Below are 461,373 nucleotides of genomic sequence, written 5' to 3'. Positions count from 1 at the left end.
CTACAGCGACAGCGGCGAGTTCCTCAATTATTCCGTGATGTTCCGGAACACCAGCGATTACCAGGTGGACTACCATCTGCGGCGCATCCACCCGGAAGACTTGTTAGCCCATCCCCCAGAACAGCACCGCCAGTAGCTGCGGGGTGATGATGCGCAGAAACATCACCAGCGGATAAACCGTGGCGTAGGACAACGCCGCCGCGCCGCTGGTGGCGTGCAGGTTATTGGCGAACGCCAGCGCGGGCGGATCGGTCATGGAACCAGCCAGCATGCCGCACAGCGTGAGATAGTTCATTTTAGCGAACATACGTGCCAGTAATCCGACCGTTATCAGTGGGATAGCGGTAATAAATATGCCGTATCCTACCCAGCTCATCCCTTCGCCGTTGACCAGAGTATCGACAAAATCGCCGCCGGATTTCAGCCCCACCACCGCCAGAAACAGCACGATGCCTAACTCCCGCAGCGCCAGGTTAGCACTCGGCGGCATAAACCAGTAGAGCTTACCGATGGAGCCGATACGCCCGAGGATCAGCGCCATAATGAGCGGCCCGCCTGCCAGACCCAGCTTCAGTGCTACCGGGAAGCCGGGCACGTACAGGGGGATGGAGCCAAGCATGACGCCAAGCCCGACGCCGATAAAGACCGGCAGCATCTGCACCTGCTGGAGTTTTTGCTGGGCGTTGCCTACCATGTCCGCTACGGCATCAATGGATGAGGGACGCCCGACGAGGTTGAGAATGTCACCGAATTGCAGGCTGGCATCCTGGCTGGCCACCAGCTCGACACCGGCGCGGTTAAGCCGGGAGATCACCACGTCATAACGCTCTTTAACCTGCAAATCGCGTATTTTCTTGCCCAGGACTTTCTCATTGGTCACTACCACCCGCTCCACGCGCATGTCCGTTCCACGGGTTGAGAGTGAGGTATCCACCTCCTGACCAATCACCAGCCGGGCATTGTTTAAATCCGCCGGTTGCCCTACCAGATGCAGGAGATCGCCGTGCTGAATAAGGGTATCCGGTGAAGGCACCATCAGCGTTTCATCACGTTTCAGGCGGGAACAGATAATGGTCGCGCTGTTCAGAATGGGAACATCCTGTATCGCCATATTGTTCAGGTTGGGGTTTTCGACGCGAATGTTGATGGTTTTAATGAGCGCATGGCCGTTGGTCAGCGTGCTTTCATGCTCTTTTGCCTCCTGCTCGACGTTAACGCGGAACAGCACGCGCACCAGCCACATCGAGAGCAAAATACCGCAAATGCCAAACGGATAGGCCATGGCGTAGCTCATCCCCATCTGATCGACGACATCAGCAGGGATACCCAGATCGCGCAGAATTTGCTGGCCCGCCCCGAGCGCGGGCGTATTCGTGACGGCGCCGGAGAAGATGCCCAGCACGACGGGCAGCGGAATCGCGAAGAGTTTATGCAGAATGGCGGTAACCAGCCCACCCATCACGACGATGCCGAAGGCAAAGAGATTAAGGCGTAAACCGGAGACGCGCAGGGAAGCGAAGAAGCCCGGCCCCACCTGAATACCGATGGTATACACAAAGAGGATCAGGCCGAACTCCTGGATGAAATGCAGCATATCGGCGCTGAGCACCCACCCAAGCTGGTCGGCAAAATGGCCGACAAAAATCCCGCCGAACAGCACCCCGCCGATGCCAAATCCGACGCCGCGGATTTTGATATTCCCCAGCCATAGCCCCACTACCGCGACAAGGGCCAACACGCTAACGGTTAACGCGATATCACTCATGATCCACATCCTGTGTATAACCATAGTTATGCTAAGGATTCTCTCAGAGCTGACGGCGGTTGTATGGGCGATGGCGCACAAAAAAGCCCTGCCGGGGCAGGGCTTCATGGCATCTGTGAGCGAGTCGGGTGGCGGCTGCGCCTTACCCGACCTACAGGATCGGCAGGTTTTCCACCCGGCAAAAACGTGGTTTAGCTGTTCAACGCCGGGCGTTCGCTAATGGCGATGCGCTGAGGCGCAATGGCTTCCGGCACGTTACGGGTGAGGTCAATGTTCAGTAGCCCGTTAGTGAACGTCGCGCCAGAAACTTCCATATGGTCTGCCAGGGTAAAGCTCAGGCTAAACGGCTGAGTGACAAGCCCCTGATGCAGCCATTTGGTCTCGGTGTCTGGTTTTTCCGGTGACCCTTTCACGGTCAGGCGCGTACCCTCAAGCTGGATGTCGAGATCTTCCTGGCGGAACCCGGCCAGCGCAAGCGTGATGCGGTAGTGGTTATCATCGCTTTTTTCGATGTTGTACGGCGGAAAGGTCTGCTGTTCGGTTGCGCTTTGCAGCGCGTTAGCCAGTTTGTCAAAACCTATCCACTGACGCAGCAGGGGGGATAAATCGTAGTTACGCATACTAAATCTCCTTCTGAGAAGCGAGTGCGGCACAGTTTAATTTTGTGCACAGTTGTACCTGCAAACCCTTGCGGATTCGCATATGCTCCCGTTACGGCAAGCAAGTTCGGGTGGGCCGCTCACGCGACCCGCGTAATTAGTTGATTTCGATACGACGCGGTTTTTTCTCTTCCGGAATCACACGTTCCAGTTCGATAAACAGCAGGCCGTTCACCAGGTTCGCGCCCTTGACGTGGATGTTCTCAGCCAGCTGGAACTTGCGCTCAAAGTTGCGCTCTGCGATGCCCTGGTAGAGGTAGGTTCGTTCTTTCTGCTCGGCCGTATGGGAGCCTTTCACCACCAGCAGATTGTCCTGCGCGGTGATCTCCAGTTCGCTCTCTGCGAAACCGGCAACAGCAATCGCAATGCGATAGTGGTTTTCGTCAACCAGTTCAACGTTGTAAGGAGGATAGCCGTTGCTCTGGCTCTGGTTGTTTTCTAAGTGGTTGAACAGACGATCGAAACCAATGGCAGAACGGTATAGCGGAGAGAGATCGAAATTACGCATGGATAAATGCTCCTGAAATCAGCGAGAAAATGTAGCCTTCCACCATGGACAGGCTTCTGCTTCCCCGAACACCCATCAGGCGTGTCCGTTATCGGGTTACATTCTTAAAATGGGTCTGGATACGGCCTTTTCAAGACTGTTGATGTGAGATTTTTTTGCACTTTGCTGGTTGTCGCATAGACTCAGGGGCACAGCACAAAGGGTTAAATTGCGATGACGACCACAGTGCGGGAGTTTTGAGCTATCCATTTTGGACGCGCCTCGCTATAACCCTGAGTTGCAGGTCAATGCCGTGCTACTAAAGATGACTGAGTGATGATGAGAAATGTTCTGATTAAGCTGGCGTCGTTCAGCGGGGTTGTTTTACTTTGCGGGTGTTCGAGCGTGATGTCGCACACCGGCGGTAAAGAAGGAACATATCCGGGGACGCGCGCCAGTGCCGCAATGATCTCTGATGATGAGACAAACTGGGGTACCAAATCTCTGGCGATTCTTGATATGCCGTTTACGGCGGTTGCCGATACGCTTCTGCTGCCGTGGGATATGTTCCGCACCGACAGCTCAGTGCGTTCGCGCGTTGAGAAAAGCGAGCAGGAAAAGCTGGCGACCAATTCCGTCATCCCGCCCGCAGAGATGCCTCCACGCTAATTCTGTGCGGTTTCCGTTAGCCACAGCTGGCGGAAACCGTCCTTCTCTTCCATCCATGCAATAAATCGTCCGTCCGGGGAAAACACCACAGCGTCAGCAGACGGCGGATTGCCGTGATCGGACGTCAAAAACGTCACCTCTCCGGTCTGCGCATCGCAGCAGGCAATACGGCCTGCAAGCACAAATCCCAGCCCGTTGCCGGAAGGATGCCAGTTAAAGGCCGACTGAATATCACGCTCAGTGTGGGTCAGCTGACGCGGCTCGCCGCCCTCAGGGGAGATAAGCCACAGCTGCACAACGCCGTTATCGTCCCGCATTAAAAACGCAATCTGCGTCCCCTGCGGATTGCTGCGCACCCAGTGGCGCGGTACGTTCACCAGCCCCGGATACGCCTTCTGATGGGTGAAGGTTAAGCGACGTTGCGTTACGCCCGCAGGCGGCGCGGGCATTGTATCAGGCGTTCCCTGCAACGGCGCATCGCCCGCCCGTTTCCAGCCCTGCTCGTCTTTGGGGAGATCGACAATAAACAGTTCGGGCACTTTCTCGCCTTTCGCAGACACCGTATCGCCGATAAACGCCAGCCTGTCGTTGCCCACCCAGCCCTCTTCATAGGCGCGGTTTACCTCATCGCTGCCCGGTTTCGGGTTCGGCGTTGTACGGCTTACCAGTACGCTCCAGAAGGTGCCGGCATATTCCCGCGGATGGTTCCCCTGTGGGTTTACTGGGCCAAAAGGCGCCGCCACCCCGACGTTACGCAAATCCAGCTGCGGATCGCGCGCGTGCAGCACATGGTCGTTGTAGGTAAAGCTGACGAACTGCCCGTTCGGGCTAAAAACGTGGACGTGGCTGCCGCCACGCAGCGCGCCTGCGGTGTAAGGCGCGGTGATATCCATCGCATCAAGATTGCTCACCTGACCATTGTGCGCAATCACCCCCTGACGATGGTGAAAATCATACTGCCAGTCTGCATCCGGGTTTTTCGGGCCGTGGATAAAAACATATTTGTCCTGCGCCGGATGAACGGTTACCACGCCGACATGCGCGCCGTCAGTCGCACGGTAGATCGCCTCAACCTCGCCCGTACTAACATTGACCCGCTCAATGGTTTCACCGGTAAACGACGCGCCGGACGGGCGGACATCATAGACAAGCCACTGGCTGTCTGGCGTCCAGGTGTTGATGTTGGTGAGCTGGTGGTTGCGGGAAGCGAAGGTGATTTGTTTCATGAAAATACCCTGATGCGCGGTTATCGCATCAGGGTAAAACATCCGAAGGGATTAGCCTACTCGTTTAACGTCGCCGACCAGCAGGATGTAGGAGAGCGCCCCGATCAGCGCCACGGCAGAGATATACACCAGAGCCGGACCAAAGCCGTAGTCCTGCGCCAGGTAACCGATGACCAGCGGTACGGTGATCCCGCCCAGGCCGCCAACGAAGTTAAACACACCACCAGTCAGGCCGATCAGACGCATCGGCGCCAGGGACGACACCAGCGACCAGGTGATGGAGGCAAAACCGTTTCCGAAGAACGCTACCGCCATCAGGGTCATGATCCACACCGGATCGTTGGTGTAGTTCGCTCCCATGATGCAGGTAGAGATCAGCAGTCCGCAGATAATTGGCGTTTTACGCGCAACGCCCAGTGAGAAGCCTTTTTTCACCAGTTTGTCCGCCAGCCAGCCCGAGAGCAGCACGCCGAAAAACGCCGCAAGGAACGGTACGGTGGTCATAAAGCCCGCCTTCAGCGCGGTAATGCCCTTCTCCTGCGTCAGATAGTTCGGGAACCAGGTGAGGAAGAACCACAGCGTGGAGGTCACTGCGAACTGGCCCAGATATACGCCCACCAGCTTACGGTGGAAGACCAGCTTCCAGTCCGCTCTGGTCAGCGGCTGGCGCGCCTCTTTTTTCACCGGCGCATCGCCGTCCACCAGGCCACCGCCGTCGCGGATGTAGTCCAGTTCGGCTTTGGTGATGCTTTTGGTCAGGCGCGGCGGCTGATAAACCTTAAACCAGATGAGCGACCAGATAATGCCGATCCCGCCGGTGACGATAAACACCCAGTGCCAGCTCAGCAGCTCCTGGATCCAGATTAACAGCGGCGTCAGAAACGCCAGACCAACAAACTGCCCGGAGGTGTAAAAACCAACAGCGGAAGCGCGTTCGTGTTCAGGGAACCAGCTGGTCACCATGCGGTTGTTGGTCGGAAACGCCGGCGCTTCAAACACCCCGGTGATGGCGCGCAGGCCAATCAGCGACATCAGCCCAGTCGCGAAGCCCTGGAACAGGGTCGCCACGGACCAGCCAAAAATAGCGATAAAGTAGGTCAGACGTGAACCCACGCGGTCAAGGAACCAGCCACCGGGGATCTGACAGAGCGTATACAGCCAGGCAAACGCCGAGAAGACGTAGCCCATTTCCGCTTTGGTGATGCCAAACTCTTCCTGAATATGAGCCGATGCCACGGCAAGGTTGGCGCGGTCGACATAACAGATGACCACGGTAATAAAGATCATGATCAGCGTCAGGTAACGACGACGCCCGGTTTTTGCAGCAGTAACTGGAATATCCATCGCAATCTGTCTCCAGATTTTGGGCATAGCGAAGCCGCTCACCATGCCCTGTAATTTACAGAGGGTTATATTTTTTCTATGTACGTTTTTTTTGCCCGGTGGCGCTTCGCTTACCGGGCCTACGAGAGAGTAGGCCGGATAAGCGTAGCGCCATCCGGCGATTTACCACTCGGCTACGGAACCGTCTTCATGACGCCACAGTGGGTTACGCCAGTCCGGCGCACTTTTACTCAGCTCAATGACTTTGGCTTCGTCGATCTCCACGCCAAGGCCCGGCTTCGTTAACGGTTTAAAGAAACCACCTTCCATGCTGAAGTCTTCTTTGTTTTTCACAAAGTCGAGCAGCTCCGCGCCCTTGTTATAGTGAATGCCCATGCTTTGTTCCTGGAACACCGCATTGCGGGAGACGAAGTCGACGTGCAGGCAGGCCGCCAGCGCAATCGGCCCAAGCGGACAGTGCGGCGCCAGCGCCACATCGTAGGCTTCTGCCATTCCGGCAATTTTGTAGCATTCGGTGATGCCGCCCGCGTGGGAGAGGTCCGGTTGCAGGATCGCAATGCCGCCCGCTTCCAGCACGCGTTTAAACTCGAAGCGCGAGAACATGCGTTCCCCCGCCGCGATGGGAATGTGCGTCTGTTCAGCCAGTTTCGGATAGTATTCCGCCTGCTCGGCCAGCACCGGCTCTTCGATAAACAGCGGGCGATACGGCTCCAGCTCTTTAATCAGCACTTTGGCCATTGGCGCGCTGACGCGGCCGTGGAAATCCAGACCAAACTCAATCTCGTTGCCGAAGGCTTCACGGATTTGCGCCACGGTATTCACCGCCCGGTCTACCGCGCGCGAGTTGTCGATAACGCCCATTTCTTCGCAGCCGTTGAGTTTGAAGGTGTCAAAACCGATGTTGCGCAGTTGCCGGATACCGTCGATCACTTCCGCAGGGCGGTCACCGCCCACCCAGCTGTAGGCTTTGATTTTGTCGCGCACCAGGCCGCCCATTAATTGCCAGACCGGGGCATTGAGCACTTTGCCTTTGATATCCCACAGCGCCTGATCAATACCGGCGATGGCGCTCATCAGAATCGGCCCCCCGCGGTAGAAGCCCGCCCGGTACATGACCTGCCACAGGTCGTTGATGCGCGCCGGATCCTGGCCAATCAGGTATTCGCCCAGCTCGTGAACCGCGGCTTCAACGGTTCGCGCACGGCCTTCAATCACCGGCTCGCCCCAGCCAACCACGCCTTCGTCGGTTTCGATTTTCAGGAACATCCAACGCGGGGGTAAACGGTACGTGGTGAGTTTGGTTATTTTCATTGCACTGCCTCTCGATACGCTTTCACAAATGCTGCCGCCTGCTGTGAGGTACGCTCAACGGGCTGACCTGCACGATAGAGATCGCTGCCCAGCCCCGCGCCCACACAGCCCGCGCTCATCCACTGGCCCAGGTTTTCCGGCGTGACGCCGCCCACGGCAAAGACCGGCACGCTGGCGGGTAAGACCGCTTTCAGCGCTTTGATGTAATCCGGACCAAAGGCCGACGACGGGAAAATTTTGAGAGACTGTGCGCCCGCATCGAGGGCGGCAAAGGCTTCTGTGGCCGTGGCGCAACCCGGGCAGACGGTCATGCCGTAATCCACCGCCCGGCGGATCACCTCGGGGTTGATATTTGGTGTGACGATAAGCTTGCAGCCCATCTTCGCCAGTTCATCCACCTGCTCCGGCTGTAATACGGTGCCAGCGCCAATCAGCGCCTTATCACCAAACGCCTTCACAACTGCCGGAATGCTTTTTTCCCACTCCGGGGAGTTGAGCGGGATTTCCACCGCGTCGAACCCGGCGTCGATCACCGCGCCAACGTGCGCTAAGGCCTCACCGGGCGTGATACCGCGCAAAATCGCGATCAGGGGAAGTTCAGTTTGCCACTGCATGAGCGATGCTCCTTATGCCTGCCTGAAATGCCGTGTCGCCTTCCACCGCAGCAACATCCCGTCCGATAGCGTGGAACGCCTGGCGGTAACGAGACGTCAGCGATGAACCCGCGACGAGCGTGATGGCCTGCTGCCCGGCGAACGCGTCGCTCAGAGTGGCGACTTCTGCGCCAATCAGCAGGCCGGACAGAAATTCGCTGACCTGTTCGCGCGGAAGATTTCCCAGCACGTGCGAGGCGCGAACCTCAAAAAGTTGCGGCAAAACGGCAGGGGATGCGATCCCGCGCTCAAGCCCGGCGGCAAACGCTTCCGGCGAAGGGGTCTGCTCCGGCAAACCGGCCCCCACCAGCGAATGCTTAAGCAGCAAGTGGTGCAGTTCGCCGGTCATCACGGTGCGGAAATCATGAATTTGCTCAGCATCCGCCTGGACCCATTTGCAGTGCGTCCCGGGCATGACGTAGACAGAAGAAGGAGAAAGGGTGCGCGCCCCGAGCAGCTGCGTCTCTTCGCCGCGCATCACATTATGGTTATCGTCGCGAGAGACGCATAAACCGGGAATAATCCAGACATTGTCGCCAACGGACGTTAACTGCTCGCCAATGGCGGTGAAATGCACCGGAACTGACAGGTAAGGCGCGACCTTCCACCCCACGTTACTGCCGACCATTCCGGCCATCACCACTGGCGTAGTACCGTCGCGCCAGTTTTGTGTCACTTCTGCTAACACCGCTGCGGGGGATTTACCGTTCAGGCGCGTCACACCTGCTTCTGATTGCCTGCTTTCCAGGCACTGCTCACCCTGGTAGAGCCAGGCGCGCAGATTGGTCGATCCCCAGTCAATTGCGATGTAGCGTGATGTCATGTGATTTCCTTCAGCCTTCGTGTCGAGCTGGCGATCATGGTCAGCGCCGCCTGCTCTGCCGCATCACCGTCCTGATGCCGTATCGCATCGAACAGCGCTTTATGTTCCTGAAGCGTTTTCGGCATGTTGGCCTCATCGCCCATCCAGGTACGTTCAAATACTGCTCGCTGTAGCGAGCTGATCGCCACGCTAAGCTGCTGTAAAACCGGGTTATGCACCGACTGCAATACCGCTTCGTGGTAACGAATGTCCGCTTCGTTGAACGCCTCCCGATTCTGGTTATTGGCGATCATGTCGTTTAAAGCCGACTCAATCTGTGCCAGGTCACCTGACGTTGCGCGCTCTGCCGCCCAGCGGGCGATGGCCGGTTCCACCAGATTTCGGACTTCGCTCATCGCGCCGATGAGCCGTGGGTCGTAGTCGTTTTCCAGCACCCATTGCAGAACATCGGTATCGAGGTAGTTCCACTGGTTACGCGGCGCCACAAACGCGCCGCGATAGCGCTTCATTTCAATCAGCCGCTTCGCCATCAGCGAGCGGAACACTTCCCGAATGATGTTGCGCGAGGTTTCAAACTCCTCGCACAGTTCCGCCTCTGCTGGCAGCGGCGAACCGGGAACGTATTTGCCACCCACAATCTGAGTGCCCAGCGTGATGACAATGCGATCGGTTTTATTGAGTGTCATGGAGAGTCCTTGTGCTCTGTAAGTCCATCACTACTTTACCGCGACCGCTGAATTTCGCCTCACTTTTGCAGTACAAACGTGAGGCCTTTCGTCTTTGCCGTGCTGACAATGTAGTACAATCAATTAATGTTGTACTACAATCCAGATCACAAAAAGAACAATTTGATAAATTCAGGGCCAAAAAAAGCCCCGGTTAATAACCGGGGCTAATCTTTCAAAGCACTTGTTACGACAGAACGAATTTCTCGATCGCCCAGGCAACGCCGTCTTCCAGGTTAGATTTAGTCACGAAGTTCGCCACTTCTTTTACCGACGGGATAGCGTTATCCATCGCCACGCCCATGCCCGCATATTCGATCATCGCAATATCATTTTCCTGGTCGCCCAGCGCCATGATCTCCTCAGGCTTGATGCCCAGCGCATCGGCAAGCGATTTGACGCCCGTGCCTTTATTGACGCGTTTATCAAGGATTTCGAGGAAGTACGGCGCACTTTTCAGCACGGTGTATTTCTCTTTTACCTCAGCCGGAATGCGTGAGATGGCTTTGTCGAGAACCGCAGGTTCATCAATCATCATCACTTTCAGGAACTGGGTCGCCGGGTCCATTTTCTCCGCTTCGCAGAACACCAGTGGAATGGTTGCAACGTAGGACTCGTGCACCGTGTAGTAGCTGATATCGCGGTTGGCGGTGTAAAGCGTATTGCGATCGAGCGCGTGGAAGTGAGAGCCCACGTCGCGGGAGAGTTTTTCCAGGAAACGGTAGTCATCATAGCTCAGTGCAGTTTGCGCCACCGTGCTGCCATCGGCTGCCTTTTGCACCAGCGCGCCGTTATAGGTGATGCAGTAATCGCCAGGCTGGTTCATGTGCAGCTCTTTCAGGTAACTGTGCACCCCGGCATACGGGCGTCCGGTGGTGAGCACCACGTTCACGCCTTTTTCGCGTGCGGCGGCGATCGCATTTTTAACGGCAGGAGAGATAGTGTGGTCTGGCAGCAGCAGCGTGCCGTCCATATCGATTGCAATGAGTTTGATAGCCATGAGGTCCCCGGGATAAATGAGTGCTACCTCATGCTAACGCGATTAAGCACACAAAAATAGAGCTACCTTGCGCAACAAAAAGCCCCTTTTACGTTTATCCCGGGAACGGGAACTCACTCGCGGGTGAGAACGATTTTGCCAAACGCACCGCGATCCAGATGTTCAAGCGCCTGTTCCAGCTCGTCAAAGCGGTAGCGATGCTCAATCACCGGTTTTAACTCCGTGACATCAACAGCACGGACAAAATCTTCCAGCGCCCGGCGGTGTCCAACCCCAATCCCCTGAATGACGGGAGATTTCAGCAACAGCTCGCTTGCAGGCAGAGAAATTTCTGTCCCGGCCAGCACGCCAATGACCGATATCCGCCCATGAACGGCAACGGCGCGCAGGGAATGTCTCAGGTTCTCCCCACCCACCGTTTCGATAATATGGTCGATGCCGCGATCCTGCGTCAGTGCCAGCGTATTTTCAGCCCAGTCGCCTTTCAGTCGGTTGATGCCCTGACTGGCCCCCAGCTTTTTGGCCCGCGCCAGTTTTTCATCACTCCCCGACGTAACAATAACTTCTGCGCCGTGCGCTTTTGCTATCTGCAAAGCGAATAGCGCCACACCGCCCGTCCCTTGTACCAGCACCGATTGCCCGGCGCGTAAATGACCGCGCTCCACCAGCGCGAACCATGCGGTAAGCCCCGCGCAAGGAAGCGTGCTGGCCTCAGCGTCATCCATGCTTTCCGGGGACGCCACCAGCGCGTTTTCACTCACAATCACATATTCGGCCAGCATGCCCTGGAAGTATCCACCGGACGTTTTATAGGGCAAATCGCGCGCGTCTGCCTGCGGCTTGCCGTCGATCCATTCCGGGAAGAAGGTTGAGATGACGCGTGCGCCGGGCTTGAAACGCGTAACGCCTTCGCCGATGCTGTCCACCACGCCTGCCATGTCAGATGCTGGAGTAAACGGGAAGGAAAGCGGAATCGGCATCGTGCCTTCAATCACCATTTTATCCCGGTAGTTGAGCGCAACGGCTTTAACCCTTATGCGAACCTCCCCCGGGCCTGGCTGTGGAACAGGCTCCTGAACGAGCCTGAGGCTTTCACGACCAAGGGCATCCATTGACCAGCGTTGCATTGTTTCAGTCATTTTTTTCTCCTGTCATCAGATGATTTTCAGTTCTGACAGTCTACCGTTGACTCAGCGTCGCCAGTGGCGATAAGTTTTCCCTTCATTGATGACCAAATTGACACAATCCGTCCATGACCGATACGCTGAAAGATATTCCCGTTTTCGTTGCCTCCGTTGAGGCAGGAAGTTTTGCCCAGGCCGCCGTCCGTCTGCATTTGTCGCGCTCGGCGGTAGGAAAAAGCATTGCTCGTCTTGAAGAGAGGCTGGGGGTTTGTCTGTTTCATCGGACCACCCGCAGTCAGAGGCTGACCGATAACGGCGCGCTTTTTTATGAACGCTGCCTGCGCGCGCTGGAGGAGATCCGTGGCGCTGAATCGCAGCTTGAAACCGGAAAACATCAGGTCAACGGTCGGCTGCGTGTTGCCGTGCCGGTGCTGTTTGGTCGCCAGTGTATCGCCCCGCTGCTAATAGAGCTGGCGCAGGAGCATCCCGGGCTTGAGCTTGAAATGTCCTTCAGCGACCGCGTCGTGGATCTCGTGGAAGAAGGGTTTGATATGGCGGTGCGCAATGGCGCTCTGGCTGACAGCAGCGTGCTGGTCGCCAGAAGGCTGGGGGAGCACCGGATGGTTCTGTGTGCCGCGCCGGATTATCTGCTTAAGAATGGCCAGCCGCAAACCGTTGATGATCTACGCCAGCATACGGCCATTAACTACACGCGTGCGGGCAGAGTCCTACCCTGGCAGTTGATGGATTACGATGGCACGTCGCGCACGTTTATTCCCCGCTCATCGCTCAATATGGATGATTTGCAGGCGATCTGCGACGCGGCGCTGGCCGGCCACGGCCTTGCATGGTTACCCTGCTGGATGGTCATTAAAGAAATTCAGCAGGGAGATCTTGTCCCGCTCTTAAAGCAGGCCCCGGATGTACGCTTCGACGTTCATGCCGTCTGGCAGCAGACGCCACACCTGCCGCTAAGGGTAAGAATTGCCATAGATATGCTGGTCAAACGTTTACCGGCAGTGATGTCGCTGGAGTTTCCTGCGTCCATAAAAAAGCCGCGCTGAAGCGCGGCCAGTTATGCTGTCGTAAAGCGACGATTAAATATCGATATTCGCCGCCTTCAGGGCGTTCTCTTCGATGAAGGCGCGACGTGGTTCAACCGCATCGCCCATCAGGGTCGTGAACAGCTGATCCGCTGCGATTGCGTCTTTAACGGTGACGCGCAACATGCGACGGCTTTCCGGATCCATGGTGGTTTCCCACAGCTGATCCGGGTTCATTTCGCCCAGGCCTTTATAACGCTGAATAGAGAGACCACGACGGGACTCTTTCACCAGCCACTCCAGCGCCTGTTCGAAGCTGGCTACCGGCTGACGACGTTCGCCACGTTCGATAAACGCATCGTCTTCGATCAGACCGCGCAGCTTCTCGCCGAGGGTGCAGATACGGCGGTATTCCGGACCGGTCACAAATTCGTGCTCCAGCGGGTAGTCGGTATCGACGCCGTGGGTACGCACGAGGACGATCGGCTCGAACTGCTGCTCAGCGTTCTGCTGGACGTCGAACTTCCACTGGCTGCCATGCTGCTCTTTCTCGTTCAGCTCGCTCACCAGGGTGTTCACCCAGCGGGTGACGGTCTGCTCGTTGCTCAGATCGGCTTCGGTCAGGGTCGGCTGGTAAATCAGCTCTTTCAGCAGCGCTTTCGGATAGCGACGCTCCATACGGCCAATCATTTTCTGCGTGGCGTTGAACTCGGAGACCAGACGCTCCAGCGGCTCACCGGCCAGCGCTGGCGCGCTGGAATTTGCGTGCAGGGTCGCACCATCAAGGGCGATCGCGATTTGGTACTGATCCATCGCGTCGTCATCTTTAATGTACTGTTCCTGCTTGCCTTTCTTCACTTTGTACAGCGGCGGCTGGGCAATGTAGACGTGGCCGCGCTCAACGATTTCCGGCATCTGACGATAGAAGAAGGTCAACAGCAGCGTACGAATGTGCGAGCCGTCGACGTCCGCATCGGTCATGATGATGATGCTGTGATAGCGCAGTTTGTCCGGGTTGTACTCGTCGCGACCAATGCCGCAGCCGAGCGCGGTGATGAGCGTCGCCACTTCCTGAGAAGAGAGCATCTTGTCGAAGCGCGCTTTCTCAACGTTAAGGATTTTACCCTTCAGCGGCAGAATCGCCTGGTTCTTGCGGTTACGGCCCTGCTTCGCAGAACCGCCCGCGGAGTCCCCTTCCACAAGGTACAGTTCAGACAGCGCCGGGTCGCGTTCCTGACAGTCAGCCAGTTTGCCCGGCAGGCCTGCCAGGTCCAGCGCGCCTTTACGACGGGTCATTTCACGCGCTTTACGCGCCGCTTCACGGGCACGCGCCGCATCGATAATTTTACCCACCACGATTTTCGCGTCGGACGGGTTTTCCAGCAGGTATTCGCTCAGCAGTTCGTTCATCTGCTGTTCAACCGCCGATTTCACCTCAGAAGAGACCAGCTTGTCTTTGGTCTGTGAGGAGAACTTCGGATCCGGCACCTTCACGGAGACCACGGCAATCAGGCCTTCACGGGCATCGTCACCGGTGGCGCTGACTTTCGCTTTTTTGCTGTAGCCTTCTTTGTCCATGTAGGCGTTCAGGGTTCGGGTCATCGCCGCGCGGAAGCCCGCCAGGTGCGTACCGCCATCGCGTTGTGGAATGTTGTTGGTGAAGCAGTAGATGTTTTCCTGGAAACCGTCGTTCCACTGCAAGGCCACTTCCACACCGATACCGTCTTTTTCAGTAGAGAAGTAGAAGATATTCGGGTGAATTGGCGTTTTGTTCTTGTTCAGATACTCAACGAACGCCTTGATACCACCTTCGTAATGGAAGTGGTCTTCTTTGTTGTCGCGTTTGTCGCGCAGACGAATCGACACGCCGGAGTTCAGGAACGACAGTTCACGCAGGCGTTTCGCCAGAATGTCGTACTCGAATTCGGTGACGTTGGTGAAGGTTTCGAGGCTCGGCCAGAAACGCACCATGGTACCGGTTTTCTCGGTATCGCCCGTGACGGCCAGCGGCGCTTCAGGCACGCCATGCTGGTAGATCTGACGGTGAATTTTGCCTTCGCGCTGGATAACCAGCTCCAGCTTCTGCGACAGGGCGTTTACTACGGATACGCCTACGCCGTGCAGACCGCCGGAAACTTTATAGGAGTTATCATCGAACTTCCCGCCTGCGTGCAGAACGGTCATGATGACTTCCGCAGCAGATACGCCCTCTTCCGGGTGAATACCGGTTGGGATACCACGACCGTCATCGGTAACGGACACGGAGTTGTCCGCATGGATCGTGACCACGATGTCTTTACAGTGACCCGCGAGCGCTTCGTCGATAGCGTTATCTACCACCTCGAATACCATGTGGTGCAGACCGGTGCCGTCATCCGTGTCGCCGATATACATACCCGGGCGCTTACGCACCGCATCCAGCCCTTTCAGGACTTTGATACTGGAGGAGTCATAAGAATTCGACATCAACGTTTCTCGCTCATTTCAACTTGGGTTAATCCGTTATTTTACCCTTTTCCACGGTAAACATCTTCGAATTTTCGTCCGACATGTCTATAACGTGTTCAGCGCTAATGGCGCTGACGAAAACCTGCGACTGCGTGGCTTTTAAGCGGCTGGCAAGCAGCCCGCGCCGCGCGTCGTCAAGTTCCGAGGCAAAATCATCTATCAGGTACAGGCAACGTCGCCCGCTCTCTCGAGTGAGGAACTCCCCCTGCGCCAGGCGCAGCGCGCACATCAGGAGCTTCAGCTGCCCGCGCGACAGCGTGTCTTCTACCGGCGCACCGTCGGCACGAATGCGGAAATCCGCCTTGTGCGGGCCGTGCGCGGTGTAGGTCAACATGCGATCGCGCTCGAAGCTTCTCTCTAACACCTCGGCATAATCCGTCTCTTTTTCCCAGCCACGCTGGAAAGAGAAGGTGAGAGAGAACTCGGGTAAAAACTGTTTGCAGGTGTCGGCCATGTCTTCGGCGATACCTGCGCTGTATTCGGCACGCCAGCGGCTGATTTGTTCCGCAAGAGGGATGAGTTCCATGTCCCACGGACGCAGCTGGGCGTAGCGCGTGACCTGGCGCAATGCGGCGTTACGCTGTTTAAGCAGACGCTTCAGGTTGCTCCAGGCGTTAAAGAAACCGGCTTCATTGTGAAAGCATCCCCAGTCGAGGAACGCTCTTCTGTATTTGGGGCCGCCGTTGAGTAAAGTAAACCCCTCGGGCGTAATCAGCTGCATCGGCATCAGCAGCGCCAGCTCCGCCACCTTGTGGCCATCGGTGCCGTCGATGCGCACCTTGCTGTCGCCCTGCTTGTCTTTGGTCAGGCCGATGGCGGTTTCCCGCTCTGCGCCCTGCAAACGCCCGTGCAGAACAAAAGATTCCTGCTCGTGGCGAATCACGCGACCAATCTGCAAACTGCGAAACGCCCGGCCGTGGCCGAGCGTATAGATGGCTTCCAGCACGCTGGTTTTGCCGCTGCCGTTCGCGCCAACCAGGAAGTTAAAGCCAGGGGATAAAGCGAGATCCGCGCTTTCGATATTGCGAAAATCGCGGATCAACAGACGGGTGAGCGACATTACAGTCTCATTGGCATGACAACATAAGCAGCCGACTGTGATGCGGCATCTTCAATCTGTACGCTCGAAACGGAGTCAGTCAGCAGGATGCGAACGTTCTCGCATTTCAGTGCATTCAGCACATCCAGCACATAGCTGACGTTGAAGCCGATTTCCATCTCAGCCCCGGCGTAGGTGACGTCCAGAATCTCTTCTGCCTCTTCCTGCTCCGGGTTGTTGGCGGTGATTTTGATCTGGTTTTCACTCACGTACAGACGTACGCCGCGGAATTTCTCGTTGGAGAGAATAGCGGCACGCGCGAACGCCTGCTTGAGGATGTCGCAACCCGCCTCCAGCGTTTTATCCGGGTTCTTCGGCAATACGCGGCGATAATCCGGGAAACGACCGTCTACCAGCTTCGATGTGAAGACAAAATCGCCCACGTGGGCACGAATATTGTTGCTGCCAATCTGCACGCGCAGCGGCGTTTCACCGCCGTCGAGCATACGCATCAGTTCAATTACGCCTTTACGCGGTACGATCACCGAATGGTTTGGCAGTGAATCGCCAATCGGCATGGAACAAACCGCCAGACGGTGACCGTCGGTAGCCACGGTACGCAGCTCTTCACCTTCGGTTTCGAACAGCATGCCGTTTAAGTAGTAACGAACGTCCTGATGCGCCATGGAGAACTGCGTGGCTTCAATCAGACGCTTCATCGTCGCCTGCGGCAGGGTAAATTCAACTTCGCTCTGCCAGTCATCCAGGTTCGGGAAGTCCGCAGCGGGCAGCGTGGAGAGGGAGAAACGGCTACGGCCAGAGCGCACCAGCATGCGGTCGCCCTCCAGCTGCACGGCGATTTCAGCGCCTTCCGGCAGCCCACGGCAAATATCAAAGAATTTACGTGCCGGAACCGTGGTCGCGCCCGCGTCGTGCGGCTGAGTCAGCGTAACGCGCGCGATCATTTCCATTTCCAGATCTGTGCCGGTCAGCGACAGCGTACCGTCCGCGACCTGAAGCAGCAGGTTTCCAAGAATAGGCAGCGTAGGGCGGCCGCCTAATGGGCCACTCACCTGTTGCAGCGGTTTTAATAAATGTTCACGTTCAACGGTAAATTTCATAGCGTCACGATGATAATGTTCTGATTAAATTGGAAAAATCTTCTTTTATGTCGTGGCTTTCTTCGCGTAACTGCTCGATCTTGCGACAAGCGTGCAGCACGGTCGTATGGTCACGGCCACCAAACGCATCACCGATTTCCGGCAGACTGTGGTTGGTTAGCTCTTTTGCCAGCGCCATCGCCATCTGACGCGGACGCGCCACCGAGCGGGAACGACGTTTAGACAGTAAATCTGCCACTTTGATCTTGTAGTACTCAGCCACCGTCTTCTGAATATTGTCGATAGTGACCAGTTTTTCCTGCAAAGCCAATAAATCGCGCAGCGCTTCACGCACAAAATCGATGGTGATCGCCCGACCGGTGAAGTTGGCGTTGGCGATAACGCGATTCAGCGCCCCTTCCAGTTCACGCACGTTGGAACGCAGGCGCTTGGCAATGAAGAACGCCACTTCACCCGGCAGGCGAATGTCGTTCTCGTCGGCTTTTTTCATCAGGATCGCGACGCGGGTTTCCAGCTCCGGCGGCTCGATCGCCACGGTCAGGCCCCAGCCGAAGCGGGATTTGAGACGATCTTCAACGCCGTTGATCTCTTTTGGATAACGATCCGAGGTCAGAATGATCTGCTGATTGCCTTCCAGCAGGGCGTTAAAGGTATGGAAAAACTCTTCCTGCGATCGTTCTTTATTGGCAAAGAACTGAATGTCATCGATCAGCAGCGCATCAACGGAACGGTAGTAGCGTTTAAACTCTTCGATCGCATTGTTTTGCAGGGCTTTTACCATGTCCTGAACGAAGCGTTCGGAGTGCATATACACCACTTTGGCATTGGGCTTACGCGCCATAATGCCGTTGCCCACCGCATGCAGCAGGTGCGTTTTACCGAGACCCGTGCCGCCATACAGGAACAGCGGGTTGTAAGCGCCACCGGGGTTATCGGCGACCTGACGAGCCGCCGCGCGTGCCAGCTGGTTCGACTTACCTTCAACGAAGTTATCGAACGTGTGTTTCACGTTAACGTTAGAGCGGTAGGTAGGCTCAGCGGGGGCCGGAACGTTATCCCAGCCCTGACGAACCGGTGCAACGCGAGGCGCTGGAGCGGGCGCCGCCTGTGCAGGGGCTGCCACATTGACAACTTCACGAACGGTTTGGGTGACCGGCTTTGTGCCCACTTCAAAACGCAGCTGTGGGGCATCTGACCCGCAGAAATCGTTCAGCAGTCCATTGATGTTATTAAGGTATTTATCCCTTACCCAATCGAGCACGAAACGGTTTGGCGCATACAAAGCCAGCGTGTTATCGCTCAGTTCCGCCTGCAACGGGCGGATCCACATACTGAATTCTGTGGCTGGTAACTCATCCTGCAATCGGGCAAGACACTGCTGCCAAAGCGAAAGTGACACGGCGGACTCCACTCGAACAATAAAAGAAAACTATTGAATATTCATGATTGTTGGCGCACATCGACATGACCCCATCAGGGTGATGTGCGAACCGCTATCTGCGGTTATACACGCTATCGTTGATACAACCTGAACGATGTTGTGTTTATGCCCGACCAGGATCGCTGGATCCCGATCGGGACCGCGGATCATAGCCTAAACTGAGCCAGAGATCTTCTGTTTCTCACAGATTCTTCCCGATTTATCCACAGGAAGATCCGGAATCGGGTAAGTGTAAACGATCCTGACGCGAGTGCCTCGCGATTTAGGCCGCATATTGGAAAATTTAATGAGCACAGACAATTTTTGGCTTAAATGATCTAACGAAGATCCGGGACGATCCTTGCGCTTTATCGTTGAGCCCGTATAATCCTCGACCCGGCGCGTGATGCTCATCTTCCTGCGTCGTCCGCTGCTCATTTTCCACGCGAAAACGTGCGGAAATACACAGGGATTTAAGGAAAGAGAATTGACTCCGGAGTGTACAATTATTACAATCCGGCCTCTTTAATCACCCACGGCTTCGGCGTCCGTCATTCGAAACTCGGTCGGGCATCCGCAAAAGTCATGAATTTTTTCAAGTTTAGGTAGAAATCGCCATGAAACGCACTTTTCAACCGTCTGTACTGAAGCGCAACCGTTCTCACGGCTTCCGTGCTCGTATGGCTACTAAAAATGGTCGTCAGGTTCTGGCACGTCGTCGTGCTAAAGGCCGCGCTCGTCTGACCGTTTCCAAGTAATAAAGCTAACCCCTGAGTGGTTAAGCTCGCATTTCCCAGGGAGTTACGTTTGTTAACTCCCACTCATTTCACTTTCGTCTTCCAGCAGCCATTACGGGCTGGCACGCCGCAAATCACCATCCTCGGCCGCCAAAATTCGCTGGGGCATCCCCGCATCGGTCTCACAGTCGCCAAGAAAAACGTTAAGCGTGCGCATGAACGCAACCGGATTAAACGTCTGACGCGTGAAAGCTTCCGTTTACGTCAGCACGAACTGCCTTCAATGGATTTCGTGGTGGTGGCTAAAAAAGGGGTTGCCGACCTCGATAACCGTGCTCTCTCGGAAGCGTTGGAAAAATTATGGCGCCGCCACTGTCGCCTGGCTCGCGGGTCCTGATAGCCCTCATTCGGGTCTATCAACGCCTGATTAGTCCGCTACTCGGGCCACACTGCCGTTTCACGCCAACATGCTCAAGCTACGGAATTGAGGCATTGCGCAGGTTTGGAGTGATAAAAGGCAGTTGGTTGACGGTGAAACGCGTATTAAAATGCCACCCTTTACACCCAGGTGGAGACGACCCCGTCCCTCCAGGACCTTTTGATACCAGAGAACACTAACGATGGATTCGCAACGCAATCTTCTTATCATCGCTTTGTTGTTCGTGTCTTTCATGATCTGGCAGGCATGGGAGCAGGATAAAAATCCTCAACCCCAGCAGCAGACCACGCAGACCACGACCACCGCAGCGGGTAGCGCCGCCGACCAGGGCGTACCGGCCAGTGGCCAGGGGAAACAGATTACGGTTAAGACCGATGTGCTTGAGCTGACTATCAACACCCGTGGTGGTGATGTTGAGCAGGCGCTGCTGTTGACCTACCCGAAAGAGCTGAAGTCTACCGAACCGTTCCAGTTACTGGAAACCACGCCCGAATTTATCTACCAGGCGCAGAGCGGCCTGACCGGTCGTGATGGCCCGGATAACCCGGCTAACGGTGCGCGTCCACTGTATAACGTCGAGAATGACACGTTTGTGCTGGCTGATGGTCAGAACGAACTGGTTATCCCGATGACCTACACCGACGCGGCAGGCAACACCTTCACCAAAACCTTCACCCTGAAACGCGGTGAGTATGCGGTGAACGTGGGCTACAGCGTACAGAACGCCGGTGCGAAACCACTGGAAATCTCTACCTTTGGTCAGTTGAAGCAGTCCATCAATCTGCCGTCTCACCGTGACACCGGAAGCAGCAACTTTGCGCTGCATACCTTCCGTGGCGCGGCTTACTCCACGCCAGATACCAAGTACGAGAAATACAAATTCGACACCATTGCCGATAACGAAAACCTGAACGTCAGCTCTAAAGGCGGTTGGGTCGCAATGCTGCAACAGTATTTCGCGACGGCGTGGGTACCGAATAACGACGGTACGAACAACTTCTACACCGCGAACCTCGGCAACGGTATTGCAGCCATCGGCTACAAATCTCAGCCGGTTCTGGTGCAGCCGGGTCAAACCGGTAAACTGGCAAGCACCCTGTGGGTCGGCCCGGAAATCCAGGACAAAATGGCTGCCGTTGCGCCGCACCTGGATCTGACCGTCGATTACGGTTGGTTGTGGTTCATCTCTCAGCCGCTGTTTAAGCTGCTGAAGTTCATCCACAGCTTCCTGGGTAACTGGGGCTTCTCCATCATCGTTATCACCTTTATCGTTCGTGGCATCATGTACCCGCTGACTAAAGCGCAGTACACCTCCATGGCGAAGATGCGTATGCTACAGCCGAAGATTCAGGCTATGCGTGAGCGTCTGGGCGATGACAAACAGCGTCAGAGCCAGGAGATGATGGCCCTGTATAAAGCAGAGAAAGTGAACCCACTGGGTGGTTGCTTCCCGCTGCTGATTCAGATGCCAATCTTCCTTGCGCTGTACTACATGCTGATGGGTTCCGTTGAGCTGCGCCACGCGCCGTTCGCTCTGTGGATCCATGACCTGTCCGCACAGGACCCGTACTACATCCTGCCGATCCTGATGGGCGTGACGATGTTCTTCATTCAGAAGATGTCTCCGACCACCGTGACCGACCCGATGCAGCAGAAGATCATGACCTTTATGCCGGTCATCTTCACCGTGTTCTTCCTGTGGTTCCCGTCAGGTCTGGTGCTGTACTATATCGTCAGCAACCTGGTGACCATCATCCAGCAGCAGCTGATTTACCGTGGTCTGGAAAAACGTGGCCTGCATAGCCGCGAAAAGAAAAAGTCCTGATTCGGTAACTTAACGCTAAAATAAGGGCGGTCGATTGACCGCCTTTTTTATTTGTATTGAACGAGAGCAACCATGAGCCATAACGACACTATCGTCGCCCAGGCAACCCCACCGGGACGCGGTGGTGTAGGCATTCTGCGCATCTCCGGCCTGAAGGCGCGTGAGGTGGCCGAAGCGGTGCTGGGTAAACTGCCAAAGCCGCGCTACGCTGATTATCTGCCGTTTAAGGATGCCGACGGCACACCGCTGGACCAGGGCATCGCGCTGTGGTTCCCCGGCCCAAACTCCTTCACCGGCGAAGACGTGCTGGAGCTTCAGGGTCACGGCGGCCCGGTGATCCTCGACCTGCTGTTAAAACGTATTCTGACCCTGCCTGGCCTGCGCATTGCAAAGCCGGGTGAGTTCTCCGAGCGTGCTTTCCTCAACGATAAGCTCGACCTGGCGCAGGCCGAGGCGATTGCCGACCTGATCGACGCCAGTTCCGAACAGGCAGCCCGCTCCGCGCTGAACTCGTTGCAGGGGGCATTTTCCGCACGCGTGAATCACCTTGTGGAAGCACTTACTCACCTGCGAATCTATGTCGAAGCGGCTATCGACTTCCCGGACGAGGAGATCGACTTCCTCTCAGACGGTAAAATTGAAGCTCAGCTCAACCAGGTGATGAACGATCTCGATGCCGTTCGCGCCGAAGCGCGCCAGGGCAGCCTGCTACGTGAAGGAATGAAGGTGGTGATTGCTGGTCGCCCCAATGCCGGAAAATCGAGCCTGCTGAACGCCCTGGCGGGCCGTGAAGCGGCGATCGTGACCGACATAGCCGGCACCACCCGCGATGTCCTGCGCGAGCATATCCATATCGACGGCATGCCGCTGCACATCATCGACACCGCTGGCCTGCGCGATGCGAGCGATGAAGTCGAGCGTATCGGTATCGAACGCGCCTGGCAGGAGATCGAGCAGGCCGACCGCGTGCTGTTTATGGTGGACGGCACCACAACCGACGCCGTTGACCCGGCTGAAATCTGGCCAGACTTTATCGCCCGTCTCCCGGCTAAACTGCCGATCACCGTGGTGCGCAACAAGGCCGACGTTACCGGCGAAACGCTGGGCATCAGCGATGTGAATGGTCACTCACTTATTCGCCTGTCGGCCCGTACCGGTGAAGGCGTGGAAGCCCTGCGTAGCCATCTCAAACAGAGCATGGGCTTCGACACCAGTATGGAGGGCGGCTTCCTGGCACGTCGTCGTCACTTGCAGGCGCTGGAAGAGGCGGCTCGCCACCTTGAGCAGGGTAAAGCCCAGCTGATCGGCGCGTGGGCCGGTGAACTGCTGGCGGAAGAGCTGCGTCTGGCGCAGCAGAACCTGAGCGAGATCACCGGGGAGTTTACGTCGGACGATCTGCTGGGACGGATTTTCTCGAGCTTCTGCATTGGTAAGTAATTCCCGTTAATACAGGGTGATTTCCTCCAGGGAAATCACCATTGTCCAAATGGCAACTCGCTTAATCCCTCCACGCCCCCTATCCTGCTTGCCTGCATCTATGGGGGATTTATGGCTCGTTTTCTGTTCTGTAGTTTTGCGCTGGTTCTGCTGTATCCGTCCGGCATTGATATGTATCTGGTGGGGCTACCGCATATTGCCCGCGATCTGGGTGCCAGCGAGGCGCAACTGCACATCGCGTTTTCGGCCTACCTCGCGGGAATGGCGTCGTCGATGGTATTTGCCGGGAAAATCGCGGATAAAGCAGGCCGTCAGCCCGTCGCCATTACGGGTGCAGTTATCTTTGCGCTGGCATCAGTACTGTCTTCAGTGGCTCAGGAAAGCACAATGTTCCTGTCAGGCCGTTTTATCCAGGGCATTGGCGCAGGCGGCTGTTACGTGGTGGCCTTTGCCATTCTGCGCGATACCTTGAGCGCCCAGCGCCGCGCTAAAGTGCTGTCGATGCTGAACGGCATTACCTGCATCATCCCGGTGCTGGCACCGGTTGTTGGCTACCTGATTATGCTTAAATTTCCGTGGCAGAGTCTTTTCTGGACCATGGCCGCAATGGGCGCCATCGTCTTTATCCTGTCCGTGACGGTGCTGAAAGAGACCCATCCCGGTTCGCAACAGCCATATCACACCGCAACCCTCCATCCGGCTGAAAAGCTGATGAATCGCTTTTTCCTGAGTCGGCTGGCAATCACCACGCTTAGCGTGGCGGTGATCCTCACCTATGTAAACGTTTCCCCGGTGTTGCTGATGGAGACGATGGGCTTCGATCGCGGTGAATATTCGACGGTGATGGCGCTAACCGCGATGGTGAGCATGGCGGTTTCATTCTCCACGCCCTTTGCGCTCAACATCTTCCGCCAGCGCACGCTGATGCTCACCTCACAGACGCTGTTCCTCGCCGCAGGCGTGATCCTGGCGACCGCCACCTCACACGCTGTAATGCTGGTGGGCATTACTCTGATCTGCGCCGGATTCTCCGTCGGCTTTGGTGTGGCGATGAGTCAGGCGCTTGGCCCGTTTTCGCTGCGGGCTGGCGTGGCAAGCTCGGTGCTGGGCATTGCGCAGGTCTGCGGTTCGTCACTGTGGATTTGGCTGGCGGCGGTGATCGGCCTTAACGCGCTGAATATGCTGATCGGGGTTCTGATTGGCTGTAGCATACTCTGCATTACCTTACTTATGGTCATCCAGCCCGCGGCGCACTATGAAGAAGCCCATCAGCAGTCTCGATCTTAATCTTTTACTTTGCCTGCAACTTTTGTTGCAGGAGCGCAGCGTCACCAAAGCCGCGAAGCGGATGAACGTGACGCCGTCCGCGGTGAGTAAATCGCTGGCGAAGCTGCGCGACTGGTTCGACGATCCGCTGTTTGTGAAAACGCCTTTAGGGCTATTGCCCACACCGCTGACGGTGAGTCTGGAACAGGATTTGGCCGACTGGATGCAGATTGGCAACCAGATCCTCGATAAATTCCACCATAGCTCTCCAGGCGGGCTTAAGTTTGTGCTCGCCGCCGAAACACCGCTGATGCTGATCCGCTTTAATACCCTGCTGGAGCAGGTGAATGAACGCTACCCACAGGCGACTGTGAAGCTGCGCCAATGGGATTACGATTCGCTGGACGCCATTACGCGCGGAGAAGTGGATCTAGGCTTCACCGGGCGTGAAACGCACCCTCGCTCGCGCGAACTGCTAAAGCTGATGCCGTGGTTTATCGACTACGAAATCCTGTTCAGTGACCGTCCGTGCGTGTATTTGCGCGAGGATCATCCCGCGCTCCAGGAAGCGTGGGATCTGGAGACGTTTCTGCGCTACCCGCATATCAGCATCTTCTGGGAACGCAGCGACACCTGGGCGCTCGACGAGGTGCTAAGAGAGATGGGTCGGGAGCGTAACATCGCCATGAGTTTGCCCGGTTTTGAACAGTCGATGTTTATGGCGGCCCAGCCGGATCACAACTACATTGCCACTGCGCCGCACTACTGCCATCACTACAATCAACTCCACCAGCGTAATCTGGTCTGTCTTCCCATTCCCATCGATGAGGCGCAGGCAGAAAAGCTCACCGTCCCCTTCACGCTGATCTGGCATAAACGGAACAGCCATAATCCGAAAATCCTCTGGCTGCGCGAGACGATCAAAGCGCTGTATACCGCACCAGGTCAGGTTTTTGCCTAAGATAATGTAAAGTTCGGTGCTCAGGCTTCTCTTATTTCCATTTACTGATTAAAACAGAAGCTGAGTTAAGCGATAATCATGTAACCGTTTAACCGACTACGACCATTATCAAGGAGCGAAAAATGGCTACGCACTTTGCACGAGGAACATTAACGGAAGGGCATCTCGTATCGGCCAGACTTTCTTCAGCCTGTCACAGTGAGGCGCTCAAACTACCTGAACACCGCAGGACGCGGTTTTTAGCTTCCAGAGCGCTCCTCGCAGAACTGCTTTTTATGCTCTACGGCACCAGCGAATTACCGGACATACTCACCCAGCCAGAAGGTCGCCCGGTTTTTGCGGACCCGGCACTCCCCCATTTTTCCATTGCGTACACCGGCAACATTGTTGGCGTCGCGCTGACGACGGAAGGTGATTGCGGCCTGGATATGGAGCTACAACGCGTCACGCGCAGCTTCCATGGTGCTAACGCGCTCGATGAATACCCGCTCTCCAGCAATGAAAAGCTGTGGATACGTAACCAGAACGACCCCGTTGAAGCCAGAGCGCAACTCATCACCCTTCGCCAGAGCATCCGCAAACTGAGCGGCGCGGCGTCAGACGACGCCAGCCTGTTGCAGCTGCTCCCCGGCTCCGGACGCCTGCGCGCGACAAAAGCCTCGCTGGTAGAGGCACTCTGCGACGCTGAGGACGTACTGATCTGGTCCGTTGCGGTGACCCCCGCCATCGAACGGCTGAAAATCTGGGAGTTTGACAGCACTCGCGGTTGGCGTAGTCTTCCGGATGTACCTGAGCGCGCCAACGAGCCCGCCGCGCGCCTGATGCGATTAACCAGTTTACCGGCAGAAAAAGCATACACCCATAGCTGATCCGTCCAGGATCATCATGATGAAACAGGAGTAATCATGTCTGATACGTTGAAAGTTGTTACGTTACTGGGAAGCCTGCGCAAAGGTTCTTTTAACGGGATGGTTGCCCGTACGCTGCCGCAGCTGGCGCCTGCGGGAATGGAGATCAGTGCCCTGCCGTCCATTGGCGACATCCCGCTTTATGATGCTGACGTTCAGCAGGAAGAAGGGTTCCCGCAGAGCGTGGAAGCGATAGCCGAGCAAATCCGTCAGGCTGACGGCGTGGTGATTGTGACGCCTGAGTATAACTACTCGGTGCCGGGTGGTTTGAAGAACGCCATTGACTGGCTGTCCCGTTTACCGGAGCAGCCGCTGTCTGGTAAACCTGTGCTGATCCAGACCAGCTCAATGGGCGCCATCGGCGGCGCGCGCTGCCAGTATCACCTGCGTCAGATCCTGGTGTTCCTGGATGCGATGGTGATGAACAAGCCGGAATTTATGGGCGGCGTGATTCAGAACAAGGTCGACCCGCAGACGGGTGAAGTGGTGGATCAGAGTACGCGTGACCATCTCTCTGGCCAGCTGACCGCGTTTGGGGATTATATTAAGCGGGTGAAGGCCTGATAAAAAAGCCCGGTGGCGCTAGCGCTTACCGGGCCTACACTCGTCAGTAGGTCAGGTAAGCGAAGCGCCACCTGACACCACCAGCATCTTAGTGTGCATCAATAAACACAATCTTCAGCACAAACAGCAGCGCCACAATAATCACGCACGGGCTAAGTTCGCGGAAGCGGCCGGTACCGATCTTCATCACGCAGTAAGAGATAAAGCCCAGCGCGATACCTTCGGTGATCGAGAAGCTGAACGGCATCATCACCGCGGTAATAAATGCCGGAACGGCTTCCGTCAGATCTTCCCACTTCACGCGCGCCAGGCTTGAGGTCATCAGCACGCCGACGTAGATCAGCGCGCCGGCTGCCGCGTATGGTGGCACCATCCCCGCCAGCGGAGAGAGGAAGATCACCAGCAGGAACAGCAGACCCACAACTACCGCAGTCAGGCCGGTACGACCGCCCACGGACACACCGGAAGAGGATTCAATGTAAGCGGTAACAGACGAGGTACCGATGAAAGAGCCTGCAACGGAAGAGATGCTATCCACATACAGCGCCTGCTTCATGCGCGGGAATTTGCCTTTTTCATCTGCCAGACCCGCTTTGTCGGTCACGCCAATCAGCGTACCGGAGGAGTCAAACAGGTTGACCAGCATGAAGGAGAAAATCACCCCGGCCAGTCCCAGGTTCAGCGAGCCCGCCAGATCAACGTGGCCAATCACGGTAGAGACGCTCGGTGGCGCAGAGACGATACCGTTGTAATGCACGTCACCCAGCATCCAGCCCAGCAGCGTGGTCACAATGATAGAGACCAGCACCGCAGCATGGATGTTGCGCGATGCCAGGATCGCGATGATAAAGAAGCCCAGCACGCCCAGCAGCACGCTGTGAGAGGTCAGGTTACCAATGCTCACCAGCGTTTCCGGGTTCGCCACGATAACGCCAGCGTTTTTCAGCCCCATCATGCCGATGAACAGACCGATACCGCTGGTGATGCCCACGCGCAGGCTCACGGGAATGTTCGCAATCATCCAGTAGCGCACGCGGAAGATGGTCAGCAGCAGCAGGCCGACCGCGCCCCAGAAAATAGCGCCCATCCCAACCTGCCACGGCAGGCCCATCGCCTGAACCACCACGAACGCAAAGAACGCATTCAGGCCCATTGCCGGGGCCAGCGCCACGGGCAGATTAGCGAAAACGCCCATCAGGATGCTGCCAAGGGCCGCGATCAGACAGGTGGTTACAAAGACGGCGCTGGTGTCCATGCCAGCCACGCCCAGAATTTGTGGGTTAACGAAAACGATATAGACCATCGTCAGGAAGGTAGTAAAACCGGCGATCACTTCGGTGCGTGCCGTTGTGCCGTGCTCGCGCAGTTTGAACACGCGCTCAAGCAGCCCCTGACCAGACGTCTGGGTAGTGTGTTGTTGACTCATCATCAATTTCCGAACAAGGAGGGAAAATTCGTCGCTATCCTATACCAAAATGCGACAATAGTGGCGGTTACGGGATACTTTTTTCATTGATTTTGCTTATACGGCAACGATTGCGTCCCGGTGAACTGCCGTACGAAAACGTTAAACTTGTTAAAAGGGAAAGGCATGTCCGGAATTGAAGCGGTATTTTTCGACTGTGACGGTACGCTGGTCGACAGTGAGGTCATTTGTTCCCGCGCGTATGTCGCCATGTTCCAGGAATTTGGCATTACGCTCGATCTCGAAGAGGTGTTCAAACGCTTTAAGGGCGTGAAGCTGTACGAGATCATCGACATCATTAACGAAGAGCACGGGGTGGATCTGGTGAAAGCAGATCTGGAACCGGTGTACCGCGCCGAGGTCGCACGCCTCTTCGACGCCGAGCTGGAAGTTATCGCCGGCGCTAACGCGCTGCTGGATGCGATGACGGTGCCGATCTGCGTAGTCTCTAACGGACCGGTCAGCAAAATGCAGCACTCGCTCGGCAAGCTGGAGATGTTGCACCACTTCCCGGAAAAACTGTTCAGCGGCTACGATATCCAGCGCTGGAAGCCCGATCCGGCGCTGATGTTCCACGCGGCGAAGGCGATGAACGTCAACGTGGAGAACTGCATTCTGGTGGATGACTCATCTGCCGGCGCGCAGTCAGGGATTGATGCGGGGATGGAGGTGTTTTACTTCTGCGCCGATCCGCACAACAAGCCGATCGACCATCCAAAAGTGACAACCTTTACCGATCTGGCGCAACTGCCAGCGTTGTGGAAGGCGCGCGGGTGGGATATTACTCGTTGAATTAACGTAGGGCGGGTAAGCGTTAGCGCCACCCGCCACACATATCACTCTTTCGGATCTTTACCCGCCAGCAGCTTGTCCAGCTCGTCGCCGCCCACGTGTCGGAAATCCTGCCCCTTCACGAAATAGAAAATGTATTCGCAAATGTTCTGGCAACGGTCACCGATACGCTCGATGGAGCGCGCACAGAACAGCGCGGTCAGTACGCTTGGAATGGTACGAGAATCTTCCATCATGTAGGTCATCAGCTGACGCACAATGCCTTCGTATTCCTGGTCAACTTTCTTGTCTTCACGGTAGATACGGACCGCTTCGTCCAGATCCATGCGCGCGAAAGCGTCCAGCACGTCGTGCAGCATCTGCACGGTGTGGCGCCCGAGAGACTCCAGGCTCACCAGCAGCGGCTGGTGCTGCTGGGAGAATTTCTCCAGCGCGGTACGGCAGATTTTATCCGCCACGTCACCGATACGCTCCAGCTCGGCGATGGTTTTGATGATCGCCATCACCAGACGCAGGTCGCTCGCCGTCGGCTGACGCTTCGCAATGATGCGCACGCAGGCTTCGTCGATGGCGACTTCCATCATATTGACGTTGTGGTCGCCTTCAATAACGCGCTTCGCCAGCTCGCTGTCCTGGTTGTGCATCGCCGTGATCGCATCAGAAAGCTGCTGCTCGACCATGCCGCCCATGGTCATCACCTGGGTGCGAATGCTTTCCAGCTCTGCGTTAAACTGGCCGGAAATGTGTTTATTAAGATTGAGGTTGTCCATGGTTTCTCCACATGCACTAAGGCAAATCAACCGTAGCGGCCAGTAATATAATCTTCGGTTTGTTTCTTCGCCGGACGAGTGAACAGCGCGTCCGTATCGCTGAACTCAATCAACTCGCCCAGATACATAAACGCCGTGTGGTCAGAACAACGTGCAGCCTGCTGCATGTTGTGGGTCACGATCACCACGGTGTAATCCTGCTTCAGCTCGGTGATCAGCTCTTCGATACGCCCGGTTGAGATCGGGTCCAGGGCTGAGCACGGCTCATCCAGCAGCAAGACTTCCGGGCGAATGGCGATACCGCGCGCAATGCACAGACGCTGCTGCTGACCACCGGAGAGAGAGTACCCACTCTGGTGAAGTTTATCTTTGGTTTCGTTCCATAATGCGGCCTTGGTCAATGCCCACTGCACGCGCTCGTCCATATCCGCACGGGAGAGCTTCTCAAACAGACGCACACCAAAGGCGATGTTGTCATAGATCGACATCGGGAACGGCGTGGGTTTCTGGAATACCATCCCCACTTTCGCACGCAGCAGGGCGATATCCTGGGTATTGGTCAGGATGTTGTCACCGTCCAGCAGAATTTCACCTTCTGCGCGCTGCTCCGGATAGAGCGAATACATTTTGTTAAAGGTGCGCAGCAGCGTGGATTTGCCACAGCCGGACGGACCGATGAATGCCGTTACCTGGTTCTTTGCGATATCCAGGTTGATATTCTTCAGGGCATGGAATTTGCCGTAGTAGAAGTTCAAATCACGAACCTGAATCTTACCCGGGGCAGTATCAACCATACTCATTGACTCATTTCCTCATTCGGCGCCGCGATGTGCCGCGCCGTAAAAATTTAACCGTGTTTCTTCTTCGCGAAAATGACGCGCGCCAGAATGTTCAGCAACAGTACGCAAAGGGTGATGATCAGCACCCCGGCCCAGGCCAGCTGCTGCCATTCCGCGAATGGGCTCATCGCAAATTTAAAGATCGTCACCGGCAGGTTGGCGATCGGCTGCATCATGTCCGTGCTCCAGAACTGATTGGAGAGGGCGGTAAACAGCAGCGGTGCGGTTTCACCGGCGATACGGGCGATAGCCAGCAGGATACCGGTCATGATCCCCGAGACGGACGCTTTCAGGGTGATCGCCGAAATCATCTTCCATTTAGGCGTACCCAGCGCGTAAGCCGCTTCACGCAGGCTGTCCGGCACCAGTTTCAGCATGTTTTCAGTGGTACGAATAACGATAGGCACCTGCAACAGCGCCAGCGCAATCACACCCGCCCAGCCGGAGAAGTGTTCCATTTGCGCCACCACGATGGTGTAAACAAACAGACCCACGACAATCGACGGGGCAGAAAGCAGAATGTCGTTAATGAAGCGGATGACTTCAGCGATCCAGGACTTGCGGCCATATTCCGCCAGATAGATACCCGCCATGATGCCCAACGGCGTACCGAAAACGGTCGCCCACAGGATCAGCAGGCCGCTGCCCGCCAGGGCGTTTGCCAGACCGCCACCCGCCGTGTTCGGCGGCGGCGTCATCTCGGTGAACAGCGCCAGGGACATTCCATCAATACCCCGGGTGATGGTGGACATCAGGATCCAGATCAGCCAGAACAGGCCGAACGCCATCGTTGCCATGGAAAGCGTCAGCGCAATGCGGTTTTTAATCCGGCGCTTTGACTGCATTTTGCGACGGGATTCCGCAAGCTGAGCGGTGTTTTGCATGTCGAGAGTCGCCATTAGCGTGCCCCCTCGTTTTTAGCCAGACGCATAATCATCAGCTTGGAGATAGCCAGCACAATAAAGGTGATAACAAACAGGATCAGACCCAGTTCCATCAGCGCGGCGACGTGCAGCCCGGATTCCGCTTCGGCAAATTCGTTCGCCAGCGCAGAGGTAATACTGTTCCCCGGCATATAAAGCGAGGCGCTGTCGAGCTGGTAGGTGTTGCCGATGATAAAGGTGACCGCCATGGTTTCACCCAGCGCGCGGCCTAAGCCCAGCATAATGCCGCCAATCACCCCATTTTTGGTGAACGGAAGGACGATGCGCCAGATAACTTCCCAGGTGGTGCAGCCGATGCCGTAGGCGGACTCTTTCATCATCACCGGGGTTTGTTCGAAGACATCGCGCATGACCGCCGCAATGTACGGAATAATCATGATGGCGAGGATCACACCTGCCGCCAGAATGCCGATACCGAATGCCGGGCCGGAGAACAGCGCCCCCACAAACGGAATGGCAGAGAGAACGTTACCGACCGGCTCCTGGAAGTACGTCGCAAACAGCGGCGCGAAGATAAACAGGCCCCACATGCCGTAAACGATACTTGGGATGGCCGCCAGCAGTTCAATGGCGATACCCAGCGGACGTCGCAGCCAGCCTGGCGCCAGTTCCGTCAGGAACAGGGCAATACCGAAGCTCACCGGAACCGCAATCAGCAGGGCGATAAAAGAGGTCACCAGCGTGCCGTAAATCGGCACCAGCGCACCGTAAATATCGTTCGGCGCATCCCACTCTTTGGTCCACAGGAAGGCGAAACCAAATTTTTGAATGCTCGGCCAGGAGGAGAAAATCAGGGACACGATAATGCCGCCCAGCAGCAATAGCACAATCAGCGCAGCCAGTTTCACCAGCGCGCTGAAAATCATGTCACCTTTTTTACCCGGAGGGTTAAATGCAGGCTTGGTTGCAGCCATAAATTACTCTTCTGTTTGAGACGTTTTTACGAATATGCCCGGCGGCGCTGACGCTTACCGGGCCTACAGAGTAAACCGTAGGGCGGGTAAGCGCAGCGCCACCCGCCATCTTCGTTAAATATATCCTGTTAGTACAGCGCTTTACCGCTGCTGTCTTTCACGTTGGTTTTCCATGCAGCACGGATCTGCTCAACCACGCTGTCTGGCAGGCTGGCGTAATCCAGATCGTTAGCCTGTTTGCCGCCATTTTTATATGCCCAGTCGAAGAACTTCAGCACTTCAGCACCCTGCTCAGGTTTCTTCTGCTCTTTGTGGACCAGAATGAAGGTGGTAGACGTGATAGGCCATGCATCGTCGCCTTTCTGGTTGGTCAGGTCCTGCGCGAAGGATTTGCTCCAGTCAGCGCCTTTCGCGGCGTTGGCGAAGTTCTCTTCGGTCGGGCTAACCGGTTTGCCGTCGGCAGAAACCAGTTTGGTGTAAGCCAGGTTGTTCTGCTTAGCGTAAGCGTATTCTACGTAGCCGATAGAGCCAGGCAGACGCTGTACGAAGGCTGCGATACCGTCGTTGCCTTTACCGCCCAGACCGGTTGGCCAGTTAACGGTAGAGCCGGAACCGACTTTAGATTTCCACTCTTCGTTCACTTTCGCCAGGTAGCTGGTGAACACGAAAGAGGTACCAGAGCCGTCAGCACGACGAACCACCGCGATATTCTGCGAAGGCAGCTTAACGCCCGGGTTCAGCTTAGTGATGGCTTCGTCATCCCATTTTTTGATTTTGCCCAGGTAGATGTCACCCAGGGTTTTGCCGTCCAGCACCAGCTCGCCTGATTTCAGGCCAGGGATGTTAACAGCCAGCACAACGCCGCCGATCACGGTCGGGAACTGGAACAGGCCTTCCTGATTCAGTTTCTCATCAGACAGCGGAGCGTCGGATGCGCCGAAATCAACGGTATTCGCGGTAATTTGTTTTACGCCACCGGAGGAGCCAATACCCTGATAGTTGACCTTGTTACCGGTCTCTTTCTGGTAGGTATCCGCCCATTTGGCATACACCGGCGCAGGGAAGGTTGCACCAGCGCCAGTCAGGCTTGCTGCTGCAAAGGCAGAGAAAGCGCTCATCGATAAGGTCGCGGCGACAACAGTTGCGACAGTGGTACGCATAACTTTCATAATGTCTCCTGCAAGGATTTCGTAAATCATTGTTTAAGTGGCTACGATGAGCAAAATAGGACAAACAGGTGACAGATAAATGTACGAAATATGACAGTTTTATGACAAAGCCAGCGATGGATGTAACCACATGAAAAATAAAGCCATTAATTCACAGCATGGTCATATTTTTGTCATCTTTTTTGCAATGAATCAGTTTTAGCGTAGCTGATATGACAACGGCTGTCATAAACAGCCGTTGTCATTTTAATGAGCGATTTCAATCGTCAGAGTTGCCGTTGCATTGAACTGGCCTGGTTTGGGCCTCGCTCCTGTCGCGCTGGCAGGCGCGCTTGAAAATGTAAGCGTGCCCAGCGTATCCCCCATGATGTCGGGAATTTTAGTCGTTTCCGCTTCAAGGGCACCGCCATTCGTATTCACTTCCCGATTATATTTATCGTAGACTTTAATTCCTACGTCTTCGTTGTCCGTCGCAATCATCGAATTATCAGAAGCCACGGCTGAGGCATGCAGGGTTGCGTCGAGCTTGTCGTAGAACATCATATTGGTGCATTTGATGTTCACGGTACGAGTGATTTTGCGATCGGTCAGCGCTTTCCCTTTCGTCGACGAAAACTCTGACGCCAGGATTTTATTGAAATCAAAAACAATGGCCTGCCCCTCATCAATCTCACAAGATTGAGGAACCGTCACTGTTCCCTGAACAATCACATCAGAAATAATCTCATTCGAGACGGTACGCGGGTCGATCGTGGCATAGATATTCGCCACCAGCGTCGCCGGGATCGTCATCACCCCGGTAAAGGCTTTTTTAACGTACAAATAGACCTGCCCCGAGCCGCCACTATAAAACGTGGTGGCGGAACTTACACCGCTGTGACATTGATAGGGAGTACCGGTTTTATTCGGCAGATGATCAAAAGGCACGGCCGTATAACCGACACCAAGTATGTAAACAAGCAGGCCGATATCAACGTTTTCATTCAGGTTAAAATAGGCGACATTGTTCCTGCTTCCCGCAGACACCAGCGCCGGATTAACGACGCTGGTTATGTAGGTGTGATCGTAACTCTGATTCGGCCCGGTCAGACAATAGCAAGTACCTTTAAACGAGGTGTTGTTATTATTCACATTAATAAGCGTTGTCGTCCCGGCTATATTGTCCGTAATGGAAAACTGCTCTGTAAAATTGAGGTAGTTATGATATTTGCCATTGTCTGGCACACAATAACCGGTTGGGGCCGCATGCGCATAAAAGACGCAGGTCAGTAAGGCTAAAAGCCAGTATTGTAGTTTCATTTTAATCCTTTATCGACACGTGACGGGCATCTGCACCAGTCCAGCGTCAGGCTGTTGTTGAAGCGTGTATTCCGCCCGACAGGTTGCGCCGTCGTTTAGCGTCAACGTAAATTGCCCCTTTTCCGGCATGCCTGAGAGATAGAGTTCGCCCTCTTCTCCGACAATGCCCGTAACGCTTCCGGTGTCCAGCGTTGCCGATCCCGTTGCCCCAAAAGGCGCAGGTTTGCCATTGCTGAGATGAACGTTGAAAAGGATGCGGTAGCCGATATGCGTAACGAATTCCGCTTTTACTACCGCTCCACGGGTGGGAACCAGATTCTGGACGCTTTTTTCCAGTTCAACATTGCCAGAGGCAAAGTCGCTGTCGCCAATTGCGATACGATTTTCATCATAGGGTGACAGCTGCGTTTTTACGGTGTAGCCGCGCCAGTCCGTCGCGACACCGCTGCTGTTTTCCACCGCCAGGCCCGCCGCTCCTGGAGCTTTCACCAGCGCGACGGTTTCTCCCATTTCCTGTGAGAAGGTGACACCTTCTGAATGCAGTAGAATGCCGCCGCTGACGCCATAATTGAGACTTCGGGTTTCGTTGCTCCAGGCATAGTTACCTTTCATGGAGCCATAAGCCGCGTCCCATGCCAGTCCCGAATTCCCCCCCGTACTGCCGCCACTTTCATCAACGGATTGCTGTATGTTCCAGTTCAAGTTGTTGTTCTGAAGCAGCCTTCCGTTCAGGCCTACCTGATGGGAGACGCTGTTTTTATTGTTGCCAGTAACGTTATAGTTGGCGTAGGTGTTCGGTAACCACTGGGAGAGCGGAAGCGAGAGTGACAGCATGAAAACGTGTTCGTTTTCGCCATCCTTTTCCCAGTCCCCATCGTGATGATTCGCAGTATCGGTATAGTTCCATGACGCATTCCACGTCATCTGTTTCCAGCTGTTGCTGTAACCAATCTGGATCAGCCGTTCAACGTTATCCGTTCGCCAGTACTGTTCACGGCTCAGCGTCAGGTAAATATTTCCATACCCCTGCGCAAAAGGTTGTGTCCACGTTCCCTCCAGACGGCTTCTGCGGTTACCCGTTTGCCAGAACGTCTCGCTATCGCTCCTGCGGGAAGCCCACTCATCCAGGGTATAAAATCCTTCCGTTGAATAGCGATAGCCTACTATTCGCAGGCTGGTATTACTTACATCGAACGTCTTGGAATAGAGAAAACGCCAGGATTGCCCCTGCTCCGTATCATCGACAAAACGAGACGCCGCATGGGTGACATCCATCGATATCGCCCCGATCTCGCCGAGATCCTGACCAATACCAGCCGCTATGGCAGTGTAATTCTCAGCTAACTGTGTGCCGCCATACAGCGTCATTCCCCCTTGCATGCCGCGTAAAAGCTGAGCCTGCAATAAATCAGGTGAATAGCGATCGCTGTTGTTCAGTTCGCCAATGCTGATATCAAAGTCCGTCTGGCCTTCCCGTCGCAATATCGCCAGGGAAGCATAAGGCTGCGTAAAATGCTGCTCACTACCGTCTTCTTCTTTGATCGTAACGTCGAGATCGCCCCCACTGCTGGTGGTGTTGAGATCGGTCAGGGCAAACGGCCCCTGAGGAACAGCAGATTGATAGATAATGTAGCCATTCTGACGAATGGTGACGACGGCATTACTTTTAGCAATGCCCCGGACGACGGGTGCGAAGCCGTTCAGACTATCCGGCAGCATGTCATTATCGGTGTACAGGCGCACGCCGCGCACCTGGCTGCTATCGAATAGATCATTTGCCGTCCAGGTATCCCCCATCATTATCTGGCTTCGCAGGCTGGCAATATCACGTTGTAAATACGTACTCGCAGAATGATAACTGCCGTTGCTGTTTACCGCATTGAGGGTGCTGTAGTTGCGAAGTCGCCAGCTGCCAAGGTTAATACCGCTACGCATGTTCAGATAATACAGATCGTCACTGTCATAGTCTGATTTCAACGTCTGGGTGGTTGAAAAATCATAATTCACCATCAGGGCATTAATACCCTGATCCCAGCGTGAAGGCGGAATGGCGTCACGCGCTGAAGAATCCATATAAATCTGCGGGATAGAGACCCGTAACGCGAGCTTTTCGTCATCCAGAACCCATGTAGCTCCCGCCAGCGGGGGAACGGGCTCACAGCGGCTGGTGTTAATCGTAGCCAGTGCTTTTATGGCATCCACTTTTATGCCAAACGTAGCCAGCGTATTTTTTAAGTCGCGGAAACAGGGCTGGAGTGCGCTCTCGTTGTTTGTTCGAAAAAAATGGATTTCACGGCGCTCAAAAAAGCGCTCGTTGATATAAATATCAACCTGATAATCCCCTTCAGGGAGATTATCAGGCCGGCTAAACTGACTGATATCAATGTCGACCGGATGTTCAAGTTCTAACAATCGTGAGTTAAAGGTTTCACCAGCAGCGTGCCCGGAATACGTGCCGCTGACCCACAGCGACACCAGGGATAACATAAAATAGATGCGCTTCAACGTTAACCATCTCGCCTGAGTCAAAGGGGGTATTTGATGACGTCGCTTATCGCGCCATAATCATTGATGCTATGCCAGGTGAGTGTCTTACTCGCGACGCCAGCGGGTAAGGGAATGTTGAGCGTCTCAAAGGGCTTAATCATCGCCAAATCCAGCGGTTTGCCGTCTACAGCAACATCAATAACGTTGATATGGATAGCCGTAGGATTATTAACCACCAGGGTATTGCCTTGTTTGCGCCAGATGACTTTTAGGCTGGCGGTTTCAGGCTTTTCAGTAATGCTGGCAGGGCGCCAGAATAACTTAATGCGCGTTTTAATCGCGATTTCCAGCTTGCTGTTCTGTTTGTCCGGCGTTGGAGGGATATTCTTAACATTCAGCCAAAAGACAGATTCCCGATCGGTGGGTAAATCGCCTTTTGTTTTAATAATGCGCAATACGCGCTCCTGTTTTGGCTCCAGCCTTGAAACAGGAGGAATAACGGTAAACGGTGGTTTCGTTTTCTCTGTGGCTAAAAAAGGATCAATCCATGCCTGAATCAGATAGGGTAAGGAAGTATCATTATTTATTACAGAAATAGTGGTATCTGTTTTATTGCTGGGGAAAATAATCCGCGTACCACCGATAATAATCCCACCCCATGAGGGAGAGGCACACACGACTAAAAAGAGAATAATAAAAATATCGATAAAACGCCTGCGCATATCATATCCTGTGACAGGCCTGCGAGGTTTCGCTGTCCATTAGACGTAAAGAAACCTGCCTTGCCAGGCCTGATTATATTTCGGAAAGCTAGAGGTTAATTACTGTAAGTGATAGTAAATTCAGAATCCGCATTTGCCACACCAGGCGTTACGGTTGCGGAGGTAGCAATATAGCGAGCCATGAACGGCAGTGTCGCCTTGCCATCAGCGTCGATATCTGCACTGACTGACTGGTTGTAGAGCTTCAGCAAGGTGTTGTCAGCACGGTTGTAGATGGCAACGGCAACCCCTGTAGCTCCACCAGCGTTCAGTTTAAGGTAACCGTCTCCATCTTCTGTACCATCAAAGCGAGCGGTGGCTTTTTTATATGTATCAGGGCAATTTTCAAGATCGATCTGGAAAGCCTGTACGGAAGCCGTCGAGCCTGCACCAGAAAAGGCGGATTTATTGACTTTACCAAGGTCAACGGTTTGAGTTTGTGTTGGCGCAGTAACCTCACAGGTGCTGTCAATAATTTCGCCTGTAAAGTGTACAGTACCATTGCCGTTCCCCGCGTGCGCCTGCCAACCTAAAAGCAAAGATGAGCAAACTAATGCGCTTTTAAAAAGTTTTCCATTCATTATGACATTATCCTGAAGTTATGAATAATCATGTTTCATTATTAAAACAAATATTGCCGAACCATCCCGGCCAGGAAATAGTAAACTGAAAAATGAAAATAACAAGGAGAAATAATATTGTATTAATTATTACTGATGGAATAAGAGAATAAACATAAGCGTTTTATTACTTAATATAATTTTATATCACACTGAAAAGTCGACACACTGTAATTAGTTTTTATTTAATAAGAAGTGGAAAAGTTTATTTTTCAGAAAATATTTATGTTTTGATATAAAAATAACCCCGTAATCATAAATTAACGGGGTTATTCCTAAGTGATATATAATATTATTCTACGGTAACAGACTTCGCCAGATTTCGCGGCTGGTCAACGTCGGTGCCTTTGATCAGCGCGACGTGATAAGCCAGCAGTTGCAGCGGAACAGTGTAGAAGATCGGCGCAATCACCTCTTCCACATGCGGCATCTCGATGATGTGCATGTTGTCGCTGCTGGCGAAACCGGCATCTTTATCCGCAAAGACGTACAGAACACCACCACGGGCGCGCACTTCTTCGATGTTAGATTTCAGTTTTTCCAGCAGTTCGTTGTTCGGTGCCACCACGATAACCGGCATATCCGCGTCGATCAGCGCCAGCGGGCCATGTTTCAGTTCACCTGCCGCGTAAGCTTCAGCGTGAATGTAAGAGATCTCTTTCAGCTTCAGTGCGCCTTCCAGCGCAATCGGATACTGATCGCCACGCCCCAGGAACAGGGAGTGATGTTTGTCAGAGAAATCTTCCGCCAGCGCCTCAATGCGTTTGTCCTGAGACAGCATCTGCTCGATACGGCTCGGCAGCGCCTGAAGGCCATGCACAATGTCGTGTTCAACGGAGGCATCCAGACCTTTCAGACGCGCCAGTTTCGCCACCAGCATCAGCAGAACGGTTAACTGAGTGGTAAACGCCTTGGTGGAAGCCACGCCAATTTCAGTACCGGCTTTGGTCATCAGCGCCAGATCGGATTCACGTACCAGCGAAGAGCCCGGCACGTTACAGATGGCCAGCGAGCCCAGGTAACCCAACTCTTTAGACAGACGCAGCGCCGCCAGGGTATCAGCCGTTTCGCCAGACTGAGAAAGGGTGATCATCAGGCTGTTACGACGCACCGCAGATTTGCGGTAGCGGAACTCAGACGCGATTTCCACATCACACGGCACGCCCGCCAGGGATTCAAACCAGTAGCGCGAGACCATACCGGAGTTATAAGAGGTACCGCAGGCCACGATCTGAATGTGCTCGACTTTGCCCAGCAGTTCGTTGGCATTGGCGCCCAGCTCACTCAGATCCACTTCGCCGTGGCTGATGCGCCCGGTCAGGGTGTTTTTAATGGCGTTTGGCTGTTCGTAGATCTCTTTCTGCATGTAGTGACGGTAAGCACCTTTGTCGCCCGCGTCGTATTGCAGGTTTGATTCGATCTCCTGACGCTTAACCTGCTCGCCTTTCGTGTCGAATACGGTCACGCTGCGACGTGTCACCTCGGCAATGTCTCCCTCTTCCAGGAAGATAAAGCGACGGGTAACCGGCAGCAGCGCCAGCTGGTCGGAAGCGATAAAGTTTTCACCCATGCCCAGACCAATCACCATCGGACTACCGGAACGCGCGGCCAGCAGCGTGGACGGGTCGCGGGAATCCATGATCACCGTACCGTAAGCACCACGCAGCTGAGGGATAGCGTGCAGCACCGCATCACGCAGTGTACCGCCCTTTGCCAGCTCCCAGTGCACCAGGTGAGCAATCACTTCGGTGTCGGTTTCAGAGACGAAGGTATAGCCGCGCGCTTTCAGTTCTTCACGCAGCGGTTCGTGGTTTTCGATAATGCCGTTATGCACCACCACAATGTGTTCAGACACATGCGGGTGTGCGTTGCCTTCAGATGGCTCACCGTGGGTCGCCCAGCGGGTATGTGCAATACCGGTGCCACCGTGCAGCGGATGTTCTTCCGCAGCCTGGGCCAGCATCTGCACTTTACCGAGACGACGCAGACGGGTCATATGACCTTCTGCATCGACCACAGCCAGACCGGCTGAGTCGTAACCACGGTATTCCAGACGACGTAAACCTTCGAGAAGGATTTCAGCAATATCACGCTGCGCAACTGCGCCAACAATTCCACACATAGTTAGATTTCCTGATTATGGCGTTATGCCATGCGTTGTCGCTGACCTGTATTTGCCCTTTCCGGGCGCCCCGAGCCTTGTAGAGAGTGGGGTTATTTTTATGGGTACTGCTTGTGGGGGGAGATATATATTTATCTCCTCTCCCGGTTTTGCCTGATGTCGGCTACGCCTTATCAGGCCTACTCAATCGTAGGGCGGGTAAGCATAGCGCCACCCGCCTTGTTGTTACTTCTTCTTCACCGGGCGTTTCCAGCCCTGCTTGCTGACCTGCGGCACACGGCTTAACACCAGCTCGTTCTCGGCCACATCGCGCGTAACGGTTGTCCCGGCGGCAATGGTCACGCCTTTGCCCACGGTGACGGGCGCCACCAGCTGGGTATCGGAGCCTACAAACACATCATCACCGATGATGGTTTTAAACTTATTGGCACCGTCATAGTTACAGGTGATGGTTCCAGCACCGATGTTTACGTTGTCGCCAATTTCCGCATCGCCCAGATAGGTCAGATGACCGGCTTTCGAGCCCTTACCCAGACGCGCTTTTTTCATTTCCACAAAGTTACCTACGTGAGCGCCTTCCAGCAGCTCAGCGCCCGGGCGCAGACGCGCAAACGGGCCGATGGTACATGCCGCCTCAAGATGGGCATCTTCCACCACGCTGTACGGGCTGATTTCGCAGTCATCACCGATCACGCTGTTTTTAATCACGCAGCCAGTGCCGATTTTGACGCGGTTGCCCAGCGTGACGTTACCTTCCAGGATAACGTTAGTATCTATTTCAACGTCGCGCCCGTGGGTCAGCGTGCCACGCAGATCGAAACGCGCCGGATCGCGCAGCATAACGCCCGCGAGCAACAGCTTTTCTGCCTGCTCGGACTGGTAAATACGCTCCAGGCGAGAAAGCTGGAGACGGTTGTTTACCCCGTCCGTTTCGCTGATGCGAGCCGGGTGAACGGCGGCAATCTCACGCCCTTCCTGGTACGCCATCGCAATAATATCGGTGATGTAGTATTCACCCTGCGCGTTGTTATTGTTGAGTCTGGACAGCCAGCGCTTCATATCCGCACCGTTCGCAATCAGGATGCCGGTGTTGATCTCCTGAATCTGGCGCTGTTCGTCAGTGGCATCTTTATGCTCAACAATCCCGGTCACGTTGCCGTTTTCACGCGTGATGCGGCCATAGCCGGTTGGATCGTCCAGCACGACGGTCAACAAACCGATGCCGCCCTGCGGTTTGGCTTCACGTAGGCGAGTGAGGGTTTCAACGGAGATCAGCGGGACGTCGCCGTAGAGCATCAGGATATCTTCATCATCAGCGAAGAAGGGTGCAGCCTGCTGCATCGCATGGCCTGTACCCAACTGTTCTGCCTGTAGCACCCAGTTGAGATTGTCGTCACGCAGCGTTTTTTTCAGCAGGTCGCCGCCATGTCCATAAACCAGATGCACCTGGCTGGCGCCTAATTCATTCGCTGCATCAATAACATGCTGAACCATTGGCTTTCCTGCCAGCGTGTGGAGCACCTTAGGCAGATCGGAATACATGCGGGTACCTTTGCCTGCGGCAAGGATCACCACGCTCATCGCACTGTTTAACATACGCATCCTGACGGTAGTTTGTGTGAGAAGTAAAAACGTTTGATGCTTAAAATTCTACATCTTTTTCATCATGAATTAAGGCCGAAAAAAAAAGCCAGCCTGGGATCCAGACTGGCTTTTGTGCTTTTCAAGCCGGTGTTACATCGCTTTTTTGGTCAACTCGATAACGCGCAGTTTCGCGATCGCTTTGGCCAGCTCCGCAGACGCCTGAGCGTAATCCACGTCACCATGAGAGCTGCTAATGTGCTCTTCAGCCTTACGCTTCGATTCCAGGGCTCGCGCTTCGTCGAGATCCTGGCCACGAATAGCGGTATCGGCCAGAACGGTCACACTGCCTGGCTGCACTTCAAGAATGCCGCCGGACAGATAGATAAACTCTTCATGACCGAACTGTTTAACGATGCGGATCATACCAGGCTTAATGGCGGTGAGCAGCGGTGCGTGACCCGGGAAAATACCCAGTTCACCTTCACTACCCGTTACCTGGATTTTCTCGACCAGACCAGAGAACATTTGTTGCTCTGCGCTGACGACGTCCAGGTGGTAAGTCATTGCCATATCACCCTCCGATTAAGGCGTTAAAGTTTTTTGGCTTTTTCCACGGCTTCTTCGATGGAACCAACCATGTAGAACGCCTGCTCTGGCAGGTGATCGTATTCGCCTTCCATGATGCCTTTAAAGCCACGGATGGTGTCTTTCAGGGAAACGTATTTACCAGGTGCACCGGTGAATACTTCCGCAACGAAGAACGGCTGGGACAGGAAGCGCTGGATCTTACGCGCACGTGCTACCACCAGTTTGTCTTCTTCAGACAGTTCATCCATACCCAGGATGGCGATGATGTCTTTCAGTTCCTGATAACGTTGCAGCAGCGACTGTACGCCACGCGCGGTGTCGTAGTGCTCCTGGCCAACAACCAGTGGATCCAGCTGACGGCTGGTGGAGTCCAGCGGGTCAACGGCCGGGTAGATACCCAGAGACGCGATCTGACGGCTCAGTACCACGGTTGCATCTAAGTGAGCAAAGGTGGTGGCTGGGGATGGGTCAGTCAAGTCATCCGCAGGTACGTATACCGCCTGAACGGAGGTGATAGAACCGGTTTTGGTAGAGGTGATACGTTCCTGAAGAACACCCATCTCTTCCGCAAGCGTAGGCTGATAACCTACCGCTGAAGGCATACGACCCAGCAGTGCAGATACTTCAGTACCGGCCAGGGTGTAACGGTAGATGTTATCAACGAACAGCAGAACGTCACGACCTTCGTCACGGAACTTCTCAGCCATGGTCAGGCCGGTCAGCGCAACGCGCAGACGGTTTCCTGGTGGCTCGTTCATCTGGCCGTAAACCAGGGATACTTTATCCAGAACGTTGGAGTCGGTCATTTCGTGGTAGAAGTCGTTACCCTCACGAGTACGTTCACCCACGCCCGCAAACACGGAGTAACCGGAGTGCTCGATCGCGATGTTACGGATCAGCTCCATCATGTTTACGGTTTTACCTACACCCGCACCACCGAACAGACCGACTTTACCGCCCTTCGCGAACGGACACATCAGGTCGATAACTTTGATGCCGGTTTCCAGCAGTTCCTGAGAGCTGGACAGCTCTTCGTAGGAAGGTGCCGCGCGGTGGATAGCCCAACGCTCTTCTTCACCGATGTCGCCTTTCATGTCGATTGGCTGACCCAATACGTTCATGATACGACCCAGTGTTGCTTTACCTACCGGGACTTCGATCGGGTGCTCAAGGTCTTTTACTTCCAGACCACGACGCAGACCGTCGGAAGAACCCATGGCGATGGTACGCACGATACCGCCGCCGAGCTGCTGCTGAACTTCCAGCACCAGGCTCTCGTTACCATTCTGTACCTCAAGCGCGTCGTACACGCGTGGTACGGCGTCCTGAGGGAACTCGACGTCCACCACGGCGCCGATTACCTGGACAATCTTTCCAGTAGCCATCTTGAATCCTCTACGTAATTCGTAAACCTGGTTAAACCGCGGCGGCCCCCGAGACGATCTCGGTGAGTTCCTGAGTAATGCTGGCCTGACGAGCTTTGTTGTAAACCAACTGCAGCTCTTTAATCAGGCTGCCGCCATTATCGGTCGCGGCTTTCATCGCCACCATTCGTGCGGCCTGCTCGCTGGCCAGGTTTTCTACAACGCCCTGATAAACCTGAGATTCAACGTAACGACGCAGCAGGGTATCCAGCAGCGGTTTCGGATCGGGTTCATACAGGTAATCCCAGGCTTTCTGTTTCAGCTCGTCATCTTCTGATGCCGGTAACGGCAGCATCTGAGTGAGCGTAGGCACCTGAGACATGGTGTTAATAAATTTGTTGCTGACAACGTACAGTCTGTCCAGACGGCCTTCATCGTAGGCCTGCAACATCACTTTAACCGGGCCGATCAGTTCGGACAGGGACGGGTTATCACCCATACCGGTCACCTGAGCGACAATGTTGCCGCCAACGGAGTTAAAGAATGAGACGCCTTTAGAGCCAATCAGTGCCAGATCGCACTGAACGCCTTTATCGGACCAGCCTTTCATATCCGCCAGCAGTTTTTTGAACAGGTTAATGTTCAAGCCGCCACACAGACCACGGTCAGTCGACACCACCAGGTAGCCCACGCGCTTAACGTCGCGTTCTTCCAGGTAAGGGTGCTTATATTCCAGATTACCGTTCGCAAGGTGACCAATCACTTTGCGCATGGTCTCTGCATAAGGACGGCTGGCCGCCATGCGATCCTGCGATTTACGCATTTTGGAAGCGGCGACCATCTCCATCGCTTTAGTGATCTTTTGCGTGTTCTGGACGCTTGCGATCTTACTACGTATCTCTTTTGCGCCGGCCATGAGCTTCTCCTCAATGCCAGACGGCTTGTCCTGAGACAAGCCGCCGGACGATTACCAGGATTGGGTTGCTTTGAAGGAATCGAGGATAGCTTTCAGCTTGCCTTCGATTTCGTCGTTATAGCCACCGGTCTGGTTGATCTCTTGCATCAGCGGAGCGTGATCACGGTCGACGTAAGCCAGCAGAGCGGCTTCGAAGCTACCGATTTTCGCCAGTTCCACATCTTCGAGGTAACCGCGTTCAGCCGCGAACAGTACCAGGCCCTGCTGAGCAACAGACATTGGCGCGTACTGTTTCTGCTTCAGCAGCTCGGTCACTTTCTGACCGTGGCTCAGCTGTTTACGGGTTGCTTCGTCCAGATCGGATGCGAACTGAGAGAACGCAGCCAGTTCACGATACTGTGCCAGCGCGGTACGGATACCACCGGACAGTTTCTTGATGATCTTGGTCTGAGCAGCACCACCCACACGGGATACGGAGATACCCGGGTTAACCGCCGGACGAATACCGGAGTTAAACAGGTTGGTTTCCAGGAAGATCTGACCATCGGTAATGGAGATTACGTTGGTCGGAACGAACGCAGAAACGTCACCCGCCTGGGTTTCAATGATCGGCAGAGCGGTCAGAGAACCTGTTTTACCCTTCACTTCACCTTTGGTGAAGTTCTCGACGTATTCCGCGTTAACGCGGGAAGCACGCTCCAGCAGACGAGAGTGGAGGTAAAATACGTCGCCCGGGAATGCTTCACGTCCTGGTGGACGACGGAGCAGCAGGGAAACCTGACGATAAGCAACGGCCTGTTTAGACAGGTCATCGTATACGATCAGCGCATCTTCACCGCGGTCACGGAAGTATTCGCCCATTGCGCAACCGGCGTATGGCGCCAGGTATTGCAGTGCAGCAGATTCAGACGCGGTTGCTACCACAACGATGGTGTTAGACAGTGCGCCGTGCTCTTCCAGTTTACGAACCACGTTGGAAATGGTGGACGCTTTCTGGCCGATAGCCACGTATACACATTTGATGCCGGAATCACGCTGGTTGATGATGGCGTCGATTGCCATCGCGGTTTTACCGGTCTGACGGTCACCGATGATCAGTTCACGCTGACCACGACCGATTGGGATCATGGCGTCAACGGACTTATAACCCGTCTGCACTGGCTGATCAACGGACTGACGGTCGATAACGCCTGGTGCGATAACTTCGATTGGGGAGAAGCCATCGTGCTCAACCGGACCTTTACCGTCGATTGGCGCACCCAGGGTGTTAACAACGCGACCCAGCAGGCCACGGCCAACCGGTACTTCCAGAATACGGCCAGTACACTTAACCTTCATGCCTTCGGCAAGGTCAGCGTATGGACCCATCACAACGGCACCTACGGAGTCGCGCTCCAGGTTCAGTGCGATAGCGTAACGGTTACCCGGCAGGGAAATCATCTCACCCTGCATACAATCGGCCAGGCCGTGGATGCGGATAACACCGTCACTTACAGAAACAATAGTACCTTCGTTGTGAGCTTCACTCACAACATTGAACTGAGCAATGCGCTGCTTGATCAGTTCGCTGATTTCGGTGGAATTCAGTTGCATGCTCCAGTCCCCTTAAGACTGCAAGACGTCTGCAAGGCGCTCAAGACGGCCGCGTACGCTGCCATCAATGACCATATCACCCGAGCGGATGATTACGCCTGCCATTACAGACTTATCGATTTTGCAATTCAGCTTAACTTTGCGTGACAGACGTTTTTCCATCGCGGCGGTGATTTTCGCAAGCTGTTCGTTACTCAGTTCAGTCGCAGAAGTTACTTCAACTTCAGCGGTAGCTTCACTAAGGGCACGTAAGTGCTCAAACTGCTCGAGAACATCCGGGAGCACACGGAGACGACCATTTTCCGCCATCACCTTAATCAGGTTCTGGCCGTTGGCATCCAGTTGCTCTCCGCACACGGCGATAAACGACGCGGCGAGGGTTTCAGGCGCTAACGCACCAGAAAGCAACTCGGCCATTTGTTCGTTTTTCGTCACCTCAGCGGCAAACGCCAGCATATTCTGCCAGCGATCGACATTTTGGTGTTCGACAGCAAAGTCAAAAGCTGCTTTGGCGTAGGGGCGAGCTACCGTAACAAATTCAGACATCAGCCCCTCCCTCCTTACAGTTCAGCGACAAGTTTGTCCACGATGTCGCTGTTAGCAGCTTCATCCACGGAACGTTCGATGATCTTCTCGGCGCCAGCAACAGCCAGAATCGCAACCTGCTTACGCAGTTCTTCACGAGCACGTTTACGCTCAGCTTCAATTTCAGCCTGAGCCTGTGTCACGATCTTAGTACGTTCCTGTTCTGCTTCAGCTTTGGCTTCGTCCAGGATCTGAGAACGGCGTTTGTTAGCCTGTTCAATGATTACCTGAGCTTCAGCTTTCGCTTTTTTCAGCTGGTCTGTCGCGTTGGCCTGTGCAAGGTCCAAATCTTTCTTAGCGCGTTCTGCGGAAGCCAGACCGTCAGCAATTTCTTTCTGACGTTTTTCGATGGCAGCCATTAAAGGCGGCCATACATACTTCATGCAGAACCAGACAAAGAGAATAAACGCGATGGCCTGGCCGAGGATTGTTGCGTTCATGTTCACAGCACAATACCTCTTAAATTTCTGTGGCTTGGGGTTTTAAAACAACTACTACGCGACAGCAAACATCACGTACAGACCCAGACCTACAGCGATCATTGGGATTGCATCCACCAGACCCATAACGATAAAGAACTGAGTACGCAGCAGAGGAATCAGATCAGGTTGACGCGCTGCGCCTTCCAGGAATTTGCCCCCGAGGATGCCGATACCGATCGCAGCACCGATAGCCGCCAGACCCATCATCACAGCGGCAGCCATGTACAGCAGATCCATATTCAGGTTTTCCATGACAGTCTCCAGTTTGTTTCAATTAAAACGTAGTAGTGTTGGTAAAAAATCAGTGCTCTTCAGACGCCATCGACAGATAGACGATCGTCAGAACCATGAAGATAAAGGCTTGCAGCGTAATGATCAGGATGTGGAAAATGGCCCATGGCACATTCAGAATCCACTGTGACCACCACGGCAGAAGACCCGCGATCAGAATGAAAATCAGCTCACCCGCATACATGTTGCCGAACAGTCGCAGACCCAGTGAAACAGGTTTGGACAGCAGGCTAACGCCTTCCAGGATCAGGTTGACCGGAATAAACGCCCAGTGGTTGAACGGCTGCAAGGTAAGCTCTTTCACAAAGCCGCTTACGCCTTTCATTTTGATGCTGTAGAACAGAATGAGGATAAATACGCCCAGCGCCATCGACAGGGTGATGTTCACGTCGGCAGACGGAACCACGCGCAGTGCAGGCAGGCCGAGTACGTGCTCACCGATCCAAGGTAAGAAATCGATAGGCAGGAGGTCCATCAGGTTCATCAGGAAGACCCAAACGAACACGGTCAGGGCCAGCGGAGCAATCAGTTTGCTCTTACCATGGTACATGTCTTTCACGCTGCCATGGACGAAGCCGATGATCATCTCGATGAACGTCTGGAATTTCCCTGGAACACCGCTGGTCGCCTTTTTAGCAACGCTGCGGAACATGGCCAGGAACAGAAGACCCAAAACCACCGAGAAGAACATGGAGTCGATGTTGATCGTCCAGAAGGTGGCCGGGGGGTTATGTGGATCCACCAGCGAGAATGTACGCAGGTCCAGCTGAAGGTTATTCAGATGGTGACCTATGTAATCCTGCGGCGTCATATTTTCTGAAGCCATGATGCCTTTTACCCTTTGTTATTGATTACAGCTGGAGCCAGAACTTGTACCACCAGCACCAAAACCCACGTTGCTATCAGCGGCATGAATACCACTTTCAAAACCGCCAGCGCCATCACCAGTAGAGCAAAGGTCAGCAACACCTTACACACTTCGCCGAGAGCGAAGGACCAGGCCACGCGGCCTTTGGCGGGTGTATGCGCCTGATGACGCCAGGCAAAAATCATAAACAACACGTTTGGCAGAACCACCGCCAAACCTCCGCACGCGGCGGAGATGCCCCAGAAGGGGTCTTTGAGGCTAAACAGCAGTCCACTTGCTATCACAGCCAGAAACTGAATGAACAGAAGCTTACGAGCAACGTTTCTACTCAAGAGCGACACAGACATCACGTTTTTACTCCTGCTCCCTTCGAGGTATGCCGCGTGTCGTATAAAACGTCCTTTAAGGCTCAGAGTCAAGCATCAAAAAGCGGTCAAATTATACGGTGCGTACCCGTGATTTCAAACATTAAGTAGCGAAAAGGTGAATAAATGTTTAAATATTTTTCCCCAGTCCTATTTTTCAACTTTTGACCTAAGTGCCGACCTTCAGGCAAAACTGCAAACAGCGCGGAAACGTTGGTGATAAAGCGTGCACGAGATCACAAAATACACATTTGCGATAAAGTGGTATTTATCAAAGACGTAAAACGATTTATTTCATCTGTATGAAATTAAAGCAAAAAAATCGCAACTATTTTTAAAACAGAGCCGTATACAACAAAAACCTTTTATTGACATTCTTAATAAATATTTAACATTCCATTCTTGTTGCCTTTACCCACTTTTAGCAGGCTGATATTTTCATGGTTGATTATCCTCAGAGTGAACAACTCACTTCAGGTTAACCATAAGAAAACCCATGGTAACAACAAGGTTAAATTAACAACGGACAAAACAGACGGGATGTGCTGCTTTTTAACACGATCAGAACAGCACAAATTCCACATTTTTTATTAATTTTTAAAAAGTGTTTGGCTTAATTATCACCAGATGACGCTCACCTTCGAGCTGAGGGATCTGAAGTTTCTCAATGGATTCGACAGCAAAACCGTCCGGAAGCTGCTCGATTTCGTCCCCCGGAAGTTGCCCTTTCAGCGCATAAAAACGCCCCTTCTCCGCCGGCAGGTGTTTGCACCAGCTCACCATGTCATTGAGTGACGCAAATGCGCGGCTGATAACGCCGTCAAACGGTGGCTCAGCCGGGAACTCCTCTACCCTGCTCTGCACGGGCGTGATGTTTTCCAGCTTCAGCTCATGCTGGACCTGGCGTAAAAAGCGTACGCGCTTACCCAGGCTGTCCAGCAGCGTGAATTGACTCTCCGGTCGAACAATAGACAACGGAACGCCCGGCAAGCCCGGGCCGGTGCCCACGTCGATAAAACGTTCCCCGTTCAGATACGGCGCCACGACGATGCTATCGAGAATATGGCGAATCAGCATCTCGTTGGGATCGCGTACGGAGGTGAGGTTGTACGCTTTATTCCATTTGTTCAGCATATCGACATAGGCCACCAGCTGATTTTTCTGGTGATCGGTGAGCGAAATACCTGCCTGTTCCAGCAGACGAGAGAGTTTATTGAGCACGGTGGATACCTGTTGAGAAACTTAAGTGGCGGGTGGCGCTTCGCTAACCCGCCCTACGGGTTCAGTAGGCCCGGTAAGCGCAGCGCCACCGGGCAATTTTCAGAGCATTACGCGCTGCGGCGCAGCATACCCTGCTTTTTCAGCCACACCAGCAGAATCGAAATCGCGGCAGGTGTGACGCCGGAGATACGTGAGGCCTGGCCAATCGACACAGGTTTGTGATCGTTCAGCTTAGCGATCACTTCGTTGGAAAGGCCCGTCACCTGACGATAGTCCAGCATTTCCGGCAGCAGCGTGTTTTCGTTGCGCTGCTGTTTTTCGATCTCATCCTGCTGACGCGCGATGTAGCCTTCGTATTTCACCTGGATTTCGACCTGCTCGGCCGCTTCCGCGTCTTCAAGGCCCGGCGCGAACGCGGTCAGTTTGACCAGATTCTCGTAGGTGACTTCAGGACGGCGCAGCAGATCTTCCCCGCTGGCTTCGCGCGACAGCGGTGCTGTTAAGTGAGCGTTTACTTCGGCAGCGGTTTCCGCCTGCGGATTCACCCAGGTGGTTTTCAGGCGCTGACGTTCCTGTTCGATACGCTCCAGCTTCTCGTTGAAGCGCGCCCAGCGTTCGTCATCCACCAGACCCAATTCACGGCCCACCTCAGTCAGACGCAGATCGGCATTGTCTTCGCGCAGCATCAGGCGATATTCCGCACGAGAAGTAAACATGCGGTACGGTTCTTTGGTCCCCAGCGTGCAGAGATCGTCGACCAGAACGCCCAGGTAAGCCTGAGAACGCGCCGGTGCCCAGCCCTCTTTCTCGGCAGAGAAGCGAGCGGCGTTCAGACCGGCCAGCAACCCTTGTGCGGCAGCTTCTTCGTACCCGGTGGTACCGTTAATCTGGCCTGCGAAGAACAGACCCTGGATGAATTTGCTTTCCAGCGTCGGCTTCAGGTCGCGCGGATCGAAGAAATCGTACTCAATAGCGTAGCCAGGACGAACGATCTTCGCGTTTTCCATGCCCTGCATTGAACGCACAATCTGCATCTGCACGTCGAACGGCAGGCTGGTGGAGATGCCGTTTGGATAAATTTCGTTAGAGGTCAGCCCTTCAGGTTCGAGGAAGATCTGGTGCTGGTTACGATCGGCAAATCGCATCACCTTGTCTTCGATCGACGGGCAATAACGTGGGCCGATCCCTTCGATCACACCGGCGTACATTGGGCTGCGATCGAGGTTATTGCGGATCACGTCATGGGTTTTTTCATTGGTGTGCGTGATGTAGCACGGCACCTGCTGCGGATGTTGCGCCGCATTGCCCATGAACGAGAACACCGGCATCGGGTTATCGCCGTGCTGCTGTGCGAGCACGCTGAAATCAATGGTGCGCGCATCAATACGCGGCGGCGTACCGGTTTTCAGGCGGCTTACGCGCAGCGGCAGTTCACGCAGACGACGAGATAACGGAATCGACGGCGGATCGCCAGCACGGCCACCGCTGTAGTTGTCCAGACCAATATGGATTTTACCGTCCAGGAATGTCCCGACCGTCAGCACCACCGCTTTTGCGCGGAACTTAAGACCCATCTGGGTCACGGCGCCAACAACACGATCGTTCTCCACGATAAGATCTTCTACCGCCTGCTGGAAGATCATCAGGTTCGGTTGGTTTTCCAGCGCGGTGCGCACAGCCTGACGGTAAAGCACGCGGTCTGCCTGTGCACGGGTGGCGCGAACAGCCGGACCTTTACTCGCGTTTAGTATCCTAAACTGAATGCCCGCACGATCGATCGCTTTCGCCATCAGGCCGCCAAGCGCATCCACTTCTTTTACCAGGTGTCCTTTCCCAATGCCGCCAATCGCCGGATTACAGGACATTTGTCCCAGCGTGTCGATATTGTGTGTCAAAAGCAGGGTCTGCTGACCCATTCGCGCTGCGGCCATTGCGGCCTCAGTGCCTGCGTGACCCCCGCCAATGATGATGACGTCAAAAGGATCCTGATAAAACATGGTGGTCTGCCTCGCGTAAAGCGGTATGAAAATGGATTGAAGCCCGGGCCGTGGATTCTACTCAACTTTAGTCTTTCGAGAAAGCATTGGGATCCTGGGCTATTAAAAAGAAGATCTTTTTATTTAAAGATCTGTTCTATTGTGATCTCTTATTAGGATCGCAGACCTTTGTGGATAAGTCCGATCCCATAAATAAGATCATGCAGTTAGGAAGGATCGTTTGCTGTGAATGATCGGTGATCCTGGACCGTATAAGCTGGGATCAGATCGCCACTTTATACACAGGTCAAAAACTAAACCAACGTTGTTCTTTGGATAACTACGGCTTAATACGAGCTTTTAACCAGAGTTATCCACATCTGATCGCACGATCTTTAATCGTTTTTGAGTAAATTTTTCCATTCCGCGAGCCAGATCTCGGCTGGATCTTCGGGAATGTCATGATCGAGGATGTTGATCTTCAGCGTTTCACCCAGCTGTTTTGCTCCGCAGGCGGTCACCGCAGCTTCTACTTTCTCTATGGCGCCACAGAAAGTGTCATATTCACGGCTGCCGATCCCCACAGCGCCAAACCGGACGTTTGACAGATCGGGCTGTTGTTCCAGCAGTTCGTCATATAAAGGTTGCAGGTTATCCGGCAGATCGCCCGCGCCGTGCGTGGAGGTGATCAGCAGCCAGACCCCGTCAGTCGGGAGATCTTCCAGCAGCGGTCCGTGCAGCGTTTGTGTAGAAAAGCCCGCATCTTCCAGCTTCTCAGCCAGATGTTCCGCTACATATTCCGCACCGCCCAGGGTGCTGCCGCTGATAAGAGTAATGTCCGCCATTGATCGCTCGCTCAGATAAAGAGGCGGCCATTGTACGCTGTGAACGAGCTGGGATCTACCTGTGGAAAATGTGGGAATGAAATTGCCCGATCACGGGCGGATAGTACGCATGATCGGGTTTTGCAGGGAGATCAGGGTTTCAGTGGACTGAATTTCATCGATTGTTTGGATCTTGTTGATAAGTACCTGCTGGAGGGCGTCAATGGATCGGCACATCACCTTTATAAAGATGCTGTAGTGCCCGGTGGTGTAGTACGCCTCGGTGACTTCATCCAGCGCGTTCAGTTTCTCCAGCGCGGAGGGGTAATCTTTGGCGCTTTTCAGAATAATGCCAATGAAGCAGCAGACGTCGTAGCCAAGTTGCTTCGGGCTGACATCAATGCGTGCGCCGGTGATGATCCCGGCCTGCTTCATTTTCTCGACGCGAACGTGAATGGTCCCCGGGCTGACGCCAAATTGTTTCGCCAGTTCGGCATACGCGGTGCGTGCGTTGGCCATTAGCGCTTCCAGAATGCCGCGGTCCAGATTGTCGATCTGATAATTTTCCATAGGTTTTTCTTATGAAGATTAATGATTCCCTCTATTCTAGCGTCTTATTTTAACGAATCAAAAGTGAAGGCGGCTTTTTGTTGATGGGTTATTGAATTAAGCGCCTGTTCTGTTGCTTAATCAGTATCAACAGGACGCAGGAGTATAAATAATGAAAACCGCTTACATCGCAAAACAACGCCAGATCAGTTTCGTAAAATCCCATTTTTCCCGCCAGCTGGAAGAGAAGCTTGGCCTTATTGAAGTTCAGGCGCCGATTCTGAGCCGCGTGGGTGACGGGACGCAGGATAACTTGTCTGGTTGCGAAAAAGCGGTACAGGTAAAAGTGAAAACACTGCCAGACGCCCAGTTCGAAGTGGTTCATTCCCTGGCGAAGTGGAAGCGTCAAACCCTGGGACAACACGACTTCAGCGCGGGCGAAGGGCTTTACACGCACATGAAAGCCCTTCGCCCCGATGAAGACCGCCTTTCCCCGATTCACTCTGTCTACGTTGACCAGTGGGACTGGGAGCGCGTAATGGGAGATGGCGAGCGTCACGTCGGTACGCTGAAATCCACCGTTGAGGCGATCTACGCCGGGATCAAAGCAACCGAAGCGGCCGTGAGCAAAGAGTTTGGTCTGGCACCGTTCCTGCCGGAAACGATCCACTTTGTTCACAGTCAGGAATTGCTGAGCCGTTTCCCGGATCTGGATGCCAAAGGCCGTGAACGCGCGATCGCCAAAGAGCTGGGCGCGGTATTCCTTATCGGCATTGGCGGGAAATTGTCTGATGGTAAACGTCACGACGTCCGTGCGCCGGATTACGATGACTGGAGCACCGTGGGCGAAAGCGAATATGCCGGTCTGAACGGCGATATTCTGGTCTGGAACCCGGTTCTGGAAGATGCGTTTGAACTCTCTTCGATGGGGATCCGCGTGGATGCTGAAGCACTGAAGCGTCAGCTGGCCGTGACCGGTGATGAAGATCGTCTGCAACTGGAGTGGCACCAGGCACTGCTGCGCGGTGAAATGCCGCAGACCATCGGCGGTGGTATTGGCCAGTCTCGTCTGACCATGCTGCTGCTGCAACTCTCTCACATTGGTCAGGTACAGTGTGGGGTCTGGCCGCAGCAGGTACGTGAGAGCGTCGGTTCTCTTCTTTAATTAACGTCGCCAGCGTCTGAGCAGGCGGCTACGCAACCCGGTATCAAAGCGCCAGATGTGATCGAAGATGCGCATGATGCCGGGTTTTCCATGTGCAGACATCGCCACGGCATGGAAACGGTGCTGGTGCACGCGCTGCATCTCCTTCACTTTATTCACGACGTCGTCCGGCAGCCGCTGGGCGATAAAATCGGAAATCACCACCGCATCCGCGTCGTACCAGTCTCCGCCCTGCATGCGCTCAATGATGCTGCGAAAACAGCTGGCCAGATCGGTGCCGCCGCGAAAGCGCTGGCTTAAAAAGCGGATCGCCTGCTCCAGCCCCTGTGGGCTGGTCAGTTCATACCCCACCACTTCGCTGGAAAAGAGCATGATGTAGCAGCGACGACGATCGGCAAGCGCCACGCGCATCAGGGCCAGGCAGAACGCTTTTGCACACTGTTCATTAAAGCCCCCCATCGATCCGGACGTATCGACGCAAACAATAAATGGGCCGCGCGGTTGCTCATCAAAATCCTGGTGCACTACCGGACGCTGGCTGATCTTCTCGCGCCAGGCTTCGCCATGCAGTCGATAGGTAATGAGCTGTTTTTCCACCAGCCGACGATAAAACTCATACTCCAGTTCGGTCATTCCCAGCGTGCTGAGTTCCGTGGGCAGCAGGCGCAGGATGTCATCGCTTTGCTGTAGCCCGTCCACCTGCTCCGGTACGGTGGAGGGTTCGCGTACCAGCGTACGGAAGGTCTCCATCGGCGCATCTTTCTTTGGGACCGACCGGGCCTCCCGGGAGCGGCCGAGCTGTTCTGCAAGCTTCATCAGCTCCGGCTGTTGTGCCAGAAAGTCGCCGTACTTCACGATCAGCTGATAATCGCCCCGCTTTAACTGGCCGGCACTCATATCCCAGAGTCGACCGGCGGCGTTTTCATTCTCCACCAGCACCTGTTCTAACTGGCCGCTCAGGGTCATTCGCTCCTGGACTTCACTGAGCAACTGTTCGCGCTCTTCGTCCAGCAACTGCTGATTAAGGGCCGTGGCCTGGACCACAAGGCTCAGACGCCAGCGCTGTAAAAACAGCGTATGCAGGGCGGGAGTAAAGCTGGGGTTGTCAGTGACCAGCGCTCTGGCCTGGCTGGCAAACGGGGAGTGAACGTTATCAAGCAGCGTCAGGGTTTGCTGTAGCTGGGCAATAAACTGCGGTGTTGAAAGCCGCTGGCACTGCTGGTAACCAGCCACTTCCTCTGTCAGTTCCGGCGGGACTTCCGTCTCCTTAAACCGCTGTCGCAGGTTATCGCGCCAGCGGGGCAGATCGTCCGTCATTGCCTTTCGGAGCTTCGGGAATTTTTCAAAGAAGGCCGCCAGCTGCGGTGAAGCGAGCAGGGTAATGACGACCTCTTCGATCAACCCTTCCTCGCTAACCGCCAGCATGACGTTAAGCGTGTCCAGCGTTAGCATTGACGCGCCTGTTTGATCTGCGCGCTGACATCCTGCAAGCTGGCTTCAATGCGACCTAACCAGTCGCTATGGATAAAGAGGCATTTCTGCTGCTCGCTGAAGCGCGTGTGCTGCTGATGCCATTCGTTATCCAGCGCGTCGAGCTGTTGTTTGATCTCCTCCGGAACAGTATCGGAGGCCGTGCCCGGCAGCGCCAGGCGCGATCCCTGAAGGCTGACGTCGCGGATCACAAGGTGCTGGCTGCTGTCGACTTCCATTGACAGCGGCTGTGCAAAGCCGATACCGTTGAGTTTACCGCGGATCTCACCGCCTTTATCCAGCCACTGAGCCAGCGCAACGCGTTCGATCGTCACGTGCACAACCTGCATATCATGCAGCTTCAGCGGTTGCTGAAGAAGAAGCGTGAGCGAGGCGTCAGTCAGCCCGGCGGGCAGTTCGTAGTGCGGTTTACGGGCAAACATCCCGCCAAGACGGTTCACCTTCAGCGCGGTTTTGTCACTTTGCTGCTGCTGGAGCTGAAGGCGACGTTGGGCAATCGCGCCCAGCTGATTGAGCATCGACTGCTGACCCCACGCGTGTCCGGTCATCAAAACGTCCAACTGCTGTTGCATCAGGTTCATCCCTTCTGCGTCATGCCACAGGCAGTCTTTCAGCAGGATCAGATCGATTGGGGCGACAGCATCGCGGCCGCTAAACAGCGCGCTTGCCTGGAGCAGGCGAATGGCTTTTTTCCAGCGACGATCGGAGACGTACGGCGCGGAAGGCAGCAAATCAAGCTGCTGGCGCAGCATGAAGATCAGCTCAAAAACGGGATCGGGCAGTTTTATCTTGCCGATCTCCTCCTGCCACTGGTGGTATTCCTCGTCCGTGACCTGCAATGACGCTGCCACCGGGTTTTCGTTTTCATCCTGCTGGCTTACCAGCATAGAACGGAAGTTTGATTTATCCTGGACTTTATCCAGCCACAGGCGGATCAGCATACGGTCATACAGCGCTTCCAGGCTGCTGTCGGCTTCGGGCAATTCGTTAGACGCGGCCACCAGCAGGCGCATGGGGATCTTCTCTTCGCTGGCGCCGTTGCGGAAGCGGCGTTCGTTAATTGCCGTCAACAGGGTATTCAGTATGGCCGGGCCGGCTTTCCAGATCTCATCAAGAAAGACGATTTCCGCTTCCGGAAGATAGCCCGCCGTCAGACGTTCATAGCGTCCCTCATCTTTTAACGCCTGAATGGAGAGTGGGCCGAAAACTTCTTCCGGCGTGGAGAAGCGCGTCATCAAATACTCGAATGCGCGCGCGTTCTGGAAAGCGAATTTGAGGCGGCGTGCGATCAGACTTTTGGCAATGCCCGGCGGGCCCAGCAGAAATACGCTTTCCCCACTCAGCGCCGCCAGTAAACAGAGGCGAATGGCGTGGCTACGCTCGTAAAGGCCTTTCTCCAGCGCACTGCTGAGGCGGGAAATTCTTTCTGCTAATAAATGTGAGTGAGCCATAATAGTTTTGCATCCTTTCGCCGTCGTGGCGGCTAATTGAAGCGAGTATAGACGTTTCGGTCTGGCCTGGTAATAGGCTGAAGTGCGGCGCTATTTTCTTTGCGCTACATTAATGCGGCTGCATTTAGGGGTACGATTTTGCATTGAATCGTGCATACTGTGCGCTTTTTGTGGGCCAAGGGACTAAGCACACATTTGTTATTCAAACGAAAAGACTAGTCTATGAGCACTGATAATAAGCAATCATTACCCGCTGTAACGCTTGCGGCGATCGGGGTTGTCTACGGTGATATCGGCACCAGCCCGCTTTATACGCTTCGTGAATGTCTGTCCGGTCAGTTTGGTTTTGGTGTAGAGCGTGACGCCGTATTTGGTTTCCTCTCGCTCATCTTCTGGCTGCTGATCCTGGTGGTCTCCCTTAAGTATCTCTCTTTCGTAATGCGGGCTGATAACGCGGGCGAGGGCGGTATTCTGACCCTGATGTCCCTTGCCGGGCGCAATACGTCCGCAAGAATGACCTCCGTGCTGGTCATCATCGGCCTGATTGGCGGCAGCTTCTTCTATGGAGAAGTCGTGATTACGCCGGCGATTTCTGTAATGTCGGCCATAGAGGGGCTGGAGATTGTCGCGCCACAGCTTGATACGTGGGTGGTGCCACTCGCTATTATCGTGCTGACGTTGCTGTTTGCCATACAAAAACACGGTACCGGGCTGGTGGGTAAGCTGTTCGCGCCTATTATGCTGGCCTGGTTCCTGATCCTGGCGGCGCTGGGCTTACGCAGTATTATCGCCAACCCGGATGTCCTGCACGCGCTGAACCCAATGTGGGCGGTGCATTTCTTCCTTGAATATAAAGTGGTGTCGTTTGTGGCGCTGGGCGCGGTGGTGCTGTCCATTACCGGTGTTGAAGCGCTGTATGCGGATATGGGCCACTTCGGGAAACTCCCTATTCGCGTCGCCTGGTTTAGCGTGGTCTTGCCTTCACTGGTGCTGAATTACTTCGGTCAGGGCGCTCTGCTGCTTGCACACCCTGAAGCGATTAAAAACCCGTTCTTCCTGCTGGCGCCGGACTGGGCGCTGGTTCCGATGCTGATCCTGGCGACGCTGGCGACGGTCATTGCCTCTCAGGCTGTCATTTCCGGCGTATTCTCCCTGACGCGTCAGGCCGTGCGTTTGGGTTATCTCTCCCCAATGCGCATTATCCATACCTCGGAGATGGAGTCTGGCCAGATCTACATTCCGTTCGTCAACTGGCTGCTCTATTTCGCGGTGGTGATTGTTATCGTCAGCTTTGAGCACTCCAGTAATCTGGCGGCGGCGTACGGTATCGCGGTAACCGGAACGATGGTGTTGACCTCTATTCTCTCCACCACCGTGGCGTACCGTAACTGGCACTGGAATAAGTTCCTCGTGGGGCTGATCCTGGTTGGCTTCCTCTGCATCGACGTGCCGCTGTTCTCTGCGAACCTCGACAAGATTGTCTCCGGCGGCTGGCTGCCGCTGACGCTGGGTCTGGTGATGTTTATTGTGATGACGACGTGGAAGAGCGAACGTTTCCGCCTGCTGCGTCGTATGCACGAGCACGGTAACTCTCTTGAGGCGATGATCGCCTCGCTGGAGAAGTCCCCACCGGTGCGCGTGCCGGGCACGGCGGTGTATATGTCTCGCGCGCTGAACGTGATCCCGTTTGCGCTGATGCATAACCTCAAGCACAACAAAGTGCTGCACGAGCGCGTGATCCTGCTGACGCTGCGTACCGAAGATGCGCCGTACGTTCACAACGTGCGTCGCGTACAGATTGAACAGCTGTCGCCAACCTTCTGGCGCGTGGTGGCAAGCTACGGCTGGCGCGAAACGCCGAACGTGGAAGAGGTGTTCCACCGCTGCGGTCTGGAAGGCCTGAGTTGCCGCATGATGGAGACGTCGTTCTTTATGTCCCACGAGTCGCTGATCATCGGCAAGCGCCCATGGTATCTGCGCCTGCGCGGCAAGCTGTATCTCATTCTGCAACGTAACGCCCTGCGTGCGCCTGACCAGTTTGAGATCCCGCCTAACCGCGTGATTGAGCTGGGGACGCAGGTCGAGATTTAACCCTTCTGAATATGCCGGGTGGCGCTGCGCTTACCCGGCCTACCAGACCCGTAGGCCCGTGCAAGCGTAGCGCCGCCGGGCAATTTTCCTCTATTGCATTTCACTTAGCGAAACGTTTCGACGTTGATCACAAATCCGTTACGTCATGATGGTTTTCTGAACACTTCTGCGGCTACACTGTTTTTAGCGAAACGTTTCGCTAGTGGAGCAAAAAATGAAGAAAGGCACAGTACTCAACTCAGAAATCTCATCGGTGATTTCCCGTCTTGGGCATACCGATACGCTGGTGGTTTGCGATGCAGGCTTACCGGTTCCGCGCAGCACAACCCGTATCGATATGGCGTTAACGCAGGGCGTACCCTCGTTCATGCAGGTACTGGAAGTGGTCACCGCGGAGATGCAGGTTGAGGCGGCCATTCTCGCGGCGGAAATCAAACAACATAATCCGCAACTCCACGAAACGTTGCTCAGCCACATTGAGCAACTGCAACAGCACCAGGGAAACACCATAGAAATTCGTTACACAACGCACGAGCAGTTCAAACAACAAACCGCAGACAGTCAGGCGGTGATTCGCAGCGGGGAGTGCTCCCCGTATGCGAATATCATTCTCTGTGCTGGCGTCACCTTCTGAGGCCATCATGGACGTATTACTGCAACTCAAAGGGATCGATAAGTCGTTCCCGGGCGTAAAAGCCCTCTCCGGCGCGGCGCTGAACGTCTATTCCGGGCGCGTCATGGCGCTGGTGGGCGAAAACGGCGCCGGCAAATCCACCATGATGAAAGTGCTGACCGGTATCTACCAACGCGATGCCGGTTCGCTGCTGTGGCTGGGTAAAGAGACCACCTTTAACGGCCCGAAATCCTCTCAGGAAGCGGGCATCGGCATCATCCACCAGGAGTTGAACCTGATCCCGCAGCTCACCATTGCGGAGAACATCTTCCTCGGCCGTGAGTTCGTGAACCGGTTTGGCAAAATCGACTGGAAAACCATGTATGCCGAAGCGGACAAACTGCTGGCGAAGCTGAATCTGCGCTTTAAGAGCGACCGACTGGTGGGCGACCTTTCCATCGGCGATCAGCAGATGGTGGAAATCGCGAAGGTGCTGAGCTTCGAGTCGAAGGTCATCATTATGGATGAACCGACCGACGCCCTGACCGATACCGAAACCGAATCCCTGTTCCGCGTGATCCGTGAGCTGAAATCCCAGGGCCGCGGCATTGTCTATATCTCACACCGCATGAAAGAGATCTTCGAGATCTGCGACGACGTCACCGTCTTTCGCGACGGGCAGTTTATTGCCGAGCGCGAAGTGGCAACCCTGACCGAAGATACCCTGATTGAAATGATGGTGGGACGTAAGCTCGAAGATCAGTATCCGCATCTGGAGAAAGCGCCGGGAGAAATCCGCCTGAAGGTGGATAACCTTTGCGGGCCGGGCGTGAATGACGTCTCCTTTACTCTGCGCAAGGGCGAGATCCTTGGCGTCGCGGGCCTGATGGGCGCGGGGCGAACCGAACTGATGAAAGTGCTCTATGGCGCACTGCCGCGCACCAGCGGCTACGTTACCCTTGACGGCCATGAGGTGGTCACCCGCTCGCCGCAGGATGGCCTGGCGAACGGCATTGTCTATATTTCCGAAGACCGTAAGCGCGACGGCTTAGTGCTGGGCATGTCGGTGAAAGAGAACATGTCCCTGACGGCGCTAGGCTATTTCAGCCGCAGCGGCGGCAGCCTGAAACACAAAGATGAGCAGCAGGCGGTCAGCGATTTTATCCGTCTCTTTAACGTTAAAACCCCATCGATGGAGCAGGCGATTGGCCTGTTGTCCGGCGGGAATCAGCAGAAAGTGGCGATTGCCCGCGGGCTGATGACGCGCCCAAAAGTGTTGATCCTTGATGAACCTACCCGCGGCGTGGACGTGGGCGCGAAGAAAGAGATATATCAGCTGATTAACCAGTTCAAGGCCGACGGTCTGAGCATCATTCTGGTCTCTTCCGAGATGCCAGAGGTATTAGGCATGAGCGATCGCATTATCGTCATGCATGAAGGGCATCTCGGCGGTGAATTCACTCGCGAGCAGGCCACCCAGGAAGTTCTGATGGCTGCCGCTGTGGGCAAGCTTAATCGCGTGAATCAGGAGTAAGAAGATGACTACCCAGGCTGTTTCTGGTCGCCGCTATTTCACAAAGGCATGGCTGATGGAACAAAAATCGCTGATTGCCCTGCTGGTGCTGATCGCGATTGTCTCGACCATGAGCCCGAACTTTTTTACCGTCAATAACCTGTTCAACATTCTTCAGCAGACCTCCGTCAACGCCATTATGGCGGTGGGGATGACGCTGGTGATTTTGACCTCGGGTATCGATCTGTCCGTCGGTTCCCTGCTGGCCCTCACCGGCGCGATCGCCGCGTCGATTGTTGGTATTGAGGTCAACGCGCTGGTGGCCGTTGCCGCTGCCCTGGCGGCAGGTGCGGCAATTGGCGCCGTAACCGGCGTGATTGTGGCGAAAGGTCGCGTTCAGGCGTTCATCGCCACGCTGGTGATGATGCTGCTGCTGCGCGGTGTGACCATGGTGTACACCAACGGCAGCCCGATTAATACCGGTTTTACCGATAACGCCGATCTGTTTGGCTGGTTCGGTATCGGTCGCCCGCTGGGTGTCCCGACCCCGGTCTGGATCATGGCTATCGTCTTCCTGGCGGCATGGTACATGCTGCACCATACCCGTCTGGGTCGTTATATCTATGCGCTGGGCGGTAACGAAGCGGCAACGCGCCTGTCCGGTATCAGCGTTAATAAAGTCAAAATTATCGTTTACTCCCTGTGCGGCCTGCTGGCGTCTCTGGCGGGCATCATCGAAGTGGCGCGTCTCTCCTCCGCGCAGCCAACGGCGGGTACGGGCTATGAGCTGGATGCCATCGCGGCAGTGGTTCTGGGCGGTACGAGCCTTGCGGGTGGTAAAGGTCGCATTGTTGGGACATTGATCGGCGCACTGATCCTCGGTTTCCTGAATAATGGTTTGAATTTGTTAGGTGTTTCCTCCTATTACCAGATGATCGTTAAGGCAGTGGTGATTTTGCTGGCGGTACTGGTAGACAACAAAAAACAGTAACTGACGACACTACAGGACATCTTAGATATGAACATGAAAAAACTGGCTACCCTGGTTTCTGCTGTCGCGCTGAGCGCAACCGTAAGTGCTAACGCCATGGCGAAGGACACCATCGCGCTGGTTGTCTCTACCCTGAACAACCCGTTCTTCGTCTCCCTGAAGGATGGCGCGCAGAAAGAAGCAGATAAACTGGGCTACAACCTGGTGGTGCTGGATTCTCAGAACAACCCGGCGAAAGAGCTGGCTAACGTTCAGGACTTAACCGTTCGTGGTACCAAAATCCTGCTGATCAACCCAACCGATTCCGACGCGGTCGGTAATGCCGTGAAGATGGCAAACCAGGCGAAGATCCCGGTCATCACCCTTGACCGTCAGGCAACGAAAGGGGATGTGGTCAGCCACATTGCGTCTGATAACGTACTGGGCGGTAAAATCGCCGGTGACTACATCGCGAAGAAAGCAGGTGAAGGCGCGAAAGTGATCGAGTTGCAGGGTATCGCCGGGACTTCCGCAGCCCGTGAACGTGGTGAAGGCTTCCAGCAGGCTGTAGCGGCGCACAAATTCAACGTGCTGGCGAGCCAGCCGGCAGACTTCGACCGTACAAAGGGCCTGAACGTCATGCAGAACCTGCTGACCGCGCATCCTGATGTGCAGGCGGTATTCGCACAGAACGACGAAATGGCGCTGGGCGCGCTGCGTGCGCTCCAGACTGCGGGTAAATCAGATGTGATGGTTGTCGGATTTGACGGCACGCCGGATGGTGAAAAAGCAGTAAATGATGGCAAACTGGCTGCGACCATCGCTCAGCTGCCTGAGCAGATTGGCGCGACTGGCGTGCAAACTGCCGATAAAGTGCTGAAGGGCGAAAAAGTTCAGGCCAAATATCCTGTTGACCTGAAACTGGTCATTAAGCAGTAAAGGCGATTCAGGCAGTCGCTGGCTGCCTGAGGGACACCAAATAAAAGAAAAGTGTGGCATACGCCACCGGGTAAGACCGGTGGCGCTCTCAGATGGACACCTCAATACATGAAAACCGCAGGCAACCTCGTCGTCCTTGGCAGTATCAATGCCGATCACATTCTTAACCTTGAAACGTTCCCCACTCCGGGCGAAACCGTCACTGGCAATCAGTATCAGGTGGCGTTCGGCGGTAAGGGCGCAAACCAGGCGGTTGCCGCCGGACGCAGCGGGGCGAATATCGCGTTTATCGCCTGTACGGGTGATGACGATACCGGCGAGCGCGTACGCAAACAGCTGGCAAGCGACAACATCGACATTGCACCCGTCAGCGTGGTTGCAGGGGAATCTACCGGCGTGGCGCTGATTTTCGTCAATGCGGAAGGTGAGAATGTCATCGGTATTCATGCGGGGGCTAATGCCGCGTTAACGACTGAACGCGTCGAAGCGCAGCGTGGAATCATCGCCGGAGCGGAAGCCCTGCTGATGCAGCTGGAGTCACCGGTTGAAAGCGTGCTGGCCGCCGCGAAAATTGCGCATGAAAATCATACGTCTGTCGTACTTAACCCTGCGCCTGCCCGTGTATTATCAGACGAGCTGCTGGCGCTGGTGGATATCATCACCCCGAACGAAACCGAAGCGGAAAAGCTGACGGGTATCCGTGTCGAAAATGATGACGATGCCGCGCGTGCCGCGCTTGCACTGCATGAAAAAGGCATCGGCACCGTAATCATCACCCTCGGCAGCCGTGGGGTGTGGGCTAGCGTCAATGGCGAAGGCCGTCGCGTACCGGGCTTTAAGGTCAAAGCCATTGATACCATCGCCGCAGGAGACACCTTCAACGGTGCACTGGTAACGGCGCTGCTGGAAGGAAAAGCAATGGATGACGCGATCCGCTTCGCGCATGCCGCCGCTGCGATTGCGGTGACGCGTAAAGGCGCTCAGCCTTCTGTTCCATGGCGTAAAGAGATTGATGAATTCTTAAGTCAGCAGGGGTAACGCTTGGCCACAATGAAAGATGTCGCCCGTATGGCGGGCGTTTCTACCTCGACTGTCTCCCACGTTATCAATAACGATCGCTTCGTCAGCGAGGCGATTCGGGAGAAAGTTGACGCTGCAATTAAAGAACTCAACTATGCGCCGTCTGCGCTGGCCCGCAGCCTGAAGCTCAACCAGACGCGCACCATCGGCATGCTGATCACGGCCAGTACCAACCCTTTTTATTCTGAACTGGTGCGCGGCGTGGAGCGCAGCTGCTTCGAGCGCGGCTACAGCCTGGTGCTGTGCAATACCGAAGGCGATGAGCAGCGCATGAACCGTAACCTGGAAACGCTGATGCAAAAACGCGTCGACGGGCTGCTGCTGCTCTGTACCGAAACGCATCAACCTTCGAAAGAGATCATCCAGCGTTACCCTTCTATTCCCACGGTGATGATGGACTGGGCGCCGTTCGACGGCACCAGCGATCTAATCCAGGATAACTCGCTGCTGGGCGGCGATATGGCGACTCAGCATCTGATCGATAAAGGTCATACCCGCATTGCCTGTATTACCGGCCCGCTGGATAAAACCCCGGCGCGCCTGCGTCTGGAAGGCTATCTTTCGGCCATGGAACGGGCGGGGCTTGCCATTCCTGATGGCTATCGCATCACCGGCGATTTCGAATTTAACGGTGGATTTGAAGCAATGCAGAAACTGCTGGCGCAAGAGCTGCGTCCGCAGGCGGTGTTTATCGGTAACGATGCGATGGCATTCGGAGCATATCAGGCGCTGTATCAGGCGGGATTACGTGTTCCGGACGACATGGCGATCGTCGGTTACGATGATATCGAACTGGCGCGCTACATGACGCCCCCACTGACCACCATCCATCAGCCGAAGGATGAACTGGGCGAGCTGGCCATCGATGTGTTGATCCACCGCATGGCCCAGCCCACGCTGCAACAGCAACGTTTGCAACTTACTCCTGTTCTGATGGAACGCGGTTCGGTTTAGCCTTCTCTTTGTGACGCTCTTTAATCAGGTTCCGGCCGTCTTTTGGTTTTAACAACATAAAGACCACCGCCGATACCACGGTAAGCGCGCCCATAGTGATAAAGGTATAGTGGAACTGCTCAACGGTATTAGTTCCCTCGAACCCTTCATAAAACCGCAGTACCGCCGCGCTCACGGCAACCCCGAGGCTGATCGACAGCTGTTGAGTGACCGCCAGTACGCTGTTGCCGCTGCTGGCATTCTCGTCGGTGAGGTCCGCAAGGGTGATGGTGTTCATCGACGTAAACTGCGTCGACATGGCCATACCCAGCACAAACAGCGGCAGGATCAGCATCCAGATTGGTAACGCCGCAGATTGCAGGGAGAACTGCGCAATCATCAATCCGATAAAGATCGTCACGCCAACCAGCGTCTTACGATAGCCAAACCAGCGCAGCACCTGCGTGACCGTCGATTTTGCCAGAATCGAGCCCATCGCCGTGGGCGCCATCATGCAGCCAGCAATCAGGGCCGGATAGCCGAAACCGACCTGGAGCATCAGTGGCATCAGGAAAGGTACGCAGCCCGTGCCCAGACGCGAGGCAATATTGCCCGCGATCCCGACGGAGAACGTTCGGGTGTTAAACAGAGATAAAGAGATAAGCGGTGTCGGATGGCGACGCGCATGACGTATATATAGAAGGAACAGCAGAATACCGCTGAGGATGACGGCCAGCGCCAGCCACGTCGCTACGATTTTCTCGCCAAACAGCTCCATCCCGCTGGAGAACAGGACCAGGCTCAGGCCAAACAGGAAGAAACCACCCATATCGAAGCTGCGTCTTGGCGTGGTGAAGTTCGGCATATATTTGCGGGCATAAATCAGCCCTGCCACACCAATCGGAATATTAATCAGGAAGATCCAGTGCCAGCTAGCCCAGGTCACCAGTACGCCGCCGAGAACCGGGCCAAGTATCGGGCCGACCAGCCCCGGCATAGTCACAAAGTTGAGCACCGGGAGCAGTTCGCTGCGCGGATAGGCGCGTAATAACGCCAGACGCGCGACGGGCATCATCATCGCGCCGCCTATCCCCTGCAGAACGCGGAAGATAACCAGTTCCGTCAGAGAGGTGGAGAGGGCGCAAGCCAGAGAACCGAGCGTGAACAGCGTCACCGCCAGCATGAACACTTTGCGTGTGCCGAAACGATCGGCCAGCCAGCCGCTGACCGGAATAAGCATCGCCACTGTCAGGGTGTAGCTGATGATGGCGGATTGCATCGCCAGCGGGGAGCGGTTAAGGCTTTGGGCTATGGCGGGAAGGGCGGTATTGAGGATAGTGGCATCCAGTGCCTGCATAAAGAACGCCATGGCTGCAATCCACGGCAGTCCGGCCATACTGCGTGCTTTTTTCTCTGTCATTTATTTACCTGCTGGTGGATTGGCGCGGCCAGCAACGCCTGGCACGCACTCAGGGCTCGCTGCCCGTCGCTCTCCTGAATGGCATCGACTATCGCCTGATGCAGATCCAGCTTCACCACCTCATCCTGCGTGATAGAGGTAAAGTAAGTGTGGTACACAGAATGGAATAAAGAAGCAAAGGAGGTCAGGAAAGGATTTCCGCTCATATTATAGATATGTTCATGCCAGGCCATATCGACCGCTATCCAGCGCTCGCGGTTAAAGTGCTTTTTCAGATCCACCATCTCTTCCATCAAAGTATTGAGCTGCGCTTTTTGCTCGGCTGTGCCGAGCGTGGCGGCAAGCAGGCAGGCCTGAGGCTCAAGACTGCTGCGCATGACCAGAAAGTGATCGACGACCTGATTAAAGTTATCTTCGGTCATCCACCAGGTGAGTAACTCCTGATCGAGAAAGTTCCAGTTTCCCTGAGGCATAACGCGGGTGCCAATGCGCGGGCGTGGAAGCACCATCCCTTTCGCCGTTAATGTTTTTACCGCTTCGCGAACGGCGGTACGGCTAACGCCAAACTGATCTCCCAGCTCCATCTCGCTGGGCAGGATGCTACCTGGAGCATATTTACCCGCTAAGATCAGCTGCGCCAGTTTCTCTGCCAGCACATAGGACAGGTTTTTTTGAGCTGCCAGCTGTTGTGCGCTTAATGGCATCGCTTTTATTCCTTAAATATTGATGCGGTTAATTATGCCATCTCAGGTGTGATTGTGGTTGCAGATACATCAAATAGAACAATTTGTAGCTTGAACTCATCGCTTTTGGTGAAAAAAAACACGGTCAGAAACTTTTTTTAAATTTCCTCTTGTCACTTCAGAAGAACTCCCTATAATGCGCCTCCACTGACACGGAACAACGGCACGCAAGCCGCCGGGTCAGCAGAGAAAAGCAAAACAAACGCTTGACTCTGAAGCGGGAAAGCGTAATATGCACACCCCGCGCCGCAGCGAAAACGAAGCGGCACTGCTCTTTAACAATTTATCAGACAATCTGTGTGGGCACTCAAAGTGACATGGATTCTTAATGTCCTCGGACACTAAATGAATACCAAGTCTCAACGAGTGAACACGTAATTCATTACGAAGTTTAATTCATTGAGCATCAAACTTTTAAATTGAAGAGTTTGATCATGGCTCAGATTGAACGCTGGCGGCAGGCCTAACACATGCAAGTCGAACGGTAACAGGAAGCAGCTTGCTGCTTCGCTGACGAGTGGCGGACGGGTGAGTAATGTCTGGGAAACTGCCTGATGGAGGGGGATAACTACTGGAAACGGTAGCTAATACCGCATAACGTCGCAAGACCAAAGAGGGGGACCTTCGGGCCTCTTGCCATCGGATGTGCCCAGATGGGATTAGCTAGTAGGTGGGGTAACGGCTCACCTAGGCGACGATCCCTAGCTGGTCTGAGAGGATGACCAGCCACACTGGAACTGAGACACGGTCCAGACTCCTACGGGAGGCAGCAGTGGGGAATATTGCACAATGGGCGCAAGCCTGATGCAGCCATGCCGCGTGTATGAAGAAGGCCTTCGGGTTGTAAAGTACTTTCAGCGGGGAGGAAGGCGATAAGGTTAATAACCTTGTCGATTGACGTTACCCGCAGAAGAAGCACCGGCTAACTCCGTGCCAGCAGCCGCGGTAATACGGAGGGTGCAAGCGTTAATCGGAATTACTGGGCGTAAAGCGCACGCAGGCGGTCTGTCAAGTCGGATGTGAAATCCCCGGGCTCAACCTGGGAACTGCATTCGAAACTGGCAGGCTAGAGTCTTGTAGAGGGGGGTAGAATTCCAGGTGTAGCGGTGAAATGCGTAGAGATCTGGAGGAATACCGGTGGCGAAGGCGGCCCCCTGGACAAAGACTGACGCTCAGGTGCGAAAGCGTGGGGAGCAAACAGGATTAGATACCCTGGTAGTCCACGCCGTAAACGATGTCGACTTGGAGGTTGTGCCCTTGAGGCGTGGCTTCCGGAGCTAACGCGTTAAGTCGACCGCCTGGGGAGTACGGCCGCAAGGTTAAAACTCAAATGAATTGACGGGGGCCCGCACAAGCGGTGGAGCATGTGGTTTAATTCGATGCAACGCGAAGAACCTTACCTACTCTTGACATCCAGAGAACTTAGCAGAGATGCTTTGGTGCCTTCGGGAACTCTGAGACAGGTGCTGCATGGCTGTCGTCAGCTCGTGTTGTGAAATGTTGGGTTAAGTCCCGCAACGAGCGCAACCCTTATCCTTTGTTGCCAGCGGTTAGGCCGGGAACTCAAAGGAGACTGCCAGTGATAAACTGGAGGAAGGTGGGGATGACGTCAAGTCATCATGGCCCTTACGAGTAGGGCTACACACGTGCTACAATGGCGCATACAAAGAGAAGCGACCTCGCGAGAGCAAGCGGACCTCATAAAGTGCGTCGTAGTCCGGATTGGAGTCTGCAACTCGACTCCATGAAGTCGGAATCGCTAGTAATCGTGGATCAGAATGCCACGGTGAATACGTTCCCGGGCCTTGTACACACCGCCCGTCACACCATGGGAGTGGGTTGCAAAAGAAGTAGGTAGCTTAACCTTCGGGAGGGCGCTTACCACTTTGTGATTCATGACTGGGGTGAAGTCGTAACAAGGTAACCGTAGGGGAACCTGCGGTTGGATCACCTCCTTACCTTAAAGAACCTGCCTTTGTAGTGCTCACACAGATTGTCTGATGAAAAGTAAATAGCAAGGCGTCTTGCGATTGAGACTGTACGTCCCCTTCGTCTAGAGGCCCAGGACACCGCCCTTTCACGGCGGTAACAGGGGTTCGAATCCCCTAGGGGACGCCACTTGCTGGTTCGTGAGTGAAAGTCACCTGCCGTCATATCTCAAAACTGACTTGCGAGTCATGTTTGAGATATTTGCTCTTTAAAAATCTGGATCAAGCTGAAAATTGAAACGACACACAGCTCATGTGTGTTCGAGTCTCTCAAATTTTCGCAAGTCGATGGTGAATCGAAAGAAACATCTTCGGGTTGTGAGGTTAAGCGACTAAGCGTACACGGTGGATGCCCTGGCAGTCAGAGGCGATGAAGGACGTGCTAATCTGCGAAAAGCGCCGGCGAGGTGATATGAACCTTTGACCCGGCGATATCCGAATGGGGAAACCCAGTGCAATCCGTTGCACTATCGTTAACTGAATACATAGGTTAACGAGGCGAACCGGGGGAACTGAAACATCTAAGTACCCCGAGGAAAAGAAATCAACCGAGATTCCCCCAGTAGCGGCGAGCGAACGGGGAGCAGCCCGGAGTCTGAATCAGCTTGTGTGTTAGTGGAACGGTCTGGAAAGTCCGACGGTACAGGGTGATAGTCCCGTACACGAAAGCACACTTGCTGTGAACTCGAAGAGTAGGGCGGGACACGTGGTATCCTGTCTGAATATGGGGGGACCATCCTCCAAGGCTAAATACTCCTGACTGACCGATAGTGAACCAGTACCGTGAGGGAAAGGCGAAAAGAACCCCGGCGAGGGGAGTGAAAAAGAACCTGAAACCGTGTACGTACAAGCAGTGGGAGCCTCTTTATGGGGTGACTGCGTACCTTTTGTATAATGGGTCAGCGACTTATATTCTGTAGCAAGGTTAACCGTATAGGGGAGCCGAAGGGAAACCGAGTCTTAACTGGGCGTTAAGTTGCAGGGTATAGACCCGAAACCCGGTGATCTAGCCATGGGCAGGTTGAAGGTTGGGTAACACTAACTGGAGGACCGAACCGACTAATGTTGAAAAATTAGCGGATGACCTGTGGCTGGGGGTGAAAGGCCAATCAAACCGGGAGATAGCTGGTTCTCCCCGAAAGCTATTTAGGTAGCGCCTCGTGAACTCATCTTCGGGGGTAGAGCACTGTTTCGGCTAGGGGGCCATCCCGGCTTACCAACCCGATGCAAACTACGAATACCGAAGAATGTTATCACGGGAGACACACGGCGGGTGCTAACGTCCGTCGTGAAGAGGGAAACAACCCAGACCGCCAGCTAAGGTCCCAAAGTCATGGTTAAGTGGGAAACGATGTGGGAAGGCACAGACAGCCAGGATGTTGGCTTAGAAGCAGCCATCATTTAAAGAAAGCGTAATAGCTCACTGGTCGAGTCGGCCTGCGCGGAAGATGTAACGGGGCTAAACCATGCACCGAAGCTGCGGCAGCGACACTATGTGTTGTTGGGTAGGGGAGCGTTCTGTAAGCCGTTGAAGGTGTGCTGTGAGGCATGCTGGAGGTATCAGAAGTGCGAATGCTGACATAAGTAACGATAAAGCGGGTGAAAAGCCCGCTCGCCGGAAGACCAAGGGTTCCTGTCCAACGTTAATCGGGGCAGGGTGAGTCGACCCCTAAGGCGAGGCCGAAAGGCGTAGTCGATGGGAAACAGGTTAATATTCCTGTACTTGGTGTTACTGCGAAGGGGGGACGGAGAAGGCTATGTCAGCCGGGCGACGGTTGTCCCGGTTTAAGCATGTAGGCGGAGGTTCCAGGTAAATCCGGTACCTTATTAACGCTGAGGTGTGATGACGAGGCACTACGGTGCTGAAGTGATAAATGCCCTGCTTCCAGGAAAAGCCTCTAAGCATCAGGTAACACGAAATCGTACCCCAAACCGACACAGGTGGTCAGGTAGAGAATACCAAGGCGCTTGAGAGAACTCGGGTGAAGGAACTAGGCAAAATGGTGCCGTAACTTCGGGAGAAGGCACGCTGATGTGTAGGTGAAGCCCCTGCGGGCGGAGCTGAAATCAGTCGAAGATACCAGCTGGCTGCAACTGTTTATTAAAAACACAGCACTGTGCAAACACGAAAGTGGACGTATACGGTGTGACGCCTGCCCGGTGCCGGAAGGTTAATTGATGGGGTTAGCCGCAAGGCGAAGCTCTTGATCGAAGCCCCGGTAAACGGCGGCCGTAACTATAACGGTCCTAAGGTAGCGAAATTCCTTGTCGGGTAAGTTCCGACCTGCACGAATGGCGTAATGATGGCCAGGCTGTCTCCACCCGAGACTCAGTGAAATTGAACTCGCTGTGAAGATGCAGTGTACCCGCGGCAAGACGGAAAGACCCCGTGAACCTTTACTATAGCTTGACACTGAACACTGGTCCTTGATGTGTAGGATAGGTGGGAGGCTTTGAAGCGTGGACGCCAGTCTGCGTGGAGCCAACCTTGAAATACCACCCTTTAATGGCTGGTGTTCTAACGTAGACCCGTAATCCGGGTTGCGGACAGTGTCTGGTGGGTAGTTTGACTGGGGCGGTCTCCTCCCAAAGAGTAACGGAGGAGCACGAAGGTTGGCTAATCCTGGTCGGACATCAGGAGGTTAGTGCAATGGCATAAGCCAGCTTGACTGCGAGCGTGACGGCGCGAGCAGGTGCGAAAGCAGGTCATAGTGATCCGGTGGTTCTGAATGGAAGGGCCATCGCTCAACGGATAAAAGGTACTCCGGGGATAACAGGCTGATACCGCCCAAGAGTTCATATCGACGGCGGTGTTTGGCACCTCGATGTCGGCTCATCACATCCTGGGGCTGAAGTAGGTCCCAAGGGTATGGCTGTTCGCCATTTAAAGTGGTACGCGAGCTGGGTTTAGAACGTCGTGAGACAGTTCGGTCCCTATCTGCCGTGGGCGCTGGAGAATTGAGGGGGGCTGCTCCTAGTACGAGAGGACCGGAGTGGACGCATCACTGGTGTTCGGGTTGTCATGCCAATGGCACTGCCCGGTAGCTAAATGCGGAAGAGATAAGTGCTGAAAGCATCTAAGCACGAAACTTGCCCCGAGATGAGTTCTCCCTGAGACTTTAAGTCTCCTGAAGGAACGTTGAAGACGACGACGTTGATAGGTCGGGTGTGTAAGCGCAGCGATGCGTTGAGCTAACCGATACTAATGAACCGTGAGGCTTAACCTTACAACGCCGAAGGTGTTTTGGCGAAGAGACAGACACGATATTTTCAGCCTGATACAGATTAACAGAATTTGCCTGGCGGCTTTAGCGCGGTGGTCCCACCTGACCCCATGCCGAACTCAGAAGTGAAACGCCGTAGCGCCGATGGTAGTGTGGGGTCTCCCCATGTGAGAGTAGGGAACTGCCAGGCATCAAACAAGTGAAGAGGCCATCCGGAAGGATGGCCTTTTTGCGTTTGTTTGTTGAAAAACGGCAGGCCGGGCAAGGCGAAGCCGCCACCCGGCAGATCTCAGACTGCACACCACGCCAAAATAAACGCTGCAATCCCCTCCACATTATTCAAATCCAGAACCGGTACTTCCAGCGACAATGCAACGTCACTGGCCACGGCAATCACATGCTCATCCAGCATTAGTTCGCTAACATCATGCCCGGCGCCGTTTCTGAACAGCAAGATCTTAGGCACGGCCTCATGCTTAAACCCCTCAACCAGCACCAGATCCAGCATGGAGTGATCCATCCGGCTGACAAGATAAACGAGATCCAGCGGTGCTTCATCCGGTGTTTCTGTCATTAACGCCCAGCGCTGGTTACTCGCCACCATCGTTTGTGCAGCGCCAGCCTTACGCAGCTCATAGCTATCTTTCCCCGGCTTATCGACATCCATGTTATGGTGCGTATGCTTAATCAATCCGGGACGAATGCCTTTGGCGCAAAGTGCAGGTATTAGTTTTTTTAGCAGCGTAGTCTTCCCGGTGCCACTCCAGGCAGAGATCGCTAATACGGGTATCATTTCTTCTCCTGCATTATCTGCAAATCTTCCGTCGTGTTTACATTCACAAACGCCGATTTCATGTCGCTGAAATCAACGGAATGCCCTCCGGACTGACGCATAAATACCATAACGCGTCGCTCTCCTGCGGCCAGGTAATCTTCCAGCGCTGATATTAACGAGCGATTAATCAATGCGATCGTTGGATGGTCGCGTTCACCGTCGTGTACCCAGACGACGGGAGCACCACCGCGCCGCTGCACCAGACGTTCAACCAGGCAGGACGGGATGAAGGGCGTATCACATGAACAAAAGAGAAACCACTCTCCATGCGACTGCTGCATAACGGAAAGCATTCCCGCCAGCGGACCGGGGTAGTCCACCAGGTTATCCTGATAAACCGGATACCCGCTGCGCTGATAAATATCAACATGTCGGTTAGCGCTGATCGCCATCGAGGACACCTGATCTGCAAGCGTATCAGCAACATGCTGCCATAATGGTGTGTTGTTCAGGAGCTGAAGCCCCTTATCCTTTCCGCCCATTCGCGTTGCCCTGCCCCCGGCCAGAACAACTCCGATGATTTCCTGGCATTGATTCACGAATATCGCCTCTTTTATTGTGGGATTGACCCTGCTAACGTGTCTCTCTAAATGAAAGGAGCACTACCATGAAATGTAAACGTCTTAATGAAGTCATTGAGCTTCTCCAGCCGGCCTGGCAAAAAGAGCCAGAGCTGAATCTGATGCAATTTTTACAGAAACTGGCGAAAGAGTCAGGTTTTGATGGCGAACTGGCAGACCTTTCTGACGACATCCTGATCTACCACCTGAAAATGCGTGACTCGGCTAAAGATGCTGTTATTCCTGGCATTCAGAAAGATTATGAAGAGGATTTTAAAACCGCATTACTGCGTGCCCGAGGCGTAATTAAAGAGTAAAAGCTTGTAAGCGGAGCCACCGAAATCGCCACAAGATGATATCCTGAATCATTCGTATAATTTCCGGATGATCGGATGAACGACCAGGCTTTTACTTTCCAGACACTACACCCGGATACCATTATGGATGCGCTGTTCGAACAGGGTATTCGGGTGGATTCCGGGTTAACCCCTTTAAACAGCTACGAAAACCGTGTCTACCAATTTCAGGACGAAGAGCGCCAGCGCTTTGTCGTAAAGTTTTACCGTCCACAGCGCTGGTCCGCAGAACAAATTCAGGAAGAGCATCAGTTTGCCCACGATCTGCTGGATGACGATGTTCCCGTTGCGGCACCCATTAAATTCAATAACCAAACGCTGCTGACCCATCAGGGCTTTTACTACGCGGTATTTCCGAGCCTGGGCGGAAGACAGTTTGAGGCAGATAATATCGATCAGATGGAATGGGTTGCCCGCTATCTGGGGCGCATTCATCAGACGGGGCGTAAAAAACCGTTTGTTGCCCGTCCGACGATTGGTGTTCAGGAATATCTTATTGAGCCGCGACAGGTATTCGAAACATCGGCGCTGATCCCGAATGCGCTAAAGGATAATTTCCTCACGGCGACCGATAAGCTTATTGATGCTGTAAAAGCCTGCTGGCGGGATGATATTACTACTCTGCGCCTGCACGGTGACTGCCACGCCGGGAATATTCTCTGGCGTGATGGCCCACTATTTGTCGATCTTGATGACGCACGTATGGGACCCGCGGTGCAGGATCTGTGGATGCTGCTCAACGGTGATAAAGCCGAGCAGCGCATGCAGCTTGAGACCATAATTGAAGCTTATGAAGAATTTAGCCCCTTTAATTCAGACGAAATTGCCTTGATAGAACCTTTACGTGCGATGCGATTTGTTTATTATCTCGCGTGGTTAATCAGGCGTTGGGAAGACCCGGCTTTTCCCCGAAATTTCCCCTGGCTTACCGGGGAGGATTACTGGCGCAACCAGATATCCACATTTACCGCGCAGGTTAAGGTTCTACAGGAACCCCCTTTGCAATTAACGCCGATGTATTAATTGGACACACCCAGGAGAGAGTTAATCATGAAAAAAATTTGGCTGGCGCTGGCTGGTATGATTCTGGCATTTAGCGCAACTGCTGCGCAGTTTACCGACGGCAAGCAGTACATTACGCTGGACAAGCCTGTTGCTGGCGAGCCTCAGGTGTTGGAGTTCTTCTCCTTCTACTGCCCGCACTGCTACGAGTTTGAGCAGGTACTTCATGTTTCTGACAACGTGAAGAAAAAGCTGCCGGAAAGCACCAAAATGACGAAATACCACGTTGAGTTCCTTGGCCCACTGGGTAAAGATCTGACTCAGGCATGGGCGGTCGCGATTGCGCTGGGTGTGGAAGATAAGATCACCGCGCCACTGTTTGAAGCCGTACAGAAAACCCAGACCGTACAAACTACGGCAGATATCCGTAAAGTGTTCGTGGATGCCGGTGTTAAAGGTGAAGACTACGACGCTGCCTGGAACAGTTTCGTGGTGAAATCTCTCGTGGCACAGCAGGAAAAAGCTGCCGCTGACTTCCAGTTGCAGGGCGTGCCGGCGATGTATGTTAACGGCAAATACCAGGTGAATATGCGTGGTATGGACACGACCAGCATGGATATCTTCGTACAACAGTACGCTGATACCGTGAAATACCTGGTTGAGAAAAAGTAACAAACATAAAGAAAAACGCCGGTCACTGACCGGCGTTTTTGTATGAAGATTTAATCTTAGCTATCTGCTCGTCTTTCTCTTTCCAGAGTGTATTAAGCCAAAGCTGGAAACGACGTTTGAAGTTTTTATCGTTGACATAATCCCCGTGCAGTTCAGTGTTGACGGGCATCAGATCAACGCGGACAACGATACGCGTCAGCCTGCCGCTGAGCATATCGTAGAACGGCGTCCTGTCATTTTCCGGATAGCAGAGCGTTACGTTCAACAATTTATCGAACTGCTCACCCAGCACGTTGAGCGCCATTGCGATGCCCGCAGCCTTTGGCGGCAACAGGTTCTGATAAGGAGAACGAGTCTGCTGGCGCTTCTCTTCGGTAAAGCGTGATCCTTCGACGAAGTTAACAATGGTGGTGGGATGCGCGCGAAACTTCTCGCAAGAACGGCGCGTGGTTTCCACGTCCTTACCGCGGCGTTCCGGATGACGAATTAAATAGCTGCGTGAATAGCGTTTCATAAACGGCATATCCAGCGCCCAGCAGGCCAGTCCAATGAAAGGCACCCAGGCCAGCTGCTGTTTCAGAAAGTATTTGTTCATCGGAATGTGTTTGCGAAACAGTACGCACAATACAACGATGTCGGCCCAGCTGTGGTGATTGCAGATCAGCAGATACCAGTTCTTTTTGTTCAGCTTCTCCAGCCCCTGAACATCCCACTTCAGCCAGGGGTTCAGATGCAGCAGGATCGCCAGCCCTTCACACCAGCAGTACATCATAAAATTACAAAAAGCAGACACTGCGCGCCATACCGGAGGGACAGGCAGCAGAAGTTTAATTATTCCGGCAACGATGATTGGCACAGAACAGGCGATGGTAACCAGAATAGTTAAAATGACGCTTAACCATAATGTTATCGCTGCGAGTATTCTCGACATAATGAATTTATTCAGATAGTTAGCTGTAATTGAGCAGCCGGCTATCCGGTGCTGGGCGCCGATCTTATCAGAAATTCGCTCAGACCAGGGCAGTTTCACACCAGGAGGCTGCGGCTTTTCCTGCCAGGCAGCGAATTTTTGCATATAGACAGAGTGCTTAAGTCTTATATCCACATAGACTAAATAAACATCAGTGAAGCGCGATCTTAAGTGATCTTATAGCAATGCTTTGATTTTATTATATAAATAAGTTTTCAGTATCACTTTTATAAAGCTGTTATTCACCTGTATTAAAAATATGCACAAACTTATCCACAGTTTTGTTTTGCGAGCGATCTTCCCGATCGCAAAATCTTTTTCTGTATAAAGCGCTAAAACCTGATGTTTTCATCCTTCTGTGGCATCCTTTACCCATAAATTCATAAAAGGCACGGACATTATGGTTCAGATCCCAGAAAACCCACTTATACTCGTCGATGGCTCTTCTTACCTGTATCGGGCGTATCATGCGTTTCCTCCTCTGACCAACAGCGCAGGGGAACCTACCGGCGCAATGTACGGCGTGCTGAATATGCTTCGCAGCCTGATTCTGCAATACCACCCAACCCATGCGGCCGTGGTGTTTGATGCGAAGGGTAAAACCTTCCGCGATGAATTATTTGAGCATTACAAATCTCACCGTCCCCCTATGCCTGACGATCTGCGTGCGCAAATTGAACCGTTGCACGCTATGGTGAAAGCGATGGGGCTGCCACTGCTGGCGGTCTCAGGCGTTGAAGCTGATGACGTAATTGGTACCCTGGCGCGCGAAGCGGAAAAAGCAGGCCGCCCGGTTCTGATCAGTACCGGTGATAAAGACATGGCGCAGCTGGTAACGCCCGGGATCACGCTGATCAACACCATGACAAACACCATTCTTGGCCCGGAAGAAGTGGTCGCCAAATATGGCGTGCCGCCAGAGCTCATTATTGATTTCCTCGCCCTGATGGGCGATTCCTCGGATAACATTCCTGGCGTACCGGGCGTAGGCGAAAAAACAGCTCAGGCGCTGCTGCAAGGGCTGGGCGGGCTGGATACGCTGTATGCAGAACCCGACAAAATTGCCGGTCTTACCTTCCGTGGCGCAAAAACCATGGCCGGAAAGCTCGCCGATAACAAAGAGGTGGCTTATCTCTCCTATCAGTTGGCCACCATCAAAACTGACGTAGAGCTGGAGCTTACCTGCGAGCAGCTGGAAGTGCAGGAACCCGCCGCCGCCGAACTGCTTGGCCTGTTCAGAAAATACGAATTTAAACGCTGGACCGCGGATGTTGAAGCCGGGAAATGGCTTCAGGCGAAAGGGGCTAAACCTGCGGCGAAGCCGAAAGAGACCATCGTTGTCAATGCCGAAGAGCAGGCAGAAGAAGAGGCGGTAGCGCTCTCCTTCGACAACTATGAAACCATCCTTGAAGAGTCACGGCTCATCGCCTGGATTGAAAAGCTGAAAAAAGCGCCAGTATTTGCTTTCGATACCGAAACGGACAGCCTTGATAACATTACGGCTAATATGGTGGGCCTGTCATTCGCAACGGAGCCGGGTATTGCAGCCTATGTTCCGGTGGCTCACGACTATCTGGATGCGCCGGAGCAAATCTCCCGCGAGCGCGCCTTAGAACTGCTGAAGCCGATTCTGGAAGATGAGAAAGTGCTGAAGGTTGGGCAAAACCTGAAGTACGACCGCGGTATTCTGCAAAACTACGGCATTGAGCTGCGTGGTATCGCTTTCGACACCATGCTGGAATCTTACATTCTGGACAGCGTGGCGGGCCGCCATGATATGGATTCCTTATCCGATCGTTGGCTGAAACACAAAACCATCACCTTTGAAGAAATTGCCGGTAAGGGCAAAAATCAGCTGACCTTTAACCAGATCGCGCTGGAAGAAGCAGGCCGCTACGCCGCGGAAGACGCTGACGTCACGCTACAGCTGCATCTCAAAATGTGGCCGAAATTGCAGAAGCACGAAGGGCCGCTGAATGTGTTCCAGAACATTGAGATGCCGCTGGTGCCTGTGCTGTCCCGCATTGAGCGCAATGGCGTTAAAATCGACCCAACGGTGCTGCATAACCACTCTGGTGAGCTGGCGCAGCGCCTGACCGAGCTTGAACAGAAAGCTCATGAGCTTGCTGGCGAGGCATTTAACCTGTCTTCACCGAAACAGCTGCAAACCATCCTGTTTGAAAAACAGGGTATCAAGCCGCTGAAGAAAACCCCGGGTGGCGCCCCTTCAACGTCTGAAGAGGTGCTGGAAGAGCTGGCGTTGGACTATCCGCTGCCAAAAGTTATTCTGCAATACCGTGGTCTGGCTAAGCTGAAATCGACCTATACCGACAAACTGCCGTTGATGATCAACCCGAAAACGGGCCGCGTGCACACCTCCTATCACCAGGCTGTGGCGGCGACCGGGCGACTTTCGTCAACCGATCCTAACCTTCAGAACATTCCGGTGCGTAATGAAGAGGGCCGCCGTATTCGCCAGGCTTTCATTGCGCCAGAGGATTATCTGATTGTCTCCGCGGACTACTCGCAAATCGAACTGCGTATTATGGCGCACCTGTCACGCGACAAAGGCCTGCTGACGGCCTTTGCCGAAGGGAAGGACATCCACCGGGCAACCGCTGCCGAAGTGTTTGGGCTGCCGCTGGAGAGCGTGACAAACGAGCAGCGTCGTAGTGCAAAAGCGATCAACTTCGGTCTGATTTACGGCATGAGTGCCTTTGGTCTTTCACGCCAGCTCAATATCCCGCGTAAAGAGTCGCAGAAGTATATGGATCTCTACTTCGAGCGGTATCCGGGCGTGCTGGAATATATGGAACGTACCCGCGCACAGGCGAAAGAGAAAGGCTACGTTGAAACGCTGGATGGCCGTCGTCTCTACCTTCCGGACATCAAATCCAGCAACGCCGCGCGCCGGGCTGGTGCTGAACGTGCTGCGATCAACGCCCCTATGCAGGGCACTGCGGCGGACATCATTAAACGCGCAATGATTGCCGTCGATGCCTGGCTCGAAAAAGAGAAACCGCGCGTGAAAATGATCATGCAGGTACACGATGAACTGGTCTTTGAAGTTCATAAAGACGATCTGGAGACGGTCTCTCAGAAGATCCATGAACTGATGGAAAACAGCATGAAGCTGGACGTACCATTGCTGGTGGAAGTGGGTAGCGGCGAAAACTGGGATCAGGCTCACTAAGGGTTATCGGAATAACGCGCGTTTTATGTAAGTAAGCAACATAAGTACGCGCGTTTTGTGACGATCATTAGAATTCCCTATGTAAAGAATGAAAAAAAACTACAAAAAGTGCTTTGTCCAGCGATAAAAAAAGAGTAGAGTTAACGACGTAGGGTACAGAGGTAAGATGTTCTATCTTTCAGACCTTTTACTTCACGTAATCGGATTTGGCTGAATATTTTAGCCGCCCCAGTCAGTAATGACTGGGGCGTTTTTTATTGCGGCAAAGAAAGTTTCAGGCGAAAAAAAGCGCGGTCATCGCCGCGCCTGTTGTTACTCTGCTTCCGCTTCAGTCGCCGGTTCCAGATCGTTAAACCAGCTGTCGAGCTTCTGTCGCAGTTTATCCACGCCCTGCTTTTTCAGCGAGGAGAACGGTTCAACCTGTACATCACCGTTGAATGCCAGCACCGCTTCACGAACCTTGTTCACCTGCGCCTTGCGCGCGCCGCTTGCCAGCTTATCCGCTTTTGTCAGCAGCACCAGCACCGCAATATCGCTTGCCACCGCCCAGTCAATCATCTGCTGGTCGAGATCTTTTAGCGGATGACGAATATCCATCAGCACCACCAGACCTTTCAGACACATGCGTTTTTCCAGGTATTCGCCCAGCGCACGCTGCCATTTGATCTTCATCTCTTCCGGTACCTGCGCGTAACCGTAGCCCGGTAAATCGACCAGGCGTTTGCCTTCAGCCACTTCAAACAGGTTAATCAGCTGAGTACGGCCAGGTGTTTTCGAGGTACGCGCCAGGTTTTTCTGATTGGTGAGCGTATTCAGGGCACTGGATTTTCCCGCATTGGAGCGGCCAGCAAATGCCACTTCAATCCCTGTGTCTGAGGGCAGGTGGCGAATATCGGGCGCACTGGTGACAAAATGCGTCTGTTGGTAGTTCCAGGTAGTCACGTGGTCGTCTCCAAAAATCGTAATCTGCGGGGATTATACCTGAATGCGGGCAAAAGGCTTTTCCCTTCGTCATTGACATGTAAGTGAAAGCCCTACGGAATGTAAGAGATCTGCCCTAAAGCGTATGAGAAATTTAAGAGAAATCGCAGGCGCTAAAAAACTCAAAATATTAAAATTCAAAGAGTTATTAATGAGTAATTATCTGAAAATCCGGTTTTGTACCTTTTCATAGCTTGTTAGTTTAAGGGAACAAGGTAAAGTGTGTGCCAGGGCGAGGATGCCAACAGGATAACGACTTAAGGATAAGGGTCAGGAGCGCCAGGAGGCGAAGACTCAGGATTGTCAGGACGACCGGCGCCTGGAGGCGTTTTTAACAGGAAACGGAACCGTATCACGGACGGTAGTAGCCAAGGGATAAACAGGGTTTGTTGCAGGCAAACAGGGAATGTCTGACCCGTTAAGGGTTGTGAGTCAGGAAAAAAGGCGACAGATTGCTCTGTCGCCTTTTTTCTTTGCTTGCTTTCTGCTAGATTTCGCCGCAATTCTATACTGAAGAAAACGACTTAAAGATAAAACATCATGAAAAAACCGACCTCCGCTGCGGGCGTGAAACGCCCTGCAAAAGCACGCCGCAAAACGCGCGAAGAACTGAATCAGGAAGCGCGCGATCGCAAACGCGATAAAAAACATCGTGGCCATGCTGCGGGTAGCCGTGCTAACGGTGGCGGTGCCGCAGGCGCTTCTGCAAAAGGCAAACAGCAGAAAGATCCTCGTATCGGCAGTAAAACTCCCATTCCACTGGGCGTGACAGACACGCCGGTCACTAAGCAGCACAAACCAAAGAGCGAGAAACCTATGCTTTCACCGCAGGCTGAGCTGGATATGCTGGAGAACGATGAGCGCCTGGATGCGCTGCTGGAACGTCTTGAAGAGGGTGAAACCCTGACCGCTGAAGAGCAGTCCTGGGTGGACGCCAAACTGGACCGCATTGATGAACTGATGCAGAAGCTGGGTCTGTCCTACGATGATGAAGAAGACGAAGAGGAAGATGAAAAGCAGGAAGATATGATGCGTCTGCTGAAAGGTGGAAACTAACATTTGCACCCGGCAGGTACACTCGTCCTGCTTATAACCCTTCCGGTTATATGTTATCTGGTGTGGTTATTCGTTAAACTACGGCGGTTGTCGCGGCGACAGAAGTGGCTGCGCACCCGAATGATGTCCCGCAACGGGACCAGAACGGGCCGCCGTATACGAACGCGACACCAACGGAAGGAGTGAGCATGTCTGTACCATCTATCGACTGGGATTTGGCCCTGATCCAGAAATATAACTATTCCGGGCCGCGTTATACCTCATACCCCACCGCGCTGGAGTTTTCTGACGCTTTCGGCGAGGCGGATTTTCAGCAAGCTGTGGCGCGCTATCCCGAGCGCCCGCTGTCGCTCTACGTCCATATTCCGTTCTGCCATAAGCTCTGCTACTTCTGCGGCTGCAATAAAATCGTTACCCGCCAGCAGCACAAAGCCGATCAATACCTCGATGCGCTCGAACAGGAAATTCTGCACCGCGCACCGCTGTTTAAAGGGCGTCACGTCAGCCAACTTCACTGGGGCGGTGGTACGCCAACTTATCTGAATAAAGCGCAGATCAGCCGCCTGATGGCGCTGCTGCGCGGCAATTTTAGTTTTAACGACGACGCCGAAATTTCGATCGAGGTCGATCCGCGTGAAATCGAGCTGGATGTGCTGGATCATTTACGCGCCGAAGGTTTCAACCGCCTGAGTATGGGCGTACAGGACTTCAACAAAGAAGTACAGCGCCTGGTAAACCGCGAGCAGGACGAAGCGTTTATCTTTGCCTTACTCAACCATGCGCGTGAAATCGGCTTTACCTCAACGAATATAGACCTGATTTACGGCCTGCCGAAGCAGACGCCGGAGAGCTTCGCCTACACGCTTAAACGCGTGGCTGAGCTTAACCCGGACCGTCTGAGCGTCTTTAACTATGCGCACCTGCCGACGCTGTTCGCCGCTCAGCGCAAAATCAAAGATGCGGATCTGCCTTCCGCCCAGCAGAAGCTGGACATTTTGCAGGAGACCATCGCCTCGCTGACCGAAACCGGCTATCAGTTTATCGGAATGGATCACTTTGCCCGCCCTGACGATGAGCTGGCGATTGCCCAGCGCGAAGGTGTTCTCCACCGTAACTTCCAGGGCTACACCACCCAGGGCGATACCGATCTGCTCGGAATGGGCGTCTCCGCCATCAGCATGATTGGCGACTTCTACGCCCAGAATCAGAAAGAGCTGAAGCTGTACTATCAGCAGATAGACGAAACCGGCAACGCGCTGTGGCGCGGCATTGCGCTAACGCGCGACGACTGCATCCGTCGGGACGTGATTAAGGCGCTTATCTGCAACTTCCGTCTCGAATTTCGCGAGGTGGAGTCGCAATGGGATCTGCAATTCAGCGATTACTTTGCCGAAGACCTGAAGCTTCTGGCGCCGCTGGCGAAAGACGGGCTGGTGGATGTGTCGGAGAGTGCGGTTGTCGTCACGCCGAAAGGACGTCTGTTGATTCGTAATATCTGCATGTGCTTCGATGCCTATCTGCGTCAGAAGGCGCGTTTACAGCAGTTCTCGCGGGTGATTTGAGCTGTAATGCCGGGTGGCGGCTTTGCCTTACCCGGCCTACTTAAGTGCGAGATGTAGGCCGGGTAAGCGAAGCGCCACCCGGCTTTTCATCGACAGCTCGTTAGCTAAACAGCCCAACCAGTGCCGCACACAATACCGCCGCAACGGCAGTTTGTGGCGTGTGGCTTTCTGCTGCTCCGCTCGAAAGCAAAGTCACTAATGATTCCAGCATGATGCTCCCCCCTGTTTCCGGGCACGATCATACAAAACTCATCGGAACAGTAAAGCGCAAAATAACGGCACTTTGCGCTCAATTAGTAACCTTTACACAGCGGAGTAAGATCACTCCATTCCCAGCTCTTTCAGCTTGCGCGTCAGGGTGTTTCGACCCCATCCCAACAGGCGAGCCGCTTCCTGTTTGTGGCCCTGGGTATGACGAAGCGCGGTAGTCAACAGCGTGCGCTCCATCTCAGGCTGCGCTTCGGAGAGCAGATTTTGATGACCGGAACGCAGCGCGCGATCTGCCCACTGCGCCAGCAGCGTCGCCCAGCTGTCCGGCAGCGCATGTCCGGCGGTGCTTTCGGGCACGGTGGCTTCAAACAGCTCGGCGGGGAGATCCTGAATCAACACTTCCTGTCCGGCGGCCATTACGGTCAGCCAGCGACAGGTGTTTTCCAGCTGACGCACGTTGCCCGGCCACGCCAGACGGGTGAGGGCGGCATCCGTTTCCGGATGAAGCTGCTTGGCTTCCACGCCCAGCTCGCGGGCCGCCACTTGCAGGAAATGGCGCGCCAGACGCGGGATATCTTCCCGACGCTCGCGCAGCGGCGGGAGGTGGACGCGGATCACGTTCAGACGATGGAATAAATCCTCACGGAATTTCCCCTCCTGCACGCGCAGCTCCAGGTTCTGGTGCGTCGCGGCAATAATACGCACGTCCACCTTCACCGGCGCATAGCCGCCCACGCGGTAAAACTGGCCATCTGCCAGCACGCGCAGCAGTCGGGTCTGAACATCCAGCGGCATATCGCCGATTTCATCCAGGAATAGCGTTCCGCCGTCAGCCTGTTCAAAGCGTCCCTGACGAATGGTATTTGCCCCGGTAAACGCCCCTTTTTCGTGGCCGAACAGCTCAGATTCAATCAAATCTTTGGGGATCGCCGCCATGTTCAGGGCGATAAAGGGCGCTTTCGCCCGCGGGCTGTGGCGATGCAGGGCGTGCGCGACCAGCTCTTTACCGGTCCCTGATTCACCGTTAATCAAGACGCTGATAGACGAGCGCGACAGACGCCCGATGATGCGAAACACGTCCTGCATGGCTGGCGCTTCACCGATGATGTCCGTCGTAGGCCCGAAATCCGGCGCGTGGCGGGGCTGCTGTTGCTCCTGATAGTGGCTGATGGCGCGTTCGACCAGGGCAACGGCTTCGTCGATATCAAACGGTTTTGGCAGGTAATCAAACGCCCCCTGCTGGTAGGCGCTAACGGCGGCATCCAGGTCGGAGTGGGCGGTCATTATGATGACCGGAAGCATGGGGTGGCGCTGTTTGATCTGCTTTAAGAGCGCCAGTCCGTCCATGCCCGGCATGCGAATATCCGAGAGCAGAACGTCCGGCGTTTTGGTGGTGAGTGCGTCGAGCACTTCGCTGCCGCTCTCAAACGTCGTGCAGCTTAATCCCGCTCCTGTGAGCGCGCGTTCAAGCACCCAACGGATGGAGCTATCGTCATCGACTACCCAGACTATCCCTCGTTGCATAAACGTCACCTTTATTTTTTAATCGGCAGGAAAACCGAAAACTCGGTATGTCCCGGCCAACTGGTAAATTCAATTTTGCCGGAGTGTTGGTCAATCAAATTACGGGCTATGGATAACCCCAGCCCGGTGCCGCCTTCGCGACCGCTGACCATCGGGTAGAACAGGGTGTCCTGGAGATGCGGCGGGATCCCCGGCCCGTTATCTTCCACATCAATACGTGCCGCCAGACGATAACGCACGCCGTGCAGCGTCAGCTGGAATGCGGTGCGGGTACGCAGAATAATTTCGCCACCCTCCGGGCCCAGCGCCTGCAACGCGTTACGCACAATGTTCAACAGCACCTGTTCAATCTGGTCTGGATCGTGCGCCAGCTCCGGCAGGCTTGGGTCGTAATCACGCACCAGCGTGACGTTATCCGGCAGCTCCATAGAGACGAGTTTCACCACCCGCTCCGCGACCTTGTGAATGCTTTCTGAAACATGCATCCCCGGCTGCTGCGGCCCGAGCAGGCGATCGACCAGATTACGCAGACGGTCCGCCTGCTCGATAATGACGTTGGTATACTCCGCCAGGGCAGGGTCAGGCAGCGCTTTGGTCAAAAGCTGTGCCGCACCGCGTAAGCCACCCAGCGGGTTTTTAATTTCATGAGCCAGCCCGCGTACCAGGTCGCGCGCCGCAATCTGCTGAGCATGCTGTAGCTGCTCCTGGCTGAGACGACGCTGGTTATCCATCGGCGCCATTTCCAGCAGAATCATGCCATCTGGCAGGCGCTGTGCGGTGAGGGACAAAATATGCGAGCGTCCGTCAATCACCAGCGTCACTTCGTTATCGGTGAAGCCCTGACCCGCCTGCAAACTCTCCTGCATCAGACCAATATTCAGCGAGAAATAGCTCAGCAGTTCAGGCAGCGGCGTGCCAAACAGTTTACGGGCGCTTTGAGCGAGCAGCTGCTGCGCCGCCGGGTTGGCGTAATGCACCGCCAGTTCGTCGTCGACCAGCAAGATACTGTTAATCAAAGAATTGAGGATCTGCCCAGCATCGGGCAGCGTGCCAGTTGCCATTCAGCAGTCTCCTGGAGTCGTTGCACTATTTTAGTGCAGTATAGCGTTTTAGAGGTAAAAAGCGCGTGAGATCAGGTTGTTGGTGGAGAAAAAAGCCCATCCGAAGATGGGCTAAAGTTTCCACGGCAACTACTCCCGACGCGTATGCGCCGGGTAAAACAAATCAATTAAACGCTGTAGTACAGTTCGAACTCAACCGGGTGCGGCGTCATGCGAACGCGGTCGTTTTCTTCGGTACGCAGCGCGATGTAAGCGTCGATCGCTTCATCGGTGAACACGCCGCCAGCGGTCAGGAACTCACGGTCTGCGTCCAGCGCTTGCAGGGCTTCTTCCAGCGAGCCGGCAACCTGTGGGATCTCTTTCGCTTCTTCTGGCGGCAGGTCGTACAGGTTTTTGTCCATGGCTTCGCCCGGGTGGATCTTGTTCTTGATACCGTCCAGACCGGCCATCAGCAGTGCTGCGAAGCACAGGTATGGGTTAGCCGCCGGGTCCGGGAAGCGCACTTCGATACGACGCGCTTTCGGAGACGCCACCACCGGGATACGGATAGAAGCAGAACGGTTACGGGCAGAGTACGCCAGCATCACCGGTGCTTCGTAGCCTGGGACCAGACGCTTGTAGGAGTTGGTGGTCGGGTTCGCCAGGGCGTTGATCGCTTTAGCGTGTTTGATAACACCGCCGATGTAGTGCAGCGCCTGCTCAGACAGACCCGCGTATTTGTCGCCAGAGAACAGGTTGGTGCCGTTCTTGGACAGGGACATGTGGCAGTGCATACCGGAACCGTTGTCGCCGAACATGGGTTTTGGCATGAAGGTCGCGGTTTTACCGAAACGGTGCGCAACGTTGTGCACAACGTATTTGTAGATCTGAATCTCATCCGCTTTTTTGGTCATGGTGTTGAAGCGGGTTGCGATTTCATTCTGGCCAGCCGTTGCCACTTCGTGGTGGTGCGCTTCAACAACCAGGCCCATCTCTTCCATGATCAGACACATGGTAGAACGGATGTCCTGTGAAGAATCGACCGGAGGAACCGGGAAGTAACCGCCTTTCACGCCCGGACGGTGACCTTTGTTACCACCTTCGTATTTGGTGGAAGAGTTCCATGCGCCTTCGATGTCATCGATAGCGACGTGGGAACCAGAAATGGAAGCACCAAAACGGATGTCATCGAACAGGAAGAACTCTGGCTCAGGCCCGAACAGAACGGTGTCTGCGATACCGGTAGAACGCAGGTACTCTTCAGCGCGTTTTGCGATGGAGCGTGGGTCACGGTCATAGCCTTGCAGCGTGCCAGGTTCCAGGATATCGCAGCGGATGATCAGCGTAGGTTCTTCGTAGAACGGGTCAATGAGCGCAGTGGTTGCATCTGGCATCAGAACCATGTCGGATTCGTTAATGCCTTTCCAGCCGCCAATGGAGGAGCCGTCAAACATTTTGCCTTCTTCAAAGAATTCGGCGTTCACCTGATGAGCAGGGATCGTGACGTGCTGTTCTTTACCTTTGGTATCGGTGAAGCGCAGATCAACAAACTTCACTTCATGTTCGTTCAGCATCGTCAAAACGTGTTCAGCGGACATACTTAACTCTCCAGATTGGTCATTGTCGTCGTGGTAACGAGGTCTTCAAATCGGCTGGGCTGCCATATTTTTACTGTATTTCTGTAAAGCGAAATCTGTGCCAACTTTTAAAACACCCCAAAAAGGCGTTATCATGCGCACCATAGTGCAGAAGGGCTGCACCACATTGGATTTGTTGCACCATTATAGTGCTTCTGTGTGAACATCGAGCACCATATTGGTGCAATTTACGTTAAAGTGCCCTTTTACCGCTCCGTGAAAGCGATCACAAAGCATCTCTGCAATACTTGTTTGCGGGGGATGTTTGTGATCCTGTTTTGTAGTGCGATTAATCCGTGTACAATAACGCGCTATTTCTAAATGCCTGAGGCAAAGTTGTGATCGAAAAATTGCGTAATATCGCCATCATCGCGCACGTCGACCATGGTAAAACTACCCTGGTTGATAAGCTGCTACAGCAGTCCGGTACGTTTGATGCTCGTGCCGAAACTCAAGAGCGTGTGATGGACTCCAACGATTTGGAGAAAGAGCGTGGGATTACCATCCTCGCCAAAAACACCGCTATCAAATGGAATGACTACCGTATCAACATCGTTGATACCCCAGGGCACGCCGACTTCGGTGGTGAAGTTGAGCGCGTGATGTCCATGGTGGATTCCGTGCTGCTGGTGGTTGACGCATTTGATGGCCCTATGCCGCAAACGCGCTTCGTGACCAAAAAAGCATTTGCCCACGGCCTGAAACCTATCGTTGTGATCAACAAGGTTGACCGTCCTGGCGCGCGTCCTGACTGGGTTGTTGACCAGGTCTTCGACCTGTTCGTTAACCTCGACGCGACCGACGAACAGCTGGACTTCCCTATCGTTTATGCGTCTGCGCTGAACGGTATCGCCGGTCTGGATCACGAAGACATGGCGGAAGACATGACTCCGCTGTACCAGACGATTGTTGACCGCGTTCCTGCGCCAAACGTTGACCTGGAAGGCACCCTGCAAATGCAGATCTCTCAGCTCGACTACAACAACTACGTTGGCGTAATCGGCATTGGTCGTATCAAGCGCGGTAAAGTGAAGCCTAACCAGCAGGTCACTATCATCGATAGCGAAGGCAAAACCCGTAACGGTAAAGTCGGTAAAGTTCTGACTCACCTGGGTCTTGAGCGTATCGAGAGCGACATCGCTGAAGCGGGCGACATCATCGCCATCACCGGTCTGGGTGAACTGAACATCTCCGACACCATCTGCGATCCGCAGAACGTCGAAGCGCTGCCAGCCCTGTCCGTTGATGAACCAACCGTATCCATGTTCTTCAACGTCAACACCTCTCCGTTCTGTGGTAAAGAAGGTAAGTTCGTTACCTCTCGTCAGATCCTTGACCGCCTGAACAAAGAGCTGGTGCACAACGTTGCGCTGCGCGTTGAAGAAACCGAAGACGCTGATGCATTCCGCGTTTCGGGTCGTGGTGAGCTGCACCTGTCTGTTCTGATTGAGAACATGCGTCGTGAAGGTTTCGAGATGGCGGTTTCCCGTCCGAAAGTTATCTTCCGCGAAATCGATGGACGTAAACAAGAGCCATTCGAAAACGTAACGCTGGATGTTGAAGAGCAGCACCAGGGTTCTGTGATGCAGGCACTGGGTGAGCGTAAAGGCGACCTGAAAAACATGAATCCAGATGGCAAAGGCCGCGTACGTCTCGACTACGTGATCCCAAGCCGTGGCCTGATCGGCTTCCGTTCTGAGTTCATGACCATGACTTCCGGTACCGGTCTGCTGTACTCCACCTTCAGCCACTACGACGACGTTCGTCCGGGCGAAGTGGGCCAGCGTAACAACGGTGTACTGATCTCCAACGGTCAGGGTAAAGCGGTTGCGTTTGCGCTGTTCGGTTTGCAGGATCGCGGTAAGCTGTTCCTGGGCCACGGTGCTGAAGTTTACGAAGGCCAGATCATCGGTATTCACAGCCGTTCTAACGACCTGACGGTAAACTGCCTGACCGGTAAGAAACTGACCAACATGCGTGCGTCCGGTACTGACGAAGCAACGGTTCTGGTTCCACCGATCAAGATGACGCTGGAGCAGGCTCTGGAATTCATCGATGATGACGAACTGGTCGAAGTGACGCCTCAGTCAATTCGTATCCGTAAACGTCACCTGACCGAGAACGATCGTAAACGTGCAATGCGCGGTGCGAAAGAAGACTAATTCGGTTATGCCGTAGGCCGGGTAAGCGCAAGCGCCACCCGGCAACGAAAAAGCCGCTGAGCGATCAGCGGCTTTTTTATTAGAACGAATACCGCAACCCTAACCGGATCCGGTACTGCTCGCGGTTGTAATCATTCCATCGGTCCAGCCACTGTAGCTCAAGATACGGCAGCCAGTTTCTGTCGATTTTATAGCTGAACTTGTTAGTAATTTCCCAGTGATGATCTTTGCCATTTTTGCTGTGGTAATCATTCACCCGCTGGAAAAAGTGCGGCTCAAAGGTGTAGAAAAACGCATCCGTCACTTTGAAATTCCAGTAGTTGGCAAATTCATGTGTGTCGTTCTTATCCATCTGCCCGTTATAGTCCGGCGTATCATAATTGTTATGGTTATAGCGATAGCGGAACGTCAGATTAAACCAGTCCGTAAATTTATAGTTAGTATCTAAATAAACCGCGCCACCTGATCCTGCGCTGCTGTCATTAATCAAGCCGCCGGGCTGGAAGGTCAGTTTGTCGGTCGGTTTGAAGAGTGGATACCACCCCTCGATTTCGTTATAGCTGTGTTTCAGTTCGTCCCATTTCCCCACGTTATAAGCGTTGGTGAACATCAGTCCCGCGCCCATATCGAAGTTATAGCCTGCACGCAGGATCACTTCGTGCAGCTCAGAGGCGGTGTTGTAGGCTTCGCGCGTTTCGACATAGGCCCCGGCAAAAACCGGGCAGGACACAGACGACACGATCAGTACAGTAATGATTCTTTTCATAATTTGTCCATGTATCAGGTACAGAAAGGCCTCCCTCCTGATAAACAGGAAGGACATAGTGGCCGGATTTATTGTTATAAAGTGACTGCTGACGCTTTATTGTTGGTGGTTATCTCAGGGGTATTTGCTGTCTGTTTTTTCCGTTTTCCAATCTCCTCGATAATAAAGGCGAAGCGCGCTTCGTTGAGTTTATAAAACAGCCCCATGGTCACGGCGGCAACGATCGCCAGGCCGCACGGCCAGAGGAAAATAAGCTGACGCAACCCCAGCAGCGTGCCCGCGCTCTGCACGGCATGCGGGATGTAGCCAATCTGGGTCAGCATGATACCGGGCAGAAAACCGGCCAGCGCCGCGGAGATTTTGCGCGAGAAGGTATAGCCGGTATACACCGACCCTTCGGCGCGGATCCCGGTTTTCCACTCGCCGTAATCAACCGTATCCGGCACCAGCGCCCAGTTCAGGCTGTTCACAAACGCGGTGCCGAAAAAGGCCATGCAGGAAAAGAGCACGAACAGCAGGGAACTGGTCCCCCAGACGAAGTTCAGTACGTCGCCCACCGCCCACAGCGTCAGCCCGCCCAGATAGACCGGTTTCTTGCCAAAGCGCTTCACCGCGCCAGGCACCAGAAACACGCCAATCAGAATGCAGCCCATGCTGAAAAAGCCCATCCACGACAGGAGATGCAGATCGTTCAGCACGTACTGGGTGTAATAGACCTGAATCGCCAGCTTGATGTTAAACGCGGCGAGGGTACACAGGTTGGCGATGCACAGCACCAGCAGCGGCGGGTTACGGAAAATCGCGCAGAACGATTTCAGAATGCCGGGCTTATGGTGATCGGGCGTAAGCTCGACGTAGCGCTCTTTCACCCCGCTGTAGCACCACCACATGCAGAACAGCCCCCCGGTGACGAACACCAGCGCGGCCACCAGATAGCCGAGTGAGGGCTGGCTGACGAACAGCGCCTGAATCGGCATAAAGCCGACGGTGCAGAGCAACAGCCCTACCGTTGCGCCGCCCTGACGCCACGCCGCAAGCTGCGCGCGCTCGTTCGGGTTTTTGGTGATGGCCGGAACCATTGCACCGTAGGCGCAGTTCATCAGGCTGTAGCAGAGGCCAAACATCATGAAGAGCACGGTGGCGAGGGCCGTTTTGACCGTCAGGCTAAAGTCGTTGGCCATAAACTGCGCCGTCGCGACCAGCGCCACCGGCACGGAGGCGTAAAGAATGAAGGGCCGGAATTTCCCCCGCGCGCCGATGTTACGCCGGGAGTCCAGCAGCACCCCGGTCAGCATGTCGGTAAACGCGGTGAAAAACTTCGCGACGAGGAAAATAATGCCGCCATAGAACGCCGGCATGCCCAGTTCATCGGTGTAGAACTTCAGCAGATACAGCGTGCCAATACACAGCATCAGATTCGAGCCAAAATCGCCCATCCCGTAGGCGCACTTCTCTCGCAGGCTCAATTTCAGGGTTAACGGATCAGTATTATGTGTCATGGTCGATCCTCAAAGCGCCCCGCAGGGCGCTCAATCACGTCATTTATGCCGTACGTTTGCGCAGCTCAATTTCTTCCACGATGCGCACATACATCTTCTCGTTAAGGTTGTAGAAGCAGCCCATCGCCACGATGGTGATGACCGCCAGCAGGCTCGGATAGATAAATATCAGCTGCCGCAGCCCTTCAACCGTGCCGGCGGATTGCACCACGTTGGGCACATAGCCGATCTGCGTGAGCATGATCCCCGGGAAGAAGCCCGCCAGCGCCTGGGATACCTTACGGAAGAAGGTAAAGCCGGTGTAGACCGTCCCCTCGGAGCGCACGCCGGTGCGCCACTCGCCGTACTCCACGGTATCGGAGACCAGCGCCCAGTTCAGGCTGTTCACGAACGCGGAGCCGAAGAACGCCAGGCAGGAGAACGCCACAAAGCTCACCGAGCCGCCGCCGAAGAAGTAGTTAAGCAGATCGCCTGCCACCCAAATCGTCAGCCCGCTGATGTAGACCTTTTTCTTGCCGAAGCGCCGCACCGCGCCGGGCATCATAAAGACGCCGATAAAAATACAGCCCATGCTGAAGAAGCCCATATACGACAGCAGGATCGGGTCGTTCAGCACGTACTGCGTGTAGTAGACCTGAATGGCGAGTTTGACGTTAAAGGCGCCCAGCGTGCACAGGTTAGCGATGCACAGGATAAACAGCGGACGGTTCCCGGCGATGGCGCGAAACGACTGCAACAGCCCCGGTTTCTGCGCCGGGTTAGCAGGCTGCGTCTCGACGTAACGCTCGGTTACGCCTTTATAGCACCACCACATAAAGAACAGCCCGAACAGCGAGAAGAGGGTGGCGGCAAAGATGTAGCCTAGCTGGTCATTGCCCTCAATGAGATTCATCACCGGGACAAAGCCCACCGTACAGAGCAGCAGGCCCAGCGTAGCGCCGCCCTGACGCCAGGCGGCCAGCGAAGCACGCTCGTCCGGGTTTTTGGTAATGGCGGGCACCATCGCGCCGTAGGAGCAGTTCATCATGCTGAAGAACAGGCCGTACAGCATGAACAGCACCGTCGCCATCACCGTTTTACCGGTGATTTCAAACGGTGTGCCGACGAAGTTGGCAATCGCCAGCAACGTTACCGGGAAGGCTGCATACAGCACGAACGGGCGGAATTTCCCTTTCGGGCCGATCTTGCGCCGGGAATCGAGCATGATCCCGGTGCCCATGTCGGTGAAGGCGGTAAAAAACTTCGCAATCAGGAAGATAATCCCGCCGTAGGTGCCAGGCAGACCCAGCACGTCGGTGTAGAACTTCAGCAGATACAGCGTGCCGATATCAAGCAGGATGTTAGAGCCGAGATCGCCCATCCCGTAGGCGAGTTTTTCTTTAAACGGCAGGCGCAGGGTTGCCGGATCAGAAGTATGTTGACTCATTATTGTTCTCCGTCTGCCCGCAGGTTTCCCTGCGGGCGAGCCTTATCAGATATGACGTAAGGTGCTAAACAGATCTGCCCATTCGCTTTGCTGGCGATAGAAGACCGGCGGTTTGCCGAGCGGGGCATCAACGGTGATGTCACCGCCCTGGCAGGTTTCCCCGGTCCACGCATTGACCCAGGTGTCCTGCGGCAGATAGAGCGACCAGTCGCGGCGTCCCTCTTCATGAACCGGCGCCACCAGCAGATCGCGGCCAAACAGGTACTGGTATTTCAGCGTGTAGGCGCGCGCGTCGTCCTCGTAGTGCAGGAACAGCGGGCGCATCACCGGTAGGCCGCTCTTCGCGTTCTGCGCTACCGCAGCTTTGATGTACGGCTTCAGAGTGGTGAAGACGGTGGTCATGCGCGCGAAGTGGGCGATGGTGTCCGCGTCGCCGTCGAACTGCCAGTTGTCGCCAGGGCGGTTGCCCTCGTGGGTACGCATCATCGGCGTAAAGGCGCTGAAGTCGCACCAGCGCAGCAGCAGCTCTTTGCTGCGCTTCATCTCGAAGAGGGTCGTATAGCCGCCAATGTCGCTGTGGTGCAGCCCGTGCCCGGTCATCGCCAGCGACAGCGCCGCCGGTACGACGGACGCCAGACCATCGTCCAGGCTCCAGTCGACGTTCTGATCCCCCGCCCACATCATCACAGAGTGCTTCTGGCTGCCGGTGTAGCCCGCGCGCATGAAGAACAGGATCTCCCCGAGCTTGCCGGTCTCCTCCAGCGCTTCGTAGTTACATTTCGCCCACAGGGCAGGCCAGGCGTTATGCATGATCTCCGCGCTCACGCCGTTGTGCAGGAAGGTATCGGTCGGCAGATATTCCCCGAAATCGGCCATCCAGCCGCCGCAGCCCAGTTCGATCAGGTTCTTTTTGATCACCTCTTTGTACCAGCTGTAGGCTTCCGGGTTAGTCAGGTCGATAACGCCCGCGTAGAACTCGCCGAACTCAACGTGGTAATCCTTGCCGTCGGCATCTTTGGTCAGATAGCCGCGCTTCGACGCCTCTTCGCAGAGATCTTTATCGCTGGCGACGTAAGGGTTGATATAGGAGAGGAACTGCACGCCTTCCTCTTTCCACTGCGCAATCCGCTCATCAAGCTGCGGATAGAGCGCGCTGTTCCACTTCCAGTTCCACATTACGCGTTTGCCAAAGGAGGTCATCCGGATGCCGGACCAGTCCTGCGCCCAGATGCCGTTTACCTTCACGCCGCCCTCGCGCATGGCGTCGAGCTTCTGCTGACACACCTCGGTGCCGCCCTGAATACCCAGCGTCACGCCGTCGTAAACCCAGTCCGGCAGTTCAGGCTGACGCCCCAGCAGGCCGGTCAGTTTTTCCAGCAGATCGACGTAGGTTTCTGCGCATTCGAAGCGCAGCGTGGCGTTATCTTCCCAGAATGCCAGCTCGTGGAAGTCCGGCGCGCTGAAGTCGAAGTTCATATAACAGCTGTTATCCACGTGGCAGTAGTACTTCTGGGTGCTCACGAAGGTAGGCTGTGGGAAGAAGGTCCAGTAGTAGTCGCCGCCCGCGTTCTCTTTGCAGTCGGCCTGCCAGGTGACGTAGGTCTGCTTATTGCGGCCCACGCCCTGCTCGCTGGTCCACAGCGGGAACGGCTTGCCGCGCAGATCGAAATACGAGAACTGCTCGCCGCAGCCGTAGATATGATCGTCAGGCTGAGCCGCCAGCCGCAGCCAGATGCGGTTATGGCTGGCGGCGTCATTTTTCAGCTTCAGCTCCAGACGGCCCTCACCATCCACGCCCACCAGCAGCGTCGCGCTCACCGCGTCGCCGCGGGTAAAGCGGATTGCCCAGCCCGCGCTTTGCTGCGTGACGGTCGCGTTCGTCAGGGCAATCTTTTCGTTAAGCTTGTCTTTGATGCTGAAATTGCCGCGAAACATCTCGATATCCGCTTCGCCTGCACCGATCCACAGGCAGGGGGCATCCGCAGAGTGGGATAAAATCAGACGGTCCTGCCAGCGCAGGGTGAAACCACTTTCGTTATTTTTCAGGTCAATATTGTGTAGGGTACGCATAAAAACTCCGTCTTTATTATTTGGCCAGGCTATCCAGTAATCCGGCGGCTACGGCAGGGGCTAAGCCCGGCGCCAGCGGCAGGCGGGGGATCACCAGGCAGTGCAGCAGGTGGTAAATATCCTGCTTGCCGTCCCAGACTTTGGTGGTCACTTCGTTATTGGTGTCCAGCTCCTGCCACCATGAACCGTTTTCGTAATCCATCAGGTACTTGATGCAGTAATCCCACCATTTCTGATACCAGGCTTCGTACTGCGCCTCGCCGGTGACGGTGTAGAGCGCGTAAGCCGTGCCCATCGCCTCGACGATTGGCCAGCGCACGCGTTCGCGCACGATAGGCTTGCCGTCCCAGCCCACGGAGTAGACAAAGCCGTCCGCCCCGTCGGGTGCCCAGGCGTCGCGAATAGTGGCGTGAAACAGGCCTTTCGCATCTTCCAGCAGCCACTCCGGCGGGGTTTCAAAGCGGGCTTCCAGCGCGGCACGCAGGTGCAGCATCAGGCGGCCCCACTCGATCCAGTGCCCCGGCGTGCCGCCGTAGGCGCGGAAGCGGTGGGCAGGGTTATCGATGTTGTAATCGCGGATCGGGTTCCAGCTGGTGTCGAAATGCTCGTTAACGCGGTACTCCCCTTTGCGCGCCACGTCGTGAATAATCACCGAGGCGATGCGCAGGGCGCGGTCGAGCCATTTCCGGTCGTGGGTCACGTCATAGACGATGAGGAAGGCTTCCACGGCGTGCATATTGGCGTTACCGCCGCGGTAATCTTCCGTCTTGCTGAAGGCTTCGTCCCAGGACTCCAGGCACATCTGCTCCTGTTCGCTCCAGAAGTAGCGCTCAATCACCTCGATGGCATCGTCCAGCAGCTTGCGTGCCTGCGGGTGGCCGGTGGTGACGGCGCTCGCCGCGCCCAGCAGGACGAAGAAGTGCTGATAGCCCTGCTTGGACGCATCAATCACGCCTTCATCGTTTACGCAGGCGTACCAGCCGCCGTGCTGTTTATCGCGCAGCGGACCGTTCAGGGCATTAATGCCGTGCTCAACCAGGGCGTACGCGCCGGGGCGCCCCATGTTCGCCGCCACCGCGTAAACGTGCAGCATGCGGGCGGTGATCCACAGATGGGTGCCCATATCGCTGCGCACCTGCCCGTTATTGCCCAGCCAGCCAAAGCCGGTCGGTACGGCGGCGTTTTTACCGAAATCGAGAATGCGGTCGGTCTCTTGTTCGAGCCAGCGGTTATGGCTCAGGGTGTTAAACCATTTCATGTTCGGGTCCTTTCTTAACGGCGAGCCATCATTTCGTCGACGATCTCACCCAGACGCTGAAGTTTTGGCACGGAAATATCACGCAGCATCATCTCGGTGTCCGGCAGGCCAATCACCGATGACCAGACGGCGCGACCGGCTAAAAAGCCCGATGCCCCCGCCTGCATGGCGACGCTTACGGCACGCGGGAATAACTTATCGTCCACGCCGGAGGAGAGGATCACCCACGGCATGGCGATGTTCTCGTTCAGCTTCTGCGAGGCCGTCAGTAGCTCGTGCTGTGTGCCCTTACCAAACAGCGGCATTTCCACTTTGTAGAGGTCGGCGCCGCTGTCGCCCAGCTCTTTGGCCGCATCGATAATCGCCTGCTCGCGGTCAAACGCGGCGCCGAGGCGCGGGGGACGCACCACCGGCTCGATAATGCTCAACAGTCCGTTGTCGTGGCACAGCGTATTGAACGCTTTCACCATTTCCAGGCGCTGCTGCGGATCTTCATCGCTGCGCCACAGCACCAGCAGCTTCAGCGCCTTACCGCCATCGCGTTTGACCGCCTGCGCGTCAACGTTCTTGTCGATCACCACGCTGTCGACCGGAATGCCGTTCCCCGGGATAAACTCGTCGGCGGCGACAATCATTGCGCAGCTTTTGGCCACGGCCTGCTGCTCGACAATCTGGCTGTAGCAGAACTGCTGGTCGACGAGGATCGCAGAGGCGTACGGCGACAGAATTTTCGCCGCATTGACTTTAAAATCCGTCAGGTGCTGGTCGGTTACCGGCACCGGCGCGCCTGCGGCAGCAAACATCAGGCGCATCGCTTCGCGCTGATCCACGGCCAGCATCGCAAAACCGCCGGAAGGTCGGGTGATATCTTTCAGGGTGTACATCGTCATTCCTCAGTCCTTTCGTATCAGTGTGTTTTTTTCAGCCCGGCAGATGCGCGAACCTGTTCAAGAATGGCCGTCCAGTCTTCGCGCCCGCGCCCGGCGGCGCGTGCCTGGTTGTATACTTCGCGGGACGCCGCGCCCAGCGGCATCGGAACGTGGAGCTGGTTGGCCACGTCGAGGGCGATCCCCAGATCCTTATGCGCAAGGTCGATCATGAAGGCGGGTGAAAGATCCCCTTTCAGCACCTTGTTCGGCCAGGATGTCGTGAAGTGGCCTTTGCCCGCCGGCGTGCCGCTCATCACCTTGAGCGCCACGTCAAAGGAGAGGCCAAGCGCTTCGCACAGTACGGCGGCCTCGGCGGAAAGGGCGTTCAGGGCGATGCTCATGTAGTTATTGATGAGCTTCACGCGGATGCCCATGCCCGGCCCGCCAGCGTTAATCAGTTCATTGCCCATCGCCATTAAAACGGGGGTGGCGCGCTCAACCTGCTGCGCCGTACCGCCCGCCAGCAGGAGCAGCGTACCGGCGATGGCATGATCAGAGGTGCGTCCGACGGGCACGTCCATCAGGCTGAAGCCTTGCTCAGCCATGTCGCGGATCAGTGCGTCGGTTTGCAGCGGGTGAATGGTGGACATATCAATGACCAGCGCGTCGCGGGATAACCCTTCGCATACGCCGTGCTCGCCGAACAGCACGCTGCGCACCAGGTCGCCGTTTGGCAGCATGGTAATGACGAATTCGGCCTCCGTTACGGCCTGCGCTGGCGTCCCCGCCGCCCGGGCGCCGCTCTCTACCAGCGCCTGAACCGCCTGCGGGTTCACGTCAAAGACGTTAAGCTGATGACCTTGCTTCAACAGATTCTTCGCCATTGGCGCGCCCATCTGCCCTAAACCGATAAATGCGATTGCTGACATGCCTCTCTCCTGTCACATCGTGTCAATTTTTGCGCGTTTGTGGTGTCTGTTTTTGATCGTATTTGTAATTTATAGTCAAAAAATTGACACGGGTCACTTTTTAAACATTTGGTGAAATTAAAATGAAGGCATCAGAAATCGCAGAAGGAATCACCATGACTCGCATCGTTTGTGTCGGCATTACCGTGCTGGATCGCATCTGGTATCTCGATGATTTACCGAAAGAAGGTGGGAAATATGTCGCAAAAGACTATACGGAAGTGGGCGGCGGCCCGGCGGCAACGGCGGCAGTGGCAGCCGCAAAACTGGGCGCGGAAGTGGATTTTATTGGTCGGGTGGGGGACGACGATACCGGCAGACGACTGCTTGCGGAGCTGGAATCCCTGGGGGTGAACACCCGCTATACGCGCATAGTTAAGGGAGCCCGATCGTCGCAATCGGCGGTGCTGGTGGACGCAGGTGGGGAAAGAGTGATTGCCAACTACCCCAGCCCCGATCTCCCTGCGGCGGCAGACTGGCTGCATGAAATCGACTTCTCTCAGTGGGACATTGTCTTAGCCGACGTGCGCTGGCATGACGGGGCAAAACAGGCATTTACCCTGGCCCGCCAGCAGGGCGTACCGACGCTGCTGGATGCGGATGTCACCCCGCAGGACATCGCGGATCTGATTGCCTTAAGCGACCACGCGGCCTTCTCCGCGCCAGGACTGCGGCGGTTAACGCAGCTGGATGAAACCGAAAACGCATTGAAAAAAGCACAAACGCTCACAAATGGACATGTGTATGTCACACAGGGGCGAGACGGCTGTTTCTGGCTGGAAAACGACACGCTATGTCATCAGCCTGGTTTTGAAGTGAACGTCATTGATACCACCGGGGCGGGCGACGTGTTCCACGGTGCGCTGGCGGTCAGCCTGGGGCAGAAATTACCCGCCGCAGACGCCGTGCGTTTTGCCAGCGCCGTCGCAGCACTGAAATGTACAAAGCCCGGCGGGCGCGCGGGTATACCCGACTGTGATCAAACCCGCTCTTTTTTGTCACTTTTTGTATAAAATGCGGGGCGTGATGGTTTTCAGAGGACAGCCCATGAGCCTTACCGAACTGACCGGCAACCCGCGTCACGATCAGCTGCTGACGCTGATTGCCGATCGCGGCTATATGAACATTGATGAACTGGCGCAGCTGCTGGATGTCTCCACGCAAACCGTGCGCCGGGATATCCGTAAGCTCAGCGAGCAGGGGCTGATCACCCGTCATCACGGCGGCGCGGGCAGGGCATCCAGCGTGGTCAACACGGCGTTCGAACAGCGTGAAGTCTCGCTTACCGAAGAGAAACGGGCGATTGCCGAAGCGATTGCGGACTATATTCCCGACGGTTCGACCATTTTTATCACCATCGGGACGACCGTGGAGCACGTTGCCCGGGCACTGCTTAACCATAATCATCTGCGCATCATCACTAACAGCCTGAGGGTGGCACACATTCTTTATAAGAATCCGCGCTTTGAGGTGATGGTGCCCGGCGGTACGCTGCGCCCGCATAACGGCGGCATTATCGGTCCTGCGGCAACGGCGTTCGTGTCAGGATTTCGCGCAGATTACCTGGTCACCAGCGTCGGGGCGATAGAGCACGATGGCGCGATGATGGAATTTGACGTTAACGAAGCCAGCGTGGTGAAAACCATGATCGCTCACTCCCGTCACATTTTACTGGCGGCCGATCATACGAAATACCACGCCTCCGCGGCGGTTGAAATTGGCAACGTGGCGCAGGCGACGGCGCTGTTCACCGATGAGCTGCCCGGCCCGGCGCTGCAAAACCACCTCAAATCCAGCAAGGTTGAGGTTGTCGAAGTCAATTCCGGAGAAGAGCAGCAGGCTGGCTGATCCTCTTATGGCCCGATATTGCGATTCGGGCCTTTCCTTTCTCTAAGCTGAATCTGGCGCATAGCTAAAGTTTCTCTTTCCCGCTACAGTTACTTTTCCACGGCGAAAGGAGATAAACATGCTTTATATCTTTGACTTAGGAAATGTAATCGTCGATATCGATTTTAACCGGGTGCTAGGTGCATGGAGCGATTTTAGCCGTGTTCCGCTGGCGACGTTAAAGCAGAATTTCGCGATGGGTGAGACTTTCCATCTGCACGAGCGCGGTGAGATCAGCGATGAAGCGTTCGCAGAGCGTTTCTGTCAGGAAATGGGTCTCTCGTTAAGCTACGAGCAGTTTTCCCACGGCTGGCAGGCGGTTTTTGTCGCGATCCGCCCCGAAGTGATCGACATCATGCACAAGCTGCGCGAGCAGGGGCATCGCGTCGTCGTCCTGTCGAATACCAACCGCCTGCATACCACCTTCTGGCCGGATGAATACCCGGAAATCCACGCGGCGGCAGATAAAGTGTATCTCTCCCAGGAGATGGGGATGCGTAAACCTGAGGCGCGCATCTATCAGGCGGTATTGCAGGAAGAAGGATTCACGGCGGCGGATGCGGTCTTTTTTGACGACAACGCCGATAATATAGAAGGGGCTAATCAGTTAGGTATCACCTCCATTCTGGTGACCGGAAAAGAGACGATACCGAACTACTTTGCGAAGCAGTTATGCTAAAAACCGTTCATCAAAAAGCCAATCACCACACGCGCCCGCTGAGGGCGTGGCTGAAACTCCTCTGGCATCGCATTGACGAGGACAACATGACCACGCTGGCGGGCAATCTCGCTTACGTGTCATTGCTCTCGCTGGTGCCGCTGGTGGCGGTGATTTTTGCGCTTTTTTCGGCGTTTCCGATGTTTGCCGATGTGAGCATGCAGCTTCGCCATTTTGTTTTCGCGAACTTTATTCCTGCCACCGGCGATGTGATCCAGAACTACATTGAACAGTTTGTCGCAAACTCCAGCAAGATGACGGCGGTGGGAGCGTGTGGGCTTATTGTTACCGCGCTGCTGCTGATGTACTCCATCGACAGTGCGCTCAACACCATCTGGCGGAGCAAAAAAGTCCGCCCGAAGGTTTACTCCTTTGCCGTCTACTGGATGATTTTAACCCTTGGCCCATTGCTGGCGGGGGCAAGCCTGGCGATCAGTTCCTACCTTCTTTCGCTGCGCTGGGCGACAGACTTAAACAGCGTGATCGATAACGTGCTGCGTATCTTCCCGCTGATTTTATCGTGGCTTTCGTTCTGGCTGCTCTACAGCGTGGTGCCAACCACGCGCGTACCCAACCGGGATGCCGTGGTGGGTGCGCTGGTCGCGGCGTTGCTCTTTGAGCTGGGCAAGAAAGGATTCGCGCTTTATATCACCATGTTCCCCTCTTATCAGCTGATTTACGGCGTGCTGGCGGTGATCCCCATTTTGTTTGTCTGGGTCTACTGGACGTGGTGTATCGTCTTGCTTGGCGCCGAAATAACTGTCACTCTCGGGGTCTACCGCGAACTCAAAAAAGCAGCAGAAGCTGAAAAACAACAAGAAGCAGACCAACCATGATTGCATTGATTCAGCGCGTAACCCGTGCCAGCGTCACCGTGGCGGATGAGGTGACGGGTGAGATTGGCCCAGGACTTTTGGTGCTCCTGGGTGTCGAAAAGGATGACGACGAACAAAAAGCCAACCGCTTATGTGAGCGCGTGCTGGGCTACCGCATTTTCAGCGATGCGGAAGGCAAGATGAACCTGAACGTTCAGCAGGCGGGCGGCAGCGTGCTGGTGGTTTCCCAGTTTACGCTGGCTGCGGATACCGAACGCGGCATGCGGCCGAGTTTTTCGAAGGGCGCGGCACCGGATCGCGCAGAAGCCCTTTACGAGTACTTTGTTGAGCGTTGTCGCCAACAGGACATGAATACACAAACCGGACGATTCGCTGCGGATATGCAGGTTTCGCTGGTGAACGATGGCCCCGTCACATTCTGGCTCCAGGTATGAGCCAACTGGCGGCATGGCCGCGGGTAACAAGAGAGAGTACAGCTATGTATCACCTTCGAGTACCGCAAACGGAAGAAGAATTAGACGCTTATTACCATTTCCGCTGGGAAATGCTGCGCAAGCCACTGCATCAACCGAAAGGGTCTGAACGCGACGCCTGGGACGCGATGGCGCACCACCAGATGGTGGTTGATGAAGAGGGCAACCTCGTTGCCGTGGGACGTCTGTATATCAATGCCGACAACGAAGCTTCAATCCGCTTTATGGCCGTACATCCCTCCGTGCAGGACAAAGGCCTCGGAACGCTGATGGCAATGACGCTGGAATCCGTCGCCCGTCAGGAAGGGGTCAAGCGCGTCACCTGTAGCGCCCGCGAAGATGCCGTTGAGTTCTTTGCCAAGCTTGGTTTCGTGAATCAGGGGGAAATCACCGCCCCGCAAACTACGCCGATTCGTCACTTTTTGATGATCAAACCCATCGCCACGCTGGACGATATTCTCCATCGCGCCGACTGGTGCGGTCAGCTCCAGCAGGCGTGGTATCAGCACATTCCGCTCAGTGAAAAAATGGGTGTGCGTATTCAGCAGTACACCGGGCAAAAATTTATTACCACCATGCCGGAAACCGGCAACCAGAACCCGCACCATACCCTGTTTGCCGGCAGCCTGTTTTCACTCGCCACGCTCACCGGCTGGGGGCTGATCTGGCTGATGCTGCGCGAACGTCATCTCGGCGGCACCATTATTCTGGCCGATGCCCATATCCGCTACAGCGCGCCGATCAGCGGCAAGCCGAGCGCGGTAGCTGACCTGGGCGCACTGGGCGGCGATCTCGACCGTCTGGCGCGTGGACGTAAAGCGCGCGTACAGATGCAGGTTGAGCTGTTCGGCGATGAAACGCCAGGCGCGGTGTTTGAAGGCACCTATATCGTTCTGCCTGCGAAGCCTTATGGCGCGTATGAAGAGGGCGGGAACGAGGAGGAGTAGTCTCCTTCTCACTCTCGCCCGGCAGCAATAAAATCCGGAACCAGATCTCCAGTTCCTTTTTCCAGTACCTGCCCGTTCGCAGGCGCTGGAGGAAGTATTATCACAAATGCTGATAGCACAATCAAAAAAAACAAATATTCATTGGAAAAAGAAGGAGGCATATTTTATCCACGCAAGAAAATGTAAGGGAATAACAATGAATGCTAAAGTAATAAATATGACTGGTATCACACCCATTCTTAGCAGACTTGAATCTCTTCGAGAGAGGAAAATTTTTTCTTTCCACGCTCTCCCGATATCAAGTTACGGAAATAGCGATATTATCGGTGATCCTAACTCTGAAATTTCGGAATGTCCTGAAGGTTCTTTTACTGGAGAACTTTTCGATAATTTCTTTTTCCCTTCTGGAATTATTTCAGAATCACAAAAAATGACAGCTGGACTCTATAATGCTGACTCATCATTCTATATTACCAGCGGAACCAGTATAGCTAATCAGATCGCTATTTCAGCCTTGTGTAAAAAGGGAGATCGTATTCTGGCTGACCGTAACTGTCACCAATCAATTCATTTTCATACGCAGTCAATCGGTGTTGACGTCCATTATCTTTGCCCGGACCTTCGAACGGAGGACGGTGAAATCAGCGCCTGGTCATATGAACATCTTGAAAAGACTCTTCTTACGCTGGAGCAAAGTGGCAAAGCCTGCGATGTGGTGATACTCACCGCACAGTCCTATGAGGGAATCATTTATGATATTCCGGGGGTTCTTGAACGAATTCTGGCGGCCGGCATCAGCACTAGACGATTTTTTATTGATGAAGCATGGGGCAGCCTAAATTATTTCAGCGAAGACACTCGGTTCCTGACAGCAATGAATATAGGTCATCTGCTTGATAAGTATCCTGATCTGGACGTTGTCTGCACCCACTCCGCGCATAAATCCCTTTTTTGTCTCCGGCAGGCTTCAATTATCCACTGCCGTGGGACCGATAGCCTGCCGGACAAGATTGAAACTGCAAAATACCGTATCCATACCACCTCACCAAGCTACCCGATCATAGCCTCTCTCGACGCCGCACAGGCAGTGATGACTGAATATGGGAATGCACTTGCTGTACACGCGCGCGGGCTGGTAAGCAAATTTATTACCGGTGTATCTTCAATGAAAATTCCTGGCATCGAAGCGGTGTGTCTTCAGGCTTTTAGCTCACAAAACCACATTCATTATGATCCGACAAAAGTGATGCTTGATGTATCTGCACTCGGGACAGGAGCAGAGATTAAACAGTATCTGTGCGAGGAAAATATCTATGTGAAGAGATTTATGAATAACGTAATTCTCTTTAATTTCCACATTGGTATCAACGACCAGGCTGTTACTTCACTGCTTTTAGCACTGAATAAAATCAGTAAGAGGAAATACGAAAATACCACTTCCGAAACGGAGGTTTCGGATAAATTTATTATACCTTATCCTCCCGGTGTCCCGCTCGTTTTCCCGGGGGAGATTATTGATGATGGTATAAGAAACAAAATCGATGAATACCGGAAAAATGGTTTTCTGATTATCGCAGCCTGAATTTAATATCTTTATCCAAACAGGAAAATTATCATGATTACGCTCAGCAGAATGGCTGAGATTGCTGCCATACGCGGCAATCAGACCTGTATTACCGACAATAACGGACAGTATACCTGGAATGAGATCATTCAGCAGACCGAATCCCGCGTAGTCTTCCTTCGCCGGACTTTCAGTGAAGAGCAGTTGCGATCAGTCTGCTATCTGTCGAAAAATAATGCCGAACTAGTGTGCTGGCTGGCAGCATTCGCCACGCTCGGCATTTCGGCCAGCGGGCTGGATTACTCGCTTCCTGTAGAGACACTCAGCACGCTGATTGGGAGGATAAGACCTGGTTTATTGCTGGTTTCCTTCAAGTTATTTACAGCCGATGAACTCAGTCATCTGAATACACTCGGCCCGAGCATGCTAGCCGTTGATGCCCCGACTGATCCGATGATCGACAGTATCGGAGAACTGCATCACTCGGAATCGAACTACCTGGTGTCCACGTATACACAGCCACCGTACCGCGGGCTTTCCCTTACGTCAGGAACGAGTTCTGTACCTAAAGTAGCCCTGCGCTATCGATCTTTTGATACCCGCCGTTTCGCATGGTTTACCCGTCAATTTGGCTTCAGCGACGCTGATGGCTTTATGCTCATTCTGCCTCTTTACCATGCTGCCGGTAACGGCTGGGCACGAATGTTTATGGGACTGGGGGCCCCCCTTCATCTGGTTGATCAGTATGATGAACAGGCCCTTGCGCGTACGCTTTCCCGAGGGTGTGTACGCGCAACGGTAATGACCCCTAATCTTGTCACATGGATTACGGGCCTTGCCACCCGGCTTCCCCTTCAGCATTACCTACGCTGGGTACTGGTCGGGGGCAGTTATTTCCCCGTTACGAGCAAACAGGCCGCCAGCGCCGCCTTTGGTAATATTTTCTGTGAATATTACGGCTGCACGGAAACAGGGGTGAATGTCCTGTCAGAGCCGGCCGACATGAAGGCCTGTCCGGAGAGTGTCGGTCGTCCTTTTGACGGTAACCGAGTGATGATCCTTGATGAGGACAACAGACCGCTCAGTGCGTGGGAAAAAGGGAGAGTAGCCATCTCCAGCTATATGCTCATGGATGAGTATGGCGATGGTAGCAGGCCGTTCATCATGATCGGAGGTGAATATTACTTCCTGATGGCCGATTATGGCTATCTGGATGATGGCGGCAGGCTGTTTCTGATGAACCGTAACGGTGAAATTCGTAGTGATCATGATATTTACCGAATTGAGGAAAAAATCCGCTCACTGCCCTGTATCACAGATGTGGCGCTGGTTACGGTGCGGCTTCAAGGGGTCAATCATGTCAGATGTATTTTCAGTACTGGCCAGAGCCGCAAACAAAAATTCATGCGTCTGCTAGAAAAAATCAATGAACAGGCTTTCACAACCGGTGTCATGAATTTCTCTGCACACCAGGTTGATAAAATACCTTACAGCCCGAGTGGCAAAGTCCGTTATGGTGAAGTTATCCGTATGCTGGATGCAGCATAAACAAAGACTATCAATATTTCTGATAACAGCATAAAAACTCGTGAATAGTTATTTATTAACAACTGTGAAAATATTTAAGAAAAATAGCTACCACGATTTTATGAATATAAAAGGAAAGTGAATCAATGAATACTTATATTAAAGGACTGCTCTGCTGCCTGCTGGCAACAGTGTCATGGGGAGCTATGTTTCCTGTTATGACACATGCTCTGATTCGGATAGATCCATTTAATTTTACGACAATCCGCTATGGTATTGCGGGTATTGCTTTTGCTCTGCTGTTGCTATTTAGTGAAGGGCGTCCCGCTTTTCGGCTGAAAAACGAACGTTGGGGGCTGGCCTGGTTGTTCGGAACTCTGGGATTTGCCGGATTCGGTTTCCTGGTGTTCCTCGGTCAGCATCTTGCAGGCCCGGGCGGAGCCCTGACCGCATCCATCATGATGGCGACTATGCCCATGCTGGGTCTCCTTACTATCTGGGCGCTAAAAAAAGTCCGCCCACGGGCCAGCACCTTTGGGTTTATACTGTTGTCCTTCAGCGGAGTGGTGCTGGTGATCACTGACGGTAATGCGTCAGTAGTCCTGCACTCTCCGGCCAGTCTGACAGCCAACCTACTGCTGATTGCCGGCGCACTCTGCTGGGTTCTGTATACCATCGGCGGAAGTTATTTTCCTGGCTGGAGTCCGCTGCGTTACACCACGCTGACCACACTGCTGGGTATGACAAGCGTGGCCGCCACAGATCTGCTGCTGATGGTCACAGGTATCATCACAGTACCGGATGCCGCTGCAATCACAGCCGTGATCCCGCATCTGCTGTATATGGCCCTGATCGCAGGTCTGATGGCGGTACTGTGCTGGAACATTGGCAACCGTATTGTCACACCAACCACCGGTGTGCTCTTTATGGATGTCGTTCCTGTCACCGCCTTTATTGTCTCGGCGCTGAATGGCGTGGTACCGACGCATGTACAGATTGCCGGCGCCACACTCACAGCTACGGCGCTTTTGTTCAACAACCTCAGCCAGCGTAAAATGGCGCAACAAGCTGTACAGAGCGCTGTACTGAAAACCTCTGCCGCTCCTCGTTAACCCCCAAGCCCTCTCTTCGATAGAGGGGGCCGTAAAAACTCAGGCCGGTACCTGCCAGATATCCCTCACAGTATCGATCAGTGCAGCCACTACAGGGGAAGTTTCTTTTTCACGATCCCATACAAAGCAGAGCTGGCTCACTGTTTTTTCCCCAGGCCAAATATACAGCTCCTCGTTATCTTGGAGAATCAGAGCAATGTCCTCCCGCATAAGGGTTATGCCAGCCTCCATTGCAACCAACTCGGCCAGTGTTTTTTCCTGATCAACGATGATGGCTGGCTGCACACTCACACCATGTCTTTGCAGAAAATCACGAGCAATCGCATTGAAAGAACATTTTTCCGGTGTGGAAATCCACGGAAACTCCTTAAGCGTGTCCCAGCCGGCAGACTCAAGCTGCGCCTTCCAGGGACGAGGGCCAACAATGCATAAGGTGATTGGTGAAACCGTAATCACGCCCAATCGGTCTCCGTGTACTTCTCCAATGATAAAACCGGCATCCAGCTCTCCTGCGAGAAGGCTGTCAACGATATGACCAGAAATATTCTGCCTGATTGTCAGGCTAACGTTCTGATGCCGCTGACGTAGCTGGGAAAGAATCTGTGGTAGATTGAGTATCACAGGAACGGAAATCGTACCGAGGGCGCAGATTTCAGTAGCATGCAGCGAACGAGCCCGATTCATAAACTTACTGACAGCAACCAGAGCGAGGCGGGCTTCGTCCCGCATAATCAGACCGGATGCTGTGAGCTCCATACCGCGTGGGGTGCGTTTGAAAAGCCGTACATTAAATTCTGTTTCTAGCGACTTAATATGAGCGCTGACCGCTGGCTGGCTCAGAAACAGTTGACTAGCCGCCTTGGTCAGGCTCGCTGTTTCTGCAACGGTAACAAGGGTTCTGAGCTGGTTTAAATCCATTAAGCTTCCTGCCTTTTCAGATTAGATGATACTTGAGCCAACTGTGACTGGCCTGATTCACATTAACCTGTATTTCCTTACATTGTATACGTGTAATGTAAATTACGGATTATCAGCGAGCGGAATTTCAGGCAAAGTGTTGGAGAGAGCGGGATCTTTATCGAAGTCAGTGTTGGGATTGGACATTGTTGTACAGTAAGGGTACCCCCGGTGCGTAAGAGATTGATCTGGCATTAGAGACTAACGCTTAAAAGTTATCGCTATTGCGGTGTCGCATTTGGGTTATCCGATTCAAAAGACTTTGCGGGAATCACCTTACCAGCTGTAGGCCGGGCAAGCTCGCGCCGCCCGGCACTCTCACAGGAGATTACTCCCCTTCACCCGGGAACAGGAACGGGTTGATCGAGCTGCGGGCAAAGCCCTCCTGCTCCATCTTCGCGTCCAGAATCAGCGAGGCGAGATCGTCGGCCACGGCTTCGACTTTCGGGTCTTTTTCCTGATACAGAATCTTCAGGTAGGTCCCGCAGTCGCCGCAGCTCTCCGCTTTCACCGCCGCGTCTTCATTTTCCAGCGACCAGTAGTTCAGATCGCGGGTCTGTTCGCAGTTGCTGCACTTGATGCGCACCACGTGCCACTCGGTTTCACACAGGTTGCAGTGCAGGTAGCGCAGCCCCTGAGTGGTGCCGATTTGCACCATGCTGGAGACCGGCATTGAACCACACACCGGGCAGAACTGGCGCGCTTCGCCGTATTCGGCGCGGGCTTTACCTGGAATCAGGCTCGCCATTTGCGCCCAGTAGAGCGACAGCGCAGCCCAGATGAACGGCGCTTTATCGCTGCTCACCAGTGAGAAGTCGGAAGCAAACAGCGCGCTCGCCATCTCTTCCAGCTCCTGATCGGAGGCTTTTTCCAGGTTCTCAATGACTGCCAGCGCCGTGCCGCTCATCTCGGGCTTCAGCTCGGCGATCAGGGAATGCAGCAGCTTATGCCAGTGCTTGTCGCGCGGCAGGACGTGAATATCCAGCGGCGGTTTGCCCTGCTCATTGGCTTCTTTGATGCGTGCGGTCAGGTCCATTTGCAGCGGATGGTCGTACAGCACCACTTCCTGCGCATGGGCGACCAGCGCGGCAAAACGCAGAAAATCGCCCAGCGGGTTGTTCTCTGCCAGCTCGCGCAGACGCTCTGCGCGGCGGTTGTAGAGGTTCTTGAGTCTGGGGAATAACAACGGCGGAATATACTCCGCCGTACGTTTCTCGCTCGACCCCAGCTCATCTTGCGGGATTATGCGAATACTCATTCAGATGACTTTTCCTGTTTCTGGCGGACTTCTCGGTACCAGCGCGGGTGATGTTTCTTCGCCCACGTTTTGGTGACCCAGCCTTCCACCATCGCGGTAATGGTGCCTTTCACCCAGAGGGCGGCGTAAATATGCACCATGATAACCACAATTAACGCCACTGCGGCAAATGAATGCAGCATCAGCGCGAATCGGATCACCGGGATTGAGAAAGCAGGCGCAAAGTACGGACGCCAGATGATCACGCCGCTCACCAGCAACAGGACCAGGAAGATAATCGCCGCCCAGAATACGCATTTCTGGCCGAAGTTATAACGCCCGGTATCACCCACTTCCTCGTTGACGACGATCTTACGAATATTCTTCGCCCAAAAGATATCATCCCGATTGATTAGGTTATGGTGCCAGTAACGGAAAAACATGATGATGAACGACGCGAACATGATGACGCCCACAAACGGGTGCAGTATACGCGCCAGCTGTGGTGTCCCCATGATCTGCATCAGCCAGTTGAAGGACGGGAAGAAGAACCCCAGCCCGCTTATCGCCGCCAGCATGAAGCAGAAGGCGGTGACCCAGTGGTTGATGCGTTCCGGCGCGGTGTAGCGCACGATGGTGTCACGTTTTCTCATTTGCGCACCTCGTCTTTCTCTTCATGCAGGTTGTCGTCTTCCTCTTCCGCACGGTTCGGACCAACGCCGACGTAGTGGAAGATGCTCGCTGCGAAGGTGGCCGCAAAACCGACCGCGGCCAGCGGTTTCCAGATGCCTTTCCAGAACTTCACGGTCGCGCTGATTTCCGGGTTCTCCGGCAGGCCGTGATACAGGTTCGGCTTGTCGGCGTGGTGCAGCACGTACATCACGTGCGTACCGCCAACCCCGGCCGGATCGTACAGGCCCGCGTTATCGTAACCACGAGTTTTCAGCTCGCCCACGCGCTCTGCCGCCAGCGTTTTCATATCCTCTTTGGAGCCAAAGTGGATAGCGCCGGTTGGGCAGGTCTTCACGCACGCTGGCTCCTGGCCGACATTTACGCGGTCAACGCACAGCGTACATTTGTAGACGCGGTTGTCTTCCGGGTTCAGGCGCGGCACGTCAAACGGACAACCCGCGATGCAATAGCCGCAGCCAATACACTGCTCGGACTGGAAGTCGACGATGCCGTTGGCATACTGAATGATAGCCCCTTCTGACGGACACGCCTTCAGGCAGCCCGGATCCGCACAGTGCATACAGCCATCTTTGCGGATAAGCCATTCCAGTTTGTCGTTCTGCTCCACTTCCGAGAAACGCATTACCGTCCAGGACTTGGCGGTCAGGTCCGCCGGGTTGTCGTACACCCCGACGTTGTGACCCACTTCGTCACGGATGTCGTTCCACTCTGAACAGGCCACCTGACAGGCTTTACAGCCGATACAGGTGGTCACGTCGATAAGCTTGGCCACTTCCTGCTGGTGGTCCCGCGCCTGAGGCGCGGGCGTGAAACCGTTAGTCGCGGAACGACGGATAATGTCTTGAGATTGATAAGCCATAAGTCGTCTCCGTTACACCTTTTCCACGTTCACGAGGAAGGCCTTAAACTCCGGCGTCTGCGTGTTCGCATCACCGACGAACGGCGTCAGGGTGTTCGCAATGAACCCTTTCTTCGCCACGCCCTCATAACCCCAGTGAATTGGGATGCCGATGGTATCCACCTGCTGACCGTGAACGTTCAGCGTGCGAATACGCTTGGTCACCACCGCCTTGGCTTTGATGTAGCCGCGGTTAGAGGAGACCTTCACGGTATCGCCATGGGCAATGCCGAGTTTGTTCGCCAGCTTCTCGCCGATCTCCACAAACTGTTCCGGCTGCGCGATGGCATTCAGCAGCGCGTGCTTGGTCCAGTAGTGGAAGTGCTCGGTCAGACGGTAAGTGGTGCCGACATACGGGAACTTGTCCTTTTTACCCAGCGCTTCAAAATCGCCCTTGAAGATACGGGCTGCCGGGTTAGAGACCACGTTCGGGTGCAGCGGGTTAGTACCCAGCGGCGTCTCAAACGGCTCGTAGTGTTCCGGGAACGGACCTTCCGCCATCTTATCGATAGCAAACAGGCGCCCCATCCCTTCAGGCTGCATGATAAACGGCCCGACATCGCTGCCTGGTGCGGCAGTGCTGTAGTCCGGAATATCCACGCCGCCCCATTTCGCGCCGTCCCACTTCAGTAGCTGACGCTTAGGATCCCACGGGTTGCCCTGCGGGTCAGCTGAGGCGCGGTTATAGAGGATGCGGCGGTTAAGCGGCCATGCCCATGCCCAGCCCAGCGTATTGCCGAGGCCCGACGGGTCGGCGTTATCGCGGTTGGCCATCTGGTTGCCTTTTGGCGTCCAGCTACCGGCAAAGATCCAGCAGCCGCTGGAGGTCGTACCGTCATCGCGCAGGTGCGCAAAGGTGCTGAGCTGATCGCCTTTCTTCGCCAGCACCGCACCGGTCGCCGGGTCGATAACGTCCGCCAGCGCCTTACCGTTGCTCTCCATCGCCACTTCTTCCGGAGACGGATTCTCTGGCGTCGAGTAGTTCCAGGTCATGTTCAGCACCGGCTCAGGCGTTGCGCCGCCTTCAGCCGCGTACATTTTACGCAGACGTAAGAAGATACCGGCCAGGATCTCGCCGTCGTTCAAGGCGATGCCCGGGGCATCCGCGCCTTTCCAGTGCCACTGCAACCAGCGGCCGGAGTTGACGATAGACCCGTTCTCTTCCGCGAAGCAGGTAGACGGCAGACGGAACACTTCGGTCTGAATCTTCGACGGATCGACATCGTTCGACTCACCGTGGTTCTGCCAGAACGTCGACGTTTCGGTATTGAGCGGGTCAATCGTCACCAGGAACTTCAGCTTCGACAGAGACTCGACAACCTTGTTCTTGTTCGGGAACGACGCCACCGGGTTAAAGCCCTGGCAGATATAGCCGTTGACCTGGCCCTGGTGCATCATTTCGAAGTACTGAAGTACGTCGTAACCTTTGTCCCACTTCGGCAGCCAGTCAAAGCCCCAGCTGTTTTCCGCTGTCGCCTTGTCGCCGTAGAAGGCTTTCATCAGCGAGACGAAGAACTTCGGATAGTTGCCCCAGTAGTTCACCTGGCCTTCGAGCAGCGGTTTTGGCGTGCTGGCCGTCAGGTAGGTTTGCAGGTCGGTCTGTTTCTCGCTCGGCAGGTTCATGTAACCCGTCAGGCTCTGAGACAGCAGGCCGAGGTCGGTCAGACCCTGAATGTTGGAGTGACCGCGCAGGGCGTTCACGCCGCCGCCTGCCATCCCCATGTTGCCGAGGAGCAGCTGAACCATCGCCATGGTGCGGATGTTCTGCGCGCCGATGGAGTGCTGCGTCCAGCCGAGCGCATACAGGAACGACGCGGTTTTATCTTTCGCGCTGGTTTCCGCTATCAGCTCGCACACCTTCAGGAAGTCCGCCTTCGGCGTCCCACAGATGTTTTCGACAACCTCCGGCGTATAGCGGGACACGTGCTCTTTCAGCAGGTTCCACACGCAGCGCGGGTGTTGCAGGGTGGTGTCGCGCTTCGCAAAGCCGTTTTCGTCCAGCTCATAGTTCCAGCTGGTTTTGTCATATTTGCGTTTTTCGGCGTCATAACCGCTGAACAGGCCATCTTCGAAGTGGTAATCCTCACGCACGATCAGGCTGGCGTTGGTATAGGCTTCGGTGTACTCGCGGTTATATTTTTCGTTGGTCATCAGGTACAGCAATACGCCTGACAGGAAAGTGATGTCAGTACCTGAACGAATAGGGGTGTAGAAATCCGCCACTGACGCTGTACGCGTAAAGCGGGGATCGATCACAATCAGCTTCGCGCCGTTGTGGATTTTGGCTTCCATCGCCCAGCGGAACCCGACAGGGTGCGCTTCAGCGGCGTTACCGCCCATCACCACAATGAGGTTGGCGTTTTTGATGTCGACCCAGTGGTTGGTCATCGCACCGCGACCAAATGTTGGAGCAAGACTTGCTACCGTTGGTCCGTGTCAGACACGCGCCTGGTTGTCGACCGCGAGCATACCGAGTGCGCGCGTAAATTTCTGGGTTAAATAGCCGGTTTCGTTACTGGACGCAGAAGCACACAGCATGCCGGTGGAGAGCCAGCGGTTAACGGTGGTGCCTTCGGCATTCTTCGCGATAAAGTTGGCATCGCGGTCTTCTTTCATCAGCTTAGCGATGCGATCGAACGCTTCCTCCCAGCTGATTTGCTGCCATTTGTCAGAGCCGGGAGCGCGATACTCAGGAAACTTCAGGCGGCTTTCGGAGTGGATAAAATCTACCAGACCGGCCCCTTTCGGACACAGCGCACCACGGTTGACCGGGTGATCCGGATCGCCTTCGATGTGGAAAATGGATGCTTTGGCGTTTTTCGCACCGTCGCCGAGGCTATACATTAACAGCCCACAGCCGACGGAGCAGTACGTACAGGTGTTACGGGTTTCGCGGGTGCGCAGCAGTTTATACTGCCGTGTTTCCGCCAGCGCTACACCGGGCGCAAAGCCCAGTGCCGCCGCCGTGGTGCCTGCCATACCGCCAGCGCAGATCTTAAAGAACTGCCTTCTGCTGACCTGCATGGGTCACTCCTTGGTTCATTACGACATTGCTATGTAGTTTTACTTTGCGGTTGAGAATTAACCGCAAAGGAGAAAAATTTGCATTAATCCCTCATTTCTCCGAGGGATAAGCCCAGAATACCACAATGTCGGTACGCCTGTTCTAACGGGGTTAAAACAAAGTGAACGTATTATCACGGCATTGATTATAAAATGTGATATCAATCACATTTTATCCTGTGCATGTTAAAGAGGTGTAGCAGCTGATCGGTTGCACCCCTCCGTATTGAGTAGGAGAATGGTTGCTGAAAAGTTGATCCATACTATGCGTAAGGCCTGCCGTTTGTGTTGCAATAGCAGGCTCACTTCCGTGGTTGTTCAGGAATACCGTTGTGTCTAAACAAAACCGTGCTGCCCACGTGTCGCCACTGCCTGCGGGCATTGTGGAACTGTCGGTACACAGACCGCCTCACATTTCACATGCCACGCCGGATTTTCTGGCGGAAGAGGTCCCCGTTGCCCTGGTTTACAACGGGATTTCGCATGTGGTGATGATGGCTTCGCCGAAAGATCTGGAACTGTTCGCCATAGGTTTTTCCCTCTCGGAAGGCATCATTGCGCATCCGCAGGAGATCTACGGTATGGATGTGGTTCAGGCCTGTAATGGCCTTGAAGTACAAATCGAACTCTCCAGTCGTCGCTTTATGGGGCTGAAAGAGCGCCGCCGGGCGCTGGCCGGACGTACCGGCTGCGGCGTGTGCGGCGTTGAACAGCTTAACGATATCGGTAAGCCCGTCGCGCCGCTGCCGTTTACCCAGACCTTCAACCTCGGTAACCTCGACAAAGCCCTGGAGCACCTCAATGATGTCCAGCCCATAGGTCAGCTGAGCGGCTGTACACATGCTGCGGCGTGGTTGCTCCCGTCGGGCGAGATCGTCGGAGGTCATGAAGATGTAGGCCGCCATGTGGCGCTGGATAAGCTGCTGGGCCGTCGCGCGCGTGAAGATGCCGTCTGGCAGCAAGGGGCCGCGCTCGTTTCCAGCCGCGCCAGCTATGAAATGGTGCAGAAAGCGGCCATGTGCGGCGTGGAGATCCTGTTTGCGGTGTCGGCTGCGACAACGCTGGCGGTCGAAGTGGCAGAGCGCTGCAACCTGACGCTGGTGGGGTTCTGCAAGCCGGGCAGGGCGACAATTTACACCCATCCGCAGCGATTGATTGTTAATCAGTAATTTTGAATGAGTATAGCAAAACCTTCCGCTTTTAGTTGTTCATGATGAGGGCTAGTATTTATCTCATCAAGGCACGGTGCCTTATCTAAACAACTTAACGAAAAGGTTTATCTCATGAAAAGCATCAAAACTTTTGTCGCTGTAATCGCTCTGGCTGCTTCTTTCGGTTCTTTCGCTGCGCAGACTGTGACTGCATCCGCCTCTACCCTCGATGGCGCAGAAGCCAAAATCGCCGCACAGGCTCAGGAAGCGGGCGCGTCATCCTACAAAATTACCCAGGCATTCACCGGTAACCGCGTACACATGACCGCTGAACTGAACAAATAAGTCATATAGCCGCTGTCCCTTGCTCTTCGGAGCAGGGACAGGTTTCATTCTGCTCCCCTGTTTTTATCCCGCCTTCCTGTACAAACCGCCTGTATTTTCAACCTGACAGAAGATAGCCATATCCTCCGGGATATTTCTTATTGGTTGAATAATAACTATAATGTGCCGTCCGGTTGAGTTACCCTTACTTAAAAATCAGCAATATCATACATGATCTAAATACAAGGTCTGACCAGTTCTTTTAATTCATTTAAATAATGTATGATTTCATGTCTTTCAGACTGTATTTCGGGGTTTATTATATAAATAATCAATAATTGATCCCAAATAATAAGGAAATCCTCAGGCTTTAATCCTAAAGAGATTCGGAGTCATTGACCCCGGTTATTCATGATGATAGTTTCAAAAACAATATCAAATCTTTACCCCTAAAACCAAATATTTCTCTTTTGGTTTATTTTGTATTTAACTCATATAAGGAAATTAAATGAACGCGATGTTTAAAAAAGGAGTGCTGGCATCTGTACTGGCAGTAGCGGCGTCTTCAGCAATGGCGGCTTCCAGTGTTGATATTCAGGTTACGGGGAAAATTGTTCCGTCTTCCTGTACACCGGCATTTATTAGCGGTGGCGGTATTGCTGATTTTGGTACCATGAAGGTGGCTAGTCTGAATTCCACCACCCCAACCCCTCTGGCGGATGTTAAAATTATCCCTATTTCTATTACCTGTGAAGAAGCGACCCGCGTTGGCGTGACCTTTAACGATTCGCATGTGGATTCTGCGCCTACGGAGAATATGCCGGTGAACTTTATTGATTCGGATTTCATTACCAGTGCGGGTTTTACGGCTGGCCTGGGGATGTATGGCGATAAGAAGATTGGCGCTTATTCAATGGGTATCCAAAAGACCGACGGGGCGACGACCAACGGAGACGGTGTAAACCTTTATCCAATCTTCACCAGCGATAACGGCGCATCATGGGGAGTTAAAAGCGGGTTTCGCTACTTACAGGTGAAACCTGATAAGAGTGAGATTTATTCCTTCACAGATCAAGCGACCGGTACAGTGGCACCTGTTGCACAAACTAAAATTAACTTCAACGTGGGCATTGCCGCGATGATTAACCCAACCAACGATTTAAATATCACGGATGAAGCTACCCTGGACGGCTTAACCAACGTTGAGCTGGTTTATCTGTAATCACCCCCACGTATCATGAAATACCTGACACCTCACTTCGGTGGGGTGTCCTATACCAATATTAATGGACTAATATTATGCTGCTTTTAAAGAGAACGCTGATCTGTGCCTGCCTGCTGGCCTCATTCAACGGTATGGCTGCCGGGATGGTGCCGGATACCTCGCTGCTTATTGTCAATGAAGACAAGCAGGGGGCCAGCATGGATGTTAAAAACACCGATGCTGAAGCACAGCTGCTGTACACCAAAATTATTGATCTCCCGGACGACCCCAAACCGGGTCTGATTGCCACGCAGCCGGTTGTGCGCGTAGATGCGGGTAAAACCCAGCGCGTGCGTTTTGTGCTGAAAAACAGTAATGAGCCGCTGAAGGTGGAACATTTTAAGCGTGTCATTTTTACCGCTATCCCTCAGCGTGAAAAAAATAAAGTTAAAGTGGTGTTTAGCCAGAACCTTCCCGTCATTATTCACCCGGCTGGCCTGGCGGTAAATATTGAACCCTGGAAGGCACTCACCTGGCAGATAAAAAATGGCAATGTCACGGTTGAGAATAATACGCCTTATGTCGTCCGACTGGAGCAAAAGGTGAAATTAATGGCCTCGGGTACGATCGCGACATTAGCTAAGACTTACATTCTTCCTGGCGAAAAAATGACGGCCAGCGCCCCAGCCAAAATATCAGCATCCGAAAAACAAATCGAAATCTATCCGGCAACGCGTTATGGCTATAAGGCAGGGAAATATATCGCCGACCTTCAGCAATAAAATCACTTAACAAACATGGAGTAGTTATGTTAAACGGTTCCTGTAAAAAGGGAATGCTCGTGTTTTGCCTTAGCGTGCTGGCATTTAATATTCGGGCTGAGATTTCCTCTAATGCGAATGAATCTCTGGAACTGGCGCGAGCCATATTTGACAGCGATGCTTTAAAAAATAACGGGCTTGATCCGGCCATTGCGGATTACTATTCCCTCACTCCCCGTTTTACCCCTGGCTACCATAATGTGACGGTTAATATTAATGGTAAGCAGCGCAATATTATGCCCGTGAAATTTGATGAGGAAGGAACGCCCTGTATTGATAAAGCGTTTCTGGAAAACGCGGGCCTGATTAAACAGACGAAAAGAGGCACCTGCCCGAAGATTTATCACTACTGGTCCGGATCAACGATTCAGACTTCGCCGGATATTGATGAAATATCGGTTGTTGTACCGCCTGAAGCGATCGACCCTGATTATGACCGACAGTTCGCCGAGGTGCGTGGCGGACGTGCAGCCATGCTGAATTACTCCATGTTTGGCACCCATAATCACTATGATGATGAGAACGCTGACCGTTTCCAGTCGACCTTTGAAATGGGCTTTAATGCCGGAGACTGGATTGTGCGCAGCACGCAGTTCATTAGCGACGGCAGCGATCAGGATTTTGATGTCGACTCCCTCTACACCTATGCCCAGCGTACCTTTACCGATTATGGCGTGATGGTGCAGGGTGGCCAGATTAACATCGCCAACAGCCGCTTCAGTATTCCGGGAATTTACGGGGTCCAGATGATGCCGGATACCGCACTCACTCCTCAGGTGGGGACGGGCGTCGAAGTCAGCGGTATTGCCCGTAATCCGCAGGCGCGCGTCGATATCCGCCAGGGCGGACAGCTTATTTACTCAACGCTGGTTCCTGCCGGTCCGTTCAACCTGGATGACGTGCCGCTGGCGAACCTCAACACCGACCTGAACGTAACGGTCACCGAGACTGACGGCAGCGAAAACCGATTCACTGTCTCGGCAAGTACGTTCCGCAGCAATCATATAGGCCGTGCCCCGGGCTTTACGCTGGCTATGGGCCGCGTTGAAGACATGGACTCACGCTTTGAAAATCCGTGGGTGGTGTCCGCCAACGACGGCTGGTCTGTCAATAAGCGTGTCAATTTCCTGGCCGGTATGGTGATGGCGGATAACCACTATTATGGCTTCTCCGGCAACCTCGATACCATACCGATGCAGAACCTGTATGCCTCGTTGGGTTTTCTGGCGTCAATAGACAACCAGACGCAAACCGACGGCAACAAAACGACGCTGGATCTGGGTTACTCCCTGCCGTGGGGCATTGGGCTTTCGCTGGGCGGTAGCTATGGCACACCGGACTATCGCGAGATGGCGGAACTTTACGGCGACGATGACGATATGTCGCAAACCAAATACGACACCAGCGTCGGTATCAACTGGTCGAGTACCACGCTGGGCCGCTTTTCCCTCAGCTATTATCGCAACGAGAGCTGGAACAGCGACTATGACAGTCGCCGGTTTATCTCGTCGTGGTCACAGACTTTTAAATACTTCAACGTGAGCGTGAACTGGGAGTCGGATGTCAGCCGGCACGACAGCAGCGACAACGATCAGTTTTACGTAAACGTGTCGATCCCGCTGGGACGCTCAGGCGTGACAACCAGCTCCTGGTATCGCGAGAGCGAAGGTAAGCGTTCTTACGGCACGCGGGCAATGGGCTCGCTCAACGCTGAGAACCAGTACACGGTGGGGGTCACTCAGGACCAGGAAGAGAACACCACCAGCTGGGACAGCTCGCTGAACAGTAATCTGCATTACACCAACCTGGCGCTGGCGGCAGGAGGAGATAACGACAGCAATACCAACTACTCAGCAGCATTAAGCGGCGGGATTGTCGCCCACAGCGACGGGGTGACCTTCTCGCCTTACCGCGTGACCGATACGTACGCCATTGCCAGACTGGATAAACCGGTGGCTGGTATCGAGATAGGTACCCCGCGCGGCGCGGTATGGACCGATAAATGGGGCCAGGCGATTATTCCTGCGCTGTCGCCGTTCCGTGAAAGCACGATTGAGATCAACACGGAAAGCCTGCCAGGCAATCTGGACGTAAGAAATGGCAGAACAGCGATCAAAGCGTCTCACGGCGCTGTGGCGAAGTGGGAGTTTGCGACGTTAAGCCAGCGCCGCGTGCTGCTCAGTATACGCCGTGCGGACGGTACGCCGCTGCCGGAAGGTGTCTCGATTGTGGACGCGGCAGGGGAGTATGTGACGAGTGCGCCAGAAGACGGCGTGATCTTCCTGAACGATATCTCTGCCAGCCAGCAGCTGTATGCGAAGCTGGATGAAGGGCGTTGCAGGCTGACGTACACCCTGCCGGAGGCAGAACCGAATAAATTCTATGAAGAGGTGACAGGGAAATGTCTCTGAATAACGTTCGTCAATACGCGCTGATGCTTATGCTGCTCTGCGGCGCAGCGGGACTTTCGGGAATGGCGCAGGCCGATGACGGCGCCTGTGAAATGATGTCGGCGGTGAAGAAAGTCGATTACGGGCGCTACCGTAAAGAGGATATGCGGCAAACGTCCGCTGAACATATTGGCAAAGTGTACAACGGTTATGCTTCTGTGATGCGTGAAGTTCAGGTTTCGGTGCTGTGTCCGGATGTGCGCAAAATGCGCATCTCCGTAGACGGGATTGCCCGACAGAACCTGGCGTATCGTTTTACGGACAGCGGCGCGATGAAAATCGAATTCAAAGATGGGCGGGTGGACGGGAACCCTGTGCAGCTGGCCGCGGTCGATATTGGCGCGGTAGCCGTTCAGGGAGGCGCTTCTCAGGTGACGCTAAAGCCGGAAAAAGCGCTGGCTGCGGTAAACGGTACAGAAGTGGCGGGCGAGCAGTTTGTCGCCACCATGATGATCACGACCTATCTCTCTGACAAGGCATTTAGCGTTACTAACACCACGGATTTTGAAGAAACGCTGACGCTTAACGTCGATACGCTTCCTGCGCATTAACCCCTCAGATGCCCGGCAGCGCTGTTCTGTCGGGCATTTTTCTTAGTGGATCCCCGCCAGACGCAGCAGCGCCGTCACCACCGCCGCCGCGACGATCACCACAATTAACGGCATTTTGCGCCAGGCCAGAAACACCGCGAACCCCACCCCCAGTACGCGCGCCATCCCGGCAAAATGGTCCCCTTCATAAAACGTTGTTGCCAGCGCGACGGAGAACAACAAAACGGTTGCCGCGTCTGAAAGCAGCGCCTGCGACCGTTCAGAAAGCGCCAGCCGGCTACCGAGTTTCGCCCCGCCGAGACGCATCAGATAGGTTCCGGCAGAAAGAATGGCGATGCCGAGAATAAAAACCGTCATGTTTTCCATTATTTTTTCCTCGCGGCAAGGCCGAGCAAAGAGAGCAGCACCGGCAGGCCAACCGGCGCAAACGGTACGGCGGCCAGCGACAACACTGCGCCGCTACAGGCGCGGATCAGCGTGGTACGGTTTTTAAATGCCGGCACCACTAACGCCAGCAGGACCGCCGGGAACACCGCGTCCAGCCCGATGGTTTCCGGGTCCGGCAGCAGCTTGCCGACCATCGCGCCCAGCACCGCCCCTAGCGGCCAGATGATTGCCACGCCCAGGCCGCACAGCCAGTAGGCCGCTTTACGCTGCTCGGCGGTTTTTTGCGACAGGCCGAACACCACACTTTCATCATTCATGATATGACAGCCCAGAAAGCTCAGGCCGCGCTTGCCCACCAGTTCACGCACCGTAACGCCGAACGGCACATGGCGCGCGTTAACCAGTAAACCGGCCGCTGCCGCTGCCAGCGGATTGCCGCCGCTCGCCACGATGCCGATAAACATAAACTCGGATGCGCCTGCCAGCACCGTGAGGGAGAGGACAAACGGCACCCACAGCGGGAAACCGTAGGCCATCGCCAGTGAGCCATAAGACATGCCGACCACGCCCACCGCGAGGCAGACCAGGACGATCGCTTTTATCGTGTCGCCTTTCAGGCAAGAGAGGTGATTCTTCATACCATTTTAGCCATATCGAACGTATTTCCATTATAATGAACGCATCAGAAACGTTTTACAAGACGAACGATTCGTTCGTTATAGAGAGAAAGAGGCCGTTATTATGACGCAGCCAATCAGCGTGATCGCCAAAAGCCTGGTGCGAGAACGCTTGCGAACCGGGCTCTCACTGGCGGAAATTGCCCGCCGTGCCGGGATCGCCAAATCCACGCTTTCTCAACTGGAGTCTGGCAACGGCAATCCTAGCCTGGAAACGCTGTGGTCGCTTTGCGTGGCGCTGGATATTCCTTTTGCCCGGTTACTGGAGCCGCAGCAACCCGTCACGCAGGTGATCCGCCGCGGCGAGGGCACAAAAGTCGTCGCCGGGCAGGCGAACTACGAGGCGATTTTGCTCGCGGCGTGTCCGCCTGGCGCGCGTCGTGATATCTATCTGCTGCTGACTCAGCCGGGGGCAGACCGTATTTCCCAGCCCCATCCGCCTGGTTCGGTTGAGCATATTATCGTGACCCAGGGGCGGGCGGTGGTCGGTCTGATCGACGCGGCGGAAGAGCTCGGCCCGGGAGATTACATTTGCTACCCCGCTGACCAGCCGCATATCTTTAAGGCGCTGGAGCCAGATACGCACGCGCTGCTGGTGGCGGAACAAAACTAACAAAGATACGGAAAATCATGTCGCTCAAAGCCATTGCCAAAGAACTGGGGCTGTCTGTTACCACCGTCAGCCGCGCCCTCAACGGGTATGACGACGTTTCTGCTGAGACGCGCGCCCGCGTGGAAGCGGAGGCCCAGCGCCGTGGCTATCGACCAAATACCTTTGCCCGTCGCCTGAAGATGGGCAAAATCGACGCCGTCGGGCTGGTGTTTCCGGTGCATCCTGTTCCGCTCAATAACAGCGTTTTTATGGACATGGTCGGCGAAATTAGCCACGAACTGGCGCGACATGAGATTGACCTGCTGCTCATCGCTGACGACGACCTGGCGGACAAACACAGCTATATGCGCATGGTGCAGAGCCGACGCGTGGATGCGCTGATTGTGGCGCATACGCTGGATCACGATCCGCGTCTTGAGCAGCTACAGGCCGCCGGGTTCCCGTTCCTGGCGCTCGGCCGCAGCCAGCTCCCGCAGCCGTACGCGTGGTTCGATTTCGACAACTATGCCGGCACATATCAGGCCACCCGCTGGCTGATCGAGAAAGGCCATCAGCGCATTGCGCTGCTGGGCGAAAGCAACAACCAGGCATTCATCACCCAGCGCCGCCAGGGCTACCTGGACGCGCTGCGGGAAGCCGGACTTTCCAGCGAATGGCTGCGCGCCATGCCCCCTTCGCGTCGCGTGGGGTATGCCACCACGCAAGAACTTCTCTCCCTGCCGCAGCCGCCCACGGCCATCATTACCGACTGCAACACCCACGGCGACGGCGCAGCGATGGCCCTGGCGCAGATGGGACGCTTAACCGGTGAAAATGCCGTTTCGCTGGTGGTCTATGACGGCTTACCGCAGGACAGCATTGTCGATATCGACGTCGCGGCGGTGATCCAGTCTACCCGTCAGGGTGTCGGGAAACAGATTGCCGATATGGTGCGCCAGCTGATTAATGGCGACGACATTGACACCCTTCAGGTGCTCTGGCAGCCAGAATTCTCCCCAGGCCAGACGGCCTGATTAACCAAAAATTTCCAAACCCGATCACAGATCCGAAACGTTTTGGTTTGTATCCGAAACGTTTCGGATCAACACTCAGGACATCCCGATGACAGGAGATGTCTGATGCAAGATTCCATTTTTCGACTTGAAAGCAATACGGTTGACGTGGTGGTAAAAACCCACCCGTTCGCCGAAATTCTCTACTGGGGGGCACACCTTCAGCACTTTTCGCCGCAGGATGTGCTGAGTATTGCGCGCCCGGTTGCTAATGGCAGGCTGGACGTCGACTCCCCCGTCACGCTGATGGCAGAGCTGGGGCATGGGCTGTTTGGCTCGCCGGGCATCGAGGGGCACCGCCAGGGGCTGGACGGATCGCCGGTATTTAAAACCACGCAGGTGCAGCAGGCGTTAAACGCCCTGACAATCACTGCTGAAGACGAGCATGCAGGCCTGCGCCTGACCAGTGAAATAACGCTGGATGCCAGCGGCGTACTGGTGGTGCGTCATGGGTTAACCAACCTGAAAACGCAGGCGTGGCAGGTGGATCGCTTTGCCGTGACGCTGCCGGTGGCCGAACGCGCGCAGGAGGTGATGGCCTTCCACGGACGCTGGATCAGGGAGTTTCAGCCGCACCGCGTGATGCTTGAACATGACAGCTTTGTGATTGAAAACCGTCGGGGTAAAACCTCCCATGAACATTTCCCGGCGCTGATTTCAGGTACGCCGTCATTCAGTGAAATGCACGGCAACGTCTGGGGTATACATCTGGGCTGGAGTGGTAACCACCGCCTGCGCGCAGAGGCGAAAACCGATGGCCGCCGCTATATGCAGGCCGAAGCGCTCTACCTGCCGGGTGAAATGGCGATTGAAGAGGGGGAAACGCTCTGGACGCCGCGCCTGTATGCCAGCCACTCCCCGCACGGGCTGAACGGCATGAGCCAGCAGTTCCACCGCTACCTGCGCGACAATGTTATCCGCTTCCCGGAAGATAAACCGCGCCCGGTGCACCTCAACACCTGGGAGGGGATCTACTTCAACCACGACCCGGACTACATCATGCGCATGGCCGACGAGGCCGCAGCGCTGGGTGTGGAGCGCTTTATCATTGACGACGGCTGGTTCAAAGGCCGCAACGACGACCACGCCGCGCTGGGCGACTGGTATCTGGACGAGAAAAAATACCCGAACGGCCTAAAGCCGGTAATCGATCACGTTAAACAGCTCAGCATGGAGTTTGGTATCTGGGTTGAGCCGGAGATGATTAACCCCGATTCCGATCTGTATCGCGCGCACCCTGACTGGGTGCTGGCGCTGCCGGGCTACGCCCAGGCGACCGGGCGACACCAGCTGGTCCTCAATCTCAATATTCCGCAGGCCTTTGAATATCTGGTCGAACGCATGAGCTGGCTGCTGGGCGAACACGCGGTCGACTACGTGAAATGGGATATGAACCGCGAGCTGGTGCAGCCAGGTCACAAGGGCAAAGCCGCCGCCGACGCCCAGACGCGCCAGTTTTACCGCCTGCTGGACGTGCTGGGCGAGCGCTTCCCGCACATTGAGTTTGAATCCTGTTCGTCGGGTGGCGGGCGTATTGATTACGAAGTGCTGACCCGCAGCCACCGCTTCTGGGCGTCCGATAACAACGACGCGCTGGAGCGCAACACTATCCAGCGCGGCATGAGCTACTTCTTCCCGCCGGAGGTGATGGGGGCGCATATCGGTCATCATAAATGTCACGCCACCTTCCGCCAGCACAGCATTCAGTTCCGCGGGCTAACAGCGCTGTTTGGTCACATGGGGCTGGAGCTGGATCCGCTCACCGTCGATGCGCAGGAGCGTGAAGGCTATCGCCATTACGCCGCGCTGCACAAGCGGTGGCGAGAGGTCATTCATCACGGCACCCAGTGGCGCGTGGATATGCCGGACGCCACCACCCTGGCGCAGGGTATAGTGAGCGAAGATAAGACGCAGGGGCTGTTTTTGGTCAGCCAGCTCGCGATGCCGGATTACACCCTGATGATGCCGCTGCGCATGCCGGGGTTAGACGCCAGCGCGCTGTACCGCATCACGCTGCTCGATCACCCGAACATCCAGATTACGGGCGAGGGCGGGCACACCATGCGTAAGCTGCCGGCGTGGATGAACGCGCCGCAAACGGTAAGCGGTGAGTGGCTGATGCAGGCGGGTATTGCACTGCCGATTCTGGATCCGGAAACCGCCATTCTGATTGGTGTGGAACGCGTGTAAGGGTGACGGGCCGGGCAACCGGCCCTCCGTTGAGGATAAAAATAATGAACACAACAACCTGTACCCACAAAGACAACCCTAATTTCTGGATCTTCGGGCTGTTCTTCTTTCTCTACTTCTTCATCATGGCCACCTGCTTTCCGTTCCTGCCGATCTGGCTGTCGGACATCATCGGCCTGAACAAAACCCATACCGGGATTGTTTTCTCCTGCATCTCGCTGTCGGCCATTGCCTTCCAGCCGGTGCTGGGGGTCATTTCGGACAAGCTGGGGCTGAAAAAACACCTGCTTTGGATCATCTCGGTGCTGCTGTTCCTGTTCGCGCCGTTCTTCCTGTACGTCTTCGCCCCGCTGCTGAAAACCAATATCTGGCTGGGGGCGCTGAGCGGTGGGTTGTATATCGGCTTTGTCTTCTCAGCGGGGTCGGGGGCGATTGAGGCCTATATTGAGCGCGTAAGCCGCAACAGCTTTTTTGAGTACGGCAAGGCGCGTATGTTCGGCTGTCTCGGCTGGGGGCTGTGCGCCTCAACGGGCGGCATCCTGTTCGGCATCGATCCGTCGTACGTCTTCTGGATGGGGTCGGCCGCGGCGCTGTTGCTGATGCTGCTGCTGGTGGTCGCGAAACCGAAGCCTAACCAGACGGCGCAGGTGATGAACGCCCTGGGCGCGAATCAGCCGCAGATCACCGCTAAAACCGTCTTTACCCTGTTCCGCCAGCGCAGAATGTGGATGTTCATCCTGTACGTGATTGGCGTGGCCTGCGTGTATGACGTCTTCGACCAGCAGTTTGCCACCTTCTTCAAAACCTTCTTCGCCACGCCGCAGGAGGGGACCCGTGCCTTTGGTTTCGCCACCACGGCAGGGGAAATCTGTAACGCGATCATTATGTTCTGCTCGCCGTGGATCATTAACCGCATCGGCGCGAAAAACACGCTGCTGATTGCCGGGGTGATCATGGCGACGCGCATTATCGGCTCGTCGTTTGCCACCACCGCCGTGGAGGTGATTGCCCTGAAGATGCTGCACGCGCTGGAAGTCCCGTTCCTGCTGGTGGGGGCATTCAAGTACATCACCGGGGTGTTTGATACGCGCCTGTCGGCCACCATCTACCTGATTGGCTTCCAGTTTGCCAAACAGTCGGCGGCGATCTTCCTCTCCGCCTTTGCCGGAAATATGTATGACCGGGTCGGCTTCCAGGAGACGTATCTGATACTGGGCTGTTTCGTGCTGGCGATCACGGTGGTGTCGGCGTTTACGCTGAGTGGCAGGCGGGAGATTGCTGCCGCCTCGGGGGCAGCAGCGTTAACACATCAGTCCAGGTAAAACACCTCTTTCAGCGCCGAACTCACCGGGCTGTTATCCGGGTTCGACGGCATAACGTCACCCATATATTTCCACCAGCGCTGGCAGACGTCGGTATTCGCGACCGCGTTCCAGCGCTCCTCTGATTCAATCTCCACCGTCGCAAACAGCAGGTTGCGAGCTTTGTCGAGATAGATGGCGTAGTGGTGCGCGCCGTGGGCTTTCAGTACCGCCTCCAGCTCAGGCCAGATCGGGTTGTGGCGACGTGCGTACTCCTCGTGCGCGTCCGGGTTTACCTGCATCACAAACGCTTTGCGGATCATAAAGCCTCCAGGTACAGCTCGCGGACCTCATCGCGGCTGGCGGTGCGCGGGTTGCACGGCGCGCACGGGTCGGCGAGGGCTTTATCCAGCCAGCCTTCAATATCGGCTTTGGTGACGCCGAGCTGGCTAAATCCGGACGGAATGCCGACCCGGGCGCTCAGGTCACGAATCGCCTGAATGGCTGACATGCTGGCCGCTTCATCGCTCATGCCGCGCGTGTCAACGCCCATCGCCTGCGCCACGCGGGCGAAACGTGCGACCGCGTTCGGGCGGTTAAAGTTTTCGATGATCGGCAGCAGAATGGCGTTGCACACGCCGTGTGGCAGGTTGTGCGTCGCGCCCGGCTGGTGCGCCAGGGCGTGCACCAGCCCCAGACCGGCGCTGTTAAACGCCATGCCCGCCAGATACTGACCAAAGGCCATCTGCTCGCGCGCTTCCAGGTTGTGACCATCGTCAACCGCTTTCGGCAGCCAGAGGTTGATCAGGCGAATCGCCTCCAGCGCGTTAGCATCGGTCAGCGGGTGCGCGCCGACGGACACGTAGGCTTCAATCGCATGGGTCAAGGCATCCATGCCGGTTGCGGCGGTCACGGAGGCCGGAATATCAAGCATCACGCTGGCATCGTCCACGGCGATATCCGGGATGATGTTCGGGTCGATAATCACCTCTTTCACCTGTCGCGCGGCGTCAATGATCACCGCGTTGCTGGTCATCTCCGCCGCCGTGCCTGCGGTGGTGTTGATCGCCACCAGCGGCACGCCCGCGTTTTTCACCTTGCCGACGCCGGAGTAATCGGTTGACGGACCTGGGTTGGCGGTGAGGATTTTGATCGCCTTGGCAGTATCAATCGGGCTGCCGCCGCCAAAGGCAATCAGGTAATCACACTCCGCATCCTGATATGCCGCATAGCCTTTTTGCACCAGCGCTTCCGTCGGATTCGGGAATACCTCATCGAACAGGTGATACGACATCTGATGGGCGTCGAGCGCGGAAAACAAACTGTCGAGCAGGCCAAGTTTCACCAGCTGGCCGTCGGTGACAATCAGCGCTTTTCCCCACTGTTTGTTTGCCACCAGATTGACCATATCGCCGATCGCGCCCGCGCCGTGCAGGCTGATTTTGGGGAGTGCCAACATAAAGCTCATGATAATTCTCCTTAATTACTTTGATTTTTATGCCCGGCGGCGCTGCGCTTGCGCGGGCCTACGGTTAAGTAGGCCGGGTAAACGCAGTGCCACCCGGCTATGAGATCCGTCTTCGCTGCATCACCCGGCGGGTAATAATCGGCAGCGAAATCACCACGATCAGCATCGCGCCGATAATCACTGACATCACAATGCCGGGCACGTTGAGCAGGCCCAGGCCGAAGGTCACCAGCCCCATCAGGAAGGCGGCGATAATCACGCCCACCATGCTGCCGGACCCGCCGAGAATATTGACGCCGCCGAGCACCGCCATCGTCACCACCGCCAGCTCCCAGCCCATCGCGATGGTCGGGCGGGTACTGCCCAGACGCGAGGTGAGCAGCACCGACGCCAGGCCGGACATCAGTCCTACCAGCGCAAACAGGATCAGGTTGTGGCGCTTCACGTTGATGCCGGAGTACCACGCGCCGGTCGGGTTGTTGCCGATGGCGTAGGTGCGGCGGCCAAAATTGGTGCGGTGCAGCACAAAGGCAAACAGAGCGGCCAGCACGATAAACAGCGCGAACTCAAACGACAGCGCGCCCCAGACGTAGCCCTGGCCGAACCAGGCGAAGCTCTCCGGGTAGCTGTTCAGCGCCTGGTCCCCGAGCAGGATGTAGGTGATCCCGCGGTACAGGCTCATGGTGCCGATGGTGATGACGATGGACGACAGGTTAAAGCGCGTCACCAGAATACCGTTGAACAGCCCGCACAGTAGCCCGACGCCTAATCCCACGCACACCAGCAGCGGCGTATCGACGCCCGCCGCCGCGCAAAAGCCCATCACCGTGGAGCTGAGCGCGATGGTGGAGGCCACAGACAGGTCAATTTCCCGGGCGATAATCAGCATCGCCATCGGCAACACAATGATCGCTTTTTCCGTGAAGTTGAACGTCGCGTCGGAGAGGTTCCAGATATTGAGGAAGTAGGGCGAGGCGAGCGCGTTCACCACAAACACCGCCAGCGTCACCGCCAGCAGGAAGCCCTCCCAGCACAGCAGGCGCTGGAAGATGCCCGGCGCAGAAGTGGGTTTGAACTCTTCAGATGTCATCATTTTGCTCATGGTTTCACCGCCAGTTTCTGACGTGCCAGCGCCGCGTCGCGCAGGATCAGCCTGCCTTTGCGCTTGTTGCCGCGCTCGTTCAGCAGCACAGCGATGACAATGACCGAGCCGGAAATCGCCATCTGCCAGAACGGGGAGACGCCGATCACCGGCAGGGCGTTGTTGATGACGCCAAGGAACAGCGCCCCGAACAGACAGCCGAGCACGCGGCCGGTGCCACCCATGGTGCTGATCCCGCCAATCACACAGGCTGCCACCACCTGCAATTCAAAACCGTTAGCGACGTCAACATACGCAACGGCAAAGCGTGATATCCACAGGTAGCCGCAGAACCCGGCCAGCAGACCGGAAAGGCAGAAGCTGATGAACTGCATTTTCCCGGCGTTGATCCCGGTGTAGTACGCTGCCGTGGCGTTCCCGCCTGCGGTGTAGAGCGCCCGTCCGGTGCGACTGTAGCGCAGGAAGTAGCCCACCAGCAGCAGTACGGCGATGGCGCACCAGCTCAGCACCGGCAGGCCCAGCGCTGACGCACGCGGCAGGCCGAGGAAGTCTGCACCCATCTGGTTGGAGTTCACCCAGCCGCCGCCGGAGAGCAAAAAGATCATTCCGCGGTAGATGCTCATGGTGCCGAGCGTGACCACAATCGCCGGAATGCCCAGCTTCCACACCAGCAGGCCGTTTATTGCGCCCATCAGCAGCCCAAGCGCGCTGGCGAGGATCAGCAGCGCCCAGACGGGCACGTCCGGGTAATGGAAATTAATCAGGGCGACAATCATCCCGGTCAGGGCCAGATTAGCCGCCATCGACAGGTCGATGCCTTTAGTGAGCAGCACCATCATCTGCCCGAGCGCGAGGACGATCAGAATGGCGGTGTCGTTAAACATCTCCACCAGGTTGCCCGGTGCGATAAACGATGGCACGCGGCTGCCAATGGCGACGACCATCAGGACAATCACCGCGCCAAGCAGCGCCTCGCGGTGTTTTAAGAGTGAGCTAAGCATTTATGCCGCCTCCTGTTTTGCACCGCTGGCGGCGCTGACGATGGTTTCCGCCGTCGCGTCTCCCGCCTGGTATTCGGCCACCATCAGCCCCTCGTGCATGACGATAATGCGATCCGCCATGCCCATCACTTCCGGCAGTTCGGACGAGACCATAATCACCGCCAGCCCCTGACTGACCAGCTCGGACATAAACTGATGCACGGCTGCCTTTGAGCCGATATCGATGCCTTTTGTTGGCTCATCGAGGATGATCACGTCAGGGTGCGTCGCCAGCCATTTGCCGATCACCACCTTTTGCTGGTTGCCGCCAGAGAGGGTCTCCACCGCCTGCTTCCAGCTGAAGGCTTTCACTTGCAGGCGTTTGGCGTACTCGTCTGCCAGCTTCCATTCGCGGTCGTCGTGCAGTACGCCGTTCGGATTGAGCCTGCTGAGCTGAGGCAGGCTGATGTTCTGGGCAATCGGCAGGGCGATAATCGCCCCCTGTTTCTGCCTTTCTTCCGGCACACAGACGATACCGGCTTTGATCGCATCCGCAGGCTGGCGGAAGCGCCGGGGCTGTCCGTTGAGGATAATTTCCCCGGACGATGGCCGCGTGACGCCGGAAAGCGCCTGCATCAGCTCGGTACGCCCGGCACCCACCAGCCCGTAAAAGCCGAGGATCTCCCCTTTACGCAGGGAGAACGAGATATGCGCAAACTCGGTCGGATGGCAGAGGTTTTTCACCTCCAGCACCGTCTCGCCTTTTTCGCAGTCGATTTTCGGGAAGGTTTGGGTAATGGCGCGCCCGACCATCATCGACACCATCCGCTCTTCGGTGATCTCATTTATTGCCCCTGCACCGACGAACACGCCGTCGCGCAAAATGGTGTAGTGATCGGCCAGCTCAAAAATCTCGTCGAACTTGTGGGAGATAAACAGGATGGCTTTTCCCTCCTGCTTTAAGCGCTCCACAATCTGGTAAAACTCGAGGATTTCATGCTGTGACAGCGCCGCCGTGGGTTCATCGAGGATCACCACCTGCGCCTCAAACGACAGCGCGCGGGCAATCGCCACCATGTGACGCTGGGCGATGCTCAGGGTTTTCAGCGTTGCGCGCGGGTCGATTTGCACCTCAAGGCGGGCGAGAATAGCCTGCGCCCGGCGGTGCATTTCCGGCCAGTCGAGCTTTTTCAGGAAGCCTTTGTGAAGGTACTGACCGACAAAGATATTTTCGGTGACCGAGAGTTCATCGAACAGGACGGTTTCCTGGTGAATGGCGGTGATGCCCATTTTATGCGCCGACTCCGGCGTCGGAAGGTGAACGGGGATCGCCTTGTAGAGAATTTCGCCCTCGTCGGGCTGGTATATGCCGGTCATCACTTTGACCAGCGTCGACTTGCCCGCGCCGTTTTCGCCGATAAGCGCCGTCACTTTGCCGGGCCACAGCGCAAGCTGCACGTTCTCAAGAGCACGCACGCCGGGGAACACCTTGGTGATGCCAGAAAGCTGTAGCAATGGGGTCATGATAGTTCTCCGTTTGGTTCACCCTCACCCCGACCCTCTCCCAAAGGGAGAGGGGGTTAACGTTCCCTCTCCCTTTGGGAGAGGGCTAGGGTGAGGGGGGAAAGGATCAAAAGATTTTTGAGAACTTATCAATATTGCTGGCATCGTAAACGAACGGCTCGGCCATCGCGCCGTTGCCGTCGGCATCCAGCTTCACTTTGCCCAGCTTGCCCATGCTGGCCTCACCTTTCGTGGCGGTGCCTTTTACCAGGTCATCCGCCAGGTAGGTTGCGGCATAGCCCAGGTCAATCGGGTTCCAGATGGCAAAGCTCTTGCTTGCGCCGGACTTCACCGCGCCCGCCATCTCAGACGGCAGGCCTAAACCGGTGACGTACACTTTGCCAATCTTGCCCTGGTCCTTCACCGCCTGCGCGGCAGCCACAATGCCCACGGAAGAAGGCGAAACAATCACTTTCAGCTCCGGGTAGGTTTTCAGCAGGCCGACCGCTTCGCGGTAGCTCTTGTCAGAGAGATCGTCCCCGTAGGCCACGGTCACCAGATTGACGGACGGGTACTTCGGCAGCACCTTTTTCATTTCCGCAATCCAGGTGTTCTGGTTGGTGGAGGTTGGCGTGGCGCTCAGCACCGCCACATCGCCTTTCTCCACGTTCAGCGCTTTCAGGGCATCGGCGGCGAGCTTGACGTTAGTTTCGCCAATCAGGGCGTTATTGGACGGGTTGAGATGGATCTGACGCCCGGCTTTCGCCACGCCGGAATCCCACGACACAACCTTGATGCCGCGCTGCATCGCTTTTTTCAGCACCGGCACGACGGCGTCCGGATCGTTCGCGGAAATCGCGATCGCATCCACGCCCTGGGCGATCAGCCCGTTCAGCACCTCGATCTGCGCTTCCGCCGTGGTGGTGGTCGGGCCGGTATAAATCACTTTTACATCGCCTAACTCTTTGGCCGCCTCCTGCGCGCCGACGTTCGCTGCCTCGAAGAATCCATTCCCTAAGGACTTCGCCACCAGGGCGATTTTCACTTCTGCTAAAGCGGAACCGGACAACGCCAGAGCGGCAACGGTGAGGATCAAGCTTGCTTTTATTTTCATTGCTTTTACTCCACTGACTTGAGTTAGTTGTAGGGATTGCAGGTGGTTTTCGCCCCGTCTCGGTGAGCGGGGCGCGATGTTGTTATTGGTACAAATCTAACGCCGACTGCATGGGGGTGACGCCAAAGCGTTTACCCAGGGCGATCAGTTCTTCCCGGGTGATGGTCTGCTTCATGCCGCCCATGGAATAGACCTTCACCAGCACTTCCGCGGATTTCTCGGCGGTGTCGATCAGGCCGAAGGTTTCATCCAGCGTCGGGCCGCTGCCGAAGACGCCGTGGAACGGCCACAGCACCAGTGAATGTTTCTGCATGTCCGTCGCGGTTGCCTGGCCGATTTCGTCGGTGCCCGGCACCATCCACGGCAGAATGCCGACGCCGTCCGGGAACACCACCAGACACTCGGTGCTGCCTTCCCACAGTTTGCGGGTGAAGAAATCAGAATTATTTTCCAGCACGTAGGTCAGGGCGATCAGGTTGGTGGCGTGGCAGTGCATGATCACGCGGTCCTTGCCATTGGTCGCCTTGATGCGCTCGCAGTGGGAGAGGAAGTGCGCCGGCAGCTCAGAGGTTGGCACCGCCTCATCCGTCAGCCCCCACAGAATGTGGTAGCCCGCGCCGTCGCTATCCACTTTCACTACGCCGAGGTTGGCCTGCGGGTCGAGCTGAACGTTGCGGAAGAACTTCCCGGAACCGGTGACGATAAACGGCGTGTTGGCGAGCAGCGGCATCGGCTGGCTCAGGGCGATATAGCGCGGCTTCTGGTGGAAATCGGCGGCAAATGGCTCGATATCCGCGTCGTCCAGGCGTAGCGTCAGGTTGCCGCCGTTGCGCTCGTCCCAGCCCTTCAGCCAGGCGTCGGAGGTGGCTTTGATCATGCCCTGGACGAACCAGGAGGTGGTGATGGTCTGCATACTGTGTTTCCTTTGAAAATGCCGGGTGGCGCTGCGCTTACCCGGCCTACTTTTACCTGTAGGCCCGGCAAGCAACGCGCCGCCGGGCAATGTTTTTTACTGACGAGCGGCAAGAACGTCTTTCTCATATGCCCGCACGTTGTCCAGCCACTGGCTGCCCGCAGGCGCATCGTGACGCTGGCAGTACATCTCCCACACCGCCTGCCACGGCAGGGATTTCTGCTCTTCCAGCAGCGCCAGGCGCGCGGTGTAGTCGCCGTTTTCTTCCAGCTGTTTCAGGGCGGCGACAGGCTCCAGCAGCGCGCGCAGCAGGGCTTTCTTCATGTTGCGGGTGCCGATAACCCACGCCGCGATGCGGTTGATGGAGGCGTCGAAGAAGTCGAGGCCAATGTGTACGCGGTCGAACAGATCGTGGCGGATGATTTCGCTGGCAATCGCCTGGGTTTCGTCATCCAGCAGCACTACGTGGTCGCTGTCCCAGCGCACCGGGCGGCTGACGTGCAGCAGCAGGCGCGGCACGTAGAGCATGGCAGCGGAGATTTTGTCGGAGATCACCTCGGTTGGGTGGAAGTGACCGGCATCCAGGCACAGCGCGGTCTGGCGGCTGGTGGCGTACCCCATGTAGAACTCGTTCGAGCCGACGGTGTAGCTCTCGGCGCCAATGCCGAACAGCTTGCTCTCCACGGCGTCGATGTGGTGCGCCGGGTCCAGCTTCTCGCTGATGGCCTCATCCAGCGCGGCCAGCAGGCGCTGGCGCGGAGCCAGACGGTCGACGGTGATGTCCTTCATACCGTCCGGGATCCAGATGTTCATCACCGACGGTGTGCCAAGCTGCTCGCCGAAATACGCAGAAACGCGGCGGCTGGCTTTGACATGGTCGATCCAGAACTGGCGGATTTCGTCGTTGGCGTGCGCAAGGGTAAAGCCGTCCGCGCTCAGCGGGTGCGAGAAGCAGGAGGGGTTAAAGTCCAGGCCCAGCTTGTTGGCTTTCGCCCACGCCACCCAGTTCGTAAAGTGCTCCGGTTTGATTTCATTACGCGCCACCGGCTCGTCGGATTCGAGATAAATGGCGTGCAGATTCAGGCGCTTTGGCCCGGGGATCAGGCTCAGCGACAGCTCCAGATCCGCACGCAGTTCGGTGGCGTTGCGCGCTTTGCCCGGATAGTTACCCGTGGCCTGAATACCCCCCGTCAGGGAACCGCCCGGGTTCTCGAAGCCAGCAACGTCATCACCCTGCCAGCAGTGCATGGAGACGGGCAGACGGTCGAGCTGGCGCAGCGCCTCTTCGACATCCACGCCGACGGCGGCGAAACGCTGTTTAGCCAGGTCCCAGGCTTGTTCAAGTTGAGTGGTCATGCGCAAAGCTCCTTAGTCAGTCGTTTTTGCTGAAACTGCGCCCTGTAGCGGGCAATTTCATGGCAGGGATGGGGGGTGAAGGTGGTCAGGCTGTTATTCGCCGTCACCACCGAACGGAAATCGTCGACGTTTGAAAGTTCGTCCAGGGTCATCAGCTGAATGCCGATATTGCCGAGCGTGGAGGCTTCAATCGGACCTGCCACCACGGTAATGCCGCAGGCATCCGCGCAGAGCTGGTTCAGCAGCTGGTTCTGGCAGCCGCCGCCCACGATATGCAGCTGCGAGAACGGTTTGCCGCGAAGGTCAGCCAGCTCGCTCAGGATGTCGGCATAGAGCAGGGCGAGACTGTCAAAAATGCAGCGCGCCAGCTCGGCGGGGCGGGAAGGTACCGGCTGCCCCGCTTCAAAACAGGCGGCCTGGATTTCAGCGCTCATGTGCGCCGGGTTGATAAAGCGGTCGTCGTTCGGGTTAATCAGGAAGGTGCAGGCCTTCAGCGTTTCGGTTTCCGCGATAAGCGCGGGCAGGTCGGTGATGTTCTGCTCTTTCAGCACCCGCTGGAGCAGCCACAGGCCCATGATGTTCTTCAGCACCCGGTAGCGCCCTTCGGCGCCACCTTCGTTAGTGATGTTCGCCGCCAGTGCGGCATCGCTGGTGTAGGGTGTTTTGCTCTCAAAGCCCATCAGCGACCAGGTGCCGGAAGAGAGGTACGCCGCGTCTTTGCCGGCGAGCGGCGAGGCAATGACCGCGCTCGCGGTGTCGTGACTGGCGACGGCGACAACAGGGATTTCATTCCCCTGCGGGCAAAGCCAGTGGCCGATCACATTGCCCGGATGGGTTGGCGCGCCGAACCAGGACGGCGAGGCGCCCGTCCAGGCCAGCAGATGTTCATCCCAGTTATCGGTGTTGATGTTAACCAGCTGCGTGGTGGTGGCGTTGGTGTATTCCCAGTTCATGTTGCCGGTCAGACGGTAGCTTAAGTAGTCCGGGATCAGCAGCGCATGCGCCACCTTTTCGACCAGCTCTGGCTGTTGCTCAACCAGCGCGCGCAGCTGATACAGCGTGTTAAACGGCAGAAACTGAATGCCGCTGCGACCATAGATGTTCTCCTTGCCAAGCTGGGCGATGGCGTGCGCCATCAGCCCATCGGTGCGGCTGTCACGATAGGAGACCGGCAGGCCGACGCGTTCGCCGTGACTGTCCAGCAGTACGTAATCCACACCCCAGGTATCAATGCCGATACTGTCGATGCGAATACCGTCTTCGCAGACGTTGTGAAGTCCGGTGCGGATCTCTGCTTCCAGGGCGTCGATATCCCAGGTAACAAAACCGTCCTGTTTTTGCAGACAATTGGCGAAACGGTGCATTTCGCGAAGCGTAAGGGTGTGCAGGTCGCAGTCCCAGGTGGCGAGCATTACACGGCCGCTGGATGCGCCTAAATCGACAGCCACACAATGGCGAAAAGTCATGGTCGGGTCCTTTCTTAAGTCATTAGCGAGGAGTGTAAGAAAGGGAAGAAATAGCCACCTTCTCGCCACTGACAGCCCAAATCTCGCGCTGGCAAGAAAGCAAAGATGAACGTGAGGGAGTTCACAGTTTCCAGTAATGGCGGGGTTTGCAGGCAGTGTGACGCTGACCGCATTTCCTGATCTTTCCGCCTGTTTCTTGAAAAACCGACAGCTTTTGCGCGGTTTGCTGTCAAAAATTTAAGGTGAGCGTGGAAGGCCTTAATTACTATTTTGAGAACTTTTCTCATTGGTGGGGGCCGTTATGACCGTACTGCACAGCGTCGATTTTTTTCCTTCGGGGGCTTCGCCGGTCGCGATTGAGCCACGGCTGCCTCAGGCTGCGTTCCCGGAGCATCATCATGATTTTCATGAAATTGTGATTGTTGAGCACGGAACGGGCATCCACGTGTTTAACGGTCAGCCGTATACCATCAGCGGCGGTACGGTGTGCTTCGTGCGCGATCACGACAGGCACCTGTATGAACATACCGACAACCTGTGCCTGACCAATGTGCTCTATCGTTCTCCGGATGCGTTCCAGTTTCTCTCCGGGCTGAATCAGCTGTTGCCGCAGGAGAAGGACGGTCACTACCCCTCGCACTGGCGGGTGAATCAGTCCACGTTGCAGCAGGTGCGTCAGCTGGTGAGCCAGATGGAGCAGAGCGAGGATGGACAGGAGACGCACGCCATTGCTACCCGCGAGCTGCTGTTTATGCAGCTGCTGGTGCTGCTGCGGCGCAGCAGCCTGGTGGAAGGGCTGGAAAATAACGACGCGCGCCTGAACCAGCTGATGGCCTGGCTGGAAGATCATTTTGCCGAAGATGTCTGCTGGGAAACGCTGGCGGATGACTTTTCGCTCTCGCTGCGCACGCTGCATCGTCAGCTCAAGCAGCATACCGGGCTGACGCCGCAGCGCTACCTCAACCGTCTGCGCCTGATCAAAGCGCGGCACCTTTTACGTCATACCGACGAAAGCGTCACCGATATCGCCTATCGCTGCGGATTCGGCGACAGTAACCACTTTTCGACGCTTTTTCGCCGGGAGTTTAACTGGTCGCCGCGTGATATTCGTCAGGGGAAAGACGCGTTGCTTCAGTAACGCGAGGGCAGTCACCGTTTTTTTGCTGCAAAAAGGCTAATAATGTCCGGTTATTCGCCGTAGAGGTTGTGGTGTGGCTGCTCAGCTCATTCTTCGCAAAGATGATTTTTTTGCCTCCGCGAGTCAGGCCGTCGCGGTGGCCGACCGCTACCCGCAAAACGTCTTTGCCGAGCACACCCACGAGTTTTGCGAGCTGGTGCTGGTATGGCGAGGCAACGGCCTGCACGTCCTCAACGACCGCCCCTACCGCATCACGCGCGGAGACCTGTTCTACATCCGCGCTGAAGACAAACACTCCTACGCCTCGGTTGACGATCTGGTGTTGCAGAACGTCATCTACTGCCCCGACAGACTTAAACTGAATGTCGACTGGGCGGGCAATATCCCCGGTTTTCATGATGCCAGAGGCGAACCGCACTGGCGCTTAAGCAGCAACGGCATGGCTCAGGTGCGCCAGACGATTTCCCAGCTGGAGCAGGAGAGCCAGAAGAGCGATCCGGTGGCAAACCAGATGTCGGAGCTGCTTTTTGCCCAGCTGGTGATGACCCTGAAGCGGCATCGTTACGCTACGGATAATCCCTCTGCTACCACGCAGGAAGCGCTGCTGGATAAGCTCATCACCCGGCTTGCGGGCAGTCTGAACAAGAGTTTCGTGCTGGAAAAATTCTGCGAGCAGGAGCAGTGCAGCGAGCGCGCACTGCGCCAGCAGTTCCGCACCCAGACGGGGATGACGGTCAACCACTATCTGCGCCAGCTGCGCATCTGCCACGCCCAGTACCTGTTACAGCATACGGAGCTGATGGTGAGTGAAGTGGCGATGCGCTGCGGCTTTGAGGACAGTAACTACTTTTCGGTGGTGTTTAACCGTGAGGTGGGGATGACGCCGGTTCAGTGGCGTCATCGCAGTCGAAAGGCAGCGTAATCAGTTCGCCATGCCGAGGCCGACGATATTGGCCGCAATGATAATCACCACACAGCCCAGGCTCAGCACGCCAACCGGACGACGCCCGGCATTGTTCCACTCTTTCAGCACCAGCCCAACCAGCCCGCCGCACAGCACGTAGAAGCTCATGTGCAGCATCCAGCTCATGTAGTCATACTGCGCCGGAATACTGGCGTGACCCCAGGCGTAGAAGAAGAATTGCAGATACCACATCAGACCGCCGAGGGCGGAGAGCAGGACGTTGGTGACGATCAGCGGTTTTGCCAGCGAGAAGTCGGCTTTTACCGACAGGTTCTTCACTTTTGCCAGACGAATGAAGCAGAAGCCGAGGTTTACCAGCGCGCCGCCGCCCATGATCACCACGTAGCTTGGCAGGGCAACGTACAGCGGATCGACGCCCAGCGCCGCAGCGGCGTCGTGCATCGGTTTGGCGGCGTTCATGGCGAACGACATGCCCGCCGAGAAGACGCCGCACATCACCGCCAGCAGCAGCCCTTTCTTCAGGTTGAACTCTTCGGCTTTGATGCCCATCTTGCGTTCTTTCAGCTGGCCTGCGCGGGTGACGATGCCCACGCCGATCACCGCCACCAGCACGCCCAGCAGCGTCATTCGCCCGCCCTGAGTGTTGATCAGCACGTCGAAGTGGCCGTTGAGGATTGGCGTCATCAGGGTGCCAATAATCAGCGTAATGCCAATCGCGATGCCAATCCCCATCGACATGCCTAGGTAGCGCATGGTGAGGCCGTAGTTGATATTACCGATGCCCCACATCGCGCCGAACAGGAATACCGGCAGCAGGGTGGAGGCGCTGAAGGAGGAGAAGTAGCCCCAGAAATCGGGCAGCAGCATGGCGCTGATTGTCCATGGCAAAATCAGCCAGGACACGGTGCCGCCAACGGACCACATGGTTTCCCATGACCAGCCTTTCACCTTTTTAAACGGGGCATAGAAACAGGCTGCACTGGCCGCGCCTATCAAATGCCAGAAAATACCCATCGTAATCGCATGATTCATTTTTACATCCTCATCGTTTTTATAGCCGGAGGCTTCCCGCCGACTTGATGAGTGTAAAAATGAGGCGGTTTGGGAACCTTCAGAAGGTTGCCGCACTTTTGTTCAGGATGGCAATCAGCACGTTAAGCACGTGAGCAGACTCACAATTTTGTCATTTATCAAAAATCTAATAACCTTATAAAAACTACGGCATTGATAATCATTTTCAATATCATTTAATTAACTATAATGAACCAACTGCTTACGCGGCATTAACAGCTGTGCCGCCCGACAATAATGGAGAGGATTATGAGTTATACACTGCCATCCCTGCCGTATGCCTACGACGCACTGGAACCGCATTTCGACAAGCAGACGATGGAAATCCATCACACTAAACACCACCAGACCTATGTGAACAACGCGAATGCTGCGCTGGAAAGCCTGCCAGAGTTCGCTAATCTGCCTGTTGAAGAGCTGATCACCAAACTGGACCAGCTGCCGGCAGACAAGAAAACCGTGCTGCGCAACAACGCGGGCGGTCACGCTAACCACAGCCTGTTCTGGAAAGGCCTGAAAACCGGCACCACCCTTCAGGGCGACCTGAAAGCGGCTATCGAGCGTGACTTCGGTTCCGTTGACAACTTCAAAGCGGAATTCGAAAAAGCCGCTGCAACCCGTTTCGGCTCTGGCTGGGCGTGGCTGGTCCTGAAAGGTGACAAACTGGCGGTCGTTTCTACCGCTAACCAGGACTCCCCGCTGATGGGTGAAGCTATCTCTGGCGCATCCGGCTTCCCAATTCTGGGTCTGGACGTGTGGGAACACGCTTACTACCTGAAGTTCCAGAACCGTCGCCCTGACTACATCAAAGCCTTCTGGGATGTAGTGAACTGGGACGAAGCAGCAGCGCGTTTCGCCGCTAAAAAATAAGGTTGCATTGACGCCTGTGAGAAGCGAGTCTGATGACTCGCTTTTTTTGTATCTGAAGGAGTGGAGATGCATTACCCGGTGAATGTGTTTACAGGCAAGGTAAGGGAGTACGAAGGCAGCCGCCCGAGCGCCATCGCCAAAGTGCAGGTCGACGGTGAGCTGACGTTGACCGATCTCGGGCTTGCGGGTGACCAGCAGGCTGAAAAGAAAATCCACGGCGGGCCCGATCGCGCGCTGTGCCACTATCCGCGCGAGCACTATCAGCACTGGAAAGCCGAATTTCCTGAACAGGCGGACCTCTTCGTTGCCCCCGCGTTTGGCGAAAATCTCTCAACGGAGGGGCTGACGGAGAAGAACGTCTTTATCGGCGATATTTACCGCTGGGGCGATGCTTTGATTCAGGTCACCCAGCCGCGCTCACCGTGCTTTAAGCTTAATTACCATTTCGGCATTCAGGATATGTCGGCCCAGCTGCAAAACGCGGGTAAAACCGGCTGGCTGTATCGCGTTGTGCAGGCGGGACAGGTTTCGGCGGATGCGCCGCTTGAGCTGGCTTCGCGCTTGAGTGAGGTGTCGGTATACGAGGCCTGCGCAATTGCCTGGCATATGCCGTTTGATGACGAGCAGTATCACCGCCTGCTGTCAGCGGCGGGATTATCCACCAGCTGGACCAGAACGATGCAGAAGCGGCGGTTAAGCGGCAAGATCGAGAGCAGTTCGCGGAGATTGTGGGGGAAAGAGGTTCCGTAGAAAGTAGGCCGGGTAAGGCGAAGCCGCCACCCGGCACATACGGTTACGAACGCTTATACAGCGGCAGCCATAGCGTTAACCTCAGCCCGCCCAGCGGGCTGTCATCGGCTTTCACCCAGCCACGGTGCTGTTGCATGGCGGTTTCAACAATCGCCAGACCTAGCCCCGTACCACCAGATTCACGGTCGCGCGCCTCGTCGGTGCGGTAGAACGGACGGAAAATCTGCTCGCGATCTTCCGGGCTGACGCCAGGACCATCGTCATCGACAATGACGGTAATCCCGTCTTTATCCACCGAAAACGCCACTTCAATCTTCGTGTGCGAATAGCGCAGGGCGTTACGCACGATATTCTCCAGCGCGCTTTCCAGCGTGTTGGGGTTATCGTAGAGCGGCCACGGGCCCGGCGGGAAGTTGACGGTGAACGATTTGCCCATCTGCTCCGCTTCGAACGCCGCGTTGTCCAGCACCTCATGCCAGAGGTGATTGGCTTTCACCGTTTCGCTCACCAGCGCGTTTTTCTGCTGATTGCGCGACATCACCAGCAGATCGTTGATCATGCTGTCCAGGCGATGCGCTTCCGTCTCAATACGCTCCAGCTCTTTGCTCTCGCCGCTGCGGCGGCGCAGCAGGGCGGTACCCAGCTGTAAGCGCGTGAGCGGCGTCCGCAGCTCGTGGGAGATATCCGACAGCAGGCGTTGCTGCGCGGTCATCATGCGGTCAAGAGCAGAGACCATCTGGTTAAAACTGGTTCCGGCGGCCAGGAACTCCTGCGGCCCGGATTCCAGCTCCGGATGCTGCCTCAGGTTGCCCTGCGCCACTTCGTCCGCCGCATTTTTCAGCTTACGCGCCGGTTTCGCCAGGCTCCACGCCAGCCATAACAGCAGCGGGGAACTGACCAGCATCGTGACAATCAACAGCAAAAGCGGACGGTCAAACAGCAGGTTGATAAAGTCGGACTGGGAACTGCTCGCAGGGCGAATCAGATAGAGCTGGTAATTGTCTTCCCCATCCCGCACCGAGAAAGGACCGACCATCTCTACCCGACCATATTTCTTTTTCTGTGGGTGATCGGCATTATCCGCCTGGCCAATAAAGTTGCGGATAATCTGCATTTCATTGCGATCGGCCCCAATCACGCGGCCTTCACTGGTGACCAGTAAAAGACGTTGTCCGGGGGGCGCCCACTTGTCGATAGCGCGAAACAGCCTGCGCCACCACATTAAATCGTTCGGCGGATCGTTTGCCAGCTCCGCTTCCACGTGCTGCTCGATCATCACGCCCTGACGTTGCTCGCTGTCGAGTAGCTCCGTCATCTGGCGTGAGTCGAGTTTTGGCAACATCAAAACGAGCATTAAAACCAGTGCCAGCGTCAGCCAGAAGATGGCGAAGATGCGGGCGGTTAAGCTGCCTATCATGAAGCGGAAACCATCAGATAACCACGACCACGCAGGGTTTTGAACCAGGGATGACCGTCTTTACGCTCCGGCAGCTTACGGCGCAGGTTCGAGATATGCATGTCGATGGCGCGGTCAAACGGGGTGAGGCGTTTGCCCAGCACTTCCTGGCTTAAGTGTTCACGCGACACCACCTGGCCGAGATGCTGCGCCAGCAGATACAGCAGGGTGAACTCGGTGCCGGTTAGCTCCAGCGTTTCACCGTCGAAGCTCGCTTCCTGGCGGCCCGGGTTCAGGCTCAGGGAGTCTACTTCCAGCGTAGGCGAGCTGTTGTCGGTATTCTGCTGCTGCTCGCTCCAGTGAGAGCGGCGCAGGATCGCGCGAATACGGGCCACCAGTTCACGGTCGTTGAACGGCTTAGGTAAATAGTCATCCGCACCCAGCTCAAGGCCGAGTACGCGGTCAAGCTCGCTGCCGCGTGCGGTCAGCATAATGACGGGGGTCTGGTGTGTCTGGCGAAGCTCTTTCAACGTATCAATACCGTTTTTCTTCGGCATCATGACGTCGAGCAAAAGTAAATCGATGCTGTCGTCAAGGAGACTCAGCGCCTGTTCCCCATCATGGGCAACCAGGACGTTGAAACCTTCCATGTCGAGCAACTCCTTTAAAAGAGATGTGAGCTCTCGGTCATCATCAACTAACAGGATTTTATTCATTGTTTAAATACCTCCGAGGCAGAAATTACGACATCAAGGCTATCTAATCCATGACTTTACGTTGTTTTACACCCCCTGACGCATGTTTGCAGCCTGAATCGTAGACTGTCTCTCGTTGAATCGCGACACGAAAGATTTTGGGAGCAAGTGATGCGCAAAGTTACCGCTGCCGTCATGGCCTCAACGCTGGCCTTCAGTGCGTTTAGCCAGGCTGCTGTAGCTATCATCAGCGATAACGGTTCCTCAGCAGAGGGCGCAACGCAGCACAGCAGCCAAAGCCATATGTTTGACGGCATAAGTTTAACCGAACATCAGCGTCAACAGATGCGAGATCTGATGCAGAGGGCAAGACACGACCAGCCCCCTGTTAATGTTAGCGAAATGGAGACAATGCATCGCCTTGTCACCGCAGAAAATTTTGACGAAAGCGCTGTACGCGCTCAGGCCGAAAAAATGGCGCAGGAACAGGTTGCCCGTCAGGTAGAGATGGCGAAGGTTCGCAACCAGATGTTCCACCTGCTAACGCCCGAGCAGCAAGCGGTTTTGAATACCAAACATCAGCAACGGATGAACCAGTTGCGTGAGGTTGCACGGATGCAGCGAAGCTCAGATATGACGCTTTTCAGTAGCAATAGCAGTACCCGTAGTAACCAGTAAACCCTGTTTTCCTTGCCATAGACACCATCCCTGTCTTCCCCCACATGATGTGGGGGTTTTTTTTGCCCATCGTTCAGGTTTGTTAACGCTTTATTCATCCTTTCACTCCACCACCATCCGTTATACTAGCGCCATGGCATGACAGGAGTGTTTATGAATCAATCCTATGGACGGCTGGTAAGCCGGGCCGCAATAGCCGCGACGGTGATGGCGTCGTGTTTGCTGATCATTAAAATTTTCGCGTGGTGGTACACCGGGTCGGTCAGTATTCTGGCGGCACTGGTGGATTCACTGGTGGATATTGCCGCCTCGCTGACCAACCTGCTGGTGGTGCGCTACTCGCTGCAACCGGCGGATGAAGAGCATACGTTTGGCCACGGCAAAGCGGAATCGCTGGCCGCGCTGGCACAAAGCATGTTTATTTCGGGCTCTGCGCTTTTCCTGTTTTTGACCGGTATTCAGCATCTTATTTCGCCTTCTCCGATGAACGATCCGGGCGTTGGCGTGGTCGTAACGGTAGTTGCACTTATAAGCACACTTGTTCTTGTAACGTTCCAGCGCTGGGTTGTACGCAAAACACAAAGCCAGGCTGTACGGGCCGATATGCTTCATTATCAGTCTGATGTTATGATGAATGGGGCTATTCTTATTGCGCTTGGTCTGGCCTGGTATGGCTGGCATCGGGCCGATGCGTTGTTTGCGTTAGGGATAGGGATCTATATTTTATACAGCGCCTTGCGGATGGGGTATGAAGCGGTACAGTCGCTTCTTGACCGTGCGCTTCCGGACGCAGAACGTGATGAAATTTATGCCATCGTGACCAACTGGCCTGGCGTCAGTGGTGCTCACGATCTTCGTACGCGGCAGTCAGGGCCGACCCGCTTTATTCAGATTCATTTGGAAATGGAAGACAACCTGCCACTGGTTCAGGCGCATATGGTCGCTGAACAGGTGGAGCAGGCGATTTTGCAGCGTTTCCCTGGGTCAGACGTCATTATTCATCAGGATCCGTGCTCTGTCGTACTCAGGGCGTTTTGAGCTTTCGTAATTCGTTGTAAAAAAGTGAGCCAGAGCAGCATTTTGTGGATAAATTACCACCATATGGCCTGACCTGAATCAATTCAGCTGGAAGGGATTGATATACTATTTGCAGTATTCGACGGTTGAACAGTTTCTTCCGGCAGCAGATTTCAATTTTGCATTCCTAAGTTCAGAGGTAGTCATGATTAAGAAAATCGGTGTGTTGACAAGCGGCGGTGATGCGCCGGGCATGAACGCGGCAATCCGTGGGGTTGTCCGTGCAGCGCTGACGGAAGGTCTGGAAGTTTTTGGTATCTATGACGGTTACCTGGGTCTGTATGAAGACCGCATGGTTCAGCTCGACCGCTACAGCGTGTCTGACATGATCAACCGTGGCGGTACTTTCCTCGGTTCTGCGCGCTTCCCGGAATTCCGTGACGAACACATCCGTGAAGTGGCTATCGAAAACATGAAAAAACGGGGTCTGGATGCGCTGGTGGTTATCGGCGGCGACGGCTCGTACATGGGTGCAAAACGTCTGACTGAAATGGGCTTCCCGTGCATCGGCCTGCCTGGCACCATCGACAACGACATCAAAGGCACCGACTACACCATCGGTTACTTCACCGCGCTGGGTACCGTTGTGGAAGCGATTGACCGCCTGCGTGACACCTCTTCCTCACACCAGCGTATTTCTATTGTTGAAGTGATGGGCCGTTACTGCGGTGACCTGACTCTGGCGGCGGCAATTGCCGGTGGCTGTGAGTTCGTGGTGGTGCCGGAAGTGGAATTCAGCCGTGAAGATCTGGTCGCTGAAATCAAAGCCGGTATCGCGAAAGGTAAGAAACACGCCATCGTTGCTATCACCGAGCACATCTGTGACGTTGACGAGCTGGCGAAGTACATCGAAACCGAAACCAAACGCGAAACCCGCGCGACCGTTCTGGGTCACATTCAGCGTGGTGGTTCCCCAGGCCCGTACGACCGTATCCTGGCGTCCCGCATGGGCGCGTACGCGATCGAGCTACTGCTTCAGGGTCACGGCGGCCGCTGCGTCGGTATCCAGAACGAGAAACTGGTTCACCATGACATCATCGATGCCATTGAAAACATGAAGCGTCCGTTCAAAGGTGACTGGCTGGACTGCGCGAAAAAACTGTACTGATTGGCTCTGTTGCCCGGTGGCGGCAAGGTAAATGCAAAACGGTAACCCTTGGGTTACCGTTTTTTATGGTTGCTCCCTCTCCCGTGGGAGAGGGCTGGGGTGAGGGCATCAGGCCGCTCATTCACTTTTTTTTATTCCTGCACGTTATAGCCAATCTTTTTTTATTCTTTAATCATCGGTTAGCTTTCTGGCACGCTGCATTCATCAAAACACTACACAAGAGAGCTGGGCGATGAATAAATGGGGCGTGGGGTTAACATTATTGCTGGCATCGACCAGCGTTCTGGCAAAGGACATTCAGTTACTGAACGTGTCGTACGATCCGACGCGTGAACTGTACGACCAGTACAACAAAGCTTTCGCGGCGCACTGGAAACAGGAAACCGGCGATAACGTGGTGGTTCGCCAGTCTCACGGTGGTTCTGGCAAGCAGGCGACCTCCGTCATCAACGGTATTGAAGCCGACGTGGTGACCCTGGCGCTGGCCTACGATGTTGACGCTATCGCCGAGCGTGGCCGTATCGACAAAAACTGGATCAAGCGTCTGCCGGACAACTCTGCGCCATACACCTCGACCATTGTCTTCCTGGTGCGTAAAGGCAACCCGAAACAGATTAAGGACTGGAACGACCTGATTAAGCCAGGCGTGTCTGTCATTACCCCGAACCCAAAAAGCTCCGGCGGCGCACGCTGGAACTATCTGGCAGCCTGGGGCTACGCGCTGCACCACAACAACGGCGATCAGGCCAAAGCACAGGACTTCGTCAAAGCACTGTTTAAAAACGTCGAGGTGCTGGACTCCGGCGCGCGCGGCGCAACCAACACCTTCGTCGAGCGCGGCATCGGCGACGTGCTGATCGCCTGGGAAAACGAAGCCCTGCTGGCGGCCAACGAGCTGGGTAAAGACAAGTTCGAGATCGTCACCCCGAGCGAATCCATCCTCGCTGAGCCGACCGTCTCCGTCGTCGATAAGGTTGTTGATAAGAAGGGCACCAAAGCGGTGGCGGAAGCCTACCTGAAGTACCTCTACTCACCGGAAGGGCAGGAAATTGCGGCGAAAAACTTCTACCGCCCACGCGATGAGGCCGTCGCGAAGAAATACGAAAACGCCTTCCCGAAACTGAAGCTGTTCACTATTGATGATGTGTTTGGCGGCTGGACCAAAGCGCAGAAAGAGCACTTCTCTAACGGCGGCACCTTCGACCAGATCAGCAAGCGCTAAGCGTTTTACAAAGAACGACACGGTAACCCGGTGTGAAAAACCGCCGGGTTTTTTATTTGGTCATCATTTTGCGTTACTCTTTTGCCTCTATTGAAAACAGGGAACGCGTTGTGAAAAAAATTATCTTACTGATTCTGATCGTTATCGCCCTTGCCGCAGGCGGCGTGTACTGGATGAAAGCGGGTAATCCGAATGCGTTGCGTCATATCGTTCTCGACCAGTGTGTGCCCAACCAGCTGCATAACCGTAACCCGGCACCGTGTGCGCAGATGAAGCCAGATGCGGGCTACGTGGTGTTCAAGGACCGCAACGGGCCGCTGCAATACCTGCTGATGCCCACGTACCGTATCAACGGCACCGAAAGCCCGCTGCTGACTGAGCCGCAGACACCGAATTTCTTCTGGCTGGCATGGCAGTCTCGCCATTTTATGAGTATGAAACGGGGGGCCGACGTGCCTGACAGCGCCGTTTCGCTGACCATCAACTCCCCGACCGGGCGCACGCAAAACCATTTTCATATCCACATCTCCTGTCTGCGCCCAGACGTGCGCGAGAAGCTGAACGCGTCGCAGGGGCAAATCAGCACCCAGTGGTTACCGCTTCCGGGCGGGCTGGAAGGGCATGAATACCTTGCCCGTCGGGTGACGGAGAACGAACTGGCGCAGCGCAGCCCGTTTATGATGCTGGCGGAAGAGCTGCCGGAAGCCCGCGATCATATGGGACGCTTCGCGCTGGCGATGGCACAGCAGTCGGACGGCTCGTTTGTCTTGCTGGCGACAGAGCGTAACCTGCTTACCTTTAACCGCGCGTCGGCTGAGGAATTGCAGGATCATCAATGCGATATCCTGAAGTGACCCCACCATAAATAGCGTTTACTCGCCCTGCCTGTCGCCGTAGACTTGCTGAAAAATTCTACAGGAGACAGGTATGTCGCTCTGGTTAACGCATCCTCTGCTGCTTCCCTCGCTGATCGTCGGCGTCACCATCGTGCTGTGGGCGACGTCGCTGTTGCCGGAATTTATCACCGCGCTGCTGTTTTTCACGGCGGCGATGACCGCCAGAATCGCCCCGCCGGAAGTGATCTTCGGCGGCTTCGCCTCGTCTGCCTTCTGGCTGGTGTTCAGCGGCTTTGTGCTGGGCGTGGCGATTCGGAAAACCGGCCTGGCGGACAGGGCCGCCCGGGCGCTGTCGGCAAAGCTTACCGACTCCTGGGTGCTGATGGTGGCGAGCGTTGTGCTGCTGAGCTATGCCCTGGCATTCGTGATGCCGTCGAACATGGGACGTATTGCGCTGCTGATGCCGATTGTCGCCGCGATGGCGAAGCGGGCCGGCATTCCTGATGGCTCGCGGGCCTGGTTTGGCCTGGCGCTGGCGGTCGGGTTTGGCACCTTCCAGCTCTCGGCCACTATTTTGCCCGCCAACGTGCCCAACCTGGTGATGAGCGGCGCGGCGGAAGGCTCATACGGTATCCACCTCAACTATGTCCCGTATCTGCTGCTGCACACCCCGGTGCTGGGTATTCTCAAAGGCCTGATTCTGATTGGCCTGATCTGCTGGCTGTTCCCCGGCAACCCGAAACCGGCGAAGGATCTCACGCCATCGGAACCGATGGGGCGTGACGAAAAACGGCTCGCCTGGCTGCTGGCGGTGGTGTTGACGATGTGGGTGACGGAGAGCTGGCACGGCGTTGGGCCAGCATGGACGGGGCTGGCGGCCTCGGTCATCGTTATGCTGCCGCGCATCGGTTTTATCACCGGGGAAGAGTTCTCGGCGGGGGTGAATATGCGCACCTGTATTTACGTCGCGGGTATACTCGGGCTGGCCATTACGGTGACGCAGACCGGCATCGGTGCGGCCGTAGGCGAGGCGTTGCTCCATATCATGCCGCTGGATGCAGACCGCCCATTTACCAGCTTCCTGGCGCTGACGGGGATCACCACGGCGCTCAACTTCATTATGACCGCCAACGGCGTTCCTGCGCTGTACACCACGCTGGCGCAGAGCTTCTCGGACGCGACCGGCTTCCCGCTGCTGTCGGTGATCATGATTCAGGTGCTGGGGTATTCCACGCCGCTGCTGCCGTATCAGGCGTCGCCGATTGTGGTGGCGATGGGCTTAGGGAAAGTGCCTGCGAAGGCGGGGATGCTGCTCTGTCTGGCGCTGGCGATTGCGACGTATCTGGTGCTGCTGCCGCTGGATTATTTGTGGTTTAGCCTACTGGGACGGCTGTAAAAAAGCCCGGTGGCGCTGACGCTTACCGGGCCTACAGAACCGTAGGGCGGGTTAGCGAAGCGCCACCCGCCGCAACAGCATTACGCCTGCTTAGCCGCTTCTGCCGCTTTAACGATCACCGCGAAAGCGTCTGCTTTCAGGGATGCGCCGCCAACCAGTGCGCCATCGATGTCTGGCTGGGTGAACAGCTCAGCTGCGTTTGATGCGTTAACGGAACCGCCGTACTGGATGATGACCTGCTCAGCCACTTTCGCGTCTGCTTTTGCAATGTGGTCACGGATGAACTTGTGCACCGCCTGTGCCTGCGCTGGAGTTGCAGATTTGCCGGTACCGATCGCCCAGACTGGCTCGTAAGCGATAACCGCGCCTTCGAACGCTGCCGCGCCCTGGGTTTTCAGCACAGCGTCGATCTGACGTGCGCACACTTCTTCGGTTTTGCCTGCTTCGTTTTCTGCTTCGGTTTCACCGATGCACAGAACCGGGATCAGACCCTGCTCTTTCAGCACAGCGAATTTCTTCGCGATGAACTCATCGGATTCTTTGTGATAGGTGCGACGCTCGGAGTGGCCGATGATGATGTATTTCGCGCCGATATCTTTCAGCATTTCAGCGGAGGTTTCACCGGTGAACGCGCCAGACAGGTTAACGTCAACGTTCTGCGCGCCCAGAATGATGTGGCTGCCGTCAGCGGCACGTTTAGCCAGATCCAGGTACATATCCGGCGGAGCGATAGCAACCGCGCAGCCGGTCACGCCAGCCAGCTCTTTACGCAGGTTAGCAACCAGTTCGTTTACCATGTGGCGGCTGCCGTTCAGTTTCCAGTTACCCATCACTAAAGGATGTCGCATTTCAATTCTCCACGCTCAATAAGCGAATTAAGGAATATGGCCGCCCTGTCGGGCAGCATGGTCTGTGAATCAGTATAGAGATTTTCCCTCGAAAGGCTTTGCTTTTTGTCATTAATTCGCCCCCTCGAGTGCGTCTGATAGAGCCAGCTTAATCGGTTCAACCGCGAAGGTCAGCCCCTTTTCGCCGTTATCTGCGACGACATAGCGAACGGCACCTTCCGTATCGGCGTAATAGCGTTTGTTTTTCCCGGCGGTAAGCAGTTTTTGCAGCTTTTGCTGGCTTTGTGCTTTCGTGAAGGTGGGGGTAAAGGCGCGCAGAATAGCGCTCATGTACTCCAGCGCTTTCGCTTTCGCCGCTTTCTGCTCTGGCCCCTGAATCGGCAGCCAGGTGATCTGCATACTTTTGATTTTTAACGTTCCGCGCTCAAGGGCGGTAGAGGCATACAGATTCTCGTTAATTTTGCTGGCCGCGCGGGTCAGGGTCGGCGTATCGCGGGCGCTGTCAATCGCACGGAACTCTCCCAGCGGAAGTGAGGGGTTTTCTTTGTTGAAGGCTTCGCGGAACTGGCTGATAGATTGATCGAAAGAGGGGGCGCCCGCCAGAAGATAGGGGGCGGTGACCGGGGAAGCCGTTTCCGCGGCATAGAGGGAAAAACTGGCGCTCAGCATCGCTAAACACAAATAAAGAGAGTGTGCCGAACTTTTCATCAACATTGCCCCTGGCCATCATTGCCCATGATTAAAACGATATCTTGTCGGCTTGTCAAAAGGTCACAACTCCAGGGTAAAATGCGGGCTAAACAATAATAAGGAACCTTACATGACCATACAGCAGTGGCTGTTTTCATTCAAAGGGCGTATTGGACGCCGTGACTTCTGGATCTGGATTGCAACGTGGGTTGTCGCCATGCTGCTACTGTTTTTTGTTGCCTACAACGCATGGCTGAGCACGCAAACGGCGGCATTTGCGCTGGTCTGTTTACTGTGGCCAACCGCCGCCGTAGTGGTGAAACGTCTGCACGATCGTGGCCGCTCCGGCGCATGGGCTTTCCTGATTATTCTGGCGTGGATGCTGGTGGCGGGGAACTGGTCAATGCTGCCCTCAATCCTCCCATGGGTGGTGGGCAGACTGCTGCCGACGGTTATCTTTGTAATGATGGTTGTCGAACTGGGCGCGTTTATCGGCACCCAGAGCGAGAACAAATATGGAAAAGATACCCTTGAGGTGAAGTACCGCTGATCACCAGTAGTGTTCGGCGGTCATGTGGCCCGGCCGGCGGCGAAGGTGCTTCGTCATCTGCCGGGTATCCTTCAGCAACTGCTGCGTATCGCGTACCATCTGCGGGTTACCGCACAGCATCACATGGCTGGTTTCGGTATTCATCGGTAAACCCACCGCTTCTTCCAGCGCGCCGCTTTCAATCAACGCCGGAACGCGACCGGTTAACGAGCCGGCTGCGGTTTCGCGGCTGACCACCGTCTGAATTTTTAACTTCCCGCCATAACGCTGTTCCAGCGCCTGCATCTGCGGCAAATAGCTCAGGTCTGCGGCGTAGCGCGCGGCGTGAACCAGCACGATATTTTTAAAGCGCTCCAGATCTTTGCCGTATTGCAGAATGGAAAGATACGGGCCAATGGCCGTGCCGGTCGCCAGCATCCAGAGCGTGTCACAGTCGGGGATTTCATCCAGCACGAAGAACCCCGCCGCGTCGGAGACAATCTGCACTTCATCGCCCGGCTTCAGCGCGGCGAGGCGTGGGCTGAGCTTACCGTCCGGGACGGTGACCAGATAGAACTCAAGGTCCGGGTTATCAGGCGCATTAACGTAAGAGTAGGCGCGCTGTACGCGTTCACCGTCAATATCCAACCCGAGCTTGGCAAACTGCCCGGCAGTAAACGGATGAACGGGAGCGTGCAGCGTGAGGCTAAATAGCGCATCGGTCCAGAACTGTACCTTTGTGACTTTACCTGTTACCCAGTCCGCCATGATCTTCTCCTGTGCTGTTTCTCTCTTCTATCTTCCGTACTTGCGGGAAACATTTCCAGCCCATTCGGGCCGGAAAGCTCTATCGATCAAACGGTTTTACAGAATGTGCGTCTGTACGTCCGGATCTTTACGATCGAGATAATGAATGGACTTAATGCGACGAATGGTGCGGGATTTACCACGGATCAGCAGGGTTTCAGTGGTGGCCATGTTGCCCTTGCGGGTGATGCCGTCCAGCAGATCGCCTTTGGTGATGCCGGTTGCGGAGAAGACCACGTTATCGCTGCGGGCCATCTCGTTCAGCGCGAGCACTTTATTGGCCTCGATGCCCATCGCCGCGCAGCGCGCCAGTTCGTCTGCACCAATGCGAAGGTTCTCGTCGCTGTCGCCTTTGACCTCATGGCGTGGCAGCAGACGCGCCTGCATATCGCCGTCCAGCGCGCGGATCACTGCCGCAGAGACCACACCCTCCGGCGCGCCGCCGATGCCGTAAAGCACGTCGACTTCGCTGTCCGGCATGCAGGTCAGAATAGAGGCGGCAACGTCGCCATCCGGAATAGCAAACACGCGTACGCCGAGCGCTTGCAGGTACGCGATGGTGGCGTCGTGGCGCGGTTTCGCCAGAATGGTCACGGTGAGTTCGCTGAGCGCTTTACCCAGCGCCGCGGCGATATTGCGCAGGTTGGCGTCCAGCGGCAGGCTAAGGTCGATAGCGCCTTTAGCGCCAGGACCGACGATCAGTTTTTCCATGTACATATCGGGCGCGTTGAGGAAGCAGCCCTTATCGCCCACCGCCAGTACCGCCAGCGCGTTGGCCTGGCCCATCGCCGTCATGCGCGTGCCTTCAATCGGGTCGACCGCGATATCCACCGCATCGCCTTTGCCCGTCCCGACTTTTTCACCTATATAGAGCATCGGCGCTTCGTCGATTTCGCCTTCGCCAATGACGATAGTGCCATCGATATTGACCTGATTAAGCACAATGCGCATGGCGTGGACGGCAGCGCCGTCTGCGGTATTTTTGTCGCCACGGCCCAGCCACTTGTAGCCTGCGAGGGCGGCAGCTTCGGTGACGCGGGAAAACTCGATAGCAAGTTCACGTTTCATGAGGTACTCGTACAATCAAAAGGAATTGCACGAAGTTTATCACAGAGTGGGGAGGGGCGAGGGGACCGGTGCGGTCGGAGCCCCTCACCCTAACCCTCTCCCAGGGGAGAGGGAATATAGGTTTACTCGTCGTGCTCTTCCCACGCCAGGGCACGTTTCACCGCTTTCTTCCAGCCGCTGTAGCGGTAGTTGCGCTCGGTGGTTTCGATGCCAGGACGGAATTCGCGTTCGATAACCGCTTTTTCCTGAAGCTCGTCGAGGTTTTGCCAGAAGCCAACCGCCAGACCTGCCAGATACGCCGCGCCCAGCGCCGTCACTTCTCGCACCTCAGGACGTTCAACGCGGGTGCCCAGAATGTCGGACTGGAACTGCATCAGGAAGTTGTTCGCGACCGCACCGCCGTCCACGCGCAGGGCGTGCAGACGAATGCCGGAGTCAGCCTGCATCGCTTCCAGCACGTCGCGCGTCTGATAGGCGATAGATTCCAGCGTCGCGCGAATAATGTGGTTTGAGTTCACGCCGCGCGTCAGGCCGAAAATCGCGCCGCGGGCATACGGGTCCCAGTACGGTGCGCCCAGACCGGTGAACGCTGGCACCACGTACACGCCGTTGGTGTCTTTCACTTTGGTCGCGAAGTATTCGGAGTCAAACGCGTCGCTGATCAGCTTCATCTCGTCGCGCAGCCACTGAATGGAAGCACCCGCCATGAATACCGCGCCTTCCAGGGCATAGTTCACTTCGCCGCGCGGGCCGCAGGCGATGGTGGTCAGCAGACCGTTTTCTGAGTTCACCGCTTTCTCGCCGGTGTTCATCAGCATAAAACAACCGGTGCCGTAGGTGTTCTTCGCCATCCCTTCCTTGACGCACAGCTGGCCGAACAGGGCCGCCTGCTGGTCACCGGCGATACCGGCGATAGGAATACGGGTGCCACCTTTACCGCCAATGTTGGTCTGGCCATACACCTCTGAAGACTTACGGACTTCTGGCAGCATCGCGCGCGGAATGTCCAGCGCGTCCAGCATCTTGTCATCCCACTCCAGGGTGTTGATGTTGAACAGCATGGTGCGCGAGGCGTTGGTGTAGTCGGTAACGTGAACGCGTCCCTGAGTCATCTTCCAGATAAGCCAGGTATCGACGGTGCCGAACAGTAGCTCGCCACGTCGTGCGCGCTCGCGTGAACCTTCCACGTGGTCGAGGATCCACTTCACTTTGGTGCCGGAGAAATAGGGGTCAACCACCAGGCCGGTGGCGCTGCGCACGTACTCTTCCATTCCTTCGCGCTTCAACTGTTCGCAGATCTCTGACGTACGACGGCACTGCCAGACAATGGCGTTGTAGATGGGCTTACCGGTTTCGCGCTCCCAGACCACAGTCGTTTCACGCTGGTTGGTGATACCGATAGCGGCAATCTGGTCAGAACTGATGTCGGCTTTCGCCAGCACTTCCACCAGCGTGGAGCTTTGCGACGCCCAGATCTCCATCGGGTCGTGTTCTACCCAGCCTGGACGCGGGTAAATTTGCTCAAATTCGCGTTGAGACACGCTGACAATGTTCGCGTCATGATCCATTACGACAGCGCGGGAGCTGGTGGTGCCCTGGTCGAGCGCAACGATATATTTTTTTTCGGTCATGGTATGTGTCCCGTAGTCAGATTACAGCGAAGCTTTTTGTTGTGTGGTGGAAGCCGTCTCTTTCTCCTCTTCCACACAAGTGTCGCACGGTAAGTGGCGACCAATTAATTTGCGATAGCCGAATGCGCCCAGCGCCGCCCCTACGATTGGCCCGAACAGCGGAACCAGGAAGTAAGGAATGTCTTTGCCGCCCGTGAAGGCGACATCGCCCCATCCCGCAAAGAAGGCGAAGGTTTTTGGACCCAGGTCACGCGCCGGATTCATCGCAAAGCCGGTCAGCGGACCCATGGATGCGCCAATTACCGCAATCAGAAGGCCAATCAAAAGTGGCGCCAGCGGGCCGCGCGGAATGCCGTTTCCATCGTCGCCCAGCGCCATGATGACGCCCATCAGAATAGCGGTAATCACCATCTCAACCGCGAACGCCTGCACAAAATTGATATGCGGATTCGGATACGTTGAGAAAATGCCTGCCAGATCCAGACTTTCGACACTGCCACGCACCATATGATGCGTCTGTTCGAAGTCGATGAAAAGATTGTAATAAAGCCCGTAAACTAACGCCGCTGCGCAAAAGGCGCCGGCAAATTGCGAAATGATGAAAGGAACAACTTTGCGTCCGTCAAAACACGCGAATAGCCACAACGCGATGGTCACCGCCGGGTTAAGATGTGCACCGGAAACCCCTGCGGTCAGGTAGATGGCCATCGCCACGCCCAGACCCCAGATAATACTGATTTCCCACTGACCAAAACTGGCACCCGCCACTTTCAGTGCTGCGACACAGCCTACTCCGAAGAATATCAACAACCCGGTACCCAGGAACTCGGCAATACACTGGCCTTTTAAGGTTGATGTCTGACTCATAATCGGAATCCTGCAAAAGAGTAATGTTTATTGTTTGCGTGACCGCCCGTGACAGTCACGATGCCCTGTAGACATAGTGTTAATTTATCGTTAACGAGCACAAACGAGAAATATCGAAATCTAAATGTGTGGTCTGCGTCAATAAAATGAGCGTTTTCGCGCCATAAAGCGCGTTTTTGCATCAGATAATGATTATGGGCTGAATCATTTCTTTAACTTATGGGTTAACAACTTAGGGGTATATGCGGCGAACGCACCAGGACGAGGCCGAAAAGTGTTGCAAACCGCGATCTGCGTGGCATGCCGCTGGACAGGGGCGACGGCGCTCCATACAATCGGAACATATGTTGTGCGCGTTTACGTTAAAGCGTCGCCTTGCAATTCAGGAGAGGTAGGATCATGTCTTTAGAAGTGTTTGAGAAACTGGAATCGAAAGTACAGCAGGCGATTGACACCATCACGCTGCTGCAAATGGAAATTGAAGAGCTGAAAGAGAAGAACAACTCCCTGTCACAGGAAGTTCAGAATGCTCAACACAGCCGTGAAGAACTGGAGCGCGAAAACAACCAGCTGCGCGAACAGCAGAACGGCTGGCAGGAACGCTTGCAGGCGCTGCTGGGACGTATGGAAGAAGTTTGATTTCCTTAGGGAATGAATTGAACAGGCCGGGTAAGGCGAAGCCGCCACCCGGCTTTTTTATGGTTTTCGCTAACCGACATCAAACCATAAAAAAGGCCGCCCTGGGCGGCCTTAACGCTACTTGTCCTGCGCTGTCGTAGCAAAAGCAACAAACCCAACAGGTTCATCGCTCTTTACCACGAGTACGCTGGCGACAATGAACGCGATACATAAATAGCGTTTCATTATGCGGTCCCTGCTGCTTACCGCTCCACCGTTCACCACCGGTGATAAGTCGGTGGACACAAGCCCGGTTAAAGGTTGCTTTACGGTTGTGAATACACCTTTCCCTGGACCGATGCCCATTTGCGAGATGGCGGAAAGGGACACAGCATCATAATGAGCAACAGCTGCGGAGTTAAGGTTTCCACACATAATTAGGAATTTATAAAGGGTCGACAGGGGTTACCTGAGGAATGAACCAGGGTAAGATAAAAATCCTGGTTAAAGGTTGCAATATCACCCAACGGACCGCGAATCCCGAGGGACAAAAAAACCGCCACATTGCAGTTGGCGGTTTTTTTATGCATCTCGCTTACCGATTAACTACTCAATATCCAGCGCATCCTCGGAAAGGATAATCCCGGTATTGTCAGCATAAAGGTGGTCGCCCGAGAAGAAGGTCACGCCGCCGAAATTGACGCGCACGTCGCTTTCGCCGATGCCGTCGCCCGCTGCGCCTACCGGTATGGCCGCGATGGCCTGAATCCCGATATCCAAGTCTTCGAGATCGTCCACCTGACGCACGGAACCGTACACCACAATGCCTTCCCACTCGTTCTGGACGGCAATTCCCGCCAGTTCAGCATCAATCAATGCACGGCGCACGGAACCGCCACCGTCGACCACCAGAACGCGGCCACGGCCGTTCTCTTCGAGCAGATCGTACAGCAACCCGTTGTCCTCGAAACATTTCACCGTGATGATTTGTCCGCCAAACGACGACCGTCCACCAAAGTTGGAGAACAGGGGTTCAACGACGTTGACATCTTCCTGGTAGATGTCACAAAGCTCGGAGGTATCGTATTTCATAGGTTTAACGCTCTGTTGCTGCGAATGTGTTCAGTATATCGTGCGAAATGCGTTGTTGGCAAAATCATCAATTGTTAATTGATATTTGTCAGCTAACTCAGCGTCTGGCTTAAGACAATCCCGATGACGAACAGCAGGTTAGTCAGCAACGCGCCTTTTACCGTACGTTCCAGCATCGGTGGCATGGCGGCCGGGCTGAGTTCACGCATGACGTAGCGGGCCTGCTTAATCAGCAGCGGTGCGGCGAGCATAAACAGCCAGCCCCACAGGCTGTGCAGAGAGATCAGATTGAACAGCGCCAGGCAGACCAGCGCGCCGATGAGCAGGCAGGCGTGATAGCGGCGTGCATTCACCGGACCCAGACGCACGGCCAGCGTGTTTTTACCGTTTTCGCGGTCGCTATCGATGTCGCGCAGATTATTGATATTCAGCACCGCCGTCGCCAGCAGACCACAGGCGGTCGCCGGCAGGAACAGGGCAGGGATCACCGTGTGCGCCTGTAAGTACCAGCTTCCCATCACGCTCAGCCAGCCGAAGAACACCAGCACGGAGATGTCGCCCAGACCAATATACCCGTAAGGACGCGTCCCGACGGTATAGGTAATGGCTGCAATAATGGCGAGCAAGCCCAGCACCAGGAAGCCAATGAAATCACTGGTGGTTTTCGAGGCGACCGTCACCAGCGCCAGCCCGGACAGGCAAATCAACACCACGGTGATAATCAGCGCCCGCTTCATCTGTGCCTGGGTAATCACCCCTTTTTGCATGCCGCGCAGCGGCCCGATGCGGTCAGGCTTGTCGCTGCCTTTTACCGCATCGCCGTAATCATTGGCGAGATTAGAGAGGATTTGCAGCAGCCCGGCGGTGACAAGCGCCAGACCTGCTACCAGCGGATCGAAATGACCCTGCCACCAGGCAAGCGTGGTACCGACGATAATGGCGGCAAAAGCCAGAGGAAGCGTTTTAGGACGCAGACTTTCGAGCCACGCCTGTGTACGGCTGATATCAGTCATAGTTATTTAGCCAATAAAAATGGGGGCCATAGCCCCCATCAACAGTGATGAAAATGCATTGAACGCGATTATAGAATAAAACGGCTCAGATCTTCATCTGCCACTAACGCATCCAGGTGTTTGCCCACATAGTCTGCGTCAATGGTAATGCTTTGACCGTTAAGGTCGCTCGCATCATAAGAGATGTCTTCCATCAGGCGTTCCAGCACGGTGTGCAGACGACGCGCACCGATGTTTTCGGTGGTTTCGTTGACCTGCCACGCGGCCTGGGCGATGCGCTTGATACCGTCATCGGTAAATTCAATGTTCACGCCTTCGGTCGCCATCAGCGCTTTGTACTGTACGGTCACAGAAGCGTTTGGCTCAGTCAGGATACGTTCGAAATCTTCGGTGGTCAGCGCCTGTAACTCGACGCGGATTGGCAGACGTCCCTGAAGTTCCGGGATCAGGTCAGACGGGCTGGCAATCTGGAACGCACCGGAGGCGATAAACAGAATGTGGTCAGTTTTAACCATGCCGTGCTTGGTGGAGACGGTGCAACCTTCCACCAGCGGCAGCAGGTCGCGCTGAACGCCTTCGCGTGAGACATCCGGGCCGGACGCGTTGCCGCGCTTACAGATCTTGTCGATTTCGTCGATAAACACGATACCGTGCTGCTCAACCGCGTCGATAGCATCCTGTTTCAGCTCTTCCGGGTTAACCAGCTTCGCGGCTTCTTCTTCAATCAGCAGCTTCATCGCGTCTTTGATTTTCAGCTTACGCGCTTTCTGCTTCTGTCCGCCCAGGTTCTGGAACATGGACTGCAACTGGCTGGTCATCTCTTCCATGCCCGGAGGTGCCATAATTTCCACGCCCATTGGCGCGGCAGCGAGATCGATCTCAATCTCTTTGTCGTCCAGCTCGCCTTCGCGCAGTTTTTTGCGGAATGCCTGACGCGCAGCAGAAGGTTCAGGCTGCTGTTCAGCCTGTCCCCAGTTGTTTTTTGCCGGTGGGATCAGCACGTCGAGAATACGCTCTTCGGCCATCTCTTCGGCGCGATAGCGGTTTTTCTCAATTGCCTGGACACGCACCATCTTAATCGCCGAGTCGGTCAGGTCGCGGATGATGGAGTCCACTTCTTTACCCACATAGCCCACTTCGGTGAACTTGGTGGCTTCAACTTTGATGAACGGCGCGTTAGCCAGTTTGGCCAGACGACGGGCGATTTCGGTTTTACCCACACCGGTCGGGCCGATCATCAGAATATTTTTTGGCGTCACTTCGTGGCGAAGCTCTTCGTCGAGCTGCATGCGACGCCAGCGGTTACGCAGTGCGATAGCCACGGAGCGCTTGGCGTTGTCCTGGCCGATAATGTGTTTGTTCAGTTCGCTGACAATTTCGCGTGGGGTCATTTCAGACATGGGCGATCCTTACGCTTTAGACGGTAATTCTTCGATGGTGTGATTGTGGTTGGTATAGATGCAGATATCACCTGCAATATCCAACGCTTTCACCGCGATATCGCGCGCGTTCATGTCGGTATTTTCCAACAGCGCACGGGCTGCGGCCTGGGCGTACGGGCCGCCAGAGCCGATGGCAATCAGGTCGTTTTCAGGCTGAACCACGTCGCCGTTACCGGTGATGATCAGCGAGGCGTTTTCGTCAGCCACGGCCAGCAGCGCTTCGAGCTTGCGTAGCATGCGGTCGGTACGCCAGTCTTTTGCCAGCTCAACGGCGGCTTTCACCAGATGACCCTGATGCATTTCCAGTTTGCGTTCAAACAGTTCAAACAGCGTGAAGGCATCAGCCGTGCCGCCTGCGAAACCGGCGATCACTTTGTCGTTATAAAGACGACGTACTTTCTTCACGTTGCCTTTCATGACGGTATTACCCAGCGTGGCCTGGCCATCACCGGCAATTACCACCTGGCCGTTACGGCGTACACTTACTATTGTTGTCACGAGCAGACCCCCTGGTTACAGATTCGGGAAACAGAAGCCCTGAGCCTGTGCTCAGGGCTGAATTAAATGATAGATGGGGGGGAATTTGGGGGTTTCAACCCCCGGAGGCGAGTCGAATGCAGTTTGTGTGGCCAGCCACTTTCAAACGGGAAATGGTGCCGTCTGCGTTTTCTTTGCCTTTGACCGGTCCAATCACTACGCGATTCCAGCCGTTATTGGTGGTAATGCGTGAGTCAAATCCTTCAAATGCCAGCTGAGCACGCACCGTTTCGGCCTGTTCGGCGCCTTTAAACGAACCGCACTGAACCATCCAGCGGCGTTCATCTTTTTTCTCAGCCGTCTGCTTCGGTGCCTCGGTCTCTTTGGTGACCGGCGCAGCCTGCTGCGTTTTTGGCTGTTGCGCAGTGGTATGCGCAGGCGTCTGCAACAGATCCTGATACGGCTGTGCCGTTTGCTTCTGCGGCTGCGCCTTCGGTTGCTGCTGGACAGGCTGAGTTTGTACGGTACGCGTCTGCTGCTGCGGTTGTGTACGCGGCTGCTGTACCGGCTGCGTCTGCGTCCACTGCTGCTGTTGCGTTTGCTGCTGAGCCTGACGCTGGCGCTGCAACGTTTGCTGACGCTGCGCCGGGGTTTGTTCGTTCCACGGTACTTCGTTCAGCTGCGTAGGCTGCTGGCGCATGTCCGCCTGCATCTGAGCGAGCAATTGACGCTGTTCGTCCGTCAGCTGATCGGCATTCTTCACTTCACCCCCGGCAGAAGGCTCGGTAGGCGCACGTACGCCAGGCTGGCGGCTTTCCAGCTCTTTAATGTAGCGCCAGCGCTCTTCAGGCTTCGGCGGCAGGCCGTTGCCGACGACCTTGTTACCCTGAAGGGCTTCAGACTCTTCTTTTTTATGATGCGTAATGAAGTAGAGGCCGCCAATAAAGGCCACCAGCACGGCCGCAGCAATGGCGACCATGGCTGGGGAGACAGCAGACAGGCTACGTTGCTTGCTTTTTGAACTACTCTTTTTGCGTCGCGAAGGTGCCGGCTGGCCGCGACGTACATAATCTCGTTGTGCCACTATCGTTTCGCTGTATTTATTCGTTCGTCAGCCCGCCATGTTACTTAAGCGACGGGGCTTTGACCAGATAAGGGTGTCGAAAGGTATTTACTTTAAGTTAATGCCTGGGTAGAGCCGCGCACAATCAGCTCACAATCCAGTAGCCGTGACCCACTGCTAACTGTTTGACCGTGCAGCTGATCCAGCAAAAGCAGCATCGCTTCCCGGCCAATGTCATACCGTGGCTGGGCAACGGTCGAAAGCGGCGGATCGCAAAACTCCGAAAGCGAAATATTATCAAAACCGATAATCGACAGGTCCTGCGGCACGCGCAGCCCGTGACGTTTGGCGTAGGATAACGCCCCCAGCGCCATCACGTCGCTGTGGCAGAAGACCGCAGTAGGCGGTTCTGGCAAGGCCAGCAATTTTTCCAGCGCCTGCCCGCCCGCTTCAAAGGTGAAATCACCGCGCGCAATGTAGTGCGGATCGACGATAGCCCCGGTACGGCGCAGCGCCTGAACGTAGCCCTGCAAGCGGTAATGACACAGCGGCATCTCTTCTGGTCCGGCGATACAGCCGATACGCTTATGCCCCAGTTCCTGAAGATAGTTCACTGCGTTGAATGCGGCGGTGAGGTTATCGATATGAACGGTTGGCAGCTCCAGCTCCGGCGCGAATTCGTTCGCCATGACCATCGGCGGTAAATTGCGCTGTTCTTCAATGCTGGCATCAAACGGCAGGCGTGAGCCAAGCAGCAGCATGCCATCAATCTGCTTGGTGATGATCAGGTCGATGAACGTTTTTTCCTGCTGGTTCTGGTGAGCACAATCGCCAATCAGCACCAGATAGCCCTGGGCGGCGGCCGTGACTTCAATGCCGCGGATGATTTCGCTGAAGAAGGGATCGCAGATGTCCGGCACGATCACCAGGATGGTGCGGGATTCGTTGCGTTTTACGTTACGCCCCATGGCTTGCGGGAAATAACCGACCTCAAGCGCCGCCTTTTCAACCCGGTTTCGGGTCGCCTGGGAGACTTTGTCAGGGTTCATCAATGCGCGGGACACGGTTGCTGTTGAGACTTGTGCTTTCTCGGCAACGTCTTTCATGGTCGCCGAGGCAACCTCTTTCCTGGACTTCAACGTCTTCTCCTCGCCTGAACACCGAACTGCGGACAGCACCATTTTTACAGATAGTTAATGGAATCGGTTACAGAATTTTCATAAAAAGTGTGAGGCGCATTAAATTTTTCGATCCGTCTTCAGCCTTCAATCGGATCGACGTCAAGAACCCACTTCACTTTTCGCGCTTCCGGTAGGGTATTGATCAGCGCCAGCGTGCCGCTGACGATCTGCTGTAAACGGATACGCGAGGGGTGCTGAAGTAAGAGTTGCCAGCGGAAACGGCCCCCGCGTTTCGGGGCGAGCGCGGGTACCGGGCCTAAAATCCACAGCTGATTATCCACCAGCGGGCTGGCTTGCAGGAGGTTTCTCAGCTGTTGCAGGAACAGCGGCGCCTGCTGGTTATTATGATCTTCCGCACGGATGATAACGTGGCTGGTCCACGGGGGAAGCTGCATCGTCTGGCGTTCGGCCAGCGCCTGGTCCGCGAAGGCGTCATAGCCTTTGTGCAGCAGAGTTTGCAGCAGCGGATGTTCAGGGTGGTGCGTTTGCAGCACCACCTCGCCCTGCTTACCCGCCCGACCAGCGCGACCGGCAACCTGGGTATAAAGCTGGGCGAAACGCTCGGCGGAGCGAAAATCCGCGGAGAACAGCGCGCCGTCGACGTCCAGCAGGGCGACCAGCGTCACGTCCGGGAAGTGGTGCCCTTTCGCCAGCATCTGAGTACCAATCAGGATGCGCGCGCCGCCGCGATGTACTTCCGCAAGCTGCTGTTCCAGCGCCCCTTTACGGCTGGTGGTATCCCTGTCGATACGGGAGATGGGTACGTCCGGGAAGAAGGGCGCGAGCGCCTGTTCAAGCTGTTCCGTTCCCAGACCGACCGGCACGATGTGCGTTGAGCCGCAGGACGGGCATTGACGGGGGACCGGACGCTGGCTGTCGCAGTGGTGGCAGCGTAAATGGCGCTGAGCCTGGTGGAAGGTGTAGTAGTGATCGCAGCGCGGGCACTCCGCGATCCAGCCGCAGTCGTGGCACAGCAGCGCAGGCGCGAAGCCGCGGCGGTTCAGGAACAGGATCACCTGGTTGCCCGCCTGCAAATGCTGGCGCATGCGGCTAATCAGCGCAGGCGCTAACCCGGCCTGCACCTGCTGGCCTTTCAAATCCAGCACATGCTGAATGGCCGGGCGGGCATTCCCCGCACGGCGCGTCAGGCGCAGCATGTGGTATTTACGCTGGCGAACGTTGTGCAGCGTTTCAAGCGCGGGGGTGGCGGACCCGAGAATAATGGGGATTTGCTCGCTGTGGGCGCGGTACACGGCTAAGTCGCGGGCGTGATAGCGCCAGCCTTCCTGCTGTTTATAGGAGCTGTCATGCTCTTCATCGATTACGATAACGCCGAGATTTTTAAAGGGCGTAAACAGCGATGAACGTGTGCCGATCACAATTGCTGCTTCGCCGTTTTTCGCTTTCAGCCAGGCGCTGAGGCGCTCGCTGTCGTTCAGGCCGGAGTGCAGGACCTCAACGGGCGCATTAAAGCGTTCACGAAAACGCGCGATGGTTTGCGGCGTCAGGCCGATTTCCGGCACCATCACCAGCGCCTGTTTGCCCTGCGCGAGCACGTTTTCCAGCACGCTCAGATACACTTCGGTTTTACCGGATCCGGTGACGCCCGCCAGCAGCCAGGCGGAAAAATGGTCGGCGGCGCTGTGAATCGCGCCTACGGCGGTGGCCTGCTCGGTATTCAGACGCAGGCGATCGCCCGAGACGGAAAAGCCGTCGCGCCAGTCGTGAAGGGCAGGGGCTTCACTGGCCAGCTCGCTCAACCCTTTCTTCCTTAATGCCTGCAACGCGGTTTCGCTTACCTCAAGCTCGTCGACCTGATGGCGCCAGATTTTTCCCTGGCGCAGCGCGGCCAGCGCCTGCTGCTGTTTCTGCGAGCGCTTCAGGCTGTTAATGTCCACAGCCTGGCCCTGCTCGGTGGCAAACCAGTACCACATTGGCGCGTGGCTGGCGCTCTTGCCCTGGCGCAGCATAATGGGCAGGGCATGGAACAGCACGTCGCCAATCGGATGATGATAATAATCTGCCGCCCACAGCAGCAGTCGCCAGGTGCTGGTGGAGTAAACCGGCTCGCTGTCCAGCACCTCAAAAACCGATTTCAGCTCGTTAAGCGGCAGTTCGCTGTGTTCGCTGACGGACACCACGATCCCCACACGCTGCTGTTTGCCAAACGGCACGGTCACGCGACAGCCCGCTTTGGCGCTCATGCTGTCGGGCAGCAGGTAGTCAAAGGTGCGGGGAAGCGGAACGGGCAGGGCAACGTGAGCGACGGGCATCGAATCTTCCTGACTTGAAAAGTGGCGCGTTAGTATACACATTAGTGAAAGCGGCGTGCGGATCAGTTTGCATACGTTGGTCAAATTCTGTATGATTCGCCGCCTTTGGTGTATTTTACGCCAAAGAACTTACATTCAACATCGCGTGGTGTCTGGCGTTAGGGCTGGAAGAGCGACGCGGCCTTAACTGAGGTTCTCCCATGAAAAAAGATATTCACCCGAAATACGAAATGATTACTGCAAACTGCTCTTGCGGTAACTCTATCCAGATCCGCTCTACCGTGGGTCACGATCTGAACCTGGACGTGTGCGGCAAATGCCACCCGTTCTACACTGGTAAGCAGCGTGATGTTGCAACCGGTGGCCGTGTTGACCGCTTCAACAAGCGTTTCAGCATCCCGGGCGCTAAATAAGTTTCCCGAAAAAAAGGCACCGCAAGGTGCCTTTTTTGTATCCGCTTATCAGTATTCCCACGTATCCGGGTCGATACCCAGTTCACGCATGATCACCTTCGCCTCTTCTGGAATTTCGTCACTGCGCTCTTTGCGCAGATCGTCATCGTTCGGCAACGGTTGGCCGGTAAACGCATGCAGGAACGCTTCGCACAGCAGTTCGCTGTTGGTGGCGTGACGCAGGTTGTTCACCTGACGACGCGTACGTTCATCGGTGAGGATCTTCAACACCTTCAGAGGAATGGACACCGTGATTTTCTTGACTTGCTCACTCTTCTTACCGTGCTCAGCGTATGGGCTGATATATTCGCCGCTCCATTCAGCCATGAGATACCTTTAATCCTCTCAGTCATTAATCTAAAGGTGCAAAACCGGTAACCATCAGTTTTGAACCGTAATCTTGCGTAGTTTACCGTAGAGACGATACCGAGGCACGGATATTGCCGCTGTAGCGTGTCCTAAAGCATATAATTTTAACGGCTATTTGCACATTGCTCAATCTATACGCAAAGAAGTTTAGATGTCCAGATGTATTGACGTCCATACTTTCAATGTTTACTCTGGTGCCTGACTTTTCACCTCATTCGCCAGGAAGCCTCACCATGACGCGTAAACAGGCCACCATCGCAGTGCGTAGCGGATTGAATGATGACGAGCAGTACGGCTGCGTTGTCCCACCAATTCATCTCTCCAGCACCTATAATTTCACCGGATTTAATGAACCCCGCGCGCATGACTACTCGCGTCGCGGCAATCCTACGCGTGACGTCACCCAGCGCGCGCTGGCGGAACTGGAAGGCGGCGCGGGTGCGGTATTAACCAATACCGGCATGTCTGCCATTCACCTGGTGACTACGGTGTTCCTGAAACCTGGCGATCTGCTGGTGGCGCCGCACGACTGTTATGGCGGTAGCTATCGTCTGTTTGATAGCCTGGCGAAACGTGGCTGCTACCGTGTGCTGTTTGTCGATCAAAACGACGAACAGGCGCTGAAACAGGCGCTTGCCGAGCAGCCGAAGCTGGTGCTGGTGGAAAGTCCAAGCAATCCATTGTTGCGCGTAGTCGATATTGCGAAAATTTGTCAGCTCGCAAGGGATGCGGGAGCGATAAGTGTAGTGGATAATACGTTCCTCAGTCCGGCCCTTCAGAACCCACTGGCACTTGGTGCCGATCTGGTGTTGCATTCATGCACTAAATATCTGAACGGCCATTCTGACGTAGTAGCAGGTGTGGTGATTGCCAAAGATCCTGAGGTAGTCACCGAACTGGCATGGTGGGCCAATAACATTGGCGTCACCGCGGGCGCGTTCGACAGCTATTTGCTGTTGCGCGGCATCCGTACGCTGTCGCCGCGTATGGACGTGGCGCAGCGTAATGCCCAGGCGATCGTGGATTTCCTGAAAACCCAGCCGCTGGTGAAGAAGCTTTATCACCCGTCGCTGCCGGAAAATCAGGGGCACGAGATTGCCGCGCGCCAACAGAAAGGATTTGGCGCGATGTTAAGTTTTGAACTGGACGGTGACGAGCAAACGCTGCGTCGCTTCCTGAGCGGGTTGTCATTGTTTACGCTGGCGGAATCCTTAGGGGGAGTAGAAAGCTTGATCTCCCACGCCGCAACCATGACGCACGCAGGTATGGCACCCGAAGCACGTGCCGCCGCCGGGATTTCCGAGACGCTGCTGCGTATCTCGACCGGTATTGAAGATTCTGAAGATTTAATTGCCGATCTGGAAAATGGCTTCCGGGTCGCAGCCAAGGGGTAATCATGAGTGTGATAGCGCAGGCAGGGACGAAGGGTCGTCAGCTGCACAAGTTTGGTGGTAGTAGTCTTGCTGATGTGAAATGTTACCTGCGTGTCGCAGGGATCATGACCGAGTATTCACAGCCGGGGGACATGATGGTTGTCTCTGCGGCGGGCAGCACCACCAATCAGTTGATTAGCTGGCTGAAACTGAGCCAGACCGATCGCCTCTCTGCGCATCAGGTGCAACAGTCCTTACGTCGTTACCAGAGTGAACTGATTGCCGGTTTGCTGCCTGCGGACGTGGCGGATGGGCTGATTAGCGCTTTTACGCACGACCTTGAGCGTCTGGCCGCTCTGCTGGACAGCGGCATTACCGATGCAGTGTATGCGGAAGTGGTTGGCCACGGTGAAGTGTGGTCTGCGCGCCTGATGGCCGCCGTGCTGCAACATCTTGGTGTGGAAGCCGCCTGGCTCGACGCGCGTGATTTCCTGCGTGCCGAACGTGCCGCACAGCCGCAGGTGGACGAAGGGTTGTCTTACCCGCTGCTGCAACAGCTGCTGGTGCAACATCCTGGTAAACGTATTGTCGTCACCGGTTTTATCAGCCGCAGCAATGCTGGCGAAACCGTTCTGCTGGGCCGTAACGGCTCTGACTACTCGGCAACGCAGATTGGCGCCCTGGCGGGCGTGTCCCGCGTCACCATCTGGAGCGACGTGGCCGGTGTCTACAGCGCGGACCCGCGCAAAGTAAAAGATGCCTGCCTGCTGCCGCTGCTGCGTCTCGACGAAGCGAGCGAACTGGCGCGTCTGGCGGCCCCGGTGCTGCACGCGCGCACGCTACAGCCGGTTTCCGGCAGCGACATCGACCTGCAACTACGCTGTAGCTACACGCCGGATCAGGGTTCCACCCGCATCGAGCGCGTGCTGGCATCCGGTACGGGCGCGCGCATTGTCACCAGCCATGATGACATCTGCCTGATTGAGTTCCAGGTGCCTGCGGGCCAGGATTTCAAACTGGCCCACAAAGATATCGACACCATCCTGAAACGTGCCCAGGTGCGTCCGCTGGCCGTTGGCGTACATAACGATCGTCAGCTGTTGCAGTTCTGCTATACCGCTGAAGTGGTGGACAGCGCCCTGAAAATTCTGGATGAAGCGGGCCTGCCGGGCGAGCTTCGCCTGCGTCAGGGGCTGGCGCTGGTGGCGATGGTGGGCGCGGGCGTCACCCGTAACCCGCTCCACTGCCACCGCTTCTGGCAGCAACTGAAAGGTCAGCCGGTGGAGTTCACCTGGCAGTCGGAAGAGGGCATCAGTCTGGTTGCCGTGCTGCGTAAAGGGCCAACCGAAAGCCTGATTCAGGGTCTGCACACCTCCCTGTTCCGCGCGGAAAAACGCATCGGCCTGGTACTGTTCGGGAAAGGGAATATCGGTTCCCGCTGGCTGGAGCTGTTCGCCCGCGAGCAGGTAACGCTTTCGGCGCGTACCGGGTTTGAATTTATTCTGGCAGGGGTGGTGGACAGCCGCCGCAGCCTGCTGAACTACGAAGGGCTGGACGCCAGCCGGGCGCTGGCCTTCTTTAACGATGAAGCGGTTGAGCAGGATGAAGAGTCGCTGTTCCTGTGGATGCGCGCGCACCCGTACGACGATCTGGTGGTGCTGGACGTGACTGCCAGCGAACAGCTGGCCGATCAGTATCTGGATTTCGCCAGCCACGGTTTCCACGTCATCAGCGCCAACAAGCTGGCGGGCGCGAGCAGCACTGATAAATACCGTCAGATCCACGACGCGTTCGAAAAAACGGGCCGTCACTGGCTGTATAACGCCACCGTTGGCGCGGGCCTGCCGGTGAACCATACCGTGCGCGACCTGATTGAAAGCGGCGACAGCATTCTGGCGCTGAGCGGGATCTTCTCCGGCACGCTCTCCTGGCTGTTTTTGCAGTTTGATGGCACCGTTCCGTTCACCGACCTGGTGGATCAGGCGTGGCAGCAGGGCTTAACCGAGCCGGATCCGCGCGTTGACCTTGCCGGTAAAGATGTGATGCGTAAGCTGGTGATCCTGGCGCGTGAAGCCGGCTACGACATTGAGCCGGGTCAGGTACGCGTTGAGTCTCTGGTGCCTGCGGGCTGCGAGGAGGGGTCCGTCGATCACTTCTTCGAGAACGGTGACGAGCTGAACGAGCAGATGGTGCAACGTCTGGAAGCGGCTAACGAGATGGGCCTGGTGCTGCGTTACGTGGCGCGTTTCGAGGCGAACGGTAAAGCGCGCGTGGGCGTGGAGGCGGTGCGTCCTGAACATCCGCTGGCGGCGCTCCTGCCGTGCGACAACGTCTTCGCCATCGAAAGCCGCTGGTATCGCGATAACCCGCTGGTGATCCGTGGCCCGGGCGCGGGACGCGATGTCACCGCAGGAGCCATTCAGTCTGATATTAATCGTCTGGCTAAGCTGCTGTAATTTCGCTTGTTCCCTCTCCCCGTGGGAGAGGGTTAGGGTGAGGGCAGCAGACCGCACTCACCCCCATCATGAGCGCCCTTCATCTTCCCTGAACAAACCTCACCGTTAATGTTGATTATTTCTGTTGACGTCATCCCGCTTTTCCGTCATTTTTACATCTGGACGTCTAAACGTATAGAAGTTCACAACACAACAAACAACGACACGCGAAAGATAGAGGTAAGGTATGAGCTTTTTTCACGCCAACCAGCGGGAAGCCCTGAATCAGAGCCTGGCCGAAGTAAACGGCCAGATTAACGTCTCTTTTGAATTTTTCCCGCCGCGCACCAGTGAAATGGAGCAAACCCTGTGGAGCTCTATCGATCGCCTGAGCAGCCTCAAGCCGAAGTTCGTCTCTGTGACCTACGGCGCCAACTCCGGTGAGCGTGACCGCACGCACAGCATCATTAAGGGCATTAAAGATCGAACCGGTCTGGAAGCGGCACCGCACCTGACCTGTATCGACGCCACCCGTGATGAACTACGCGCCATTGCCCAGGACTACTGGAATAACGGCATTCGCCACATTGTGGCCCTGCGCGGCGACCTCCCGCCAGGCAGCGGCAAGCCGGAGATGTATGCCACCGATCTGGTCGGGCTGCTGAAAGACGTTGCCGACTTTGATATCTCCGTGGCCGCCTACCCTGAAGTTCACCCGGAAGCCAAAAGCGCCCAGGCGGATCTGCTCAACCTGAAGCGTAAAGTGGAGGCCGGTGCTAACCGCGCGATTACTCAGTTCTTCTTTGACGTGGAAAGCTACCTGCGCTTTCGCGACCGCTGCGTCTCGGCGGGTATTGATGTCGAAATCATTCCTGGCATTCTGCCGGTCTCGAACTTCAAACAGGCGAAGAAATTCGCTGATATGACCAACGTGCGCATTCCGCTGTGGATGTCCAAAATGTACGAAGGGCTGGACGACGATCCGGAAACCCGTAAGCTGGTGGGGGCCAATATTGCGATGGACATGGTGAAGATTTTAAGTCGCGAAGGGGTGAAAGATTTCCATTTCTATACCCTGAACCGCGCGGAAATGAGCTACGCCATTTGCCATACGCTCGGTGTTCGCCCGGCGCTGTAAAGTAAAAAACCCTCATAAAGTGAGGGATTTTTAATCGAACGGAGAGTTAAAAGGTATTAGCTATCGAATCTGTGGATTAATTCAACTATCTCTTATCGCTAGTGGTGTATATCGTAACGGTAACACTGTAAAGGGAGCATAGCGATGAGCATGTCAGACGAGACCAATAACGCGGCATCCGCCGGCAAATGTCCGTTCCACCAGGGCGGCGTCGATCATAGCGCGGGTGCAGGTACCGGCAGCAAAGAATGGTGGCCTAAACAACTTCGCATCGATCTACTTAATCAACACTCCAGCCGTTCTAACCCTCTGGGTGAAGACTTCGACTACCGCAAAGAATTCAGCAAGCTCGACTATTCCGCCCTTAAGGGCGATCTCAAAGCACTGTTAACCGACTCACAACCGTGGTGGCCTGCCGACTGGGGCAGCTATGCGGGCCTGTTTATCCGTATGGCCTGGCACGGTGCGGGTACCTATCGCTCCGTTGACGGTCGCGGCGGCGCCGGACGCGGTCAGCAACGCTTTGCACCGCTGAACTCCTGGCCGGATAACGTCAGCCTGGATAAGGCTCGCCGCCTGCTGTGGCCAATTAAGCAAAAATACGGACAAAAAATCTCCTGGGCTGACCTCTTTATCCTCGCGGGTAACGTGGCGCTGGAGAACTCCGGCTTCCGCACCTTTGGTTTCGGTGCCGGGCGTGAAGACGTCTGGGAACCGGATCTGGACGTGAACTGGGGCGATGAAAAAGCCTGGCTGACCCACCGTGACCCGGAAGCGCTGGCGAAGCGCCCGCTTGCGGCCACCGAAATGGGCCTGATTTACGTTAACCCGGAAGGGCCGAACGCCAGCGGTGAACCGCTGTCTGCGGCGGCGGCGATCCGCGCCACCTTTGGCAACATGGGCATGAATGACGAAGAGACCGTCGCGCTGATTGCGGGCGGCCATACGCTCGGTAAAACGCACGGCGCAGGTGAAGCCACGCACGTGGGCACTGACCCGGAAGCGTCGCCGATTGAAGCGCAGGGCCTGGGCTGGGCCAGCACGCACGGCACCGGTATTGGCGCTGACGCCATCACCTCCGGGCTGGAAGTTATCTGGTCTCAAACCCCGACCCAGTGGAGCAATTACTTCTTCGAGAACCTGTTCAAATACGAATGGGTGCAGACGCGTAGCCCGGCGGGCGCCATTCAGTTCGAAGCCGTGGATGCGCCGGAAATTATGCCTGACCCGTTCGACCCGTCGAAAAAACGCAAGCCAACCATGCTGGTCACCGATCTGACGCTGCGTTTTGATCCGGAATTCGAGAAAATTTCCCGCCGCTTCCTGAACGATCCGCAGGCCTTCAACGAAGCCTTTGCGCGCGCGTGGTTCAAGCTGACCCACCGCGATATGGGGCCAAAAGCGCGGTACATCGGCCCGGAAGTACCGAAAGAAGATCTGATTTGGCAGGATCCGCTGCCTCAGCCGGTGTTCCATCCGACGCAGGAAGATATTGAAAGCCTGAAAGCGGAAATCGCGGCCTCTGGTCTCTCCGTGAGCGAGCTTGTTTCGGTTGCCTGGGCGTCGGCATCGACCTTCCGCGGCGGCGACAAGCGTGGCGGCGCTAACGGCGCGCGTCTGGCGCTGGCGCCTCAGCGCGACTGGGATGTGAACGCCGCAGCGGTGCGGGCGTTACCGGCTCTGGAAGCTATCCAGCGCACCACTAATAAAGCCTCACTGGCCGATATCATCGTGCTGGCAGGTGTTGTGGGCGTTGAGCAGGCGGCGAAAGCCGCGGGCGTTTACGTCAACGTACCGTTCACCCCGGGCCGCGTGGATGCGCGTCAGGACCAGACGGACATCGAGATGTTTAACCTGCTCGAACCGGTTGCTGACGGTTTCCGCAACTACCGTGCGCAGGTGGATGTATCCACCACGGAGTCGCTGCTGATCGACAAAGCCCAGCAGCTGACCCTGACCGCGCCGGAACTGACGGTGCTGATCGGCGGTCTGCGCGTACTGGGTGCAAACTTCGATGGCAGCAAGAATGGCGTGTTTACCAACCGCGAGGGCGTGCTGAGCAACGACTTCTTCGTTAATCTGCTGGATATGAACACCCAGTGGAAAGCGACCGACGACTCAAACGAGCTGTTTGCCGGTAGCGATCGCGCCAGCGGGGAAGTGAAATACACCGCGACCCGCGCCGATCTGGTCTTCGGTTCAAACGCCGTCCTGCGTGCGCTGGCCGAAGTTTACGCCAGCAGTGATGCACACGAGAAGTTCGTTCGTGATTTTGTTGCCGCGTGGGCGCGAGTGATGGATTTGGACCGGTTTGATGTGAAGTAGCCATTGTGCCGGGTGGCGGCTACGCCTTACCCGGCCTACAAATTAAAGTGCCATGTAGGCCGGGTAAGCGCAGCGCCACCCGGCTTTTTTCGTTACTCCCACTCCTGCAAGAATCGCTGTCCGTACTGGTCCGCCACCAGCAGCGCCGCATAGACCTGATCCGGCGTTACGCCGCCAGGCATGTTGTGAATGGTTTCCCCTTCGGCACAGGACGCCTCCGCGATCAGCCGCATTTTGGCCGGAATATCCTCTTTGATATTCAGCTGCGCCAGCGTGATCGGCAGCCCAACACTGTGGCAAAGCGCGGCGACGGTCTCAATTTCTTCAACCGGCGCGTTCTCCAGTACCAGTTGCGTCAGCGTGCCGAACGCGACCTTTTCACCATGGTAGAAATGATGCGCATCCGGCACCGCCGTCATGCCGTTGTGAATGGCATGCGCCGCCGCCAGCCCGCCGCTTTCAAAGCCCACGCCGCTGAGATAGGTGTTGGCTTCGATAATGCGTTCCAGCGCCGGTGTGACCACGTGCTGTTCCGCCGCCAGCATCGCTTTCTCGCCCTCTTCAACCAGCGTGTTGTAGCACAGCTCTGCCAGCGCTAACGCTGCCTGCGTGCACTTGCCGCCCGCCATGGTCGTCGCGCCGCTACGTGAGCAGGCACGCGCTTCAAACCAGGTTGCCAGGGCATCGCCAATCCCGGCGGCCAGCAGGCGCGCAGGTGCGCCCGCCACCACTTTGGTATCGACAATCACCATGTTCGGGTTGTGCGGCAGCATCAGGTAGCGATCGAACTCGCCGCTGTCGGTATAAATCACGGAAAGGGCGCTGCACGGCGCATCGGTGGAGGCAATGGTCGGGGCAATGGCCACCGGCACGTCCATAAAGTGGGCCAGCGCTTTGGCAGTATCCAGCGTTTTTCCGCCGCCGATACCCAGCACCGCCAGACAGTCAGCGCTGTCGGCCAGCTTTTTCAGGCGATCGATTTCATTTTGCGAACATTCGCCACCAAATGGTGCAATTTCGGCATGGAGTCCGGCTTTTTTAAAACTCTGGCGCAGGGTTTCTTCAGCAAAACCCAGCACAAATTTATCGCCCACCACCAGCCAGCGATTTGCCAGCGGCTTCAGGTAGTCGCCGAGGCGAGTGAGAACATCTGCGCCCTGGATGTATTTTCCCGGGGATTGAATGACACGGTCCATAACATTACTCCCTTAGTGTATGAGGTAAATTCTGTCCTGTTCGAACTGCACTAAGAGTGACTCTACTCCCGGCGTGCCGGTCATTTGTTGCGCTACGTCTAAGTGAAACGTGATTGCCTTACCGGTGGCAAAGATTGAGGGGGAGATCAGGGAAGGGGGAAGATCGAGAAGTGCCCGGCAAGTGTAGCGCTGCCGGGCACTGAGCATTAACCGGTGTTGCGCATACCTGCCGCAACGCCTGCTATCGTTACCATCAGCGCCTGTTCAACGCGCGGATCCGGCTCTTTACCTTCCTCCTCCGCCAGACGCGAACGGTGCAGCAGTTCAGCCTGTAAAACGTTCAGCGGGTCGGTGTAGATGTTACGCAGCTGGATAGACTCGGCGATCCACGGCAGGTCTTCCATCAGGTGGGAGTCATTAGCGATATCCAGCACCACTTTAATATCGCCTTCAAGCAGCTCGCGCAGCTCTTTACCCAGCGCCCACAGCTCTGGTTTCACCAGACGCTGATCGTAGTATTCCGCCAGCCACAGGTCGGCTTTCGAGAAGACCATCTCCAGCATGCCCAGACGGGTAGAGAAGAACGGCCAGTCGCGGCACATGGTTTCCAGTTCGCTCTGCTTTCCGTCTTCCACCACTTTTTGCAGCGCCGCACCGGCACCCAGCCAGGCCGGCAGCATCAGACGGTTTTGCGTCCAGGCGAAGATCCACGGAATGGCGCGCAGGGATTCAACGCCGCCGGTCGGGCGACGCTTGGCCGGGCGCGAACCCAGCGGCAGTTTACCCAGCTCCTGCTCAGGCGTGGCTGAGCGGAAGTAAGGCACAAAGTCTTTGTTTTCACGCACGTAGCCGCGATAGAGGTCGCAGGAGATGTCAGACAGCTCGTCCATGATCCGGCACCAGGACTCTTTTGGCTCCGGCGGCGGCAGCAGGTTGGCTTCCAGGATCGCACTGGTATAGAGCGACAGGCTGCTGATGGTCACTTCCGGCAGGCCGTACTTGAAGCGGATCATCTCACCCTGCTCGGTCACGCGCAGGCCGCCTTTCAGGCTTCCTGGTGGTTGAGAGAGCAACGCTGCGTGTGCAGGCGCACCGCCACGACCAATGGAGCCGCCGCGTCCGTGGAACAGGGTCAGTTCAATACCGGCTTTTTCGCAGGTTTTGATTAGCGCATCCTGCGCCTGATACTGCGCCCAGGAGGCTGCCATCACGCCCGCATCTTTCGCGGAGTCGGAATAGCCAATCATCACCATCTGTTTGCCCTGAATAAAGCCGCGATACCAGTCGATGTTCAGCAACTGGGTCATCACGTCGTTAGCGTTGTTCAGGTCGTCGAGGGTCTCAAATAGCGGGGCCACTGGCAGGGCATAGTCAATGCCCGCTTCTTTCAGCAGAAGGTGAACGCCCAGCACGTCGGACGGGGTCTTCGCCATGGAGATCACATAGGCGGCCACCGATCCTTTCGGCGCATCCACGATCGCTTTACAGGTGTTGAGCACTTCGCGGGTGTCGTTGCTTGGCTCCCAGTTGCGCGGCAGCAGCGGGCGCTTGGAGTTCAGCTCGCGGATCAGGAACGCCTGTTTGTCGGCTTCTGACCAGCTTTCATAGTCGCCGATGCCGAGGTAGCGGGTCAGCTCGCCCAGTGCTTCGGTATGACGGGTACTTTCCTGACGAACGTCGATACGCACCAGCGGCACGCCGAAACACTTCACGCGGCGCAGGGTGTCGAGCAGTTCGCCGTTGGCAATGATGCCCATCCCACAGGCCTGGAGCGATTTATAGCAGGCGTACAGCGGCTCCCAAAGCTGTTCGTTCTGGCTCAGCAGACCTTCCGGCTTCGACAGGCGCTGGCCTTTCAGGCGCGCTTCCAGCCAGACCTGAGTGGCCATCAGCTGACCGCGCAGTTTTTTCATCAGGAAACGGTACGGTTCGCTGGCGCCTTCTTCACCGGCCAGCGCGCGCAGTTCCGGCGTGGCTTCCACCATCGACAGCTCGGAGATCAGCACCTGAATATCTTTCAGGAACAGGTCGGTCGCTTTCCAGCGGCTCAGCAGCAGGACGTGGCGGGTGATTTCCGCCGTCACGTTCGGGTTGCCGTCGCGGTCGCCGCCCATCCAGGAGGTGAAGCGCACCGGAACAAAATCAACCGGCAGGCGGTAGCCCAGGTTCTCTTCCAGCTGTTCGTTCAGCTCGCGCAGGTAGTTGGGGACCCCTTCCCACAGGCTGTTTTCCACCACCGCAAAGCCCCATTTGGCTTCGTCGACCGGGCTTGGGCGATGCTTACGAATTTCATCCGTGTGCCAGGACTGGGCAATCAGCTGGCGCAGACGGCGCATAAGCTGGTTACGTTCGTAGTCGGCAATGTCTTTGTTATCCAGTTGCTTCAGACAGTTGTTCACTTCCACCATTTTGTGGATCAGCGTACGACGGGTGATTTCGGTTGGGTGTGCGGTCAGTACCAGCTCCAGCGAAAGGGATTCTACCGCTTTTTTGATGGTCGCTTCGTTGAGGTCGGGCTGGTCTTTGAGTTTACGAAGGGTGCGGGCAATGACTTCCGGGTTGCTGGCCGCTTCGCCTTTTGGCGAAATGCTGTGGTATTGCTCAGCGGTGTTTGCCAGGTTCAGGAACTGGCTGAAGGCGCGGGCAACGGGCAGCAGCTCATCGTTGGAGAGGTTCTGCAAGGTGGTGAGCAGCTCCTGACGATTGGCCTCGTTACCGGCGCGGGAAGATTTGGACAGCTTGCGGATGGTTTCAACGCGGTCGAGGATGTTCTCCCCCAGTGCGTCTTTGATGGTATCTCCAAGCACTTTGCCGAGCATACTGACATTACTACGCAACGCGGAATATTGTTCGTTCATAAAAACCCAGTCACCCCATCATTTTTGTTTATGCCCATGCGAAAATCTTCTGGACATTATTTTGTCATCTCCCTTTATAAAGCCACGTAAAACCCCCGTCGTCAATTGCTGCGAAAACGGTTCAGCAAACGAATAAATGTGGGTAATTTACGAAATTTAATTCGTATTGCGTCAGATAAGAGATGCTTATGGGAATGTGACGAAGATCATGCGATTTGTTGCCCTCACCCTAACCCTCTCCCACAGGGAGAGGGGACTGTTCGGTGCGTTTTTAATGCCAGCAGAAGTGATGCACAACCTGGGTAATGAGTTCGCGAGTGGGCTTGATGAAGCGGGTTTCGAGATATTCGTCCGGCTGGTGGGCCTGGTTGATGGAGCCAGGGCCCAGAACCAGCGTCGGGCACAGCGTCTGAATAAACGGCGCTTCGGTGCAATAGTTCACCACGTCGGTTTTCTCGCCGAGCAGTTTTTCTACCACCTGAACCAGCTGATGGTCAGGCGGACATTCGTAGCCTGGAATCGGCGGATGCAGTTCGGAGACCGTCAGACGGCCCGGCCAGCGCTCGCTGACCGGTGCCAGCGCTTCGTTCAGTAAGCCATCCAGATCGCTCAGCGTCATGCCCGGCAGAGGACGGATATCCATATGCAGTTCGCAGCAGGCGCAGATACGGTTGGACGCATCACCGCCGTGCAGGCTGCCGAGGTTTAGCGTCGGATACGGCACGGTGAACGCCTCGTAGTGATAGCGCTCTTTCAGATCGTCGCGCAGGGTCATGATGCGGCCAATCGCGTCATGCATCAGCTCGATGGCGTTCACGCCGCGCGCCGGATCGCTGGAGTGGCCGGACTGTCCGAGCACGCGCACCGCGGTAGAAATATGGCCTTTGTGCGCCCGAATCGGTTGCAGAGAGGTCGGTTCGCCGATGATCGCGCAGTCAGGACGAATCGATGTGTTTTCAGAGAAATAACGTGCGCCCGCCATGCTGGTCTCTTCATCGGCGGTCGCCAGAATGTAGAGCGGCTTTTTCAGGGTTGTCACGTCCACGTCACGCAGCGCGTCGAGGATAAAGGCGAAAAAGCCTTTCATGTCGGCGGTGCCCAAACCGTAGAGTTTGTTGTCATGTTCGGTCAGCGTGAACGGATCGCGCGTCCAGCGGCCATCATCAAACGGCACGGTGTCAGTGTGGCCAGCCAGCAGCAGGCCGCCCGCGCCATGTCCGGTACTGGCGAGCAGGTTAAATTTGTGGCGTGTTCCGGGGACGGGCTGAACCTCAACGTTAAACCCAAGATCGCTAAACCAACCCGCCAGCAGATTGATTAAAGACTCATTGCTCTGATCCAGGGCTTCTTCCGTCGCGCTGATGGAGGGTGTGGCAATCAGGGCGCGGTAAATCTCGATAAATGGCGGTAAGTTCATTTTCATTGTTGACACACCTTAGGTCGTGATAGTATCAATATTCATGCAATAAATGTGAATAAAAATACATTATCGTTGAGCATAAAGGAACCCGATGTTGAATACGCTGATTGTAGGCGCTAGCGGTTATGCGGGCGCAGAGCTTGTAAGCTACGTAAATCGCCACCCTCATATGACCATAACCGCTTTGACCGTGTCAGCGCAAAGCAATGATGCCGGAAAGTTAATTTCCGATTTGCATCCACAGCTTAAGGGCGTGGTTGATTTGCCTTTGGAGCCCATGTCTGACATCAGCGAGTTCACCGACGGCGTTGACGTTGTGTTTTTAGCCACGGCGCATGAAGTTAGCCACGACCTGGCACCGCAATTTTTAGCGGCCGGCTGCGTGGTCTTTGATCTCTCCGGCGCGTTTCGCGTTAACGACAGCGCGTTCTACGAAAAATATTATGGTTTCACCCATCAGCACCCGGATCTGCTCGAAAAAGCGGTGTACGGCCTGGCGGAGTGGAGCGCTGACAAACTGAAAGAAGCGGATCTGATTGCCGTGCCGGGCTGCTACCCGACGGCGGCGCAGCTTTCCCTGAAGCCGCTGATCGACGCCGGTCTGCTGGATCTGCATCAGTGGCCGGTGATCAACGCCACCAGTGGCGTGAGCGGCGCCGGGCGCAAAGCGGCGATCTCCAACAGCTTCTGCGAAGTGAGCCTTCAGCCGTATGGCGTGTTTAATCACCGTCATCACCCTGAAATCACCACCCATCTGGGCGCGGACGTGATTTTCACCCCGCACCTCGGCAGCTTCCCGCGTGGGATCCTCGAAACCATTACCTGCCGCCTGAAGCCGGGTGTGACCAAAGAACAGGTGAGCGAGGTCTTCACGCAGGCGTATGCGGATAAACCGCTGGTGCGCCTGTATGACAAAGGCGTGCCGGCGTTGAAAAACGTGGTTGGCCTGCCGTTCTGCGACATCGGCTTTGCCGTGCAGGGCGAGCATCTGATTGTGGTCGCCGCAGAAGATAACTTACTCAAAGGCGCTGCCGCACAGGCAATGCAGTGTGCAAATATTCGTTTCGGCTTCCCTGAAACGCAGGCTCTTATTTAAGGTGTGATGATGAATCCATTAATTATCAAACTCGGTGGTGTACTGCTGGACAGCGAAGAAGCGCTGGAGCGCCTGTTTACCGCACTGGTGAACTATCGCGAATCACACCAACGTCCGCTGGTGATTGTGCACGGCGGCGGTTGCGTGGTGGATGAGCTGATGAAAGGGCTCAACCTGCCGGTGAAAAAGAAAAATGGCCTGCGCGTGACGCCAGCGGATCAGATTGACATCATTACCGGCGCGCTGGCGGGAACGGCGAACAAAACGCTGCTGGCGTGGGCGAAGAAACACCATATCGCCTCCGTTGGCCTCTTTCTGGGCGATGGCGATAGCGTAAAAGTGACCCAGCTCGACGAAGAGCTTGGCCATGTTGGACTGGCGCAGCCAGGTTCGCCTGAGCTGATTAACACCCTGCTGGAAGGCGGTTTCCTGCCGGTGGTGAGCTCAATCGGCGTGACCGAAGAGGGCGAACTGATGAACGTCAATGCGGACCAGGCGGCGACGGCGCTGGCGGCAACGCTGGGCGCAGACCTGATCCTGCTCTCCGACGTGAGCGGCATTCTGGACGGCAAAGGCCAGCGCATTGCGGAAATGACCGCCGCAAAAGCCGAGCAGCTGATCGATCAGGGCATTATTACCGACGGCATGATCGTTAAAGTGAACGCCGCGCTGGATGCGGCCCGCACGCTGGGCCGCCCGGTGGATATCGCCTCCTGGCGTCACGCAGAGCAGCTTCCGGCGCTGTTTAACGGCACGCCGATTGGCACGCGTATTCTGGCTTAAGATTCTGTGCCGGATGGCGCTTCGCTTATCCGGCCTACGTGAATTTTGTAGGCCCGGTAAGCGCAGCGCCACCGGGCAAAAATATCATCATTAAGGAAATTCGTTATGGCACTTTGGGGTGGGCGTTTTACACAGGCAGCGGATCAGCGGTTCAAACAGTTCAACGACTCTTTGCGCTTCGACTACCGCCTGGCCGAACAGGATATTGTCGGCTCTGTGGCCTGGTCCAAAGCGCTGGTGACCGTTGGCGTGCTGACCGCAGACGAACAGCAGCAGCTGGAAGAGGCGCTGAACAACCTGCTGGAAGAGGTGCGTCTGGATCCGGAGCAAATCCTCCAGAGCGATGCCGAAGATATTCACAGCTGGGTGGAAGGCAAACTGATCGATAAAGTCGGCCAGTTGGGTAAAAAGCTCCATACCGGGCGTAGCCGTAATGACCAGGTGGCGACCGACCTGAAGCTGTGGTGCAAAGAGACCGTCGGCGAACTGCTGGCGGCGAATCGTCAGTTGCAGAGCGCGCTGGTGGACACCGCGCAGAGCAATCAGGATGCGGTGATGCCGGGTTATACCCACCTGCAACGCGCGCAGCCGGTGACGTTCGCGCACTGGTGTCTGGCCTACGTTGAGATGCTAGCGCGTGATGAGAGCCGTTTACAGGATACCTTAAAGCGTCTGGACGTCAGCCCGCTGGGCAGCGGCGCGCTGGCCGGTACGGCGTATGAAATCGACCGTGAGCAGCTGGCAGGCTGGCTGGGCTTTGCCTCCGCCACCCGCAACAGCCTGGACAGCGTCTCTGACCGTGACCACGTGCTGGAGCTGCTCTCGAATGCCTCTATCGGGATGGTGCACCTGTCGCGCTTTGCCGAAGACCTGATCTTCTTTAACTCTGGCGAAGCCGGGTTTGTAGAGCTGTCCGACCGCGTGACGTCCGGCTCCTCCCTGATGCCGCAGAAGAAAAACCCGGATGCGCTGGAGCTGATCCGCGGTAAGTGTGGCCGTGTGCAGGGCGCGCTGACCGGTATGATGATGACCCTGAAAGGGCTGCCGCTGGCATACAACAAAGACATGCAGGAAGACAAGGAGGGGCTGTTCGACGCGCTCGACACCTGGCTGGACTGTCTGCATATGGGCGCGCTGGTGCTGGACGGCATTCAGGTGAAACGTCCGCGCTGCCAGGAAGCGGCGCAGCAGGGGTATGCTAACTCTACCGAGCTGGCGGACTACCTGGTGGCGAAAGGCGTACCGTTCCGCGAGGCGCACCATATTGTGGGTGAAGCGGTGGTGGAAGCGATTCGTCAGGGTAAAGCCCTTGAAGAGCTGGCGCTTGCCGACCTGCAAAAATTCAGCGCGGTTATCGGGGATGATGTCTACCCGATTCTGGCCCTGCAATCCTGCCTGGATAAGCGTGCAGCGAAAGGTGGCGTGTCGCCGAAGCAGGTAGCGCAGGCGATTGCGGATGCGAAAAACCGGTTGGTTTGAATTGGTTTGAATAGTGCGGGCTGGTGCCCTCACCTCGGCCCTCTCCCACAGGGAGAGGGAGAAAAACGGAGCCTGGCTTAGTGCTGGGCTTTTTTTTACGCAAAAAAAGCGGACCACGGGGTCCGCAAAAGTTCACGTTGGCTTTAGTTTTTCGAGTTTTGAGAGAAACTCGCTGACGGTGCGGGGACGTCAAGGGTCAAACACGTGCCGCCTCGTCTATGTGATGTATTATTCAACAGAATGCTTGATAGGGATAATCGTTCGTTGCTATGCTATCTATCGCCATGAACTATCGTGGCGACGGAGGATGAATAATGAATATTCGTGATCTTGAATACCTGGTAGCGTTAGCTGAGCATCGCCATTTTCGCCGCGCGGCAGACTCCTGCCACGTCAGCCAGCCAACGCTGAGCGGTCAGATCCGCAAGCTGGAAGATGAGCTGGGCGTGATGCTGCTGGAGCGCACCAGTCGTAAGGTACTGTTCACGCAGGCAGGTCTTCTGCTGGTGGATCAGGCGCGCACCGTACTGCGCGAGGTCAAAGTGCTCAAGGAAATGGCAAGCCAGCAGGGGGAAGCGATGTCCGGCCCGCTGCATATTGGCCTGATCCCAACCGTTGGCCCGTACCTGTTGCCGCAAATCATTCCGATGCTGCACCAGACGTTCCCGAAACTCGAAATGTACCTGCATGAAGCGCAAACCCATCAGCTGCTGGCGCAGCTGGACAGCGGCAAGCTCGACTGCGCGATCCTGGCGCTGGTCAAAGAGAGTGAAGCGTTTATTGAAGTACCGCTGTTCGATGAGCCGATGATGCTGGCGATCTATGAAGATCACCCGTGGGCGAACCGCGATCGCGTGCCGATGGCCGATCTGGCCGGTGAAAAACTGCTGATGCTGGAAGATGGCCACTGTCTGCGCGATCAGGCGATGGGCTTCTGCTTCGAAGCGGGTGCCGATGAAGATACCCATTTCCGCGCAACCAGCCTGGAAACGCTGCGTAATATGGTGGCGGCGGGAAGCGGTATTACGCTGCTGCCGGCGCTGGCGGTGCCGCACGAGCGTAAACGTGATGGCGTGGTCTATCTGCCCTGTATTAAGCCGGAGCCGCGTCGCACCATTGGTCTGGTTTATCGTCCGGGGTCACCGCTGCGCAGCCGCTATGAGCAGCTGGCAGAGGCCATCCGGGGTGCGATGGATGGCCATTTCGACAGCGCGTTAAAACAGGCGGTTTAAGCCGTTCAGCGCAGCTACCCGATAAGCTTCCGCCATGGTCGGGTAGTTAAAGGTGGTGTTAACGAAGTACTCAATGGTGTTGCCACCACCTTTTTGCTCCATGATCGCCTGGCCGATATGAATGATTTCCGCCGCGCGTTCACCGAAGCAGTGAATACCGAGGATCTCTTTCGTCTCGCGATGGAACAGGATCTTAAGCGTACCTACGCTCATTCCCACGATTTGCGCCCGCGCCAGATGTTTAAACTGGGCACGACCCACCTCGTAAGGCACCTTCATGGCCGTCAGCTGCTGCTCGGTTTTGCCGACAGAGCTGATTTCCGGAATGGTGTAGATGCCCGTCGGGATATCTTCAATCAGATGCGCCGTCGCTTCACCTTTCACCAGCGCCTGTGCGGCGATGCGGCCCTGATCGTACGCGGCGGAGGCCAGGCTTGGGTAACCAATCACGTCGCCCACCGCGTAAACGTGCGGCAGCGCAGTCTGGTACATGCTGTTGACCTTGAGCTGACCGCGGCTGTCGGTTTCAAGCCCGATATTCTCCAGCTGCAATGAATCCGTGTTGCCGGTACGGCCGTTGGCGTACAGCAGGCAGTCCGCCTTCAGCTTCTTACCGGATTTCAGGTGCATGATCACACCGTCGTCGCAGCCTTCGATTTTCTCGTACTCTTCGTTGTGGCGAATCACCACGCCGCTGTTCCAGAAGTGGTAGGAGAGGGAATCTGACATCTCCTGATCGAGGAACGCCAGCAGCCGGTCGCGGGTGTTGATCAGATCAACTTTGACCTCCATTCCCCGGAAAATCGACGCATATTCGCAGCCAATCACGCCCGCGCCGTAGATGATCACATGGCGTGGCTCGTGGTGCAGGCTGAGGATGGAGTCGCTGTCGTAAATGCGCGGGTGCGAGAAATCCACGTCTGCCGGATGGTAAGGACGGGAGCCGCAGGCGATCACAAATTTTTCAGCGGTGAGCGTCTCAACCGAACCGTCGTGGCACTCCAGCGCCAGGGTGTGTTCATCCACAAAATGCGCGTTCCCTTGCAGAATTTCACAGTGGTTGCGCTCATAGAAACCCTGACGCATGCGCGTCTGCTGGTTAATGACCGTGTCTGCGTGATTCAGGATATCGGCAAAGGAGGAGCGAAGAAGTCGGGAGTGGTCGCTGTAAAGAGGGTTCTGGTTAAATTCGATAATGCGGCTAACGGCGTGGCGGAGGGCTTTCGAAGGGATGGTGCCCCAGTGGGTGCAACCGCCGCCGACGTTATGGTAGCGCTCAATAACCGCTACTCTGGCTCCCTGTTTTACCAGACCCATAGCAGCACCTTCGCCGCCGGGGCCGGAACCAATAACTATTGCGTCGTAATCGTAGGAATGTGGCATGGCAAGGCTTACCTGTTCTTATACATAAAAGCAACAGAATCATAACATCATTGCCAGGGTAACCCAATTATCGTTGTGCTTTTTTCGGGCAGTGGAGCACAAACCGCCCGTAAACAATCATTCACAAAGCCAGGTAAACAGATTAATTTTATTCTCTGGTATAGTGCCAACGGGCCTTTGGAAGGATTCAACTATCGTGATGGGCGTAAGAGCACAACAAAAAGAGAAAACCCGGCGTTCGCTGGTGGAAGCCGCATTCAGTCAACTGAGTGCTGAGCGGAGTTTTGCCAGTTTGAGCCTGCGTGAAGTGGCGCGCGAGGCCGGGATTGCGCCAACGTCCTTCTATCGTCATTTCCGTGATGTGGATGAACTGGGCCTGACCATGGTCGACGAGAGCGGTTTGATGCTGCGCCAGCTTATGCGTCAGGCGCGTCAGCGTATCGCCAAAGGCGGCAGCGTGATCCGCACCTCCGTGTCGACATTTATGGAATTTATCGGCAATAACCCTAACGCGTTTCGCCTGCTGTTGCGTGAGCGTTCCGGAACTTCAGCCGCGTTTCGTGCCGCCGTCGCGCGTGAAATTCAGCATTTCATCGCGGAACTTGCCGACTATCTTGAACTCGAAAACCATATGCCGCGTGCGTTTACTGAAGCACAGGCCGAGGCGATGGTGACGATTGTTTTCAGCGCGGGTGCCGAAGCGCTGGATGTCAGCATTGAACAACGTAAGCAACTCGAAGAGCGACTGGTATTGCAGCTGCGGATGATTTCTAAAGGTGCGTACTACTGGTATCGCCGTGAACAAGAGAAGTTGGCACATCAAAACGATGAGTGAAGGTGAGTAATGAAACAGTCAGGTCAGGATAAAGGAACGCTGTTGCTGGCATTGATCGCTGGCTTATCCATCAATGGTACGTTTGCGGCGGTTTTTAGCTCAATTGTACCGTTCTCGATTTTCCCGATTATCGCGCTGGTGCTGACGGTGTACTGCCTGCATCAACGTTATCTGAACCGCACCATGCCGGTTGGGTTACCGGGACTGGCCGCAGCCTGTTTTATTCTGGGTGTACTGTTGTACAGCACCGTGGTGCGCGCAGAGTATCCGGATATTGGCTCTAACTTCCTGCCTGCGGTACTGTCTGTGGCGCTGGTGTTCTGGATTGGCTCGCGCATGCGTAGCCGCAAGAGCCAGTTACCGGAGTAATGAATTATTTGTAGGGCAGGTAAGCGAAGCGCCATCTGCCAAAAAATGCCGGATGGCGCTACGCTTATCCGGCCTACAGATCACCGTGCGGTAAGTAAAACGCCGCACTCCATATGGTGCGTATACGGGAACTGATCGAACAGCGCCAGACGTTCAACCTTGTGCGTCTGGCTTAATGTTTCCAGATTCTTGCACAGCGTCTCCGGGTTACAGGAGATGTACAAAATACGCGGGTACGCCTGCACCATCTTCTCGGTTTCGCTGTCCAGGCCACTGCGCGGCGGATCGACAAAAATTGTCTCACACTGGTAGCTCTTCAAATCAATCCCTTGCAGGCGGTTAAACTCGCGTACGCCGTTCATCGCCTGGGTAAATTCTTCTGCCGCCATACGAATAATTTGTACGTTATCAATATGGTTAGCGGCGATGTTGTACTGCGCGGCGGCCACCGACGGTTTGGCGATTTCCGTCGCCAGCACGCGCTCGAAATTACGCGCCAGCGCCAGCGAGAAGTTGCCGTTACCGCAGTAGAGCTCCAGCAGATCGCCCTTAGACCCTTCTGTCGCCTTCAGCGCCCACTCCAGCATCTGCACGTTCATGGCGGCGTTCGGCTGGGTGAAGCTGTTCTCTACCTGACGGTAAACCATCTCTTTACCTGCTACCGGCAGACGCTCGTCGATGTAATCCTGGTCCAGCATGATTTTGGTTTTGGTCGCGCGGCCAATCAGGTGCACGTTGATGTTCTGCGCGCGCAGCGCATCGCGCAGGGCTTCTGCCTGCTCGCGCCACTCGTCGGTCAGCGCTTTGTGATAGAGCAGAGAAACAATGGCCTGATTGCTTTGGGTGGTCAGGTAGTCAATCTGGAACAGCTTGTTGCGCAGCACCGGATTATTGCGTACACCGTCGATCATTAGTGTCATCAGCTGGTTGATGAGCTCACTCGCCGCCGGAAAACTGTCTACGCGAATGCGGGATTTCGTCTGCTGATCGAAAATGATGTGGTACAGGTCATCGCCATCGTGCCAGATGCGGAACTCAGCGCGCATACGGTAGTGGCTGACCGGAGAACGAAACACCTCGGGAACCGGCGCGTTGAAAGGCGTCATCATACTTTGCAGGCGGACAACTTTTTCTGCCAGCTGTGCGTCGTACTGTTCTGTCGGGAGGTGTTCGGGGGTCATGATGCGTCCTGAGTGATAAAGAATTACGCGGGGATTGTAGGGATTGTGCAGTGGATGTCCAGATTTAATGGCTAATAGCTATCTGGACATCTATACGTGTCTAATTGTAGCATTCTGTTTCCGGTCTCCTGAGAGTGAAAAGGGAATCCAGTGCAAATCTGGAGCTGACGCGCAGCGGTAAAGACTGGCGGGATGAGAGTTGTAGACACTGTGAAAATGGGAAGTCTTCATCCGTATAACGCCACCCAGCCCGAAGACCTGCCGGGATCACGTCGCATTTGGTTTCATCATCGCGTGCTATCGATGAGGCCTGCGGCATCCTTCTTATATTGTGGATGCTTTAACAATGATTAAAAAAGTATCGCTGTTGACGGCGTTTTCCGTCACGGCATTTTCGGGCTGGGCGCAGGAAAGCGCCGACTCGTTGGTGGTGACAGCAAACCGTTTCGAACAACCAGCAAAAACCGTTCTGGCTCCGACCTCCGTCGTGACCCGTGAGGATATTGAACGCTGGCAGGCAACGAGTGTTGTGGAAATCATGTCACGCCTGCCGGGTGTGGACATCGCACAAAGCGGCGGGATGGGGTCAACCTCTTCAACGTTTATTCGCGGTACGGAATCCCGCCATGTTCTGGTACTGATTGATGGTATCCCCCTGAATAATGCCGGGATCAGCAATGTTCCCGATTTAAGCCAAATTCCGACGTCGCTGATTCAGCGTATTGAGTACATTCGCGGCCCACGTTCGGCGCTGTATGGCTCCGACGCGATTGGCGGTGTGATTAACATCATTACCGGGCGCGACAAGCCGGGTGCGGAAATTTCTGCGGGTGTCGGTTCAAAGGGGTATCAAAACTATAACGGTGCCTTCCAGCAGGTGTTCGATAAAACCAAAATCACCATGGCCGGTGATTATACCTATACCCGTGGTTTTGATATTGCCGCAAAAGATGCCCCGCGCCAGCCAGACCGCGATGGTTTTATGAGTAAATCGCTATTTGGCTCGGTGGAGCAGCAGTTTACCGACAGCGTCAGTGGGTTCTTCCGTGGCTTTGGCTACGATAACCGCTCCGCGTATGACGGTTACGATCACTATGGTGCGACCGGCATTGATGGGCGGCCGGACACGCGTCAGGTTTACAGCCAGAATTGGGACACCGGGTTGCGCTATAACCAGGGTATTTTCCAGTCACAGCTGGTGGCAGGGTATGGCCGTAGCAAAGATCAGAACTATGATCCGAAAAAAGGCCGCTACGCTGACTCCGCAACCATGGATGACGTGAAGCAGTACACCACCCAGTGGCTGAATACGGTTGAAGTGGGTCACGGCAATATCGGCGCGGGTCTGGACTGGCAGAAGCAGAAAACCCAGGCGGGTACGGGCTATCTGGAAAAAGGTTACGAACAACGTAATACCGGCGTGTTCCTTTCGGCGATGCAGCAGTTCAACAGCGTGACGCTGGAAGCGGCGGCGCGTAATGACGATAACTCTAATTTTGGCAATCACGCCACCTGGCAGACCAGCGCCGCATGGGAGTTCATCGAGGGGTATCGCATCATCGGTTCTTACGGTACAGCGTATAAAGCACCGACCATGAGCCAGATCCACAGTAAAGATTACGGTAATCCGGATCTGAAGCCAGAAGAGAGTAAGCAGTGGGAAGGTGGCTTTGAAGGTCTGACGGGGCCGGTAAACTGGCGTGTGACGGGCTATCGTAATGATATCGATAACCTCATTAATAGCGACCCGCGGACTTACCGTTATTACAACGTCGATGAAGCCCGTATTAAAGGAATCGAGGCGACGGCCCAGTTCGACACTGGCCCGGTAGGGCATCAGATTTCTTACGACTACGTCGACCCGCGTAATGCGAAAACTAACGAAGTCCTGGCTCGTCGCTCAAAGCAACAGGTTAAGTATCAGCTTGACTGGCAGGTGTGGGATCTCGACTGGAATCTGGCGTACCGTTATCTGGGCACTCGCTATGACGTTGCCGTTGATCCGAATACCTATGCAACAGAACGCGTGAAAATGGGCGGCGTCAGCCTGTGGGACGTCGCGGTTTCATATCCTGTCACCTCTCATCTCACAGTTCGTGGTAAAATAGCCAACCTGTTCGATAAAGATTACGAGACAGTTTATGGCTACCAAACTGCAGGACGGGAATACACCTTGTCTGGCAGCTACACCTTCTGATCCGCGTCCCACCGTGCTGGTGTTTGATTCCGGCGTCGGTGGGCTGTCGGTCTATGATGAGATTCGGCAGCTCCTGCCGGATCTCCATTACATCTACGCCTTCGATAACGTCGCGTTCCCGTATGGGGAAAAGAGTGAAGACTTTATTGTTGAGCGTGTGGTTGAAATCGTCACCGCGGTACAAAAGCGTTATCCCCTGGCGCTGGCGGTCATTGCCTGTAATACGGCAAGCACGGTCTCTCTTCCTGCCCTGCGCGAAAAATTCCCGTTCCCGGTTGTGGGCGTTGTTCCGGCAATCAAACCTGCGGCGCGTCTGACGGCGAACGGCATTGTGGGGTTGCTGGCTACGCGCGGTACGGTAAAACGTCCTTATACGCGTGAGCTTATAGAGCGCTTTGCCAATGAATGCCAGATCGCCATGCTCGGCTCCGCGGAGCTGGTGGAAATGGCGGAAGCGAAACTGCACGGCGAGACGGTATCGCTTGAAGAGCTGCGTCGTATTCTGCGTCCATGGCTGCGGATGCAGGAACCACCGGATACGGTTGTTCTTGGCTGCACCCATTTCCCGCTATTACAGGAAGAGCTGTTAAAGGTTCTCCCTGAAGGGACCCGGCTGGTGGATTCCGGTGCTGCAATTGCGCGTCGGACGGCCTGGCTGCTGGAACACGAGGCGCCGGATGCGAAATCAGCGGATGCGAACATCGCTTTCTGTATGGCGATAACAAAAGAAACCGAACAACTTTTGCCCGTTTTACGTCGTTATGGCTTCGAAACGCTCGAAAAACTGGCGCTGTAGCACGGTTTTGAGCAAAAAAGAGACGGTTGAACGTTTTTTTTCAAAGAGGGGTTGTCAACGTCGGAGAACTCCCTATAATGCGCCTCCACTGACACGGAACAACGGCTTACAAGCCGCCGGGACAGCGGGGTTCAGAGATGAACGCCAACAGAGAAAAGTGAAAATAATTGCTTGACTCTGAATGAGGAAAACGTAATATACGGGACCTCGCAACGATGAGCTAAAAGCCGCGTTGCAACTGCTCTTTAACAATTTATCAGACAATCTGTGTGGGCACTCAAAGTGACATGGATTCTTAATGTCTTCGGACACTAAATGAATACCAAGTCTCAACGAGTGAACACGTAATTCATTACGAAGTTTAATTCATTGAGCATCAAACTTAAATTGAAGAGTTTGATCATGGCTCAGATTGAACGCTGGCGGCAGGCCTAACACATGCAAGTCGAACGGTAACAGGAAGCAGCTTGCTGCTTTGCTGACGAGTGGCGGACGGGTGAGTAATGTCTGGGAAACTGCCTGATGGAGGGGGATAACTACTGGAAACGGTAGCTAATACCGCATAACGTCGCAAGACCAAAGAGGGGGACCTTCGGGCCTCTTGCCATCGGATGTGCCCAGATGGGATTAGCTAGTAGGTGGGGTAACGGCTCACCTAGGCGACGATCCCTAGCTGGTCTGAGAGGATGACCAGCCACACTGGAACTGAGACACGGTCCAGACTCCTACGGGAGGCAGCAGTGGGGAATATTGCACAATGGGCGCAAGCCTGATGCAGCCATGCCGCGTGTATGAAGAAGGCCTTCGGGTTGTAAAGTACTTTCAGCGGGGAGGAAGGTGTTGAGGTTAATAACCTCAGCAATTGACGTTACCCGCAGAAGAAGCACCGGCTAACTCCGTGCCAGCAGCCGCGGTAATACGGAGGGTGCAAGCGTTAATCGGAATTACTGGGCGTAAAGCGCACGCAGGCGGTCTGTCAAGTCGGATGTGAAATCCCCGGGCTCAACCTGGGAACTGCATTCGAAACTGGCAGGCTAGAGTCTTGTAGAGGGGGGTAGAATTCCAGGTGTAGCGGTGAAATGCGTAGAGATCTGGAGGAATACCGGTGGCGAAGGCGGCCCCCTGGACAAAGACTGACGCTCAGGTGCGAAAGCGTGGGGAGCAAACAGGATTAGATACCCTGGTAGTCCACGCCGTAAACGATGTCGACTTGGAGGTTGTGCCCTTGAGGCGTGGCTTCCGGAGCTAACGCGTTAAGTCGACCGCCTGGGGAGTACGGCCGCAAGGTTAAAACTCAAATGAATTGACGGGGGCCCGCACAAGCGGTGGAGCATGTGGTTTAATTCGATGCAACGCGAAGAACCTTACCTACTCTTGACATCCAGAGAACTTTCCAGAGATGGATTGGTGCCTTCGGGAACTCTGAGACAGGTGCTGCATGGCTGTCGTCAGCTCGTGTTGTGAAATGTTGGGTTAAGTCCCGCAACGAGCGCAACCCTTATCCTTTGTTGCCAGCGGTTAGGCCGGGAACTCAAAGGAGACTGCCAGTGATAAACTGGAGGAAGGTGGGGATGACGTCAAGTCATCATGGCCCTTACGAGTAGGGCTACACACGTGCTACAATGGCGCATACAAAGAGAAGCGACCTCGCGAGAGCAAGCGGACCTCATAAAGTGCGTCGTAGTCCGGATTGGAGTCTGCAACTCGACTCCATGAAGTCGGAATCGCTAGTAATCGTGGATCAGAATGCCACGGTGAATACGTTCCCGGGCCTTGTACACACCGCCCGTCACACCATGGGAGTGGGTTGCAAAAGAAGTAGGTAGCTTAACCTTCGGGAGGGCGCTTACCACTTTGTGATTCATGACTGGGGTGAAGTCGTAACAAGGTAACCGTAGGGGAACCTGCGGTTGGATCACCTCCTTACCTTAAAGAACCTGCCTTTGCAGTGCTCACACAGATTGTCTGATGAAAAACAGCAGTAAAAAACCTCTACAGGCTTGTAGCTCAGGTGGTTAGAGCGCACCCCTGATAAGGGTGAGGTCGGTGGTTCAAGTCCACTCAGGCCTACCAAATTTTTGCTGATGCTGCGTTGCGGCGACACTCACATACATAAGTATGCTTCGTGTCACCACGCCTTGCCTCAACAAAAATTACCGGTACAGAGGTAACTACGATGGGGCTATAGCTCAGCTGGGAGAGCGCCTGCCTTGCACGCAGGAGGTCTGCGGTTCGATCCCGCATAGCTCCACCATCTTTTACTGCGAACACAAGAAAACTTCAGAGTGAACCTGAAAAGGTGCACTGCGAAGTTTTGCTCTTTAAAAATCTGGATCAAGCTGAAAATTGAAACGACACACAGCTCATGTGTGTTCGAGTCTCTCAAATTTTCGCAAGTCGATGGTGAATCGAAAGAAACATCTTCGGGTTGTGAGGTTAAGCGACTAAGCGTACACGGTGGATGCCCTGGCAGTCAGAGGCGATGAAGGACGTGCTAATCTGCGAAAAGCGCCGGCGAGGTGATATGAACCCTTGACCCGGCGATGTCCGAATGGGGAAACCCAGTGCAATCCGTTGCACTATCGTTAACTGAATACATAGGTTAACGAGGCGAACCGGGGGAACTGAAACATCTAAGTACCCCGAGGAAAAGAAATCAACCGAGATTCCCCCAGTAGCGGCGAGCGAACGGGGAGCAGCCCGGAGTCTGAATCAGCTTGTGTGTTAGTGGAACGGTCTGGAAAGTCCGACGGTACAGGGTGATAGTCCCGTACACGAAAATGCACATGCTGTGAACTCGAAGAGTAGGGCGGGACACGTGGTATCCTGTCTGAATATGGGGGGACCATCCTCCAAGGCTAAATACTCCTGACTGACCGATAGTGAACCAGTACCGTGAGGGAAAGGCGAAAAGAACCCCGGCGAGGGGAGTGAAAAAGAACCTGAAACCGTGTACGTACAAGCAGTGGGAGCCTCTTTATGGGGTGACTGCGTACCTTTTGTATAATGGGTCAGCGACTTATATTCTGTAGCAAGGTTAACCGTATAGGGGAGCCGAAGGGAAACCGAGTCTTAACTGGGCGTTAAGTTGCAGGGTATAGACCCGAAACCCGGTGATCTAGCCATGGGCAGGTTGAAGGTTGGGTAACACTAACTGGAGGACCGAACCGACTAATGTTGAAAAATTAGCGGATGACCTGTGGCTGGGGGTGAAAGGCCAATCAAACCGGGAGATAGCTGGTTCTCCCCGAAAGCTATTTAGGTAGCGCCTCGTGAACTCATCTTCGGGGGTAGAGCACTGTTTCGGCTAGGGGGCCATCCCGGCTTACCAACCCGATGCAAACTACGAATACCGAAGAATGTTATCACGGGAGACACACGGCGGGTGCTAACGTCCGTCGTGAAGAGGGAAACAACCCAGACCGCCAGCTAAGGTCCCAAAGTCATGGTTAAGTGGGAAACGATGTGGGAAGGCACAGACAGCCAGGATGTTGGCTTAGAAGCAGCCATCATTTAAAGAAAGCGTAATAGCTCACTGGTCGAGTCGGCCTGCGCGGAAGATGTAACGGGGCTAAACCATGCACCGAAGCTGCGGCAGCGACGCTTATGCGTTGTTGGGTAGGGGAGCGTTCTGTAAGCCGTTGAAGGTGTGCTGTGAGGCATGCTGGAGGTATCAGAAGTGCGAATGCTGACATAAGTAACGATAAAGCGGGTGAAAAGCCCGCTCGCCGGAAGACCAAGGGTTCCTGTCCAACGTTAATCGGGGCAGGGTGAGTCGACCCCTAAGGCGAGGCCGAAAGGCGTAGTCGATGGGAAACAGGTTAATATTCCTGTACTTGGTGTTACTGCGAAGGGGGGACGGAGAAGGCTATGTCAGCCGGGCGACGGTTGTCCCGGTTTAAGCATGTAGGCGGAGGTTCCAGATAAATCCGGTACCTTTTAACGCTGAGGTGTGATGACGAGGCACTACGGTGCTGAAGTGATAAATGCCCTGCTTCCAGGAAAAGCCTCTAAGCATCAGGTAACACGAAATCGTACCCCAAACCGACACAGGTGGTCAGGTAGAGAATACCAAGGCGCTTGAGAGAACTCGGGTGAAGGAACTAGGCAAAATGGTGCCGTAACTTCGGGAGAAGGCACGCTGATGTGTAGGTGAAGCCCCTGCGGGCGGAGCTGAAATCAGTCGAAGATACCAGCTGGCTGCAACTGTTTATTAAAAACACAGCACTGTGCAAACACGAAAGTGGACGTATACGGTGTGACGCCTGCCCGGTGCCGGAAGGTTAATTGATGGGGTTAGCGGCAACGCGAAGCTCTTGATCGAAGCCCCGGTAAACGGCGGCCGTAACTATAACGGTCCTAAGGTAGCGAAATTCCTTGTCGGGTAAGTTCCGACCTGCACGAATGGCGTAATGATGGCCAGGCTGTCTCCACCCGAGACTCAGTGAAATTGAACTCGCTGTGAAGATGCAGTGTACCCGCGGCAAGACGGAAAGACCCCGTGAACCTTTACTATAGCTTGACACTGAACACTGGTCCTTGATGTGTAGGATAGGTGGGAGGCTTTGAAGCGTGGACGCCAGTCTGCGTGGAGCCGCCCTTGAAATACCACCCTTTAATGGCTGGTGTTCTAACGTAGACCCGTGATCCGGGTTGCGGACAGTGTCTGGTGGGTAGTTTGACTGGGGCGGTCTCCTCCCAAAGAGTAACGGAGGAGCACGAAGGTTGGCTAATCCTGGTCGGACATCAGGAGGTTAGTGCAATGGCATAAGCCAGCTTGACTGCGAGCGTGACGGCGCGAGCAGGTGCGAAAGCAGGTCATAGTGATCCGGTGGTTCTGAATGGAAGGGCCATCGCTCAACGGATAAAAGGTACTCCGGGGATAACAGGCTGATACCGCCCAAGAGTTCATATCGACGGCGGTGTTTGGCACCTCGATGTCGGCTCATCACATCCTGGGGCTGAAGTAGGTCCCAAGGGTATGGCTGTTCGCCATTTAAAGTGGTACGCGAGCTGGGTTTAGAACGTCGTGAGACAGTTCGGTCCCTATCTGCCGTGGGCGCTGGAGAATTGAGGGGGGCTGCTCCTAGTACGAGAGGACCGGAGTGGACGCATCACTGGTGTTCGGGTTGTCATGCCAATGGCACTGCCCGGTAGCTAAATGCGGAAGAGATAAGTGCTGAAAGCATCTAAGCACGAAACTTGCCCCGAGATGAGTTCTCCCTGAGACTTTAAGTCTCCTGAAGGAACGTTAAAGACGATGACGTTGATAGGTCGGGTGTGTAAGCGCAGCGATGCGTTGAGCTAACCGATACTAATGAACCGTGAGGCTTAACCTTACAACGCCGAAGGTGTTTTGGCGAAGAGACAGACACGATATTTTCAGCCTGATACAGATTAACAGAATTTGCCTGGCGGCTTTAGCGCGGTGGTCCCACCTGACCCCATGCCGAACTCAGAAGTGAAACGCCGTAGCGCCGATGGTAGTGTGGGGTCTCCCCATGTGAGAGTAGGGAACTGCCAGGCATCAAATTAAGTAGTAAGCCGGTGCATTAATCCGGTGGTTACAGAAGTATTCGGTGGAGCGGTAGTTCAGTCGGTTAGAATACCTGCCTGTCACGCAGGGGGTCGCGGGTTCGAGTCCCGTCCGTTCCGCCACTTATTAAGACATTAAGCCTGCCCTTCCGGCAGGCTTAATGGCAAAAACTTTAGGGGCGTAGCTCAGTTGGTAGAGCACCGGTCTCCAAAACCGGGTGTCGCGAGTTCGAGTCTCTCCGCCCCTGCCATATAGAATCCTTTGCTTCGGCAAAGGATTTTTTTTGCCTGCAAAACAGCTCAACACCTTCCTGAAGAATAAGCAGCCTGCGTTTCCGCAGGCTTTTGCGTTAATCCAGTATGCTGGTTTTTAACAGATCTTTTATCTGCGACTGCTTATCGCTGTTTTGCAGCCAAATGGCATACAGCGGCCTGGAGAGCGTTGTCGAATCGGTGACAACATGGAGTGCGGGTTTATTATCCGCCCAGCGAACAGGTAACCAGGTACAGCCTTTCAATGCGGGAAGATGCTGGCATGCGATCTCCGCTGAGCTTGTCGTGAGCTGCGGGATATCATCGCTGGCAATTAACCCCGTCTCGTGTTGCTGAAAATCAGGCCCCCATTCCAGGCGTAAATAATTCAGGTCGGCCTTCATCATTGCAGGCTCCGATGCATAGAGCGCCAGGCTAAATTGTCCAACAATCTGGCTGCTAAATTCGTCCATCTTGGGTGCTTCTGTGGTGATCAGCAGATCAAGCTGCCGCTCGTGGAGTTGCTTAACCAGCGACTGACGTTGCGCAATCCTCGCCTCAAATTGCAGATGGTTGTGTGTGCGATATAGCCGCATAAGCCACTGGCTGAGCATGCATTCCCATAGTGAAGCGCTGGCACCGATCGAGAATTCATTATGCCGGGAGGTGTGCGCAACCTCCTTTCGCGCTGCCTGCCAGGTATTCATCAGGGTTTCTGCATAAGGCAACAACTTTTCACCAGCCGGAGTTAAACGAATATTGTTGCGATGGCGGGTAAAAAGGTTCACACCCAGTTGATTTTCCAGCTGTCGAATACGAAAACTGACTGCTGACTGCGTCAGGTAGAGGGCTTCAGCTGCTCGCCCAAAGTGTCGCGTTCTGCTCACTTCGAGGAAAGTTTTTAGCAATTCCGTATCCACATCTTTCTCCACAAAATTATTTGTCGTTATGATTTAAATGTTTTGTTTTACACTCTGTCAAGCGTAACTAATACTCCGCGCCATAAATAGCTCGGCCAAAGAATTAGGAGCGTGTAGGATGGCGGAAAGCTTTACGACGACTAATCGTTTTTTCGACAATAAACATTACCCGCGCGGGTTCTCTCGTCACGGCGATTTCACTATCAAAGAAGCTCAACTTCTTGAGCGCCATGGTTATGCCTTTAACGAGCTGGATCTGGGTAAACGTGAACCGGCAACCGAAGATGAAAAACAGTTTGTCTCTGTTTGCCGTGGTGAGCGTGAGCCGCAGTCTGATGCAGAACGTGTATGGATCAAGTATATGGCTCGCATTAAGCGTCCTAAGCGTTTCCATACGCTGTCTGGCGGCAAGCCGCAGATGGAAGGTGCAGAAGACTACACCGAGTCTGACGATTAAGAAGAGAAGGGGCTACGGCCCCTTTTTTTACGCCAGCATTTTTTGCAGATGCAACAGCAGCCGATCGATCGCACGGTAACTTAATGCCTCCTGCAAATGCCGCCTCTCTATTCCGGGGCAGCCCTCCACGTCGGCGACCGTGCGCGCTACTTTCAACAAACGCTGCCACGCGCGAATGGATAGCCCAAACCGCGTCAGTGTATCTTCCAGCCAGCCTGCATCTTCAGCGTTAAGAGAACAAAACTGTCGGATCCCGCTGTTATCCAGCCGGGCATTCAGCCTGTTCTGACGAGCATACTGCCGCGCCTGCGCCGCAATAACCCGTTCACGCACAGTTGATGAGCTTTCGCCCCTAATACCGGTTTGCCTCAGCAGATCGGGCGGGGGCAGGGGGATCTCGAGAGATAAATCAAAACGGTCGAGGAAGGGGCCAGACAGCTTACTCAGATAGCGCAGCGTCTGCTCCGGCGTACAGCGGTTATGATTGCCCTGATAATGACCCGTAGGGCTAGGGTTCATCGCCGCGACTAGCTGAAACTGCGCAGGGTAGCTTATTTTTGCCCGTGTACGAGACAAATGGATTTCGCCGGATTCAATCGGCTCCCGCAATGCATCCAGCACGCGGCGTTCAAACTCTGGCAATTCATCCAGAAACAAAATGCCGTTGTGCGCCAGTGAGATTTCACCCGGTCCGGGGATCGAACCCCCGCCCACCATCGCGGTAAGAGACGCACTGTGGTGTGGAGAGCGGAAAGGACGGCGGCGCCACTGTTTATGCAGCGACGTAGAACTGACCAGGCTAAATATCGCGGCGCTTTCCAGTGCTTCATGATTATTGAGGGGTGGCAACAGGCCGCTCAATCTGCTCGCCAGCATCGTTTTCCCCGTGCCTGGCGGACCTATCAGTAACAGGTTATGCCCACCCGCGGCCGTTATCTCTAACGCCCGTTTACCCTGTTCCTGACCCATAATATCGCTGAGATCCTCGGGCGAAGCTGGCGCCACCTCGTCATTCTCCTGCGGCTCGGCAAGCTCGTGTCGGCCTTCCAGCCAGGCGCAAACCTCTTGCAAATGTCCCGCGACAAGACACCCCTTTTCGGCGATAAGGCTTACTTCAGAGGCATTTTCATTGGCCACAATGATTTGTCTTCCCGCGCGTATGGCTTCAAGCGCACCCGAGATTGCTCCGGGAACGCCTCTTAACGCGCCTGTAAGCGCTAATTCACCCACGAACTCACACGAGCTTAGCCCTGGCGTATTGAGCTGTTCAGAAGCCGCGAGAAGCGCTATAGCAATAGGTAAATCATATCGCCCTCCCTCCTTTGGCAAATCGGCGGGCGCAAGGTTAATGGTGATCTTCTTCGCCGGAAAAGCATAACCGCTATTAATAATTGCGCTGCGCACGCGATCCCTCGCCTCTTTAACGGTCGTTTCTGGTAAGCCGACCAGCGTCAGTCCGGGCAGTCCATTACTTAAATGAACCTCTACAGAAATAAGCGGTGCCTTCACGCCGATGGCCGCGCGTGTATAAACAACTGACAGTGACATAAGCCCTCCTTGGCGGTGACTATGCCAGCATCATTTTTTCCTGTTTAGCACTAATTCACTGAATTACGGCGCTCGTTCCAGCCTTTTAGCGGCAAAATGTAATCCTTACATGTCGGTGGAATCGGCCTCGCAGAAAAGAAATCATGCGCGCCTTGCCTGATGAAACAGGACAAAAAAATGAAAAATCTTCATTTCTATTTTTTCCCTATATAAAACAACGATTTTGAAAGAAATAGTTCGCATGCTACAGATATAGGTCATAAAAAAATCTTGTGTCAGATGAAATATCTGTGGTAACTCTTTAGGTATTCCTTCGAACAAGATGCAAAAAGAACTGAAAATGACAGCCCTTCTACGAGTGATTAGCCTGGTCGTGATTAGCGTGGTGGTGATTATTATCCCACCGTGCGGGGCTGCACTTGGACGAGGAAAGGCTTAGAAATCAAGCCTTAACGAACTAAGACCCCCGCACCGAAAGGTCCGGGGGTTTTTTTATGACTAAAAAACTTAAATGAGGAGCAGAGAATGACGACTAGCACAAAATTCTGTTTCTCCAGATTTATGACGGGGAACTAACTATGAATGGGGCACAATGGGTAGTACATGCGTTGCGCGCGCAGGGAGTCGAAACCGTATTCGGTTATCCGGGTGGCGCAATTATGCCGATTTACGATGCACTGTATGACGGCGGCGTGGAACACCTCTTGTGCCGACACGAGCAGGGCGCAGCGATGGCCGCCATCGGTTATGCCCGTGCGACCGGTAAAACCGGTGTCTGTATGGCCACCTCAGGTCCCGGCGCAACGAACCTGATCACCGGCCTGGCTGACGCGCTGCTCGATTCCGTACCCGTGGTGGCGATCACCGGCCAGGTGGCCTCTCCATTCATCGGCACCGATGCTTTCCAGGAAGTGGATGTGCTCGGTTTATCGCTGGCCTGCACCAAACACAGCTTCCTCGTTCAGTCTCTCGAAGAGCTGCCGCGGGTGATGGCCGAAGCGTTCGAGGTTGCCAGCTCTGGCCGTCCTGGCCCGGTTCTGGTTGATATCCCGAAAGATATCCAGGTTGCACTCGGCGAACTGGAGCCGCATTTCTCTACCGTGGAAAGCGATAATGCGTTCCCGCATGCAGAGGTGGAAGAGGCGCGTCAGATGATGGCGCAGGCCAAACAACCGATGCTGTACGTAGGCGGCGGCGTGGGCATGGCGCAGGCTGTTCCGGCGCTTCGCGCGTTCATTGCGACCACGCAAATGCCCGCCACCTGCACGCTGAAAGGTCTCGGTGCGGTAGAGGCAGATTACCCGTACTACCTCGGCATGCTGGGGATGCATGGTACCAAAGCGGCAAACCTGGCGGTGCAGGAATGCGACTTGCTTATCGCCGTCGGCGCACGTTTTGACGACCGCGTTACCGGCAAGCTGAATACCTTCGCGCCGAACGCCAAAGTGATCCATATGGACATCGACCCGGCGGAGATGAGCAAACTGCGTCAGGCGCATGTCGCGTTGCAGGGCGATCTTAACGCGCTGTTACCGGCGCTGGAGCAGCCGCTGGATATCAACCCATGGCGTCAGCACACCGCTGATATGCGTATTGAACACGCGTGGCGTTACGATCACCCAGGCGACGCCATCTATGCGCCGCTGCTGTTGAAACAGCTGTCAGACCGTAAACCCGCAGACAGCGTGGTAACGACGGATGTCGGCCAGCATCAGATGTGGTCAGCCCAGCACATGACCTACACCCGCCCGGAGAACTTTATCACCTCGAGCGGGTTAGGGACGATGGGCTTCGGTCTGCCAGCAGCCGTTGGCGCGCAGGTTGCCCGCCCGAACGATACCGTTATCTGTATCTCCGGTGACGGCTCCTTCATGATGAACGTCCAGGAGCTCGGCACCGTGAAGCGTAAGCAGTTACCGCTGAAGATCGTCTTGCTCGATAACCAGCGTTTAGGCATGGTTCGCCAGTGGCAGCAGCTGTTCTTCCAGGAGCGTTACAGCGAAACGACCCTGACCGATAACCCCGATTTCCTCACCCTGGCCAGCGCCTTCGGCATTCCTGGCCAGCACATCACCCGTAAAGACCAGGTTGAAGCGGCACTCGACACCATGCTGTCAAGCGAAGGGCCATACCTGCTTCATGTCTCAATCGACGAGCTTGAGAACGTCTGGCCGTTGGTACCGCCCGGTGCCAGTAACTCACAAATGCTGGAGAAATTATCATGATGCAACATCAGGTCGCCGTGCAGGCTCGCTTCAACCCGGAAACGTTAGAACGCGTATTGCGCGTGGTTCGCCACCGTGGCTTTCAGATTTGCTCTATGAATATGGAAACGGCCACCGACGCGCAGAACATCAGTATCGAATTAACCGTTGCCAGCCCGCGGCCGGTCGACTTACTGTTTAGTCAGTTATCAAAACTGGTAGACGTTGCCCATGTTGCCATCTGCCAGAGCACAACCACATCACAACAAATCCGCGCTTAAGCGTGACAGGACGAAAAAATGACGACAAAAAAAGCTGATTACATTTGGTTCAATGGTGAGATGGTTCGCTGGGAAGACGCGAAAGTTCACGTGATGTCCCACGCGCTGCACTACGGCACCTCCGTGTTTGAAGGGATCCGTTGCTACGATTCTCACAAAGGGCCAGTGGTGTTCCGCCATCGCGAACACATGCAGCGTCTGCATGACTCAGCCAAAATTTATCGTTTCCCGGTCTCCCAAAGCGTTGATGAGCTGATGGAAGCCTGCCGCGAGGTGATTCGCCAGAACAAACTGACCAGCGCCTATATTCGTCCGCTGGTCTTCGTGGGTGATGTCGGCATGGGCGTCAACCCGCCCGCTGGCTATAACACCGATGTGATCATTGCTGCGTTCCCGTGGGGCGCCTACCTGGGCGCGGAAGCGCTGGATCAGGGGATCGACGCAATGGTTTCTTCCTGGAACCGCGTGGCGCCAAACACTATCCCGACTGCGGCTAAAGCGGGCGGTAACTACCTTTCCTCACTGCTGGTCGGCAGCGAAGCGCGCCGTCACGGCTATCAGGAAGGTATCGCGCTGGATGTGAATGGCTACATCTCCGAAGGCGCGGGTGAAAACCTGTTTGAAGTGAAAGACGGCATTCTGTTCACCCCGCCATTCACTTCGTCCGCGCTGCCGGGCATCACCCGCGACGCCATCATCAAGCTGGCAAAAGATCTGGGTATCGAAGTGCGCGAGCAGGTACTGTCCCGCGAATCCCTGTACCTGGCTGACGAAGTGTTCATGTCCGGTACCGCGGCTGAAATTACGCCGGTGCGTAGCGTCGATGGCATTCAGGTGGGCGAAGGCCGCTGTGGCCCGGTCACCAAACGCATTCAGCAAGCCTTCTTCGGCCTCTTCACCGGCGAAACAGAAGACAAATACGGCTGGTTGGATCAGGTTAATCACTAAATATAAATTTGGGACGGCACGCACCGTCCCATTAAATAGTCAGACGGGAGTAAATAAAGCATGCCTAAGTATCGTTCAGCCACCACCACCCACGGCCGTAATATGGCGGGTGCCCGCGCACTGTGGCGCGCCACCGGAATGACCGACGCCGATTTCGGTAAGCCAATTATCGCCGTGGTGAACTCCTTCACCCAGTTTGTGCCGGGCCACGTGCACCTGCGCGATCTCGGTAAGCTGGTTGCCGAGCAAATCGAAGCCTCCGGCGGCGTGGCGAAAGAGTTCAACACCATTGCGGTGGATGACGGTATCGCAATGGGCCACGGGGGAATGCTCTATTCACTGCCGTCGCGTGAGCTGATCGCCGACTCGGTGGAGTACATGGTTAATGCCCACTGCGCCGATGCGATGGTCTGTATCTCCAACTGCGACAAAATCACCCCGGGGATGCTGATGGCTTCCCTGCGCCTGAACATTCCGGTGATCTTCGTCTCTGGTGGCCCAATGGAAGCGGGGAAAACCAAGCTCTCCGACAAAATCATCAAGCTCGACCTGGTCGATGCGATGATCCAGGGCGCGGACCCGAAAGTCTCTGACGAGCAGAGCGACCAGGTGGAGCGCTCCGCGTGTCCGACCTGCGGCTCCTGTTCCGGTATGTTTACCGCCAACTCCATGAACTGCCTGACCGAAGCGCTGGGTCTTTCTCAGCCGGGTAACGGCTCGCTGCTGGCGACCCACGCCGACCGTAAACAGCTGTTCCTTAACGCGGGCAAGCGCATCGTTGAGCTGACCAAACGCTACTACGAGCAGGACGACGCCAGCGCGCTGCCGCGTAACATCGCCAGCAAAGCGGCGTTCGAAAACGCCATGACGCTGGATATCGCCATGGGCGGTTCCACCAACACCGTTCTGCACCTGCTGGCCGCCGCGCAGGAAGCTGAAATCGACTTCACCATGAGCGACATCGACAAGCTCTCCCGCAAAGTGCCGCAGCTGTGTAAAGTCGCGCCGAGTACCCAGAAGTACCACATGGAAGATGTCCACCGTGCGGGTGGCGTGATTGGTATTCTCGGCGAGCTGGATCGTGCCGGGCTGCTGAACCGCGACGTGAAAAACGTGCTCGGCCTGACGCTGCCGGAGTCGCTGGAGCAGTACGACGTGATGCTGACCAAAGACGACGCGGTGAAAAACATGTATCGCGCCGGTCCGGCGGGCATCCGTACCACCCAGGCGTTCTCGCAGGATTGCCGCTGGGACACGCTGGATGACGATCGCGCCGAAGGCTGCATTCGCTCGCTGGAACATGCCTACAGCAAAGACGGCGGTCTGGCCGTGCTGTACGGTAACTTCGCGGAAAATGGCTGCATTGTGAAAACCGCAGGCGTGGACGACAGCATCCTGAAATTTACCGGCCCGGCAAAAGTGTATGAAAGCCAGGACGAAGCGGTAGACGCTATCCTCGGCGGCAAAGTGGTGGAAGGCGACGTGGTGGTCATTCGCTACGAAGGGCCGAAAGGCGGCCCCGGCATGCAGGAGATGCTCTACCCGACCACCTTCCTGAAATCGATGGGCCTCGGCAAAGCCTGCGCGCTGATCACCGATGGTCGTTTCTCTGGCGGCACGTCAGGCCTCTCCATTGGCCACGTCTCGCCAGAAGCGGCAAGCGGCGGCAATATCGCGATCATCGAAGATGGCGACCTGATCGAAATCGACATTCCGAACCGCGGCATTCAGCTGAAGCTGAGTGACCAGGAGATTGCGGCCCGTCGTGAGGCGCAGGAAGCCCGCGGCGACAAAGCCTGGACGCCGAAAGATCGTCAGCGTGAAGTCTCCTTCGCCCTGCGCGCTTACGCGAGTCTTGCCACCAGTGCAGATAAAGGCGCGGTGCGCGATAAATCTAAACTGGGGGGCTAATGATGGCCGAGTCACAACCCTTATCCGCCGCCCCGGAGGGGGCGGAATACCTGAGAGCGGTACTACGCGCGCCGGTCTATGAAGCGGTGCAGGTCACGCCCCTGCAAAAAATGGACAAACTCTCTTCGCGTCTCGACAACGTCATTCTGGTGAAGCGTGAAGACAGGCAGCCGGTGCACAGCTTCAAGCTGCGCGGCGCCTACGCGATGATGGCCGGGCTGACGGACGAGCAGAAAGCGCGCGGGGTGATTACCGCCTCGGCGGGCAATCACGCGCAGGCGTGGCGTTCTCCTCGGCGCGTCTGGGGCTGAAGGCGCTGATCGTGATGCCGGTCGCCACCGCAGATATCAAGGTCGACGCGGTGCGCGGGTTCGGCGGAGAAGTGCTGCTTCACGGCGCTAACTTTGACGAAGCCAAAGCCAAAGCGATTGAGCTGGCGCAGCAGCAGGGCTTCACCTGGGTGCCGCCGTTCGATCACCCGATGGTGATTGCCGGGCAGGGTACGCTGGCGCTGGAACTGTTGCAGCAGGACGCCCATCTCGACCGCGTTTTCGTCCCGGTGGGCGGCGGTGGCTTAGCCGCAGGTGTGGCGGTGCTGATCAAACAGCTGATGCCGCAGATCAAAGTGATTGCGGTTGAAGCGGAAGACTCTGCCTGCCTGAAGGCGGCGCTGGACGCCGGACATCCGGTAGATCTGCCGCGCGTCGGGCTGTTCGCCGAGGGCGTGGCGGTGAAGCGCATTGGCGACGAAACGTTCCGCCTGTGCCAGGAGTATCTCGACGATATCGTCACCGTCGACAGCGACGCTATCTGCGCGGCGATGAAAGATCTGTTCGAGGATGTACGTGCGGTGGCGGAACCATCCGGCGCGCTGGCGCTGGCGGGAATGAAAAAATACATCGCCCAGCACAATATTCGCGGCGAGCGTCTGGCGCACGTGCTTTCCGGCGCCAACGTGAACTTCCACGGTCTGCGCTACGTTTCCGAGCGCTGCGAACTGGGCGAACAGCGTGAAGCGCTGCTGGCGGTGACCATTCCGGAAGAGAAGGGTAGCTTCCTGAAGTTCTGCCAGCTGCTGGGCGGCCGCTCGGTAACGGAGTTCAACTACCGCTTTGCCGATGCCAAAGATGCGTGCATTTTTGTCGGCGTGCGTCTGAGCCGTGGCGTGGAGGAGCGCAAAGAGATCCTCAGCCTGCTGCATGACGGTGGCTACAGCGTGGTCGATCTCTCCGACGACGAGATGGCGAAGCTGCACGTGCGTTACATGGTCGGCGGCCGTCCATCCAAGCCGCTGAAGGAACGCCTGTTCAGCTTCGAGTTCCCGGAATCGCCGGGCGCGCTGCTCAAGTTCCTGCACACGTTGGGCACGCACTGGAACATCTCTCTGTTCCACTACCGCAGCCACGGCACCGACTATGGCCGCGTACTGGCGGCGTTCGAGCTGGGCGAGCACGAGCCGGATTTCGAAACGCGCCTGAACGAGCTGGGCTATGAGTGCCATGACGAAACCCACAACCCGGCGTTCCGTTTCTTCCTGGCGGGTTAGGTTGTTCGGGAAAATGCCTGATGGCGCTGCGCTTATCAGGCCTACGTTCTAAGGTTTGAACTGCGTGTAGGCCGTGTAAGCGCAGCTCCACCCGGCTTTAGTGGTTCGGCAATATCGTCCAGAACGCATCAATAAGCGGCTCATGCAGCCGCTTTTTTTGTGCGCACACGCCTAGCTCGAACGGCGTTTTCTCGTCGCTGCGTTCTAAAATCATCACGCGATTGCGCACCGGCTCCGGGCTGTTTTCCAGCACCACTTCCGGTAGCAGCGCTACGCCGCAGCCGAGCGCCACCATCGATACCATCGCCTCATGGCCGCCGACCGTGGCGTAAATCGACGGGTTACTGATCTTCTGGCGGCGGAACCACAGCTCAATGCGGCGGCGCACCGGCCCCTGATCGGCCATGATAAACGGCACCGTGGACCAGTCCGGTTTCTCCACCGAAACCTGGTTGCGCACCGGGCAGGGCAGCGCCGGGGCAATCAGCACTACCGCCAGATTCTCCAGCATCGAGAACGCCACCGCCCCCGGCAGCGTTTCGGGTTTTCCGGCAATCGCCAGATCCGCTTCGCCCGTAACCACTTTTTCCATCGCGTCGGCGGCATCGCCGGTGGTGAGCTTAATTTCAACCGACGGATGTTCCGCGCGGAAGCGGTCGAGAATGGGGGGAAGATGGCTGTAGGCAGCGGTCACGGAACAGAAAATATGCAGCTCGCCGGAAAGCGACGGCCCCTGCTGGTCGATGGTGTGTCGCAGCTGCTGGTACTGTAATAACGTCTGCTGAGCAAAGATGCGCAGCTCTTCACCTGCTTCCGTGAGGGTGACGGTGCGGTTATCGCGCACGAACAGCGGCTGGCCGAGGTCTTCCTCAAGGCGCTGGATCTGGCGCGACAGCGTGGAGGGGCTGACGTGCATCGCCCGGGCGCTACGGCCAAAGTGACGGCTTTCCGCCAGGTGCAGGAACATTTTCAGATCGCGTAAATCCACCGATTCCACTCCCTCTTTTTACATTGCATAAATTGCAATGTGGCGTTGTGAATATATCAATTTCCGCAATAAATTTCCTGTTGTAATGTGGGTACATTCTCGCTGAAACGCGAACCGAACAATAAGACACACAACATCACGAGGTATCACCCATGGCTAACTACTTTAATACACTGAACTTGCGCCAGCAGCTGGCGCAGCTGGGCAAATGCCGCTTCATGGCGCGCGATGAATTTGCTGATGGCGCGAGCTACCTTCAGGGTAAAAAAGTGGTCATTGTCGGCTGTGGCGCACAGGGTCTGAACCAGGGCCTGAACATGCGTGACTCCGGGCTGGATATCTCCTACGCCCTGCGTAAAGAAGCGATTGCCGAAAAGCGTGCTTCCTGGCGTAAAGCGACCGAAAACGGCTTCAAAGTGGGTACCTACGAAGAGCTGATCCCGCAGGCGGATCTGGTGGTTAACCTGACGCCAGACAAGCAGCACTCTGACGTTGTGCGTTCCGTACAGCCGCTGATGAAAGACGGCGCCGCGCTGGGTTACTCCCACGGCTTCAACATCGTTGAAGTGGGCGAGCAGATCCGTAAAGACATCACCGTGGTGATGGTGGCACCGAAGTGCCCGGGCACCGAAGTGCGCGAAGAGTACAAACGTGGCTTCGGCGTACCGACGCTGATCGCCGTTCACCCGGAAAACGATCCGAAAGGCGAAGGCATGGCGATTGCCAAAGCCTGGGCTGCGGCCACTGGCGGCCATCGTGCGGGCGTGCTGGAATCTTCCTTCGTTGCGGAAGTGAAATCTGACCTGATGGGCGAGCAGACCATCCTGTGCGGCATGCTCCAGGCCGGCTCTCTGCTGTGCTTCGACAAGCTGGTGGAAGAAGGCACCGATCCGGCATACGCGGAAAAACTGATTCAGTTCGGCTGGGAAACCATCACCGAAGCGTTGAAGCAGGGCGGCATTACGCTGATGATGGACCGACTGTCCAACCCGGCAAAACTGCGCGCGTTCGCACTCTCTGAACAGCTGAAAACCATCATGGCGCCGCTGTTCCAGAAACACATGGACGACATTATCTCCGGCGAGTTCTCTTCCGGCATGATGGCGGACTGGGCGAATGACGATAAGAAACTGCTGACCTGGCGCGAAGAGACCGGTAAAACCGCGTTCGAAACCGCACCACAGTATGACGGCAAGATCACCGAGCAGGAGTACTTCGATAAAGGCGTCCTGATGATCGCGATGGTGAAAGCGGGCGTTGAGCTGGCGTTCGAAACCATGGTGGATTCGGGCATCATTGAAGAATCTGCGTACTACGAATCGCTGCACGAGCTGCCGCTGATCGCAAACACCATCGCCCGTAAACGTCTGTATGAGATGAACGTGGTGATCTCCGATACCGCCGAGTACGGTAACTACCTGTTCTCTTACGCCTGCGTACCGCTGCTGAAAGAGTTCATGACCACCCTGCAAGCGGGCGATCTGGGCCAGGCGATTGCGGAAGGAGCGGTTGATAACGCGCAGCTGCGTGACGTCAACGAAGCGATTCGCAGCCACGAAATCGAGAAAGTGGGCCAGAAACTGCGTGGCTACATGACCGATATGAAACGTATCGCGGTAGCAGGCTAAACACGACGAATCGGGTGGCGTAAGCCACCCGAACTGTTTTAGCTACGCAATATCGCGCCGGGATAACCCAGCTGGCGCCACGCCTCATACACCACCACCGACACCGCATTCGACAGGTTCATGCTGCGGCTGTCCGGCATCATCGGAATACGAATTTTCTGCTCAGCGGGCAGGGCATCCAGAATGGTGGCCGGCAGGCCGCGGGTTTCCGGACCAAACATCAGATAATCCCCGTCCTGATAGCGTACGGCGCTGTGCGCTGGCGTACCTTTGGTGGTCAGGGCGAACATGCGCTGTGGTTTTTCGGATCCCAGAAACGCGGCGTAATCGTGATGACGAACGACGGCGGTAAACTCATGGTAGTCCAGCCCCGCGCGGCGCAGACGTTTGTCGTCCCACGTAAAGCCCATCGGCTCAATGATGTGCAGACGAAAACCGGTGTTGGCGCACAGGCGGATAATATTGCCGGTGTTCGGCGGAATTTCTGGTTCGAATAAGACGATGTTAAGCATGCTGCCCCCTTAATTGCGGGGGCAGAATAGCAGAAAAGAGAGGGACTAGGCGACGCCCGGCTCCTGCGCGCGGCTATACAGCATTTTGTAGACGGTTGCCGCCGCAGCCACGAGAGCAGGTACGCTGAGGATCATTAAAATACTGTCCGCCTGCCACTGCATGGAAAGAAGCTGGGCGCTGGTCATGGTGCCCGCCACGCCGCCGAAGCGGCCGATCCCCTGCATCCAGGCGATACCCGTCGCACGGCACTCGGTAGGGTAAAAGGTGGCGGCCAGGGTCTGCATGCCCGACTGCGCGCCGTTCATCGCGATCCCCATCAGGAAAATTAACCCGCCAAACAGGGCGATATGGTTATGCTCAATGCCGAGTAAAAGAATCAGGCCCATCGTCAGCACGAAACCACACGCGACCACCTTGTGCGCTTCCCAGCGATCCATCATCCAGCCCGCGAGCAAAATGCCAGCGGTGCCGCCGAAGGTGAACAGCGAGGTGAGCCAGGCGGATTCCGCCAGCGCATATCCCATCCCCTGCATCAGCGTTGGCATCCAGCTCAGCAGGACGTAATAAATCACCAGCCCCATAAAATAGGTGACCCACAGCATCAGGGTGCCGGGCAGCCAGGGCATGGAAAACAGCTGCGACACGCTGCCTTTTTTCGACGCGACTTTCTCCTCCGCCAGGAAAAAGCCTGTGACGCTATCCAGCGTACTGCGGGCGAACCGGCTGGCGATGCGGCGAACCTGGGCGACGTCTTTCCCGCGCTGCACCAGAAACTTCACCGACTCCGGCAACAGCAGCGCCAGCAGCACCGTTAAAATCAGCGGCGCAATCGCGCCGGTCAGCAGCACGCTTCGCCAGCCATGGTGAGGGATAAGCCAGGACGAGATCGCCCCGCCGCCCGCCGCACCCAGCGGAAAGCCGCAGTACATGGTGTTAATTGCCATGGCGCGGCAGCGCTGGGGGGCAAACTCTGAGATCAGCGTGATGGCGTTAGGCATCGCGGCGCCCAGCCCGAGACCGGTCAGAAATCGCCATAGCGTCAGGGTATTCAGACTTTGCGCCCAGGCCGTGCCCAGGCTCGCCAGGCCGAAGAACAGGCATGAAAAGACCAGTACGCGCTTGCGTCCCATCCGGTCCGATACCGGACCTGCAATCAGGGCACCCAGCGACAGCCCGAGCAGCGCCGCACTCAGCACCGGCCCCAGATCCTGTTTATGTATTCCCCACTCCGTCGACAGCGTAGGCGCAATGTAACCCATCGCTGCGGTATCAAACCCATCGATCGCCAGCACCAGAAAGCCCAGCACAATTAGAAGCCAGTGAAACCCTGAAAAAGGACTTTCATCGATCACCTGCTGAATATCCACCCGACCTGAATACGACATACGTTCCCCTCCGATGTGATGTTGTTTTTGTGTTCTTGTATTTGCTTGTCTATACAATTGCGGCGGGGCGGGGTGTGTCAAATTTTCTTATCCAGAATGTTACACAGGTGTTATTTTCGACAGAAAAAAGCGCCCGAGGGGGACATCGGGCGCGGAAGAAGGGGAGGCTAACCGGGGGAGATCAGGCCGCGTTTCCCTGAGAAAGGGGGGCCAGCGCCGCAGGCAACTTACTGAGCTCCTGCACCAGCGAGTCTTTGCTGATCTCGCTGATCGACTTCGCCCCGGTCAGGGTCATCGCCACCTTCATCTCTTTCTCGATCAGGTTGAGCAGATTCGCCACGCCCGCCTGGCCGCTGGTGGCCAGCGCGTACAGATACGCACGACCCAGCAGCACGCTGTCCGCGCCCAGCGCAATCATGCGCACCACGTCCAGTCCGTTACGGATGCCGCTGTCGGCCAGGATTGCAATATCGCCTTTCACCGCATCGGCAATGGCCGGCAGGGCGCGGGCGGAGGAGAGCACCCCGTCAAGCTGGCGGCCACCATGGTTAGAGACCACGATCCCATCGGCGCCAAAACGTACCGCGTCGCGGGCATCTTCCGGGTCGAGGATCCCTTTGATCACCATCGGGCCGTCCCAGAATTCGCGGATCCACTCCAGGTCCTTCCATGAGATGGACGGATCGAAATTGTTCGCCAGCCAGCCGATGTAATCTTCCAGCCCGGTCGGTTTACCGAGGTAGGCCGAAATATTGCCCAGATCGTGCGGACGGCCGTTCAGCCCGACATCCCACGCCCACTGCGGGTGCGTCACCGCCTGCCAGTAACGGCGCAGGGCCGCGTTAGGGCCGCTCATGCCGGAGTGGGCGTCGCGGTAGCGCGCGCCGGGGGTCGGCATGTCGACGGTAAAGACCAGCGTTGAGCAGCCCGCCGCTTTGGCGCGCTCCAGCGCGTTACGCATAAAACCGCGATCGCGCAGGACGTACAGCTGGAACCACATCGGGCGCTTGATGGTCGGGGCGACTTCTTCAATCGGGCAGACGGACACGGTGGAAAGGGTAAACGGAATGCCTTTGGCATCTGCGGCGGCGGCGGCCTGCACTTCGCCCCGGCGGGCATACATGCCGCATAAACCGACAGGTGCGAGCGCTACCGGCATGGAGAGCGTCTCGTTAAACAGCTTCGTCTCAAGGCTCAGGTCAGACATATTCTTCAGCACGCGCTGGCGCAGGGCCACCTCCGACAGATCTTCCACGTTGCGGCGCAGGGTGTATTCGGCATACGCCCCGCCGTCAATGTAGTGGAACAGGAACGGGGGCAAAATGCGCTGTGCCGCGGCGCGATAATCACTGGCTGCTGAAATAATCATGCTTTGTTCTCCCTGGAAATATCACTCTCGCCAGGCAGACGGGTAATACGCGCCTGTCGGGCCTGATCTTCATCGAATCGTTTAATGGTGGTATGCACGAAGCCGAGATGCGCCATCATCGCCTTGCGCGCGGCCTCGGCATCAGCGGCCAGAATGGCGTTGAGCACCGCCTCGTGCTGTTCGGTCAGCTGGGCAAACACCGGCGGCACCAGATACATGCGCTGGCGGCTCTGCTTCACGGAGGATTGCAGCAGGTCGAAGAACCCGCGCATGGTTTGCAGCAGGACCACGTTGTGCGAGGCCTCGGCAATCGCCAGATGGAACCGCACGTCCGCCTGGGAGGCGATGTCCGGGTCGCTGCTTTGCGTGGCTTCAAAACAGGCTTTGAGCTTCTCTTTGTCGGCGTCGGTTGCCCGCATCGCCGCGTGCCACGCGGTGCTGGTTTCGATGGCGTGACGCGCTTCGAGGATGTCGAAGCTGTAGTCCGGGTCGTTTTCCATCAGCGTCTTCAGCGGCTGCACGATGTTTTGTTCGGACCAGTCGTCATGCTGCCAGCGCACGAAGGTGCCGCCGCCGCGACGGCTCAGCAGCACCCCTTCGCTGACCAGCGTCGCCAGCGCTTCGCGCAGTGAATTGCGCGACACGCCAAGCTGAGCGGCAAGCTGACGCTCGGCGGGCAATCTCATGCCCGCTTCCAGCTGTTGTTCTTCTATCAGCGCCCGTACGCGAGTGGCAATCTCGTCGGACAGGCGTCTGGGCATCACTATCATGGAATCATCCAGGTTAAGACATAGGCCTGCAATGTGGTGATCACGCCCACCATGCAGGTAAATATCAGGCTGTGTTTCACGGTAAAGCGGAACAGATCCGACTCTTTGCCTACCAGCCCCACCGCGGCACAGGCAATGGCGATGGACTGCGGCGAGATCATCTTCCCGGTCACGCCGCCGGTGGTGTTCGCGGCGACCAGCAGCACGTCCGAGACGCCAATCTGCTGCGCAGCCGTGGCCTGTAGGGCGGCAAACAGGGCGTTAGATGACGTATCTGAACCGGTCAGGAACACCCCCAGCCAGCCGAGGAACGGCGAGAAGAAGGTAAACGCGTGGCCGGTATGCGCCAGCGCTAACGCCAGCGTCGACGACAGGCCGGAGTAGTTCGAAATAAACGCGAACGCCAGCACCATGCCGATGGAGTAAATCGGCAGCATCAGCTCTTTAATCGTCGCCGCAAAGGTCTGCACCGCGGCGGCAGGCTTCATGCGCAGCCACACTACGGAAAGGATAGCGGCAAACAGGATGGCCGTGCCGGTGGCTGAGAACCAGTCGAACTTAAACACTGCCGCATATGGCGTGGCGTCGTGCACCACCGGCGGCATACGGGCGACCATTTTGTCGAGGAACGGCACGGAGATATTAATCACCATGTCGTACAGCGCGCCGCCCGGGGCGAACAGGGCTTTAAAAGGCGGAATGCTCCATAGCGTCACGGTGGCGGTCAGGAACAGGAACGGTGACCATGCGCGCACAATCTGTCCGGCGGTATAGCCGGTGCGCGCCAGAGTCTGATCCACATGTGAGGCACCCATATCGGCAAAGCGGAAGATGCGCACCGGCTGCCAGCGTTTCAGGAACAGCGTCAGACAGACCAGCGACACCAGGGAAGAGATGATGTCCGGCAGTTCCGGGCCGAGGAAGTTGGAGCTGAGATACTGGGCAATGGCGAACGAACCGCCCGCTACCATCACCGCAGGCCAGGTCTCCTTCACGCCGCGCCAGCCGTCCATAATCGCCATGATCCAGAACAGCACGATAATGGTCAGGAACGGCAGCTGGCGACCTACCATCTGGCCGATCTCGAAGCTGTCCAGCCCGGTCACCTGGCCCGCCACCAGAATCGGAATGCCCATCGCGCCAAACGCCACCGGGGCGGTGTTCACAATCAGGCACAGGCCAGCGGCATACAGCGGGTTAAAGCCCAGCCCGACCAGCAGAGCGGCGGTGATCGCCACCGGCGCGCCAAATCCTGCCGCCCCTTCAAGGAACGCCCCGAAGGAGAAACCGACAATCAGCATCTGTAAACGCTGGTCCGGTGTAATAGAGAGAATCGACGAGCGAATAATGTCGAACTGCCCGGTTTTGACCGAGATTTTGTAGACAAAGACGGCGGCGATGATGATCCAAGCAATCGGCCACAGGCCGTAGAAGAAACCATACACCACGGAGGCCAGCGCGCGATCGACCGGCATTTTATAGAAGAACAGCGCCACCAGCAGGGCGATGGCAACGGTGTACGTTGCGGCAAGGTAGCCCTTCAGCTTGAGCTTTATCAGCGCAAAGAAGAAGAACAGGATCGGTAGCGATGCGATCAGGCTCGACAGCCAGATATTCCCGGCCGGATCGTAGTTTTGTTGCCAGAGGCTCATGCAGGTCTCCTGAGGACCACACAGGTGTTCGTCGGGTGAGTCTCTGCTCATCTCAGCGTCACACTTAGTGTAAAAGTGGTCCATCCAATATTGTGATGTAGGGTTAATGGCAATAAATGGTTAACCAAGTGTTGCTATTCGGCAATGGTTTTGTGAAGTGGCGCATCGAAACTGTGAACGATGGATAGCTTTACGCATGATTGGTAGGACCAAAATCGCAAAATCAACTCACCGTGTGCGTTGGGAGCGGTAGTCAGGTGGAGGGCATTACTTTCGCCTTTTGAGCAGATACGGCGCGTAAAAGATGTTGAATAAAATGGGGAGGTGATAATATTACGTGAATTGAATGAGGTTTGTTTGCTTTATTTGTGTTTTTGAAAGGCTGTATATATGTGAGCAGAGTGATTTATTTCCTATAAATAAAATTTTTTTTGGTTAAAAATGCGAAATCTAAGCTGTAGCAAAAAATTTTAATTAAGGTAAATTTCACATATAGATTTTAACAGTGTATTACAAACGATCAATTGCTGATCGATAAAGAAATATCCTGTTTAACCGTGATTTTTCAGGATAAAGGGCAAGAATTTTTTGCTGAAGTGACATTTTTTGGCTAATAATATTCTGAAATAAATTGATCAAACAATGATCAGTTGGCTCTCTTGTAATTTAGTTACGGTATTAAAAGCAAATTAATAATTATCAGGGCAATCGAAAGGGGTTAAATTTGTTAGCTGAGTGTTAATTCGAGAGTGTTTACAGACGCGGCGTACTGCTTTTCAATACGTAGACGCTAAAAGGCATATGATTTACTATTTATTCAGAAGCAACGTTACAGAAGACATTAAATTTATTAGTAACCACAACGTATTCAGTGTTATTTTCGGCCAGAAGTCATTTCCTCAGTTGCAGGATATCTGTGTATGGCCTTCTGAAAATATACGGATTATCACCATGGGATGGACCCTGCTTTATTCTATAAGGTCGCGTCACCCATTCTGCTAAAACCCTATTGGTGGCGTTTTTAAATCCTTATAGCGGTTATTGTACCTGGTACAACAAGTCTATATCTGTTTAATTTACAGAGGGGAAAGTGTTCCAAATGAAAATCAAAAATGTGGCGCTGGCGATTGCCGCGGCGGGGCTGCTGTTATCTTCTCAATCAGTACTGGCAAGCAGTGATTCTGGCGTTAATGCTTCCCTGGATACAGGCGCTGGCTCGCAGAGCACAGGCGGCGTGATCAACTTTACCGGGAAAATCACCCTTATTTCCTGTGATATTACCCCTGCGTCAAAAAGCAAAACGGTAGACCTCGGCGCGTGGGCGAAAAGCTACTTCGACGATCACAGCGAAACGACGCCGCGTGAGTTCAAAATCAACGTTGAGAACTGCCCGGAGACGGTTGAATCGGTTGCGGTACTGTTTGACGGAACCAAAGATACGGTGAATGACACACTTCTACAGGTTACCCCAGGCGAAGGTATGGCGACGGGCGTCGGCGTGAAGCTTTATAACAGCGATCGCAGCACCGCGATTAAACCGGGTACGGTATCTGAAACAACCGCACCGGATGCTGAAGGCAATGCTGAATTAACGTTTTATGCCTCTCTCGACAAAGACGGGTCGGAAATTAACGCGGGCGACGTCAATGCCGTTTCCAACTTCCTGATGGTTTATAACTGATTTCACTCTCAGCCACCTCCAGAGATAATAATGATGAAACGTTTATCGTATATTATGCTCACTGCATTAATGGTTAGTTCTGCGTCAGTTTCCGCTGGCGTTGTAATGGGGGGAACACGGATCGTATACCCACAACACAGCAAGGAGGTGGCATTTTCTGTTTCTAATATGGAAAGTGCGGTTCCCTATCTTATTCAGTCGTGGGTTGAAGGTGATGGGCAGGATAAAAATAACGCTGCGCCATTTATTGTCACACCACCTCTGTTCAGACTTGATCCGGAGCAGACCAACACGCTGCGTATTCAATATACCGGCGCTCCGCTGCCCACAGATCGTGAATCTGTATTCTGGCTCGATATTAAAGCGATTGCGCCAAAGCCAAAAGAGAGCAGCAACGAATTACAAGTTAACGTTAAATCGAAATTTAAAATTTTCTACCGCCCGGACAACCTTAAAGGGGACGCTGCCACTGCCTGGCAGAAAATAACGTTTTCGCGGACGGGAAAAGGGCTTAAGGCCGCCAACCCGACGCCATACTACGTCTCTTTTTATCGACTGTCCGTTGGCGGGCATAAAATTGAGCAGCCGGGCATGATCGGTCCAGGGGAAACCCGTGAATGGCCTGTGTCCGCCTCCGGGGGCGTAAGCTGGTCGGCTATTAATGATTTTGGTGCCATCACCGCCACCCACACCCAGCCTCTTTAAGACCATGTCTTTTCGCCTGTTTCGTTACGCGCCGCTTTCGGTGTTGCTGCTTAGCTTCAGCCGCGCGGGGATGGCCGAGGATTACTTTGATCCCGCCGCGCTGGAGCTTTCCTCTACCGAACAGAAAACGGCGGATCTGCACTATTTCTCTGAAAAGGGCGGGCAGATGCCAGGCACCTGGCTCGTGACGCTGGAGATTAACGGACGCGAGGAGCGGCATCAGGAGATCACCTTCGTCAATGAGAAAGGCAGCCTGCAACCCGTTTTTAGCGTATCGCTGCTGGAAGCGCTTGGGGTAAATGTCAGGGCCATTCCTGCATTCTCACGGTTGCGGGAGGGAGAAACGTTCACGCACCTCGAGGATTATATTCCGGCAGCGCGAACCTCTTATGATTTCAACCAGCAGCGTCTTTTTCTCAGCCTGCCGCAGGCGGCGATGAAACACCGCAGCCGTGGCTACGTGCCGCAGTCGCAGTGGGACGATGGTATCCCGGCGGCCTTTACTGATTACAGTCTGTCGGGCGGTCAGGCCCGTCATCAGAGCGGGGTCACGACATCCAGCTATCTGAGCCTGCGTAACGGCATCAATCTGGGGGCGTGGCGGTTGCGCAATACTTCGGCCTGGAGCCACAGCGACGCGGGCGGCGACCACTTTCAGTCGCAAAGTAGCTGGCTGACCCGGGATATTCGCCGTCTTAACAGCCAGCTACGGATCGGCGATGCCTGGACCGCAGGCGACGTCTTCGATAGCGTGGCGTTTCGCGGGGTACAGCTCTCATCAAGCGAAAGCATGTTGCCCGACAGCCAGCGCGGCTTCGCACCAACCATCCGCGGCGTCGCACACAGCTTCGCTAAAGTCTCCGTTTCGCAAAATGGCTATGTGATCTATGAAACCTGGGTGGCCGCCGGGCCATTTATCATTAACGATCTGTTCCCGGGCGCACAAAGTGGCGATCTACAGGTTACGATCACGGAAAGTGACGGCTCAACGCGCGTCTTTACCCAACCCTATTCTGCGGTGCCGTTTATGCGACGCCAGGGCAGCCTGAAATACAGCCTCAATGCCGGACGATTTCACTCCGGCTCCGGCGATGCGCGTTCGCCTGAGTTTGTTGAAGGCGCTTTCTTCTACGGTCTGCTCTCCAGGATGACGGTGTATGGCGGCTTTCGTACGGCGAGCAACTATCAGGCCGGTGCTATTGGCGTAGGCAGAGGGTTTGGCGCATTCGGCTCGCTGGGCATTGACGATACGCTGGCAAAAAGCCGTTTACCCGACGGCAAAAGCGCGATGGGGCAGGCGTGGCGCATTCAGTACCAGAAAGATTTCAGCGCTACCGGCACCGCCTTCAACCTGGCGAGTTATCGCTATGCCTCGCGCAATTACTATGAATTTAGTGAACTGAATCAGTCTGACAGCCAACAGCTGCAACTCAATAATCGCCGTAGCCGCTCGCAGGTCACCTTTTCACAGACGCTGGGTCAGTTCGGCAGCCTCAGCGTCTCGGCATGGATGCAGGATTACTGGCATACGTCCGGGCAGGATAAAACCATCCACATTGGCTGGTACACCAGCTGGCGGGGCATTACCTGGGGCGCGGGGTATGACTACACCGACTCAGCGCTTGAGCAGCATCCCGATCGCACCGTGTCGTTTAACGTCAATGTTCCGCTTGGTCACTGGTTACCGGACAGCTCGGTCAGTTACTTCATCAACCACAACAATCGTGGGATGACCACGCAGCAGGTGTCACTCAACGGCAGTGCGCTGGCGAACCGCAACCTGAATTACAGCGTTCAGCAGAGTAAGGCCAGCGAGGGACAAGCCGACAGTACCAGCCTGGCGCTGCAATACAACGGTGGCTACGGCAACGTCAGCCTCGGTTATGACCACAGCCGAAGCGGTAGCAACGCGAGCCTCGGACTCGCCGGAGGCGTTATCGCCACGCAGTATGGCGTCACGCTTAGCCAGCCGCTGGGCGATACCGTCGCCCTGCTGCGCGTGCCCGGTGCGGCGAACGTTGAGCCGGAGGGCTACAACGGGATCCACACCGACAGCCGCGGCTATGCGGTCATGCCAACGCTCTCGGCGTACCGCAAAAATACTGTCAGCCTTGATACGGCGACGCTGGGTGAGAACGTCGACGTTGAGCAGAGCGGTCTGACGCTCATTCCCACCAGCGGCGCGGTGGTGCTGGCCAATTACAAAACCCACATTGGTTATCGCGTTCTGTTTTCCCTGCGCTACCACGGCGAACCGTTGCCGTTTGGCGCACAGGCTGAAGTGGTGGAGCAGAACCGCCATTCTGCAAACCGAAGCATGGTCGCTGACGGCGGTCAGGCCTACCTGAGCGGCGTACCAGAGCGTGGCACCCTGCGCGTCACCTGGTATGAAAACGGGGAGCAGCAGCAATGCCAGACACCTTTCAGACTGGGAAAAGCGCATATGGCCCCCGGTATCGCCACGCTGTCCGTTGAGTGCCATTAGAGGAATATCATGCGTCGTTTTATTCACTGGTTTTTCTATCTGAGCCTTCTTTCGCTTTTTGGCATGCTGAGTTTTCATGCCCATGCTCAGACCTCACCTTGCCGCACCACGCGCGATCAGTGGGTCGTTCAGGTGCCTTATGCCATTGGGTATGCGCCCGGCACGGCGGACTGGACGCCGATATCTGCGCCGATACAGTCTACCGGGGCGGATTTCTACAGCTGTGATGGCGGGAATGATGCCTGGCGCAGTATCGGCTTTGTCGACGTGGATAACCCCGTCGGCACCGTGGTGGGTGAAGACGGCGCGTCACGTCACGTCTATAAAACTCAGATCGACGGCATCGGCTACGCGCTGGGGTTCCGGGAACAGCAGTACTGTGGCGCCGATGCGGTACGCTATATTGACGGCACAAGTCAGGTGAATGGCAATGAGTCCCGGCGCATTTGCGACGCATCGCAAAACCCCGCCTTTGCCAGCGCCTCAATGTACAAAATGCAGTTCTGGGTGGTGTTTTACAAAATTCCGACGACCAGCGCCATGCCTGATGATAACGCCAATTCCCAGGAGCAAAATGTCGGATCGCTGATATTGCAGGCGGGAGAAAATCAAGCCAGCGCCACCAACGTGGCGACACCGGTACAGATCCATCTCGCCAGCTTCACCGTCAGGCGTACCAGCTGTTCAGTGGGCTCTCGCAGCATTCTTGTTCCCATGGGGAGCGTGAGCCAGCGTGAATTTCACGGCATCGGCTCCCGCGCCGGAGGCGGACGCTTCAGCATTCCGGTGACCTGCGAAAATAACACGGCGGTGAAGATGGGTTTCTTTGGCGATACCACGCCGGGCAACGATCGGGCGCTGGCGTTGACGAAGCAGGAGGATAGCGCCAGCGGTGTCGGGATCGAACTGCTTTACGGTGACAATACCGGTTCGGTTCAGGGGCAGGTGGTACCGTGGAATACCCCGCAGGTGTCGGCGCTTGGGCAAGTAGGGGATAACCAGACGCAAACCTTCTGGTTTGATGCGCATTACATTCAGACGGAAGAGAACGTGACGGCGGGAAAAGCGGATGCGATGGCGACGTTTAACCTGATTTACAACTGAGTTTCCCCTGCCGCAGCGGCAGGGGAGGACGATCAGAACGCGGTCTTACAAAAACCCGTCATCTCTTTCAGACCCATTTCGCGGCCAAGCTCAGTCATCGGGTGCACCACCACCAGGCCACGGACGCTTTTCTTCAGCTTGCCCATGTCGGCCTGCTCTTTTTTGGTGATCGCGCGGCGATGCGGCATGTTCATCAGCTTCTGCGCTTCTTTACTCAGCTTCTGGCCTTTCACTTCGCGCAGGCGTTCAATTTCCGCCTCCAGCTTCACGGACTCTTTTTCCAGCTCGGCATATTTCTCGGCGGAATCGACCAGGGAGAGGCCAGCCATCTGATGGCGGATCAGATCCAGACGGTCGCTCAGGCGTTTAATTTCGTTCTTTTCGACTTCTTTCATGACAAATAACTCTGAAAACGGGGAATTTACAGGGAAGGATACACCAATGTGTGCGGGCTTACTTCTGAAACGCTTTTTTTAAGCTGATTTTAGAAATCAGCTCAGTCAGGGAAAGCACCATGGTGGAGCGCACAACCTGTTGATAACGCAGCTTTTGCATCGCGTACAGCTCAGGGTCGCTGTTATCAAACTGAGGTGCGGGAGGGAGCGCGGATACGCAGTGCAGTTCGCCGAAGGGCCCCAGTATCTCATCATCGGTAAAGGTGTACTCATTACCGTCATGATTGAGCTCTTCGCGCAGCGCCATTAACAGCTCGGCGTCTTCATACTCCTGGCGGTTCAGCACGCCAAGACCGTAAATCAGCTTCAGCCGTACCGATAAATCGCCCAGCGGTCCGTCTCCGTCCAGTAACGGTTCTACAGCATACTTTACCGCGTAGTCGTCTTTGCGAAACACCTGAAGCACCAGAATGTTCACCGCCTCGGTTAACAGCTCGACGGCGGCAATCAGGAAGCTTCGTACGGTTTTGCCAGCATTCAGACGCTCAAGCACACGATTTTCAAAGGCCTGGGTTTGTTCCATTATTGCCTGCATATCTGACAATCTGTTATTCGGGCGCAGGCTAACCTGCGCCGGACTCTGCATCATTTGGTTGCGTTGTATGCGCTGACCGCCTCCGCAACTACGTCACTGTTGGCATCCAGACCGGAGATCTGCGCCAGCGCAGCCTGCGCGCCTTTGTCATCAATCAGCTGAGCCAGCTCAATCGCCTGCGGGTCCTGCTCGCTGCGGTAGTGCATGGCGGCAGCGATGCCCTTCACCAGGTTAGCGTGCGGCAGGCCGTATTCCAGCGTGCCCAGCAGCGGTTTAATCAGGCGGTCGCCCGCGCTTAGTTTACGCAGCGGCTGACGACCCACGCGCTCAACGTCATCTTTCAGATACGGGTTTTCAAAACGACCGAGGATTTTCTGGATGTATGCCGCGTGTTTATCAGCATCAAAACCGTAGCGTTTGATCAGCACCGCGCCGCTCTCTTCCATTGCCCCTTTGACCACCGCACGGATGTTCTCATCGAGGATCGCGTCACGAATCGTCTGATGACCGGCCAATTTTCCGAGGTACGCGGTTATAGCATGCCCGGTGTTCAGCGTGAAGAGTTTACGTTCGACAAATGCCATCAGGTTATCGGTTAATTCCATTCCCGGAATGGTCGGCAGCGCGCCCTTAAACTGGGTTTTATCAACGATCCACTCGCTGAAGGTTTCCACGGTCACTTCCAGCGGGTCGTTGGTGGCGGATGCTGACGGCGGAACGATGCGATCCACGGCGGAATCCACAAAACCTACGTGCGCTTCAACCCAGGCTTTATCTTCGTCTGCGACGGTCGCAAGAACGTGGCCTTTCAGCTGCGTGGTGCCGCGCACCATGTTTTCACAGGCGATGATGTTCAGCGGCGTTTCAACGCCCTGTGCTTTACGCTTCGCCAGGCCTTTCGCGACCGCCGGGGCGATACGCTCAAGCACCACCGGACCCACGGCGGTGGTGACCAGATCAACGCTCGCGATGAGGTCAATCACGTCGTCGCCAATGCTGCTTACCGCGTTGACGCCAGAGACCGTTTCAACCTGTTCGTTTTCACCCACCACGTGAACCTGATAGCTATGACGGGCATTCAGGGCATCCAGAACCACCTGATTCACATCGGCGAATGTCAGGGTAATGCCCGCGTCTGCCAGCAGTTTACCGATAAAGCCACGACCGATATTACCTGCGCCAAAATGTAATGCTTTCATAGTGTTAACCTTCATCAATGTTTTTACCCGAGAGGGCTGGGGTGAGGAACGTTTTCCCCTCACCCTAGCCCTCTCCCCGGGGGGAGAGGGAAGAGGCGCTGTTACTTGTTCAGCAGGGCCAGAACTTCTTCAACGCTGGTAGTGTTGGCCAGACGCTCAATAACCGTTTCGTCATCCAGCGCGTTGGTCAGGCTGGTAATCACCTGGATATGCTCGTTGTTGCGAGCGGCGATACCAATCACCAGACGGGCGATGTCGTCCTCTTCTTCACCGAAGCGCACGCCATCAGGATACTGACAGAACACCACGCCGGTTTTCAGCACGCGGTCTTTGGCTTCCACCGTACCGTGCGGAACCGCGATGGATTCACCCAGGTAGGTTGGGGTCAGCTTTTCGCGTTCCAGCATCGCCTCAACGTACTCAGGCTGAACGTAGCCGCCTTTCACCAGCTGCTCACCGGCGAAGCGAATGGCCTCTTCTTTATTGGTCGCCGTGCGGCCAAGGAAGATGTTTTCAGCGCCCAGTTTGAACAGATGCGCGTTGCTCTCGTCGAAGCTGTCTTGCAGGCTGGTACGCACTTTCACTTCGTTATCTTCATGGCGCTGCGCCGCCACCAGGCGTTCGGTCAGGCTGGCGTACAGGCCGCTGTCGAGGAAGTTGGTCAGGGAAATGTGCTGCGCCTGCGGTACCTGACGCATAGCGCGTTCGGTCAGATCGCGGTGCGTGATCACCAGGTCAACGTCCGGCGGCAGGCTGTTAATCGCGCTGTTGGTGACGGAGATGTTGGTCAGACCCGCATCCTGCACTTTCTTCCGCAGTACGCCCGCACCCATTGCGCTGGAGCCCATACCGGCATCACAGGCCACGATGATTTTACGCACGTGGCTCAGGTCGTTAGAGACATCACCCGCCGCCAGCGGCGTTGCGCCTTTGGATTCGGCTTTCATGTCATGCATACGACGGGTTGCCGCTTCGATATCGTCGTCTTCTTTCACCTTGCTGGTTTTCAGCAGGATAGCGGAGGCCACGAAGGAGACCGCCATGGCCGCACAGATCGCCGCGATGTTCGCGAAGTAGGCGCCTTTCGGGGTCATCGCCAGCACCGCCAGGATAGAGCCTGGAGAAGCAGGAGACACCAGACCACCGCCCAGTACGCTCAGGGTGAACACGCCGGTCATACCGCCAAGGATAACGGCCAGGATCAGACGTGGGTTCATCAGCACATACGGGAAGTAAATTTCGTGAATACCGCCCAGGAAGTGAATGATCGCCGCGCCGCCAGCAGACTGTTTCGCGCTGCCGCGACCAAAGAACATGTACGCCAGCAGAACGCCCATACCTGGACCCGGGTTCGCTTCAATCAGGAAGAAGATGGACTTGCCGAGATCGTGTGACTGCTGAATACCCAGCGGTGAGAAGATACCGTGGTTGATGGCGTTGTTCAGGAACAGGATTTTCGCTGGTTCAACAAAGATAGACGCCAGCGGCAGCATGTCGTGCGCCACCATGAAGTTAACGCCCGCCGCCAGCAGCTTGGACAGCACTTCAACCGCCGGGCCAATGCCGAGGAATGCCAGAATGGCGAGGATCATCCCGATGATGCCCGCAGAGAAGTTGTTCACCAGCATTTCGAAGCCGGATTTGATCTTGCCATCAACCCAGACGTCGAATTTCTTGATTGCCCAGCCGCCCAGAGGACCGGCAATCATCGCACCGAGGAACATCGGCATATCCGCACCGACGATCACCCCCATGGTTGTGATGGCACCCACGACGCCACCGCGGTCACCGCCCACCAGACGACCACCGGTATAACCGATGAGCAGTGGCAGGAGATAGGTAATCATTGGGCCAACAAGTTTTGCCAGCGTTTCGTTAGGCAACCACCCTGTCGGAATAAATAATGCGGTGATAATACCCCACGCGATAAACGCGCCGATATTTGGCATCACCATGTTGCTGAGGAAACGACCAAAGCTTTGCACTTTGATCTTGAAATCGGATGACATAAAACACCCCTTCTTATGTTTACGCTTAGGCTTGTGGCCCGAGGTTTATCGTTAATGTGCGGCGGCAGAGGTAGCCGGGCCCTGTTCTGATGCTGTGAAATCTGGCACTGAATCGTTCAACTGTCCAGACAGTGAAATTTTGTGTGATCTGAATCACATGAATGTAGGGGGTGAGGACATTAATGAAGTGATCGCGATCACATAACGAGTGTGTAAAAAAAATACATCGCTCAGAATTACGCCAAAATGGGCGGTGTTTTGTGATTTGCATCACAATGTTAAGTTGGTTGTTTGTTTCCAGATTGTGATTTTATTCACAAAATATTTTTATGCAGATTTCTCCCGTATCCCCTCATGGCAGGAATGCGATACGCGCACCTGCCTTTTTCCACGGCTTGATCCATACTGACCTCTTTGTGGGCATTAAGGATAAGCAATGAAACTCATCGGCAGTTATACCAGTCCTTTCGTGCGTAAGATTTCGATTCTCCTGCTGGAGAAAGGGATTGAATTTGAATTCGTAAATGAACAGCCCTACAACGCAGAGAACGGCGTTGCGCAGTACAACCCGCTGGGGAAAGTCCCGGCGCTGGTAACGGACGAGGGCGATTACTGGTTTGATTCCCCGATCATTGCGGAGTACATCGAACTGCTTGGCGTTGCGCCAGCCATGCTGCCGGCGGATCCAAAAGCAGCGCTGGCGATGAAGCAAATTGAAGCCCTGGCGGATGGCATTATGGATGCGGCATTGACGTCCGTACGCGAGCAGGCAAGGCCCGCCGCCCAGCAGTCAGAAAATGAGCTGCTGCGCCAGCGCGAAAAAATCAGCCGCAGCCTGGATATGTGCGAACAGCTGATCCGCGACGGGAAAATTCAGAGCGATAGCCTGAATCTGGCGACGATCGCCATCGCCTGCGCCATTGGCTACCTCAATTTCCGCCGCGTCTCGCCGGGCTGGTGCGTGGATCGTCCGCTGCTGGTCAAACTGGCGGAGACGCTCTTCCAGCGCGAAAGTTTTGCCCGGACTGAACCGCCAAAGGCTTGATGCGGGTTATAACACTTCCTGGCGGGAGGCGGTACAATCCCCCCACATGTTAACTCCCTCTCCCGTCGGGAGGGGGGAAGATATTTACTCGCCAGGCGCATTCATGACTACTCATCATTCCCTCTACAGCCAGATCCCCGCTACCGATCGACTGCTTCGTGACCCGCGCATCACTGCGGTGCTGGAGCAGTTTGGCCATACTGCAACGGTCGACATGCTACGCCAGCTTCAGGACGATGCGCGTCGCCATATTCAGGCTGAGAACGCGCTACCCGGCTGGTGCGTGGCGTGGGCGCAGGAAGTTGAACGCAGGCTGAGCAAGCACGGGCAAAGCGCGTTGCGCCCGGTTATTAACCTGACAGGCACGGTTCTGCACACCAATCTGGGCCGGGCACAGCAGGCCGAAGAGGCAACAGAGGCCGTCACCCGTGCCATGCGCTCGCCGGTGACGCTGGAGTACGATCTGGACGGCGCCGGGCGTGGGCATCGCGATCGCGCACTGGCGGATCTTCTCTGCCAGATCACCGGCGCGGAAGATGCCTGCATTGTGAATAACAACGCGGCGGCGGTGCTGTTAATGCTGGCGGCCACCGCGAGCGGAAAAGAGGTTGTCGTCTCTCGCGGCGAGCTGGTGGAGATCGGCGGGGCGTTTCGTATTCCGGACGTCATGCGCCAGGCGGGCTGCACGCTGCATGAAGTGGGCACAACCAACCGTACCCATGCAAAAGATTATCGCGCGGCGGTGAATGAAAACACCGCCCTGCTGATGAAAGTGCATACCAGCAATTACCATATTGAGGGGTTCACCAAAACGGTGGAAGAGGCCGAACTGGCCGCCATCGGGCGCGAGCTAAACGTGCCGGTGATTGCCGATCTCGGCAGCGGGTCGCTGGTGGATATGCGCCAGTACGGTCTGCCGAAAGAGCCCATGGTGCAGGAAATGGTTGCCGCGGGCGTAAGCCTGGTCAGTTTCTCCGGTGATAAACTGCTGGGCGGGCCGCAGGCGGGGATTATCGTCGGCAGGCGCGAGCTGATTGCGCAGCTACAGCAGCACCCGCTGAAGCGCGCCCTGCGTGCCGATAAAATGACGCTGGCCGCGCTGGAAGCCACGCTGCGGCTCTATCTCCACCCGGAGAAACTGGCTGACCGCCTGCCCACGTTGCGTTTGCTGAGCCGTGATGCGGCCTCCATTCGCGCGCAGGCGGAAGCGCTACTGCCGCAGGTTGCTCCTCATTACCCTGAGTTTGACGTTCGTATCGAGCCTTGCCTGTCGCAAATTGGCAGCGGCTCGCTGCCGGTGGACAGGTTACCGAGCGAAGCGCTGACGTTCACCCCGCGCGACGGACGCGGAAGCCAGCTTGAGGCGCTGTCGGCGCGCTGGCGCGCATTACCGACGCCGGTGATTGGCCGGATCGGTGACGGGCGCATGTGGCTGGATTTACGCTGTCTGGAAGATGAAGTGCGGTTTCTGGAGATGATGTTGAAATGATTATTGCCACCGCCGGTCATGTTGACCACGGCAAAACCACGTTATTGCAGGCCATTACGGGCGTGAATGCCGATCGCCTGCCGGAAGAGAAAAAGCGCGGCATGACCATTGACCTGGGTTACGCCTACTGGCCGCAGCCCGACGGTCGCGTGCTGGGCTTTATCGACGTGCCCGGCCACGAGAAGTTTCTTTCCAATATGCTCGCGGGCGTGGGCGGGATCGATCACGCCCTGCTGGTGGTCGCGTGCGATGACGGGGTGATGGCGCAAACGCGCGAGCATCTGGCGATCCTCCAGCTGACGGGAAACCCGCAGTTGACCGTCGCCCTCACCAAAGCGGACCGTGTGGATGAGGCGCGTATCGACGAGGTGCGTGAAGAGGTGCTGGCGGCGCTGAGTGAGTACGGTTTTAGGGATGCCGCACTGTTTGTCACCGTGGCGACAGAAGGCCGCGGTATCGACGCTCTTCGCGACCATTTGCAGCAGATCCCGTCTCGTGAACATGCCAGCCATCACCGCTTCCGTCTGGCGATCGACAGGGCATTTACCGTGAAAGGGGCTGGGCTGGTGGTGACCGGCACCGCGCTGAGCGGCGAAGTGAACGTGGGCGATACCCTGTGGCTGACGGGCGTGAACAAACCGATGCGCGTGCGCGGGCTTCACGCGCAAAACCAGCCGGTGGAACAGGCCCACGCCGGGCAGCGTATCGCGCTGAATATTGCCGGTGATGCCGAAAAAGACCAGCTTAACCGCGGCGACTGGCTGCTGGCCGACGCGCCGCCGGAGCCTTCTGAACGGATCATCGTTTCTCTCCAGACCCATACCCCGCTGACCCAGTGGCAGCCGCTGCATATCCACCACGCGGCCAGCCACATCACCGGACGCGTGTCGCTGCTGGAAAACGATCTCGCCGAACTGGTGTTCGACTCCCCGCTCTGGCTGGCGGATAACGACCGCCTGGTTCTGCGCGATATTTCGGCGCGGGAAACGCTGGCGGGCGCGCGCGTGGTCATGCTGGATCCGCCCCGTCGCGGCAAGCGTAAGCCCGAGTATTTACAGTGGCTGGCCGCACTGGCCCAGGCCCGCGATGATAAGTCTGCGTTAGATATCCACCTTGAGCGTGGTGCGGTGGATCTGGCGGCGTTCGCCTGGGCGCGCCAGCTCAGCGGCGAAGGATTGCGTCTTCTGACGCAGGAGCCAGGTTTTATTCAGGCCGGGAACAGCCTGCTGAACGCGCCGGTGGCGGCGCGCTGGCAGCGCAAAGTGCTGAGCACGCTGGCGACCTACCATGAACAGCATCAGGATGAGCCCGGTCCGGGTCGTGAACGTCTGCGGCGCATGGCGTTGCCCATGGAAGACGACGCGCTGGTGCTGTTGCTGATTGAAAACATGCGTGAAAGCGGCGTGATTGCAAGTCATCACGGCTGGCTGCACCTGCCGGAACACAAGGCCGGTTTTACCGCTGAGCAGGACGCGGTCTGGCAAAAAGTGGCGGCGCTGTTTGGCGATGAACCGTGGTGGGTGCGCGATCTGGCGCGTGAAACCAATACCGATGAGCAGCTGATGCGTCAGGTACTGCGCCATGCGGCGCAGCAGGGGATGATTGTGGCGATCGTGAAAGATCGTTATTACCGCAACGATCGGATCGTGGCATTTGCGAACCTGATCCGGGAGCTGGATCAGGCGCGCGGATCAACCTGCGCCGCAGACTTCCGCGATCGGCTGAACGTGGGACGCAAACTGGCGATTCAGATCCTGGAGTATTTCAACCGCATCGGGTTTACGCGTCGTCGTGGCAATGACCATGTGCTACGCGACGCGCAGTTATTTCCGTAAACGTTAAGCGCTGCGCGCCTGTTTCTGCTTAGCCAGCCAGACCGCGCCCAGCCTTCCCGCCTGGTTACCCAGCTCGCAGGGAAGGATGGGCACCCGGAGCGCTTCCCACTCCTCGAATCGCTGTAGGTATTTATCCAGCAGGAGATAGATTTTCTCCTGCTCGCTAATGCCGCCGCCAATCAGCACCGCCTGCGGATCAAACATGGAGATCACGCTGTAGATGCCCCGCGAGAGGAAATGCGCCCACTCTTCTATGGCCTCACGCAGATGCACGTCACTGTCCATGCGTTTAAACAGCTCCTCACCGTCAGGCATCTCATCTTCCGACACGGCCAGCGCGCGGCGGCAGGCTTTCATCAGGCCGCTGGCGGACGCCACTTCGTGCATCGGCTCGCCGTTGTTGCCAACGGGCAGCACGCCAAACTCACCCGCCCGGTAGTGCGACCCACGGTAAAGATCGCCCTCCATGACGATACCGCCGCCGATGCCGGTGCCGATGGTGATGCAGACAAAATGCTCATAGTCCTTACCAGCGCCCTGCCAGCGTTCGCCCAGCGCCGCGCAGTTGGCGTCATTTTCGGTTGTTACGGGGAGATCGGTCAGCTGTGCGAAAAGCTCGCACAGGTTTTCACCGTCAAGGTAATCCAGCGCCCCGGCCTTGGCCGCTTCGCCGGTATGGTGATTGATGTGGCCCGGAAAACTCACGCCGATGCCGACGATCTCATGCTCCTGGCGGTACTTATCCACCACCGCTTTCCACTTCTGTTTGAAGGTGCTTTCATCGTCAGGCGTATCATATTCATCGGATGTCAGTTCTTCGCCGTTTTCGTTGATCACGCCGTGTTTGATGTGGGTTCCGCCCACGTCAAAGCCGATAAATAGCTGCATTGCATTGTTCCTCATGAGCCCCTGAGCTATTAAGTATGGCTCCGGCGGCAGAAACGAAACGTAAAGTACGGTAATCCGTGATACGGCTCGTAAACCCGTTACCGACTGGCGAGAAAATCACCAGCCGGAACTACCCTTGTTGTACACCTACTGCAAGGAGACGGTCATGACAAACAATCCTCCCTCATCGCGTATCCAGCCAGGCGAGTATGGTTTTCCTCTTAAGCTGAAGCCCCGCTATGACAACTTTATCGGCGGCGACTGGGTGGCGCCCGTCGACGGTGAATACTATTCCAACCTGACGCCCGTTACCGGCCAGCCGCTGTGTGAAATTGCCAGTTCGGGCAAGCGGGATATCGATTTAGCGCTGGATGCGGCGCATAAGGCGAAAGATAAGTGGGGACAAACGTCAGTTCAGGACAGAGCGGCCATTTTGTTCAAAATCGCCGATCGGATGGAGCAGAATCTGGAGCTGCTGGCGACCGCGGAAACGTGGGACAACGGCAAGCCGATCCGGGAAACCATGGCGGCGGACGTGCCGCTGGCGATTGACCATTTCCGCTATTTTGCGTCCTGCATTCGTGCCCAGGAGGGGGGAATAAGTGAAGTTGACAAAGATACCGTGGCGTATCACTTCCACGAGCCGCTCGGCGTGGTGGGGCAAATTATTCCGTGGAACTTCCCGCTGTTGATGGCGAGCTGGAAAATGGCGCCCGCGCTGGCGGCGGGTAACTGCGTGGTGCTAAAACCTGCACGCTTAACGCCGCTTTCGGTACTGCTGCTGATGGAGGTGATTGGCGACCTGTTGCCGCCGGGGGTCATTAACGTGGTCAACGGGGCCGGGGGAGAGATCGGCGAATATCTGGCTACTTCAAAGCGTATTGCTAAAGTGGCGTTTACCGGCTCAACGGAAGTGGGTCAGCAGATCATGCAGTACGCGACCCAGAACATCATTCCGGTCACCCTGGAGCTGGGCGGGAAATCGCCGAACATCTTCTTTGCCGACGTGATGGATGAAGAGGACGCCTTCTTCGACAAAGCGCTGGAAGGGTTTGCCCTGTTCGCGTTCAACCAGGGTGAAGTCTGCACCTGTCCGAGCCGCGCGCTGGTGCAGGAATCCATTTATGAGCGCTTTATGGAGCGGGCGATCCGGCGCGTGGAGTCGATTCGCAGCGGTAATCCGCTGGATAACGTCACCCAGATGGGAGCGCAGGTATCGCATGGCCAGCTGGAAACCATCCTCAACTATATTGATATCGGCAAAAAAGAGGGGGCCGATGTGTTGACCGGCGGTCGTCGTAAGGTGCTGGGCGGCGATTTGCAGGAGGGTTACTACCTTGAGCCGACCATCCTGTTCGGTAAGAACAACATGCGCGTTTTCCAGGAGGAAATTTTTGGACCGGTGCTGGCCGTCACCACGTTTAAAACCATGGACGAGGCGCTGGAGCTCGCCAACGACACGCAGTATGGCCTGGGGGCGGGCGTCTGGAGTCGTAACGGTAATCTGGCCTATAAAATGGGCCGCGGCATTCAGGCCGGACGCGTATGGACAAACTGCTATCACGCCTATCCGGCTCATGCGGCGTTTGGCGGCTACAAGCAGTCGGGCATCGGGCGTGAAACCCATAAGATGATGCTGGAGCACTACCAGCAAACGAAATGTCTGTTAGTCAGCTACTCAGATAAACCGCTGGGGCTGTTTTAATCTCCGGGCTCAGGCCGTTCCGGGTGGGGTGACCTGAGCCGGGTTAAAGCCGGGTGGCGGCTTCGCCTTACCCGGCCTACGAGAGTGTCCGCATTTTTATCTGCAACATGACATGCCTCCTTCTTCTTTTCTCGACGCCTCTTCCTGTTTCGACAAAGCCTGGCTGCACTGCCTTTTTTAATGCGCTAATGTCATTCAATCCAGTAGTGGTGGTGTGTATCATGTGTATAATCAGGGAAGGGTTGGGATGTGAAAAGTGCGGATATCATTGCTGTTCTGGTTAGCCATGGCTGGAAATGTGTAAGAACGAAGGGAAGCCATCATCAGTTTCGCCATCCAGTGCAAAAAGGGTTGGTAACCGTTCCGCATCCTAAAAAGGACATTAAACCGGGCACTCTCGCACAGATCTGGCGACAGGCGGGCATTAAACACTGATATCAGGAGTAGTTATGTTTTATCCGGCTTACATTCATTCTGATTCCGACGGTAGCGCCAGCGGTTTCTTCCCCGACGTTCCGGGATGTTTTTTTGCGGGGGATTCACTTGATGACGCTTTTCAGGATGCACGTGATGCGCTCACGGCGCACTTCGAAGCGCTGTTTGAAATGGATGAAGCATTGCCTCTCCCGGGTAGTGTCGAAGTGCACCTTGAAAATCAACCTGACGACTTCACAGGCGGGCAATGGTTGCTGGTGGATATTAATATGAAGCAATTCGACGGCAGAGCCGAACGCATCAACATCACGATGCCTCGACGTTTGCTGGTGAAGATTGATTCCTTTGTCAGCGAGCATCCTCAATTCGGCAATCGAAGCGCATTTCTGGCCGAGGCAGCACGTCGCGTGCTGCCGTAGCATTAGCCCTCTCCCGTGGGAGAGGGCTGGGGTGAGGGCAACAGGCCGCAGTTATTCAGCTTTCATCCGCCCATATCCGCATTTCCCCTTCTCCCCGGTTTGCCCAGCTGAACCACGGAATAAAGGTCAGCGTCCGGGGCTGACGTTCTACCGGCGAGTGGTCGTACTGCCACAGGGCATCAGTGTCCTTCGCCTGACACCCGATCCCTTCCGCCTGTATCAGCATCTTGTGCGCGAAAATGCCTTTGCCTTCAAATACCCGAAACGCGCTGTCCTGGGGCAAAGAAAGGTTATGCAGATTTGCGCCGTTATCGGCTTCTTCCAGGCAGTAAACCAGCGGTCCACGCTGCAATGCGACTTTCCCCGCCTGCTGGCGCACCTGCGGGTTGCCGTACACGCGGCGGACCGGCATCGGTAACGTCAGCGTCAGCGTGTCGCCTTCCTGCCAGCTTCGGTTGAGGTATAAGTATCCACGGGAGACCTCGCCTGTAATGGCCTGACCATTGAGCGAAACAGCCGGTTCCGCACACCAGTCCGGCAGCCTCAGGGCCAGCGTGTGAGTCACCGGAACTGGTGAGGTAATCTCGATTTTCACCTGCTCATGCCACGGATAGTTCCCGCTAATCCGCAGCTGGAGGATGTTATCCCCAACCGGAATGGCGACGTCGTTCCCCACGTACAGGTTGATCAACAGCGCGTCCGGGCGAACGGTATAAATGTAGTGCCCCAGCGAGGTCAGCACGCGCGCAATATTCGGCGGGCAACAGGCGCAGCCGAACCAGCGCTGGCGCACCGGTTTGACGTGGTCATAGATATGGTTAAAGGCCAGGGTTTTCGGGTGCACTTCCAGCGGATTCACATAAAAGAAATGCTTACCATCCAGCGCCATGCCGCCCAGCACCGTGTTGTACAGCGCGCGCTCCATCACGTCGGCGTAGTGGCCGTCCGCCTCCATCTCCAGCATCCGGCGGGCAAACATCATCAGGCCGATGGAGGCGCAGCTTTCGGCGTAGACCGTATCGTTGGGCAGATCGTAATCGCTGCTGAACGCCTCGCCGCTGCTTTGGGAGCCAATCCCGCCGGTGATGTACAGCTGGCGCTGTGCCATGTTGTTCCACAGCCGCAGGCAATCCTGACGTTTCCCCTCGTCGCAGCTCAGGCGCGCCAGATGTGCCATGCCCGCCATCAGATAGACAAAACGCACGGCGTGGCCGATGGCCGTTTGTTGTTCCGCAAGGGGCAGATGCGCCTGGCTGTAGGCTTTGTCCTTGACCATCCACGCCGGGCCATAGGTGTTCCAGTATGACGTTCTGCCGCGCTTCTCGTATTCGATATCGTAGAAGTGAGGCTGCGCGCCGCGTTCCTCAATAAAGTATTTCACCAGATTGAGATAGCGTTGCTCCTGCGTGACGTCGTACAGCCGCATCAGCGCCAGCTCGATTTCCGGGTGGCCAGGGTAACCGTGCAGCTGGTTTTCGCCCGGGCCAAACACGCTGTCGATATGATCCGCCAGCCTGCACACCACGTCCAGCAGGCGGCGTTTTCCGGTTCCCTGGAAATACGCCACGCCCGCTTCAATCATATGTCCGGCGCAGTACAGTTCGTGGCATTCGGCCAGATTGGTCCAGCGCTCGGCCGGTGCTTTCACCGTGAAATAGGTATTGAGATAGCCATCTTCGCACTGCGCCGCTGCGACCAGCGCGATCACCTCGTCGGCGGTTTTTTCCAGTTCAGCATCCGGCTTCTGGCACAGCGACCACGCCACGGCTTCGAGCCATTTCGCCACGTCGCTGTCCTGAAAGACCATCCCGTAGAACTCCCCCTGTTCCAGACCGGCGGCGATGCGGAAGTTGGCGATGGCGTGGCTGGGTTCGGCCTCCGCCACGCGATCGTTAAGCGCATCCCACTGGTAGGGGATCACCACATCGCGGACCAGCCGTTGGTACTGACCAAGAAACGGGTCGTTGATTTTCAGCTGATGCAGGTCGGCTTCCATTATGGTCATATCGTTCTCCTCAGGACTGTACATGACGCTGGCGCAAATCGGTGGCAATGCGCGACATCACGGGATTGTTAAGCCTGCACCAGCGGATAGCGACCGCCAGCAGCAGGTGGAAAAGGGCAGGAAGCAGCGTCTCCATGGCGGTGATGCCCTGCAATGAGGCGGGTGTCTGGTTACCTGCGCCTGGCTGATAGGCCACGGCAATAAACACCAGGCTGATGATCCCAGCGCTGGATGCCCACGCGAGCTTGATGAAAAACAGATTGAAGGCGAAGTTCATCCCCGATGAGCGCACGCCGGTTTTCCATTCGCCGTAGTCATCGGCAAAGGCCATCAGCGAGAAGTGCAGCGGCAGGGTGAAGCCCAGGATCACGCCGTTACTTAAAATCACGATCAACCAGAGCGTCTGGTGCGCCGGGCCACCCGGCAGGAACCACATTCCCACCGCAAGCGCAGCGAGTATCAGGTTGGTGTAGTAGTAGAGTTTGACGGTATCAATCCGCCGCGACAGCGGACTGACGATCACCGCGCCCAGAATAGCGGCAAAGGTCACCATGGTGAAAAACAGCGAGGTGTACGCCGTGCTGCCCTGAAGCACGTAGGTGATGAAGTACATGTATCCGCCGCCGCGAATGTTGAAGACGTTGATCAGCAGAAACGACATCACCAACATCAGCAGCAGCTGATCGTTTTTCCGCAGGCCCGCCAGGTGCTCGCGCAGGGTGAATTTACCCATCAGCGCAAGCGGGACGCGCTCGCGCACCCAGAAGAAGCAGCACAGGAACATCACCACGGCGATGGTGCACAGCACGCCGACGCCCAGCTGATAACCCCGGGCGGTATTGCCCTGTCCCAGCTCTGACACCAGCCACGGCAGGCCAACGGAGACCAGAAAGCCCGCCACGCCGCACAGTACGAAGCGCCAGGACTGGCAGGATATAACCTCGTTGTGGCGGGTGGTCATGGTGTTGATCAGCGCGCAATATGGCACGTTGATGGCGGTATAGCCCACTGAAAGCAACAGATAGGTGCCGAACGCCCAGGCGATTTTCACGCCCATACTGGCGTCCGGGACGGTGAAGGTCAGCACGCCGACGATCCCGATGGGAAGCGCGACCCACAGCTGCCAGGGACGAAAACGCCCCCAGCGGCTCTGCGTGCGGTCGGCAATCACGCCCATCACCGGATCGGAAATCGCGTCAAATACCCGAAGGGCAATAAACAGCGTGCCCACCAGCGCGGGCGTCAGGCCAAATACATCGGTATAGAAAAAGGTCAGAAAGTTCATGATCAGGCAGGTAATTACCGTGCCGCCCGCGTCGCCCAGGCCGTAGCCAATTTTCTCGCGGACTGACAGCCGGTCATCGGCTGCCTGTTTTGCAACTTCTGCGTCTGTAATCGGTGTGGAAGTCATGGGGTAACTCCTCGATAAACGATTTTTTATCGTATTTGTGCAAGGTACCCCATTTATTCTGCATTCAACGGGCAGACCAACAAGGGAAGGGAAAAGTATAAAAAGGTGACGATTCCGACCTGATGGTGAAACTGTGAGTTTGATCGAGCCGTTCTGCTGATATTTATTAATAATCAAGGGATAAAGAAAATATTAGCCACCAAAAAAGCGGAAAAATGAATATCCATGCTTGAATTATCCATAGCACTTCCGATTAGAGTTCAAAATGGCGGGTTATTTATCTCCCGGGGCGTGGGCCGTCATCCCGCACGAAAATTATCTTCGTGGGAGATAATTTTTGTCGAAAAAGGGACATTAACGATCCAGGAGGAAAATACGCTGTTTGAGGTAAACGCTGGCGAGAGTTTATTACTTTGGCCGAAGCGGCGGCATGTCGGCGTGGAAGATTTTCCGGGCGATCTCAAATTTTACTGGCTGCATTTTGAGGTGGATGAACGCTTGCCGGTGTTGCCAGGCGCGACGCCGCTGTCGATTGAGCAACACTGTAGCGTGCGGGATCCGCAATATGTTATTGCGTTATTCCGTCAGTTTTTAAGCGAGCAGGAAAAATTACAGCGTAGCCAGGCGCTGGAGATAATTTTGCTGTTAATTTTGCAGCAGATATCGCTCTCGCCGGGATATGAAGATAAAGCGGATGATGCGGGCGCGGCAATGGCATGGAAGGCCAAGCAGCTTATCCGCACGCACTTTCATTTGCCCCTGTCCACTTCGCAGCTGGCGAAAGAACTGCACTGCAACGCAGATTACCTGGGGCGAGTATTTCGTCGGACGTTTCATTTAACCCTGACGGAGGCAATTCACCGCCAGCGCGTCAGGGCCGCTGAAAAACTGCTGCTGAACGATGCGGCCTCATTAACTGAAGTGGCCGCCCGGTGCGGTTTTAATGACGTGGGTTATTTCCGGCAAATATTCTCAAAACATACCGGGTTAACGCCCGCCGTCTGGAAACGGCGGTACTGTAAAGAGCATATTAATTCCGGATGATCACTGGCCGTAATAGGCATTTGCGCCATGCTTGCGCAGGTAATGCTTATCCAGCAATTCCTGCTGCATAACCGGAAGCTGAGGTGCAAGCTGGCGCGAGAAAAGCCCCATATAGGCGCACTCTTCCAGCACCACGGCATTGTGTACCGCATCGGCAGCGTCTTTGCCCCAGGCAAACGGGCCGTGAGAGTGTACCAGCACCGCCGGGACCTGCATCGGGCTTATGTCGCGCTCCTCGAAGGTTTTGATAATGACTTCCCCCGTCTGGTATTCATATTCACCCGCGATTTCAGCGGGGGTCATCAGCCGCGTGCAGGGGATCGCACCGTAAAAATAGTCCGCGTGCGTCGTTCCCCACGCGGGTAAATCTTGCCCCGCCTGCGACCAGATGGTGGCGTGGCGGGAATGGGTATGCACAATGCCGCCAATTTCCGGGTAACGACGATACAGCGCGAGATGGGTCGGGGTGTCGGAGGAGGGCTTTTTACTCCCCTCGACCACTTTACCCGTGGCGATATTTACCACCACCATATCTTCTGCGTTCATCACGTCGTACTCCACGCCGGATGGTTTGATCACCATCATGCCGCTGGCACGGTCAACCGCGCTGACGTTGCCCCAGGTGAACGTCACCAGCTGGTGGGCGGGCAGGGCGAGATTTGCCGCCAGCACCTCGGCTTTGAGTTGTTCTAACATGTCATGCCTCCTTCCTGCATTCGGGCTTCAATCCAGCGGCGCGCCTGGATGATCTCCAGCACCGGCTCTTTGGCTTTCTCGGTCCACATTTCAATCAGAAATGCGCCGCGATAATTAAGTTGATTCAGCGTGTTAAACACGCCAACGAAATCGACGCAGCCCTCGCCAAACGGCACGTCGCGGAACTGTCCGGGGCTTTGCTCGGTAACGGGCCGGGTATCTTTCAGGTGGATAGCGGCGATGCGGTCAATGCCCAGCGTCAGCTCGGCGGTGACGTCGTTGCCCCACGCGCTCAGGTTGCCGACGTCCGGGTAAACGCTGAACCACGGCGAGGCGAGCATGTCGTCCCACTTTTTCCACTTGCTGATGGAGTTCATAAACGCAGTGTCCATGATCTCTACCGCCAGCATTACCTGCGCGGCGGCAGCCTGCTCTACGGCCCACGCCAGCCCTTCGGCAAAGCGCTGTTGCGTGCCCTCGTCGTGCTCCTCGTAGTACACGTCATAACCCGCAAGCTGGATGGTGCGAATACCCAAATCACGGGCCAGCCGGATGGCTTTGGTCATGATCTCGCGGGCGCGTTCGCGCACGATTTCATCGCGGCTGCCAAACGGGAAGCGACGATGGGCAGACAAGCACATCGACGGGATGGCCACGCCGGTCTCCAGCATCGCTTCCACAAGAGAGGCGCGCTGCGTGGTACTCCATTCAAGGCGCGATAAACGCTCGTCGGTCTCATCCACCGACATCTCCACAAAATCGAAGCCGCAGCTTTTTGCCAGAACCAGGCGCTCCGGCCAGGAGAGATCTTTTGGCAGCGCTTTTTCGTAAATGCCTAACGGATGCTGACGCATGGTTACTCTCCCCAGATGTCGCGGATTTGCGAATGGAATGCTTGTGCCACCTGCGGCGGATTATCGGCGCCTGCCAGCGCGCGCCCGGCGATGAAGGCTTTGACGTTGATCTGCTTAAACAGCGACAGGTCAGCGGGGGTGATACCGCCAGTTATAGAAAGCTGCAAACCGATATCGGACAGCGCCTTCATTTTGCTGAGATCCGCCTCACCCCACTGCTGGCCGCTGGCCTGTGCGTCGCGCCCGCGGTGGTAAATCGCCTGCTTCACCCCGATGCGATGCCACGCGCGCGCGTCGTCCAGCGTCCAGTTGCCAAACAGCTCCATCTGGATCTCGCCGCCGCCGCGCAGTGCGACCTCGTGGCCACGTTCAACGGTGGCCAGCGGGGCGGCACAGATGATGGTCATCCAGTTTGCGCCTGCGCCAAACGCCTGATCAGCCAGCGTTTCTCCGGCATCGGCGACTTTCCAGTCCGCCACGATAATTTTATCCGGGCACTGCGCACGCAGGGCGCGAACGGCGTTTAGCCCTTCGGTCAGGCATAGAATGGTGCCGGCTTCGACGATGTCGACGTGATCGGAAAGCGTCGCGACATCGCGCTGCGCGGCCTGAAGCGAGGTGTGGTCGAGCGCCAGCTGCAATAATGGTCGGCTCATAGGTCGTACTCCTTAACACGGGCGTGATAGCCCTGTAATGCTGAAATCAGTAGCTGGTAACGGTGATATTTGCGCTGGTAGGCGGCATGGGCACGCATGTCAGGTTCAATCATCCGGATGTCATGCCTGAGGGCGCGCTGAGCGGCGTAAAAATCGGGATAGAGGCCTGTACCGACGAGCGCGGCCAGCGCCGCACCGGAACAGCCGGTCTCTTCCACCTGCGGGAGTTCAATCGCCAGGCCGCTGACGTCCGCGAGCATCTGCATCCACACGTCCGAATGGGTTGGGCCGCCCGTCACGCGCAGGGCCTGCACGTGGGGAAAGCGTTCGAGCATACGGTTGAGGTGGGTCATGTGGCTGAATACCACCCCTTCATAAACCGCCTGGAGGAGGTGCGCGCGGGTATGCAGCGCCTGCAAGCCATAGAAGCCGCTGGTCATCTCCAGCCCGGCGTTGCTGCCGTAGAGGAAAGGCAGGAAGAACACATCGCTTTCAGCTTTTGGCAGGCTGGCCACGGCGTGGTTAATCTCATCGAATGACATATCGCCCCATTGGGCCGTCAGCCATTCCAGGTTGCCGGACGACGTGGGGCTGGCTTCATGAACGATGAACTGCTGCGGATGGACGTAGCGGCCATAGACGTAGGGGAAAGGCTCGTTGTCGCGGATGCCGTGGGCAATCCCACTGGTTACGGCCCAGGTCCCCATTACGGCATTCAGCGTATGTTCGTCATGCAGCCCGGCGCAGATCGCGGTGGAAACCACATCAAACAGTCCACCAACGACGGGAGTACCCGCCGTGAGACCGGTCAGTGCGGCTGCCTGAGCGGTGATTTCCCCGCAAATTTCTGCTGAACCGATAATAGGCGGCAGGGCACCGTCAATGTCGCTGATGCCGAGCCAGCGCGTGAGCTGCGGATCGTACTGCCCGGTATTCATGTTGTAGAGATTGGATTCCGAGATGTTGCTCTCTTCGCAGCCTTTGACCCCGGTCAGACACCAGCGCAGGTAATCGTGCGCCATCATCACGCTGCCAATTTGCTGATACCGCTGCGGCTCGTTCTCTTTAACCCAGCGCAGGAGTGAGGCCGGATGCCCCGTCCACAGCGTCTGGCGAGTATGCGGATAGAGCTTTTCGGGTATTCCGTCCTGCTGCCAGCGTTGCACGATCTCCAGCGCACGGCGATCGGAGGAGAGAATGGCGTTACCCAAGGGGCGATCCTGTTTATCGAGCAGAAACAGCCCCTTGCCCTGGGCTGAAATGCCAACGCCTTTGATCTGACCGCCGTCAGCGCCTGAATTTTTGAGCAGCAGGGCGACAGTTTTGTGGCAGTGCTGCCAGAGCTGGTGCATATCCCGCTCGGCGTAGCCGGCGCGGGGGCTGAGCGTGGCCACTGAGCGGCGTTCAATACAGACTTCTTTGCCCTGGCTGTTGTATAAACCGGCTTTCAGATAAGTACCGCCACAATCGATACCCAGCCAGAAGGGCTCTTTTTCACTCATCTTCTTCTCGCTTAATTGCCGGGTGGCGCTTCGCTTACCCGGCCTACGGTTTGGTTTAGTGGGTCAGGTGAGGGCCTCAGGCCGCACGTTTATGTGGAGTCACCGTGGGGTTGGGCTCTGCTCCGGCATCGCATTTCGCCGGTAACAGCAGGGCCAGCAGCGATGCCAGCGCCAGCGAAACTGCCAGGCAGTAAACGCCTGCGTCTTTGCTGTACAGGGTGATCAGTACGCCTACCGCATAAGGACCGCAGAACCCGCCGAGGTTGCCCAGGGCATTAATCACGCCGCGAGCGCCACCCGCCATCTCAGCGCTGAACAGACGCGCCGGTATGGTCCAGAACACCCCCGCTGCGGATTGCAGGAAGAAGCCACAGCCCACCAGCGCGGCATAGGCCAGCCAGGTGTGCTCTTTCAGCGCCACGGAGAGGAACATGCAGAGCGCAAAGCCAATCAATGGCAGGGAGACAAACAGCTTGCGCTTGCCGGTGCGGTCAGAGAGCGTAGAGAACAGGAACATGCCGGCAATGGCGCCGATGTAAGGCAGAATGGCGAGCATCCCCACCTGGCCGATGCTGGTGTGCGTCAGCTCCTTCAGAATGGTGGGCAGCCAGAGGGTGTAACCGTAAATGCCGGTCTGGTAGAAGAAGTTGAGGGCGATCAGCTGCCACATGGTTTTGTCAGACAGCACCGCGCTGAGCGAGGCGTTTTTCACCTCTTTACCCGCAATGGCCTGCTGCTCTGCCGCCAGGGTTTGTACCAGGTAGTTTTTCTCGGCCTCAGAGATCCAGCGTGCTTCCTGCGGTCGGTCGTAGACGGTGAACGCCCACAGCACCAGCACAACAACGGACATCAGACCTTCAATAATGAACAGCCAGCGCCAGTCGAGAGCGGTAATAATCCAGCCCGACAGCGGGGCGGTGATGATCCCGGCGATGGGCACGAACATGATCACAATCGCGTTGGCGCGGCCGCGCTCGGCATCCGGGAACCAGTTACTGATCATCGTGAGCACAACGGGCAGCATCCCACCTTCCGCCACGCCGAGTAAGAAGCGCAGTACCAGCAGCTGATACTGGTTGGTCACAAGCCCAGTCAGAACCGAGATCACCGCCCAGGCAACCAGCGACCAGCCGATAAACTTCTTACCGCTGCCGTGCACGGCAATTTTGCCGCCGGGAACTTGCAGGAACAAATAGCCGATAAAAAAGATCCCTCCCGCCAGGCCCGCCATCGTGGCGGAAATGCCCAGCTCTTCATCCATACCGCCGGGCATCGCAAAAGCTATATTTACGCGGTCCATATAGGAAATAATGCAGGCGATAAGAATAGGGGGAATGATCCTTAGCCAGCGCTGGCGCGGAATGTCCGCGTGTAGAGCATTAGAAGAAATATTCATAGTTAATATCTCATTGAAGGTAACCGGAAAATGTATTCTTTATTTTTATTGTGACGCTTTATTCATAGCGCTAATGCCGTCGCGCAAAATAGCGATGCGATGGCTGACGTCAGCATTAGCATTTATTTCCAGTAATTTAATACCGGAGAATTTCAATGTTGCGGCGCTCGCCGCAGTAAACAGCGTTTTTACATGTTCAGTGGACATGAGACTGTCGGCGCAGAACGAAGAAAACGGCGCGTGCAGATCCTGCCATTCTCCATACTCACCGTGAGGGGTCGTGCCCGAAAACATCAGCGCCCCCAGCTTCCCGGCAGCGAGTGCCGCCTGAACATGTTCCAGCGGAAGGGCGGTGTTGCGACCTTCGATGGCCGAACGTGCCCAGTTGATACAGACGCTGATATCGGTCTCTTTCACTACCTCCAGCACCTGCTCTAAGGGCAAGAACCCTTTACGCGGCGCCGGGCCATTCATCGCATCACAGTGTTCCAGCACCAGATCGCAGCCCCAGTCCCAGCTCGCGATTTCCCGTACCGAGCGGGAGAATGCTTCTGTCGCTTGCTCGACAGAATCATTACCCGCCTGCGGTGCGGCCTGCATTTCCAGAGCGATCACTTTCCCGGGAAAGCGGGTGTTAACGGCATCAATCTTTTGATGCAGATGGCGGTAATATTCAATGCACGCTTTACGCTGTTCTTCGTCCGCGGACGCCAGGCCAAACGCGCCGTTGCTGCCGCGGCGGCGCATGGTTTCCATAACGGCTGTGACAACGATCTGCCAGTCGCCCGGCGTATGACGAAACAGCCATTCATCACCAAACGGATGGAGATTTTCAAGGCAAGGTTGTTCCAGCCCGCGAATATTTGGCGTGTCGGAAAGTTCCCGCCAGAAGGCGTATTCTTCCTGCTCCCCTTTCTGGTGAAATGAGGGTGCACAGGGGTACGCACCAATAATAAAACCGGTGTTGGTCATTTCGCATTCCTGTATTTATCAGAAAATTAATCTAATTCGCTGATGGCCACTTTCACCACAATTTTACGAATTGCGGATCCCTTGTTTTTAATACAGGCAGGACGGTGAACATCCTGCGGGAAAAATATGGCGTAACTGCCAGGTATCATTTCGATAAATGACTCATGTTCGCTGTCGTGATAAAAAATAATATCCCGTTGCTCCAGCAATGATTCGCTGATTTTGTTATTCCCGGTATCAATAGCAATACCGATTTTTTCTTCGCCCCAGGCCAGAAACTGGATATCCAGATAGCGGCGATGGACTTCAGGGCGGTTCTCGTGTTGTTCCCTTGTGGTGAGGTCGAGAACCTGGGCAAAAATGTTGCGGCCTTCAATTTCGATCACGCCCGGCGCCAGGGTGGTGAAATCCGTGGTACGCAGAAAATTAAGCGCCTTTTCTATCGCCAGCGGCAGGCGACATGGATTTGGCTGTGCAATATGTCCGAATATCATGACCCACTCCTTACAGAGACTGGATTTTCGCCCACACGCTGTCGTCAACCGTGATGCCGTTGCGGCGATTCTCCTCCTGCAGGCGTGTGAACTCATGGCCTGGCAGACGGACGGCGACATTTTCATCAGCGCGTTCTGCGGTGGTGATGAAGTCCATGATGCGCTGTAGTTTGGCATCGCGGGTTGGACCGTCGATCAGGCGATCCACTTCGATGGCGATAAAGATCTGCGATACGCCGTATTCGTCGCTGTTGTCCTGGGTCACTTCTGCAACGGACGCGCCGTCAGAGAGCAGGGTGGCGATCATGTCGAGCACAATCGATAAGCCGGAACCTTTCCAGTAGCCCATGGGCAGAATGCGACGGTTTTTCTCAATCACGCCCGGCTCTCTGGTCAGATTACCTTCATCGTCAAAGCCGCCGTCTACCGGTAATTCGCGTCCGGCCAGGCGATTTACCTCCAGCATGCCGTAGGAGAACATCGACATCGACATATCGACCATGGTGATTGGATTCGACGGGATAGCGACGATCAGCGGGTTTGTGCCGATGCAGCATTCTTTTGATCCCCACGCGGGCATCACGGCAATAGAGTTGGTCCAGCAGATGCCGATATAGCCTTTCTCCGCCGCCTGCCAGCCGTAGCTGCCGCCGCGCATCCAGTGGTTAGCGTTACGCAGCGCCACCAGGCCGATCCCGTGATCGGACGCCAGCTCGGTAGCACGGTCCATCATCTTCTTCGCCGTCAGGTTGCCGATGGAACGCTGGGCATCCCACTGTTCGATGGCACCTAATGTCGTTACGCGTTTCGGCTGGGCGTCAGGGATGATGTCGCCTGCGTCAAGCTGCTGAATAAATCGCGGGAAGCGGTTGACGCCGTGTGAATAAACGCCGGACTCCGTGGTGCGGGCGAACATCTCGGCGCAGGCGTCTGCGGTATCCGCTTTTACACCGCGATCGAGCAGAACCCGATTGAACGCCGCTTTCAACTCTTCGAAGGTCACTTTCATCCCTGTTCTCCTGTTTTTTTAGGGGCAAGTGCGAGTGCTTTTTTATCGCTAAATTTCACTATACGAAATCTGATTTCAAATATAGCGATCAAATTTTGTCAGATCAACGACATTCACGTTTTTCAAAATCGATTAAAATCAAATGGTTGTGTTTTTTCTGTTGAGATCGTGAACTAAACCACACTTTGCGCTACCATCAGGGCGCGATAAACAGGAGCCATTTGATGAGCATAAAAGAGAGCGAAATGACGCAAGAAAAAGAGAGGCCAGCAGGTAGCCAGAGCTTGTTTCGCGGCCTGATGCTGATTGAAATCCTCAGTAACTATCCGAACGGGTGTCCGCTTGCGCATTTATCAGAACTGGCGGGGCTGAATAAAAGCACCGTGCACCGGTTATTGCAGGGGTTGCAGTCGTGCGGGTACGTGACGCCGGCGCCGGCGGCAGGGAGCTATCGTCTGACCACCAAATTTATCGCCATCGGGCAAAAGGCGCTTTCATCGCTCAATATTATTCACGTGGCGGCGCCGCACCTCGAGGCGCTGAACATTGCCACCGGCGAAACGGTCAACTTCTCCAGCCGTGAAGATGATCACGCGATCCTGATTTATAAGCTTGAGCCGACAACCGGTATGCTGCGCACGCGCGCATATATCGGCCAGCATATGCCGCTCTATTGTTCTGCGATGGGCAAAATCTATATGGCGTTTGGTCATCAGGATTACGTGGCGAGCTACTGGGAAAGCCACAAGGAACAGATCCAACCTTTGACCCGTAACACCATCACCGAACTGAGCGCGATGTATGATGAGCTGGCGGAAATTCGCGATCACAGTATGGCGATGGATAAAGAAGAGAACGAGCTGGGTGTGTCATGTATCGCCGTGCCGGTCTTTGATATTCACGGGCGCGTGCCCTATGCCATCTCCATTTCGCTGTCGACGTCGCGCATGAAGCAGGTGGGTGAGAAAAACTTGTTAAAACCGCTGCGTGACACGGCGGAAGCTATCTCGAAAGAACTGGGGTTTAACGTGCGCGAGGCGTAACTGATGAACCAATTTATCCTGGCGGATCCTGAAAAATGTATCGGGTGCCGCACCTGTGAGGTGGCGTGCATGATGTCGCATCAAAGCAGCGCCACGCCAGAAGCGCTTACGTCACGGATCCGCGTGGTTAAGGGGGGTACCTTCACCACGGCCGTGGGCTGCCACCAGTGTGAAGATGCGCCCTGCGCGAATGTCTGCCCGACGGGGGCCATTCACCGTGCTGCGGGAGCCTGGCTCGTTGAGCAGGCTCGCTGTATCGGCTGCAAAAGCTGTATGGTGGCGTGCCCGTTCGGGGCAATGCAGGTTCGGGTCGTGGAAGATCGCGTTCAGGCGCTGAAATGTGATTTGTGCGCGCATCGCGAGGGCGGTCCCGCCTGCGTCGAAGCCTGTCCCACCCACGCGCTGCGCTGCATAGACCCCGCCAGATTACGCGCGGAACGGCTGCGTAATCTGGCCTGAGGTTTTATTAACCGGCTTCGCGCCAGGCGTTCTCAATCTCTTCGGCGAGAATTTTCACACCCGCTTCGATTTTTTCCGGGTCCGGGACGTAGTTCATGCGCATGCACTGGTGCGTGTGCGGCCACGGCTTATCCAGCCCCGGGAAGAAGTAATCCCCTGGCACCATCAGTACGCCACGTTTTTTCAGACGCTGATAAAGCAGCTCTGTCGTAATGGGCAGATCCTTAAACCACAGCCACAGGAAAATTGCCCCTTCCGGTTTATGGATCAGGCAGCGTTCTTCCGGTAAGTAGCGGCGAAGGATGGCGATGGTTTCCTGAACGCGCTGAGAGTAAAACGGCTTAATCACCTCATTCGACAGGCGCAGCAGGTCGTTACGCCTGATCATCTCGCACATCATCGCCGGGCCGATGCCGCCAGGGGAAAGGCTGATAATGCCGTTCATATTGGTAATGGCGGTGATGATTTTCTCGTTAGCAATGATAATGCCGCAACGGCTGCCCGGCAGGCCCAGCTTGGAGAGGCTCATGCAGAGGATGATGTTCGGGTTCCATAGCGGACGCGCTTCGCTGAAGATGATCCCCGGGAACGGTACGCCATAGGCGTTATCGATCACCAGCGGGATGCCGTGCTGATTCGCCAGCGCATCCAGCTTCATCAGCTCGTCGTCGGTGATCACGTTGCCCGTCGGGTTGGTGGGACGTGATACGCAGATCATGCCCGTCTCTTCACCGATATGCAGATGTTCAAAATCGACGTGATATTTGAACTGGCCCTCTGGCAGCAACTCGATATTCGGACGTGCGGAAACAAACAGGTCTTCTTCGAGGCCGGCATCGGCATAGCCGATATACTCCGGTGCCAGCGGGAACAGCACTTTTTTCGTGGTGCCGTCGGCGCGGCGTCCGGCGAACAGATTGAATAAGTAGAAAAACGCGCTCTGACTGCCGTTTGTCAGTGCAATATTCTGTGGTTCGATATCCCAACCCAGCGCTTCCCGCAGCATTGCCGCCAGAAGCGTCAGTAGTTCTGTTTTACCCTGAGGGCCGTCGTAATTACATAGCGCATCGGTTGCTTTACCGTTTTCCAGCATCTCTGCCAGCAGCGTCTGGAAGTAGGTGTTCATCTCCGGAATTTGAGCCGGGTTTCCGCCACCAAGCATGATAGCGCCTGGGGTGCGCAGCCCGTCGTTGAGGTCCTCCATCAGGCGGGTAATGCCTGAATGGCGGGTAAATTTGTCGCCGAATAGTGAAAACGTCATAGCAGGTGATCTGTCGGGCTTAATATGAAAGGCAGTAACCATAACGCCAGCACCGTGTTGGTGCAAATCGGCGAATGTGGTCGGATTTGTTGTTTTATGTGGTAGGTTTGTATTTGTGTGGTGAATTGTTCTGGTGAATGCCCCTCTCCCCCTGAGGAGAGGGTTAGGGTGAGGGGGTCTATTGATTACCCGCCCACACCACCATCACCTTATCGCCCTTGTGCTCGCGCACAAAGCCGTAGCCCTCTTTCATTGACAGCGTTGTTTGCTTGCCTTCACCCACCGCCGGATGACGGGCGCGGAACTGCCCCAGAAGCTGCCAGTGGGCGACAGTTAACGCCTGTTTACCCGTGACGTCCTGCCAGTTCATATCCGAACGGGTTCCCTGTAGCGGATCGGAGCCCGTCGGGCCGAATGGACGCTCTGATTCATCGCCGTAATAGATCTGGACGCTTCCCGGTGCCAGCAGCAGTAACTCAGCGGCGCGCTGGCCCCCTTCACGGAACAGACGCGTATCATGGGAGGAGAGATAGCTCAGCACATTAAAACTTTGCAGCTTTTCTGCCATTTGCTGCCAGGTCAAATCCATATCGGCCAGACAGTCCACCGCTTTCGCCGCCTGCTCCTGATAGTCAAAGTTGATCATCGCATCGAAACCGTGGCGGTAATAATCGCTCTGCATCACGCCGTGGCCCCAGGATTCACCGGTCATCCAGAATGGCGCATTGTCGAGTTTTTTGTCCGGGTTGGCGGCTTTCCACGCGGCCAGCGCCTGGCTGGCCTGGTTTTTCAGTTGCTGCCAGGCTTCAGGCTCAACGTGCTTAGCGGTATCGACCCGGAAGCCGTCGATGCCGTAGTCACGTACCCACTGGCTGAGCCAGTGGGTCAGGTAATCTCGCGGCGTGAAATTCGTCATCACTTTCGCGTTGGTGTCGGGCTTGTGTTGATAAAAGTTCGGCAAACCTGACGGGATCTTAGATTCCGTTTTCAGATCCGGCAGGAAGGCCAGCGACATGGTCAGATCGTCAAAGCCCGGGTTGTCATAATCACCGATATCGGTACGGATCCATTTTTTACCCCACCATTTTTCCCATGCGGCTTTGTCACTGAAGTTGATGTAATCGTTGAAGCTGTGCCAGCTTTGACCGGCGCCTGGCTTCCAGTCAGTCCAGCGCTCGCCGAGGGTTTTTTTCAGCTCATCGCCCTGCAAATAGAGCGCGCCAAACTGATACTCCTGCATATCTGCAAGCGTCGCATAACCCGCGTGGTTCATGACAATGTCAAACAGGACGCGGATACCGCGCCTGTGCGCGTCGTCGACAAGCTGGCGTAAATCATCTTCGCTGCCCATGTTGGCGTCGAGTTTCGTCCAGTCCTGAGTGTAATAGCCGTGATAGGCGTAGTGGGGGAAATCCCCTTTGGTGCCGCCGCCAACCCAGCCGTGGATTTGCTCCAGCGGTGAACTTATCCAGAGCGCATTCACGCCCAGTTGCTGAAGGTAATCCAGTTTGCTGGTAAGCCCTTTCAGATCGCCGCCGTGGAAAGTACCAATCTCCTGCATACCGTCTTTATGGCGGCCATAGCTGTTGTCGTTGGTGGGGTCGCCATTTACGAAGCGATCGGTCAGCACGAAATAGACGGTGGCGTTTTGCCAGCTGAATGGCGCGGGTTTGTCCGTCTCGGCGCGCTCAAGCAGCAGCAGGCCATTGCTGTTGGCGGCTGGCTGAAGAATTACTTTGCCGTTTTGAACGGTCGCGGTCTGTTTGCTGTAAAAATCACGCACCACCGTGCCTTCCGGAAAGGTGTTAACGACATCGATCGTGAGCGGTTTGCCGTCCCACTTCGGGCACTGGCGGGTAACGTTTGCGACAGGCTGTGGCGCCGCACTTTGTACCGTCAACATCAGCGTCGGCGTTCCCGAGCGCGTATCAATACGCATCTGATAAACGCCGTCACGGAATAACCGCCACTGCGGTGGGGTCCCTTCGCAGGGTTTGAGCGACAGCATCTCGTTGAGTTTAATGGCACCTGTCGGCTGCCAGCACGCGTTATCAAGACTCAACGTCAGCGGGCGGGTACCCTTCGCAAGCGTTGCCTGGCTGGTAAAGACGCCGGTACCTTCAGCGCTAAACGCGTTAAATTCCGGCGATGACCAGTCGGCATGCGCGAATGCGGGTAACATCAGAACAGCTAATGCAGTGCGTTTCATTCCATTTTCCTGTCGCGGCATTTTTGACCAGTGTGCCACTCGGCTCAGGGGAAAAACTCCTCCTCTGAGGCTTTCTGCCAGGAGGACGCGAAGGGATGAGTGATCCCGCGCAAAATTAGGCAGTTATCTGCGATATCGCGCACATTTTTCCAGTGCTGGTGATTTAATGAGCATGTTCCGGATGACATAGTTTCGGAATTGGACTATTTGTATACGTGCTCTTGAGGACTATTTTTGGTATGATTTGAGATTCCGCTCTCAAATTTTTGAAGAAAATAAGGTGTTGGAATGTTTATATCCGACCAGGAGACCTAATGATATCGACTCCCATTCGACGATATGGGGCCGCGATACTCATGTTACTCACCATGGCATTTTCAGGTGAGGTGCTTGCAAAGACGCACGCGGATACAACGAGTAAGAAAGCCCACGTAATAAAGACGACAAGCAGTAAGGTTAGCAGTAAACAAGAGTATTCTCGCAATAGTGCAAAGAGTAGTTCACTTCCTGATTTGCGAAAATACCCTTCCGGGACACCAAGGAAAAAAGCGTTTCTCCGGACGGTAATGCCTTACATTAAAAGTCAAAATGCCGCGATTACTGCGGATCGTAACTGGCTGATCTCCAAACAGTACGATAGCCGCTGGTCGCCGTCTGAGCGCACTCGCCTGAAAGACATCGCCAAACGCTATAAAGTGAAGTGGAGCGGGAACACGCGTCGTGTGCCGTGGAACACTCTGTTAGAGCGTGTGGACATTATTCCAGGCAGTATGGTCGCGACAATGGCCGCCGCCGAAAGCGGTTGGGGCACCTCGAAGCTGGCGCGCAACAACAACAATCTGTTTGGCATGAAATGCGCAAAAGGTCGTTGTACTAATGCACCCGGCAAGGTGAAAGGCTATTCACAGTTTGAATCGGTGAAAGATTCCGTGAATGCCTATGTGGTGAACCTGAACACCCACCCGGCCTACTCCTCGTTCCGTAAGTCACGCGCTCAGCTGCGTAAGGCGGATCAGGAAGTAACGGCTACGGCGATGATCCACAAGCTGAAAGGTTATTCCACTCAGGGACAGCGTTATAACAATTACCTGTTCTCCATGTACCAGGATAACCAGCGTCTGATTGCCGCACATATGTAATGAAAAAGGCCTTCCACTGGAAGGCGTTCTTTTTTCTAGAGCAGGACTTCACTGTACCGTTCCCGGTACTCCTTCGGCGTGGTGTCATACTCTTTTCTGAACACCGAATAGAAATACTGAAGCGACGGATAGCCGCACATCTGTGAAATCTCGTTGATCGACAGCGAGGTGGAGATCAGCAGACTGCGCGCTTTCTCCAGCTTTTCCGCATGGATCACGGCGTGAATCGTCTCACCGACTTCCTCTTTGAACCGCTTCTCCAGATTCGAACGTGAAATGCCGACCGAATCGAGCACCTGATCGACCTTAATCCCTTTGCAGGCATGATTGCGAATGTAGTGCATCGCCTGAATCACGGCCGGATCGTTTAAGGAGCGGTAGTCAGTTGAGCGACGCTCGACCACGCGAACGGGCGGAACCAGCAGACGCTGGAGCGGCAGGGATTCGTTGTCTAACAGTCTGTGCAGCAGCTTTGCGGCCTGATAGCCCATCTGACGGGTACCCTGAGCCACGGATGAGAGCGCCACGCGCGACAGATAGCGCGTAAGCTCTTCGTTATCAATACCAATCACGCACAGCTTTTCAGGCACCGGAATATGCAAATGTTCGCACACCTGTAATACGTGGCGGGCGCGGGCGTCCGTCACGGCGATAATCCCTGTCTGGGGCGGCAGCGTTTGCAGCCAGTCAGCCAGGCGATTTTGTGCGTGCTGCCAGTTTTCTGGCGCGGTTTCCAGCCCCTGATAAACGACGCCGCGATACTTCTCCTGGGCAACCAGCTGGCAGAAGGCATATTCACGCTCCATCGCCCAGCGCTTTCCGCTGGTGGCGGGCAATCCGTAAAACGCAAAACGATGTACGCCTTTCTCCTTTAAATGGAGGAAGGCGGTCTCGACCAGAGCATGGTTATCCGTGGCGATGTAGTGAACGGGGGGGTAATGTTCCGGTGTATGGTAAGAGCCGCCAACGCCCACGATAGGCACGTCGACGCCACTCAGCAACTGTTCAATCACGGGGTCGTCAAAGTCAGCGATGACCCCGTCTCCCAGCCAGTCTTTGATGTTCTCCAGACGGGTACGAAAATCTTCTTCGATGAAAATATCCCATTCGGATTGCGACGCCTGCAAATATTCGCCAACCCCTTCAACCACCTGCCGGTCATAGGCTTTATTGGCATTGAATAACAACGTAATGCGGTGACGCTTTTCAAACATGGCTCATTTCCCAAATTAGTCACGATAGTGTTATCAGGCGCGCCGCTTGGTGGCAGAGTCCATCCAGACTGCCAGCAAAAGAATGGCACCCTTGACGATATACTGCCAAAACGTCGGCACGTCCATCATACTCATCCCGTTATCCAGCGAAGCCATAATAAATGCGCCCATCACCGCCCCCGCCACGCTGCCAATGCCCCCGGCGAGGCTGGTCCCGCCAATCACGCAGGCGGCGATGGCGTCCAGCTCGGCAATATTACCCGCAGACGGGGAGCCCGCCCCCAGTCGCGAACTGAGGATCAGCCCCGCGATGGCCACCATCAGGCCGTTGATGGCAAAGACGGCGAGTTTGGTGCGTTCTACGTTGATACCAGATAAACGCGCGGCTTCCAGATTGCCGCCGATGGCATAAATACGGCGACCGAATGCGGTACGTGTGGCCATAAACATTCCACCTAACAGCAACAGCGCCAGCAGCAGAACGGGCGTTGGGACGCCGCGATAATCGTTTAACAGCCAGATGGCGCCCAGCACAATCACCGCAGTAAGCGCCTGACGGCCGACAACCGAGGTTGAGGCAGGCGAGGCCAGCCCCAGCGCCTGGCGACGCATGCGTCCTCGCCATTGCCACCCGACAAACGCCATCAGCCCAACCACGCCGATCGTAAAACCGACGCCATCAGAGAGGTAGCTTTGGCCAATCTGGGACATTGAGGCGCTGGTCGGGGAGACGGTGGTGCCGTTGGTGATCCCAATCAGAATGCCGCGGAAGGCCAGCATTCCCGCTAAGGTGACGATGAACGACGGGACTTTACGGTAAGCCACCCACCAGCCATTCCACGCCCCCAGCAGCAGACCCAGTACCAGCGTAACCGCAATCGTCAGCGGCAGCGGCCAGCCGAGCCAGACGTCAAAAATTGCCGCCACGCCGCCGAGCAGACCCATCATCGACCCTACCGACAGGTCAATTTCCGCTGAGATAATCACAAAGACCATCCCCACCGCCAGGATCCCGGTGATGGCGGTCTGACGCAGCAGGTTAGAGACGTTACGTGCGCTCAAATAGGAGCCATCGGTCATCCAGGTAAAGAACAACATGATCACGATAATGGCGGCAATCATTACAAAAACTTGCAGATTCAGCGATTTAAGTCCTGCGAACGCACCGGGCGTCGGAACAGCGACTTTAATATCAGACGGGTTGCTTTTCGACATGGCGTTCGCTCCTTAAGGCAGCTTCCATCACCTGCTCTTGCGTCAGGTTCTGGTTGTTCAGGTTGGCTTTGAGTTTCCCTTCATGCATGACCAGCACGCGGTCGCTCAGCCCCAGCACTTCAGGCAATTCGGACGAGATAACAATGACGGCAATCCCTTGCTGTACAAGCTGGTTGATCAACTTGTAGATTTCATACTTCGCGCCGATATCGATCCCGCGGGTGGGTTCGTCAAGAATTAAAATGCGCGGATTAAGCAGCAGGCAGCGCGCCAGAATCGCTTTCTGCTGGTTGCCGCCGCTCAAGCGTCCTATCGCCAGCTCCGGCGAGGAGGTTTTCACCTTAAGCCGGGCAAGCGACTGGAGAATACACTGCTGTTCTGCGGCATCATCCAGGCTGCTCAGCGCGCCGGAAAACTGGCTGAGCGCCGCCAGCGTGATATTTTTTCCCACCGCCATTACCGGCACGATGCCGTCTTTTTTGCGGTCTTCTGGCACCATGGCAATGCCCTTAGCAATAGCCTGCTGGCAGTTGTCGATTTTTACCGGCTGACCGTCGATATAAATTTTGCCTTCCCAGCGCCCCGGCCAGACCCCAAAGAGACACTGCACGGCCTCGGTTCTTCCCGCACCCACTAAACCCGCAATGCCGAGAATTTCGCCGCGGTGCAGCGAGAAGGAGAGGTTATCCACGCGCTTGATATGGCGGTTAACGGGATGCCACGCCGTCAGGTTTTCCACGCGCAGGAGCTCTTCGCCGATGGTGTGCGGTTCGTTGGGATACAGCGCGGTGAGTTCGCGACCCACCATCATGGTGATGATGTCATCCTCGCTCATGCCTTCTGCTTCACGCGTGCCGATATGCTGCCCGTCGCGGATGACGCAGATGGTGTCGGAAATGGCTTTCACCTCATTGAGCTTGTGCGAAATATAGATGCAGGCGATACCGTGGTTTTGCAGATCGCGGATGATATTGAGCAGTACGGCGGTTTCCTGTTCGGTGAGTGAGGCGGTTGGTTCGTCGAGGATCAGCAGGCGCACCTGTTTGTTCAGCGCCTTGGCGATCTCCACCAGCTGCTGCTGGCCTAAACCTAAGTCGCCCACGCGCGTATCCGGTGAGATAGCCAGGCTCACCTGAGCCAGCAGTTTTTCGCAGCGCAGCGTCATGGTGTCGTAATCCAGTACGCCGTGGCGTGAGAGTTCGGCACCGAGAAAGATATTTTCCAGCACGGTAAGGTGCTTCACCAGCGCCAGCTCCTGGTGAATGATAGCGATGCCTTTACGTTCGGTGTCGCGAATGTGCGTGGCCTGGAGCACCTCACCGGCAAAAACGATTTCGCCCTCGTAGCTGCCGTGCGGGTAGATCCCGCACAACACTTTCATCAGCGTGGATTTTCCCGAGCCATTTTCGCCGCACAGCGACATCACTTCGCCGGGATTCAGCCGCAGGCTTACGTTATCGACTGCTTTCACCGCCCCGAAGGCTTTGGTGATGCTTTTCATTTCAAGTAAATAAGACATAACTGCTCCGCATAGCCCAACAGATGAACAGGGCAGGTCAATGCGCCCCTGCCGGGCAGGGGCTGCGCTGGATTACAGTTCACTCTTCTTATGGAAACCGTCTTTCACCACGGTGGCGTCAATATTCTCTTTGTTGACTTCGATAGGGGTAAGCAGGCGAGCAGGTACGTCTTTCAGGCCGTTATTTAACGTCGCGTCTGCTTTAGGTTGCTGGCCATTGCCCAGCTCAACGGCAATTTCGGCGGCCGTATTGGCAAGCTCGGTAATGGGCTTATACACCGTCATGGTCTGGGTACCCGCGATGATGCGTTTTACACCCGCAAGGTCGGCGTCCTGTCCGGAAATAGCGACTTTCCCGGCCAGTCCCTGCGCGCTCAGCGCCTGAATGGCGCCACCCGCAGTGGCATCGTTAGAGGCCACCACCGCATCGATTTTGTTGTTATTTGCGGTCAACGCGTTTTCCATAATTTTCAGCGCGTTTTCCGGTAACCAGCCGTCAGCCCACTGGTCGCCGACGACTTTAATTTTGCCCTCGTCGATATACGGCTTCAGCACTTTCATTTGTCCCTGGCGGAACAGTTTGGCGTTGTTATCCACAGGCGAGCCGCCCATCAGGAAATAATTCCCCTGAGGCACTTTTGCGACCAGGCTTTTAGCCTGTAATTCACCCACCTTTTCATTGTCGAACGAAATATAATAATCAATATCGGCATTATTAATCATGCGGTCATAAGCCAGGACTTTTATCCCTTCCTGTTTCGCTTCTTTCACCACGTTGCTTAATACCTGGCCGTTATACGGGATAATGACCAGCACATCGACGCCACGGTTGATCATATTCTCGATTTGCGACATTTGCGTCTCTTCGTTGCCGTTAGCGGACTGAACGAACACCTCCGCGCCGAGAGATTCCGCTTTTTTAACAAAGATATCGCGATCTTTTTGCCAGCGCTCCAGGCGTAAGTCATCAATCGCCATGCCGATTTTGACCTCTTTGGCATGTCCGGCAAAGCTTGCAAGCAGGATAGTAGTGCAGAGCGTTAGGGTCAGGTTCTTTATCTTCATAATTATTAGGCCTTTTTGTAGGGGTATGTGTAGCTGAGATAAAAGAAACGTTCACTGCTGAGACGCAGCAAATTTTTAACGTGGAAAGGCCTGCTGGCAATTACAGATTTTTATCTTCTCATTACGATATTTGGTTTATTTCTGAATTTATGACCGCGATCGGATTTTAAAAAGCGTAACCTATTAATTACATTTGATTCTGGAATGCGCGCCGAAAAATAGTTTGTCTGCACATTATTTTGCGAGCCAGCGCACAATTGCGCATTATCTCAATAGCAGTGTGAAATAACGTAATTGAGCAACCTCCAATGTCTATTCACTATTACTCCAGAAGCAAGACCACGCCGCATACCCTGATTATGGAGCTCAATATGCAAGCTTATTTCGACCAACTCGATCGCGTTCGTTTCGAAGGCACGAAAACGACCAATCCTTTAGCATTTCGTCACTACAACCCGGATGAGCTGGTGCTGGGTAAGCGCATGGAAGATCACTTGCGCTTTGCCGCCTGCTACTGGCACACCTTCTGCTGGAACGGTGCCGATATGTTCGGCGTGGGCTCTTTTGACCGTCCATGGCAACAGCCGGGCGAGGCCATTGAGCTGGCGAAGCGTAAAGCCGACGTCGCGTTCGAGTTCTTCCATAAGCTGAACGTGCCGTACTACTGTTTCCACGATGTGGACGTGTCGCCGGAAGGGGCATCGCTGAAAGAGTATCTGAACAATTTCGCGCAGATGGTCGACGTACTGGCTGAAAAACAGCAGCAAAGCGGCGTCAAGCTGCTCTGGGGTACGGCTAACTGCTTTACCAACCCTCGCTATGGCGCGGGCGCGGCAACCAACCCGGACCCGGAAGTCTTCAGCTGGGCTGCAACCCAGGTCGTGACCGCGATGAACGCCACGCATCAGCTGGGCGGTGAGAACTATGTACTCTGGGGCGGTCGTGAAGGCTATGAAACGCTGCTGAATACCGACCTGCGTCAGGAGCGTGAGCAGATTGGTCGCTTTATGCAGATGGTTGTGGACCACAAACACAAAATCGGTTTCCGCGGCACGCTGCTGATTGAGCCAAAACCACAGGAGCCAACCAAGCATCAGTATGACTACGATGTCGCCACCGTGTATGGCTTCCTGAAGCAGTTTGGTCTGGAAAAAGAGATCAAAGTGAATATTGAGGCTAACCACGCTACCCTGGCGGGCCACTCGTTCCATCACGAAATTGCCTCTGCGATTGCGCTGGGCATCTTCGGCTCTGTCGATGCTAACCGTGGTGATCCACAGCTGGGCTGGGATACCGACCAGTTCCCGAACAGCGTGGAAGAGAATGCGCTGGTGATGTACGAGATCATCAAAGCGGGCGGTTTCACCACCGGCGGCCTGAACTTCGACGCCAAAGTGCGTCGCCAGAGCACCGACAAATACGATCTGTTCTACGGGCATATTGGCGCGATGGACACCATGGCGCTGGCGCTGAAAGTGGCGGCCCGTATGATTGAAGACGGTGAGCTGGATAAGCGCGTGGCGAAGCGCTACAGCGGCTGGAACAGTGAGCTGGGCCAGCAAATTTTGAAAGGTCAGTTATCGCTTGCGGAGATCGCGAAGTACGCTGAACAGCATCAGCTTGCGCCGCAGCATCAGAGCGGCCATCAGGAGCTGCTGGAAAACCTGGTCAATCACTACCTGTTCGATAAATAACAGCATCCAGGCCCGGTAAGCGCAGCGCCACCGGGCATTTTCGTCAAAGGAGCCACCACATGTATATCGGGATCGATCTTGGCACGTCGGGGGTGAAAGCCATCCTGTTAAGCGAGCAGGGCGATGTATTAGCCACGCACACTGAAAAGTTGCAGGTTTCACGTCCGTATCCGCTTTGGTCGGAACAAGATCCGGAGCAGTGGTGGCAGGCGACGGACCGTGCGATGAAAGCCTTAGGCGAGCAGCACAGCCTGCGCGACGTGAAGGCGCTGGGCATTGCCGGGCAAATGCATGGCGCAACGTTGCTGGATAGTCAGCATCGCGTTCTGCGCCCGGCTATTCTCTGGAACGATGGCCGCTGTGCGGAAGAGTGCGCGATCCTTGAGGAGCGTGTGCCTGCGTCCCGCGAAATTACGGGCAACCTGATGATGCCCGGTTTTACCGCGCCAAAACTCCTGTGGGTGCAGCGCCATGAGCCTGAGATTTTTCGTCAGGTGGCGAAGGTTCTGTTGCCGAAAGACTACCTGCGTTTTCGCATGACAGGGGATTTTGCCAGCGACATGTCTGACGCCGCGGGCACGATGTGGCTCGACGTGGCGAAACGGGACTGGAGCGAGGCGATGCTGGATGCCTGCCAACTGACGCGCGACCATATGCCTGCGCTGTTTGAAGGCAGTGAAATCACGGGCGCTTTGCAGCCTTCTGTTGCTGAACGCTGGAACATGCCAGCCGTACCTGTCGTCGCCGGCGGCGGCGATAATGCGGCGGGTGCGGTCGGCGTGGGGATGGTCGAGGCAGGGCAGGCCATGCTCTCGCTCGGCACTTCCGGCGTCTATTTTGCCGTCAGTGACGGGTATCGTAGCAACCCGGGAAGCGCCGTACACAGCTTCTGCCACGCGTTGCCGGGTAAATGGCATTTGATGTCGGTGATGCTGAGCGCGGCTTCCTGCCTTGACTGGGCGGCAAAGCTAACCGGAATGGCGGACGTCCCGGCGCTTATAACAGCGGCACAGCACGCAGATGATAATGCCGGTGCGGTCTGGTTTTTACCGTACCTTTCCGGCGAGCGGACGCCGCATAACAACCCGGAAGCGAAAGGGGTGTTCTTCGGTCTTACCCATCAGCACGGCCCGGCAGAGCTTGCGCGCGCGGTGCTTGAAGGCGTTGGCTATGCTCTGGCGGACGGAATGGATGTCGTGCATGACTGTGGACTGACGCCATCCAGCATTACGTTAATTGGCGGCGGTGCACGAAGCAGCTACTGGCGGCAAATGCTTTCCGATATCAGCGGGTTGCAGCTGGACTATCGTACGGGAGGCGATGTCGGCCCGGCGCTCGGTGCGGCACGGCTGGCGCAAATTGCGCTGAACCCGGATAAACCACAGCACCAGCTTTTGCCCCAGCTGTCGCTTGAACAGCAGCATCGTCCTGATGCGAAAAATCATGCTCGCTATGCTGAAAGACGAGACGTGTTCCGCAAAATCTATCAGCAGCTTTTGCCGCTAATGTCATAAACAGGAGCCGGGTGGCGCTAACGCTTACCCGGCCTACCAGCCTTCAACCGGGCTAGCTCACAAACCGGCGCGTATCGATTCTTTGCAGCAACATTGACAGCAGCAGGCTGACAACCAGCGTAACGGTAAATATCCAGACAATATCCAGCACCGGCCAGCTTTTAAGCTCAACGCCGCGGGTGCGCAGGGCGTGGATCACCAGCGCGTGAAAACCGTAAATGCCCAGCGAGTGGCGAGAGATAAACCCCAGCACCGGAAGCGGGCGGGCATTCAGGGTGTTTTTAACCAGCGTCAGCAGAGAGATCGCGCAGATAAAGACCATCGGCCCGCAGTAGAGATACCAGGTATCGGCAAAGTTGCCGCGCCATTGCAGCTCATGCAGCGTCCCGCGAGAGATAATAAACACACCGACGAGAAACGCGGCCGCGCATAGCCAGTTCATTCCTCGCTTTTGCGTCTCCATCATGCCAATGGCGCGCCCCAGCATGCCGTACAGCACGTAATAAAACGTATCCCCGGTGATATAAAGGTTAACGGGCAGCCATTCAAAGCCATCAATTTTCTGTGAAACGGTATTCGGGTTGGCCACGATCCCGATTATTACCATCAGGGCCAGCAGCATTTTACCGCTGACGTTTTTTACCTGAATTAACGGCGAAACCAGATAGATAACCATTATCGCGAAGAAAAACCACAGATGATAGAACACTGGTTTTTGCAACAAGTTGAGCAGGGAACGTTCAGCGTTAATTGAAGTGAACAGGACGATATAGAGCAGCGAAATGGCGCTGTAAAACAGCAGACAGGAGACAATACGGATGAAATGTCTCGGCTGTGCGCTACGCTCGCCAAAAAAGAGAAAACCGGAAATCATAAAGAACAGCGGGACGCTCACGCGGGAGGCCGAGTTCAGAATATTGGCGACATCCCAGTTAACAGGGCTGATACTGTGCGCGTTCGTGACATACCAGGTCGTTGTGTGGATCATCACCACCATCAGACAGGCTATTCCCCGCAGGTTATCAATCCAGTTAATTTTTGACTGCATCAGTTCCTCTGTATTCCTGATAAAAAAAGTGTGACTGCGATTGTGTAAAACTTTTCCCTTGGAAAATTCTGAGTTTAGCCAGGCTAACTTGTAGGGAGCTGGCGAGATTCGCAGAATGACGGACTTTAATCTATAAACGTGTTGCTACTAAAAATAACAGCCACTGACCAGGGCGGTAATAAAAATGATGATGAAGCGTGGGGTGTCACTCTTTCTGCTGCTCTTATTAACAGGATGCAGTGCTTCTGAGGAGATACCTGTCCAAAAAGCTCAGCAGGGGAAAATGAGCCCGGAGCGTTCTCTGAATATGGAACAGCTGTGCAGGGATCAGGCGGCTCACCGCTATAATTCCGAAGCACAGAAAATTCATATAAACGGCTTCGAGCGCTTTCAGGGCAGCTATGAACTGAAAGGCTATACGGCGCGTAAAGAGGGCTTTGTCTGCTCTTTTGATGCAGACGGCCAGTTTTTACATCTCTCAATGCGTTAAATTGCTCGTATAAGCAGCAACCAGAGCCTTCGCAGGTTCTGGCTGTAGGGCTTATTCCCCAATTTTCCCTAAACAACCCCGTTTCGTACTGTATATCTTGCAGCCAGCGGGTATACTGATCCCTTCCATTTAAAACCACACGTATCCAGCACGAAATACTATGCAAAAGTTTGATACCAAGACCTTCCAGGGCCTGATCCTGACCTTACAGGATTACTGGGCTCGTCAGGGCTGCACCATTGTTCAACCTTTGGACATGGAAGTTGGCGCAGGCACCTCGCACCCGATGACCAGCCTGCGCGCGTTAGGGCCAGAGCCAATGGCGACCGCCTATGTGCAGCCATCCCGTCGTCCGACCGATGGCCGTTACGGCGAAAACCCGAACCGTTTGCAGCACTACTATCAGTTCCAGGTGGTGATTAAGCCATCACCCGACAACATTCAGGAACTGTACCTCGGGTCACTGAAAGAGCTGGGTATGGATCCGACCATTCACGACATTCGTTTCGTGGAAGATAACTGGGAAAACCCAACGCTGGGTGCCTGGGGTCTGGGTTGGGAAGTGTGGCTGAACGGCATGGAAGTGACCCAGTTCACCTACTTCCAGCAGGTTGGCGGTCTGGAATGTAAACCGATTACCGGCGAAATCACCTATGGTCTGGAACGTCTGGCCATGTACATTCAGGGCGTAGACAGCGTTTACGACCTGGTCTGGAGCGACGGCCCGCTGGGTAAAACCACCTACGGCGACGTGTTCCATCAGAACGAAGTGGAGCAATCCACCTATAACTTCGAATACGCGGACGTGGACTTCCTGTTCACCTGCTTCGAGCAGTACGAGAAAGAAGCCCAGCAGCTGCTGGCGCTGGAGACTCCGCTGCCGCTGCCTGCCTACGAGCGTATTCTGAAGGCTGCCCACAGCTTCAACCTGCTGGATGCCCGCAAAGCGATCTCCGTGACTGAACGTCAGCGCTACATTCTGCGTATTCGTACCCTGACCAAAGCCGTTGCAGAAGCTTACTACGCGTCCCGTGAAGCCCTTGGCTTCCCGATGTGCAACCGAAACAAATAAGAGGCGGCCATGTCTGAGAAAACTTTCCTGGTGGAAATCGGCACTGAAGAGCTGCCACCAAAAGCCCTGCGCAGCCTGGCTGAATCTTTCGCTGCGAACGTCACTGCTGAGCTGGATAACGCTGGCCTGGCGCACGGTAAAATTGAGTGGTTTGCTGCGCCGCGTCGTCTGGCGCTGAAAGTGGCAAACCTGGCAGCGTCCCAGCCGGATCGCGAAGTTGAAAAACGTGGCCCGGCCATTGCTCAGGCGTTCGACGCGGAAGGCAAGCCGAGCAAAGCGGCAGAAGGCTGGGCGCGCGGCTGCGGCATCACTGTTGATCAGGCTGAGCGTCTGACCACCGACAAAGGTGAATGGCTGCTGTACCGTGCCCATGTGAAAGGCGAAAGCGCCGAAGCGCTGCTGCCTGACATGATCGCGACCTCGCTGGCAAAATTGCCGATTCCTAAGCTGATGCGCTGGGGCGCGTCCGACGTACACTTTGTGCGTCCGGTTCACACCGTGACCCTGCTGCTGGGCGATACCGTTATCCCGGCGACCATTCTGGGCGTGGCGTCCGATCGCGTGATCCGCGGCCATCGCTTTATGGGCGAGCCGGAGTTCACCATCGACAATGCTGACCAGTACCCGCAGATCCTGCTGGAGCGCGGCAAGGTCATTGCTGACTACGAACAGCGTAAAGCCAAAATCAAAGCGGACGCAGAAGACGCGGCGCGCAAAATTGGCGGTAATGCCGATCTGAGCGACAGCCTGCTGGAAGAGGTGACTTCGCTGGTCGAATGGCCGGTTGTACTGACCGCGAAATTCGAAGAGAAATTCCTGGCCGTTCCGGCAGAAGCGCTGGTTTACACCATGAAGGGTGACCAGAAGTACTTCCCGGTTTACGCCAACGACGGCAAGCTGCTGCCAAACTTCATCTTCGTGGCGAACATCGAATCGAAAGATCCGAGCCAGATTATCTCCGGTAACGAGAAAGTGGTGCGTCCGCGTCTGGCGGATGCCGAGTTCTTCTTCAACACCGACCGTAAAAAACGTCTGGAAGATAACCTGCCGCGTCTGCAAACCGTACTGTTCCAGCAGCAGCTGGGTACGCTGCGCGACAAAACCGACCGTATCGCGGAGCTGTCCGGCTGGATTGCCCGTGAAATTGGCGCCGACGTTAATCACGCTACCCGTGCGGGCCTGCTCTCCAAGTGCGACCTGATGACCAACATGGTGTTCGAATTTACCGACACCCAGGGCGTGATGGGCATGCACTACGCGCGTCACGATGGCGAAGCGGAAGACGTGGCGGTAGCCCTGAACGAGCAGTATCAGCCGCGCTTTGCCGGTGACGATCTGCCGTCTAACCCGGTTGCCTGCGCCGTGGCGATTGCCGATAAGATGGACACCCTGGCGGGTATCTTCGGTATCGGTCAGCATCCGAAAGGCGATAAAGACCCGTTTGCGCTGCGTCGTGCTGCGCTGGGCGTGCTGCGAATCATCGTAGAGAAGAACCTCAACCTCGATCTGCAAACGCTGACCGAAGAAGCGGTACGTCTGTACGGCGATAAGCTGACCAACGCGAAGGTTGTGGATGATGTTATCGACTTTATGCTCGGTCGTTTCCGCGCGTGGTATCAGGACGAAGGTTACTCCGTTGATACCATTCAGGCGGTGCTGGCGCGTCGTCCGACCCGTCCGGCAGATTTCGATGCGCGTATGAAAGCGGTATCCCACTTCCGTACGCTGGAAGCGGCGTCTGCGCTGGCCGCGGCCAACAAGCGTGTATCCAACATCCTCGCGAAATCCGACGAAACGCTGAACGAGCGCGTCAACGCTGCAACCCTGAAAGAGCCGGAAGAGATTTCTCTGGCGATGCAGGTTGTGGTGCTGCGCGACAAGCTGGAGCCGTATTTCGCGGAAGGTCGCTACCAGGAAGCACTGGTGGAGCTGGCGGAGCTGCGTGACGTCATCGACGCCTTCTTCGAGAAGGTGATGGTGAACGTGGAAGATAAAGAGCTGCGGATTAACCGTCTCTCGATGCTTGAGAAACTGCGTGAGCTGTTCCTGCGCGTGGCGGATATTTCGCTGCTGCAATAACGTAAAAAACCCGCCCCTGACAGGCGGGAAGAACGGCAACTAAACTTTTTCTCTTCGTAGGCCGGGAAAGCGTAGCGCCTCCCGGCAAAAGCCCGATGGCGCGATGCTTATCGGGCCTACGTTACTTTGAGATACTTTTCCTTATTTACACCCTCTCAAACACCGTCGCGATACCCTGACCCAACCCAATACACATCGTTGCCAGTCCGAACTGGGCATCTTTGCGTTCCATCAGGTTAATCAGCGTGGTACTGATACGCGCCCCGGAGCAGCCCAGCGGGTGACCGAGGGCGATCGCGCCGCCGTTGAGGTTAATCTTCTCGTCGATCTGATCCATCAGCCCCAGATCTTTAATGCACGGCAGGATCTGCGCGGCGAACGCTTCGTTCATCTCAAAGAGGTCGATATCACTTGCGCTCAGCCCCGCTTTTTTCAGCGCCAGTTTTGACGCCGGAACCGGACCGTAACCCATGATGGAAGGATCGCAGCCCACGACTGCCATCGAACGCACGCGGGCGCGTGGCGTCAGGCCTAATTCGCGGGCGCGGCTCTCGCTCATCACCAGCATCGCGGCGGCACCGTCGGACAGGGCAGACGAGGTGCCCGCCGTTACCGTACCGGTGACCGGATCAAACGCCGGACGCAGGGTAGAAAGCGCTTCGACCGTGGTTTCCGGGCGGATAACTTCGTCGTAGCTGAACTGCTTCAGTACGCCGTCTGCGTCGTGACCGCCGGTTGGGATGATCTCATTCTTAAAGGCACCAGACTGCGTGGCGGCCCAGGCGCGGGCATGCGAGCGCGCGGCAAACGCATCCTGCATCTCACGGCTGATGCCGTGCAGACGGGAGAGCATCTCGGCGGTCAGGCCCATCATACCGGCGGCTTTCGCCACGTTGCGGCTCATGCCTGGATGGAAATCGACCCCGTGGCTCATTGGCACGTGGCCCATGTGCTCCACGCCGCCCACCAGACAGGCCTGCGCATCGCCGGTCATGATCATCCGCGCCGCGTCGTGCAGCGCCTGCATCGACGAACCGCAAAGACGGTTGACGGTGACGGCCGGAACCGAATGCGGGATCTCCGCCAGCAGGGACGCGTTACGGGCGATGTTAAAGCCCTGCTCCAGCGTCTGCTGGACGCAGCCCCAGTAGATATCGTCCAGCGCTGCTGGGTCCAGCGCCGGGTTACGCGCCAGCAGGCTACGCATCAGGTGCGCGGAGAGGTCTTCCGCGCGCACGTTACGGAACGCACCGCCTTTTGAACGGCCCATCGGGGTGCGAATCGCATCAACAATGACAACCTTTTCCATTGTGACTCCTTAAGCCGTTTTCAGTTCGCCAACCGGACGGGCTGGCTCAACTGCTGGGTAGTAGGGTTCGTTATGGCGCGCTTTGTTACGCAGCCCTTCCGGCACCTCATAAAGCGGGCCGAGGTGCTGGTACTGCTGAGCCATATCGAGATAGCGGGCGCTGCCGAGCTTATCCAGCCAGCGGAACGCGCCTCCGTGGAACGGAGGGAAGCCGAGGCCGTACACCAGCGCCATATCCGCTTCTGCCGGGCTGGCGATAATGCCTTCTTCGAGGCAGCGCACCACTTCGTTGACCATCGGGATCATCATCCGGGCGATGATCTCATCGTCGGTGAAGTCGCGTTTTGGCTGACTGACGTCGGCCAGCAGGCCATCCACCGCCGGATCTTCTTCTTTCTTCGGTTTGCCTTTGCTGTCTTCTTTATAGCGCCAGAAGCCCAGACCGTTTTTCTGCCCGAAGCGGTTGGCGTCGAACAGGGCATCAATGGCGTCGCGATAATCTTTCTGCATGCGCTGCGGGAAGCCCGCCGCCATCACCGCCTGCGCGTGATGGGCAGTGTCGATGCCGACAACGTCCAGCAGATACGCCGGGCCCATCGGCCAGCCGAACTGTTTTTCCATCACTTTGTCGATTTTGCGGAAGTCTGCGCCGTCGCGCAGCAGCTGGCTGAAACCGGCGAAGTACGGGAACAGCACGCGGTTAACGAAGAAGCCCGGGCAGTCGTTAACCACGATCGGCGTTTTGCCCATCTTGCTCGCCCACGCCACCACTTTGGCGATGGTTTCGTCGGAGGTTTTTTCCCCACGGATCACTTCAACCAGCGGCATGCGATGCACCGGGTTAAAGAAGTGCATCCCGCAGAAGTTTTCCGGACGCTTCAGCACGCTCGCCAGTTCGCTGATAGGAATAGTGGAGGTGTTAGAGGCCAGCACGGTTTCCGGACGCACCTTGTCTTCGGTTTCGGCCAGTACCGCTTTTTTCACTTTCGGGTTCTCGACGACCGCTTCAACCACCACGTCCACACGGTCGAAACCGCTGTATTCCAGCACTGGCTGGATGGTGGAGATCACGCCTGCAAGCTTCAGACCATCAATTTTGCCGCGCTCAAGCTGTTTATTCAGCAGCTTGGCCGCTTCGGTCATGCCCAGCGTCAGGGATTTCTCGTTGATGTCCTTCATCACCACCGGCACGCCTTTCCAGGCAGACTGGTAGGCGATGCCGCCACCCATAATGCCCGCGCCGAGTACCGCCGCGTGTTTTGGCGTTTCAACGTTTTTGGTGAGTTGTTTGGCTTTGCCCTTCACGAACTGATCGTTAAGGAAGATACCAACCAGCGCGCGGGCTTCGTTGGTGTGCGCCAGCGGGACAAAGCTCTGGTTTTCCAGCTTCAGGGCGTCATCACGGCCCAGACGGGCTGCCGCTTCAATGGTTTTCACCGCCGTGATCGGCGCCGGGTAGTGTTTACCCGCCGTCTGCATCACCATGCCTTTGGCGATGGTGAAGCTCATGGTGGCTTCAATTTTGCTGAGCTTCAACGGCTCCAGCTTTGGCTGACGTTTGGCTTTCCAGTCGAGATCGCCGTTAATCGCCTGACGCAGAATGGCGATAGCACCCTCAATCAGTTTTTCAGGCTTAACCACGCCGTCCACCAGGCCGATTTTCTGCGCCTGTTCTGCGCTGACATCTTTACCCGCGGCAATGATCTCCAGCGCGCTGTCGGCACCCAGCATGCGCGGCATACGCACGGAACCGCCAAAGCCCGGCATGATGCCCAGCTTGGTTTCCGGCAGGCCGATGCGCAGGTCCGGCGTCGCCAGACGGTAGTCGGTCGCCAGCACGCACTCGCAGCCACCGCCCAGCGCGTAGCCGTTAACGGCGGAAAGGGTCGGGACAGGCAGATCTTCCAGACGATTAAAAACGCTGTTGGCAAAGTGCAGCCACTGGCTCAGCTGTTCTTCGGGCACCAGGAACAGCGACAGGAATTCGGTGATATCCGCGCCAACGATAAAGGCCGCTTTGTTGGAGCGCAGCAGCAGCCCTTTCAAATCTGATTGCTTTTCAAGTACATCCAGCGCCTGGCCAAGACTGGCCACCGTCGCGGTATCAAGCTTGTTCACTGAGCCGGGGGCATCGAACACCAGTTCGGCAATGCCATCTTCCAGCCAGTCTACGTACAGGGTGTCGCCTTTGTAGAGCATGTCGGTCTCCTGAATCCAGCAATTGGATCTGGTCATACCAGATGAAACGGAGTGTGGAATTTATGTTAATAAAATGCAAATTAGTCATTAAGAAATTGCTGCGCTGATCACGGTCGGTGGAAATCACGCAGCCGGAGTGAGGTGTGCTAAGATGCGATGACTTGAGGTCAAAAAAACGAAAGGAAGAATGATGGACTCACTGGCTTCGCTTTATAAAAATCATATCGTTACCCTACAGGAACGTACCCGCGATGTACTGGCCCGCTTCAAGCTGGATGCCCTGCTGATCCACTCCGGCGAGCTGATGAATACTTTTCTTGATGACCATGCTTATCCCTTCAAGGTTAACCCGCAGTTTAAAGCCTGGGTGCCTGTCACGCAGGTTCCAAATTGCTGGCTGCTGGTGGATGGCGTGAACAAGCCGAAACTGTGGTTCTACCTGCCGGTCGATTACTGGCACAACGTGGAGCCGCTGCCGACCTCATTCTGGACCGAAGAAATTGACGTGATTGCGCTGCCAAAAGCAGACGGTATTGGCAGCCAGCTGCCAGCGGCGCGCGGCAACATCGGCTACATTGGTCCGGTTCCTGAGCGTGCGCTGGGTCTGGATATTCCGGCAGATAAACTCAACCCGAAAGGCGTGCTGGATTATCTGCACTACTATCGCGCCTACAAGACCGACTACGAACTTTACTGCATGCGTGAAGCGCAAAAAACGGCGGTGAATGGCCACCGTGCGGCGCACGAAGCGTTCCAGTCCGGTATGAGCGAGTTCGATATTAATCAGGCCTACCTGACGGCGACCGGCCACCGCGATACCGACGTGCCGTACAGCAACATCGTGGCGCTGAATGAACATGCCTCGGTTCTGCACTACACCAAACTGGATCATCAGGTTCCGGCTGAGATGCGCAGCTTCCTGCTGGACGCGGGGGCTGAGTACAATGGTTATGCGGCAGACCTGACCCGTACCTGGGCGGCGAATGCGGACACCGATTTTGCGCAATTGATCAAAGACGTGAACGACGAACAGCTGGCGCTGATTGGCACCATGAAGGCCGGAACCAGCTACGTGGATTATCACATCCAGTTCCATCAGCGCATCGCTAAACTGCTGCGTAAGCATCAGATTGTCAAAGACATGAGCGAAGAGGCGATGGTTGAGAACGATCTGACCGGGCCATTTATGCCGCATGGTATCGGTCACCCGCTGGGTTTGCAGGTTCATGACGTCGCGGGCTTTATGCAGGATGATACCGGTACGCACCTGGCGGCACCGTCTAAATATCCTTATCTGCGCTGCACCCGCGTTCTGGCGCCGCGTATGGTATTGACCATCGAGCCGGGCATCTACTTTATTGAATCCCTGCTGGCACCGTGGCGCGAAGGGCAATTCAGCAAGCACTTCAACTGGGAGAAAATTGAAGCGCTGAAGCCTTATGGCGGCATTCGTATCGAGGATAACGTGGTTATTCACGAGAACAGCATTGAGAACATGACGCGAGATCTGAAGCTGGCCTGATGGAAAGCTGGTTGATACCGGCCGAGCCGGTCACCTTTGTTGAGGAAATCAAGAAAAGCCGCTTTATCACGCTGCTGGCGCATACCGACGGCGTGGAGGCGGCGAAGGCGTTCGTCGAGTCCGTCCGCGCGCAGCACCCCGATGCCCGCCATCACTGTGTGGCGTGGGTCGCAGGGCCGCCAGACGACTCACAGCAGCTCGGGTTTTCTGACGACGGTGAACCGGCGGGTACGGCCGGAAAACCGATGCTATCCCAGTTGATGGGCAGCGGCGTGGGTGAAATCACCGCCGTTGTTGTCCGCTACTACGGGGGCATTTTGTTAGGCACCGGAGGGCTGGTTAAAGCCTACGGAGGTGGTGTCCAGCAGGCGCTTAATCTGCTGATAACAACCCGCAAAACGCCACTTACGGAATATACTTTGTTATGCGATTACGCCCAGCTATCGGGTATCGAAGCACTGCTTAAACAGTTTAACGGTGTCATCGCACACAGTGATTATCAGGCAATGGTGCAATTACGCGTGGCGCTTCCTCAGGCGGAACTGGCTGCTTTTTCAGCAAAACTCGCTGATTTTAGTCGCGGTTCATTGCAATTACTGCCGATTGAAGAATAATCCCCACCTCACAATTTTGAATACCTAAGGAAGCGGCAGAGATGCATTTTCGTGCCATTACCCGAATCGTTGGATTGCTGGTCATACTTTTCTCCGGGACAATGATCATTCCCGGACTGGTGGCGCTTATCTACCGGGACGGCGCGGGGCGTGCATTTACGCAAACCTTTTTTGTCGCGCTGACGATTGGCTCCCTGCTGTGGTGGCCAAACCGCCGTGAGAAAGGTGAACTGAAATCCCGGGAGGGGTTTCTGATTGTGGTCCTGTTCTGGACGGTACTGGGAAGCGTGGGTGCGCTGCCGTTTATCTTCTCCGAACAACCGAATCTCACCGTCACGGATGCGTTTTTTGAATCGTTCTCCGGATTAACGACCACCGGCGCCACCACGCTTGTGGGGCTGGATTCGCTCCCGCATGCGATTCTCTTTTACCGGCAGATGCTCCAGTGGTTCGGCGGTATGGGGATCATCGTCCTGGCGGTGGCTATCCTGCCCATTCTGGGCGTCGGGGGGATGCAGCTTTACCGGGCGGAGATGCCCGGCCCGCTGAAAGATAACAAGATGCGCCCGCGTATTGCGGAGACGGCGAAGACCCTGTGGCTTATCTATGTCCTGCTGACGGTGGCCTGCGCGCTGGCGCTGTGGTTTGCCGGGATGCCTGCGTTTGATGCCATCGGGCACAGCTTTGCGACTATTGCTATCGGCGGGTTCTCCACCCACGATGCCAGCGTCGGCTACTTCGACAGCCCGACAATCAATACCATCATTGCCATCTTTTTGCTGATCTCAGGCTGTAACTACGGTCTACACTTCTCGTTGCTTAGCGGACGGAGCCTGAAGGTGTACTGGCGCGACCCGGAATTCCGGATGTTTATTGGCGTCCAGCTGACCCTGGTGGTTATCTGTACCCTGGTACTGTGGTTCCACGATGTTTATAACTCGGCGGTCACGACCCTGAACCAGGCCTTCTTCCAGGTGGTATCGATGGCGACAACCGCTGGTTTCACCACGGACAGTATTGCGCGTTGGCCATTGTTCCTGCCGGTGCTGCTGTTGTGCTCTGCGTTTATCGGCGGTTGCGCCGGGTCAACGGGCGGCGGTCTGAAGGTGATCCGCATCCTGCTGCTGTTCAAGCAGGGGAACCGTGAGCTGAAACGTCTGGTCCACCCGAATGCGGTTTACAGTATTAAGCTGGGGAACCGCGCGTTGCCGGAGCGCATCCTCGAAGCGGTGTGGGGATTCTTCTCCGCTTATGCGCTGGTCTTTATTGTCAGTATGCTGGCGATTATCGCCACGGGCGTGGATGATTTCTCTGCCTTCGCCTCTGTGGTGGCAACGTTAAACAACCTGGGGCCGGGGCTGGGCGTCGTGGCGGATAACTTCGCCAGTATGAACCCGGTGGCGAAGTGGATCTTAATCGCCAATATGCTGTTTGGGCGTCTTGAGGTCTTTACGCTGCTGGTGCTGTTTACCCCAACATTCTGGCGTGAGTAAGGAGACATTGGTGAAAACGTTAATTCTTTTCTCAACGCGTGACGGGCAAACGCGTGAGATTGCTTCATATCTGGCTTCCGAACTCAAAGAGCTGGGCATTTATTCTGATGTGGTGAACCTGAATCGCACAGAGCAGATTGCCTGGCAGGATTACGACCGCGTGGTCATTGGCGCTTCAATTCGTTACGGCCATTTCCATCCGGCGCTGGATCGCTTTGTGAAAAAGCATACGGCGGAGCTCGCTCAACTGCCTGGCGCGTTTTACTCGGTCAACCTGGTTGCCCGTAAAGCGGAGAAGCGTACGCCGCAGACCAACAGCTATACGCGCAAGTTTTTGCTAAGTTCGCCATGGCAGCCCGATATCTGTTCTGTCTTTGCTGGCGCGCTGCGTTACCCGCGTTACCGCTGGTATGACCGCTTTATGATCCGCCTGATCATGAAAATGACGGGCGGGGAAACGGATACGCGTAAAGAAGTGGTTTATACCGACTGGGCCCAGGTCGCCAGTTTTGCCCGTGAAATTGCGCGTTTAACGGACGATGCGCGGGATAAATAAGCGTTGAGTTTGAAAAGTGAGCGAACGAAAAGTTTTTTGTATTTAGTGCTTGTCACTTCAGAAGAACTCCCTATAATGCGCCTCCACTGACACGGAACAACGGCACGCAAGCCGCCGGGTCAGCAGAGAAAAGCAAAATAAACGCTTGACTCTGAAGCGGGAAAGCGTAATATGCACACCCCGCGCCGCAGCGAAAACGAAGCGGCACTGCTCTTTAACAATTTATCAGACAATCTGTGTGGGCACTCAAAGTGACATGGATTCTTAATGTCTTCGGACACTAAATGAATACCAAGTCTCAACGAGTGAACACGTAATTCATTACGAAGTTTAATTCATTGAGCATCAAACTTTTAAATTGAAGAGTTTGATCATGGCTCAGATTGAACGCTGGCGGCAGGCCTAACACATGCAAGTCGAACGGTAACAGGAAGCAGCTTGCTGCTTCGCTGACGAGTGGCGGACGGGTGAGTAATGTCTGGGAAACTGCCTGATGGAGGGGGATAACTACTGGAAACGGTAGCTAATACCGCATAACGTCGCAAGACCAAAGAGGGGGACCTTCGGGCCTCTTGCCATCGGATGTGCCCAGATGGGATTAGCTAGTAGGTGGGGTAACGGCTCACCTAGGCGACGATCCCTAGCTGGTCTGAGAGGATGACCAGCCACACTGGAACTGAGACACGGTCCAGACTCCTACGGGAGGCAGCAGTGGGGAATATTGCACAATGGGCGCAAGCCTGATGCAGCCATGCCGCGTGTATGAAGAAGGCCTTCGGGTTGTAAAGTACTTTCAGCGGGGAGGAAGGCGATAAGGTTAATAACCTTGTCGATTGACGTTACCCGCAGAAGAAGCACCGGCTAACTCCGTGCCAGCAGCCGCGGTAATACGGAGGGTGCAAGCGTTAATCGGAATTACTGGGCGTAAAGCGCACGCAGGCGGTCTGTCAAGTCGGATGTGAAATCCCCGGGCTCAACCTGGGAACTGCATTCGAAACTGGCAGGCTAGAGTCTTGTAGAGGGGGGTAGAATTCCAGGTGTAGCGGTGAAATGCGTAGAGATCTGGAGGAATACCGGTGGCGAAGGCGGCCCCCTGGACAAAGACTGACGCTCAGGTGCGAAAGCGTGGGGAGCAAACAGGATTAGATACCCTGGTAGTCCACGCCGTAAACGATGTCGACTTGGAGGTTGTGCCCTTGAGGCGTGGCTTCCGGAGCTAACGCGTTAAGTCGACCGCCTGGGGAGTACGGCCGCAAGGTTAAAACTCAAATGAATTGACGGGGGCCCGCACAAGCGGTGGAGCATGTGGTTTAATTCGATGCAACGCGAAGAACCTTACCTACTCTTGACATCCAGAGAACTTTCCAGAGATGGATTGGTGCCTTCGGGAACTCTGAGACAGGTGCTGCATGGCTGTCGTCAGCTCGTGTTGTGAAATGTTGGGTTAAGTCCCGCAACGAGCGCAACCCTTATCCTTTGTTGCCAGCGGTTAGGCCGGGAACTCAAAGGAGACTGCCAGTGATAAACTGGAGGAAGGTGGGGATGACGTCAAGTCATCATGGCCCTTACGAGTAGGGCTACACACGTGCTACAATGGCGCATACAAAGAGAAGCGACCTCGCGAGAGCAAGCGGACCTCATAAAGTGCGTCGTAGTCCGGATTGGAGTCTGCAACTCGACTCCATGAAGTCGGAATCGCTAGTAATCGTGGATCAGAATGCCACGGTGAATACGTTCCCGGGCCTTGTACACACCGCCCGTCACACCATGGGAGTGGGTTGCAAAAGAAGTAGGTAGCTTAACCTTCGGGAGGGCGCTTACCACTTTGTGATTCATGACTGGGGTGAAGTCGTAACAAGGTAACCGTAGGGGAACCTGCGGTTGGATCACCTCCTTACCTTAAAGAACCTGCCTTTGTAGTGTCCACACAGATTGTCTGATGAAAAACAGCAGTAAAAAACCTCTACAGGCTTGTAGCTCAGGTGGTTAGAGCGCACCCCTGATAAGGGTGAGGTCGGTGGTTCAAGTCCACTCAGGCCTACCAAATTTTTGCTGATGCTGCGTTGCGGCGACACTCACATACATAAGTATGCTTCGTGTCACCACGCCTTGCCTCAACAAAAATTACCGGTACAGAGGTGACTACGATGGGGCTATAGCTCAGCTGGGAGAGCGCCTGCCTTGCACGCAGGAGGTCTGCGGTTCGATCCCGCATAGCTCCACCATCTTTTACTGCGAACACAAGAAAACTTCAGAGTGAACCTGAAAAGGTGCACTGCGAAGTTTTGCTCTTTAAAAATCTGGATCAAGCTGAAAATTGAAACGACACACAGCTCATGTGTGTTCGAGTCTCTCAAATTTTCGCAAGTCGATGATGAATCGAAAGAAACATCTTCGGGTTGTGAGGTTAAGCGACTAAGCGTACACGGTGGATGCCCTGGCAGTCAGAGGCGATGAAGGACGTGCTAATCTGCGAAAAGCGCCGGCGAGGTGATATGAACCCTTGACCCGGCGATGTCCGAATGGGGAAACCCAGTGCAATTCGTTGCACTATCGTTAACTGAATACATAGGTTAACGAGGCGAACCGGGGGAACTGAAACATCTAAGTACCCCGAGGAAAAGAAATCAACCGAGATTCCCCCAGTAGCGGCGAGCGAACGGGGAGCAGCCCGGAGTCTGAATCAGCTTGTGTGTTAGTGGAACGGTCTGGAAAGTCCGACGGTACAGGGTGATAGTCCCGTACACGAAAGCACACATGCTGTGAACTCGAAGAGTAGGGCGGGACACGTGGTATCCTGTCTGAATATGGGGGGACCATCCTCCAAGGCTAAATACTCCTGACTGACCGATAGTGAACCAGTACCGTGAGGGAAAGGCGAAAAGAACCCCGGCGAGGGGAGTGAAAAAGAACCTGAAACCGTGTACGTACAAGCAGTGGGAGCCTCTTTATGGGGTGACTGCGTACCTTTTGTATAATGGGTCAGCGACTTATATTCTGTAGCAAGGTTAACCGTATAGGGGAGCCGAAGGGAAACCGAGTCTTAACTGGGCGTTAAGTTGCAGGGTATAGACCCGAAACCCGGTGATCTAGCCATGGGCAGGTTGAAGGTTGGGTAACACTAACTGGAGGACCGAACCGACTAATGTTGAAAAATTAGCGGATGACCTGTGGCTGGGGGTGAAAGGCCAATCAAACCGGGAGATAGCTGGTTCTCCCCGAAAGCTATTTAGGTAGCGCCTCGTGAACTCATCTTCGGGGGTAGAGCACTGTTTCGGCTAGGGGGCCATCCCGGCTTACCAACCCGATGCAAACTACGAATACCGAAGAATGTTATCACGGGAGACACACGGCGGGTGCTAACGTCCGTCGTGAAGAGGGAAACAACCCAGACCGCCAGCTAAGGTCCCAAAGTCATGGTTAAGTGGGAAACGATGTGGGAAGGCACAGACAGCCAGGATGTTGGCTTAGAAGCAGCCATCATTTAAAGAAAGCGTAATAGCTCACTGGTCGAGTCGGCCTGCGCGGAAGATGTAACGGGGCTAAACCATGCACCGAAGCTGCGGCAGCGACGCTTATGCGTTGTTGGGTAGGGGAGCGTTCTGTAAGCCGTTGAAGGTGTGCTGTGAGGCATGCTGGAGGTATCAGAAGTGCGAATGCTGACATAAGTAACGATAAAGCGGGTGAAAAGCCCGCTCGCCGGAAGACCAAGGGTTCCTGTCCAACGTTAATCGGGGCAGGGTGAGTCGACCCCTAAGGCGAGGCCGAAAGGCGTAGTCGATGGGAAACAGGTTAATATTCCTGTACTTGGTGTTACTGCGAAGGGGGGACGGAGAAGGCTATGTCAGCCGGGCGACGGTTGTCCCGGTTTAAGCATGTAGGCGGAGGTTCCAGGTAAATCCGGTACCTTATTAACGCTGAGGTGTGATGACGAGGCACTACGGTGCTGAAGTGATAAATGCCCTGCTTCCAGGAAAAGCCTCTAAGCATCAGGTAACACGAAATCGTACCCCAAACCGACACAGGTGGTCAGGTAGAGAATACCAAGGCGCTTGAGAGAACTCGGGTGAAGGAACTAGGCAAAATGGTGCCGTAACTTCGGGAGAAGGCACGCTGATGTGTAGGTGAAGCCCCTGCGGGTGGAGCTGAAATCAGTCGAAGATACCAGCTGGCTGCAACTGTTTATTAAAAACACAGCACTGTGCAAACACGAAAGTGGACGTATACGGTGTGACGCCTGCCCGGTGCCGGAAGGTTAATTGATGGGGTTAGCGGCAACGCGAAGCTCTTGATCGAAGCCCCGGTAAACGGCGGCCGTAACTATAACGGTCCTAAGGTAGCGAAATTCCTTGTCGGGTAAGTTCCGACCTGCACGAATGGCGTAATGATGGCCAGGCTGTCTCCACCCGAGACTCAGTGAAATTGAACTCGCTGTGAAGATGCAGTGTACCCGCGGCAAGACGGAAAGACCCCGTGAACCTTTACTATAGCTTGACACTGAACACTGGTCCTTGATGTGTAGGATAGGTGGGAGGCTTTGAAGCGTGGACGCCAGTCTGCGTGGAGCCAACCTTGAAATACCACCCTTTAATGGCTGGTGTTCTAACGTAGACCCGTAATCCGGGTTGCGGACAGTGTCTGGTGGGTAGTTTGACTGGGGCGGTCTCCTCCCAAAGAGTAACGGAGGAGCACGAAGGTTGGCTAATCCTGGTCGGACATCAGGAGGTTAGTGCAATGGCATAAGCCAGCTTGACTGCGAGCGTGACGGCGCGAGCAGGTGCGAAAGCAGGTCATAGTGATCCGGTGGTTCTGAATGGAAGGGCCATCGCTCAACGGATAAAAGGTACTCCGGGGATAACAGGCTGATACCGCCCAAGAGTTCATATCGACGGCGGTGTTTGGCACCTCGATGTCGGCTCATCACATCCTGGGGCTGAAGTAGGTCCCAAGGGTATGGCTGTTCGCCATTTAAAGTGGTACGCGAGCTGGGTTTAGAACGTCGTGAGACAGTTCGGTCCCTATCTGCCGTGGGCGCTGGAGAATTGAGGGGGGCTGCTCCTAGTACGAGAGGACCGGAGTGGACGCATCACTGGTGTTCGGGTTGTCATGCCGATGGCATTGCCCGGTAGCTAAATGCGGAAGAGATAAGTGCTGAAAGCATCTAAGCACGAAACTTGCCCCGAGATGAGTTCTCCCTGAGACTTTAAGTCTCCTGAAGGAACGTTGAAGACGACGACGTTGATAGGTCGGGTGTGTAAGCGCAGCGATGCGTTGAGCTAACCGATACTAATGAACCGTGAGGCTTAACCTTACAACGCCGAAGGTGTTTTGGCGAAGAGACGAAATTTTCAGCCTGATACAGATTAACAGAATTTGCCTGGCGGCTTTAGCGCGGTGGTCCCACCTGACCCCATGCCGAACTCAGAAGTGAAACGCCGTAGCGCCGATGGTAGTGTGGGGTCTCCCCATGTGAGAGTAGGGAACTGCCAGGCATCAAACAAGTGAAGAGGCCATCCGGAAGGATGGCCTTTTTGCGTTTCTGCACCTGCTTCCTTTCCATAAACAAATCACCTATCCCCCCATATATACGGTAAACTATCCCGGTTTTTGCATCAGGATAGCGTCTATGAATCACTCCCTTAAGCCCTGGAATACCTTTGGTATTCAACGGAATGCTAATCAAATTGTACGTGCCGAGAGTGCTCAGCAGTTGCTGAATGCATGGCAAAACGCAACAGAAAACGGTGAACCCGTACTTATTCTGGGCGAAGGAAGTAATGTCCTGTTTCTCGATGATTTTGCGGGGACGGTAATCGTCAATCGCATCATGGGGATTGAGCGTAAAGAGAGCGCTGACAGCTGGCATTTACACGTGGGTGCTGGCGAGAACTGGCACCATCTGGTGCAATATACCCTCGAAAAAGGGATGCCAGGGCTGGAAAACCTGGCTCTGATCCCGGGCTGTGCAGGATCATCTCCTATTCAAAACATCGGTGCCTACGGCATCGAACTGAAACACGTCTGCGAATATGTCGACTGCATCGAACTCGCGACCGGAACGGCGAAGCGCCTGACCGCAGAGCAGTGCCGCTTTGGCTATCGCGACAGCATTTTCAAGCACGACTATCAGGATCGTTTCGTCATTGTGGCCGTTGGCCTGCGCCTGGCGAAAGCCTGGAAACCCGTTCTGACTTACGGCGATCTGACCCGTCTCGACCCGGCTACCGTCACACCGCGTGAGGTATTTGATTCCGTTTGCCACATGCGAATGACCAAGCTCCCGGACCCGAAAGTAAACGGAAATGCGGGCAGTTTCTTCAAAAACCCGGTGATCAGCAGCGAAAATGCAAAAGCGTTTCTCGCCGGCTGGCCAACGGCCCCGCATTATCCTCAGGCGGATGGTAGCGTGAAGCTGGCCGCAGGCTGGCTTATCGATCAGTGTGAATTAAAAGGTACGACTCTTGGTGGCGCTGCTGTTCATCGTCAGCAGGCGCTGGTACTGATCAACCAGTCTAACGCGACAAGTGAGGATATCGTCAACCTGGCGCATCATGTTCGCCAGCGCGTGGGCGAAAAATTCAACGTCTGGCTGGAGCCTGAAGTTCGCTTTATTGGCCGAACGGGCGAAGTGAATGCCGTGGAGACCATTGCGTGAAGGACAATACTATTCCGTTAACTCTCATCGGTATCCTTGCCGATGGCGAGTTTCATTCTGGCGAGCAGCTAGGCGAACAGCTGGGCATGAGCCGTGCTGCGATCAATAAGCATATTCAAACGCTCCGCGACTGGGGCGTGGATGTGTTTACGGTGCCGGGAAAAGGCTACAGCCTGCCGGAACCGATCCAGTTACTGAACGAAGAGGTCATCCGCAGCCAGATTGGGCACGGTAACGTCGCGGTATTGCCGGTCATTGATTCGACGAACCAGTATCTGCTGGATCGCCTGAGCGAGCTGAAATCCGGTGATGCCTGCGTTGCCGAGTACCAACAGGCAGGACGTGGCCGCCGGGGGCGTAAGTGGTTCTCACCATTTGGCGCCAACCTCTACCTTTCCATGTACTGGCGGCTTGAACAGGGGCCAGCTGCGGCCATCGGGCTGAGCCTGGTCATCGGCATTGTGATGGCAGAGGTGCTGCACGATCTGGGTGCCGATCAGGTGCGGGTAAAATGGCCCAACGATCTGTATCTCAACGATCGAAAGCTGGCGGGGATCCTGGTTGAACTGACGGGAAAAACAGGCGATGCCGCACAGATCGTCATTGGGGCGGGACTGAACATGGTGATGCGAAACGTGCAGAACGATGTCGTGAACCAGGCCTGGACCAACTTGCAGGAAGCGGGGATCACCATCGATCGCAATACGCTTGCCGTCCGCATGATCAATGAGTTGCGTAGTTCGCTTACGCTCTTTGAACAAGAGGGGTTAGCGCCATTCCTGTCCCGCTGGGAAAAACTGGATAACTTTATTAACCGACCGGTGAAGCTGCTGATTGGGGATAAAGAGATTTACGGCACATCACGCGGCATTGACGCACAGGGCGCGTTGCTTCTTGAACAGGATGGCGTGATTAAGCCCTGGGTGGGCGGTGAAATTTCGTTACGAAGTGCGGAGTAACCCTCTCCCCACAGGGGAGAGGGTGTAGCAGGTCATCACTGCGGATACGGCACCCAATCCCCGGCATTCAGTCGGACATAAGGCTTATTCTGATACTGGATCACCACCGCATTGGCGTTTTCCGATACCTCCGCCGTCTGCGGCAGCCCGCTGGTGAGCTGATCCCAGTTCACGCTATCTTCCACAAACAGCTTACCGTCTACAGCGCGAGCAACCAGTTCCGAGATAGCCAGATAGCTGCTTGGCTGGGTGATTTCAATGGGCGCTCCCTGATGCGGCGCCTTCATGCCAAAGAACTTAATCCCGGCCGGAATGTTAGTGATGGACGGGCTTGGGATATCGCGCAGACCAGACACCTGCATCCTGTCGCCTTTCAGCGCCCCTCCGTGTTCTGGTACCACCACCACCATCACTTTGCGACCTGATTTTTCCAGCTCGTTGAAGAACGCGTTCAGCTCGTCAAAGAACTTCTGAGCACGGGCCTTATAATCGGCCGTTTTACTCACGCCGGGATAATGGTTCCCGTCGTGCAGCGGCAGCGTGTTATAGAACGTCGCACTACGTGTCCCTTCCTCTTTGCCGACGGTATCTAACCAGCGCTGAAGCACGGCGGTATCGTCATACACCGGCGAGCCATCAAAGCCCAGCAACGTTACCGGCAGCCCTTTCTGGTCCATCAGCGGGGCCTGCATGCCACCCTGTTCACGCACTTCTTTCAGGAAGTTACCGAACTGACCGTTATGGCCCATCATCAGGTGCTGGGTAAAGCCCAGTTTTGCGAGGTTATCAAACAGATAACACTGGTTAGCTGCCGGCTGGTAGAGGTTCTTATGCGAAGGCTGTCCGCAGCTGGCGCGCAGCAGGCGGATAGCCGCCGGGCCGCTGTACGACGTGGCCGAGTTGAAGTCCTTAAACTGAATATCGAAATGCGACCACAGCGGGTGCGACATCAAACCAGCCGCGTCAACGTCAGCCCAGGACAGAGAACAGATGTTAATGACCAGCAGCTCAAACGGCTGAGCATCGGCAGGCAGCGCGTCCGGGAATTTCGTCTGACGCTTATCTTCCGCAGCGTAAAAACTGGAGAGCCACGCGTTCAGGTTAGTGGATGTCGGCGGTGCAGTCTGCGCAGGAATATCCCCAACCACAGGCGTATCCCCTGCTGTCGCAACGGTCGCGGCGGCGGAACCGCCCGTGGTGGTAACGGTTGTTGTCGGCTGACCGGCTGGCCACAGCGAGAAGCTCGGGCCCGTCAGCGTCAGGACGTTAAGCCAGATCATAATCGCGACGACAAACACCGTCACCCGGATCCACTGAGACAGGAACAGCCAGGCGACCAGCAGGACAAATACCGCGCCAATCATCTGCCAGTTAATAAAGCGCTCAACCAGATCGAGCACATAGTCCGCACTGAAACCTGCGACCTGGGAGCCCTGGCTCATGATGCTTTCAGGGCCGGGCAGCCAGGTATCATGCCAGAACAGGGCGAAACCGATGGGGATAGCGACCCAGTGACGTATACGGTGCAGCCTGAGGTTCGGGATTGGCATCAGCAGGAATGCCATAAACACCAGGTTAAGCAGAGGGTGGAAATTAAGATAGCCTGCCCACAGCAGACCAAACTTCACCAGAAAGTAGAAATTCCAGCCGGACAGGCCGCGCCAGTATTGCCAGAGTGGCGAGGGCGCCGAAGAGGTATAGGTAGAATTAGTCATGTTTTCGGTTTGCCTTGACGTTCGGAGCGCGAGTCAGTGTTCCGGCGGGTTTAATATAGCGAGGTTTGACGAACAGTAATCTGACCGTATCGCGAATACGGCGCAGGGAATGGCGTGCATAGTAGCCAAGCGGCAAAAAAATCAGCGCGCACAGAACAACCAGTTGGATGATATCGCTGATATTCATAATGGCGCGCTCTCCTTGTTCTCATCCAGTAAGCGTAGCGGCTCGGGTACCCGTCGCCAGACATGCCCGTCATGTTTCGCGTTCAGAACCGGTTTGGCGCCGCTTGTGACAGGCAACGGTTTGGCCCACTTTTCAGGTGGCAGGGCACGCATCTGGACAAGCTCAGCCGCGATCAGGTTATCTTCAAACCAGACCATACGGTTCGAGAAGATATCCGCGGTAGGAAGCGGGAAGATATGGTTAAGCGCAGTATCCAGATCGTTCACCCGGCAGAAGGAGAGGAACAGCACCAGGCGGTTATCGCCAATGGTCATGATGTCCCCGATACGGTTAGGGCGGCACAGAGTGAGCGCCTGCTCAACGCGAATACCCGGCACGGGGCGCAGGGCAACCATCACCCCTTTTCCGTCTGCCGGTAACAGCGTATTGCTCATCATGTTGCCCACCGCATCGCAGAAGGTGTCCCATTTCTGGTAGCCGCGCAGTTTCATCGGCTGCGTCATTGAAAGCAGGGTGCTGATATCTTCCGGAACATGTCGATTAAACTGCTGGCCCTGGATGCTTTCGATCAGCGTCAGACAGCGCGACAGGGGAGCATTCCACGGAATGACCATATTCGCGCCGCAGCCCAGTAATAAGCGCTCATCGGTGGCGCGCAGGCTGGTATTATTTTCACGCACCACAATTTTTAACGCGCTGCCGCGCTGGCGACGTAATGTGTGAATGTGCCTTGCCAGCGTTTCGATTTGGTTATTCTGGATCAACGAGAAGATAATAGTCGCCGCCTGCGTGGTGCGCGCCTCATCAAATAAGGCTTCATTGGTATCGAACAGTGACCAGTGCTCAGACAGTGCAGGCGCACCTTCCAGTACCGCAATATGGCTCAGAACACGTTTTTCATCACTGCGTGGCTGAACTACCGTCTCTTCCTGTTGAGCAAGATGCCACTCATCCCCGACTTGTTTGAGTGTAAGTTGTTGTCGGGAGCTCACCCCTTTTTCATTGCACCAGAAAGCCACGTCGTAAAGATGGCTGTCGGTCTGGACCCGAATACTGGCCAGGCCATAGAGAGAACGGTATTCACTCATTAAAAGTGAAAAAAGCTTGTCATTATTACTGCCTGGGTTAACAACCAATAAGGTGCAATTTTGATTTTTTGCCCATCTGTTGATTCTTCCCAGCCATTTCAGCAGCTTTTCAGACGGTATATTTTGCAGGCCATCATTAGAGCATTTTAGAATCAGTAAATAGTGTTCAGGAACAATAGAACACTGAATATCGTGGGGTAAAAAGTATAGACTGTCAGCCTCCGCAGGCATGGAAAATAATCGTACTGTCTGGGGTCCACGGTCACTGTCGAGCCTGATGATTGACTTCGGCTCTTCGCCCATTGTAATGACGGCCACGCGGGAATCCTTCCCCTGCGCCGCTATCGTCTGGTTTACCAGACTGATGGCATCTTCATTACGATCCGTATTAACCCACCAGACTCCTCCGACTGGCATGTGGCGCAATTCGTCCCATAATGACTGGATGCCAATAGAAAATATGGAGTCCACGGTGTCCCTCTTTTCGTCGAATTTCTATGTCTCTCAGTTTACTAGCGAAAGCGTAGAAATAAACCTAACATTGAAATTAAAGAACATCAGATTTAGCATGTAAATGAAATTTAATGGGCAGGACGCCTCGCTGCATCTGAATCTTATGATTTTACTCAAAGGGATGAAAAAAGAATGCAAAATAACGAACCCGCAACCCCAGTCGACTCAAGTCTGGGTTACACATTCCAGAACGATTTTTTGGCACTCACGCAGGCTTTTTCTTTGCCTGAAATAGATTACACCGATATTTCCCAGCGTGAACAGTTGGCGGCGGCTATTAAACGTTGGCCGTTATTAGCTGAGTTTGCCCAACAACAATAAGGAAGCCATTGATGGCTGTACTAAATAGCTGCGCGGAATAGTAGATCACTGAAAGGGAACTCAGCCCGGATTGTGCGATCTGATCAATCGCCAAACCAACCAAAATCACCAACCGGACTGAGCGATGCCGATCATAGTACCAATACCCCGTGGCGAACGACGCCTGATGCAGAAAGCTATTCATAAAACGCGTGATAAAAATCATGCCCGCAGACTCACGGCCATGCTGATGCTTCATCGGGGTGAACGGGTCAGCGATGTTGCCAGAACTCTCTGTTGTGCCCGTTCATCCGTTGGTCGCTGGATTAACTGGTTTACGCACTCAGGTATTGAAGGCCTGAAATCCTTACCCGCAGGGCGCTCCCGACGCTGGCCTTTTGAACATATCTGCACCCTGTTACGTGAGCTGATAAAGCATTCTCCCGGCGATTTTGGTTATCAACGTTCACGCTGGAGCACCGAATTACTGGCAATAAAAATCAATGAGATAACCGGTTGCCAGTTACATGCAGGAACCGTTCGCCGCTGGTTGCCATCTGCGGGGCTTGTATGGCGCAGGGCCGCGCCAACTCTGCGTATCCGTGACCCACATAAAGATGAAAAGATGGCGGTAATCCACAAAGCGCTGGATGAATGCAGCGCAGAGCATCCGGTATTTTATGAAGATGAAGTGGATATCCACCTTAATCCTAAAATCGGTGCGGACTGGCAGTTGCGCGGACAGCAGAAACGGGTAGTGACGCCGGGGCAGAACGAAAAATACTATCTGGCCGGCGCACTGCACAGTGGCACGGGTAAAGTCAGCTACGTGGGCGGCAACAGCAAAAGTTCAGCGCTGTTTATCGCTCTGCTGAAGCACCTGAAAGCCACTTACCGGCGGGCGAAAACAATCACGCTGATCGTTGATAACTACATTATCCATAAAAGCCGCGAAACACAGCGCTGGTTGAAAGCAAATCCCAAGTTCAGGGTAATTTACCAGCCGGTTTACTCGCCGTGGGTGAATCATGTGGAACGGCTATGGCAGGCACTTCATGACACGATAACCCGTAATCATCAGTGCCGCTCAATGTGGCAGTTACTGAAAAAGGTCCGCCATTTTATGGAAACCGCCAGCCCATTCCCCGGAGGAAAACATGGTCAGGCAAAAGTGTAGCGGTATTAGGCGCAGCTATTTAGGATTACAGGGCGTCCGTGGTGGGGTGGGTACAACTTCCGTTACCGCGGCGCTGGCGTGGTCATTGCAGGTATTAGGTGAATCGGTACTGGTCATTGATGCCTGTTCCGATAATTTGCTGCGCATGTCATTCAATGTCGACTTTACGCATGCAAACGGCTGGGGACGCGCGCTTCTGGACGATAAAGACTGGCGGGATGCGGGTTTGCGTTATACCTCCCAGCTCGATTTGCTTCCCTTTGGTCAATTGACCGAAACCGAGCGCGGGAATGAAGCCGCGTACCAGCGCCTGTTCTCTCGCTTCATCACCGCATTGCAGAGCCTGAAAGAGAGCGGGCACTATCAGTGGATCCTACTGGACCTGCCGCACGGTGCCGCGTCGCTGACCCGCCAGCTGCTGGCGCAGTGCGACCATGTGCTCTCCATCGCGAACGTAGATGCGAATTGTCATATCCGTCTGCATCAGCAGCCGATGCCTGCCAATGCCCATATTCTGATCAACGATCTGCGCATTGGCAGCCAGATCCAGGACGATCTCTACCAGGTCTGGCTCCAGAGTCAGCGCCGCCTGTTGCCGATGGTGATCCATCGTGACGAAGCGATGGCGGAGTGCCTCGCGTCCAAACAACCTCTCGGGGAGTACCGTAGCGATTCACTGGCGGCGGAAGAGATCCTGACGCTGGCAAACTGGTGTCTGCTGCACTTTGCTAAACGGCCGGAGCCTGCCGGGAGTTCAGTATGAGCCGCCTGACTAACTGGCTGCTCATTCCGCCGGTCAGTTCGCGCTTAAGTGAACGCTACCGCCATTACCGTCATCACGGCGCTTCGTCGCTGAGCGCTGCGCTGGGTTGTTTCTGGATGATTCTGGCGTGGATGTTCATCCCCCTCGAACATCCCCGCTGGCAAATTATTCGTGCGCGCCACGGTGAACTCTATCCGCATATCAACCCGGACAAGCCGCGTCCGCTGGATCCCGCGCGCTACGCTATTCAGTCCATCTGGCTACTGGCGACCTCAACGGGTGGAGAGAAAAAAACATCCCGCTGGCGCAGCTTCGATCGTGTGCAGAACTTACGTGAACACTACCACCAGTGGCTTGACCGGCTACCTGACCGGGTGGGCGACAAAACGGGTCATTTAGATAACCACAAAGAGCTCGGGCACCTACACCCGGGCTTGCGGCGTTTTATTCTCGGCGTGGTTGTGGTGTTCTCGCTGATTCTTGCGCTGGTCTGTATTACCCAGCCCTTCAACCCGCTGGCGCAGTTCACCTTCCTGATCCTGCTGTGGGGCGTGGCGCTGCTGGTGCGGCGCATACCAGGGCGTTTTTCTGCCCTGATGCTGATTGTGCTATCGCTGACCGTTTCCTGCCGCTACATCTGGTGGCGATATACCTCAACGCTGAACTGGGACGATCCGGTCAGCCTGGTGTGCGGCTTAGTGCTGCTGTTTGCTGAGACTTACGCCTGGATCGTGCTGGTGCTGGGTTACTTCCAGGTTATCTGGCCGCTGAATCGACAGCCGGTGCCGCTGCCAAAAGACACGACCCAGTGGCCTACAGTTGACCTTTTCGTGCCGACCTACAACGAAGAACTGTCGGTGGTAAAAAACACCATTTACGCCGCGCTGGGTATCGACTGGCCGAAGGATAAAATCAAAATCTGGATCCTCGATGACGGTGGCCGCGCCGAGTTCCGCCAGTTCGCGGACGAAGTGGGGGTAGAGTACATCGCCCGTACCACGCATGAACACGCGAAAGCCGGTAACATCAACAATGCGCTGAAATATGCCAAAGGGGAGTTCGTCTCTATTTTCGACTGCGACCACGTGCCAACGCGCTCGTTCCTGCAAATGACCATGGGCTGGTTCCTGAAGGAGAAAGAGCTGGCGATGATGCAGACGCCGCACCACTTCTTCTCGCCGGACCCGTTTGAACGTAACCTCGGCCGTTTTCGTAAAACCCCGAACGAGGGCACGCTGTTCTATGGACTCGTGCAGGACGGGAACGACATGTGGGACGCCACGTTTTTCTGCGGCTCCTGTGCGGTGATCCGCCGGAAACCGCTGGATGAAATTGGCGGGATCGCCGTCGAGACGGTCACGGAAGATGCGCACACCTCGCTGCGTCTGCACCGTCTTGGCTATACCTCCGCCTACATGCGTATTCCTCAGGCGGCGGGGCTGGCCACGGAATCCCTGTCGGCGCACATCGGCCAGCGTATTCGCTGGGCCCGCGGCATGGTGCAAATTTTCAGGCTCGATAACCCGCTGATGGGTAAAGGGCTGAAGCTGGCGCAACGGCTGTGCTACGTCAACGCCATGTTCCACTTCCTGTCCGGTATTCCACGGCTTATCTTCCTCACTGCGCCGCTGGCGTTCCTGCTCCTTCACGCTTACATCATCTATGCGCCTGCGCTGATGATTGCCTTGTTCGTTCTGCCGCACATGATCCACGCCAGCCTGACGAACTCGAAGATTCAGGGGAAATATCGCCACTCCTTCTGGAGTGAAATTTACGAAACGGTGCTGGCCTGGTACATCGCGCCGCCAACCATGGTGGCGCTGATTAACCCGCATAAAGGGAAATTCAACGTCACCGCGAAGGGCGGGCTGGTGGAAGAGGAATATGTCGACTGGGTGATCTCCCGGCCCTATATCTTCCTGGTGCTGCTGAATATTGTGGGCGTGATTGTTGGGATCTGGCGCTACTTCTACGGCCCGGAAAACGAAATTCTGACGGTCTTCGTGAGTATGGCGTGGGTGTTTTATAACCTGATTATCCTCGGTGGCGCGGTGGCGGTATCGGTGGAGAGCAAACAGGTTCGCCGCGCGCATCGCGTCGAAATCAGCATGCCAGCGGCCATTGCCCGCGACGATGGACATCTCTTCTCCTGTACCGTACATGACTTTTCGGATGGCGGTCTGGGTATCAAGATCAACGGTCAGGCGAAGGTGCTGGAGGGGCAGAAGGTCAACCTACTGCTTAAGCGCGGCCAGCAGGAGTATGTCTTCCCGACGCAGGTGGTGCGTGTGAGAGGAAATGAAGTGGGTCTGCAACTGATGCCGCTGACCAAAAAGCAACACATTGATTTTGTGCAGTGTACGTTTGCCCGCGCGGATACGTGGGCTCTCTGGCAGGACAGCTTCCCTGAGGATAAGCCTCTGGAAAGCCTGCTGGATATTCTTAAGCTGGGGTTCCGTGGCTATCGTCACCTTGCAGAATTTGCCCCGTCGTCGGTGAAATTAATTTTCCGGTCACTTACTTCACTGGTTTCCTGGGTCGTGTCGTTCATTCCGCGTCGACCTGAGCGAGATGAAGCGAAGCAGGCGGACCCGGTTATGGCTCAACAATGATGATAACGCGATGAAAACAAAACTTTCCTGGTTATGTGCAGTGGCAATGGGGATGAGTGCGCTCCCTGCAACAGTGGCTAACGCAGCGCCTGATAACGCAGCGGCCACGCCCGCGCCAACGGTGCCTGTCGTCGCGCAAGCGACCGATCCGGTTGTGACGGCCGCGCCGGGGCAGACGGAAAACGTCGTCCCGAATCAGCCGACGACGGGGAATACGCTGCCCGCCGACAACCCGGTGGTTGGGCAGGTCATGCCTGGCGTGCCGGGAGCCAGTGCGCCGGTGGTTGCCGAAAATACGCCGTCGCGTGACGTTAAGCTGACGTTTGCCCAGATCGCGCCTCCTCCGGGCAGCATGGTTCTGCGCGGCATCAACCCAAATGGCGGTATCGAATTCGGTATGCGCAGCGATGAAGTCGTGTCGAAAGCGATGCTCAACCTGGAATACACCCCATCGCCGTCGCTGCTGCCGGTGCAGTCCCAGCTTAAGGTCTATCTGAATGACGAGCTGATGGACGTCCTGCCCGTCACCAAAGAGCAACTGGGTAAGAAAACCCTGGCTCAGGTGCCGATTAATCCGCTGTTTATCACCGACTTTAACCGCGTGCGTCTGGAGTTTGTCGGCCACTACCGCGATGTCTGTGAAAACCCGGCCAGCAGCACCCTGTGGCTGGATGTCGGGCGTAACTCTTCGCTTCAGATGACCTATCAGCCGCTGGCGTTGAAAAACGATCTCTCCGCCTTCCCGGTGCCGTTCTTCGACCCGCGTGATAACCGTCCGCTGAACCTGCCGATGGTCTTTGCCGGCTCTCCCGATGTGACCGAACAGCTGGCGGCCTCTATCGTGGCATCCTGGTTTGGTTCCCGCTCCGGCTGGCGTGGTCAAAGTTTCCCGGTCATGTACGACAAAATGCCGGACAAAAACGCGATCGTGTTTGCCACCAACACCAAACGTCCGGCTTTCCTGCGTGACCATCCGGAGGTGAAAGCGCCCACCATCGAGATGATCAGCCATCCGGACAATCCGTACGTGAAGCTGTTGGTGATCTTCGGCCGTGATGACAAAGATCTGGTGCAGGCGGCGAAAGGCATTGCGCAGGGGAATATCCTGTTCCGCGGTAACAGCGTTGTGGTGGACGAGGTGAAACCGCTGCTGGCACGTAAGCCTTATGATGCGCCGAACTGGGTACGTACCGACCGGGCCATCACCTTTGGCGAACTGAAAACCTATGAAGAGCAATTGCAGTCAACCGGGCTTGAACCTTCTCCTGTCAGCCTGTCGCTGAACCTGCCGCCGGATCTCTATCTGCTGCGCACCAACGGCATTGATATCAATCTGAACTACCGTTACACCGCGCCGGCGACCAAAGACAGCTCGCGCATGGATATCAGCCTCAACAACCAGTTCCTGCAATCGTTCAGCCTGACCAGCAGCCAGGAGACAAACCGGTTGATGCTTCGTCTGCCTGTATTACAGGGGCTGCTGGATGGCAAAACCGATGTGTCGATCCCGGCGCTGAAGCTCGGTGCGGTGAACCAGCTGCGGTTTAACTTCCAGTATATGAACCCCATGCCGGGTGGATCGGTGGAAAACTGTATTACCTTCCAGCCGGTGCAAAACCACGTGGTGATTGGCGATGATTCCACGATCGACTTCTCGAAGTATTACCACTTTATTGCGATGCCGGATCTGCGTGCCTTTGCTAACGCCAGCTTCCCGTTCAGCCGCATGGCAGACCTCTCTGAATCGATTGTCGTGATGCCAAAAGCGGCCAACGAAGGCCAGGTTACCACGCTGCTGGACACCATGGGCACCGTCGGGGCGCAAACCGGCTTGCCGGCGATCAACGTGACGGTGACGGATGACGGGAGCCAGATCCAGAACAAAGATGCCGATATCATGGTCATCGGCAACATTCCGGACAAGCTGAAAGACGAGAAGCGCGTCGATCTGCTGGTGCAGGCGGCTCAGTCGTGGGTTAACACGCCGCTGCGTCAGACCGAGTTCCCGAGCATCATGCCGGACAGCGGCGATCGTCAGGCCAATATCAGGACGACCGTAAGCTCAACGGGTCCGATGGCCGCGATTGTCGGCTTCCAGTCGCCGTATAACGACCAGCGCAGCGTTATCGCCCTGCTGGCGGACAGCCCGCGCGGGTATGAGCTACTCAACACGGCCATGAACGACAGCGGTAAACGGGCGGCAATGTTCGGTTCCGTCTCGGTGATCCGTGAGTCGGGGGTAAACAGCCTGCGCGTGGGGGATGTCTACTACGTCGGTCATCTGCCGTGGTTCGAACGCCTGTGGTACGCCCTGTCTAACCACCCGGTGCTGCTGGCCGTGCTGGCTGCGCTCAGCGTTGTACTGCTGGCGTGGGTACTGTGGCGTCTGCTGCGAATCATCAGCCGTCGTCGTCTTAACCCGGACCATGAGTAAGCGGTGATGAAAATCTTTCGCGGGTGTGTAGTCGCAGCGTTGATGCTGGCGGCGGCGAATCTTCACGCCGCCTGTCGCTGGCCTGCCTGGGAGACGTTCAAGCAGGATTATATGAGCGAAAGTGGGCGCGTCATTGATCCCAGTGACGCGCGCAAAATCACCACCTCCGAAGGGCAAAGCTACGGACTGTTCTTTGCCCTCGCGGCAAACGATCGCAAGGCGTTCGATCTGCTGCTGGCATGGACGCGCGATAACCTTGCCGAGGGAGATTTAACCCAACATCTCCCGGCCTGGCTGTGGGGGAAAAAGGACGACGAAACCTGGGCGGTTATCGACCCTAACTCCGCGTCTGATGCCGATATCTGGATTGCCTGGTCGCTGCTGGAAGCCGGGCGGCTGTGGAAAAATCCCGATTACACGCGCACGGGTAAGGCGCTGTTGACGCGCATTGCCAGTGAGGAAGTGGTGAAGGTGCCGGGGCTGGGTTCTATGCTGCTGCCGGGTAAAGTCGGTTTTGCCGAAGAGAGTGTCTGGCGCTTCAACCCCAGCTACCTGCCGCCGCAGCTTGCGAGCTATTTCACCCGTTTTGGCGCGCCGTGGACGACGCTCCGTGAAACCAACCTGCGTCTGCTGCTGGAGACCGCGCCTAAAGGATTTTCCCCGAACTGGGTGAAATACCAGAAAAAGGGCGGCTGGCAGCTGTCGCAGGATGCGTCCCTGATCGGCAGCTACGATGCGATTCGCGTCTATCTGTGGGTAGGGATGATGAACGATAACGATCCGCAGAAAGCCCGGCTACTGGCGCGTTTCAAGCCCATGGCGACCACCACAATCAAACAAGGCTTGCCGCCGGAGAAAGTGGACGTCGCGACCGGGAAACGCACCGGAAATGGGCCGGTAGGGTTTTCTGCCTCCCTCCTTCCGTTTTTACAAAACCGGGACGCGCAAGCGGTGCAACGCCAGCACGTCGCCGATCGTTTTCCCGATAACAATGCTTATTACAGCTACGTTCTGACCCTCTTTGGACAAGGGTGGGATCAGCATCGTTTTCGTTTCACCGTGCAAGGTGAATTACTACCGGACTGGGGCCAGGAATGCGCACGTTCACACTGAATCTACTCACCTTATCGCTTGGCCTGGCGCTAATGCCCCTGGCCCAGGCCGCCAACTCCCCGCAGCAGAGACAGCTGCTGGAACAGGTCCGTCTGGGGGAATCCACCCAGCGTGAGGATTTAGTGCGCCAGTCGCTCTATCGCCTTGAGCTGATCGACCCCAACAACCCGGACGTGATTGCCGCGCGCTTCCGCTACCTGTTACGACAGGGTGATATGGCGGGCGCGCAAAAAGAGCTGGATCGCCTGAAAGGAATGGCGCCCGATTCCAGTGCCTATCAGTCCTCCCGTACTACCATGCTGCTCTCCACGCCGGATGGTCGCCAGTCCCTCCAGCAGGCTCGCCTGCTTGCCACCACCGGGCACACCCAGGAAGCCATTGCCGCGTATGACAAACTGTTTGACGGTAAGCCGCCCAGTGGCGACATCGCGACGGAGTACTGGAACGTGGTGGCGAAAGAGCCAGCCCGCCGCAACCTGGCCATTAATCAGCTTAAGAAAATAAACGCCAGCAGTCCGGGCAACGTCCCGCTACAGTCCTCGCTGGCACAGCTTTTGTTCCAGAGCGGACGGCGTGATGAAGGGTTTGCGGTGTTACAGGAGATGGCCAAATCGAATAATGGCCGCAGTCAGGCGTCGGACATGTGGTACCAGCAGATCAAAGATCAGCCGGCCAGCAGCGCCAGCGTTACCGCGCTGCAACAATACCTGAGCGTGTTCAGCGATGGCGATAACGTGACGGCGGCGCGCGCCCAGCTTGAAGCGCAGCAAAAACAGCTCGCCGATCCGGCGTTCCGCGCCAAAGCCGAAGGGTTAGCCGCAGTGGATGCCGGGCAGGGCAGTAAAGCGGTAACGGAGTTGCAGAAAGCAGTCAGCGCCAACCACGCCGACAGTGAAGCCGTAGGCGCGCTGGGGCAGGCCTATTCTCAGAAAGGCGATCGCGCGCGTGCGGTTGCGCAGTTTGAAAAGGCGATCGCCCTCGATCCGCAGAGCGATAACCGGGGCAAATGGGAGAGCCTGCTGAAGGTCAACCGATACTGGCTGCTGATCCAGCAGGGGGATAACGCCCTGAAAGCCAACAATACGGCCCAGGCCGAACGCTATTACCAGCAGGCGCGCAATATCGACAATACCGACAGCTACGCGGTTCTGGGCCTCGGTGATGCGGCGGCGGCGCGCAAAGATAACGACGCGGCCGAGCGCTATTACCGCCAGGCGTTGCGGATGGACAGCGGCAACAGCAACGCGGTGCGCGGTCTCGCCAATATTTATCGTGCGCAGTCTCCGGAGAAGGCGACGCAGTTTATTCAGTCGCTCTCTGCCAGCCAGCGCCGCAGCATTGATGATATTGAACGTAGCCTGACGAACGAGCAGCTGTCAGCCCAGGCCGAACAGCTGGAAAGCGAGGGGAAATATGCGCAGGCCGCAGAAATTCAGCGCCGACGCCTTGCGCTTTCCCCGGGCGACGTGTGGATCACCTACCGACTGTCACGCGATCTGTATAGCGCGGGTCAGCGCAGCCAGGCGGATAACCTGATGCGTCAGCTGGCAAGCCAGAAACCGGGCGATCCGGATCAGGTTTACGCCAGCGGGCTGTACCTGTCCGGTAACGATCAGGACCGGGCGGCGCTGGCGCATCTGAACACGCTGCCGCGCGACAAGTGGAACGGCAACATTCAGGCGCTGGCGGACCGCCTGCAAAGTAACCAGGTGCTGGAAACCGCCAACCGCCTGCGCGACAGTGGAAAAGAGCAGGAGGCGGAAACGTTGCTTCGCCAGCAGCCTCCGTCCACCCGTATCGACCTGACGCTGGCGGACTGGGCTGAACAGCGTGGCGATCATAAGGCCGCGAAAACCGCCTACAACACCGTCCTGCAACGCGAACCGCAGAACGAAGACGCGATCCTCGGCCTGACCGAGGTCTATCTTGCCCAGGACAACAAGGACGCGGCGCGCACGGCGCTGGCGAAACTGCCCGCGGCACAGAACGGCGAACCGCTCTCCATCAATATGCAGCGCCGGCTTGCCATGGCGCAGGCTGGCCTGGGTGATCATGCCGCGGCAGAAAAGACCTTCAACGCCATTCTTCCGCAGGCCAAATCGCAGCCGCCTTCGTTGGAAAGTGCGCTGGTGATGCGCGATGCCGCCCGTTTCCAGGCACAAAATGGTCAGCCTCAGCAGGCGCTGGACACCTGGAAAGATGCGATGGTCTCATCGGGCATCACAACGACCCGTCCGACCGATAACGACAGCTTTACGCGGCTCACGCGTAACGATGAGAAAGATGACTGGCTGAAGCGCGGCGTGCGCAGCGATGCAGGCGATCTTTATCGTCAGCAGGATCTGAACGTCACGCTGCAACACGACTACTGGGGGTCCAGCGGCACGGGGGGCTATTCCGACCTGAAAGCGCACACCACCATGCTCCAGGTTGATGCGCCGCTGTCGGATGGACGTATGTTCTTCCGTAGCGATCTGGTCAATATGAACGCCGGTTCCTTTGCCACCGATAACGGAACCTACGATCCGACATGGGGTACCTGCGCCGAAACGCCATGTCGCGGTAGCACAAACCAGTCGGCCAACGGCGCCAGCGTGGCCGTCGGCTGGCAGAACAAAACCTGGGCGTGGGATATCGGTACAACGCCGATGGGCTTCGACGTGGTCGATGTGGTGGGCAGCCTGAGCTATAGCAACGATTTAGGGCCGATTGGCTACACCCTGAACGCCCATCGCCGTCCGATTTCCAGCTCGGTGCTGGCCTTCGCCGGGCAAAAAGATCCCAATACCGACACCACCTGGGGCGGCGTGCGTGCCACCGGTGGCGGCGTGAGCATGAGCTACGACAAAGGCGAAGCTAACGGGATCTGGTCAAGCCTGAGTGCCGACAGCCTCACCGGGAAGAATGTCGAAGATAACTGGCGCGTCCGCTGGATGACCGGCTATTACTACAAGCTCATCAATCAGAACAACGAACGCCTGACGGTGGGCGTGTCCAACATGCTCTGGCATTACGATAAGGATTTAAGTGGCTATTCGCTGGGCCAGGGCGGTTACTACAGTCCCCAGGAGTATGTGTCGTTCGCCTTACCGGTGAACTGGCGTAAACGCACAGAGAACTGGTCATGGGAGCTGGGCGGCTCCGTCTCATGGTCCCATTCAAAAACAAAAGATGTGATGCGTTATCCGTTACAGGGACTGATCCCGGACAATGAGCCAGGCCGTTATACCGATAAAGGTGTAATGGAAACCGGAAGTAGCTCGTCAGGCACGGGTTATACCGCAAGGGCGATTGTTGAACGCCGCGTGACGTCCAACTGGTTTGTCGGACTGGGCGTCGATATTCAGGAAGCAAAAGACTATACCCCGAGCCATGCGCTGCTCTACGTTCGGTATTCTGCCGCGGGCTGGCAGGGTGATATGGACTTACCACCGGAACCGCTGGTGCCTTATGCAGACTGGTGATCGGATTTTTTCTTAATCTAATTGTAAGTCTCTCTTAAAAGTGCAGCTATCGGGTATACTCGGGCGCACCAGGTTTACACCCTGGTGCGCCCTGCGCTTCGAGTTTTGTGGAGAGTCATTTTGCGTGTCAGCCGTTCCTTAACGATCAAACAGATGGCGATGGTGTCTGCCGTCACAATGCTGTTTGTCTTCATCTTCTGCGTCATTTTGCTGTTTCACTCCGTACAGCAGAATCGCTATAACACGGCTTCGCAACTGGAAAGTATTGCCCGCTCGGTGCGGGAACCCCTGTCAGCCTCGATCCTGAAAGGGGATATCCCCGAGGCGGAATCCATCCTGAAGCGCATTCAGCCCGCCGGTATCGTGAGCCGCGCAGATGTCGTGCTGCCGAACCAGTTCCAGGCGCTACGGATGAGCTTTATCCCGGAGCGTCCCGTCCCGATGATGGTGATGCGCCTGTTTGAACTGCCAGTGCAAATTTCCCTGCCTCTCTATTCCCTGGAAAGACCGGCTAACCCGCAGCCGCTGGCCTACCTGGTGCTACAGGCCGACTCGTACCGCATGTATAAATTTGTTATGAGCTGGGTTGCTACGTTGGTGACTACTTACTTACTTTTGACACTAATGCTGAGCGTGGCGCTGACGTGGTGTATCAACCGGTTAATTGTGCATCCGTTGCGCCGCATAGCCCGGGAGCTGAACGACCTCTCTCCACAGGAGCACATGGGGCATCAGCTTCCGTTGCCGCGCCTGCATCACGACGATGAAATTGGCATGCTGGTCCGGAGTTACAATATCAACCAGCAGCGTGTCCTGCGTCAGCAGGAAGAGCTCAGTAGCAATGCCACCCGTTTTCCGGTATCCGATCTGCCAAACAAAGCGTTTTTAATGGCCTTGCTGGAGCAGACCGTCGCCCGCCAGCAGACCACCGCGCTGATGGTGATTGCCTGCGAAACCTTGCAGGACACGGCGGGCGTGCTGAAAGAGAGCCAGCGCGAGATGCTGTTGCTGACGCTGGTGGAAAAGGTGAAATCCGTTCTGGCGCCGCGCATGGTGCTCACCCAGGTCAGCGGTTATGACCTGGTGGTGATCGCGCACGGTGTTAAAGAGCCGTGGCACGCCATTACGCTAGGTCAGCAAGTACTCACTGTCATTAATGAGCGGCTGCCCATTCAGGGTATCCAGCTTCGCCCGAGCGCCAGCATCGGTATTGCGATGTACTACGGGGGGCTGACCGCCGAGCAGCTTTATCGTCGGGCCTTCTCGGCCGCGTTCACCGCGCGCCGGAAAGGCAAAAACCAGATCCAGTTCTTTGATCCGGAGCAGATGGAAAAAGCCCAGCAGCGCCTGACGGAAGAGAGCGACATTCTGACGGCGATGGACAATCGCCAGTTTGCGCTCTGGCTACAGCCGCAGGTCAATTTGCGCACGGGTGAAGTGACCAGCGCCGAAGCGTTGCTGCGTATGCAACAGCCGGACGGCACGTGGGAGCTGCCTGAGGGAATGATCGAACGTATCGAGTCCTGCGGCCTGATGGTCACCGTTGGCTACTGGGTGCTGGAAGAGTCTTGCCGCCAGCTTGCGGCCTGGCAACAACGGGGCATCACGCTGCCGCTGTCGGTGAATCTCTCTGCGCTACAGCTGATGCACCCGACCATGGTGCCGGAGATGCTCGAGTTGATCCACCGCTACCGCATTCAGCCCCACACGTTGATCCTGGAAGTCACCGAGAGCCGTTGTATCGACAATCCTGACGATGCTGTCGCCATTCTGAAACCGCTGCGTAATGCCGGGATCCGCATTGCGCTGGACGATTTTGGTATGGGGTATTCCGGCCTGCGTCAGCTCCAGCACATGAAAACCCTGCCGGTGGACGTCCTGAAAATCGACAAAACCTTTGTGGAAGGGCTGCCGGAGGATTGCAGCCTGGTACAGGCCATTATTCAGATGGCGCACAGCCTGAATCTGCACGTAATTGCCGAGGGTATTGAAACCGACGCCCAGCGTGAGTGGCTGGCTGCGGCGGGCGTGGAGAGCGGACAGGGCTTCCTGTTTGACCGCGCCGTACCGACGGATATCTTTGAGCAACGCTATCTCGCCGACGCTGGCAATAACGCAAAAGTGTAATTTTGTTGCTGGCTTGTGCGAGCCAGCTCAAAGTTCTTAACATTTGTGTTTCAAATTTGAACCCCGTTTATTTCTGTCCTGTTATGTGGGTGTTATTTTAAAGCCGCAGGTTAACCATAACCTTACAAAGCCTGTAGTTTTTCTTTCCAGGGACACCCTATGAAAACCTCACTCTTCAAAAGTCTTTACTTCCAGGTCCTGACAGCCATCGCCATCGGTATTCTGCTCGGTCACTACTACCCGGAGCTGGGCGCACAGATGAAACCGCTTGGCGACGCGTTCGTTAAGCTCATCAAAATGATCATCGCGCCGGTCATTTTCTGTACCGTGGTGACCGGTATCGCTGGCATGGAAAGCATGAAGGCGGTCGGGCGTACGGGGGCGGTTGCCCTGCTGTACTTCGAGATTGTCAGTACCATCGCGCTGATTATCGGCCTGATAATTGTCAACGTGGTACAGCCTGGCGCGGGCATGAACGTCGACCCGGCCACGCTGGATGCGAAAGCGGTGGCGGTTTACGCTGAACAGGCGAAAGATCAGGGGATTGTTGCCTTCCTGCTGGACGTGATCCCGAGCAGCGTGATTGGCGCGTTCGCCAGCGGAAACATCCTCCAGGTGCTGCTGTTTGCCGTGCTTTTTGGCTTTGCCCTGCACCGTCTTGGCAGCAAAGGCCAGCTGATTTTTAACGTCATTGAAAGCTTCTCGCAGGTGATCTTCGGCATCATCAACATGATCATGCGTCTGGCCCCGATTGGCGCCTTTGGCGCGATGGCCTTCACCATCGGGAAATATGGCGTCGGCACGCTGGTACAGCTTGGCCAGCTGATCGTCTGTTTCTACATCACCTGTATTCTGTTTGTGGTGGTGGTGCTCGGCTCCATCGCCCGTGCGACCGGCTTCAGCATCTTCAAATTTATCCGTTATATTCGTGAAGAGCTGCTGATTGTCCTCGGCACATCCTCTTCGGAGTCCGCGCTGCCGCGTATGCTCGATAAAATGGAAAAGCTGGGCTGCCGTAAGTCAGTGGTGGGGCTGGTTATTCCTACGGGCTACTCCTTTAACCTGGACGGCACCTCGATATACCTGACGATGGCGGCGGTCTTTATTGCCCAGGCCACTAACAGCCACATGGATATCTTCCATCAGATTACGCTGCTGGTGGTGCTTCTGCTCTCTTCAAAAGGGGCGGCGGGCGTAACGGGCAGCGGATTTATCGTGCTGGCGGCCACCATTTCGGCGGTGGGCCATCTGCCGGTGGCGGGCCTGGCCCTGATCCTCGGTATTGACCGCTTTATGTCTGAAGCCCGTGCGTTAACCAACCTGGTCGGCAATGGCGTGGCGACGATTGTGGTGGCGAAGTGGGTGAAAGAGCTGGATCACAAGAAGCTTAACGATACGCTGAATAACCGCACATCTGAGGACAAAACCCCCGGTTTATCCTCTTAATCCCTCATAAATGCCCGTATTCCCTTGTGGGGATGCGGGCACCTGCGCATAATAACCGTTCATACCTGTCATAATTCGACAAGATTTTTTTTGGGTATATTTCGCTTCCGCCCGTGACGTTTAGCCGAACACGCTGTCTAATCGGAAGGTTTTCATCGTCATCTTTGAGTGCTCACGTCGCGAGACACTCTCTTTAACCAGGAATGTTGATCAGGGGTTCACATGCAGGGCACAAAAATTCGACTCTTAACCGGCGGTTTGCTGATGATGGCAGCAGCCAGTTATGTGCAGGCAGATGCGCTCCAGCCAGACCCGGCCTGGCAACAGGGAACACTGGCGAATGGTTTCCAGTGGCAGGTATTATCCACTCCGCAACGTCCGAGCGATCGCATTGAAATCCGTCTTTCTGTGAATACCGGCTCCCTCACTGAAAGCACCCAGCAGACCGGCTTAAGCCACTTTATTCCTCGACTGGCGCTCACCCAGAGCGGCAGTTTGCAGGCGGTTCAGGTGCGTTCTTTATGGCAACAGGCCATCGATCCGAAACGCCCGCTGCCCCCGGCTGTGGTCTCCTATGACTACACCATGTTTAACCTGAGCCTGCCCAACAACCGTAACGATCTGCTTAAAGAAGCGCTGACCTACCTTTCCGATGCCACCGGCAAACTGGCGATTACGCCTGAGACCGTTAACTATGCGTTGAGCAACAGCGACATGGTGGCGACCTGGCCGACGGATACCAAAGAAGGCTGGTGGCGCTACCGCCTGAAAGGGTCAACGCTGCTTGGCCACGACCCGGCAGAGCCGCTGAAACAGCCGGTTGATGCCGCGCAGGTGAAATCTTTCTACCAGCAGTGGTACACCCCGGATGCCATGACCCTGATTGTGGTGGGCAACGTGGACAGCCGTGCGGTGATAGAACAGATCAACAAAGCATTTGGCGATCTGAAAGGGAAGCGTGAAACGCCCGCCCCTGTTCCTACCTTGTCCCCGCTGCGTCCTGAGACGGTCAGCATCATGACGGATACCGTGCGTCAGGATCGTCTTTCAATGATGTGGGATACGGCCTGGCAGCCGATCCGCGAGTCTTCTGCGCTGTTGCGTTACTGGCGTGCGGATCTCGCGCGTGAAGCGCTCTTCTGGCACGTTCAGCAGACGCTCAGCAAGAACAACGTGAAAGATATTGGCCTGGGCTTTGACTGCCGAGTGCTGTTCCAGCGCGCCCAGTGCGCCATTAACGTGGAATCTCCGGGCGATAAGCTGAATGCCAATCTCGGCGTGGTGGCGAAAGAGCTGGCTAAAGTGCGGAAAGAGGGCCTGTCTGAAGAGGAGTTTAACGCGCTGGTGGCGCAGAAATCCCTCGAATTGCAGAAACTGTTCGCCACCTATGCCCGCGCCGATACCGATATCTTAATCAGCCAGCGCATTCGCTCCTTGCAGAATCAGGTGGTGGATATCGCGCCGGAGCAGTATCAGAAACTGCGTCAGGACTTCCTGAACGGTCTGACCGTGGAGATGCTGAATCAGGATCTGCGTCAGCAGCTGTCGCAGGATATGGCGTTGATTCTGTTGCAGCCGAAAGGTGAGCCGGAATATGACATGAAAGAGTTGAAGGCCACCTGGAGCGCCATCATGGCGACGCCGCCGCAGCCAGCGCAAACGGCAGCCGATGATTTACACCAGGATGCGAGCGATATTCCGCAGGGCCAGTAAGCTCTGCGTTCCCTCAGCCCTGAGGGAGAGGGTTAGGGTGCGGGCATCAGCCCGCACAGTCCTTAAGCAGGCATCGCCTCGCGCGGAATAATCGCTCCGCGATACTGAATCACCGTGCTGGCCGTCAAGTGACCGCGCTGCGCCGCCGCTTCCGGCGTTCCCCCCGTCAGACGTACCGCCAGATACCCCGCGCTGAAAGAATCTCCCGCCGCCGTGGTATCGATTACCTTCTCTTTCGCCAGCTTCACCGCCGGCACCTCTGTCACGGCTTCACCTGCAACCGCCACCAGGCAAGACTCCGCCCCGCGCTTGATCACCACTTCGCTGACCCCGGCAGCCTGCGTCCGGGCAATGACCTCATCAACCGGTTTTTCGCCCCACAGAGCATCTTCATCATCCAGCGTCAGGAAGGCGATATCGGTGCATTCGAGCATCTGCTGGTAGACCTGCTGCGTCTCTTCACGGCTGGCCCACAAACGCGGACGGTAGTTGTTATCGAAAATCACCTTACCGCCATTGGCACGGCATTCGCGCAGCAGTGACAGCAGTTTTTCACGGCTCTCCTGGCTCAGGATCGCCAGGCTGATCCCGCTCAGGTAGAGATAATCGAAGGTCGCCAGTTCTTCGCAAATGGCAGCGGCGGCCTCGCTTTCCAGCCAGAATTTGGCGGCCGCTTCATTACGCCAGTAATAGAAGGTGCGCTCGCCGGTGCTGTCGGTTTCGATGTAGTACAAACCCGGCAGGCGGTTTTCCATTCGCTGGATCAGCGAGGTCCCAACGTTTTCACCCTGCCAGGCTTCCAGCATCTGCTGGCTGAAGCTGTCCGTTCCCAGCGCGGTAACGTAGCTCACGCTCAGCGCGTCGGGGGAGACCTGACGGGCAATGTAAACGGAGGTGTTCAATGTATCGCCACCAAAACCGCGGCTGACTTCCGCGCCTTTCTGGGACAGCTCAATCATGCATTCGCCAATCACGGCAATTTTTTTAGACATAGTCGTGAACCTGAACAAAGTAATTAAGGGTAGTGTGCGCTGTGTGTTTTTTACGGTCAACTATATTAAAACGACGTTCCATTATTTTTTTTGAGCCAGCGCGTATTCCGGCATATTTCTGTCATCTTAATTTCATTTTCCCGGTGAATTGAACATAAAGTTCTCACCTGGCGGGCCGATAACTCAGTGACGAGTCCAGAAAGGCTATCCCATACAACAGGACATCCGAAATGAAGTCAGAGCAGGTTATCCAGCGGCTGAGCACTACGCCTGAGGCAAGTATTGAGAACTTGCAGGAGCATCGCTACTGGCTGCAATGTGAGCGAGCATACACCTATCAGCCCATCTACCGTACCGACGGTCGGTTAATGGCGATTGAGGTGTTAACGGTCGTCACTCATCCATCGAATCCTTCACAGCGTATTGCACCGGACCGCTATTTTGCGGAGGTTGCCGTGCGTCAGCGTATCGACGTGCTGGAAGAGCAGCTGAGAATGCTGGCGACGAAGCAGGCGTTCTTCGAGCAGCACGGTATTCTGGCGTCGGTGAACGTGGATGGCCCAACCCTGATGGCGTTACGTCAGAACGCGACGTTGCAGGCGCTGATTGCCACCTTGCCGTGGATGCGCTTCGAGCTGGTGGAACATGTTCAGCTGCCGCAGGACTCCTCGTTTGCCTCGATGTGTGAGTTTGGCCCGCTGTGGCTGGATGATTTCGGTACCGGTATGGCCAACTTCTCCGCCCTGAGCGAAGTGCGTTATGACTACATCAAAGTGGCCCGCGATCTGTTTATCATGCTGCGCCAGACGCCGGAGGGACGGAACCTGTTTACGATGCTCCTGCAACTGATGAACCGCTATTGCCAGGGCGTCATTGTGGAAGGCGTAGAGACGCTGGAGGAGTGGCGCGACGTGCAAAATTCCCCGGCAGCGGCGGCACAGGGTTATTTCCTCTCTCGTCCTGTCCCCATGGATACCCTGGAAAAGGTGATAACCACCCTCTGATCTGCCCGCTTCCCTTTGTCTGAACTATAGTTTTAGAGGCAAGTTCATCAGGAAAGGGGACAACAATGTCAAAAACAACCAGGGTGATTTCCTGGACAGCAGGGATTTTCTTGTTGCTGATCGTGGTCTTAATCATCATTATCGCCACGTTTGACTGGAACCGGCTCAAACCGACCATCAACCAGAAAGTCTCAACCGAGCTAAACCGCCCCTTCGCAATACGTGGCGATTTGGGTGTCGTGTGGGAGCGCCAGAAAGAGGAAACCGGCTGGCGAAGCTGGGTGCCATGGCCGCACGTTCACGCCGACGACATCATTCTCGGCAACCCGCCGGACATCCCCGAAGTGACCATGATCCACCTGCCGCGCGTGGAAGCCACGCTGGCGCCGTTAGCCCTGTTAACCAAAACGGTGTATCTGCCGTGGATCAAACTTCAGCAGCCCGACGCGCGGCTAATTCGCCTGTCAGAGAAAAACAACAACTGGACGTTCGATCTCGCCAGCAGCGGCGATAAAGATCAGAATGCGCAGCCCTCTTCGTGGTCTTTCCGCCTCGACAATATTCTGTTCGATCGGGGGAGGATCGCCATTGACGATAAGGTGAGTAAGGCTGACGTGGAGATCCTCGTCGATCCGCTGGGTAAGCCGCTGCCGTTTAGCGAAGTGACGGGCAGTAAAGCCAAAGGCGATGACAGCGAAGCGGGCGATTACGTCTTCGGCCTGACGGCGAAAGGGCGCTACAACGGCCAGCCGCTGACCGGTAAAGGCAAAATCGGCGGCATGCTGGCGCTCAGGAGTGAGGGCACGCCGTTCCCGGTGCAGGCGGATTTCCGCTCGGGCAACACCCGCGTGGCGTTCGTGGGCACGGTTAACGACCCGATGAACATGGGCGGCGTCGACCTCCAGCTTAAGTTTGCCGGGGATTCGCTGAGTGAACTGTACGATTTGACCGGCGTGCTGCTGCCGGATACCCCGCGGTTTGAAACGGACGGGCGCCTGGTTGCCAAAATCAACACCGAAAAATCGTCCGTCTTTGACTACCGGGGATTCAACGGCCGCATCGGCGACAGCGATATCCACGGCACGCTGACCTACACCACCGGTAAACCGCGCCCGAAACTGGAGGGGGACGTTGAATCCCGCCAGCTGCGTCTGGCCGATCTTGGTCCGCTGATTGGCGTAGATTCGGGCAAAGGCACGAAGTCTAAAGAGGTTAAAAAGGACGTTCAGCCTGCGGGTAAAGTGCTGCCCTATGACCGCTTCGAAACCGACAAATGGGACGTGATGGATGCGGATGTGCGCTTCAAAGGACGTAAAATTGAGCATGGCAGCACGCTGCCGCTGAGCAACCTCTCGACCCATATCATCCTGAAAAACGCCGACCTGCGCCTGCAACCGCTGAAGTTTGGCATGGCTGGGGGAACCATCTCATCGAATATCCACCTGGAGGGGGATAAAAAGCCGATGCAGGGAAGGGCGGAGATCCAGGCGCGTCGGCTGAAGCTGAAAGAGCTGATGCCGGACGTGGAGCTGATGCAGAAAACCCTCGGTGAGATGAACGGCGACGCGGATATTCGCGGCACGGGTAACTCGGTAGCGGCGCTGCTGGGTAGCGGAAACGGCAACCTTAAGCTGCTGATGAACGACGGGCTGGTGAGCCGTAACCTGATGGAGATCCTGGGGCTGAACGTCGGGAACTTTATCATCGGGCAAATCTTCGGTGACGACGAAGTACGCGTTAACTGCGCGGCGGCAAATCTGGATCTGGTCAACGGCGTGGCGCGTCCGCAGATCTTCGCTTTCGACACGGAAAACGCGGTTATCAACGTCACCGGTACCGCCAGCATGGCGTCCGAGCAGCTGGATTTAACCATCGATCCGGAAAGTAAAGGCATTCGTATCATCACCCTGCGCTCGCCGCTGTACGTTCGCGGGACCTTCAAAGATCCGCAGGCGGGCGTGAAGGCCGGGCCGTTGATTGCGCGTGGTGCGGTCGCCGCCGCGCTCGCTACGCTGGTCACCCCTGCGGCGGCGCTGCTGGCGTTGATTTCGCCGTCAGAAGGCGAAGCGAATCAGTGTCGGACGATTTTGTCGCAGATGAAGAAGTAATCCCGTTTCTCCCTCTCCCTTGCGGGAGAGGGCTAAATTGTAGGCCGGGTAAGGCGTAGCCGCCACCCGGCATTCACTTACAGCGCCTGATGCTTCGTCTCGTGCGTCAGCAGCAGCGCAATCAGCGTCAGCGCTGCCATTGCCGCCAGATAGACACCCACATAGAACAGGCCATAGTTCGCCTGAAGCCATGTGGCGATATACGGAGCCACCGAGGCGCCCAGAATCGACGAAACGTTATAGGAGAACGACGCGCCGGTGTAACGCACTTCAGTCGGGAACAGCTCCGGCAGCAGCGCGCCCATTGGGCCAAAAGTCAGCCCCATCAGGCTCAGGCCAATCAGCAGATACGCCATCACCAGCGCAGGGCTACCTGACCCCAGCAGCGGCGGGAAGACAAACAGCGCGAACAGAATAATCAGCGAGGTGATGACGATCATGCTTGAACGACGGCCAAATTTATCCGCCAGCAGGCCCGCGATGGGCACCATCACACCAAATCCGATGACCGCCATCATCAGCATCCACAGCACTTCGTTACGCGGCAGGCCCAGGCCGACCGGCGCGGCGGCGGTACTGAAGGTCATGGAGTAAACGGTCATGATGTAGAACAGCGTGTAGGTTGCCAGCATGATGAACGTGCCCAGCACGGTCACGCGGAGGTGTTTGGTCAGCAGCGTCCCCAGTGGAACTTTAACCTGCTTTTTCGCCGCGGCGACTTTAGCGAAGACCGGCGTCTCGTGCAGCGACACGCGAACGTATAGGCCAATCAGCACCAGCACGGCGGAGAAGACGAATGGAATACGCCAGCCCCAGTTCATGAACTGTTCATCAGTCAGCAGCCAGGAGAGGAGCAGGAAGGTGCCGTTAGCAAAGAAGAACCCAATCGGTGCGCCCAGCTGCGGGAAAGAGCCATACAGGGCTCGTTTGCGCGCCGGGGCGTTTTCGGTCGCCAGCAGTGCCGCGCCGCCCCATTCCCCGCCCAGCCCCAGACCCTGCCCAAAGCGCGCCAGCGCCAGCAGCACAGGCGCCAGAATGCCAATAGTTTCATAGGTCGGCAGCAGGCCGATGGCGACGGTGGAGATCCCCATCGTCAGCAGCGAGGCAACCAGCGTCACTTTACGGCCGACGCGATCGCCAAAATGCCCAAAGACCGCTGAACCAATCGGACGCGCAACGAAGGCGATAGCAAAGGTGGCTAAAGACTGTAGCGTGGCTGCCGTCGGGTCGCCCTGAGGGAAGAAAATATGCGGAAAGACAATGACCGCAGCGGTGGCGTAAATATAAAAGTCGAAGAACTCAATGGCGGTGCCAATCAGCGATGCGACGACGACTTTATTGCGCGAGTTGACCGGAACGTGTTCCGCCCCTTCGTTAAGTGTGGTGGCTGTTGCTTGCATAATATTTTCTTATTTTTGGACGAACGAAGGGCCATATTAGGCATAGCAAAAGCGACATTTCAATCTGTAACAAAGGCGTGGTGTGGTCATAAAAGCAACAAAAAGCGGATAATTTTCAGACCAGCGGAAACACTTCTATGAAATGCTTCACACTTTTTAAATATCAGTCATTAAAACTGGTTTTTCGTTAAATAAAAGTTACGGCCTGGATTTATATGCTGAAATGGCGAATCGGGCTGAAATATCAGCCCGACATGATATCAGCGGTGGGTTTTACCCGGCATGCGCGGGTCATCTTTATACTCTGCCGTGGCGATCCACGCGGCGCAGAACAGCGTCAGGCGAGCGAAGAAATAGAAGAAAGCCATCAGCCCCAGCACCGAACCAAAGGCCGCGCCGGAGGGAGACTTCACCAGGGACGGCAGCGTATAGGTCATCACAATCTTGATCACCTCAAAACCAATGGCGGCAATCAATGTCCCGCGCATCAGCGCCTTCTTGCGCGGACGATGGCGGGGCAAACGCCAGAAGATCCAGAAGAACAGAAGGTAGTTAGCAAAGATAGAAATGGCCAGCCCAATGCCGCGCCAGGCCGGTTTCAGCCATTCAATGTAATCCAGGTACAGCGCGGAGATAATCATCTGCTGCGCGGAACCGGCGACCGAGGTGATGGAGAGCGTAATGACCAGCGCCACCAGCAGCCCAATCAGCGAAATAAAGTCGCGCAAATACTTTACCCATATCTTCTCCTGATCCTGCGGTCTACGCTCCCAGACGTCACGCGACTGGGCGCGAATAGCCTCACGCAGGTTGCCCATCCAGTTCACCCCGGAATAGAGCGCAATCAGCAACCCGACGATACCCACGGTGGTACGCTGCTGCACGGCGGTGTTGATGGTGCTTTTGAGCGTTGCGGCGAGCGTCTGGTCGCTGACGTTGGTCAGGATCTTATTGAAGATGTCCTGCAACAGCGTCGGGTGAGACGCCAGCACAAAACCGGCGGCGGCAAATGACACCATCAGGATGGGGATCATCGACAGGAACGAGAAATAGGTAATCGCCGCGCCAAACTGATTTCCCATGCGGTCGTTAAAGCGCTCAGCGGCGCGTATCAGGTGAGCAATCGCGGGTATCTGCTGAATTTTTTCGGCTATGCCGGTCACGGTGCCCAGCGCTTTGCTGGCCGTTCCAGGCTCTTTCGGCGCTTCAGGCTCGTTATCCATCTTTTTGATGGGTTCATAATCTAAATGTTGAGTCGGTCGTTGCGGGTTATTTTCCGGCGTCACGCGCATTTTCCTTTTCGTTGAGCTGGATGTTACTGAATTATAGCTTGTGACTAGTCGACGTAACCTTTTGTGAGTTCGGTAAGCCACTCCATAAACACATGCACCCGGCGGGAGAGGTTACGGCGGTGGGGATAAATGAGGGAGACGGGCATCGGTTCAGCCCGGTATTGCGGCAGGATCTCAACGAGTTTTTTCGTGCGCAGGGCATCACGTACCCCGACGCGCGGAACCTGAATAATGCCAAGCCCGGCGATACAGGCGGCCTGGTAGGTTTCAGTGCTGTTAACCGTCAATACGCCTCCCGTTTTTACCCACTGGGTCGCGCTGCCGTTGTAATACTCAAAACCCTGCGGACGCGTGCCCAGCGTGGCGGAGTAGTGGATGAGGGCATGCGAAGCCAAATCGTCCAGCGTCTCAGGGTAGCCGAATCGCGTCAGATAATCCGGGCTGGCGCAGTTAATCACCGAGAGTTTCCCAAGCGGGCGGGCGATAAGCCCGGAGTCCTTTAAGTTTCCCACGCGAACCACACAGTCAAATCCTTCGCGGATGACATCGACCAGACGATCGCTGCTACTCAGCTCCAGCTCAATGCCGGGAAACTGTTGTAAAAATGCAGGCAGTTTCGGAATGACTACATTTCGCGCAATGGCAACGGGCATATCCACACGTAGCCGACCGCTGATGGTTGAAGGGTCGTGCAGGAACATGCCGTCCAGTTCGTCCAGATTCATCAGCAGATCTTTAGCGCGCTCGTAATAAACCATGCCGTCCTGCGTCAGGCTGACGCGGCGGGTAGTACGGTGCAGCAGCTGCGTGCCGAGTGCGTTTTCCAGTGCCTGGATCTGTCGCGATACGCTCCCCTTCGGCAGGCTTAACGTCTCCGCCGCGCGGGAAAAACTTTCCAGTTCCGCGACCCGAAGGAATAGCTGCATTGCGTGTATTTTATCCATAGATGTTGGTCATTGTTGTTATGAATGAAACAGTGAAGCGCTGACGGCACTATTTATTGATTTTCTACCATCTAATAAGCTCTTTCTCAATCTTCATCACAGCCGAAACGAGGTGAATTATGAGTGAACGTATTGCTTTAGTGACGGGCGGTAGCCGCGGCCTGGGGAAAAATGCCGTTTTGAAGCTGGCCGCGGAAGGGACAGGCATCATCCTGACCTGGAACAACAGCCAGCAGGAGGCGCAGGATGTTGTGCGCGAAATCGAGGCAACAGGCGGGAAAGCGGCAGCATTGCAGCTTAACGTCGGCGATACGGCAAGTTTTTCGCGCTTTGCTCAGCAGGTGAAGGATACCCTCAAACACGTCTGGCAACGTGACACCTTTGACTATTTAGTGAACAACGCAGGCACGGGGTTATACGCACCCTATACCGAGACGACGGAGGCGCAGTTTGATGATGCGCTGAACATTCACTTCAAAGGGCCGTTTTTCCTCACGCAACAGCTGCTGCCGCTCATAAAAGACGGAGGGCGGATCCTGAACGTCTCCAGCGGACTGGCCCGTTTTACTCAGCCCGGTTCAGGCACCTACGCGGCAATGAAAGGGGCGATGGAGGTGCTGACCCGCTATCAGGCAAAAGAGCTTGGCGCGCGCGGAATTTCCGTCAATATCATCGCGCCCGGTGCGATTGAAACCGACTTTGGGGGCGGACGCGTGCGGGATAATGCGGAGCTTAACCAGCTGCTGGCCTCGCAGACGGCGCTGGGACGCGTGGGCCTGCCCGATGATATTGGTGATGCCATTGCGGCGTTGCTCAGTGACAAACTGGGCTGGATGAATGCACAACGTATTGAAGTTTCAGGCGGTATGTTCCTGTAATGTTCAGTCTTAAGGGGGAGGGAACCCTCTTAAGGAAATCCTTAAAACAGGTATGTCTAAATGCTGGAAGATATAAAGAGAGCTGGGTGATTTGTAACCTCTCCATTCATTGAGTTTTTTCTTAAAAAATGCCTCTGTAGAATCCCCCTTCGCTATTCTCAGAGGAGTAAAACGATGCGAGTAATCATGTTTGACAGGCAGTCATTATTTATTCATGGAGCGATGTACAGTTTGCAGAAGTTAATTCCGAAAATAGAGATGACAGGGGCTCGTCAGACTGATGAATTATGGGCGCAATTATCCGCGTCACCCTCCGCTATCGTCATGATAGATGGGTATTTAATTCGTGATAATGGTGTGGCTTTACTGGAAGAGATTATGGATCGTTTTCCAGCGTCGCGCGTGGTGTTGGTGTTAACGAAAAAAGAGCGACGTTGGGTTGAGCAAATGTTTCAGCGCAACGTGGTGGCGATAATTCCCCGCAATGCGAATCCCGAACGCTTTTCCGCAGTGCTGGATTCCGTATCGCGTGGAATGGTCTGTTTTCCCGGCGAGTGGCTGAAGCAGCACTCCTCTCAGGATGAACTGGCAGTGTTAAGCGAGCGCCAGCGTGAGGTATTGAAGTTACTGGCGGCCGGAGAGTCCAATAAAGAGATTGGTCGTAATCTCAATATCAGTGCGGCAACGGTAAAAGCCCATCTTGAGACGCTTTTCCGGCGTCTTGATGTCAAAAACCGGACGCAGGCCGCGATGTACTACACCCGGGCGACGGCCTGAAGGATCTTCTCAGGCAGAGGGGACTCTTCCCCAAAACTGAAGAGGGTTAATATCAGGGCGTCATGCTGCTGTTGGGTTAATGGGCGTTTGTTCATTTCCCGCAGCAGCGCCTCACATAATTGAATATCATTAAAAAGCAAATTCTCCGCCTCAATCGGCGTGATGAGACTGTTAAATTTTTCCCACTGGCGAATCACGTGACCATAACCAATAACCCATATACCCTTTTCGTCACGGTATTTCTCCAGGGAAAGACCCTGTTGTTTTTTAATTAATGCGATTGCAGCAGAAGATATCTGCATTGCATAACCCGTCATAAGCGTTTCCTCTTAGTGGCGCGACTATAGAGGAAACGCCGCCGGGGAAATATCCGCCAAATGGCTGTTGATCAGGTTTAACTGAACGGGAATTCCTTTTTCAGTAAACCGAATAACCAGTCGTTATGCCATTGCCCTGAAAGGAAATAACTCTCACGCAACTCACCTTCCAGTTGAAAACCTGTTTTTTCCAGCAGTCGCCTTGAGGCGATATTTCCCGCCGTCACGGTGGCGGTGAGCCGACGGATATTACCCTGAGTCAGCGCGAAATCACACACAGCCCGCAGAGATTCAAAGCCGTAACCTTTCCCCTGCGCAGAGGGCGCAAAGAGAAAACCGACTTCAGCACAATCTGCTTCCCGGTGCACATAGCCGGTTACGCCCAGCGGCGTCTGGCTGGCCGTCTCACGCACCACAAGGCAGAGCGAGTGCGAGCTGCCCGGCATCCACGGCAACAGACGAGACTCAAAGGCTTCCCGAATGTCCGCCTCGCTACGCGCAGGGGCGACAAAACGCATCACCTCAGGATTTTGCTGTAGCGACAGAAAAAAGGGCCAGTCTTGCTCTTGCAGCGGCGAGCAGGTGAGACGCGCGGTGGTTAAGGCGGGCATGACGATCCTCCGGAGGCATTGCAAATGATTATAAGGTTGTCACTTTATTTCAACAGAAAGTCAGGTATGTTTAACCTCATATAAATAAAAAGAAAAACGACTTTTAATGCCGCTTTAGCGGTACTCATTGTCTCTCAAGGAAAACAATGATGATTAGCTCATCGCATCATACCCGCGAACAGTTTGAACACTGTCTGGCAGCGATCCGTCAGGCGTCTGTTGAAATTTTACTTCTGTTGAATGTACATGTTTCTGAAGGAAAAGATCCACGCTGGTTTCTGGAGCAACTGGATAGCGCCCGCCTGGGGCTGGGCGGGTGGGGCGCCGTAGCCAGGAAGCTGAATCTGAATGATGCGGAAATGACGGCCTTTACGCTGCAATTACGCTTGCTTCAGCAGCGTGTTCCCCAGTATGAAAGCGGGCAGGATGTCAGCGAAAATCAGCTGATTGCGGCGATGCGCTTCGTCACCTCCCTTGAATATCTGCGCCTGCAACAGCCCCTCCTGACCTACGAAACCGGGAGGGTGCCAGAGAAGGAGAGCCAGCTTCAGGCGCAGAAACAGGTGCGTGCCATTGAGCTGATGATTAAAGGACTGATACAGCAGGCGTGGCCCGATCCGGTGCGGCTGAATAATCATCTTAAGACCTTGTTTAACGCTGAACGCGTGCGTCGCTGGCTGAAAAACGGTGAGATTAATGATGTTCTGAGCGGCATGTTGTTCAGCGAACTGGCCCAGCTGCTGGTGGATAAAAAAGAATTTAGCCGCTACTACGCGCCGCTGTTTAACGCTCCGGACATGCTGACGCTGCTGGTAGAGCCCCGCAAAACCCTGCAAACCTTCCTCGAAGATATTCGACAAATCCGCAACAGCATCACCGTGCAGCAGCCGTTAAGCGGGGCGCAAATCCAGCTGCTCGACTGCTATTACACGCAGATCACCCGCTCCGTTCAGCGCGCGTTTGAGGAAGGGCGGACACGCGTTAACCCGGCGGCGCTGATGGCGGTGGACGAAAGCGAGCTGCACGCGTTCTGGGAAAAGGCGCAAAAAATGGACCGCACCACAGGCGGCGATCTTTTTGAAGTGCGCGACAGCATAGAAAAACCGACTCAGCGCACCGCGCGTACGCCAGAGCAGCGCGAACAGCTGATTTCCGGCGTGCTGTGGGGAGCGGTTGGCGTGATGGTTATCGCGATTGTCGTGGGGGGATTCTGGCTGGTGACCAGCAGTAAACCGCAGCCGGCTGTGGCCAGTACGGTATCTCCCGCGCAGGTGCAGGAGATGCGCGAAACGCCTTCCTCACGCGAGACGTTAACCCGCATGGGTGTTACCTGGGATGAGAATAATTTCCGCTCGGCCATCAATCGCAATGACACCCGCGTGGCGCTCCTGTTTTTGCAGGGCGGGATGGACTGGAAAATGTCATGGACGGAGGAGGCGTTGTCGGCAGGCTACGACGATGTACTGGAAGTAATGTTGCGCTACCGCCTGCAAATGACAGAGCAAAAGCCCTGCCGACGCTTTATTAATACGCTTAGCCATGCGATGGCGAACGGCGAATCGCTGACGCCTATGCGTAAGCAGTACCTGAAAGCATTCTGTACCGTTCCCGCGGTGGTGAAACGCCAGCAGCACGACGCCGATATGGCAACGCGCCGCGCGAAGACGCAGCCCGATGCCAGCACAAAAAAATGGCAGTCCATCCAGACTGCCATTTATGAGGTGATCCGCTGATTATTTTTCCCCCTCACCCTGCCCCTCAGGGGAGAGGGGCAGGGTGAGGGGTGAGGCTCAGGGCTCCCCATACAGCCCAATCAACCGCCGCACCACGCCATTCGTCCAGCCGAAGCCATCCTGCAACGGATACTCACCCCCGCCACCTTCGCGTGGCGTGCTGCTGGCGATGTGGTACTTCTCAATCAGCTTATGATGGGTTTTGTAGTAATGGTTCACCGTGTGCAGCCAGCTCCAGGCGATCTCATCTCCCAGCGAGTCGTTGCCGTACTGCTTGAACCCCTGGATCGCCATCCACTGGAGCGGCGCCCAGCCGTTCGGCTTATCCCACTGCTCCCCGGTTTCATATTCGGTGGCGAGAATACCGCCCGGCGTGAGCAGACGGGCTTTAACGGCATCGGACAGCCGTTCAGCCTGCTCATGCGTCGCCATGCCCACATACAGCGGCACAATGCTGGCCGCAGAGAACAGCGCCAGGGCTTCACGCCGCCAGTCGTAATCACGATAACAGCCGTTCTCTTCGTCCCACAGATAGCGGTTCACCGCCGCGCGCCGGTCGCTGGCTTTCTGGCGGAACAGATCAGCCGTCTCTTTATCCCCTTTCGACGCGGAGATATTGGCGATAGCGCTCTCCAGTTTGAACAGGAATGCGTTCAAATCAATGGGGATAAATTGTGTCGTGCGGATGCTGGCCAGCCGCGCAGGATCGCGCAGCCAGCGGGATGAGTAATCCCATCCTGAGGCTGCCCCGGCGCGCAGGTCGCGATACACCTCGTTCGGCGGACGACCGGAATGACGGGCGGTTTCCACGTCCTCAATCCACGATTCATCTCGCGGCGTGTCGCGATCGTCCCAGTAGCGGTTGAGCAATGAGCCATCCGGCATGCGAACCGCACTGCGATAGGCCTGATTGAGCAGCAGCGATTCCGCCCCGTCCATCCAGAAGGCGTACTCCATCTTAAGATGCTCAAGATAGCGCTTCGCCCCGCGCACGCCGTCCTCTTCAAACAGCTCCACCATCAGGGCAAAAACGGGCGGCTGGGAGCGGCTGAGATAGTAGGTACGGTTGCCGTTCGGGATATGGCCGTAGCGCTCTATCAGCCAGGCGAAGTTATCGGCCATACATTTCAGCAGATCGTTACGACCGCTTTCAGCAAGCCCCAGCATGGAGAAGTAAGAGTCCCAGTAGTAGGTCTCACTGAATCGCCCGCCGGGCACAATATAGGCCTGCGGCAGCGCCAGCAGCGACGACCACGGGATGTGATCCTGCGGCTCACGCGTCAGCACCGGCCACAGATTATCAATATGTTCTTTCAGGGACAGGCCGGGGTCAGAGACGTACTCTTTGCTGTAGTCCTCCGGCAGCCAGAAGTGATTCTCCACAAAGCGCGCCAGGTCAAAATCACGGTGACGACGCACCTTGCGATAGCGGATCAAAATATCCAGCGGATCCATCTTCGGCGCGCAGTCGGGAAAGGTTTTGCTGTCCGCAAACAGCCGCGACGACTGGACGTGTTCAAACAGTTCAAGGTAGCGGTCTGCGGGCGTAAGGGCATCGGACGCCGGCAGTCCTTCAATCATTTCCGGTTCCGGCTCTGCCTCGATCATCTCATCCAGTTTTAACTCACAGGGATCGGTTTCGTAGCGCAGCTCTTCTGCAATCTCGAACTCGATATCCTCGGCAGTCTGTAGTTTCTGGTTGAACATGGTGTTCAGGACCTCCGGTTTTTGTCGTAACCAATACGGGTTTTTCCCGGCTATCTTTAAAGCGTAGACATTCGCTTCGGTTAATGCGGTGCGAAGTGTGCGGTAGATCACGCTTTCAAAATGGATTTAAACACGCTGAAAATCAGATATCCCTTTGATTATGAAATTATTAAATCAGAATCTTTGGAAACAGAGCAGGAATAAAATTCAGAGCATTCGGTATTCTGCATATACGCACGGATTAGTGTGCCTGACGTGCATCGCCCTGAAGGCTGTTGGCGGTTTGATTGGCTTTCTGGCTGGCGCCTTCGCTTTTATCCATCGCCTTGCTGGCCGCTTTTTCCGCATGGGCGGCGCTGTACGCAGCCAGATGGGAAATCACGATTGCGTAAATGCTCATTAACGACACCCACAGAATGCTGTTTTTCCACCACAGCAGGGTAGGAATCGTCAGTATCGCCCATACCAGCGCGAGAACAAGGTGCATTTTGGCCATCAGTTTTGCGGTGATCTTTACGTGCATTTTCATATCTCTAATCTTTTTCCGTAGTAACAGGCGAACGCGTAGCGCTTTCTAAGATTAGTTAATTCCACCGCGGGAAGCGGGTTATTTTGTTACCGTTTGTACAGCCGTTGGGTTTACCTGCCCAGGGCATAAAAAAACCGGCCAGCTGGCCGGTTTTGTTGCGGATCAGACGGATCAGCGCATAGTCACAAACTCTTCCGCCGCAGTCGGGTGGATCGCCACGGTGTTATCGAAGTCTTTCTTCGTTGCGCCCATCTTCAGTGCCACCGCGAAGCCTTGCAGGATCTCGTCCATGCCGAAACCAATGCCGTGGATGCCGACGATCTTCTCCTCCGGGCCCACGCAGACCAGCTTCATGCGGCATGGCTGACGGTGCGAGGTGACCGCGGTATACATCGCGGTAAACGCCGATTTATACACTTTCACCTGGTCATCGCCGTACTGCTCACGCGCCTGCGGCTCGGTTAAGCCGACGGTACCGATTGGCGGGTGGCTGAAGACCACGGTCGGGATGTTGCTGTAGTCCAGATGTTCGTCCGGCTTGTTATTAAACAGACGCTCGGAAAGACGACGCCCCGCCGCCACGGCAACCGGCGTCAGCTCTACGGCGCCGGTGTTATCACCGACGGCATAAATGCCACGAACGCTGGTGTTCTGGAACTTATCAACGACAATGTAGCCTTTTTCATTGGTTTCCACCCCGGTTGCGGCCAGGTTGAAGTTGTCGGTGGCCGGTTCACGACCAATCGCCCAGATCAGGCAATCAACGGTCTGGCTGCGACCATCTTCCAGCTCCAGAGTCAGGCTACCGTCCGCATTTTTCACCACCGCTTTTGGCACGGCGTTGGTGTGCAGGGTTGGGCCTTCGGCGTTCATCACCTCGACCAGCGTGTCGACGATCAGCGGGTCAAAGCTGCGCAGCGGCGCGTGTTTACGCACGAACAGGTGCGCTTCCGCTCCCAGGCCGTTAATCACGCCGGCCAGCTCAACCGCGATGTAACCTGCGCCCACAATGGCCACGCGTTCTGGCAGAGCAGGCAGCTCGAAGAAACCGTCGGAGTCGATACCGTATTCCGCGCCCGGAATGTTCGGGTGGCTCGGACGGCCGCCGGTGGCGATCAGGATGTGATCGGCGGTGATCGTCTCGCCGTTCACTTCGATCGTCTTCGCATCCACGAAACGGGCGAAGCCGCGGATCACGTCGACGTTATTCTTGCCCAGCACGTTATCGTACGAGGTGTGAATACGGTCGATGTAGGCGGTACGGCTGGCGATCAGTTTATCCCAGTCGAAGTGGTTGATGGTGGTGTCAAAGCCGTAGTCCGGGCCATACATATGGATAGCTTCACGGATTTGCGCGGCATGCCACATCACTTTCTTCGGTACACAACCCACGTTCACGCAGGTGCCGCCGAGTTCTTTGGCTTCAATCAGCGCACACTTCTGGCCGTACATGGCCGCACGGTTGATGGAGGCGATGCCGCCGCTGCCGCCGCCGATTGCGATGTAGTCATAATGCTTAGTCATAGCGTTGTCCTTAATCGTGAATTGCCGCGATTGTATACCTGAAATCAATAGTTTCCACCGATGGCTGCGATTACTCCGGCACGATCCAGCTCACGGTGGCGTGACCCGTACCGGCTGGCACCAGCGTTTTGTGCAGCCACGGCAGCACGTTGTTCATCTGTGCTTCGAGCTTCCACGGCGGGTTAATGACGATCATGCCGGACGCGGTCATGCCGCGCTGGTCGCTGTCAGGGCGCACCGCCAGCTCAATTTGCAGGATTTTACGAATGCCGGTCGCTTCGAGGTCTTTGATCATGCGTTTAATTTGCGCGCGCAGCACTACCGGATACCACAGGGCATAGGTGCCGGTCGCAAAGCGTTTGTAACCTTCGTTAATGCCGGTCACCACCGCCTGATAGTCGGTTTTGATTTCGTACGGCGGGTCGATCAGCACCAGGCCGCGACGGGAAACCGGCGGCAGTTTGGCTTTCAGCTGCTGGTAGCCATCGGCTTTGTCCACGCGGGCGCGGTTATCTTTCTGAAACTCAGAACGCAGCAGCGGGAAGTCGCTCGGGTGCAGCTCTGTCAGCTGAAGGCTGTCCTGCTCACGCAGCAGCTGGCGGGCAATCAGTGGTGAACCCGGGTAGTAACGCAGTTGGCCGTTGCGGTTGAAGTGATTCACCACGCCAATGTACGGCTCCAGCTCGGCAGGCAGATCGTCCTGCTGCCAGATACGCGCAATCCCTTCCAGATATTCACCGGTACGCTCGGCATGCTCGCCGCTCAGCTGATAACGGCCCGCGCCCGCGTGGGTGTCCAGATAAAGGAACGGTTTATCCTTTTCTTTAAGCGATTCGATGATCAGGCTCTGAACGGTATGTTTGAGGACGTCGGCGTGGTTGCCTGCGTGGAAGCTGTGGCGATAACTGAGCATGGGTAATGATATTCCGCTGAATTGACGATTTGCCACAGTTTACAGCAGAACGGCACAGATTACCCGCAGGCCCGGTAAGCGCAGCGCCAACGGGCGTTTTTCGACAACCTTCGGCATTGAAATCCTCTACACTTAACCCCATTACTGAAAACAATATGCACAGCGCCGGATGCGCGCTTCATTCATCTATTTCAACAGGACAGCGTTTATGACCAATCCATTACTGACGCCTTTTTCGTTGCCACCGTTTTCTAAAATCCTCCCTGAGCATGTGGTTCCGGCCGTTACCCAGTCGCTGAACAACTGCCGTGCGGCGGTAGAAAGCGTGGTCGCGCAGGGCGCGCCGTACACCTGGGAAAATCTGTGTCAGCCGCTGGCCGAAGTGGACGACGTGCTGGGGCGTATTTTCTCCCCGGTGAGTCACCTGAACTCGGTGAAAAACAGCCCGGAGCTGCGTGAAGCCTACGAACAGACCCTGCCGCTGCTCTCTGAGTACAGCACCTGGGTCGGTCAGCATGAGGGGCTCTACAAAGCCTACCGCGACCTGCGCGACGGCGACCACTATGCCGAACTGAACACGGCGCAGAAAAAATCGGTCGATAACGCCCTGCGTGATTTCGAACTGTCCGGGATTGGCCTGCCAAAAGAAAAACAGGTTCGCTACGGCGAAATCGCCGCGCGCCTGTCCGAGCTGGGCAACCAGTACAGCAACAACGTCCTCGACGCCACCATGGGCTGGACGAAGCTGATTACCGATGAATCTGAACTGGCGGGTATGCCGGAAAGCGCGCTGGCGGCGGCAAAAGCCCAGGCCGAAGCGAAAGAGCAGGAAGGCTTCCTGTTAACGCTGGATATCCCAAGCTATCTGCCGGTGATGACCTACTGCGACAACCAGGCCCTGCGCGAAGAGATGTACCGCGCCTACAGCACCCGCGCCTCCGATCAGGGGCCGAATGCCGGTAAGTGGGATAACAGCCCGGTGATGGCGGAGATCCTCGCCCTGCGCCACGAACTGGCACAGCTGCTGGGCTTCGACAGCTATGCCGATAAATCCCTTGCCACCAAAATGGCCGAGAACCCACAGCAGGTGCTCGACTTCCTGACCGATCTGGCGAAACGCGCCCGTCCTCAGGGTGAAAAAGAACTGGCTCAGCTGCGCGCCTTTGCGAAAGTGGAGTTCGGCGTGGACGAGCTTCAGCCGTGGGATATCGCGTACTACAGCGAAAAACAGAAACAGCACCTCTACAGCATCAGCGACGAACAGCTGCGTCCGTACTTCCCGGAAAACAAAGCCGTTAACGGCCTGTTCGAGGTGGTGAAACGCATCTACGGCATTACCGCGAAAGAGCGTACCGACATCGACGTCTGGCATCCGGACGTGCGCTTCTTCGAGCTGTATGACGAGAAAAACGAGCTGCGCGGCAGCTTCTATCTGGATCTTTACGCGCGTGAAAACAAACGTGGCGGGGCGTGGATGGACGACTGCGTGGGCCAGATGCGTAAAGCGGATGGTTCCCTGCAAAAACCGGTCGCCTACCTGACCTGTAACTTCAACCGCCCGGTGAGCGGCAAACCTGCGCTGTTTACCCACGATGAAGTGATCACCCTGTTCCACGAGTTCGGTCACGGCCTGCACCACATGCTGACCCGCATCGAAACCGCTGGCGTCGCCGGTATCAGCGGTGTGCCATGGGATGCGGTCGAGCTGCCAAGCCAGTTTATGGAAAACTGGTGCTGGGAGCCGGACGCGCTGGCATTTATCTCCGGCCATTACGAAACGGGCGAACCGCTGCCGAAAGAACTGCTGGATAAAATGCTGGCGGCGAAAAACTACCAGGCGGCGATGTTCATCCTGCGTCAGCTGGAGTTCGGCCTGTTCGACTTCCGCCTGCACGCCGAGTTCAGCCCGGAGCAGGGGGCGAAAATCCTCGAAACCCTGGCTGAGATTAAAAAGCAGGTCGCGGTTATTCCAGGCCCGACCTGGGGACGCTTCCCGCACGCGTTCAGCCATATCTTCGCAGGCGGGTACGCCGCAGGCTACTACAGCTACCTGTGGGCCGACGTGCTGGCGGCAGATGCCTTCTCGCGCTTCGAAGAAGAGGGGATTTTCAACCGCGAAACCGGTCAGTCGTTCCTTGATAACATCCTGACGCGCGGCGGTTCAGAAGAGCCTATGGAGCTGTTCAAACGCTTCCGTGGCCGCGAGCCGCAGCTGGATGCGATGCTGGAGCATTACGGAATCAAAGGCTGATTGCTACGTGAAGATCTGCTTAGTAGATGAAACAGGCGCCGGGGACGGCGCCTTATCTGTTCTGGCGGCCCGCTGGGGGCTGGAACATGATGAAGACAACCTGATGGCGCTGGTGATGACGCCGGAACATCTGGAGCTGCGCAAGCTCGATGAGCCAAAGCTTGGCGGGATTTTTGTCGATTTTGTCGGCGGCGCGATGGCGCACCGGCGTAAGTTTGGCGGCGGTCGCGGTGAAGCGGTGGCCAAAGCGGTCGGCATTAAAGGCAGCTATCTGCCGGACGTGGTGGATGCCACGGCGGGGCTGGGGCGCGATGCCTTTGTGCTGGCGTCTGTCGGCTGTCGAGTGCGGATGCTGGAGCGTAATCCAGTTGTCGCCGCGCTGCTCGACGACGGGCTGACGCGGGGCTACGCGGACCCGGAAATCGGCCCGTGGTTACAGGAACGTTTGCAACTTATTCATGCCTCCAGCCTGACGGCGCTGACCGATATCACCCCGCGCCCGCAGGTGGTCTATCTCGACCCCATGTTCCCGCATAAGCAGAAAAGCGCGCTGGTGAAGAAAGAGATGCGGGTGTTTCAGTCTCTGGTGGGGCCAGATTTAGATGCCGATGGCCTGCTGGAGCCGGCTCGTCAGCTGGCGACGAAGCGGGTGGTGGTGAAGCGGCCGGACTATGCGCCGCCGCTGGCGGACGTTGCGACCACTAACGCGGTGACCACCAAAGGACACCGATTTGATATTTATTCGGGAACGCCAGAATAAAAAAGCCGGGTGGCGGCTTCGCCTTACCCGGCCTACATTCAGTGCCGCTTGTAGGCCCGGTAAGCGTTAGCGCCACCGGGCTTTTTTGCACTTACTCGTCTTCTTCGTCACGCAGTGGAACAATCAGCATATCCACGTGTACGGTGTTAATCAGCTGGCGCGCGGAAGACATCAGCTTGCTCCAGAAGTCCTGGTGATGACCGCATACCACCAGGTCCATATCGTATTTCTTAATCGCATCAACCAGCACCTGGCCCAGATCGCCGCTACCGCTTAAGGTTTCAGTGATTGGATAGCCCGCGTTGGTAGAAAGCTCACTCAGCGCGTGGTGAGTCTCTTCGGAGATGCGTTTCTGCATATCGCCGAGATTCACGTCGATCAGACCGGTGTAGAGGTCGGAGTAATTCACATCAACGTGAATCAGCGAAACTTTCGCGTTGTAGGGACGTGCCATGGATACTGCTTTATCAACCAGCACTTTACTCTCCGGGGAGAGGTCTACCGCGATGAGAATGTGTTTGTAAGCCATAGTGTTACTCCTTCCTTAAGTTATCGATGACTAAATGGGAAAGCCGTCGTCTGATGCTTTCATTACGGCCCAGTTAAACATATTTTTCAAGCTTTGGTGTTGATAACGATTAACCTTGTGGCAAAAAAATTAACGGATCTCCTACACTATTTAATGAGCCGTTCGGATATTAAAACGCGAACCGGATCGACTTTTGGTCATTCTTTCACTGAACTGTCTGTCAGGGCATTGGGGTGCGGTAGCTCAGGAGCCTTGCTTCGTGGGCGGACGCCGGGGAGGATGTATGATTAGCACCGTCGCATTGTTTTGGGCGTTATGCGTGGTTTGCATAGTGAATATGGCGCGCTACTTCTCATCGTTACGTGCGCTGTTAGTGGTACTTCGTGGTTGCGATCCGTTGCTTTATCAGTATGTGGACGGTGGAGGGTTCTTCACCTCGCACGGACAGCCCAGCAAGCAGATGCGTCTGGTGGGGTATATCTACTACCAACGCTACCGCGATCACCACGATGAAGAGTTTATCCGTCGCTGCGAGCGCCTGCGTCGTCAGTTCATTTTGACCAGCGCCCTGTGTGGCCTGGTTGTGGTGAGTATGATTGCGCTGATGATTTGGCACTGAGCATAAAAAAAGCGGGCCAGTTTCCTGACCCGCTTTTTTGTCGCCTTCAGCCGATTAAATCAGCTTCAGCGAAATCCAGTACAGACCGCCAGACAGCAGGATGGACGCCGGGAGGGTGAACACCCAGGCCATCAGAATGTTGGTCACGGTTTTACGCTGCAAACCGCCGCCGTCAACAATCATGGTACCTGCCACGGACGAAGAGAGTACGTGGGTGGTGGAGACTGGCATACCGGTGTAGCTTGCCAGACCGATAGATACCGCCGCCGTCATCTGCGCGGACATACCCTGCGCATAGGTCATGCCTTTCTTACCGATCTTCTCACCGATGGTGGTCGCCACACGACGCCAGCCAATCATCGTACCGATACCCAGCGCCAGTGCGACCGCCATGATGATCCAGATTGGCGCGTACTCAATGGTGTTGAGCATATCGCCTTTCAGTTTCTTCAGCAGACGTTGGTCGTCAGCATTAACCTCTGGCAGCTTCGCGACTTTATCGGTCACGTCGGAGATACAGAGCATGATGCGACGCAGTTGACCACGCTGTTCAACAGCCAGTTTGTCATAGCTTTCGATATCGGCCAGCATACCTTTCGCACGTTCCAGCGCGTTAATCGCGTTTGCGGGATGGCAATGGAACTCGCCCGGTGCCGTCGTTGCGCCTGACTCCGGAGAAGGAATCAGCTGGTCCACGCCGGTCGCTTTCTTCAGCAAATCAGGATGCTGCTGGAAGTAAGTCTCAACGTTGTTAACCGCATCACGGGTACGGGTGATTTCGTAACCGGAGGCGTTCATGTTAACCACGAAGCCCGCCGGTGCGACGCCAATTAGAACCAGCATCACCAGGCCGATACCTTTCTGACCATCGTTCGCGCCATGAGAGAAGGCGACGCCAATAGCGGAAATGATCAGCGCGATACGCGTCCAGAACGGCGGCTTTTTCTTGCCGTCTTTCTTCTCACGCTCTGCTGGCGTCAGATGGATACGCGCACGTTTTTTCGTGTTGCTCCAGTAGCGACGCAGGATGAAAATCAAGCCACCCGCCACCACCAGACCGACGATAGGGGAGATGATCAGAGAGCCGAAAATACCGAGAACTTTCGGGATATTCAGCGCATCAACGACGGAGGTCCCGGTCATCAGGGCATTGGTTAACCCAATACCGATAATCGCGCCGATGAGGGTGTGAGAGCTGGATGCCGGCAGGCCGAAATACCAGGTACCGAGGTTCCAGATAATCGCAGCAAGCAGCATTGAGAACACCATGGCCAGGCCATGACCGGAACTCACGTTAAGCAGCAGATCCGTTGGCAGCATATGCACAATGGCATACGCAACGCTCAGTCCGCCCAGGAGGACACCAAAAAAGTTAAATACCGCCGCCATCACGACCGCAAGCTGCGATCGCATTGCGCGAGTGTAGATAACCGTTGCTACTGCGTTTGCAGTGTCGTGGAAGCCGTTGATCGCTTCGTAAAACAGCACAAAAACCAGAGCAAGCAATAATAAAAGCCCGGTATGTAAATCCAGGCCGGCAAACAAATGTAGCATAGGACGTTACGCCATTTTGAGGACATGAACGCGGCGCATTATCCAGGACAAATGCGCAACGGGCAAAGTGAAATATAGACTTTTTTTGACATACCACCTGATTTGAGAAATGTGCCTGAAAGGATAATCTTTAAATATCAATGAAATGGCTTTGTAATATCTTTTTACGCTGGTGCGACCACTGAGGAAACTTTACAATCCGCGGCAGTTAACGAAGAGGATTTTGACGTGGAAAGGTTTGATGCCGTAGTAATTGGCGCCGGTGCGGCGGGTATGTTTTGTGCGGCGATGGCCGGACAAGCGGGTCGTCGCGTGCTGCTGCTGGATAACGGAAAAAAGCCTGGCCGCAAGATCCTGATGTCTGGCGGCGGGCGATGCAACTTTACTAATCTTTATGTCGAGCCTGCGGCCTATTTGAGCCAGAACCGTCATTTTTGCAAATCTGCGCTGGCGCGCTACACCCATTGGGATTTTATCGAGCTGGTGGGTAAACACGGTATCGCGTGGCATGAGAAGACGCTGGGGCAGCTGTTCTGCGACGACTCCGCGCAGCAAATTGTCGATATGCTGGTGGCCGAGTGCGAGAAAGGCGGCGTAGTTATGCGCCTGCGCACCGAAGTGCTGGACGTCGCCCGTGACGAGCAGGGCTACACGCTGCAACTCAACGGTGAAACCGTCAGCGCCGATAACCTGGTGATCGCCAGCGGCGGCCTCTCGATGCCGGGGCTGGGCGCTTCACCGTTCGGCTATAAAATTGCCGAGCAGTTTGGCCTGAAGGTACTGCCCACCCGCGCCGGGCTGGTACCGTTCACGCTGCATAAGCCGCTGCTGGAACAGCTTCAGACGCTCTCCGGCGTGTCTGTGCCGTCGGTCATTACGGCCGAAGACGGCACGGTGTTCCGCGAAAATCTGCTCTTTACTCATCGCGGACTCTCGGGCCCGGCGGTATTGCAGATCTCCAGCTACTGGCAGCCGGGGGAGTTTGTCTCCGTAAACCTGGTGCCGGACTGCGATCTGGACGCCTTCCTTAACGAGCAACGCGCCGCGCATCCGAATCAAAGCCTGAAAAATACCCTGGCGATGCAGCTGCCGAAGCGTCTCGTGGAGTGCTTGCAGGTATTAGGGCAAATTCCGGATGTCGCGCTCAAGCAGCTCAACAGCCGCGAGCAGGAAGCGCTGGTGGAGACGCTGACGAACTGGCGCGTACAGCCAAACGGCACCGAAGGCTACCGCACGGCGGAAGTGACGCTGGGCGGCGTGGATACAAACGAACTCTCATCCCGCACGATGGAAGCCCGCAACGTGCCGGGTCTTTATTTCATTGGTGAAGTGATGGACGTGACCGGCTGGCTCGGCGGGTATAACTTCCAGTGGGCGTGGGCCAGTGCCTGGGCATGCGCGCAGGCACTCGCTGAAAAGAACGGTTAATATTTATTTTTTTAGCGTGCTGCGTCCTTAACGGGTCCACGCTTTTTATTGTGTGCATGGTGTTTTGTCTTCTTAAAAGGGTTGTCTATGTCTGCTGCTCATCTCGGTTTCCCGACGGAAACCGTTGTTGTCTTCGTGGTGATGGCCGTTGGGGCGATGTTTATCGACCTCTTCATGCACCGTCACGATAAACCGATCTCGCTGAAAAGCGCGGTCATGTGGTCCATCTTCTGGGTCATGATGGCGATGGCCTTCGCCGGATTCTTATACGTGCACCACGGCGCGGAGATGGCCAGTCTGTTCCTGACCGGCTATGCGCTGGAAGAGGTGCTCTCCGTCGACAACCTGTTTGTGATGATGGCGATCTTCGCCTGGTTTGGCGTGCCGGATAGATATCGTCACCGCGTGCTCTACTGGGGCGTGCTCGGGGCGATTGTGTTCCGTGGTATTTTTGTTGCCATTGGCACCAGCCTGCTGAGCCTGGGACCGTATGTTGAGGTCATTTTTGCGCTGGTCGTCGGCTGGACGGCGGTGATGATGCTGAAACGCAATGAAGAGAGCGATGAAGTAGAAGATTACTCCAACCATCTGGCGTACCGCCTGGTGAAACGCTTCTACCCGGTGTGGCCAAAAATCAGCAGCCATGCGTTTATCCTGACCCAGAAAGAGGTGGATGCCGAACTGGAGAAGCCTGAAAACAAGGATGTGATGGTAGGCCGCGTGAAGAAGGCGAAGCGCTACGCGACGCCGCTGCTGCTCTGCGTCGCGGTGGTGGAGCTGTCCGACGTGATGTTCGCCTTCGATTCCGTACCCGCAATCATTGCCGTCAGCCGTGAGCCGCTGATTATCTACAGCGCCATGATGTTCGCGATCCTCGGCCTGCGTACCCTCTACTTCGTGCTGGAAGCGCTGAAGCAGTATCTGGTGCATCTGGAGAAAGCGGTGGTGTTACTGCTGTTCTTCGTGGCGTTCAAGCTGGGGTTGAATGCGACCGACCATTTCTGGCATCACGGTTATAACATCGGCGCCACGGCAAGCCTGTTTGTGGTGCTGGGGGTACTGGCGCTGGGGATTATTGCGAGCGTGATGTTCCCGGGAAAACGTGAAGCCTGATGTACCGCTTTTCTCCCTCTCCCTGTGGGAGAGGGCCGGGGGTGAGGGCACCGGGCCACACCTAACCCTTAATTGGTGAATTTCGGCGCTTGCTCGGATGATGAAAATGCCGCCAGTGCGGATCCTGCGCCGCCGCCAGCAACTCGTGGTCGCCACGCGTGTCGCCCCAGGCGCGCAGGTGATACGCGTTCAAATCCCCATACACCTTCTCCAGCCTCGCCACCTTCTGGGCACAGCGGCAGTTGTGGCCGGTGATCCGCCCGGTCAGCTTGCCGTCTTTCACTTCCAGCTGCGTGCCAATCAGCTTAATGCCGAGCTTATCGGCCCACGGCTGCAATACCAGCGCCGGGGAAGCAGAGCAAATCGTCACTTCCGCACCGGAATTGACCTCGTTGGCGACGGCCAGCACACCTTCCGGGCGCATCAGCTTGTTCCAGTATTTTTCACAGAAGGCTTCCGCCTGCTGACGTAACCAGTGCTCATCCACCCCCGTCAGGAAGGTTTTAATCAACACCTCTTTCAGCTCATCTCGCGTCAGCTTGCGGCGCACACAGTGCAGCGTAGGCAGGGCCATGCGCACCAGTCGGCCAGCAAAGTAGCGCTTGCCAAAGGCAAAGCGCAGGAACGGGATAAAACTGTCGTGGTGCGTCAACGTACCATCAAAGTCAAAGACAGAGAGCACGCTGGACTTCGCCACGGCTTCGTCGGCAATCATATTGGTCATAAATACGTCTTAGCTGAAATACACATTCTGTTCACTAGTTTACCTGCTTTACCTTCACAGTCCTTATATCAGGTCGCATTTTTTCCTGAACCTGTGGCCTGACGGGTCAAACAATGTCATCCACCACGCCGCCGTCAACGCGCAGCGCCGCGCCGGAAGTCGCGGAGGCCTGCATGGAACAGACATATACCACCATATTTGCCACTTCTTCCACCGTGGCGGCGCGCTGGATCACCGAGCTGGGGCGATTCGCCATCACGAACTCTTTCGCCAGCTGTTCCAGCGATTTACCGGTTCTTTCGATCTCGTCTTTCATCATCGCGGCAAAACCGTCCGACATTGTCGGGCCCGGCAGCACGCTGTTCACCGTCACGCCACTGCCTGCCACGAACTTCGCCAGACCGCGCGCCAGCGAGAGCTGGGCGGTTTTTGTCACGCCATAGTGGATCATATCCGCAGGAATATTGCAGGCCGATTCTGACGAGATAAACACTACCCGACCCCAGCCCTTTTGTACCATGCCGGGCAGCAGGGCACGAGAGAGGCGCACGCCGGACATCACGTTGGTCTGCCAGTAGCGTTCCCAGGTCTCGTCGTCGGTGGAATAAAAATCCTGCTGGCCATAGATCCCGGCGTTATTCACCAGAATATCGACGTGCGTGGCGACCCTGAGCAGTTCGTCAACGCCCTCCTGCGAGCTCAGATCGGCGATGGCGGCACGGACCTGTACGCCCGGCACCACCTGCTGTAGCGCCTGAATGCCTTTGTTCACCGAGTCGACGCTGCGCCCGTTCACGATCACTTCCGCACCGCTCTCCGCCAGCCCGCGGGCGATGGCAAACCCAATACCGCCGGTGGACGCGGTCACCAGCGCCACTTTCCCCGTTAAATCAATTTTCATCATTCGCTCCTTGTCATCTTATGGTTCAAAACTTAAAGCGTAGCAGTTGACGATGACGGCTCCTGTTTAAAAAGGCGCAACAGCGTCTCAACCTGCTCGTCCAGCGGGCTGAGGGAGCGTTTGACGATGAGGTGCAGCGGCGTGGCGCGACGTACGCCGTGGCTGAGCGGCAGCGTTTTAAGGATGCCCTGCTGGAGCGGGGTCTGAATGCGTTCTTCCGGTAACCAGCCGTATCCAACCTGATACATCACCGCTTCGATCGCGGCATCGATGGTGGAGAAGGTCCACGACTCCCCGGTGGGGTGAGCGGTGGGCTGGCTGTCTGCGATCTGAATGCGCGGCCACGGTCGTAGCATCTCGTCGTTAAGCGGTGTATCCAGCGCAAACAGCGGGTGAGCGTGATGCGCGACGGCAACAAAATCGATATTCATCAGCCATTCGCCCAGGCCGGTAATGTCCTGGCGGCGGGTTAAGACCATCACGTCGGCTTCATCATTGAGCGCATCCGCGCGGCTGTTTTCCAGCACCTCGGTAAGCCGCACCTGCGTTTGCGGGTACAGCTGCTGAAACTGGCGCAAAATCGCGAACAGCCGGCTGCGCGGAAAAATACTGTCTACCATCAGGTCGATACGGGTTCGCATCCCGCTGCGCAGGGTCGCAGCGCGCGTTTCAACATAGGCGAAGGCTTTCAGCAGCGGTTTAACCTGATTCAGCAACAGCTCACCCGCCGGTGTCAGCACGGCACGCCGTCCCTCTGTCATCAGGAGCGCCACGCCCAGCCGCTCCTGCAACAGCGACAGGTTATAGCTGACCGAGGACTGGCTGCGGTGGGTCTCTTCCGCCGCCTTAGCGAAGCTGCCAGCCTCGATGACTCTCTCCAGCAAGGCCCACTGTTCGAGCGTCGTCTTGTGCATAATTAATCTAAATTTTGGATGAATTTGATTCAAACATAGCGTTATTCATTCATTTTTTGAAGGGGTACGATCGTCTCATCAAAACAAAGGAGACATCGTATGAGCACCTTCGATAAACATGATTTAAGCGGCTTCGTCGGCAAACATCTGGTATATACCTACGATAATGGCTGGAACTACGAAATTTACGTTAAAAACGAAAACACCCTGGACTACCGTATTCACAGCGGTCTGGTGGGCAACCGTTGGGTGAAAGATCAGCAGGCCTACATTGTCCGTGTTGGGGAGAGCATCTATAAAATTTCCTGGACGGAGCCAACCGGTACCGACGTGAGCCTGATCGTGAACCTGGGTGACCGCCTGTTCCACGGCACCATCTTCTTCCCGCGCTGGGTCATGAATAATCCGGAAAAAACCGTCTGCTTCCAGAACGATCACATTCCGCTGATGAATAGCTACCGTGATGCCGGGCCAGCGTATCCAACCGAAGTGATTGATGAATTTGCCACCATCACCTTCGTGCGCGACTGCGGTGCGAATGACGATAGCGTTATTGCGTGCGCGGCCAGCGAGTTGCCAAAAAACTTTCCGGAAAATTTAAAATAAGATCGGGAACACGTGAACGAGACATCGGCCATGTTGGTTTAACCGGCATGGCCGTTTTTTATGCCGCAGAAATACCGGAGTAAGTAACCGCTTCCGCCGTTAAGGTGAAAGGCGTAGGGGTACAGACCGCCAGGCTCAGCGAGCCGAAGCGTAGCTGGCTGACAGGGAGCGACTGGGCGGTGCTGTCAATACTGACAATCTGCCACGCGCTGCCGCCACGCTGTTTGACGATCGCCTCTTTGCGCGTCCAGATGCGCCAGAATGCGGAAAGCTGCTCTTCCGGCGCTTCACGTTCCAGCTCGTCATGTTCGGTGAGGCTGAAAACGGCATTCGCCAGCGCCTGCCAGTTCTCCCGCGGGCGGATCACTTCGATATCGCAGCCCACTTCACCTTCATCGCTCATCAGCAGGGCAATGTCGTCCCCGCTGTGGCTCAGGTTAAACCACAGAGGATGGCCGTTAGCGAAGGCCGGTTTTCCCTGCTCGCCGTAAATTATCTCGGGAAGCGGTGAGGGGGATAAGGTTCTGGCGAGCAGCGTCCGGCCTGCAAACCAGGAAGCGTGTCGTGCACCCTGAGGTGCCATGTCTGCGAGCGTTGACGCCAGCGGGTCCGCGCTAAGGGTGGAGATCTTTCCCAGTACAAACTGGTACATAGTTACGCCCAGCGTTTAATGATTATCGAGGTATTGATGCCGCCAAAGGCAAAGTTATTGCTCTGAATAAATTCGCAATCAATCGGGCGGGTTTCCCCCATAATATAATCTAAAGCGCCGCATTGCTCATCCGGTTGTCTTAAATTGAGCGTTGGCGTGAACCAGCCCTCCCGCATCATGTGCAGCCTCAGCAAGGCTTCCAGCGCGCCGCAGGCACCCAGGGTATGGCCGAAATAACTCTTTAAGGAAGAGATGGGCACGCTGTCGCCGAAAATGGCGGCGGTCGCCTGACTTTCGGCGATATCCCCGCGATCGGTTGCCGTGCCGTGGGCAGAAATGTAGCCAATCTCCTGAGGGCCAAGGCCCGCCATCGCCAGCGACTGCGCCATACACACCTGCATGGTTTCACGCTGGGGCTGGGTGATGTGCGCCGCATCGCAGTTGGTGGCAAAGCCCACGATCTCGCCATAGATTGTCGCCCCGCGCGCTCTGGCGTGATCCAGCTCTTCCAGCACCAGCGTGCCCGCCCCTTCGCCAATCACCAGGCCATCGCGCTGAACGTCAAACGGCGACGGCGTGGTTTTTGGCGCGTCGTTACGCTGGCTTGTGGCAAACAGGGTATCGAAAACCGCCGCTTCCGACGGGCACAGCTCTTCCGCGCCGCCTGCCACCATCACCGTCTGGTAGCCGTGACGAATCGCTTCCCAGGCGTAGCCAATCGCCTGGCTGCCAGAGGTACAGGCGCTCGAGGTGGGGATCACCCGTCCGCGCAGGCCAAAGAACAGCCCGGTATTCACCGCCGTGGTGTGCGGCATCATCTGCACGTAGGTGGTGCCGGTGATGTTGTGGGTGTGCTTTTCGGTGAGCATAGAGGCAAACTCGCTGACCGGCCCGGTGCTGCCGGTCGACGAGCCGTAGGCGATGCCGGTCTGACCGTTGGTCAGCACCGCGTCGTCGATCAGTCCCGCCTGCTCCAGCGCCAGCTCGGTGGCGCGGGTAGAGAGCAGCGACACCCGGCCCATGGCGCGAATGCGCTTACGGGTATAGTGAGCGGGGAGAGTGAAATCTTCAATCGGCGCGGCGAGCAGGGTTTGCAGGCCGTCATACGCCTGCCACTCCGTCATGGTACGCACCGCATTTTCATACTCGCGCAGACGGCGCGAGATGGTCGGCCAGTCCTCGCCGAACGCGGTGACGCCGCCCATGCCCGTAATCACTACCCGGCGGGTCATAGCATGCCTCCGTTAATCGAAATCACCTGACGCGTCACATAGCCTGCTTTATCCGACATCAGGTAACTCGCCAGCCCGGCGACCTCCTCGGCCTGGCCCATACGCTGCATCGGGATCATCGACATCGCCGCGTGCAGCGCGGCTTCGTCCATCTCGATCATGCCGGTATCGATCAGCCCCGGCGCGATGCAGTTGACGGTGATTTTGCGTTTTGCCAGCTCGGTGGCGAGCGCTTTGGTGGCGCCGATGATCCCGGCTTTCGCCGCGCTGTAGTTCACCTGCCCACGGTTGCCCATAATGCCTGACACCGACGACAGGGTGATGATCCGCCCGCCCTTGCGGGTGCCGATCATCGGCATAATGCAGGGATGAATGACGTTATAAAAACTGTCGAGATTGGTGTGGATCACGCTGTCCCAGTCATCGTCGCTGAGCGCCGGAAACGCGCCGTCGCGGGTAATACCGGCGTTACTGACCACGCCATACCACGCGCCGTGGTCAGCGATCTCCTGTTCCAGCACCGTGCGGCACTGCTCGCGGTTGCCCACGTCGAAGGTGAGTAAACGGCCCGCGCCGCCTGCCTGGACAATCGCTTCCAGCGTCTCCTGCGCGCCCGCTTCATCACGATGGTAATGCACGCCGACGGTGAAACCGTCCGCCGCAAGCTGAAGGGCGATAGCGCGGCCAATGCCTTTGCTGGCGCCGGTGACCAGTACGGATCTCATGATGGTGTTCCCTGGTTGAAAAGTGTGGTTAATTCTTCCTCGCTCGGCTGGAAGGTGTTCACGCGGCCCGTGGCGAGGGAGACACTATCCGCATGAATGGTGCACTCGAAGCTGCCAAAGCGTTCATCCTGCATCAGACGTTCGATGGTGATGATCAGCGTGCTGCCTGCGGCAAAATGCCCTGCGTCGCACACCAGCTCGCGCGCGCCCAGCACCATGCCCAGCGCACAGTGCGGCAGCCCTTTTTGCATCCGGTGCCATTCAGACCAGACGCCCACGGTCTGGGCCATCAGCTCCAGCGCAAACCAGCCAGGCAGGTTGCCGTCCGCGTCCAGGAACGGAGCCAGAACGCCCCGATCGTTCACCGTCACGCTGCAAACGGCGCGGTCATCGGTGACGTTTTCCACGCTCTCAAGCAGCAGCATCGGCGTGTCGTGAGGAAGATAATCCCCGGGAGGTAAGTAGCGCATCATACCCTCCCCAGCAGAAGGCTGGCGTTGTTGCCGCCAAACGCAAAGGAGTTTGACAGGATCGCCGGTTTATTCAGCGGTGCGCTCTGGTGCAGCAGGCCGAAGGCGGGCAGGGTGTCGTCTGGCGCGTAGCGGGAAAAATCCTGCGGCGGCAGCGGCAGGTCTCGGGTCAGGATCAGCCAGCTCAGGGCGGCCTCGGTGATCCCCGCTGCGCCCAGCGTGTGGCCGGTAAGATGTTTCGTGGAGCTGCACGGCACGCGGTCGCCAAAGAGATCATGGATCACCTGCGCCTCAATGCGATCGTTCAGCGGCGTGGCGGTGCCGTGCAGGTTGATATAACCGACGTCCGCCGCCGTCATGCCCGCCTCGTTCAGCGCCTGGTTGATGGCGCGGATCGCCCCTTCGCCCTGCGGATGCGGGGCGGAAATATGGTACGCATCGCTGGATTCCCCCGCGCCCAGGAGCGCAACCTCGCCCGGCTCGCGGGTCAGCACCATCAGTGCCGCCGCTTCGCCAATGGTGATCCCCCGACGGTGGCGGCCAAACGGTTCGCACAGGGTTGGGGAGAAGGACTCCAGGCTGTTGAAGCCGTTGACCGGCATGCGGCTCAGGCTGTCGGCCCCGCCGACGATGGCGACGTCCACCAGCCCGGCGTCAATCAGGCGACGACCGCTGACGATCGCCCGCGCGCTGGAGGAGCAGGCGGTTGAGATGGTATACGCCGGGCCGTCCAGCGCAAGCCAGCGGGCGAGAAAGCGCGACGGATCGCCCAGCTCCTGCTGCGGATATTGCCACTGCGGGCTGCTCTCGCCGTTTTGCGCGCGGCGCACGTACTCATCACCCTCGTCCAGCCCGGAGGTGCTGGTGCCCAGCACAACCGCCACGCGGTCGCGCCCTACGCGCGCAATGGCCGCATCGACGGCGGGCCGGATTTGCGCCAGCGCCGCCAGCAGCAGCTGGTTGTTGCGGCTGCGATGGGCGGAAAAAGACTCGGGGACAGGGGGAAGTTCACCCTCCACGCCCCCCAGCACGGCCTCGGGTAAGCCCTGTAGCCAGCCCGCACGCTGGCGCATCCCGGGGGCCACACCAGCGATCAGGTTCGCCGCTATTTCATCAGCCGAGTTGCCGAGCGCGTTGACCATGCCAACGGCAGAAAGGTAAATCATCTCAGTCACCCAGATATTGAATGGTGATGTGGTAGTGAAAAGCGTGCTGCACAATGCTAATCGGTTCGCGCCTGCCGTTACGGTTCAGGTAGACAATTTCCGTGACCAGTTTGCCCTCGGGGTTGCGCAGTTCGCGTCTGGTGTCAGTATCGTTCAGCGTCCAGCCTTTCGGCAACTGCGGCTGCCAGGCGCTGAGCGGCCAGTGGCTCAGCATCACGTCGGCCAGCACCTGGCTGGCGGGCGGCAGTTGCGGCATCACAACCGACTGCTCGGTGTGGATCCCGGTGTTGTCGTAGGTGGCGAGGAACAGGCGGATCCCGACGGAGGAGAGGCCGGCAAGCGCCACTTTATTTCCATCGGCGTTCAGCATCACCAGCAGCGACTGGGTCTGGCCTTTAAAACTGCCGGTAAGCAACTGCTGCGCGCGGATGGCAGGCGTGATGCCCGGCGGGGGCAGCGTGACGCGGGTGCCGGGCTGGAGCCAGGCCTGAGGGCGTGCATCATCGCGGTTCGTCGTATGGCTACACCCCGCCAGCAGCAGGGCCAGCATCACTGCCGCCAGGCGAATGAAACGGGTCATGGTAAGTTCTCTTTGTTAGACGGCATCGCCAGCGGGGCGAGCAGGAACGCGGTGAAGATACCGCTCACCAGCACAATGCCAAAGCTGCTGATGGCCTGAGTGGTGCTGAACACCAGCATCCCCAGCGTCAGCAGGGTAGTCATCATGGCGAGGGTAATCGCCAGCATGGAGGTCAGCGGCGTGCCGCGCGGGTTGCTGAAAAACAGCGTGTAGTTAATGCCAATGCCGAGGACCAGCACCAGCGCCAGCAGGGAAAACAGGTTCACCGGATGGCCCGTCACGGCCAGCGCCGCCAGCCCGCCGCCCAGCGACAGCACGGACGGTACCAGCGCCACCAGCCCTTTTCGCCAGCCGAGGCGTAGCATCGCGCCGCAGGCAATCACCGCCAGCGCCACGCCCAGCAGCCCCGTCAGCAGCGAGCGGTAAAGCGCAAACAGGTTGTCGAAGCTGGCCTTACGGTCAACCCAGACGACCCCGGGATGGCGGGCGGCCAGCTCGCCGAGCGCGGCGCTGTTCCTGACGCCATCGACCGGGACCAGCACACCGCTTTTGCCGTCCGGCAGCGTCAGCCACAGCAAACGCCAGCCCTCGCTGGCCGGGCTGGCGAGCCACGCCTCCACGCTGACAGGCATGGCGTTCAGGTTCGGTTCACTGGTCTTCAGCCCCGTGCTTTGCAGCATTTTCATCACCGTCGGCGCGGCGTTACGCAGAAGATGCAGATCGCTGTTCTGCCGCGCCAGCGAGTTCAGCGGCAGGGTGCGCCAGCGGGTTAATTCACCGGTTTTTTGCGCCTGCGCCAGCGCCGGGGTAAACGCCTCCAGCCGCTCCAGCGTTTCCTGAGCCGACGCGCCGTATACCACGAACCACTTCTGATCGACATTTTGCCCGGTCAGGGCGGTGATGGTTTTTTCCTGCGCCAGAATGTCCTGCGGCAGCGCCTGAAGCCGGGCGATATCGTCATCCACCCGCATGCTGGCGATCCCGATGGCGGAGAGCAGCGCCAGCGCTACCGGCAGACCGACAGAGAGGGCTTTACCGTCGCGCCAGGCGTTCAGCCAGCGCTGCATCATCCCTCTCAGGGGGACCGGGCGGACCGGCATGCCCCGACATAACCACGGATGCCAGAACATTACCGTCAGGCACGAGGCGCTCAGCCCTGCGGCGGCGAACACCGCCATCTGACGAATGCCGGGGAAGGGGGCCAGCATCATGAAGAGATACGCCACGACGGTGGTCAGCAGCGCCAGCAGCAGCGCGTTACGTACTTTCGCCAGGCTTTGCCAGGGCGAGTGTTCCGCGCCGTGCACCATCCGCTCCGTGAGGTAGTAAATCGTATAGTCCGCCGAGATGCCGATGATGCTCATGCTCATCACCAGCGTCATCAGGTGCAGTTCACCGAACAGCAGCAGCGTCACGACCGTCCCCGCCAGCGCGCCGATGGCAATGGAGAGCAGGCTCAGCAGCAGCGGACGCACGGAGCGAAACACCGACACAATCAGCAGGATCACCCCGAGCACCGTGGCGACGCCAAGCGTGGAAATATCGTTTTTAGCCTGTTGGCTGGCGTAATCGCTGTAGAACACCGTCCCGCGCGAGAGCAGCTGCGCCTGTGGATACTGGCTTTTCAGCGTCTGCTGCAACGCGTTAAGGGTGGTCACCAGCTGGTGGGTTTGCTGCATATCAAACGACGAGCCCGCCAGCTCGCCGTGCAGCAGATACCAGTAGTTCCCGGCCGCGTCTTTTGTCACCAGCCAGCCGTCCATCAGCTGCATCTTCTGGCTGTTTTTCGCCAGCGCGAGCTGCGCGCCGCGCATCAGCATCAGCGGATCGTTTTGCAGCTCCTTGCCGCTCACGCCGGAAAAGGCGGAGTAGAGCTGGGACAGGATCCACTGGGCCTGTGCTTGACCGCCGTTTTGCAGGCGGGCGCGGGTGGCCGGATCGACCAGGCCATTGCGGTGTTGCCAGAAGAAATCTCCCCAGGCCTGTTGCCCGGCGGCATCCAGCGGACCTTTTACGACACTCAGCGCCTGGCTGCGTTGCAGCAGGCTTAACCACTGCTGCGCCACGCGCGGGTCCGGCTGTTTGCCGGGGCTGACCAGCCAGATGAGCTGGCGGTCGAGGCGCTGCATAAATCCGTCGTTGAGAGCGGGAGGGATCGCGGCGAGCGTCTGTTTCGGCAGCATGGCGAGCACGCTGCTGTTCAGCCGCGCGCCGGGCAGCAGCGACAGCAGCACGCCCAACAGGATCAGGCATACCGCGGCCCACAGCAGCGCCGGGCGCAGGGCGTTACGGTGCGGCAAAGCGCTGGCGTTCTGCATCGGTCAGGCGGGCGGGCGTCAGTTGGTGGCGGGAGAGGGCGATATCCGTCGTGTCGCCCTGCTTATCGTTCAGGCGAATGGATTCCAGATAGATCGCGCCCTTCAAATCAAGGGTGGAGAAAATCTTGTCCAGCGGCGTGGTGACGGGCGTCAGCACCAGCGACCAGCGGCCTTCGCCCAGGTCTTTGAAATCGACGCGGAAGTTCTCTTCCAGCACCTTGCGGTCGGCCTGGAACAGCGCCCGCAGCAGATGGTTGAACTGGAACATCTGCGGGTTAGTGTCGGCGGTAATGGTCTGCGGCGACTGACCGTTGACGATCTGCACCATCCGTTTGTCATCCAGCAGCAGCGTCATCGGGAACGGCGCTTTTTGATCCCACAGCAGGCCATTGTCACGGGCGATTAGCATCTCCCCCTCCGAGCGCAGGGGCTGAGGCATATCCTTGATCGTGCGGGTCTGTTCGAAGTGTGCGCGCACCACCGGTTGCTCCGCAAACCGCTGTTGCAATTCATCCAGCGTGACCGCGTTCACCAGCGGGCTTACCAGCAGCGCGAGTAGCGTTATCCATTTCATGGCGCGATCCCCATGCGTTCGAACAGAATGGCCGGGCTGACAAAGCACATCTCCCGGCTTGCTTCTTCCACCGCCACCTGAATGGTGTAGCCGGTGGTGGTGCGTTTCCCGGTTTGCGCGTCGAAGATTTGATAGGCGATGCGCAGACGGTTTTCAACCTCTTCAATGTGGGCGCGGACGCGAATGCGCTGCTCGAAGGTCACCGCGTCGCGGTATTTCACCCGGGTATCCACCACCGGCCAGACGTAGCCGGACGCTTTCATCTGGCGATAGCCGTAATCAAACTGGTTGAGCAGCGCTTCGCGGGCAATCTCAAAGTAGCGGAAGTAGTTGCCGTGCCACACCACGCCCATCATATCGACGTCGTGGAACGGAACGGTGATTTCAACTTCAGCCGTAAAGCGGGGATCGGTCAGCACCCTTTACTCCTTCTCGTTGACCTCTGGCAGCTGCCAGAAATCGAAAAAATTAAACCAGTCGAGCGGCGACAAGAGCGCGTAATGCTCCAGCCGCTGCGCATAGCGGTCGACGGTCTGCTGTAGCGCCTGCTGGCGTTCGCCGCGCGGCAGCAGCAGCGGGTCGGCAAACGGCTCGCAGTGCAGGGTCAGCTTTCCCTGCTGACAGAGGGCAAAAATCAGCACCACCGGGCAGCGCAAAATGGACGCCAGGATAAACGGCCCCTGCGGGAACGGTGCGGGCTGGCCCATAAATTTGCTCCATATCACCCGCCAGCTACCGCCGCGCTGCGGGGTGACGGCGATGCGATCGCCCACGATCGCCACCCATTCGCCGCGATCCAGCTTCTCTTTAATGAGGATCGCAGTCTCCGGGCCAATGTCGGTGACCGGCATCAGGTGAATGCCCGCCTGCGGTGCCATCTCCTCCATCACCTGCTTAAAGCGTCTGGCGTTGTCGCTGAAGACCAGCGCGTTGATGGTTTTCGCCCCTTCGCGCTGGGCCAGCGCCCGGCAGGCTTCCACATCGCCAAGATGCGACGCGAGCAGCAGTTTGCCCTGAGGATCGTCGAGCCCCAGCGCCTCCTGCGCGCCTGGCGCAAAGACCAGATCGCGATGGAGTTTCATTTCGCCGCGCCAGCTGGCCACTTTATTCAGCATGGCATGACCGAAGCGCAGGAAGTGGGAAAAACTGTTAAGCCGCGCGAGGGGCGGCATTTGCCGCTGTGCCATCACCGTTTTAACCCGCGCCAGCCACTGCTGCGACGCCTGACGCGCAGAGCGGGCGGTCAGCCAGTAGACGGCGGTAACCGGCCACAGCAGGGCGGTAAACGCCTTACGCCCCAGCAACTGCCAGACGCGCAGCATCAGGCGCATGCCCCATAATCCTTTTACCTCCTGCTGCTGCGCCCAGTGCTGTGAGCGGCGACGCATCAGCAGGGAAGGAATGCGCGGCAGCATGCCGAGAAACAGACGGGTATGCATCAACGAGATGCGCACGTTGTCTTTCAGGGCATCGAAATGGGATACCCCGTCCGGCGGATAGGTTACGCGGGTGGGCAGAAAATAGCTGGTGTTGCCCTGCCAGTAGAGGCGCACCATCACTTCGGTATCAAAATCCATCCGCCTGCCGAGCGGCGTGGTTGCTGCAAGGCGCAGAACCGGGGCTATCGGGTAAACGCGAAACCCGCACATGCTGTCTTTCAATTGCAGGGAGAGGGTTTCAATCCAGACCCAGACGTGCGTTATCCAGCGCCCGTACAGGCGCGAACGGGGGATCGAGTCATCGTAAACGGGCTGCCCGGAAATGAGCGCATCGGGATGACGTCCGGCCAGCGCCAGCAGTTTGGGGATGTCCTCGATAGCGTGCTGGCCGTCAGCGTCCACCTGAACGGCGTGGGTGAAGCCGCGATCGGCGCAGGCTTTCAGCCCCTGCATCACCGCCGCGCCTTTGCCGCTGTTTTCGGCCAGCCGCAGTAGCGTGACCTGCGGACGATCCGCCGCCAGCGCTTCAAGCGTGCGGCGCGTGGTCTCATCGCTGCCGTCGTCCACCACCAGACAGGGCAGATCGAAAGGCGCCAGGCGCGCCAGCACCGAAGCCATCATCGCCCCGTGGTTGTAGCAGGGGATCAGCACGCAGGGACGGAAGGTTACTGACATAAGCGAATCTTCCCGCTGCTGGCGGTGTGGCGCTCGTTACCCGCATGGCGCTGGTAGCTAAAGGTCAGCAACTGGCGTTCAGGCTGCCAGGCAAGGAGCAGCGTGACCGTGTTCTCCGGCAACAGCGGGGCGGCGAACTTCACGTTCTGAATACTGTGAAAACGGTAGCCCGACGCCAGCGCGGCGGCGTAATGCATCACCCAGTCGAGCTGCGCCACGCCCGGCAGCAGCGGCTGTACGGCGAAATGTCCCTTAAACCAGAGCAGGTCAGGATCAAGATAAAAGGTTATCTCCAGATGCTGTGGATCGGGCTGGAGGCGCCCGATTTCAGGGATCTTCATGAAACAACTCCTGTAGCTGCGCAGTCACGCGCTTGTTCATGCTGTTGACCGGGATTTCATCAACGATCCGCCAGTAGCGCGGTACGGCAACCGGTTCAAGCCAGGAGCGAAGGGCGCGTCGCCAGGCGAGCTCCTGCGCTGTTTTGCTCTGTTCGTGTTGCTGACGCACCGCTTCATTCAGCACCAGCAATACGCCAATGCCCTGACGCCCGCCGCGCGTCACCGTCAGCGCGGCGGCCTCGCGGATGCCGTCCAGCGCCAGCAGGCGGCGCTCAATGTCATCGAGCGAAATGCGTTTATCCTCAATTTTGACCACCCGACCATGACGCCCGACGAGGCTGAACTGCCCGTCAGCCGTGAAGTGCAGGATATCATCCAGCAGGACCCCCTCCGCCTCGGGGATCAGCGGCGATATCACGCGATCGCCGTGAAACGTCACGCCGGGAAAAGGCTGCCAGCGCGTGCTTTCCTCCTGACGGTAGCGCCAGGCCATTACGCCCGTTTCCGTGCTGCCGTATATTTCATCCGGCCAGACGTTGAGCCAGGCCTGAACCGCGGCGACCTCCTGCCAGGGCAGCGCGCCGCCGGCGGAGACGAGCAGGTTAACGGGGGGCGGCGTCAGCGACGCGTCCAGCCGCTTGAGAAACGCCGGACTGCTGATGAAAAGGTAGCGTTTATCGTCGGGAAGGGCAGAGAGTTGCTCGGCATAGTTGAGCAGGCTGGCATGCAGCGGCAGGCCGAGCGCCATGGGTAAGACGACACGAAACGTCAGGCCATACAGGTGGTGCAGCACCACGGAAGCCACGACGTGACAGCCCGCCAGACGCTCGCCAAAATGCGCCGCCAGCAGACGAGCCTCACGATCAAGGCTGACCACCGGCTTACTTACCCGCTGCGGCGTGCCGGTCGAGCCGGAGGTGTAAAGCTCGATCGTGCGCATCTCACCGATGGCAGGCAGCGGTGAAAAGGGATGGCCTGCCCGCTGCGCGGAAGCCACCCGCAGCTGTCGCCCCTGAAAATCGAGCGTGGTGTCGCTCAGGACGCCGCTGAACAGCGCCCGCTGTTCGTTAAGCTGCGCCGCCCGGCTGTGCCCGGGGAGGACCGGCGTTTTACCCGCATGCAGCGTCGCCAGCAGCGCGACAATAAACAGATAACCGTTTTCGATGCACAACGCCCAGCGCTCGCTATCTTCACGACGCAGCGTGTCGACCAGCTGAGTGACGTCGTGGCGCAGATCGCCAAGCGTCCAGAGATGGTCGTCCTGCCAGGCGACAGGGGTGTCGTCAGGGCGGGGCGCACTGAGCCACTGGCTAAGCGGAAGAGGGTTAAGCATCGTTTTTCATCACCCGTTGTCGCACCAGCCACTCGCCAGCCATCAGCGTGCCCATCAGGAGATAGGCAATCATCCCGTTCCACAGCGTCCACAGACGGATATCGGCGTGTAATACGGTAAACAGCGCGATCGCCCCGTTGATAATAAAAAAGCCGCACCAGACCTGGGTAACCCGGCGCGTGTAACGTACCCCGACGGGGGAGAGAGCCGGTTCACGCAGGCGCGCCAGCCGTTCGACGACAGGCATTGCCGTCCACAGCGAACCGCCAAACACCACCAGCATCACCAGATTCACCACCACTGGATATAACAGCACCCACTGGTGCGCGTGCAGGACGTAGCTCGCCGCGCAAAGCGCTATGCCAGCCAGCGCCACGCTCACGAACAGATAACGCAGGGGGCCGCCCTGCCGACGGGCCTGGCAGACGCGCAACAGCAGCACCAGCGCCATCACGGGCAGTATCCCGTGCAGGCTATTATTCGCCAGCCCGAAGCCGATCAAAAACGGCCATGCCAGCAGCATCAGCCCCGTCAGGGCGGGAAGAACTGGAATCGAACGCACGTTACGCGTCGCGCTGAAGCTGTTCCACAACGTCCACGACGTCCTGCACCGTGCGCACCGCTTTGAAGGTTTCGGGCTTGATTTTATGGCCCGTTTTCTTTTGCAGGTGCACCACCATATCGACGGCATCAATGCTGTCGAGGTCCAGATCCTCGTAAAGACGTGCCTCAGGGGTAATATCCTCCGGGGCGATTTCAAACAGCGTAATAAGAAGCGCAGAGACTTCCTGATAAATCGTTTGTTGTTCTGTCATAGCGGTCATTCTCAGGCGCGTTGTTGATGGATAAAAGCCGCGAGCGTGGCAACGGAATAGAAGTGCTGACGCATCTCGTCACTTTCGGCAGAAAGCACTACGCCGTACTGATTTTTTACCGCCAGCCCCAGCTCAAGGGCGTCGATTGAGTCCAGACCGAGGCCGTCGCCAAAGAGCGCGGCGTCTGTATCAATATCCTCTGGGGTAAGTTCTTCCAGATTCAGCGTAGAGATAATGAGATTCTTAATTTCAAGATAGAGCGCTTGCATCTTTCGTTCCTGACAAAGATTGAAGACCGGTTGTTAACTGATGCTGCATATGCCGGTTTAACTGCCTTGCTGCCAGCGCGGGTTCGTGCTGACTCGCATCATAAAAATCATGAATGTTGATGCGTTCGCGAACATCCACGGTGAAAACAGGTTTGTTGGGGGGCACGTTATACCAGCTGCTCTGTTTATCCAGCATCCGTTCACTACAGTGGATCACCACCACGCGCACGGCGCTGTTGCAGCGAACGGCGATATTCGCCGCCCCACGTTGCAGGGTCATGGCTTCCCCCACCCGGGTGCGGGTGCCTTCGGGGAAGATAAGCAGGGTGTCGCCCTGGGCCAGACGCAGCTGGCTTGCGGCAAGCAGCGTGTCGGCTTCGCTGTTAATCAGATAGTCAGCCGCGCGGATCACGCCGCTGACGAACGGGTTACGCAGCAACGCGCTTTTCACCAGACAGTCGGTTTCGTTCATCACCGACGCCAGCAGAACGTAGTCCAGCAGCGAGGGATGATTCGCAATCACCAGACAGCCCCGCTCGGCGCGCAGAACGTCCAGGTTGTTGAAACGGTAATCCAGTACCCCTGCACCGCGTACCACCGCGAGGAACAGGCGAAAACTGGCAGAAATAGTGCGGCGTGCCAGGCGGCGACGTTGAGTGCGGTCGCGCTGGAAAATCAGCAGCAGGTTAAACCACACCAGCGACAGCGTCAGCCCGCCGAGGCCGAACAGGACGAAGCACAATCCGGTCATCAGCATCCGCCATATCCGATCGAGGCGGGAACGTAACCCTCTCATTGGCGCGTCCATTGCCACAGCAGGCGCTCGCCCGGCAGGGTAAACTGGCGCTCGTCCCGCAGGTAATGGCGCAGGAACTGGAGGCTTTGCGGCAGCGCGGGCTCTTCAGGCGTGCGGTTGACGTGCGTTTCGCAACTGAGCGTATTTCCCGCCTCAATCACCAGCGCCAGCGCGTAGGGCCAGACGGGCATCTGCGGCGGCAGCCCGGCGTGATAAAAATCAGGCAGCAGACCGTCGAAATCCACCAGCAACACGCGGGAGTAGCCCGCATGCAGCAGGCTCAGCACGTCGCACAAGCTCTGCTGGAAGGTATCCATACCGGCGGAAACCGACGAAGAGACAACAGGCTGACGCGCGGCGATAGTAAGATTGCCGACCGCCGAGTTGTGTACCGACATGGCAAAATCGGTGGGGGAAACGGGCTGTTCTGCCGCCAGGGCCTGGAGAATACGGAAATTGCGCTCCAGCTCCCCATGACGGCTACTGTAGACGACGGCATCGATGCGGTGTTTGCGCAGCATCATCAGGCCAAGATCGACGGCCAGCCTGCTGCCTGAATTCAGGCGGCGGGCGGTCATCATCGGCAGATCGGTCAGTTTCGCCAGCGGTGCAGCGGGATCGATGGCGTCAGACCGGCGTGACCATGCCTGCCATTCGTCGGCATCGCTGAGTCCTGGCGCTCTTGCCTGCCAGTCGATAAGGGTAAGTGTAAATTTCATCTACGCGCGTCCGCGATAAACCTGTTTCTGTGACTTTTTCTTCGCCAGCGCGATTTGCTGCGCACATCGTACAATGTTGTCGTCGCGCTGGCGAATAAACGTCACTTTTGACCCTTTCCACCCGGTTATCCCGGCAAACGGCTTTTTGGCCGACCCGGACCCAGAAGAATGGCGAGTTTACTGCCTCCTTTCGTGGTTTCCATCCAGATTTTACAGACGCTGGTGAGCGGCACGGAGAGCAGCATGCCCACCGGACCCAGCAGCCATCCCCAGATCAGTAACGATAAAAACACCACCATCGTCGACATGCCCAGACGATGGCCCATCATGCGCGGCTCGAGAATGTTACCCAGCACCATATGCACGACAAGGAACAGCGCCCCTACCAGCATGCACTCATAAAAACCGTTAAACAGGAACGCCTGGATCATCGGCGGAACGGCGGAAAGCACCGCGCCGATATTGGGTACGTAGTTTAGTAAAAAGGCCAGCACGCCCCACATCAGCGCGAACTGCACGTCCAGCAGTACCAGCCCCAGCCAGACGATCACGCCGGTCCACAGGCTTAACAGCGTTTTCAGCGCCAGATATTTGGATACGCCCTTCAGCGCACGGTGCAAGCCGGCAATGTGGATCTGAGGATTGTTCAGGGCAAAACGCAGTTTATACGGCACGTGGCGCACTTCGAACAGCATAAACACCACCGTCATCACCAGCAGCAGAATGCTGGCCATTGCCCCGGAAAGCCCGGTCATCAACGTGGTGGCGTAGGTCATCACCTTCTCGGAATCCATCCGACGCAGCATCCGTTCCGGTGAGATATGCAGATTCACGAACGGCAACATGCGCTGAAGATCGACCAGCTTGCGCGTCAGCTCTTTATTGTACTGCGGCAGCATGGTGGAAAATTCGCTCAGCGAGGCGGCGAGCACGCCGAACAGCGCCGTCAGGACAACCAGCATCACCATCACCACAATGGTAATCGCGACCGGGCGGCTGATGCCCCGGCGTAAAAACCATGTCACCAGCGGGTTGAGCACAATGGCGAAAAACAGCGCCAGCAGAAGCTGAACAATGATATCCGCCGCCGCGTGGATACCCGCAAGGATAACCACCAGGCAGGCAAGTTTTAATAAAATATGAAGTCCGGCTTTGTCGGGCGGGCTGGCAGTCATAAGAATTCCTTTTTCCGGGGGGCGTGTTAATTGTAGTGCGCCGGATGGGCTTCGTCTGGCGTGTTAGTCTGAAAGTCGTGGCAAAAAAATGGCCCCCGGCGCAAGCGACGGAGGCCACGGCATCCTGGTGAACGATTACTGGATCACGAGGGTGTTAATGATGTTTTCAGCGGCGGTCTGTGCTTTCTGCTGATTGTCTGCCGGCAGGGTGATCTGCATGGTCAGCAGTTTATTGTCCACCTTGCCGAGCACCACGGAGGAGTAGGCGGTCTGGCCTTTGGCAGAGATGATGCTGTCCAGCTGTTGCAGCGTGTGGCCTTTCAGTTCAACAGACTTGTTGGTGACCACCTGAAGCTGCGGGTCGCGGCTGCGCTGCTGATCTTCCAGGCGTTTAGCCAGCACGCCAAGATCTTCGCTGGTATCGTCACCGACGATCACAATCACCGCTTTTTGGCCGGTGGCATCGGAATAGACGTGCATATTGTTCGCCTGAGTACCCAGCTTACCGCTCTGGTCGGTCATGTCCGCAGGCAGAGAGAAACTGAGTTTGCCATCCATCAGGCTCACCGGCTGACCGGTGGCGTTGCTTTCTGCTGACGCGCCCTGAGCAGGCGTTTTGGTGTCGCTGTTATCACAGGCTGCAAGGCCAACAACCAGCAGGCCAATCCCGACATATTTAACCAGATTGCGCATTGACTTCTTCCTTTCGATAAACGGCCATAACGGCTCATTCGTTCATCTTATCACAACTGATAAAGCGAACCCTTAACCTGCCTGCAATGCGGAGATTTCAGATTTATCTGCCAGCCTTTTCAGCAGCATATTCAACAGCACGCCGTACATCGGCAGGAAGAAAACCAGGCTGATAAGCACCTTAAAGGCGTAGTCCACCAGAGCGATTTCCATCCAGTGTTCTGCCATGAAGGCGTCCGGGCTGCGCCAGAAGGCGATGAAGAAGAAGGCCAGCGTATCGCTCACGTTACCGAACAGCGTGGAGGCCGTTGGTGCCATCCACCAGCGATGGTTTTGACGCAGGCGGTTAAACACGTGGACATCGAGGATCTGCCCCAGGGCATAAGCCATAAAGCTGGCGGTGGCAATACGCGCGACGAACAGGTTGAAGTGCGTCAGCGCTTCGAAGCCCTGCCAGCTGCCCATGTAAAACAGCGAGGAGATGGCGTAGGAGACAAACAGTGCCGGGATCATCACCGCAAAAATAATCCGCCGCGCCAGCGGTGCGCCAAAAATACGCACGGTTAAATCCGTCGCAAGGAAAATAAACGGGAAACTGAACGCGCCCCAGGTGGTATGGAAACCAAAAATGGAGATGGGGAGCTGTACCAGATAGTTACTGGAGATGATCACCAGCAGATGAAATAGCGAAAGCCAGAACAACGCCTTGACGCGCTGCGATTGTGTAAAGGAGTTCATATTGTACCTTTTTGATTAATATTTGGGGTGAGGGAACCCAATAAAGCCGCCGCATGATACTGCTTTGACGACACTTTGCAATGGCTAATTTTCACGCAATCGTTAACCTGGTTTGCATTGGCGATAGCGGGGCGTAAACTACAGCCGTTTTTACCTGAACGAGAAGAAAATGACCGACCTGTTTTCCAGCCCAGACCACACGCTTGATGCTCAGGGCCTCCGTTGCCCGGAGCCGGTAATGATGGTGCGTAAAACCGTCCGTAACATGCAGAGCGGCGAAACGCTGCTAATCGTCGCCGATGACCCGGCTACCACCCGCGATATCCCCGGCTTTTGTACCTTTATGGAACATGAACTGGTGGCGCAGCAAACCGAGACCTTGCCGTACCGGTATTTGATTCGTAAGGGGTAGGTGCGGCCTGATGCCCTCACCCCGACCCTCTCCCACGGGGAGAGGGAGAAAACCTTTCTAAACCATCGTTTCAAAATTTCGCGCTTTTTGTGAGGCGCTTCACCCTCCCTTTTCCAGCCGTAGTCTAATTTTTAAGCGTCAAAAACTAAAACATCGTTTTAACGCTTATCTCACTACCCTGGAGTTGACTCAATGAAAACGACCCTCAAGCCGTTACTGGCCGCGCTGTGTCTGTCTGCTTTCGCCTGCACCGTTTCTGCCCAGACCATTAAAGCCGCCGATGTGCATCCCGAAGGCTACCCGAACGTGGTGGCGGTTCAGCACATGGGTGAAAAACTCAAACAACAAACCGATGGCAAGCTGGATATTAAGGTCTTCCCCGGCGGCGTGCTGGGGGATGAAAAGCAGATGATTGAGCAGGCGCAGATGGGGGCGATCGACATGATCCGCGTCTCTATGGCGCCGGTGGCCGCCATCCTGCCGGATATCGAAGTGTTTACGCTGCCCTACGTATTCCGCGATGAAGACCACATGCACAAGGTCATCGACGGGGATATCGGCAAGCAGATCGGCGACAAACTCACCGCCAACCCGAAATCGCGTCTGGTCTTCCTTGGCTGGATGGATTCCGGCACCCGTAACCTGATCACCAAAGAGCCGATCGTCAAACCGGACGATCTGAAAGGGAAGAAAATCCGCGTGCAGGGCAGCCCGGTGGCGCTGGCCACGCTGAAAGAGATGGGAGCGAACTCGGTGGCGATGGGCGTCAGTGAGGTTTACAGCGGCATGCAGACCGGGGTGATCGACGGCGCGGAGAACAACCCGCCAACCTTTATCGCCCACAACTACATGCCGGTCGCCAAAAACTACACGCTGAGCGGCCACTTCATCACCCCGGAAATGCTGCTCTACTCCAAAGTGAAATGGGACAAACTGAGCGCTGACGAACAGCAAAAGATCCTGACGCTGGCCCGCGAAGCGCAGTTCGAGCAGCGCAAGCTGTGGAATGCGTATAACGACCAGGCGCTGGCGAAAATGAAGGCCGGCGGCGTGCAGTTCCACGACATCGATAAAACGGTGTTTATCAAGGCGACAGAGCCGGTGCGCGCGCAGTATGGCGACAAGCATCAGGATCTGATGAAAGCCATCACTGACGTTCAGTAAGCCGGAGTACGTATGTCCGAACTCTACCTGAAGTGGATGGACCGTCTGTACCTGCTCGCCATGGTGGTGGCGGGTCTCTCGCTACTGGTGATGACGATTGTGATCCCCATTGGCATCTTCTCTCGCTATGTGCTCAATCGCGGCGAATCCTGGCCGGAGCCGATCGCCATTATCTGCATGGTGACGTTTACCTTTATCGGCGCGGCGGTGAGCTACCGCGCCGGGTCGCATATTGCGGTCAACATGCTCACCGACCGCCTGCCCGCGTCGCTGCAAAGAGTGTGCGCGCGGGTGGTGGATCTGCTGATGCTGCTCATCTCCGGCCTGATGTGCTGGTACAGCTACTGGCTGTGCGTCGAGCTGTGGGAGCAGCCGGTGGCGGAGTTTCCGCTCCTGACCTCCGGCGAAAGCTATCTGCCGCTGCCTGTCGGGTCGGCCATTTTGATCCTGTTTGTGCTTGAACGCCTGCTGTTTGGCTCGCAGGAAAACCGTCCGGTCGTGCTGATCGGCAATCACAGTTAAGGGGTGAACAATGGATGCGTTTGTTTTGTTATTCACCCTCGCCATTTTGCTGGCGCTGGGGATGCCGGTGGCCTTCGCCGTCGGCTTAAGCGCCGTGGCGGGCGCGCTGTGGATTGACCTGCCGCTTGAGGCGCTGATGATCCAGATCACCAGCGGGGTGAATAAATTTACCCTGCTGGCGATCCCGTTCTTCATTCTTGCCGGGGCGATCATGGCGGAAGGGGGCATTGCCCGACGGCTGGTTAACTTCGCGTACGTTTTTGTCGGCTTTATACGCGGCGGGCTGTCGCTGGTGAACATCGTGGCATCAACGTTCTTCGGCGCGATTTCCGGCTCGTCGGTGGCGGATACGGCGTCTATCGGCAGCGTGATGATCCCGGAGATGGAGAAGAAGGGCTATCCGCGCGAATACGCGGCGGCGGTGACGGCCAGCGGGTCGGTGCAGGCGATCCTGATCCCGCCCAGCCACAACTCGGTGATTTACTCCCTGGCGGCAGGGGGAACGGTCTCCATCGCCACGCTGTTTATCGCGGGCGTGCTGCCGGGCCTGCTGCTGGGCGTGAGCCTGATGGTGCTCTGCCTGTGCTTCGCCCGCAAGCGCGGCTATCCGAAGGGGGACAAAATCCCGTTCAGGCAGGCGCTGAAAATCATGCTCGATGCCCTGTGGGGGCTGATGACGGTGGTGATTATCCTCGGCGGGATCTTGTCCGGGATATTCACGGCGACCGAATCTGCCGCCGTGGCCTGCCTGTGGGCGTTCTTCGTCACCATGTTCATCTACCGCGACTACAAGTGGAATGAACTGCCGAAGCTGATGTGCCGCACGGTGAAAACCGTCACTATCGTGATGATTTTGATTGGTTTTGCCGCGGCGTTTGGCGCGGTGATGACCTACATGCAGCTGCCGATGCGCATCACCGAATTCTTCACGTCGCTGTCCGATAACAAATACGTGATTCTGATGTACCTCAATATCATGCTGCTGCTGATTGGCACGCTGATGGACATGGCGCCGATCATCCTGATCCTGACCCCGGTACTGCTGCCGGTGACCAACTCGCTGGGGATCGATCCGGTGCATTTCGGAATGATCATGATGGTGAACCTGGGGATTGGGCTGATCACGCCGCCGGTCGGGTCGGTGCTGTTCGTGGCGAGCGCGGTGAGTAAGCAGAAGATCGAGCACGTGGTGCGGGCGATGCTGCCGTTTTACGGTATGTTGCTGGTAGTGCTGGGGATGGTGACATACATCCCGGCGATATCATTGTGGTTGCCGGGGGTGCTAGGGATGCAGTGACGCCGTTTTATGCCGGGTGGCGGCTACGCCTTACCCGGCCTACGGTTACGGTTCGGAGATGTTGTAGGCCCGGTAAGGCGTAGCCGCCACCGGGCATTTTTACCGACGGCGCAACAGCCGCAACGCGTTCGCCGTAACCAGCACCGTCGCCCCCGTATCCGCCAGTACCGCCAGCCACAGTCCGGTCATGCCGAGCAGCGTGGTGACCAGGAAAATCCCCTTCAGACCCAGCGCAATGCCGATGTTCTGCCGAATATTGGCCCGCGTCGCCCGCGCAAGATCTATCATCTGCGCCAGCCCGGTCAGGCGGTTGTGCGTCAGCGCCGCGTCGGCGGTCTCCAGCGCCACGTCGGTGCCGCTGCCCATCGCAATGCCGATGGTGGAAGCCTTCATTGCCGGGGCGTCGTTTATCCCGTCCCCGACCATCGCCAGCGGGGCATGACCGTTCAGCTCGGTTACCGCGCTGACTTTATCCGCAGGCAACAATCCGGCCTTAAACTCCAGCCCCAGCTCGCCGGCAATCGCCGCCGCCGCGCGCGGGTTATCACCGGTCAGGATCACGCCCTGTACCCCCAGCCTGTGCAGCGCGTCGACGGCGTCTTTCGCATCGTCACGCAGGGTGTCGCGCAGCGCCAGCATGCCCATCGGTACACCGTCCTGCATCACGGCAACGACCGTCTGCCCGGCCTGCTCTAATGCCTCAACCTGTGGATTAGGGAACGCGCCTGCCGCGGCGATTAGCACTTTTTTGCCTTCGACCACAGCCTCAATCCCTGACCCGACCAGCGCTCGCTGGGCGGTTGCCGGAGGGATGGTCAGCCCGCGCCCCTTCGCTTCACGCACAATCGCCTGCGCCAGCGGGTGGGTGGAGCCCTGCTCCACGGCAGCGGCCAGCGTCAGCAGGGCGTCTTCACTGATGTCCTGCGGATACACGCCGGTCACCTGCGGCTTGCCGACGGTCAGCGTGCCGGTTTTATCGAAGGCGATGTGCTGAACCTGGCTCAGCTGTTCCAGCGCCGCGCCGCCCTTAATCAGCGCCCCGCGACGTGCCGCCGCCGCCAGCCCTGAGGTAATCGCCGCCGGGGTGGAGATCACCAGCGCACACGGACAGCCGATCAGCAGCAGCGTCAGCCCTTTGTAAATCCAGCCCTCCCACGGCGCGCCGAAGAACAGCGGCGGGACGACGGTGACCAGCAGCGCCACCAGCATGATGGAGGGGGTGTAAATCCGGCTGAAGCGATCGATAAAGCGTTCTACCGGCGCGCGGCGCTCCTCGGCTTCTTCTATCAGCCTGAGGATGCGGTCGATGGCGCTGTCGCCCGGTTCGGAAAGGACCGTCAGCAGCACCAGTCGGTCGACGCTGGTGGCGCCCGCAGGCACCTTTTCACCTGCCGCGCGCGCTACCGGGATGGATTCCCCGGTCAGGGCGCTTTCGTCAAAGCTCGCGGTGGCGGTAATGAGGGTCCCATCGGCTGGCAGACGTCCGCCTGCGGGCACTTCAATCACGTCGCCCGGGCGCAGGGTATTGATGGCGACCGTTTCACGCTGACCATGAATAACCCGCGTGGCGGTTTCCGGCTTCAGCGCCATCAGCGCGCTCACCCCTTTACGCGCCCGGCTCGCCGCCCAGCCCTCAAGGCGTTCGCCAATTAAGAACAGCAGCAGCACCATGGCCGCTTCCGCCGTCGCGCCAATAAACAGCGCCCCGATAGCCGCCACGCTCATCAGCGTTTCGATGGCAAACCAGCTGCCGCTTCTCATCAGACGCAGCGCCTGACGCGCAATCGGGAACAGGCCAACCAGCGTGGTGGCGATAAACGCCAGGTTGCCGAACGGGTGGTTGATTTGCTCCAGCCCCCAGCTCAGGGCCATCATGATGATGAGGGTAATGAGCGGCAGATTTTCTTTTAGCGGGGACGTTTTTTCTGCGGGCGCCGTTTCGCTGCGCAGGGTATAACCCGCTTTGCTGACGGCGGCTTCAACCTGTCTGCTGACGTCGTTTTCGGCGCTGACCAGCAGCTTTTCGGTAGCGAACAGCACCTGAACGTGTTTCACACCCGGCACCTGCTTCACCGCATTTTCCACTTTGCGGGCGCAGGCCGCGCAGTCCATGCCGTTGACCACCCAGCTATAGTGATTGCCGTTTTCAGGCAGCGCTTCGGTCCGGGTTTCGCACGCGCCCTCGCAGCAGCAGTCCTCTTTTGGCGGAACCGGGCTGAGCTTAAGTGCCGAGAATTGGGGAACTTTTTTAGGTATTTCTGGAGTCGACATGGCAGTCTCCGGTAATGATAATTTTCTCATTAACCGCAGCATACACTCTGGAGTCGACTCCAGAGTCAAGCGTTATTTAGATATACAGCGAACGCACAATCAGGAAGTGTCCGGCAAAGTAACAGGCGGCGGAAATCGCATTATCCGCACGGAAGCGGCGACGATAGTGGCTGCCCAGCCAGACGATATTACCCAACAGCAACAGTGCGGCACCGAAGAACGCAGACATTGCCGGAGCGGTCGGACGGAAGAACCACAGCTCGCCCGCCAGCCACACCATCACCAGCGTCATGGCGATAAACGTACAGACCGGGAGACGCATCTCTTCCAGACGCGACCAGATCACCGCGATCAGCAGGGCGCCAATCACCAGCAGCACCAGCGGCAGCGGCCAGAAGAAGGAGAGCGTCATCTGGCTGGCAAAGTAGATGGTATAGAGCAGATGCGACAGGAAGAATGCCCCCACGGCGTACAGCAGGCGCTGGCGTGGCAGCAGGGTTAAGGCATCGCCAATCAGGGAAGCACACAGCCCCGCGAGGACAAGATAGCTAACGGCGTTAAACATCGGGGCCTGCCAGGCAAGCAACAGCAGGAGTAATAGCGTGACGGGTTTAAACAACCAGCGCTGCCAGGCTGGGCCACGGTAAGACGCATCGACGTAAAGCCATGCGGAAAAACAGACAGCGATAAATGACCAAAGCATATTAACTCCCTGTAACTGTTGAGGCTGAATGATCAGTTCCTGATCCAGTGTAGTGACGCGAGCGGGCGTTTGGCAATGCCGGGGCAGGCGAGGTATCCTGAATTCCGCATAATCTGATGGGATTTTTCAATGAGCAAGATGCCGCTGTTTTTCATTATCGTGGTGGCGATTATCGTCATTGCCGCCTCGTTTCGCTTCGTGCAGCAGCGCCGTGAGAAGGCCGACAATGACGCCGCGCCGCTGATGCAAAAGCGCGTGGTGGTGACGAACAAGCGTGAGAAACCGCTTAACGACCGCCGCTCCCGCCAGCAGCAGGTGACGCCTGCGGGCACAACGATACGCTATGAAGCGAGCTTTAAGCCGGAAACCGGCGGGCTGGAGATGACCTTCCGCCTGGAGGCGCAGCAGTACCACCAGTTGACGGTGGGGGAGAAAGGCACGCTGAGCTACAAAGGGTCGCGGTTTGAAGGATTTGAACCGGAGCTGTAATTTTCCCCTCACCCCGGCCCTCTCCCAAGGGGAGAGGGTGTAATCATCCCCTCTCCCCTTGGGAGAGGGTTAGGGTGAGGGGCCTACTTCTTCACCTGCGCCTTAAACTTCTTCATCCACACCAGCAGCTCAAACACGCCGAAAATAAACACCCGCAGCTGCTGCCAGCCGGTCATCGGTGGGCCATCTTTCGGCAGGCCGTTTTTCAGCATCACCATCTGCAAGGCATGCATGAACGCGGTAAAAATCAGCGCCACGTTAATAAAGATATTCAGCGGACGCGGGAACGGGTGCACCAGATTCAAAATCAAAAATGCCCAGACGCCCAGCATCAGCACGCGCCCTACGTTAATCAGTACTGGCATCGGATCCTCCTTGTGCCTGACGGTGATACAGACGATAAGCCACCTGGCCGGCGACCTTCTCGCGGTGCAGATCCCAGTGAACGGGAACGGGCGGCAGGCCATTTTCCACTTCGCTTTCAACGTAAATCAGCGCGTCGTCTGCCAGCCAGCCATTTTTTTCCAGCAACGATAATGTCTCTTCCAGCAGCCCTTTACGGAACGGCGGGTCAACAAACACCACGTTGAACGGCGTCCCCTGTTGGGCGAGGAAGCTCAGCGTGTTGGTATTCACCACTTTCGCGTTGGTTGCCTTTAGCGTAGCCAGATTTTGCTGCAACGTCTGCGCGACGCCGCGCTCCATCTCCAGCAGCGTGGCGCTGGCGGCATAACGCGACAGCGCTTCCAGCCCCAATGCACCGCTTCCGGCGAAGCAGTCCAGGCAGTTGGCGTCTACCATAGACGGGGCGAGCCAGTTAAACAGCGTCTCGCGAACGCGGTCCGTGGTGGGGCGTAAACCGGGGCTGTCCGGCACCGGTAATTTCCGGCCTCGCCACTGACCGCCGATAATGCGAATTTGACCGGCCGGGGCGCGGGTGGGTTTCTTCATCTCAGGAAAGCTCTGTTAACCATTGCCCTGCGATTGCGGGCGGTGATGTCAATTAAGTAAAGTGTTAGACTATTTCATCATTTTTTTAGCTTCCCTGTATATAGCGCCGCGAGGAGTGTAGTCGCAGATGGCAAAACAAAAAAAACGTGGCTTCTTTTCCTGGTTGGGTTTCGGTGAAAAAGAGCAAGAAACAGAACAGAAAACCGAAGAACAGCAGGTTGTAGAAGAGCCGTCACAGCCTGAAACGCCTGTCGAAACCGCTGCGGTTGTCGAAGCGGAAGAGCCAGCCCACAGCAAAGAAGAGATTGAATCCTTTGCCGAAGAGGTGGTTGAGGTTACTGAACAGGTTCAGGAGAGCGAAAAACCAGAGCCGGTTATCGTTGAAACCCTTAACGAAGCGCCGCAGGCCACTATCGAACACGAAGAGCTGCCGCTGCCGGAAGAGGTGAAAGCTGAAGAGGTTTCTGCCGAAGAGTGGCAGGCCGAAGCGGAAACCGTTGAAATTGTTGAGGCGGTGGAAGAAGAAGCGGCCCTTGAGCCAGAGCTGACCGACGAAGAGCTGGAAGCCCAGGCGCTGGCGGCGGAAGCGGCTGAAGAAGCGGTCATCGTCGTGCCGGTGGAAGCGCAGGCCGAAGAAGAGATCGTTCAGGAGCAGGAAAAACCGACCAAAGAAGGTTTCTTTGCGCGCCTGAAGCGCAGCCTGCTCAAAACCAAAGAAAACTTAGGTTCCGGATTTATCAGTCTGTTCCGCGGCAAAAAGATCGACGACGATCTGTTTGAGGAGCTGGAAGAGCAGCTGCTGATTGCGGACGTGGGCGTGGAAACCACCCGGAAGATCATCGCCAACCTGACCGAAGGGGCGAGCCGCAAACAGCTGCGTGACGCCGAGGCGCTGTACGGCCTGCTGAAAGACGAGATGGGTGAAATTCTCGCAAAAGTTGACGAGCCGCTTAATATTGAAGGCAAAATGCCGTTTGTTATCCTGATGGTTGGCGTCAACGGCGTGGGCAAAACCACCACCATCGGCAAGCTGGCGCGCCAGTTTGAGCAGCAGGGCAAATCGGTGATGCTGGCGGCGGGCGATACCTTCCGTGCGGCAGCGGTGGAACAACTTCAGGTGTGGGGCCAGCGCAACAATATTCCGGTTATTGCTCAGCACACCGGCGCGGATTCCGCGTCCGTGATTTTCGATGCCATCCAGGCGGCGAAGTCGCGTAACGTGGACGTGCTGATTGCGGATACCGCAGGGCGTTTGCAGAACAAATCGCACCTGATGGAAGAGCTGAAGAAAATCGTTCGCGTCATGAAGAAGCTGGACGAAGATGCACCGCATGAAATTATGCTGACTATCGACGCCAGCACCGGACAGAACGCCATCAGCCAGGCGAAGCTGTTCCATGAAGCGGTAGGACTGACCGGGATCACGCTGACCAAGCTGGACGGCACCGCGAAAGGCGGGGTGATCTTCTCCGTGGCCGACCAGTTCGGCATTCCTATCCGTTACATCGGTGTGGGCGAGCGTATTGAGGATTTACGTCCGTTTAAAGCGGACGACTTTATTGAGGCACTATTTGCCCGAGAGGACTAACAATGATTCGCTTTGAACACGTCAGCAAGGCCTATCTCGGCGGGAGACAAGCGCTACAGGGGGTGACATTCCACCTCCAGCCAGGCGAGATGGCATTCCTGACCGGCCATTCCGGCGCGGGGAAAAGTACCCTGCTCAAGCTGATCTGTGGGATCGAGCGGCCAAGCGCCGGGAAAATCTGGTTCAGCGGCCATGAAATTAGCCGTCTTAAGAACCGTGAAGTGCCGTTCCTGCGTCGTCAGATTGGCATGATTTTCCAGGATCACCACCTGCTGATGGATCGCACGGTTTTCGATAACGTCGCGATCCCGCTGATTATTGCCGGCGCCAGTTACGATGATATCCGCCGTCGCGTCTCTGCGGCGCTGGATAAGGTCGGGCTGCTGGACAAAGCGAAGAACTTCCCGATCCAGCTCTCCGGCGGTGAGCAGCAGCGCGTGGGCATCGCCCGTGCGGTGGTGAACAAGCCAGCCGTTTTGCTGGCGGATGAACCGACCGGTAACCTGGACGATGCCCTCTCTGAAGGCATCCTGCGTCTGTTTGAGGAATTTAACCGCGTGGGGGTCACGGTACTGATGGCGACGCACGACATGGGGCTGATCTCCCGCCGTTCGTACCGCATGCTGACCCTGAGCGACGGGCATTTGCACGGAGGCCACGGTGAATAAGCGTGATGCAATGAACCAGATTCGGCAGTTCAGCAACCGGTTTGACCGTTTCCGCAAGCCTCAGGGCGGCGGGGACGGCAATCGCAATGCGCCTAAGCGTGCCAAAGCGGCACCGAAACCGAACTCCCGCAAAACCAACGTCTTTAACGAGCAGGTGCGGTACGCCTTCCAGGGCGCGTTGCAGGATCTGAAAAGCAAACCGCTGGCGACGTTCCTGACGGTGATGGTGATTGCCATCTCCCTGACGTTGCCCAGCGTCTGCTACATGGTTTACAAAAACGTAAACCAGGCGGCGTCCCAGTACTATCCGTCGCCGCAGATCACCGTTTATCTGGATAAAGCCCTCGACGATAACGCGGCGGCTCAGGTGGTGGGGCAGATTCAGGCCGAGCAGGGCGTGGAGAAGGTGAACTATCTTTCCCGCGATGAAGCGCTGGGTGAGTTCCGCAACTGGTCCGGATTCGGCGGCGCGCTGGATATGCTTGAAGAGAACCCGCTGCCCGCGGTGGCGGTGGTGATCCCGAAACTCGATTTCCAGGGCACGGATTCGCTCAACACCCTGCGCGACCGCATTACCCGCATTAACGGGATTGATGAAGTGCGCATGGACGACAGCTGGTTTGCCCGTCTTGCCGCCCTGACCGGGCTGGTAGGACGCGTGTCGGCGATGATCGGCGTGCTGATGGTGGCGGCGGTGTTCCTCGTCATCGGTAATAGCGTGCGCCTGAGCATCTTCGCCCGTCGCGATACCATCAACGTGCAGAAACTGATTGGCGCAACGGATGGTTTCATCCTCCGCCCGTTCCTTTACGGCGGCGCGTTATTAGGTTTTTCTGGTGCATTTCTTTCATTGATATTGTCAGAAATTTTGGTGATGCGGCTGTCGTCTGCCGTGACTGAAGTGGCGCAGGTTTTCGGAACTAAGTTTGATATCAGTGGCTTAGGGTTCGATGAGTGCCTGCTGTTGCTGCTGGTGTGCTCCATGATCGGCTGGGTGGCGGCATGGCTGGCAACGGTTCAACATTTACGCCACTTTACTCCCGACTAATAAAAGCGTGATATAATCTTTCCCTGCACCGAGATGTTCGCTTGCAGGGAAAGCGTCCCTGTTGTCTCTTCCCCTGTAATCATCTTCATGTCACATTTTGTGCGTAATTTATTCACTGTTGCGCCTGGAACTTGTGGATAAAATCACTGTCTGATAAAAGAGTGAATGCTAATCTCGTTGCTCAAACGCTTTGGCATGGTTGTTGCCTGACGGGGACAACCTGGACCAGAAGAAACATTGAGAGGAATGAATGACCAAAGAAATGCAAACTTTAGCTTTAGCCCCTGTTGGTAACCTGGAATCTTACATCCGGGCTGCGAACACTTGGCCGATGTTAACGGCTGAGGAAGAAAAGGAGCTTGCTGAAAAGCTGCATTACCAGGGCGATCTGGAAGCAGCTAAAACGCTGATCCTGTCTCACCTGCGCTTTGTTGTTCACGTTGCTCGTAATTATGCGGGCTACGGCCTGCCGCAGGCGGACCTGATTCAGGAAGGTAACATTGGCCTGATGAAGGCGGTACGTCGCTTTAACCCGGAAGTGGGTGTGCGACTCGTCTCCTTCGCCGTGCACTGGATCAAAGCGGAAATTCACGAATACGTCCTGCGTAACTGGCGTATTGTGAAAGTCGCCACGACGAAAGCGCAGCGCAAACTGTTCTTCAACCTGCGTAAAACCAAGCAGCGTCTGGGCTGGTTCAATCAGGATGAAGTGGAAATGGTGGCGCGCGAGCTGGGCGTTTCCAGCAAAGACGTCCGCGAGATGGAATCCCGTATGGCCGCGCAGGACATGACGTTTGATATGTCTGCCGACGACGACGCGTCCGACAGCCAGCCGATGGCCCCGGTTCTGTATCTACAGGATAAAACCTCTAACTTTGCTGACGGCATTGAAGAGGATAACTGGGAAGACCAGGCGGCGAACAAGCTGACCTTCGCGATGGAAGGCCTCGACGAGCGTAGCCAGGATATTATCCGTGCCCGCTGGCTGGACGAAGATAACAAGTCCACGTTGCAGGAACTGGCCGACCGCTACGGCGTCTCCGCTGAACGTGTGCGTCAGCTTGAGAAAAACGCCATGAAAAAACTTCGCGCCGCTATCGAAGCGTAATTTCCGCGAAGTACACCGAGAACCCTCGAATGCAAATTCGGGGGTTTTGTTTTTTTAGCGCCCGCTCTGGCGAATTTCTTCCCCCTGGCAAACACTTACTGATGCGCTAAGCAGGCGACTTTCAGAGGGTGACAGGGTGAAAAATAACGAACTGAACGACCGGCGTTTACAGGCGACGCCGCGCGGTATCGGCGTCATGTGTAACTTCTATGCCGATAAAGCCGAAAACGCCACGGTGTGGGACGTGGAAGGTAACGAGTATATTGATTTTGCCGCCGGGATCGCCGTGCTGAATACCGGGCATCGCCATCCTAAAGTTATCGCCGCCATCGAAAAACAGCTTCACGCCTTTACCCATACCGCTTATCAAATCGTCCCCTATGAAGGTTATGTGGCGCTTGCCGAGCGCATCAACCAGCGCGTACCCATAGAGGGGCCAGCCAAAACCGCCTTCTTCTCAACGGGGGCGGAAGCGGTCGAAAACGCGGTGAAAATCGCCCGCGCGTACACCAGACGTCCCGGCATTATCACCTTCGGCGGCGCGTTCCACGGCCGTACCTTTATGACCATGGCGATGACCGGCAAAGTGGCGCCCTATAAGCTCGGCTTCGGCCCGTTCCCCGGCTCGGTGTACCACGCGCAATTCCCCAACAGCCTGCACGGGGTTAGTACCGCCGAAGCGCTAAAAAGCCTGGAGCGCATCTTCAAAGCCGATATCGCGCCCGATCAGGTGGCGGCAATCATTATTGAACCGGTTCAGGGCGAGGGCGGGTTCAACGTCGCGCCCGCTGATTTTATGCAGGCGCTGCGTGCCCTGTGCGATACCCACGGGATTTTACTGATTGCCGACGAAGTGCAAACCGGCTTCGCCCGTACCGGCAAGCTGTTCTCCATGGAAAACCACTGCGTGAAGCCCGATCTGATCACCATGGCGAAAAGCCTGGCGGGCGGGATGCCGCTCTCTGCCGTCTCTGGCCGGGCGGAGGTGATGGATGCGCCCGCCCCGGGCGGGCTGGGCGGAACCTACGCGGGTAACCCGCTGGCGATTGCGGCGGCCCATGCGGTGCTGGATGTGATTGACGAGGACGATCTCTGCACCCGCGCGGCGCATCTCGGGCATCATCTAGTCGAGGTGCTGAATAAAGCGAAGGATGGCTGTCCGTATATCGCCGATATCCGTGGGCAGGGCTCGATGGTGGCGGTAGAATTTACCGATCCGCAAACCGGACAGCCGTCGCCCGAATTTACCCGTCAGGTTCAGGAGCGCGCGTTGAACGAAGGGCTGCTGCTTTTGAGCTGCGGCGTTTACGGCAACGTTATTCGCTTCCTCTACCCGCTCACCATCCCCGAAGCGCAGTTCCGTAAAGCGCTGGATATTATTTCCGCCTCGCTGACACGATAAAGCCAAAAGCCCGGCTGAAATGACGGTCGGGCTTATCATATTTTCATTTCAAATTAGCTATTCCAAAATCATAAAAATGGGGTATGTTTTAGCAGAGTATGCTGAAAAAGCGCGAACAGCACGCCTATAACTGAAATAAAGCGCTACACAACAACATCACAACAATCGTTATAACCATAATAATGGGGAATCTCAGGATGAACATGAAGGGTAAAGCGTTACTGGCAGGATGTATCGCGTTGGCATTCAGCACTATGGCCCAGGCCGATATTAAAGTGGCTGTGGTGGGCGCGATGTCCGGTCCGGTAGCACAGTACGGCGACCAGGAATTTACCGGCGCGGAACAGGCGGTTGCAGACATTAATGCTAAGGGCGGCATCAAGGGCGAAAAGCTGCAAATCGTAAAATATGACGATGCCTGTGACCCGAAACAGGCGGTCGCGGTGGCGAACAAAGTGGTAAACGACGGGATCAAATACGTTATTGGTCACCTGTGCTCCTCTTCCACCCAGCCCGCGTCTGACATCTACGAAGACGAAGGCATTCTGATGATCACGCCGGCCGCGACGGCGCCAGAGCTGACCGCGCGCGGCTATAAGCTGATCCTGCGTACCACCGGTCTGGACTCCGATCAGGGGCCAACCGCCGCGAAATACATCGTGGAAAAAGTGAAGCCGCAGCGCATCGCGATTGTTCATGACAAACAGCAGTACGGCGAAGGCCTGGCCCGTGCGGTGCAGGATAACCTGAAAAAAGCGAACGCCAACGTGGTGTTCTTTGACGGTATTACCGCCGGTGAGAAAGACTTCTCGACCCTGGTCGCGCGTCTGAAGAAAGAAAATATCGATTTCGTTTACTACGGCGGCTACCACCCGGAAATGGGGCAGATCCTGCGCCAGGCGCGTGCGGCGGGTCTGAAGACGCAGTTCATGGGGCCAGAAGGTGTCGCGAACGTTTCCCTGTCTAATATCGCGGGTGAATCCGCTGAAGGGCTGCTGGTGACCAAACCGAAGAACTACGACCAGGTGCCTGCGAACAAACCTGTTGTCGATGCCATCAAGGCGAAGAAACAGGATCCAAGTGGTGCGTTCGTCTGGACCACCTACGCAGCGTTGCAGTCTCTGCAAGCGGGCCTGAACCAGTCAGCCGATCCGGCGGAGATTGCCACCTGGCTGAAAGCGAACTCGGTGGAAACCGTGATGGGGCCGCTGTCCTGGGATGAGAAGGGCGATTTGAAGGGCTTCGAGTTCGGCGTGTTTGACTGGCATGCCAACGGCACGGCGACAGACGCAAAATAAACGCAAAAAGGCAACGCAAGTTGCCTTTTTTAATGTTTTCTCCCTCTCCCCGTGGGAGAGGGCCGGGGTGAGGGCATCAGGCCGCTCAGCCCTCTTTTGCCCGGTGGCGCTTCGCTTACCGGGCCTACAATAAGCACCTCGCAGCCGCCACCCGGCTTTCTTTTAGCGCTTCTCCCACCCGTTCGCCTGCGCCGTAAACCCTAACGCCTGCATAAACGCCGCCATCACGCCGCGATCCTCCACGCCCACGTCGGCCATCCACCAGGAGGTTACGCTCGGGTTTTCGCGGATCACCTCTTCAATCAAATACTGCCCGACCCCGCGACGACGGGTCACGTCGCGCACGCGCAGGGAATCCAGCGCCCCTTCCGTGCCGCTCAGCGTTACGCGGACGGCGGCCAGCAGACGTTCATTAAAACGCGCGGCATAGATGCGGTGGTTTTCATCGACGGCCAGCGATGAAGGGGAATATTCCGGCCAGATCTTGCCCAGGTCGATATGATCCTGGTCGCTAAAGGTCACCAGACGCACGATAGTCAGTTTCATTAGCTGCTTGTCCAAATCAAAAAGAGTAAGGCCAGTGTACTCAATTTATTTGCTCAGGCGCTTTCTCTTTTTCTTCCCATTTACCAGGTGATTAGTTTTTTGGCAGCGCGATGGGCAGTTTGAAAACACATGGATCGAAAAATAAGCAGAATTTTAACCTGAAGGGCAGTGATTTATTCGGCGCTTTGTACCGTTATTTTATGCTGCAAACCGCGCTTTTATTTGTTTATCTCCGCCTGATTTCAGAATATTATCTTTGCTTAATCGCCTGAAAAATAGAGATTTTAGTCTGGTTTTTGACAAAAAACTGCGCTAAACCATTAAGGGCACTGGTAAAAATAGCGTTGTTCATTAAAAGTACAGAATGCTTTTTAACCATAATAAAACAAAATATAAACATGACATCACGAATGGGGATTCAGAGATGAAAAGGAACGCGAAGACGTTAATCGCGGGGATGGTCGCACTGTCGATCTCGCATGCCGCTATGGCAGACGACATTAAAGTTGCGGTAGTGGGGGCGATGTCCGGCCCTGTTGCCCAGTGGGGTGACATGGAGTTCAACGGCGCGCGTCAGGCCATCAAAGATATCAACGCCAAAGGCGGCATCAAAGGCGACAAGCTGGTAGGCGTGGAGTATGACGACGCCTGCGATCCTAAACAGGCCGTCGCGGTCGCCAACAAAATCGTTAACGACGGTATCCAGTACGTCATCGGGCACCTGTGTTCTTCCTCCACGCAGCCTGCGTCTGATATCTACGAAGACGAAGACATTCTGATGATCACCCCGGGTGCCACCAACCCGGAACTGACCCAGCGCGGCTACCAGCACATCATGCGTACCGCCGGTCTGGACTCCTCTCAGGGGCCAACCGCCGCCAAATACATCCTCGAAACCGTTAAGCCGCAGCGTATCGCCATCATTCATGATAAGCAGCAGTACGGCGAAGGCCTGGCGCGTTCCGTGCAGGATGGCCTGAAAAAAGGCGGCGCAAACATCGTCTTCTTCGACGGCATTACCGCTGGTGAGAAAGACTTCTCCGCGCTGATCGCCCGCCTGCAAAAAGAGAATATCGACTTCGTTTATTACGGCGGCTACTACCCGGAAATGGGGCAGATGCTGCGCCAGGCGCGCGCCACCGGCCTGAAAACCCAGTTTATGGGGCCAGAGGGCGTCGGTAATGCCTCCCTGTCCAACATCGCGGGCGATTCTGCCGAAGGCATGCTGGTGACGATGCCAAAACGCTATGACCAGGATCCGGCGAATAAGGCTATCGTGGATGCGCTCAAGGCGCAGAAGAAAGATCCGAGCGGTCCGTACGTCTGGATCACCTACGCGGCCGTGCAGTCTCTGGCCACCGCGCTGGACCGTACCGGCAGTAAAGAGCCGCTGGATCTGGTGAAAGATTTAAAAGCACACGGGGCGAACACCGTGATTGGGCCGCTGAACTGGGATGAGAAAGGCGATCTGAAGGGATTTGAGTTTGGTGTCTTTAAGTGGCACGCCGACGGGTCTTCCTCGGTCGCCAAATAATCATCCCACCGCCCGGCTCACCGGGCGGGTATAAAAAGGTTTTCTTATGTCCGAGCAGTTTCTCTACTTCTTGCAGCAGATGTTTAACGGCGTCACGCTGGGAAGCACCTACGCGCTGATCGCCATCGGCTACACGATGGTTTACGGCATTATCGGCATGATCAACTTCGCCCACGGCGAGGTGTACATGATCGGTAGCTACGTCTCCTTTATGATTATCGCCGCGCTGATGATGATGGGCATCGACAGCAGCTGGCTGCTGGTGGCCGCCGGGTTTGTCGGCGCGATTGTGATCGCCAGCGCCTACGGCTGGAGTATTGAACGGGTGGCCTACCGGCCGGTGCGCAGCTCCAAACGCCTGATCGCGCTAATCTCCGCCATCGGTATGTCCATTTTCCTGCAAAACTACGTCAGCCTGACCGAAGGTTCACGCGACGTGGCGCTACCAAGCCTGTTTAACGGCCAGTGGATTGTGGGGGCCAGCGAAAACTTCTCTGCCACCATCACCACCATGCAGCTGGTTATCTGGGTTGTGACCTTTATTGCCATGCTGGCCCTGACCCTGTTCATCCGCTACTCCCGCATGGGACGCGCCTGCCGCGCCTGCGCGGAAGATCTGAAGATGGCGAGCCTGCTCGGGATTAACACCGACCGCGTGATTGCCCTGACCTTCGTGATCGGCGCAGCGATGGCGGCGGTGGCTGGCGTGTTGCTCGGCCAGTTCTACGGCGTAATCAACCCGTACATCGGCTTTATGGCCGGGATGAAAGCCTTCACCGCGGCGGTACTGGGCGGCATCGGCAGCATTCCGGGCGCGATGATCGGCGGCCTGATCCTGGGCGTGGCCGAAGCGCTCTCCTCGGCGTACCTGAGCACCGAATATAAAGATGTGGTGTCGTTTGCCCTGCTGATTCTGGTTCTGCTGGTAATGCCTACCGGTATTCTGGGCCGTCCGGAGGTAGAGAAAGTATGAAACCGATGCATTTTGCGATGGCGCTGCTCTCTGCCGCCATGTTCTTCGTCCTGGCGGGCGTCTTTATGGGCGTCCAGTTAGGACTGGACGGCACGAAGCTGGTGGTGGATACCGCTCCCGACATCCGCTGGCAGTGGGTGTTTATCGGCACCGCTGTGGTGTTCCTGTTCCAGCTGTTGCGTCCGCTGTTCCAGAAGACGCTGAAAAACGTCTCCGGGCCGAAATTCGTCCTGCCGGCGATCGACGGTACAACGGTGAAACAGAAGCTGTTCCTTGTGGCGCTGCTGGTGGCTGCCGTGGCGTGGCCGTTTATGGTCTCGCGCGGGACGGTGGATATTGCCACCCTGACCATGATCTACGTGATTCTGGGGCTCGGTCTGAACGTGGTGGTGGGGCTGTCTGGCCTGCTGGTGCTGGGCTACGGCGGGTTCTACGCCATCGGCGCGTACACCTTCGCGCTGCTGAACCACTATTACGGCCTCGGCTTCTGGACCTGTCTGCCGCTGGCGGGGCTGGTCTCTGCCGCGGCGGGCTTCCTGCTCGGCTTCCCGGTGCTGCGCCTGCGCGGTGACTATCTGGCGATTGTGACCTTAGGCTTCGGCGAAATCGTCCGTATTCTGCTGCTCAACAATACCGAAGTGACCGGCGGTCCGAACGGCATCAGCCAGATCCCGAAACCGACCTTCTTCGGCCTGGAGTTCAGCCGTACCGCCCGTGAAGGCGGCTGGGATACCTTCAGCAATTTCTTTGGCATCAAGTACGATCCGTCCGACCGCGTGATCTGGCTCTATCTGGTGGCGCTGCTGCTGGTGGTGATTACCCTGTTCGTGATCAACCGTCTGCTGCGCATGCCGCTGGGCCGCGCCTGGGAAGCGCTGCGCGAAGATGAGATCGCCTGCCGCTCCCTGGGCCTGAACCCGACCCGCATCAAGCTGACCGCATTTACCATCAGCGCCGCGTTTGCCGGTTTCGCCGGGACGCTGTTTGCCGCACGTCAGGGCTTCGTCAGCCCGGAATCGTTCACCTTTGCCGAATCCGCCTTTGTGCTGGCGATTGTGGTGCTCGGCGGAATGGGCTCGCAGTTCGCCGTGATCCTCGCGGCTATCCTGCTGGTGGTCTCCCGCGAGCTGATGCGCGACTTTAACGAATACAGCATGTTAATGCTGGGTGGTTTGATGGTGCTGATGATGATCTGGCGTCCGCAGGGTCTGCTGCCGATGACCCGTCCACAGCTGAAGCTGAAACGCACACAGGCGAAAGGAGAGCAGGCATGAAGCCTTTATTATCCGTTAACGGCCTGATGATGCGCTTTGGCGGCCTGCTGGCGGTCAACAATGTGAATCTGGATCTGCACAAGAAAGAGGTTGTCTCCCTGATTGGCCCGAACGGCGCGGGAAAAACCACGGTCTTTAACTGTTTGACCGGCTTCTACAAGCCGACGGGCGGCACCATCATGCTGCGCGACCAGCACCTTGAAGGGCTGCCGGGCCAGCAGATTGCCCGCATGGGCGTGGTGCGCACCTTCCAGCACGTGCGTCTGTTCCGCGAGATGACGGTGATTGAGAACCTGCTGGTGGCACAGCATCAGCAGCTGAAAACCGGGCTGTTCTCCGGCCTGCTGAAAACCCCGGCCTTTCGCCGCACGCAGGAGGAGGCGCTCGACCGCGCCGCGACCTGGCTCGACCGTATCGGCCTGCTCCAGCACGCCAACCGCCAGGCGAGCAACCTCGCTTACGGGGATCAGCGTCGCCTTGAGATCGTGCGCTGCATGGTGACCCAGCCGGAGATCCTGATGCTCGACGAACCAGCGGCAGGTCTCAATCCGAAAGAGACCAAAGAGCTGGACGAGCTGATTGCCGAGCTGCGCGACCATCACGACACCACCATCCTGCTGATTGAGCATGACATGAAGCTGGTGATGGGCATTTCGGACCGTATCTACGTGGTAAACCAGGGCACGCCGCTGGCAAACGGCACGCCGGAAGAGATCCGCAACAACCCGGACGTGATCCGCGCATACCTTGGTGAGGCATAAGATGGAAAAAGCGATGTTAACGTTCGACAAGGTCAACGCGCACTACGGCAAGATCCAGGCGCTGCACGACGTCAGCCTGCACATCAATCAGGGCGAAATCGTCACCCTGATTGGCGCCAACGGCGCGGGTAAAACCACGCTGCTCGGCACCCTGTGCGGCGACCCGCGCGCCACCAGCGGGCGGATTGTGTTTGACGGCAAAGATATTACCGACTGGCAGACGGCTAAGATCATGCGTGAAGCGGTGGCGATTGTCCCGGAAGGGCGCCGCGTATTCTCCCGCATGACGGTGGAAGAGAACCTGGCGATGGGCGGTTTCTTCGCCCATCGGGATGAATTCCAGACCCGCATCAAGTGGGTGTACGAACTCTTCCCGCGCCTGTGGGAGCGTCGTATTCAGCGAGCGGGCACCATGTCCGGTGGCGAGCAGCAGATGCTGGCGATTGGCCGCGCGCTGATGAGCCAGCCGCGCCTGCTGCTGCTGGACGAGCCGTCGCTTGGTCTTGCGCCGATCATTATCCAGCAGATTTTCGACACCATCGAGCAGCTGCGCAAAGAGGGGATGACCATCTTCCTCGTCGAGCAGAACGCTAACCAGGCGCTGAAGCTCGCTGACCGTGGCTACGTGCTGGAAAACGGGCGCGTGGTGCTGGAGGATACCGGCGATGCGCTGCTGGCGAACGAAGCGGTGCGGAGTGCGTACCTCGGAGGCTAAGCCGTCTGTGTTGCCCGGTGGCGCTACGCTTACCGGGCCTACAGGGATCGACCAGGCCGGGTAAGGCGTAGCCGCCACCCGGCTTTTTTAACCACTACACCCCTTCACACAACCATCATCCCCCTGACGCCTGGCTGTCACTTATCTGTAAACAAACAGTTATTTTTCTGTCATTCGAGCATGTCATGTTACCTCGCGAGCATAAAACGCGTGATATCGCGCATCCGGCACAATAAGAGAGATGACAATGACATCGTTACGACACACAGCTTTGGGTCTGGCACTGGGTCTGGCTTTTGCGACGAACGCAATGGCTGTGACCACCATTCCGTTCTGGCATTCCATGGAAGGGGAGTTGGGTAAAGAGGTTGACTCCCTGGCGCAGCGTTTCAACGACACCCACCCGGATTACAAAATTGTGCCGGTGTACAAAGGCAACTACGAGCAGAGCCTGAGCGCGGGCATCGCCGCCTTCCGTACCGGTAACGCGCCTGCGCTGTTACAGGTTTATGAAGTGGGCACCGCCACCATGATGGCCTCCAAAGCCATCAAGCCGGTCTATGAAGTGTTCAAAGAAGCGGGCATTAACTTCGATGAATCCCAGTTCGTACCGACCGTCTCCGGTTATTACACCGATTCCAGAACCGGCCACCTGCTGTCCCAGCCGTTTAACAGCTCCACGCCGGTGCTGTACTACAACAAAGACGCCTTCAAAAAAGCCGGTTTAGATCCGGAGCAGCCGCCAAAAACCTGGCAGGATCTGGCGGAGTACACCGCGAAGCTGAAAGCGGCGGGGATGAAGTGCGGCTACGCCAGCGGCTGGCAGGGCTGGATCCAGATTGAAAACTTCAGCGCCTGGCACGGGCTGCCGGTTGCCACCCAAAATAACGGCTTCGACGGTACCGACGCGGTGCTGGAGTTCAACAAGCCGGAGCAGGTGAAGCACATCGCGCTGCTGGAAGCACTCAACAAGAAGGGCGACTTCAGCTACTTCGGGCGTAAAGACGAATCCACCGAGAAGTTCTACAACGGCGACTGTGCCATTACTACCGCCTCGTCCGGCTCGCTGGCGGATATACGTCACTATGCCAAATTCAACTACGGCGTGGGCATGATGCCGTACGACGCTGACGTGAAGGGCGCGCCGCAAAACGCCATCATCGGCGGGGCGAGCCTGTGGGTGATGCAGGGTAAAGACAACGGCACCTACAAAGGCGTGGCCGAGTTCCTCGACTTCCTGGCGAAGCCGGAAAACGCCGCCGAGTGGCACCAGAAGACCGGCTATCTGCCGATCACCAAAGCCGCGTACGACCTGACCCGCGAGCAGGGCTTCTATAGCAAAAACCCAGGGGCGGACATCGCGACGCGCCAGATGCTGAACAAGCCGCCGTTGCCGTTCACCAAGGGTCTGCGTCTGGGCAACATGCCGCAGATCCGCACCATCGTGGATGAAGAGCTGGAAAGCGTGTGGACCGGTAAGAAAACGCCACAGCAGGCGCTGGACGCTGCGGTAGAGCGCGGGAATCAGCTGCTGCGCCGCTTTGAGCAGTCGACGAAATCGTAATCCGTGATTCGCCCGGTGACGCGTAGCGATCCGGGCCTACGGGGATCGTGCGGGTTGATGCCCTCACCCCAACCCTCTCCCACGGGGAGAGGGAGAAATATTTGTAGGCCGGGTAAGGCGTAGCCGCCACCCGGCATTGTTCAGGAACCTAATCTCAATGTCCTCATCCCGTCCGGTGTTCCGTTCCCGCTGGCTGCCGTACCTGTTGGTCGCACCGCAGCTGGTCATCACCGTTATCTTCTTTATCTGGCCTGCGGGCGAAGCGCTGTGGTACTCGGTACAAAGCGTCGATCCGTTCGGGCTTTCCAGCCAGTTTGTCGGGCTGGACAACTTTACCGCGCTGTTCCACGACAGCTACTACCTGGACTCCTTCTGGACGACGATCAAATTCAGTGCGCTGGTCACCGTGAGCGGTCTTGTCGCGTCGCTGTTTTTCGCCGCGCTGGTGGATTACGTGGTGCGCGGCAGCCGTCTGTATCAGACCCTGATGCTGCTGCCCTACGCCGTGGCTCCTGCCGTGGCCGCCGTGCTGTGGATCTTCCTGTTTAACCCAGGGCGCGGGCTGATTACCCACTTCCTGGGCGAGTTTGGCTACGACTGGAACCACGCTCAGAACAGCGGTCAGGCGATGTTCCTGGTGGTGTTCGCCTCGGTGTGGAAGCAGATCAGCTATAACTTCCTGTTTTTCTTTGCCGCGCTACAGTCTATCCCGCGTTCGCTGGTGGAGGCCGCCGCCATCGACGGCGCAGGGCCGGTGCGCCGCTTCTTCCGCCTGTCGCTGCCGCTGATCGCCCCGGTGAGTTTCTTCCTACTGGTGGTTAACCTCGTGTACGCCTTCTTCGATACCTTCCCGGTGATCGACGCGGCGACCGCAGGCGGTCCGGTGCAGGCGACAACGACGCTGATCTACAAGATCTACCGCGAAGGCTTTGCGGGGTTGGATCTCTCCGCTTCTGCCGCGCAGTCGGTGGTGCTGATGTTCCTCGTCATCATCCTCACGGTGGTGCAGTTCCGCTATGTCGAAAGTAAGGTGCGCTACCAATGATTGAGAACCGTCGCGGGCTGACGATTTTCAGCCATACCATGCTGATTTTAGGGATTATCGTCATCCTGTTCCCACTGTACGTGGCCTTCGTCGCCGCCACGCTGGACACCAAAGCGGTGTTCGACACGCCGATGACGCTGATCCCAGGCGGGCAGCTTTTCGAGAACATGAAAACTATCTGGACCCAGGGCGTGGGCGCCAACAGCGCGCCGTTCTGGCTGATGATGCTCAACAGCTTCATCATGGCGTTTGGCATCACCGTCGGCAAAATTACGGTGTCGATGCTCTCAGCGTTCGCCATCGTCTGGTTCCGCTTTCCGCTGCGTAACCTGTTTTTCTGGATGATTTTCATCACCCTGATGCTGCCGGTAGAGGTGCGTATCTTCCCGACGGTGGAGGTGATCGCCAACCTGAAGATGCTCGACAGCTACGCGGGCTTAACCCTGCCGCTGATGGCCTCGGCGACCGCCACCTTCCTGTTCCGCCAGTTCTTTATGACCCTGCCGGATGAGTTGATTGAAGCCGCGCGCATCGACGGGGCCTCGCCGATGCGCTTCTTCCGCGACATCGTGCTGCCGCTGTCGAAAACCAACCTCGCGGCGCTGTTTGTGATCACCTTTATCTACGGCTGGAACCAGTATCTGTGGCCGTTGCTGATCGTTCAGGACGTCAACCTCGGCACCGCCGTGGCAGGCATTAAAGGCATGATCGCCACCGGCGAAGGCACCACCCTCTGGAACCAGGTGATGGCGGCGATGCTGCTCACCCTTATCCCACCCGTAGTCATTGTTTTAGCCATGCAGCGCGCGTTTGTCCGCGGCCTGGTCGATAGCGAGAAATAAGATGGCAGGTTTAAAATTACAGGCAGTTACCAAAAGCTGGGACGGTAAAACCCAGGTCATTCAGCCGCTGACGCTCGACGTGGCGGACGGGGAATTTATCGTGATGGTCGGCCCGTCCGGCTGCGGAAAATCCACCCTGCTGCGTATGGTGGCGGGGCTGGAGCGCGTAACGTCCGGGGATATCTGGATTGACCGCCAGCGCGTCACCGAGATGGAACCCAAAGATCGCGGTATCGCGATGGTGTTCCAGAACTACGCCCTCTATCCGCACATGAGCGTGGAAGAGAACATGGCCTGGGGGCTGAAAATTCGCGGTATGGGCAAAGGTCATATCGACGAGCGCGTAAAAGAGGCCGCGCGCATTCTGGAGCTGGACGGCCTGCTTAAGCGCCGCCCGCGCGAGCTCTCCGGCGGCCAGCGTCAGCGCGTGGCGATGGGGCGCGCCATCGTGCGCGACCCGGCGGTATTCCTGTTCGACGAACCGCTGTCAAACCTCGACGCCAAACTGCGCGTGCAGATGCGCCTTGAGCTACAGCAGCTGCATCGCCGCCTGAAAACCACGTCCCTCTATGTGACTCACGATCAGGTTGAAGCCATGACCCTCGCCCAGCGCGTGATGGTGATGAACAAAGGCATCGCCGAGCAGATTGGCACCCCGGTGGAGGTCTACGAAAAACCGGCCAGCCGTTTTGTGGCGAGCTTTATCGGCAGCCCGGCGATGAACCTGCTGGACGGGCGGATCAATGCGGCGGGAACCCACTTCGAGCTGGAAAGCGGGATGGCGTTGCCGATCAACTGGTACTATCGTGGCTACGCCGGGCGTAAGATGACGCTCGGTATCCGCCCGGAGCATATTGGTTTGACGTCTCAGGCGGACGGCGGCGTGCCGCTGGTGATGGATACGCTGGAGATGCTGGGCGCAGACAACCTGGCGCACGGGCGCTGGGGCGAGCAAAAGCTGGTGGTGCGCCTGCCGCATCAGGAGCGCCCGAAGGCAGGCAGCACGCTGTGGCTGCATATGCCGGAAAATCACCTGCACTTATTTGACGGTGAAACAGGACAACGAGTATGAGCAACTGGCCTTACCCCCACATCGTCGCCCACCGTGGCGGCGGTAAACTGGCGCCGGAAAACACCCTGGCGGCAATTGACGTTGGCGCGCGCTACGGCCACACGATGATCGAGTTCGACGCCAAGCTGTCGAAGGACGGCGAAATTTTCCTGCTGCACGACGACAACCTCGAACGCACCAGCAACGGCTGGGGCGTGGCAGGTGAACTGCCGTGGCGTGACCTGCTGAAGGTGGACGCCGGCAGCTGGTACAGCGGCGAATTTAAAGGCGAACCGCTGCCGCTGCTGGCGGAAGTGGCGGACCGCTGTCGTCAACACGGCATGATGGCCAACATCGAAATCAAACCGACCACCGGCACCGGGGCGCTGACGGGTAAAGTGATTGCCCTCGCCGCGCGCGAGCTGTGGGAAGGGATGACCCCGCCGCTGTTGTCGTCGTTTGACATCGACGCGCTGGAAGCCGCACAGGCTGCCGTACCGGAGTTGCCGCGCGGGCTGCTGCTGGATGCGTGGCGAGAAGACTGGCGCGCGCTGACGACCGGCTTAGGCTGCGTGTCGATCCACCTCAACCATAAGCTGCTGGATGAAGCGCGCGTGACGCTGTTGAAGGAGGCCGGTCTGCATATCCTGGTGTATACCGTCAATAAACCCCAGCGTGCAGCCGAGCTGCTGCGCTGGGGCGTGGACAGCATCTGTACCGATGCGATTGACCAGATCGGGCCGAACTTTATTTATTAAGCATACTGCCGTTCTGCTGGGTCGGCAGCATGTGCTGCTGACCGCTGCTTTGCGACACCCCGCCCCCTAACATCCCACCGTTTGAGTTTGGCAGCGGCTGCTCCCGCATCTGGCCCTGCTGCACGCGCTGGGTGTTGGTATTCATCTGGTTTTGCAGGTGCTGCTGCTGCACCTGGGTCTGCGTTTTTAACTGCTGATTGAGCATCCCTTTCTGCTGCTGTTGCTGGCTCATCATCTCCGTCTGCATACGCTGCTGGCTCGGAATGACGTAGCCCGGCTGGTTCGGGTTGTTCAGGGTGTTGATTGGCTGTGCGAGCGCGGCGAACGGAAGCAGCGCGGTCAGGATCAGTAATCGTTTCATGGTTATCTCCTCCTTTGAGGCTTCTCTTAAGTTTACCCTGATTCCGGCATAACGATGATTTTTTAAGAGTTGTGAACCAGGCTTAAGCGGGGAATATGGGCCCCTTCACCTGGAGAACAATAATGATGAAACCAACCTTTTTGCGCTGGGTCGCCATCGCTGCGCTGATGGCAGGCGGCACACTTACCGTGGCGGCCAACCCGCCCGCCGCTCCTCCGGTCTCTTACGGCGTGGAGGAGGATGTTTTTCACCCCGTACGGGCGACGCACGGCATGGTGGCCTCGGTTGACGCGCTGGCAACGCAGGTGGGCGTCGATATTCTTAAACAGGGCGGTAACGCGGTGGATGCGGCGGTCGCGGTGGGATATGCGCTGGCGGTGACGCATCCACAGGCGGGGAACCTGGGCGGCGGCGGGTTTATGATGCTGCGCACCAAAGACGGTAAAACCACGGCCATCGACTTCCGTGAGATGGCGCCGAACCAGGCTTCCCGCGATATGTTCCTCGACGATCAGGGCAATCCGGACAGTAAAAAGTCTCTGACCTCGCACCTTGCCTCCGGCACGCCGGGCACCGTTGCGGGCTTCTCGCTGGCGCTGGAAAAATACGGCACGCTGCCGCTGAATAAAGTGGTGCAGCCAGCCATCAAGCTGGCGCGCGACGGCTTCGTCGTCAACGACGCGCTGGCGGACGACCTCAAAACCTACGGCAGCGAAGTTATTCCCAATCATGAGAACAGCAAGGCTATCTTCTGGAAAGACGGCGAGCCGCTGAAAAAGGGCGATAAGCTGGTGCAGAAGAACCTCGCAAAAAGTCTCGAACTGATTGCCGAAAACGGTCCGGACGCCTTCTATAAGGGGCCGATTGCCGATCAGATTGCCGATGAGATGCAGAAGAACGGCGGGCTGATCACCAAAGCGGATCTGGCGGAATATAAGGCGGTGGAGCGCGAGCCGATCAGCGGCACCTATCGCGGCTACGAGGTCTTCTCCATGCCGCCGCCGTCCTCCGGGGGCATTCACATCGTGCAGATCCTCAATATTCTGGAAAACTTCGATATGCACAAGTTCGGCTTCGGTAGCGCCGATGCCATGCAGGTGATGGCGGAGGCAGAGAAGCGCGCCTACGCTGACCGCTCGGAATACCTTGGCGATCCGGACTTCGTGAAGGTGCCGTGGCAGGCGCTGACCAACAAAGCCTATGCCAAATCGATTGCCGACGAGATCGACATCAACAAGGCGAAGCCGTCGAGCGAGATCCGCCCCGGCAAGCTGGCGCCGTATGAAAGTAACCAGACCACCCATTTCTCGGTGGTGGATAAAGACGGTAACGCGGTGGCGGTGACCTACACGCTTAACACCACTTTCGGCACCGGGATTGTGGCGGGCAACAGCGGCATTTTGCTGAACAACGAGATGGATGACTTCTCTGCCAAACCGGGCGTGCCGAACGTCTACGGCCTGGTCGGCGGCGATGCGAATGCGGTCGGGCCGAAGAAGCGCCCGCTGTCGTCCATGTCGCCCACCATCGTGGTGAAAGACGGCAAAACCTGGCTGGTGACCGGCAGCCCTGGCGGGAGCCGGATTATCACAACCGTGCTGCAAATGGTGGTGAACAGTATCGACTTTGGGATGAACGTCGCCGAAGCGACCAATGCGCCGCGTTTCCACCACCAGTGGCTGCCGGACGAGCTGCGCGTGGAGAAGGGCTTTAGCCCGGACACCCTCAAGCTGCTTGAGCAGCGCGGGCAGAAGGTGGCGGTGAAGGAGGCGATGGGCAGCACCCAGAGCATTATGGTCGGGCCGGACGGGGCGCTGTTTGGCGCATCGGACCCGCGTTCGGTGGATGATTTAACGGCGGGGTATTGATTTTTTTGCCCGGTGGCGCTGCGCTTACCGGGCCTGCAACGGCACGAACGTAGGCCGGGTAAGGCGAAGCCGCCACCCGGCAACAAACTACTTCATACGCGCCATATAATACGCATCCACATACTCGCCGTTGCGCAGGGCGTAGCGCCTGCCGGTGCCTTCAATCTCAAACCCGTGCTTTTTGTACACCGCGATTGCCGGTTCGTTTTCCATAAACACCGTTAACTCGATGCGGTCGACGCGCAGCCAGTTGTCGCACATATCGATCATGGTGCGAATCAGTGCGCTGGCCACGCCGCGGTTATGCCACTGCGCGCCAACGCAGATACCGAAATCTGCAACGTGGCTGCGGCGTGGTCGCTGGGCGACATCAATGGTGAGGTGGCCGACCACGATATCATCAATGCAGGCAACCAGCTGTTTAATGCCCGGCTGTTCGCCTAGCCGCATTTGCCACATTTCCATTGAAGGATGAGGAACCTGTAGCGTGTTGTGGTACACCTCCGGCTGGGCGTGGATCTGACGAATGGCGTCGTAATCTTTCGGTTCAGCGTGGCGTATCACTATCTCACTCATTCCTTGTTCCTCAGTCAGTTAAAAGTCCCCTCCAACATCAGTGACTTTAAAAGTTGAGTCAATCGCTATTTTTTGCAAAAAGTGTTGGACAAGTGCGAATGAGAATGATTATTATTGCTCTGCATTCAGGAAGACCTCCTACGGGAACCTGAAAGCACGACATTGCTCACATTGCTTCCAGTATTACTTTAGCCAGCTTCTCGCTGGCTTTTTTTTTGCCCTTTTTCTCCCTCTCCCTGTGGGAGAGGGCTGGGGTGAGGGCAAAACATGCGCTATGGTAAAACTCAGTAACCTTCCAAAAGGACTGAGCCATGACACTACATTGTGCATTTATTGGATTTGGCAAAAGCACCACGCGTTACCACCTTCCGTATGTTCTTAACCGAAAAGAGACCTGGCACGTGGCCCATATCTATCGCCGCCGCGCGAAGCCAGAAGAGCAGTCTCCGCAGTATTCCCATATTCATTTCACCAGCGATCTTGATGAGGTGCTTAACGACCCGCAGGTGAAGCTGGTGGTGGTCTGTACCCACGCCGACAGCCACTTTGACTACGCGAAACGCGCGCTGGAAGCAGGTAAAAACGTGCTGGTGGAAAAGCCGTTCACCCCGACCATCGCCGAAGCGAAGGAGCTGTTCGCGCTGGCGAAAAGCAAAGGGCTGACCGTCACGCCGTACCAGAACCGTCGCTTTGACAGCTGCTTCCTGACGGCAAAAAAGGCAATTGAAAGCGGCAAACTCGGCGAGATCGTGGAAATCGAAAGCCACTTCGATTACTACCGCCCGGTGGCGGAAACCCAGCCCGGACTGCCGCAGGACGGATCTTTCTACGGTCTCGGTGTGCACACCATGGACCAGATCATCTCCTTGTTTGGCCGCCCGGACCACGTGGCGTATGACATCCGCAGCCTGCGCAATAAGGCCAACCCGGACGATACCTTTGAAGCGCAGCTGTTCTACGGCGACCTGAAAGCCATCGTAAAAACCAGCCATCTGGTGAAAATCGACTACCCGAAATTTATCGTTCACGGCAAGAAAGGCTCCTTTATCAAGTACGGTATTGACCAACAGGAGACCAGCCTGAAGGCCAATATCATGCCGGGTGAACCGGGCTTTGCGGCAGATGATTCCGTGGGCGTGCTGGAGTACGTGAACGACGAGGGCCTGGCGGTCAGGGAAGAGCTGAAGCCGGAAACGGGCGACTATGGACGCGTCTACGATGCGCTGTATGACACCCTCACCACCGGCGCGCCGAATTATGTCAAGGAATCTGACGTTCTGACCAATCTGGAAATCCTTGAGCGGGCCTTTGAACAGGCTTCTCCTGCCACGGTAACCCTCGCCAGATAAGCAAAAACGGCTCCTCTGCGCTTGTTCTAAATTTTTGAACAGAGGAGTCAATTTTCACCCTCTATGATCCCAGGGCGTTTGCGTCCACACTTACTCCATCGAAACGAACTGAGGGTGAAAACAATGATCTACTTACGCAAAGCAAACGAACGTGGTCACGCGAATCATGGCTGGCTGGACTCATGGCATTCATTCTCGTTTGCCGACTACTACGACCCGAACTTTATGGGCTTCTCCGCACTGCGCGTGATTAACGACGACGTGATTGATGCAGGCCAGGGCTTCGGTACCCACCCGCACAAAGACATGGAAATCCTGACCTATGTGCTGGAAGGGGCGGTTGAGCACCAGGACAGCATGGGCAACAAAGAGCAGGTTCCGGCGGGCGAGTTCCAGATTATGAGCGCGGGTACCGGGGTGCGTCACTCTGAGTACAACCCGAGCAAAACGGAAAAACTGCACCTGTATCAAATCTGGATCATTCCAGAAGAGACCGGCATCACGCCACGCTACGAGCAGCGCCGCTTCGACGCGAAACAGGGCAAACAGCTGGTGCTGTCCCCGGATGCGCGTGAAGGTTCCCTGAAAGTGCATCAGGATATGGAGCTGTACCGCTGGGCGCTGGCGAAAGATGAACAGTCTGTACACCAGATTGCCGCTAACCGCCGCGTGTGGATCCAGGTGGTGAAAGGTGAAGTGTCCATCAACGGCACCAAAGCGACAACCGCCGATGGCCTGGCAGTCTGGGATGAGCAGGCGCTCTCCGTGCATGCCGACAGCGAAAGTGAAATTCTGCTGTTTGACCTGCCGCCGGTCTAAATAATTTCTCAACCTTCCCTTTAAACGGGGAAGGTTGAGCTTTGTCCGTGATAAACTGAGCAAATCTCTCACTTCAAGATTTCTCAGGACGATGAAAAAGAAACGCCCCGTACTTCAGGATGTCGCCGATCGCGTCGGTGTGACCAAAATGACGGTCAGCCGTTTTTTACGTAACCCGGAACAGGTTTCCGTGGCGTTGCGTGGCAAGATTGCCGCCGCCCTTGATGAACTGGGTTATATCCCCAACCGCGCGCCCGATATTCTCTCCAATGCGACCAGCCGTGCGGTGGGCGTCCTGCTTCCTTCCTTAACCAACCAGGTATTCGCCGAAGTGCTGCGTGGCATTGAAAGCGTCACCGATGCGTTTGGCTATCAGACCATGCTCGCCCACTACGGGTACAAGCCGGAACTGGAAGAGGAACGTCTTGAATCGATGCTTTCCTGGAACATCGACGGCCTGATTTTAACGGAACGTACTCACACCCCGCGCACGCTGAAAATGATTGAAGTGGCAGGCATTCCGGTGGTGGAACTGATGGACAGCCAGTCGCCGTGCCTCGACATCGCCGTGGGGTTCGATAACTTTGAAGCGGCGCGTCAGATGACGGCGGCGATCATCGCCCGCGGTCATCGCCATGTGGCCTATCTGGGTGCGCGTCTGGATGAACGTACTATCATCAAACAGAAGGGATACGAGCAGGCGATGCTCGACGCCGGTTTAACCCCGTACAGCGTGATGGTGGAGCAATCTTCTTCTTACACGTCGGGTATTGAGCTGATGCGTCAGGCGCGACGCGAGTATCCGCAACTGGACGGTATTTTCTGCACCAACGATGACCTCGCGGTCGGCGCCGCGTTTGAGTGCCAGCGTCTGGGTTTAAAAATCCCGGATGATATGGCGATTGCCGGCTTCCACGGCCACGACATTGGCCAGGTGATGGAGCCGCGTCTGGCGAGCGTCCTGACCCCGCGTGAACGCATGGGCCGCATTGGCGCAGAGCGCCTGCTGGCGCGCATTCGTGGTGAGGCAGTTACCCCGAAAATGTTAGATTTAGGTTTCACCTTGTCACCGGGTGGATCTATTTAATCCGACAAATTTGAAGTAGCTCACACTTATTCACTTCGCGCACGTTTGGATATTGCTTCTCTTATGCCCCGGCAGGACAATGTTACCGATAACTGTTACCCGTAACAATTGACTGAGGGACACCCTTTGAGCACGACTAATCACGATCACCACGTTTACGTCCTGATGGGCGTGTCCGGTAGCGGTAAATCTGCCGTGGCGAGCGAAGTGGCGCATCAACTCCAGGCTGCGTTTCTTGATGGTGACTTCCTCCATCCGCGCAGCAACATCATGAAAATGGCTTCCGGCGAGCCGCTGAACGACGACGACCGCAAACCATGGTTGCAGGCGCTGAATGACGCCGCGTTCGCGATGCAGCGCACCAATAAAGTCTCCCTGATCGTCTGTTCCGCGCTGAAAAAAACCTATCGCGACCTGTTGCGCGACGGCAACCCGAACCTCTCTTTCATCTACCTGAAAGGTGATTTCGGGGTGATTGAAAGCCGCCTGAAGGCGCGTAAAGGCCACTTCTTCAAAACCCAGATGCTGGTAACGCAGTTCGAAGCGTTGCAGGAGCCGGGAGCTGACGAACAGGATGTCTTAGTGGTTGATATCGATCAGCCGCTGGAAGGTGTTGTTGCCAGCACCATCGAGGTTATTAATAAAAGGCAGTAAGTTTTGAGTACATTAACGCTAGTTTTGACAGCAGTGGGCTCCGTATTGCTGCTGCTGTTTTTAGTGATGAAGGCGCGTATGCACGCCTTTGTGGCTTTGATGGTGGTTTCTATTGGTGCCGGTCTCTTTTCCGGCATGCCGCTCGACAAAATCGCGGCGACGATGGAAAAAGGGATGGGCGGCACGCTCGGCTTCCTGGCCATTGTGGTGGCGCTGGGCGCGATGTTTGGCAAGATTTTGCACGAGACGGGCGCGGTCGATCAGATTGCGGTCAAGATGCTGAAATCCTTCGGGCACAGCCGTGCGCACTACGCGATTGGTCTGGCCGGTCTGATTTGCGCGCTGCCGCTGTTCTTTGAAGTGGCCGTTGTGCTGCTGATTAGCGTGGCGTTCTCCATGGCGCGGCATACTGGTACCAACCTCGTGAAGCTGGTCATTCCGCTGTTTGCGGGCGTGGCGGCGGCGGCGGCGTTCCTGCTGCCGGGGCCTGCGCCGATGCTGCTGGCCTCCCAGATGCATGCTGACTTTGGCTGGATGATCCTGATTGGCCTGTGCGCGGCAATTCCGGGGATGATTATCGCTGGTCCGCTGTGGGGCAACTTCATCAGCCGTTACGTTGAGCTGCACATTCCGGATGACATCTCCGAGCCGCACCTGGGCGAGGGCAAAATGCCGTCCTTCGGCTTCAGCCTGTCGCTGATCCTGCTGCCGCTGGTGCTGGTGGGCCTGAAAACCATCGCTGCGCGCTTTGTGCCGGTGGGGTCAACCGCTTACGAATGGTTCGAATTTATTGGTCATCCGTTCACCGCGATCCTGGTGGCGTGTCTGGTAGCAATTTACGGCCTGGCGATGCGTCAGGGTATGCCGAAAGACCGCGTGATGGAGATCTGTGGTGCCGCGCTGCAACCGGCGGGGATTATCCTGCTGGTGATCGGGGCGGGCGGCGTGTTTAAGCAGGTGCTGGTGGATTCCGGCGTTGGTCCGGCGCTGGGTGAAGCGCTGACCGGGATGGGGCTGCCGATTGCAGTCACCTGTTTCGTGCTGGCCGCAGCGGTGCGTATCATTCAGGGCTCCGCGACCGTAGCGTGCTTAACCGCCGTGGGTCTGGTAATGCCGGTGATTGAACAGCTGAACTACTCCGGCGCGCAGATGGCAGCGCTCTCTATCTGTATCGCGGGTGGCTCGATTGTGGTTTCTCACGTGAACGATGCAGGCTTCTGGCTGTTCGGTAAATTTACCGGCGCGACCGAAGCGCAAACCCTGAAAACCTGGACGCTGATGGAAACCATCCTCGGCACGACGGGTGCGGTTGTCGGGATGATTGCGTTTACGCTGCTGAGCTAATCCCTGTTTTCTCCCTCTCCCTGTGGGAGAGGGTTGGGGTGAGGGCATCAGGCCACACCCTAAAATAAAATTTCGTTTTGCGAGCCACCTTCCAGAGCCTCTCTTGTCACCCCGCCCCCAACGCAGTATCTTCTTGCCGCGCCTGCAAAATCAGGCGTCAGGATTAGCCTCCTGAACTACCTCATCAGCGACACGAGTGTTATCGTGTCGTGCGCTTGGCTACACTCCAATGGTGGGCCAGGCGGGGGCGTCGCAAGACGCGCCGGTAGCTGATGAGGCCGGTAAGGCTAACCCTGTCTGGTTCCACCACCCGTGAGATTAGCCTCTCCAGTGGTGGATACACATTACTCATCAGAGGCTGTCTTATGACTACTACCCCTAACTTTTCTCACACTTTATTTACTACCCCATTCGATCACACCACTGATTTCACCGAACTGGCAGATAATTGCTCGCGGTTTGTCGACGTGCTGGTTGAATGTGACGATCCAACCCAGAAGATGGCGCTGTGCGGACGGCTCTCAGCCTGCCTCGCACTGCTTCAGCCTACGCTGCTTGAACCTGTTCCGGAATATTTAAAAGCCAGCCTGACGGTGGATGACCTGCCGCTGGACGTGCCGGTCTTCGAACCGGAAGTGGATCAGTTAGGACGATATTGCCAGCTGTTAACGCAAATGCTGTTAGCGCATTCGCTGTCAGAAAGCGATGAAAGAGTCGCAGGAGATTTGTTGCAGGATTTAGTGGGGTTTTACAGTGATACGCTGAAAGCGCCGCGCTGGTTGCTCACAAAGGAAGGCATCGTGCCGCTGTAAAAAAACCGGGTGGCGCTTACGCTTACCCGGCCTACGGGACCAGAGTTTGTTGTAGGTCGGGTAAGGCGAAGCCGCCACCCGACAAAATAAGACCTCTGCGGCCTGATGCCCTCACCCCGGCCCTCTCCCACGGGGAGAGGGGGCAAACACTAAAAACGGCAATCTAAGATTACCGTTTTGCTTTTACCTACCCTTTCATCCACGCCCGGATCCCGTCCAGGAACATCTGCGTCGCCATCATCACCAGAATCAGCCCCATCAGGCGCTCCAGGGCGTTTACCCCTTTCTCACCCAGCAGGCGCAGGAACAGCGACGACTGCAACAGGATAATAAACGTCCCGCCCCAGGCGATCAGCAGGGCAATCACCAGATGGCTCATCTGATTCGGATACTGATGCGACAGCAGCATCAGCGTCGCCAGAATCGTTGGCCCGGCGACCAGCGGAATTGCCAGCGGCACGATAAACGGCTCTTCACCCGCAGGCAGGCCGCTGCTGCTGCCCTCCGCGCTCGGGAAAATCATCTTAATAGCAATCAGGAACAAAATGATCCCGCCGGAAATGGAGACCGTTTCGGCGCGTAAGTTCAGGAAAGCGAGGATTTTTTCACCGGCGAACAGGAAGATAAACATCACCAGCAGGGCGATGAGCAGCTCGCGGATCATGATCGCCCGGCGGCGCTTCGGCTCGGTATGCTTCAGCACCGACATGAAGATCGGCAGATTACCGAGCGGATCCATAATCAGGATCAATAAAACCGCTGCGGAAATGATTTCACTCATCTTAAATTATCCCTGATACTTATTGTGGTCATTGCGATGATTAGCACTTTTTCTGATTGCCGGGCAATCATCGATTAATTTCGCTTGCGACTTTGGCAGCATTTTGTAATGTGAAGCATATCCCAGTTCAATACTGGCTTGCACAATCAGCACACACCCCTTGCAGGAAAAAAATGCTATGAAAAACGTTGGTTTTATCGGCTGGCGCGGTATGGTCGGCTCTGTACTCATGCAACGCATGGTTGAAGAGCGCGATTTCGACGCCATCCGCCCGGTCTTCTTCTCCACTTCCCAGCTCGGCCAGGCTGCACCGTCCTTTGGGGGTACCACAGGCACGTTGCAGGATGCTTACGATCTGGAAGCGCTGAAGGCACTCGACATTATTGTGACCTGCCAGGGCGGCGATTATACCAACGAAATCTATCCGAAGCTGCGTGAAAGCGGCTGGCAGGGCTACTGGATTGATGCGGCCTCTTCGCTTCGCATGAAAGACGATGCCATCATTATTCTTGACCCGGTTAACCAGGGCGTCATCACTGACGGCCTGAACAACGGCGTGAAAACCTTTGTTGGAGGTAACTGCACCGTCAGCCTGATGCTGATGTCCCTCGGCGGCCTGTTCGCACAGGATCTGGTGGAGTGGGTCTCCGTGGCGACCTACCAGGCGGCCTCCGGCGGCGGCGCGCGTCATATGCGCGAGCTGCTGACCCAGATGGGCCAGCTGCACCAGAGCGTCGCTGCCGAGCTGGCAGACCCGGCGTCCGCCATCCTCGACATCGAGCGTAAAGTCACTCAGCTCACCCGCAGCGGCGAGCTGCCGGTGGATAACTTTGGCGTACCGCTGGCCGGTGGCCTGATCCCGTGGATCGACAAACAGCTGGATAACGGCCAGACCCGCGAAGAGTGGAAGGGCCAGGCTGAGACCAACAAAATCCTCGGCACCGCGAACACCATACCGGTTGACGGTCTGTGCGTGCGTATCGGCGCGCTGCGCTGCCACAGCCAGGCCTTCACCATTAAACTGAAAAAAGATGTGTCTATTCCGACCGTGGAAGAGCTGCTGGCCGCACACAACCCGTGGGCGAAAGTGGTGCCAAACGATCGCGATATCACCATGCGCGAACTGACCCCGGCAGCCGTTACCGGCACGCTGACCACCCCGGTTGGTCGTCTGCGCAAGCTGAACATGGGGCCGGAGTACCTCTCCGCGTTCACCGTTGGCGATCAGCTGCTGTGGGGTGCAGCCGAGCCGCTGCGCCGTATGCTGCGCCAGCTGGCGTAATAATTTGTTAAACACGGGGGGTGATTGTCACCCCCTTTTTTTGCGTACTACATGGAGTAAAACGCAGATGTCTTATTTTTTATCAGGAGGACCCACGACGTTGGCTATGCTTTAAGGAAGATTTATTTCTCACCTGAGGGTAGGGCGGAGCAGAGAGGATTAACTGCACCGTTTAGGTCACATTAAAAGTCGTCCCGGAGCGCGTAAAAAGGGCGACATAAAAAAACAGGATGAACACCATGTCCGATCGTATTTCGAGAGACGTGATTAATGCGCTTATTGCGGGTCACTTTGCCGACCCCTTTTCTGTGCTAGGGATGCACCGTACAGAGGCCGGACTGGAAGTTCGGGCGCTGTTACCGGATGCAACAGAAGTGTGGGTTATCGAACCCAAAACCGGCCGCAAGGTGGGTAATCTGGAATGCCTCGACTCGCGTGGCTTCTTCTCGGGCGTCATGCCCCGCCGTAAAAATCCTTTTCGTTATCAGCTTGCCGTTATCTGGCACGGTCAGCAAAACCTGATTGACGATCCCTATAGCTTCGGCCCGCTCTTAAAAGAGATGGACGCCTGGCTGCTGTCCGAAGGGACCCATTTACGCCCCTACGAAACGCTGGGTGCCCATGCGGATACCATGGACGGTATCACCGGCACGCGTTTTGCCGTATGGGCGCCAAACGCCCAGCGCGTCTCCGTCGTCGGGCAGTTCAACTACTGGGACGGTCGTCGTCACCCCATGCGCCTGCGCCGGGAAACCGGCATCTGGGAGCTGTTTATCCCCGGCGCGCACAACGGTCAGCTCTACAAATTCGAGATGATCGATGCCAACGGCAAGCTGCGCATTAAATCTGACCCGTACGCCTTTGAGGCAGAGCTACGCCCGAATACCGCCTCGCTGATTTGCGGCCTGCCGGAGAAGGTTGTCCAGAGCGAGGAGCGCAAGCAGGCCAACCGCTTTGATGCGCCAATCTCCGTCTATGAAGTGCATCTCGGCTCGTGGCGTCGCCACACCGATAACAACTTCTGGCTGAGCTATCGCGAGCTGGCGGACCAGCTGGTGCCGTACGCCAAATGGATGGGCTTTACCCATCTGGAGCTGCTGCCGATCAACGAACACCCATTTGACGGCAGCTGGGGCTATCAGCCAACCGGGCTGTATGCGCCCACGCGCCGCTTCGGCACGCGCGATGACTTCCGCTATTTCATCGATGCCGCGCACGCCGCCGGGCTGAACGTGATCCTCGACTGGGTGCCGGGCCACTTCCCGTCGGATGATTTTGCGCTGGCAGAGTTCGACGGCACAAAGCTGTACGAGCACAGCGACCCGCGCGAAGGCTATCACCAGGACTGGAACACGCTGATCTACAACTACGGTCGCCGTGAAGTATCGAACTACCTGGTCGGGAACGCGTTGTACTGGATCGAGCGCTTCGGCATTGATGCCCTGCGCGTGGATGCGGTGGCGTCGATGATTTACCGCGACTACAGCCGCAAAGAGGGGGAGTGGATCCCGAACGAGTATGGTGGCCGTGAAAACCTCGAAGCGATTGAGTTTCTGCGCAACACCAACCGGATTATCGGCGAGCAGGTGGAAGGCGCCGTGACCATGGCGGAAGAGTCCACCGACTTCCCGGGCGTTTCCCGTCCACCGGCAATGGGTGGTCTGGGCTTCTGGTACAAATGGAACCTCGGCTGGATGCACGACACGCTCGACTACATGAAGCTCGACCCGGTTTATCGTCAGTATCACCACGATAAGCTCACCTTCGGGTTGCTCTATAACTACACCGAAAACTTCATGCTGCCGCTGTCGCACGATGAAGTCGTGCACGGCAAGAAATCCATTCTCGACCGCATGCCGGGCGACCCATGGCAGAAGTTTGCCAACCTGCGCGCTTACTACGGCTGGCTGTTCGCCTTCCCGGGTAAAAAGCTGCTGTTTATGGGCAACGAGTTCGCTCAGGGCCGCGAATGGAACCACGATAGCAGCCTTGACTGGCATCTGCTGGAAGGTGCGGACAACTGGCACCACGGCGTACAGCGTCTGGTCCGTGACCTGAACCTGACTTATCGCCACCACAAAGCGCTGCACGAGCTGGACTTCGATCCGTACGGCTTTGAGTGGCTGGTGGTGGACGACCACGAGCGCTCGGTGTTTGTCTTTGTGCGCCGCGACAAAGCGGGTAACGAGATCATCGTCGCCAGCAACTTCACGCCGGTGCCGCGCGAACACTACCGCTTCGGCATTAACCAGCCGGGCAAATGGCGCGAAATTCTCAATACCGACTCCATGCACTACCACGGCAGCAACGCGGGTAACGGTGGCCTGGTGCAGAGCGATGCCATTGAAAGCCACGGTCGTCCGAACTCCCTGAGCCTGACGCTGCCGCCGCTTGGCACAATCTGGCTGGTGCGGGAGGGTGAATGACGCAGCTTACGGCAGGTAAACCCGAACCGCTCGGGGCGAGCTTTGACGGAAAGGGGGTGAACTTCACGCTCTTTTCCGCCCATGCGGAGCGGGTGGAACTCTGTGTGTTTGACGGGGAAGGTAACGAGCACCGTTACGATTTACCGGCGCGCACGGGGGATACCTGGCATGGCTACCTGGCCGGAGGACGGCCGGGGATGCACTACGGTTTTCGCGTACACGGCCCCTGGGAGCCCTCTCAGGGGCACTGGTTTAACCCGGCGAAGCTGCTGATTGACCCGTGCGCGCACCGCGTGGACGGTGAGTTTAAAGATGACTCGCTGTTCCACGTTGGCTACGGCGAACCTGACCACCGCGACAGCGCGCCCGTCGCGCCCAAAAGCGTGGTGGTGCACGATCTCTACGACTGGGAAGACGATGCCCCGCCGCGCACGCCGTGGGGCAACACCGTTATTTATGAAGCCCACGTTAAAGGGCTGACATATCTGCACCCGTCAATCCCTAAAGAGATGTGCGGCACCTACAAAGCGCTTGGGCATCCGACGATGGTCGCGTACCTGAAGCATTTAGGCATCACCGCGCTGGAGCTGTTGCCCGTGGCGCATTTCGCCAGCGAGCCGCGGCTACAGCGTCTTGGGTTAAGCAACTACTGGGGCTACAACCCGCTGGCGATGTTCGCCCTCGACCCGCGCTACGCGGTGCAGCCGGAGAAGGCACGGGATGAGTTTCGCGATGCGGTGAAGGCGCTTCACGCGGCGGGTATCGAGGTCATTCTGGACGTGGTGCTGAACCACAGTGCGGAAAGCGATCTTGACGGCCCGACGCTCTCACAGCGCGGAATCGATAACCGTAGCTATTATTGGATCAGGGACGACGGCGATTACGAGAACTGGACCGGGTGCGGTAACACCCTCAACCTCAGTCATCCGGCCGTTACGCATTACGCGTACGAGTGCCTGAAATACTGGGTTGAGACGTTCCACGTGGACGGTTTTCGCTTCGACCTGGCGCCGGTGATGGGGCGCACCCCGGCGTTCAGCCAGCAGGCGCCGCTGTTTGAGGCCATCAAAAACTGCCCGGTGCTCTCAAAGGTTAAGCTGATCGCGGAGCCCTGGGACATCGGAGAGGGCGGTTATCAGGTGGGGAATTTCCCGCCGCTGTTTGCCGAGTGGAACGACCACTTCCGCGATGCCATCCGCCGCTTCTGGCTGACGCGCGATCTATCGCTGGGGGAGTTTGCTGGTCGCTTTGCCGGCTCCAGCGATCTCTTCAAGCGTGACGGCAAACGTCCGTCGGCCACCATTAACCTGCTGACGGCACACGACGGTTTTACGCTGCGCGACTGCGTTTGTTTCAATCAGAAACACAATGAGGCAAACGGCGAGGAGAATCGCGATGGGACTAACAATAACCATAGCTTCAACCATGGTATAGAAGGGTTAGGCGGAAGTCTGGATGTGATCGAGCGGCGACGCGCCAGCGTTCATGCGCTGCTGACGACGCTTTTGTTGTCGCAGGGCACGCCGATGCTGCTGGCGGGCGATGAGCACGGCCACAGCCAGCACGGCAACAACAACGCCTATTGCCAGGACAACACCCTGACCTGGCTCGACTGGGGAGAAGCGAACAGCGGGCTGACCCATTTCACCGCGGCGCTGATCCATCTTCGCCAGCGCATCCCCGCGCTCACCGCCGACCGCTGGTGGGAAGAGGGCGACGGAAACGTTCGCTGGCTGAATAAAGACGCGCAACCGTTAAGCGCGCAAGAGTGGCAACACGGCATACCCTGTCTGCAAATCCTGCTTTCGGATGCGTGGCTGGTGACGCTGAACGCGACGGATGACGTCGCAGAGATTGTTTTACCTGACGGGGAATGGCGAGCCATTCCTCCCTTTGCCGGAGCGGATAATCCGGTTGTTATGGCTGTCTGGCACGGGCCTGCGCACGGAGTGTGCGTATTCCAAAGATGATAAAAAAGGAGTTAGTCATGGTTAGATTAGAGAAGAACGATCCGTTAATGTTGGCGCGCCAGCTACCATTAAAAACAGTTGCCCTGATACTCGCGGGCGGGCGTGGTACCCGTCTGAAAGATTTGACCATCAAGCGCGCCAAACCGGCCGTTCACTTTGGTGGTAAGTTCCGTATTATCGATTTTGCACTTTCCAACTGCCTGAACTCAGGCATTCGCCGTATTGGCGTCATTACCCAGTATCAGTCGCACACGCTGGTGCAGCACATTCAGCGCGGCTGGTCATTCTTCAGCGAAGAGATGAACGAATTTGTCGATCTGCTCCCGGCGCAGCAGCGCGTTCACGGGGAGAACTGGTACCGCGGCACGGCGGATGCCGTGACCCAGAACCTCGACATCATTCGTCGCTACAGCGCGGAATACATCGTCATCCTCGCCGGGGACCACATCTACAAGCAAGATTACTCCCACATGCTGATCGACCACGTCGAAAAAGGGGCGCGCTGCACCGTGGCGTGTCTGCCGGTGCCTGTTGCGGAAGCAACCGCGTTTGGCGTGATGCATGTAGATGGCGATGACAAGATTATCGACTTTGTCGAAAAACCGGCGAACCCGCCAACCATGCCGGGCGACGACACCAAATCGCTCGCCAGCATGGGGATCTATGTCTTTGATGCCGATTATCTTTATGAACTGCTGGAAGAGGACGACAAAGACGAAAACTCCAGCCACGACTTCGGTAAAGACATCATCCCGAAAATCACCAAAGCTGGCATGGCGTATGCACATCCCTTCCCGCTGTCCTGCGTGCAGTCCGATCCGAATGCGGAGCCTTACTGGCGCGATGTGGGAACGCTGGAAGCGTACTGGAAAGCCAACCTCGATCTGGCGTCCGTCACGCCTGAGCTGGATATGTACGACCAGAACTGGCCGATTCGCACGCATATGGAATCGTTGCCGCCGGCGAAGTTCGTTCAGGATCGCTCCGGCAGCCACGGCATGACGCTCAACTCGCTGGTCTCTGGCGGCTGCATTATCTCCGGTTCGGTGGTGGTGCAGTCCGTGCTGTTCCCGCGCGTGCGTATAAACTCATTCTGTAATATCGATTCGGCAGTTCTGCTGCCGGATGTCTGGGTAGGACGCTCATGTCGTCTGCGTCGCTGCGTTATCGATCGTGCCTGCATCATTCCCGAAGGGATGGTGATTGGGGAAAACGCGGAAGAAGATGCGCGTCGTTTCTACCGTTCGGAAGAGGGGATCGTGTTAGTAACACGGGAAATGTTGCGGAAGCTGCAAATCAAACAGGAGCGATGATGCAGGTTTTACACGTATGTTCTGAGATGTTCCCGTTGTTAAAAACGGGCGGCCTGGCGGATGTTCTTGGTGCATTACCAGCGGCGCAAATCGCCGGAGGGGTGGATACCCGCGTGTTGTTGCCCGCTTTTCCGGATATCCGGCGCGGTATTCCCGATGCAAAGGTTGTTACCCGTCGCGAGACCTTCGCGGGACGTATCACCCTGCTGTTTGGACATTACAATGGCGTAGGGATTTACCTGATTGATGCCCCGCATTTATACGATCGACCCGGCAGCCCGTATCACGATACCAACCTGTACGCCTATACCGATAACGTGATGCGCTTTGCCCTGCTCGGCTGGGTGGGGGCGGAAATGGCCGTCGGACTGGATCCGTTCTGGCGTCCGAACGTGGTGCACGCGCATGACTGGCATGCGGGGCTGGCTCCTGCGTATCTGGCGGCGAAGGGGCACCCGGCCAAATCGGTGTTTACGGTGCACAACCTGGCGTATCAGGGCATGTATTACGCGCATCATATGAATGACATCGATCTGCCATGGTCGTTCTTTAACATGCACGGACTGGAGTTTAACGGACAGATTTCGTTCCTGAAGGCGGGTCTGTACTACGCCGACCACATCACGGCGGTCAGCCCAACCTACGCGCGGGAAATTACTCAGCCGGAGTTCGGTTACGGTATGGAAGGGCTGCTGCAACAGCGCCACCGTGAAGGTCGTCTGTCGGGCATTCTGAACGGCGTGGATGAACAGATCTGGAATCCGGAAACGGACCTCCTGCTGGCGGCGCGCTATGGTCGCGACTCCGTGGAGGACAAAGCGGAGAACAAGCGCCAGCTACAGATTGCGATGGGGCTGAAGGTCAACGACAAGGTGCCGCTGTTTGCGGTGGTCAGCCGCCTGACCAGCCAGAAAGGGCTGGATCTGGTGCTGGAAGCGCTGCCGGGATTACTGGAGCAGGGCGGCCAGCTGGCGCTGCTCGGCGCGGGCGACCCGGTATTGCAGGAAGGTTTCCTCGCGGCCGCGGCGGAACATCCGGGGCAGGTGGGCGTGCAGATTGGCTATCACGAAGCGTTCTCGCACCGCATCATGGGCGGCGCGGACGTTATTCTGGTGCCGAGCCGCTTCGAGCCCTGCGGCCTGACGCAGCTCTATGGTCTGAAATACGGCACGTTGCCGCTGGTACGCCGCACGGGCGGGCTGGCGGATACGGTGTCTGACAGCTCCCTGGAAAACCTGGCGGACGGTATCGCCAGCGGGTTTGTTTTCGAGGACAGTAATGCCTGGTCGCTGCTTCGGGCGATCCGGCGTGCTTTCGTCTTGTGGTCCCGTCCATCCCTGTGGCGTTACGTACAACGTCAGGCGATGTCCATGGACTTTGGCTGGCACGTTGCGGCGCAGTCCTACCGCGACCTTTATCAACGCTTGATGTAACGAGGCGAAGTTACTGATATGAATGCTCCATTTAGCTACTCTTCCCCCACGCTCAGCGTTGAGGCGTTGAAACACTCCATCGCCTATAAGCTGATGTTTACCATTGGGAAAGATCCCGTTATTGCCAACAAACATGAGTGGCTGAACGCCACGCTGTTTGCGGTGCGTGACCGTATGGTCGAACGCTGGCTGCGCTCCAACCGCGCCCAGCTTTCGCAGGAGACGCGACAGGTGTATTACCTGTCGATGGAGTTTCTGATTGGTCGCACCCTCTCCAATGCGCTGTTATCGCTCGGGATTTATGACGACGTCAAAAACGCACTGGAAGAGATGGGGCTGGATTTAGAAGAGCTGATTGACGAAGAGAACGACCCGGGGCTGGGTAACGGTGGTCTCGGGCGTCTTGCCGCCTGTTTCCTCGATTCACTGGCGACGCTGGCGCTGCCGGGGCGCGGCTACGGTATTCGCTACGACTACGGTATGTTCAAGCAGAATATCGTGGATGGTCGTCAGAAAGAGTCTCCAGACTACTGGCTGGAGTACGGTAACCCGTGGGAGTTCAAGCGCCACAACACGCGCTACAAGGTGCGTTTTGGCGGGCGTATTCAGCAGGAAGGGAAAAAATCCCGCTGGGTGGAAACCGAGGAGATCCTCGCCGTGGCCTATGACCAGATCATCCCCGGCTACGACACCGATGCGACCAATACGCTGCGCCTGTGGAACGCGCAGGCCAGTAGCGAGATCAACCTGGGTAAATTCAACCAGGGTGACTACTTCGCGGCGGTGGAAGATAAAAACCACTCCGAGAATGTGTCACGCGTCCTGTATCCGGATGACTCGACCTACTCAGGCCGCGAGCTGCGCCTGCGTCAGGAGTATTTCCTCGTCTCGGCAACGATTCAGGATATCCTTAGCCGTCACTATCAGCTGCACAAAACCTATGCGAATCTGGCGGAAAAAACCGCCATTCACCTCAACGATACCCATCCGGTGCTGTCGATCCCTGAGCTGATGCGCCTGCTGATTGACGAGCATAAGTTCAGCTGGGATGACGCGTTTGAAGTAACCTGCCAGGTGTTCTCGTACACCAACCATACGCTGATGAGTGAAGCGCTGGAGACGTGGCCGGTGGATATGCTCGGCAAAATTCTGCCGCGCCATCTGCAAATCATCTTCGAGATCAACGACTACTTCCTCAAGACCTTGCAGGAGCAGTACCCGAACGATACCGGTCTGCTGAGCCGCGCCTCGATCATTGATGAATCCAACGGGCGTCGCGTACGCATGGCCTGGCTGGCGGTGGTGATCAGCCACAAGGTGAACGGCGTGTCAGAGCTGCACTCGAACCTGATGGTGCAGTCCCTGTTTGCGGACTTTGCGAAGATCTTCCCGACGCGTTTCTGCAACGTGACCAACGGCGTCACCCCGCGCCGCTGGCTGGCGCTGGCGAACCAGCCGCTCTCCGACGTTCTGGATGAGAACATTGGCCGCACCTGGCGCACCGATTTGAGCCAGTTGAGCGAGCTGGAGCAGCACATTGATTTCCCGACGGTGAATAAAGCGGTACGGGAAGCCAAGCTGCTGAACAAGAAGCGTCTGGCGGTCTGGCTGGCGATGCATCTGAACGTGGTGGCGAACCCGAAAGCGCTGTTCGACGTGCAAATCAAACGTATCCACGAGTACAAGCGTCAGCTGATGAATGTCCTGCACGTTATTACCCACTACAACCGCATTAAGGCTGACCCGACGGCGGAGTGGGTGCCGCGCGTGAAAATCTTTGCCGGTAAGGCGGCGTCCGCGTACTACATGGCGAAGCACATCATTCATCTCATCAACGATGTGGCGAAGGTGGTGAATCACGATCCGGACATTGGCGATAAGCTGAAGGTCGTGTTTATCCCGAACTACAGCGTAAGCCTGGCGCAGCTGATTATTCCGGCGGCGGATCTCTCTGAGCAGATTTCCACGGCGGGGACGGAAGCATCCGGCACCAGTAACATGAAGTTTGCCCTGAACGGCGCGCTGACTATCGGCACGCTGGACGGCGCAAATGTCGAAATGCTGGAGCATGTGGGCGCGGAGAATATCTTTATTTTCGGGAATACGGCGGAAGAGGTGGAGGCGCTGCGCAAGCAGGGCTACTCGCCGCGTGAGTATTATGAAGAGGATGACGAGTTACGCCAGGTGCTGACGCAAATCGCCACCGGCGTGTTTAACCCTGAGGAGCCCGGACGCTATCGCGATCTGGTGGACTCGCTGATTAACTTTGGCGATCACTATCAGGTGCTGGCGGATTACCGCAGCTACGTGGATTGTCAGGATAAGGTGGACGAACTGTACCGTCAGCAGGAGAAGTGGACCAGCGCCGCGATGCATAACATCGCCAACATGGGATACTTCTCGTCGGACAGGACCATCAAAGAGTATGCCGAGAATATCTGGCATATTGATCCGGTGCGGTTGTAAAAACAAAGCCCGGTGGCGCTGCGCTTACCGGGCCTACGGGATCGAGTAGGCCGGGTAAGGCGGAGCCGCCACCCGGCTTTTTTTCAATTACGACGCCAACGACAATTCACGCTTTCCCGCATGCTGCTGCAACCATTGCGCCACGCGAGACTGCTGCTCGGCATTCAGCCACATCCCTTCTTTAGTACGACGCCAGATAGCATCGTCCAGACGGCGCACCCACTCGTGTTCCACCAGGTAGCGCAGTTCCGCTTCGTACAGCTCATGGCCAAAATGCTCGCCCAGATCGGCAATCTCTTTCGCCTCGCCGAGGAACAGTTCGGTGTTGCTGCCGTAGGTGCGGGCATAGTGGCGCGCCATTCCTTCGGTAATGAACGGGAAGCGACGGCGCAGCTTCGCGGCGTAATCGTCGCGGTTATCGCCGATATCGCCGCCAGGCAGCACGGCGCCTTTCGTCCACGCCGGGCCGATGCCTTTGTAATACGGCGCCAGTTTCTCCAGCGCATGCTCCGCCAGTTTACGGTAGGTGGTGAGCTTACCGCCAAATACCGACAGCAGGGGCGCCTGACCGTTCACGTCATGAATATCAAGCGTATAGTCACGGGTGATGGCCTGCGGTGAGTCAGACTCGTCATCACACAGCGGACGCACGCCGGAGTAGGTCCAGACCACGTCATCGCGCGCCAGCTGTTTCTTAAAGTGCGCGTTGTACACTTTCAACAGATAGCTGACTTCACTCTCGTCGATCTCAACGTTTTTCGGATCGCCTTTGTACTCTACGTCGGTGGTGCCGATGATGGAGAACTCGTCCATCCACGGGATCACAAACACAATGCGCTTGTCTTCATTTTGCAGGATATAAGCCTGTTTCTGGGTATGCACGCGCGGCACCACAATGTGGCTGCCCTTGATCAGGCGGATGCCGTACGGAGAAGGCAGGTGCATACCGTCATCGAAGAACTGTTTTACCCACGGGCCGGTGGCGTTCACCAGGCCGCGCGCTTTCCAGCTAAACTTCTCACCGGTATCCACGTCTTCCGCTTCCACAATCCACAGGCCGTTTTCGCGGCGTGCGGCGGTCGCGCGGGTACGGGTTTTCACCTCGCCGCCTTTCTTCTCGACCATCTGCGCGTTAGCCAGCACCAGACGCGCATCGTCCACCCAGCAGTCGGAATATTCGAAACCGCGCACGATTTCAGGTTTAAGAACCGACTCTGAGCCAAAACGCAAACCTGTCGAACCCGGCAGGCTGGTGCGTTTACCCAGATGATCGTACATAAACAGACCAATGCGGATCATCCACGCCGGACGCAGATGCGGGCGATGAGGCAGACGGAAACGCATCGGGATCGCCAGATGCGGAGCCATTTTCAGCAGTACTTCGCGTTCAGCCAGCGCTTCGCTGACCAGGCGGAATTCGTAGTGTTCCAGGTAGCGCAGGCCACCGTGGATCAGCTTGGAGCTGGCGGACGACGTCGCGCAGGCGAGATCGTTAGCTTCCAGCATCAGCACGGATAAACCGCGTCCTGCGGCATCAACCGCAATACCGGCACCGTTGATGCCACCGCCTATCACAATCAGATCTTTGGTTTCCATAACACCCTCATGCACTTTCGTTAAAGCTCAAAAATGTTCGATATCGCTCATAATAGCAAAGGAACGCGCTTTTGGTAACATCAAAAAAACAATTTAGAGTGATATGGATAACATAATGGCGTTTACCCGCCGCCAGGACGTACACTACGGGGTAAAATGGTGCGGTCTGATGCCCTCACCCCAGCCCTCTCCCACGGGGAGAGGGTGATCCGTTTCCCTCTCCCTCCGGGAGAGGGTAGGGTGAGGGGAAAACCGCACCACACCTGAATATAAGATGAGAACACCATGGATCAGTTTGAATGTATTAACGTAGAAGAAGCCCATCAGAAGATGCACCAGGGACAAGCGGTGCTGGTGGATATCCGCGATCCGCAGAGCTTTGCGATGGGCCACACGCCGGGCGCGTTCCATCTCACCAACGACACGCTGGGCGCGTTTATGCGCGATAACGACTTCGATACCCCGGTGATGGTGATGTGCTATCACGGCAACAGCAGTAAAGGCGCGGCGCAGTATCTGCTCCAGCAGGGTTACGACGCGGTGTACAGCGTCGATGGCGGCTTCGATGCCTGGCATCGTCATTTCCCGGCAGAAGTTGAATACGCGTTTGAGCGCTGATCCCGCTATACTGTCCCCTTTTGTGTGGAAATAAGCGACCGCTGCCCATGTTGATGATCACCTCTTTTAGCAACCCGCGCGTCGCCCAGGCGTTTGTCGACTATATGGCGACGCAGGGCATTATCCTGACTATTCAGCAGCATACACAGACGGATGTCTGGCTGGCAGACGAAAGCCAGGCCGGCCGCGTGAATGACGAGCTGGCGCGTTTTCTGGAAAACCCGGGCGACCCGCGTTATCTGGCGGCAAGCTGGCAATCCGGCCAGACCGGCAGTGGCCTGCACTATCAACGTTTTCCGTTTCTCGCCACCCTCCGCGAGCGCGCAGGGCCGTTTACGCTGCTTTTGATGGCAGCCTGCATCATCGTCTTCATTATTATGAGCGTGGTGGGCGACCAGAGCGTGATGATTGCCCTCGCATGGCCGTACGATCCCTCCCTGCAATTTGACGTCTGGCGCTACTTCACGCATGCGCTGATGCACTTCTCGGTGATGCATATCCTCTTTAACCTGCTGTGGTGGTGGTATCTCGGCGGGGCGGTGGAGAAGCGGCTCGGCAGCGGCAAGCTGATTGTGATCACCCTTATCAGCGCCCTGTTAAGCGGCTACGTGCAGCACAAATTCAGCGGTCCATGGTTTGGCGGGTTATCCGGCGTGGTGTACGCCCTGATGGGTTACGCCTGGCTCAGAGGCGAGCGCGACCCGGATAGCGGCATCTATTTACAACGTGGATTAATAACCTTTGCGTTAATATGGCTTATTGCCGGATGGTTTGATCTGTTTGGTATGTCTATCGCCAATGGTGCGCACGTTACCGGCCTGGCGGTTGGGCTGGCGATGGCGCTGGCCGATACGCTCCATGCGCGAAAACGAACATAATACCCAGGGATATTTCATGAAACAAACACAACGTCATGACGCCATTATCGAACTGGTAAAAAAACAGGGATACGTCAGTACTGAAGAGCTGGTGGAGCAGTTTGCCGTCAGCCCGCAAACCATCCGTCGTGACCTCAACGACCTGGCCGATCAGAACCGTATTCTGCGTCACCACGGCGGCGCCGCGCTGCCGTCCAGCTCGGTGAACACCTCATGGCATGACCGTAAGGCGACGCAAACGGCAGAGAAAGAGCGTATCGCCCGTAAAGTGGCGAGCCAGATCCCGAACGGCGCGACGCTGTTTATTGATATCGGCACCACCCCGGAAGCGGTCGCCCATGCGCTTCTGAACCACGAGAACCTGCGCGTGGTGACCAACAACCTGAACGTGGCCAACACGTTAATGCAGAAAGACGATTTCCGCATCATCCTCGCGGGCGGCGAACTGCGCAGCCGCGACGGCGGAATTATTGGCGAAGCGACGCTCGATTTTATCTCTCAGTTCCGTCTCGACTTCGGCATTCTGGGGATCAGCGGCATCGACAGCGACGGCTCGCTGCTGGAGTTTGATTACCACGAGGTGCGCACCAAGCGCGCGATCATTGAGAACTCACGCCATGTAATGCTGGTGGTGGACCACTCCAAATTTGGCCGTAACGCAATGGTCAACATGGGCAGCATCAGCATGGTGGATGCGGTTTACACCGACGTAATGCCGCCGGCGGGCGTGATGCAGGTAATTAAGGATAACAATTTGCAGCTGGAATTGTGCTAGCGGTTGTGTCGGATGGCGCTGCGCTTACCCGACCTACAAAATTTTCGCCCTCTCCCTGTGGGAGAGGGCCGGGGTGAGGGCATCAGACCGCAGAGGAATTACACTCCATATCCCATCATCTTCAACAGCTGCTGTGCATGCTGCACCGCATCTTGTCGATGCGCTACGCCCAGCTTCTGATACAGATTGCGAATGTGCGTTTTGATGGTGGTCGCCGCCACCGCCAGCTCACCGGCAATCTGCTCGTTGCTGTAGCCGGAATAGATCAGCCCCAGCACCTGCCATTCACGCTGGGTGAGCGGGCTGGTGCGGATAAGCTCCGGCACTTCCGGATGGTTCAGCAGACGTTCAACAAAGTTCTCATCGAAGTGCGCAAACTTGTGGCGGTGGTGCTGGTTAATCTCGCGCAGAATGCGCTGGGCGCGATGCTGATCGAGTTCTGGCAGTGTGTTCAGCTGAATCAGCTGGCGCAGCTGCTGGGCCATCACTTCACCCTCAATCACAAAGTGGCTGATAAACCCGGTGCGGTTCGCCAGCTGTAACGCTTCCAGCAGTACGCGCTGGGCATCGTTTTTACGGCCCGCCTGCCAGTAAAGCTGGTTTAACAGCAGCAGGTTGCGGTTTAAATCGCTCATCAGGCGCAGGCTGCGGGCGTTTTCGTTTAACTCTTCCAGCACAATCTCGGCAGGCTCAAAGTCACCCAGCAGGATCTGCACGCGAGCGATGTTGCGCCACTGGCTTTGCAGGAAGTGGTTATTGGCAAATTCCGGTTTAGGCGTATGACGCAGCCAGTTGGCGGCGGACTTTTTATCGCCGGTCATTTGCCAGTAAATCACCCGCACCTTATCGGCGTTGGATACCCAGTCGCTATGGTACTGCCCGTTGCCGAGCAGGTTTTCCAGGCGGTTAAGATGGTTGCGGGCATTATCCAGGTCGCCGCGCGCCAGCGAGCACTGCACCAGCAGAGCCAGACACTGGAGCTGCTGCTGCGGCTGGAAGCTCGAAAGGACATTCAGACCCTGGCGGGCGCAGCTTTCTGCTTCATCCAGACGCGACCATGCCCACAGCAGCTGAGCGCGAATACGCAACAGGAACTCGTGCATCGGCAGCTGTTCCAGATGTTGTTCACGGATCAGCTGGAACGCTTTCTCCTGGTTTTCCCAGGCGGCTTGCAGGAACCCCTGAGCAAATAAAATCTCGCTTTGCTGGATCAGGCTCCAGAGGGCGTAATGCCAGACATCGTGGCGGCGCGCCATCTGTTCGGTTTGCTGCATGAGTGAAAGCGAACGCGTGAGATCGCCCTTACAGTGCAGCACTTCGCCGTGTACCGAGGTGGCCACAATACGGCTGTAAAAATTCGCCAGCGGCAGCTCATCCAGCGCGACCATCGCCAGCCGTTCGGCTTCCTCAGGGTCACCGTCGTTAATCGCCACCTGCGCACGCAGGGCGTTAAATTCGCCATGCAGGGTGGTATCCATCTCGCTTTCCATCTCCTGCTCGGCGCGCGCCAGCAGGGTGTTCACTTCGCTGTAGCGATGCTGGCTCTGCATCAGCCAGGCCTGGAGCAGCACCAGACGCGGATTCTCCAGCAGGCTTTCCCACGGCAGCGCTTTTAACGACTCTTCCAGCAGCGTCAGTTCACTGTGGTTGAACAGTCCCCACGCGTGGTTGAGCAGAATATCGCGCAGCATACCGGCATCCCCGGCGGCCAGCGCATGGTGGATAGCTTCGCTCGGGAAACCTTGCGCCATCCAGCTTTCGGCGGCGGCGCGGTGAATGTCAGGCAGCTCTGCGGCCAGTTCCCACTGGCAACGCTGGCGCAGGAAGCTGCCAAACAGCGGATGGTAGCTAAACCATTCGCCGGGATCGTCCATGCGCGTCAGGAACAGACCCTGACGTTCAATCTCTTCGAGCTGAAGCTGCCCGTTTTCAATGCCGGTGACGCGCACGATCAGCGCATCGTTCATGGAACGCAGCAGGGAGCTTTTCAGCAGGAAATGGCGGGTGGAGAGGTCAACGCTGTCGAGTACCTCATCCACCAGATAATCCGACAGGTGGCTGGCGTTGATGCCCGCCAGGCGGCGTGCGGACTGATGCGTCGGGCTGTTGTTTTGCCGCGCGGAGAGGGCAATCAGCTGAAGCGCCGTGGCCCAGCCGGCAACGTCATCGCACAGGCGGCTGCTTTCCGACGCCTCAATCGGAGACGTCAGGCGGCAGTCAAAGAACTGCTTCGCTTCCTGATGGGTAAAGGCCAGCTGCTGACTGCCGATTTCCAGCAGCTGATCGCGCACGCGCAGGTTGGCAATGCCCAACTGCGGAAGGTTACGCGACAGGACAACCAGCGTCAGGTTTTCCGGCTGATGGCGCAGGAAGAAACGCATGGACTCGTGAATAACCGGGTTGGTGATCAGATGATAATCATCAATCACCACATACAGCGGGCGATGCCATTCGGCCAGCTCGATAAACAGCTGGGAGAAAAGAGAGGACAGGCTGGCGTACTGGCGCTTTTGCACCATCACCTCGCTGGTGACGCAGTGTCCGTTGGTTGCCTGCTGAATCGCGGCAATTAAATAGCTGGCAAAACGCTCCTGCTGGTTATCCCCTTCATCCAGGGAGTACCAGCCAAGATCGCTTTTACCTGCCGCCCATTGCGAAATGAGCGTTGTTTTTCCATAACCCGCAGGACTCGTAACCAGCGCCAGTCGGAAATTATGCGCACCGGAAAGTTTAGCCAGCACGCGCTCGCGGACCACAGTATGGTCAAGACGAACCGGGCGACTTAATTTGGACGGAATCAACATAGTTTTCACTTCACTGTGGGGAACGAGAGAATTTATTTTTTTTGCGCTTCGTAATTAATATCTATAAGTTCGGCCAATAGAGGAACTATTGCAAGTTATGTCTGGGTTTGGAGGCTCTGAATTTGCACTCTGTCACAAAACATTCTCATCACTGATGGAACTTTCCGTAAATGGCTGGATGCCGCGCTGCTTCTGGCTTGTCTGCATAAGTCGCGGTTGCGCTGAAACTGGTTTCAGAAAGAGATAATGACGCTGAAGTTAATTAACTTCGGGGAAAGTTGCATCGGCTTAATAGGGGTGCTGAATAATCCCGACGCGCGGAAATATTATTCTACGTAAGTAATCATTTCAGCGATGATTAATTTCCTCCGAAACTGCATTTCATTTCTTTGACGCTCTTCCGGGATCGCTTTTTCCGCGAAGCGCACACTCACACAGTGGCCTCGATCACACTTTTATGCTCATCCCCGCTACTCCTCCCTGTCTAATCCCCGACAGGAGGAGGAAGAGGCGCAATGAGCCAGGCACACTAGCGCCAAATGTTTTTACTCTCTACAGGATGCCGATTCCCTATGTCACAGCCTACTTTCAACAAAGCTCAATTTCAGGCTGCCCTGACGCGTCAGTGGCAGCGTTTTGGCCTTCATGCTGCAAACGAAATGACGCCTCACCAGTGGTGGCAGGCGGTGAGCGGGGCGCTCGCAGAGCAGCTGGACGCTCAGCCTGTGACGAAGCCCGTGAAAGGCCAGCGTCACGTCAACTACATTTCAATGGAGTTCCTGATTGGCCGTCTGACGGGTAACAATCTGCTGAACCTTGGCTGGTATCAGGAGGTCGGTGACGTGCTGAAAGAACACGACATCAACCTGACCGATCTGCTGGAAGAAGAGATTGATCCGGCGCTGGGTAACGGCGGTCTGGGACGTCTGGCAGCCTGTTTCCTGGATTCCATGGCAACCGTGGGCCAGTCGGCGATTGGCTATGGCCTGAACTATCAGTACGGCCTGTTCCGTCAGTCATTTGCCGACGGCCATCAGATGGAAGCGCCGGATGACTGGCACCGCAATACCTATCCGTGGTTCCGCCACAACGCGCAGCTGGATGTGCAGGTCGGGATTGGCGGGAAAGTCACAAAGCAGGGGCTCTGGGAACCGGCGTTCACCATTACCGGTGAAGCCTGGGACCTGCCGGTACTCGGCTACCGTAACGGCGTGGCGCAGCCGCTGCGCCTGTGGCAGGCGAAACACGCGCATCCGTTTAACCTGACCAAATTCAACGACGGTGATTTCCTGCGCGCCGAGCAGCAGGGGATCGACGCCGAGAAGCTGACCAAAGTCCTCTACCCGAACGATAATCATCTGGCGGGTAAAAAGCTGCGTCTGATGCAGCAGTACTTCCAGTGCGCCTGCTCCGTGGCGGATATTCTGCGTCGCCACCACCTGGCGGGCCGCAAGCTGGCTCAGCTGCCGGACTTCGAAGTTATTCAGCTTAACGACACGCATCCGACCATTGCCATCCCGGAACTGCTGCGCGTGCTGATCGACGAGCATCAGCTGAGCTGGGACGACGCCTGGGCCATCACCAGCCGCACCTTCGCCTACACCAACCACACCCTGATGCCGGAAGCGCTGGAGTGCTGGGATGAGAAGCTGGTGAAAACGCTGCTGCCGCGCCATATGCAGATCATCAACAAGATTAACGACCAGTTCAAAACGCTGGTGGAGAAAACCTGGCCGGGCGATAAGGCCGTCTGGGCGAAGCTGGCCGTGGTGCACGACAAGCAGGTGCGCATGGCGAACATGTGCGTGGTCAGCGGCTTTGCGGTGAACGGCGTGGCCGCGCTGCACTCGGATCTGGTGGTGAAAGATCTCTTCCCGGAATACCACCAGCTGTGGCCGACCAAATTCCATAACGTGACCAACGGCATCACGCCGCGTCGCTGGATTAAGCAGTGCAACCCGCTGCTGGCCGGCCTGCTGGACAAGACCCTGAAGAAAGAGTGGGCCAACGACCTGGACCAGCTCATCAACCTGGAAAAACAGGCCGACAACGCGAAGTTCCGCGAGCAGTACCGCGCCATTAAGCTGGAGAACAAGGTTCGTCTGGCCGAGTTTGTGAAAATGCGCACCGGAATTGAGATCAACCCGAATGCGATTTTCGATATCCAGATCAAACGACTGCACGAGTACAAACGTCAGCACCTGAACCTGCTGCACATTCTGGCGCTGTACAAAGAGATCCGCGAGAACCCGCAGGCCGACCGCGTCCCGCGCGTGTTCCTGTTCGGTGCGAAAGCGGCGCCGGGCTACTACCTGGCGAAAAACATTATCCTTGCCATTAATAAAGTGGCGGCGGCGATCAACAGCGATCCGAAAGTGGGCGACAAGCTGAAGGTGGTGTTCCTGCCGGACTACTGCGTTTCTGCGGCTGAAATGCTGATCCCGGCGGCGGATATTTCCGAGCAGATCTCTACCGCCGGTAAAGAAGCGTCCGGTACCGGCAACATGAAGCTGGCCCTGAACGGCGCGCTGACCGTCGGCACGCTGGACGGTGCGAACGTCGAAATCGCCGAGAAGGTCGGCGAAGAGAACATCTTTATCTTCGGCCATACTGTTGAAGAAGTGAAAGCCATCAAAGCCAAAGGGTACGACCCGGTGAAATGGCGTAAAAAAGATAAAGTGCTGGATGCGGTGCTCAAAGAGCTGGAAAGCGGGAAGTACAGCGACGGCGACAAGCACGCGTTTGACCAGATGCTGCACAGCATGGACAAACAGGGCGGCGACCCGTACCTGGTGATGGCTGACTTCTCGGCTTACGTTGAAGCGCAGAAGCAGGTCGACGTGCTGTATCGCGACCAGGATGCCTGGACCCGCGCGTGTATCCTGAACACCGCGCGCTGCGGTATGTTCAGCTCTGACCGCTCAATCCGTGATTATCAGGCTCGTATCTGGCAGGCAAAACGCTAAGGAAGCGCGATGGAGAGTAAACGTCTGGACAGTGCCGCGCAGGCGGCGGGAATTAGCCTCAGTTACATCAATGCGCACGGCAAACCGCAGTCTATTGGTGCGGACACCAAAAGACGTTTGCTGGATGCCATGCACAAAACCGACGCGAAAGCGTCGGGTGCGCCGGTGCCGAACGTCAAGGTCTTTACCGCGGGCAAAAAGATGCCGCTGGCGGTGGAAGGGCGCGGCGAGTTCAGCTGGCTGCTCACCACCGAAGAGGGGCATCAGCACAAAGGCCATGCCACCGGCGGCAAAACCCTCAACCTTCCGGCGAAGCTGCCGGAGGGCTACCACACGCTTACGCTTACCCGGGACGACCAGCGTTTTCACTGTCGGGTGATTGTGGCGCCAAAGCGCTGCTATGAGCCGCAGGCGCTGCGTGAAGGCAAAAAGCTGTGGGGCGCCTGCGTGCAGCTCTATACCCTGCGTTCGGACAGCAACTGGGGCATTGGCGATTTTGGCGACCTGAAAAAGATGCTGGCATCTGTTGGTGAGCGCGGCGGCGCGTTCATCGGCCTCAACCCGATCCACGCCCTCTATCCGGCGAATCCGGAAAGCGCCAGCCCGTACAGCCCGTCTTCCCGTCGCTGGCTGAACGTGATTTACATCGACGTTAACGCGTTAGACGATTTCAAAAACAGCAAAGAGGCGCAGGCGTGGTGGAAGCTTGAGACCACGCAACAGCTGCTGAAACAGGCCCGCGATGCGGACTGGGTGGATTATGCCTCCGTTACCGCGCTGAAAATGGCGGCTCTGCGTCTGGCCTGGAAGGGCTTTGCGAAGCGTGACGACGAGCAGATGGCAGCCTTCCGCCAGTTTGTGATGCAGGAAGGTGAGAGCCTTTACTGGCAGGCAGCGTTTGATGCGCTGCATGCGTATCAGGTTCAGGAGGACGAGATGCGCTGGGGCTGGCCGGTGTGGCCGGAAGCGTATCAGTCCGTGGATACCCCGGAAGTGAAGGCATTCTGTGAGACGCATGCCGACGAGGTGGATTTCTATCTCTGGTTGCAGTGGCTGGCGTACAGCCAGTTTGCCGCCTGCTGGCAGGTGAGCCAGGGCTATAACATGCCGATCGGGTTGTATCGCGATCTGGCTGTCGGCGTGGCGGAAGGCGGGGCGGAAACCTGGTGTGACCGTGAACTTTACTGCCTGAAAGCTTCTGTGGGGGCGCCGCCGGATATTCTGGGCCCGCTTGGTCAGAACTGGGGCTTACCGCCGATGGATCCGCACGTGATGGCGGCGCGTGCCTACGAGCCGTTTATCGACCTGCTGCGCGCTAACATGAAGAACTGCGGTGCGTTGCGTATCGACCACGTGATGTCCGTGCTGCGCCTGTGGTGGATCCCGTACGGTGAAACGGCTGACCACGGGGCGTACGTGCAGTATCCGGTGGACGACCTGCTCTCAATCCTCGCGCTGGAGAGTAAACGTCATCAGTGCATGGTGATTGGCGAAGATCTCGGTACCGTGCCGGTGGAAATTGTCAGCAAGCTCCGCGACAGCGGGGTTTACTCCTACAAAGTGCTCTATTTTGAAAACGACCATGAGAAAACCTTCCGCGCGCCGAAAGCGTACCCTGAACAGTCAATGGCAGTCGCGACGACGCATGATCTTCCTACGCTCAGAGGCTACTGGGAAAGCGGTGACCTGACGCTCGGCAAAACGCTGGGTCTCTACCCGGATGAAGAGGTTCTGCGTGGGCTGTATCAGGATCGCGAGCTGGCGAAGCAGGGGTTGCTGGATGCGCTGCATAAGCATGGCTGTCTGCCGAAGCGCGCCGGGCATAAGGCGTCGCTGATGTCGATGACGCCAACGCTTAACCGTGGCTTACAGCGCTATATTGCCGACAGCAACAGCGCGTTGCTCGGTCTGCAACCGGAAGACTGGATTGATATGGCGGAGCCGGTAAACATCCCCGGCACCAGCTATCAGTACAAAAACTGGCGCCGCAAGCTGTCCACAACGCTTGAAGCGATGTTCGCCGATGACGGGGTGAACAGGTTGATTAAGGATTTGGATAAACGGCGAAAAGCAGCCGCGAAGAAATGATAAAAAACCCGCCAGTGGCGGGTTTTTTATTGCCCGGTGGCGCTAACGCTTACCGGGCCTACGTGCATTAAGTAGGTCGGGTAAGGCATAGCCGCCACCCGACTTAATACATCAAACCACCATATTCAACAGCAGCACCCCGACCAGACCGCACACCGAAATAATGGTTTCCAGCGCGGACCAGGACTTGATGGTTTCACCGATGGTCAGGTTGAAGTACTCCTTGAACAGCCAGAAGCCCGGATCGTTCACGTGGGAGAAAATCACGCTACCGGAACCAACCGCGATAACCATCAGCTCAGGGCTGACGCCCGTGGTCGCAATCAGCGGCGCAACGATACCGCCCGCGGTAATCGCCGCAACGGTCGCAGAGCCCAGCGCGATACGCAACACCGCGGCAATAGACCATGCCATCAGCAGCGGGGAGACGTTGGTTTCATGCATCATGGCCGCGATGTATTTATCCACGCCGCTGTCGACCAGCACCTGCTTGAACGCGCCGCCACCGCCGATGATCAGCAGCATCATGGCAATGATTTTGATGGAAGAAGTCAGCGTGTCGTTGATCTGATCCATGGAACGACCACGGTTAAGACCGAAGGTGAACATGGCGATCAGGACCGCAATCAGCGTTGCCATCACCGGGTCGCCCAGGAACTCCGCAACGGACAGGAACGCGTGACCTTTCGGCAGAACCATCTCTGCTATGGCACGCATCGCCATCAGGATCACCGGTACCAGTGAGGTCCAGACGCTGACGCCAAAGCCTGGCATCTCTTCTTCAGTAAAGGTTTTGGCGCTGTACAGCCCTTCCGGGATAGGCTTATCAATGCCTTTCAGGAAGCGCGCATACACCGGGCCTGCCAGAATCACCGTCGGGATCGCCAGAATCGTACCAAACAGCAGGGTTTTACCCATATCGGCATGGAAGATGGTGGCGATAGCCGTTGGGCCCGGATGCGGCGGCAGGAAACCGTGGGTGACGGACAGCGCCGCAGCCATCGGCACACCCACGAACAGCAGCGGGATGTTGGCGGCAGCGGCGATGGTGAACACCAGCGGCAGCATCAGCACGAAGCCCACTTCATAGAACAGCGCGAAACCGACGGTAAAACCGGTTAACACCACCGCCCATTGAATGTTCTTCTTACCAAATTTGTCGATCAGCGTGGTGGCAATACGCTGTGCGCCACCGCAGTCCGCGAGCATTTTACCGAGCATGGCGCCGAAGCCCATGATCAGCGCCAGGCTGCCGAGCGTACCGCCGACACCGGCTTTAATGGAGCTGATAACTTTAACCAGCGGCATTCCCTGCATCAGACCGACTGCAAGTGCCACCAGAACCAGAGCGATAAATCCGTTCATTTTGAAGCGGATCATCAAGAGCAGTAATAACACAACACCGATAGCGACGATGACTAATGGCATGATTGACCTGGCCTTTGAATTGTTATGGGTAACGTCATTGTTTCAACGACAAATTCCGGTTGTCCCAACTGGGAACAGAGTGTTAACGGCACTCATACTGATGCCTGCGAAAACGTTAAGTTTAGTCGGCTGTTATAAGGGTGTTGAGTGCCCACGAGAATGATACGGGTAACATGATGTGATTGAGAATCACCCAGGCAGGTAAAATTTAAATTATGAGACGCAGGTCAACATACAGAGGGGGAGGCAAGAAAAAGTAGGCCCGGTAAGCGCAGCGCCACCGGGCAATACAGACAGGGACTGAATCAGTAGTATGAGTGCTCGCCGCGCTGGTGCTCGGTCAGATCGCGCACGCCTTTCAGTTCCGGGAATTCGTTCAGCAGCTGCTTCTCGATCCCTTCTTTCAGGGTTACATCAACCATGGAGCAGCCGTTACAGCCGCCGCCGAATTGCAGGATCGCCAGACCATCTTCGGTGATTTCCATCAGGGAAACACGTCCCCCGTGGCCGGCCAGCTGCGGGTTGATCTGCGATTGCAGCAGATATTCCACACGCTCCATCAGCGGGGCATCGTCAGAGACTTTACGCATCTTCGCGTTTGGCGCCTTCAGCGTCAGCTGAGAACCCAGCTGGTCAGTGACGAAATCAATCTCCGCATCTTCAAGATACGGCGCGCTCAGCTCATCAACGTACGCGGTGAGCTGTTCAAATTTAAGGGCAGTGTCAGTTGCTTCCACAGCATCCGGAGGACAATAAGAGACACCACATTCTGCATTCGGAGTGCCTGGATTGATCACAAACACGCGGATCTGCGTCCCTTCTTCCTGATTTGCCAGCAGTTTGGCAAAGTGCGCTTGTGCAGAATCGGAAATACGGATCATAGCTTTGGCCTAATAGTTGACTAAATTACCTGGGTATAATCATACGCCCATTGAAGAAGGGCTACAAGGTACGGCACAGACACCATACCTGAACTGACGCGGCGCCGCTTTGCAAAAGCAGTCGGGAAAGTTCAGCCACGGTACTGCCCGTGGTGACGACATCATCCACAATCGCGATATGGAGGCCGTTGACCGGCAATTCAAGGCGAAAGGCGTTTTTCAGGTTCCTTTTGCGCGACCGGGCGTTGAGCCGGTGCTGAACGGCAGTGGCATGAGTACGTTTCAGCGCAGAGGCTGGGTACCGGCAACCCAGCCAGTGGGCGAGCGGACGGCACAGCAGGTCGCTCTGATTGTATCCCCGCCGCCAGTGCCGACGCTGAAACAGTGGCACGTTCACAAGCGTGTCGACCGGCGGCAGCCCGCGCGTTCTTCGCGCCTGTAATACCGCCAGTAACAACAGGCGTGCCAGGGGCTGCGCCAGTGCAGTCTGGCTGGAAAACTTAAACTGATGAACCAGACGACTCAGCGGCAAAACGTAATCATCCACCGCCACCAGCGCGCTCCACGGCGGCGCTTTTTTCAGGCAACGGCCGCAGGGGAGCGTCTGGCTTACGGCAGGCAAGCCGCATTGCGGACAGCCCTTCAGGTAACCCAGCGCTCGCGTGCAAACGGAACAGACGCCCCACGCGCTCATCGCAAGTGGCATTCGGCATAGCCAGCACAAGCCGGGCACTGTTAGCATACGCAACCTCCATGTGAAAAAAGAGAACGTTAACTGATGAAGACGCTGTGGTGGCAGACCGTTGGGACGGGAAATTGTCATCTTGTGCTGCTGCACGGATGGGGACTGAACGCCGAAGTGTGGCGTTGCATAAGTGAGGAACTGGCCTCGCAATTCACGGTACACCTGGTGGATCTACCGGGCTATGGCCGCAGCCACGGCTACGGCGCGATGACGCTCGACGACATGGCGGAGCAGGTTCTGGAAGCGGCGCCGCAAAAAGCCGTCTGGCTCGGCTGGAGCCTGGGGGGGCTGGTGGCAAGCCAGATTGCGCTGCGCCATCCTGAGCGGGTCCAGGCGCTGATCACCGTTGCCTCATCACCCTGTTTCAGCGCCCGCGAGGCGTGGCCGGGCATCAAACCTGAGGTGCTGGCCGGGTTCCAGCATCAGCTGAGCGAAGACTTCCAGCGGACGGTGGAGCGTTTCCTGGCATTACAGACGATGGGAACAGAAACCGCCCGTCAGGATGCGCGGACGCTGAAGCAGACGGTGCTTTCTCTGCCGATGCCGGAGGTTGAGGTGCTGAACGGAGGGCTGGAAATCCTGAAAACGGCCGATCTGCGCGAGCCGCTGGCGTCGTTAACGGTGCCGCATCTGCGTATTTATGGCTATCTGGATGGACTGGTTCCGCGCAAGGTGGTTCCGCTGCTGGATGCGCTGTGGCCGGAGAGTAAATCAATGGTGGTTGCCAAAGCGGCACATGCGCCGTTCATCTCTCATCCTGCTGAGTTTTGTTCGGCGCTGTCCGGTTTTATCAGCGAAGCGTCCACCACTCCCTGAGACAGGCTTTACCTTCAGGACAACTCTTACAACTGCCGGACAGACAACCGTCCGGCTCTTCCTGAATGCGCACGGCTTTCCCCATGGCCTCCAGCCTTTCCAGCATGGCATCGATCATCGGCTGCGGCGTATGCAGGCTGAGGCTGAGCTGCTTCGCCTCCATTCGTCCCTGTAACGCCAGTAAGTCACGAACCTGAATCAACGATGCCATCTTTCTTCCCCTCAGTGACAGTCGCCCGCAGGGCTGCTACAGCAGGTCGTCGGGGTTTTGCGCGTTGCCAGCAGGTTAACGTCAACGCGGCTACGCGCCCGGCGCAGCAGGCCAATCACCATCACGTTAAACAGGATCACCGCGAGGATACAGACCAGGCTGTAGCGCGGATGCTGGCTGTAATTGACGGCCTGATAAAACACGGTCGCCAGTGAGTAGGCAATGTTCAGCCCCCACAGAATGGAGAAGCCCATCCAGCCGCGGCTGGACTCACGGGCAATGGCGCCCATGACCGAGATGCACGGAATATAGAGCAGGACGAAGATCAGGTAGCTGTAGGCCGCCGACGCGCTGCCAAATTTCTGGCCCATCACGCCCATTGCTCCGGTCGCCATTTCGCCGTCGCCTTTGCTGGCTTCAATCGGGTTCGCCAGTACGCTCAGGCTGAAGGTGTCTTTCAGGCTCTGCCAGGTCTCTTCCACCGCGCCAAGCAGTTCATCGCCGAGGTTGAACGCTGCCGGATTAAACGCCTCTTCCTGGATGTTTTCCGCGGTGTAAAGCGTGTTCAGGGTGCCGACAACCACCTCTTTTGCCATCGCGCCGGTGAACAGGCCCACGGTTGCCTGCCAGTTGTCTTCCTGAACGCCAATCGGTTTGAAGACCGGCGTAATGATCCGGCTGACGGAGGCCAGGGCAGAGTCATTAATGTTGTCCGCGGCCTGGCCGCTCAGAGTGAAGCTGTTCAGGGCGCTCAGGAAAATGCTGACCACCACAATCACCTTACCGGCGCGCAGAACGAAGCCCTTCAGGCGCTGCCATGTCTGAATAATCAGGCTTTTCAGATGCGGAACGTGATAAACCGGCAGTTCCATCACGAACGGCGACGCTTCGCCACGCATGATGGTGTGCTTCAGCATCAGGCCGGTGAGAATAGCCATCACGATACCCAGCACATACAGGGAGAAGACGGCCAGCGCTCCTTCCTGACCAAAGAACGCCGCGGCAAAGACCGCGAAGATCGCCAGCCGCGCGCCGCAGGACATGAACGGCGCCATCATGATGGTCATCAGGCGTTCGCGCGGGGCATCCAGCGTGCGTGCGCCCATCACCGACGGCACGTTACAGCCAAAGCCGACAATCAGCGGCACGAAGGATTTGCCCGGCAGCCCCAGCGCCTGCATCAGGCGGTCCATCACGAAGGCGGCGCGCGCCATGTAACCGGAATCCTCAAGGAAGGAGAGGAACAGGTACATCATGCCGATCTGCGGCACCAGCGGCAGGACGGTATTGATCCCGCCGCCGATCCCCTGCGCAAGGAAGATGGTCAACCATTCCGGGAAGTGGAGGGTGTAGCCCAGCCACTGAATACCGTGCACGAAGATAGCGACAGAGCCGCCATCAAAGATAGGTTGTAATGCACCGCCGATGTTAATGGCGAGCAGGAACATCACATACATCACCAGTAAAAAGATCGGTAAACCGAGGAAGCGGTTGAGCACAATTTTATCCACGGCGGCGGTGAAGCGGCTGGGTTCAGCGGTTAATGCATTGCTGACCACGTCACAGATAGCGGCGATGGCCTGATAGCGCGCATCCGCAATGTGCAGGGCCGGGTCATCCAGCTCGTCGCTAAGGCGAGCCTGTGCGACGTCCAGCTTATCCGCCGCATCGCCTGCGTAGGCGCGGCTGTAGATATCGCCTTCCAGCATTTGCAGGCCAAGCCACAGACGTTGTCTGGCGGGCATGCTGTTATCCATCTCCTGCGCCAGCTGCCCGGCTTCGCGCAGCAGCGGCTGGGCGTAGTGCACCAGTTCGACGTCGGCATTGCCCGTGTGGCGGTCAATCGCCAGCTTCAGGGCGTCAATGCCGCGAGCGCGGGTGGAAACCAGCGGAACCACCGGGCAGCCCAGACGGGCGGAGAGGGCATCGACGTCGATGCGCAGCTTTTGCTTCTCCGCGATGTCGAGCATGTTAAGCGCCACGATGCAGGGAATACCCAGCTCCAGCAGCTGTAACGTGAGATACAGATTTCGTTCGAGGTTAGAGGCATCCACCACGTTGATAAGCAGATCCGCGTCGCCGCTCAGAATATAGTGGCAGGCAATTTGCTCATCGAGAGAGGTCTGGGATGAAATCGTGGTGAGGGAATAGGTCCCCGGTAAATCAACCAGCGTGACCTGATTATCTGTCGTGGTGAACTGGCCTTCTTTGCGTTCAACCGTCACGCCTGCCCAATTTCCCACACGCTGGCGTGCGCCAGTTAACTGATTAAATAAGGTTGTCTTGCCGGAATTAGGATTGCCAATTAAGCCAATAGTTAATTTTTTCATTGTAGTAGACTCACTGAAACCGCTGGCTTGTTAACGGGATAAAGATTCAATTTCAATTAATGCGAGATCTTTTTTACGCAGAACCAGATTAACGCGTCGGGTTTCGATATGAACTGGATCGCCCAACGGCGCAACGCGCACAACCTGGAATGATGAGCCGGGTAGCATGCCCAGTGACAGGAGCTTCTGCCGATAGGCCGGGCTTATCTCACGGGTAAAACCGATAATTTTCCACGCACTGTCTGGAGTGAATTGCATAGCGCCTGATTCCACGATAGGTTAAATAATCTACACTGCGATGATAATGAGAATAGTTTTTATCAGCAATAATAAAAATGTGACGGGATGTTGTTAATCGTATTAATTTGCGGTCTGCTTGACCTTGCTCAATATTTTCGAAATTGAGGTGAAAATAAAAAGAGGGCTATTTGTTAATGAGGTGATAATTCGTGGTTTAAATATGGATACAACATATTTATTTTAATTCCCTGCGGCCTGCTTGCCGGGCGGCACTGCGTTTGCCCGGCCTACAAAACCGTAGGCCCGGTAAGCGTCGCGCCACCGGGCATTTACAGCATTAGCGTTTCTTACCCATCGCCGCTGCCAGCGCATCCATCATCGCGCTGTTGCCCGCCGGCTGTGCGTCACGTCCGCGTGGCTTCGCGGCTTTCGCTGCCGGACGCTGCTGTTCACGGCCACCGCCATTACCGCCACGGCGCGCGTTAGTGTCGCCCGGCTGCTCGTCCAGACGCATGGTCAGGGCAATACGCTTGCGCTGGAGATCCACTTCCAGCACTTTCACCTTCACGATGTCGCCCGCTTTGACCACGGTGTGCGGATCTTCAACGAACTTGTCGGCGAGGGAAGAGATATGCACCAGACCATCCTGATGTACGCCGATATCCACAAACGCGCCAAAGTTGGTGACGTTGGTTACCGCCCCCTCCAGCACCATGCCCGGCAGCAGGTCGTTCATGGTTTCTACGCCCTCAGCAAAGGTCGCGGTTTTAAACTCAGGGCGCGGATCGCGGCCCGGTTTTTCCAGCTCTTTGATGATGTCGGTGACCGTCGGCACGCCGAACTGTTCGTCGGTGAAATCCACCGCTTTCAGGTTACGCAGCGCGCTGCTGTCGCCCATCAGGTCTTTCAGCGCCTGCCGGGTGGCGGCCAGGATACGCTCGACAACTGGATAGGCTTCCGGGTGAACGGTAGAGGCATCCAGCGGGTTATCGCCGTGATTGATGCGCAGGAAGCCCGCGCACTGCTCAAATGCTTTTGGCCCCAGACGGCTCACCTTCAGCAACTGCTGGCGGTTCTGGAACTGACCGTTCTCATCACGCCAGGCGACGATATTCTGCGCCATCATACGGGTCAGGCCCGCCACGCGGGTCAGCAGGGGAACGGAAGCGGTGTTCAGGTCCACGCCGACGGCGTTAACACAGTCTTCCACTACCGCATCCAGCTTGCGCGCCAGCTGCGTCTGGCTCACGTCGTGCTGATACTGGCCCACGCCGATGGATTTCGGGTCAATCTTCACCAGCTCCGCCAGCGGATCCTGCAAACGACGGGCGATAGAGACCGCACCGCGCAGGGAAACGTCCAGATCCGGGAACTCCTGCGCTGCCAGCTCAGAGGCGGAGTAGACCGATGCCCCCGCTTCGCTGACGATCACTTTCTGCGCCGTCACTTTCGGGAACTGCTTCTGCACGTCGAGATAGAAACGTTCGGTTTCGCGGGACGCCGTACCGTTACCGATGGCAACCAGCTCAACGTTGTACTTCTCGCACAGCGCGGCGACGACGACAGCCGCTTTCGCTGCCTGACCGGTGTGCGGGTAAATGGTGTCGGTGGCAACCAGCTTGCCGGTGCCGTCAACCACAGCCACCTTCACGCCGGTACGCAGACCCGGATCGAGACCCATGGTGGCGCGCAGGCCAGCTGGCGCCGCCATCAGCAGGTCGTGCAGGTTACGGGCGAAGACGTTGATCGCTTCGTCTTCGGCGCGCTCGCGCACGGTGCCCATCAGCTCGGTTTCGAGGTGCATCAGAACCTTGATGCGCCAGGTCCAGCTCACCACGCCTTTGCGCCAGCTGTCCGCCGGGGCGTTGTTCAGGCGCAGACCCAGATGGTCGATAATGATCTGCTCGCAGTGACTCTCTTTTGGCGGCTCGTCAAACTGCGGATCGGCATTCAGGGAGAGTTGCAGCACGCCTTCGTTACGGCCGCGGAACATCGCCAGCGCGCGGTGAGACGGCGCGGTAGAAATGGGTTCGTGGTGATCGAAGTAGTCGCGGAATTTCGCGCCTTCTTCCTCTTTGCCGGACACCACGGTGGAGACGATATGCGCGTTCTTCCACAGGTAATCACGCACTTTGGCCAGCAGCGCCGCGTCTTCGGCGAAGCGCTCCATCAGAATATAGCGCGCGCCGTCCAGCGCGGCTTTGGTGTCCGCTACGCCTTTATCGGCGTCGATAAATTTGGCGGCTTCGGTTTCCGGATCGTGAGACGGCTCGTTCCACAGCAGATCGGCCAGTGGCTCAAGGCCGGCTTCGATCGCAATCTGCCCGCGCGTGCGGCGCTTCGGTTTGTACGGCAGATAGAGGTCTTCGAGCTCGGTTTTACTCAGGGTACCGTTAATGGCTTTTTCCAGGTCACTGGTCAGCTTGCCCTGCTCGCCGATAGATTTGAGGATCGCCTGACGTCGGTCTTCCAGCTCGCGCAGATAGCCCAGACGGGTCTCCAGGTTTCGCAGCTGCGTGTCATCCAGACCGCCGGTGACTTCCTTACGATAACGTGCAATAAACGGCACGGTGTTCCCTTCATCAAGCAGGCGAACGGCAGCTTCTACCTGTTCGGCTCTGGCCTGAAGTTCACCCGCAATAATGCGGCAGAGCGACTCTTTCATCATGGTCAGTTCATCTTGTGGATCGAAAATCAGGGGGATAGTTATACGGGCTGACACCAAAAAATGCCAGCCGGGGAGGGCGCTCTCGGACTATTTAACATACTCGATTTCGTTGACGTACCAGCTTGCTTCACCCGCAGGCGTCTGGACAACGGCTAAATCGCCTACCTCTTTTTTCAGCAGGGCGCGGGCCATGGGGGAGTCGATAGAAATGTAATCCTTACGCCCGAAAATTTCATCGTAGCCGACGATACGAAAACGCAGGGTGTCGCCGCTGTCGTTTTCAATTTCGACCCACGCGCCGAAGAACACTTTACCTTCCTGCTGCGGGGAGTAATCGACAATTTTGAGATTCTCGAGGCACTTCGTCAGGTAGCGTACCCGGCGATCGATTTCGCGCAGCCGCTTTTTATTGTACTGGTAGTCCGCATTCTCGCTGCGGTCGCCCAGGCTTGCTGCCCAGGTGACTTTTTTGGTCACTTCCGGACGCTCTTCGCGCCACAGGTAATCCATCTCTTTTTTGAGTTTCTCGTACCCTTCACGGGTGATCAGAGGCGTTTTCATGGTGCAGCCTTTAATGCCGGTTAACTGTCTTTGCGCACAATACGTAGCGCACAGTGTAACAGACAAGATTAATAATGATTTATGTGATGAAATGAACAGATAAGCTGCTGTTAAATATGCTTTGTAACAATTTCGTCTAGAATTTATACCAGAATTTGCTGGTCGAACCCGTGCACTTTTTTAGAATACGCTGTTCCAGGCTTATCCGAACCTTTGGGAGTACACACAATGCAAGAGAACTACAAAATTCTGGTCGTAGATGACGACATGCGCCTGCGTGCGCTGCTGGAACGTTATCTGACCGAGCAGGGCTTCCAGGTTCGTAGCGTCGCGAACGCGGAACAGATGGATCGTCTGCTGACGCGTGAATCCTTCCACCTGATGGTGTTGGACCTGATGCTGCCTGGCGAAGACGGGCTCTCTATTTGCCGCCGTCTGCGCAGCCAGAGCAACCCGATGCCGATCATCATGGTGACGGCGAAGGGTGAAGAAGTTGACCGTATCGTCGGCCTTGAGATCGGCGCTGATGACTACATTCCAAAGCCGTTCAACCCGCGTGAACTGCTGGCGCGTATTCGCGCCGTGCTGCGTCGTCAGGCGAACGAGCTGCCGGGCGCGCCATCTCAGGAAGAGGCCGTCATTGCATTCGGTAAGTTCAAGCTGAACCTCGGCACCCGTGAAATGTTCCGTGAAGATGAGCCAATGCCGCTCACCAGCGGCGAGTTCGCGGTGCTGAAAGCGCTGGTCAGTCACCCGCGTGAGCCGCTCTCCCGTGACAAGCTGATGAACCTGGCGCGTGGTCGTGAATACTCCGCGATGGAGCGTTCTATCGACGTGCAGATCTCTCGTCTGCGCCGTATGGTGGAAGAAGATCCGGCGCATCCTCGTTATATTCAGACCGTGTGGGGTCTGGGCTACGTGTTTGTCCCGGACGGCTCTAAAGCATGAGGCGAATGCGCTTCTCGCCGCGAAGTTCGTTTGCCCGCACGCTGTTATTGATCGTCACCCTGCTGTTTGTCAGCCTGGTGACGACCTACCTGGTGGTGCTGAACTTTGCAATCCTGCCGAGCCTTCAGCAGTTTAATAAGGTGCTGGCATACGAAGTGCGTATGCTGATGACCGACAAACTGCAACTGGAGGACGGCACGCAGTTGGTTGTTCCCCCGGCGTTCCGTCGGGAAATCTACCGTGAGCTGGGCATTTCGCTCTACTCCAACGAAGCGGCGGAAGATGCCGGCCTGCGCTGGGCGCAGCACTATGAATTCCTCAGCCAGCAGATGGCGCAGCAGCTTGGCGGCCCGACGGAAGTGCGCGTTGAGGTCAATAAAAGTTCGCCGGTTGTCTGGCTGAAAACCTGGCTGTCACCCAACATCTGGGTGCGCGTTCCGCTCACCGAGATTCATCAGGGTGACTTCTCGCCGCTGTTCCGATACACCCTGGCGATCATGCTGCTGGCCATCGGCGGCGCATGGCTGTTTATTCGTATCCAGAACCGACCGCTGGTCGACCTGGAGCATGCGGCATTGCAGGTCGGTAAAGGTATTATCCCGCCACCGCTGCGCGAGTATGGAGCATCGGAAGTGCGCTCGGTAACGCGTGCGTTTAACCACATGGCGGCCGGTGTTAAACAGCTGGCGGACGACCGTACGCTGCTGATGGCGGGGGTCAGCCATGACCTTCGCACCCCGCTGACGCGTATCCGGCTGGCAACAGAGATGATGGGCGAGCAGGATGGTTATCTTGCAGAGTCCATCAACAAGGATATCGAAGAGTGTAACGCTATCATCGAGCAGTTTATCGACTACCTGCGCACCGGGCAGGAGATGCCGATGGAGATGGCGGATCTGAATGCGGTTCTGGGCGAAGTGGTTGCCGCCGAAAGCGGCTACGAACGTGAAATTGCGACCGACCTTCAGGCAGGCGAGATTCAGGTACGTATGCACCCGCTCTCCATTAAACGCGCGGTGGCGAATATGGTGGTTAACGCGGCGCGCTACGGCAACGGCTGGATCAAAGTCAGCAGCGGTACGGAACTCAACCGCGCCTGGTTCCAGGTGGAAGACGATGGCCCGGGCATCAAGCCTGAGCAGCGTAAGCACCTGTTCCAGCCATTTGTGCGCGGCGACAGCGCCCGCAGCACCAGCGGAACCGGCCTGGGCCTGGCGATTGTGCAGCGTATTGTTGATAACCATAACGGACTGCTGGAAATTGGCACCAGCGAGCGGGGTGGTTTGAGCATTCGTGCGTGGTTACCGGTGCCGGTTTTACGGGGGCAGGTGAAAGAGAGTTAAAAAAGGGTGGGGCCTGATGCCCTCACCCCGGCCCTCTCCCACGGGGAGAGGGAGAAAACATTAAAAAAGGCAACTTTCGTTGCCTTTTTGCTTTTACCTTGGTCCCGCACTCACCAGCGCAGCACCGGCCGGTGTGTCGGTATACTTCTCGAAGTTTTCGATAAACAGTTTCGCCAGCGATTCAGCCTTCTCACGCCACTGTTCCGGTGAACCGTAGGTGTTACGCGGATCCAGGATACGCGTATCCACACCCGGCAGCGCTGTTGGGATCGCCAGATCGAACATCGGCAGCGTAAAGGTCTCGGCGTTATCCAGCGAACCATCCAGAATCGCGTCGATGATGGCGCGTGTATCTTTGATGGAGATACGTTTGCCCGTACCGTTCCAGCCGGTGTTCACCAGGTACGCCTGGGCGCCGGATGCCTGCATGCGTTTCACCAGCACTTCCGCATACTGCGTTGGGTGCAGCGACAGGAACGCCGCGCCGAAGCAGGCGGAGAAGGTTGGGGTTGGCTCGGTCACACCGCGCTCGGTACCCGCCAGTTTAGCGGTAAAGCCGGAGAGGAAATGGTACTGCGTCTGGCTGGCGGTCAGGCGGGAAACCGGTGGCAGCACGCCGAACGCATCTGCGGTCAGGAAAATCACCTTCGTGGCATGACCCGCCTTCGATACCGGCTTGACGATGTTCTCGATGTGGTAGATCGGGTAAGAGACGCGGGTGTTTTCCGTTTTCGAGGCATCGTCGAAGTCGATAGAGCCATCGGCACGCACGGTGACGTTTTCCAGAAGCGCATCGCGGCGAATCGCGTGGTAGATATCCGGCTCTGCCTCTTCCGACAGGCGAATGGTCTTCGCGTAGCAGCCGCCTTCAAAGTTAAACACGCCGTCATCATCCCAGCCGTGTTCATCGTCGCCAATCAGACGACGTTTTGGATCGGTGGACAGCGTTGTTTTACCGGTGCCGGAAAGGCCGAAGAACACTGCTACATCGCCTTTTTCCCCGACGTTCGCCGAGCAGTGCATGGAGGCGATACCGCGCAGCGGCAGCAGGTAGTTCATGACCGAGAACATCCCTTTCTTCATTTCGCCGCCGTACCAGGTACCGCCGATCAGCTGGATACGCTCGGTCAGGTTGAAGGCGATGAAGTTTTCGGAGTTCAGACCCTGTTCTTTCCACTGAGGGTTGGTGCATTTCGCGCCGTTCATCACGATAAAGTCAGGGGTGAAGTCTTGCAGTTCTTCATCGGTCGGACGAATGAACATGTTCTTCACGAAATGCGCCTGCCAGGCCACTTCAGTAATGAACCGTACGGAGAGACGGGTGTCGGCGTTAGCGCCGCAGAACGCATCAATAATAAACAGACGCTTGCCGGAAAGCTGATGGGTGACAAGTCCTTTCAGATGCTGCCAGGTTTCCGGGGAGAGCGGTTTGTTATCGTTCTTCCCTTTGCCCTTATCAGCCCACCACAGCGTATCGCGGGTGGTGTCGTCTCGGACGATATACTTATCTTTAGGCGAACGACCGGTAAAAATACCCGTATCGACGGCGATAGCACCCAGGTTCGTCAACACACCACGCTCGTATCCTTCCAGTGCCGGATTGAGCTCTTCCTGATACAGCGTATCGTAATCGGGGTTGTAGACCACTTCCTGGACGTCGTGAATACCATAAGCCTTGAGATCTTGCGGGGTTAAACCATTAACACGCATATCACTGCTCCTTAGCCAATATGTACTGCCTAAAATTGTAGGGTTTTTCTGGGGATGTTAACCGCGACGGGGCTCATAGATTTACGTATCTGGTCAAAACCCTTACTAACGGAAAACGCTGCGACTCCAGTCACAGGGCGGGCAGATTATCGCAGGAATCGCTTTTTGGATGGGGAAAATGTTCTTAAAAGGTTAATCTCTGGTGAATTTATCCAGAAGAATGTGAATGTAATCGCATACATGTAAGAAAATTACGTAAGGGTTACATTGGGAAAACGATTCAGCTTGGGTGGCGTTTTTTACCCCTCACCCAAAGGGGTGAGGGTGTTCAAGTTCCCTCTCCCCGTTGGGGAGAGGGTTAGGGTGAGGGGAAAGAGGTTTAGTGAACCTGCGGGTCCGCTGGAGAGGCGTTATTGCGGATCTCCGCGATATCCATGGAATTGAACACGTAGTGCGTACCGCAGTAATCACAGTGCATATCGATCTCACCGTCTTCCGCCATGATGCTGTCGATCTCTTCATCCGGCAGCGTTTTCAGGGCGCCAGCACAACGCTCGCGAGAGCAGGTGCACTTAAATTCCACATCCTGCGGATCGTAAACCGTCACTTCTTCTTCGTGGTACAGACGCCACAGCACGTCGGTCGCCGACAGGGTGAACAGCTCTTCCGCTTTGATGGTTTCCGTCAGCGTTGCCAGATGCTCGAAATCATTGGTCTGCGCATCCTGCGCAGGCAGAACCTGAAGCAGCATACCACCGGCAGCAGGCTGACCATCCACTTCACCGGTGCGGATGAACAGGCGGGTTGGCAGCTGTTCGGAACGCATGAAGTAATCTTCCAGGCAGGCGGCAAGCGTGTCGCCTTCCAGACCGACAACGCCCTGATAGCGCTCACCCTCTTCAGGCGAGATCGTGATAACCAGGTAGCCATTTCCGACCAGCGTTTTCAGATCCGCATTTTCAGGGATATCGCCCTGAACGCGCGCCACGCCGCGCATCTGCTGCTGGTTATTGCCGTTGATCACCGCCAGCGACATCGGGCCATCACCCTGCAACTGAACGGTAATATCGCCAGCGAACTTCAGCGTGGCGGTCAGCAGGCTGGTGGCAACCAGCAGTTCGCCCAACAGGGTTTTCACCGGCAGCGGGTAGTTGTGGTTTTCCAGAATCTGTTTCCAGGTTTCGGATACGGTGACCAGCTCGCCGCGCACGGCGAATTGTTCAAACAGATAGCGGTGTAATTGGTCGTGTTGGGCCATTTTCATCTCTCGTGCAGGTGAGGGTTACTCGCTCTCACCGTGTTTAAATTTCATCAGATCGCGGCGCTCTTTTTTATCCGGTCGCCGGTCCGGGTGAGGCATGGTCAGCGCATTCATCTTGCGCGCCAGCGCGGTTTTCTCGCGCTTCTCTATGCTTTCGGCCGTCTCTTCATACAGCAAAACGGCTTCGGTTGCGGGCCGCCGCTGCTCGGTAATGGCTTTCACCACCACCGTTTTCTCATCGTTGCCCTGGCGAAGCGTTAGCGTGGCATTCAGTTCAACCAGCTTGCTCGGTTTGCTGCGCTGACCGTTGTAATGCACCTTTCCGCCATCAACCATTTCACGGGCAAGGGCGCGCGTTTTGTAAAAACGGGCGGCCCACAGCCATTTATCCAGTCTTACCCCATCAGAGGGTTTTTCTTTCATGGCGTCTCCTTCACGGTGAGTGAGGGGATCATCCGGCGATAGTCGTTCAGCCCCGGATGTCGCAGATAGCTTTTTTCAGCCAGGCCGGAATCCGGATTAGTCACGCCCAGACAATAGCGAATGCCAAAAGCGGCCGCAGAATCCAGAATCGGCTCGCTGTCGTCAATAAACAGCGTGCGTTCCGGCTGTAAACCGGTCTCTTCCACCACGGCATGCCACAACCGCTGATCCTCTTTCGGATAACCAAATGTGTGGGTGGAAAGCAATAAATCAAGGTGTGAAGCAAGACCGGTATGTTCCAGCTTCACGGCCAGATTATGGGGATGCGCATTCGTCAGCAAAATGCGGCGCTTACCGCAGGCTTTCAGCGCATCCAGGAACGGGACCGTATCGTCGCGCAGTACGGCGCGTGCGCCCTGGGCGGTGGTCATGGCACAAATATCCAAACCGAGTCGCTCGCTCCAGTAGTCAAGACAGTACCAGTTTAGCGTATGCTGCACCGCGCTATATTGCGAACGAATGAATTCCTGCGCTTCCGCCGGGGAGATCCCCTGCTGTTCACCGTATGTTTCCGGGACCAGCTTTTGCCAGAAATAGTTATCAAAGGCGAGATCAAGCAGCGTGCCGTCCATATCAAGCAGGACGGTATCGACCGCCTGCCAGTCGATATTAAGATGCATAAGGGGGAACTCCAGCCAGAAGAAACGTGCGCGACAGGGTAGCACAACTTGTCGCGCAGGGACGTTATCCGATCAGGCTCTCGGAAGAGGAGATCAGTTTCGGGTTCAGGCAATTTTCGTAGTAGGCCTGGATTTCTGCCAGCCGCGTGCGGGAACGCTGATAGCGGCGTACGGCCTGATAACCGTTCCAGACGATGCACGCCAGCATCGCAATCAGCAGCAGGGATGTCCCTATATAGCGCCACAGGCCAGCGCTATCCGGCATACGGTGCAGGCCAATATGACGCGTGCCGTTGGCGTCGGTAAAGAGGGTGGTGACGATCCCTTCCGCGCTGAATGGCGTCTGCATCAGCATCTGTGCCAGACGCTGGAATTCGCTCCACTGCTCCTGGGCAGGATAGTCATAGAGCGAAACCTGGGGATAAGGTTGATCCACCAGGTCGCTGCCTTCATCGCTGGCAATCACAAAACCGCCGGGCGCGGGGCTGTTAAGCGCCTGGGCGGCACGGGTGGTTTCACGCATCACGAAGGGGGCGGTAGAGGTCGCCACCAGGTTATCCAGCGACTCGGCGCTGACCGGACGCAGAAGCACGTTCACACCGTCCAGGCGTCCCGCTTCGGCGCGTTTCACCAGCGCGTCCCAGTCTTTGCTGTTGCCGAGGTTGACCAGCGCGTTCTTCAGCCGGATACAGTCATCCTGGGCGGAACAGAGATCCTCGGTTTTCAGGACGATTTCGCCAAAGTCATCCAGCAGCACCATGCCCGACTTCTGAATAGCCGAACGCAGGGCAGGGCTGACGCGAGAATCATCATCCGGTTTTGGATGGAGCTGGCGATTAATCGTCTGGGTGAGCGCAGTGGCCTTGTTGACCACATCCGATTCCGGCAGCGGCAGCGGAGAGGCGTCATTCCAGATGATCTGAGAGCAGTCGAACGGCGCGAACGGCGAGTTCTGGCGCGTGTTCCAGGCGCCCGGCGTGTGGATATTACACATCCCGGTGCCTTTGAGGCGCAACGTATCTCCCACTCGTACACCCGCTTCTTCGAGCTGCTGTACGCTGGTGGCTTCCACAGTTTGCGCCCCTTTGATCCACGACAGGGTAAATTTAATCGGCATATCCAGCGGCACGAAGAGCAGCAGCATGACGAAGATTAACGCGGCACCACCGGCAATCACCGCGCTGCGGAGCCAGTGCTGAAGCGGGAAGTTTTTCACTTCGTCGTGCAGGGATAAGTAGCGCCCCTGGCGTACAACGTGGCGGTCGAGATAGATATCAATATCCGTTTTGTGGCCAAGGTCCTGCGCAATCCACGGCTGCCAGTGGCGCGGATAGATAAGATCGATGATCCCGAGCGAGATATTGTTGATATGTTCCTGATCGTTCTCACCGAACAGTCCCCAGCGTTTTGGGGTTCCGCGCAGGCAGTGAATTTCGCGTAATGACGTTTTTGCCGGCGGAGCAAATATGCCCCATAGCCCGGCGGCCAGAAGCAGTACTGCGCCACCCGCGAGCCACGGAACAAACACGTCCGGCGTCAGCAGGCAGATGAAAAAGAGCAGGAACGAGGCGACAATCAACACAGCTTCGCGAATGCCATCCGGGCGGCTCAGGACGTACTCTTCATGCGTCTCCTGGCGGATGTTCAGCAGTTCGATCTGCTCAGTCTCTTCACCGCGAATAGAGGCCTGCGTTCCGCTTGCGCGTTCCAGCGCAAAGCGTGGCGCTTCCTGAACATATTCGCTCAGAGTATGACCATTGAGGGAGATAACCAGCGGCAGCGTATCGGTATGGATGAGCTCGACGCTGTTTTCGTCGTTAATATACTGCTCCCAGAAGGGAGGCAGGTGCACTTCAACAGAGTCGAGATAGTAACGCCACTTGTTGGGATCGTCGGTTGTAATACCGTAGCGGGTAATGGAGCGCGTTACGCACAGAACGGTGTCACTTTGGGCGTTCAGGTTGAGCGATACGGGGGCGGCGCTGGCGCCGGTAGGGCCAGGCGAAAGCCGGGATCGGTTCAGCGTGTCGAGATACTGCTCAACGGTGCTGCGTTCCTCTGGCGAAAGCTTGCGCGTGTTTGCCCCGGCAAACGCGTTCAAAAAGGGCAGCCGATAACGGCGATGTACGCGGCGCCTGAATACCCACACCGCAATCGACGCGCAGGCCAGCACAGCAGCGAGAAAAATCAAAATGGTGCTCATGCTTTCCCCATCTTACTTATCTTCTTACAGGTGTTGTCAGTCGCACCTTTTGTACAATGAATGAGATTCTGTGGTCGGCTATCGGCAAGTATGGAGTCTAACTTGAGCATGTTGACGCGCATCCCAGTGACCGGTAATGATAACAAAGCCTGTTCCGGCGCGATATCAGCAAATTCCTGGAAACATTTCAACCTCTTGACATTTGTTTTGAAATGAGAATCGCCTACAGTTACGTTGCATAAATGTAAATAAAGAGCAATTGACATTGCCGAAACCGTGCGGCGTATCGCACAATAAAGCCAGTTCACCCAGCAAAGACCCGTCAAGATGACCAAACCCTTACAAAAGCCCACCATTCTGAATGTTGAAACCGTCGCGAAATCGCGTCTGTTTAATGTCGAAAGCGTGGATCTGGAGTTCAGCAACGGTGTGCGTCGTGTTTATGAGCGTATGCGCCCCTCCTCGCGTGAAGCGGTGATGATTGTGCCCATCGTCGACGAGCACCTGATCCTCATTCGTGAATACGCCGTGGGCACAGAATCCTACGAACTGGGCTTCTCCAAAGGACTGATCGACCCGGGCGAAACGGTGTTTGAAGCGGCAAACCGGGAACTGAAAGAAGAGGTCGGTTTTGGCGCGAAAGAGCTGACGTTCCTGAAAAAGCTGAGCATGGCGCCGTCCTATTTCTCCAGCAAAATGAACATCGTTGTCGCGGAAGATCTCTATCCTGAATCGCTGGAAGGAGACGAGCCGGAACCGCTACCGCAGGTTCGCTGGCCGCTGGCTCATCTGATGGATTTGCTGGAAGATCCTGACTTTAACGAGGCGCGCAACGTGAGCGCACTGTTCCTGGTGCGGGAGTGGCTGAAGGGACAGGGACGTTTGTAGCGCCACCATTAAAAACGGCAACCGAAGGTTGCCGTTTTGCATTGACGTTGTAGGCCGGGTCAGGCGTAGTCGCCACCCGGCTTTTTTGTTGGCGTCAGAACAGCTCGTGCGTTTCGCCGTTATCAATCAATTCCGTACCCACCTCATGCACTGCCTGCGTGGTTGGCTGAGTGCCCTCGATGAAATACTCGGCACGGCTGTTACCGCCATTCGCGAGCTGTCCGGTACTGCGGTCGATATTCACCGTCACCACGCCCGGTGGAGGCGTTAGCGGCTGCTCTGGTACGCCCTCGAGAACGGCCTTCATGTATGCATCCCAGGCAGGTTGCGCACTCTTCGCGCCGCCTTCGTAACCGGAAATCTGATCTTTAATCGCGCCAGAGGCGGTCGTGCGCCCCAGATCGCGGCGGTGATCGTCAAAACCAATCCAGACGGAGGTGACAACCCCCGGGCCATAACCTGAGAACCAGGCATCTTTTGAACTGTTGGTTGTCCCGGTTTTGCCGCCGATGTCGTGGCGCTGCAAATCGCGGCCCGCTCGCCAGCCGGTGCCTTGCCAGCCCGGTTCACCAAAGATGTTGGTGTTCAGTGCGCTCTTAATCAGGAACGACAGCGGCGTGCTGATCACGTGCGGGGCATACTCCTGCGCGCCACTCTGGGCGACCAGCGCCTGATTGGCCTGTTCCAGCTGGGGCTGCGGCACCGCCAGATTCTGACGTTCCTGAGAGATCGCCACATCTTCCATATCCTTGTTTTCCAGGACATTGGATTTTGGCGTGTCGCCGTAAATCACCGGAATATCGCATTCAGGGCAGGCAATTTTCGGTTTCGCTTCAAACAGTACGCCGCCCTGATCGTTCTCGATTTTGCTGATGAAATACGGATCGACCAGGAAGCCGCCGTTCGCCATCACCGAATAGCCACGCGCAACCTGGAGCGGCGTAAAGGACGCGGAGCCGAGCGCCAGAGATTCAGTATGAACGATGTTTTGCGCCGGGAAGCCAAAGCGTTGCAGATACTCTGCCGCATAATCCACGCCCATCGCACGCATCGCGCGAACCATGACCACGTTCTTCGACTGGCCAAGGCCCTGGCGCAGACGGATAGGGCCAGCGTATTGCGCCGGAGAGTTCTTCGGCTGCCAGTCAGAGCCCGCACCGGCATCCCAGCGGGAAATTGGCACGTCGTTGAGAATGCTGGCGAGAGTCAGCCCCTTATCCATCGCCGCGGTATACAGGAATGGTTTGATGTTCGAACCAACCTGACGCAGCGCCTGGGTCGCGCGGTTAAATTTGCTCTGGTTGAAATCGAACCCGCCAACCAGCGCCATCACGGCGCCGTTCTGCGGATTGATGGAGACCAGCGCAGAGTTTACGTCCGGCACCTGCGCCAGCCACCAGGCATCACCGACCTGACGCACCCAGATTTGTTGTCCGGTTTGTACGACATCGGTCACTTTACGTGGCGTTGGCCCCTGAAGGGTGTCAGAACGGTATGGACGCGCCCAGCGGACACCCTCCATGCGCAGCGAAACGGATGTGCCATCGGCCATCATCGCCACTGCTTCCTGTGGATCGGCCTGGGTGACGACCGCCGGACGCAGCGGGCCATAGGTCGGCAGCGCTTTCAGGGAATCCGTGATTTTTTTACTGTCCCATGCGCCTTCACCCACTTTCCACAGCACGTTGGACGGGCCGCGATAGCCGTGACGCATATCGTAATCCATCACGTTATTACGCACCGCCTGCTGGGCAGCCTGCTGCACCTTGCGGGTCACGGTGGTATAGACGCGATAACCATCTTCATACGCTTTATCACCGTAGCGACTCACCATCTCCTGGCGAACCATTTCAGTGAGATACGGTGCAGAGAAAGCAATTTCCGGCGCATGGTAATTGGCGTCAATAACGTCGCTGCGCGCCTTATCGTACTCAGACTGGCTGATATAGCCTTCGCTCAACATACGCGACAGCACCACGTTACGGCGCGCGGTGGCGCGGTCCAGCGAGTAGAGCGGGTTAAACGTGGATGGCGCTTTTGGCAGGCCGGCAATAGTCGCCATTTCGCTCAGCGTGAGCTGATCGATCGGCTTACCAAAATAGACCTGAGCCGCAGCCCCTACGCCATAGGCGCGGTAGCCCAGATAGATCTTGTTGAGGTAAAGCTCAAGGATCTCGTCTTTGCTCAGCAGTTGCTCAATGCGGATCGCGAGGAACACCTCTTTGATCTTACGCATCAGCGTCTTTTCCGGGCTGAGGAAGAAGTTACGCGCCAGCTGCTGGGTAATGGTACTTGCCCCCTGAGAGGCATGACCGGAGAACAGCGCCACGCTTGCCGCACGGAAAATACCGACCGGATCGACACCGTGGTGCTCGTAAAAACGGCTGTCCTCGGTGGCGATAAAAGCCTTCACCATCACGGGTGGAATTTGATTTAAGGTCAGAGGGATACGACGTTTCTCGCCGTATTGCGCCATCAGTTCACCATCGGCGCTATAGACCTGCATAGGGATCTGAAGCCGCACATCACGAAGCGTGGCGACATCAGGGAGTTGCGGCTCGACATATTTGTACAAACCAATAATCGAGCCTGCTCCCAGCAGAATGCAACAGACTGCAAGGATCAATAAATACTTTACGAACTTCACCGGAGATTTCCCATTTGGTTTAGCCTGGGCAGTTTCTAAACAATCGCGCGGTAGTATAAAGGCAAGCCTGATTCATTGATATAGCCGTCACTCCGACGGGCGATAAGGAGATCGTGAAGCATGGCTTTTAAAACGTGGCAAACAGGCGTTCATATTCAACAGGATAAGGTGGTTGCGGTAGCGCTGACCAGAGAGCGGGCCGGCTGGCGTTTACGGCGCTGGTGGGCGGTACCGCTGTCGGACGGCGTTATCGGGGAAGGCAAAATACTTAAGCCAGAACAGCTGGTTAACGCATTACGTGGCTGGCGGAAAACATTGCCGCACTCGCATCGGGTATTTCTCTCATTTCCGGCGACGCGCGTTCTGCAACGCGCGTTGCCCCGTCCATCCGTTACCTTGCGTGACAGCGAACAGCTCACCTGGGTAGGCGCCGCATTAGCACGTGAGCTGGAGATGCCCGCCGATACGCTCTGCTTTGACTACGCGCAGGATACGTTCAGCAACACTTTTCAGGTTACCGCAGCGCAAAACAGAGAGGTCGATACCCTGTTGACGCTGGCGAACGCGCTGCGTTTGCGTCTGGCAGCAATCGCCCCGGATGCCGGCGCGCTGGCTAATCTTCTCTCTGCTGTTGCCCCCGCCCGGTGCGTCGCCTGGAGAGATCAACACCAGTGGCTATGGGCGATGCGTCACCAGTGGGGGCGGCGCTATACCACAGAAGCGGCGACGGTGAATGAACTGGCGGCGCTGCTTGCGCTTTCTCCTTCTGATATCGCCGTGTTTGATGCTGGCCGCGAACCCTGGGAAGCGGTGACGCTGTGCCAGCCGCCGCTGCCGGAATGCGGTGCTGATTACACCGTCGCCCTGGCGCTGGCCATGAGCGAGGCGCCGTAATGAGCATACCCAATCTTTTACCCTGGCGTCGGCAGCAACGTAATCAGCGCCTGCGTTTCTGGGGGCTGCTGTTTGCTGGCTCACTGCTGGTGATGCTGGCGGGAGGTATCAGCCTGCGGGCGACGCAGTCTCTCGCGTTACAGGCGTTGCAGAGCGAACTGGCGGGGACGCGTGCAGTGCAGAAGGTATTGAAAGCCCGTCAGCCGCAGTCAGCGGGGCAGAAAACCCCTTCGCCGCCGTCCGATCCGGCCTGGCAACCGGCGCTGGAGTCCCTTGCCAGCGCAATGCCCCGGCAGGCGTGGCTGACGGCGCTGCGTTATCAGCCACCCTCGCTGACCCTGACCGGCTATACCACCTCACTGCCAGCGCTCACCGCCATGACCGATGCCCTGAAAAGGGTGACGGGATTTAACCCCGGACCGGCAGGCGAAATGCAACAGGATAGCCAGGGGCGATGGATGTTCTCTTTTCAACTGCATAGCCGGAGGTAGCAGGTGGGTATCTGGTATCAACGCTGGACTGATGCACGTCCTTCCCGGCGCGTCCTTTGCTGGTTGATCGCGTCGGGGCTTGTTGCGTGGGCAATTTGGGGACTGCTGCTCAGGCCCGCAGCTCTGCGCTACACCGATATTCAGGCGCAGGCCATCAGTGCGAAGCGAATCAACGCCTCGCTGTGGCCAGAGGCCGGACGGCGAGTAGTGGTTAGGCAAGTGACGCCCTCGCAGCCCTTTTCTCCCCTGGCTTTTCAGCGTGAGGGCGCAAGGCTGGTGTACTGGAAGCCGCAGCAGCGTGGGGGAGAGCTGGCGCTGGATGCCTCCTGGGGCGCGGTCCCGGCGCTCTTTTCCCGGCTGGCGCTTGAGAACGCGCGGGTGAGGGCGTTTTCCATCACCCCACAGGGCAAACAGTTACGCCTCAGCCTGCAACTGGAGATCGGTCATGCGCAGTAAAGCCCGTTTGCTGATCCTGCTTTCTCCACTTTTCCTGACCGGGATGCGGGATCCCTTCTCTGTACCGGAAGAGCGTTGCGCAGCCGGGCAGCTCAGCCAGTGGCGGTATCAGGGGGTAGTCAGCGGCAGCAGGGATATCGGCCTTATGCAGGACGGGCAGAAACACTGGCACCGGGTAAAAACGCAGGTGCGGTTACCGACAGGCTGGCGGGTGAGCGCGATAGATAAACAACAACTGACCGTTGATGTCGGCGACATGTGCGAGCCGAAGCGATGGACATGGCAACGAGAAGGAACGAAAAAAAGTGAAGATAAGGATAGGGCTGTTACTGGCGGCACTCAGCCAGCCCCTGTGGGCCGCGACGCCAAAACCGGTCACCCTGCTGGTGGATGATGTCCCGGTGGTGCAGATATTACAGGCGCTGGTGGCGCAGGAGGATCGCAATCTGGTGGTGTCGCCGGATGTCAGCGGTTCGCTTTCGCTGAATTTAACGCGGGTGCCCTGGAGGCAGGCGCTTCAGACGGTAGTGAACAGCGCCGGGCTGGTATTGCGGGAAGAGGGCGGCATTTTTTATGTGCATACGGCGGCCTGGCAACGGGAGCAACAGACGCGTAAAGAGCAGGAGCGGGCCCAGCGTCTGCTTGACGCCCCGCTGCACTCTCACAGCATTCCGTTTGCTTATGCGGATGCAGCCGAATTGCAAAAAGCGGCAGAAAAGCTCTTAAGCCCGAAAGGCAGTCTCTCCGTCGACAAGCGCACCAACCGTTTCCTGGTCAGGGATAACCAGACGGTGGTGGATATGCTCCAGCGCTGGGCTGTGCAGATGGATCTGCCCGTCGAGCAGGTGGAACTGGCGGCGCAGATTGTGACCATCAGTGAAAAAAGCCTGCGTGAACTGGGGGTGAAATGGAACCTCGCTGACGCAACGGAGGCCGGTAAGGTGGGTCAGGTCACGACGCTGGGGGCGGACCTGTCGGTGGCCAGTGCAACCACCCACGCAGGGTTTAACATCGGGCGCATCAACGGCAGGATGCTGGATCTTGAGTTGTCGGCGCTTGAGCAAAAGCAGCAGGTGGATATCATCGCCAGCCCGCGGCTGCTGGCGTCGCACATGCAGCCGGCCAGCATCAAGCAGGGCAGCGAAATCCCGTATCAGGTTTCCAGCGGCGAAAGCGGGGCGATATCCGTTGAATTTAAAGAAGCGGTATTAGGCATGGAGGTCACGCCGGTGGTCCTGCCGGGTGGTCGCGTGCGCCTGAAACTGCATATCAGTGAAAATATGCCCGGCCAGGTGCTGCAACAGGCAGACGGCGAAACGCTGGCGATCGATAAGCAGGAGATCGAAACGCAGGTTGAGGTAAAAAGTGGGGAAACGCTCGCGCTGGGCGGGATCTTTTCGCAAAAGAATAAAACCGGACGCGACAGCGTGCCCGTGCTGGGCAACATTCCGTGGCTGGGTCAGCTGTTCCGCCATGACGGAAAAGATAATGAACGGCGCGAGTTAGTGGTGTTTATCACGCCACGTCTGGTCAGTATTCAGTAATGGGTAACGATCCCCGCAATGATTTTGCATTCAGTTTGTTGCAGATGTTTGACGTGGGGCATGAATTAGCATACAAGGAGTACCGATTTGAGTTGGACTTACGTCTTATTTCCTTATGCGCCGGGAACGGTGATTTAATCAGTTGCCAAACAAGCCGGAGTATTGAGATAATTTTTCGTCTGACTCTCGCTCTATTGCAAATGAGGTTTCAGTTCATGTCCTGCTACGCCGGGTGTCTGCGCAGCGGGGATTACCATTAACGAATAGTCTTAGTAGTACCGAAAAAATGGCAGAGAAACGCAATATCTTTCTGGTTGGGCCTATGGGTGCCGGCAAAAGCACTATTGGGCGTCAGTTAGCTCAACAACTCAATATGGAATTTTACGATTCTGATCAAGAGATTGAGAAACGAACCGGAGCGGATGTGGGCTGGGTCTTCGACGTAGAAGGCGAAGAAGGTTTCCGTGACCGAGAAGAAAAAGTGATCAACGAACTCACGGAAAAACAGGGCATTGTGCTGGCAACTGGCGGCGGCTCTGTAAAATCTCGCGAAACCCGCAACCGTCTCTCCGCCCGTGGCGTAGTGGTCTATCTTGAGACGACCATCGAAAAACAGCTGGCACGCACGCAGCGTGATAAAAAGCGCCCGTTGTTGCAGGTTGAAACACCGCCACGTGAAGTTCTGGAAGCTTTGGCCGATGAACGCAATCCTCTGTACGAAGAGATTGCTGATGTGACCATTCGTACTGACGATCAAAGCGCTAAAGTGGTTGCAAACCAGATTATTCATATGCTGGAAAGCAACTGATTCTGGCTTTATATACACTCGCCTGCGGGTAAAAGCATTTAAGGTGGATGTCGCGTCATGGAGAGGATTACAGTTACTCTCGGGGAACGTAGTTACCCTATCACCATCGCGGCTGGTTTGTTTAACGACCCAGCTTCCTTCTTACCACTGAAAGCGGGTGATCAGGCGATGCTGGTCACCAACGAGACGCTGGCTCCGCTTTATCTCGACCGTGTACGTCTCCTGCTTGAGCAGGCGGGCGTGAAGGTCGACAGTGTGATTCTGCCCGATGGCGAGCAGTACAAAAGCCTGACGGTACTGGATACCGTCTTTACCGCACTTCTGCAAAAACCGCATGGTCGTGATACAACACTGCTTGCCCTGGGCGGCGGCGTTGTGGGCGATCTGACCGGTTTTGCAGCCGCCAGCTATCAGCGCGGCGTGCGCTTTATTCAAATTCCAACCACGTTGCTCTCACAGGTCGATTCTTCTGTGGGCGGTAAAACGGCGGTTAACCATCCGCTCGGCAAAAACATGATTGGCGCGTTCTACCAGCCTGCCTCGGTGGTAGTGGATCTCGACTGTCTGAAAACCTTGCCAGCGCGCGAACTGGCGTCCGGCCTTGCAGAAGTGATCAAATACGGCATTATTCTTGACGGGGAATTCTTCACCTGGCTGGAAGAGAATATGGATGCGCTGCTGCGCCTTGACGGGCAGGCAATGGCCTACTGTATTCGCCGTTGTTGTGAGCTGAAAGCAGAAGTCGTTGCCGCAGATGAGCGTGAAACCGGCTTACGTGCTTTACTGAATCTGGGGCATACGTTTGGTCATGCGATCGAAGCCGAAATGGGCTACGGTAACTGGCTTCACGGTGAAGCTGTCGCTGCCGGAATGGTTATGGCGGCGCGAGCCTCTGAACGTCTGGGGCAGTTCAGGCCGGAAGAGACAGCACGTATCATCGCGTTGCTTAAACGTGCTGGCTTGCCGGTGAGTGGTCCGCAGGAAATGTCTGCGCAGGCGTACCTTCCCCACATGATGCGCGATAAAAAAGTATTGGCAGGTGAGATGCGTCTGGTACTCCCGCTTGCAATAGGGAAAAGTGAAGTGCGCGGCGGAGTGCCGCACGAAGTCGTACTTGGCGCTATTGCTGATTGTCAGCAGGCGTAACAACTAGAAAGGTCAGACCGCTGTAACAGGTGGTCGTTTTAGCTTCAGGTAAATGCAGAGTCGTTGGCAGAAGCCTTTGAGTGGGGTGTTAAATGGATGAATTCAAACCAGAAGACGAGCTGAAACCCGATCCCAGCGATCGTCGTACTGGTCGTTCTCGTCAATCTTCAGAACGTGATAACGAGCCGCAGATCAATTTTGACGATGTCGAACTGGATGCAGACGATCGTCGCCCTTCGCGTAGCCGTAACGCGCGAAATGAGCGAGAAGACGAGGAGTATGAATCCGAAGAAGAGTTAATGGATGAACAGCCTGTTGAACGTCGTCCGCGCAAACGTAAAAAAGCGGTAGCGGCAAAACCGGCCTCCCGTCAGTACATCATGATGGGCCTTGGCGTTCTGGTGCTGGTCTTGCTGATTGTCGGCATTGGGTCCGCGCTAAAAGCACCTTCTACCAATTCTACCGAGCAGACGGCGTCTGCCGAGAAGAGCATTGACCTGTCTGGTAACGATGCGAGCAACCAGGCGAATGGCGCTCAGCCTGCGCCGGGCACCACTTCCGCAGAGCAGACCGCAGGTAACACCAGCGCTGGCCAGGATATCTCTCTGCCGCCTGTCTCTGCGACCCCGACTCAGGGCCAGGCGCCTGCGACGCCTGAAGGTCAGCAGCGTGTTGAAGTTCAGGGCGATCTGAACAATGCGCTGATGCAGCCGCAGAATCAGGAGCAGGTTAACACTGCCGTGGTGAACTCCACGCTGCCAACTGAACCAGCCACCGTTGCGCCAGTTCATGGCAGCAATGCCCAGCAGCAAACGGCGACAACGGAAACCAAACCGCGCCAGACGCAGACTGCGCCACGCCAGGAGCGTAAGCAGGCTGTGATTGAGCCGAAGCGTGAGACGAAACCGCAAACCGTGGCAAAAGCGCCAGAAACGAAAGCGCCAGCGCAGACAAAACCTGCGGTGAGCCAGCCGGTTAAAGCGCCAACGCCTGCGGCAACCACTGCACCGAAAGCAACGGCGACCACAGCCGCGCCTGCGGCAACAACGCCTGCTGCAACAACCCCTGCGGCTCCCGCAGCCAAAACAGGCGCTGCATCAGGTAAAACGACGGGCAACGTGGGTTCTTTGCAGTCGGCCTCTTCCAGCAATTACACCCTTCAGCTGAGCAGTTCGTCTAACTATGACAACCTCAACGCCTGGGCGAAGAAATCGAATCTGAAAAACTACGTGGTTTATCAGACGACCCGTAACGGTCAACCGTGGTATGTGCTGGTGAGTGGTATTTATGCTTCCAAAGATGAAGCAAAACGTGCCGTTTCCACGCTGCCAGCCGACGTGCAGGCGAAAAACCCGTGGGCGAAGCCGATTCATCAGGTGCAGGCCGATCTGAAGTAATGTTTAAAGCGCAGGATGCTGTCGGAGCTTTCTCCACAGCCGGAGAAGGTGTAATCAGTTAGTCAGCATGAAAAAAAATCGCGCTTTTCTGAAATGGGCAGGGGGGAAATACCCCCTGCTCGACGATATTAAAAAGCACCTGCCGAAAGGCGAGTGTCTTATCGAGCCCTTCGTGGGTGCTGGATCGGTGTTCCTGAATACCGATTTTTCTCGTTATATCCTGGCGGATATCAACAGCGACCTTATCAGCCTCTATAACATCGTCAAACTGCGTACCGATGAGTATGTGGAAGAGGCGCGGAAGCTGTTTACTCCAGAGAACAACAACCCGGACGTCTACTATCAGTTCCGCGCTGAGTTTAATCAAAGCCAGGATCCGTTCCGTCGCGCGCTGTTGTTTCTTTATCTCAATCGCCATGGCTACAACGGCCTGTGCCGGTATAATCTGCGCGGTGAATTTAACGTGCCGTTTGGTCGCTACAAGCGCCCTTACTTCCCGCAGGATGAGTTGTACCACTTTGCTGAAAAAGCGCAGAATGCCGAGTTCTACTGTCTCTCCTATGAGGAGTGCATGGAGCTGGCTGGCGTAAACTCGGTCGTCTACTGCGACCCGCCTTACGCCCCGCTCTCTGCGACGGCGAATTTTACCGCTTATCACACCAACAGCTTCAGCCCTGCCGAGCAGGCGCGTCTGGCGGAGATGGCGGAAAAGCTGGTCAGCAAAAGAATTCCGGTGTTAATTTCGAATCACGATACCCCTGATACGCGCGAATGGTACAAAGCCGCGAAGCATTTTCAGGTCAAGGTGCGGCGTAGCATTAGCAGCAACGGCGGCACACGTAAAAAGGTGGACGAACTTCTGGCGCTTTATCGACCCTGAGCCTTTGCCCGCCGGTAAACACATTTCAAGGAGATGCGGATGAAACAGTTTTTGATTGCCCCCTCAATTCTGTCGGCCGATTTTGCCCGCCTGGGTGAAGACACTGCCAAAGCTCTCGCGGCTGGCGCGGATGTCGTCCATTTCGACGTTATGGATAACCACTACGTTCCCAACCTGACCATCGGTCCGATGGTGCTTAAAGCACTGCGTAACTACGGGATCACCGCGCCCATTGACGTGCATCTGATGGTGAAACCGGTTGACCGCATCGTGCCTGATTTCGCCGCGGCGGGTGCCAGCATCATCACTTTCCACCCGGAAGCCTCCGAACATGTTGACCGCACGCTACAGCTGATCAAAGAGAACGGCTGTAAGGCGGGACTGGTCTTTAACCCGGCGACCCCGCTGAGCTATCTCGACTACGTGATGGACAAGCTGGACGTGATCCTGCTGATGTCCGTCAACCCGGGCTTTGGTGGTCAGTCATTTATCCCTCAGACCCTCGACAAACTGCGTGAAGTGCGCCGCCGTATTGATGAGTCTGGCTATGATATTCGTCTGGAAGTGGACGGCGGCGTGAAGGTCAATAACATCGGTGAGATTGCGGCGGCAGGAGCGGATATGTTCGTCGCAGGCTCCGCCATCTTCGATCAACCGGATTACAAAAAAGTCATTGATGAAATGCGCCGTGAACTGGCGAAGGTAAGTCATGGATAAATTGCAGGCTATTCGGGGTGTAGCATTTGACCTCGACGGCACGCTGGTCGACAGCGCGCCAGGATTAACCAGCGCCGTCGATCAGGCGCTGTATGCCCTTGAACTGCCCGTTGCAGGCGAAGAGCGCGTGGTGACGTGGATTGGTAACGGTGCAGACGTGCTGATGGAGCGCGCGCTGACCTGGGCTCGTCAGGAGCGTGCCTCTCAGCGTTCCGCGCAAGGTAAACCGAGTGTTGACCACGCGGATATTCCCCAGGATGAGCAGCAGCGTATTCTGCGCAAACTGTTCGACCGTTTCTACGAAGAGACCGTCGAAGAGGGCAGCTTCCTGTTCCCGGATGTCGCTGAAACGCTGAGCGCGCTACATGCCAAAGGCATCCCGCTGGGACTGGTGACTAACAAGCCGACACCGTTCGTTGCGCCTCTGCTGGAAGCGCTGGATATCGCGAAATACTTCTCCGTAATTGTGGGCGGCGATGACGTGCAGAATAAAAAGCCGCATCCGGAACCGCTATTGCTGGTGGCAGGAAAATTATCCTTAGCGCCTGCGGAGCTGCTCTTTGTCGGGGATTCCCGCAATGATATTCTGGCTGCCAGAGCGGCAGGTTGCCCGTCGGTTGGGTTGACCTACGGCTACAACTACGGTGAAGCCATTACGCTGAGTGAGCCGGACGTTGTGTTCGACCACTTCAAAGATTTGTTGCCCGCACTCGGGCTCTCGCACAGTGAACATCAGGAATTGAATAATGACTAAGCCCATCGTTTTTAGTGGCGCACAGCCTTCAGGTGAACTGACCATTGGTAACTACATGGGTGCGTTACGTCAGTGGGTGAGCATGCAGGATGACTACCACTGCATTTACTGCATCGTGGATTTGCATGCTATCACCGCGCGTCAGGATCCCGAGAAGCTGCGCAAAGCAACACTTGATACGCTGGCGCTGTACCTGGCGTGCGGTATCGATCCAGAGAAGAGCACCATTTTCGTTCAGTCTCACGTGCCAGAGCACGCGCAGCTGGGCTGGGCGCTGAACTGCTACACCTATTTCGGCGAGCTGAGCCGCATGACCCAGTTCAAGGATAAGTCTGCCCGCTACTCTGAAAACATCAACGCCGGTCTGTTTGACTATCCGGTGCTGATGGCGGCCGACATTCTGCTGTACCAGACCAACCAGGTGCCGGTGGGTGAAGACCAGAAGCAGCACCTGGAGCTGAGCCGCGATATTGCCCAGCGCTTCAATGCGCTTTACGGTGACGTGTTCAAAGTGCCTGAGCCGTTTATTCCGAAATCCGGTGCGCGCGTGATGTCGCTGCTGGAGCCGACCAAAAAGATGTCCAAGTCTGACGATAACCGCAACAACGTTATCGGCCTGCTGGAAGATCCGAAATCAGTGGTGAAAAAGCTCAAGCGTGCGGTGACCGACTCCGACGAGCCGCCAGTGGTGCGCTACGACGTGCAGAACAAAGCGGGCGTATCTAACCTGCTGGACATTCTCTCCGGTGTGACCGGACAGAGCATCCCTGAGCTGGAAAAACACTTTGAAGGCAAGATGTACGGCCACCTGAAAGGCGAAGTGGCAGACGCCGTTTCCGGCATGCTGACCGACTTGCAGGAGCGCTATCACCGTTACCGTAACGACGAAGCTTTCCTGCAAAAAGTGATGGAAGAGGGCGCGGAAAAAGCCAGCGCGCGCGCCTCCGAAACCCTGAAAGCGGTGTACGACGCGATTGGGTTTGTGGCGAAACCTTAAGCCGCTTTGCCGGGTGGCGCTTACGCTTACCCGGCCTACGGGACCGTGCAGGTCGGGTAAGGCGGAGCCGCCACCCGACAAAACTGACGAAACAAAAAAACCGGGACATCCCCGGTTTTTTTACGCCTGAAAAACGCTTACTGCTGTGCCGCCGGGCCGCAACCGCCGATGATCTTCGAAATGGAGATCGCCGGGTGAAGCAGGTAATCGTAGCTGCAATTATTTTTAGTATTTTGAACGTGACCGGTGCAGGCCGTCAGAGTTGATAACAGGCCGACCAGAACGGCAGCTTTTGCCAGTTTGAACATACGCATTCCTTGTCAATAAATCGAAAATTGGATGTAACACGAGGGAATAAATGGAAAAGTTCCATTATGCGGGCGGTATGTTATCGACTGAGGTAAGAAGGGAGTAGTCCGCTTAAAGACTACTCCCGGGAGAGATTATGCGTTAGTGGCTGGAGAACCAGTTCAGTTTTTCGCGCAGGGCTACCACGCGACCCACCACGATCAGCGCCGGGCTTTCAACCTGCTGCGCCAGCTCGCCCAACTGCGTCAGCACGCCATCGACCACGCGCTGCGTAATGGCGGTGCCGTTTTCCACCAGTGCGACCGGCATATCTGCTTCCATGCCGTGCTCCAGCAGTTTCGCCTGGATCGTGGCTGCCTGATTTAGCCCCATATAGAACACCAGCGTCTGCTTTTCAGCGGCCAGATTATGCCAGTCCAGTTCGCTGCCGGTTTTCAGGTGGCCCGTCACCAGGCGCACGCTCTGGGCATAGTCGCGATGGGTTAACGGAATGCCGGAATAGGCAGAACAGCCGGACGCCGCCGTAATGCCCGGCACCACGGAGAACGGAATACCCGCGTTGCACAGGGTTTCCAGCTCTTCGCCGCCACGACCAAAGATAAACGGATCGCCACCCTTCAGGCGCACCACGCGCTTACCTTTTTGCGCTTCCCGCAGCAGGGTCTGATTGATCTCCTCCTGCGGCACGCAGTGATAACCTGCCCGTTTGCCGACGAACACGCGGTCAGCATCGCGGCGCACCAGATTCATGATGTCATCAGAGACCAGACGGTCATACACCACGATGTCCGCCTGCTGGATCTGCTGGAGACCCTTCAGCGTCAGCAGGCCCGCATCGCCGGGACCTGCGCCCACCAGCACCACTTCACCGCGATGGTCCAGCGGCTCGCTCAGGAGCTGTTCGGTCGTCTCTTCAACGGCTTTGGTGTCCTGATTGGCAAGGGACTGCGCCAGCCTGTCGTTGACAAAGAACTTCTCCCAGAAGCGACGGCGTTCGCCCACGGTTGCGAAGGTTTGCTTCACGCGGGAGCGCAGCTCTCCGGCGTATTGGGCAATCTGACCAAGATGCTGCGGCAGCACGGCTTCCAGTTTTTCCCGCAGCAGACGGGCAAGAACGGGCGAGCGCCCGCCGGACGACACCGCAATCATCAGCGGTGAACGGTCAATAATCGACGGCATGATAAAGCTCGCCTCTTTCGGCGCATCCACCACGTTACAGAAGATGCGGCGCGCTTCGCAGGCGTCGCTGACGCGCTGGTTAACATCATCGTTATCCGTTGCGGCGATGGTCAGCCAGCAGGTATCCAGCAGGGATTCATCAAATTCGCCCTGCACTTGGGTGAGCATCCCTTCCTGCGCCCAGACGTCAAACTGTGGGGCAAAGGTGAGGGCGTTGACGGTCAGCCGGGCGCCCGCCTCTAACAGCAGGCGTGCCTTGCGTTCAGCCACATCGCCGCCGCCCACGAGCAGGCAGTCGCGGTTGCGTAATTGACAAAAAATCGGCAGGTGATCCACGACGTTACCTCACAGCATTCATGGCGGGGGAAGAATTGACGTCAGGATAACAGCAGGAATCGTACAGAACATACGGTTTTTCCTGCCGTTACCCATAAGGGGTCATAAGCCTTTCCTATTGAAAAGGCGAGAGGTTACGCTTTCAGCTGCACCTCGCCGTCCTTCACGCGGACGTCGTAGTGTTTGACCGAGAAGCTTTCATCTTCCATGCAGAGTCCGTCGGTTAAGCGGAAGCGCTGCTTTTTCAGCGGGCTGGCAACCCACAGCTCGCCCTGGTGCTCCGCAATCAGACCGCGGGAGAGCACGCTGGCCTCGAAGAACGGGTCGATATTGCTGATGGCATAGACCTGTTCATCGTGGCGAGGGCGGAAAATCGCCACCTGCTCGTTGCCCAGCAGGGCACAGACGCCGGTTGCTGGCAGAATGTCGTTAATATTGCAGATGTTTACCCACTGGCTCATGCGTTTTCCTCCACCAGCATCACCGGAATACGTTCATACGGGGTCGCTGGACGATGCTGTTCGCGCTCCGGCACCACCTGCACGTTCGGGTCGCGCTGGGTGCTGTTGATAAAGTGTTTGAAGCGCGTCTGCGCCGCCGGGGTGTTGACGGTTTCGGTCCACTCGCAGATCACCGCCTCGCGCAGGCGAGCCATCTCGGATTCCAGCTGTTCGTTCAGACCCAGCTTGTCATCAATGATGACCGACTTCAGGTAGTCGATACCGCCTTCCAGGTTATCGAGCCAGGACGCGGTACGGGTCAGCTTATCGGCGGTACGAATGTAGAACATCATGAAGCGGTCGAGGTATTTGATCAGCGTATCGCGATCGAGATCGGCGGCCAGCAGATCCGCGTGGCGAGGTTTCATCCCGCCGTTACCGCACACGTACAGGTTCCAGCCTTTCTCCGTGGCAATGATACCCACGTCTTTCCCCTGTGCTTCCGCACATTCACGGGTACACCCTGAGACGCCGAACTTCATTTTGTGCGGCGTACGGATGCCTTTGTAGCGGTTTTCCAGCTCTACGCCGAAGCCCACGCTGTCGCCCACGCCGTAGCGGCACCAGGTGCTGCCCACGCAGGTTTTCGCCATGCGCAGCGCCTTGGCGTACGCGTGACCGGTTTCAAAGCCCGCTTCAATCAGCTGACGCCAGATTTCCGGCAGATCATCTTTCTGCGCACCGAACAGGCCGATACGCTGGGAGCCGGTGATTTTGGTGTACAGGTTAAACTCACGGGCGATACGACCCACGGCGACCAGCCCTTCCGGGGTGATTTCCCCTCCGGCAGAACGCGGATCACCGAGTAAGTCCCGTCTTTCTGAATATTCGCCAGGAAGTTATCGTTGGTGTCCTGAAGCGGAGTGTGTTCTGGTTTGAGCACATATTCGTTCCAGCAGGACGCCAGCAGGGAACCGACGGTTGGCTTACATACTTCACAGCCATAGCCCTGGCCGTGTTTCTCCAGCAGTTCGTCGAAGGACTTAATGCCTTCCACGCGGATCAGGTGATACAGCTCCTGGCGAGAGTAAGCGAAGTGCTCGCACAGGTTGTTGTTCACTTCAATGCCCTGTTTTGCCAGCTCGGCGTTCAGCACCTGAGTGACCAGAGGAATACATCCGCCGCAGCCAGTACCGGCTTTGGTTTCCGCTTTCAGCGCCGCAACGGTGTGGCAGCCTTTGTTGATGGCGGAGATCAGCATGCCTTTGGTGACGTCGAAGCAGGAACAGATTTGCGCGCTGTCCGGCAGTTTATCCACGCCGATGGACGGCTTACCGCTGGAGGCGTGTGCCGGGAGGATCAGCGCATCTGGGTTTTCCGGCAGCTCAATGGCGTTCAGCACCAGCTGGAGCAGGTTACCGAAGTCGCTGGTATCGCCCACCAGCACCGCCCCGAGCAGGGTTTTGTTGTCCTGGCTGACGATGAGGCGTTTGTAGACCTCTTTGCTTTCGTCCAGATAAACATAGCTGCGGGAGTTCGGGGTGCGGCCATGCGCATCGCCAATACCGCCCACGTCCACGCCCAGCAGTTTCAGCTTGGCGCTCATGTCTGCGCCGGTGAAGGCGTTTTCGTTGCCGAGGATATGGTCAACGGCGACCTGCGCCATTTTGTACCCTGGTGCAACCAGACCGTATACGCGGTTATTCCAGCTGGCGCATTCGCCGATGGCGTAGATATCCGGATCGGAGGTCTGGCAGGTATCGTTGATCATGATCCCGCCGCGCTGCGCAACGGCCAGACCGCACTGGGTGGCCAGCTTGTCGCGCGGGCGAATACCGGTGGAGAAGACGATGAAATCCACTTCCAGCTCGCTGCCGTCGGCAAAGCGCATGGTTTTACGCGCTTCGGTGCCTTCCTGCACGATCTCTTTGGTGTTCTTGCTGGTGTGAACCTTCACGCCCATGCTTTCGATTTTACGGCGTAGCTGGTCGCCACCCATATGGTCCAGCTGTTCCGCCATCAGCATCGGGGCAAATTCGATGACGTGGGTTTCAACGCCGAGGTTTTTCAGTGCGCCTGCCGCTTCCAGACCCAGCAGACCACCGCCGACAACCGCGCCGCGTTTGCTTCGACGTGCGCAGGATTCAATGGCGTTGAGGTCTTCAATGGTACGGTAAACGAAGCAATCCTGGGTTTCCGACCCTTTAATAGGCGGGATCCACGGATACGAGCCCGTCGCCATGATCAGCTTATCGTAAAAAACCGTACGTCCGGCGCTGGAGTGGATCACTTTCTCCTGACGGTTGATGGTGATAGCGCGTTCGCCCACCAGCACTTTTACGCCATGCTTCTCGTAGAACCCTTCACGCACCAGAGAGAGCTCTTCGGCGGTATGGTGAGAGAAGTAGGAAGACAAGTGCACACGGTCGTACGCCTTGCGGGGTTCTTCACAGAACACGGTAATATCGAACTGCTCAGCATCGGCTTTATCGAGAAGATCCTCAATAAAGCGGTGGCCGACCATGCCGTTACCGATGATAGCGAGTCTGACTTTGCTCATTTTTGCCTCGATTTCTTTTCTATTACTGCCTACCTTAACGATTCAGCAGGGGCACTTATTGATGCAAATCAAATACGCCTTCACCTACCCCTTAGTGGGTATATCTATGATTTGTCAGGATTTTTATAAGTGACGGATATTGTTTGATTTTTGTGCTTGCTCGTTTTTTGCACAAATGTAGTGGGGGTTTTTACCCATCGGCGGGCAGGGCGGGTGAGCAGGGAAAACCCCTTTGCAGTACGCAAAGGGGTTACGGCGATTAGTGGGTAGCTGTTGCCGGGTTGTGTTGACGGTGACGGGTCACAAAGCCCAGCACGAAGCACATGATGAACACCACGGCGTACAGACCGTTAGCGGTATGCAGCGCCGCCAGCGGGCCGCTGTGCGCAACAATCGGGCCCGTGACCACGAAGGTCAGCATGGTGCCGATGGTGCCGCAGGTCAGCACGAAGTTCACCAGCTTCGGTGAGGCCACTTTGGTCTGAAGAGAACCAAGGGTGATGATCGAGGTGTAAATCGCACTGGAGAAGAAGCCCAGGGTCAGGATGAACCACGGCATATGCTCCGGGGAACCGTTGATGAACAGATACATCAGCACGGTTGCCAGACCCGCCAGAACGGTCAGGATCCGTTGCAGGTCGAAGAAGCGCAGGATAAAGCTAAACGCCCACATGCCGAACATGTAAGACATCCAGAAATCGCTCACCAGTTTACCCGCATCGTTCAGGCTCATGCCCAGACCTTTCGCGTATTCAGGAACCCAGGAGATAAAGCCCAGCTGACCGAGGATGTAACACAGCGCGGCGATGGAGAGGAACAGTACGCCGATACCCCATTTTTCTTTCGCAACCGGCTCGGACGTAGTCTGCGCTTTTTTGCCCAGCACCGGGAACTCGCAGCCGAAGGTGAGAACAAAGATCGCGACATAAACCAGACCAATGCAGGCGTACACCCAGTACCACTCAATGCTGCGCGCCAGAAGATACGCGGCGACCATCGGGAAAATCATCCCGGCCATGCTGAAGAAGGAGTCGGTGAACAGCAGACGCGCGCCGCGCTGGCGGCCTTCATACATATGCGTAATCAGGAATGTACCGATCGACATGGTGATCCCGCTCACCAGACCCAGCACGAACATGGCGGCAGAGAAGAGGGCGATGCTGTGGCTCAGCATCAGGCCCGCCACGGCGGCAACCATCAGCACGAAGCCGAAACGCAGCTGCGTTTTCAGCGGCACGATTTCCATCAGCCAGGCATTAAGGAAAATAGAGATCAGGATCCCCGCGTTCAGGAAGGTGAAGGTATTACTCATGCTGGAAACGGGCAGCTGGAAGTAGTCTGCGATATTTCCCATCACCATCCCGGTGACGATCACCAACGCGCCGGTCAGGGCGTAAGAGAAGAAGCTGATCCATGTGAGCTTGATGCGATTGCTGTTAGTCATGTCTGGCCTGTTAAAAGTAAAGAAAAACGCAATGACTGCGTTTGAGCGGGCAGATTTTAGTCGCGAAAGTGATCTAATTAAATCTTTTCAGAAAATTTTGAGCACAATTGCAGTTTTTAACGTGATGCAGATCACATTACGTTGCGGGGTGAACAATCGTTTGCGCGGTAATAATTGTTTCAATTTGGTAAAATTAGGTAAAAGACTGGTCTGGGTTCATACTGCTCTTTAGAATCAAGCCATTCGCTTTTTATACTGCGCTTTGTTAAGGAATTCTCATGCTCAAATCAACACTGGCGGCTGTCGCAGCTGTGTTTGCTCTTTCTGCCGTTTCCCCTGCTGCGCTGGCAGCCAAAGGAGACCCCCACGTCCTGCTGACTACCTCTGCGGGGAATATTGAGCTGGAGCTGGATAGCCAGAAAGCCCCTGTTTCGGTGAAAAACTTCCTCGACTACGTGAACAGTGGTTTTTATAACAACACCACGTTCCACCGCGTGATCCCGGGCTTTATGATTCAGGGTGGCGGTTTTAACGAGCAGATGCAGCAGAAACAGCCCAACCCGCCCATCAAAAATGAAGCAGACAACGGCCTGCTGAACAAGCGCGGCACCATCTCCATGGCGCGTACGGCGGACAAAGACAGCGCCACCAGCCAGTTCTTCCTCAACGTGGCTGATAACGCCTTCCTGGACCACGGTCAGCGCGACTTTGGCTACGCGGTGTTTGGCAAAGTGGTGAAAGGCATGGACGTTGCGGATAAGATCTCTCAGGTTCAGACTCACGATGTCGGTCCATACCAGAATGTGCCGTCTAAGCCAGTCGTCATTCTCTCCGCGAAAGTGCTGCCATAATCGTTCCCCCACACGGGCACATCTTGCCCGTGTCTTTCCACCCTCCCTGCGAAAGCGCGTTTTGCTGCTTATACTTGTGGCAAACGGACTATTCAGGGAGGCGTAGTGAAAAAACTCACCGACAAGCAAAAATCCCGTCTCTGGGAGCAACAACGTAAGGTCAATTTTCAGGCCAGCTGCCTCCTTGAAAAAGGTAAGGGTCCCGCTGAACCTGATATCGAGACGCTGGAACTGGGGCCTTCCGCACCGGGTTTACCCCATCTGTGTCTTATTCACCGCCATTTATTCCGCAACGAAATGAAAGGCGCGGGTGAGCTGCGCACCGCCGATATTTCTAAGGGCGACATTCCTTTTTGCCATTTCGAGTACATCGAGAAAGTGGGTAATGAGCTGATGGCTTCGCTGGAAAGTGATAAATATCTGGTGGGCCTTCAGAAAGAAGAGTTTACAGACAGAATCAGTCATTACTACTGTGAAATCAACATGCTACATCCGTTTATGAGCGGTAATGGCGTGGCCCAGCGGATCTTCTTTGAACAACTGGCTATTCATGCGGGCTATGTGCTGAACTGGCAGGGGATCGACCCGAACGACTGGGCAGCCGCCAATCAGAGCGGGGCAATGGGGGATTTGACAGCCCTGAACGCCATCTTTGCCAAAGTTGTGAGCGAAGCGCGGGAATCTGCGTAAAATAGGGCGGCCATTTTTTCAGGAGCCGCCATGATTCTGCTGATTGATAACTACGATTCCTTTACCTGGAACCTTTACCAGTATTTTTGTGAGCTGGGGGCAGAGGTGGTTGTCCGCCGTAACGATGAGATCGCGCTGGCTGACATTTACGCGCTGGCACCCCAGAAAATCGTGATTTCGCCGGGGCCGTGTACCCCTTCGGAGTCCGGTATCTCGCTGGAGGCGATCCGCCATTATGCGGGCAAACTGCCGATTCTGGGCGTCTGCCTGGGTCATCAGGCCATTGCGCAGGTCTTTGGCGCCACCATTGTCCGTGCCGCGAAAGTCATGCACGGCAAAACCTCTCCGGTCACGCACACCGGTACCGGCGTATTTCTGGGGCTAAACAATCCGTTAACCGTGACGCGCTACCATTCTCTGATCATTGATCCGCCGACCCTGCCGGCCTGCTTTGAGGTCACCGCCTGGAGCGAGACGCAGGAGATCATGGGCATTCGTCACCGTGAGTACGATCTGGAAGGCGTGCAGTTCCACCCGGAAAGCATTCTCAGCGAACAGGGGCACGCGCTGCTGGCCAATTTCCTTAATCGCTGAATATCTGTTGCCTTGTTGTGATTTTTTATGCATATTTTGTGATTATATTTTCACAATCAATGTGACATAAAAATGGATGGTCATGACATGGCAACTGAACAACCAGCAATTACCCGCGCGACATTCGATGAAGTGATCCTGCCGATTTATGCACCGGCTGAGTTTATCCCGGTGAAAGGGAGAGGCAGCCGCGTCTGGGATCAGCAGGGCAACGAGTATGTTGATTTCGCAGGCGGTATTGCGGTGACGGCGCTGGGCCATTGCCATCCTGCGCTGGTGGACGCGCTGAAAACGCAGGGCGAAACGCTGTGGCACACGAGCAACGTGTTCACCAACGAACCGGCGCTGCGTCTGGGGCGTAAGATCATCGATGCCACCTTCGCCGAACGCGTGCTGTTTATGAACTCCGGCACCGAAGCCAACGAAACCGCCTTTAAGCTGGCGCGCTACTACGCAACCACGCGTCATAGCCCATACAAAACCAAAATCATCGCCTTCCATAACGCCTTCCACGGTCGCTCCTTCTTTACCGTTTCCGTTGGCGGCCAGCCGAAGTATTCCGACGGCTTTGGTCCGAAACCTGCGGATATCATCCACGTGCCGTTTAACGATCTGCACGCCGTTAAAGCGGTGATGGACGATCACACCTGTGCCGTGGTGGTCGAGCCCATTCAGGGGGAAGGCGGCGTCACGGCGGCCACCCCGGAATTTCTGCAAGGGCTGCGCGAGCTGTGCGACGAGCACCAGGCGCTGCTGGTGTTTGATGAAGTGCAGTGTGGGATGGGGCGTACCGGAGACCTGTTTGCTTATATGCACTACGGCGTAACGCCGGATATTCTCACCAGCGCGAAAGCGCTCGGCGGCGGTTTCCCGGTCAGTGCGGTGCTCACCACCCAGGATATCGCTTCCGCATTTCATGTGGGCTCACACGGCTCTACCTACGGCGGTAATCCGCTGGCGTGCGCCGTGGCGGGTGCGGCGTTCGACATCATTAATACGCCGGACGTCCTGAATGGCGTGAATGCGAAACGCGACCTGTTTGTGAAACATCTCCAGCAGATTGACCAACAGTTTGATGTCTTCAGCGACATCCGCGGGATGGGGCTGCTGATGGGCGCCGAACTGAAGCCGCAGTACAAAGGCCGCGCGCGCGATTTCCTGCACGCCGCCGCGCACGAAGGCGTCATGGTGCTCAACGCCGGGCCGGACGTGATGCGCTTTGCGCCATCGCTGGTGGTGGAAGACAAAGACATCGAAGACGGATTAACCCGTTTTGCCGCGGCGGTCGCGAAGATCGTCAGCGGCTAATACGCGGTTCGTTTTAACCGGCGCGTTAACCAAATCCCGTGATGCGGGCGCTGACGCCATGCCACCGACGAAATGGTGTGCATGGTGTTCAGGTGCCCGAGAACGCGCTGTAAATGCTGCTCAAGGGTGCTCATCGGCCCGTGGGTCAGCGTCTCCGGCGCTTCCAGAATGTTCGAATCCCCTGACTCGCCCGGCGCGTCATACTCCAGACGCTGCTGACAGCGCTGCAACGCAATTTCACACGACTGCAAATAGCGCTGCGCCAGATCCGTCGTCAGCATCGTGTGCTCCCGCGCCAGCGTCGTCATGGCATTGATGTGCTCGACGATAAACTGGCTGTGCGTGACCCACAGCTTCATGTCAGCCAGATAGTGCGCGTTAAAGCCCGGCTCCTGCATGGCCTGGTTAAGGGAGTTGAACAGGGCGTTATGCGCCTGGTTGACCTTCATGCGCTCGTAGGCCAGCGGAGAGGGCTGCGGGTCATCGCTTAGAATAAGACGAATGGCCTGCTGATCGGCTTCGAGCGCGTCGTGGGCGTTCTGCCTCAGCAACCCGCTTTGCCACTGCGGCCACAACCAGACCATGCCGCCAAAGGCGATCAGGCAGCCAATTAGCGTATCGACCAGCCGGGCAATAATAAACTGTTCCCCGTTAAGCGTGAGCAGTTGCAGGGTATACACCGCCGTGACCGTAAAGCCCACCATCGCCCAGCCGTAGTTTTTGCGGATGATCAGGTAGCTCACCAGCGTGATCGCCAGCATACCGGCCAGGGTATAGCCTTCCGGCACGTGAAAGTGCAGCGTCACGCCCGCGATAATCAGCCCCGCCATCGTACCGCCCGCCCGATGCAGAATGCGCACCCGCGTGGCGCCATAGCCGTTCTGGGTGACAAACAGCACGGTCATTAAGATCCAGTAGGGTTTCGGCAGGTGCAGGGCCATTCCCATCAGGCTGGCGATGCTCAGCATCACACTGATCCGCGCGGCATTGCGCAGGGCGGAAGATTTCAGTGATAGATAGCTTTTGAGCGCGGGCAGCAGCGGCAGCCGTTTTTGCTTATCGGCCATCAGGTCCCGGGCATAAAGCGGGCGCTGGGTGCGTAACACCCGGGCGATGCGGCTGAAATGCCAGGCAGCAAATTGCCCGACCGGGTTATCCGCGTGCTGACGCGCAATCTTTTCCAGCGCGCCGAGCTGTTTGTCCATGTTAAAGCGCGTCGGGTAGCGGTGATAGAGGATATCGTCAGCCAGCACCCGCAGGCGGGCCGCGACGGTCTGCGCGTTCCAGCGGATCACCGCTTCCGCATGGCTGCGCTCCACCAGCTTTTGCACCTCTTCCGGATTATGAAGGCTGACGGAGATATGCTCCTGCAAATCCAGCCCGACCTGGAAGGTTCGCAGCAGCCGCTTGTATTCATGATTTTTGTTGGCGGCAAGCATGTGCAACTGCTGATAGCACTGGCTGATCAGATCCACCACTTTTTGCTGGCGCGCCAGCAGCGGCGGCAGGGATTTTTCCGGGTCGGTATGTTGAGTGAGCAGGGTGTATTTTGCTTCGCAGTATTCAGCAAGTTGCACGTAGAGCAGGCTCAGGGATTCGCGCAGCGGCTGTTCCCGCCACAGCCAGAACCAGAACCAGTTAAACAGCCCGTACCACAGCGTGCCGAGGGCGTAGATCAGCAATGGCTCCCACACCGGCATATTGCCCGCAAGGCTTAAGGTGAAGATGGCGGCAATCAGCGACGCGGGAAGCAGGCGGGCGTGCAGCGAGCTGATTTCGGCGGTGACGCCGAGCGTCATCGCCAGCACGGTCAGGATCAGCGGCAGAGGAATGTCGCGGGCCAGTAAGAGTTGTACGGCAAGGCTACAGCCGGCAAACAGGCAGCCGCCAATAATCAGACGTTTAAAAAAGCGTTTATGCGGCGTATCCAGACCGGCAATGTTGCAGCAGGCGGGCACAAGAGAAAACAGCAGGCCTTGCTGAAGATGTCCGAGGATCAGGCCCACGGCCACGGGAAGACACAACACCAGCGTTTGTCGCAGTGCGTAGTTAACTTCCGGGTGATAGATCAGCCTGCGCCACATGAGGAGTAGAGACAAAAACGGCGTGCCACCCTGCGGCGGCACGCCGTTTGACCGAAATTAACGGGTTCCGTAGACCACGATAGTTTTACCGTGGGCAGAGATCAGGTTCTGGTCTTCCAGCATCTTCAGGATACGGCCCACTGTTTCACGGGAGCAGCCGACGATCTGACCGATTTCCTGGCGGGTAATTTTAATTTGCATACCGTCAGGGTGGGTCATGGCGTCTGGCTGTTTCGCCAGGTTCAACAGCGTCTGCGCGATACGACCGGTCACGTCCAGGAAGGCGAGGTTACCCACCTTCTCAGAGGTCACTTGCAGACGGCGTGCCATCTGGGAAGAAAGACGCATCAGGATGTCAGGGTTGACCTGAATCAGCTGACGGAATTTCTTGTAAGAAATTTCAGCCACTTCACATGCTGTTTTTGCACGAACCCAGGCGCTACGTTCCTGGCCTTCTTCAAACAGGCCCAGTTCACCGATAAAATCGCCCTGGTTCAGATAAGAAAGGATCATCTCTTTCCCTTCTTCATCTTTGATCAGCACGGCCACCGAGCCTTTAACGATGTAATACAACGTTTCCGCTTTTTCACCCTGGTGAATCAGCGTGCTCTTTGATGGGTACTTATGAATGTGGCAATGAGACAAGAACCATTCGAGAGTCGGGTCTGTTTGCGGTTTGCCAAGCACCATGCGCTGTTATCCTCTGTTATAAGCTGTCACCAGAGTCATAAGATGCATCCGGACTCTGGGGTTGCAATCGAATTCTTACCCATACCTGGGAAGTCGGCTGTCGTAACGTTTCGCAGCCAGTAAAGTTTGATGTCCTCTGCATACATGTGTAACGTCAATGTATTACTGTAGCATCCAGAGTGTTTTAGCATAGCTTTCGCCGCGTGTCTCCTGGTGTCTCGCTTCAGCATGACGCAGGTCGCCTTCCGTTGCGAGAAATGTAACGTACACGTAATCTGTCATAAAAAATGCAACGTTGGAGTGAGTGAATATGCAAGCGCGTGTGAAATGGGTTGAAGGGTTAACGTTCCTGGGCGAGTCTGCTTCCGGGCACCAGGTTTTGATGGATGGCAACTCCGGCGATAAAGCGCCAAGCCCGATGGAAATGGTGCTGATGGCGGCGGGCGGATGCAGCGCGATCGACGTGGTGTCGATCCTGCAAAAAGGCCGTCATGACGTGACCGATTGTGAAGTGAAGCTGACGTCGGAACGTCGTGAAGAGGCGCCCCGCCTGTTCACGCATATTAATTTGCACTTTATCGTCACCGGCAAAGAACTGAAGGATGCGGCGGTCTCGCGTGCGGTTGACCTGTCTGCGGAAAAATACTGCTCTGTGGCGTTAATGCTGGAGAAAGCGGTAAAAATCACCCATTCGTATGAAGTGATCGCGGCTTAATTTTTGGCGGGTGGCGCTGCGCTGACCCGCCCTACAAAAGCTACAACTGCACGAACGTATGCCGGATAAGCGAAGCGCCATCCGGCAACAGGTGTCACGCGATCTGCTTTCCTTCCATCAGCCGCTGCACCAGCGGTGTCATGATCAGCTCCATTGCCAGCCCCATTTTTCCGCCCGGTACCACTAACGTATTCATGTGCGAAATAAACGAACCCTGTAGCATCGCCAGCAGCCAGGGGTAATCAATGCCTTCCAGGTTGCGGAAGTGGATCACCACAAAGCTCTCGTCCAGCGACGGGATGCTTTTTGCAGCGAACGGGTTGGAGGTGTCCACGGTGGGGACGCGCTGGAAGTTAATGTGGGTTCGGGAGAACTGCGGCGTCAGGAAGTTGATGTAATCGTCCATGGAGCGCACCACCGAGTCCATGACCGCCTCTCGCGAATGGCCGCGCTCGCTCATGTCACGCGTCAGCTTCTGGATCCACTCAAGGTTAACAATCGGCACCACCCCCACCAGCAAATCCACGTGGCGCGCCACGTCGTGCTGAGGCGTCACCACGCCGCCGTGCAATCCTTCGTAAAACAGCACGTCAGTCGGTTCCGGCAGCGGCTGCCAGGGCGTGAACGTGCCGGGGACCTGGTTCCAGGGCACGGCTTCATCGTAGGTGTGGAGATACTTGCGGGACTGCCCGGTACCGCTTTGCCCGTATTCACGGAAGGTTTGCTCCAGCAGGCCGAAGTCATTGGCCTCCGGGCCGAAGTAGCTGATGTGTTTACCCAGATCGCGCGCTTTGCGGATGGCCATATCCATCTCCGGGCGCGTGTAGCGGTGAAAGCTGTCGCCTTCTACCTCTGCCGCCCGTAAGTTAAGCTGGGCGAAGATCTTGCGGAAGGCGAGGCTGGTGGTAGTGGTTCCCGCCCCACTCGAACCCGTAACGGCAATAACCGGATGTCTGGCAGACATAGCAACTCCCTGACTGGAAAAGTGTAAAGATCAGCCGTGAAACGCGTTGCGGGGCATGATATTGACCGTCTCATGCAGTTCGGACCATACCAGCACCACGTCGCCGCTTTTAAGCTGGCGCTTAACATCGTTGACCTTTTGTTCAAGCGAACGTTCATGTTCACCATAATCGGTGCCTTCGCGCAAGACAAAGCTTTCAATCAGATTATCGAGCGTGTCGGGAGAGAGATCCTGCCAGGGAATAATCATTATTTACCGTCCAGATAAGCCGTTAACCAGTCGGGAATACGCGTCTCAAGCCACATTTTTGGCCGACGCAGCGTGCCGCCGACAAAGCCGACGTGTCCCCCGAATTGGGTGAGCTGATACTCCACATTGGCCGGCAGATGATCGGGCGCCGGAATCGAGTGGTGATCCATAAACGGATCATCTTTGGCGTGGATAATCAGCGTAGGTTTCGTGATTTGGTTCAGTAAAGGCATGGCGCTGCACTGACGGTAATAGTCAATCGCATCGGCAAAGCCGTGAATTTTCGAGGTGATCAAATCATCAAACTCGCGCAGGCGCTTCACGCGTTTGAGCTGTTGCAGCGTCACAGGCAGCGTATCCGGATAGGCCTTCAGCTTGCGCGCGGCGTTGGCTTTCAGCAGGTTGAGCAGGTAGCGCTGGTACACTCGCGAAAACCCCTTTTCCATATGATAGCTGCACTGCTCCAGCATAAAGGGCGCAGAGACGATCACCGCCGCATCCAGCGGTACGGCGTCGCTCTCCTTCGCCAGCAGGCAGGCCAGCATATTGCCGCCCAGGGAATACCCCACCGCTGCCGTTGGCGCCTCGCCGAAATTGTCTCTTAGCCAGCGCAGGAACCAGGTACCGTCCTCGGTTTCACCCGAGTGATAAATACGTTTCTGACGATTAGGCTCGCCGCTGCATCCGCGAAAATGCATCACTACCCCAAGCCAGCCGCGGGCTTTCGCCGCCTCAATGAGACCGTGTGCGTAAGGGCTGTGCAGGCTGCCTTCCAGACCGTGAAACACCACCAGACGGGGTTTATGTCTGGCCCGATCCGGATCTTCGCTCCAGGCGAGATCCAAAAAATCGCCATCCGGCAAATCCAGCCGTTGCCAGTGCGGGGTGAACTGTACCTTGTGGCGGATCAGGCGCGGCAGCATGGTTTGCAGGTGAGGGTTAGCCACACCGCGCATGGGCACGAACTCTGCGCTCTCTTCGGCTGCAATGTCGAAGTCTGAGGGAATGATTTGGGTCATAAGGGCGATGCTGATTCTTGTCAGAAATTAACTATACCTTCCGAATTGTACCCCGTTTAGCCCGTTTTTCCGAAACATGAACTGATCCCGATCACAAATATTTACCTTGATTATTACTCTCAGGCTAATGATTTGGCTCTACGCTTAATTGATGCCTTTCTCACCAGAGCGCACACTTTACTCAACGTTAAGCAAATCAGAATGATGTGCTGAATCAGGAGGTTAATAATGTTATCTGGGCAAACACCCACCCGGCAATGGAACACCCGACGCAGTGAGAAAGCGCGTCGTCTGGCGTCCGTACCGGTGCAGGGCAAGGTACTGCCAACCGGCGATCTTGTCGCCATGCTGGAAAAACTGATCGCACCAGGCGACAAAGTCGTTCTGGAAGGCAACAACCAGAAGCAGGCGGATTTCCTTTCCCGTTCACTGGCGGAAGTGAACCCGCAAATCGTGCACGATCTGCATATGATCATGCCGAGCGTGGGCCGCAGCGAACATCTGGACATCTTTGAGAAAGGCATCGCCCGCAAGCTGGACTTCTCCTTCTCCGGTACGCAAAGCCTGCGAATCTCCCAATTGCTGGAGGATGGTCAGCTCGAAATCGGGGCGATTCACACCTACATCGAACTCTACTCACGTTTATACGTCGACCTATCGCCAAACGTGGCGCTGATTGCCGGTTTTAAAGCGGACCGCAAAGGCAACCTCTATACCGGGGCGAGTACCGAAGATACTCCGGCGCTGGTGGAAGCCGCCGCATTCCATGACGGCATCGTCATCGCGCAGGTGAACGAGCTGGTGGACGACGAGTGCGACCTGCCGCGTGTGGATATTCCGGGCTCGTGGATTGATTTTGTGGTGGTTGCCGATAAGCCGTTCTTTATCGAACCGCTCTTCACCCGTGACCCGCGCCTGATCAAACAGGAACATATCCTGATGGCGATGATGGCGATTAAAGGCATCTATGCTGAACACCAGGTGCAGTCCCTGAACCACGGGATTGGCTTTAACACCGCAGCGATCGAGCTGCTGCTGCCAACCTACGGCGAACAGCTCGGACTCAAAGGCAAAATCTGTAAACACTGGACCCTGAACCCGCATCCAACGCTGATCCCGGCCATCGAAAGCGGCTGGGTGGAGAGCGTCCACTGCTTCGGCGGCGAGCTGGGAATGGAAGAGTACATCCGCGCCCGTCCTGACGTGTTCTTTACCGGTGCCGACGGCTCCATGCGCTCTAACCGCGCCTTCTGCCAGCTGGCTGGTCAGTACGCGGTCGATATGTTTATCGGCTCCACGCTACAGGTTGATGGTTACGCTAACTCCTCAACCGTGACCCGCGGCCGCCTTTCCGGCTTCGGCGGCGCGCCAAACATGGGCCACGATCCGCACGGTCGTCGCCACGCCACACCGGCCTGGCTGAACATGATCACCGAGCCTGACCCGATGCAGCGCGGTAAAAAGCTGGTCGTGCAGATGGTGGAAACCTTCCAGGCGGGCGTGAAGCCAACCTTCGTGGAAAAACTCGACGCCGTTGAGGTCGCGAAAGCCTCTGGTATGCCGCTGGCGCCGGTCATGATTTACGGCGATGACGTCACCCACGTGCTGACGGAAGAGGGGATTGCTTACCTCTACCGGGCGAAAGATCTGGAAGAGCGTCGCGCCATGGTCGCCGCCGTGGCGGGTATCACCGATATCGGTCTGGGCGTTGACGCCAAACGCGTGGCGGAACTGCGCCAGAGCGGCAAGGTTGTGTATCCGGAAGATATGGGCATTCGCCGCACCGATGCCACCCGTTCGCTGCTGGCGGCCGGTAGCGTCGCGGACCTGGTGGAATGGTCCGGCGGTCTTTACAACCCACCTGCGAAATTCCGGAGCTGGTAATGAAACTTCTGCCCCAGATCCAGGTTGAAGGCGGTGCCGAATGGCTGGCGCGAACCGCCACGCAGTGTCTGATTGACGAAGCACGTTTAAGCCCGAAGCCCGGTCTGGTGGACAGCCGGGGGAACGGCGCGCACCACGATTTATCGCTTGCGCTGATGGAGCGCTCCGCTCACAGCCTGACCCCCACGTTTCAGGCGCTGGCGCAGCAGAGCTGGCAGCGTCCGGCGGATATTGCCCTCAGGCAAACCGTTGGCCGCCTGGGTCGCGAAGGTGAACGGCAGATGATGGCCGCTACCGACGGCGTGAACACGCACCGTGGCGCGATCTGGGCGCTGGGATTGCTGGTGAGCGCGGTGGCGATGCTGGGCGGCGATGCCCGGGCGCAAACCGTCGCGAACACCGCCGCTCAGCTGGCGAAGCTGCCGGATGACGCGGCGCCGAAAGTGTTCAGCAAGGGGTTACGCGTCACGCACCGCTACCGTGTGCCGGGCGCGCGTGAAGAGGCTCAGCAGGCGTTTCCGCACATCATGCAGCGCGCGCTGCCGCAGCTTCGCCTCAGCCGTCTCAACGGCAGCAGCGAAACGCAGGCCAGACTCGACGCGCTGATGGCGATCATGACCTCGCTCACCGACACCTGCGTGCTGTCGCGCGCCGGCATGGAGGGGCTGGACGCCATGCAGAACGGCGCCCGTGCGGTGCTGAACGCCGGAGGATGCGCAACCCTCGCCGGGCAGCAGGCGCTGGCGCGGTTAGACCGTCAGATGCTGGCGCTTAACGCCTCGCCGGGCGGAGCCGCAGACCTGCTTGCCGCCACGCTGTTTCTTGACCGCGCCGAAACGCCCTATTCAAAGCATTAAGAGGATGTTATGGAAAAAATCACATTGACCGTGCCCGCCAGCCGCGAAGTAAGCGGCAGGGCGCTGGCAGGGGTCGTCGGTTCCGGGGATATGGAGGTGCTTTTCACCGCCGAACCGGGCCAGACCTTAACCATTGATATCACCACCTCCGTCGACAACAGCCGCGGGCGCTGGGAGGCATTGTTCAACCGCCTGCAAACCGTCAGCAGCCTGCCCGCAGGTAAGCTGACCATCCACGACTTCGGCGCGACGCCGGGCGTGGCACGCATTCGTATCGAACAGGTTTTTGAAGGGGTGAACCATGCGTGATGACAGCAGCTTTATCGAATTAAAAGCGCGCCAGCGTGCGCAGGCGCTGCTCGACGACGGCAGCTACCGCGAACTGCTGGATCCGTTTGAAGGCATTATCTCTCCGTGGCTTGGGCCACAGGGGATTGTTCCTCAGGCTGATGACGGCATGGTGGTCGCGAAAGGGACCATCAACGGCCAGCCTGCGGTGGTGGTGGCGATTGAAGGCACCTTCCAGGGCGGCAGCATGGGCGAAGTGTCCGGCGCCAAAATGGCGGCAGCGCTGGAGCTGGCGGCGGAAGATAACCGCAACGGCATTCCGACTCAGGCGGTGCTGTGCCTCGAAACCGGCGGCGTACGTTTGCAGGAAGCCAACCTCGGCCTGGCGGCGATTGCCGATATCCACGCCGCGATCGTTGACCTGCGTCGCTATACCCCGGTCGTCGGGATTGTCGCCGGGACCGTGGGCTGCTTCGGTGGGATGTCTATCGCCGCGGCGCTGTGCAGCTACCTGATTGTGACCCGCGAAGCGCGGCTCGGCCTCAACGGTCCGCAGGTTATCGAGCAGGAAGCGGGCATTGAAGAGTATGACTCCCGCGACCGTCCGTTTATCTGGAGCATGACCGGCGGCGAAGTACGCTTTGAAAGCGGGCTGGTGGACGCGCTGGTGGGCGACGGCGTGAACGCGGTGAAAGCCGCGATGAACGAAGCCATCGCCAAAGGCGTACCGGCGAAACATCGCACCGATAACTACGACGATTACCTGAACCGTCTGACGAATTTCGACACCCGCAAACAGGCCGATGCCGAACAGATTAAAGCGCTTTTTGCCCGGGAGGTGAAATGATGACTAACTCAATTAGCCGTGGCGAACTCTGGCTGGAAACTCTGGCCCCGAACGCGAAACGTCTGGAGGGGTTATGCCCGTCCGTGCAGGCCGCAGACGGCGAGCTAAACGGTGAAACGGTGCGTTTTGTCGCCGTGGTGCCGGACGCCAACAACCACTTCCCGCGCGCGGCGCAGGGTGAAGTCGGCCTGCTGGAAGGATGGACGCTGGCAAAAGTGGTCAGCGAAACCGTCGCCGCTGACGCAGACAAAGCCGTGAAGCGCCCGATTGTGGCGGTAATCGACGTCCCAAGCCAGGCCTATGGCCGTCGCGAAGAGGCGTTTGGTATCCACCAGGCGCTGGCCGGCGCCGCTGCCGCCTACGCTAATGCGCGGCTGGCGGGTCATCCGGTGATTGGTCTTATCGTCGGTAAGGCCATGTCCGGCGCGTTTCTGGCGCACGGCTACCAGGCTAACCGTCTGATTGCCTTCAACGATAAAGGCGTGCTGATCCATGCCATGGGCAAAGAGTCTGCGGCGCGCATTACGCTGCGTACCGTTGAGGCGCTGGAAAAACTGGCTGCAACCATTCCGCCAATGGCGTATGACATCAGCAACTACGCCACGCTGGGGCTGCTTTCCGACCTGCTGGATATCAGCAATCCGGATGCCCCTACCGAAAGCGATCTGACGCGGGTGAAAACCACCCTGCAACAGGCCATCAGCGACGCTCGTCAGGACACCACGTTGAAAAACCGTCTGGGTGCTGACAACCGCCGCAGCTCGGCGCTCGTACGTGAACGTATGCGAGCCAGCTGGTAAGTAAAAAGAGACCTGCCAGATGCATCACCCCGTGGGCGCGCCCGTTGCGTCCACGCGGGAACCTGCATCCTGAAAATAATAAACATCGCGCCAGTGCTTAAACTTTTTTACTACAGGTGATTTATGACTTACGTAATTGTTCATGCTCTTGCACCGATTTTCGTCATCATGCTGCTGGGATTCTGGGCCGGTAAGGCAAAGATGGTCGATAACAAAAATGTTTCCCTGCTGAATATCTTCGTGATGGATTTTGCACTCCCGGCTGCGCTGTTCAGCGCCACCGTGCAAACCCCGTGGACCGGCATCGTGGCGCAGTCGCCGCTGATCCTGGTGCTCACCCTGGCGATGTGGATCACCTATGCGGTCATCTACTTCCTCGCGACAAAAGTGTTTAAAAAATCCCCGCAGGATGCGGCCGTGCTGACGCTTACCGTCGCCCTGCCAAACTACGCGGCGCTTGGCCTGCCGATCCTGGGCAGCGTGCTGGGCGAAGGCCCTTCAACTTCACTGTCCGTTGCGGTCTCCATCGCCTGTGGTTCGGTGCTGATGACCCCGTTCTGCCTGCTGATTCTGGAGCGTGAGAAAGCGCGCGCCGAAGGCAATAACTCGGGTTCAACGCTTTCCATGCTGCCGGTGCTGATGTGGCGCTCCATTAAAAAACCGATCGTGATGGGCCCGTTGCTGGGTGTGATCCTGTCCGCTATTGGCATCAAAATGCCGGAGCTGGTGCTGGCGGCGATTAAACCGCTGGGACTGTCTGCGACCGCTGCGGCGCTGTTCCTGACCGGGGTGATCCTCTCCGCGCGTAAACTTCAGATCAACACCATGGTGATCACTTCCACTATCGCCAAGCTGCTGATCCAGCCAGCGATCGCCTGGGGTATCGTTTTAATCTTCGGTCTGCACGGCTCCGTGGCGATCACCGCCATCCTGATGATTGCGCTGTCCGCGGGCTTCTTTGGCGTGGTGTTCGGTAACCGCTTTGGCGTGCAGTCGCCGGATGCTGAAGCCGTGCTGCTGTTGAGCTCCGTACTGTGTATCCTGTCGCTGCCGCTGTTTATCTCGCTGACTTCAGGAATGTAATCATGACCACAACATTACGCCCACACGACCTCATCTGGCTTACCGCGCGCGACGCCCTGGAAGGGATTACCGAATCCTGGGTGGACGCGGCCTGGCATGCCGGACTACCGGTAGTGGTGCGGCGTGATGTTGATAATGAAGGCCGTATTCCCGTTGGCGTGCGCGGATTGCGCCGCGACCAGCGGGCGGCCGGATGGGTGAAGCCTGAGAACGTGTTGCGCGTGGTGTCGCCCGAAGATTTGAGCGTTGCCGCCGACCTGCTGCGTTCGCCGTTTATCACTCAGCCGCCGGTTCAGGTGGCGCTTCAGCTTGCGCAGCAGTCGTGGCCGTGGACGTGGGGGATAACCGGCAGTACGGGTTACGCGCTGGCGACCGGCATTCCGGTGATCCACGCCGACAGCGATCTCGATCTGCTCATCCGCGCCCCGCGTGCCGTTTCCCCTGAGGCGTTTACTGGCTGGCAGGCTCAGCTCAGCCGTGCGTTGTGCCGGGCGGATACGCAGGTGGACACGCCCGAGGGCGGATTCGCGCTGGCGGAATGGTTACGCGACGGCAAAACGCTGCTAAAAACGCAATGTGGACCGCGCCTGGTGGCGGATCCATGGCACAGGGAGGAGTAATGAAAATACTGTTTACCTTTCCGGGGCAGGGCACACAGCATGAAGGTATGCTGCAAAACCTGCCGGGAACGGAGCTGGAGCAGGCCCGTGCTGTGCTGGGGGCGGAAGTCGATACCCTGGACAGCGCATGCTCGTTAACCCACACCCGTGCGGTTCAGCTTTCGCTGTTGATTGCCGGCGTGGCGTGGGCGCGCGAGCTGGAACGTTGCGGCGTGTCGCCGGATATCGTCAGCGGGCTGTCCATTGGCGCTTATCCTGCGGCGGTTATCGCCGGTGCGCTGGACTTTACGGACGCGCTGAAGCTGGTGGCGTTGCGCGGCGATCTGATGGAGCAGGCTTACCCGCACGGTTACGGCCTGACGGCGATTATGGGGTTGACCCTGCCCCAGGTGGAAAACCTGATTCAGGGGACTGGAACCTATATTGCTAATCTGAACGCCGAAACGCAGATCGTGATTGCCGGAACCGATGACGGCATGGCGCAGGTGGCGGAACGCGCCCTGGCAAAAGGCGCGAGCAAGGCTAAGCGGCTGGCGGTGAGCGTACCGTCGCACTGTGAACTGCTGGCGGAACCGGCGCAGAAGCTGGTGGCAGCATTTAATTCGGTCACGCTTTCACGTCCGCGCTGTGCGTACCTGAGCGGCAGTACCGGACGCGTGCTCTGGCAGCCGGAGAAAATTGCCGACGATCTGGCGATGAATATGGCGCGAACCGTGCGCTGGCAGGAGGCGGTGATTTCCGCTAACGAGCGTGAAGCGCGGCTGGCGATTGAGATGCCGCCAGGGGGCATCCTGACCTGTCTGACGCGGCAGGCGGCGTGGGAAGGCGAATCCATTTCGCTGGAGCGCAGCGGGGTGGACGTGGCGGTGCATCTGGCGGGTCGGCTTCGTGCATGAGTTTTTAGCCCGGTGGCGCTACGCTTACCGGGCCTACAATTCGGGAGTAGGCCCGGTAAGGCGCAGCCGCCACCGGGCAATAACATCAGGCACTATCCTGCAAACTTCTCGCATACATCCGCCCTTCCGCGGCCAATGCCCGCAGGCTCGGATCCTGCTCGCGGTTGCGGGCAAAGACAATCGCGATCAGCTGCTGCATTTGGTACGGCTCCGCCAGCTTCAACAGTTGCACGGAATTCTCGTAGACCTTCTTCATCCTTCCCGGCATCAGCGTAAAGCCGACGCCCGCCTGCACCAGGCTGAGCATTGAGAAAATGTCGTTCACCCGGGTAACAATCTCTGGTTCAAACCCGGCGATATGGAACGCTTCCTGGAACCCGGCGTAGGTCGCAAAGCCTTCTGCAAGCGCGACAAATTTCTGATCTTTGTAATCGCGGAGATCCGCTGGCCCGTGGGTACTCAGCGTGGCAGAGGCCGGTGCGGCAAGGAAAATATCGTCATGGAACAGAGGAAGCACTTCGAGGCTGTTACGGTCGATATCGCTTTCGGAAATAGAGATTAAAATCGCATCCAGCGATCCCTCATCCAGCATATGGAGCAGGGTTTCGTTCGAGCCCATCGTCAGATCCATCTCCAGATCCGGACGGCGCAGCTTCATGCCCATTATCAGGCGCGGCACGGTTTCCAGCGTCAGCGAGTAGAGCGTGCCGACGCGCAACCGTCCCTGGCCGATACCGGCGATCTTGCGCGACTCTTCCAGCCCGCGCTCCATCACCTGCATCACCTCCTGACAATACTCCAGCAGCGTCCACGCGGAGGGGAGGGCAATCAGGTTACGCCCTTTGTGAGCAAAGAGCGGGCAGCGGACGTTCTCTTCGAGGGTATGCAGCGCGCGGTGCACGCTGACACCGCTCAGGCCGAGCGTTTCGGCGGTACGTGCGATATTGCCCTTCTCCATGAACGTCATGAAGATGCTGAGCTTACGGAATGTAATCTCGCTCGTGGTATCGAAGCCCATAACCCTCCCGGCGTGTTAGTCGGCTTGCAGCATCGCTTCCAGCTGTTCCTGCGCGTCCAGCCATGCCATTTCGCACTCTTCGAGGCTGGATTTGGCTTTCGCCTGAGTTTGCAGACAGTCCGTCAGCTCCGCTTTGCGGCTCTGATCGTACAGTTCGCTGTCGCCCAGCTTCTCTTCGACGGCAGCAAGCGTGGCGTTGAGCTTTTCCATCTCTTTTTCGAGACGGGCAATCTCTTTACGCAGCGGCTGCGTCTGGGTGCGCAGTTCCGCTTCACGGCGCTTCTGGTCTTTACGCGCCTGGGCGCTGTTGGCGTTGTCTTTCGCTGACTCTTCCGGCTGGTTTTCCTGCTTCTGCACGTCCGTCAGCCACTGCTGGTAGTCTTCCAGATCGCCGTCGAACGGCTCCACTTTGCCGCCGTGCACCAGGTAGAGATCGTCGGTGGTGGAGCGGATCAGGTGGCGGTCGTGCGATACGACAACCAGCGCCCCTTCGAACTCTATCAGCGCTTCGGTCAGCGCCTGGCGCATGTCGAGATCGAGGTGGTTGGTCGGTTCATCAAGCAGCAGCAGGTTTGGACGCTGCCAGACGATCAGCGCCAGCACCAGACGGGCTTTTTCGCCGCCGGAGAAACGCTCGGTGTTTTCCGTCACCTTATCGCCCTGGAAGCCAAAGCCGCCGAGGTAGT

Annotated in this window: 397 protein-coding genes, 7 tRNA genes, 9 rRNA genes, 2 pseudogenes, 1 riboswitch and 1 other annotated feature (2 of these 417 only partly in view); of the genes and pseudogenes, 212 read left to right on the top strand and 203 right to left on the bottom strand. The window is 56.3% G+C overall.

What is annotated here, in order from left to right; all coding sequences use genetic code 11:
• Window positions 1-136, top strand: partial view of a GntR family transcriptional regulator gene (locus O1721_RS03800; RefSeq protein WP_032646681.1) — the end only. The gene continues 611 nt to the left of window position 1, outside the view; only the last 136 of its 747 coding nucleotides appear in the window; the start codon falls outside the window, past its left edge; the stop codon is at window positions 134-136.
• Here the strand turns inward: O1721_RS03800 and O1721_RS03795 are convergent.
• The 3 genes from O1721_RS03795 to ibpA form a co-directional block, all read right to left on the bottom strand.
• Window positions 104-1,765 (bottom strand): putative transporter, encoded by a 1,662-nt coding sequence (locus O1721_RS03795; protein WP_003861089.1) that lies wholly within the window; start codon window positions 1,763-1,765, stop codon window positions 104-106. The genes O1721_RS03800 and O1721_RS03795 overlap by 33 nt on opposite strands.
• A gap of 191 nt (window positions 1,766-1,956) precedes the next feature.
• Window positions 1,957-2,385, bottom strand: coding sequence for a small heat shock chaperone IbpB (gene ibpB / locus O1721_RS03790; protein WP_015570126.1), 429 nt, complete (start codon window positions 2,383-2,385; stop codon window positions 1,957-1,959).
• 136 nt (window positions 2,386-2,521) lie between these two features.
• Complete coding sequence (ibpA, locus tag O1721_RS03785) at window positions 2,522-2,932, bottom strand: small heat shock chaperone IbpA (RefSeq protein ID WP_006177605.1); 411 nt, start codon at window positions 2,930-2,932, stop codon at window positions 2,522-2,524.
• Window positions 2,926-3,000: a sequence feature (ROSE (Repression Of Heat Shock gene Expression) occurs in the 5'-region of heat shock genes and acts as an RNA thermometer to modulate expression.), on the bottom strand. (Overlaps the previous gene by 7 nt.)
• Before the next feature lie 247 nt (window positions 3,001-3,247).
• On the opposite strand from ibpA, the gene O1721_RS03780 reads away from it, so the two are divergent.
• Window positions 3,248-3,580, top strand: coding sequence for a YceK/YidQ family lipoprotein (locus O1721_RS03780; protein ID WP_017383693.1), 333 nt, complete (start codon window positions 3,248-3,250; stop codon window positions 3,578-3,580).
• Here O1721_RS03780 and O1721_RS03775 read toward each other — a convergent pair.
• The 8 genes from O1721_RS03775 to O1721_RS03740 all read right to left on the bottom strand — a co-directional run bounded on the left by O1721_RS03775 (window position 3,577) and on the right by O1721_RS03740 (window position 11,801).
• A complete protein-coding gene (locus tag O1721_RS03775; protein WP_072202415.1) occupies window positions 3,577-4,806 on the bottom strand; it encodes a YidR family protein in 1,230 nt (409 codons plus the stop codon). The genes O1721_RS03780 and O1721_RS03775 overlap by 4 nt on opposite strands.
• Window positions 4,807-4,857: 51 nt before the next feature.
• Window positions 4,858-6,195, bottom strand: a complete 1,338-nt coding sequence (locus O1721_RS03770) for an MFS transporter (RefSeq protein WP_015570129.1) — start codon at window positions 6,193-6,195, stop codon at window positions 4,858-4,860.
• Window positions 6,196-6,312: 117 nt separating this feature from the next.
• The gene (gene dgoD / locus O1721_RS03765; protein WP_003861103.1) at window positions 6,313-7,461 is read right to left on the bottom strand and encodes a galactonate dehydratase; all 1,149 of its coding nucleotides are present in this window, start codon (window positions 7,459-7,461) and stop codon (window positions 6,313-6,315) included.
• A complete protein-coding gene (locus O1721_RS03760; RefSeq protein WP_032646677.1) occupies window positions 7,458-8,075 on the bottom strand; it encodes a 2-dehydro-3-deoxy-6-phosphogalactonate aldolase in 618 nt (205 codons plus the stop codon). The genes dgoD and O1721_RS03760 overlap by 4 nt, the downstream gene beginning before the upstream one ends.
• Complete coding sequence (locus O1721_RS03755; protein WP_032646674.1) at window positions 8,059-8,937, bottom strand: 2-dehydro-3-deoxygalactonokinase; 879 nt, start codon at window positions 8,935-8,937, stop codon at window positions 8,059-8,061. The genes O1721_RS03760 and O1721_RS03755 overlap by 17 nt, the downstream gene beginning before the upstream one ends.
• Window positions 8,934-9,623: a D-galactonate utilization transcriptional regulator DgoR gene (dgoR, locus tag O1721_RS03750; RefSeq protein WP_003861109.1), complete on the bottom strand. Its 690-nt coding sequence runs from the start codon at window positions 9,621-9,623 to the stop codon at window positions 8,934-8,936. The genes O1721_RS03755 and dgoR overlap by 4 nt, the downstream gene beginning before the upstream one ends.
• A 226-nt stretch (window positions 9,624-9,849) precedes the next feature.
• On the bottom strand, window positions 9,850-10,662 hold the full coding sequence (gene yidA, locus O1721_RS03745) for a sugar-phosphatase (RefSeq protein WP_023295661.1): 813 nt from the start codon (window positions 10,660-10,662) through the stop codon (window positions 9,850-9,852).
• Between the two features lie 113 nt (window positions 10,663-10,775).
• The gene (locus O1721_RS03740; protein WP_032646671.1) at window positions 10,776-11,801 is read right to left on the bottom strand and encodes a zinc-dependent alcohol dehydrogenase family protein; all 1,026 of its coding nucleotides are present in this window, start codon (window positions 11,799-11,801) and stop codon (window positions 10,776-10,778) included.
• A gap of 113 nt (window positions 11,802-11,914) precedes the next feature.
• On the opposite strand from O1721_RS03740, the gene O1721_RS03735 reads away from it, so the two are divergent.
• On the top strand, window positions 11,915-12,850 hold the full coding sequence (locus O1721_RS03735; RefSeq protein WP_032646668.1) for a LysR family transcriptional regulator: 936 nt from the start codon (window positions 11,915-11,917) through the stop codon (window positions 12,848-12,850).
• Window positions 12,851-12,883: 33 nt separating this feature from the next.
• Here O1721_RS03735 and gyrB read toward each other — a convergent pair whose 3' ends face one another.
• Genes gyrB through dnaA form a run of 4 tightly spaced genes read right to left on the bottom strand, consistent with a single transcriptional unit; the run spans window position 12,884 to window position 18,896 of the window.
• Entirely contained in the window at window positions 12,884-15,295 is a 2,412-nt protein-coding gene (gyrB, locus tag O1721_RS03730) for a DNA topoisomerase (ATP-hydrolyzing) subunit B (protein ID WP_032646666.1), read from the bottom strand.
• A gap of 28 nt (window positions 15,296-15,323) precedes the next feature.
• Window positions 15,324-16,397 carry a DNA replication/repair protein RecF gene (recF, locus tag O1721_RS03725; protein WP_000060091.1) on the bottom strand — a complete coding sequence of 358 codons (1,074 nt, stop codon included), beginning with the start codon at window positions 16,395-16,397 and terminating at the stop codon, window positions 15,324-15,326.
• On the bottom strand, window positions 16,397-17,497 hold the full coding sequence (gene dnaN, locus O1721_RS03720) for a DNA polymerase III subunit beta (RefSeq protein WP_015570134.1): 1,101 nt from the start codon (window positions 17,495-17,497) through the stop codon (window positions 16,397-16,399). The genes recF and dnaN overlap by 1 nt, the downstream gene beginning before the upstream one ends.
• Before the next feature lie 4 nt (window positions 17,498-17,501).
• Entirely contained in the window at window positions 17,502-18,896 is a 1,395-nt protein-coding gene (dnaA, locus tag O1721_RS03715) for a chromosomal replication initiator protein DnaA (protein ID WP_017383700.1), read from the bottom strand.
• Between the two features lie 638 nt (window positions 18,897-19,534).
• Between dnaA and rpmH the strand changes: the two genes are divergently transcribed.
• The 9 genes from rpmH (at window position 19,535) to O1721_RS03670 (ending at window position 27,054) form a co-directional block, all read left to right on the top strand.
• Entirely contained in the window at window positions 19,535-19,675 is a 141-nt protein-coding gene (gene rpmH, locus O1721_RS03710; protein WP_000831330.1) for a 50S ribosomal protein L34, read from the top strand.
• A gap of 16 nt (window positions 19,676-19,691) precedes the next feature.
• Complete coding sequence (gene rnpA, locus O1721_RS03705) at window positions 19,692-20,051, top strand: ribonuclease P protein component (RefSeq protein WP_006808764.1); 360 nt, start codon at window positions 19,692-19,694, stop codon at window positions 20,049-20,051.
• Complete coding sequence (yidD, locus tag O1721_RS03700; RefSeq protein WP_001307474.1) at window positions 20,015-20,272, top strand: membrane protein insertion efficiency factor YidD; 258 nt, start codon at window positions 20,015-20,017, stop codon at window positions 20,270-20,272. Before rnpA ends, yidD begins: the two co-directional genes overlap by 37 nt.
• Window positions 20,273-20,274: 2 nt before the next feature.
• Window positions 20,275-21,918, top strand: a complete 1,644-nt coding sequence (yidC, locus tag O1721_RS03695) for a membrane protein insertase YidC (RefSeq protein ID WP_003861138.1) — start codon at window positions 20,275-20,277, stop codon at window positions 21,916-21,918.
• Between the two features lie 72 nt (window positions 21,919-21,990).
• Entirely contained in the window at window positions 21,991-23,355 is a 1,365-nt protein-coding gene (gene mnmE / locus O1721_RS03690) for a tRNA uridine-5-carboxymethylaminomethyl(34) synthesis GTPase MnmE (RefSeq protein WP_015570136.1), read from the top strand.
• Between the two features lie 111 nt (window positions 23,356-23,466).
• Window positions 23,467-24,642, top strand: a complete 1,176-nt coding sequence (locus tag O1721_RS03685) for an MFS transporter (RefSeq protein WP_023302811.1) — start codon at window positions 23,467-23,469, stop codon at window positions 24,640-24,642.
• Window positions 24,611-25,582, top strand: coding sequence for an HTH-type transcriptional regulator YidZ (gene yidZ / locus O1721_RS03680; protein ID WP_017383702.1), 972 nt, complete (start codon window positions 24,611-24,613; stop codon window positions 25,580-25,582). The genes O1721_RS03685 and yidZ overlap by 32 nt, the downstream gene beginning before the upstream one ends.
• Before the next feature lie 122 nt (window positions 25,583-25,704).
• Window positions 25,705-26,451 carry a 4'-phosphopantetheinyl transferase family protein gene (locus O1721_RS03675; protein WP_017694032.1) on the top strand — a complete coding sequence of 249 codons (747 nt, stop codon included), beginning with the start codon at window positions 25,705-25,707 and terminating at the stop codon, window positions 26,449-26,451.
• A 36-nt stretch (window positions 26,452-26,487) separates the two neighbouring features.
• Window positions 26,488-27,054: an NADPH-dependent FMN reductase gene (locus O1721_RS03670; protein ID WP_003861147.1), complete on the top strand. Its 567-nt coding sequence runs from the start codon at window positions 26,488-26,490 to the stop codon at window positions 27,052-27,054.
• A gap of 88 nt (window positions 27,055-27,142) precedes the next feature.
• Here O1721_RS03670 and adeP read toward each other — a convergent pair whose 3' ends face one another.
• Entirely contained in the window at window positions 27,143-28,480 is a 1,338-nt protein-coding gene (gene adeP, locus O1721_RS03665) for an adenine permease AdeP (protein WP_017383704.1), read from the bottom strand.
• 165 nt (window positions 28,481-28,645) lie between these two features.
• Here adeP and yieH point away from each other — a divergent pair, with 165 nt between their 5' ends.
• Complete coding sequence (yieH, locus tag O1721_RS03660; RefSeq protein ID WP_017383705.1) at window positions 28,646-29,311, top strand: 6-phosphogluconate phosphatase; 666 nt, start codon at window positions 28,646-28,648, stop codon at window positions 29,309-29,311.
• Between the two features lie 44 nt (window positions 29,312-29,355).
• On the opposite strand, the gene phoU is transcribed toward yieH, so the two are convergent.
• The 24 genes from phoU to asnC form a co-directional block, all read right to left on the bottom strand.
• The gene (gene phoU / locus O1721_RS03655) at window positions 29,356-30,081 is read right to left on the bottom strand and encodes a phosphate signaling complex protein PhoU (RefSeq protein ID WP_003861153.1); all 726 of its coding nucleotides are present in this window, start codon (window positions 30,079-30,081) and stop codon (window positions 29,356-29,358) included.
• A 26-nt stretch (window positions 30,082-30,107) separates the two neighbouring features.
• Entirely contained in the window at window positions 30,108-30,881 is a 774-nt protein-coding gene (gene pstB / locus O1721_RS03650; RefSeq protein ID WP_003861154.1) for a phosphate ABC transporter ATP-binding protein PstB, read from the bottom strand.
• Between the two features lie 47 nt (window positions 30,882-30,928).
• Complete coding sequence (pstA, locus tag O1721_RS03645) at window positions 30,929-31,819, bottom strand: phosphate ABC transporter permease PstA (RefSeq protein WP_003861156.1); 891 nt, start codon at window positions 31,817-31,819, stop codon at window positions 30,929-30,931.
• Complete coding sequence (gene pstC, locus O1721_RS03640; protein WP_015570141.1) at window positions 31,819-32,778, bottom strand: phosphate ABC transporter permease PstC; 960 nt, start codon at window positions 32,776-32,778, stop codon at window positions 31,819-31,821. The genes pstA and pstC overlap by 1 nt, the downstream gene beginning before the upstream one ends.
• Window positions 32,779-32,906: 128 nt before the next feature.
• The gene (gene pstS / locus O1721_RS03635; protein ID WP_017383706.1) at window positions 32,907-33,947 is read right to left on the bottom strand and encodes a phosphate ABC transporter substrate-binding protein PstS; all 1,041 of its coding nucleotides are present in this window, start codon (window positions 33,945-33,947) and stop codon (window positions 32,907-32,909) included.
• Between the two features lie 246 nt (window positions 33,948-34,193).
• A complete protein-coding gene (locus O1721_RS03630; RefSeq protein WP_032646657.1) occupies window positions 34,194-35,246 on the bottom strand; it encodes a fimbrial protein in 1,053 nt (350 codons plus the stop codon).
• Window positions 35,247-35,255: 9 nt separating this feature from the next.
• Window positions 35,256-37,733: a fimbria/pilus outer membrane usher protein gene (locus O1721_RS03625; RefSeq protein WP_032646655.1), complete on the bottom strand. Its 2,478-nt coding sequence runs from the start codon at window positions 37,731-37,733 to the stop codon at window positions 35,256-35,258.
• Between the two features lie 38 nt (window positions 37,734-37,771).
• Window positions 37,772-38,455: a fimbrial chaperone gene (locus O1721_RS03620; protein ID WP_032646653.1), complete on the bottom strand. Its 684-nt coding sequence runs from the start codon at window positions 38,453-38,455 to the stop codon at window positions 37,772-37,774.
• A 95-nt stretch (window positions 38,456-38,550) separates the two neighbouring features.
• Window positions 38,551-39,075, bottom strand: coding sequence for a fimbrial protein (locus O1721_RS03615; protein ID WP_015570147.1), 525 nt, complete (start codon window positions 39,073-39,075; stop codon window positions 38,551-38,553).
• A 331-nt stretch (window positions 39,076-39,406) separates the two neighbouring features.
• Window positions 39,407-41,236 carry a glutamine--fructose-6-phosphate transaminase (isomerizing) gene (gene glmS, locus O1721_RS03610; protein WP_032646651.1) on the bottom strand — a complete coding sequence of 610 codons (1,830 nt, stop codon included), beginning with the start codon at window positions 41,234-41,236 and terminating at the stop codon, window positions 39,407-39,409.
• 225 nt (window positions 41,237-41,461) lie between these two features.
• Window positions 41,462-42,832 (bottom strand): bifunctional UDP-N-acetylglucosamine diphosphorylase/glucosamine-1-phosphate N-acetyltransferase GlmU, encoded by a 1,371-nt coding sequence (gene glmU / locus O1721_RS03605; RefSeq protein WP_032646648.1) that lies wholly within the window; start codon window positions 42,830-42,832, stop codon window positions 41,462-41,464.
• A gap of 138 nt (window positions 42,833-42,970) precedes the next feature.
• Window positions 42,971-43,390, bottom strand: a complete 420-nt coding sequence (locus tag O1721_RS03600; protein ID WP_006177560.1) for a F0F1 ATP synthase subunit epsilon — start codon at window positions 43,388-43,390, stop codon at window positions 42,971-42,973.
• Window positions 43,391-43,410: 20 nt separating this feature from the next.
• Window positions 43,411-44,793 carry a F0F1 ATP synthase subunit beta gene (gene atpD, locus O1721_RS03595; RefSeq protein WP_015570150.1) on the bottom strand — a complete coding sequence of 461 codons (1,383 nt, stop codon included), beginning with the start codon at window positions 44,791-44,793 and terminating at the stop codon, window positions 43,411-43,413.
• 31 nt (window positions 44,794-44,824) lie between these two features.
• Window positions 44,825-45,688, bottom strand: a complete 864-nt coding sequence (gene atpG, locus O1721_RS03590) for a F0F1 ATP synthase subunit gamma (protein WP_003862364.1) — start codon at window positions 45,686-45,688, stop codon at window positions 44,825-44,827.
• 51 nt (window positions 45,689-45,739) lie between these two features.
• Window positions 45,740-47,281 (bottom strand): F0F1 ATP synthase subunit alpha, encoded by a 1,542-nt coding sequence (atpA, locus tag O1721_RS03585; RefSeq protein WP_003862367.1) that lies wholly within the window; start codon window positions 47,279-47,281, stop codon window positions 45,740-45,742.
• 12 nt (window positions 47,282-47,293) lie between these two features.
• Window positions 47,294-47,827 carry a F0F1 ATP synthase subunit delta gene (gene atpH / locus O1721_RS03580; RefSeq protein WP_015570151.1) on the bottom strand — a complete coding sequence of 178 codons (534 nt, stop codon included), beginning with the start codon at window positions 47,825-47,827 and terminating at the stop codon, window positions 47,294-47,296.
• Between the two features lie 14 nt (window positions 47,828-47,841).
• A complete protein-coding gene (gene atpF / locus O1721_RS03575) occupies window positions 47,842-48,312 on the bottom strand; it encodes a F0F1 ATP synthase subunit B (RefSeq protein ID WP_003862370.1) in 471 nt (156 codons plus the stop codon).
• A gap of 48 nt (window positions 48,313-48,360) precedes the next feature.
• The gene (gene atpE / locus O1721_RS03570; protein ID WP_000429386.1) at window positions 48,361-48,600 is read right to left on the bottom strand and encodes a F0F1 ATP synthase subunit C; all 240 of its coding nucleotides are present in this window, start codon (window positions 48,598-48,600) and stop codon (window positions 48,361-48,363) included.
• Window positions 48,601-48,649: 49 nt separating this feature from the next.
• Complete coding sequence (atpB, locus tag O1721_RS03565; protein WP_003862373.1) at window positions 48,650-49,465, bottom strand: F0F1 ATP synthase subunit A; 816 nt, start codon at window positions 49,463-49,465, stop codon at window positions 48,650-48,652.
• An 8-nt stretch (window positions 49,466-49,473) separates the two neighbouring features.
• Window positions 49,474-49,854, bottom strand: coding sequence for a F0F1 ATP synthase subunit I (gene atpI / locus O1721_RS03560; RefSeq protein WP_003862375.1), 381 nt, complete (start codon window positions 49,852-49,854; stop codon window positions 49,474-49,476).
• Between the two features lie 615 nt (window positions 49,855-50,469).
• A complete protein-coding gene (gene rsmG, locus O1721_RS03555) occupies window positions 50,470-51,093 on the bottom strand; it encodes a 16S rRNA (guanine(527)-N(7))-methyltransferase RsmG (protein ID WP_017694037.1) in 624 nt (207 codons plus the stop codon).
• A 107-nt stretch (window positions 51,094-51,200) separates the two neighbouring features.
• Entirely contained in the window at window positions 51,201-53,090 is a 1,890-nt protein-coding gene (gene mnmG / locus O1721_RS03550; RefSeq protein ID WP_017383709.1) for a tRNA uridine-5-carboxymethylaminomethyl(34) synthesis enzyme MnmG, read from the bottom strand.
• A gap of 374 nt (window positions 53,091-53,464) precedes the next feature.
• Window positions 53,465-53,914 (bottom strand): FMN-binding protein MioC, encoded by a 450-nt coding sequence (gene mioC, locus O1721_RS03545; RefSeq protein WP_003862381.1) that lies wholly within the window; start codon window positions 53,912-53,914, stop codon window positions 53,465-53,467.
• Between the two features lie 90 nt (window positions 53,915-54,004).
• A complete protein-coding gene (gene asnC, locus O1721_RS03540; RefSeq protein ID WP_003862383.1) occupies window positions 54,005-54,463 on the bottom strand; it encodes a transcriptional regulator AsnC in 459 nt (152 codons plus the stop codon).
• Window positions 54,464-54,614: 151 nt separating this feature from the next.
• On the opposite strand from asnC, the gene asnA reads away from it, so the two are divergent.
• Entirely contained in the window at window positions 54,615-55,607 is a 993-nt protein-coding gene (asnA, locus tag O1721_RS03535) for an aspartate--ammonia ligase (RefSeq protein ID WP_003862385.1), read from the top strand.
• Here the strand turns inward: asnA and viaA are convergent, their stop codons facing one another.
• A complete protein-coding gene (viaA, locus tag O1721_RS03530) occupies window positions 55,608-57,059 on the bottom strand; it encodes an ATPase RavA stimulator ViaA (protein ID WP_015570153.1) in 1,452 nt (483 codons plus the stop codon).
• A complete protein-coding gene (ravA, locus tag O1721_RS03525) occupies window positions 57,053-58,549 on the bottom strand; it encodes an ATPase RavA (protein WP_032646645.1) in 1,497 nt (498 codons plus the stop codon). The genes viaA and ravA overlap by 7 nt, the downstream gene beginning before the upstream one ends.
• A 222-nt stretch (window positions 58,550-58,771) precedes the next feature.
• Here ravA and kup point away from each other — a divergent pair, with 222 nt between their 5' ends.
• The 7 genes from kup to rbsR all read left to right on the top strand — a co-directional run bounded on the left by kup (window position 58,772) and on the right by rbsR (window position 66,709).
• Window positions 58,772-60,640: a low affinity potassium transporter Kup gene (kup, locus tag O1721_RS03520; protein WP_006808744.1), complete on the top strand. Its 1,869-nt coding sequence runs from the start codon at window positions 58,772-58,774 to the stop codon at window positions 60,638-60,640.
• A gap of 214 nt (window positions 60,641-60,854) precedes the next feature.
• Window positions 60,855-61,274: a D-ribose pyranase gene (gene rbsD, locus O1721_RS03515; protein ID WP_003862392.1), complete on the top strand. Its 420-nt coding sequence runs from the start codon at window positions 60,855-60,857 to the stop codon at window positions 61,272-61,274.
• A 7-nt stretch (window positions 61,275-61,281) separates the two neighbouring features.
• A complete protein-coding gene (gene rbsA, locus O1721_RS03510) occupies window positions 61,282-62,787 on the top strand; it encodes a ribose ABC transporter ATP-binding protein RbsA (RefSeq protein WP_017383711.1) in 1,506 nt (501 codons plus the stop codon).
• Between the two features lie 4 nt (window positions 62,788-62,791).
• Complete coding sequence (rbsC, locus tag O1721_RS03505) at window positions 62,792-63,757, top strand: ribose ABC transporter permease (protein WP_003862395.1); 966 nt, start codon at window positions 62,792-62,794, stop codon at window positions 63,755-63,757.
• A 27-nt stretch (window positions 63,758-63,784) separates the two neighbouring features.
• Window positions 63,785-64,675, top strand: a complete 891-nt coding sequence (gene rbsB, locus O1721_RS03500) for a ribose ABC transporter substrate-binding protein RbsB (protein WP_003862397.1) — start codon at window positions 63,785-63,787, stop codon at window positions 64,673-64,675.
• A 108-nt stretch (window positions 64,676-64,783) separates the two neighbouring features.
• The gene (rbsK, locus tag O1721_RS03495; RefSeq protein WP_015570155.1) at window positions 64,784-65,713 is read left to right on the top strand and encodes a ribokinase; all 930 of its coding nucleotides are present in this window, start codon (window positions 64,784-64,786) and stop codon (window positions 65,711-65,713) included.
• 3 nt (window positions 65,714-65,716) lie between these two features.
• Window positions 65,717-66,709 carry a ribose operon transcriptional repressor RbsR gene (rbsR, locus tag O1721_RS03490; protein ID WP_017694038.1) on the top strand — a complete coding sequence of 331 codons (993 nt, stop codon included), beginning with the start codon at window positions 65,717-65,719 and terminating at the stop codon, window positions 66,707-66,709.
• On the opposite strand, the gene mdtD is transcribed toward rbsR, so the two are convergent.
• Window positions 66,675-68,108, bottom strand: coding sequence for a multidrug transporter subunit MdtD (mdtD, locus tag O1721_RS03485; protein ID WP_015570156.1), 1,434 nt, complete (start codon window positions 68,106-68,108; stop codon window positions 66,675-66,677). The two genes, rbsR and mdtD, sit on opposite strands and share 35 nt — an antisense overlap.
• The gene (locus tag O1721_RS03480) at window positions 68,105-68,812 is read right to left on the bottom strand and encodes a FadR/GntR family transcriptional regulator (protein ID WP_032646641.1); all 708 of its coding nucleotides are present in this window, start codon (window positions 68,810-68,812) and stop codon (window positions 68,105-68,107) included. Before O1721_RS03480 ends, mdtD begins: the two co-directional genes overlap by 4 nt.
• 455 nt (window positions 68,813-69,267) lie before the next feature.
• Here O1721_RS03480 and O1721_RS03475 point away from each other — a divergent pair.
• The 4 genes from O1721_RS03475 (at window position 69,268) to rrf (O1721_RS03460) (ending at window position 74,253) form a co-directional block, all read left to right on the top strand.
• Window positions 69,268-70,809: ribosomal RNA gene (locus tag O1721_RS03475) — 16S ribosomal RNA — on the top strand.
• 84 nt (window positions 70,810-70,893) lie between these two features.
• A tRNA-Glu gene (locus tag O1721_RS03470) sits at window positions 70,894-70,969 on the top strand.
• Window positions 70,970-71,161: 192 nt separating this feature from the next.
• Window positions 71,162-74,066, top strand: a 23S ribosomal RNA gene (locus O1721_RS03465).
• Between the two features lie 71 nt (window positions 74,067-74,137).
• Window positions 74,138-74,253, top strand: a 5S ribosomal RNA gene (gene rrf, locus O1721_RS03460).
• Together the 16S, 23S and 5S rRNA genes with 1 tRNA gene alongside form the textbook arrangement of a ribosomal RNA operon.
• A gap of 99 nt (window positions 74,254-74,352) precedes the next feature.
• Here the strand turns inward: rrf (O1721_RS03460) and mobB are convergent.
• Together mobB and mobA are read right to left on the bottom strand one after the other, a co-directional pair.
• Window positions 74,353-74,856, bottom strand: coding sequence for a molybdopterin-guanine dinucleotide biosynthesis protein MobB (gene mobB / locus O1721_RS03455; protein ID WP_032649913.1), 504 nt, complete (start codon window positions 74,854-74,856; stop codon window positions 74,353-74,355).
• A complete protein-coding gene (mobA, locus tag O1721_RS03450; RefSeq protein ID WP_017694040.1) occupies window positions 74,853-75,437 on the bottom strand; it encodes a molybdenum cofactor guanylyltransferase MobA in 585 nt (194 codons plus the stop codon). Before mobA ends, mobB begins: the two co-directional genes overlap by 4 nt.
• Before the next feature lie 68 nt (window positions 75,438-75,505).
• Between mobA and O1721_RS03445 the strand changes: the two genes are divergently transcribed.
• The 3 genes from O1721_RS03445 to dsbA all read left to right on the top strand — a co-directional run bounded on the left by O1721_RS03445 (window position 75,506) and on the right by dsbA (window position 77,488).
• The gene (locus O1721_RS03445; RefSeq protein ID WP_003861904.1) at window positions 75,506-75,775 is read left to right on the top strand and encodes a YihD family protein; all 270 of its coding nucleotides are present in this window, start codon (window positions 75,506-75,508) and stop codon (window positions 75,773-75,775) included.
• 75 nt (window positions 75,776-75,850) lie between these two features.
• The gene (locus O1721_RS03440) at window positions 75,851-76,837 is read left to right on the top strand and encodes a serine/threonine protein kinase (protein WP_023295647.1); all 987 of its coding nucleotides are present in this window, start codon (window positions 75,851-75,853) and stop codon (window positions 76,835-76,837) included.
• 27 nt (window positions 76,838-76,864) lie between these two features.
• Window positions 76,865-77,488: a thiol:disulfide interchange protein DsbA gene (gene dsbA, locus O1721_RS03435; protein ID WP_032649911.1), complete on the top strand. Its 624-nt coding sequence runs from the start codon at window positions 76,865-76,867 to the stop codon at window positions 77,486-77,488.
• A 22-nt stretch (window positions 77,489-77,510) separates the two neighbouring features.
• On the opposite strand, the gene O1721_RS03430 is transcribed toward dsbA, so the two are convergent.
• Window positions 77,511-78,419: an acyltransferase gene (locus tag O1721_RS03430; RefSeq protein ID WP_032620765.1), complete on the bottom strand. Its 909-nt coding sequence runs from the start codon at window positions 78,417-78,419 to the stop codon at window positions 77,511-77,513.
• Window positions 78,420-78,858: 439 nt separating this feature from the next.
• Between O1721_RS03430 and polA the strand changes: the two genes are divergently transcribed.
• Window positions 78,859-81,651 (top strand): DNA polymerase I, encoded by a 2,793-nt coding sequence (gene polA / locus O1721_RS03425; RefSeq protein WP_017382666.1) that lies wholly within the window; start codon window positions 78,859-78,861, stop codon window positions 81,649-81,651.
• 166 nt (window positions 81,652-81,817) lie between these two features.
• A complete protein-coding gene (gene spfP / locus O1721_RS03420) occupies window positions 81,818-81,865 on the top strand; it encodes a small protein SpfP (RefSeq protein WP_071892919.1) in 48 nt (15 codons plus the stop codon).
• A 98-nt stretch (window positions 81,866-81,963) separates the two neighbouring features.
• Here spfP and yihA read toward each other — a convergent pair whose 3' ends face one another.
• A complete protein-coding gene (gene yihA / locus O1721_RS03415) occupies window positions 81,964-82,593 on the bottom strand; it encodes a ribosome biogenesis GTP-binding protein YihA/YsxC (protein ID WP_003861913.1) in 630 nt (209 codons plus the stop codon).
• A 579-nt stretch (window positions 82,594-83,172) separates the two neighbouring features.
• Between yihA and yihI the strand changes: the two genes are divergently transcribed.
• Entirely contained in the window at window positions 83,173-83,688 is a 516-nt protein-coding gene (gene yihI / locus O1721_RS03410) for a Der GTPase-activating protein YihI (RefSeq protein ID WP_015569898.1), read from the top strand.
• A gap of 188 nt (window positions 83,689-83,876) precedes the next feature.
• Window positions 83,877-85,250, top strand: a complete 1,374-nt coding sequence (gene hemN / locus O1721_RS03405) for an oxygen-independent coproporphyrinogen III oxidase (protein ID WP_032649908.1) — start codon at window positions 83,877-83,879, stop codon at window positions 85,248-85,250.
• A gap of 100 nt (window positions 85,251-85,350) precedes the next feature.
• On the opposite strand, the gene O1721_RS03400 is transcribed toward hemN, so the two are convergent.
• From O1721_RS03400 to glnA, 4 genes are all read right to left on the bottom strand, one after another.
• The gene (locus O1721_RS03400) at window positions 85,351-85,461 is read right to left on the bottom strand and encodes a YshB family small membrane protein (protein ID WP_017382667.1); all 111 of its coding nucleotides are present in this window, start codon (window positions 85,459-85,461) and stop codon (window positions 85,351-85,353) included.
• A gap of 110 nt (window positions 85,462-85,571) precedes the next feature.
• Window positions 85,572-86,984 (bottom strand): nitrogen regulation protein NR(I), encoded by a 1,413-nt coding sequence (glnG, locus tag O1721_RS03395; protein ID WP_003861919.1) that lies wholly within the window; start codon window positions 86,982-86,984, stop codon window positions 85,572-85,574.
• Between the two features lie 11 nt (window positions 86,985-86,995).
• The gene (gene glnL, locus O1721_RS03390; RefSeq protein ID WP_003861923.1) at window positions 86,996-88,045 is read right to left on the bottom strand and encodes a nitrogen regulation protein NR(II); all 1,050 of its coding nucleotides are present in this window, start codon (window positions 88,043-88,045) and stop codon (window positions 86,996-86,998) included.
• Between the two features lie 167 nt (window positions 88,046-88,212).
• Entirely contained in the window at window positions 88,213-89,622 is a 1,410-nt protein-coding gene (gene glnA, locus O1721_RS03385) for a glutamate--ammonia ligase (RefSeq protein WP_003861925.1), read from the bottom strand.
• A gap of 377 nt (window positions 89,623-89,999) precedes the next feature.
• Between glnA and typA the strand changes: the two genes are divergently transcribed.
• A complete protein-coding gene (gene typA, locus O1721_RS03380; protein WP_003861927.1) occupies window positions 90,000-91,823 on the top strand; it encodes a ribosome-dependent GTPase TypA in 1,824 nt (607 codons plus the stop codon).
• Between the two features lie 79 nt (window positions 91,824-91,902).
• Here the strand turns inward: typA and ompL are convergent, their stop codons facing one another.
• From ompL to yihU, 7 genes are all read right to left on the bottom strand, one after another.
• Window positions 91,903-92,589: a porin OmpL gene (gene ompL, locus O1721_RS03375; RefSeq protein ID WP_003861929.1), complete on the bottom strand. Its 687-nt coding sequence runs from the start codon at window positions 92,587-92,589 to the stop codon at window positions 91,903-91,905.
• A gap of 74 nt (window positions 92,590-92,663) precedes the next feature.
• Complete coding sequence (locus O1721_RS03370; RefSeq protein WP_017694044.1) at window positions 92,664-94,088, bottom strand: MFS transporter; 1,425 nt, start codon at window positions 94,086-94,088, stop codon at window positions 92,664-92,666.
• Between the two features lie 43 nt (window positions 94,089-94,131).
• Window positions 94,132-95,514, bottom strand: coding sequence for an MFS transporter (locus tag O1721_RS03365; protein WP_006808723.1), 1,383 nt, complete (start codon window positions 95,512-95,514; stop codon window positions 94,132-94,134).
• A 45-nt stretch (window positions 95,515-95,559) separates the two neighbouring features.
• On the bottom strand, window positions 95,560-97,584 hold the full coding sequence (locus O1721_RS03360; protein WP_032649904.1) for an alpha-glucosidase: 2,025 nt from the start codon (window positions 97,582-97,584) through the stop codon (window positions 95,560-95,562).
• 16 nt (window positions 97,585-97,600) lie between these two features.
• Entirely contained in the window at window positions 97,601-98,842 is a 1,242-nt protein-coding gene (gene yihS, locus O1721_RS03355) for a sulfoquinovose isomerase (protein WP_023295642.1), read from the bottom strand.
• A 14-nt stretch (window positions 98,843-98,856) separates the two neighbouring features.
• A complete protein-coding gene (gene yihT, locus O1721_RS03350) occupies window positions 98,857-99,732 on the bottom strand; it encodes a sulfofructosephosphate aldolase (RefSeq protein ID WP_032649901.1) in 876 nt (291 codons plus the stop codon).
• A gap of 17 nt (window positions 99,733-99,749) precedes the next feature.
• Window positions 99,750-100,640, bottom strand: a complete 891-nt coding sequence (gene yihU / locus O1721_RS03345) for a sulfolactaldehyde 3-reductase (RefSeq protein WP_032649900.1) — start codon at window positions 100,638-100,640, stop codon at window positions 99,750-99,752.
• Between the two features lie 155 nt (window positions 100,641-100,795).
• On the opposite strand from yihU, the gene O1721_RS03340 reads away from it, so the two are divergent.
• From O1721_RS03340 to O1721_RS03300, 9 genes are all read left to right on the top strand, one after another.
• Entirely contained in the window at window positions 100,796-101,692 is an 897-nt protein-coding gene (locus O1721_RS03340) for a sugar kinase (protein WP_023304652.1), read from the top strand.
• 34 nt (window positions 101,693-101,726) lie between these two features.
• A complete protein-coding gene (locus O1721_RS03335) occupies window positions 101,727-102,527 on the top strand; it encodes a DeoR/GlpR family DNA-binding transcription regulator (protein ID WP_003861944.1) in 801 nt (266 codons plus the stop codon).
• 118 nt (window positions 102,528-102,645) lie between these two features.
• Complete coding sequence (yihX, locus tag O1721_RS03330; RefSeq protein ID WP_032649898.1) at window positions 102,646-103,245, top strand: glucose-1-phosphatase; 600 nt, start codon at window positions 102,646-102,648, stop codon at window positions 103,243-103,245.
• Window positions 103,239-104,120 carry a virulence factor BrkB family protein gene (locus O1721_RS03325; RefSeq protein ID WP_003861949.1) on the top strand — a complete coding sequence of 294 codons (882 nt, stop codon included), beginning with the start codon at window positions 103,239-103,241 and terminating at the stop codon, window positions 104,118-104,120. Before yihX ends, O1721_RS03325 begins: the two co-directional genes overlap by 7 nt.
• On the top strand, window positions 104,117-104,554 hold the full coding sequence (dtd, locus tag O1721_RS03320; RefSeq protein WP_015569909.1) for a D-aminoacyl-tRNA deacylase: 438 nt from the start codon (window positions 104,117-104,119) through the stop codon (window positions 104,552-104,554). The genes O1721_RS03325 and dtd overlap by 4 nt, the downstream gene beginning before the upstream one ends.
• Window positions 104,555-104,598: 44 nt before the next feature.
• Window positions 104,599-105,540, top strand: coding sequence for a fatty acid biosynthesis protein FabY (fabY, locus tag O1721_RS03315; protein ID WP_015569910.1), 942 nt, complete (start codon window positions 104,599-104,601; stop codon window positions 105,538-105,540).
• A 106-nt stretch (window positions 105,541-105,646) separates the two neighbouring features.
• Window positions 105,647-107,122, top strand: a complete 1,476-nt coding sequence (locus O1721_RS03310) for an aminotransferase class I/II-fold pyridoxal phosphate-dependent enzyme (RefSeq protein ID WP_223259300.1) — start codon at window positions 105,647-105,649, stop codon at window positions 107,120-107,122.
• A gap of 33 nt (window positions 107,123-107,155) precedes the next feature.
• Window positions 107,156-108,652: a class I adenylate-forming enzyme family protein gene (locus O1721_RS03305; RefSeq protein ID WP_032649896.1), complete on the top strand. Its 1,497-nt coding sequence runs from the start codon at window positions 107,156-107,158 to the stop codon at window positions 108,650-108,652.
• A 125-nt stretch (window positions 108,653-108,777) separates the two neighbouring features.
• Window positions 108,778-109,743, top strand: a complete 966-nt coding sequence (locus O1721_RS03300; RefSeq protein ID WP_032649895.1) for a DMT family transporter — start codon at window positions 108,778-108,780, stop codon at window positions 109,741-109,743.
• Window positions 109,744-109,782: 39 nt separating this feature from the next.
• Here O1721_RS03300 and O1721_RS03295 read toward each other — a convergent pair whose 3' ends face one another.
• The 5 genes from O1721_RS03295 to fdnG all read right to left on the bottom strand — a co-directional run bounded on the left by O1721_RS03295 (window position 109,783) and on the right by fdnG (window position 116,552).
• Window positions 109,783-110,661 carry a LysR family transcriptional regulator gene (locus tag O1721_RS03295; RefSeq protein WP_032649893.1) on the bottom strand — a complete coding sequence of 293 codons (879 nt, stop codon included), beginning with the start codon at window positions 110,659-110,661 and terminating at the stop codon, window positions 109,783-109,785.
• 367 nt (window positions 110,662-111,028) lie between these two features.
• Window positions 111,029-111,958: a formate dehydrogenase accessory protein FdhE gene (gene fdhE / locus O1721_RS03290; protein ID WP_003861956.1), complete on the bottom strand. Its 930-nt coding sequence runs from the start codon at window positions 111,956-111,958 to the stop codon at window positions 111,029-111,031.
• Window positions 111,955-112,590: a formate dehydrogenase cytochrome b556 subunit gene (gene fdoI, locus O1721_RS03285; protein ID WP_003861958.1), complete on the bottom strand. Its 636-nt coding sequence runs from the start codon at window positions 112,588-112,590 to the stop codon at window positions 111,955-111,957. Before fdoI ends, fdhE begins: the two co-directional genes overlap by 4 nt.
• Window positions 112,587-113,489 (bottom strand): formate dehydrogenase subunit beta, encoded by a 903-nt coding sequence (gene fdxH, locus O1721_RS03280; RefSeq protein WP_014072386.1) that lies wholly within the window; start codon window positions 113,487-113,489, stop codon window positions 112,587-112,589. Before fdxH ends, fdoI begins: the two co-directional genes overlap by 4 nt.
• A 12-nt stretch (window positions 113,490-113,501) precedes the next feature.
• Window positions 113,502-116,552, bottom strand: coding sequence for a formate dehydrogenase-N subunit alpha (gene fdnG / locus O1721_RS03275; RefSeq protein ID WP_085929672.1), 3,051 nt, complete (start codon window positions 116,550-116,552; stop codon window positions 113,502-113,504).
• A gap of 371 nt (window positions 116,553-116,923) precedes the next feature.
• Between fdnG and fdhD the strand changes: the two genes are divergently transcribed.
• From fdhD to O1721_RS03245, 6 genes are all read left to right on the top strand, one after another.
• Window positions 116,924-117,760, top strand: a complete 837-nt coding sequence (gene fdhD / locus O1721_RS03270) for a formate dehydrogenase accessory sulfurtransferase FdhD (protein WP_023295636.1) — start codon at window positions 116,924-116,926, stop codon at window positions 117,758-117,760.
• Window positions 117,761-117,874: 114 nt separating this feature from the next.
• Complete coding sequence (locus O1721_RS03265) at window positions 117,875-118,087, top strand: YdgH/BhsA/McbA family protein (protein ID WP_015569916.1); 213 nt, start codon at window positions 117,875-117,877, stop codon at window positions 118,085-118,087.
• A gap of 487 nt (window positions 118,088-118,574) precedes the next feature.
• Complete coding sequence (locus tag O1721_RS03260) at window positions 118,575-119,288, top strand: DUF1120 domain-containing protein (RefSeq protein WP_015569917.1); 714 nt, start codon at window positions 118,575-118,577, stop codon at window positions 119,286-119,288.
• A gap of 77 nt (window positions 119,289-119,365) precedes the next feature.
• Window positions 119,366-120,052, top strand: coding sequence for a fimbria/pilus chaperone family protein (locus O1721_RS03255; RefSeq protein ID WP_017382678.1), 687 nt, complete (start codon window positions 119,366-119,368; stop codon window positions 120,050-120,052).
• Window positions 120,053-120,078: 26 nt separating this feature from the next.
• Complete coding sequence (locus O1721_RS03250) at window positions 120,079-122,502, top strand: fimbrial biogenesis usher protein (RefSeq protein WP_017382679.1); 2,424 nt, start codon at window positions 120,079-120,081, stop codon at window positions 122,500-122,502.
• Window positions 122,493-123,092, top strand: coding sequence for a DUF1120 domain-containing protein (locus O1721_RS03245; protein WP_032649890.1), 600 nt, complete (start codon window positions 122,493-122,495; stop codon window positions 123,090-123,092). Before O1721_RS03250 ends, O1721_RS03245 begins: the two co-directional genes overlap by 10 nt.
• 42 nt (window positions 123,093-123,134) lie before the next feature.
• Here O1721_RS03245 and O1721_RS03240 read toward each other — a convergent pair whose 3' ends face one another.
• Together O1721_RS03240 and O1721_RS03235 are read right to left on the bottom strand one after the other, a co-directional pair.
• The gene (locus tag O1721_RS03240; RefSeq protein ID WP_015569921.1) at window positions 123,135-123,458 is read right to left on the bottom strand and encodes an AzlD domain-containing protein; all 324 of its coding nucleotides are present in this window, start codon (window positions 123,456-123,458) and stop codon (window positions 123,135-123,137) included.
• A complete protein-coding gene (locus O1721_RS03235; RefSeq protein ID WP_032649889.1) occupies window positions 123,458-124,117 on the bottom strand; it encodes an AzlC family ABC transporter permease in 660 nt (219 codons plus the stop codon). Before O1721_RS03235 ends, O1721_RS03240 begins: the two co-directional genes overlap by 1 nt.
• Window positions 124,118-124,220: 103 nt before the next feature.
• Here O1721_RS03235 and O1721_RS03230 point away from each other — a divergent pair, with 103 nt between their 5' ends.
• From O1721_RS03230 to O1721_RS03215, 4 genes are all read left to right on the top strand, one after another.
• A complete protein-coding gene (locus O1721_RS03230) occupies window positions 124,221-124,769 on the top strand; it encodes a helix-turn-helix domain-containing protein (RefSeq protein WP_032649886.1) in 549 nt (182 codons plus the stop codon).
• Window positions 124,770-124,786: 17 nt separating this feature from the next.
• Complete coding sequence (locus O1721_RS03225; RefSeq protein WP_003861974.1) at window positions 124,787-125,782, top strand: LacI family DNA-binding transcriptional regulator; 996 nt, start codon at window positions 124,787-124,789, stop codon at window positions 125,780-125,782.
• Between the two features lie 105 nt (window positions 125,783-125,887).
• Complete coding sequence (locus tag O1721_RS03220; protein ID WP_032649885.1) at window positions 125,888-128,011, top strand: alpha-galactosidase; 2,124 nt, start codon at window positions 125,888-125,890, stop codon at window positions 128,009-128,011.
• Between the two features lie 44 nt (window positions 128,012-128,055).
• Window positions 128,056-129,333: an MFS transporter gene (locus tag O1721_RS03215; RefSeq protein WP_015569924.1), complete on the top strand. Its 1,278-nt coding sequence runs from the start codon at window positions 128,056-128,058 to the stop codon at window positions 129,331-129,333.
• On the opposite strand, the gene rhaM is transcribed toward O1721_RS03215, so the two are convergent.
• The 9 genes from rhaM to rhaB form a co-directional block, all read right to left on the bottom strand.
• Window positions 129,321-129,635: an L-rhamnose mutarotase gene (rhaM, locus tag O1721_RS03210; protein ID WP_015569925.1), complete on the bottom strand. Its 315-nt coding sequence runs from the start codon at window positions 129,633-129,635 to the stop codon at window positions 129,321-129,323. The genes O1721_RS03215 and rhaM overlap by 13 nt on opposite strands.
• Complete coding sequence (gene fucO, locus O1721_RS03205) at window positions 129,632-130,780, bottom strand: lactaldehyde reductase (RefSeq protein WP_003861980.1); 1,149 nt, start codon at window positions 130,778-130,780, stop codon at window positions 129,632-129,634. The genes rhaM and fucO overlap by 4 nt, the downstream gene beginning before the upstream one ends.
• A gap of 97 nt (window positions 130,781-130,877) precedes the next feature.
• Window positions 130,878-131,882, bottom strand: a complete 1,005-nt coding sequence (locus O1721_RS03200) for an ABC transporter permease (protein WP_032649882.1) — start codon at window positions 131,880-131,882, stop codon at window positions 130,878-130,880.
• On the bottom strand, window positions 131,879-132,883 hold the full coding sequence (locus O1721_RS03195) for an ABC transporter permease (protein ID WP_032649879.1): 1,005 nt from the start codon (window positions 132,881-132,883) through the stop codon (window positions 131,879-131,881). Before O1721_RS03195 ends, O1721_RS03200 begins: the two co-directional genes overlap by 4 nt.
• On the bottom strand, window positions 132,884-134,386 hold the full coding sequence (locus O1721_RS03190; protein WP_032649877.1) for a sugar ABC transporter ATP-binding protein: 1,503 nt from the start codon (window positions 134,384-134,386) through the stop codon (window positions 132,884-132,886).
• 106 nt (window positions 134,387-134,492) lie between these two features.
• On the bottom strand, window positions 134,493-135,479 hold the full coding sequence (gene rhaS / locus O1721_RS03185) for a rhamnose ABC transporter substrate-binding protein (protein ID WP_032649875.1): 987 nt from the start codon (window positions 135,477-135,479) through the stop codon (window positions 134,493-134,495).
• Window positions 135,480-135,561: 82 nt separating this feature from the next.
• A complete protein-coding gene (gene rhaD, locus O1721_RS03180; protein ID WP_015569930.1) occupies window positions 135,562-136,392 on the bottom strand; it encodes a rhamnulose-1-phosphate aldolase in 831 nt (276 codons plus the stop codon).
• A gap of 96 nt (window positions 136,393-136,488) precedes the next feature.
• A complete protein-coding gene (rhaA, locus tag O1721_RS03175) occupies window positions 136,489-137,748 on the bottom strand; it encodes an L-rhamnose isomerase (protein WP_032649872.1) in 1,260 nt (419 codons plus the stop codon).
• Complete coding sequence (gene rhaB, locus O1721_RS03170; RefSeq protein WP_032649871.1) at window positions 137,745-139,214, bottom strand: rhamnulokinase; 1,470 nt, start codon at window positions 139,212-139,214, stop codon at window positions 137,745-137,747. The genes rhaA and rhaB overlap by 4 nt, the downstream gene beginning before the upstream one ends.
• A 301-nt stretch (window positions 139,215-139,515) precedes the next feature.
• On the opposite strand from rhaB, the gene rhaS (O1721_RS03165) reads away from it, so the two are divergent.
• Complete coding sequence (rhaS, locus tag O1721_RS03165; RefSeq protein ID WP_015569934.1) at window positions 139,516-140,352, top strand: HTH-type transcriptional activator RhaS; 837 nt, start codon at window positions 139,516-139,518, stop codon at window positions 140,350-140,352.
• A gap of 73 nt (window positions 140,353-140,425) precedes the next feature.
• The gene (gene rhaR / locus O1721_RS03160) at window positions 140,426-141,274 is read left to right on the top strand and encodes an HTH-type transcriptional activator RhaR (RefSeq protein ID WP_032649868.1); all 849 of its coding nucleotides are present in this window, start codon (window positions 140,426-140,428) and stop codon (window positions 141,272-141,274) included.
• On the opposite strand, the gene rhaT is transcribed toward rhaR, so the two are convergent.
• Window positions 141,275-142,309 carry an L-rhamnose/proton symporter RhaT gene (gene rhaT / locus O1721_RS03155; protein WP_032649866.1) on the bottom strand — a complete coding sequence of 345 codons (1,035 nt, stop codon included), beginning with the start codon at window positions 142,307-142,309 and terminating at the stop codon, window positions 141,275-141,277.
• Between the two features lie 288 nt (window positions 142,310-142,597).
• On the opposite strand from rhaT, the gene sodA reads away from it, so the two are divergent.
• The gene (gene sodA, locus O1721_RS03150; RefSeq protein WP_003861999.1) at window positions 142,598-143,218 is read left to right on the top strand and encodes a superoxide dismutase [Mn]; all 621 of its coding nucleotides are present in this window, start codon (window positions 142,598-142,600) and stop codon (window positions 143,216-143,218) included.
• Between the two features lie 66 nt (window positions 143,219-143,284).
• Window positions 143,285-143,968, top strand: coding sequence for a 6-hydroxyaminopurine reductase (gene yiiM / locus O1721_RS03145; protein ID WP_017382697.1), 684 nt, complete (start codon window positions 143,285-143,287; stop codon window positions 143,966-143,968).
• Between the two features lie 43 nt (window positions 143,969-144,011).
• On the opposite strand, the gene cpxA is transcribed toward yiiM, so the two are convergent.
• Both cpxA and cpxR read right to left on the bottom strand, forming a co-directional pair.
• Complete coding sequence (gene cpxA, locus O1721_RS03140; RefSeq protein WP_479953596.1) at window positions 144,012-145,385, bottom strand: envelope stress sensor histidine kinase CpxA; 1,374 nt, start codon at window positions 145,383-145,385, stop codon at window positions 144,012-144,014.
• Window positions 145,382-146,080: an envelope stress response regulator transcription factor CpxR gene (gene cpxR / locus O1721_RS03135; protein ID WP_003862004.1), complete on the bottom strand. Its 699-nt coding sequence runs from the start codon at window positions 146,078-146,080 to the stop codon at window positions 145,382-145,384. The genes cpxA and cpxR overlap by 4 nt, the downstream gene beginning before the upstream one ends.
• A gap of 150 nt (window positions 146,081-146,230) precedes the next feature.
• Between cpxR and cpxP the strand changes: the two genes are divergently transcribed.
• The 6 genes from cpxP to O1721_RS03105 all read left to right on the top strand — a co-directional run bounded on the left by cpxP (window position 146,231) and on the right by O1721_RS03105 (window position 152,376).
• A complete protein-coding gene (cpxP, locus tag O1721_RS03130; protein WP_003862006.1) occupies window positions 146,231-146,737 on the top strand; it encodes a cell-envelope stress modulator CpxP in 507 nt (168 codons plus the stop codon).
• Window positions 146,738-146,890: 153 nt separating this feature from the next.
• Window positions 146,891-147,775: a CDF family cation-efflux transporter FieF gene (gene fieF, locus O1721_RS03125; protein WP_032649863.1), complete on the top strand. Its 885-nt coding sequence runs from the start codon at window positions 146,891-146,893 to the stop codon at window positions 147,773-147,775.
• A 184-nt stretch (window positions 147,776-147,959) separates the two neighbouring features.
• Window positions 147,960-148,922: a 6-phosphofructokinase gene (pfkA, locus tag O1721_RS03120; RefSeq protein WP_003862009.1), complete on the top strand. Its 963-nt coding sequence runs from the start codon at window positions 147,960-147,962 to the stop codon at window positions 148,920-148,922.
• Between the two features lie 232 nt (window positions 148,923-149,154).
• On the top strand, window positions 149,155-150,144 hold the full coding sequence (locus tag O1721_RS03115; protein ID WP_032649861.1) for a sulfate ABC transporter substrate-binding protein: 990 nt from the start codon (window positions 149,155-149,157) through the stop codon (window positions 150,142-150,144).
• Between the two features lie 110 nt (window positions 150,145-150,254).
• Complete coding sequence (locus O1721_RS03110; RefSeq protein ID WP_032650108.1) at window positions 150,255-150,998, top strand: CDP-diacylglycerol diphosphatase; 744 nt, start codon at window positions 150,255-150,257, stop codon at window positions 150,996-150,998.
• A 73-nt stretch (window positions 150,999-151,071) separates the two neighbouring features.
• Window positions 151,072-152,376, top strand: coding sequence for an SLC13 family permease (locus O1721_RS03105; protein ID WP_032649859.1), 1,305 nt, complete (start codon window positions 151,072-151,074; stop codon window positions 152,374-152,376).
• An 80-nt stretch (window positions 152,377-152,456) separates the two neighbouring features.
• Here the strand turns inward: O1721_RS03105 and tpiA are convergent, their stop codons facing one another.
• Window positions 152,457-153,224 (bottom strand): triose-phosphate isomerase, encoded by a 768-nt coding sequence (gene tpiA / locus O1721_RS03100; protein ID WP_003862019.1) that lies wholly within the window; start codon window positions 153,222-153,224, stop codon window positions 152,457-152,459.
• Window positions 153,225-153,335: 111 nt separating this feature from the next.
• Window positions 153,336-153,932, bottom strand: coding sequence for a DUF1454 family protein (locus tag O1721_RS03095; protein ID WP_017383094.1), 597 nt, complete (start codon window positions 153,930-153,932; stop codon window positions 153,336-153,338).
• A 112-nt stretch (window positions 153,933-154,044) separates the two neighbouring features.
• Here O1721_RS03095 and O1721_RS03090 point away from each other — a divergent pair, with 112 nt between their 5' ends.
• Window positions 154,045-154,464, top strand: coding sequence for a DUF805 domain-containing protein (locus O1721_RS03090; RefSeq protein ID WP_006808672.1), 420 nt, complete (start codon window positions 154,045-154,047; stop codon window positions 154,462-154,464).
• Here O1721_RS03090 and fpr read toward each other — a convergent pair whose 3' ends face one another.
• From fpr to O1721_RS03070, 4 genes are all read right to left on the bottom strand, one after another.
• Entirely contained in the window at window positions 154,465-155,211 is a 747-nt protein-coding gene (gene fpr / locus O1721_RS03085; RefSeq protein ID WP_003862024.1) for a ferredoxin--NADP(+) reductase, read from the bottom strand. It abuts the gene before it with no gap.
• A gap of 96 nt (window positions 155,212-155,307) precedes the next feature.
• Window positions 155,308-156,318: a class II fructose-bisphosphatase gene (gene glpX, locus O1721_RS03080; RefSeq protein WP_015569942.1), complete on the bottom strand. Its 1,011-nt coding sequence runs from the start codon at window positions 156,316-156,318 to the stop codon at window positions 155,308-155,310.
• 122 nt (window positions 156,319-156,440) lie between these two features.
• Window positions 156,441-157,949 (bottom strand): glycerol kinase GlpK, encoded by a 1,509-nt coding sequence (gene glpK, locus O1721_RS03075; protein WP_032649857.1) that lies wholly within the window; start codon window positions 157,947-157,949, stop codon window positions 156,441-156,443.
• Between the two features lie 21 nt (window positions 157,950-157,970).
• A complete protein-coding gene (locus O1721_RS03070; RefSeq protein ID WP_015569943.1) occupies window positions 157,971-158,816 on the bottom strand; it encodes an MIP/aquaporin family protein in 846 nt (281 codons plus the stop codon).
• A gap of 399 nt (window positions 158,817-159,215) precedes the next feature.
• On the opposite strand from O1721_RS03070, the gene zapB reads away from it, so the two are divergent.
• On the top strand, window positions 159,216-159,455 hold the full coding sequence (gene zapB / locus O1721_RS03065) for a septal ring assembly protein ZapB (protein WP_003862031.1): 240 nt from the start codon (window positions 159,216-159,218) through the stop codon (window positions 159,453-159,455).
• Between the two features lie 585 nt (window positions 159,456-160,040).
• On the opposite strand, the gene rraA is transcribed toward zapB, so the two are convergent.
• From rraA to priA, 7 genes are all read right to left on the bottom strand, one after another.
• Window positions 160,041-160,526 carry a ribonuclease E activity regulator RraA gene (gene rraA, locus O1721_RS03060; protein ID WP_015569946.1) on the bottom strand — a complete coding sequence of 162 codons (486 nt, stop codon included), beginning with the start codon at window positions 160,524-160,526 and terminating at the stop codon, window positions 160,041-160,043.
• A 92-nt stretch (window positions 160,527-160,618) separates the two neighbouring features.
• Window positions 160,619-161,545 (bottom strand): 1,4-dihydroxy-2-naphthoate polyprenyltransferase, encoded by a 927-nt coding sequence (menA, locus tag O1721_RS03055; protein WP_087653974.1) that lies wholly within the window; start codon window positions 161,543-161,545, stop codon window positions 160,619-160,621.
• Between the two features lie 62 nt (window positions 161,546-161,607).
• Complete coding sequence (gene hslU / locus O1721_RS03050) at window positions 161,608-162,939, bottom strand: HslU--HslV peptidase ATPase subunit (protein ID WP_032649853.1); 1,332 nt, start codon at window positions 162,937-162,939, stop codon at window positions 161,608-161,610.
• A gap of 9 nt (window positions 162,940-162,948) precedes the next feature.
• Window positions 162,949-163,479 carry an ATP-dependent protease subunit HslV gene (gene hslV / locus O1721_RS03045; protein WP_003862036.1) on the bottom strand — a complete coding sequence of 177 codons (531 nt, stop codon included), beginning with the start codon at window positions 163,477-163,479 and terminating at the stop codon, window positions 162,949-162,951.
• A 94-nt stretch (window positions 163,480-163,573) separates the two neighbouring features.
• Window positions 163,574-164,542, bottom strand: a complete 969-nt coding sequence (ftsN, locus tag O1721_RS03040) for a cell division protein FtsN (RefSeq protein WP_017383099.1) — start codon at window positions 164,540-164,542, stop codon at window positions 163,574-163,576.
• 92 nt (window positions 164,543-164,634) lie between these two features.
• A complete protein-coding gene (gene cytR / locus O1721_RS03035; protein WP_003862038.1) occupies window positions 164,635-165,660 on the bottom strand; it encodes a DNA-binding transcriptional regulator CytR in 1,026 nt (341 codons plus the stop codon).
• Between the two features lie 119 nt (window positions 165,661-165,779).
• On the bottom strand, window positions 165,780-167,975 hold the full coding sequence (priA, locus tag O1721_RS03030) for a primosomal protein N' (RefSeq protein ID WP_032649851.1): 2,196 nt from the start codon (window positions 167,973-167,975) through the stop codon (window positions 165,780-165,782).
• Window positions 167,976-168,175: 200 nt separating this feature from the next.
• Between priA and rpmE the strand changes: the two genes are divergently transcribed.
• Window positions 168,176-168,388 carry a 50S ribosomal protein L31 gene (gene rpmE, locus O1721_RS03025; protein ID WP_003862040.1) on the top strand — a complete coding sequence of 71 codons (213 nt, stop codon included), beginning with the start codon at window positions 168,176-168,178 and terminating at the stop codon, window positions 168,386-168,388.
• Window positions 168,389-168,436: 48 nt separating this feature from the next.
• Here rpmE and metJ read toward each other — a convergent pair whose 3' ends face one another.
• The gene (gene metJ, locus O1721_RS03020) at window positions 168,437-168,754 is read right to left on the bottom strand and encodes a met regulon transcriptional regulator MetJ (protein WP_006179183.1); all 318 of its coding nucleotides are present in this window, start codon (window positions 168,752-168,754) and stop codon (window positions 168,437-168,439) included.
• A 275-nt stretch (window positions 168,755-169,029) separates the two neighbouring features.
• On the opposite strand from metJ, the gene metB reads away from it, so the two are divergent.
• The 4 genes from metB to katG all read left to right on the top strand — a co-directional run bounded on the left by metB (window position 169,030) and on the right by katG (window position 176,067).
• Window positions 169,030-170,190, top strand: a complete 1,161-nt coding sequence (gene metB / locus O1721_RS03015) for a cystathionine gamma-synthase (RefSeq protein WP_015569951.1) — start codon at window positions 169,030-169,032, stop codon at window positions 170,188-170,190.
• 2 nt (window positions 170,191-170,192) lie between these two features.
• Window positions 170,193-172,625 carry a bifunctional aspartate kinase/homoserine dehydrogenase II gene (locus O1721_RS03010; RefSeq protein WP_017383103.1) on the top strand — a complete coding sequence of 811 codons (2,433 nt, stop codon included), beginning with the start codon at window positions 170,193-170,195 and terminating at the stop codon, window positions 172,623-172,625.
• 226 nt (window positions 172,626-172,851) lie between these two features.
• Window positions 172,852-173,742, top strand: a complete 891-nt coding sequence (metF, locus tag O1721_RS03005; protein ID WP_032104303.1) for a methylenetetrahydrofolate reductase — start codon at window positions 172,852-172,854, stop codon at window positions 173,740-173,742.
• A gap of 144 nt (window positions 173,743-173,886) precedes the next feature.
• Entirely contained in the window at window positions 173,887-176,067 is a 2,181-nt protein-coding gene (gene katG / locus O1721_RS03000) for a catalase/peroxidase HPI (RefSeq protein WP_017383105.1), read from the top strand.
• Between the two features lie 92 nt (window positions 176,068-176,159).
• On the opposite strand, the gene gldA is transcribed toward katG, so the two are convergent.
• The 3 genes from gldA to argE form a co-directional block, all read right to left on the bottom strand.
• Window positions 176,160-177,263: a bifunctional L-1,2-propanediol dehydrogenase/glycerol dehydrogenase gene (gene gldA, locus O1721_RS02995; protein ID WP_003862047.1), complete on the bottom strand. Its 1,104-nt coding sequence runs from the start codon at window positions 177,261-177,263 to the stop codon at window positions 176,160-176,162.
• Window positions 177,264-177,469: 206 nt separating this feature from the next.
• Window positions 177,470-180,121, bottom strand: a complete 2,652-nt coding sequence (gene ppc / locus O1721_RS02990; protein ID WP_032649846.1) for a phosphoenolpyruvate carboxylase — start codon at window positions 180,119-180,121, stop codon at window positions 177,470-177,472.
• 271 nt (window positions 180,122-180,392) lie between these two features.
• Window positions 180,393-181,544: an acetylornithine deacetylase gene (gene argE, locus O1721_RS02985; RefSeq protein WP_015569956.1), complete on the bottom strand. Its 1,152-nt coding sequence runs from the start codon at window positions 181,542-181,544 to the stop codon at window positions 180,393-180,395.
• 88 nt (window positions 181,545-181,632) lie between these two features.
• On the opposite strand from argE, the gene argC reads away from it, so the two are divergent.
• The 4 genes from argC to oxyR all read left to right on the top strand — a co-directional run bounded on the left by argC (window position 181,633) and on the right by oxyR (window position 186,131).
• Complete coding sequence (gene argC / locus O1721_RS02980; RefSeq protein WP_032649844.1) at window positions 181,633-182,637, top strand: N-acetyl-gamma-glutamyl-phosphate reductase; 1,005 nt, start codon at window positions 181,633-181,635, stop codon at window positions 182,635-182,637.
• Between the two features lie 6 nt (window positions 182,638-182,643).
• On the top strand, window positions 182,644-183,420 hold the full coding sequence (gene argB / locus O1721_RS02975; RefSeq protein WP_096159761.1) for an acetylglutamate kinase: 777 nt from the start codon (window positions 182,644-182,646) through the stop codon (window positions 183,418-183,420).
• A gap of 105 nt (window positions 183,421-183,525) precedes the next feature.
• On the top strand, window positions 183,526-184,899 hold the full coding sequence (gene argH / locus O1721_RS02970; RefSeq protein ID WP_032104309.1) for an argininosuccinate lyase: 1,374 nt from the start codon (window positions 183,526-183,528) through the stop codon (window positions 184,897-184,899).
• A gap of 314 nt (window positions 184,900-185,213) precedes the next feature.
• On the top strand, window positions 185,214-186,131 hold the full coding sequence (gene oxyR, locus O1721_RS02965; protein ID WP_003862055.1) for a DNA-binding transcriptional regulator OxyR: 918 nt from the start codon (window positions 185,214-185,216) through the stop codon (window positions 186,129-186,131).
• Here oxyR and sthA read toward each other — a convergent pair.
• The gene (sthA, locus tag O1721_RS02960; protein ID WP_003862057.1) at window positions 186,114-187,514 is read right to left on the bottom strand and encodes a Si-specific NAD(P)(+) transhydrogenase; all 1,401 of its coding nucleotides are present in this window, start codon (window positions 187,512-187,514) and stop codon (window positions 186,114-186,116) included. The genes oxyR and sthA overlap by 18 nt on opposite strands.
• Window positions 187,515-187,710: 196 nt before the next feature.
• Here sthA and fabR point away from each other — a divergent pair, with 196 nt between their 5' ends.
• Together fabR and O1721_RS02950 are read left to right on the top strand one after the other, a co-directional pair.
• A complete protein-coding gene (fabR, locus tag O1721_RS02955) occupies window positions 187,711-188,349 on the top strand; it encodes an HTH-type transcriptional repressor FabR (protein ID WP_003862059.1) in 639 nt (212 codons plus the stop codon).
• A 9-nt stretch (window positions 188,350-188,358) separates the two neighbouring features.
• Complete coding sequence (locus O1721_RS02950; RefSeq protein ID WP_017383113.1) at window positions 188,359-188,718, top strand: YijD family membrane protein; 360 nt, start codon at window positions 188,359-188,361, stop codon at window positions 188,716-188,718.
• Between the two features lie 80 nt (window positions 188,719-188,798).
• Here the strand turns inward: O1721_RS02950 and trmA are convergent, their stop codons facing one another.
• Window positions 188,799-189,899, bottom strand: a complete 1,101-nt coding sequence (gene trmA / locus O1721_RS02945) for a tRNA (uridine(54)-C5)-methyltransferase TrmA (RefSeq protein ID WP_003862063.1) — start codon at window positions 189,897-189,899, stop codon at window positions 188,799-188,801.
• Between the two features lie 104 nt (window positions 189,900-190,003).
• Window positions 190,004-190,179: riboswitch (cobalamin riboswitch) on the top strand.
• 66 nt (window positions 190,180-190,245) lie between these two features.
• Here trmA and btuB point away from each other — a divergent pair.
• The 9 genes from btuB (at window position 190,246) to O1721_RS02900 (ending at window position 198,678) form a co-directional block, all read left to right on the top strand.
• Complete coding sequence (gene btuB / locus O1721_RS02940) at window positions 190,246-192,096, top strand: TonB-dependent vitamin B12 receptor BtuB (protein ID WP_023304629.1); 1,851 nt, start codon at window positions 190,246-190,248, stop codon at window positions 192,094-192,096.
• Entirely contained in the window at window positions 192,041-192,892 is an 852-nt protein-coding gene (gene murI / locus O1721_RS02935) for a glutamate racemase (RefSeq protein WP_003862067.1), read from the top strand. Before btuB ends, murI begins: the two co-directional genes overlap by 56 nt.
• A gap of 384 nt (window positions 192,893-193,276) precedes the next feature.
• Window positions 193,277-194,818 (top strand): 16S ribosomal RNA (locus tag O1721_RS02930).
• Window positions 194,819-194,888: 70 nt separating this feature from the next.
• Window positions 194,889-194,965: transfer RNA gene (locus O1721_RS02925), tRNA-Ile, on the top strand.
• Window positions 194,966-195,070: 105 nt separating this feature from the next.
• Window positions 195,071-195,146, top strand: a tRNA-Ala gene (locus tag O1721_RS02920).
• A gap of 180 nt (window positions 195,147-195,326) precedes the next feature.
• Window positions 195,327-198,231: ribosomal RNA gene (locus tag O1721_RS02915) — 23S ribosomal RNA — on the top strand.
• Between the two features lie 71 nt (window positions 198,232-198,302).
• A 5S ribosomal RNA gene (rrf, locus tag O1721_RS02910) occupies window positions 198,303-198,418 on the top strand.
• A gap of 55 nt (window positions 198,419-198,473) precedes the next feature.
• Window positions 198,474-198,550 (top strand) — tRNA-Asp (locus O1721_RS02905).
• Between the two features lie 52 nt (window positions 198,551-198,602).
• Window positions 198,603-198,678 (top strand) — tRNA-Trp (locus O1721_RS02900).
• Between the two features lie 99 nt (window positions 198,679-198,777).
• Here the strand turns inward: O1721_RS02900 and hdfR are convergent.
• Window positions 198,778-199,599, bottom strand: a complete 822-nt coding sequence (gene hdfR, locus O1721_RS02895) for an HTH-type transcriptional regulator HdfR (protein ID WP_017693775.1) — start codon at window positions 199,597-199,599, stop codon at window positions 198,778-198,780.
• Between the two features lie 118 nt (window positions 199,600-199,717).
• On the opposite strand from hdfR, the gene O1721_RS02890 reads away from it, so the two are divergent.
• Complete coding sequence (locus O1721_RS02890) at window positions 199,718-200,056, top strand: MaoP family protein (protein WP_006808641.1); 339 nt, start codon at window positions 199,718-199,720, stop codon at window positions 200,054-200,056.
• Window positions 200,057-200,083: 27 nt separating this feature from the next.
• Here the strand turns inward: O1721_RS02890 and O1721_RS02885 are convergent, their stop codons facing one another.
• Window positions 200,084-201,604, bottom strand: coding sequence for a YifB family Mg chelatase-like AAA ATPase (locus O1721_RS02885; RefSeq protein WP_032649841.1), 1,521 nt, complete (start codon window positions 201,602-201,604; stop codon window positions 200,084-200,086).
• Between the two features lie 340 nt (window positions 201,605-201,944).
• Here O1721_RS02885 and ilvL point away from each other — a divergent pair, with 340 nt between their 5' ends.
• The 7 genes and pseudogenes from ilvL to ilvA all read left to right on the top strand — a co-directional run bounded on the left by ilvL (window position 201,945) and on the right by ilvA (window position 208,494).
• Window positions 201,945-202,043 carry an ilv operon leader peptide gene (gene ilvL, locus O1721_RS02880; protein WP_001311244.1) on the top strand — a complete coding sequence of 33 codons (99 nt, stop codon included), beginning with the start codon at window positions 201,945-201,947 and terminating at the stop codon, window positions 202,041-202,043.
• An 86-nt stretch (window positions 202,044-202,129) separates the two neighbouring features.
• A complete protein-coding gene (ilvX, locus tag O1721_RS02875) occupies window positions 202,130-202,180 on the top strand; it encodes a peptide IlvX (protein ID WP_166792073.1) in 51 nt (16 codons plus the stop codon).
• Between the two features lie 2 nt (window positions 202,181-202,182).
• Window positions 202,183-203,829 carry an acetolactate synthase 2 catalytic subunit gene (gene ilvG, locus O1721_RS02870; protein WP_032649839.1) on the top strand — a complete coding sequence of 549 codons (1,647 nt, stop codon included), beginning with the start codon at window positions 202,183-202,185 and terminating at the stop codon, window positions 203,827-203,829.
• Window positions 203,826-204,089, top strand: a complete 264-nt coding sequence (gene ilvM, locus O1721_RS02865; protein ID WP_003860184.1) for an acetolactate synthase 2 small subunit — start codon at window positions 203,826-203,828, stop codon at window positions 204,087-204,089. Before ilvG ends, ilvM begins: the two co-directional genes overlap by 4 nt.
• An 18-nt stretch (window positions 204,090-204,107) precedes the next feature.
• On the top strand, window positions 204,108-205,037 hold the full coding sequence (gene ilvE / locus O1721_RS02860) for a branched-chain-amino-acid transaminase (protein WP_003860182.1): 930 nt from the start codon (window positions 204,108-204,110) through the stop codon (window positions 205,035-205,037).
• Window positions 205,038-205,097: 60 nt separating this feature from the next.
• On the top strand, window positions 205,098-206,948 hold the full coding sequence (gene ilvD / locus O1721_RS02855) for a dihydroxy-acid dehydratase (RefSeq protein ID WP_008501574.1): 1,851 nt from the start codon (window positions 205,098-205,100) through the stop codon (window positions 206,946-206,948).
• A 2-nt stretch (window positions 206,949-206,950) separates the two neighbouring features.
• Window positions 206,951-208,494 (top strand): annotated as a pseudogene (gene ilvA / locus O1721_RS02850) (threonine ammonia-lyase, biosynthetic).
• A 97-nt stretch (window positions 208,495-208,591) separates the two neighbouring features.
• Here the strand turns inward: ilvA and ilvY are convergent.
• Entirely contained in the window at window positions 208,592-209,482 is an 891-nt protein-coding gene (ilvY, locus tag O1721_RS02845; protein WP_017693777.1) for an HTH-type transcriptional activator IlvY, read from the bottom strand.
• Window positions 209,483-209,634: 152 nt separating this feature from the next.
• On the opposite strand from ilvY, the gene ilvC reads away from it, so the two are divergent.
• Entirely contained in the window at window positions 209,635-211,110 is a 1,476-nt protein-coding gene (gene ilvC / locus O1721_RS02840; protein ID WP_006808634.1) for a ketol-acid reductoisomerase, read from the top strand.
• Window positions 211,111-211,148: 38 nt separating this feature from the next.
• Here the strand turns inward: ilvC and trmL are convergent, their stop codons facing one another.
• From trmL to lldP, 5 genes are all read right to left on the bottom strand, one after another.
• On the bottom strand, window positions 211,149-211,622 hold the full coding sequence (gene trmL / locus O1721_RS02835) for a tRNA (uridine(34)/cytosine(34)/5-carboxymethylaminomethyluridine(34)-2'-O)-methyltransferase TrmL (RefSeq protein WP_017693778.1): 474 nt from the start codon (window positions 211,620-211,622) through the stop codon (window positions 211,149-211,151).
• A 45-nt stretch (window positions 211,623-211,667) separates the two neighbouring features.
• Entirely contained in the window at window positions 211,668-213,008 is a 1,341-nt protein-coding gene (locus tag O1721_RS02830; protein WP_032649838.1) for an MFS transporter, read from the bottom strand.
• Between the two features lie 181 nt (window positions 213,009-213,189).
• Window positions 213,190-214,377 carry a quinone-dependent L-lactate dehydrogenase gene (gene lldD, locus O1721_RS02825; RefSeq protein ID WP_006808631.1) on the bottom strand — a complete coding sequence of 396 codons (1,188 nt, stop codon included), beginning with the start codon at window positions 214,375-214,377 and terminating at the stop codon, window positions 213,190-213,192.
• Window positions 214,374-215,147: a transcriptional regulator LldR gene (gene lldR, locus O1721_RS02820; protein WP_023295613.1), complete on the bottom strand. Its 774-nt coding sequence runs from the start codon at window positions 215,145-215,147 to the stop codon at window positions 214,374-214,376. The genes lldD and lldR overlap by 4 nt, the downstream gene beginning before the upstream one ends.
• On the bottom strand, window positions 215,144-216,799 hold the full coding sequence (lldP, locus tag O1721_RS02815) for an L-lactate permease (RefSeq protein ID WP_003860175.1): 1,656 nt from the start codon (window positions 216,797-216,799) through the stop codon (window positions 215,144-215,146). Before lldP ends, lldR begins: the two co-directional genes overlap by 4 nt.
• A 1,099-nt stretch (window positions 216,800-217,898) precedes the next feature.
• Between lldP and O1721_RS02810 the strand changes: the two genes are divergently transcribed.
• Genes O1721_RS02810 through O1721_RS02795 form a run of 4 tightly spaced genes read left to right on the top strand, consistent with a single transcriptional unit; the run spans window position 217,899 to window position 222,774 of the window.
• Window positions 217,899-218,480 (top strand): fimbrial protein, encoded by a 582-nt coding sequence (locus O1721_RS02810; protein ID WP_015572771.1) that lies wholly within the window; start codon window positions 217,899-217,901, stop codon window positions 218,478-218,480.
• Window positions 218,481-218,510: 30 nt separating this feature from the next.
• Window positions 218,511-219,185, top strand: a complete 675-nt coding sequence (locus tag O1721_RS02805) for a fimbrial biogenesis chaperone (protein WP_017693782.1) — start codon at window positions 218,511-218,513, stop codon at window positions 219,183-219,185.
• Window positions 219,186-219,189: 4 nt separating this feature from the next.
• Window positions 219,190-221,670, top strand: coding sequence for a fimbria/pilus outer membrane usher protein (locus O1721_RS02800; RefSeq protein WP_032649836.1), 2,481 nt, complete (start codon window positions 219,190-219,192; stop codon window positions 221,668-221,670).
• 9 nt (window positions 221,671-221,679) lie between these two features.
• Window positions 221,680-222,774, top strand: coding sequence for a fimbrial protein (locus O1721_RS02795; protein WP_032649834.1), 1,095 nt, complete (start codon window positions 221,680-221,682; stop codon window positions 222,772-222,774).
• 32 nt (window positions 222,775-222,806) lie between these two features.
• On the opposite strand, the gene O1721_RS02790 is transcribed toward O1721_RS02795, so the two are convergent.
• The 4 genes from O1721_RS02790 to O1721_RS02775 all read right to left on the bottom strand — a co-directional run bounded on the left by O1721_RS02790 (window position 222,807) and on the right by O1721_RS02775 (window position 226,972).
• Window positions 222,807-223,169, bottom strand: coding sequence for a YibL family ribosome-associated protein (locus O1721_RS02790; RefSeq protein ID WP_015572767.1), 363 nt, complete (start codon window positions 223,167-223,169; stop codon window positions 222,807-222,809).
• A gap of 58 nt (window positions 223,170-223,227) precedes the next feature.
• Window positions 223,228-223,818: a mannitol operon repressor MtlR gene (gene mtlR / locus O1721_RS02785; RefSeq protein ID WP_015572766.1), complete on the bottom strand. Its 591-nt coding sequence runs from the start codon at window positions 223,816-223,818 to the stop codon at window positions 223,228-223,230.
• Window positions 223,815-224,963 carry a mannitol-1-phosphate 5-dehydrogenase gene (gene mtlD, locus O1721_RS02780; protein ID WP_023304617.1) on the bottom strand — a complete coding sequence of 383 codons (1,149 nt, stop codon included), beginning with the start codon at window positions 224,961-224,963 and terminating at the stop codon, window positions 223,815-223,817. Before mtlD ends, mtlR begins: the two co-directional genes overlap by 4 nt.
• A 101-nt stretch (window positions 224,964-225,064) precedes the next feature.
• A complete protein-coding gene (locus O1721_RS02775; RefSeq protein WP_015572764.1) occupies window positions 225,065-226,972 on the bottom strand; it encodes a PTS mannitol transporter subunit IICBA in 1,908 nt (635 codons plus the stop codon).
• 436 nt (window positions 226,973-227,408) lie between these two features.
• Between O1721_RS02775 and O1721_RS02770 the strand changes: the two genes are divergently transcribed.
• From O1721_RS02770 to selB, 3 genes are all read left to right on the top strand, one after another.
• A complete protein-coding gene (locus tag O1721_RS02770) occupies window positions 227,409-228,017 on the top strand; it encodes a glutathione S-transferase (protein WP_015572763.1) in 609 nt (202 codons plus the stop codon).
• Between the two features lie 103 nt (window positions 228,018-228,120).
• On the top strand, window positions 228,121-229,506 hold the full coding sequence (gene selA, locus O1721_RS02765; RefSeq protein ID WP_032649832.1) for an L-seryl-tRNA(Sec) selenium transferase: 1,386 nt from the start codon (window positions 228,121-228,123) through the stop codon (window positions 229,504-229,506).
• Window positions 229,503-231,341, top strand: a complete 1,839-nt coding sequence (gene selB, locus O1721_RS02760) for a selenocysteine-specific translation elongation factor (protein WP_017693788.1) — start codon at window positions 229,503-229,505, stop codon at window positions 231,339-231,341. The genes selA and selB overlap by 4 nt, the downstream gene beginning before the upstream one ends.
• Before the next feature lie 3 nt (window positions 231,342-231,344).
• Here selB and O1721_RS02755 read toward each other — a convergent pair whose 3' ends face one another.
• Window positions 231,345-232,229 carry an ROK family protein gene (locus tag O1721_RS02755; RefSeq protein ID WP_003860164.1) on the bottom strand — a complete coding sequence of 295 codons (885 nt, stop codon included), beginning with the start codon at window positions 232,227-232,229 and terminating at the stop codon, window positions 231,345-231,347.
• Window positions 232,230-232,395: 166 nt separating this feature from the next.
• Here O1721_RS02755 and aldB point away from each other — a divergent pair, with 166 nt between their 5' ends.
• From aldB to O1721_RS02740, 3 genes are all read left to right on the top strand, one after another.
• Window positions 232,396-233,934, top strand: a complete 1,539-nt coding sequence (gene aldB, locus O1721_RS02750) for an aldehyde dehydrogenase AldB (protein WP_006808612.1) — start codon at window positions 232,396-232,398, stop codon at window positions 233,932-233,934.
• A gap of 249 nt (window positions 233,935-234,183) precedes the next feature.
• Entirely contained in the window at window positions 234,184-234,369 is a 186-nt protein-coding gene (locus O1721_RS02745; protein ID WP_071788668.1) for a type II toxin-antitoxin system HicA family toxin, read from the top strand.
• Between the two features lie 14 nt (window positions 234,370-234,383).
• On the top strand, window positions 234,384-234,788 hold the full coding sequence (locus O1721_RS02740; RefSeq protein ID WP_023295606.1) for a type II toxin-antitoxin system HicB family antitoxin: 405 nt from the start codon (window positions 234,384-234,386) through the stop codon (window positions 234,786-234,788).
• Window positions 234,789-234,843: 55 nt separating this feature from the next.
• Here the strand turns inward: O1721_RS02740 and O1721_RS02735 are convergent, their stop codons facing one another.
• On the bottom strand, window positions 234,844-236,793 hold the full coding sequence (locus O1721_RS02735) for a glycoside hydrolase family 127 protein (RefSeq protein WP_032649830.1): 1,950 nt from the start codon (window positions 236,791-236,793) through the stop codon (window positions 234,844-234,846).
• 10 nt (window positions 236,794-236,803) lie between these two features.
• Window positions 236,804-238,204: an MFS transporter gene (locus O1721_RS02730; protein ID WP_017693791.1), complete on the bottom strand. Its 1,401-nt coding sequence runs from the start codon at window positions 238,202-238,204 to the stop codon at window positions 236,804-236,806.
• Between the two features lie 225 nt (window positions 238,205-238,429).
• Between O1721_RS02730 and O1721_RS02725 the strand changes: the two genes are divergently transcribed.
• Complete coding sequence (locus tag O1721_RS02725) at window positions 238,430-239,248, top strand: AraC family transcriptional regulator (RefSeq protein WP_032649828.1); 819 nt, start codon at window positions 238,430-238,432, stop codon at window positions 239,246-239,248.
• Here the strand turns inward: O1721_RS02725 and araD are convergent, their stop codons facing one another.
• The 8 genes from araD to yiaK form a co-directional block, all read right to left on the bottom strand.
• On the bottom strand, window positions 239,249-239,944 hold the full coding sequence (araD, locus tag O1721_RS02720; protein ID WP_032649826.1) for an L-ribulose-5-phosphate 4-epimerase: 696 nt from the start codon (window positions 239,942-239,944) through the stop codon (window positions 239,249-239,251). It lies immediately after the preceding gene.
• Window positions 239,938-240,798, bottom strand: coding sequence for an L-ribulose-5-phosphate 3-epimerase (locus O1721_RS02715; RefSeq protein ID WP_017693794.1), 861 nt, complete (start codon window positions 240,796-240,798; stop codon window positions 239,938-239,940). The genes araD and O1721_RS02715 overlap by 7 nt, the downstream gene beginning before the upstream one ends.
• 2 nt (window positions 240,799-240,800) lie before the next feature.
• Complete coding sequence (gene ulaD / locus O1721_RS02710) at window positions 240,801-241,454, bottom strand: 3-keto-L-gulonate-6-phosphate decarboxylase UlaD (RefSeq protein ID WP_015572757.1); 654 nt, start codon at window positions 241,452-241,454, stop codon at window positions 240,801-240,803.
• Window positions 241,451-242,956, bottom strand: a complete 1,506-nt coding sequence (locus tag O1721_RS02705) for an FGGY-family carbohydrate kinase (protein WP_015572756.1) — start codon at window positions 242,954-242,956, stop codon at window positions 241,451-241,453. The genes ulaD and O1721_RS02705 overlap by 4 nt, the downstream gene beginning before the upstream one ends.
• Window positions 242,957-243,032: 76 nt before the next feature.
• A complete protein-coding gene (locus tag O1721_RS02700) occupies window positions 243,033-244,352 on the bottom strand; it encodes an MFS transporter (protein WP_017693796.1) in 1,320 nt (439 codons plus the stop codon).
• A gap of 45 nt (window positions 244,353-244,397) precedes the next feature.
• Window positions 244,398-245,324, bottom strand: coding sequence for a DUF4862 family protein (locus O1721_RS02695; protein WP_015572754.1), 927 nt, complete (start codon window positions 245,322-245,324; stop codon window positions 244,398-244,400).
• A 26-nt stretch (window positions 245,325-245,350) separates the two neighbouring features.
• Window positions 245,351-245,818, bottom strand: a complete 468-nt coding sequence (locus O1721_RS02690) for a YhcH/YjgK/YiaL family protein (RefSeq protein WP_023304610.1) — start codon at window positions 245,816-245,818, stop codon at window positions 245,351-245,353.
• A gap of 10 nt (window positions 245,819-245,828) precedes the next feature.
• On the bottom strand, window positions 245,829-246,827 hold the full coding sequence (gene yiaK / locus O1721_RS02685) for a 3-dehydro-L-gulonate 2-dehydrogenase (RefSeq protein WP_032649824.1): 999 nt from the start codon (window positions 246,825-246,827) through the stop codon (window positions 245,829-245,831).
• A 224-nt stretch (window positions 246,828-247,051) separates the two neighbouring features.
• Here yiaK and yiaJ point away from each other — a divergent pair, with 224 nt between their 5' ends.
• Both yiaJ and O1721_RS02675 read left to right on the top strand, forming a co-directional pair.
• Window positions 247,052-247,870 carry an IclR family transcriptional regulator YiaJ gene (gene yiaJ / locus O1721_RS02680; protein ID WP_032649822.1) on the top strand — a complete coding sequence of 273 codons (819 nt, stop codon included), beginning with the start codon at window positions 247,052-247,054 and terminating at the stop codon, window positions 247,868-247,870.
• Window positions 247,871-247,873: 3 nt separating this feature from the next.
• Window positions 247,874-248,329 (top strand): 4Fe-4S dicluster domain-containing protein, encoded by a 456-nt coding sequence (locus tag O1721_RS02675; protein ID WP_032649820.1) that lies wholly within the window; start codon window positions 247,874-247,876, stop codon window positions 248,327-248,329.
• A gap of 7 nt (window positions 248,330-248,336) precedes the next feature.
• On the opposite strand, the gene avtA is transcribed toward O1721_RS02675, so the two are convergent.
• Window positions 248,337-249,590, bottom strand: coding sequence for a valine--pyruvate transaminase (gene avtA, locus O1721_RS02670; protein ID WP_015572749.1), 1,254 nt, complete (start codon window positions 249,588-249,590; stop codon window positions 248,337-248,339).
• A gap of 178 nt (window positions 249,591-249,768) precedes the next feature.
• Window positions 249,769-251,799: an alpha-amylase gene (locus tag O1721_RS02665; protein ID WP_023304609.1), complete on the bottom strand. Its 2,031-nt coding sequence runs from the start codon at window positions 251,797-251,799 to the stop codon at window positions 249,769-249,771.
• Window positions 251,800-252,113: 314 nt separating this feature from the next.
• Between O1721_RS02665 and O1721_RS02660 the strand changes: the two genes are divergently transcribed.
• The gene (locus O1721_RS02660) at window positions 252,114-252,938 is read left to right on the top strand and encodes a protein bax (protein ID WP_023295596.1); all 825 of its coding nucleotides are present in this window, start codon (window positions 252,114-252,116) and stop codon (window positions 252,936-252,938) included.
• Window positions 252,939-252,973: 35 nt separating this feature from the next.
• On the opposite strand, the gene xylR is transcribed toward O1721_RS02660, so the two are convergent.
• From xylR to xylF, 4 genes are all read right to left on the bottom strand, one after another.
• Complete coding sequence (xylR, locus tag O1721_RS02655) at window positions 252,974-254,152, bottom strand: D-xylose utilization transcriptional activator XylR (protein ID WP_003860152.1); 1,179 nt, start codon at window positions 254,150-254,152, stop codon at window positions 252,974-252,976.
• 33 nt (window positions 254,153-254,185) lie between these two features.
• Window positions 254,186-255,367: a xylose ABC transporter permease XylH gene (gene xylH / locus O1721_RS02650; protein WP_032649817.1), complete on the bottom strand. Its 1,182-nt coding sequence runs from the start codon at window positions 255,365-255,367 to the stop codon at window positions 254,186-254,188.
• The gene (locus tag O1721_RS02645; RefSeq protein ID WP_015572746.1) at window positions 255,345-256,886 is read right to left on the bottom strand and encodes a xylose ABC transporter ATP-binding protein; all 1,542 of its coding nucleotides are present in this window, start codon (window positions 256,884-256,886) and stop codon (window positions 255,345-255,347) included. The genes xylH and O1721_RS02645 overlap by 23 nt, the downstream gene beginning before the upstream one ends.
• Window positions 256,887-256,958: 72 nt before the next feature.
• The gene (gene xylF / locus O1721_RS02640) at window positions 256,959-257,951 is read right to left on the bottom strand and encodes a D-xylose ABC transporter substrate-binding protein (protein ID WP_015572745.1); all 993 of its coding nucleotides are present in this window, start codon (window positions 257,949-257,951) and stop codon (window positions 256,959-256,961) included.
• A 371-nt stretch (window positions 257,952-258,322) separates the two neighbouring features.
• On the opposite strand from xylF, the gene xylA reads away from it, so the two are divergent.
• On the top strand, window positions 258,323-259,645 hold the full coding sequence (gene xylA / locus O1721_RS02635; protein ID WP_026080557.1) for a xylose isomerase: 1,323 nt from the start codon (window positions 258,323-258,325) through the stop codon (window positions 259,643-259,645).
• A gap of 59 nt (window positions 259,646-259,704) precedes the next feature.
• Entirely contained in the window at window positions 259,705-261,159 is a 1,455-nt protein-coding gene (gene xylB, locus O1721_RS02630; protein WP_032649815.1) for a xylulokinase, read from the top strand.
• A gap of 52 nt (window positions 261,160-261,211) precedes the next feature.
• Here xylB and O1721_RS02625 read toward each other — a convergent pair whose 3' ends face one another.
• The gene (locus O1721_RS02625) at window positions 261,212-262,207 is read right to left on the bottom strand and encodes an acyltransferase (RefSeq protein WP_023295591.1); all 996 of its coding nucleotides are present in this window, start codon (window positions 262,205-262,207) and stop codon (window positions 261,212-261,214) included.
• Window positions 262,208-262,391: 184 nt separating this feature from the next.
• On the opposite strand from O1721_RS02625, the gene O1721_RS02620 reads away from it, so the two are divergent.
• From O1721_RS02620 to glyS, 3 genes are all read left to right on the top strand, one after another.
• Complete coding sequence (locus O1721_RS02620; RefSeq protein WP_017693801.1) at window positions 262,392-262,697, top strand: YsaB family lipoprotein; 306 nt, start codon at window positions 262,392-262,394, stop codon at window positions 262,695-262,697.
• 160 nt (window positions 262,698-262,857) lie between these two features.
• Window positions 262,858-263,769, top strand: a complete 912-nt coding sequence (gene glyQ / locus O1721_RS02615) for a glycine--tRNA ligase subunit alpha (protein WP_003860141.1) — start codon at window positions 262,858-262,860, stop codon at window positions 263,767-263,769.
• Window positions 263,770-263,778: 9 nt separating this feature from the next.
• The gene (gene glyS, locus O1721_RS02610; protein WP_006808596.1) at window positions 263,779-265,848 is read left to right on the top strand and encodes a glycine--tRNA ligase subunit beta; all 2,070 of its coding nucleotides are present in this window, start codon (window positions 263,779-263,781) and stop codon (window positions 265,846-265,848) included.
• A gap of 145 nt (window positions 265,849-265,993) precedes the next feature.
• Here the strand turns inward: glyS and fadA are convergent, their stop codons facing one another.
• Window positions 265,994-267,157 carry an acetyl-CoA C-acyltransferase FadA gene (fadA, locus tag O1721_RS02605; protein ID WP_000416981.1) on the bottom strand — a complete coding sequence of 388 codons (1,164 nt, stop codon included), beginning with the start codon at window positions 267,155-267,157 and terminating at the stop codon, window positions 265,994-265,996.
• Between the two features lie 9 nt (window positions 267,158-267,166).
• Window positions 267,167-269,356, bottom strand: coding sequence for a fatty acid oxidation complex subunit alpha FadB (gene fadB / locus O1721_RS02600; protein ID WP_032649812.1), 2,190 nt, complete (start codon window positions 269,354-269,356; stop codon window positions 267,167-267,169).
• Window positions 269,357-269,546: 190 nt separating this feature from the next.
• Between fadB and pepQ the strand changes: the two genes are divergently transcribed.
• The 11 genes from pepQ to birA all read left to right on the top strand — a co-directional run bounded on the left by pepQ (window position 269,547) and on the right by birA (window position 281,155).
• Window positions 269,547-270,878 carry a Xaa-Pro dipeptidase gene (pepQ, locus tag O1721_RS02595; RefSeq protein ID WP_017382602.1) on the top strand — a complete coding sequence of 444 codons (1,332 nt, stop codon included), beginning with the start codon at window positions 269,547-269,549 and terminating at the stop codon, window positions 270,876-270,878.
• Window positions 270,878-271,492, top strand: coding sequence for an IMPACT family protein (locus O1721_RS02590; protein ID WP_015572737.1), 615 nt, complete (start codon window positions 270,878-270,880; stop codon window positions 271,490-271,492). Before pepQ ends, O1721_RS02590 begins: the two co-directional genes overlap by 1 nt.
• Before the next feature lie 41 nt (window positions 271,493-271,533).
• A complete protein-coding gene (trkH, locus tag O1721_RS02585; protein WP_006808591.1) occupies window positions 271,534-272,985 on the top strand; it encodes a Trk system potassium transporter TrkH in 1,452 nt (483 codons plus the stop codon).
• Window positions 272,986-272,995: 10 nt separating this feature from the next.
• Complete coding sequence (gene hemG / locus O1721_RS02580; protein WP_017382603.1) at window positions 272,996-273,541, top strand: menaquinone-dependent protoporphyrinogen IX dehydrogenase; 546 nt, start codon at window positions 272,996-272,998, stop codon at window positions 273,539-273,541.
• 355 nt (window positions 273,542-273,896) lie between these two features.
• Window positions 273,897-275,438: ribosomal RNA gene (locus O1721_RS02575) — 16S ribosomal RNA — on the top strand.
• Window positions 275,439-275,508: 70 nt separating this feature from the next.
• Window positions 275,509-275,585 (top strand) — tRNA-Ile (locus O1721_RS02570).
• 105 nt (window positions 275,586-275,690) lie between these two features.
• Window positions 275,691-275,766 (top strand) — tRNA-Ala (locus O1721_RS02565).
• A 180-nt stretch (window positions 275,767-275,946) separates the two neighbouring features.
• A 23S ribosomal RNA gene (locus O1721_RS02560) occupies window positions 275,947-278,852 on the top strand.
• 65 nt (window positions 278,853-278,917) lie between these two features.
• Window positions 278,918-279,033 (top strand): 5S ribosomal RNA (gene rrf / locus O1721_RS02555).
• A 134-nt stretch (window positions 279,034-279,167) separates the two neighbouring features.
• Complete coding sequence (murB, locus tag O1721_RS02550) at window positions 279,168-280,196, top strand: UDP-N-acetylmuramate dehydrogenase (protein ID WP_032649809.1); 1,029 nt, start codon at window positions 279,168-279,170, stop codon at window positions 280,194-280,196.
• A complete protein-coding gene (birA, locus tag O1721_RS02545) occupies window positions 280,193-281,155 on the top strand; it encodes a bifunctional biotin--[acetyl-CoA-carboxylase] ligase/biotin operon repressor BirA (protein ID WP_017384195.1) in 963 nt (320 codons plus the stop codon). Before murB ends, birA begins: the two co-directional genes overlap by 4 nt.
• A gap of 35 nt (window positions 281,156-281,190) precedes the next feature.
• Here the strand turns inward: birA and bcsG are convergent, their stop codons facing one another.
• From bcsG to bcsE, 3 genes are read right to left on the bottom strand one after another with little or no spacing between them, the layout of a single operon-like run.
• Window positions 281,191-282,870 (bottom strand): cellulose biosynthesis protein BcsG, encoded by a 1,680-nt coding sequence (gene bcsG, locus O1721_RS02540; RefSeq protein ID WP_032649807.1) that lies wholly within the window; start codon window positions 282,868-282,870, stop codon window positions 281,191-281,193.
• Window positions 282,863-283,057: a cellulose biosynthesis protein BcsF gene (bcsF, locus tag O1721_RS02535; protein ID WP_006808586.1), complete on the bottom strand. Its 195-nt coding sequence runs from the start codon at window positions 283,055-283,057 to the stop codon at window positions 282,863-282,865. The genes bcsG and bcsF overlap by 8 nt, the downstream gene beginning before the upstream one ends.
• On the bottom strand, window positions 283,054-284,616 hold the full coding sequence (bcsE, locus tag O1721_RS02530; protein ID WP_032649805.1) for a cellulose biosynthesis c-di-GMP-binding protein BcsE: 1,563 nt from the start codon (window positions 284,614-284,616) through the stop codon (window positions 283,054-283,056). The genes bcsF and bcsE overlap by 4 nt, the downstream gene beginning before the upstream one ends.
• Window positions 284,617-284,790: 174 nt before the next feature.
• Here bcsE and bcsR point away from each other — a divergent pair, with 174 nt between their 5' ends.
• The 10 genes from bcsR (at window position 284,791) to O1721_RS02480 (ending at window position 301,807) form a co-directional block, all read left to right on the top strand.
• Window positions 284,791-284,979 (top strand): cellulose biosynthesis protein BcsR, encoded by a 189-nt coding sequence (gene bcsR / locus O1721_RS02525; protein WP_003861175.1) that lies wholly within the window; start codon window positions 284,791-284,793, stop codon window positions 284,977-284,979.
• Window positions 284,980-285,103: 124 nt separating this feature from the next.
• A complete protein-coding gene (locus O1721_RS02520) occupies window positions 285,104-286,135 on the top strand; it encodes an IS630-like element ISEc33 family transposase (protein WP_001395480.1) in 1,032 nt (343 codons plus the stop codon).
• The gene (gene bcsQ, locus O1721_RS02515; RefSeq protein WP_414666812.1) at window positions 286,116-286,898 is read left to right on the top strand and encodes a cellulose biosynthesis protein BcsQ; all 783 of its coding nucleotides are present in this window, start codon (window positions 286,116-286,118) and stop codon (window positions 286,896-286,898) included. Before O1721_RS02520 ends, bcsQ begins: the two co-directional genes overlap by 20 nt.
• Window positions 286,895-289,510, top strand: a complete 2,616-nt coding sequence (gene bcsA, locus O1721_RS02510) for a UDP-forming cellulose synthase catalytic subunit (RefSeq protein ID WP_032104374.1) — start codon at window positions 286,895-286,897, stop codon at window positions 289,508-289,510. The genes bcsQ and bcsA overlap by 4 nt, the downstream gene beginning before the upstream one ends.
• Window positions 289,511-289,520: 10 nt before the next feature.
• The gene (bcsB, locus tag O1721_RS02505; RefSeq protein ID WP_071993128.1) at window positions 289,521-291,944 is read left to right on the top strand and encodes a cellulose biosynthesis cyclic di-GMP-binding regulatory protein BcsB; all 2,424 of its coding nucleotides are present in this window, start codon (window positions 289,521-289,523) and stop codon (window positions 291,942-291,944) included.
• Between the two features lie 6 nt (window positions 291,945-291,950).
• Window positions 291,951-293,057, top strand: a complete 1,107-nt coding sequence (bcsZ, locus tag O1721_RS02500; RefSeq protein ID WP_032649803.1) for a cellulose synthase complex periplasmic endoglucanase BcsZ — start codon at window positions 291,951-291,953, stop codon at window positions 293,055-293,057.
• Entirely contained in the window at window positions 293,039-296,521 is a 3,483-nt protein-coding gene (gene bcsC, locus O1721_RS02495; RefSeq protein WP_032649800.1) for a cellulose synthase complex outer membrane protein BcsC, read from the top strand. Before bcsZ ends, bcsC begins: the two co-directional genes overlap by 19 nt.
• Before the next feature lie 120 nt (window positions 296,522-296,641).
• On the top strand, window positions 296,642-298,648 hold the full coding sequence (gene hmsP / locus O1721_RS02490) for a biofilm formation regulator HmsP (RefSeq protein WP_023295578.1): 2,007 nt from the start codon (window positions 296,642-296,644) through the stop codon (window positions 298,646-298,648).
• A 159-nt stretch (window positions 298,649-298,807) separates the two neighbouring features.
• On the top strand, window positions 298,808-300,094 hold the full coding sequence (gene dctA / locus O1721_RS02485) for a C4-dicarboxylate transporter DctC (protein ID WP_015571524.1): 1,287 nt from the start codon (window positions 298,808-298,810) through the stop codon (window positions 300,092-300,094).
• Between the two features lie 222 nt (window positions 300,095-300,316).
• Window positions 300,317-301,807 carry a M16 family metallopeptidase gene (locus O1721_RS02480; RefSeq protein WP_023295577.1) on the top strand — a complete coding sequence of 497 codons (1,491 nt, stop codon included), beginning with the start codon at window positions 300,317-300,319 and terminating at the stop codon, window positions 301,805-301,807.
• Window positions 301,808-301,869: 62 nt separating this feature from the next.
• On the opposite strand, the gene kdgK is transcribed toward O1721_RS02480, so the two are convergent.
• A complete protein-coding gene (kdgK, locus tag O1721_RS02475) occupies window positions 301,870-302,799 on the bottom strand; it encodes a 2-dehydro-3-deoxygluconokinase (RefSeq protein ID WP_003861191.1) in 930 nt (309 codons plus the stop codon).
• A 230-nt stretch (window positions 302,800-303,029) separates the two neighbouring features.
• On the opposite strand from kdgK, the gene pdeH reads away from it, so the two are divergent.
• Both pdeH and O1721_RS02465 read left to right on the top strand, forming a co-directional pair.
• Window positions 303,030-303,803, top strand: a complete 774-nt coding sequence (gene pdeH, locus O1721_RS02470) for a cyclic-guanylate-specific phosphodiesterase (RefSeq protein ID WP_015571521.1) — start codon at window positions 303,030-303,032, stop codon at window positions 303,801-303,803.
• A gap of 65 nt (window positions 303,804-303,868) precedes the next feature.
• Entirely contained in the window at window positions 303,869-305,911 is a 2,043-nt protein-coding gene (locus O1721_RS02465; protein ID WP_032649797.1) for an AsmA family protein, read from the top strand.
• A gap of 77 nt (window positions 305,912-305,988) precedes the next feature.
• Here O1721_RS02465 and O1721_RS02460 read toward each other — a convergent pair whose 3' ends face one another.
• The 3 genes from O1721_RS02460 to O1721_RS02450 all read right to left on the bottom strand — a co-directional run bounded on the left by O1721_RS02460 (window position 305,989) and on the right by O1721_RS02450 (window position 309,547).
• A complete protein-coding gene (locus tag O1721_RS02460) occupies window positions 305,989-307,311 on the bottom strand; it encodes an MFS transporter (protein WP_015571519.1) in 1,323 nt (440 codons plus the stop codon).
• A 260-nt stretch (window positions 307,312-307,571) separates the two neighbouring features.
• Window positions 307,572-308,597, bottom strand: a complete 1,026-nt coding sequence (yhjD, locus tag O1721_RS02455) for an inner membrane protein YhjD (protein WP_023295574.1) — start codon at window positions 308,595-308,597, stop codon at window positions 307,572-307,574.
• Window positions 308,598-308,647: 50 nt separating this feature from the next.
• A complete protein-coding gene (locus O1721_RS02450) occupies window positions 308,648-309,547 on the bottom strand; it encodes a LysR family transcriptional regulator (RefSeq protein ID WP_017384184.1) in 900 nt (299 codons plus the stop codon).
• Between the two features lie 119 nt (window positions 309,548-309,666).
• On the opposite strand from O1721_RS02450, the gene O1721_RS02445 reads away from it, so the two are divergent.
• Together O1721_RS02445 and O1721_RS02440 are read left to right on the top strand one after the other, a co-directional pair.
• Window positions 309,667-310,425, top strand: coding sequence for an SDR family NAD(P)-dependent oxidoreductase (locus O1721_RS02445; RefSeq protein ID WP_017693813.1), 759 nt, complete (start codon window positions 309,667-309,669; stop codon window positions 310,423-310,425).
• 174 nt (window positions 310,426-310,599) lie between these two features.
• Complete coding sequence (locus tag O1721_RS02440) at window positions 310,600-311,202, top strand: response regulator transcription factor (protein ID WP_017384182.1); 603 nt, start codon at window positions 310,600-310,602, stop codon at window positions 311,200-311,202.
• Here O1721_RS02440 and O1721_RS02435 read toward each other — a convergent pair.
• On the bottom strand, window positions 311,181-311,519 hold the full coding sequence (locus O1721_RS02435; RefSeq protein ID WP_015571514.1) for a lysozyme: 339 nt from the start codon (window positions 311,517-311,519) through the stop codon (window positions 311,181-311,183). The genes O1721_RS02440 and O1721_RS02435 overlap by 22 nt on opposite strands.
• Before the next feature lie 77 nt (window positions 311,520-311,596).
• Window positions 311,597-312,130, bottom strand: coding sequence for a GNAT family N-acetyltransferase (locus tag O1721_RS02430; RefSeq protein WP_032649790.1), 534 nt, complete (start codon window positions 312,128-312,130; stop codon window positions 311,597-311,599).
• A gap of 146 nt (window positions 312,131-312,276) precedes the next feature.
• On the opposite strand from O1721_RS02430, the gene O1721_RS02425 reads away from it, so the two are divergent.
• The gene (locus O1721_RS02425; RefSeq protein ID WP_048219358.1) at window positions 312,277-313,863 is read left to right on the top strand and encodes an STY4199 family HEPN domain-containing protein; all 1,587 of its coding nucleotides are present in this window, start codon (window positions 312,277-312,279) and stop codon (window positions 313,861-313,863) included.
• Between the two features lie 57 nt (window positions 313,864-313,920).
• Here O1721_RS02425 and O1721_RS02420 read toward each other — a convergent pair whose 3' ends face one another.
• The 4 genes from O1721_RS02420 to O1721_RS02405 form a co-directional block, all read right to left on the bottom strand.
• Entirely contained in the window at window positions 313,921-315,570 is a 1,650-nt protein-coding gene (locus tag O1721_RS02420; RefSeq protein WP_015571511.1) for an alpha,alpha-trehalase, read from the bottom strand.
• Window positions 315,571-315,811: 241 nt separating this feature from the next.
• A complete protein-coding gene (locus O1721_RS02415; protein ID WP_015571509.1) occupies window positions 315,812-316,099 on the bottom strand; it encodes a hypothetical protein in 288 nt (95 codons plus the stop codon).
• Between the two features lie 171 nt (window positions 316,100-316,270).
• Window positions 316,271-317,623 carry a glutathione-disulfide reductase gene (gorA, locus tag O1721_RS02410; protein ID WP_032649786.1) on the bottom strand — a complete coding sequence of 451 codons (1,353 nt, stop codon included), beginning with the start codon at window positions 317,621-317,623 and terminating at the stop codon, window positions 316,271-316,273.
• 70 nt (window positions 317,624-317,693) lie between these two features.
• On the bottom strand, window positions 317,694-318,536 hold the full coding sequence (locus O1721_RS02405; RefSeq protein WP_006808562.1) for a 23S rRNA (adenine(2030)-N(6))-methyltransferase RlmJ: 843 nt from the start codon (window positions 318,534-318,536) through the stop codon (window positions 317,694-317,696).
• Between the two features lie 208 nt (window positions 318,537-318,744).
• On the opposite strand from O1721_RS02405, the gene prlC reads away from it, so the two are divergent.
• Both prlC and rsmJ read left to right on the top strand, forming a co-directional pair.
• The gene (gene prlC, locus O1721_RS02400; protein WP_032649784.1) at window positions 318,745-320,787 is read left to right on the top strand and encodes an oligopeptidase A; all 2,043 of its coding nucleotides are present in this window, start codon (window positions 318,745-318,747) and stop codon (window positions 320,785-320,787) included.
• 7 nt (window positions 320,788-320,794) lie between these two features.
• Window positions 320,795-321,547 (top strand): 16S rRNA (guanine(1516)-N(2))-methyltransferase RsmJ, encoded by a 753-nt coding sequence (gene rsmJ, locus O1721_RS02395; RefSeq protein ID WP_017693818.1) that lies wholly within the window; start codon window positions 320,795-320,797, stop codon window positions 321,545-321,547.
• Between the two features lie 91 nt (window positions 321,548-321,638).
• On the opposite strand, the gene uspA is transcribed toward rsmJ, so the two are convergent.
• The gene (gene uspA / locus O1721_RS02390; protein WP_003861223.1) at window positions 321,639-322,076 is read right to left on the bottom strand and encodes a universal stress protein UspA; all 438 of its coding nucleotides are present in this window, start codon (window positions 322,074-322,076) and stop codon (window positions 321,639-321,641) included.
• A gap of 283 nt (window positions 322,077-322,359) precedes the next feature.
• On the opposite strand from uspA, the gene uspB reads away from it, so the two are divergent.
• Window positions 322,360-322,695 (top strand): universal stress protein UspB, encoded by a 336-nt coding sequence (uspB, locus tag O1721_RS02385; RefSeq protein WP_003861224.1) that lies wholly within the window; start codon window positions 322,360-322,362, stop codon window positions 322,693-322,695.
• Between the two features lie 54 nt (window positions 322,696-322,749).
• Here the strand turns inward: uspB and pitA are convergent, their stop codons facing one another.
• Entirely contained in the window at window positions 322,750-324,249 is a 1,500-nt protein-coding gene (gene pitA, locus O1721_RS02380) for an inorganic phosphate transporter PitA (RefSeq protein ID WP_003861225.1), read from the bottom strand.
• Between the two features lie 228 nt (window positions 324,250-324,477).
• On the opposite strand from pitA, the gene O1721_RS02375 reads away from it, so the two are divergent.
• On the top strand, window positions 324,478-325,677 hold the full coding sequence (locus O1721_RS02375; protein WP_032649782.1) for a BaiN/RdsA family NAD(P)/FAD-dependent oxidoreductase: 1,200 nt from the start codon (window positions 324,478-324,480) through the stop codon (window positions 325,675-325,677).
• Between the two features lie 87 nt (window positions 325,678-325,764).
• Window positions 325,765-326,790, top strand: coding sequence for a TerC/Alx family metal homeostasis membrane protein (locus O1721_RS02370; protein ID WP_015571505.1), 1,026 nt, complete (start codon window positions 325,765-325,767; stop codon window positions 326,788-326,790).
• Window positions 326,791-326,851: 61 nt separating this feature from the next.
• Here O1721_RS02370 and O1721_RS02365 read toward each other — a convergent pair whose 3' ends face one another.
• From O1721_RS02365 to O1721_RS02355, 3 genes are all read right to left on the bottom strand, one after another.
• Window positions 326,852-327,514 carry an HAD family hydrolase gene (locus O1721_RS02365; RefSeq protein ID WP_003861228.1) on the bottom strand — a complete coding sequence of 221 codons (663 nt, stop codon included), beginning with the start codon at window positions 327,512-327,514 and terminating at the stop codon, window positions 326,852-326,854.
• 106 nt (window positions 327,515-327,620) lie between these two features.
• Window positions 327,621-328,415, bottom strand: a complete 795-nt coding sequence (locus O1721_RS02360; RefSeq protein ID WP_032649780.1) for an SDR family NAD(P)-dependent oxidoreductase — start codon at window positions 328,413-328,415, stop codon at window positions 327,621-327,623.
• A 32-nt stretch (window positions 328,416-328,447) separates the two neighbouring features.
• Entirely contained in the window at window positions 328,448-329,329 is an 882-nt protein-coding gene (locus tag O1721_RS02355; RefSeq protein ID WP_032649778.1) for a LysR family transcriptional regulator, read from the bottom strand.
• 99 nt (window positions 329,330-329,428) lie between these two features.
• Here O1721_RS02355 and O1721_RS02350 point away from each other — a divergent pair, with 99 nt between their 5' ends.
• Entirely contained in the window at window positions 329,429-329,935 is a 507-nt protein-coding gene (locus O1721_RS02350) for a phenolic acid decarboxylase (RefSeq protein WP_032649776.1), read from the top strand.
• A 58-nt stretch (window positions 329,936-329,993) separates the two neighbouring features.
• Here the strand turns inward: O1721_RS02350 and acpT are convergent, their stop codons facing one another.
• From acpT to O1721_RS02250, 20 genes are all read right to left on the bottom strand, one after another.
• Window positions 329,994-330,587 carry a 4'-phosphopantetheinyl transferase AcpT gene (gene acpT, locus O1721_RS02345; protein WP_479953578.1) on the bottom strand — a complete coding sequence of 198 codons (594 nt, stop codon included), beginning with the start codon at window positions 330,585-330,587 and terminating at the stop codon, window positions 329,994-329,996.
• A gap of 2 nt (window positions 330,588-330,589) precedes the next feature.
• Window positions 330,590-331,819 (bottom strand): beta-ketoacyl-ACP synthase, encoded by a 1,230-nt coding sequence (locus O1721_RS02340; protein ID WP_032649772.1) that lies wholly within the window; start codon window positions 331,817-331,819, stop codon window positions 330,590-330,592.
• Complete coding sequence (locus O1721_RS02335) at window positions 331,816-332,547, bottom strand: 3-ketoacyl-ACP reductase FabG2 (protein WP_026094333.1); 732 nt, start codon at window positions 332,545-332,547, stop codon at window positions 331,816-331,818. The genes O1721_RS02340 and O1721_RS02335 overlap by 4 nt, the downstream gene beginning before the upstream one ends.
• The gene (locus O1721_RS02330; protein WP_100160639.1) at window positions 332,541-333,017 is read right to left on the bottom strand and encodes a hotdog family protein; all 477 of its coding nucleotides are present in this window, start codon (window positions 333,015-333,017) and stop codon (window positions 332,541-332,543) included. The genes O1721_RS02335 and O1721_RS02330 overlap by 7 nt, the downstream gene beginning before the upstream one ends.
• Complete coding sequence (locus O1721_RS02325) at window positions 333,014-334,180, bottom strand: beta-ketoacyl-[acyl-carrier-protein] synthase family protein (protein WP_017384110.1); 1,167 nt, start codon at window positions 334,178-334,180, stop codon at window positions 333,014-333,016. Before O1721_RS02325 ends, O1721_RS02330 begins: the two co-directional genes overlap by 4 nt.
• 1 nt (window position 334,181) lies before the next feature.
• Window positions 334,182-334,760 carry a DUF3261 domain-containing protein gene (locus O1721_RS02320; RefSeq protein ID WP_032649770.1) on the bottom strand — a complete coding sequence of 193 codons (579 nt, stop codon included), beginning with the start codon at window positions 334,758-334,760 and terminating at the stop codon, window positions 334,182-334,184.
• A complete protein-coding gene (locus O1721_RS02315; RefSeq protein WP_032649768.1) occupies window positions 334,757-337,078 on the bottom strand; it encodes an MMPL family transporter in 2,322 nt (773 codons plus the stop codon). Before O1721_RS02315 ends, O1721_RS02320 begins: the two co-directional genes overlap by 4 nt.
• Window positions 337,047-337,652: an outer membrane lipoprotein carrier protein LolA gene (locus tag O1721_RS02310; protein WP_032649766.1), complete on the bottom strand. Its 606-nt coding sequence runs from the start codon at window positions 337,650-337,652 to the stop codon at window positions 337,047-337,049. Before O1721_RS02310 ends, O1721_RS02315 begins: the two co-directional genes overlap by 32 nt.
• Window positions 337,649-338,071, bottom strand: coding sequence for an acyl-CoA thioesterase (locus O1721_RS02305; RefSeq protein ID WP_006812302.1), 423 nt, complete (start codon window positions 338,069-338,071; stop codon window positions 337,649-337,651). The genes O1721_RS02310 and O1721_RS02305 overlap by 4 nt, the downstream gene beginning before the upstream one ends.
• Window positions 338,072-338,074: 3 nt before the next feature.
• Window positions 338,075-339,766: a glycosyltransferase family 2 protein gene (locus O1721_RS02300; protein ID WP_032649764.1), complete on the bottom strand. Its 1,692-nt coding sequence runs from the start codon at window positions 339,764-339,766 to the stop codon at window positions 338,075-338,077.
• Window positions 339,757-340,107, bottom strand: coding sequence for an ApeI family dehydratase (locus O1721_RS02295; RefSeq protein WP_017693835.1), 351 nt, complete (start codon window positions 340,105-340,107; stop codon window positions 339,757-339,759). The genes O1721_RS02300 and O1721_RS02295 overlap by 10 nt, the downstream gene beginning before the upstream one ends.
• Complete coding sequence (locus tag O1721_RS02290; RefSeq protein WP_032649763.1) at window positions 340,094-341,440, bottom strand: class I adenylate-forming enzyme family protein; 1,347 nt, start codon at window positions 341,438-341,440, stop codon at window positions 340,094-340,096. Before O1721_RS02290 ends, O1721_RS02295 begins: the two co-directional genes overlap by 14 nt.
• Entirely contained in the window at window positions 341,433-342,032 is a 600-nt protein-coding gene (locus O1721_RS02285) for a COG4648 family protein (protein ID WP_032649760.1), read from the bottom strand. The genes O1721_RS02290 and O1721_RS02285 overlap by 8 nt, the downstream gene beginning before the upstream one ends.
• The gene (locus O1721_RS02280) at window positions 342,004-342,255 is read right to left on the bottom strand and encodes an acyl carrier protein (RefSeq protein WP_003861262.1); all 252 of its coding nucleotides are present in this window, start codon (window positions 342,253-342,255) and stop codon (window positions 342,004-342,006) included. Before O1721_RS02280 ends, O1721_RS02285 begins: the two co-directional genes overlap by 29 nt.
• A gap of 11 nt (window positions 342,256-342,266) precedes the next feature.
• Window positions 342,267-342,524: a phosphopantetheine-binding protein gene (locus O1721_RS02275; RefSeq protein WP_003861263.1), complete on the bottom strand. Its 258-nt coding sequence runs from the start codon at window positions 342,522-342,524 to the stop codon at window positions 342,267-342,269.
• On the bottom strand, window positions 342,505-343,320 hold the full coding sequence (locus tag O1721_RS02270; RefSeq protein WP_032649758.1) for a lysophospholipid acyltransferase family protein: 816 nt from the start codon (window positions 343,318-343,320) through the stop codon (window positions 342,505-342,507). The genes O1721_RS02275 and O1721_RS02270 overlap by 20 nt, the downstream gene beginning before the upstream one ends.
• On the bottom strand, window positions 343,317-344,039 hold the full coding sequence (locus tag O1721_RS02265; RefSeq protein WP_017384119.1) for a beta-ketoacyl synthase chain length factor: 723 nt from the start codon (window positions 344,037-344,039) through the stop codon (window positions 343,317-343,319). Before O1721_RS02265 ends, O1721_RS02270 begins: the two co-directional genes overlap by 4 nt.
• A gap of 125 nt (window positions 344,040-344,164) precedes the next feature.
• On the bottom strand, window positions 344,165-345,214 hold the full coding sequence (locus tag O1721_RS02260) for an AI-2E family transporter (protein ID WP_003861270.1): 1,050 nt from the start codon (window positions 345,212-345,214) through the stop codon (window positions 344,165-344,167).
• Between the two features lie 135 nt (window positions 345,215-345,349).
• Window positions 345,350-345,907 carry a DcrB family lipoprotein gene (locus tag O1721_RS02255; protein WP_003861272.1) on the bottom strand — a complete coding sequence of 186 codons (558 nt, stop codon included), beginning with the start codon at window positions 345,905-345,907 and terminating at the stop codon, window positions 345,350-345,352.
• Between the two features lie 72 nt (window positions 345,908-345,979).
• Complete coding sequence (locus tag O1721_RS02250; protein ID WP_003861274.1) at window positions 345,980-346,645, bottom strand: 7-cyano-7-deazaguanine/7-aminomethyl-7-deazaguanine transporter; 666 nt, start codon at window positions 346,643-346,645, stop codon at window positions 345,980-345,982.
• Between the two features lie 169 nt (window positions 346,646-346,814).
• On the opposite strand from O1721_RS02250, the gene tusA reads away from it, so the two are divergent.
• From tusA to O1721_RS02230, 4 genes are all read left to right on the top strand, one after another.
• Window positions 346,815-347,057, top strand: coding sequence for a sulfurtransferase TusA (tusA, locus tag O1721_RS02245; RefSeq protein WP_000130627.1), 243 nt, complete (start codon window positions 346,815-346,817; stop codon window positions 347,055-347,057).
• 192 nt (window positions 347,058-347,249) lie between these two features.
• The gene (locus O1721_RS02240) at window positions 347,250-348,221 is read left to right on the top strand and encodes a TRAP transporter substrate-binding protein (protein WP_032649755.1); all 972 of its coding nucleotides are present in this window, start codon (window positions 347,250-347,252) and stop codon (window positions 348,219-348,221) included.
• 12 nt (window positions 348,222-348,233) lie between these two features.
• Complete coding sequence (locus tag O1721_RS02235) at window positions 348,234-348,743, top strand: TRAP transporter small permease (RefSeq protein ID WP_003861278.1); 510 nt, start codon at window positions 348,234-348,236, stop codon at window positions 348,741-348,743.
• 10 nt (window positions 348,744-348,753) lie between these two features.
• Complete coding sequence (locus tag O1721_RS02230) at window positions 348,754-350,040, top strand: TRAP transporter large permease (protein WP_015571481.1); 1,287 nt, start codon at window positions 348,754-348,756, stop codon at window positions 350,038-350,040.
• 99 nt (window positions 350,041-350,139) lie between these two features.
• Here O1721_RS02230 and zntA read toward each other — a convergent pair whose 3' ends face one another.
• Together zntA and O1721_RS02220 are read right to left on the bottom strand one after the other, a co-directional pair.
• Window positions 350,140-352,311, bottom strand: coding sequence for a Zn(II)/Cd(II)/Pb(II) translocating P-type ATPase ZntA (zntA, locus tag O1721_RS02225; RefSeq protein ID WP_032103646.1), 2,172 nt, complete (start codon window positions 352,309-352,311; stop codon window positions 350,140-350,142).
• 76 nt (window positions 352,312-352,387) lie between these two features.
• On the bottom strand, window positions 352,388-353,014 hold the full coding sequence (locus O1721_RS02220; protein WP_003861515.1) for a lysoplasmalogenase: 627 nt from the start codon (window positions 353,012-353,014) through the stop codon (window positions 352,388-352,390).
• Between the two features lie 129 nt (window positions 353,015-353,143).
• Between O1721_RS02220 and O1721_RS02215 the strand changes: the two genes are divergently transcribed.
• On the top strand, window positions 353,144-353,503 hold the full coding sequence (locus O1721_RS02215) for a DUF2500 domain-containing protein (protein ID WP_032103644.1): 360 nt from the start codon (window positions 353,144-353,146) through the stop codon (window positions 353,501-353,503).
• Between the two features lie 83 nt (window positions 353,504-353,586).
• On the opposite strand, the gene O1721_RS02210 is transcribed toward O1721_RS02215, so the two are convergent.
• Window positions 353,587-353,868: a DUF1145 family protein gene (locus tag O1721_RS02210; protein WP_015571478.1), complete on the bottom strand. Its 282-nt coding sequence runs from the start codon at window positions 353,866-353,868 to the stop codon at window positions 353,587-353,589.
• On the bottom strand, window positions 353,852-354,454 hold the full coding sequence (gene rsmD / locus O1721_RS02205; RefSeq protein ID WP_015571477.1) for a 16S rRNA (guanine(966)-N(2))-methyltransferase: 603 nt from the start codon (window positions 354,452-354,454) through the stop codon (window positions 353,852-353,854). The genes O1721_RS02210 and rsmD overlap by 17 nt, the downstream gene beginning before the upstream one ends.
• Window positions 354,455-354,581: 127 nt before the next feature.
• Between rsmD and ftsY the strand changes: the two genes are divergently transcribed.
• The 6 genes from ftsY to livJ all read left to right on the top strand — a co-directional run bounded on the left by ftsY (window position 354,582) and on the right by livJ (window position 361,566).
• Window positions 354,582-356,042, top strand: coding sequence for a signal recognition particle-docking protein FtsY (ftsY, locus tag O1721_RS02200; protein WP_032649752.1), 1,461 nt, complete (start codon window positions 354,582-354,584; stop codon window positions 356,040-356,042).
• 2 nt (window positions 356,043-356,044) lie between these two features.
• The gene (gene ftsE / locus O1721_RS02195; protein WP_006812284.1) at window positions 356,045-356,710 is read left to right on the top strand and encodes a cell division ATP-binding protein FtsE; all 666 of its coding nucleotides are present in this window, start codon (window positions 356,045-356,047) and stop codon (window positions 356,708-356,710) included.
• On the top strand, window positions 356,703-357,758 hold the full coding sequence (gene ftsX, locus O1721_RS02190; RefSeq protein ID WP_017384126.1) for a permease-like cell division protein FtsX: 1,056 nt from the start codon (window positions 356,703-356,705) through the stop codon (window positions 357,756-357,758). Before ftsE ends, ftsX begins: the two co-directional genes overlap by 8 nt.
• Before the next feature lie 250 nt (window positions 357,759-358,008).
• Entirely contained in the window at window positions 358,009-358,866 is an 858-nt protein-coding gene (gene rpoH, locus O1721_RS02185; RefSeq protein ID WP_000159624.1) for an RNA polymerase sigma factor RpoH, read from the top strand.
• A 136-nt stretch (window positions 358,867-359,002) separates the two neighbouring features.
• Entirely contained in the window at window positions 359,003-360,268 is a 1,266-nt protein-coding gene (locus O1721_RS02180) for a 4-aminobutyrate--2-oxoglutarate transaminase (protein WP_032649750.1), read from the top strand.
• A 197-nt stretch (window positions 360,269-360,465) separates the two neighbouring features.
• A complete protein-coding gene (livJ, locus tag O1721_RS02175; RefSeq protein ID WP_015571474.1) occupies window positions 360,466-361,566 on the top strand; it encodes a branched chain amino acid ABC transporter substrate-binding protein LivJ in 1,101 nt (366 codons plus the stop codon).
• Window positions 361,567-361,728: 162 nt separating this feature from the next.
• Here livJ and panM read toward each other — a convergent pair whose 3' ends face one another.
• The gene (gene panM, locus O1721_RS02170) at window positions 361,729-362,112 is read right to left on the bottom strand and encodes an aspartate 1-decarboxylase autocleavage activator PanM (protein WP_003861532.1); all 384 of its coding nucleotides are present in this window, start codon (window positions 362,110-362,112) and stop codon (window positions 361,729-361,731) included.
• Window positions 362,113-362,536: 424 nt separating this feature from the next.
• Between panM and livK the strand changes: the two genes are divergently transcribed.
• The 10 genes from livK (at window position 362,537) to ugpQ (ending at window position 372,629) form a co-directional block, all read left to right on the top strand.
• Window positions 362,537-363,646, top strand: coding sequence for a high-affinity branched-chain amino acid ABC transporter substrate-binding protein LivK (gene livK / locus O1721_RS02165; protein ID WP_032649748.1), 1,110 nt, complete (start codon window positions 362,537-362,539; stop codon window positions 363,644-363,646).
• Between the two features lie 46 nt (window positions 363,647-363,692).
• Window positions 363,693-364,619 carry a high-affinity branched-chain amino acid ABC transporter permease LivH gene (gene livH, locus O1721_RS02160; protein ID WP_015571470.1) on the top strand — a complete coding sequence of 309 codons (927 nt, stop codon included), beginning with the start codon at window positions 363,693-363,695 and terminating at the stop codon, window positions 364,617-364,619.
• Complete coding sequence (locus tag O1721_RS02155) at window positions 364,616-365,893, top strand: high-affinity branched-chain amino acid ABC transporter permease LivM (protein WP_003861542.1); 1,278 nt, start codon at window positions 364,616-364,618, stop codon at window positions 365,891-365,893. The genes livH and O1721_RS02155 overlap by 4 nt, the downstream gene beginning before the upstream one ends.
• Window positions 365,890-366,654 carry a high-affinity branched-chain amino acid ABC transporter ATP-binding protein LivG gene (gene livG, locus O1721_RS02150; protein WP_032649746.1) on the top strand — a complete coding sequence of 255 codons (765 nt, stop codon included), beginning with the start codon at window positions 365,890-365,892 and terminating at the stop codon, window positions 366,652-366,654. Before O1721_RS02155 ends, livG begins: the two co-directional genes overlap by 4 nt.
• Window position 366,655: 1 nt before the next feature.
• Window positions 366,656-367,369, top strand: a complete 714-nt coding sequence (gene livF / locus O1721_RS02145; protein WP_032649744.1) for a high-affinity branched-chain amino acid ABC transporter ATP-binding protein LivF — start codon at window positions 366,656-366,658, stop codon at window positions 367,367-367,369.
• A gap of 247 nt (window positions 367,370-367,616) precedes the next feature.
• A complete protein-coding gene (ugpB, locus tag O1721_RS02140; RefSeq protein ID WP_023304564.1) occupies window positions 367,617-368,933 on the top strand; it encodes a sn-glycerol-3-phosphate ABC transporter substrate-binding protein UgpB in 1,317 nt (438 codons plus the stop codon).
• 157 nt (window positions 368,934-369,090) lie between these two features.
• Complete coding sequence (gene ugpA / locus O1721_RS02135) at window positions 369,091-369,978, top strand: sn-glycerol-3-phosphate ABC transporter permease UgpA (protein ID WP_003861551.1); 888 nt, start codon at window positions 369,091-369,093, stop codon at window positions 369,976-369,978.
• A complete protein-coding gene (gene ugpE, locus O1721_RS02130) occupies window positions 369,975-370,820 on the top strand; it encodes a sn-glycerol-3-phosphate ABC transporter permease UgpE (RefSeq protein WP_017693847.1) in 846 nt (281 codons plus the stop codon). Before ugpA ends, ugpE begins: the two co-directional genes overlap by 4 nt.
• A 1-nt stretch (window position 370,821) precedes the next feature.
• Complete coding sequence (locus O1721_RS02125; RefSeq protein ID WP_017384129.1) at window positions 370,822-371,892, top strand: sn-glycerol-3-phosphate import ATP-binding protein UgpC; 1,071 nt, start codon at window positions 370,822-370,824, stop codon at window positions 371,890-371,892.
• Entirely contained in the window at window positions 371,889-372,629 is a 741-nt protein-coding gene (gene ugpQ, locus O1721_RS02120) for a glycerophosphodiester phosphodiesterase (RefSeq protein ID WP_032649741.1), read from the top strand. The genes O1721_RS02125 and ugpQ overlap by 4 nt, the downstream gene beginning before the upstream one ends.
• On the opposite strand, the gene O1721_RS02115 is transcribed toward ugpQ, so the two are convergent.
• A complete protein-coding gene (locus O1721_RS02115; protein ID WP_017384131.1) occupies window positions 372,619-372,990 on the bottom strand; it encodes a DUF2756 family protein in 372 nt (123 codons plus the stop codon). The two genes, ugpQ and O1721_RS02115, sit on opposite strands and share 11 nt — an antisense overlap.
• 122 nt (window positions 372,991-373,112) lie before the next feature.
• Between O1721_RS02115 and ggt the strand changes: the two genes are divergently transcribed.
• Entirely contained in the window at window positions 373,113-374,858 is a 1,746-nt protein-coding gene (gene ggt / locus O1721_RS02110) for a gamma-glutamyltransferase (RefSeq protein WP_072258158.1), read from the top strand.
• An 87-nt stretch (window positions 374,859-374,945) separates the two neighbouring features.
• On the opposite strand, the gene yhhY is transcribed toward ggt, so the two are convergent.
• A complete protein-coding gene (yhhY, locus tag O1721_RS02105; protein WP_479953569.1) occupies window positions 374,946-375,434 on the bottom strand; it encodes an N-acetyltransferase in 489 nt (162 codons plus the stop codon).
• Between the two features lie 311 nt (window positions 375,435-375,745).
• Here yhhY and O1721_RS02100 point away from each other — a divergent pair, with 311 nt between their 5' ends.
• From O1721_RS02100 to O1721_RS02075, 6 genes are all read left to right on the top strand, one after another.
• Complete coding sequence (locus tag O1721_RS02100) at window positions 375,746-376,783, top strand: oxidoreductase (protein WP_017693850.1); 1,038 nt, start codon at window positions 375,746-375,748, stop codon at window positions 376,781-376,783.
• Window positions 376,784-376,906: 123 nt separating this feature from the next.
• The gene (locus tag O1721_RS02095; protein ID WP_003861565.1) at window positions 376,907-377,602 is read left to right on the top strand and encodes a pirin family protein; all 696 of its coding nucleotides are present in this window, start codon (window positions 376,907-376,909) and stop codon (window positions 377,600-377,602) included.
• A 91-nt stretch (window positions 377,603-377,693) separates the two neighbouring features.
• Window positions 377,694-378,689 (top strand): gluconate operon transcriptional repressor GntR, encoded by a 996-nt coding sequence (gene gntR, locus O1721_RS02090; RefSeq protein WP_003861567.1) that lies wholly within the window; start codon window positions 377,694-377,696, stop codon window positions 378,687-378,689.
• 126 nt (window positions 378,690-378,815) lie between these two features.
• On the top strand, window positions 378,816-379,343 hold the full coding sequence (gene gntK, locus O1721_RS02085; protein ID WP_003861569.1) for a gluconokinase: 528 nt from the start codon (window positions 378,816-378,818) through the stop codon (window positions 379,341-379,343).
• Between the two features lie 3 nt (window positions 379,344-379,346).
• The gene (gene gntU / locus O1721_RS02080) at window positions 379,347-380,687 is read left to right on the top strand and encodes a gluconate transporter (RefSeq protein ID WP_017693851.1); all 1,341 of its coding nucleotides are present in this window, start codon (window positions 379,347-379,349) and stop codon (window positions 380,685-380,687) included.
• Between the two features lie 365 nt (window positions 380,688-381,052).
• Window positions 381,053-381,499, top strand: a complete 447-nt coding sequence (locus O1721_RS02075; protein ID WP_017693852.1) for a hypothetical protein — start codon at window positions 381,053-381,055, stop codon at window positions 381,497-381,499.
• 187 nt (window positions 381,500-381,686) lie between these two features.
• Here O1721_RS02075 and yhgN read toward each other — a convergent pair whose 3' ends face one another.
• A complete protein-coding gene (gene yhgN, locus O1721_RS02070; RefSeq protein WP_003861574.1) occupies window positions 381,687-382,280 on the bottom strand; it encodes an NAAT family transporter YhgN in 594 nt (197 codons plus the stop codon).
• Between the two features lie 178 nt (window positions 382,281-382,458).
• Between yhgN and asd the strand changes: the two genes are divergently transcribed.
• From asd to glgP, 6 genes are all read left to right on the top strand, one after another.
• Window positions 382,459-383,562, top strand: a complete 1,104-nt coding sequence (asd, locus tag O1721_RS02065; RefSeq protein WP_003861575.1) for an aspartate-semialdehyde dehydrogenase — start codon at window positions 382,459-382,461, stop codon at window positions 383,560-383,562.
• A 239-nt stretch (window positions 383,563-383,801) separates the two neighbouring features.
• Window positions 383,802-385,988 carry a 1,4-alpha-glucan branching enzyme gene (glgB, locus tag O1721_RS02060; RefSeq protein WP_023304556.1) on the top strand — a complete coding sequence of 729 codons (2,187 nt, stop codon included), beginning with the start codon at window positions 383,802-383,804 and terminating at the stop codon, window positions 385,986-385,988.
• On the top strand, window positions 385,985-387,958 hold the full coding sequence (gene glgX, locus O1721_RS02055; RefSeq protein ID WP_032649737.1) for a glycogen debranching protein GlgX: 1,974 nt from the start codon (window positions 385,985-385,987) through the stop codon (window positions 387,956-387,958). Before glgB ends, glgX begins: the two co-directional genes overlap by 4 nt.
• 17 nt (window positions 387,959-387,975) lie before the next feature.
• Window positions 387,976-389,271, top strand: a complete 1,296-nt coding sequence (glgC, locus tag O1721_RS02050; RefSeq protein ID WP_017384139.1) for a glucose-1-phosphate adenylyltransferase — start codon at window positions 387,976-387,978, stop codon at window positions 389,269-389,271.
• A complete protein-coding gene (gene glgA / locus O1721_RS02045) occupies window positions 389,271-390,704 on the top strand; it encodes a glycogen synthase GlgA (RefSeq protein ID WP_017384140.1) in 1,434 nt (477 codons plus the stop codon). The genes glgC and glgA overlap by 1 nt, the downstream gene beginning before the upstream one ends.
• An 18-nt stretch (window positions 390,705-390,722) precedes the next feature.
• Complete coding sequence (glgP, locus tag O1721_RS02040; protein ID WP_015571454.1) at window positions 390,723-393,170, top strand: glycogen phosphorylase; 2,448 nt, start codon at window positions 390,723-390,725, stop codon at window positions 393,168-393,170.
• An 87-nt stretch (window positions 393,171-393,257) separates the two neighbouring features.
• Here the strand turns inward: glgP and glpD are convergent, their stop codons facing one another.
• Window positions 393,258-394,766, bottom strand: a complete 1,509-nt coding sequence (gene glpD, locus O1721_RS02035) for a glycerol-3-phosphate dehydrogenase (protein WP_032649735.1) — start codon at window positions 394,764-394,766, stop codon at window positions 393,258-393,260.
• Between the two features lie 285 nt (window positions 394,767-395,051).
• Here glpD and glpE point away from each other — a divergent pair, with 285 nt between their 5' ends.
• From glpE to O1721_RS02020, 3 genes are read left to right on the top strand one after another with little or no spacing between them, the layout of a single operon-like run.
• Window positions 395,052-395,384, top strand: coding sequence for a thiosulfate sulfurtransferase GlpE (gene glpE, locus O1721_RS02030; protein WP_015571452.1), 333 nt, complete (start codon window positions 395,052-395,054; stop codon window positions 395,382-395,384).
• 47 nt (window positions 395,385-395,431) lie between these two features.
• Window positions 395,432-396,262, top strand: a complete 831-nt coding sequence (gene glpG / locus O1721_RS02025; RefSeq protein ID WP_015571451.1) for a rhomboid family intramembrane serine protease GlpG — start codon at window positions 395,432-395,434, stop codon at window positions 396,260-396,262.
• A 16-nt stretch (window positions 396,263-396,278) separates the two neighbouring features.
• The gene (locus O1721_RS02020; protein WP_017384141.1) at window positions 396,279-397,037 is read left to right on the top strand and encodes a DeoR/GlpR family transcriptional regulator; all 759 of its coding nucleotides are present in this window, start codon (window positions 396,279-396,281) and stop codon (window positions 397,035-397,037) included.
• Window positions 397,038-397,135: 98 nt separating this feature from the next.
• On the opposite strand, the gene malT is transcribed toward O1721_RS02020, so the two are convergent.
• The gene (gene malT, locus O1721_RS02015; protein WP_032649733.1) at window positions 397,136-399,841 is read right to left on the bottom strand and encodes an HTH-type transcriptional regulator MalT; all 2,706 of its coding nucleotides are present in this window, start codon (window positions 399,839-399,841) and stop codon (window positions 397,136-397,138) included.
• A gap of 572 nt (window positions 399,842-400,413) precedes the next feature.
• Between malT and malP the strand changes: the two genes are divergently transcribed.
• Both malP and malQ read left to right on the top strand, forming a co-directional pair.
• Window positions 400,414-402,807 (top strand): maltodextrin phosphorylase, encoded by a 2,394-nt coding sequence (gene malP, locus O1721_RS02010; protein WP_015571448.1) that lies wholly within the window; start codon window positions 400,414-400,416, stop codon window positions 402,805-402,807.
• A 9-nt stretch (window positions 402,808-402,816) separates the two neighbouring features.
• The gene (gene malQ / locus O1721_RS02005; RefSeq protein ID WP_017384144.1) at window positions 402,817-404,895 is read left to right on the top strand and encodes a 4-alpha-glucanotransferase; all 2,079 of its coding nucleotides are present in this window, start codon (window positions 402,817-402,819) and stop codon (window positions 404,893-404,895) included.
• 111 nt (window positions 404,896-405,006) lie between these two features.
• Here the strand turns inward: malQ and gntT are convergent, their stop codons facing one another.
• From gntT to gntX, 3 genes are all read right to left on the bottom strand, one after another.
• A complete protein-coding gene (gene gntT / locus O1721_RS02000; RefSeq protein WP_017384145.1) occupies window positions 405,007-406,323 on the bottom strand; it encodes a gluconate transporter in 1,317 nt (438 codons plus the stop codon).
• A gap of 305 nt (window positions 406,324-406,628) precedes the next feature.
• A complete protein-coding gene (gene nfuA / locus O1721_RS01995) occupies window positions 406,629-407,204 on the bottom strand; it encodes a Fe-S biogenesis protein NfuA (protein ID WP_003861601.1) in 576 nt (191 codons plus the stop codon).
• A 61-nt stretch (window positions 407,205-407,265) separates the two neighbouring features.
• Window positions 407,266-407,946 (bottom strand): DNA utilization protein GntX, encoded by a 681-nt coding sequence (gene gntX, locus O1721_RS01990; protein WP_017384146.1) that lies wholly within the window; start codon window positions 407,944-407,946, stop codon window positions 407,266-407,268.
• A 36-nt stretch (window positions 407,947-407,982) separates the two neighbouring features.
• Between gntX and bioH the strand changes: the two genes are divergently transcribed.
• Window positions 407,983-408,765: a pimeloyl-ACP methyl ester esterase BioH gene (gene bioH / locus O1721_RS01985; protein ID WP_015571444.1), complete on the top strand. Its 783-nt coding sequence runs from the start codon at window positions 407,983-407,985 to the stop codon at window positions 408,763-408,765.
• Here bioH and feoC read toward each other — a convergent pair.
• The 5 genes from feoC to greB form a co-directional block, all read right to left on the bottom strand.
• Window positions 408,740-408,976, bottom strand: coding sequence for a [Fe-S]-dependent transcriptional repressor FeoC (gene feoC, locus O1721_RS01980; protein ID WP_017384148.1), 237 nt, complete (start codon window positions 408,974-408,976; stop codon window positions 408,740-408,742). The genes bioH and feoC overlap by 26 nt on opposite strands.
• An 11-nt stretch (window positions 408,977-408,987) precedes the next feature.
• Window positions 408,988-411,306: a Fe(2+) transporter permease subunit FeoB gene (feoB, locus tag O1721_RS01975; protein ID WP_032649729.1), complete on the bottom strand. Its 2,319-nt coding sequence runs from the start codon at window positions 411,304-411,306 to the stop codon at window positions 408,988-408,990.
• Between the two features lie 30 nt (window positions 411,307-411,336).
• Entirely contained in the window at window positions 411,337-411,564 is a 228-nt protein-coding gene (gene feoA / locus O1721_RS01970; RefSeq protein ID WP_015571441.1) for a ferrous iron transporter A, read from the bottom strand.
• A 319-nt stretch (window positions 411,565-411,883) separates the two neighbouring features.
• A complete protein-coding gene (locus O1721_RS01965; RefSeq protein ID WP_015571440.1) occupies window positions 411,884-414,214 on the bottom strand; it encodes a Tex family protein in 2,331 nt (776 codons plus the stop codon).
• A gap of 87 nt (window positions 414,215-414,301) precedes the next feature.
• Window positions 414,302-414,775 carry a transcription elongation factor GreB gene (greB, locus tag O1721_RS01960; protein WP_017384149.1) on the bottom strand — a complete coding sequence of 158 codons (474 nt, stop codon included), beginning with the start codon at window positions 414,773-414,775 and terminating at the stop codon, window positions 414,302-414,304.
• A gap of 228 nt (window positions 414,776-415,003) precedes the next feature.
• Here greB and ompR point away from each other — a divergent pair, with 228 nt between their 5' ends.
• Window positions 415,004-415,723, top strand: coding sequence for an osmolarity response regulator transcription factor OmpR (ompR, locus tag O1721_RS01955; protein WP_001157751.1), 720 nt, complete (start codon window positions 415,004-415,006; stop codon window positions 415,721-415,723).
• Window positions 415,720-417,066 (top strand): two-component system sensor histidine kinase EnvZ, encoded by a 1,347-nt coding sequence (envZ, locus tag O1721_RS01950; RefSeq protein ID WP_003861615.1) that lies wholly within the window; start codon window positions 415,720-415,722, stop codon window positions 417,064-417,066. The genes ompR and envZ overlap by 4 nt, the downstream gene beginning before the upstream one ends.
• A 93-nt stretch (window positions 417,067-417,159) precedes the next feature.
• Here the strand turns inward: envZ and pckA are convergent, their stop codons facing one another.
• The 5 genes from pckA to O1721_RS01925 form a co-directional block, all read right to left on the bottom strand.
• Window positions 417,160-418,776 (bottom strand): phosphoenolpyruvate carboxykinase (ATP), encoded by a 1,617-nt coding sequence (pckA, locus tag O1721_RS01945; RefSeq protein ID WP_015571439.1) that lies wholly within the window; start codon window positions 418,774-418,776, stop codon window positions 417,160-417,162.
• A gap of 379 nt (window positions 418,777-419,155) precedes the next feature.
• The gene (gene hslO, locus O1721_RS01940; protein WP_023304550.1) at window positions 419,156-420,034 is read right to left on the bottom strand and encodes an Hsp33 family molecular chaperone HslO; all 879 of its coding nucleotides are present in this window, start codon (window positions 420,032-420,034) and stop codon (window positions 419,156-419,158) included.
• Between the two features lie 24 nt (window positions 420,035-420,058).
• A complete protein-coding gene (hslR, locus tag O1721_RS01935) occupies window positions 420,059-420,460 on the bottom strand; it encodes a ribosome-associated heat shock protein Hsp15 (RefSeq protein ID WP_003861618.1) in 402 nt (133 codons plus the stop codon).
• Window positions 420,457-421,140: a GMP/IMP nucleotidase gene (yrfG, locus tag O1721_RS01930; protein WP_000550486.1), complete on the bottom strand. Its 684-nt coding sequence runs from the start codon at window positions 421,138-421,140 to the stop codon at window positions 420,457-420,459. Before yrfG ends, hslR begins: the two co-directional genes overlap by 4 nt.
• A gap of 64 nt (window positions 421,141-421,204) precedes the next feature.
• A complete protein-coding gene (locus O1721_RS01925) occupies window positions 421,205-423,343 on the bottom strand; it encodes an intracellular growth attenuator family protein (RefSeq protein WP_017384151.1) in 2,139 nt (712 codons plus the stop codon).
• Between the two features lie 327 nt (window positions 423,344-423,670).
• Between O1721_RS01925 and nudE the strand changes: the two genes are divergently transcribed.
• Window positions 423,671-424,231 (top strand): ADP compounds hydrolase NudE, encoded by a 561-nt coding sequence (nudE, locus tag O1721_RS01920; protein ID WP_003861622.1) that lies wholly within the window; start codon window positions 423,671-423,673, stop codon window positions 424,229-424,231.
• A 94-nt stretch (window positions 424,232-424,325) separates the two neighbouring features.
• Here the strand turns inward: nudE and mrcA are convergent, their stop codons facing one another.
• On the bottom strand, window positions 424,326-426,878 hold the full coding sequence (gene mrcA, locus O1721_RS01915) for a peptidoglycan glycosyltransferase/peptidoglycan DD-transpeptidase MrcA (protein WP_017693864.1): 2,553 nt from the start codon (window positions 426,876-426,878) through the stop codon (window positions 424,326-424,328).
• A 120-nt stretch (window positions 426,879-426,998) separates the two neighbouring features.
• Between mrcA and O1721_RS01910 the strand changes: the two genes are divergently transcribed.
• The 12 genes from O1721_RS01910 to trpS all read left to right on the top strand — a co-directional run bounded on the left by O1721_RS01910 (window position 426,999) and on the right by trpS (window position 436,962).
• Window positions 426,999-427,772 carry a type IV pilus biogenesis protein PilM gene (locus tag O1721_RS01910; protein WP_032649724.1) on the top strand — a complete coding sequence of 258 codons (774 nt, stop codon included), beginning with the start codon at window positions 426,999-427,001 and terminating at the stop codon, window positions 427,770-427,772.
• Entirely contained in the window at window positions 427,772-428,263 is a 492-nt protein-coding gene (locus O1721_RS01905; protein ID WP_032649723.1) for a PilN domain-containing protein, read from the top strand. Before O1721_RS01910 ends, O1721_RS01905 begins: the two co-directional genes overlap by 1 nt.
• Window positions 428,264-428,326: 63 nt before the next feature.
• A complete protein-coding gene (locus O1721_RS01900; RefSeq protein WP_223862175.1) occupies window positions 428,327-428,719 on the top strand; it encodes a HofO family protein in 393 nt (130 codons plus the stop codon).
• Window positions 428,709-429,113 (top strand): HofP DNA utilization family protein, encoded by a 405-nt coding sequence (locus tag O1721_RS01895; RefSeq protein ID WP_032649719.1) that lies wholly within the window; start codon window positions 428,709-428,711, stop codon window positions 429,111-429,113. The genes O1721_RS01900 and O1721_RS01895 overlap by 11 nt, the downstream gene beginning before the upstream one ends.
• Entirely contained in the window at window positions 429,025-430,263 is a 1,239-nt protein-coding gene (gene hofQ / locus O1721_RS01890; RefSeq protein WP_032649718.1) for a DNA uptake porin HofQ, read from the top strand. Before O1721_RS01895 ends, hofQ begins: the two co-directional genes overlap by 89 nt.
• Before the next feature lie 286 nt (window positions 430,264-430,549).
• A complete protein-coding gene (gene aroK, locus O1721_RS01885) occupies window positions 430,550-431,071 on the top strand; it encodes a shikimate kinase AroK (RefSeq protein WP_003861630.1) in 522 nt (173 codons plus the stop codon).
• 57 nt (window positions 431,072-431,128) lie between these two features.
• A complete protein-coding gene (aroB, locus tag O1721_RS01880) occupies window positions 431,129-432,217 on the top strand; it encodes a 3-dehydroquinate synthase (RefSeq protein WP_032649716.1) in 1,089 nt (362 codons plus the stop codon).
• A 92-nt stretch (window positions 432,218-432,309) separates the two neighbouring features.
• Window positions 432,310-433,614 (top strand): cell division protein DamX, encoded by a 1,305-nt coding sequence (gene damX, locus O1721_RS01875; protein ID WP_032649714.1) that lies wholly within the window; start codon window positions 432,310-432,312, stop codon window positions 433,612-433,614.
• A gap of 67 nt (window positions 433,615-433,681) precedes the next feature.
• Complete coding sequence (dam, locus tag O1721_RS01870) at window positions 433,682-434,494, top strand: adenine-specific DNA-methyltransferase (protein WP_003861633.1); 813 nt, start codon at window positions 433,682-433,684, stop codon at window positions 434,492-434,494.
• Window positions 434,495-434,533: 39 nt separating this feature from the next.
• On the top strand, window positions 434,534-435,211 hold the full coding sequence (gene rpe, locus O1721_RS01865; protein ID WP_003861634.1) for a ribulose-phosphate 3-epimerase: 678 nt from the start codon (window positions 434,534-434,536) through the stop codon (window positions 435,209-435,211).
• Entirely contained in the window at window positions 435,204-435,965 is a 762-nt protein-coding gene (gph, locus tag O1721_RS01860; protein ID WP_023323824.1) for a phosphoglycolate phosphatase, read from the top strand. The genes rpe and gph overlap by 8 nt, the downstream gene beginning before the upstream one ends.
• Window positions 435,958-436,962 carry a tryptophan--tRNA ligase gene (gene trpS / locus O1721_RS01855; RefSeq protein WP_032649712.1) on the top strand — a complete coding sequence of 335 codons (1,005 nt, stop codon included), beginning with the start codon at window positions 435,958-435,960 and terminating at the stop codon, window positions 436,960-436,962. Before gph ends, trpS begins: the two co-directional genes overlap by 8 nt.
• Window positions 436,963-437,099: 137 nt before the next feature.
• Here the strand turns inward: trpS and O1721_RS01850 are convergent, their stop codons facing one another.
• The 5 genes and pseudogenes from O1721_RS01850 to tsgA form a co-directional block, all read right to left on the bottom strand.
• Window positions 437,100-437,270: a YhfL family protein gene (locus tag O1721_RS01850; protein WP_008503029.1), complete on the bottom strand. Its 171-nt coding sequence runs from the start codon at window positions 437,268-437,270 to the stop codon at window positions 437,100-437,102.
• 142 nt (window positions 437,271-437,412) lie between these two features.
• Window positions 437,413-438,786 (bottom strand): siroheme synthase CysG, encoded by a 1,374-nt coding sequence (gene cysG / locus O1721_RS01845; protein WP_017384159.1) that lies wholly within the window; start codon window positions 438,784-438,786, stop codon window positions 437,413-437,415.
• Between the two features lie 134 nt (window positions 438,787-438,920).
• Window positions 438,921-439,247: a nitrite reductase small subunit NirD gene (nirD, locus tag O1721_RS01840; protein ID WP_015571429.1), complete on the bottom strand. Its 327-nt coding sequence runs from the start codon at window positions 439,245-439,247 to the stop codon at window positions 438,921-438,923.
• A pseudogene (nirB, locus tag O1721_RS01835) lies at window positions 439,244-441,786 on the bottom strand (nitrite reductase large subunit NirB). Before nirB ends, nirD begins: the two are co-directional and overlap by 4 nt.
• Window positions 441,787-442,045: 259 nt before the next feature.
• Window positions 442,046-443,230 carry an MFS transporter TsgA gene (gene tsgA, locus O1721_RS01830; protein ID WP_015571426.1) on the bottom strand — a complete coding sequence of 395 codons (1,185 nt, stop codon included), beginning with the start codon at window positions 443,228-443,230 and terminating at the stop codon, window positions 442,046-442,048.
• Between the two features lie 278 nt (window positions 443,231-443,508).
• Here tsgA and ppiA point away from each other — a divergent pair, with 278 nt between their 5' ends.
• The 4 genes from ppiA (at window position 443,509) to argD (ending at window position 446,673) form a co-directional block, all read left to right on the top strand.
• Window positions 443,509-444,081, top strand: a complete 573-nt coding sequence (gene ppiA, locus O1721_RS01825; protein WP_000920483.1) for a peptidylprolyl isomerase A — start codon at window positions 443,509-443,511, stop codon at window positions 444,079-444,081.
• A gap of 105 nt (window positions 444,082-444,186) precedes the next feature.
• Entirely contained in the window at window positions 444,187-444,771 is a 585-nt protein-coding gene (locus O1721_RS01820) for a putative adenosine monophosphate-protein transferase Fic (protein ID WP_026080671.1), read from the top strand.
• A 30-nt stretch (window positions 444,772-444,801) separates the two neighbouring features.
• Entirely contained in the window at window positions 444,802-445,365 is a 564-nt protein-coding gene (gene pabA, locus O1721_RS01815) for an aminodeoxychorismate synthase component 2 (RefSeq protein WP_032649707.1), read from the top strand.
• An 87-nt stretch (window positions 445,366-445,452) separates the two neighbouring features.
• The gene (argD, locus tag O1721_RS01810) at window positions 445,453-446,673 is read left to right on the top strand and encodes a bifunctional acetylornithine/succinyldiaminopimelate transaminase (RefSeq protein ID WP_172973738.1); all 1,221 of its coding nucleotides are present in this window, start codon (window positions 445,453-445,455) and stop codon (window positions 446,671-446,673) included.
• Here argD and O1721_RS01805 read toward each other — a convergent pair.
• Together O1721_RS01805 and crp are read right to left on the bottom strand one after the other, a co-directional pair.
• Window positions 446,670-448,757: a YccS/YhfK family putative transporter gene (locus O1721_RS01805; RefSeq protein WP_032104001.1), complete on the bottom strand. Its 2,088-nt coding sequence runs from the start codon at window positions 448,755-448,757 to the stop codon at window positions 446,670-446,672. The genes argD and O1721_RS01805 overlap by 4 nt on opposite strands.
• Before the next feature lie 57 nt (window positions 448,758-448,814).
• Window positions 448,815-449,447: a cAMP-activated global transcriptional regulator CRP gene (crp, locus tag O1721_RS01800; RefSeq protein ID WP_000242758.1), complete on the bottom strand. Its 633-nt coding sequence runs from the start codon at window positions 449,445-449,447 to the stop codon at window positions 448,815-448,817.
• A 310-nt stretch (window positions 449,448-449,757) separates the two neighbouring features.
• Between crp and O1721_RS01795 the strand changes: the two genes are divergently transcribed.
• Window positions 449,758-450,162 carry an OsmC family protein gene (locus tag O1721_RS01795; RefSeq protein ID WP_015571423.1) on the top strand — a complete coding sequence of 135 codons (405 nt, stop codon included), beginning with the start codon at window positions 449,758-449,760 and terminating at the stop codon, window positions 450,160-450,162.
• A 94-nt stretch (window positions 450,163-450,256) separates the two neighbouring features.
• Here the strand turns inward: O1721_RS01795 and O1721_RS01790 are convergent, their stop codons facing one another.
• From O1721_RS01790 to O1721_RS01780, 3 genes are read right to left on the bottom strand one after another with little or no spacing between them, the layout of a single operon-like run.
• Complete coding sequence (locus O1721_RS01790; protein ID WP_032649705.1) at window positions 450,257-451,126, bottom strand: phosphoribulokinase; 870 nt, start codon at window positions 451,124-451,126, stop codon at window positions 450,257-450,259.
• A gap of 30 nt (window positions 451,127-451,156) precedes the next feature.
• Window positions 451,157-451,375 (bottom strand): YheU family protein, encoded by a 219-nt coding sequence (locus tag O1721_RS01785; protein WP_014171926.1) that lies wholly within the window; start codon window positions 451,373-451,375, stop codon window positions 451,157-451,159.
• Window positions 451,375-452,394, bottom strand: coding sequence for a hydrolase (locus O1721_RS01780; protein ID WP_032649704.1), 1,020 nt, complete (start codon window positions 452,392-452,394; stop codon window positions 451,375-451,377). Before O1721_RS01780 ends, O1721_RS01785 begins: the two co-directional genes overlap by 1 nt.
• Window positions 452,395-452,622: 228 nt before the next feature.
• On the opposite strand from O1721_RS01780, the gene mdcA reads away from it, so the two are divergent.
• The 8 genes from mdcA to mdcH all read left to right on the top strand — a co-directional run bounded on the left by mdcA (window position 452,623) and on the right by mdcH (window position 459,669).
• Window positions 452,623-454,278: a malonate decarboxylase subunit alpha gene (mdcA, locus tag O1721_RS01775; protein ID WP_015571421.1), complete on the top strand. Its 1,656-nt coding sequence runs from the start codon at window positions 452,623-452,625 to the stop codon at window positions 454,276-454,278.
• Complete coding sequence (locus O1721_RS01770) at window positions 454,278-455,135, top strand: triphosphoribosyl-dephospho-CoA synthase (protein ID WP_017384166.1); 858 nt, start codon at window positions 454,278-454,280, stop codon at window positions 455,133-455,135. Before mdcA ends, O1721_RS01770 begins: the two co-directional genes overlap by 1 nt.
• A gap of 9 nt (window positions 455,136-455,144) precedes the next feature.
• Window positions 455,145-455,444, top strand: coding sequence for a malonate decarboxylase acyl carrier protein (mdcC, locus tag O1721_RS01765; RefSeq protein WP_000411786.1), 300 nt, complete (start codon window positions 455,145-455,147; stop codon window positions 455,442-455,444).
• Window positions 455,437-456,270, top strand: a complete 834-nt coding sequence (locus tag O1721_RS01760; protein ID WP_017384167.1) for a biotin-independent malonate decarboxylase subunit beta — start codon at window positions 455,437-455,439, stop codon at window positions 456,268-456,270. The genes mdcC and O1721_RS01760 overlap by 8 nt, the downstream gene beginning before the upstream one ends.
• Window positions 456,270-457,070, top strand: a complete 801-nt coding sequence (gene mdcE / locus O1721_RS01755) for a biotin-independent malonate decarboxylase subunit gamma (protein WP_032104009.1) — start codon at window positions 456,270-456,272, stop codon at window positions 457,068-457,070. The genes O1721_RS01760 and mdcE overlap by 1 nt, the downstream gene beginning before the upstream one ends.
• 123 nt (window positions 457,071-457,193) lie before the next feature.
• A complete protein-coding gene (locus O1721_RS01750; protein ID WP_000222846.1) occupies window positions 457,194-458,153 on the top strand; it encodes an AEC family transporter in 960 nt (319 codons plus the stop codon).
• A gap of 2 nt (window positions 458,154-458,155) precedes the next feature.
• Entirely contained in the window at window positions 458,156-458,773 is a 618-nt protein-coding gene (locus tag O1721_RS01745; protein ID WP_017693876.1) for a malonate decarboxylase holo-ACP synthase, read from the top strand.
• Complete coding sequence (gene mdcH / locus O1721_RS01740; RefSeq protein ID WP_479953555.1) at window positions 458,773-459,669, top strand: malonate decarboxylase subunit epsilon; 897 nt, start codon at window positions 458,773-458,775, stop codon at window positions 459,667-459,669. Before O1721_RS01745 ends, mdcH begins: the two co-directional genes overlap by 1 nt.
• An 85-nt stretch (window positions 459,670-459,754) precedes the next feature.
• Here the strand turns inward: mdcH and O1721_RS01735 are convergent, their stop codons facing one another.
• Together O1721_RS01735 and O1721_RS01730 are read right to left on the bottom strand one after the other, a co-directional pair.
• Window positions 459,755-460,687, bottom strand: coding sequence for a LysR family transcriptional regulator (locus O1721_RS01735; RefSeq protein ID WP_032649702.1), 933 nt, complete (start codon window positions 460,685-460,687; stop codon window positions 459,755-459,757).
• Between the two features lie 15 nt (window positions 460,688-460,702).
• A protein-coding gene (locus O1721_RS01730; protein WP_032649701.1) for an ABC transporter ATP-binding protein crosses the window boundary here: on the bottom strand, window positions 460,703-461,373 show its end. Its footprint extends 1,234 nt past the window's final position; only the last 671 of its 1,905 coding nucleotides appear in the window; its start codon lies beyond the right edge, outside the window — the gene reads right to left on this strand; its stop codon occupies window positions 460,703-460,705.

Source organism: Enterobacter cloacae complex sp. HYC033_NIDB (assembly GCF_056673335.1).
The sequence above is the reverse complement of the archived record's forward strand: the minus strand, read 5'-3'. Positions and strand labels throughout refer to the sequence as shown.

Excerpts from the sequence above, each read along its gene's own strand:
- atpI (WP_003862375.1), bottom strand. The coding sequence starts at position 49,854 with ATGTCTGTGTCGCTCTTGAGTAGAAACGTTGCTCGTAAGCTTCTGTTC.
- lldP (WP_003860175.1), bottom strand. The coding sequence starts at position 216,799 with ATGAGCCTCTGGCAACAAAACTACGATCCGGCCGGGAATATCTGGCTG.
- O1721_RS01785 (WP_014171926.1), bottom strand. The coding sequence starts at position 451,375 with ATGATTATTCCCTGGCAGGATCTCTCTCCCGACACGCTCGATAATCTG.
- pstS (WP_017383706.1), bottom strand. The coding sequence starts at position 33,947 with ATGAAAGTTATGCGTACCACTGTCGCAACTGTTGTCGCCGCGACCTTA.
- O1721_RS03260 (WP_015569917.1), top strand. The coding sequence starts at position 118,575 with ATGAACGCGATGTTTAAAAAAGGAGTGCTGGCATCTGTACTGGCAGTA.
- trmL (WP_017693778.1), bottom strand. The coding sequence starts at position 211,622 with ATGCTTAACATCGTCTTATTCGAACCAGAAATTCCGCCGAACACCGGC.
- murB (WP_032649809.1), top strand. The coding sequence starts at position 279,168 with ATGAATCACTCCCTTAAGCCCTGGAATACCTTTGGTATTCAACGGAAT.
- glgP (WP_015571454.1), top strand. The coding sequence starts at position 390,723 with ATGAATGCTCCATTTAGCTACTCTTCCCCCACGCTCAGCGTTGAGGCG.
- O1721_RS02805 (WP_017693782.1), top strand. The coding sequence starts at position 218,511 with ATGATGAAACGTTTATCGTATATTATGCTCACTGCATTAATGGTTAGT.
- O1721_RS02645 (WP_015572746.1), bottom strand. The coding sequence starts at position 256,886 with ATGTCTTATTTACTTGAAATGAAAAGCATCACCAAAGCCTTCGGGGCG.
- O1721_RS03095 (WP_017383094.1), bottom strand. The coding sequence starts at position 153,932 with ATGAAAAGTTCGGCACACTCTCTTTATTTGTGTTTAGCGATGCTGAGC.
- atpB (WP_003862373.1), bottom strand. The coding sequence starts at position 49,465 with ATGGCTTCAGAAAATATGACGCCGCAGGATTACATAGGTCACCATCTG.
- rhaA (WP_032649872.1), bottom strand. The coding sequence starts at position 137,748 with ATGACCACTCAACTTGAACAAGCCTGGGACCTGGCTAAACAGCGTTTC.
- crp (WP_000242758.1), bottom strand. The coding sequence starts at position 449,447 with ATGGTGCTTGGCAAACCGCAAACAGACCCGACTCTCGAATGGTTCTTG.
- uspB (WP_003861224.1), top strand. The coding sequence starts at position 322,360 with ATGATTAGCACCGTCGCATTGTTTTGGGCGTTATGCGTGGTTTGCATA.
- hslO (WP_023304550.1), bottom strand. The coding sequence starts at position 420,034 with ATGGCCCAACACGACCAATTACACCGCTATCTGTTTGAACAATTCGCC.
- O1721_RS02590 (WP_015572737.1), top strand. The coding sequence starts at position 270,878 with ATGGAAAGCTGGTTGATACCGGCCGAGCCGGTCACCTTTGTTGAGGAA.
- btuB (WP_023304629.1), top strand. The coding sequence starts at position 190,246 with ATGATTAAAAAAGTATCGCTGTTGACGGCGTTTTCCGTCACGGCATTT.
- O1721_RS03675 (WP_017694032.1), top strand. The coding sequence starts at position 25,705 with ATGGCTACGCACTTTGCACGAGGAACATTAACGGAAGGGCATCTCGTA.
- O1721_RS01925 (WP_017384151.1), bottom strand. The coding sequence starts at position 423,343 with ATGAGCACCATTTTGATTTTTCTCGCTGCTGTGCTGGCCTGCGCGTCG.
- gntR (WP_003861567.1), top strand. The coding sequence starts at position 377,694 with ATGAAAAAGAAACGCCCCGTACTTCAGGATGTCGCCGATCGCGTCGGT.
- rpe (WP_003861634.1), top strand. The coding sequence starts at position 434,534 with ATGAAACAGTTTTTGATTGCCCCCTCAATTCTGTCGGCCGATTTTGCC.
- kdgK (WP_003861191.1), bottom strand. The coding sequence starts at position 302,799 with ATGTCTAAAAAAATTGCCGTGATTGGCGAATGCATGATTGAGCTGTCC.
- yihI (WP_015569898.1), top strand. The coding sequence starts at position 83,173 with ATGAAAAAACCGACCTCCGCTGCGGGCGTGAAACGCCCTGCAAAAGCA.
- atpG (WP_003862364.1), bottom strand. The coding sequence starts at position 45,688 with ATGGCCGGCGCAAAAGAGATACGTAGTAAGATCGCAAGCGTCCAGAAC.
- O1721_RS03430 (WP_032620765.1), bottom strand. The coding sequence starts at position 78,419 with ATGTCGAGAATACTCGCAGCGATAACATTATGGTTAAGCGTCATTTTA.
- sthA (WP_003862057.1), bottom strand. The coding sequence starts at position 187,514 with ATGCCACATTCCTACGATTACGACGCAATAGTTATTGGTTCCGGCCCC.
- O1721_RS03200 (WP_032649882.1), bottom strand. The coding sequence starts at position 131,882 with ATGAGCAAAATGATGACATCTGAAGAGTTCAAACCCACTTCTGCGCCG.
- O1721_RS02775 (WP_015572764.1), bottom strand. The coding sequence starts at position 226,972 with ATGTCATCCGATTTCAAGATCAAAGTGCAAAGCTTTGGTCGTTTCCTC.
- O1721_RS02095 (WP_003861565.1), top strand. The coding sequence starts at position 376,907 with ATGATCTACTTACGCAAAGCAAACGAACGTGGTCACGCGAATCATGGC.
- O1721_RS03630 (WP_032646657.1), bottom strand. The coding sequence starts at position 35,246 with ATGAAACTACAATACTGGCTTTTAGCCTTACTGACCTGCGTCTTTTAT.
- yidD (WP_001307474.1), top strand. The coding sequence starts at position 20,015 with ATGGCGCCGCCACTGTCGCCTGGCTCGCGGGTCCTGATAGCCCTCATT.
- argD (WP_172973738.1), top strand. The coding sequence starts at position 445,453 with ATGGCAACTGAACAACCAGCAATTACCCGCGCGACATTCGATGAAGTG.
- O1721_RS02665 (WP_023304609.1), bottom strand. The coding sequence starts at position 251,799 with ATGAAACGCACTGCATTAGCTGTTCTGATGTTACCCGCATTCGCGCAT.
- feoA (WP_015571441.1), bottom strand. The coding sequence starts at position 411,564 with ATGCAATTCACTCCAGACAGTGCGTGGAAAATTATCGGTTTTACCCGT.
- viaA (WP_015570153.1), bottom strand. The coding sequence starts at position 57,059 with ATGCTAACGCTGGACACGCTTAACGTCATGCTGGCGGTTAGCGAGGAA.
- fadA (WP_000416981.1), bottom strand. The coding sequence starts at position 267,157 with ATGGAAAAGGTTGTCATTGTTGATGCGATTCGCACCCCGATGGGCCGT.
- bcsG (WP_032649807.1), bottom strand. The coding sequence starts at position 282,870 with ATGACTAATTCTACCTATACCTCTTCGGCGCCCTCGCCACTCTGGCAA.
- dctA (WP_015571524.1), top strand. The coding sequence starts at position 298,808 with ATGAAAACCTCACTCTTCAAAAGTCTTTACTTCCAGGTCCTGACAGCC.
- O1721_RS01965 (WP_015571440.1), bottom strand. The coding sequence starts at position 414,214 with ATGATGAAAGAGTCGCTCTGCCGCATTATTGCGGGTGAACTTCAGGCC.
- xylF (WP_015572745.1), bottom strand. The coding sequence starts at position 257,951 with ATGAAGATAAAGAACCTGACCCTAACGCTCTGCACTACTATCCTGCTT.
- O1721_RS02625 (WP_023295591.1), bottom strand. The coding sequence starts at position 262,207 with ATGCAGTCAAAAATTAACTGGATTGATAACCTGCGGGGAATAGCCTGT.
- yihS (WP_023295642.1), bottom strand. The coding sequence starts at position 98,842 with ATGAAATGGTTTAACACCCTGAGCCATAACCGCTGGCTCGAACAAGAG.
- O1721_RS03010 (WP_017383103.1), top strand. The coding sequence starts at position 170,193 with ATGAGTGTGATAGCGCAGGCAGGGACGAAGGGTCGTCAGCTGCACAAG.
- cpxA (WP_479953596.1), bottom strand. The coding sequence starts at position 145,385 with ATGATAGGCAGCTTAACCGCCCGCATCTTCGCCATCTTCTGGCTGACG.
- O1721_RS03760 (WP_032646677.1), bottom strand. The coding sequence starts at position 8,075 with ATGCAGTGGCAAACTGAACTTCCCCTGATCGCGATTTTGCGCGGTATC.
- O1721_RS03190 (WP_032649877.1), bottom strand. The coding sequence starts at position 134,386 with ATGACCCCATTGCTACAGCTTTCTGGCATCACCAAGGTGTTCCCCGGC.
- fdxH (WP_014072386.1), bottom strand. The coding sequence starts at position 113,489 with ATGGCTTATCAATCTCAAGACATTATCCGTCGTTCCGCGACTAACGGT.
- mioC (WP_003862381.1), bottom strand. The coding sequence starts at position 53,914 with ATGGCGGACATTACTCTTATCAGCGGCAGCACCCTGGGCGGTGCGGAA.
- murI (WP_003862067.1), top strand. The coding sequence starts at position 192,041 with ATGGCTACCAAACTGCAGGACGGGAATACACCTTGTCTGGCAGCTACA.
- O1721_RS03090 (WP_006808672.1), top strand. The coding sequence starts at position 154,045 with ATGACCATACAGCAGTGGCTGTTTTCATTCAAAGGGCGTATTGGACGC.
- katG (WP_017383105.1), top strand. The coding sequence starts at position 173,887 with ATGAGCATGTCAGACGAGACCAATAACGCGGCATCCGCCGGCAAATGT.
- xylH (WP_032649817.1), bottom strand. The coding sequence starts at position 255,367 with ATGTCGAAAAGCAACCCGTCTGATATTAAAGTCGCTGTTCCGACGCCC.
- fdhE (WP_003861956.1), bottom strand. The coding sequence starts at position 111,958 with ATGAGTATTCGCATAATCCCGCAAGATGAGCTGGGGTCGAGCGAGAAA.
- dtd (WP_015569909.1), top strand. The coding sequence starts at position 104,117 with ATGATTGCATTGATTCAGCGCGTAACCCGTGCCAGCGTCACCGTGGCG.
- cpxR (WP_003862004.1), bottom strand. The coding sequence starts at position 146,080 with ATGAATAAAATCCTGTTAGTTGATGATGACCGAGAGCTCACATCTCTT.
- glnG (WP_003861919.1), bottom strand. The coding sequence starts at position 86,984 with ATGCAACGAGGGATAGTCTGGGTAGTCGATGACGATAGCTCCATCCGT.
- O1721_RS02885 (WP_032649841.1), bottom strand. The coding sequence starts at position 201,604 with ATGTCACTGTCAGTTGTTTATACACGCGCGGCCATCGGCGTGAAGGCA.
- mdcE (WP_032104009.1), top strand. The coding sequence starts at position 456,270 with ATGACTAACTCAATTAGCCGTGGCGAACTCTGGCTGGAAACTCTGGCC.
- mtlR (WP_015572766.1), bottom strand. The coding sequence starts at position 223,818 with ATGATGCAGAGTCCGGCGCAGGTTAGCCTGCGCCCGAATAACAGATTG.
- rhaM (WP_015569925.1), bottom strand. The coding sequence starts at position 129,635 with ATGATCCGCAAAGCGTTTGTGATGCAGGTAAACCCGGACGCGCACGAG.
- phoU (WP_003861153.1), bottom strand. The coding sequence starts at position 30,081 with ATGGACAACCTCAATCTTAATAAACACATTTCCGGCCAGTTTAACGCA.
- rhaD (WP_015569930.1), bottom strand. The coding sequence starts at position 136,392 with ATGCAGACCATCACCACCTCCTGGTTCGTCCAGGGCATGATCAAAGCC.
- yiiM (WP_017382697.1), top strand. The coding sequence starts at position 143,285 with ATGCATTACCCGGTGAATGTGTTTACAGGCAAGGTAAGGGAGTACGAA.
- malT (WP_032649733.1), bottom strand. The coding sequence starts at position 399,841 with ATGTTGATTCCGTCCAAATTAAGTCGCCCGGTTCGTCTTGACCATACT.
- O1721_RS02405 (WP_006808562.1), bottom strand. The coding sequence starts at position 318,536 with ATGCTCAGTTATCGCCACAGCTTCCACGCAGGCAACCACGCCGACGTC.
- rpmE (WP_003862040.1), top strand. The coding sequence starts at position 168,176 with ATGAAAAAAGATATTCACCCGAAATACGAAATGATTACTGCAAACTGC.
- O1721_RS03240 (WP_015569921.1), bottom strand. The coding sequence starts at position 123,458 with ATGGAAAACATGACGGTTTTTATTCTCGGCATCGCCATTCTTTCTGCC.
- O1721_RS02520 (WP_001395480.1), top strand. The coding sequence starts at position 285,104 with ATGCCGATCATAGTACCAATACCCCGTGGCGAACGACGCCTGATGCAG.
- ompR (WP_001157751.1), top strand. The coding sequence starts at position 415,004 with ATGCAAGAGAACTACAAAATTCTGGTCGTAGATGACGACATGCGCCTG.
- metF (WP_032104303.1), top strand. The coding sequence starts at position 172,852 with ATGAGCTTTTTTCACGCCAACCAGCGGGAAGCCCTGAATCAGAGCCTG.
- O1721_RS02290 (WP_032649763.1), bottom strand. The coding sequence starts at position 341,440 with ATGCTTAACCCTCTTCCGCTTAGCCAGTGGCTCAGTGCGCCCCGCCCT.
- O1721_RS02430 (WP_032649790.1), bottom strand. The coding sequence starts at position 312,130 with ATGCCCGCCTTAACCACCGCGCGTCTCACCTGCTCGCCGCTGCAAGAG.
- O1721_RS02425 (WP_048219358.1), top strand. The coding sequence starts at position 312,277 with ATGATGATTAGCTCATCGCATCATACCCGCGAACAGTTTGAACACTGT.
- ugpE (WP_017693847.1), top strand. The coding sequence starts at position 369,975 with ATGATTGAGAACCGTCGCGGGCTGACGATTTTCAGCCATACCATGCTG.
- ilvE (WP_003860182.1), top strand. The coding sequence starts at position 204,108 with ATGACGACAAAAAAAGCTGATTACATTTGGTTCAATGGTGAGATGGTT.
- ppc (WP_032649846.1), bottom strand. The coding sequence starts at position 180,121 with ATGAACGAACAATATTCCGCGTTGCGTAGTAATGTCAGTATGCTCGGC.
- O1721_RS02690 (WP_023304610.1), bottom strand. The coding sequence starts at position 245,818 with ATGATATTCGGACATATTGCACAGCCAAATCCATGTCGCCTGCCGCTG.
- gldA (WP_003862047.1), bottom strand. The coding sequence starts at position 177,263 with ATGGACCGTGTCATTCAATCCCCGGGAAAATACATCCAGGGCGCAGAT.
- mnmE (WP_015570136.1), top strand. The coding sequence starts at position 21,991 with ATGAGCCATAACGACACTATCGTCGCCCAGGCAACCCCACCGGGACGC.
- feoB (WP_032649729.1), bottom strand. The coding sequence starts at position 411,306 with ATGAAAAAATTAACTATTGGCTTAATTGGCAATCCTAATTCCGGCAAG.
- ggt (WP_072258158.1), top strand. The coding sequence starts at position 373,113 with ATGATGAAACCAACCTTTTTGCGCTGGGTCGCCATCGCTGCGCTGATG.
- O1721_RS03625 (WP_032646655.1), bottom strand. The coding sequence starts at position 37,733 with ATGTTATCCCTGGTGTCGCTGTGGGTCAGCGGCACGTATTCCGGGCAC.
- glnL (WP_003861923.1), bottom strand. The coding sequence starts at position 88,045 with ATGGCAACTGGCACGCTGCCCGATGCTGGGCAGATCCTCAATTCTTTG.
- rhaB (WP_032649871.1), bottom strand. The coding sequence starts at position 139,214 with ATGACTTTTCGCCATTGTGTGGCTGTCGATTTAGGCGCATCCAGCGGC.
- O1721_RS02440 (WP_017384182.1), top strand. The coding sequence starts at position 310,600 with ATGCGAGTAATCATGTTTGACAGGCAGTCATTATTTATTCATGGAGCG.
- O1721_RS02370 (WP_015571505.1), top strand. The coding sequence starts at position 325,765 with ATGTCTGCTGCTCATCTCGGTTTCCCGACGGAAACCGTTGTTGTCTTC.
- atpD (WP_015570150.1), bottom strand. The coding sequence starts at position 44,793 with ATGGCTACTGGAAAGATTGTCCAGGTAATCGGCGCCGTGGTGGACGTC.
- acpT (WP_479953578.1), bottom strand. The coding sequence starts at position 330,587 with ATGTACCAGTTTGTACTGGGAAAGATCTCCACCCTTAGCGCGGACCCG.
- glpE (WP_015571452.1), top strand. The coding sequence starts at position 395,052 with ATGGATCAGTTTGAATGTATTAACGTAGAAGAAGCCCATCAGAAGATG.
- yidA (WP_023295661.1), bottom strand. The coding sequence starts at position 10,662 with ATGGCTATCAAACTCATTGCAATCGATATGGACGGCACGCTGCTGCTG.
- glgB (WP_023304556.1), top strand. The coding sequence starts at position 383,802 with ATGTCCGATCGTATTTCGAGAGACGTGATTAATGCGCTTATTGCGGGT.
- glmS (WP_032646651.1), bottom strand. The coding sequence starts at position 41,236 with ATGTGTGGAATTGTTGGCGCAGTTGCGCAGCGTGATATTGCTGAAATC.
- priA (WP_032649851.1), bottom strand. The coding sequence starts at position 167,975 with ATGCCCGTCGCTCACGTTGCCCTGCCCGTTCCGCTTCCCCGCACCTTT.
- O1721_RS03215 (WP_015569924.1), top strand. The coding sequence starts at position 128,056 with ATGAACACAACAACCTGTACCCACAAAGACAACCCTAATTTCTGGATC.
- mdcH (WP_479953555.1), top strand. The coding sequence starts at position 458,773 with ATGAAAATACTGTTTACCTTTCCGGGGCAGGGCACACAGCATGAAGGT.
- pstB (WP_003861154.1), bottom strand. The coding sequence starts at position 30,881 with ATGAGTATGGTTGATACTGCCCCGGGTAAGATTCAGGTTCGTGATTTG.
- rraA (WP_015569946.1), bottom strand. The coding sequence starts at position 160,526 with ATGAAATACGATACCTCCGAGCTTTGTGACATCTACCAGGAAGATGTC.
- ugpA (WP_003861551.1), top strand. The coding sequence starts at position 369,091 with ATGTCCTCATCCCGTCCGGTGTTCCGTTCCCGCTGGCTGCCGTACCTG.
- O1721_RS02325 (WP_017384110.1), bottom strand. The coding sequence starts at position 334,180 with ATGATTTACCTTTCTGCCGTTGGCATGGTCAACGCGCTCGGCAACTCG.
- O1721_RS02300 (WP_032649764.1), bottom strand. The coding sequence starts at position 339,766 with ATGTCAGTAACCTTCCGTCCCTGCGTGCTGATCCCCTGCTACAACCAC.
- livJ (WP_015571474.1), top strand. The coding sequence starts at position 360,466 with ATGAACATGAAGGGTAAAGCGTTACTGGCAGGATGTATCGCGTTGGCA.
- pckA (WP_015571439.1), bottom strand. The coding sequence starts at position 418,776 with ATGCGTGTTAATGGTTTAACCCCGCAAGATCTCAAGGCTTATGGTATT.
- bcsA (WP_032104374.1), top strand. The coding sequence starts at position 286,895 with ATGAGCCGCCTGACTAACTGGCTGCTCATTCCGCCGGTCAGTTCGCGC.
- kup (WP_006808744.1), top strand. The coding sequence starts at position 58,772 with ATGAGCACTGATAATAAGCAATCATTACCCGCTGTAACGCTTGCGGCG.
- O1721_RS02950 (WP_017383113.1), top strand. The coding sequence starts at position 188,359 with ATGAAACAGTCAGGTCAGGATAAAGGAACGCTGTTGCTGGCATTGATC.
- O1721_RS02830 (WP_032649838.1), bottom strand. The coding sequence starts at position 213,008 with ATGTCGTATTCAGGTCGGGTGGATATTCAGCAGGTGATCGATGAAAGT.
- bcsZ (WP_032649803.1), top strand. The coding sequence starts at position 291,951 with ATGAAAATCTTTCGCGGGTGTGTAGTCGCAGCGTTGATGCTGGCGGCG.
- O1721_RS02355 (WP_032649778.1), bottom strand. The coding sequence starts at position 329,329 with ATGCACAAGACGACGCTCGAACAGTGGGCCTTGCTGGAGAGAGTCATC.
- fucO (WP_003861980.1), bottom strand. The coding sequence starts at position 130,780 with ATGAGCTTTATGTTGGCACTCCCCAAAATCAGCCTGCACGGCGCGGGC.
- O1721_RS02725 (WP_032649828.1), top strand. The coding sequence starts at position 238,430 with ATGCTTGAATTATCCATAGCACTTCCGATTAGAGTTCAAAATGGCGGG.
- O1721_RS02675 (WP_032649820.1), top strand. The coding sequence starts at position 247,874 with ATGAACCAATTTATCCTGGCGGATCCTGAAAAATGTATCGGGTGCCGC.
- O1721_RS03735 (WP_032646668.1), top strand. The coding sequence starts at position 11,915 with ATGACCGATACGCTGAAAGATATTCCCGTTTTCGTTGCCTCCGTTGAG.
- feoC (WP_017384148.1), bottom strand. The coding sequence starts at position 408,976 with ATGGCATCGTTGATTCAGGTTCGTGACTTACTGGCGTTACAGGGACGA.
- yhhY (WP_479953569.1), bottom strand. The coding sequence starts at position 375,434 with ATGAGTGAGATAGTGATACGCCACGCTGAACCGAAAGATTACGACGCC.
- prlC (WP_032649784.1), top strand. The coding sequence starts at position 318,745 with ATGACCAATCCATTACTGACGCCTTTTTCGTTGCCACCGTTTTCTAAA.
- O1721_RS03780 (WP_017383693.1), top strand. The coding sequence starts at position 3,248 with ATGATGAGAAATGTTCTGATTAAGCTGGCGTCGTTCAGCGGGGTTGTT.
- hemN (WP_032649908.1), top strand. The coding sequence starts at position 83,877 with ATGTCTGTACCATCTATCGACTGGGATTTGGCCCTGATCCAGAAATAT.
- yiaJ (WP_032649822.1), top strand. The coding sequence starts at position 247,052 with ATGAGCATAAAAGAGAGCGAAATGACGCAAGAAAAAGAGAGGCCAGCA.
- glyQ (WP_003860141.1), top strand. The coding sequence starts at position 262,858 with ATGCAAAAGTTTGATACCAAGACCTTCCAGGGCCTGATCCTGACCTTA.
- ilvG (WP_032649839.1), top strand. The coding sequence starts at position 202,183 with ATGAATGGGGCACAATGGGTAGTACATGCGTTGCGCGCGCAGGGAGTC.
- O1721_RS02460 (WP_015571519.1), bottom strand. The coding sequence starts at position 307,311 with ATGCAAGCAACAGCCACCACACTTAACGAAGGGGCGGAACACGTTCCG.
- avtA (WP_015572749.1), bottom strand. The coding sequence starts at position 249,590 with ATGACGTTTTCACTATTCGGCGACAAATTTACCCGCCATTCAGGCATT.
- O1721_RS02310 (WP_032649766.1), bottom strand. The coding sequence starts at position 337,652 with ATGAAATGGATAACGCTACTCGCGCTGCTGGTAAGCCCGCTGGTGAAC.
- O1721_RS03115 (WP_032649861.1), top strand. The coding sequence starts at position 149,155 with ATGAATAAATGGGGCGTGGGGTTAACATTATTGCTGGCATCGACCAGC.
- O1721_RS01745 (WP_017693876.1), top strand. The coding sequence starts at position 458,156 with ATGACCACAACATTACGCCCACACGACCTCATCTGGCTTACCGCGCGC.
- yihU (WP_032649900.1), bottom strand. The coding sequence starts at position 100,640 with ATGTCAGCAATCGCATTTATCGGTTTAGGGCAGATGGGCGCGCCAATG.
- argH (WP_032104309.1), top strand. The coding sequence starts at position 183,526 with ATGGCACTTTGGGGTGGGCGTTTTACACAGGCAGCGGATCAGCGGTTC.
- O1721_RS02715 (WP_017693794.1), bottom strand. The coding sequence starts at position 240,798 with ATGCGTCAGCATCCGTTAGGCATTTACGAAAAAGCGCTGCCAAAAGAT.
- O1721_RS03620 (WP_032646653.1), bottom strand. The coding sequence starts at position 38,455 with ATGCGCAGGCGTTTTATCGATATTTTTATTATTCTCTTTTTAGTCGTG.
- O1721_RS03245 (WP_032649890.1), top strand. The coding sequence starts at position 122,493 with ATGTCTCTGAATAACGTTCGTCAATACGCGCTGATGCTTATGCTGCTC.
- araD (WP_032649826.1), bottom strand. The coding sequence starts at position 239,944 with ATGTTAGAACAACTCAAAGCCGAGGTGCTGGCGGCAAATCTCGCCCTG.
- argE (WP_015569956.1), bottom strand. The coding sequence starts at position 181,544 with ATGAAAATGAACTTACCGCCATTTATCGAGATTTACCGCGCCCTGATT.
- fadB (WP_032649812.1), bottom strand. The coding sequence starts at position 269,356 with ATGCTCTACAAAGGCGACACCCTGTACGTAGACTGGCTGGAAGATGGC.
- O1721_RS02365 (WP_003861228.1), bottom strand. The coding sequence starts at position 327,514 with ATGACCAATATGATTGCCGACGAAGCCGTGGCGAAGTCCAGCGTGCTC.
- xylR (WP_003860152.1), bottom strand. The coding sequence starts at position 254,152 with ATGTTTGAAAAGCGTCACCGCATTACGTTGTTATTCAATGCCAATAAA.
- O1721_RS03325 (WP_003861949.1), top strand. The coding sequence starts at position 103,239 with ATGCTAAAAACCGTTCATCAAAAAGCCAATCACCACACGCGCCCGCTG.
- ompL (WP_003861929.1), bottom strand. The coding sequence starts at position 92,589 with ATGAAAAGAATCATTACTGTACTGATCGTGTCGTCTGTGTCCTGCCCG.
- tsgA (WP_015571426.1), bottom strand. The coding sequence starts at position 443,230 with ATGACTAACAGCAATCGCATCAAGCTCACATGGATCAGCTTCTTCTCT.
- O1721_RS03360 (WP_032649904.1), bottom strand. The coding sequence starts at position 97,584 with ATGCGTACCCTACACAATATTGACCTGAAAAATAACGAAAGTGGTTTC.
- O1721_RS02770 (WP_015572763.1), top strand. The coding sequence starts at position 227,409 with ATGAAACTCATCGGCAGTTATACCAGTCCTTTCGTGCGTAAGATTTCG.
- O1721_RS03775 (WP_072202415.1), bottom strand. The coding sequence starts at position 4,806 with ATGAAACAAATCACCTTCGCTTCCCGCAACCACCAGCTCACCAACATC.
- O1721_RS03300 (WP_032649895.1), top strand. The coding sequence starts at position 108,778 with ATGAATACTTATATTAAAGGACTGCTCTGCTGCCTGCTGGCAACAGTG.
- O1721_RS02270 (WP_032649758.1), bottom strand. The coding sequence starts at position 343,320 with ATGAGAGGGTTACGTTCCCGCCTCGATCGGATATGGCGGATGCTGATG.
- rbsB (WP_003862397.1), top strand. The coding sequence starts at position 63,785 with ATGAACATGAAAAAACTGGCTACCCTGGTTTCTGCTGTCGCGCTGAGC.
- trkH (WP_006808591.1), top strand. The coding sequence starts at position 271,534 with ATGCATTTTCGTGCCATTACCCGAATCGTTGGATTGCTGGTCATACTT.
- O1721_RS02465 (WP_032649797.1), top strand. The coding sequence starts at position 303,869 with ATGTCAAAAACAACCAGGGTGATTTCCTGGACAGCAGGGATTTTCTTG.
- lldD (WP_006808631.1), bottom strand. The coding sequence starts at position 214,377 with ATGATTATTTCAGCAGCCAGTGATTATCGCGCCGCGGCACAGCGCATT.
- O1721_RS02795 (WP_032649834.1), top strand. The coding sequence starts at position 221,680 with ATGCGTCGTTTTATTCACTGGTTTTTCTATCTGAGCCTTCTTTCGCTT.
- yhgN (WP_003861574.1), bottom strand. The coding sequence starts at position 382,280 with ATGAGTGAAATCATTTCCGCAGCGGTTTTATTGATCCTGATTATGGAT.
- livF (WP_032649744.1), top strand. The coding sequence starts at position 366,656 with ATGGAAAAAGCGATGTTAACGTTCGACAAGGTCAACGCGCACTACGGC.
- zapB (WP_003862031.1), top strand. The coding sequence starts at position 159,216 with ATGTCTTTAGAAGTGTTTGAGAAACTGGAATCGAAAGTACAGCAGGCG.
- rbsC (WP_003862395.1), top strand. The coding sequence starts at position 62,792 with ATGACTACCCAGGCTGTTTCTGGTCGCCGCTATTTCACAAAGGCATGG.
- O1721_RS02265 (WP_017384119.1), bottom strand. The coding sequence starts at position 344,039 with ATGAAATTTACACTTACCCTTATCGACTGGCAGGCAAGAGCGCCAGGA.
- livG (WP_032649746.1), top strand. The coding sequence starts at position 365,890 with ATGAAGCCTTTATTATCCGTTAACGGCCTGATGATGCGCTTTGGCGGC.
- O1721_RS03195 (WP_032649879.1), bottom strand. The coding sequence starts at position 132,883 with ATGCTTAGCTCACTCTTAAAACACCGCGAGGCGCTGCTTGGCGCGGTG.
- O1721_RS02125 (WP_017384129.1), top strand. The coding sequence starts at position 370,822 with ATGGCAGGTTTAAAATTACAGGCAGTTACCAAAAGCTGGGACGGTAAA.
- yidZ (WP_017383702.1), top strand. The coding sequence starts at position 24,611 with ATGAAGAAGCCCATCAGCAGTCTCGATCTTAATCTTTTACTTTGCCTG.
- O1721_RS03445 (WP_003861904.1), top strand. The coding sequence starts at position 75,506 with ATGAAATGTAAACGTCTTAATGAAGTCATTGAGCTTCTCCAGCCGGCC.
- metB (WP_015569951.1), top strand. The coding sequence starts at position 169,030 with ATGACGCGTAAACAGGCCACCATCGCAGTGCGTAGCGGATTGAATGAT.
- mdcC (WP_000411786.1), top strand. The coding sequence starts at position 455,145 with ATGGAAAAAATCACATTGACCGTGCCCGCCAGCCGCGAAGTAAGCGGC.
- gph (WP_023323824.1), top strand. The coding sequence starts at position 435,204 with ATGGATAAATTGCAGGCTATTCGGGGTGTAGCATTTGACCTCGACGGC.
- O1721_RS02695 (WP_015572754.1), bottom strand. The coding sequence starts at position 245,324 with ATGACCAACACCGGTTTTATTATTGGTGCGTACCCCTGTGCACCCTCA.
- yrfG (WP_000550486.1), bottom strand. The coding sequence starts at position 421,140 with ATGCATCTTAATATCGACTGGCAGGCGGTCGATACCGTCCTGCTTGAT.
- pabA (WP_032649707.1), top strand. The coding sequence starts at position 444,802 with ATGATTCTGCTGATTGATAACTACGATTCCTTTACCTGGAACCTTTAC.
- O1721_RS01895 (WP_032649719.1), top strand. The coding sequence starts at position 428,709 with ATGCGCAGTAAAGCCCGTTTGCTGATCCTGCTTTCTCCACTTTTCCTG.
- tusA (WP_000130627.1), top strand. The coding sequence starts at position 346,815 with ATGACCGACCTGTTTTCCAGCCCAGACCACACGCTTGATGCTCAGGGC.
- bcsF (WP_006808586.1), bottom strand. The coding sequence starts at position 283,057 with ATGAATATCAGCGATATCATCCAACTGGTTGTTCTGTGCGCGCTGATT.
- bioH (WP_015571444.1), top strand. The coding sequence starts at position 407,983 with ATGAAGACGCTGTGGTGGCAGACCGTTGGGACGGGAAATTGTCATCTT.
- O1721_RS03755 (WP_032646674.1), bottom strand. The coding sequence starts at position 8,937 with ATGACATCACGCTACATCGCAATTGACTGGGGATCGACCAATCTGCGC.
- O1721_RS02350 (WP_032649776.1), top strand. The coding sequence starts at position 329,429 with ATGAGCACCTTCGATAAACATGATTTAAGCGGCTTCGTCGGCAAACAT.
- trmA (WP_003862063.1), bottom strand. The coding sequence starts at position 189,899 with ATGACCCCCGAACACCTCCCGACAGAACAGTACGACGCACAGCTGGCA.
- greB (WP_017384149.1), bottom strand. The coding sequence starts at position 414,775 with ATGAAAACGCCTCTGATCACCCGTGAAGGGTACGAGAAACTCAAAAAA.
- O1721_RS02075 (WP_017693852.1), top strand. The coding sequence starts at position 381,053 with ATGACTACTACCCCTAACTTTTCTCACACTTTATTTACTACCCCATTC.
- O1721_RS02250 (WP_003861274.1), bottom strand. The coding sequence starts at position 346,645 with ATGAACTCCTTTACACAATCGCAGCGCGTCAAGGCGTTGTTCTGGCTT.
- O1721_RS03305 (WP_032649896.1), top strand. The coding sequence starts at position 107,156 with ATGATTACGCTCAGCAGAATGGCTGAGATTGCTGCCATACGCGGCAAT.
- fpr (WP_003862024.1), bottom strand. The coding sequence starts at position 155,211 with ATGGCGGACTGGGTAACAGGTAAAGTCACAAAGGTACAGTTCTGGACC.
- aldB (WP_006808612.1), top strand. The coding sequence starts at position 232,396 with ATGACAAACAATCCTCCCTCATCGCGTATCCAGCCAGGCGAGTATGGT.
- atpH (WP_015570151.1), bottom strand. The coding sequence starts at position 47,827 with ATGTCTGAATTTGTTACGGTAGCTCGCCCCTACGCCAAAGCAGCTTTT.
- glpD (WP_032649735.1), bottom strand. The coding sequence starts at position 394,766 with ATGGAAACCAAAGATCTGATTGTGATAGGCGGTGGCATCAACGGTGCC.
- O1721_RS01760 (WP_017384167.1), top strand. The coding sequence starts at position 455,437 with ATGCGTGATGACAGCAGCTTTATCGAATTAAAAGCGCGCCAGCGTGCG.
- O1721_RS03295 (WP_032649893.1), bottom strand. The coding sequence starts at position 110,661 with ATGGATTTAAACCAGCTCAGAACCCTTGTTACCGTTGCAGAAACAGCG.
- O1721_RS02215 (WP_032103644.1), top strand. The coding sequence starts at position 353,144 with ATGAGCAAGATGCCGCTGTTTTTCATTATCGTGGTGGCGATTATCGTC.
- ibpB (WP_015570126.1), bottom strand. The coding sequence starts at position 2,385 with ATGCGTAACTACGATTTATCCCCCCTGCTGCGTCAGTGGATAGGTTTT.
- rsmD (WP_015571477.1), bottom strand. The coding sequence starts at position 354,454 with ATGAAGAAACCCACCCGCGCCCCGGCCGGTCAAATTCGCATTATCGGC.
- lldR (WP_023295613.1), bottom strand. The coding sequence starts at position 215,147 with ATGATAGTGATGCCCAGACGCCTGTCCGACGAGATTGCCACTCGCGTA.
- O1721_RS03795 (WP_003861089.1), bottom strand. The coding sequence starts at position 1,765 with ATGAGTGATATCGCGTTAACCGTTAGCGTGTTGGCCCTTGTCGCGGTA.
- O1721_RS02100 (WP_017693850.1), top strand. The coding sequence starts at position 375,746 with ATGACACTACATTGTGCATTTATTGGATTTGGCAAAAGCACCACGCGT.
- O1721_RS03400 (WP_017382667.1), bottom strand. The coding sequence starts at position 85,461 with ATGCTGGAATCATTAGTGACTTTGCTTTCGAGCGGAGCAGCAGAAAGC.
- ulaD (WP_015572757.1), bottom strand. The coding sequence starts at position 241,454 with ATGAGCCGACCATTATTGCAGCTGGCGCTCGACCACACCTCGCTTCAG.
- pfkA (WP_003862009.1), top strand. The coding sequence starts at position 147,960 with ATGATTAAGAAAATCGGTGTGTTGACAAGCGGCGGTGATGCGCCGGGC.
- selA (WP_032649832.1), top strand. The coding sequence starts at position 228,121 with ATGACTACTCATCATTCCCTCTACAGCCAGATCCCCGCTACCGATCGA.
- asnA (WP_003862385.1), top strand. The coding sequence starts at position 54,615 with ATGAAAACCGCTTACATCGCAAAACAACGCCAGATCAGTTTCGTAAAA.
- yihX (WP_032649898.1), top strand. The coding sequence starts at position 102,646 with ATGCTTTATATCTTTGACTTAGGAAATGTAATCGTCGATATCGATTTT.
- uspA (WP_003861223.1), bottom strand. The coding sequence starts at position 322,076 with ATGGCTTACAAACACATTCTCATCGCGGTAGACCTCTCCCCGGAGAGT.
- mdcA (WP_015571421.1), top strand. The coding sequence starts at position 452,623 with ATGTTATCTGGGCAAACACCCACCCGGCAATGGAACACCCGACGCAGT.
- glgX (WP_032649737.1), top strand. The coding sequence starts at position 385,985 with ATGACGCAGCTTACGGCAGGTAAACCCGAACCGCTCGGGGCGAGCTTT.
- ravA (WP_032646645.1), bottom strand. The coding sequence starts at position 58,549 with ATGGCTCACTCACATTTATTAGCAGAAAGAATTTCCCGCCTCAGCAGT.
- pdeH (WP_015571521.1), top strand. The coding sequence starts at position 303,030 with ATGAAGTCAGAGCAGGTTATCCAGCGGCTGAGCACTACGCCTGAGGCA.
- damX (WP_032649714.1), top strand. The coding sequence starts at position 432,310 with ATGGATGAATTCAAACCAGAAGACGAGCTGAAACCCGATCCCAGCGAT.
- rbsK (WP_015570155.1), top strand. The coding sequence starts at position 64,784 with ATGAAAACCGCAGGCAACCTCGTCGTCCTTGGCAGTATCAATGCCGAT.
- mdtD (WP_015570156.1), bottom strand. The coding sequence starts at position 68,108 with ATGACAGAGAAAAAAGCACGCAGTATGGCCGGACTGCCGTGGATTGCA.
- O1721_RS02740 (WP_023295606.1), top strand. The coding sequence starts at position 234,384 with ATGTTTTATCCGGCTTACATTCATTCTGATTCCGACGGTAGCGCCAGC.
- O1721_RS01780 (WP_032649704.1), bottom strand. The coding sequence starts at position 452,394 with ATGACCCAAATCATTCCCTCAGACTTCGACATTGCAGCCGAAGAGAGC.
- glgA (WP_017384140.1), top strand. The coding sequence starts at position 389,271 with ATGCAGGTTTTACACGTATGTTCTGAGATGTTCCCGTTGTTAAAAACG.
- ppiA (WP_000920483.1), top strand. The coding sequence starts at position 443,509 with ATGCTCAAATCAACACTGGCGGCTGTCGCAGCTGTGTTTGCTCTTTCT.
- fdoI (WP_003861958.1), bottom strand. The coding sequence starts at position 112,590 with ATGAGAAAACGTGACACCATCGTGCGCTACACCGCGCCGGAACGCATC.
- O1721_RS02620 (WP_017693801.1), top strand. The coding sequence starts at position 262,392 with ATGATGATGAAGCGTGGGGTGTCACTCTTTCTGCTGCTCTTATTAACA.
- xylA (WP_026080557.1), top strand. The coding sequence starts at position 258,323 with ATGCAAGCTTATTTCGACCAACTCGATCGCGTTCGTTTCGAAGGCACG.
- bcsR (WP_003861175.1), top strand. The coding sequence starts at position 284,791 with ATGCAAAATAACGAACCCGCAACCCCAGTCGACTCAAGTCTGGGTTAC.
- O1721_RS02210 (WP_015571478.1), bottom strand. The coding sequence starts at position 353,868 with ATGCCAGTACTGATTAACGTAGGGCGCGTGCTGATGCTGGGCGTCTGG.
- mtlD (WP_023304617.1), bottom strand. The coding sequence starts at position 224,963 with ATGAAAGCATTACATTTTGGCGCAGGTAATATCGGTCGTGGCTTTATC.
- O1721_RS03770 (WP_015570129.1), bottom strand. The coding sequence starts at position 6,195 with ATGGTGAGCGGCTTCGCTATGCCCAAAATCTGGAGACAGATTGCGATG.
- O1721_RS02220 (WP_003861515.1), bottom strand. The coding sequence starts at position 353,014 with ATGCTTTGGTCATTTATCGCTGTCTGTTTTTCCGCATGGCTTTACGTC.
- O1721_RS02705 (WP_015572756.1), bottom strand. The coding sequence starts at position 242,956 with ATGAGTGAAAAAGAGCCCTTCTGGCTGGGTATCGATTGTGGCGGTACT.
- O1721_RS03250 (WP_017382679.1), top strand. The coding sequence starts at position 120,079 with ATGTTAAACGGTTCCTGTAAAAAGGGAATGCTCGTGTTTTGCCTTAGC.
- nirD (WP_015571429.1), bottom strand. The coding sequence starts at position 439,247 with ATGAGCCAGTGGGTAAACATCTGCAATATTAACGACATTCTGCCAGCA.
- atpE (WP_000429386.1), bottom strand. The coding sequence starts at position 48,600 with ATGGAAAACCTGAATATGGATCTGCTGTACATGGCTGCCGCTGTGATG.
- rpmH (WP_000831330.1), top strand. The coding sequence starts at position 19,535 with ATGAAACGCACTTTTCAACCGTCTGTACTGAAGCGCAACCGTTCTCAC.
- O1721_RS02360 (WP_032649780.1), bottom strand. The coding sequence starts at position 328,415 with ATGAAAATTGATTTAACGGGGAAAGTGGCGCTGGTGACCGCGTCCACC.
- O1721_RS03740 (WP_032646671.1), bottom strand. The coding sequence starts at position 11,801 with ATGACTGAAACAATGCAACGCTGGTCAATGGATGCCCTTGGTCGTGAA.
- pitA (WP_003861225.1), bottom strand. The coding sequence starts at position 324,249 with ATGCTACATTTGTTTGCCGGCCTGGATTTACATACCGGGCTTTTATTA.
- glpX (WP_015569942.1), bottom strand. The coding sequence starts at position 156,318 with ATGAAACGTGAACTTGCTATCGAGTTTTCCCGCGTCACCGAAGCTGCC.
- yihT (WP_032649901.1), bottom strand. The coding sequence starts at position 99,732 with ATGACGATGTACACCCTGAAAGATATCACCCGACCTTCCGGCGGTTTT.
- metJ (WP_006179183.1), bottom strand. The coding sequence starts at position 168,754 with ATGGCTGAATGGAGCGGCGAATATATCAGCCCATACGCTGAGCACGGT.
- cpxP (WP_003862006.1), top strand. The coding sequence starts at position 146,231 with ATGCGCAAAGTTACCGCTGCCGTCATGGCCTCAACGCTGGCCTTCAGT.
- O1721_RS02020 (WP_017384141.1), top strand. The coding sequence starts at position 396,279 with ATGAAACAAACACAACGTCATGACGCCATTATCGAACTGGTAAAAAAA.
- bcsQ (WP_414666812.1), top strand. The coding sequence starts at position 286,116 with ATGGTCAGGCAAAAGTGTAGCGGTATTAGGCGCAGCTATTTAGGATTA.
- O1721_RS02240 (WP_032649755.1), top strand. The coding sequence starts at position 347,250 with ATGAAAACGACCCTCAAGCCGTTACTGGCCGCGCTGTGTCTGTCTGCT.
- adeP (WP_017383704.1), bottom strand. The coding sequence starts at position 28,480 with ATGAGTCAACAACACACTACCCAGACGTCTGGTCAGGGGCTGCTTGAG.
- mobB (WP_032649913.1), bottom strand. The coding sequence starts at position 74,856 with ATGATACCCGTATTAGCGATCTCTGCCTGGAGTGGCACCGGGAAGACT.
- dgoD (WP_003861103.1), bottom strand. The coding sequence starts at position 7,461 with ATGAAAATAACCAAACTCACCACGTACCGTTTACCCCCGCGTTGGATG.
- O1721_RS02790 (WP_015572767.1), bottom strand. The coding sequence starts at position 223,169 with ATGAAAGAAGTCGAAAAGAACGAAATTAAACGCCTGAGCGACCGTCTG.
- O1721_RS02735 (WP_032649830.1), bottom strand. The coding sequence starts at position 236,793 with ATGACCATAATGGAAGCCGACCTGCATCAGCTGAAAATCAACGACCCG.
- O1721_RS01905 (WP_032649723.1), top strand. The coding sequence starts at position 427,772 with ATGAGCATACCCAATCTTTTACCCTGGCGTCGGCAGCAACGTAATCAG.
- bcsC (WP_032649800.1), top strand. The coding sequence starts at position 293,039 with ATGCGCACGTTCACACTGAATCTACTCACCTTATCGCTTGGCCTGGCG.
- asd (WP_003861575.1), top strand. The coding sequence starts at position 382,459 with ATGAAAAACGTTGGTTTTATCGGCTGGCGCGGTATGGTCGGCTCTGTA.
- dsbA (WP_032649911.1), top strand. The coding sequence starts at position 76,865 with ATGAAAAAAATTTGGCTGGCGCTGGCTGGTATGATTCTGGCATTTAGC.
- glmU (WP_032646648.1), bottom strand. The coding sequence starts at position 42,832 with ATGTTAAACAGTGCGATGAGCGTGGTGATCCTTGCCGCAGGCAAAGGT.
- O1721_RS01850 (WP_008503029.1), bottom strand. The coding sequence starts at position 437,270 with ATGTTCAAACTGGCAAAAGCTGCCGTTCTGGTCGGCCTGTTATCAACT.
- O1721_RS02230 (WP_015571481.1), top strand. The coding sequence starts at position 348,754 with ATGGATGCGTTTGTTTTGTTATTCACCCTCGCCATTTTGCTGGCGCTG.
- O1721_RS02275 (WP_003861263.1), bottom strand. The coding sequence starts at position 342,524 with ATGCAAGCGCTCTATCTTGAAATTAAGAATCTCATTATCTCTACGCTG.
- O1721_RS02260 (WP_003861270.1), bottom strand. The coding sequence starts at position 345,214 with ATGACTGCCAGCCCGCCCGACAAAGCCGGACTTCATATTTTATTAAAA.
- gyrB (WP_032646666.1), bottom strand. The coding sequence starts at position 15,295 with ATGTCGAATTCTTATGACTCCTCCAGTATCAAAGTCCTGAAAGGGCTG.
- fieF (WP_032649863.1), top strand. The coding sequence starts at position 146,891 with ATGAATCAATCCTATGGACGGCTGGTAAGCCGGGCCGCAATAGCCGCG.
- O1721_RS03255 (WP_017382678.1), top strand. The coding sequence starts at position 119,366 with ATGCTGCTTTTAAAGAGAACGCTGATCTGTGCCTGCCTGCTGGCCTCA.
- O1721_RS02155 (WP_003861542.1), top strand. The coding sequence starts at position 364,616 with ATGAAACCGATGCATTTTGCGATGGCGCTGCTCTCTGCCGCCATGTTC.
- argC (WP_032649844.1), top strand. The coding sequence starts at position 181,633 with ATGTTGAATACGCTGATTGTAGGCGCTAGCGGTTATGCGGGCGCAGAG.
- nudE (WP_003861622.1), top strand. The coding sequence starts at position 423,671 with ATGACCAAACCCTTACAAAAGCCCACCATTCTGAATGTTGAAACCGTC.
- ilvM (WP_003860184.1), top strand. The coding sequence starts at position 203,826 with ATGATGCAACATCAGGTCGCCGTGCAGGCTCGCTTCAACCCGGAAACG.
- recF (WP_000060091.1), bottom strand. The coding sequence starts at position 16,397 with ATGTCGCTCACCCGTCTGTTGATCCGCGATTTTCGCAATATCGAAAGC.
- ftsE (WP_006812284.1), top strand. The coding sequence starts at position 356,045 with ATGATTCGCTTTGAACACGTCAGCAAGGCCTATCTCGGCGGGAGACAA.
- O1721_RS02890 (WP_006808641.1), top strand. The coding sequence starts at position 199,718 with ATGGCGGAAAGCTTTACGACGACTAATCGTTTTTTCGACAATAAACAT.
- ugpB (WP_023304564.1), top strand. The coding sequence starts at position 367,617 with ATGACATCGTTACGACACACAGCTTTGGGTCTGGCACTGGGTCTGGCT.
- asnC (WP_003862383.1), bottom strand. The coding sequence starts at position 54,463 with ATGGAAAATTATCAGATCGACAATCTGGACCGCGGCATTCTGGAAGCG.
- O1721_RS01750 (WP_000222846.1), top strand. The coding sequence starts at position 457,194 with ATGACTTACGTAATTGTTCATGCTCTTGCACCGATTTTCGTCATCATG.
- mnmG (WP_017383709.1), bottom strand. The coding sequence starts at position 53,090 with ATGTTTTATCAGGATCCTTTTGACGTCATCATCATTGGCGGGGGTCAC.
- O1721_RS02420 (WP_015571511.1), bottom strand. The coding sequence starts at position 315,570 with ATGTTCAACCAGAAACTACAGACTGCCGAGGATATCGAGTTCGAGATT.
- livH (WP_015571470.1), top strand. The coding sequence starts at position 363,693 with ATGTCCGAGCAGTTTCTCTACTTCTTGCAGCAGATGTTTAACGGCGTC.
- oxyR (WP_003862055.1), top strand. The coding sequence starts at position 185,214 with ATGAATATTCGTGATCTTGAATACCTGGTAGCGTTAGCTGAGCATCGC.
- O1721_RS03370 (WP_017694044.1), bottom strand. The coding sequence starts at position 94,088 with ATGACACATAATACTGATCCGTTAACCCTGAAATTGAGCCTGCGAGAG.
- O1721_RS02315 (WP_032649768.1), bottom strand. The coding sequence starts at position 337,078 with ATGCAGAACGCCAGCGCTTTGCCGCACCGTAACGCCCTGCGCCCGGCG.
- pepQ (WP_017382602.1), top strand. The coding sequence starts at position 269,547 with ATGGACTCACTGGCTTCGCTTTATAAAAATCATATCGTTACCCTACAG.
- zntA (WP_032103646.1), bottom strand. The coding sequence starts at position 352,311 with ATGTCGACTCCAGAAATACCTAAAAAAGTTCCCCAATTCTCGGCACTT.
- nfuA (WP_003861601.1), bottom strand. The coding sequence starts at position 407,204 with ATGATCCGTATTTCCGATTCTGCACAAGCGCACTTTGCCAAACTGCTG.
- O1721_RS03235 (WP_032649889.1), bottom strand. The coding sequence starts at position 124,117 with ATGAAGAATCACCTCTCTTGCCTGAAAGGCGACACGATAAAAGCGATC.
- glpG (WP_015571451.1), top strand. The coding sequence starts at position 395,432 with ATGTTGATGATCACCTCTTTTAGCAACCCGCGCGTCGCCCAGGCGTTT.
- fabY (WP_015569910.1), top strand. The coding sequence starts at position 104,599 with ATGTATCACCTTCGAGTACCGCAAACGGAAGAAGAATTAGACGCTTAT.
- gntT (WP_017384145.1), bottom strand. The coding sequence starts at position 406,323 with ATGCCATTAGTCATCGTCGCTATCGGTGTTGTGTTATTACTGCTCTTG.
- polA (WP_017382666.1), top strand. The coding sequence starts at position 78,859 with ATGGTTCAGATCCCAGAAAACCCACTTATACTCGTCGATGGCTCTTCT.
- O1721_RS03225 (WP_003861974.1), top strand. The coding sequence starts at position 124,787 with ATGTCGCTCAAAGCCATTGCCAAAGAACTGGGGCTGTCTGTTACCACC.
- argB (WP_096159761.1), top strand. The coding sequence starts at position 182,644 with ATGATGAATCCATTAATTATCAAACTCGGTGGTGTACTGCTGGACAGC.
- glpK (WP_032649857.1), bottom strand. The coding sequence starts at position 157,949 with ATGACCGAAAAAAAATATATCGTTGCGCTCGACCAGGGCACCACCAGC.
- O1721_RS02700 (WP_017693796.1), bottom strand. The coding sequence starts at position 244,352 with ATGAATATTTCTTCTAATGCTCTACACGCGGACATTCCGCGCCAGCGC.
- rhaS (WP_032649875.1), bottom strand. The coding sequence starts at position 135,479 with ATGAAAATAAAAGCAAGCTTGATCCTCACCGTTGCCGCTCTGGCGTTG.
- O1721_RS02445 (WP_017693813.1), top strand. The coding sequence starts at position 309,667 with ATGAGTGAACGTATTGCTTTAGTGACGGGCGGTAGCCGCGGCCTGGGG.
- rbsA (WP_017383711.1), top strand. The coding sequence starts at position 61,282 with ATGGACGTATTACTGCAACTCAAAGGGATCGATAAGTCGTTCCCGGGC.
- ibpA (WP_006177605.1), bottom strand. The coding sequence starts at position 2,932 with ATGCGTAATTTCGATCTCTCTCCGCTATACCGTTCTGCCATTGGTTTC.
- rhaS (WP_015569934.1), top strand. The coding sequence starts at position 139,516 with ATGACCGTACTGCACAGCGTCGATTTTTTTCCTTCGGGGGCTTCGCCG.
- malP (WP_015571448.1), top strand. The coding sequence starts at position 400,414 with ATGTCACAGCCTACTTTCAACAAAGCTCAATTTCAGGCTGCCCTGACG.
- O1721_RS03070 (WP_015569943.1), bottom strand. The coding sequence starts at position 158,816 with ATGAGTCAGACATCAACCTTAAAAGGCCAGTGTATTGCCGAGTTCCTG.
- dnaN (WP_015570134.1), bottom strand. The coding sequence starts at position 17,497 with ATGAAATTTACCGTTGAACGTGAACATTTATTAAAACCGCTGCAACAG.
- O1721_RS01805 (WP_032104001.1), bottom strand. The coding sequence starts at position 448,757 with ATGTGGCGCAGGCTGATCTATCACCCGGAAGTTAACTACGCACTGCGA.
- O1721_RS02235 (WP_003861278.1), top strand. The coding sequence starts at position 348,234 with ATGTCCGAACTCTACCTGAAGTGGATGGACCGTCTGTACCTGCTCGCC.
- ilvD (WP_008501574.1), top strand. The coding sequence starts at position 205,098 with ATGCCTAAGTATCGTTCAGCCACCACCACCCACGGCCGTAATATGGCG.
- O1721_RS02330 (WP_100160639.1), bottom strand. The coding sequence starts at position 333,017 with ATGATGCGCTACTTACCTCCCGGGGATTATCTTCCTCACGACACGCCG.
- O1721_RS03365 (WP_006808723.1), bottom strand. The coding sequence starts at position 95,514 with ATGAGTCAACATACTTCTGATCCGGCAACCCTGCGCCTGCCGTTTAAA.
- glnA (WP_003861925.1), bottom strand. The coding sequence starts at position 89,622 with ATGTCCGCTGAACACGTTTTGACGATGCTGAACGAACATGAAGTGAAG.
- O1721_RS03670 (WP_003861147.1), top strand. The coding sequence starts at position 26,488 with ATGTCTGATACGTTGAAAGTTGTTACGTTACTGGGAAGCCTGCGCAAA.
- O1721_RS02450 (WP_017384184.1), bottom strand. The coding sequence starts at position 309,547 with ATGGATAAAATACACGCAATGCAGCTATTCCTTCGGGTCGCGGAACTG.
- O1721_RS03310 (WP_223259300.1), top strand. The coding sequence starts at position 105,647 with ATGCTGATAGCACAATCAAAAAAAACAAATATTCATTGGAAAAAGAAG.
- panM (WP_003861532.1), bottom strand. The coding sequence starts at position 362,112 with ATGAAACTGACTATCGTGCGTCTGGTGACCTTTAGCGACCAGGATCAT.
- O1721_RS02660 (WP_023295596.1), top strand. The coding sequence starts at position 252,114 with ATGATATCGACTCCCATTCGACGATATGGGGCCGCGATACTCATGTTA.
- yiaK (WP_032649824.1), bottom strand. The coding sequence starts at position 246,827 with ATGAAAGTGACCTTCGAAGAGTTGAAAGCGGCGTTCAATCGGGTTCTG.
- O1721_RS02810 (WP_015572771.1), top strand. The coding sequence starts at position 217,899 with ATGAAAATCAAAAATGTGGCGCTGGCGATTGCCGCGGCGGGGCTGCTG.
- O1721_RS02320 (WP_032649770.1), bottom strand. The coding sequence starts at position 334,760 with ATGACCCGTTTCATTCGCCTGGCGGCAGTGATGCTGGCCCTGCTGCTG.
- ftsY (WP_032649752.1), top strand. The coding sequence starts at position 354,582 with ATGGCAAAACAAAAAAAACGTGGCTTCTTTTCCTGGTTGGGTTTCGGT.
- glyS (WP_006808596.1), top strand. The coding sequence starts at position 263,779 with ATGTCTGAGAAAACTTTCCTGGTGGAAATCGGCACTGAAGAGCTGCCA.
- tpiA (WP_003862019.1), bottom strand. The coding sequence starts at position 153,224 with ATGCGACATCCTTTAGTGATGGGTAACTGGAAACTGAACGGCAGCCGC.
- rhaT (WP_032649866.1), bottom strand. The coding sequence starts at position 142,309 with ATGAATCATGCGATTACGATGGGTATTTTCTGGCATTTGATAGGCGCG.
- O1721_RS02295 (WP_017693835.1), bottom strand. The coding sequence starts at position 340,107 with ATGAAGATCCCTGAAATCGGGCGCCTCCAGCCCGATCCACAGCATCTG.
- hslU (WP_032649853.1), bottom strand. The coding sequence starts at position 162,939 with ATGTCTGAAATGACCCCACGCGAAATTGTCAGCGAACTGAACAAACAC.
- ilvC (WP_006808634.1), top strand. The coding sequence starts at position 209,635 with ATGGCTAACTACTTTAATACACTGAACTTGCGCCAGCAGCTGGCGCAG.
- atpA (WP_003862367.1), bottom strand. The coding sequence starts at position 47,281 with ATGCAACTGAATTCCACCGAAATCAGCGAACTGATCAAGCAGCGCATT.
- rpoH (WP_000159624.1), top strand. The coding sequence starts at position 358,009 with ATGACCAAAGAAATGCAAACTTTAGCTTTAGCCCCTGTTGGTAACCTG.
- hslR (WP_003861618.1), bottom strand. The coding sequence starts at position 420,460 with ATGAAAGAAAAACCCTCTGATGGGGTAAGACTGGATAAATGGCTGTGG.
- O1721_RS02255 (WP_003861272.1), bottom strand. The coding sequence starts at position 345,907 with ATGCGCAATCTGGTTAAATATGTCGGGATTGGCCTGCTGGTTGTTGGC.
- sodA (WP_003861999.1), top strand. The coding sequence starts at position 142,598 with ATGAGTTATACACTGCCATCCCTGCCGTATGCCTACGACGCACTGGAA.
- O1721_RS02435 (WP_015571514.1), bottom strand. The coding sequence starts at position 311,519 with ATGACGGGTTATGCAATGCAGATATCTTCTGCTGCAATCGCATTAATT.
- O1721_RS02800 (WP_032649836.1), top strand. The coding sequence starts at position 219,190 with ATGTCTTTTCGCCTGTTTCGTTACGCGCCGCTTTCGGTGTTGCTGCTT.
- dam (WP_003861633.1), top strand. The coding sequence starts at position 433,682 with ATGAAAAAAAATCGCGCTTTTCTGAAATGGGCAGGGGGGAAATACCCC.
- O1721_RS02730 (WP_017693791.1), bottom strand. The coding sequence starts at position 238,204 with ATGACTTCCACACCGATTACAGACGCAGAAGTTGCAAAACAGGCAGCC.
- bcsB (WP_071993128.1), top strand. The coding sequence starts at position 289,521 with ATGAAAACAAAACTTTCCTGGTTATGTGCAGTGGCAATGGGGATGAGT.
- O1721_RS03600 (WP_006177560.1), bottom strand. The coding sequence starts at position 43,390 with ATGGCAATGACTTACCACCTGGACGTCGTCAGCGCAGAGCAACAAATG.
- O1721_RS02115 (WP_017384131.1), bottom strand. The coding sequence starts at position 372,990 with ATGAAACGATTACTGATCCTGACCGCGCTGCTTCCGTTCGCCGCGCTC.
- O1721_RS03230 (WP_032649886.1), top strand. The coding sequence starts at position 124,221 with ATGACGCAGCCAATCAGCGTGATCGCCAAAAGCCTGGTGCGAGAACGC.
- pstC (WP_015570141.1), bottom strand. The coding sequence starts at position 32,778 with ATGGCTGCAACCAAGCCTGCATTTAACCCTCCGGGTAAAAAAGGTGAC.
- O1721_RS03685 (WP_023302811.1), top strand. The coding sequence starts at position 23,467 with ATGGCTCGTTTTCTGTTCTGTAGTTTTGCGCTGGTTCTGCTGTATCCG.
- O1721_RS03265 (WP_015569916.1), top strand. The coding sequence starts at position 117,875 with ATGAAAAGCATCAAAACTTTTGTCGCTGTAATCGCTCTGGCTGCTTCT.
- ugpQ (WP_032649741.1), top strand. The coding sequence starts at position 371,889 with ATGAGCAACTGGCCTTACCCCCACATCGTCGCCCACCGTGGCGGCGGT.
- O1721_RS02340 (WP_032649772.1), bottom strand. The coding sequence starts at position 331,819 with ATGACCCGCCGGGTAGTGATTACGGGCATGGGCGGCGTCACCGCGTTC.
- aroK (WP_003861630.1), top strand. The coding sequence starts at position 430,550 with ATGGCAGAGAAACGCAATATCTTTCTGGTTGGGCCTATGGGTGCCGGC.
- pstA (WP_003861156.1), bottom strand. The coding sequence starts at position 31,819 with ATGGCGACTCTCGACATGCAAAACACCGCTCAGCTTGCGGAATCCCGT.
- gorA (WP_032649786.1), bottom strand. The coding sequence starts at position 317,623 with ATGACTAAGCATTATGACTACATCGCAATCGGCGGCGGCAGCGGCGGC.
- trpS (WP_032649712.1), top strand. The coding sequence starts at position 435,958 with ATGACTAAGCCCATCGTTTTTAGTGGCGCACAGCCTTCAGGTGAACTG.
- O1721_RS02480 (WP_023295577.1), top strand. The coding sequence starts at position 300,317 with ATGCAGGGCACAAAAATTCGACTCTTAACCGGCGGTTTGCTGATGATG.
- O1721_RS02755 (WP_003860164.1), bottom strand. The coding sequence starts at position 232,229 with ATGCAGCTATTTATCGGCTTTGACGTGGGCGGAACCCACATCAAACAC.
- O1721_RS01770 (WP_017384166.1), top strand. The coding sequence starts at position 454,278 with ATGAAACTTCTGCCCCAGATCCAGGTTGAAGGCGGTGCCGAATGGCTG.
- aroB (WP_032649716.1), top strand. The coding sequence starts at position 431,129 with ATGGAGAGGATTACAGTTACTCTCGGGGAACGTAGTTACCCTATCACC.
- livK (WP_032649748.1), top strand. The coding sequence starts at position 362,537 with ATGAAAAGGAACGCGAAGACGTTAATCGCGGGGATGGTCGCACTGTCG.
- O1721_RS02280 (WP_003861262.1), bottom strand. The coding sequence starts at position 342,255 with ATGACAGAACAACAAACGATTTATCAGGAAGTCTCTGCGCTTCTTATT.
- xylB (WP_032649815.1), top strand. The coding sequence starts at position 259,705 with ATGTATATCGGGATCGATCTTGGCACGTCGGGGGTGAAAGCCATCCTG.
- yidC (WP_003861138.1), top strand. The coding sequence starts at position 20,275 with ATGGATTCGCAACGCAATCTTCTTATCATCGCTTTGTTGTTCGTGTCT.
- O1721_RS03335 (WP_003861944.1), top strand. The coding sequence starts at position 101,727 with ATGAGCCTTACCGAACTGACCGGCAACCCGCGTCACGATCAGCTGCTG.
- ilvL (WP_001311244.1), top strand. The coding sequence starts at position 201,945 with ATGACAGCCCTTCTACGAGTGATTAGCCTGGTCGTGATTAGCGTGGTG.
- O1721_RS01735 (WP_032649702.1), bottom strand. The coding sequence starts at position 460,687 with ATGGGCTTCGATACCACGAGCGAGATTACATTCCGTAAGCTCAGCATC.
- dgoR (WP_003861109.1), bottom strand. The coding sequence starts at position 9,623 with ATGACACTCAATAAAACCGATCGCATTGTCATCACGCTGGGCACTCAG.
- envZ (WP_003861615.1), top strand. The coding sequence starts at position 415,720 with ATGAGGCGAATGCGCTTCTCGCCGCGAAGTTCGTTTGCCCGCACGCTG.
- glgC (WP_017384139.1), top strand. The coding sequence starts at position 387,976 with ATGGTTAGATTAGAGAAGAACGATCCGTTAATGTTGGCGCGCCAGCTA.
- O1721_RS03480 (WP_032646641.1), bottom strand. The coding sequence starts at position 68,812 with ATGCCATTAAGCGCACAACAGCTGGCAGCTCAAAAAAACCTGTCCTAT.
- O1721_RS01790 (WP_032649705.1), bottom strand. The coding sequence starts at position 451,126 with ATGTCTGCCAGACATCCGGTTATTGCCGTTACGGGTTCGAGTGGGGCG.
- O1721_RS03220 (WP_032649885.1), top strand. The coding sequence starts at position 125,888 with ATGCAAGATTCCATTTTTCGACTTGAAAGCAATACGGTTGACGTGGTG.
- rbsD (WP_003862392.1), top strand. The coding sequence starts at position 60,855 with ATGAAGAAAGGCACAGTACTCAACTCAGAAATCTCATCGGTGATTTCC.
- O1721_RS01795 (WP_015571423.1), top strand. The coding sequence starts at position 449,758 with ATGCAAGCGCGTGTGAAATGGGTTGAAGGGTTAACGTTCCTGGGCGAG.
- gntX (WP_017384146.1), bottom strand. The coding sequence starts at position 407,946 with ATGCTAACAGTGCCCGGCTTGTGCTGGCTATGCCGAATGCCACTTGCG.
- O1721_RS03440 (WP_023295647.1), top strand. The coding sequence starts at position 75,851 with ATGAACGACCAGGCTTTTACTTTCCAGACACTACACCCGGATACCATT.
- selB (WP_017693788.1), top strand. The coding sequence starts at position 229,503 with ATGATTATTGCCACCGCCGGTCATGTTGACCACGGCAAAACCACGTTA.
- O1721_RS03105 (WP_032649859.1), top strand. The coding sequence starts at position 151,072 with ATGTCGCTCTGGTTAACGCATCCTCTGCTGCTTCCCTCGCTGATCGTC.
- O1721_RS02415 (WP_015571509.1), bottom strand. The coding sequence starts at position 316,099 with ATGAAAATGCACGTAAAGATCACCGCAAAACTGATGGCCAAAATGCAC.
- O1721_RS03340 (WP_023304652.1), top strand. The coding sequence starts at position 100,796 with ATGACTCGCATCGTTTGTGTCGGCATTACCGTGCTGGATCGCATCTGG.
- malQ (WP_017384144.1), top strand. The coding sequence starts at position 402,817 with ATGGAGAGTAAACGTCTGGACAGTGCCGCGCAGGCGGCGGGAATTAGC.
- O1721_RS01910 (WP_032649724.1), top strand. The coding sequence starts at position 426,999 with ATGGCTTTTAAAACGTGGCAAACAGGCGTTCATATTCAACAGGATAAG.
- yieH (WP_017383705.1), top strand. The coding sequence starts at position 28,646 with ATGTCCGGAATTGAAGCGGTATTTTTCGACTGTGACGGTACGCTGGTC.
- O1721_RS03615 (WP_015570147.1), bottom strand. The coding sequence starts at position 39,075 with ATGAATGGAAAACTTTTTAAAAGCGCATTAGTTTGCTCATCTTTGCTT.